Raw genomic sequence first — 461,373 nt, 5'->3', positions numbered from 1 at the left:
TTGGCGGTGCTACCCCAGCTGAAGTAAACCTAATAGCCAACAACAATTTCGGTGTCGAAACGGTATCATCAAAGCCGGTAAAAATTACCCGAAACAGTTTCTTTTGTAACAAAACATTCGGGATTGGAAAAACATTGTCCATTCTTCAACCCTATATCCAGGTACTGAAAAAAAGAAGTGATTATGTTTCGGGCAGGGCCACCCCAAATTCAGAAGTAGAGTTATTTTATACCGTAAACTGTCAGGGCATTTGCGAGGGTAAAACTTATATTGCAACGGTACAGGCAGGCAGCGATGGCCGATGGGAATACAATGGCAGCCTAAGTGGGATGGTTACCGCTACGGCAAGTTTATTAAATGCCACCACCTCTCCGTTTTCTACAGCAGAATTATTACCTAATGAAGCTATAGTGGAGCCGGTTACCTGTAATGCCAACGGATCAATCACCATCCCTGAAGTGCGCGAAGGATTTACATTTACCTGGGTAAAGATAGAAACCGACGGTAGCCGTGTACCTAAAGGCAATACACAAAGCATTTCCAATTTGGAGGTAGGTACTTATGAAGTAACTGTTGATGATGGATGTAAAGCATTTCCAACAGTGTTCATAATTAAAGACCAAAAATTAACAAAACCTACTATTATACCTGTCAATCCAATCTGCGGACAAACATCTTTTACATTTACAGCCGAGGTTTTGAGGGGTAAAGGTGTTATAAAATACGAGTGGATAAATACCGCAACAAGTGCTGTTGTAAGCAGAACAAACCCGGTAAATTTACCCGAAGGCACTTATTACGTAAAAGTATCAGATGAAGCTGCCTGTACACTAAATTCAGATCCGATTACAGTTGCCAGAAAACCACAACCAAAAATTGGCAGTCCATCCAGAACAGTTTCTGCCGCTTGCGGAAAGGAAAACGGTTCTATTACAGGTATTACCATTACCGATGCAACAGGTACATTAGGTTATAAATGGTTTAAGCGCGATCCAATTACCGGAGTTTTAGGTACAGATGTTGTATCAACAACCTTAGACCTTGAAAATGTTGGAGGTGGCAGCTATACACTATCTGTTTCCGATCAGGGCCAGTGTTCGCCTGTTACTGCAACTTTTTTTATCGGCACCTATAGCGATGTGGCCATAAATGGTGGAGCAGTTACACCAGCAAGGTGCGGGGCCAACAATGGAATTATCGACGGGGTATCAATCACAAACGCCGATACGTACGAATGGTTAAGCCCAACTTTACAAAGCATAAAAAAAGGTTCCTATTCTCCAGGCATGTCTATTAAACTGATCGATCTTGCTCCGGGCACCTATACACTTAGAGCAAGCAATTCATTATATACCTGTACTTTAGACAGAACTTACCGGGTAGATGCGCTAACCCCAACAATTTACACCTTTACACCAACGGTAAACAATACCACCTGCGAGTTGATTAATGGCAGCATCAACCTTAATTTTAGCTCTACACTTCCAACATCGTTTAAATGGGTAGATGAGTCTGGCTCTACAGTGGCAGGCGCAACAAGAACAGGAAATATTATCGAGCTTAAAAATTTACCCGGAGGAAATTATAGGATGTTCGCTTATGATGTTAATAATTGCGAAACTATTTTAGGCCCATATCCGATCAATGTTACGCCAAAATTAAACATCGTATCCAATACGGCAACTGTAATAAAAGATGGTTGTACCTTACAAAGAGGTTCTGTAAAAGGCATTCAGGTAATCGGCGGGATTCCTGCTTATGATTTTAAATGGATAAATGAAGCAGGAGAAGCAGTTCAGTATACGCAGGATCTGATTAATGTTGGTGCAGGCACATATCATTTAGAAGTTCGCGATAAAACAACATGCGGCTATGCAGTTAGTGAATCTTACACTGTGGTTGACGAACCTTTCAAAATTCTCACACCAATCATCAACGATCTCCGCGTTTGTTATGTATCTGATATCGTGCTGCCAGTAGTTGCCTCCTGAAGAAGGCACCTACCAGTTATTCGAAAAAATCGACGATAGTAAGCCGTTTTTAGAAAGCAGTACCGGAATATTTAAGTTTAGGGTAGCCAAAACAGCCGATTATTTTGTAAGGAGAAAATTAGGATCCTGTACGAGCGAATTTGCAAAAGTACATGTAGAAGTAACGCACGACAACCTTGAAATAACCAATACCATGACACCAAATGGCGACGGTATGAATGATGTTTGGCAAGTAAGGGGTTTACCAGATTTTAAAGGTACAAACATTAAAATTTATACCCGTGGCGGTCAGTTGGTATTCGAATCAATCGGTAATTATACCAAACCATTTGATGGCCGTTTTAGAGGTAAAGATTTACCTGCCGGGGTTTACTACTATGTGATTGATTTAAGGGCCGAATGTAAACCACTGGGTGGCAGCATAACACTATTGCGCTAAAACTGCCTGCTCGGACAAGCCACCTGGTAACGGTTATTTAATAAAATACCGAGTACAATTTCGTGCGTGCCGTTATTTACCGAGCGTAAGCCTGATGTATTTACATCATAAGAGTAACTCAGGTTTACCAATGATGCAACATTAAATCCCGCCAGCAGCGAAAAAGAATCGTTGTTACGGAAACTCGTGCCAACCCAAAACTTATCTTTATAGGCAAACTTTAAATTGGCATCAAATGTAGCAGGCGAGTTTGCCCAATAGGTAATCAATGCCGATGGGATCATCGCTATATCTTCATCCAGAAATATCTTATAACCTGCTGTTCCATAAAAGGTAGCAGCCTGGTAGGCATCTGTTTTAACCTTATCGTTTACGATGGCACTTTTGCTACCAATTAATTGCTTTGCAGATACACCAGCAAAAAACCTTGGGCTGTATAACCAAACACCGGCACCAATATCCGGTCTTATTTTATTGTTATAATCAGCAGAAAACAATGGATCTCCAGATTCGTCGGCAATAATACCACGAACATCAACACTGATTGATTTAAAGCCACCCGATAAGCCCAATGATAAATTTACTTCGTTGGTAAGGCCAAGATGATAGGCATACGTTACATTTACGTTCGTTTGTCGCACCAAACCGGCCTTATCCGTCATGGCTACCAATCCAATTCCATGATGGGGCTCTGCTGCTGTATAATTATTTACATAACTTCTGCTCATCGGGTTTTCGCCATTTCCGGCAAATGAATTTACATTGCTTCGAACAAAATCTTCACCAATGGCCGTACTTAAAGAAAGGTATTGAGTGCTTGGAGCACCTTCTAAACCACTCCACTGCTTACGCAAACCCAATTTAAGGTCAGTATAATTATCTATCCCAGCCAAGGCAGGATTTAAGAGGATATTATTAAAAATATATTGTGTACTCCGTGGGATTTCCTGTCCGTAGCCAGAAAAATACAGACAAGCGAACAGAGAGAGCGCGTAAAAAAATTTCATTTAAACTATTGTGATGCGTTAATTGATTGATGCTAAAAACTGATCAATACAAGGGCTAAGATAATAAGTTGTAGCCAATTATAAAGTATTTAATATTTATGTGTGCAATTCCTTTTCACACGTAACCAAAACAAGCTGGCAACATCAAATTGATGCGAAAGTTGAGCAACGCAAATCATTAAGGTTGTATAAAGCATTTTCTGATTGGGTATTTTTAAAATTAGACAAAAAAAATGCTGCTTTTTATCTCAAAAACAGCTGTTTCTTTTGATGTGACATCAAAATATTGTAAGTTTAAAGTTTTTTAAGCGCTTAGCTTGCAAAAATTTTAAACCAATCAATGTTACGTGTCGATAGTTCTAAAGCCTGTAAAGTGGTGTACTCTTTGTGCAAGCATGAGTATTTGGGCTACTTAATTGAACCACACGTAGTTCAGCTTAACCCACAAGGAGATTTTTCTTTTACTTACCAGAGAATTTTTACCCATACAGCAGAAGAATTTAATGCCTGTTTAAGTGAAATTGATTATAAGCTGATTAAAATTTTAGACGATATTGAGCAGGATTCGCTGATTAAAAAATATTATAAAAAGCTGATCAGACCGACAGAGTTCTTTACCAAAATTTTCGACGATAAGTTTTATGAGAGCGTCCGCCCAAAAATTGAAAAAAAACTTGCCGAGGCTTTAGAAATATTAAAGGTTAAAAATGAGCTTTATGTAATGGATAAAGATGGCTGGCCGGTAGAACGCAAAATTGAACTTGCGGCCGAACCTGCTTCGATTCTTTTTCATTTCAGAAGAAACGAAACCGAAACAAGGTACTTTCCTACCATTAAATATCAAAACCTGCGCATCGAATTTATGTTTAAAGAAGCGCAGATCATCAGCAACAAACCTGCATGGTTGTTACTAAACGATGTTTTATACTTTTTTGATCAGGATATTGAAGGCAAAAAACTGCAACCGTTTTTAAATAAACGTTTCATTGCCATACCAAAAGCCACCGAAGCCACTTATTTCGAAAAATTTGTTGCCCCATTAATTGAGAAACACCATGTTTACGCAGAGGGATTCGAAATTAGAACAGAACAATTTGAGGCCGTTCCCGTAATTAATGTTTTATATGTTGATGGTGGTCTTTCTCAAATCCAACTGTACTTTAAATATGGCGAATATACTTTCCCTGTAGAAAATGCACACAAAGTAACCGTACGCTTAGAAAAAACAGCCGATAACTATATTTTCCACCGGGTAAAACGCTCAGCAGAATGGGAAAAAAAACAATTTAACTTACTGCTGTCACTTGGTTTAAAAAAAACAAGTGCACTTTTCAGTAACCTTGAGGTGGCTGCCCCGGATGAAAATCCGAGTTATGGAGCCATTAACTGGGTAAACGAGCATATCGAAATTTTACAGGCATCAGGCTTTGAAATTGAACAGGCAACCGGACAGAAAAAATTTGTACTAGGGGCAAGTAAAATCGACCTTGAAGTTAAAGAAGGCAACGATTGGTTTGACATAAATGCCGTAGTTTGGTTTGGGAAATACCAAATTCCTTTTCTATCGTTAAAACAACACATCCTTCATAAAAAACGCGAATTTTTATTGCCTGATGGCGAAGTAGCCATTATTCCGGATAAATGGTTTACCCAATACGGCAGCTTGTTCAGTTTGGCAGAAGCAGGAAAAACATTAAAATTAAAGAAACACCATATTGGCCTGATAAACGATCTGGCCGAAGACAGTTTGGCAAATGTTACGCTCGAACGCAAGCTTCAACGCTTATCTGATTTTGAAGATATTGCCGATACACAGATGCCTGATCACTTTAAAGGCAGTTTACGCGATTACCAAAAGGCCGGCTATAACTGGTTCAGCTTTTTACGCGAATATAATTTTGGCGGCTGTTTAGCTGATGATATGGGTTTGGGTAAAACCATCCAAACACTGGCCATGCTTCAAAAAGTTAAAGAAGACGACCAGTTATTGGGTATTCAAACCACATCACTAATTGTAATGCCAACTTCTTTAATATATAACTGGCTAACAGAAGCGAAAAAGTTTACCCCAAAACTTAAAATACTGGCGCATACAGGCACAAATCGAAATAAGGATGTGGCCAATTTTGCCAATTATGATATCATTATTACCACCTACGGTGTAACCAGGGTTGATGTAGATGAACTAAAAAACTTTTATTTCAACTACATTATTCTCGATGAAAGTCAGAACATTAAAAATCCTGCATCGAAATCATTTAAAGCGGTTAGAAGTTTAAAATCGAGGCATAAATTAATTTTAAGTGGTACGCCTGTAGAAAACTCGGTAAGCGATTTATGGTCGCAGTTAACATTTTTAAATCCTGGTTTGTTGGGTACGCAAGCATTCTTTTACGAAGAATATGTACAGGCGATAGAGAAGAAAAAAGACGAAGAAAAAGCGCGTAAACTGCAATCGATCATTAAACCTTTTGTGCTCCGCAGAACGAAAGAACAAGTGGCCGCAGAGTTGCCTCCTAAAACCGAGCAGGTTATATATTGCGACATGAGTGAAGATCAGGCAGCATATTACGAAAAAACCAAATCAGCCTACCGGAATGATCTGCTGCAAAGCATGGATGATGGAACTTTTGCACAAAAACAAGTTCAGCTTTTACAGGGATTAACCGCCTTACGCCAATTGGCCAATCACCCGGTAATGATCGATGGAGAATATATATCAGATTCAGGAAAGTTTGAAAACGTGATCCATACATTAGATAATGTGCTTAAAGGCGGACATAAGGTGCTGGTATTTTCGCAGTTTGTAAAACATCTTGATATTTTTAAAAAGCATTTTGAAGCAGAAAATATTCCTTTTGCCTATTTAGATGGCTCAACCCGTAACCGTGGGGAAATTGTTTCCGAATTTCAGCAAAATACCAAACTAAAGGTTTTCCTGATCTCCATAAAAGCAGGTGGTGTAGGTTTAAACTTAACGCAGGCTGATTATGTTTTCATTCTCGATCCATGGTGGAACCCTGCGGTAGAACAGCAGGCCATTGACAGAACGCACCGTATCGGTCAGGATAAAAAGGTTTTCATCTATAAATTTATTGCTAAAGATACTGTTGAAGAGAAAATTCTTGCGCTGCAAAACCGCAAAAAATCGTTGGCAAGTTCTTTAATCACCACAGAAGAGAGTTTCTTTAAATCGCTGAGTAAGGATGATATCAGGGATATATTGAATTAATTTTTTTGCCACGGTCCATTTGGAGTTGAGTTGAAAAGCTATTTTAAACCACACATGGCAAACTTCAAACTGTAATATTAGAAATCAAATCCAAAAGTGGCATCAAAGCATATAACAACCCCTTCCGTGGCAACATTATTTTAAATTTCTTTTCAAAACTCATTCCCTATTTACTTGTTATACTGTAGAACATAAATACTACCATTATGACAAATCAAGATTTTAATACAGCAGTAAATAACGTTAAAGAAGCCTGGAAGTATCCAGAGTTGTTTCAAAACGTATCAAAATCCGAGCGTTGGCTATCTGGCGCAGCTGGTACATACCTTCTTTTTAAAGGAATCACTGGCATATTTTCACACCCGGTTATTGGTTTAACAGGTGCCGCAATTGGAGCAGGCTTACTATATCGCGGCATAACGGGTTATTGCCCTATGCGCGATTTGGCAGAGCAAAGACAGGAAGATATAGCCCCTGATGAGGTAATTGTAACTGAAACCTACGTTGTTGACGATTTGGGGTAAAATTTTAAATACGAAATTTCCATTTCTTAATAAACTGGTTAACTTTAAAAAGTTAAACCACAATTATGAACAAGTACACACTATTATTTATTCCTGTTTTATTTGCAGGGCAAGTTATGGCACAAGATAAAAAACCAGATCCTGCCAAAGACCCAAAAACAACCGAGGTTTGGGAACCTGTACCTAAAATAGTTACCCCAGGTAAGTTGCCTCAGGATGCACCATCTGATGCTACAATACTTTTTAATGGCAGAAATCTTGACGCATGGCATTCGGTTAAAGATCCATCGAAACCAGCAGCCTGGACAATTGATGACGGGTTTTTCACCGTAAAAAAAGGTACAGGAAATATCGAAACCAATAAAAAGTTTACCGATTATCAATTGCACATGGAATGGAAAATTCCTGAAAATATATCTGGAGAAGGTCAGGCACGTGGAAACAGCGGTGTTTTCTTAGCTTCAACCGGCGGTGGTGATGATGGTTATGAAATCCAGATTATGGATGCTTATAACAACAAAACTTATGTTAACGGCCAAACCGGAAGCGTTTACAAACAAGCTATCCCACTGGCAAATGCAAACAAAAAACCAGGCGAATGGCAATATTATGATATCATCTGGAATGCTCCACGTTTTAATGAAGACGGAACAGTACAAAAACCAGCAAGCGTTACCCTATTTTTAAACGGTGTACTTTTACAAAACGGTTATGTATTAAAAGGCGAAACCAGGTATATCGGCGCTCCTGAATACAAAAAACATGGCCCGGCTTCGATTAAATTACAAGATCATGGAGACCCTAGTCCGGCAATTAGCTTTAGGAACATTTGGGTAAGAGAACTATAATTTCAACAACACAACAATAAGGAACCTGCAAGCCAAAAACTTGCAGGTTTTGTTTTATAAAATAATTTGACTGATAATTGTACCATCAAATTAGCGGCAAATTATGAACAAAGGCAGATTAGAAGCATTTAGTGATGGGGTAATTGCAATTATCATCACCATTATGGTTTTAGAAATTAAGGTTCCTGAACATGGCGATACCTTGGCAAGTTTAAAGCCGCTTATTCCAAAGTTTATCAGTTATATTCTCAGTTTTATTTATGTAGGTATTTATTGGAACAACCACCACCATTTAATGCATGCAGTAAAAAAAACTAACGGATCAATGCTTTGGGCCAATCTTAATTTCTTGTTTTGGTTATCACTATTTCCCGTTGCTGCTGGCTGGATGGGCGAACATCATTTTGCGCTTTGGCCTGTTATTGTTTATGGTGCAGTGCTTTTTCTTGCAGCTGTTTCTTACACCCTACTGGTTATTGTTATCAAAAAAACAGAAGGGCAGCATTCACTTGTTGTACATGCCATCGGTAACGACGCTAAAGGTAAATATTCACTTATTTTTTATATTGCCGGCATAGCCTTCAGCTTTATCAATCCGTGGATTGGTGTCGCACTTTATTTTACAGTGGCCTGCATCTGGTTTATTCCCGATAAAAGAATAGAAAACGCAATGCGTGAGCAAGGCTTAATTGATGTAGGGAACAAAGATTAGCATTAAGGTATCAGATTAAAAACAGGCGGTTTGATAAACATTTATCCGCAATATAAAATCATTTTAAACCCTTATGCATCAAGACTTTTGAAGAACCTCCATATACAATTCCCTGCTGATCATCTCTGCGCCTAAACTCATTAAATGATCGTTTGGCATTTGGCAGTCGATTAAATCGATATTCATTTTACTCAAAAAAACCAGTGCAGCTTTAGAAGCATTGCTTACATGGCTAAACATGCTTTCGCCACAAAAAATGCGGTTTACCTTAATTCCGTATAAGCCGCCTACCAATTTGTCATCAAGCCAAACCTCTACACTGTGAGCGTAACCTTGCTGATGGAGATTAATGTAGGCATCCTGCATTTCATTGGTTATCCAGGTGCCATCCTGCCCTTTCCTTTCAGTATTTGCGCAGTTTATAATTACATCTGCAAAAGCCTTATTAAAGGTGATATTAAAAATTTCATCTTTTAAAACTTTCCGCATACTCTTGCTGATTTTTATCTTATCAGGATATATTACGCAACGCTCATGCGGCGAATACCACAGAATCGGTTCGCCCTCACTAAACCATGGAAATATACCGTTTGAATATGCAACTAAAAGCCTTTCTGTACTTAAATCACCACCAATAGCCAACAAACCATCCTCCTCTGCCAAAGCCGGATCAGGGAAGCCTGGGTTATCGTCTAACAATTGAAAAAACATGGACAAAAATAAAGAAAGAAAACAAAGATTAAACCCTTGCGTTTTAAATAAGTCATACTGTAAAACAAGCCATTATGAGCGCAAAAGATAATTTCTTCAAAGTAAAACATCTTTACAACCGGGCGGGCTTTGGTATTTCTTACACCGATCTGGAAAAGCTAAGCAGAAAGAATCTTGAGAAAGTGGTAGATAACCTCCTCAAAGATTCAGAAAAAAAAGATCCCATCAACTTGGTTAATGATTTTGAATCTAAGCGGCAACTCTTGGTGCAGGCAGGTTTATATGCCAAAAAAGACCTCAACGATGAGGAGAAAAAAATGCGACAGCAGATTATTCGCGAACAAAACGAAGTAAGCCGCGATTTAAACATTGCTTTCGTAAATAAAATGATTAATACCGATGCGCCATTGAGGGAGAAGATGACTCTTTTTTGGCACGGCCATTTTGCCTGCCGCAGCAATAATCCCTTTTTTGCACAACAATTAAACAATATACAACGCGAAAATGCACTTGGCAGTTTTAAAACGTTACTTGTTGAGGTTTCGAAGTCGCCTGCAATGCTGCAATACCTTAATAATCAGCAAAACAAAAAAGGGAAGCCAAATGAAAATTTCGCCCGGGAGCTTATGGAGCTTTTCACCCTAGGCAGGGGAAATTATACCGAGCAGGATATTAAAGAATCTGCCCGTTCTTTTACCGGCTGGATGTATGATAAAGACGGATCGTTTGTTTTTAGACAAAACCAACATGATGCGGGAACAAAAACTTTTTTTGGTAAAATCGGAAATTTTGAAGGGGAAAACATTATTGATATTATCCTCGAAAAGCCTGAAACTTCACAATTTATCGCCCGGAAAGTATATAAATTCTTTGTAAACGATAATCCAGACGAAGCGCACATAAAAGAACTTGCCACACACTTTTACAACTCAAAATACGACATTGCCTCATTGATGAGGAAAATGTTCACATCAGATTGGTTTTATAGTGATGAGAACGTTGGCACCAAAATTAAATCGCCGGCAGAATTTCTGGTAGGTTTAAGCAGAGAATTCTATGTTACCTATAACAAACCTCAGGTTTTAATACAATTGCAGAGCAGTTTGGGCCAATACCTGTTTAACCCGCCAAATGTAGCGGGCTGGCCAGGCGGACAAAACTGGATTGACAGCTCTTCGTTAATGTTGAGAATGCGCATTCCTTCACTGGTTTTAAATGATGGGGAAATCGACTTTAGTGGTAAAGCCGACCCTGAAGATGAAGCTGTAATTGCCTTAAGCCGTACAGCAACAACCAATGCAAATGCCAATACGAAACCAAAATCATATGTAAATGCCAATGCAAACTGGACCAAATTTTTAGATACTTTACCTAAAGGATTAACGCCATTAGAATTGACCCAATTTTTATTGCAACCGAAATTAAACACTAAAATAACAACCATGGTAAGTGATAATAAAGGGTTGAGAAGTACAGCAGTAGAAATTACAAGTATGCCCGAATATCAACTGTGCTAGGTGCTTATTTTGGTTAATGGTTTGATGGTTCATAGTTGATAGCCAAGTGACAAAATACCGAAGATTTTAAACTCCGGTTGATAGTTTAATGACTCATGGCTAATAACAGGTTAGCCAACTAGCTAAAATGTTGAATATGAGCCATTAAAAACAAGCAATTAGTTTAAACACTAACAAGATGAACAGAAGAAATTTTTTAAGAAATACAGGGTTTGTTGCAGCAGGCTCGTTATTCGTTCCCGCTTTTATGAAACCGCTTGAGGCCATGGCGTTGGATGAGTTGAGTTTATACAAAAACCTGGTTGTGGTACAGCTTTCTGGCGGAAATGATGGTTTAAACACCGTAATCCCATTTGGAAATGATATTTATTACCAAAAACGAAAAAGCATAGCCATTAAGCCTGAAGAAGTAATTAAACTTAACGATATGCAAGGCTTAAACCCGAATATGGCTGCCCTGCAAGAGATACACGACCAAGGTTGGATGACGATTATTAACGATGTAGGTTACCCAAATCCTGACCGTTCGCACTTCCGTTCAATGGATATCTGGCAAACCGGTAGTGATAGCAACCAGTTTTTATCTACCGGATGGATTGGCCGCTATTTAGACAGCAACTGCCAAACCTGCAAATTCCCTTATACTGCAATTGAGGTAGATGATTCACTTTCTTTAGCGATGAAAGGGCAAACCAAAAAAGGCATCGCTTTGAAAGATCCCGCAGCCTTATTCCGCAATACCAACGATCCCTTTTTTAAATCGATGTTGCAAAACGATAAAGAGCATTTAGATGAAGATAACCTGGGGTTATTTGTATAAAACCATGATCGAAACTTCATCTTCTGCAAATTATATACAGAATACATCGAAAATTTATCAATCGAAATCAACCTACCCAACTTCGGGTTTTGCGAACCAGTTGAAAACGGTTTCCAAGTTTATATCTTCGGGATTAAAAACCAGGGTATATTATGTTTCGTTAAGCGGTTTCGATACGCATGTAAATCAGATCGGGCAACAAGGCAATTTGCTTAAACAGTATAGCGAAGGCATGGCTGCTTTTTTGAAAGACTTAAAATCGAACAACAAACTCGACGATACATTGGTAATCACTTTCTCTGAATTTGGCCGGAGAGTTGAACAAAACGCCAGCAACGGCACCGACCATGGAACTGCAAATAATATGTTTGTTTTCGGTGGAAAATTAAAAAAACAAGGCATTTTTAACGCTGCGCCTAATCTGGGCGATTTAGATACGGGCGATTTAAAATATCAGTTGGATTTTAGACAGGTATATGGTACCATTCTAGATAAATGGCTGGATGTAAATAATGCGGATATTTTAAACAAGAAATTTAATACACTTGATTTTATATAACCTTAGCAATAGAAGTCAAGTTTCACAGCACTTTAGCCATTCAAACTTGACTTTTTAATATCTAAAAAGAAATATTACACTTGATTTTTTATAGCCCGGCAAAAGAAGTCAAGTTTCGTAGCACTTTAGCCCTTCAAACTTGACTTCTTTAATATCTAAAAAGAAATATTACACCTGATTTTACATAGCATGGCAAAAGAAGTCAAGTTTTATAGCACTTTGGCCATTCAAACTTGACTTCTTTAATATCTAAAAAGAAATATTACGCTTGATTTTACATAGAACGGCAAAAGAAGTCAAGTTTCACAGCACTTTGGCCATTCAAACTTGACTTCTTTAATATTTACTTCTTTTTTAGTACATAAACCGGCCGGTTTGAATCTGAAGAAACTTGCTCTGTATAAACACTAAACAACTCATAGCCATAGGCTTTCATCTTATTCACTGCATCAATTGCTGAATTAAATCCTAGTTTTTTATCATTATCATCCCTAATGTACTGTTCGCTAAAATCGCCAACCTTTTGCCCATACTCCAGCGCAATCCATTGTTTATCTGCCAGAAAACTTTTTGTTGCACGGATCTGAACAAAATCCACGTGGATATCCGTCAATTTTACGCCATTTACATTTTGGGCAATACCGCGCGACAGCCCAAAGCAAGCGACGAACGCCGCTGCAAGAATTAATTTTTTCATGTTGTGTTTCTTTTGTGTGTAATTCTAAATTACAAAGAATACATGATGTTGTTGAAATGAATTGTAACAAATACTTCAGAATTAAATCTTAACCTAAAAAAACACAATGAACTTTTTAGGCAATATCATCTGGATTATTTTTGGTGGCATCTTTATTTTCTTCGAATACATTATTGGAGGCTTAATCCTTTGCTTAACGATTGTAGGTATTCCTTTTGGCATACAATGTTTTAAATTTGCCATTGTGGGGCTTGCTCCTTTTGGGGTTAAAATAACCGATACATCATCAAATACAGGCTGCCTTTCTACCATCATGAACCTGATTTGGATTTTATGTGGTGGTTTCTGGATTGCGTTAACCCATTTGTTTTTTGGCATCCTGCTTTGCATTACCATTGTAGGTATTCCATTCGGTCGTCAGCATTTTAAGCTAATGAATCTGGCTTTTACACCTTTCGGGAAATCGATTTCATAATTTGAGGTAATTATTGGATCAATCCTATTGATTTAGAATGTTCAATCGCCTCTTCACTATTATTAAACAAACAAGCCCTAACATTTTTACCTTCAATTTTTCTAAGCAGTTCTAACGCTTCTGCTTCTTTTTCAGGGCGAATATTACGGATGTAAACTGCCTCAATATTTTTTGGATATTTCTCTACTATGGAAGCATAAATTTGAGGGTCATGCTGCGAATTATCACCAAAAAATACAAACTTCTGGTTCGGAAAAGCATCCAGGATCCGCATTACCCTTAATAATTTACCTTCATGCCCTGTTTTGCCTGTTTTAATTAAATCTTTCCACCGCTTTAAAGTATTTAAAAGAAAAGCACCATCAGGTAGTTTATTAAATTTAAATGTTTCTACCAAATAATCGTAAAGATTCCACTCGCTGCTACTTACATAAAAGAACGGGTTGGGCTGATTGGAATCGGTATGCGAAAGTGCAAGTTGCTGGTAATGGCTTGCAGCAGCAGGAAAAGTTTTCCGGGTGTGTGGATTTTTGACAAAAAGCTCTCTCAACCGTCGTCCAATAGTGGCAGAATGCGAAATCATTACCGTATCATCCACATCAGAGATGAAAGCATATTGCGTAATGTGTGGCACATAAATTTTTCCTTCCCCAGTACCCAACACACTTCCGTTCTGATCAATTGCTTCTACTTTTACATCATGCCAGCCCGCGGGGATGTCGTTTTCAGCTTCCCATTCGAATTTAAAAAAGCCATCTGCCTCGGCTGTATTGGAAATGATCTGGTTAAAAAACCGTAAACGGACATCAGCAAAAGCATAAGGTTTTAAAATAAAAAGCTTTAAGAGGTAAATGATGTTAACCAGTATATTATTGCTATAAATCTGCTTTGTTTTCGCTTTGTGCTTAAAAACGTGCCCATAAACAACAAGATTGTGGGTATGGCCATAACCATGATATACTTTTACACTTACAGATTTATTCATTGTTATTAAAACAGAGTTAATTAAAAGTTGTTTGTGATGTAAACATAAGTTAACTACATGAAATTACTATTTATCATCAATCCAGGCTCTGGCAGTCACGATATAAACTTAAAAAAAGTAATTTCTGCACATTTCGAGGCAAAAAATACCGAAGTCGATTTATTTGAATTGCCTAAAGATTGTTCCATTGATAAGATTAAGGAAAAAATTAACAGTTCGAAAGCAGATCGGGTTGTGGCCGTGGGTGGCGATGGCACATTAAAACTGGTTGCAGAGTGTTTATTAAATACCGAAACACCCATTGGGATTATACCCGCAGGTTCGGCTAATGGCATGGCAAAAGAACTGGGCATACCAACAGATATTGAACAGGCTTTGGCCTTTTTGGATGGCGGCCGACTCCAAAAAATTCATGTAGTTAAACTTAATGAGGAAATTTGTATCCATTTATCCGATCTTGGTTTCAATGCCTACCTGGTTAAAAAATTTGATGCACTACCCGAACGCGGAATGTGGGGCTATGCAAAAGCTACCTGGCACGCATTGTGGAGTCACCGCCGGATGGAGGTACAACTAAAACTTAAAGATGAAACCATAACCTCTAAAGCTGCGATGGTGGCCATTGCCAATGCGACCATGTATGGTACTGGCTTAAAAATAAACCCGGATGGAAAACTCGATGATGAACTTTTTGAGGTGGTTTTGGTTAAAGATTACTCTTACATGGAGATATTAAAAATTTGGATTACCAAACTGCCATTTAACCCTAAAAAGATTGAAGTATTTCAAACTGCAGAGGTAAAAATTTCTTCAAAACATAAAGCGCACTTCCAGGTTGATGGTGAATATATTGGCCAGGTAAATACGGTAGAAGCTAAAATTATTCCAGCTGCCATTACTGTTGTATTGTCAAACGAATCAGCCCCTGAAGCTATCGGGTAGTGCACGGTGAATCCTAATTGTAAAGTATAATCTGAAAAACTCGGCAATAAAACAAACCCGGAATAGGATATCGAACCAGCGATCGCCCAGATGTAATACTTCTGGCAGATAAGTAATGAAACCGATAGAAAAAACCCATACCACTAAACGGAATGGAAATTGAATGTAATAGGTTATAAAACCAAATTTTTTAAGTAAAATTAATCCTATTGCCGAAATAAACAACGATACGAACAAGGGCAACAGTAAAACTACTTTAGCTTGAGAGAGTACCTGATCTGGAATCTCGTTCAGGTGAGTTAAAATCTGCCAAAACTGCTTTGCCAGCAATATGATGCTGATAATATCCAATAAAGCAAAAAATCTGGTGGCGTTTTTCATTTACTTACAATATTTTGCCAGATAATCGTCTGCCAGTTTACTCCCCATATACTTAACGAAAGTAAAATCTTCGCAGGCTCCCTGTTTATCGCCTTGTTTTATCTTTTTCAAACCCATTTTTATCCGGTCGCCTAAATATTCATCGTCTATACCGAGTTGATTTTTTATGGCAATAATCTGAGCTTCCTGCCCAGGCTTTGCCTGATCGATGTTTTTATAAAAGTTGATTACTGAATTTGTTAAAGCCTCTTCGGCCTGATAACTGCGGATGGATTCTTGCATGGCTTCGCTTGATTTCCCTTCGCAATTGTAGCCAGACAGCACAAAATTAACAGGAACAACAATCGATACCGTGGTATCGTAACCCGCCGGAACCTGCCATTTCCCGCTGCTCATCCGAATCAGACGTAATGCTTCTTCATCCAGATCGGACAAGATTCCTTTACTTACTTTCGAGAAATAAACCTTTCCCTCACTGTCGAGTTTAAAGCTCACATTTACCGTTCCCTGGATGCAGTTATCTTTAGAAAACTGAGGATAGATGGTATTTTCTCTTAAGAAATTCGTAAAGCCACTTTTCCCTGATTTAAACTGGACTTGTGCCATGGCATATGAGCAGCATAAAAGTAGATAAATGGTGAATAGCTTTTTCATTATACTAATTTACGGTTTTAACCGCAGAGCACGCAAAGTTTTTCGCAAAGGGAAGGGAAGTTTTTTGCCACGGAAATCACAGAAATTATTCCTTGTTAATCTGTATTTCTGTGGCTAAATAAAACCTCTTTATGTTCTCAGTGGTAATGCTTGGAAAACGTAGCCTTCAGAATCAAATTCGGATCAGGGCAATTGGACAAGTACCTTTCCCTTTCGCTAAACTTGCAAACTCCAGGGTAATCGCCTTTTAACCCTTCCATATTTTCGATTAATTGGAAATGAAGGTGTGGCGGCCAATAACCGTTTTCTTCTTTTGCACCCAATGATGCAAATCTCGCTCCTGCGGCAATAAATTTACCTTCTTCTATACCATTTAATGAATCCAAACTTAAATGCCCGTATAAAGCATTAAACTTAAATCCATTTATTTCATACGCAAGAATTATTGTTGCACCGTAATCGCCGAAGTTGTTGTTATTGGCAAAGCTTTGAACAGTAGCATCATAAAAATTATAGATTGGGGTGGCAACCGGTCCCCAGATATCTACGCCCAAATGTAATCTTCTGGGTTCTTCGCCGGTGTCAAAATGAGCACTCCGCGAATAAATGGTGCGGTGTTCATTGTATCCGCCAATTCCATAACGCGCATTATTGCCGGCAAGTTTTTCGTTTACCCAGGCAGAAAACAGATCGGTATTGTCTAAAATTTCATCCGTTAGCTCAGTATTTGCTGCTGTAAAATCTAAACTTAAAAGCTGATCCTGATTTACATCAAAATCTACAACTTTTTGGATCAAAGAAGCATTTGATTGGATAAGTTGCTCGAAAGTTTGCATGCTGATTATTTAAAAATGTAAACGAAATTATAAATATAGTGAGATAAGGCACCACCAATTACAAACAGGTGCCAAAGTTCGTGACTGTGCATCCACCTGGACAGCGGTTTATCTTTTGCATAATAATAAGTTCCGGCGATGTAAAAAATACCCCCGAACAACAACCAGAAAATTGCCCCAACAGGTAAAGCACCCAACATTTTTTGTAGCAAAGGCACAATTAAACAGCCCATTAAAATGTATATCGACAAGGAAATGGCGTTACTTTTTAACCGGTTAAAGATTTTAAGCAGGCAACCAACAATGGCAATAATCCATACTATGGCGAACAGACTCCACTTAAGCCAACCATCAAATACAAGCAATGCGGTTGGGGTATACGACCCTGCAATCATAAGATAAATGCAGCAATGATCGAATTTCTGCCAGAAACGCACACCATAATCAGTAGCCGGATAGCCATGGTACATTGCACTTACACCAAAAAGGATAAAGGTACCAATACTATAAATCCAGGCAGCAGTATACGCAATTGGGGTATGGCACTTTTGGAGCAATAGGTAACCTGCCGGAATTGCAATTAACGCCGGTATAAAATGTGTGAAGAAATTAACGGGTTCCCTTAGCTTCCTCACAAAGATTTATTCGCTGTCTTCGTCTTTTTGCCGTGGCTCTTTTGCAATTTTATCAAAAAGATGATCCATACGCTCTACATATTCATTTGTATCATCTACAAAGAAAGTAAGCTCTGGCACAACCCTAACCTGGTGGCGGATTCTGCTTCCTAGCTTATACCTGATTTCGCCTGCATGTGCGTTAACCGTATTGATAGATAGTGTAGTATTATTGGTATTAAAAAAGCTTAGGTAAACTTTGGCTACTGCCAAATCTGGCGAAACCCGAACCCGGGTAATGGTTACCAGTGTATTTGGCAAAAACGCAGCACCTTCACGTTGAAAAACCTGTGCCAACTCCTCTTGTAATACTCCTGCAAATTTCTGCTGACGTTTACTTTCCATAGTGTATTTATCTATCGGCACTGTGATGAGACCACGCAGTTTTTAATACTGCGGGTTTTATTTCTACATCCAATGACGGAATTTAATCTAATATAACAAATTACTATCATACGGGTATCTTGCCACGTGTGCGGCTTTAACCTTATCATACAATAGTGTTTTAAACTCTTCTAAGTTTTCTTTTTCTGTAGCCGATATAAACAATACAGGCACTTTATCGTGGCTCATCCAACTTTTCTTAAAGTCTTCAAGCGTTAATTTACCATCATCTGCTTCATCATCAAGTTCTGGCGAAACATAAGCATCAATTTTATTAAAAACTAAAATCATGTCTTTATCAATCGCGCCTATATCTTTCAATGTTTCGTTAACCGTATTAATCTGATCTTCAAAGTTTGGGTGCGAAACATCAACCACATGGATCAGTAAATCCGCTTCACGTACTTCATCTAAAGTAGATTTAAAACACTCTACCAAATGGTGAGGCAGTTTGCGGATAAATCCAACGGTATCTGAAAGCAGAAAAGGCAAATTCTCGATCACCACTTTCCGCACTGTTGTATCTAAAGTTGCAAATAGTTTATTCTCTGCAAATACTTCCGATTTCGACAGCATATTCATGATGGTAGATTTACCCACGTTGGTATAACCAACCAAAGCTACGCGAATTAACTGACCACGGTTTTTACGTTGTGTTTCGTTTTGACGATCGATATTTCTTAAACGCTCTTTTAACAAAGAGATTTTGTTTAAAATAATCCGCCTGTCACTTTCAATCTGCGTTTCTCCCGGTCCGCGCATCCCGATACCCCCTTTTTGGCGTTCTAAGTGTGTCCACATACCTGTTAAGCGTGGCAGTACATATTGTAATTGTGCCAGCTCAACCTGTGTTTTTGCCTGTGCCGTTTGCGCCCTGTTGGCAAAAATATCCAGTATTAAATTGCTCCGGTCTAACACTTTAACACCAAGTTCGCGGTCGATGTTGCGCAGTTGTGAAGGTGACAGTTCATCGTCAAATACAACTACATCAATTTCTTCCGATTTTACATAAGCCTTTATTTCTTCCAGTTTTCCTGTACCCACAAATGTGGCACGCTCTGGCTTAAGCATTTTTTGTGTAAAAACCTTTTCTACCTTCCCACCGGCTGTATCAACCAAAAAGGCCAGCTCATCTAAATATTCTTTTGTTTGGGCATCTTTTTCGCCGGGTGTAACCACACCAACCAAAATTGCCCGCTCCTGCACAATGGCAGTATCATAAAATTTTTGTTTTCCCATGTAATTGCAACAAAGATACGAAATTTGCAAACTTGTAAATCCATTAAGAAACCATACGCGTGCAATAAAAGTTTTTAATTCCCTTTAGAGCAAAATGATTGTCAACGCTTATATGGCAATACGACCAAATCAAACCAGTTAAATGTTTTCAGGCGACTTAGGTGGTTAAAGGTAAAGTGAAATATAAACCTCGCAGGTTTTAAAAACCTGCGAGGTTTATACAGTCTATATCTGCCCTACAAATTCCTTAATTGCAGCACCCGGATTATCGGTTTTCATAAAATTCTCACCGATCAGGAATCCATTAAAGCCTGCTGTTTTTAATTCTTTAATTGTTTGTGGATTACTAATCGCACTTTCCGAAATCTTTAAAAAACCGTTCGGAATTTTATTGACTAAATCAAACGAGGTTTGAATATTTACAGTAAAATCTCCCAGGTTTCGGTTGTTTACGCCTATGGCATCTAGATTAGGGCAGATGCTTCGCTCCAATTCTTCCAAATTATGCACTTCTAAAAGCACATTTAAACCTAAATCTTTTGCAAATTTCCCAAAATCGTTCACTTGTTGAGGTGTTAAGATTGAAGCAATCAACAGAATAATATCTGCACCCCAGGCTTTTGCCTCGAGGATCTGGTATTCGTCGATCATAAAATCTTTCCTTAAAATCGGAATATCGTTTGCAGCTCTTGCAGCTAATATATCATCTGTTTTACCGCCAAAGAAATCTACATCGGTTAATACAGAAAGTGCTGATGCCCCTGCGGCATTATACGCCTGGGTTACTTCAGCAACATCGGCAATGCCATTAATTAAACCCTTTGATGGCGAACGGCGCTTAAACTCAGCAATAATGCCAGTGCGCTCTTCTGCCAATAAAAACGATTTAAAGGAATAGGGTGTTCTGTTAAAATGCACCGATTTTTCTAAATCCTGAACAGAGATTAAAGCCTTTGCGGCTGCAACTTCTTCCTTTTTACGTAATACGATTTTATCTAATATGTTCACCCCTAAATCCCCTGAAGGGGACTTTGACTTTCCATCGTTCATATTTCTGTTATAATCAATTTTAAACTTTAAGTTACTTGGGTTTTCATTCCCCCTTCAGGGGGCTAGGGGGTCATTAACCAATTTTGCATCATCTGTTTACCATACTCGGTAAGTACGCTTTCGGGGTGAAACTGTACACCACGCACATCCAAAGTTTCGTGCCTTAAAGCCATAATCTCACTTTTATGATCTCTTGCCGTAATTTTTAAACATGAAGGAAAGTTATCCTTACTTACCACCCAACTGTGGTAACGGCCAACATTTATTGTTTGCGGGCATTCCCAAAACAATGGCTCATCTCCATCCACAACGGTTACCGGAGTGGCAATTCCATGCATTGGTCTGCCTAAATTTAATAAAGTTCCGCCAAAAACCTCGGCAATGGCCTGCTGACCTAAACATACGCCAAAAATACTTTTTGTAGGTGCATATGTCTTGATCACATCCAGCAATAAACCGGCCTCTTCGGGTATTCCCGGACCTGGTGAAAGCAAAATTTTATCATATTTATCTACATCTGCCAAGTCGAATTTATCGTTTCTCCAAACTTCAGCTTCATAACCTACCTCATTAATTAAATGTACGAGGTTGTAGGTAAAACTATCATAGTTATCGATTACTAAGACGGTTTTTTTATCTATATTTTCCATTTTATTTCCTGTTAACGGATTTTACTCCAAACTAAAAACGCCCAACTATATTCCCTCTGCCATTTGCAGTGCTTTACGCAGGGCTGCAATTTTATTATTTACTTCCTGCATTTCGGTTTCCGGAACTGAATCGGCCACAATGCCCGCACCGGCACGGTAATGCAGTTCATTGTTCTTGCTCATAAATGTTCTAATCATAATGGCATGGTTAAAATCTTCATTAAAACCCATAAAACCAATTGCGCCTGCATAAAAATTTCTGCCGAGTTTTTCGTTTTCATCAATCAGCTGCATGGCTTTGTATTTTGGCGCACCACTTAAAGTACCCGCTGGGTAAGTATCTGCAACTACTTTAAAAGCACTTACATCTTCCTGCAAATGCCCGCTTACTTTGCTAACCAGGTGGATCAGGTGGGAGTAGTATTGTACTTCTTTAAATGATTTTACTTCAACACGGTTACAGTGTCTGCTCAGGTCGTTCCTTGCCAAATCTACAAGCATTACATGTTCTGCACTTTCTTTAGGATCCTGCTCTAGTTTACGGGCCTGTTCGGCATCTTCAATGTCGTTTCCGCTGCGTTTAAAAGTACCTGCGATGGGGAAAATATTTGCAGTATTGTTTTTAATGGTGATTTGTGCTTCTGGTGAAGAACCAAATAATTTGAAGTTCCCGTAATCAAAATAAAACAGATATGGTGATGGATTTATAGAACGCAGGCAACGGTAAACATTAAATTCATCGCCAGAGAAAGCTTGTTTAAATGCCCTCGAAGGTACAATCTGAAAAACATCCCCGCGGTAAATGTGCTTTTGAAGTTTCTCTACCAGATCCATAAAACCCTGATCGGTAAGATTAGAGCTTTCTGCACCGCGCAATTGAAACTTATATTCAGGATAATTTTTATTCTGAATCAGGTATTCCATTTTCTCCAATCCGCCTTCCTCTTCTCCTTCAAAAGTATTTTTGAAAAGCGTAATTTCATTTTTGAAGTGATCGATGGCAATAATGTAGCGGTACAAATGGTATTGCATTTCCGGAATATCTTCACCCTCGGGGGTTTCAGAAGTAAACTTAATATCTTCAAAATGCTGCACAGCATTCCAGGTAAAGTAACCGAATAAACCGCTCGATATAAACTTGATTTCAGGCAATTCAGTTTCTCTGAATTTATCTTTAAAATCGGCTATTTCATCAATAAGGTTTTTGCTTTCTGTAATTTCTACCGTGCCATCAGGGAAATAAGATTCCAATCTTGAGCCCTTTAAAATGATGCCTGCAACAGGATCTGCACAAACAAAGCTCATTGAGTTTTCTCTGCTGTGGTAATCGGAACTTTCTAACAGGATGCTGTTGGGGTACACATCACGTAAGCGTAAATAAATGCTCACTGGCGTTGTGGTATCGGCAAGCATTTTTTTGTAAGTCGTATTTATTTTATACATGATAAAGGTAAATGGTGTAAGCTATAGGGCTTAAGGTTTGCATTTCGTATTTTTTAACAATAAAAAGCCCGGCGTGTGGTTCTACGCCGGGCTTTAATGGTTCTTTAATAAGGTTTAGGTTGATAAACTATATTTTGTTCATACGCAGCCAGCGCAATCCGTTCGAATTACTTTGCCAAAGCCAGGTATGTATATTGTTGATCATGAGCCACAAAAATATAAAGAATTTTGAAAAATGGAAATATTTATGAAAATAAGTTTAGTAAGCGGTTAAAAGGTGGAGATTGTTCATCCGAATTAAAAGTTTCTTTTGCCTAATATCATCATTGAGAGCGAAGTGTAGCGCAGTTAGGAAATCTACTTAACAGATCTCTCCATTCAAGATGAAGATTCCTTACCCATTTCGTTATTGCGAGATGGCTTTTTCAGCCAGCGAAGCAATCTTACAACGATCGCTACAAGCAAGAGATAACGATTCGCATAAAGTAATAAAAAAATCCTGCTCTTTTGAAGCAGGACTTTATATATTACGTGTAGAAATACCGGTTAAGAAACCCCAAAGAATGATCTTCCCGGAACATCTTTAACCAATAATAAAATAGCTACGATAATTAAAATCAAGGCCAGGCCGAAGAAAACAGCAATAGTGCGGTGCTTTGCAACTGCTTCAGTTACCTTTTTTGATTTTGCATTTCCAATGGTGATTAAAATAATTGCAATAATCATCATTGAGGTATGTTCTGCCTTAAAGTACCGGCCAATGGCAGTGCTCATTGGTAATTTGGTTAACGGGCTCAGGGCAAACAATACGAGGCCAATCAAAAGCTGAATATGTACACTGATCAATGTAAAAACATTCAGCTTGCGGTTACCTTCTGTGTATGTTTTATTGCCTAACCAGCCCGATAAAGCATTGATTACAGCGATAACCAATAAAATTAATACGATGTAGCGCCATCCGGAGTGCGCAGATTTTACGATGTTGTACATTTTTATCAAATATGTTTAGCCAAAAATAGTCATTAATTGTAAAATATAGGATATTCAGTAGAATGAACACTAATTTATATTAGTTTTAAACAAATTAAACACTAAACTTATTATGAAGAAAATTTTACTTGCCATTGGGCTGGTATTTTCTACTACATTTCTGTTTGCACAGCAAACAACCTTCCCTGTTAACGGCTCTTTTGATACCAGACCTGGAATGTTTGCCTTTACCAACGCAACAATTGTAGTAAATGCCAACCAAACCTTATCAAATGCCACACTGTTAATTAAAGGACAAACCATACAGGGCGTTGGCGCCGGTTTGGCCGTACCAAAAGGTTATGTGGTAATCGATTTGAAAGGGAAATTTGTTTACCCATCGTTAATTGATGCTTTTACAAGCTATGGCCTGGCCGAAGCACCTGCACAACAACGGGGCTTTGGTGGTCAGCGACAATCTATTTTTGTTTCGACCAAAAAAGGTGCGTATGGTTGGAACGAATCCATCAGGCCTGAAACGTATGTTAAAAATATTTTTTCTACCGATACTAAAAAGGCCGACGAATTGCGTAAAGCAGGTTTCGGAAGTGTTAATGTAATCAGTAGAGATGGCATTGCCCGTGGAGTGTCTGCAGCAGTAACTTTAAATGAAGGTGCAGATAACAGCGTTATTTTGAAAGACCAAACCGCAGCGAACTATTCGTTTAACAAAGGCACTTCATCTAATGATTACCCTACCTCACTCATGGGTTCGATTGCCTTACTGCGCCAAACTTATTACGATGCGCAATGGTATGGCAAACAAAAAGATGAGTATAACATCTCTTTGGATGAATTTGGCAAACAACAAACTATGCCGCAGATTTTTGAAGTTGATGGCTGGCAGAACATTCTCCGTGCGGATAAAATTGGCAAAGAGTTTGGCAAGAAATACATCATTAAATCAACCGGTGATGAATACCAGCGTATAAACGAGGTAAAAGCGACCGGAGCAAGCTTAATTATTCCATTAAATTTCCCTAAAGCTTATGATGTGGAAGATCCTGCGGAAGCCAGAAACCTGACTTTATCGCAAATGAAGGGCTGGGAACTTGCACCTACCAACCCGGCAAGCTTAGAAAAAGCAGGAATTAAATTTGCTTTAACTGCTTTTGGGTTAGAGAACAGCCGCGATTTTTGGACGAACATCCGCACGGCGATAGAAAATGGCTTAACCGAAAAGCAAGCCTTACAATCGGTTACCGAAATACCTGCTTCATTGTTGGGTATCAGTGATAAAGTTGGTTCCCTTGAAAAAGGAAAAGTGGCTAACTTTTTAATCTCATCTGATAATTTATTTAAAAACGGAAACATTATTTTCGAAAACTGGGTTCAGGGTAAACGCTTCATCGTAAACAAAATGGATGTAAGCGATGTACGCGGCACTTACAATTTAAATGTTGATGGTGTTGGTGCTTTAACGCTAAAGATAACAGGAACAGGCGGTGGATCTACCGCTGCAATTGAAAGATTGGGTACAGATAGCGTAAAAACAACTGCCACTTTTACCAGAAACGGAGATTGGGTAAGTATCAATTTCAATTTAAAGAAAAGTCCGAAAGGCGATATCCGCTTAAGCGGTTACATTACCTCTGCAAACCCGGTAACTATAAAAGGCGAATCGGCATTGGCTGATGGCACCAGCGGTAAATTTACTGCTACTTACAAAGAGGCCGCAAAAGATACTCCTAAAAAAGATGAGCCTAAAGCAACCTTGGCATTAGGCCCTGTTATTTATCCTTTTTCTGCCTTTGGGAGTACAGAATTACCTAAACAGGAAACCGTATTAATTAAAAATGGTACTGTTTGGACGAATGAGAAAGATGGTGTTCTTTTAAATGCTGATGTACTTTTGGAAAACGGAAAGATTAAAGCCGTTGGTAAAAACCTTTCGGCAAGTGGCGCAAAAGTAATTGATGCTACAGGCAAACACGTTACTGCCGGTATTATTGATGAACACTCGCACATTGCCAGTGCTGGTGGCATTAATGAAGGTGCACAATCGGTATCTGCCGAGGTTCGTGTTGCCGATATCATCAACTCTGAAGATGTAAACATTTACCGCCAGCTGGCCGGTGGTGTTACCACTTCGCATATCCTGCATGGCTCGGCTAACCCAATTGGGGGTCAGTCGCAGTTGATTAAACTCCGTTGGGGTAAATCGCCCGAAGAATTAAAATTTGCTGGTGCTGATGGTTTCATCAAGTTTGCACTGGGCGAAAATGTTAAACAGAGCAACTTTGGTACTGGTGCACGTTTCCCGGTTACGCGGATGGGGGTGAAAGCAAACTTTTGTAGATGAGTTTACCCGCGCAAAAGAGTATGCAAAAGCAATTTCGGTTAAAGGCAACAGTGTACGTAAAGATTTAGAGCTGGATGCTATTGTTGAAATCCTGAACAACAAACGTTTCATTACCTGCCACTCTTATGTACAGAGCGAAATTAACATGTTAATACATGTTGCAGATAGCTTAGGATTTAAAATAAATACTTTTACGCACATTTTAGAAGGTTATAAAGTGGCCGATAAAATGAAAGCACATGGCATTGCAGGCTCTACCTTTTCTGATTGGTGGGCATATAAAAACGAAGTTGCCGAGGCCATTCCCTACAATGGAAAAATTATGCACAACGTGGGTATTACTACAGCCTTTAACTCAGACGATGCCGAAATGGCACGCCACTTAAACCAGGAAGCAGGAAAATCGGTATTGTATGGTAACGTGCCTGAAGAAGATGCGCTTAAATTTGTAACGCTTAATCCGGCCAGAATGCTTCATATTGATGATAAAGTGGGCAGTTTAAAAGCCGGCAAGGATGCCGATGTGGTAATATGGACAGCCAACCCGCTTTCTATTTATGCCCGCGCTGAAAAAACATTTGTTGATGGTATTCCGTATTGGGACATTGATAAAGATGCCTTGGTGATTAAAACACAACAGGCAGAAAAAGCCCGCCTGATTCAAAAAATGTTGGATAGCAAAAGTAAAGGCGGCCGCACACAACGCCCAATGGGTGATGCACCACGATTATACAATTGCGAAACTTTAGAAAACTATTCTGCAGAATTAACCGAGAAAGAACATGCACACTAACATGAAAACATATTTATTCAGTCTGGCTTTTTCGGCTTCGAGCCTGATGTGTTTTGCGCAGGCAAACATTTCGCCAGCTAAAAAACAAAGTAAAACCATAGCCATTACCGGTGCCACAGTACATGTAGGTAATGGAACAATAATTGAAAATGGCACCATCCTTTTTGGTAACGGTAAAATTATTTCGGTTACGGCCAATGGCCAGGTACCACAAGATGATGTGTTGCGTATTGTAGCTACTGGCAAACACATTTACCCGGGCTTTATTGCCGCTACTACAAATTTAGGCTTAACAGAAATTGAAGCGGTAAAAGCAACATTGGATTTTCAGGAAATCGGCGATTTTAATTCGCACATCCGTTCCATTGTAGCGTATAATACCGATTCGAAAGTTCCGGCCACGTTGCGCAGCAATGGGGTGTTAATGGCACAGCCAACTCCACAGGGCGGTACGGTTTCGGGCAGTTCATCAGTTGTGCAGCTCGATGCCTGGAACTGGGAAGATGCAGCACTTAAAACGGATGACGCCATGCACATGACCTGGCCTGTTACGCCTCGTTTTAGAGGTGGTTTTGGAGGCTTCGGCCGGCCGCAGCAATCGCCAGAATCGTTAGCGGAAAGAACACAGGCAGCCATTGCGCAGTTAACCTCCTTTTTTGCTGAGGCTAAAGCTTATTCGGAAATGGGCAAACCAGAAGTGATTAACACGCGTTTCGAAGCGATGAAGAAAGTATTTGCAGGCAACGAAAAACTGTTTATCGCGGCCGATAGTCAGAAAGATATCGTTGCAGCTGTTAATTTCGCCAAAAAGTTTGGCATTACGCCTGTAATTACGGGTGCTGATGAAGCTTACCTGATTATCGATTTCTTAAAAGAGAACAACATTACCCTGGTGGTTAAACAGCCTCATGCTTTACCCAACAACAATGATGATGATGTAAATATGCCTTATAAAAACGCTGCTGTTTTGGCTAATGCCGGCTTAAACGTGGTATTGAGTATTGATGGTTACTGGCAACAACGCAACCTCCCTTTTATGGCGGGTACGGTTACTGCATGGGGTTTGGATAAAGAAAAAGCATTATCTACCATTACTTTAAATGCAGCCAAAGCAATGGGCGTTGATAAAATTACGGGCAGTATTGAAACCGGTAAAGATGCCACTTTCTTTATCTCGGCAGGCGATGCTTTAGATATGCGTACCAATAAAGTGGAACAAGCATTTATACAGGGCAGAGATATAAATCTTGATAACCTGCACAAACAATTGGATAAAAAATTCAGCGATAAATATACCGCCGAAAAGAAATAGCATTTTAATGATTAACTGGTTAATTGTTTAAACCGGTTAATTGACTGTTAAAGCTTAAAATTAGAATGGCCGATATTAATTTACCGGCCGTTTTTTGTTTAATAACGATTTGGCTGGCTTTACGGCTGATCATCAAACGTCCATATCTGGACTAAAACACCAATTATAAAATTGGCTCCCTAGGATTCGTCCCGATGGGACGATCTGTGAATATTACAGTCTTATATCGTCCCATCGGGACGAATCCCAGGTGGAAAAAACATGGTTGTTTTTTCCGTTCCGTAGGAATGTTTCATCCTTATAATCAAATCTCAGTAAGTTCAAGCGCCTCTTTACTAAATTTTAAATAGACAACGGTTAGTTTTGTACCTACCGAATAACGGGAATAATCTTTGGGTTTTACCCTGATTCTTATTTTATCTTTTTTAGCTGGTCCGGCAAAAGTCAGGTATTCTGCATGTTCTGTTTTATCACGGTTGATCACTACACTAATTAATTTGTTTTTACCCCTGGCTTTATCCTTTTTCCAATTGGCACTATCGTAGCTCATTACCAGCCAGGCAAAGCAATAGCAAAAACCATACATAGCAAAGCCCGCACCTACAAATAAAATATAATCGTAGTACTTAAAATCTGCAAAGTGGTCTTTCAACAGTAGCGCAGTAAAAGCCATCAATAAAAATATACTTCCCCCTAAAACCATTGGGAGAACCTTTTTAACTCCTTCTTCCTGACTTGCTATATGCTTTAGATCTTCATCATTTAAAGGAATATTTTCTTCTAACTGTATTTCCATATCCATCGGTTATCATCGGTGCCCCCCCAACACTAAATAGATTTGCTTTACAAGTAAAATTAAGTGATTAATATTAATTTAATCATTATTGGTAAAACCAAGATAATTTATTCAATTGCTGGCACCTGCGCTACACGTGTACCAACGTTAAGTATTATATTTTTTCCTATATTTAAATCATAATCATCTCTATAAAAACCATACCCCACCAACCCTCCCAAGGTTAAAATGGTTTATTCGTATTAATTTATAAAAGTTATACATGCTTTTGCTCATGCACTGGCAATAAAAAATATAGAAATGAGCCGTAAATATAAATTCCATAATAAAGAGGGATTATACTTTGTAAGTTTTGCCACAGTATATTGGTTGGATATTTTTGTTAGACGCATATACTGCGACATTTTTGTTGATTGCTTAACTTATTGTACAAAAAACCTTGGTTTGGAACTCCACTGCTGGTGCATTATGACAAGTCATGTGCATTTAATATTTAGTGCAAAAAACAATAATCCAGATAAGCTGCTCGGTAGGATAAAAGAATATACTTCCAAACAAATTGTGAAGGCCATTAAAGAGAATGGTAAAGAAAGCAGAAAAGAATGGCTGCTGTGGATGTTTAAGCGGGCAGGCTCAAAAAGCAGTAATGTTACAGAATATCAATTTTGGCAACATAACAATCAACCTATAGAATTATGGAGTGCCGAAGTTATTGAGCAAAAGGCAAATTACCTGCACGAAAATCCGGTTGTTGCTGGCTATGTTAACGAGGCCTGGCATTGGAAATACAGTAGCGCGATAGACTATAGCGGAGGTAAAGGATTGATAGAGTTGAATGAACTTTAATTTTTTTTATAGCACACGCGGCACGCGTGCGCTAAATTATTAAAAGCAGCACACGCGTGCCGCGTGCGCTAGCGAAAGTTAAATACAACCGAAGCGCTGGCGCACGTGTCCCACGTGTGCCTAAGCGTAAGGTTAACATTAATTTAACACTCAGGGGCAGTATTAATTTATGAGTAACATTTTATTTTAACATCAGCCTATAAAAAGGGCAATCACTAAACCATTTCATAATATTAAATCTAATTCGGCTTAACACCACATTAACATCTTTGTCATCATAAAAAATCAGAAAAATAATCATGATGAAAAATTTACTTATTGCAGTGTCGCTACTGTTTTGCATTGTCTACAACCGGGCAAGTGCGCAAACCACGCAGGCATCAATCTCTGGTATTATAACCGATCAACAGAAAAAGCCTATTCCCGGGGTTTCTGTACAGATCAAAAACAACTCTACAGGGTTTACCACCAAAACATCTACCAATGCCCAGGGCGAGTACACTTTTAAAGAGCTTCCTTTGGGTGGGCCATATTCAGTAAAAGCAGTTTATGTGGGTTTTGGCGAGCAAACCAGAAATGGCTATATGTTAAACCTTGGCGATGTGGTTAAGGTGGGTATCACCATGCAGGAAGCTTCACAAGATTTAGAAGCCGTGCAGGTAATCGCTTCAGGTTTAAGAAACAAAGTTCAAAACTTTGGTGCTTCTACAGAAATTTCTGCTAAAACAATGAACCAATTACCTGTAAACGGGCGTAACTTTTCCAATTTAATGGATTTATCTCCGTTAAGTCGCGGCGGCAATATATCGGGCCAGTTGGGTTCATCTACAAATTATACCATTGATGGTATGAATGCTAAAAACCCAACATCGGCTGGTAGTACAACCAGTAGAAGTGGTGCGCCATACTCAATTTCTATTGAGGCTGTTCGTGAGTTTAAAGTAGTAACCAACCAATATGATGTAACTTTGGGTAGAGCTCGGTGGAGGTACTGTAACTGCAGTAACCAAATCGGGTACAAATACAGTAAGTGGAAGCGCATTTGGTTACGGAAGGGCTGATTGGTTATCATCACGTTATGATATCAGAGGTGTAAAGCGCGATAACGATTTCTCTACTTATCAATACGGTTTTACGTTGGGTGGACCGATTATTAAAGATAAATTACATTATTTCGTGGGTTTAGATCATCAGAAAGATGCCCGCCCATTAATTATTGCCGATGTAAATGGCCCTGCTGATGAAGCCCGTTTCAGAATTACGAACAGTACTTTAGCACAGTTTTTGGATGTTGCACGTACTAAATATGGCGTAGCAAACACCCCTCAGTATGGTTCTTTCGATAAAAAACGTGGATCTGATGCTGCTTTTGCCCGTTTAGACTGGCAAATTAATGATAGAAATTTGTTAACCATTCGTGATAATTATACGAACGACAGAAACCCACTGGGTTTGGCTGATAATACTGCGATTAACTTCTACGAAAGTTATGGTAACGATAAAAACGTTGATAATAATTTATTGGCAACTTTACGTTCAACCATCAGCAGCAAAATTACCAACGAATTAAAAATACAGCATTTATATACTTACCAGGCAAGTACGCAGAATGATGAATTAACAGGTGCCATTCCAAGAGCAATTGTAGGAAACATAAAATCAGACCTTGCTGATGGTACCAAGGGAATTTCTACTGCGATACAAATTGGTGGCCACCGTTTCGGGCAGGAAGGTTTTACCAATAATGTTTTTCAATTGGTAGATAACTTTTATTACAATACCGATAAGGTTAAATATACATTTGGTGTTGATGTAATGTATACCAATGCAAAATCGCTTTATGGTAGTGAGGTAAACGGCCGTTTCGAATATTCAACTTCTCAAATTCAGGATCCTGCTTTTCCAAACGACCCTACAAAAAAGATCGAAGTACCGGCAATTACAAACTTTAACAACCTTGCGCCAAACAGATTTTACCGCGAAGTACCATTGGTTGCAGATCCAACTGTTAAAGCTGGCATTTGGAATGCTGCTGTTTACGGGCAAATGCAAACCAAACTGGCTAAAGGTTTAGATTTTATAGGTGGCTTACGTATCGATTACAGCACGTATCCTAAATCGCCGCTTAACCAACAACTGTTTGATGCCATTGGCGTAAGAACGGATAATGAGTTAAAACAATTTTTAATTCAGCCAAGAATCCAATTTAACTGGGATATTAACGAAAACAGAACAGATTTTGTACGTTTCGGAGCAGGTATCTTCGGTTCGGATGTGAACAATTATGTAACCATTAACAACTTAACCTTTGATGGTAAACACTTGGCAACAGTTGATGTTTTTGGCAAAGATGTACCCACACCAAACTTTATAGGTTATAGAAATGGTACTGTTGCTACCCCTTCATTAACGGCTTTACAGGTACCAACAATTAATACTTACGCTGAAGATGCAAAAATCCCGGTGGTTTATAAAGCCAACTTATCATACAGTAAATTAATTACCGATAAACTTAAGGTTGGCATTACGGGTTACGCAACATTAGGACGCAACAACTACATGTATGTTGATAAAAACATGGCGGCAAATCCTTACTTTACCCTGGCTAATGAAGGTAACCGTGGTGTATTTGTACCAACTTCGAGTATCACTGCAAGCAATGGTGTTGCCGATTGGAAAGGCGGACGTTTAACCAACCAGTTTGGCCGTGTGTTAGAATTAAACAGTAAAGGGGAAGTAAATCAGTTCGCTGTAGTTTTAGATGCGACCTGGAACTATTTTAAGGATGGAGAAATCTCGGCAAGTTATACTTATAACGATACAAAAGATAATACATCATATAATGGCAACGTGGCAAACTCTGCTACCTTATCTCTTCCTGTTAAAGATGATCCGAGAGATTTAAGCAAAATGTCTTATTCAGATAATCAATTCCGCAATAAGGTTGTTATTTATGGCACTTCGCCAAGTTTTTATGGCTTTAGGTTAGGTGTTCGCTACTCTGGTATTGGCGGAACGCGGTATAGTTTGTTGGCAGGCGGCAATATCAACGGTGATTTTGTGGCTACAAACGATTTGGCTTATGTGTTTGACAGAAACAATCAAACTGTACCTGCAAATGTTCGTACAGGCTTACAAACATTATTGGATAATCCAAACGCAAGCCAAAGTTTAAAAGATTATATTAATAAATACTCTGGTGAGATAGCAGAGCGAAATGGCGGTGTGAATGACTTTTTTGGCATTGTTGATTTAAAGTTAAGCTATCAACTTCACCTTAATAAAAAGCACAGTATCGAATTCTCTGGAGATGTATTTAATTTTGCAAACCTGCTTAACAAAAAATGGGGTGTAAATGAAACTTTGGGCAACCAGGCTTTATATGCGGTTAGCGCATTTGATACCGCAAACAAAGCTTATACTTATCGTGTAAACAACACTGGTATTGTTACCCCATCGGGCAACCCTTGGCAAATACAAATCGGTTTACGTTACGGTTTTTAATTAAATATTAGCTAAGTATCTTAGCTTAAAGTCATAAAAAAGGGGAATGGATTTTTATCCGTTCCCTTTTTTTATGTTTGCATTTATAAACAACAAAACTTAATGGGATTATTACTTAACTACCTGAAACACCACAAGTGGATTGTGGCTTTGGCGCTCTTGCTTGCAGGTATAAATATTGGCTTTTCACTCTTAGATCCATACATCACAGGTCGTATTTTAGACCGTTTTATCAATAAAAAAGATTCGCTCACTTACAGCCAGTACCTTTGGGGCTCGTTGGGCTTAATCGGTTTGGCAATTGGTGCGGCAATGGTTTCGCGTATTGCTAAAAACTTTCAGGATTATTTTACCAGTGTAATTGTACAAAAGGTGGGTGCAAAAATGTATGCCGATGGTTTACAGCACTCTTTAAAATTACCTTATCAGGTTTTTGAAGATCAACGCAGCGGCGAAACCCTGGGTATTTTGCAAAAGGTACGCTTAGATTCGGAGAAGTTTATCACTGCCTTTATCAGCATCCTTTTTGTAAGCTTAATCGGAATGATTTTCGTAATCGTGTATTCGGTTTCGGTAAGTTATAAAGTTACTTTGGTTTATTTCTCTGCCATTCCGATCATCAGTTTTGTGAGCTGGTTTTTAAGTCGCAAAATTAAAACCATACAACGTTCTATCGTTGGCGAAACCACTGCTTTAGCGGGTTCAACCACCGAATCATTAAGAAATATCGAACTGGTTAAAAGTTTAGGATTGGCAGATCAGGAAATAGAAAGGCTAAACAAAACCACTTACAAAATTTTAGGCCTGGAGCTTAAAAAAGTAAAATATGTGCGCAGTATGAGCTTTGTTCAGGGTACTACGGTAAACCTGGTGCGCAGTACAATGGTGCTGGTTCTGCTGTTGCTTATTTTCGATAATTCTATTACCGCCGGACAGTATTTTTCATTTCTTTTTTACTCCTTCTTCCTTTTTGGCCCATTGCAGGAGCTTGGTAATGTAATTTTAACCTGGCGTGAGGCTGAAGTTTCGTTAGGGAACTTTAAAAAGATTTTGAGTACACCAATTGATAAGAAACCGGAGAACCCTACTTCGATTACCAAAATTAAAGACCTTACTTTTAGCGATGTAGGCTTTAAACACCAAACGGCGAACAGAAATGCTTTAGAAAACATTTCCTTTAAAACACATAACGGCCAAACCATTGCTTTTGTTGGTCCGTCGGGTTCAGGCAAAACTACATTGGTTAAATTGCTCGTTGGCTTATATCAACCAAAAGAAGGTGAAATTTTATACAATGGCATTCCGAGTAATGATATAGATCTTGATGCCTTAAGGGAGAAAATTGGTTTTGTAACACAGGATACGCAATTATTTTCGGGTACGATTAGAGAAAACCTATTGTTTGTAAACCCTAATGCAACCGATGAGGAATGTTTTAAAGTATTGAACCAGGCAGCCTGCCAAACATTACTGGCACGTGCAGATAAAGGTTTAGATTCGTTAATCGGCGAAGGTGGTGTTAAGGTTTCAGGAGGCGAAAAACAACGTTTATCAATTGCGAGGGCTTTACTGCGCCAACCTGATATTTTGGTTTTTGATGAAGCCACTTCCTCTTTGGATTCGATTACAGAAGAAGAAATTACCAAAACCATCCGTTCGGTTTCAGATTTAACCGACCACATTACGATATTGATTGCCCACCGCTTATCGACCATTAAACATGCCGATAAAATTTACGTTTTAGAGAAAGGCCATATCATTGAGCAGGGTCGCCATGAAGAGTTAATTGCACAAAATGGTCTATATCAGGCCATGTGGCGCCAACAAATTGGCGAGCGAGTTGTTGAAGCTTAGGAACAAAAAATTATTGTTATGTTACTAGCACAGGTTGAAAGCAATCAGATTGCGATGGTTATTATTATTGCGGCCATACTTTGGCTGGCATTAATATTAGTGGCATTGTACCATATATCGAGAAACAGCAACATTGGTTTTTCGGTTAAAGTACTTTGGTTTATCATTATCCTCTTGGCTCCTTTTTTGGGTTCGATCATTTATCTGATGTGGGGCAAGAATAAGAAGTTTTAATTAATGGTATAGTTTGTATCATTATCTCAATGGTCTGTGTGCTCACAGACCATTTGTTTTTTACCGTTAAGAATTGTAGAGTTATCAACTTTATAGCAACCGCGCTATTAAAGTTGACAACTCATTTTAATTAAATTCCCATAGTCTGTATCCCCACAGATCATTTGTTTTTTACCATTAAGAATTTTAGAGTTGTCAACTTTCTAGCAACCGCGCTATTAAAGTTGACAACTCTTTTTCAATCCCCACAAACCACTTATTATTTACCATTAAGAATTTTAGCGTTGTCAACTTTCTGGCAACCGCGCTATTAAAGTTGACAACTCTTTTTCAATCCCCACAAACCACTTATTATTTACCATTAAGAATTTTAGCGTTGTCAACTTTCTGGCAACCGCGCTATTAATTTGACAACTCTTTTAATGCCATCCCCATAGTCCGTGTCTCCACAGATCATTTATTATTTTACCATTAAGACTTTAGAGTTGTCAAATTTCTGGCAACCGGGCTATTAATTTGACAACTCTTTTTCAATCCCCACAGACCATTTATTATTTTACCATTTAGAATCTCAGAGTTGTCAACTTTCTGGCAACCGCGCTATTAATTTAACAACTCTTTTAATTAAATCCCCATGGTCTGTGTCCCCACAGACCATTAATAAATTACCTCCCAAAACAAAGGCACAATGGTTTTCTTTTTTTTGCATGAGGGATAGCAGTGGAAATCCTTTTTTTGATCCTTCATCAAAAAAAGATTGAAACGTATAGCCCGACCCTTGCGCAGCTTGGGGCATGCCCAAAATCATCTACAAAAATATTCTTATCGTATTTTCTTTCTTCGACTAATCCGCTTTAGTAGTATGCTCATTAATATCCTGCAGACTCAGCTTGGTTAACGATTTCGTTTTTAACCAGGTAATTCCGGCAATGGCGAGCGTCATTGTTCCACCAAAAACCACCGAAGGGATGGTACGCATCAGCTTCGCGGTGAGGCCTGATTCGAATGCGCCAATTTCGTTAGATGAACCAATAAACATACTGTTTACCGCCGAAACCCGTCCTCGCATTTCATCGGGGGTTAACAGTTGCATAATTGTTGATCTGATGATTACGCTGATGCTATCGAAAGACCCCTCCAGGAATAAAAAGAAGAGTGTGAGGTAGAAATTTTTAGATAAGCTCCAGCAGATGATGCTTAAGCCGAAACCTGTTACGGCGATTAGTAAATTGCGCCAGGGCTTGTTCATTGGCGAAAAGCGCGTCATGGCGAGCATGGTAAAAACTGAGCCTGCAGAAACCGCAGCCCGCATAAAACCTAAACCTTCGGGCCCAACTTTTAAAATATCGTTGGCAAATACAGGCAATATTGCAACAGCTCCTCCGAAAAATACTGAAAAGAGATCTAAACTCATTGCCCATACCATCATTTTGGTTTTAAATACAAAGTTTATCCCTTTCAGCAAACTTTCTTTAATGTTTTCTTTGGGTATGAACTGTGGAGGATGCACTTTTAAGAAGAAAATACAAATCAGCGCAATAAATACGAAAGTTATAATAACCATGTAAGTAACGGTGATGCCGAAGAAACCGTAGGTAATGCCACCAATTGCCGGCCCTAAAATGGAAGCCATTTGCCAGCTTGAGCTGCTCCAGGTACTTGCATTGGGATATAGCTCTTTAGGCAAAATTTGCGCCATTAAAGAAAATGTAGCCGGACCAAAAAATCCTCTGGCAATGCCCATCCCAAATACGAGTACATACATGATGAGGGCTACAAGGTTTACCTTAAAATTAAATAAGGTGAAGATGATATTGAATTGCTGAAGGTTAAATTGCGAAAGGGTTACCAGCAACATAATGATGGTGCAAATAAATACCCCTATAAATATTTTAAGCAGTAAGCCTCTTTTTTCACTTTTATCGGCTACATAACCTCCATATAATGCAATTCCTATGGCGGGTATGGCCTCACAAAGACCAATAAAACCGAGTGCCAATGGATCTTTTGTAACGTGATAAATATAAATTCCAAGTACTACCGCCTGCATCTGGTAGGCAAAAGTGAAGAAAAAACGCATGCCCAAATAAGAGCGGAACTCTCTAAAACGCAATGCTGCGTAAGGATCGGGTTTTACGATAACGGAGTTGGGATCTGAATCTGCCACAGGAAAAAAAAGTTATATGCAAAACTACGTTATGAAAATTAAAAACAGGAATGGATATACAATAAGATTATTCTTTTAGCTATTTAAAGGTAAAGTTGCCCTTGCTAAGCTGAAATTTTGAGCATAAAAATGCCCGATGAATAAAATTATTCATCGGGCATTAAAATAGAGGCTTAGTAGCCAGGGTTTTGATCGAGCATATTATTTTTATTTACTTCATCGCGACTAAATGGCCTGAAATAAAGTTTATCGTTCCAACTCCTGCTCTCTTGCGCATTCTCCTCTACCGGACTATATGTATAATCGTAAATGGTATTATCGTAATGATATGGTGCAGACATGGTTTTACCAGGTTTAAATTTACCGGTAACTTTAATGTAGGTGGTTTTCCTGCCCAATGTTTCACCTGCAATTAACCAGCGGCGGGTATCATGGTAACGTTGTTCTTCGTAAGCCATTTCAATACGGCGTTCGTGGCGATAAATTGCTCGTAACCCTTCCTGATCTGTGGCGGTTACTGCTGGCATACCTGCCCGGAAACGAATTTTATTTAACCAATTGGTCGCCTTACTTAATTCGCCAAGCTCAATACTGGCCTCGATATAATTAAATACCGCTTCGGTATACCTAAAGAAAGGCCAGGGCACATTTTGCGACATAGAGGCATCTACAATTGTTGGATCTGGATCGATAAATTTGTGGTAGTAGTAACCCGTCCAGCTGCCGTTCCAGTTTTCGATAGAACTTGCGCGTGTATCCAATCCTTTAAAGTCTATACGGGCACCATTATCAATTAAATCATATACTCCAGTTTGGATCTGACTTGCCGGATCAACATTGCCTGATGCTTTATCGCGGGGTTTCCATCCGGCACCATCGTATAAAATGGTGGCATAAAAACGAGGATCTCTATCCTGATAAGGGTTGGCTTTTTGGGCAGGGTTTGCCCAGCTAAATTTGCTGCCATCTTTCATCTCATAATCATCAACCAATAAGCCGATAGGCGTATTACCTGCCCAGTTGTGGTAACCGTTCGGACCATTTTGCTGCGCATGTTTAATGTTGCTTTGGATAATAAAATAACGTGCAAAAATTAATTCTGAAGCAGCGGTAGCATCTATCCCTGGTGCTTTACTGGCCCCGCCCATGGCGATACTTTTATAATTTACCTGTCCATCAGCTACAGAGGCCGGAGCATTAAGATCTAATTTATATCCTGTACCCAATTTGATAACAGCATCTGCAGCTGTTTGTGCAAGGCGATAACGTTCTGCCTGATCGCCACTTGCATAGCTTAAAAAATCTAACGTTTTAACATCAATATTTTTCACCTTCTCAGTAAGTTTGGCTCTGTTGTGTAAATCGCTTGCAGCATATATCAGCACTCTCGATTTAAGGGCCAAAGCGGCAAGAGCAGTGGTTCGCCCTTTTTCCATGGCCTTACCGGTTAATAATTTATTGGCTTCATCGCAATCTTTTACAATAAAGTTTACACATTCCTCATAGGTGTTGCGCTTAACGTTATAGTTATCATCCAGCACATAAATTTTAGTTACTAAAGGCACTGCACCATAGAAACGCAACAACTGATGGTAAAAATAGGCCCTTAAAAAATAAGCTTCACCCAGTAACTGATCTTTTAACGCCTGACTGGTAAGTGCATTATCACCACTGGTAATTTTTTCAATAGTAATATTACATGCCCTGATGCGGTTATACATTTGTTTGTATGCCCAGGTATCATCTACCCAACCTAGTGTAGAGGGATTGATGGTGGCGTTATTAATAAGATCGATACCGCGCGTAGGGTGTGTAAATAATGCTTCATCGGATACGGATGCCAACATTTGCTCAGAAAAACCTCCGTTGCCCAAGCCGTTATAAATATCGTTAACAAAGGCCTGTGCCGTTGCAGGATCTTTCCATACCGATTCGGAAGGTACCTGGCCAGGTGATTCTACATTTAAGAAGTCTTTCTTACATGCAAATGCAAAAAAGGTAACAAAAATCAATAGATATAGATTTCTATTCTGAATTATTGCTTTCATATTTTTCATTGTAATTGATAAATAGCTATACATTTAAAAAGTGGCTTTAATACCAAAATTAATTACCCTGGCTTGAGGATAATATTGCCCGCTGGTGTTGGTAGATTCTGGATCCCATATCTTGATTTTATCCAGCGTAGCCAGGTTGAGGCCATTCGAATAAACCCTTACACTGTTTAATCCAACTTTTTCTACTAGCGTGGTTGGCAAGGTATACCCTAGCTCTACATTTTTAAGCCTGATGTAGTTATTGCTACGCAACCAATAGGTATTGTTTAATGCATTATTGCTATCGGTATAATAGGTAGCACCCCGGTTGGATAAGCGTGGATTTACCGAACTTGGATTATCAATGCTCCAACGGTTTAGGTACGACCATTCTAAGAAGTTACCGATATCGCCCGATTCTGTTAAACCAACAATCTGCATTCCACCGGTTGCACCTTGAATAAGTACCGATAAATCGAATCCTTTATATTGCAAATTAAAATTTACACCGCCGGTAAAAGTTGGCGTTCCGTTTTTATCCAATCGTATTTTATCATCAGCATTAATTTTACCGTCACCGTTAATATCTTTAAACTTCATATCGCCAGGGCGAAGTGTTCCGGTAAGAGCGCTATAATTAAGGGTATTTGCATTAATATCAGCCTGATCTTTAAATACGCCATCATAATCATATACCAGCCATGAACTGGTTACCCTGCCCGTAGAACGTTGCCATTCTGGTGCACCAGGTGTTTCATCCCAAAATATGATTTTGTTTTTGGCGTATCCACCGTTTACACTTACACCAAAGTTTAAATCACCAACCTGGTCGTTATAACTTAATTTAAATTCGAAACCTTTGTTATTTACCTTACCCAGGTTTACAGGGGGTAAACGATCGGTAATGCCTGAGCTTTCTGGCACAGAACTGCCTCTGCTGATCAGGATATTGGTACGTTTGTTATAGAAATAATCGAACTCCAATGATAGTTTATTATTTAAGAACGATGCATCTAAACCAATGTTGGTATTATTGGCCACTTCCCATCCAAAATTAAAATTGGGCACTTTGCCTTCGGTTAAGGTTTTGGTTACTAAATCATTGAAGATATAGTTTCCGAAATTCATTAAGCTTAGGTACTGATATTCCTGTAAAGCATCTCCAAAATAGGCTTCAGCACCCATCTGTCCGTAAGATGCCCGTATTTTAAGGTTGTTGATGAACTTCACATTATCTTTAAAGAACGGTTCTTCAGATAAACGCCATCCAACTGATACCCCAGGAAAGAAACCGAAACGCCTATCGGTTGGGAAGATATAAGATCCGTCAACCCGCCATAAAAATTCTGCAAGGTATTTCTCTTTATAGTTATAACCTGCCCTACCAAAATAGCTTAAGCGCGCCCTTTTAAACAAGTTATTCGGGTCGCCGGGATTATTTCCTAAAGATTGCTCCCTTTCATCACCAGCAAGTAACTCCTGAACTGAAGAAGATATATAATACCTTCTAAAAGCGGTAAAACCATCATTATTTACGGTTTCGCGTGTTACACCAGCCATTAAGCCGATATTATGATCGCCAATTTTTTTATCATAATTAACCATTCCGGTCAGGTTTACAGCGAGCTGTCCGCCTGCAGTTTCCCTAAGCCTCGGGTCGGTATACTGAGAGCGTACAGTACCTGTTAATACTGGCGTTACTCCATCTGCTGCAAAAGTTTTTTTATCCCAGTCGTAGAGTGTCCATGGCAGTTGCCAGTTTTTTTGCCGGCCTGAATATTTATCTATAGCCGCGGTTCCGGTTACTTTTAATCCATCTACCCCAGGAATTTTAATTTCTACTTTTCCTGTAGTTTGAAAGTAATCGCGAACATCTTTGTTATAACCTGTTAAATCGGTAGTAGATACCACCGGATTATAACCATATTCGATATCCCTGCCCGGTTGCCCGGTAGGCCAAATGGCAATTTCATTCGGGCGGCCCCTCATTAAAAACCTAAATATATCGCCAGCCCCTACGGTAGGGAAATTACGATCTTCCTCTCTGGCGGTTACTCCTAAGGTAGTGGTAATGTATTTACTCAGCTTTGCTTCAAGATTAAAACGCATATCGTACTGCTTATAACCCGTTGCCGAATTTTTATAGTAGGCATCTTGATCAAGGTAGCCCAATGAAACCAGGTATTTTACATTTTCACTTCCGCCATTAATCTGTACGTTATGCTTTTGCTGAGGTGTCCACGTTTGGAAAGTAGTTTTAAACCAATCGGTGTTTGGATACCTTAACGGATCTGACCCATCACCAAATTTTCTGATTTCATCAGGTTTGAAGGCCGCATTAATCGTTTTTCCTCCGGTAGAAAGGTAAGAACCTGTACTTTTGAAGCTATTCCATGCGGCTGTCCATTCGTTTGGATTTAGATCGGAACCGAAAATGTTCAACTCGTTTAAAATTTCGGCATACTGAACAGAATTAGCCATTTTTGGTATTCTTGTAGGCTGCTGTAAACCGTAGCTAAAATCATAAGAGAACTGCGGCTTGCCTGATTTACCCAATTTAGTGGTGATCAGAATTACGCCATTTGCAGCCTGCGAACCATAAATAGCGGCAGATGCATCTTTTAATACGGATACACTTTCGATATCATTTGGATTTAAACGTTCAATACCCCCGGCACGATTAGGAATCCCATCAATTACAATTAAAGCATTATTATTTCCAAGCGAGTTTATTCCGCGGATACGGATGGTAGAGCCATCATAACCAGGCTCTCCACTTCCCTGCAGGGCAGTAACACCAGGTAAGCGGCCGGCTAACGAATTGGTTAAGTTTACAGATGATGATTTTGCAAGTTCGGTACCTTTTACAGAAGCAACGGCACCGGAAACTACCGCTTTTTTTTGGGTTCCATAACCCACTACCACTACCTCTGATAAATTTTGATTGTTTTCTAATAAACGGACATTGATATTCGTTTGGTTTTTCACCTGCACTTCCTGATCCACATAACCCACATAGGTAAATACTAATGTAGCATCCTCGGGCACTTTAATGCTAAATTTACCAGATCCATCTGTTACCGTGCTTGCGGCACCACCCTTTAGTTTAACACTCACACCAGGAATTGGACCTTTAGCATCAGTAACCTGCCCTTTTACAGTAATATCCTGAAGCGGAGGTTTGTAAAAATCAAGAGGGGATTTTTCGTGCAATACAGCATCAGCGGATCTGCTGCTAAACGGAGAAAAAATTAGACCACCACCGCAAACAAGAAACATGCTACTTCTGGCAAAAGTCCTTAATAGATTTTTTTTCATAGTTTTCAATTTATTTTGGTTAGATATTGATTGTAATGCACTTTAATACCCATGCGTAACATAGAGCTGTCATAAGACGCATGATTAAAATCTGGATTTACCGAAACAAATAGCTACAGCATATTCTCGCAAAGAATTTATTCAATTGCTCTGAACGAATCAATAAATCAGTGTTAACCATTATTAACCACCCTTATCTGATAAATAAGCACATTTGGGGTTAAAATCTACTGTGTACGACGTACCCATATTTAGAATTGCCGACTATAACAGTTCATATTTGGTTGTACGCAATATAGGAATATTCAGGATTTAAAAAAGGGGGTAAAATAATATTTATGAGGGGCACACTCGTAAAAAAACAATTACATCACTACACAATGTACAACTTATTATACAGCAGTAAATATTATTGTAAATAAGAAGTAAGTGGAGATTTAAAAAATTTAAATAAGTTATAGTACTAACTTATTTTATCAAAAGAGATGCCTCTTTCTAACTTTTGCAGGTAGGCTTTTAATACAGCGTGATCGGGCTTTTCCAATTGCGGATCATTTTCGAAAAGCTCAATTACCGTATTACGGGCTTCTGCTAAGATAATTTGATCTTTGGCCAAATCAGCAAGTTTCAAATCAAGCACACCACTCTGTTGAGTTCCAGTAATATCGCCAGGGCCGCGTAATTGCAGGTCGATCTCCGAAATCTCGAATCCATTGTTGGTTCTCACCATGGTTTCTAAACGGATTTTACCTTCTTTACTCAGTTTATTACTACTCATTAAAATACAGAATGACTGTTCTGCCCCCCGGCCTACCCTGCCGCGCAATTGGTGGAGCTGCGAAAGCCCAAATCTTTCGGCATTTTCAATTACCATCACAGAAGCATTAGGCACGTTTACACCCACTTCTATAACTGTGGTGGCCACCATAATTTGACTTTTACCTTCAATAAACTGTTGCATTTCGAACTGCTTATCTGCATTGGGCATTTGGCCGTGTACAATACTCATTTGGTAATCAGGCCTTGGAAACTGATAACTCAATTGCTCTATACCTGCTTCAAGATGAAGAAGATCTAACTTTTCGCTTTCCTTTATTAACGGGTAAACAATGTAAACCTGTCGGCCTTTGGCAATTTCCTGTTTCATAAAACCAAACATCCTAAGGCGTTGGCCTTCGAAAAGATGTTTAGTTTCTATAGGTTTCCTGCCAGCGGGCAATTCATCGATTACAGAAACATCGAGATCGCCGTATAAGGTCATTGCCAGGGTACGCGGTATTGGCGTGGCCGTCATTACCAGAATGTGAGGAGGAATAATATTTTTACGCCAAAGCTTGGCGCGTTGTTCTACCCCAAAACGATGCTGTTCATCAATTACCACGAGACCAAGATTCTTAAATTGCACTTTATCTTCAATCAGCGCATGCGTTCCGATCAAAATGTCTATTTCACCATTTTCCAGTTGCTCATGTAAAATGGTCCGCTCTTTCTTTTTCGTACTTCCGGTAAGAATGGCCACCCGAACAAGATCATCAGTTACCAGTTCTGTAATGGATGCATAGTGTTGCCGCGCTAGAATTTCAGTCGGAGCCATCATACAAGCCTGATAGCCGTTGTCATTGGCCAATAACATACTCATTAGCGCAACAGCCGTTTTGCCACTTCCTACATCGCCCTGAACAAGCCGGTTCATTTGAACGCCGCGTTGTGTATCAATCCTGATTTCCTTAACCACACGCTTTTGGGCATTGGTTAATTCGAAAGGTAAAAACTCCTTGTAAAAGCGGTTCACCTTCTCGCCTACTTTATCAAAAGTAACCCCTTTAAATTTTAATTGCCTTAAATGCTTATTGTGTAAAAGCTGTAACTGTATAAAGAACAATTCTTCAAATTTCAAGCGTCTCTCCGCAGCACTTAAATCTTTTTGATTCTTAGGAAAATGGATATTTAAAAATGCCATCTTTTTATCTGGCAATTGGTATTTATCAATAATATATTGAGGTAAAGTTTCAGGAACCTGGGGAATAACCTGATCTAACAATCCCGCAATTAAACGTTGCAGACCTTTTGAATCAAGATTAAATTTTTTCAGCTTTTCTGTAGAGTTATAAACCGGCTGTAAGGTTAGGTTTCCTCTGCCCACCTGTTTTCGCTGATACAGTTCCATTTCAGGATGTGAGATACTGAATGTTCCATTAAAGATGGTAGGCTTTCCAAAGGCAACATACGCAGTACCAACAGTAATGTTTTCATCAACCCACTTTAAGCTTTGGAACCAAACCAGTTCCATAATTCCGGTTTCATCTTTAAAAATAGCAACAATGCGTTTTGCTCTTTTATCGCCGATAACTTTTTTATTAATTACCCGCCCAATGATCTGGATATACTGAGCATCCGGATTGATCTGATTAATCTTAAAATATTTTGTACGGTCTATATATCTAAAAGGATAATGCGAAAGCATATCCCCATAGGTAAAGAGGCCTAAATCTTTTTTTAAAACATCAGCTCTGCTTGGCCCAACGCCTTTTAAAAACTCCACAGGTGTATCTAATACCGAATTAAACAAAATATCTTATCGTTTCTTGTAAACAACACTCTTCAGCAACTGCGCATTAAAAATAGCAATCGATACCAGCAAAAGCAAATAAGCGAAAAGCTGGTTTATACCTATCTCCTCTTTAAAGTAGAAAAATGCCACGGTAAAAGCAACAATTGGATTGAGATAGATTAAAATACCTAAGGCGGATGAAGGCATACCCAACAGGGCATAAGAATTTAAAAAGAGTGGGATAATGGTAAAAACAACCGCAATTAAGAAAATATGCCCCCAGAAGAAAGTTTCAGTAGGTACGGGTGCAGCGTTAATAAAATACCATGGAAGCATCATTAAGCCCGATAGTATAAGCTGAATACCTAAAAAGTTAAATTTATCTACATCCTTAATTACCTTTAAAACAATAATGTAGAGGGCATAAAAGGATGCGATGATGATAGCCCACATTACTTCATGCAATGAACCCGTTGCCAATATTAAGATGCTTAAAAAAGCTATAACTAATGCAATTACTTTAATTTTGGATAACTGTTCTTTTAAGATGATAAATCCGCAAAGCGCGGTTAACAAAGGACAAACCATATAAGCAAAGGCTGCTGCCTTTAAGCTTACATTGTTTACAGCATAAATATAAGTGAACCAGTTTCCGGTAATCAGAACGGATGACAATAGCGTTAGCAACGATAATTTGATCCTCTTTGCGGTGGTTAATGCCTTCAAGATAATCCAATCATGCTTTAGCGCTTCCTGCCTGAATAAAAGTATGGTCGCCCAAACTACAATAATGGAAACAAATATTCGATAGTATAGAATTTCATGCGGAGGGAATCCTTTTATATCGCGTAAAGGAACGGACATTGTTCCCCAGATGATGTAAGGAATAATGCCCGCTATAAAATACTTGCTTTTGCCTGCTGCCAAAATTATCCTACAATGGCAATAACAGAAATTTCTACGTTAACGTTTTTAGGAAGTACCGAAACCTGTACTGTTTCTCTGGCAGGAAAATCGGCTGTAAAGTACTGCCCATAAATTTCATTAACCTGTGCAAAGGTACCCATATCACTCAAGAATATAGTAGATTTTACAACATTATCGAAACTTAAACCTGCTTCGAGTAAAACTGCTTTAAGGTTGCGCATTACCTGATGAGTTTCCTCTTCGATATTGCCAATGTTTAATTCTCCATTTTCAGGATTGATGGCAACCTGGCCTGATACGAATAAAAAATTACCAGCCTGTACAGCCTGGCTATATGGTCCAATTGGGGCTGGAGCATTTGTTGTTTTAATAATTTGTTTCATACAATTAATTTATTTGGCAAGCCATTGAATAAGCTTGTAGATGATGCCTGCAAGAAAAACTAAGATGGCCAGTGCATTAATAAAATGCATAATTTTTAAGTTGATATTATTCGGCCTGTTGGGATCTTTTTTTCTAAAGAAGTACATAGTACAAACTTAGCTAAAAAGCTTAATACAGAAAATTTATGGGCATAAAAAAAAGTCCCGATTTTCATCGGGACTTTTCTAAATCTTATATTGAAATACTAGTTTCTAGCAGTTTCAACACGACGGTTTTGGATACGACCTTCTTCAGTATCGTTAGAAGCGATTGGATTAGCTTCACCATTACCTTTAGTAGCAACTTGACTAGCGTTAACGCCAGAGTTTACTAAGTAAGTTTTAACAGAGTTGAGCTCTGTCTTTAGATAACTTCACGTTATATGCAGCAGTACCTTCGCTTGAAGCGTAACCGTTTACAGTTACTTTACCACCGTTTTCACGTAACACTGAAGATAATTTATCTAAAGTAGGGTAAGACTCAGTTTTTAAAACTGAAGAGTTGAAATCGAAACCGATTTTTTCGAAACCAGTTACATTTGAAGTTGAAGTTGAATCAGCAACCATTTTAGGAAGTGGACAACCTGAACCATCAACAGCAGTACCAGCAGGAGTTCCTGGGCATTTGTCAAATTGATCAGCAACACCGTCACCGTCAGTATCTTTTTTCAAATCTTCAACAGATTTCTCAACAGCAGAAACACGGTTTTTCAATGCTTCAACTTCTTGACGTAAAGTTGGATCTTTTAACTCATCGTACATAGTAGCTAATGGGTTAGTCCACTCTAAACTTGGTTTAGCAGAAGAACCTAAAGAGAATTCTAAACCAGCATAACCGTAAGAGAATTTATCTTTAGTTTGACCTTTTGCATAAACTCCGTCTAAATTATCAGCATCAACAAAGTTCATAGTGTAACCTAAGTTAAAGTTAACACGCTCAGAAACTTTGAATTTAACACCAGCACCTACTGGAATGTAGAAACCTTTTACGTAATCTTTTGCATCATGTTTGTCATCAGCAGGACCAGTAGCTTTACCTTTCCAGTCGATAACAGAACCATTGTTTAAAGTGATTTTTGGAGCATAAGCCATATAACCAGCACCAGCAGTTAAGAAGAAACCTACTGAGTTCTCACGACGTAAGAAATCGATAGAACCTAAGTTAACAACACCACGTAAATCTACAGCATATTGTAATTCAGTTTCGAAATCTTTAACAGCTGGGTTAGAAATACCTTCGTTAGTACCAGAAAGTTTACCACGAGTTCCGTTTAATTCTAAACCGAAAGAGTGACCTAATTGTTTACGGATGTTTAAACCGTAACCTAAGTTAGCATCCCATTTGTTGAAGTCGTTAGAACCACCGATAGCTACAACTGGCATTAAAACACCACCGTGTACACCGATAGACCAAGTTCTGTACTGACCTCTACCGCCAAATACCTTGACAGCAGAAGTTGTTGCAGGAGCATCCTGAGCGACAGCAAGAGAAGCTACTCCTGTTAATGCCACTAAAGAAAGCGCAACACTTTTCTTTAAAGTAGAATAATTCATAATCTTTTTTCTTTTTTAAGGGTTAAACAATTTAATTGATTAATTTTTTAGTAAAAGCAAAATTAAACAAAATTTTAAATTTTCAAACTTTTATACAAACTCCGTTCCAAACTTCACGGTAATTAATCATTTTATTACTTTTGGCCATTGCGCATATTAAAATACTATATTCATGAAATATCCAACCATTGATCAGTCATTATTTATTTTAAATAGGAGAAATTTTTCTAAACATCTAAAAAACAATTCATTAGCTATATTTAATTCAAGTGATGAGTTTCCTAGAAGTGGCGATCAAAGCTTTGTTTTTAAACAAAATCCTGATTTATTTTATTTATCAGGAATTGATCAGGAACAAACAATTTTATTATTATATCCCGATTGTCCTAATCCTTTGTACAGAGAAGTCCTGTTTTTAAGACAGACCAACGATTTCATTAAAGTTTGGGAAGGATATAAATATACAAAAGAGCAGGCAAAAGCCGCATCCGGCATTCAGGCTATATATTGGCTGGAAGATTTTGACAACATTTTACATAGTATAGTTAACTATGCCGAACATATTTATTTAAATACCAATGAAAACGACAGGTATGCGCATGAAGTTCCATATCGAGATGTTCGTTTCATTGAAAAAATGAAATCAAAATATCCTTTACATCGTTATGAACGCTCGGCCCCGATTATGCGCAGTTTACGTGCAGTTAAATCTGATGTAGAAATCGAACTCACAAAAAAAGCTTCTGCGATTACTCGCGATGCCTTTATAAGGGTATTGAAATTTACCAGGCCAGGTGTAAAAGAATATGAAATTGAGGCAGAAATTATTCATGAATTTATCCGTCAAGGTGGAACCGGACATGCCTACACACCCATTATTGCTTCAGGCCATAACGCCAACATTCTACATTATACGGATAATAACCAGGAATGTAAAGATGGTGACGTGATCCTATTTGATTTCGGCGCAGAATATGGCAATTACAATGCAGATATGAGCAGGTGTATCCCTGTTAACGGCAGGTTTACCCCAAGACAAAAAGAGGTGTACAATGCAGTTCTGAAAGTAATGAGAGCGTCGGTTAAATTAATAAAGGAGGGTACCATCTGGAATACTTACCATGAGGAAGTAGGAGAAATTATGTCTGAACAGCTAATTAACCTTGGGTTGATCACTTCCGAAGATGTAAAAAACCAAAACCCTGCTTACCCTGCCTATAAAAAATATTTTATGCATGGCAATTCTCACCATTTGGGTATCGATGTGCATGATTTCGCCGGAAGATACACCCCATTTGCCGCAGGTAATATTTTAACTGTTGAGCCAGGCATTTATGTTCCGGCAGAAGGTTTGGGCATCCGTTTGGAAAACAATATTCTCATTACTTCAGATGGTAATGTAGATTTAATGGCTGATATTCCATTGGAAGCGGAAGAAATTGAAGATATTATGAACAGTTAATTAATGTACAGTATCCAGTTTACAATTTCCAGTGCTTAGTTAACCGCTTTAAACAATTAAGCGCTTAACCATTATGCATAAACTCATCCGCAAAGCGGTAAATATTAAAATTATCTTTTTTTAAGGCTGCTTGGATTTTTTCACGCAGCCTTTTTTTATCTATAACCCGCATCTTATCATGTTGAATGATTTTCCATGCTTTTTCTGCAAATAAAAATACACTTCTGCTATTATCCCTTAAATGAGGTTTGATTAACCAATTGCATAATTCAACTATGCCTATATTTTTGTCAGCAACTGTTTTTAAAATAGGAATTGTTTTTGTGCCTTGATGAATAATTTTTTTGAGGTTATTGGCAAATGTATCTGCTCCTGCCCGATCTGCCTTATTAATTACAAAACAATCTGCAATTTCCATTAAGCCTGATTTAATATTCTGAACCTCATCTCCGGATTCGGGCACCAATACAACAACAGTTTTATCTGCCAAACCAGCAATTTCCACTTCGGATTGACCTACACCCACCGTTTCAATTAAAATAAGGTCAAAATTTGAAGCTTTTAAAACATCAACCATTTCAATTGTTTTTGCAGAAATACCACCTAAAGCACCACGGGTAGCCAATGATCTGATAAAAACATTTGGATTGTTAAACTGATTGGCCATCCGGATTCTATCGCCCAACAAGGAACCAAAATTAAAAGGCGAAGTAGGGTCGATAGCCAATATAGCAATCCGCTTATTCGCTGCCGAAAAATGATTGGTTATGGCATTTACCAAAGTGCTTTTGCCTGCTCCGGGTGGGCCGGTTATACCCAAAACTGGAGTATCAATTTTACTATCCAGATCTCTTAAAATCGAATCCGACGGTTTAATATCATTTTCAACAAGCGTTAATGCTCTTGCTAAAACCTTATAATTGCCAGCTTTTATCTCGTTTAAAATGGATAGATGCGTATTCATCAATAAAACTATCTTTGTACAAATTAACAAAATTATTAGCCACATCAGGCTATCAACAACAAATCTGGATGAAAGTTACTGGTTTTACCTTTTTAAGAAATGCAATTGTTAATGATTACCCTGCCAAAGAAGCAATACTTTCGGTACTGCTATTGTGCGATGATTTTATAGTTGCGCTAGGAAACTCTACCGATGGAACTTCAGAAATGGTAAAAAGCATTGATCCAAAAATAAGAACGATTAATACCATTTGGAATGAAAGTATGCGGGAAGGCGGTCGCGTTTTTGCTGATGAAACCAATAAGGCACTGGCAGAAATTAGTGATGATACGGATTGGATGATCTATATCCAGGGCGACGAAGCCATACATGAAGATTATCTTCCCTTGATTAAAAAAGAAATGGAGGCAGAACTCAACAATAATAAGGTTGAAGCCTTGCTTTTAAAATATAAACACTTTTATGCCTCTTATGATTACCTGGCAGAATCGAGGCGCTGGTATAGAAGAGAAGTTAGAATTATTAAAAACTTACCTGGCGTCCATTCTTATCGGGATGCACAAGGGTTTAGAATCAATGATCGAAAACTTAAGGTCAAATTAATCGATGCCTATATATATCACTATGGCTGGGTAAAACCACCAAAAGGATTACAGGGAAAAGTGCGCAACTTTAATCAATTTTACCAAACAGAAGAATGGATTGAAGAAAATTACCCGGTTCAGGATACCTATGATATGCACAACGCCGATCGTTTGGTTCATTTTAAAGGTAGCCATCCAAAAGTAATGCAGGCAAGAATTGAAGCAGCGAACTGGAAATTTGAAAAAAGATTTAACCCAGGAAACCCCTAAAATGAATTTCCGAAGAAGAGTTTTACAAAAAATTGAAGATTTAACCGGATTGCGGTTGTTCGAATACCGGAATTATAGAATTGTGAAATAGGCCTCAATTTAAATCTACTTATATTTACATAATTTTCAATCTGTAAAAAACCCCTGATGAAAAAACCTGATGTTTTAGTAACTTTTGATTCGATGAAAGATGCCAATTGCGGTTATTTTTCATTTGGAAAAGGATTGGGTGATGCATTAATCCAGGAAAACAAAGGAAGATTTAAATTAAAATTTTACGTTTTTAAACATACGCAATACCTTTTTTAATGGCCTGGTTGATCTCATTTATCTATCCAGATTAGACCGGTTATTTTTTAAGGAAAAAAATGATTTCGATGTTGTTCATCTTTCAGATCAGACCTGCAGATTAAGACCCGGCAAAGTAAATGCAAAAAAAATAATGACCGTTCATGATATGAACAAGGTGCATTTAAAATTTAGCAAGCCACATAGAATTCAGGTGTATTTAAAAAAACTGGGTAAGCTAATTGCACAATGTGATAGAATAGTATGTATTTCTCAATTTGTTGCCAACGATGTTTTACACTATTTTCCAGAAGCTGATGGTAAAGTAAGCGTAATTTACAACGGAGCTGATAAACTGATCTCAGCGGAAAAATATATCCCTAGCTTTGTGCCACCAAAACCTTTCTTATTTACTATCGGCTTGTTATCGGTTCAGAAAGGATTTCATCTGCTACCCGCTTTGTTAAAAGAGAATGATTTTCACCTTGTTATTTCAGGCAGGGAAACCCCACATAAACAGAGGATTTTAGAGGAGGCCGAAAAATATAATTGTTTAGACAGGGTTCATATTACCGGGCCAATCTCTGATGAAGACAAAGCGTGGTACTACAAAAACTGCGATGCATTCTTATTCCCTTCAGTTGCCGAAGGTTTCGGGCTTCCTGTTATCGAAGCCATGCATTTTGGAAAACCGGTGTTCCTTTCAAAATTCACTTCTTTGCCCGAAGTTGGTGGCGAGGTTGCTTATTACTTTGATAATTTCGAACCAGAACACATGCAGGAAGTATTTAAAAAAGGCATGAGTGATTTCTTTCAAAATAATCGCTACAATGAGGCGGTTATGCAAGCAGAAAAATTTTCATGGGAAAGAAGCGGCCAGCCAATATTTAAATCTGTATCAGGATTGCCTGATTAACCAGCCTTCAATCTCTTAAATTTACGAAAAGCTTAAAATTCAACTTATATAAGTAAGATTTATATCATCTTATTGATATATATGAAAAACCGTACATTTGCCAGAATCTTATTATATTTTTTTGTCGGCTAGGCACTTGCCTAAGTTCCGTTATATATACAATACATAATGAAAACTTATTTTCGTTTACTATCATTTGCCAAGCCTATAGAGAAGTTTGCAATACCTTATGTTATTACAACATTGCTTTCTATTCTATTTGGAACCTTCAATCTGGCTTTATTATCTCCATTATTTGAAACACTTTTAAATGCTAATAAGCAAACTTGTCAAACCCCAAGTTTAACAGATAAAGCTGCTTCCTCATTCAGTTTACTAGGCAAGTTAAGGGATTTTGTTAACCATTCTATCAAAGTTAACACCATCGAGACTACGCTACTATATATTTGCATCATTATTGTTATTTCGGTATTGCTTTCGAACCTTTTTAGGTATTTCTCCCAACGTTATATGGAAGATTTAAGAGTCCATACATTGCTAAACTTTAGGAAACAGGTTTTTAATAATGTAATGAATCTTCATGTAGGTTATTTTAATAATGAGAGAAAAGGTGATATTATTTCTAAAGTTGCATCGGATGTGCAAGTAGTTCAATTTACCGTTACCAACACACTTCAGGTTGTTTTTAAAGAACCCGTGACACTAATTGTGTATGTTGTTCTCTTATTTAACATATCTACCAAGCTTACCTTATTTTCTTTATTAGTGATTCCAATTTCTGCATTTATTATCAGTAAAATTGTAAAAAGATTAAAGCAACAAGCAAAAGAATCGCACGAATCTTTTGCTAAAATGATCGGCTTTTTAGATGAGGCATTAAGTGGGATTAAAATCATAAAAGCTTTTAATTCCACAGAGCGAATTAAGAATAAATTTAACCAGGAAAATATATTTTATTCCAACTTAACGCGCAAAATGGTCAGACGGCAACAACTTGGCTCACCAGTTTCTGAATTTCTTGGCGTTCTAATGATTTCGATTATTGTTTGGTATGGTGGATCATTAATATTGCATAATGATAAAAATGCTTTAACAGCTTCAGATTTTATTGCTTACATCGCTATTTTTTCTCAGGTAATGCGGCCTGCGAAAGCATTAACAGACTCGTTTAGCGGAATCCACTCTGGAATTGCAGCAGGTGAACGCGTTTTAGACCTAATAGACACTAAACCATTGTTAGTAAATCAACCAAATGCTGAAATACTTAATGGCTTTAACAGCACAATCAGCTTTCAGGATGTATCATTTAATTATGGAGAAAAACAGATTTTGAACTCAATAACTTTCGACATTGAAAAAGGGCAAACAGTGGCGCTTGTTGGCCCATCGGGAGGTGGAAAAAGTACTTTAATGGATCTAATTCCGCGTTTCCATGATCCAAAATCAGGTGCAATAAAAATTGATGGCCACGATTACAGAACACTTACCGTAGAAAGCATCCGGGCACAAATGGGAACTGTTAATCAAGAATCCTTTTTATTTAACGATACAATTTTCAATAACATTGCATTTGCCAAGCCTGATGCGACCATCGAAGAGGTTGTTGCAGCCGCAAAAATTGCAAATGCGCACGATTTTATTGAAAATACAGAAAACGGTTATCAATCTTTTGTTGGGGATAGAGGAAATAAACTTTCGGGTGGGCAAAAACAGCGCGTATGTATTGCCAGGGCTGTATTGGCTAATCCGCCAATTATGTTACTGGATGAGGCAACTTCTGCTTTAGATACAGAATCGGAAAAATTAGTACAGGATGCGTTAAATAATCTGATGAAAAATCGCACTTCTATTGTGATTGCTCACCGTTTAAGTACCATACAACACGCTGATAAAATTGTTGTGATAGATAAAGGTAGTGTGGTAGAAACCGGTAGTCACAATGAATTAATGAATAAAAATGGTTTATACAGGCGTTTAATTGATATGCAGGCTTTTAACGACTAAATATTTAAATGAGGAGAGTACTATTTTTCATGCCTGATAATCCGCTTAAAAAAAATGCGGGCAACAGAACGAGGGCATTGAGCATGTTAAGCTATTTTAAATCAAGAAATTTCGAAATAGATTTTGTTAGCGAGTATTTTACCGGGCGTTGGAATGAAACAGATATTAAAGCATTTGAAGATTCAGGTTTTGCCAACAATACCTACGTGATTAAAAAGAAGCCTACGAAAAAAAATATACTCTTTTATCTTCTATTCTATAAATTGCCAAACTTTTTCTATCAAAATAAGGCATGGCTTTTTCCACTTCAATTTCCTGAATTGGTGACCATGCGATTTAAAAGGTCATTCAAAAAAATTTTAAAAAGCAACAATTACGATTATATCTTTATTAATTATGCAAGTTGGGCAACACTGGTGGAAAATAACCAATTCACAAAAAATGCTGTTAAGGTAATTGATACTCACGATTTTATAACTGCTCAACATCAAAGAAAAAATGATATAGGACAATCTTTTACAGAAGAAATTAGAAGAATTTCTTTATTCGATATTGTTTTAGCCATTTCCGTAGAAGAACAGTATATTTTTAGTCAATTTAGCAAAAATAAGGTTGTATTAGCCCCAATGATGCTTGATAAGCCAGAAAACGGCAACCTTGTAAAAGAAAAACAATATGATTTGATCTATGTGGCAAGTGATAATATCCACAATCAAAAATCTGCTCATTGGTTTTTTAACGAGGTGTATCCACTTTTACCCGGCAATATCCAGATCTGCATAATCGGGCAAATCAATGAACATTTATCAATAAAGGTAGCCAATATTATTTCAATAAATTTCGCCGAAGATTTATCAATCTATTACCAAAATGCGAGAGTAGCACTTTGTCCTATGTTAACAGGCACAGGAACTAAAATAAAAGTAGTAGAAGCATTATCTTTCGGCATCCCGATAGTTTGCAATACCAGAGGTGTTGATGGGCTGATTAACAAAACCAATAACGGTTGCTTGGTGAGTGATGACCCGGTGGAATTTGGAAACAATATCATGAAACTATTAACAAACGAAGCGGAATATAAAAAACAAGCAGAAAATGCATTGATGGCTTTTAGCATGAATTATGAAAAGGAAGAATGCTATAAAAAATTGGATACTGTTTTTCAAATCGTTTAATTCATAACATTATGAAAAAGGTTGCTGTTATTATACCAATTTATCAAGAAATAAGTTATTTGGAGGATATATCTTTAAAACAGTGTTTTAAAGTACTTTCCAAATCCTACCCTATTTTTTTTGTAAAACCTACATCCTTAAATTTAAATACCAATTATCCTTTCACCAGTATCATCAGTTTTGATGATGCGTATTTTAAAGATATAGCAGGCTACAACAAGCTTATGTTATCAGGAGAATTTTACAAGACATTTTTAGATTATGAGTACATCCTGATTCATCAACTAGATGCTTTTATTTTTAAAGATGACCTCAATATTTGGTGTGAAAAAAATATAGATTATGTGGGAGCACCCTGGCTCAGACATAAATATCCAGATGTTATTAAAGCTGTAAAAAATAGTATATTAGGCTATATACACAGAAAATTTGATCTTAGGAAGAAGGTCTCTCTGAGCCGACTGATATTCAGCGGGAGTATAAAGTTGGAAACGGGGGTTTATCTTTACGCAGGACACAAAAATTTCATCAGCTAACAGAACATTTTCATAATAAAATTATAGAATATACTGATAATCAGGCAACCAATTTTAATGAAGATGTTTTTTGGAGCATAGAAGTAAATAGGAAGAAGAAATATTTAAACATACCTTCTTATAAGGAAGCAGTATTTTTTGCATTTGAAGTACCTGTAGACAGAGCCTTCGAACTCACTAACAATGTACTGCCATTCGGGTGCCATGCCTGGAACAAAAATCTGGAAGTGTGGGGGCCTATTTTTAAGGAATTTGGGTATTCTATTTAGGCTACAATCGCATTAGGATCTACTTTTCCTGCTATCGTTCATTGCTTTTAGGTAAGATGCCATGAATTGAGATATGCCAGCATTTTTAATCAATCTAAAACATTCATTTAAGCTAAGCTTTGATTCTTTAATCAATCCACTTAAAATAACCTTATTATGCCTCGAGTTTGATTTTCCAAGCATCTTTTTTTGCACTGAATTTATAAATGAACAGTTTTTTATTAAGTTTTTAATTCTCTTCCTCACTATTACTTCATACTCCGACATCTTTTTCCTGTTCTGACTCATGCTGGTTTTGTGAATCCTAATTAAAGCAAAAGCCTCCTCTACCGGCAAAAAAGAAAAATAGAAATTTCTAAATGCACACGAAATCCAAAAATCCCAATCTTCCAAACTTTTCAAAAACATATCAAAAAAACCTATTTTTTTCAATGAAGATGCTCTAATTAAGGCAGAATTAACCGGCATTATATTTTGCTTAATCAGCATTTCTAAAACTTCATATCCAGAACCATTCAACTTAGGCATCCAGTCATCTTGGTATAAGTTTATACTTCTATAAAGCTCTTCTTTATTGCCGTCTACAAAATAACATGCTATAGTATAAGAGATATCTATATGAGCATTTTTTTCCATCTCCTCAACTTGAAAGCTTAATTTTAGATTGGACAAAAGGTCATCAGCATCTAAAAACTGGATGTATTCTCCAACTGCGTTTTTTATCCCCAGGTTTCTTGCAGCGGATAAGCCCGCATTTGATTGATATAGGTATTTTATTCTGGGATCTTTAGCTGAAAATTCAGCTACAACATCTTTTGTTTTATCTGTCGAACCGTCATCTACAACAATAAGTTCAAAATTTTGATATTTTTGTGCCAGTACCGAATTTAAAGTTTCAGGTAAAAACGACTGATAATTATATGCGGGTACAACAATAGTAACTAAAGGATTTTCCATTTATAACAAAGTTAATTTAAATATGAGTATGTATTTCAGATCATTCAGATTTAAGTAGAAATTATTGATTCAACTCAAGGTATGATCATCATTAAAATAATAGGCGGATTGGGCAATCAGATGTTTCAATATTCTTTCTACAAATCTTTACAAAATAAGGGCTTCAATGTTTATGCAGATTTATCTGATTTTGAAGATTATCATTTACATAATGGCTATGAACTAGGAAGAATTTTTAATTTAACCGTAAGAACGCCAAGCAAATTTATTTTAAATCTATTTAAGCCCAACCAAACGGAATGGCTATTTAGAAAACTTAAAAGAGTTTTAAATTTAAAAAAAACCTATAGGGTAGAGGAAAAGGAATTTAGGTTCGATCCCTCTTTTTTAAGCGATACTAATAAATATTATTTTGGTTACTGGCAAAACGAGGGATATTTCCATGATATAGCTCACCAAATAAGACATGATTTCATTTTTACTAAAATTGTAGATATAGAAAATGAAACAATCCTTCAAAAAATCACAAATACTCAAAGTGTATCGATCCATGTAAGAAGGGGTGATTATTTAAAAGACCCCCTATTAGGCAATATTTGTAATTTACATTATTATGAGGAAGCTATATTGAACATCAATTCAAAAATTAAAGACGCACAATTCTTCGTCTTCTCTGACGACATGGCCTGGTGCAGACAAAATCTTAAATTGGAGAATGTAACCTACATTGATTTGAATAAAGGAAAAAACAGTTATATAGATATGCAATTGATGAGTAACTGCAAGCATAATATTATTGCAAATAGCAGCTTTAGTTGGTGGTGAGGATGGCTAAATAACAATACTAATAAAGTGGTTATTGCTCCAGGAAAATGGGTAAATAACCTTGATAGTACTGAAACTGATATTTGTCCAAAAAACTGGATCAAACTATGAAAAGCCCTAAAATATCAGCATTTATAGCTGCCTATAATGCTTCTGGCTATATAGAAGAATCTATATCTAGTATTTTAAACCAAACCTTTAAAGATTTTGAACTTATAATTATCGACGATGGGTCAACTGATGATACCGCATTTATAGTTAAAAAATTTAATGATCACAGAATTAGGTTTATGCAAAATGAGGGGAATAAGGGATTGCCTTTTACCAGAAACAGGTTGCTTGATTTAGCTAACGGTGAATACATTGCAATTTTAGATAGTGATGATATCGCTTATCCTGATAGGTTTCAGTTACAGTTAAATTTTTTTTCTTCACATCCAGAAGTTGCATTGTGCGGAGGGCATGGTACAATTATAAATGAAAATGGAATAGAAGCCGATAAAAAAATAATTGTGCCAACTGATGACTCGATAAGCATGCATATGTTATTTGCCAATTCTTTCATAAATTCAAGCACAATGTTTAAAACGGAAATCTTCAAAGCACTTAACGGCTATAGAGATTTTGCATTAGCTGAAGATTTCGACCTTTTTACACGGATTTCAGAAAAATATAAAGTAGCAAATATTGATGCCTTTTTAGTTAAATATAGGATACATGGCGAAAATATAACAATAAAAAAATCAGAGGATCAGGGAAAAAACGAACTTGAAGTTCTTAAAAATATTCAAGATAACTTAGGCATGTCGTTTAGCATGAGTAGCTTAAATCTACATAAAGAATTATTAACAAATAATTTAAATGAAGCTCACTTTGCCGGATATCACGAACTATTAATTGCAATGAAAGTTGCCAATGCAAAATCAAAAAGATTTGATATAACTATATTAAATCGGTTTTTATTTAATAAATGGTACGAAATACTGCGGTTAAAAAAATCGAATGCTAAAGCATTAAATTGGTATTTTAAAAAGGAATTATATAGTACAGCGTATTTTAATTTTAAGCAATTCCGAAAAATGTTTAAAATTACGCTTCGCGGATTAATCAGTTAATTCCCCACAATCCATTTCACTTTGGTTTTTCCTATAGCTCTAGCCAGGAAAAAGCTTAGCATATACGTAACTAAAAATCTAATCAGCAGTATTCCGGTATTCTGCAATATGTTAAGCTCAAGAAAATTTAACTTTAAGGGTTGAAAAATTAGGGGAAGTCCTCTGTCAATTATAATCACATGGATGAGATAGATACCGAAAGTAGTTTCCCTGGGGCGTAAATTTTGCTGGAGCCAATTTAAACTGCCGACTTTTAACAATAGCGCAAACATGACCAAAGAATAAATGATATTACTAAAACGTAAGGTATTATAAGCATCCTTTATACCAATATTATTTAGGTAAGTAGATTCTCCAACGGCTATCCAAAAGGTAACAAGTGCTAAAAGGAGGATCGTAAACCACGAAGTGGCCTTTATGATATCCATTATCTTATCATAATACTCATTAAAATAAACGCCGAGCCATAAATAAAATACGAATCCAAAAATTGCTGTAGTATGAGTAGTAGCAATCCAGCCCTGATAAATATTTACACTATAAAACAGCGAAAAGAGGGCCAAAACCAAACCAAACCACAGGTTGTACAAATGCTTTTTAAATAGCAATAAAATAGTAATACAAATAAGAAAATTAAGGATAAACCAATATGGGCTAATGAGTACGATACGGATAAAGGTTTCAACAAAGTATAGAAAAAAGTTACTTCCTATCAACCCCATCTCACTTCCTCTACTATGGGCGATATAACGGTCTAAAACACTTAGCATTATTAACATAAATATCCAGAACAACCATGGTTTAATGGTTTTCTTAAATCTGTTTTTTAAATACTGAAAAGGTGTGTATTCATCAAACTTATGATTAATTAAAAAACCACCAATTAGAAAAAAAGCTATTGTGCTGAATTTAAAAGACTGTATAATAGAACTTTCGACAATGTTTTCAAACTGCCTGCTATAGTGATTTGGCGAAACAACCCCGCAATGCTCAAGAACAATCCCAATCATTGATATACACCTGATTGAATCGACAAAAGAAAAATTCTTTGTTTTAGGTGTTGTAACTTTTATTGGCTCAGTATCCATTGAATATTAATTTTAAAACAGCCTGCGAATATCTACAAAATATGATCTTATATGAAAAATCGAGCAAATTTTAACACACATGTATAAAGAATATTACCCATATCGGGTAGAATACATATTATATCTCTGCAAGAAATATTTTACGCCGCTATAAGTTTACATCATTTAATATTGAGTAAGGCTGAAAGATTTCATTAAATAATTGCGTTATCTTAGTCGAGAGAATAATTAGGACCTAGTATGATTAAAAAAATAATAAAAGCATTTTCTAAAGACAATTCGCATAATATAAAATTCAAAGCCGAATTTAAACAATTGCTTGACTTGGAGAAAAAGTTCAGAAAAACGTTTTTCTTTGGGTGAAGAAAATCTTTATCCATGCTTATTTGATAATACAACAGATACAAGCTTTGATAGGCATTACGTTTATCATCCTGCCTGGGCAGCCAGAATAATCATAAACAATAAGCCTTCTAAGCATATAGACATCTCATCAACGCTACACTTCTGTTCTATGCTCTCAGCAATTTTACCTGTTGAGTTTTATGATTATCGCCCAGCGAAATTAGAAATACAAAACTTGAAATAGTTATCTGGCGACCTAATGAATTTGCCATTTAAATCAGGCTCCATCGAATCGTTATCATGCATGCACACAGAGTAGAAGCACGTTGGCCTAGGCCGTTATGGAGACCCCTTGGATTACGATGCGGATATAAAAGCAGTAAAAGAATTGACGCGGGTATTAGCAATTGGTGGCAATTTGTTATTCGTTGTTCCTCTAGGGGCAAAAGATGTAATCTGTTTTAATGCACATCGCATTTATTCTAAAAATCAGGTGTTGTCATTATTTTCTGATCTAACACTTAAAGAATTTACTTTAATACCTGAAGATGAAGCAGACGGCGGACTGGTAGTTAATCCACCAGACGAACTACTTAAAAAACAATATTATGGCTGTGGCTGCTTTTGGTTTATAAAAGAATAGCTAGCCAAATACAAAATTAGGCTGTATCATAAGTGACACAGCCTCTTTCTTTTAATAATAATTCCTAGCCCTTACAGAGCATTTTCGAATATAAAAAGGGCATCAATCTAATTGATGCCCTTAGCTATTTTTATAGAATACTATTTACAGTTTTCTCGCTACTTCTACTTGTTCGTAAGCTTCAACGATATCCCCAACTTCGATGTTATTAAAGTTCTGGATGTTTAAACCACACTCATAACCTTTATTAACCTCTTTCACATCATCTTTAAAGCGTTTTAACGATGCAAGCTCACCTGTGTACACTACAACGCCATCTCTAACGATACGGATCTTGCTGTTACGGGTAATCTTACCATCCAATACCATACAACCTGCAATGGTACCCACTTTAGTGATTTTGAAAGTCTCGCGAATTTCAACGTTAGCCACAATTTTCTCTTCAAATTCTGGATCCAACATACCTTCCATTGCCGATTTAATCTCATTGATTGCATCGTAAATGATAGAATATAAACGGATATCGATTTGTTCTGCTTCTGCAAGTTTACGTGCACCTGTTGATGGACGAACCTGGAAACCGATAATAATCGCGTCAGATGCTGAAGCTAACAATACATCAGATTCTGAAATCTGACCAACACCCTTACTGATGATATTGATCTGAATCTGCTCAGTAGACAGTTTTAACAATGAATCGGCTAATGCCTCAATCGAACCATCCACATCACCTTTAACAATGATGTTAAGCTCTTTAAAGTTACCAATTGCCAAACGACGGCCGATCTCATCCAATGTAATGTGTTTCTGAGTACGTAATCCCTGCTCACGTTGCAATTGCATACGTTTATTTGCAATATCACGTGCTTCAGTTTCACTTTCTAAAGCATTAAATCGATCACCTGCTGTAGGTGCACCTTGCATACCCAAAACCTGTACCGGTTGTGATGGACCTGCTGAATCTACTTTAGCACCACGCTCGTTGGTTAATGCTTTTACACGTCCGCTGTAACTACCTGCTAAGATTGGATCTCCAACCCTTAATGTACCAGCCTGAACCAATACTGTAGTTACAATACCACGTCCTTTATCTAATGCCGACTCAATTACAGTTCCTGTAGCTCTCTTATTCGGATTTGCTTTAAGTTCTAATAATTCAGCCTCTAATAATACTTTATCTAATAGTAAATCAACGTTTAAGCCACTTTTGCTTGAAATTTCCTGTGATTGATATTTACCACCCCAATCTTCAACCAAAATATTCATTACCGATAACTGCTCACGTACTTTATCTGCATTTGCACCTGGTTTATCTACTTTAGTAAAAGCAAATACCAATGGTACACCTGCTGCTTGTGCGTGGTTAATTGCCTCTTTTGTTTGAGGCATCACTGCATCATCCGCAGCAATAACTATAATTGCAATATCTGCTGCCTTGGCACCACGTGCACGCATCGCGGTAAAGGCTTCGTGACCTGGAGTATCTAAGAAAGTTACTTTTTTACCGGTTGGCGTAGTTACCATGTAAGCACCAATGTGCTGTGTAATACCACCGGCCTCACCAGCCACTACATTTGCTTTACGGATATAATCCAGCAATGAGGTTTTACCGTGATCGACGTGACCCATAATCGTTACAACCGGAGCTCTTTCGATTAAATCTGCCTCGTTATCTTCTTCCTCAATTACATTTTCTTCATCTTCATCTGGTTTAACGAATTGAATTTCGTAACCAAACTCATCTGCTACAATAGTCAGCGTTTCAGCATCTAAACGCTGGTTGATGGAAACAAACATACCAAGACTCATACAAGTACCAATAATTTTGGTAACCGGTACATCCATCATGCTTGCTAACTCGTTAGCCGTAACAAACTCTGTTACTTTTAATATTTTCGATTGCGATTCAAGCTCATTTGCAGCTTCTTCAGCATTAAACGCTACATCATCACGTTTCTGACGACGCAATTTAGCACGTTGTGCAAATTTTCCAGATTTACCTGCTCCACTTAAACGGGCAAGTGTTGCTTTAATCTGATCTTGAATTTCTTTCTCAGTAGGTTCTTCTTTAGGGCCGCTAGGGGGAGCATTTCTATTTTGGAAACCTGGTCTATTATTGTTGTTATTTCTATTGCCCTGATATGGAGTTCCTCCTTGCCCGGCTGGTCTGTTACCCTGGTATGGTGTGCCACCTCCAGGTCTGTTGCCTTGATAAGGCTGACGAGGTTGCCCTGGCGCGCCAGTTTGACCTTGCCCCTGTCCTGCAGGATTATTTTGACCTTGCTGACCTTGACCTCCATGTTGACCTGGCTGACCTGGTGCTCCCGGAGTTTTTTTACGTTTACGCTTGCGTTTTGCAGCCTCACTATCACTAGATGATGCTACCGGACCATTTCTTCTATCTGGAACGGTTGGTAAAACAATTTTACCAATAATGTTCGGTCCAGTTAATTTAACAGTACGCGCTTTAATTACTTCAGGCTCGTTGCTTGCCGGTTTTACTTCAGCTGGTTTTTCTTCCACTTTTGGTTGTTCAACTGGTTTTGCAGGCTCTGGAGCTTTAACAACTGGTGTTTCTACAACTGGTGCAGGCGTAGCAGGTGTTTCTTCCTTTTTAACCTCAACCAGTTTTTCTTCAGCTTTTGGCTGTTCAACTGGTTTTACAGGTTCTGGTGATTTAGCTGCTGGTGCCACAGGCGCTTCTTCGCGCTTAACCGGGCGTGTTTTAGAGTTAAGATCGTTTAAATCAATCTTTCCTACAATTTTAACACCTGGTAATCCAGTTTCTTCAACCTTATCTTCTGCTTTTGCTTCTTTTACTGGCTCAACTGCTGCCGCAGGTGCTGGTGTTGGCGCTGGCGTTTCTACCTTAGGTGTTTCTACAACCTTTGGTTTTTCTACCGGTGGAGGAGTAAACGACTGAGCATTTTTTATTAAAATCTCTTCGTTTTTCTCAAAATCGGTATTCTTCTTCGGCGCTTCTACTGGCTTTTCAGTCTCAGGCTCGTCACGACGTATTTTACCAATCACTATTTGTTTGGCTTCTTCTCTTACGATCTTATCTCCCTGATACTCTTTCAATAAGGCATTATACATGTCTCCCGTAAGTTTAAACATAGGGCTTTTCTCGGCAGAGAACCCCTTTTTGTTTAAAAAACTCAACGGCCGTACCCATGCCTATATTAAGTTCTTTAATAGCTTTAATTAAAATGATTGGTTTGTCGTCTGACATTTAGCTCCTGTTATTGTTTTTTATTTAATACAAAAGTAGTGTTTATTTGGCAATTACACCACTTATTCAAATTCTGACTTCAAAATTTGAACCACTTCTTTAATGGTTTCCTCTTCAAGGTCGGTGCGTTTCACTAAATCTTCTACTGTAAGTGCTAATACACTCTTAGCAGTATCGCAACCGATAGCCTTTAATTCATCAATGATCCAGCTATCAATCTCATCTGAGAATTCTTCTAAATCAACATCTTCATCACTTTCTTCTCCAGCCTCGCGGTATACATCAATTTCGTAACCGGTTAGTTTACCAGCCAGTTTAATGTTATGTCCACCGCGGCCAATTGCCAATGAAACCTGATCTGGTTTTAAATAAACCGATGCATGTTTGGTTTCATCATCCAATTTAATGGAAGTGATTTTTGCCGGGCTTAAAGCACGGGTAATGTATAATGAAATATTATTTGTGAAATTAATCACGTCAATATTTTCGTTTTTCAATTCGCGAACAATACCATGAATACGCGATCCTTTCATACCCACACAGGCACCTACCGGATCAATACGGTCATCATACGATTCTACAGCAACTTTTGCACGCTCGCCCGGTTCGCGTACGATTTTTTTGATGGTAATTAAACCATCGAAAATTTCCGGAACCTCTTGCTCGAACAAACGTTGTAAAAATTCTGGCGCTGTTCTAGAAATGATAATTTTCGGATTTGCGTTAATCATTTCTACTTTAGAGATCACTGCTCTCACAGAATCACCTTTTTTGAAATAATCTGCAGGAATCTGCTCCGTTTTAGGCATTAAAAGTTCATTACCCTCATCATCCAAAACCAAAGTTTCTTTTTTCCAAACCTGGTAAACTTCTCCAGTAACGATTTCGCCTACCCTATCTTTATATTTTTTGAAAATTTCATCTTTCTCTAACTCCAATACTTTAGAAACCAAAGTTTGGCGTGCTGCTAAAATTGCCCTGCGACCAAAACTTTCTAATGTAATCTGCTCGATATAATCATCGCCAACTTCCAAAGTGTTATCTAATTTAGCTACTTCAGCAAGTTCGATCTCTAAATCATCATCCTCAGAAAAGCCATCTTCCATTACTTTTCTCGTTCTCCAGATCTCCAAATCTCCGTTATCAGGGTTCACAATAACATCACAGTTTTCGTCTGTTCCGTATTTTTTACGCAACATGCTACGAAAAACTTCTTCCAGCACACTGATCACCGTTGGGCGATCTATATTTTTGAAATCTTTAAACTCTTGGAAAGAGTCGATCAAATTAATTGTTGTAGTACTCATTTTTACTTAAATGAAATTAACACACTTGTTTCTAATATATCATTAAACGGAACATTTGTTTCAATGGTTACCGCCTTTTTTCCCTTTTCTTTAACCGATTCTTCAATCAGCAGGTTATTTTCTGTTACTTCCAGCAGTTTTCCTTCCTTTTTTAAGCCTTCTTTCAATTTAATACTTACCGTACGGCCAATATTTTTATTGTACTGACGGATCAGTTTTAAAGGCTCACCAACACCCGGAGAAGAAACTTCTAAATTATAAGCCTGTTCTATTGTGTTTTCTTCTTCGAGATGAAAACCAACATGCCTGCTTATTGCCACACAATCCTGTATGCTAATGCCTTCGTCGCCATCAACATGGATAATCAGCTTATTGTTTGGCAACATTTTTACTTCAACCAAAAACAGTTCTGGCCGATCTGCTATCTTTTCCTCTACGAGGACTGCAACTCTCTTTTCTACCTGCATATTTTAACCTGATTTCATAGAAAAAGGGGACACTGTCCCCTTCTCTTTTCTTCGATTACGATGCAAATGTACTAAAATTTTACAAAAAATCAAACAGTTGCTGTAATTATTATGCTGATTATTACCGCTTAAGTGTTTGTCGTTGTGCTTGTAAATTATGTTTTGCAGTACCCGAAATAAGATTTCCCACGGTTGCAAATTTTACACCCAAATAACTTTCGACTAAATAATCTTTTCCTTGTACAAAGGGCATAGCGGGACTAAAAACCAACGAATCGCCTACAATTTTAATCTTCCCGGGCACAATCAATTCATCTTGTATACTATCCTGATCACCCGGCTTTATTAAAACCGAAATTAAATTAAGTGTATCAATGTTAGCTTTATAGGCATTTTTAGCCTGCAACAGGCTCGCCTCGTCAATATTTTTAATTACTATTGAAGTGCTGTCTACCGAAAACTTAATTATCGGTTTGTTGTTTGTATTCGAACATGAAAGTACAAACATGAAAACAACTATTAAAACCGTGTATTTTAAAAAGCATTTAAACATTAACAAAAATAAACATTTATGAGATTTATTATCGAAATCCTTTTAATGGGATTAGCCTTTTTTATTGGCGCAAGACTTGTGCCTGGTGTAACTATAGATGGTTACGGAAACGCCATTATCGCCGCGGTTTTAATTGCACTTGCTAACGCAACCATCGGGTTTATTTTAAGGTTGTTAACTTTTCCGGTAAATTTCTTAACGCTTGGCCTGGTATCATTCATTATTACCGTACTGATGATTTTATTGGTGGATAAAATGATGACTTCTTTTAACACTTCAGGCTTTATTGCAGCTGCATTTTTAGCCATAGTTGTTGCCCTGATCAAAGCAGTATTTAGTGCGGTAGCCGGAGAGAAAGAATAGTTCGGAGTCGCTGAGTCGGTAGTCATGAGTCGAATTGGACTAAGGACTACAGACTTTTGACTAAAAGACTACCGGATAACTTCTCTCGAAATTACCATCTTTTGTATCTCAGAAGTACCTTCATAAATCTGCGTAATTTTGGCATCTCGCATTAAACGCTCTACATGGTACTCTTTTACGAAACCGTAACCACCATGTACCTGTACGGCTTCTATGGTAACATCCATTGCTACTTTTGAGGCGAAAAGTTTAGCCATTGATCCTGCCTGAGTATAAGGCAATCCCTGATCTTTTAACCAGGCGGCTTTGTACACCAGTAACCTGGCCGCTTCTATCTGTGTAGCCATATCGGCCAGTTTAAATGCTATGGCCTGATGCTCAGCAATTGGTTTACCAAAAGATTTACGTTCTTTGGCATATTGCGTAGCCAACTCAAAAGCTCCTTGAGCAATGCCCAAAGCCTGTGCAGCAATACCTATCCTTCCCCCTTCTAAAGTTTTCATGGCAAACTTAAAGCCGAAACCGTCTTCACCAATCCTGTTTTCTTTCGGAACTTTAACATCGTTGAACATTAAAGAATGCGTATCAGAACCTCTGATACCCAATTTATTTTCTTTTGGCCCAATAGTAAACCCTTCCGTTCCTTTTTCTACAATAAAAGCATTTATGCCTTTGTGCCTTAATTCGGGATGTGTTTGCGCAATAACGAGATAGGTTGAGGCAGTACTGCCATTGGTAATCCAATTCTTAGTACCGTTTAGCAAATAATAATCACCCTTATCTTCTGCTGTTGTACGCTGCGATGTAGCATCAGATCCTGCTTCTGGCTCCGACAAACAAAATGCCCCGATCTTTTCGCCAGCGGCCAATGGTTTTAAATATTTTTCTTTTTGGGCTTCGTTACCGTACGCCTCCAATCCGTAGCAAACCAAAGAATTATTTACCGAAACGACTACTGAGGCAGAGGCATCGATTTTAGACAGCTCTTCCATCACCAGTACGTAAGAAATGGCATCCAGTCCGCTACCGTTATATTTTTCGCTCACCATCATTCCCAGGAAACCTAATTCTCCAAGCTTTTTGACTTGCTCTGCCGGAAATTTTTGATGCTCGTCTCTTTCGATCACTCCAGGTTTTAACTCCTGCTGCGCAAAATCGCGTGCAGCCTGTTGGATCATTAATTGTTCTTCACTTAATTCAAAATGCATAACATTTATGTATAAAAGGTTAGTAAATCAAATGTAGCATTTCTGATTGAAATTACTATGGCTGCATAGTAATTTATTTTTAATTAGAGCTTACTGGAAGGATAATTAAAAAGCCAGGGCATGCAGTGTGTTAAAACGCCTAAACAAAGAGTTATTTTGTTTCTTTTTTGGTTAGGATCAGGAATAAACTCAAACTCCCTAAAATGAGAATGAGCAAAACCTGGGAGGAATGAATGATGGTAGAATAGGCCAATCCATCTTTAAAAGATACGGCGTACAATACTAGGGATTGGGCAACCATCCAGTGGAAAACACCTATACCGCCCTGAACCGGGGCCGCCATTGCGAAACCAGAAAACACAATTGCGGTAAAAGCAGCGTTAAAATGCAAACCGGAAGTTGCTTCAATAGATGAAAATGCAAAATACATGGAAAGTGAATAGAAAATCCATATTCCCAGTGTATAGATTAAAAATAATCCTTTTCGTTTAAGTTTACTGTAAGAACCAAATCCCTGGCGCAAGCTTACAAATGTGCGCAAGAATTTTTTGCTGAATTTTTGACGGAGAAAATAGATTCCGGCTGCGATAAAGACTATAATTAGTATACCGATTATAATAAGCCACAAATAATTAACGGTGTTTACTTTTTTTACCAGGTTGAGGTAGATGGTATTGTACAGAAAGCCCGAAACAATGTTGTATTGAAAAAGCACCACGGCCAGGCTAGTGAGCAAAAGCATTAGAACATCGAAAAGCCGCTCAGTAATTACAGTACCTATAGAGGCAAACATAGGTACTTTTTCTGCTTTGTGAATAACGGAACAGCGGCCAATTTCTCCAAAGCGTGGCAAAGCCAGGTTGGCAAGGTAGCCGATCATTACAGCATGATAAGCACTCCAGAAACTTACTTTATAATGGATGGATTGATAGAGCATCTGCCAGCGCAGGGCCCGTAAAACGTGCGCTATCCAAACGGCCACGGCAGATGTGATGACCCAAAAATAATCAGCAGTTTTAATTTCCTGCCAAATCTTACCTAAATCCTGACCTCGAAAAGCTAAATATAATACCCCTATTCCTATTAAAAACAGGATGATGTATTTTAGCGCTGTTTTAAGGTCGAATGTCACAAGGTTATTTTAGCAAGTGGTTGTTATCATCAGGAAAAACAAGGATCGGGTTGTATTTTTTAGCTTCTTCTATTGGTAGTGACCCGTATGACATGATAATAAGGATATCGCCTAGCTGTGCCAACCGCGCTGTTGCGCCGTTTAAACAGATGGTTCCGGTACCACGCTCGCCTTTAATTACATAAGTTTCGAAACGTGCGCCGTTATTATTATTTACAATCTGCACCTTTTCATTAGCAATAATGTTAGCTGCATCCATCAAATCCTCATCTATCGTAATACTGCCTACATAATTTAATTCGGCCTGTGTTACCTTAACACGGTGTATTTTCGATTTTAATATTGTAATAACCATTTGGCAAAGTTAGTAATCAGTTTGGAGTTTTCCGTCATCAGTTTGGAGTTTCACAAAGGAGCAGAATGTTAAAGGTAAATCGTGATGGTGCATTGCAGACAGCTTAAAAGCTTTGGCCAATAGCCATAAGGCAATGAAACATTAAACAACTACATCATTTATTACTTAATAATCATATTATCGATTAACCTTGTTGAACCAACTTTTGCGGCAACCAGGGCAACGAGATTGTTTTCATCTTTAGATTTTGCGGGTTCCAGCGTATCGCCATTGGCTATGGTAAAATAATCAAGTTCTACACCATCCAAATCATCATAGAACGATTTTGCTTTGGTTTCTAGTTCTTCTAATGTATATTCATTAAATTGATCGATAACAAATTGCAGTGACTTACTCAGCACCAATGAATGTTCGCGATCGCTCTCCGATAAGTGAATATTACGGCTACTCATGGCCAGGCCATCATCTTCTCTGATAATCGGGCAGGTAATAATGGTAATAGGCAGCTTAAAATAAGCCAGCATATTCTTGATCATCAATACTTGTTTAAAATCTTTTTGTCCGAACATGGCCACATCGGGCTCAACGGCATCGAAGAGTTTTTTTACAATCTGTGTTACGCCTTGGTAATGGCCTTTTCTAAATTCGCCTTCGAGTAAAAATTCCGCATTGCCTAAATCGATATGCCAGGCTTCATCTGCTCCGGCGGGATACATTTCCTCTACGTTAGGCATAAATACACCATTACAGCCTGCATCTTCGAGCATAGCTAAATCATGCTCAATGGGGCGGGGATATTTTTCCAAATCTTTCGGATCTGTAAACTGTGTTGGATTTACGAAAATGCTACAGATAATGATATCGGCATTTTGCTGGGCCAGTTTTATCAAAGATATGTGGCCATTGTGCAGGGCACCCATAGTAGGTACTAATGCAATTTTTTTAGCTGATGCTTTTAAAGGTTTTAAAAAAGCTTTAAGCGCTGCTTTGGTTTTAAATATTTCCAATTCGGACAATCTAAATTAAAGCCGTAAAGGTGTAAATTAATCTAAACGAAACCAAACAAATGCTTGCTATATTGATAAATAGTATTATTATGCTTACCTTTGCAGCTCATTATCTTTTATTTAACTTAATATTTTCTTAGAATATGGAGATGGCAAAAACGAAGCTGCTGATTGTTACACACGAGATGTCGCCTTTCCTCGAGCTTACTAAAATTTCTGAAATTACGCGCCAGTTACCGCAGGCAATGCAAGAGAAAGGATTCGAAATCCGCATCTTAATGCCAAAATTCGGTAACATCAACGAAAGAAGAAATCGTTTACACGAAGTAATACGCTTATCGGGAATGAACATCATTATTGATGACAATGATAACCCTTTAATCATTAAAGTAGCCTCCATCCCAGCTGCACGCATGCAGGTGTATTTCTTAGACAACGAAGAATATTTTCAGCGCAAACAGGTATTTAGAGATGCCAGCGGAAAATTCTTTGATGACAATGATGAACGCACAATTTTCTTCTGCAAAGGCGCTTTAGAAACCGTTAAAAAATTAGGTTGGGCACCAGATATCGTTCATTGCCACGGCTGGATGAGCTCGTTGGTTCCTGCTTATATTAAAACTACCTATAAAAACGATCCTACTTTTAAAAATTCGAAAGTAGTGTATTCAATTTATGAGGATGGCTTTACAGAAAAATTAAATGCTGATTTTGCAAAGAAAGCTGTAATGGCAAATATGACGGAAGACGACACAAAAGCTTTTTTACCATCTGATTGCAACAGCATGCACATTGGCGCAATAACACACTCAGATGCAGTGGTTTTAGCAGATGAAAACCTGGATAAAGATGTGTTAAAATTTGTTAAAGATTCCAATAAGCCAACATTAGCTTTTAACTTAACCGAGAATTTTGAAAACTTCTATACTTTTTATGAAGAAATTTCAAATGACGAATTGGTTTCAGTTGCTTAATTAGGTATTATTATTTTAAATATGAAATTTACAAAACAAGACTTATTAACCCTGTTGATAGGTCTTTTTCTTTTTGCATCATGTAAAAATCCCGACGGTGTGGGTTTAGATGTTGATCCGAATACTGCAATTACCGGAACGCTCGTGGTATCTCCGGTAAAATCTCAACTCGTTCCGGAAACTGCCGCAAACACTTTTGGATTAAACCGTTATCCGCTAGGCTATATGACAGATCCTGTTTTCGGTAAAACCGAGGCGAGTTTGGCCATGACTGTTTATCCTGCGAGTTTAAGCTACGATTTTGGAACTTCTCCAACACTTGATTCGGCAGTTTTGGTATTAAAACTTGATGAATCCAGTACGGCAACCAAATTTTATGGAGATACAACCAATTCTAAATACAGCATTGATGTTTATCAATTGGCAAACAAGGTTGAAAACTACAAAAGTTCTGATGTACAGCCTTTTAACAACACCTTGCTAGGAAATTTTACCGGCAAAATTGCACCAAATACAAAAGCAAAAATATTTGATATTGTTACTGGTAAAGCTGATACTTTAAAAACAGTACCGGCACAGATCAGAATTCCTTTGAATAAAGCATTTATACAGAATAACATTTTGAACCTGGGTACAACCGGAACTGCTTCAAATGCTAAATTTATTGATGCTTTTAAAGGTTTATACGCCCAAATTAACAAAACATCTTCAACAGGTGTTGGGGGTATTGCTTTCTTTAACTTTACAGGTACCGATTCTTATTTACAATTGGTTTGGAAGAAAGTAAATTCATCAAGCGGAATAGATACCGCAACGGTAAACTTCCCGATTGGAGTATTGGTTAGCAATGGCAGCAGCGGCACAAGTGTAATTTCAGGTGTGGCCGCAAACATAAAACACGATTACGCAGGCACTCCTGTACAAGAACAGATTTCTGCGCCTGCAGCTTCATATAATGTAACTTATTTACAAGGCCTTGCAGGTGTAAAAACGAAGCTGAGCTTCCCTGATTTAACATCTTTTACCAACCTCTACGGAAAAGCTATTGTTAATAAGGCAGAACTGGTAGTAGAGTTGGGCGGTGGCGCCCCTGCTTATCCTTTTAATGCTGCACAAAGGCTTTCATTATACCGTTGGGATATTGCACAACAACCTGTAAGTATTCCAGACTATACTACTTTTACAAGCAGTACAGGTGGAGATGCATTGTTTGGAGGCTATTTTGATGCTTTAAAAAACCGTTATATATTTATTGTAACCAGTTATGTTCAAGGCTTAATTGACAAAACTACAGAAGATAATGGTACTTTTCTTGCGCCAACATCTTTTAACAATTTTCAGGTTGTACCAACTGCAACCTCTGCAGAAAGATCGATAATAGGAGCAACAAACTTAACAACAAACAAGTTGAAGCTAAATATTTATTATACAAAGATTAATTAATATATATCAACTCATTTTAATCTCCTGTTTCAAAAGAACAGGAGATTTTTTTTGTCCTGTGGTTTCTCCATAAATTTAAATTCACTCAAAATTCACCTAAGTCAAACGTTTGTTTAGTATGTTTACAGAATTAAAATTTATTCAAACTTATGTGTGGAATAGTAGGCTATATTGGTTATAGAGAAGCTTGGCCAATTGTACTTAAAGGACTTAAAAGACTAGAATACCGCGGTTATGACAGTGCTGGAATTGCACTGATGAATAACGATGGACAACATATTTACAAAAAAGCGGGAAAAGTTGCCGTTCTGGAAGAATTTGCCGAAGACCAGGATAAATCCGGCACAGTAGGCATGGGCCATACGCGTTGGGCTACACATGGTGTACCTTCTGACCGTAATTCCCATCCGCACACTTCAAATAACGATAAGCTTTCTATTATCCATAACGGGATTATTGAAAACTATGCTACCTTAAAAGAAGAGTTAACCCGCCGTGGGCACGAATTTAAAAGTGATACGGATACAGAGGTTTTGATCCACCTGATTGAAGAAATCCAAAAAATAGAAAATATTGACCTGTTGGAAGCTGTTCGTTTGGCACTAATGGAAGTAATTGGTGCTTACGCGATTGTGATTATGGATAAAGATCATCCTGATCGGTTAATTGCAGCCCGAAAAGGGAGTCCGATGGTGATTGGCGTTGGCAAGGGCGAATATTTTATTGCTTCTGATGCTACACCGATTATCGAATACACCAAAAATGTAATTTACCTTAATGATAATGAGATTGCGCTGGTAACCAAAGATGATCTTTTGGTTAAACGATTGGATAATGCGGTGCAAACACCATTGATCCAGGAATTGCAGTTACAGCTTGAAATGTTAGAAAAAGGGGGCTTTGAGCACTTTATGCTTAAAGAGATTTATGAACAACCACGCTCTATTAAAGATTGTATGCGCGGCCGGATTTATCCTGCAGAAGGAAAAGTTCAGCTTGGTGGAATTAAAGAATTTGCAGAAAAATTAAAAAATATAGATCGGATAATTATTGTGGCCTGTGGAACATCGTGGCATGCAGGTTTGGTTGGCGAGTACCTTATCGAAGAGTATGCACGCATCCCTGTTGAGGTAGAATATGCTTCTGAGTTTAGGTATAGAAACCCGATTATTACAGAGAAAGATGTGGTAATTGCGATTTCACAATCAGGAGAAACTGCCGATACGATGGCGGCTATCGAAATGGCAAAAGAACGTGGGGCAACCATTTTTGGAATCTGCAACGTTGCAGGAGCTTCTCTATACCAAGATTGACGCATGCCGGGGTTTACACGCATGCTGGTCCTGAAATCGGGGTAGCATCAACCAAAGCTTTTACGGCACAGGTAACGGTTTTAACTTTGATGGCTTTTTACATGGCCCAGCAAAAAGGAACCATCACCACTTCAAAACTGATTGAACTTTTAACGGAATTGGATAATATTCCTGAAAAAATCCAGTTTGCGCTATCCTCAAACGATTTAATTAAAGAAGTTGCAGAAAAAATAAAAGATTCTACCAATTGTTTATTTTTAGGGAGAGGTAGTGGATTCCCTGTGGCATTAGAAGGCGCTTTAAAGCTCAAGGAGATTTCTTATATCCATGCCGAAGGTTATCCCGCCGCAGAGATGAAACACGGCCCAATCGCTTTAATTGATGAAGAGATGCCTGTGGTTTTTATTGCCACACAAAATTCCTCATATGAAAAAGTAATCAGCAATATCCAGGAGGTAAAAGCCAGGAAAGGAAAAGTTATTGCCATTGTAACCCAGGGTGATACTGAAGTTAAAAAAATGGCCGATTACTGCATTGAAATACCTGATGCAAATGAAGCGTTTTTGCCGCTTTTGGCTACTATACCACTTCAGTTACTCTCCTACCATATTGCAGTAATGAGGGGGTGTAATGTAGATCAGCCAAGAAACCTAGCCAAATCGGTAACAGTTGAATAATTTAGGCATAAAAAAAGCTACCTCTCATCAGGTAGCTTTTTTTATTGATTGTATCTTTTTTAGAAAGGAAGATCTCCGCTTTCATCAGCTGAGCCGATCGTAAATTCATCTTCAATCTTCGATTCTGTATTTTGGTGTACAGGTGTTGTCGGACTTTGCTCAAAGTCACTTTTTCTGCCCAACATGGTAAAATTTTCGGCAACAATCTCTGTCACATATTTTTTTACTTTTTCTTTGTCTTCAAAAGATCTCGTTCTCAATTTTCCTTCGATATAAACCAGTTTACCTTTTTGGAGGTATTTTGAAGCAACTTCAGCCAAACCCCTCCATAACACAATATTGTGCCATTCTGTTTGTTCTACTCTTTTGCCGTCTTTGTTGTATGTTTCCGATGTAGCTAGCGGGAAACTGGCTACAGTTACGCCACCGTCTAAATGTCGCACTTCAGGGTCTTTGCCTAAGTGGCCTACTAAAATAACTTTGTTAATCCCAGACATAAATATTTTTGGTTAGTTGTTTCGTTTTGTTAATGTGCACCGCTAAGATGGTTAGTTACTCCATTTTGTGCTTATAAAAGTATTCCTGTATAAAATCGTGGATTACTTTTGGTTGCGGTAACTCATCTAACTTATTTAAAGAAACCCAATTAAGTTCCTTTTGTTTATTAAAGTTAAATATATAATTTTTTAATGCAAAAAATTGGACATGGATTATTTGGTGAGTCAAGAGGTGTTTTTTTGCACTTATAAATTCAAAATTTACATCATTGCCAAAGGCTTCTTTAACCTGATCAATAAATATTCCGGTATTAAATCCGAATTCCGCTGTGGTTTCAAGGCTTGGAAAATCGTATAAATGATGCCATATATCTCCAGCCTGCCTTTCTTTAACGAGCACCTTTTCATGATCATAACAAATGAAATAATTAATATAACGGTGCTTTTGCGCGGCTTTTTTGATTTTAACAGGAAGCGCATTTACCTCATGATGAGTGTAAGCATAACAGGTTTGGTTTAATGGACAAATGCCGCAATTGGGAGATTTTGGTTTGCACTGTATTGCTCCAAATTCCATTATAGCTTGATTATACAGTGCCGGATCTTCTTTAAAAAGCAACTCGTTTGCTAAGGAAAAGAACTGTTTTTTACCTGCCGGAGAATTGATTGCCGTATCAATGCCGTAGTACCTCGAAAGCACGCGGAAAACATTTCCATCTACCACAGCACGTGCCTCACCGGCAGAAAAAGAAGATATTGCCGCAGCCGTATATTCGCCGATTCCTTTCAACTTTATCAGCTCATCATGCAGATTTGGGAAGATTCCATGGTGATCTTTAACTACAATTTGCGCGGTGGCATGCATATTTCTGCCCCTGGAATAGTAGCCTAAACCTTGCCAAAGCTTCAAAACTTTTGCTTCGGTTGCATTGGCAAAATCAGTAACGGTAGGAAAATTTGATAAAAATTTATTAAAGTATGGAAGCCCCTGCTCTACCCTGGTTTGTTGCAGGATAACCTCTGATAACCAGATGGTATAAGCATCAGTGGTATGCCTCCAGGGCAAATCTCTCTTGTTTATCAGATACCAATTGATGAGTTCATTTTGAAATGTCATTACTGCAAATTACGGTGTATTTATCCGATTAAAAAAAAAAGTTGCAATTGACTGATAAGTCTGGAGATAAAAAAATCATCTTTTATTTCCCTATCTCATTAAAAAGCAATACTTTTGCAACCCCAAAACAGTAGTAATATTAAAACACAATAATATAATAAATAATAAAATATGACTAAGGCAGATATTATTTCAGAAATATCAACAAAAACCGGAATTGAGAAGGTTGATGTACAGGAAACGGTTGAGGCATTTTTCAAGGTTATCAAAACCAGCATGATTGGCGGTGAAAATGTATATGTTAGAGGCTTCGGAAGCTTTGTTGTTAAAAAGAGAGCGCAAAAAACTGCGAGAAATATCTCAAAAAATACTGCAATAATTATCCCAGAGCATTTTGTTCCTAGCTTCAAACCAGCAAAAGTATTTGTTGATAAAGTGAAAAGCAATTCAAAAAAAATTAAAGTAGAAGCCTAAGTCTTAACGTTATGAATAGCAACATCAGATCAAAACAAACCATTATTATTGGAGCGATTGTATTGCTTGTTGCATTTTTATTTACAAGAGACATAAAGGGTTTGGTGAAACCGACCGAAGAAAATGGAAAAATGCCTGAAAGCGGCCAAATGGCTAACGCAGGTTCTTCAGCAGCTTTATCGGCCTTAAACCTCGAAACTTCATCTACAGCTGCAAAAAATGTAATCAATAAAAACCTGGCTACAGACATTACAGCTTTAGAAAACACTTACAAAAACGCAAACGGTGCAGAGAAGGTTGAGCTTGCAAAACAATTGGCCTAGAAATGGGACGATGTAGAGCAAATCACCCCATCAGCACTTTATTTAGAAATTGTAGCACAGGCCGAACCATCATCAAAATCATGGCTGGCATCTGGTAATCAATTTGTTAAAGCTTTTGAAAGTACACAGGATAGTATAGCTCAACCTGCTTTATTGCAGAAAGCAAATACATCTTATAAAAACGCATTAGAGAAAGATTCTACAAACATTGAAGCTAAAACAGGCTTAGGTGTAACGATAGTAAATGGCTTAGGCGCACCAATGCAAGGTATTGCAATGTTGCTGGAAGTTGCGGCTAAAGAACCTAAAAATGTAAAAGCGAATATGAATTTAGGATTGTTCTCAATAAAATCAGGTCAGTTCGACAAAGCAATTCCACGTTTTAACACTGTAATTGCCGCCGCTCCGATCCTGAAGCCTATTTTTATTTAGGAACAGCTTTAGAAAATTTAGGCAGAAATAAAGAAGCAGTAAATGCTTATCTATCAAGCAAAAAATTAGCGGCTAACCCAACCTTATCTTCTTTCATTGATAAGAAGGTGGCTGAACTAAAGAATAAAAATTAATTAACAGATTAATAAAAACATTTAAAACTTAAAACTATGCCAAGCGGTAAAAAAAGAAAAAGACATAAAATGGCTACCCACAAACGTAAAAAACGTTTAAGAAAAAACAGACATAAGAAAAAATAGTTTCTTATTTTGATAAAGCTTATTAAACCTCATAGTAAACACTATGAGGTTTAAATAATTTATATGATTTTCGATTATATGGATTTAGGCTATATCAATGTTTTTATTTACTATCCATTTGTTAATAGGCGAAAGCCTTAAATCTGTAGCTGTTGGTAAAAGAATTAATTATCAATTCGACTCCTGCCGGAGTTACCATAGCGTTGATTGAAGACAAACAACTTGTTGAGCTTCACAAAGAACAAATCAATAATAACTACGCCGTAGGCGATATTTATTTAGGCCGCATTAAAAAAATTATGCCCGGCCTGAATGCTGCTTTCGTGGATGTTGGTTATGAAAAAGATGCATTTCTGCATTATTTTGATTTGGGCCCTCAGGTGCAATCTTTAATTAAGCTAACTAAGATCAAGCGTAATGGCTCGGTTACAGGCACATTATTAGATAATTTAAAGCTAGAAGCCGACATTAACAAGGCAGGCAAAATTTCTGATGTGCTGAGTAAAAACATGCTCCTCCCTGTGCAAATTGCAAAAGAGCCAATTTCTACAAAAGGACCGCGTTTAAGTTCCGACATTTCGATTGCCGGCAGGTATGTGGTACTGGTGCCCTTCTCCAATACCATATCTGTATCAAAAAAAATAAAAAGCAATACCGAACGTAATCGTTTAAAAAAGATTATTGAAAGTATTAAACCTCAAAATTTTGGGGTAATTATCAGAACCGTTTCTGAAGGCAGAGGAGTTGCCGAAATGCAAAAAGATCTTTTGGATTTAATTGCTAAATGGGAAAACTTCATTAAAAAAATACCTGCTACCGAACCTTCAAAAAGAGTTTGGGGAGAAATGGACAGATCATCAACGTTAATCCGTGATATTCTGAACCCTGATTTTACAAACGTTTACGTAAGTACACCAGAGTTGTACGATGATATCCGTTCTTATGTGCACGATATTTCTCCGGAAATGGAAAAGATCGTTAAACTGTACAAACAGAAAGAACCCATCTTCGACCACTTCGGGATAGAAAAGCAGATTAAAAATGCTTTCGGAAAAACAGTAAACTTACCAGGTGGTGCTTACTTAGTTGTAGAGCACACCGAAGCACTTCACGTAATAGATGTGAATAGTGGAAACCGCACTGCCAGTAAAGAAAACCAAGAGGAAAATGCTTTACAGGTAAATAAAGAGGCGGCTAAAGAAATTGCCCGTCAATTGCGCTTGCGTGATATGGGCGGTATTGTGGTAATCGATTTTATCGATATGCACAAACCAACAAACCGTAAAATGCTATTCGATTATTTGCGTGAGCTGATGTTATTGGATAGAGCCAAACATACTATTTTGCCTCCGAGCAAATTTGGTTTGGTACAAATTACCAGGCAGCGTGTGCGCCCGGAAATGAATATTGTAACGGTAGAAAAATGCCCGGCCTGCGGTGGTACAGGAGAAATTAAAGCGAGTATCGTTTTAATGGATGATATTGAAAACAACCTTAATTATATTTTAAGAGAGCAAAATGAAAAAGGCGTAACACTTTCCGTGCACCCATACATTGAAGCTTACATAACAAAAGGAATTTTCAACCTTCAACGCCGTTGGTTCTTTAAATATGGCCAATGGATTAAAGTAAAGGCACAATCATCGTATTATTTAAACGAGTTTCACTTCATCTCCGCAAAAGACGAAGAGATTAAACTATAACTCAAAACACTTTCAATTAAAAGCCTGGATTTTTTTTAAATTCAGGCTTTTTTGTTTTAAAAGATAAAAGCAATAAGTTTTAATTTCCACCCGCACGGAATTACGATCGCTTTTATGATATCGTGCCGACGCAATTTGGCAAACGTTTAATTGTTCAAAAAAATAAAAGCAATTCAATTCAGATAGGTTAAATTCGTAATCTAAAATTTTAATCAATTGGCAAAAACAAAAAGTGCATTTTTCTGTCAGAGTTGTGGTTATGAATCAGCAAAGTGGTTGGGTAAATGTCCATCATGTAACCAATGGAATACTTTTGTAGAAGAAATAGTAGAAAAAAGCTCAGCATCTGTTCCAACCTGGAAAAGTGATTCATCAAGTCGTAAATTGAGCAAACCGAGCAAAGTTGATGAAATACAATCTTCTACTGAACGGAGAATATTAACGGGAGATAAAGAACTCGACCGTGTTTTAGGCGGTGGCCTGGTAGAAGGCTCGTTGGTATTGATCGGTGGCGAACCCGGGATTGGAAAATCAACCTTGATGTTGCAACTGGCTTTAAATTTAAAAGGTAAAAAACTGCTTTATATTTCTGGAGAGGAAAGTGAACAGCAAATTAAAATGCGTGCTGAGCGGATTCAGGAAAACCCAACTTCCAACTGTTATATCTTAACCGAAACCTCTACCCAGAATATTTTTAAACAGATTGAAATTTTAATGCCTGAGATTTTGGTTGTAGATTCTATCCAAACGCTTCATTCTGCCCATATCGATTCTACCCCGGGGAGTGTATCCCAGGTTAGGGAATGTACAGCCGAACTGTTGCGCTTTGCAAAAGAAACAGGTGTGCCCGTTTTCCTCATAGGTCATATTACGAAAGATGGTGCCATTGCAGGCCCCAAAATACTGGAACACATGGTTGATACTGTTTTGCAATTTGAAGGCGACAGGCACCATGTTTACCGCATATTACGATCAATTAAAAACCGTTTCGGTGCAGCGGCAGAATTAGGGATTTACGAGATGCAGGGCAGTGGCTTGAGAGAAGTTTCCAATCCTTCAGAAATTTTACTATCGCAACGTGATGAAGAACTAAGCGGCATTGCGATTGCAGCTACTTTAGAGGGCGCCAGACCAATGCTAATCGAAACCCAGGCTTTGGTAAGTTCAGCGGCCTACGGCACGCCACAGCGATCGGCAACAGGCTTTGATACCAAGAGAATGAATATGCTTTTGGCTGTGCTGGAAAAGCGATGCGGTTTTAGATTAAGCACACAAGACGTTTTCTTGAATATTGCGGGCGGAATAAAGGTAGAAGATCCTGCAATTGATTTAGCTGTACTAATTGCCATTATTTCTTCACATCAGGATATAGCTGTTTCTTCAAAAAACTGTTTTGCAGCAGAAGTTGGGCTATCAGGAGAAATAAGGGCGGTAAATAGAATTGAACAGCGTATTGCAGAGGCTGATAAGTTGGGTTTCGAAACCATTTACATTTCTAAATACAACTTGAAGGGGATCGCATTAGAAAAGTATAACCTAGAAATCAAAGCGGTAAGTAAAATAGAAGAAGTTTTTAGTCTTGTTTTTGGCTAATAGTTGGGGAAACAATTCAACAACATTCCCCATATAGAAGAAAAAATTCCACGGTTCCACAATTTTGGCAAAAACGATATAAAAAGGCAAAACAAAATAAACTGCTTATTATTAGCGGTTTACATCTAAAATAAAAAATATAGATGGATTTGGATTAAGCTTTGCCTAGTAACGTATGTTCTATGAGGCCATAGAACTTTACGAAAATGGGATGATTTTTCCCCGTTGGTGGACACCAACGGGGAATTTTTTTGCCTTTAATTTATTTAAAGAAAAATTAAATAACTTTGATTCAAGATAATAACCGGAACCATATAATAAATAAACATGAAAAAGATCATTTTGAGTTTAAGCCTTTGCCTATCTGTAGCATTTGCATTTGCCCAAACCGCTTACAACGGACAAAAATTCGGAGAGGAAGTTAAACCCGGAAATGTAAAACCCGCAGCAAAAATGGAAGCTGCAATGGGAGACAAAAAAACGGCAGACATGAAAATTGAAGGCAAAGTGGTAGATGTATGTAAGAAAAAAGGTTGCTGGATGACCCTTGAAATGCCAAATGGTGAACCGATGCGGGTAACATTTAAAGATTATGCCTTTTTTATGCCAATGGATATTGTAGGCAAAAAAGTTGTTTTAGACGGCTTAGCTAAAAAACAAACAATTTCTGTGGAAACTTTACGTCATTATGCGGAAGATGCAAAAAAAACTCCTGAAGAAGTAGCAAAAATTACAGATCCTAAAAAGGAGCTTGCTTTTTGAAGCTAAAGGCGTGGTAATTTTAGATAAATAGGTTTAAAATCTGAAATCCTAATATAGAGGCTGAAAAAGCTTAATTGTCTCCGTTTGTAACGAGGATCTTGAGGTAAGCATTTGCAATGCGAAAATAGTTTCTTTAACAGCGATAAAATCGCTTTTCTCGTACATCCTTCGTTACAAACAAGGACGATGTAGTATGATTATCTATGAATTTTCTGTGCTTCCATTGCAGAAACTATCTCTAGTTCATTACCGAATTACCAAACACTTACAATTGATAAGTACGAAGCAATCCTGAAACACACGCTAGTGTAGCGATCGTTATAAGATTGCTTCGTCGGTTGAAAAAGCCTTCTGGCTATGAAGATACCCATAGGATATTCATTTCCTTGAAATAATGTCATTCATATTGATTTTATACAATAAATTCTCCCTCACGATGACATATATATTAAGATACAACCTCCTACTATTGGATAAGATTTTATTACAAAACCCAATTCCAGCCAAACTCATCAGGAGCTAAGCCGTAACGGATATCGTTTAATTTTTTAGCAATTCCATTGGAAATGTGCCTTGTAGATGGATCAGTTAATTTATAAATCTGACCATTATAACCCATTTCGCCAACATGCGTAACTGTAGCAGCAGTTCCTGCAGCAAATGCTTCTGTTAAGCTTCCGTTTTCAATTCCCTCGATCACCTCTTTAACAGAAACCCTACGCTCCTCAACCTCAACACCGGCCTCTTTAGCCAGCTTAATAATTGTATCGCGCGTTACGCCATCTAAAACTGTACTGCGTACTGATGGGGTAACCAGTTTACCATTAATTACAAAAAGCAAATTTGCGGTTCCGGCTTCTTCGATAAATTCGTGTGTAACAGAATCCGTCCAGATTAACTGATCAAAACCTTCTTTTTTAGCCTGCTCAAAAGGGTATAGTGAACGGGCATAATTTCCGGCAGTTTTAGCAAAGCCAACTCCACCTTCATCTGCACGGGTAAATTCAGTTTCGATTTTAACTTTTAAAGCACTGCTATAATATGGACCGGTTGGTGTGGTTAATAAGGCAAATTTATAAGAATCAGATGCTTTTACCCCTAAATATGGGTCCATGGCAAACATTACCGGACGGATATACAAAGCGTAATCTTCCTGGTTAGGCACCCATTTCTCATCCACATTGATTAACGCTGCCAAACCTTGCATAAAAATTTCTTCAGGGATACCTGGCATCGACATCCTTGCCGCTGATTTGTTAAAGCGTTCGAAATTTTTATCAGCACGGAAAACACTAATCTTTCCGTCGGGTTGACGGTATGCTTTTAATCCTTCGAAAATTGCTTGTCCGTAATGAAGTGCTGAAATTGCAGGGCTCATAGGAATGGGGCCATAAGGAAGAATCTGTAAATTTTTCCATTCGCCATCTTCAAAGTCGGCTGTAAACATGTGATCGGTAAAAACCTTACCGAATGGTAACTGCGAAAAATCAGTAACAGCCAAACGGGTTTCGGTTGCATTCGTGATTTTTATATCTAATGTCTCGGTCATTGTATTTGAATTTTGAATGAGTGAATGATCGAATGATTGAGTATTTTACCTGCTCATTCTTATATTCAATCATTAATTATTTCGCGCAAATTAAGAAAAAACGTGCTTTTTTAATAGCTTTTTATAATATTAATCTTTGTTTTTGAGTGTTTTAAGTACACTAAGCACCCATCCTTTGCCCCACTCTTCCATTTGTTCATCCGTCCATAAGAAAGGATAGAAGATTCTTTTTTGAAAACGCGGAGGCAGGTATTTTTGCCAGTTGGTTCCTCCTGTTGCGGCAACATCAACAGGATCTTTCTCTAAATAACGTACCGCCGATTTATAATGTGATAAAGGCCATTCTACGTTTACATATAAATCTAATTTGCGCAGCTCTTCTGCAAGTGCTGTAACATCTGCTCCATTTGCCTGTAATTGATGATATAGCGCCGAAAAATTAGTTAGTGTACGATCTTTTGCCAGCTGCAGAAACTGAGCAGCATACTTTTTAATAAACTGTTTAAGGGTTAAGGTTTGTTTGCCCGAAGCCAGCTCAGTTGCCCCAAATTTCCAATAAATATTTTCAAACTGCTCTTCTATTGTTGCAGTGCTTAAAGCTACACGTTTAGATTTATCAACCAGGCGGATAAAATCAGTAGCACAGATTTCAATCATCCTATACTGCCCCGATTGGAACCCACTTGCCGGTAATAGCGACATGCGGAATTTTAAAAACTGTTCTTTCTCCATACCATCAACCATTACTTCAAAAGATGTGGTTAGGGCATTGAAATAAGCGTTAATGCGTTTTACGCGGGCAGTAAAAAACTCAACCGTTAAATTTTCATGCTCAGCAATCTGCCTGCACTCGTGCAAAGCTAGTTTAAAATAGAGCTCGGTAATCTGATGGTACATGATAAAGATTTCTTCATCAGGAATTGGTGTTTTAGGGCTTTGCAAACTGAGTAACGTATCCAGATGGATATAATCCCAGTAGGTTAGGAAATCGGCATATAAAAGGCCATCGAGGTAGGAGGCCATATCCTGCCCCATTGCGGTATACTTTTCTTGTAATTGGTTTAATTTGTCTTTTATTTCTGGTGTGAAATCCATTGTTTGAAGTTAGCTGGTACAAAGGTGATAAAGATTTTGCAACAAATAACTAAATTTTATACATTTGAAACCAAGGCGATGGGGTACCGCCAAAACCGCCCAAACAGGCTGATGACTCCTACGATTTTATTTAAAATTGAATTCAAATGCCTGTTAAAAAATTAACAGAAGGATTTCTTCTGTCTGTTCATCGCTTTATTAAATTCGACTTCGGATTACTCTTGATTAGTACACTTAAGTGGTTGCTGATTTCTGCGCTACTAGGGGGGCTTATCGGGTCTGCTTCAGCCTTGTTTCTGGCTACTTTAAACTGGGTAACCAACTACCGCGAACAACACCTCTGGATCATTGCCTTTTTACCTTTAGCTGGTATTAGTATTGGTTTGGCTTATCATTATTGGGGCACAGCAGTGGTAAAGGGAAACAATCTCTTAATTGAAGAGTTACAATCGCCTAAAAAGATCATACCAATTGTGATGGCTCCGTTAATTTTTGCCGGCACAATTATTACCCATTTATTTGGAGGATCAGCCGGAAGAGAAGGTACTGCTGTTCAAATTGGTGGTGCATTTGCCGATCAGTTTACCAAACTATTAAAACTTAATGCCAGAGACAGGAAAGTTATTCTGATTTGCGGCATTAGTGCTGGCTTTGCCTCCGTTTTTGGAACCCCATTAGCTGGTGCCGTATTTGGGTTGGAGGTTTTTGTGGTTGGAAGTTTAACTTATAGTGCAATTCTACCTTCGTTTATTACCGCAATAATTGCCGATTATGCATGCAAGGCCTGGGGCGTTGGCCATACCCATTATAGTATCTCTGTAATACCTGAACTAAACTCGGTTAACCTGCTGCTATCATTAGGGGCCGGTATATTGTTTGGACTTACAGCAAGATCTTTTTCTGCCTTAAACCATGGTTTATCCAAGATTTTCAGTAAAATTAAGTATCCGCCGCTTCGTCCTTTTATAGGTGGAATAATTTTGATTGGCATTATTTACCTGATTGGAAATACGCGTTACATTGGTTTAGGGATACCTGTTATTTCAGCCTCATTTACACAACAAGAAGCTTACTATACCTTTGCCATTAAATTATTTTTAACAGCTTTAACATTAAGTGCCGGGTTTAAGGGAGGGGAAGTAACCCCACTTTTTTTTATTGGAGCAACATTGGGTAGCTTTTTGAGTTTTTTTATTCCATTGCCATTGGGATTGCTCGCGGGAATGGGTTTTGTAGCTGTTTTTGCAGGCGCAGCAAATACTCCGTTAGCCTGTATTTTTATGGGTGTAGAGTTATTCGGAACCTCCTCGGGAATTTACATCGCCCTTGCCTGTGTTACTGCATACCTGTTCTCGGGCCATACCGGGATTTATCAATCACAAACGATTGGGGCCCCGAAACATTTGTTGCTGAAGAGGCGTTGAGGGAACGGGGTGGATAATGTAAATAAAAAGCCTAGGCCATGGAACCGTAGTCCTAATATTTCTTAAACTAAGGGAACTGGCTTTGACAACCTTCTAAAGAATTGCAAAGAAGGTTGTCAAAGCTCATCAAACCTCATACTATTATTAAGGTCTGTATGAAATTCTATATATTCTTTTTTTCCGCCAAACCAATCCAGTACTTCTTGCTTCTTTAATTTACTATCTGTATTCAATAAAATCCTGTTGTACGAACTCCACTTCCATTCTCTAAAATTTACTATAAGGTTGTGTTTCTGGGGATTTGTATGAATATAATAAATGAGCCTAATTAAATAGAATTCATCATTTATCTGGGCGCGCTTGAAGGGCGTTTGAAACAACGTACCTATTCTTCCATGCTGAATATTGAATGCCAATGCGTAAGATTGAAAAAATATTCTGAATTGTTTGCTTACAATTTCATGGATTGAAAAATTGCTAATTGAATCTAAGACCTTTAAATTTTCTTTAACCTGGATCAGCAGATGAAAGTGATTTCCTAATAAACAATATGCATATACATTTAAAACATTAGAAAGGTACTTGTCGAGCTTTTTCAGGAAAAACTTGTAGTTAGCATCTGATTTAAAAAGCGGTTGCCTATCTATAGATCGGTTATAAACGTGATAAAATTTCCCTTCTTCAAATTGAGTATAGTAATGTTCGGTTTTTGCCATAAGCGTGTTGCATAAACCAAGATACCTAAAAAACATCATTCTTCATTTTAATAGCTTTGACAAATTCTTCCTATATTATTAGTAAAGTTGTTAAATACTATCGCAATGGTATATTATTAATAGTACACTATGCTTAAAACGCTTTGACAACTTCCTTTCTATTTTATTAGTAAAGTTGTCAAAGACTACCCGAAAATACAATCCTGATTAATATAGTACCCTAAACTTTATGGTTTGTTCGATTTTTTTAAGCGATTTAAACAATTGTTTATCGTATTGGGCATTTATATCGGTAATGGCATAGCCTATTTCGGTGTTGGTCATTAAAAACTGGCTTACAATATTGATATCGTGTTTGGCAAAAACAGTATTAATTTTAGCCATTATACCTGGCACATTTTTATGGATATGGATTAAACGGTGCGATTTCTCAATTTTTGGCAATTGTAAATTTGGAAAATTACTGCTTAAATAAGTTGCTCCGGTGTTCATAAAATCGGCAACGCGTTTGGGAATAAAATCTATGTTGCGCGGGTTATTTTTTGGATCGTCGAAAACTACGATTCCCTGTTTGGTACAAAGGTCAAGATCTATTTTATTCTTTGCACTTCCCAAATACCCAATTGTTTTAAGTTTGGCTGCATTTTTCAACTGCTCTTTATCTATTTTTTCGCCATCAGCCAACAATATTATGCCAACATCTTTTACATATTTCTCTTCGAAAGTGGTTTTATGGCGAATAGATAATCCATCATTTTTAAGGATTGAGATGGTTAAAGGATCAACTTCACCAATTACCAGACAAAGAATTCGGTTTTTTGGATAAGAGATTGCCCGTGGAAGATCATTTACATACAAAAACTCATCAAAACTTGGCGTAACATGATCTGCTTTAGATACAATGCTTTCGCGCGCAATGTTCTCGGTAAAAGCAAAAAATTTATTGATAATTCCGCTTTCACGCAACTGGAAATCTGAGTAACCATCTCCGATGCCAAAAAGTTCGCCTTCTAATTTTAAATGTTTAAGCAACTTTACTTTACCACCTTCTTCGCTTAGCGGGTTGGCGTGGTCGTAATCTATAATTTTACCATCACCGGTGGTAACAAAGGTATTGGCATAAATATTTTCTTTTTTAATGTGATATTGGCTTACTACTGGCGTAATAAACTCCTTAAATCCGCCGGAAACAATCAAAACCTCGTCGGCATGTTTTTTAAAAAACTCTGCATTACGCGAAAAAGACGTTGATACTTTCTTTTTTAAATGTTTAATCAGCTGTTTTAAATGCTCCTCATTTGCTTCGAGCAGTTTAACCCGTTGGGCTAAACTTTCGGAGAAGGAAAGTTTCCCTTCCATAGCAAAATTGGTATAATCTTCAATTTTTTGAAAAATCGCTTCTTTATCTGGGTGGTTCTTCAGCGAAATGCGGGCAAGTTCATCAAGTGCTTCTACCTGGGTAAAGGTACTGTCAAAATCGATGATGTAATAGGCTTTTTGTTTGGGCATTATCTTAAATGTTGGGTAATTTCTTTTATGCTTTCGGCAACCGGCTTAAAGTTAATGCCAGTTTCCGTTTTTACTTTATTATTATTGTAATAACTCAAAGTTAAACTGCTTTTTGCTGCATCTTTGGTAATAGAAGGCTGTGTACCGGTAAACAAGGAAGCAAATTTAAGTGCCCGCCAGGCTATTCCGAGCATCCATGGTTTCGCTTCTTTTACAGGTGCTTTAACTCCAAAACCCTAGCAATTTCGCCAAACAGCTCTTTTATAATGATAATCATCAGCAGATATGATAAAACGTTCACCAGAAACTTCGGCATCCATTAAAAGGATCATGGCTTTTGCCACATCTTCAACATCTACAAAGCCTGATGCGCCATCTGTATAAAACGGGAAGCCTCCTTTTACCAATTTAAAAATAGCTCCACTCCCTTCAAAACCTGCATTTTTACCAATAATAACCGATGGATTGACTATAACCGCATCCAAACCTTCGGTTATACCCCGCCATACTTCCATTTCGCCTTCATACTTTGATAATCCATAGGCATGGGCTTTGGCATCATACTCCCAGAAATCTTTTTCCGTAATTTTTTGTCCTTTTTTTGCATTTCCAAGGGCTGCTACCGAACTAACATGCAACAAACGGCAGTTATTTTCGGCACAAAGGTTTACGATGTTAGATGTTCCTTCAATATTTACATGAAAAAGCTGTTTTTTATCTTTTGGGTTAAAAGATACAAATGCAGCGCAATGGTAAACTTTGGTAATTCCCTCAAAGGCATCTTCGAGTATAGAAGGTTCATTAATATCGGCTTCAAACCACTCAATTAATGGAATATCTTTTATCAATGCAGGGATTTTAGATTTCGCCCGCCTCAGTGCCCGCACAGTTAAACCTTTATCAGTTAACTGTTTAATTAATTCAGATCCTAAAAATCCAGTTCCTCCGGTTACCAGTATCATTTTATTTTTTTCGGGCTATATGTGGAAATACGCATTCAAAAATAGATATTTGAGCCGAGAGTTTTAAATATATGTCATTAACGGATTTCTTTTCACCCATAAACCCCGATAGTTTTACACCCAGGCAAGGATTTTTTACAAGTCAGCTGGGTTTAAAAGCGCAGATTTACACCGAAACCTTTCCCGATTTTGAGGAGCATACCTACGATCTGGCTATTTTTGGCGTGCTTGATGGAAGAGGGGCGGTGAACAATGAAGGCAGTGCGCTTGCTCCAGATTATTTTAGAGAGAAATTTTATAAGCTCAATGAAGGTCCTTTTAGTACCAGAATTGTAGATTTAGGCAATATTAAACACGGCGCAACCATTGCTGATACATATATCGCCATTAAAATGGTGGTTTCTGAACTCATCAAAAAAGACATCATCCCAATTATTATTGGTGGCGGGCAGGATTTAACCTATGGCCAGTATCTGGGTTACGAAGATTTAGAGCAAAAAGTAGATCTGGTTGTTATTGATAACCAATTTGATATCGGTGATGATGACCATGAAGGAATTGCCACCCGATCGGACTGTTACCTGAATAAAATTTTCTTACACCAGCCCAATTATCTGTTCAATTTTAGCAATGTAGGGTACCAAACTTATTTTGTAAACCAGGAAAGTTTGAGCGTGATGGATAAACTGTATTTTGACGTTCATCGCTTGGGCGAGTTTGCCCAGGATATTACTTTGACTGAACCCATTATCCGCAATGCAAACATGATCAGCTTTGATATAGGTGCAATCCGATCTGCCGATGCTGCCGCAAATGCCAATACCACACCGAATGGTTTTGATGGTGAAGAAGCCTGCCGCATTGCCCGCTATGCAGGCATGAACGATAAATTAACCTCAATTGGCTTTTACGAATTTAACCCTGCTTACGACAATAACGGACAAACGGCTTTTTTACTCGCCCAAATGGTATGGTATTTTATAGAAGGTTATTACGCCCGTAAAAAAGATTTTCCACTTACACCAAAATCTCAATTTATGATATACCGTACCAGTTTAAAAGATGGTTCGGGCGAAATGATGTTCGTGAAAAGCAAAAAATCAGACCGGTGGTGGATGCAGGTACCTTATCCATCCGGACAAACTAAAAACGAGCGTTACCACCTTGTACCTTGCCGATATGATGACTACCAGACTGCCGTAAATGGCGAAATGCCTGATTTGTGGTGGAGAACCTATCAGAAATTAAATTAACCCGCAGTAAAAATAAGTGTTGCTAAAAGAGTTGTCAACTTTAATAGCACGGTTGCCAGAAAGTTGACAACGCTGAAATAGTATTATAATAATAAAATTCTGTAACCGATTTGGGCATGCCCCAAGCTGCACAAGGGTCGGGCTATACGTTCCAATCTTTTTTGATGAAGGATCAAAAAAAGGATTTCCACTGCTATCCCTCATGCAAAAGAAAACCAATGTGCCTTTATTTTGGTTGAAAAAGTATTAAATGGTCTGTGGAGACACAGACCATGGGGATTTTTCCTAAAAGAGTTGTCATTTTAATAGTAGGGTTGCAAAAAGGTTGACAACGCTGAAATCAATATTTGTTTCTTGCTGGTAAAAAATAAGTAGTGCTAAATGAGTTGTCAACTTTAATAGCACGGTTGCCAAAAAGTTGACAACTCTGAAATTATTTGTTTAATAGTAAAAATAAGTAGTGCTAAAAGAGTTGTCAACTTTAATAGCACGGTTGCCAGAAAGTTGACAACTCTGAAATAGTATTATAATAATAAAATTCTGTAAACGATTTGGGCATACCCCAAGCTGCGCAAGGGTCGGGCTATACTTTCCAATCTTTTTTTGATGGAGGATCAACAAAAGGATTTCCACTGCTATCCCTCATGCAAAAATAAAACCATTGCGGCTTTGTTTTGGGTGGAAAAGTATTAAATGGTCTGTGAAGACACAGACCATGGGATTTTTCCTAAAAAAGTTGTCATTGTAATAGCAGGGTTGCAAGAAGGTCGACAACTCTGAAATTATTTGTTTCATAGTAAAAATAAGTAGTGCTAAACGAGTTGTCAGCTTTAATAACACGGTTGCCAGAAAGTTGACAACTCTGAAATAGCCCCAAGCTGCGCAACGTATAGCCCTTATGGAGAAAGAAAATTAGTGAGCCTTTAAATATTCTATCATAATTTTACACAGCTATTTACGTTTTTGCAGTACAGATTTCTATATTTGAAAAACGATTAACTAACCCCACATGAAAAAGATATTATTATCTGCAATGGCACTTTTGCCACTTGCAGCTTTAGCACAAAAACCGTTTACCGTTAGCGGTGATATTAAAGGATTAAAAAGTGGCGATAAGGTTTATTTAATCTATCAAAGCGAGGGTAAAAGTGTTACCGATTCTGCAACCGTTGCCAATGGTGCTTTTAACTTTAAAGGTACCTTAGTAAACCCTGCGCAAGGAAGCCTTTACTTAAATAAAAACCCATATGTAAATCGCCCGGCACAAGGTGAAAAATTAGATGGGCTTTCACTTTACGTAGAACCAGGAAATATTAAGCTTGCGGCTGCCGATTCATTAAAAAATGCAACGATAACAGGTTCTGTTGTTAATGACGACGCTAAAAAATTAACTGCACTAACCAAACCGGTAACCGATAAGCTTGATGCCATTAATGTAGAATATGCTGCTTACACGCCTGAGCAAAAACAAGATAAGGCTCTTATGGGTGCTTTAGGTGCACGTTATGAAAAAGAAGCTGCTGCAATGGCTCCATTGTTGTTACAATATGCTAGCAACAATCCAAAATCTTACATCAGCTTAAGTGCAATTAGCCAGCTGGCTCCAGATCCTGATCAGGCAGTGGCAGCAGAAAAAGCTTTTAACGGTTTATCGTCTGAACTTAAAGAGACTTCAGGAGGTAAAAAAATCGCAAAATTATTCGACGCTGGCAGAAAAACAGCTGTTGGTGCAATGGCGATGGACTTTACACAAAACGACCCTAATGGAAAACCAGTAAAATTATCTGATTTTAAAGGTAAATATGTACTTGTTGATTTCTGGGCATCATGGTGTAGCCCTTGTCGCCAGGAAAACCCTAACGTTGTGGTAGCTTATAATAAATTTAAAGATAAAGGCTTTACTGTTTTAGGTGTATCATTAGATCGTCCGGGTAAAAAAGATGCCTGGTTAAAAGCAATTGCTGATGATAAGTTAACCTGGACACACGTTTCTGACTTAAAATTCTGGGAAAACGAAGTGGCTCAAATGTATGGTATCCAATCTATCCCTGCCAACTTCTTAATTGATCCAACTGGTAAAATTATTGCTAAAGGATTAAGAGAGCAAGCTTTACAGGATAAACTTCAAGAATTATTGGGAAGTAAATCGAAATAATAATTCGGTTATCCAATCGCTGTGTCGAAAGAGATTGTTGAGGTATCTCCTATGTTTGAGATCAGCATGTTTCTTTCAAAATAAGCCCAGAAATAAATCCAGGGTGGTGCTCACAAGCATAAATAAACTGATAAAAAAGAAGCCCCTCAGATCAATTGATCTGAGGGGCTTCTTTTTTATATACCTGATTAGTTTTAAATTAAATCAAAACCGATATCTTCTCTAAAATATTTACCGTCGAAATAAATTCTACCTGCATCTGCAGTGGCTGATTGTAATGCGGTAAACAAATCTTTTTGTAAACTTGTAATCGCAATAACCCTTCCACCGTTTGTTTTAACCACATCATTTTCTAAAAGCGTACCAGCATGGAAAGCGTTAGAATGGCGAAGATTTTCGATTCCGGTGATGGCTTTACCTTTCAAATAATCGCCAGGGTAGCCTCCAGCCACAATCATTACGGTAGCAGCGGTTTGATCTGAAATAACGAGATTTACTTCGTTCAGTTTCTTATCTGCGGTGGCTAAAAACAGCTCAACCAGATCATTTTCAATCCTCGGGATTACACTTTCGGTTTCAGGATCGCCCATGCGTGCATTGTACTCAATTACAAATGGCTCTTCTCCTACTTTAATCAATCCGAAAAAGATGAATCCAGTATAATCAATATTATCTTTCTTTAATCCTTCAACTGTTGGTTTAATGATGCGTTCTTCTACTTTGGCCAAAAATTCTGGTGTGGCAAAAGGAACCGGAGAAACTGAACCCATACCGCCTGTATTTAATCCGGTATCATTTAATCCGATCCGTTTATAATCTTTAGCAGATGGCAGTGTGATGTAATTTTCTCCATCTGTTAAAATAAATACCGAAAGCTCTATTCCACTTAAAAATTGTTCGATTACAACTGTTGCGCCAGCTGCTCCAAATTTACCACCCAGCATCAGCTTTAATTCTTCCTGTGCTTCGATGGTTTCGGTACAGATTAATACACCTTTACCCGCAGCCAAGCCATCGGCTTTTAAAACTACTGGTAAAGCATGGTTTTGTAGATAAGCCAAACCATCTTCTAAAGTAGCTGGCGTGAAAGATTTTGAAGCCGCTGTAGGAATTCCATGGCGTTCCATAAATTGTTTAGAGAAATCTTTACTTCCTTCTAAAATGGCGCCTTCTTTTTTTGGTCCGATTACAGGAATATGTGCAATGGCTGTATCGGCCAGGAAAAAATCGTGAATACCGTTTACCAAAGGCTCTTCTGGCCCTACTACTACAAGCTGGATATTTTCTGTGAGTACTACTTTTTTGATCGAATCAAAATCGTTTACATTGATATTGATGTTGGTACCGTATGCTCCTGTACCACCGTTTCCTGGAGCAATAATCAATTTATCGCAGTGCGAAGACTGGCTCATTTTCCAAGCGAATGCGCTTTCTCTGCCGCCTGAACCTAAAAGTAAGATATTCATGTTGGCAAAGATAGGATTAGTGTTGGAATGTTGAAATTTTGAACGTTGAAATGTTATCGGCTTTTGGCCTAAACCCCCCATTAACCGCATTAGGCTTTGTTAGCTTCCTTTTGCACTGCGCGTCATTTGCTCCAGCATATCCCACATTTCATTAGGGATTGCCTCTAAGCCGTTCATCTGGCCTGCACCCTGCAACCATTCGCCACCATCAATGGTAATTACCTCACCGTTAATGTATCCGGAGAAATCGCTCACCAGAAATGCAGCTAAATTGGCAAGTTCCTGATGATCCCCAACTCTTTTCAAAGGTACACGGTTTTTGAAATCGAATTTTTTGGCTAAATCGCCGGGCAATAAACGCTCCCATGCGCCTTTGGTTGGGAACGGACCCGGGGCAATTGCATTGGTACGGATACCATATTTACCCCACTCTACCGCTAAAGATCTGGTTAATGCTAAAACGCCACCTTTTGCACAGGCCGAAGGCACCACATAGGCTGAACCTGTAAATGCATAGGTGGTAATGATATTTAATACAGTTGCTGTTTGTTTTTCCTTAATCCAATGTTTGCCAAAGGTAAGTGTACAGTTAACGGTACCTTTTAATACAATATCGATAATAGATGAAAATGCGTTGGCAGATAAACGTTCGGTTGGCGAAATAAAATTACCCGCAGCATTGTTCAATAAAACATCAACCGCACCAAATCTTTCTAAAGTTTTGGCCAGTACGTTTTCTACCTGTGCTACCTCCCTCACATCGCAAGCTACAGCCAATACTTTACCACCTGTTTTTTCTTCCATTTCGTCGGCGGTTTTTTGCAGTACATCTTGTTTGCGACTTGTGATAACTAAGTTTGCGCCTAATTTCAGGAAATAAACACCCATTGCTTTTCCCAGTCCCGTTCCACCGCCAGTAATTACAATGGTTTTTCCTTTTAAAGCGTCTTCTCTAAGCATTGGTGAATTATAACTGAACATCGTGTATTTGGTTATTAGTGGTTGATTATTGAAATTGGTTAACTGTTGAAACCGTTAATTGGTTAACTATGAATTTGCCAGCCGAAAACTAACTATTGCAAACTACTTCCGTTGCAGGTTGGCTAAAATTGTTTTCAGTATGTGGCGTGTTGCCGGCGACCACCATTGTGCCAACATTTTCTCAAGTGTAGCAGACTGATCGGCGGTTACAGCAGTGATCAATTCTTCGCGGATATTTAATTTACTTTGCGACCAGGTATTGCTTTCCAGCTCCATAAATTTTTTAATCTTTCGCTCGGCAGCGGTTAACAAACTTTCATTCCTTACCAGCTCATCTACCAAACCTACTTTTAAAGCTTCCTCAGGGTTATAAAGCTTGCCCGAAAGCAGGCTTTTTGTGGCTTCGGCTTTACCGATCCAAAAGGCGTATAACTGAAAAATACTATTGGGAACGATAATTCCTACCGGAACTTCGTTTAAGCCGATAATGTATTGCCCTTCGGCCATTACACGGTAATCGCAGGCTAAAGCCATTACGCAACCACCCGCAGGGCTATGCCCGCTTATTGCTGCTACCATTGGTTTTTTAAACGAAACCAGGTTGGCTGTAAAACCAAGGAACAACTGCCAGAAAGATTTTGCTTCTTCTTCGTTATAATTGTAAAGCTCTACCAGATCTAAACCTGCAGAAAAGAAAGGTGCTGTTCCGGTTAAAATTACACCGCCAATGTTATCATCGGCGGTGATGTTTTTGAGCATATCGTCTAATTCGGTAATCAGCTCGCGGTTTAAGGCGTTTGATTTTCCTCTATCTAATGTTATAGTGGCTAAACGGTCTTTAACACTTACTTTTATTGTATTCATATGTTAAATAGTATCAAGATTATAGGTATTGATTAGCATGATATTTAAGCTAAATATAATTATGCATGCATATCAATTCAAATTTATCTATTTTTCCTTATTTAACATCATAAGTGTAAACTTTTCTACCTAAATGCCCAAAGGCATCTATTCCTTCTATTACCACGCGATATTGTGCAGGCTCATCGGCATTGTAAAAATCAAATTTTGCTTTACCATCTTTATCGGCCACAACCTGTGGGTTCCAATAAATGGTTGTTCTTAAATCGGCCCTGTTACTGTTACTTTCTGTATCATATTTTGGCGAATAAAATTCTCTTGATATGGTAAAGCCTTTTGGATTAAAGGTTACAATTCCTGGTGCATAACGATCGGTACTTCTGCCCCCATCGCCGCGTTTGGTGGTAATAATAATTACCCCACCGCCACCTTGCGAACCATATATTGCGGTATTACCAATGCTTTTTAAAAGCTCGATGGATTCTACATCTGTTGGCGTTACGTTATCCAGAAAATCAGACTCCATTTGCATCCCATCAACGATAATACGAATTGGTGTATCCTGACTGCGCATTAAATACGGCACATTGCCTCTAAAAATTACACCTGGCAAACGGCCCTGCAAACATTGAGATAAGGTAACGCAGGTAGACAACTGATCGGCCGTCATTATAAAATCTGCCCTGCCGGCTCCGTTTAGGTTTGATGAATTTTTAGCAGGATTTTTCTTTTCGGTAATGGTTACTTCCTCCAGCTTAATTGTTCGCTCGAGTAACCCTAAACGGGTCATCTCATTAAAATAACTGTCGCTCTCTTTAATGTATTTCATCAATGTATTGTTCACATTCACCTCAACATCGGCACCATTTTTATTTTTGGTTACAATCTGATTGGGCACTACATCAAGGTTGATATCAACAAATTTCCTTTCGGTTTTGGTTCTTGCCTGCACCACAAATTTTGTACTGTCGCCAAAACTCAAATTATCAAAAACGAACTTACCTTCGGCATTGGTTACGGTATCTAAAATATACATCGTTCCTTTGGTAGCCATAAGCATTACTTTTCCACCGGGTACTGGCTTATTGCCCTTGGTTATTGTACCACTGATGGTGATGGATTGTTCGGGTTTGTAGGTAATGTTCGGGCCAATGTTATTAATGATATTCTTCCAGATAAATCTTCTCCACCCTTGGGTAAGCATCAGGTTGTCGAGCTCTTTTTGCGTTTGTAGGTCATCCTTTAAAAAGTAATGGTTGGGTTTTTCTACATATCCGATCAAATCAGAAGTAAGCAATAAGGAGGTTAGGATATTTGTTTCATTGTCTTCATCTGGTGTTACCTTATTGGCGTTGGTAACCGAAACAGAAAAGCTGCCCAAAACAGGTTGCCCTTCATTGGCGGCATCAAAGGCAAAACTGGTTTTACCTTTTTTAGCTGTTGAAACGCCTGATGAATTGAGTGAAACGTCTATCAGTCCGGCTTTATTATTTACAAAAATTAAACGCTCGGCAATAGGCTGGTTGCTGCCCGAAAATAAGGTAAACTGAACAATACCTGTTGGTAGATTTTTTTTAGGGATATTGGCCAGCAACACTTGTTTATCCATTTTGGCTTTCGAAACATAATACACATTTCCGCCATGCTGTGCCACCACTTTTAGCTCCTCACCATTAACCAGATCGGCACTGCCCATAATTTTAAGTACAACCTTGCCAGTATCCAAACTGTTTAAAGATATGGTGTAACCACTTTTAGCGGCAGCCGGAAGTTTTACGGTTTTTTGCGATCCATCTTTAAACTTAATTTTCGCAGAATATGTTTTTCCTGCCTGGCTGTTAAATACCAGGTTTCCCATTCCTAAATAACTGGTTGCAAAATTGGTTATTTCTGCACCTGCTTCATCAACAATTACTCCTTCTACATCTTCTCCATGTCCGCTTGCATTAACAGCCTTTATGGCCACCTTTTGTGGCAGTTCTTCAACGAGTGTTCCTCCTTCGGGCATAAACTGCACATCAACATCGTTTGAAGTTGAAGTAATCGGGATGGATTTAACTACTTTTTGTTTGTTATCAAGCGTGATGGTGGCAATTATCTTACCCGATTTATTCTGAAAAGGTTGATTATTGGTGAAATTGATTACTGCATCACCGCCTAAACTGGTTTTCACCTTCCCTTTGGCTACCGAACGGTAATCTAACTGCACATCATAACTAATTTCGTTCTCACTATAGGCTACTCCATTCTTATCCTCGAAATGCACGGTGGCACTCACTTTATCGGTATTGTTTTCTTTACTGAAGTTGTAAGTTGTTTTTGTAAAAACTTTGTTAGCCCAGCTATTTCCGATCTTAATTGTTTTATCGAAGAAGAATTCAGTTCCAAAATTCCGCATATAATTGGTGTACGCCCTAATGCGGTAATTGCCTTCTCCTAACGAATCGGTAAGCTTAAAATCTCCCCAGGATATGCCGCCCATTATTGGTAGTTTAACTACTTTTTTAAGCGAATCTTTTTCGTTTATCAGCTCTACATACAAAATTTTACTGATGCTGGATGGTGTACCGGTTTTAGTATTTACCACATAGGCTTTAAACCAAACATCATCCCCTATGGCATAATAAGGCTTATCTAAATGAAGGTGAACTTTTTCCTGGGGATATTTGCTGGTATAATCATCGAATTTTTGTAGAAGCTGACTAAATGGATCATCATCCATTTTAAATGCGGTAAAGCCGATTAATAAACAAATAAAGCTGAGTGCGAGAATAATTCTGGGTTTCATGAGGTTAGGTACAAATAAATACGCGTCAAGGTACAAAACCTAAAGCATACTTTTATGAAGTTACCGTGAAATTTAGTTTGAATTCTAAGTTTTTAGTTGATGGCCCAGCAGCATGCACATATAGTATTGTTTCCCCGGAGATTCAGGGTGGGCTGCTCCTCAGCAATCACTACCGGTTGTTCATAAACCCGACAGTAGCGGCGGCTCCCGATTTCTTCTATCGGGACTACAGCGAATGGCGGGACTACAGGCCGCCAAAAGGCTGTAATGTTCATTTCCCAAAAGAAAAATCTTGTTTATGCAAATCATTTGGAAATGAAAGGGCCTGAACATTTGGCACCTCCAGTCCCGCTTTTGTTTCTGCCGATGAAAAATCGGCATTCACGACAATCGGGTTTAGAAACCAGGTTTAGTGCTCAAAAAAAGCCCGTTGTTCATAAACCCGACAGCAGCGGCGGCTCCCGATTTCTTCTATCGGGACCACAGCGAATGGCGGGACTACAGGCCGCCAAAAGGCTGTAACGTTCGTTTCCAAAAGAAAATTGTTGTTTATGCTAATCATTTGGAAATGAAAGGGCCTGAGCATTTGGCACCTCCAGTCCTGCTTTTGTTTCTGCGATGAAAAATCTGCATTCACGACAATCGGGTTTAGAAACTAGGTTTAGTGCTCAAAAAACAGATCATGTTCATAAACCCGACAGCAGCGGCGGCTCCCGATTTTTTCTATCGGGACCACAGCGAACGGCGGGGCTACTGGCCGCCAAATGGCTGTAACGTTCGTTTCCCAAAGAAAAATACCTGATTTGAATCAGATATTACGCTTCCCATCAAATTTATAATAAAAAAAGCGCTATCGGTGATGAAACCTTCCTGCCCTAAGCGGTAACCAATTATGAGGGTCATAAAACCTTCCTGCCGTAAGCAGCGACCAATTATGAGGGTCATAAAACCTTCCTGCCGTAAGCAGCGACCAATCATGAGGGTCATGAAACCTTCCTGCCATAAGCAGCGGCAAATCATGAGCAAATGCCAATTTTCAGTTCGGCACCTGTAATTTACAGTTTATCAAGCTGACATTTACAGTTAACTGATTTAAACAATTAACAAACAATCATTAGAATTTATTCTTCCACATCATGCTTTCTACCGGCCTTGTGGTTTTATTGTTGTATTTTGCATTACCTTTTGTATTGTACATGGTTTCAATTTTACCGTCAACAACAAAATAAATCAATTGACCTATCGGCATTCCGGCATAAATTTTTACAGGCTGTGCTACCGATATTTCCAACGTCCAGGTGTTGCAAAAACCAACATCACCTTTACCTGCTGTTGCATGGATATCGATCCCTAACCTACCTGTACTGCTTTTTCCTTCTAAAAACGGAACATGGCCGTGCGTTTCTGTATATTCTACTGTTACGCCCAGATATAAGGTGCCCGGATGAAGGATAAATCCATCTTTCGGAATTTCAAAGTGTTCTATTTCATTATGAGCCTTGGCATCAAGCACGCGGCTTTTATATGTAGCCAGATATTTCCCTAAATGAACATCATACGAGTTGGTGCCTAAACATTCGCGTTTAAAAGGCTCAATGATGATTGTTCCCTTCTCAATTTCTTCTAATATCCTGCTATCAGATAATATCATTTTTATACGTATTTTTGGCCTAAATTATCATTTATTTAAGATAATTTTGCATGTAATCTCCAATTTAATCAATGCCAATAATTTACAATAAAAATATTGATCAGCATTCTGTTTTAGCAATTTGGAAAATTGAGGAAACAGAGGAAGAATTGTTGGCCGGACTACAGCTTAAGCAACATGAACGCGATATAATTTCTTCATTAAATAGTGGAAAACGTTTGCTGCATTGGTTAAGCACCCGACTTTTGTTGAGAACGATGCTTAATACAACTGAATATATAGATTGCCAGTTTGATGAACATGGCAAGCCTTACCTTGTTAATTTCGATTACCATATTTCATTAAGTCACTCTTACGATTACGCTGCCGTAATGATTAGCAAAGATCATCCGGTTGGTGTGGATATAGAATTGATTAAACATAAAATAAAAAGCATTAAACATAAGTTTTTGAGTGATCTAGAACTTGCACAAAAACAGATAGGTGATAATACAGATGGCCTGTATGTAGCCTGGTGTGCCAAAGAAGCAATTTATAAATGGCACGGAAAAAAAGGACTGGAGTTTAAACAGCATATTCACATTAAACCTTTTAAGCTGAAAAGCGAGGGTTCTTTAAATGCAATTGTTGAACTTCCTAACGGCACCCGCGAGCTGGCCGTAAATTATTTTAAAACCAAAGACGGCTATATGCTGGGCTATGTAGCAAGCAATTCTTAACCACACAGAGATGAACGAAATAGATGAAAAAGTAATTGCAGCAGATTTGATTCCAACCTTGTTTACAGATTGGGGCTTAACAGATTATCAGCAGGCCTGGGATAAACAGGAAGATTTATTGAATAAAACGGTGGCCATTAAAACCGATAACCGTGTAAACAATACCCAAAAACCTACCCCAAACCACCTTGTATTTTGCGAACACTCTCACGTTTACACACTGGGCAAAAGCGGGCATCCTGAAAATTTATTGCTGGATGAGCAAGGATTAAAAGCTAAACAGGCTACTTATTATAAAATAAACCGTGGTGGCGATATTACCTATCACGGACCAGGGCAGATTGTAGGTTATCCTATTCTTGATCTTGATAATTTCTTTACCGATATTCATTTATATCTCCGCACACTCGAAGAAGCGGTTATTCTTACTTTGCAGGATTATGGCATACCGGCAGGCCGCTATCCGGGTTATACTGGTGTTTGGTTGGATGCAGACAATGATAAAGCACGAAAAATATGCGCCATGGGCGTTCGTTGCAGTCGTTGGGTTACCATGCACGGTTTTGCATTTAATGTAAATGTAGATTTGGATTACTTTAAAAACATTGTTCCATGCGGTATTGATGATAAAGCCGTAACTTCTTTAGCGAAAGAATTGGGCTATCAACCGGATATGGAAGAGGTGAAAGGGAAGCTTAAAAACCATATTGCCAATCTTTTTAAAATGAAGCTGATTTAATGGTTAGGCTTATTCTAATAGTTGCATTAGCTATAGCTACGAAAGCTGCTTTTGCCCAGAATGTGAATGAAATAATCACATTCATAAAAGAGAATCCTAAAAAGGCAGCTATTGTACTGGTAGAGAACAGGGATTATTACAGATGCTGCTTTTAGACAAAAACTGATCATTGCGCTGAAATAAAACTAAGCTCAAAGCTATTTCGTAGATTGAACTATGAAAATTTTGCTGAACATCATTTTATTTTCTTTACTAACTTCGGGCTGCACAAAAAAAGAGCCCATGTATACCGAACCTACTAGCAGTACGCCTACAACAACCCCGGCAACAACCGGCGATTACACTTACCTGGCCCTGGGCGATTCGTACACCATTGGAGAAGCGGTTAAGCAGGCAGAATCTTTCCCTTATCAACTGCAAAACCTGCTCAAGGCTAAAGGCAAAAATGTAGCAAACCCTAAAATTATTGCCGTTACCGGCTGGACTACCGACGAGCTGCAATCTGCCATAAAAAGAGAAGCCTTAACAGGAACTTATAGTTTTGTAACGCTTTTAATCGGCGTAAACAATCAATACCGTGGCTACCCGATTAACACTTATAAAAAAGAGTTCGCAGAATTGTTACAAACAGCGATAACTTTTTCCGGAGGCGATAAAAGCAAAGTCTTTGTGGTTTCCATACCCGATTGGGGGGTTACTCCCTTTGCTAAAAATTCTGGAAGAAACTCCCAAACCATTGCGAGCGAAATCGATAGTTTTAACGCTGCAAATCAAGAAATAACGCTTGCAACAGGTGTTAGCTACACCAACATTACGCCAGCATCCAGAAATGCAGCTACCGATATTTCTTTAATTGCCAACGATGGGTTGCATCCAAGTGGTAAAATGTATGCCGAATGGGCAAGTGCTTTATTCACAAATGTTGCTAATGTGTTGAAATAATTTAGCCGCTTATTTATTCTGTTTTTAAATTAAAAAATTTACTTTAGTTCAACTATTTAAATTAATCACCTTTAAAAACATTAAAATTATGAATGAGTATGAATCAGGCGGAGTAGCCGCAGGTATTGGCTTAGTTGGGGGTATTTTTTACCTTGCGATAATCGTTTTGTGGATTGTTGGCATGTGGAAAGTATTTGAAAAAGCAGGTAAACCAGGCTGGGCCGCAATTATCCCTATCTACAACTTGATCATTTTGTTAGAAATTGTAGGCAAACCAATGATCTGGATTTTATGGTTAATTATACCTTGTGTTAATATCGTATTTGCAGTTTGGCTTTATAATTTAGTAAGTAAAAGTTTTGGCAAATCAGAAGGCTTTACAGTTGGTTTAGTTATCTTTCCATACATTTTTTGGCCGATCTTGGGTTTTAGCGATGCTAGGTATTTAGGTCCATCAGCTGCAGAAGCACAAAACGGCGGTTTTGGAAATAATCCTTTCAACAATCCAAATAACCCGTTCAACAGCCCAAACAATCCTTTTAACAAACCAACTGATAATCAGAATACACCTAACGATACCCCTCCACCGGTAGTTTAATTCAGGATGTTTATCATATTTATATTTTGCAGCTTAATCAACTTTGTTGATTGGCTGCAAAATCATTTAATAGCCTGCCCATTTAAAGCTTTAACAGGCATTGATTGTCCGGGTTGTGGCTTCCAAAGATCTTTAATTGATCTTGTTCAAGGCAATCTATCAAAAAGCTGGTCACTTTACCCACCAACTATCCCACTCTTATTGCTGTTTATCTCTACGGCAATACTTTATAAATTCAACATTAAGCAACGCACACTCCTATTCAGGATAATGGTTATCACTGTTGGCAATTTTGTAATGATTAGCTACCTGCACAAAATGTTTCTCAGCTAAACGTTCATATTAGCGGTTAAGTGATTATAATCTTTTAACACCGTTTCTAAAAATTGTAATTCATTCATTCCAGATGGGACGGTTGCCAGAATATGTGCTTTGGTTTTAGCGGCCATGGCATAAATTAAATCGGCATTTCCTGTTTGATAGTAACCTGTTAATACCTCATGAATTAACTCAATATCCCTATCATTTAAATGCAAAACCTCTTTAAACTGCGCGTTGTACTCTTCTGGCAAATTAAAGCTAAAGGCTACATTGGTAAATTCTGTTCTGGGCTTTGTTTTAATTAAAGTGGTTTTGGCCAGTATATCGCCCACTCTCTGGTGGTTTTTGGTTACCGCTACTGAAACCAGTGCAACCACGCCCCAACCAAAAGGGAAACCAAAATCAATCATCCTGAATAGCCACCTAAAAACATACTGACCTAAAGTGGGTTGGGATCCATCTAAACTAATTACTTTTATTTTTAATATTTTTTTTCCTAAAGTCTGGCCATCCATTGTAATTTCACATACCAGATCGTAGAAAGCAAAAATGGCTAGAAATATAAAAAAAACAACCATTGCAGCACTACCCGACATTGCCATTTGGGCTGCCCCCATCACCACCATGGTAATAACCGCAATAACTAAAAACCCGGCCAAATCTATGCAACGGGCAGCTATGCGTTCTCCCAATCCGGCAATTTCGTAATCAATATCAATATTTTGAGCGGTGCTAATTTTGATGCTATCCATATTCAAACATAATTTTTTTTAAAGATAATTGCTGTATATCGATCTTAAATTATTTTCAACTAATGATTTCTTATATTTCCGCCAATTATTGCATCTGCATTAAAAAAGTTTCGGGATGAGAAACAATGTAAATTTCATTTCCACAAAAAATTAACTATTTTAACCCAAGATTTGGTAACGCCTTAAATGAGAGAAGCATTATTTGTTAAACAGAATTCGGAGAAGTGGCAAAATTACGATTCCATGCAACAGGCCAATCCTGATGAAGTTGCCAATCAGTTTATAGAAATAACCAACGACCTTGCTTACTCAAAAACATTTTATCCCAATTCTAAAACCACAGCTTATTTAAACGGTTTGGCTTCCAAACTGCATCAATCAGTTTATAAAAACAAAAAAGAGAAATCGAACCGGTTTATTCATTTCTGGAAAACCGAACTCCCTTTAATTTTTTTACAACACCGCAAACAAATATACTACGCGCTGGCATTCTTTCTGATTTCGTGTGCAATTGGTGCTTTATCAGCCAAGTACGACGATACTTTTGTACGCCTGATTATGGGCGATGGTTATGTAAATATGACCAATGAAAATATTGCAAAAGGCGATCCTTTTGGTGTATACAAGCAAGAAAATGAGTTTATGATGTTTTTCCAAATTGGGGTAAACAATATTTATGTTGCCTTATATACTTTTGTTCTGGGTATCATTTTTTCATTTGGCTCGATAGTTTCACTATTTAGAAATGGCATAATGCTCGGGTCTTTTCAATATTTCTTTTTTAGCAGAGGCTTAGGTTTTCAATCGGTACTGGTAATCTGGATCCATGGAACATTAGAAATATCGGCAATCGTTTTGGCAGGAGCCGCAGGATTGATATTGGGCAATAGTTTTTTATTTCCTAAAACCTATACCCGAATGGCATCTGTACTCAAAGGAGCAAAAGATGGTTTAAAAATCGTGATCGGTTTGATCCCTATTTTTATCGTTGCTGCATTTTTCGAAAGCTTTGTTACACGGCATACCGGAATGCCCCTATGGCTAAGCATTTCGATCCTGTTATCATCCGCAGCTTTTATCATTTGGTATGTATTTATCTACCCTATTAAAATTTACAATAAACAACAATCACTAGATTAAAATGGCAGCAATTGAATTTAAGAAAAGAAGAGATTTCGGACAGGTGATTAATGATACTTTTACCTTTATGCGCCAAAATTTTAAGCCATTAATCAAAGTGTATTTTACGTTTTGTGGCTTATTTGTTCTGGCAAGTATGCTAACCATGTTGTTGCAACAATATAAAATGGTAAACATCATCAATACTTTCGGTAATGGAACGGGTACAAGCGGATTAGCTTTTGGGCGTTTATACGGAATAGAATATTTCTTATCTATCTTATTTTCTTTGGCCACTTATGCAAGTATGAGTGTAGCCATACTCTCTTATATTGCTATTTATGTGCAAAAAGGCAATCAAACGCCTACCATAGATGAGGTTTGGGGATATTTTAAATACTATTTCTTCCGAATTTTTGGCAGCTCTCTTCTATTGATCATCATGTTGTGTGTTGCTTTTATGTTCTGCCTGATACCCGGCTTTTGGCTATTTCCTTTCATTGCCATGATGTTTCCTATTATGGTAATTGAAAACGGCTCTTTAAGTTATTCATTTAGCAGAAGCTTCAAAATTATTAAGGATAACTTCTGGATTACTTTTGGAACACTAATCGTGGTATGGATTATTGTTTATGCCTGCATGAGTATGGTTATTTTGCCTACCAGTTTGTTTAATATGATCGGGATGTTTACACATAAAACACCGCACATGTCGCTAACCCTTACCATGATTACCACGGTGCTACAATCGCTGTGTCAGGTATTTACCATTATACCCATCATCACCATTTCGCTGGCTTATTTTAGTTTGGTAGAACAGAAAGAAAGTACCGGATTGATGGAGCGGATTGCAAATTTTGGCAATACAGAAAAACCAATAGATACCCGACCTGAAGAATATTAAAATGCAACGTGCTGTAATCCGATATTTTCTTGTTTTTCTGTTGTTTTTTATTCCGGTAATCAGCAATGCGCAAGCTATTAAGCCGAAAGCAAAATCTTTGATCGTTGAGGTAGACAGCACCAAAATTACGCCATCAAAATTTGATAAAGATGCCATTAGTGATTATAAGGCGCAAAAAGAATTTCAATACGATGAGATAGGCCAGCAACAATTGTCGCTTTGGGATAAATTTTGGATGTGGTTTTGGCGTTTGATAGGTGATTTGTTTCAAGGTGCATCATCAAACCCATTTTCGCGGTATATTTTTATCGGATTGGGCGTTGCATTAATTTTATACATTGTAATTAAGATCATTGGTGCCGAGAATATTTTTAGGAAGAAATCAAAAGCAACCATACTGCCTTACGATGTGATTACAGAAAATATTCATGAAATTGATTACGACCAGGAATTGCAAAGGTTGGTTGCCGAAAGAAAATTCCGTTTGGCCGTTAGGCTTTTGTATCTCCGTGCGTTAAAACAACTCAGCGATGCCGAAATAATTCAGTGGCAGCCCGATAAAACGAATTACAATTACCTGATGGAGATTAGCAAACCGGAACTTAGAAACGATTTCAGCAGACTTACCCTGCAGTTCGATTACATCTGGTATGGCGATTTCCCTATTGATGAAGTAAAATTCGAACCTATAAATCAATCGTTTAACCAGTTTAACAGGCAGATTAAATGAAAGGCTACAAAATATACCTGATTATTGGTGCTTTCCTCATCATTGCTTACCTGGTTGCGCAATATAATAAGCCTACGCCCACTAACTGGGCCCCAACTTATGCTACAAAAGATAAAATTCCTTACGGAACTTTTATTTTGTACAATAGAATTAAAGATATTTTACCCTCAGCAGATGTTCAGCTATCAAAAATTGCCATTTACAATACCTTAAAAGGAAAAAAACTGAATAAAACAGCCTATTTAATTGTTGCTCAAAAGGCAGAGATCAGCAAAACCGATTTCGGCCAGATGGTTAAATACATGCAGGCCGGAAACGATGTATTTATTGCCAGTTACGATTTAGGTAATTTGGAAAAAGACCTTAAGATACAAACTTCTACCTCGATGACGGCTGAAGGTAATAACCTGAATTTCACTAATCCAAATTTAAAAACCGAAGCCAACTATGGCTTTGAACGAGGCATAGGCAGTCAGTATTTTAGCAAGTTAGATAGCAGCAAAACCACTATACTTGGTGTAAACGGTAAAGGCAGACCTAACTTTATCCGTTACAGTTATGGCAAAGGCAATCTTTACCTGATTGCAGAACCTGGATTTTACACCAATTTTAACCTGTTGAATAAATATGGTGCAGAATATGCCGCAAAAACTTTAAGTTATCTACATGGCAGCAAGCAGGTTATTTTCGACGAATATTTTTCTGTCCAAAAAAATACCACAACCGATATGCTTAGGGTATTTTTTAAACATCCCGAACTTGAGTTTGCCTATTACCTGGCCATTTTTAGCCTGATTCTTTTTGTGCTCTACGATATTAAACGCAGGCAAAGAATTATTCCGATAGCAGATCCTTTTATCAATTCTTCGCTGGCATTTGTTAATGTAGTGGGAAGTGTATATTACCACGAACGGAATAACCTGGATATTGGCTTAAAGAAAATAAATTATTTTATGGAGTATTTAAGAACAAGGTACTACTTAAAAACCAATGAGATCGACAGCAACTTTGCTCAATTGTTAATGGAAAAAACAGGCATTAATGAGTCCCTGGCCAAAACATTGACCAAACATTTTATTCAAACGCCAAAAATGAGCGAATTGAGCGATACACAATTGATTAATTTAAACGAAAGCATAGAACAGTTTTATAAAAATACGCAAAGCAATGGAACAAGAACAGTTTAACCCACGTACCGATTTAAGCGCACTCAATGCGGCGGTGAATCAGATAAGAAACGTACTTGGAAATATTATTGTAGGCCAAAAACAGGTTATCGACTTCCTAATTGTTGGTTTGCTTGCCGATGGACATATTTTAATTGAGGGTGTACCCGGTGTGGCAAAAACGTTAAGTGCCAAATTGCTCGCAAAATCGATCGATGCACAGTTTTCGAGGGTTCAGTTTACACCTGATTTAATGCCATCAGATGTTTTGGGCACACCCATTTTTAATACTAAAACAGGAGATTTCGAATTTAGAAAAGGTCCGATTTTTGGCAATATTATTTTGGTTGATGAGATTAACCGTGCACCTGCAAAAACGCAATCGGCCTTATTCGAGGTGATGGAAGAACGTCAGGTTACTATTGATGGCCAAACCTATATCATGGATGAGCCGTTTATGGTATTGGCCACACAAAACCCAATAGAACAGGAAGGGACTTATCGTTTGCCAGAGGCACAATTGGATAGGTTTTTATTTAAAATAGAAGTAAAATATCCTTCATTAGAGGAGGAAACGGCCATTCTGATGGCTCAGCACACTTTGGTAAATAAAACACTTTTAAGTGAAGTAAAACCAGTATTATCTGTTCAGCAAATACAGGAAGCTAGGGCCATTATCCGTAATTTATTTGTGGAGCCTAAACTTTTAGAGTTTATTGCAAAAATTGTAAACGAAACCCGTAATAATTCATCGCTTTATTTAGGTGCATCGCCAAGGGCATCATTAGCCATTGTACATAGTGCTAAAGCTTTTGCAGCCATCCAAGACAGAGATTTTGTTACCCCTGAAGATATTATTGCTGTTGCAGGCCCGGTGCTTGCCCACAGGATATTGTTATCACCAGAGAAAGAAATGGAGGGATTAACCACAACTGATATTGTTAACCAGATTATTAAAAAAATTGAAGTACCAAGATAGTTTTGAATACCAGAGCTTGAAACCTTAAGTGGTATTTAGCCGCAGCAATTATCCAGTTAAAACAATTAGCCGATTAAACAACATTGAAAAAATTCTTTCAGCAATATTATAGCAATCTGTTCCTAACCAACCGGTTATTTATGGCCTTGGGGTTTTGCATTGTGCTTTTTCTGCTGAAATTCTTTTTTGCCTGGCTAAGCGATATTCCTGAAATTGCAACAGGAACAGTAATTATTTTGTTTTTTACCGATATTTTTATTCTTTACCAGAATATCGAAGGTATAGAAGCAAAAAGATTCACCTCAAAACGTTTAAGCAACGGCGATGAAAACCCGGTACAGATTGAGATTAAAAATCATTATGGATTTGGCATAAAAGCAAGAGTAATTGATGAGGTTCCTTTCCAGTTTCAGTTACGTGATAAAGATTTTAAACTTCATTTAAAACCTGCAGAAATCAAGTCAATTCATTATAATTTGCGTCCAACCAAACGTGGGGAGTATGATTTTGGATTTATCAGAACTTATATTGGTTCACCACTGGGTTTAATTAATCGCCGCTATAATTTTGATGGTTCAAAAATTCTACCTGTATTCCCATCCTTTATCAACCTTGGGCAATACGAATTGATGGCTGTATCACGCTATTTAACTGAATTTGGCATAAAAAAAATCAGGAAAATTGGCCAGAGCAGCGAGTTTGATCAGATTAAAAATTACGTAGGAGGTGATGATATACGCACCATAAACTGGAAAGCTACTGCCAGAAAAGGCGGTTTAATGGTAAATACTTATACAGACGAGAAATCGCAGAATATTTATTGCGTTATTGATAAATCGCGTGTAATGCGCATGCCTTTTGAAGGGTTAAGTTTGCTTGATTATGCCATAAATGCTACTGTAGCACTTTCGAAAGTGGCAATGCTTAAAGAAGATAAGGCCGGCTTAATTACAATAGCTGAAAATATCGGATCGGTTGTTCCTGCAGACCGTAAGGCATCACAGCTGGGCACTATTATGAATGTGCTTTTTAAAGAAAAAACACGGTACCTGGAGAGTAACCTAGAAGCCTTATATTCAGCCGTGCGCTCGGTAGTAAAACAACGCGGACTACTGGTTTTCTTTACCAATTTTGAAAGCTTATCGGCACTGCAAAGGCAATTGCCCTACCTGAAAAGGATTGCCAGATACCATTTGTTGGTGGTTGTATTTTTCGAAAATACTGAACTTAAAGAATTAAGCACTGAACCTGCAAAAGATGTTGAAGGTATTTATCACAAAACAATTGCAGAGAAATTTATTTATGAGAAAAAGTTAATGGTTAAAGAGCTTAACAAAAATGGCATTCTAGCTATTCTTACGCCTCCACAAAAATTAACGGTTAATGTAATTAATCAGTATTTGGCATTAAAGGCACAACAGCGGATTTAGTTTGGCGCTTGGAGTGATGAGTTTGGAGGAGATGCTCCACTGAAACATGCTTAAACCTTGCATTTTATTTTGTCTGTAGGCACAAAAACCGACAATATGGGGGCGATGTGCTCTACTGAACCATACCAGGCAACTCAAAACCCCAAACCCCAAACTCCCAAACTCAAAAAACCCTCTATTCCTCTTCCCTAAAATACACCTTATAAAAGTTCATCGATTTATCATCATCGTAACCTTTTTCTATCATATCTTTATTGCCATGTATGTAAATGTGGAAGTTTTTATCCAGCTTTAACACGCTTTTATAGGCACGCGCCTGTTTTTTAACGGCAGATTCTGCAATTTCAAAATTATCAGCAATCGGACTTTCAAATTCCTGCTCGTAATTTTTCTTGTAGTTTTTAAACGATTCGATCCCCTCCGCATTACCAATTACCTCATTACCGAACTCTTCAATATCGAAGGTTTCTTTTTCCTTAAAATACTTCATCGAGCGGTTCAGCAGGTCAATTTTATCTGCTTTACTGATTTCGTAATCATCATCCAGCTTCTGTGTGACGAAGTTTTTATAAACGCCTAAAACATTATTGGTTTGGTTATAGCTATCGTTTCTGATCTTCAGCTTTAAAAATTCATCTTTCCAGTAAACAGCAGAATCGTTGCTGCTTTTCGATTGATCCAGTACCACAACTTTATAACCTTCTTCTCTATCTACATTAAAAATCAAACAGCCTTTATCCAGCTTGTTAATGCTAATCGCTTCCTGTTCGTAGCTAACGTTAAAGCCATCCTGCTCCGGAAAAACTTTTAAATAAGTATCCTTCGTCTCAGATTTAAAAACGCCTACAACATCCAGTTGCTCTCCTTCTATCTGCACTTTTTCGAAATAAGCAACATACAACTCTCCTGATTTAATTTTCGGATGGTTGGCAACATCATAAAGATGTTTAGCCAATTGCTGTGAATCTTCATGAAAAAGTTCGTTGTTCTCAAAAATTTCGTGAACAAAATGGAACACTTCATTAAGTTCTAAATTATCGTTAGGATGGTAAAAACGGTAAACTTCATTTACCTTTTCGAAAGGCTTTAAGAAATACTGCATCAATAGGTTACCTAACACTTCATCATCAATTTTTAGAGGAGCATCAGATAATTTATAATATTCTTCAAGCAGTTTGTTGCCTGTATGGTGGATGGAAAGTTGCTTGAGTGAAGCCTCGAAAAATGAAATCATGGGGACAAAAATAACAAAATCATTGATTAACCCTTCCGTCATTCAATCTATTGCATTCTCCGGCTAATTGGATTGGTTTTTACAAAAAAATTCAAATTATGATTTAAACGACCTATTAATTGCCGTTTTTTAATTTATTAAGGAAATCAACAAACTTTTTATCTGCATAATTAGCCACACCTTCATGTTTAAAAGATAATCTTCCTTGTTTATCAAAAATAACGGTTGTGGGCAAAGATCCGGCGAATAGCTTTTCAGGAATATTACTTTCTACTTTAAAAACAGGCATGGCATATTTTCGCTCGGTCATAAACCCGGTTGATTTTACAAGGTCGCCATCTGCGTCGGCAAAAATAAAAACAACATCCCTATCATCTTTAAACTGATTATACAATTTGCTGATTGATGGCATTTCGGCCCTGCATGGTGGGCACCAGGTTGCCCAGAAATTAATAAAAATTACTTTTCCTTTTAAATCACCGAGATCTACAATTTTTCCTTTTGCATCTTTAAACTGAATGCCGTTAAGATTTGTAAAGTTTTCTTTCGGTACATCAACAGCAGGCTTATAAAATCCTACTTCTATTAATCCTTTAATGAAAAAAGCTTTTGCATCAGGCACAAAAACAATTACCAAAAGGGTAATGATAAACAAAGCATTTAAAATGTTCTTTCTAACAAACCTCATTATTAGTCAATTTTATTTGATGCAAACCATAAAGCGAACATATTACAATTGGTTAAATTCCTTTTAAACTTTTAGTAAAACCGTCAGTCATAACATCATAAATACAATGTTACTTTGTAAATATATATAATTGCTTAGGATTTACTACTTTTGGACTGTTGAAAAAGCACAAGCAAAACATTAAGAAATACCTGTCGGCATTGATGCTGATCGTATTTGCTATTGCCTTAACTCCCTGGAGTGTGCTTCATCATCATCCGGCAGCACCAATTGTTCCGAAAGAAGCGCATTGTAAACATGTTAGTCATGTGCAGTCGCACGGCGATACCTGTTTAATCTGTAATGCCAGCTTTGAGAAAAATTATGTGCAAACCCATCACATTTACAGGATTTTCTTATCGGCAAAAATTTTCAGCCGTACTGAGCCTACATTAAAAAATGCCTTTACCGAAATTAAGCGTACTTGCTTACGCGGCCCCCCTTTAGCTTAATTTTTCTTGTAGCGCATTCGCGCTGAACCAATTATTTATAAGAAAAACTAAAACATGCTTTATTCAAGCTATTGTCTTGGCTTTCCATCATTTTTATTTACACACAAAACATGAAAAAATTACAGCTTATTGGCTTGGTAATTCTATATACATTATTGAGCAGCACCGTTTTTGCTGCAGTACTGAAAGATATAAAAGGTAAGGTTATAGATGCCAGTACCAAACAAACACTGCCTGGTGCAACCATTTTTATACCCGATTTAAAAGTTACAGCCGTTACCAATAATGAGGGCGAGTTTGTCATTAATAACCTTCCAACCAAAGGAAGTTATTTAGTAGAAGTGCATTATGTTGGTTATAAAACCGCAACCAAAGTAGTAAATTTGGCCGATGCGGGTGGATTGGAGTTTGCGCTGCAACCTACCGCAATTGAAACGAAGGAAATTGTAATTACCGGAAGTTTAATCAGCAGTACAAGTAAACGAAATAGCGCTTCTTCGGCAGTTATCGGTAAAGATCAGTTGCTTCAGCCTTCTACCAACTTAATCGATGCCCTGACCAAAATTCCCGGTGTATCACAAATTACCACCGGCCCATCCATTTCCAAACCCGTAATCAGGGGCTTAGGTTACAACAGAATTGTAACTTTGGATGACGGAATTAAACAACAGGGACAGCAGTGGGGTGATGAACATGGTATTGAAATCGATCAGTTTAAATCAGACCGTGTGGAGGTTTTACGTGGCGCAGCTTCATTAATGTATGGTTCTGACGCACTTGGAGGGGTAATTAATTTACTGGAGCCAAGTTCTGCGCCTGAAGGACAGATAAGAGGTGAATTTATAACCAATTACTCAACCAACAATGGCTTAAGCGCCAACTCTTTAATGTTGAATGGCAACGAAAACGGCTTTGTTTGGAGAGCTCGCGGAACCTATAAAAATGCTTATTCTTTTAAAACACCAACAGGGTATTTTCCTAACTCTGGTTTTAATGAAACCGACTTAAGTGGTATGGTAGGCTTAAATAAAAGTTGGGGATACACACATTTAAACGTTTCAAGTTTCCGCAACAACATTGGTTTTTATGAGCCAACGCTTGATGACAATGGAAATTTTGTTAAAGAAGATGGCAGCCCATTTACCAATGACGACAATAAAAGCCGCACTTTAGCATATCCGCGTCAGGATATCCGCCACTACAAAATTGCTTTAAACAACAATTTCATAATTGGAAATGGCAACTTGAAAGCCGATTTTGGGTATCAGCAAAACCAACGCCGTGAGTTGGATGGTCCAGATCCAGCTTTATTTTTTGACCTAAAAACCTACAATGCAGATTTAAAATACTATATCCACGAAACCAATGGATGGCAACCTGTATTTGGCCTAAGTATAGATGATGCCCATAGCCAAAACAAAGGAACAGAATTTTTAATTCCGGCGTATGATACGTTTGGATTGGGTGTTTTCGCCTTTGCAAAGAAAAACTGGGAAAACAATACTTTCAGCATCGGTGCACGTTACGATTTTAGAAAAAACAACGGAAAACAACTACTCGATGATGGAGAAGAACTTTTTGCACCATTTAAAAATAGATTTTCCAATGTGAGTGGCGCTCTGGGTTTTACGCACCAGTTTAACGATGAACTTAACTTTAAGGCCAATGCTGGAAGTGCGTTTCGTGCCCCAAATCCTGCTGAGTTAGGATCTAACGGTGTGCATGAAGGTACTTTTAGATACGAAATTGGTAATTCGGCCTTAAGTCCTGAACGCAGTTACCAAATAGATGCAGCCTTAGAATATGAAGGGAAAATTGTTAGTGCAAGTGCCAGCATTTATAATAATTACATCCACAACTACATTTATGCATCAAATAATGGCGAACAGCGCGAGGTTGACGGTACACTTTTCGATGTTTACCGCTACGGACAGGTAAATGCAAATCTTTACGGTGCTGAAGCAAGTTTAACCATTCACCCGGTTCCATTTATCCATTTCGAAAATACATTTGGATATGTACACGCTCAAAACAATACTTTAAACAGGCCCCTTTCATTTATTCCTGCCGGAACATTGAGAAATGAGTTACGTTTTGAACCTAAACTTAAAGGAACAAATGATGCTTACCTATCGGTTGGTATTAACTCTGCATTTAAGCAAACCCGTGTTGATGATGTTTTTGAAACCCCCACAAGTGGTTATACATTGTTAAATGCTGGCATTGGTGCTACATTTAATTTAGGCAAGCAACCTGTAAAATTATCGGTATCAGCCAACAACTTGTTAAATCAGAAATATTATGATGCTTTAAGCAGGTTTAAACCAGGTCGTTTTGACCAGGAAAACCCAAATTTAGGAGTTTATAACACTGGAAGAAATATCACATTCGGACTTTATGTTCCTTTTACCCTGGTAAAATAATTTAAACCAGCAAAATCTTCAATAACAAAAGCGCGACTGATCGATAAGATTAGTCGCGCTTTTTTTTGTTTCCCTTAAAGCATGTAAAATCACAAAACAAACATATCTAAGCAATTGACTGTTAGTAGAGTAGATAAAACCAATCGTTAACCAATAAAACCTACTATGAAAACATCTTTTAAAACCTTTGCATTAGGCCTACTGATACTATTTTGTTTAATATCCTGTTCTAAAAATAGTGACGAAATGGATCCTGAAAACCCAACTTTCACAGGGCCAAATCCAAGTCCGGCAAATTTAAGTGTGAGGGTAATTTATATCGTTCCATCAGATCGATCACTAAATAAAGCATATACAGATGCTGCCGGAAACTGCATTACTCAATTAACAACATGGTATAAAAATACATTGGGCAGCAACAAAACTTTTCATATAAATGGCAATATACTGGTAGAAACGATGCAGAGTTCGCATCCTGCCGCATGGTTTAATGCACAAAATGGTAATACAGGTGATGCACAATTTTATTTCTATTCTAATGCAAAAAATGATGCTAAAGCTTTACTTGGAAGCAGTTATGATGAAACAAAATACATTTATTTAATCTATGTAGATGCAGCAGGAACAACTGGTGCAGGCGCAGCAGGTTTTACGGCCATGCCAGAAAATGACCTTAAAGGATTAACCGGACAAATGACCGAAGCTGTTCCGAGATGGATTGGTGGTGCCGGCCACGAATTGGGGCATGCTTTCGGGATGCCGCATCCAGCAAATGAAAATCCTCAGGCCTTAATGTGGACGGGTTATACGATTTATCCAAACTGTATTTTACAGGATAACGATAAAGCGATTTTAAATGCCAGTAAATTTTTCTATTAAGGAACCACAGCAATAAGTAGCTTATCTCGAAAAATGTTCACATTGTGAAGTAGAAAGCAATCTTAAAACTCTTGCTATAAGCTCAAGTTTTAAGATTGCTTCTTCAAAAAGGATTGGGGTTAGTAGACATTGAAATCAATTCAGGGTTATTTCTTAGCCGTTTCCCGCCTAGCCCTCACGTATTGATTTGGCCATTCCGTATCATCGCCAAGTACTTGTGCGGCATGAGTAGGGAAATAGGCATCACGCAACGATTCGCGGGCTATAAAAATGAGATCTGCCTTGCCTTGTTCCAAAATTTCTTCAGCCTGGTTGGCTTCTACAATAATGCCAACGGCACCCGTGTAAATGCCAATTTCATTCCTGATTTTATCGGCAAAAGGAACCTGATAATTAGGCCCCGCCGGAATGAAAGCATCAGGTACGTTTCCGCCGGAAGAGGTATCAATTAAATCCACCCCACGATCTTTCAATACTGCAACCAACTGCAATGAATCATTTTCATTCCAGCCGCCTTCTGTCCAATCTGTTGCCGAAATACGCACAAATAACGGCAAATTTTCTGGCCAAACCGATTGTACTGCTTCAACCACATCAATTACCAAACGGATGCGGTTTTCGAAACTACCACCATATATATCAGTACGTTTATTGCTGAGTGGACTAAAAAATTCGTGCAGTAAATAACCATGTGCAGCATGTATTTCTACTACTTTATAACCAGCATCTAAAGCACGTTTTGCCGCAGCCCTGAAAGCAAATACAATATCCTGAATTTCTGAAATCGTTAATTCATGCGGCTCTACCTGGCCTTGTTTGAAAGGGATAGGTGATGGACCAACAGGTTTCCAGCTATTTTCGCCTGAGGCAATCTGCTCTCCGCCATTCCATGGCACTTCGCAACTTGCTTTTCTACCTGCATGTGCCAGTTGAATGCCTGCAATTGCTCCATTGTTGTGAATAAAAGAAACAATCTGTTTCAATTTATCTACATGCTCATCTTTCCAGATGCCTAAATCAGCATAAGTAATTCTTCCATCTTCGGTAACTGCAGAAGCTTCCTGGATAATTAATCCGGCACCACCAACAGCCCGGCTGCCTAAATGCACCAAATGCCAATCGTTTGCAAAGCCATCTATTGAAGAATACTGGCACATTGGAGAAATAACTAATCTGTTTTTTAAGGTTACATCCTTTATAGTAAAAGGAGAAAATAATTTCGACATATCTTTTTAATATTTAAACCACGTAGGGCAGAGAGAAATACACAGAGGATTAAAAACCAGCATGCGCCAGTTCAGTATCAATAAACTGAATTTCTTCAGCATTTAATTTTACGTTTATGGCCTCAGCATTCTGAATGGCTTGTTTTTCATTTCTCGCACCCACTAAAGCAATGGTAATGCCTGGTTGTTCAACCGTCCAACGTAAAACCAGCTGAGATAGGGTTGCATTTTTTTCATCGGCCAATGGCTTAATTTTAGCCAAAAAAGCATTTGTTTTTTCAATGCTTTCTGGTGAGAAGAATTTATTGCCCTGGCGGTGATCGCCTTCTTCAAATTTATAATCTGCCGTCATTTTTCCGGTTAACAAACCCCGTTCCATCGGACTGTAAGCTAAAACTGATTTATTATTTTCGATGCAATAAGGAACAATCTCATCCTCTACACCACGGTTTACCATACTAAATGGAATCTGGTTTGATACAAGTGTTAACGTTTGATCTGCTTCTTTTAATTGTGCTACATCGTAATTGCACACTCCTGCATAACGTACTTTACCCTGCTCAATTAATCTACTTACTGCTTCAAAAGTTTCATTAATAGGTGTTGTAACATCTGGCCAGTGAATTTGATACAGATCGATGTAATCAGTACCTAAACGCTTTAAGGATTGTTCGCATTCATAAATTACACTCTCTTTACCGGCATATTTATAGATATCGATTTCTTTTCCGTCATTGTTTTTACTTTTAAAGCCGAAATCGCCTTTGGCCAAATCCCACCGCATCCCAAATTTAGTTACCAGTTGCAATTTATCGCGTGAGATGCCTTTTATTGCCTCCCCTACAATCTCTTCACTTTCTCCTTGGCCGTAAATTGGTGCAGTATCAATTGAGGTAACGCCTAAATCGTATCCGGCTTTAATTGCGTTTATGGCATCATTTCTATCCGTACTCCCCCACATCCAACCACCAGCAGCCCATGCACCAAAAGTAATTACCGAGAGTTCTAAATCTGAATTTCCTATTTTTCTGTATTCCATCATTATTTTTTTATGATTTTATCAACCGCATAACTGTTATGCGGTAAGTAAGCCAACAACACCGATAAAAATGCAGCATGCAAAAGTTGAGATGGCAATGCTTCCCAGTTTTCAATCAGGGTGGTGCCAAAAATAAGTGCCAAAGTAACTGCCCCAGCTAAAAGCAATCCCTGCCTTGTAAATAAGCCAACAATAATAAGTATCCCGGCCATAAATTCTGCAACAGGCAAAACATAGCTAAAGGGAATTACCAGGGCTTCAGGCAGAATTGATTTAGAAAATTGCCCAACCATCCAGCTGCTGAAACCGGCAAGTTTAGGCAAACGCACCAAGCCATGCCCAAAAAAACTTATGCCTATTGCCAAACGGCCAAGCAAGTATGCCCATTTTGTATCCATTGTTTATCGATCTCTTACAAACATACAATCTACCAGTTAAGGATGTTTTATTGCACCATTATTTAATGGATATTTTACCTTCCAATGGCGGAGGAGATGGCGAAGAGCGCCAAGCGTGTAGCGTTTAGGGTTAACGTATAAATGAAAAACGCCAGCCGCTCTCCACCCAACGTGAAACTTTTTTCGGCAAAAATTTGGAGATAACCGAACAATATCATACATTAGTGTATTATTTAACTAATACAGTAGATATGATCAACATTAACAATCTTAATTTTGGCTACAGCAAGCATAAGCCATTATTTAAAAATATGAGCATGCGGTTAAGCAACGGCCATATTTATGGCTTGCTTGGTAAAAATGGTGCAGGTAAATCTACCTTGCTAAAAAACCTGGCTGGTTTGGTTTATGCGCAAAGTGGCAGTTTAGAGGTAATGGGTTTTAATCCTGCTAAACGGCAACCGGCACTTTTGGAGCAAAATCTGTTTTATTCCTGAAGAATTTTATCTTCCATCCGTGAAAATTGATGCTTACCTAAAAGCTAATGCTCCCTTTTACAAAAACTTCGATCATGCTTATTTCGCTAACCTGATAAAAGAATTCGACATTCTGGTTGAACAGAAACTTATTAATATGAGTTATGGACAAAAGAAAAAGGTAATAATTGCTTTCGGACTGGCTACACAAGCAAAACTGGTTATTATGGATGAACCCACCAACGGTTTGGATATTCCATCTAAAGCGCAGTTTAGGAAAATTATGGCTTCGGCCATGACAGATGAACGTTGCATTATCATTTCAACACACCAGGTTAGAGATCTTGACAACCTTATTGATACAGTTATCATGCTTGATGATAATGACATTGCCCTCAAAGCTACAGTAGAAGAAATTACGGCAAAGCTAACTTTCAAAAAAGTGAAGGAAATTGATGATAGTATTATATACGCCGAACCTTCGCTCTCCGGTTATAATGCCGTAATGCCAAACTACCACCAGGAGGAAAGCAAGCTGGATATGGAACTTTTATTTAATGCCATACTTGCAGAAAAAATCAAATTTAAACCTTTATTCAGTTAAGCGATGAACAACACATTTAATATCAATCGATTTGGCTTATTGCTTAGAAGACAATGGCTTGATTTTGGCAAAATTTATTTGATCAGTTTTGGTGTATTAATCGGGATTTTAGCCTTCATTTATGCCATAAGTTTAACTGATGAAAGACTAAAATATATTTCTTTTAACACATTGAACTTCAGGTATCCACTGTTTTTGATTACAGGCTTGCTTTTCGTAAGCATCATAGCAAACAGTTATTTTATGCAATTAGGTCAAAAATCAAAAGCAATAATTAACATTTTGACACCTGCATCCACCATTGAAAAATTTTTATGTGGTATCTTTTACACTGTAATAGTTGCATTACCAAGCTACCTGTTGTGCTTCTACTTAACCGATCTTATTTTTGTTTCTTCTATTAGGGCAACTCATACACTAGTAACAAGTTATAATGATTACAATGGAAAAAAAGTTGTTATAGATAACCTTGCATATTTCTTTTCTACACCTACTGTTAAGCAGTTTCTTCAATTTTATTATGTGCCCTTTTTAATCAACGCAGTTTTTTTACTTGGATCTATTTTTTTCCAAAGCTTCCATTACATTAAAACGACAATATCGGTAATGGCATTTGGGGTAATTTGGGTTACGCTGACAATTTTTATCATAAAAAAATTAACAGATAACACCGTTTGGGTGGGAAGCCATTATTGGCAGGATGAACAAAATATTTATTTCTTAATAAGTTTAATGAGCATATTAATAACACTGGTATTCTGGTTTATCTCATTTATACGATTAAAAGAAAAGGAGGCCTAAATGGAGTTTAATAATAACAAGGCCATTTACTTACAGATAGCGGAGTACGCTTGCGAACAAATATTGTTGGGTAAATGGAAAGCTGACGAAAAAATTCCATCGGTAAGGGAAATGGCAATAGAAATGGAAGTTAATCCGAATACAGTAATGCGTACCTACGAATTGCTTCAAAGTAAAAATATTCTCAATAACAAAAGGGGAATTGGTTTTTTCCTGGCTGATAATACAATCGATCAGGTAAAACAATATCGTAAAACAACTTTTATAGACGATGAATTGCCCAATCTGTTCAGGAATATTTATCTGCTGGAAATTGATTTCGACGAGCTGAAATCCCGCTACCAAACTTTTGTATCACAAAACTTTAACGCCTAAAAAATGAAAACAAGCAATAAACTTTTAATAGGGTTAGCACTTACCCTACTTATTGTTCCTTTAACAGTAATGATTTTGATTGCCAAAGCGAACCGCATCGACGACAAAACGTATAATAAAATGCTAATGGGAGCCGAAAATATTAATAGTGATTTAGATCGGTTCATTAAAAAATATCCGGTCAAGGCATTTCATAACGTAGTGATTAACGGTTCGGAATCATCATTTCTAAACATAAAAATTATTGCCAGTGATAAGTTCTTGTTTAAGGCAACCAAAGGTATTGCACCAGATATTGATTATAAAATAGATAATGATGGGAAATTGCATATCTCTTTAAAAGAAAGAAGCAAATATCAATATGGAACATTGTTGATTTTCTCGCCAAACCTGAATAGTATCACTTTTAATAATGTATCGATTGATGAGTTATCAGCGAATCAGGAAAGTTTAAATGTGGAAATTGTAAAAGGCATAAACTTCAGATTTGGAGGCAGGTTTGAAAATTAAAGACCTGAACCTTTTAAAGCAAACCCTTGATAAACAACAAAATGTAATAATACCAAACATAATGATTGAAGATGCGGAGATCAATAATTTGAAAGTGAATATTAATACCGGACACCTAACTGTAAATAATACTACAATAGGGAATTTAAATCTAAACTTAAAAAATGCAAATGCAGAATTTCAAAATGAGGAAAACAAAAATGTAGCCCCAATAGATTCGCTTATATTAAATAGTATGGGTAAAAATGAAGTTAATTTCCAGCACATCAAGATTAAAAACGCTAAGGGTATGCTCTCTGACGAAACAACGATCCAAATACCTATGGTTAATTTAAAGCAAATAATTAAATAGTGATTTTGCCTGAATGGATAAATAACATTTAAAAATTAACCTAATTATTGTAAAAAAGGGCATGATTTTTAAGCTAACTAATTGGCAAAAGTTTAACTTGGGTCAATTAGCTTTTTTAGTTTTAATATCATTACCCCCATTATGAAGAGATACTTTTTTTTATTTGCCCTATGCCTGTTCGTTTTTAGCCAAGTACACGCACAAAAAACAGATACTTTATCTATTACTTTGGATAATGTTAAATATCCTTACCCTGTTAAATATTTCCCGATCAATACTGAGGGGCAGGATGTAAAAATGGCTTATATGGATGTTGCGCCAACGGCCAATGCAAATGGAAAAACAGCCATCCTGTTTCATGGAAAAAATTTTGGGGGATATTATTGGACAAACGTAATTAAAGCTTTAACCAATGTAGGCTACCGCGTTATTGTACCCGATCAAATTGGCTTTGGTAAATCATCTAAAGCATATATTCATTACAGTTTCCACCAAATGGCCGCCTGGAACAAAAAATTGCTGGACACCCTTGGCATTCGAAAAACAGTAGTTTTAGGCCATAGCATGGGCGGGATGCTGGCCACGCGTTTTGCTTTAATGTACCCCGAAACAACAGAAAAACTGCTGCTCGAAAACCCTATCGGACTGGAGGATTACAAAACATTTATTCCTTACATTACAACAGCACAACAATACCAAACCGAACTTAAAACCACTGCAGAGAGTGTTCGGAAATATTATCAGGGATCTTACTTTACCTATTGGAAACCTGAATACGAATACCTGGTAAATATTGCAGGCGGCGTAACCAATAGCGCCGACTATCCACGATGGGCAAAAGTTGCGGCACTAACTTACACCATGATTTATGAGCAGCCAGTTGTATATGAATTTCAGAATTTAAAAGTACCTACCGTTTTATTTATCGGTAAAGAAGATAAAACCATCGTTGGAAAAGGGTTGCTTACACCCGATCAACAAGCATTGCATGGGCAATACCGACTTTTAGGAAAGCAAACGGCAGCCAAAATTATTGGAGCTAAAATTATAGAGTTTGATGCCTGCGGACACATCCCGCATATTGAAATCCCGACAGAATTTTTGGTGGCTTTAACGGGAAGCTTGTAACTTCATAAAAAGACCTCGCAGGTTTTTAAACGGCAAACTCCGGATTAACCTGCGAGGCCTCGGTCTAAATAAATTAATTAATCTCTTTCCCTACAATCTTATTAATGCCCTGCATTTCGAAATCGATATCTTTACCCATTGATTTCATTTTGCCATAAAGCTCAACCCTTAGGTGGCTGTTAAGCACAACACCAGTTTTAATATCAAGGAGCGTTTCTCCAGAGTTGGTTCCACTTAAATCAGTTTCCATTTTATTGCCCATCATTTCAAAAATCCCTTTAGATACCAATGTTCCTTTCACGCTCAATGTGGCAATATCATCTTTCACTTCTTTTAAAGTATACTGCGTAATGGTCTCAATTGGCATGCTCATTTGCATTTTGGTATCAACCGTCCAACTGTCGCCAATTTTAACAGCTCTTTCCGGATAAATTTTAAATGATGACTCCATCGTCTGTTTTACAATATCCATACTAAACTGCTTATTTAAAGCCGCCTTAATCTGCTCAACCTTATTGCTATCGGTACTCATTTTTTTCGCCATATTGTTAAGCATACGATCAATTCCGGCTACTGATTTAATACTTCCATTAGGCGTAACAATCATATAAAATGTTGCCCCCTTTAAACCTCCAAATGGATTTTTCATGGTACTGTCCTGGTCATCAGAATTGTAGGTCAACGTATTGCCCATACCAACAGATTTCATAAAAATCCTGTTATACGTTACCTTAACATCCTTTTCACCACTATGGCCTTCAGTTATGTCAAAAGTATAATCTGTACCAATATTTTGAGTTAAATGTATATCCTGGCCATCAATTTTCTGGTTAATGATCTGATCAGAAGTAATAGAAAAATCGTATTTATAACCTGTCGGATAATTTTGCTTCAATACATAAGTCTTTTGTGCAAAGGCACTGATTGAGATCAGTCCACAAATAATTGTTGTTACTATTTTCATTTGATAATTGATCATTTACCCTGCAGGCTGCTGCGCAAAAATGCGGCTTAACTGAAAATAAAGTTCGGGGTGTTTATCTCTTAACTGTTCAGGTTTTTCAAAGAAATATTCTGAAACCACAGCAAAAAATTCTGCCTCATTGGTGATGGCATAAGGATTAATATCCGACTTGTTATCTTCGATTTTTTGCATCTCCTCATGCATCATTTTAACCCAGGGCAAAGTATATTCGTGGGCAATTAAATTTTCAGGTACGCCATCCGTTGCACCATCCGATTTATCTAAAAGATGTACAAATTCATGTATTGCTGTATTTTCTTTTCCAGCACTTTTAGAAAAACCATGGCGAAGTGCAGAACGCGATAAAATCATCTGCCCGTTCATGTAACCTGTTCCCACCATGCCCATAATATTTCTTTCTCCACCTTCTTCAAACTGAAAATCTTTGTTAAAAGTATCCGGATACAATAAAACGCTGGTTAAATTTTTGTATTGCCAGTCGTCGAAGCCAAAAATTGGAATTACCGCGCTGGAGGCAATCAATAATTCATCTAAGGTGGTCATTTCCAACCCTACTGCTTCAATTTTAACGGTACTAAAAAATGAAGCTACTTTTTGTTCAAACCGAAGTTTATCCGTCGAATCGAGATTGTGGTAATAGCCCACATAATCATCCAATATTTTCTTGTCCACATCTGTTAATGGATCAACAACAACCTTTTTCTTCTTAAGGATGAGGTAAAGGGCAATCAGAAAAATAGGGATCAGGTAGGCAAATGGAAGGGAATTCATAAAAGGGATTACACGGGTTTATAGTAATTACACAGATTTAACAGATGGCACAATAGTGCCTAGCTTTCGATAATTTCTAATTGGGTTAAAACATTTTCGCGGGTAACCGGATAGGGTTTATTGTTAATTATCGCCTGATAAATGGCTTCGAAAAGCGGCAGATAACTTCCTACCTCCGATTGGATAATTTCCGCTGTCTTATTTCCATCGGCATCAATGGTGGTTAACAAACCCTCTTTACCATCGGCCTCAATTCCGTAACCCTCGTCGCTAAGTTTCATACCCGCCAACAACTGTTCTTCCTGGCTATCAGCTCTTTGCTTAACAAAACTACCATTAACGCCGTGCAGCACAAAAGCAGCCTGAGGATCTACCACCAACATGCTCGAGGTAACAAAAACCTGTACACTATCCGGATAACTCAGCTGGATGGAAAAATAATCATCAACCAGGGTTCCTACCCTATTTTTACCTAAAACTTTATGGAAACTTAGCGGCTTGCCAAATAAACTGATGACCTGATCCAACAGATGCGGACCTAAATCGTATAAAAGTCCGCTTGCCTCAACCGGATTTTCTTTAAAAGCTTTCGGTCCGATTACATTACGGTAACGATCGTAGCGTAAATGCATTTCATTGAGTTTACCAAGTTTACCGCTTTCCAAAACTTTTTTAACCGAGGTAAAATCGCTGTCCCAGCGGCGGTTTTGATAAAAGAAAATCTGTTTGCCAACACTATCGGCCAATTCAAAAAGTTCTTTAGCCTGTGCCACTGTAGCGGTAAAAGGCTTTTCTACTAAAATGTGTTTATGCTTGGTTAAAGCCGCTTTGGAATGCTCGTAATGTAAATTATTCGGGGTATTAATAACCACCAATTCTATTTCCTCATCATTTAAAAGTTCATCAACACTATTATAACTTGTAATATTTGGGTAATCATTTACCGCATTTTTCTGGCTTCGCTCTACAATTGCTTTTAAATTAAAACCGCTGTGTACCTGTAAAAATGGTGCATGAAAAACCTTACCCGACATGCCGTAAGCTAATAAACCTGCATTAATTGTTTTATTGATATTCGTATCCATAGGTTATAAATGTAACTAAAAATACATTTATCATTCAAGCTTTAATGTTAAAACCGTAAAGCTTTTACTTAAGCCTTACACCATTTTACACTATCTTTGTACACATGAAGCCATCGGAGATTAATGCCAAGTGGAAAGTTTTACAGGAAAGGATTTCTACTGAATTTGATTCGGATTTTCCTGATTTAAAAGTAATGCTTTTCCTTATTGGTGTACAGGAATTGGGCAAAGGGCCGAAGAAATATAGCAAACGTCAAAAAGAAGAGCTGATGCATATTGCTACCTGCCGCTTATTAAGCGAAATGGGTTTTTATGAATTAGAAGGTCTTGATCAGGACAGCTGGCCGCACTGGAAATTGATCAAAGCCATTCCTCCTTACACCATGCTTGAACAGGAAATGTTAATGAAATCGCTTGTGGTGAGCTATTTTGAGGATATTTATTCTGAAGATTAACTCCTATCCTACGCTCAGATCTTCCTGTTTCAAAAAAAATAAAATTATTACGTGGCTTATCTAATAATTTGTCACCCTGTTCTCCTTCGACATGATCCAGGTTTTTGGAAAGCAAAGCCATCTCCATTTTTTAATGGTAGCCAGGCTTTTCGCTATATCTCCCCACCCGATGAAGAATCGGGATCGGGAGGATGCCGCTTCAATCCCGTTTAAGTAATTCTTTTAGTGGTGCTATTTGAGGTTGCAGGGCGGCCGGAGTAATGTGCACTACCCTAGGTTAGCTAAACCTGATAGCAACGCAAAGCCCGTAACGAAGTGAAGGCTTGAAGTGGATAGCAGGGCTACCATAACCGATAAACATAGGAACCTGATTTTCAAAAAAAATAGAATTATTAAGTGATTTCTGTAATAATTTGTTACCCTGATCTCCTTCGACATGATCCAGGTTTTTGGAAAGCAAAACCATCTGCATTTTTTAATGGTAGCCAGGCTTTTTGCTATATCTCCCCACCCGATGAAGAATCGGGATCGGGAGGATGCGCCGCTCCATCCCGTTTAAATAATTCTTTCCCTGCTACTATTTGAGGTTGCAGGGCGGCCGGAGTAGTATGCACTACCCTAGGTTAGCTAAACCTGATAGCAACGGAAAGCCCGTAACGAAGTGAAGGCTTGAAGTGGATAGCAGGACTACCCTTACCGATAAACACAGGAACCTGATTTTCAAAAAAAATAGAATTATTAAGTGGCTTATCTAATAATTTCAACAATACATATTTTAAAGAGTTATCAACTTAAATAGCAGGTTTGCGAGAAAGTTGACAACTCGTAAACAAAAAACCCCAGTGGATGTACACCGGGGCTGCATTTATAATGACCTCATAGGTAGAGGGAAATTGCGATATTATCCTTGTTTTTGTGCACTCGCTTTTAATGCATCGTTAGCAACGATAACAATTTCTACACGACGGTTTGCTGCACGGCCTGCATCAGTTTCGTTATCTGCAATTGGCTCTGCAAAACCTTTACCAATGGTAACTAACCTTGATGATGGAACACCTTGAGAAACTGCATAAGCTTTAACTGCTGCTGCTCTTCTTTCTGATAAGCCCATGTTATATTGCTCTGTACCACGGCTATCGGTATGGCCAATAATTTTGATATCTGTATCAGGGTATTGGTTCAATGAAGAAGCTAAACTCTGGATATTTGTTTTAGCTGCATCTTTCAAAGCCGTTTTATCAAAATCGAATAAAATACCACTATCAAATTTTACGATAATTCCTTCTCCCTCACGAATAACCTCTGCATTAGGAATAGCTTTCTGGATTTCAGCTGCCTGCCTGTCCATTCTACGGCCGATAAAAGCTCCCGCTGTACCGCCAATAGCACCACCAATTAAAGCACCAACTGCTGTATTACCGGCTTTTTTACCGATTAATGCACCAATAACACCGCCAGCTGCAGCACCGATACCAGCTCCTTTTTGTGTTTTAGTTAAACTATCACAACTTTGGAATGCCATCGAACCTACTGCTAATCCTATACTTAATGTCGCTATTCTTACTCTTGAAATACTCATAATAATTTACATTTATAATTTCTACTCGTGCTATTCAAACACAATGCCAAAAACCACCTGAACAACATTTTATATACATTTTGAACGAATATTGCCACAAACCCGTACATTAAGCATAAAAAAAGAGCCCCTGTTTATGGAAACTCTTTGATAATGTATCATTCTTAGTACAAAAAGCTAAGCAGAGAAATAACTCTCCAATTCTTTTAATGTATTCTCGTCTGTTTTAAAATCTTTGATTACCTGTCCTTTTTCTACCAGTACAATCCTACTGCAAACATCTGTAACGTGATTTAGATCATGACTGGAAATAAAAGTGGTCATGTTTCCTGCCTGGTCTTTCAAAAGTTTCTTCAAGCGGATTTGCGTTGTTGGGTCAAGGTTGGCGAAGGGTTCATCTAAGATTAAGATTTCGGGCTTCTGCATCAGTGCAGCAGCTATACCAACTTTAACCTGGTTTCCTTTACTAAAATCGCGGATGTATTTGCCACTGTTCAGAATTTCTGCATTAAAAAATTCATTATACTGCTGTAGGTATGCAGAAACATCGGCAATGCTCATGCTGTGTAAGCTACCGATAAATATAAAATACTCTTCGGGCGTCAAATAATCGATCAGGAAACCTTCATCTAAAAACGATGCGGTGTAATTTTTCCAATTGTCACTTTGCATTACGTTTTCACCTTTTGATAAAACCTCGCCATTTGTGGGGCGGATTAAATCTAAAAGCATCCTGAAGAAAGTGGTTTTACCAGCGCCGTTATTTCCCACCAAACCAACAGTTTCGCCGGCAGCAATCTGCAAATCTTCGATGTTTACAACGGTTTTATCGCCATAAACTTTCTGTAAATTCTTAACTTCTAAAATCATAATTATTCTCTAAAGCCTTCGGCTATTTTATATCGTTGTTTTTCAAGTCGTTTTGCAATGTAGTTTACCCAAAACCCACGCAGAAATAACATGGCAAGGCCAAAAATGCCCACTACCGCCAAACCCCAATAAGGTTTATTTAACATGCCAAATGGTACATACATTAAAATCGGAGTTAGTGCATAAGGAAACATTAAAAGCCATTGCGTAGCTCCTGTGCCCTGGTAGTTAAAACTTGCTGCTTTTGTAATATCCAGTCTTTTATAATTCAAAGTGGCCAGATAAAGCACCACCACCGTTCCGAAACCGATGTTGTATAAATATGCCGCCAGGTGTAATAACAGCAATTTTGGACTTAAAAAGCCATAAAAACTGGCCAATAGGGTTATAATGGTACAGCCGATGGTAAAAAGTAGGAATTTAGCCTTAATGTAATCTTTAAAGTTAATTTTATTGGCCAATATCCCGTCGAAATGGGCACTTTGCCATGCAAACATAAACTGCCCGTAAATAATGATGGATACACCCGTCATAAAGATTGCGCCAAACATCATCTGCCCAAACGAATCAGTATTTATTGCTTTTTCTTTGTAGAAGATAAATCCATAAAAAAGAAAAAAGAAACCAAGAATGACTGCAGAACGTGGCCTTTTGTGGCGGAGAATTAATTTCAATTCAAGCGCGGCCAACTCGCCTACTTTTCCAAAACGGTTAAGAAAAGCATAATCGGTACTTCCTTTTTTCTCTTGCTTTTTGCTTAACTCTTCTACATATAAATTTTTACGTAAAAAATTAGTGTTGACGAAAAATATGGCAACCGCAGCAATGGTGAAACCAAATGCATATACCGGATGGGCAGCAATGGCCCTGAAAACAAAATCAGAAGCGGCCATGATCGAAATTACCTTATAATATTCGAGGGCGGCAAATGCGGCGATAACCACTAGGCCAACAAAAGTATAAAGGGTATTGGTAATCGATTTGCGCTTAATATACAGCACGAGGTAATTGTTAAAAATCATTACCGAAAATATCGCCACAATGTACATTAATGTAACCAGGCCACCATATAGAGGCAGAATTTTAATAAAAAAGAACGGAAGAAAGATAAAGAACGGCCAAAGATTAAACACCGAAAAGAGGGCTTTAACATTCAAAAATCTAATAATCTTACTTCTTTTTATCCGAAGGTGGAGATACGGTATTATACTAAGTGTTGGTAGTTCCTGAAATTGCAAACGCATAATAAAATCGAATGCGAAGTAAAAAAGAATAATGCCGTTGAAGCTTTTTATTACATCCTGATCAGGAAAAAAGTAATTCAGCAGATGAGACATTCCGAAACCCGCCCCAAGTGCCAAAATAAAAAAATAGAGCATAAAAAACCCCAAAACAACCTGTCCGGCTATACTACTGCCACGGTTCCGCGAACGCCAAAATGATTTTCTTTGATGGCTTAAAAAAGTACTCAGCATATTTAGTTTAGATGTTTGATTTAGTCAATATACCTATTAGTATGCATTATGCAGAAAATGTTACACTAATATTTGTATTTGTCTTTCCAGTTTTGCCTAAGCTTTTCTCTCAGCTTCTCTTCTGCGGCATTTTTACCCGGATCGTAAAGTTTAGTACCACTTAATTCATCAGGAAAATATTCCTGTGGAGAAAAATTACCTTCATAGCCATGCGAATACTGATAATCTTTTCCATATCCTATATTTTTCATCAATTTAGTAGGTGCATTACGGATATGCAAGGGTACAGGTAAATTGCCCGTTTGTTTAACTAAAGCCTGCGCTTTATTAATGGCTTCGTATGATGCATTACTTTTAGGCGAACTGGCCAGATAGGTTACACATTGCGAAAGTATTATCCGTGCCTCGGGATAACCGATTACATTTACTGCGGTAAAACAGTTATTGGCCAATAATAAGGCATTTGGGTTGGCATTACCAATATCTTCTGAAGATAAAATCAATAACCTGCGTGCAATAAACAGCGGGTCTTCGCCACCTTCTATCATCCGCGCCAGCCAGTAAACAGCCGCATTGGGATCGCTCCCACGGATAGATTTTATAAATGCCGAAATAATATCGTAATGCTGTTCTCCGGCTTTATCATACAAGGCAAGGTTCTGCTGTGCGTGTGCCAGCACATTTTCGTTGGTGAGCACAATTTTATTTCCGCCAATACCGTTGATGGCAATTTCGAGTACGTTTAATAATTTTCGCGCATCGCCACCAGATAATCGGATTAAAGCTTCGTGCTCTTTTATTGATATTTTTTTCTCTGCAAGTGTTGTATCTTTTTTAATGGCCGTTTGCAATAAACCAACCAGTTCGGTTTCTGTTAAAGACTTTAAAATGTATACCTGGCAGCGGGAAAGTAATGCGGAAATGACTTCGAAAGATGGATTTTCGGTTGTTGCACCAATTAGTGTAACTAAGCCCCGCTCTACCGCACCGAGCAAGCTATCTTGTTGCGATTTACTGAAACGGTGAATCTCATCGATAAATAGAATTGGTAAACCCAAAAAGCTGTCTTTTAACTGCGCCGCACGGTCAATTACTTCTCGAATATCTTTTACACCACTATTTATGGCACTCAAATTAAAAAAAGGGCGATCTAATGCCTGCGAAATGATATAGGCTAAAGTTGTTTTGCCAACGCCTGGCGGGCCCCAAAAAATCATGGACGGCAGTTGACTGCTTTCTATTGCTTTACGTAAAACTGCTCCTTCTCCAACCAGATGCTGTTGACCAACATATTCATCAAGATTTTGAGGGCGCATACGTTCGGCTAATGGAGGCAGGTTTTGCATAATGGTAAATATATAAAAATTGAGTATTTTGTTTGTCGATTATTTACTAACCAAATATCGAAAGCACTTGCTCCTGGCTAAAACAAAAGGACAGCTGCTTTAGTTCTAATTTAATATTATGGACATTAAAAACTTAGATCACCTTGTACTAACAGTTGCCAATTTAGAAAGCACCTGCAAATTTTACAGCCTTGCCCTGGGAATGGAAATTATTGAGTTTGGCGAAAACAGAAAAGCTTTAAAATTTGGCGATCAAAAAATTAACCTTCACCAATACGGAAGCGAAATTGAGCCTAAAGCCTTTAAACCCATGCCCGGAACGGCCGATTTATGTTTTATTACCGATTTTCCACTACGGGAAGTAATGCAGGAACTTAAAGAAAAATGCATCGAAATTGAAGAAGGACCTGTGGAACGGACAGGTGCAAATGGTAAAATTACATCCATTTACCTCCGCGATCCGGATATGAATTTAATTGAGGTGAGCAATTACTTGTAACCAAGCAGTTTTTTTGCCACGGAAACACTGATTGACAGGGAAATTATTCAGCATCATTACCAAGCAAGTGGGAATCTTAATGCGCATTACAATACTGAATAATTTGGTACTAAGTTTTTCATCCCATCCTTTACTTGCATTAAGATACCCAATCAAGTTCGGACGTTACGAGGGAATTATGCTTCAAAATCTAATCCTCTATTTTAGAATGGTGCTTGGTATCTTTCATGGTTGTGTACAAAATCAACGAGATTAAAATACATCCGGTTACATACCAATAGAAATAACTTTCGTGCCCTATATTTTTGAACCACAAGGCAAAATATTCTGCCGTGCCACCGAAAATGGCAACAGTTAAAGCATAAGGCAAACCTACGCCTAAAGCCCTGATTTCGGCAGGAAACAGCTCTGCCTTAACTACAGCATTAATGCTGGTATAGCCACTTACAATAATTAAAGCACCAATCATCAATAAAAAAATGATTGTGGTATTTGTTTCGCCTGCCAATCCGGTTAAAATTGGATAAGTACATAAAGTACCCAGCACACCAAAGCCGATCAATAAGGGTTTGCGGCCTATTTTATCGGATAGTAAACCAAACAAAGGCTGCATAATGGCAAAAACCAGTAACGAAATAAAGGATAATGTGGTAGAAGTTTCCTTGGTGAGGTGCACTGTATTTACCAGGAATTTCTGCATATAAGTACTAAACGTGTAAAATGCGATTGTTCCGCCTAAGGTTAAGCCTACTACGGTAAAAACTTCTTTTGGGTATTTTAACAATACCGCTATACCGCCTTTTTTATCTGCCGAGCTTTTGTTTTTAAATGCAGCAGTTTCGTCTATATGCCTGCGCAGATACAAAGCGATAAAAGAGAGTATGGCCCCAATAAAAAAGGGAATGCGCCAGCCCCAATCGTGAAGTTCGGCAGGCGTAAGTAACCAGTTTTGTAAAATGAGCTGAATGCCCAAAGCCAACAATTGTCCGCCGATTAGCGTAACGTATTGAAAACTGGAGTAAAAGCCACGGTGTTTTTTGGTAGCCATTTCACTCAAGTAAGTTGCTGAGGTTCCGTATTCTCCACCGGTACTCAAACCTTGAATTAACCTGGCAAAAATCAGCAATAATGGAGCGGCAATACCAATCTGTTTGTAGCCTGGCGTTAAGCCAATAATTAGTGAGCCTATCGCCATAATGAGCACAGAAAGCGTCATTGATTTTTTCCTACCCAATTTGTCGGCAATACTCCCAAACAACCAGCCACCAATAGGCCGCATTAAAAAACCTACGGCAAAAATTCCGGCGGTATCCAATAATTGTGCTGTTGGGTTGCTATTCGGGAAAAATGCTGGAGAAAAGTAAAGGGCAAAAGCCGAATAGGTGTACCAATCGTACCACTCTACAAGGTTACCCACCGAACCACCAAAGATTGATTTCAAACGGTATTCTACACCTTTGATTTCGTTCTGTTTTGATGTTTTTTCCATATGGTGAATTATTGGTGAGAAAATTGGACTTACCGAGTTTGTAACGCCAGAAATGAAACTTAAATCAATACCGGTTGTTAATCAAAAATATGATATTTTTATAAAGAAAGAGCGAAGTTATTTTCATTCTGGTGCTTATTTACTCCTTCTTTCATCAACACTCAATCCTAATAAAATGAAAGATAATTTTTCTACACAATCAGCAGAATATGCGATATACAGACCAACTTATCCGCAGGAGCTTTACGAATATTTATTCACTTTAGTAAAAAATAAGGATGCAGCCTGGGATTGTGCCACAGGAAATGGGCAGGTTGCGCGAATATTGGCCAATCATTTTACGGCTGTTTACGCAACAGATATTAGCGAGAATCAGCTAAAAAATGCTTTACAACTTCCAAATATCACTTACAAAGTTGAACCTGCAGAACAAACTTCGGTAGCCGACAATACTTTCGACTTGATTACTGTTGCACAAGCCATCCATTGGTTTAATTTTGAAGCATTTTATGCAGAAGTTAAGAGAACCTTAAAACCTGATGGCCTTTTCGCAGTAATTGGCTACGGCATCATGTTTATTGATAAAAAAGTTGATAAAGCAGTACATAAGCTTTATGAGGACATTTTAGGCAAGTATTGGGACAGCGAACGGCGATATATTGAGGAGGGTTATAAAACAATCCCTTTCCCTTTTAAAGAAATTGCTGCACCTCATTTCCAAATCAAAACCACCTGGAATTTTAACCAATTAATTGGCTATTTAAATACCTGGTCATCCTTGCAGCACTATAAAAAGGCCAATGACCGTAATCCATTGGAGTATATGTTTACTGAACTTAAAGAAGCTTGGGGCAATGATGCCGAGAAAGATGTTCACTTCCCGGTTTTATTGCGGATTGGGAGGTAAGTTTAACCACAAAGCAAAAGAAGAAAAATACAATGATCGCAAAGGTGGATATTATCAGTACTCTGCGCTTCTTGGCGAAATCCTCCGTGTTCTTTGCGGTAAAAATCAAAGAACTATTTCAGCAATTCAATAATACCTAAAACAGTCAGTTTTTACCACAGAGGGAACAAAGGTAAGGCACAGAAAACACTGAGTTAATTTACAGATGGAATAATTATCAACCTCTATATTCTCTGTGAGAACTCGATGATCTCTGTGGTTAATTAATCTTTTAGCCAACTTTAAAGCACCTAAAACAGTCAGTTTTTACCACCGAGGGAACAGAGGTAAGGCACAGAAAACACTGAGTTAATTTCCAGATGGAATAGCTATTAACCTCTATATTCTCTGTGAGAACTCGATGATCTCTGTGGTTAATTGATCATTTAGCCAACTAAAACCACCTAAAACAGTCAGTTTTTACCACCGAGGGAACAGAGGTAAGGCACAGATAACAGTGAGTTAATTTACAGATGGAATAGTTATTAAACTCTATGTTCTCTGTAGTTAATTGATCATTTAGCCAACTTTAAAACCACCTAAAACAGTCAGTTTTAACCACCGAGGGAACAGAGGTAAGGCACAGAAAACACTGAGTTAATTTCCAGGTAGGATAGTTATTAACCTCTATGTTCTCTATGAGAACTCCATGTTCTCTGTGGTTAATTAATCTTTTAGCAACTCCAGAATACCTAAAACAGTCAGTTTTTTCTGCTCACCACTTTGCATGTCTTTTAGGGTAAGTTCGCCACTGGCAATTTCATCTCCTCCGATTAATATCACATAAGGGATTTTTTTCGCATCAGCATAAGCCATCTGTTTTTTCAATTTCGCTGCACTTGGGTACAATTCGGCAGAAATACCTGCATTTCTTAATTGTTGAACAATTGGCAAAGCATATTTTTCAGCTTCTGCATCAAAGTTGCTAATCAATACTTTTGTGCCAACTTCTGTAGTGGCAGGGAAAAGGTTCAGTTCTTCCAATACATCGTAAATGCGGTCGGCCCCGAAAGAAACACCAACTCCGGTTAAATCTTTTAACCCAAACATTCCTGTTAAATCATCGTATCTACCGCCACCGCCAATACTGCCCATGGCTACTTCGTTGGTTTTAACCTCGAAAATACAGCCGGTATAATAGTTTAAGCCCCGAGCCAATGTAATATCGAGTTCCAATTTAGCGGTTAGTGGCAAGCCATAAGAAATCAGACTTTCTACATATTCAAAAACCTGCTCAATTTCTGCTATACCTTTTAAACCTGTTTCAGATTCTGCCAATACATCTTTTAAACTGGCTATTTTTTCTTCGTTACGGCCTTCCAGTAAAATTACCGGACGGAGTTTTTCTAAATCAGTTTCAGTAAAACCACGCTCAATAAGTTCTTTACTTACTCCATCCAAACCGATTTTATCCAGTTTATCAATGGCAACAGTCATATCGATAATTAAATCTGGTTTGCCAATAATTTCAGCAATGCCAGATAAAATTTTCCGGTTGTTAATTTTTATTGTAAAATCTTTTAGTCCCAATTTGTTCAAAGCTTCATTGTAGATTAAAATAAATTCGGCTTCGTTCAGCAAACTTTCAGATCCTACTACATCTACATCGCATTGATAAAACTCGCGATAACGGCCTTTTTGCGGTCGATCGGCCCGCCATACGGGTTGCACCTGGAAACGTTTAAAAGGTAATGTAATTTCGTGCTGGTGCATTACTACATAGCGTGCAAAAGGCACAGTTAAATCGTAACGCAGGGCTTTTTCAGAGATTAAGGAGATTAGCTTATTGCTATTGTCATCTTCAGCGAAATCGAAAGATTTTTTTTTAGGATCTTTAAGATACTCGCCGCTATTTAAAATTTTAAAAATCAGTTTATCGCCTTCGTCACCATACTTACCGGTTAAAGTAGACAGATTTTCGAAGCTTGGGGTCTGGATTTCTGCGTAACCATATTTCCTGAAAACCGTTTTAATGGTATCATAAATAAAATTGCGTTTTACCATTTCAACCGGAGTAAAATCGCGGGTACCTTTAGCTAATGAGGGTTTAATAACTGACATAGCCGCAAAAGTACAAAAATGTAAGGTTTAATCCTTGCAGGTTTTTAAATGTAATATTAAATAAACTTGCAGATGCTAATTGTAAACTGCCAATGTTAACTGATTTGGGCGTTACCCAAGCTACGCAAGGGGCGGGCTTTTTCAGGGCTTCGCTTCGCTTCCGGTACCGATGAAGGATCGGCACTGAACCCTTACAATCCCTAACGCGAACTTTGCTTATGAGACCTCGCAGGTTTTGAAAACCTGCGAGGTTTGAAAAGTCATTTCCCTAACACTTCTTTTACCATTTCCCTGTTTGGTTTAGAAACTGGTATTTTATCGCCATTATTCATTAAAAGCGTTCCGCCATCTTCTTTTAACCAGCTTTTTACAAATTTTGGGTTAACCAAATGGCTTTGGTGTGCCCGCACAAAACCGTGCGGTTTTAGCAGATCGGAGTATTCTTTCAGTGGTTTCGAAATCAGGATTTTATCGCCATTGCTTAAAAAGAAAAAAGTGTAAGTATTATCGGCCACACAACGCACTATATCATCAACAGGAACATAACGGATTTCATGCTGCTGTGGTAAGGCAATTTTCGGAATACCTGGTTCATTTTTTTTGATCTGACTCAGTAAAAAATTGAGCTGCTCGCCATGTATTTTGTTTTTGATCCTGATTTCGGCCTTTGCAACAGCGGCTTTCAACTCCTCAGCATCTACTGGCTTAAGCAGGTAATCTAAAGCTGCGAATTTTACAGCCTGAATACCATAATTATCGTAGGCGGTTACAAAAACAACTTCAAAAGTTTTCTCATTAAGTTGGTTTAATAAATCGAAACCAGTTGTTTTACCCATCTGTATGTCTAAAAAAAGCAGATCGGGATGATGGAGATTAATCTGGTAAAAAGCATCTTGTACATTGCTCGCACTGGCTACTACTTTAATATCCGAACAATGTTTACCCAATAAAATCTTTAAATTTTCTAAATTGGCTGCTTCATCGTCTACTAAAATTGCCCGCATCTTATAACCATTGGCTTAGTGTGATTTTAATTATTGTTCCTTCATTATTTGCTTTCACATCCAGCAAAAATGGGGTTTCCTTATAAATCGAATTTAGTAAAGATATTCTGTTCTTGGTTAATGCCAAGCCCAAACCCGTATAATCTTTTGCAACATCGAAACCGCTGCCATTATCTTTTACACTCAATATAAGATCTGTGAATTTTTTAATAAAATTAATTTCGATCCTACCATCATTTCCCTTTTCGGCAATACCATGTTTTACGGCATTTTCTACAAAGGGCTGTAAGAGGCATAGCCGGAATTTCGATATTCTCCACATCTAAATCAGGTGAAGCACTAATCTGGTATTGAAAACCAAAGCGCAGTTGCTCCATCTGCAAATAATCGTCGAGCAAGGTCTTCTCAGAAGTTAAACTGATGAGCTCTTTATGATCTAACACATTCCGTGTTAGTCGTGCAAATTTAATAAGGTAGCGATTGGCATTATCGATTTCATTTTTGTTCATCAGGTTTTGAATACCTGCAAGTGCATTAAATAAAAAATGAGGGTTTAATTGCGAACGAACAGATTCTAACCGGAGTTTCGCAATTTCTTTTTCCTGAGATTTCTGACCAAGTAACTTGGCTGCTTTTTTTTTTCGGTTATTAAGGATTAGAACCGCAATAGATGCACAAAACCCACCAATTATGGCACTTCTCCATAGGTCTTTGGATGTGAAAAAATTTTCTTTTGGTTCCTCTACTGTAAAAGGAAATTCTTTAGCCAATGTATTGTCTTTAAAAAAATAATAACTATGAGTTTTGGGATAGACGGAAACTTTGTATCTACCGGGCTTCGAAAAATCCTTAACATCAATATCCCCAATTACCAAATCAGTACCTTGAATCAATTTCCATTTAGGTTCAAGCAAAGCAGAAGAATGAGCATCAATGTTTTCTACCATTACAGAATAAAGCATGTTAAAATCTGTACTTTTCATTGCAACCCTTAAACCTTTAACTTTTTCTGCTACAATAAACCTAGAATTTTTTTCGATATCCCGCGTTAATTTTTTTTCCAACAACTTGAATGATAGCAATCTTGGCGGTAAAATTTGCTTGTTGTATATGATTACTGCTGTGATTTTTTTTTCACTATCAGTTCTGAAAATTTGAACTTCTATTTTCTTATTCACTACATTAAACGCGCCTAAATCTATAGCTACATAATTTGGAAGCATACTCCCCTCGCCCCATTTATATTTTATTTTAGTTGGGATTGCATCCTTTTTAAGTATTACAGAATCATTCTCTATAATTGAATACCTGTAAAAACTCAAACTGTCTTTCTGGATCCGGCTTTCAAGCTCAATTGATGTTGCGCCTTTTAATAAAACTACATTCCCTAAAGGAAAGTTAGGCAGATATTCAAATGTTGAAACTTTTTTTGTGCCACTATCAACCAATAGAAATAAATTGCATTTTGAATATTTTTTAGCGATAGAATAATGTTTAGTATTACCATATTCATCAACCAGATATTTATTTTTCTGTGCATTCGCCACTAAAGCAAAAAGCAATAAAGAAAGGGAAAGAATTAATTTTTTCATGCGTTTAATTTTCCATAAACATCTTGTAAAAAATTTGCTTAAGAAACCTTAAAACAGGATGCGGCATGAATAAACTTTTAAAAGTGAGCGTTGAGAAAGGATTTAGATTTGAGAGGAATTATATTTTTCGAAGAGATGTATTTCACTACCATTGACTGGGTTGAAAAGAAAAATCGTCATCTCGACTGAAGCGTAGTCCCGAACGTTCGGGAGAGAGACCTATGTTAGATAGATTTCTCGGCTGCGCTGCACTTCGCTCGAAATGTCGGTTAGCTGGAGATAATATCGCCTTATTACCCTCCAGCTTTTTTTACTTTATAGCCATCTTTCTGAAGGATACCTATTACTTTATCGCGTACATCGCCCTGGATCATGATTTCGCCATCTTTAACGGAGCCGCCTACACCACATTTTGTTTTTAGCATTTTGCCTAAAACATCTAAATCTTCTGATTTACCCCTGAAACCTGTAATTAATGTTACTGCCTTACCTCCCCTGTTTTTTTTATCGAGCATTACCCTTAAATCCTGCTGATTGTTTGGCGAGGTAACGGTATCATCAACTTCTTCTTCGTATTCGAATTCAGGATTGGTAGAATACATAATTCCGCCAAGATCACTTAAACTATTTTTCTTTGGTTTCATGTTTTATAAAATTCATTGGTTTACTGGCAATTGGTTCATCGTATGTTGGTTAATCGGTTAACTCCTTAAATCGGTTAATCGACTCCAAAACTCCAAACCGATTCTTTGTTCATTAGCCGATAGTCCATAGTTGATCGTTTATTCGCCAAATCGGCTCCAAACGCTACACGCCTTACGCTAAACTCAAGGCACAATCACTTTCAACGAAAGCGGCTTTATCATTGCTTCTATCTCTGTACCCATTTGTAAAGGTTCGCCATCTACATGCACCGCGCCTGCTTCTTCCCTAATAATTTTAATATTTTTTCCTTTAATAATTTCAATCATGTCTGATGTTTCGGCCTTGCCCCTTAACATTACATAACCCAAAACTGGCAATTTTATTATCGGAAAAGGTTTAATAATACAAACATCAAGCAAACCATCTTTTACTGATGCATTAGGCGAAATAAAAACATCGTTTCCGTATTGAGAGGAATTAGCAATGCTAATGGCAAAAGCTTTTCTTGAATATTCAACACCATCGATATTTAACAGGTAAGTTTGTGCTTTATAGTTAAAAACTTCTTTAAAACCCAGCTTTACATAACCCGATAACCCGCGTTTTTTATCTCTCGAAAAAACAGCACTTAAATGTGCATCGAATCCCATTCCTGCCAAATTAAAAAAGCATTTCTGGTTAAACTCTGCAGTATCAATTTCATCTATTTTAAAATTATTGATGATGGAAAGGGCATACTTCAAATTTTTCGAAATATTTAAAAACCTGGCCAGGCCATTGCCTGATCCCAGTGGCAGAATGCCTAAAGTTTTATCATGCTTTAAAACTTTTGTGGCCACTTCGTTTATTGTTCCATCCCCACCCGCAGCAATAATTACATCGAAATTTTTGGTTGCTGCTTCATCAGCAAGTTCGCCGGCATGGCCAACGTATTCGCTAAAAACGAAATTCGGGCTAAACTTTTCTTTATCCAGATATTTATCAATAAAATCGGGAATACGTAATTTCCCTCTCCCACCAGAGATAGGGTTTATGATAAAGAGGATATTGATCTTTGTGTGCAAAGTGTAAGAATGAGTGCACAAAATAATCTATAATTTTTGAAATAAAGAAAATATGCTAATTTTGCGACAGTAAAAAGTGGATTGATTTGCTATCCCGATACTTCGGGACCGGATTGCAACCACTTAAAAAAATTGCTAATACCTCCTTTCAATACTTTAAAAACCTGTTTACAAGGGGTTTGGCAATCTTAAATTTGTTTATTTATCATTAAATATTTAATAAATGTCATATTTATTTACATCAGAATCTGTTTCTGAAGGTCACCCAGATAAAATCGCCGATCAAATTTCGGATGCGTTAATTGATAATTTTTTAGCTTTCGATCCGGAATCAAAGGTTGCCTGCGAAACTTTGGTTACTACTGGTCAGGTTATTTTAGCTGGTGAGGTAAAATCTAAAACTTATTTAGATGTACAACAGATTGCGCGTGATGTAATTAAGAAAATCGGTTACACCAAAAGTGAATATATGTTTGAGGCCAACTCTTGCGGAATATTATCTGCAATACACGAGCAATCTCAAGACATTAACCAGGGTGTAGATAGATCGAATAAAGAAGAACAAGGTGCTGGCGATCAGGGTATGATGTTTGGTTATGCCACCAACGAAACTGAAGATTATATGCCTTTGGCATTAAACCTTTCTCATAAATTATTACAGGAACTGGCTGTTTTGCGCCGCGAAAATAATGAAATCACATATTTACGTCCGGATGCAAAAAGCCAGGTAACTTTAGAATATGATGATAACAATAAACCAGTTCGCATTGATGCCATTGTAATTTCTACACAGCACGATGATTTTGATGAAGAAACGGCAATGTTGGCTAAAATCAAAACTGATCTGGTAAACATCCTTATTCCTAGAATTATCAAAAATAACCCTGCTTACGCACACTTATTTAATGATAAAATCGAGTACCACATTAACCCGACCGGTAAATTTGTAATTGGCGGTCCGCATGGTGATACTGGTTTAACCGGAAGAAAAATTATTGTTGATACTTATGGTGGTAAAGGTGCACATGGTGGTGGCGCATTTTCGGGTAAAGATCCAAGTAAAGTAGATAGAAGTGCTGCATATGCTACACGCCATATCGCTAAAAACCTGGTGGCAGCTGGTGTTGCTGATGAAATTCTTGTTCAGGTATCGTATGCTATTGGTGTTGCAAAACCAATGGGTATTTACATCAATACTTATGGAACGGGCAAAGTGGGTAAAACAGATGGAGAAATTGCTAAAATTGTAGAATCGATTTTTGATATGCGCCCTTACTTTATTGAGCAACGTTTAAAATTAAGAAATCCAATTTATAGCGAAACTGCTGCTTACGGGCACATGGGCCGTACGCCTGAAACAGTGAGCAAAACTTTTAGAACCCCAAATGGTGAGGAAAAAACAGTTACTGTTGATCTGTTTACCTGGGAGAAATTAGATTACGTAGATCAGGTTAAAACTGCTTTTGGTATTTAATTCTTATAATTTTATATGAAAAGGCGTTTTGTATTATGCAAAACGCCTTTTTTATTGCGTTAAACTTGCGAAGTTTGCTTGTGCCGTGGGCCTGTTTGAACTTTGTAAGTTGGCTAACCTTTTTTTTGAAAGCCAGATTTGAAGTTGTTCGAAATAAAATTCAACTTATTTTAAAGATTATTTAGCTTCATAAATGCCATTTCTTTTTCAGCAATATGATCATCATCTATCGCATAAGATTTGATATTGGCAATTTTCATTTCATCAATTACATCTACAAAATTCTGGAATCTTGCGGTTTTGCTCGGCTTAATAATAACGATTATATATTTGGCTGGATTGTGTTGATGGGTTTGGGCAACCAACTGTTCATTTGCCATGATTCCTTTTTGAATATCAGCCACTGGTATAACTTTCATATTTGCCTTTTCGATGGTACCCATGTAACAAACGGTCTTGTTATTTTTTCCCAACAAGATCGTCATGGTGCGCGATTCGGGGTAATTAACGACCAAACCAACATTGGTTTTATCCGGCTTGGCGATATCTGCTGCATTTAAAGAGCCCAAAGAAGTGGTGAGCATAAAAAACGTGGTTAATAAAAACATCAGATCTACCATTGCAGTAAGATCTACCCTTGGTGCAGATTTTTTGGTTCTTCCTTTTGCAGCCTTGCCGCTTTGAGATTCGTTTAGCGTTGCCATAATATTTAGGTTTTTTAATGATGATGACAAGCCAGATGAAATTGCATAAAAAAAGCGGTTAAAAATTTAACCGCTAAACAAAAATCCTCATTCCGAAGAGGAACGATGAAGATGATACATTACTTCACCGCCTCAATTACCCCGCAACCTACTCTTGGGCCTGAATTACCTGTAGGCTGTGTAGTATAATCATCGGTGCCACCATGCACAATAATACCGCGGCCAATTATGTTTTTAACATCGCCATCTTTAATATTCCATCTATCGGTAGTTACCGAAAGTGTGGCATGGCCTTTACCGTCTAACTTAATGTTGCCAATATCGCCACTATGGTAAGCACCAGATCCCCATTTTCCATGCGCTTCTTTGGTAGGGTTCCAATGGCCGTGGGTATTTTCGCCCATATTGCCGCAATCGCCATGTTCGTGAAAATGCACAGCAACATTACTGTCGGCCCGTGCAGCAAAATTCATTTCAATATCCATTTTAATTTTTCCATCGCTCAATTCGTAAAACTTTGCCGTTCCAATGGTTTTACTATTGTCGGCTGTTTCGGTTAATGTGGCTTGGGCAATTTCTTTGTCGGTTTTTGTACAGGCACTTACAAACGCAACACCTGCAATGGCTAAGCTTAAAAGATATTTTTTCATTATTTCAAAATTTAGTTCACATAACAAACAGATTGACAATCATTTGGTTTGCTTTAAAAAGAGCAAGTGCCAAAACCATTTCCAATACGACTTGTTTACTCAATATAAAATCGTATAACTATGGAACGCCCAGTTGCAATGAACACTTTGAGTCAAATTTTAGAGAAATTGAGGCTGAAAGGAAAAGATAATGAACTAAAAATTTCTGATCATGGTAAGATGCAAAGTAAATCATTAGGTAAAATTTACCGCCCTGAAGATTTAACTATTGTTAAAACTTACCGCTTTGAAGGAGATTCGGATCCGGCAGATAATTCTGTACTTTATCTTGTGGAAGATCAGGACAAGAATATTGGATATATATTAGATGCCTATGGAATCTATTCGGACAATGACGGTCCATCTTTCGACGATTTCTTAAAAAAGATTCCGACGGAAAATAGAGATGAGCAGGAATTGTTTGCTTAAAAGCTAACATTTAATATTGGGGAGAATCGGCGTAATCTGATTCTCCCTTTTTTATTTAAAAAAAATTGGGAAGGTATATTTCCGTAATTTTGCGCCTCATTTACGAGCCCCCTGATGAAAAGCAAAATTAATATTCCTCCAATACCCGCTGTTTTACTGTCTATCATCAGTGTGCAGTGCGGCGCGGCAATTGCAAAAGGGCTTTTTCCACAAATCGGGGCTGCAGCTACAGCATCACTACGGATCGGATTATCTGCCGTAATTTTATTCATCGCTTTTAGGCCAAACCTATTTAAACTTAATGCCAAACAATGGAAATATGTAATTCTTTACGGCGTTTGTTTGGGCGTAATGAATATGGTATTTTACATGGCCATTGCCCGCATACCAATCGGTTTAGGCGTAACTTTAGAATTTGTTGGCCCACTGGGGCTGGCCATTTTTGGCTCTAAAAAACCTGTCGATTTTTTATGGGTATTACTGGCCGCTGCGGGTATTGCATTAATTGCCCCGTGGACAAGCACTGGCCTAAATGTTGGTGGCGTGTTACTTGCTCTTTTAGCTGGTGTTTTTTGGGCTGCTTATATTATACTTGGCGGTAGAATTTCGAAAATTATGAAGGGTGGCGATGCCGTGGCCATCGGGATGTTATTTGCCACAATAGTGATACTGCCATTTGGTATTTTTGGTGGCGGATTTGGTACATTAAACCCTAAATTAATAGGTTTAGGAGCAGCACTTGCTCTACTATCAAGTGCCATTCCATTTACCTTAGAAATGAGAGCCCTTAAGCAGCTTCCTGCCCGGACTTTCAGTATTTTAATGAGTCTTGAACCTGCCATGGCTTCACTGGCGGCATTGGTTTTTCTGCACGAATACCTATCTTTAACAGAATGTTTTGCTGTTGCATTTGTGGTAATTGCTTCTGCCGGCTCATCTTTAACAGCCAAACGTGCAAAATTGTAACTAAGCCAGTTTTTCGGTTTTGTAAATCACAATATCATCTGTAAGCGTTGCAGCCTGTTCAACAAAGCTTAAAATGTAAGGTTGCTTATTGTGCGCATCCAAACCCAACTGATCTTTCCATTCTTCCTGAAAGATGAAAGTACGATCACTTACAGATTCATGCAAATCGTATTGGATACATGCTTCCTCTTTACGAGAATTAGCCACCATATCCAATAAAACAGCTTTTAAAGCTGCTGTTGTTGTTTCTTTGCTCTTAACTATTGCTGTTAGATAAATGCTCATATATTGCTGTGTTTAAAAAATTTTTAGTTAAATGTTCTTGGTGTAATTTTAATGCGCCTATAATATCCACATTTTTTTCTACGTCATGAAAGTGGATTCCGTTTATCCTTTCCATCCCGGTAAAAGCATTCATTCTATGAAAACCGAATAACACACCATCATCTATACTGGTTTGCATAAAAAATTCTCCAGGTATTGTAAAAGCTTCTTTAGGTGCATTCCATGATGAGGTTACCATATATTTGCGCCCGTGCAACATGCCACCGGTTCCGTAATTTCTGGTTGGGTTATCTGCCTTGCGGCCATCGCTTATGTAAATTCCATTTTTATGCCCTTGGGTGAACACTACATCTATATATTTTTTAAAGCCATGCGGTAACTGGAACCACCAAATTGGCGTATGGTAAATAATCACATCGGCCCAAACATATTTCTCTACTTCTTCTTTTGGGTTATAATCATGGTTAATATTGGTTGTTTTCACCTCAAAACCATCTGCTGATGAAAAGAAAATCGGCCGTTGCATCGGCTATCGTTTCGTTAAATCTTCCTCCCGAGTGCCCAAACTTTTGGCCTCCGTTAATGATGAATATTTTTGTCATTTCGTATTTCTATTTTTGATACCACAAAATTATGCCCTGCCCAAGTATTATTAAAATAAGTTAATTCATATCTTTGTATCAGAAATATAATACTTAAGCATGGTTAATTTAGAATGGTACAGAAGTTTTAAAGCGATTTATAAAACCGGAACTTTAACTGGTGCAGCAGAAAACCTGTTTATTTCGCAACCGGGCGTAAGCTTGCATTTAAGTTCTTTGGAAAGTTACGTTGGCTACAAACTTTTTGAGCGTACAGGAAGAAAAATGATCCCGACAGAAAAAGGTAAAGTATTGTATAATTTTATAGTAGAACCGCTGGCAAAGCTTGAGGATGCTGAAAAACATTTTCAAAAAAGCACCGAAAAACATACGCCAACCATTAGTGTGGGCATGTGTTTTGAAACTTTTCAGATTACACTCGAACAATATATTTCTACCTTGCCTTTTAATGTGATTATCCGTTTTGGAGATTATCCTGAAATGCTCGATCAGTTGGATAAAGGTATTTTAGACTTAATTATTACACCGCAAAAAGGAAATTCGCCCAATATTGCGCACGAGGCATTTTCATCAGAAACCATTGTTTTGGTAGGTGGCACAGAAACAGACAGTGGCACTTTTAACGCCTTGGTTAAAAAGAAAGATTTACCAGGGATGGAAGCCTGGCTAAAACAACAAAAGTGGTATGGTACCGCAGGTGATATGGAACATCTTTTACGTTTTTGGCAACTTAATTTTGGCAAACATGCCGATTTCAGGCCAAATTATATTGTTCCGAACCTTAACTCAATTGTGCGCTGTTTATCTGGTGGAAAAGGCCTGGCCATTATTCCCGATTTCCTTTGTAAAAAAGAAGTGGAAGATGGAAAGGTAAAAGTAATATGGGAAGGCACATCAAAACTGACCAATACATTATACTTTGGTTGTAGGAAAAACACCCAATATGCATCAGAAATCCATATAATTAAAAAACTTTTTAAGGAGGTTATGGTTAGTATATAGTTTGAAATGATGTTGGTTAATCCTTTTATTATTTGAAACTTAGATAAAATATTTATTTTAGGTCATCCCGATAAAATTTTATAATGAATCAATCCAGTCATCTCCTAAGTAACGATCAATTAATAGCAGTCTTTAATTTAACGCATACCGCAACTGCAGTTCATGTTGGTGAAGATGCCGTTATCCAGGCGGCAAATGATGCGATGCTTAGAATTTGGGGGAAAGATAGAAGTGTGATCGGAAAATCGCTTGAAGATGCCCTGCCTGAATTAAAAGGGCAGCCTTTTATTGATATGTTTAAGAAAGTATGGTTGGAAGGCCTTGTTATTGCCGGAAAAGATACTGCTGCCGACATTGTAATTGATGGTGAGCTGAAAACCTTTTATTTTGATTTTGAGTACCGCGCAATAAAAAACGATGAAGGTAAAATCATCTGCATTTTACATACCGCAATTGATGTAACCGAACGTGTACTTAAGAAAGAAGCTATAGAAAGAGAAAACGAAAAAGCGGAAGCCTTAGAACGCGAACAGGCCCTTAATGAAGAACTTGCCGCCACAGTAGAAGAACTTGCTGCCACCAATGAAGAGCTGGTATCTACTAATGAGGAACTGCAGCAAACACAAGAAAGTTTGCATGTTTTAAACAATGAACTTGAACTAAGAGTGGTTGAACGTTTTAACCAACTTTCGGAAAGTGAAAAACGTTTTAAAACAATGGCCGAGGGAACCGATATTTTTATTGCTGTTGGCGATGAAAATGGAAGTGCCGTTTATTTTAACAAGCCCTGGACAACATTAACCGGCCGATCGATGAATGATCTCCTTAATTTTGGCTGGGCAGATCTGATCCATCCGGAAGACCGCGATAACTATTTAAATATTTACCTTACTGCATTATCGGACAAAAAACCATTTTCAGGTGAATTTAGAATTTTGACCAAAAAAGGCGATTACCGATGGCTGTTGGCGAGCGGCCCTCCCCGCTTTCATGCTGATGGATCATTCGCTGGTTACATTAGTTCGTGTGTTGATATTACCGAAAGAAAACTCATCGAAATAGAACGCCTTAATTTAAATAAACTCATCGAAGCCAGTTCCGAATTTATTGCATTGTCTGGCTTAGACATGTACATACAATATTTAAATGCTGTGGCTTTAATAAAATTAGGCTGGACAAATTTTGCCAATAGAACCATTTTGGATTGTGTTTTCCCTGCAGACAGACCTGCCGCAGAAAAACTTTTACCTGGTATTTTGGAAAATATTAATTTCAGACAGGAAATCCGCTTCTGGAATGAAAAAACAGGCAACCCTTTTTGGATTGAATGGAATGGTTTCACCATTAAGAATGATAAAACCGACCAAATAATCGCCATAGCATCGGTTAGTCCGGATATTACCGAGAGAAAACTCTACCAGGAAGAGCTTCAGGACATTAACATGGAAATGGCAGCAGCAAATGAGGAGTTGGCCACAACCAATGAGGAGCTTGCGCAAACACATGAAGACCTGATTCAATACACCAAAAAATTAGCAGATAGTGAAGAAAAATTACTTCAGGCTATAGATACAGGTAGAATGGGCACCTGGAGTATAGACCCTAAAACATTAGAAGTTACCCTATCGGGCTTTGTAAAAAACTTACTTGGCTTACCGATGAACGAGCCTGCTAAAATGGAAACAATCATGAGTGTAATTAACCCGGATTATCATGATATGTTGAATACTGCTTTAAGCAATGCATTAAAAAACCATTCATCAAGTGATACCGAATACCCAATAAAAAATTTAGTTACCGGTGAAGATAAATGGGTTAGGTCTACCGGAAGGGTTTTCGAAGATCAGCATGGCAATGCGATAGAATACTCAGGTCTTTTTATTGATATTACTGAGCAGAAACTGGACGAACTTCGTAAAAATGATTTCATTGGAATGGTGAGTCATGAATTAAAAACACCTTTAACAGCCATTAACGGTTTTGTGCAGGTGTTGCAGCGCAAGGCTAAGAAAGACGAAGATAATTATGAAATCATTGCTTTAGACAAGGCCCATAGCCAGATCCGTAAAATGACGACCATGATTAATGGTTTTTTAAACGTATCCCGCCTGGAATCTGGAAAACTGTTAATCGAAAAAACAGATTTTAGCTTAGATCAGTTATTGAAAGAAACCATTGAAGAAACTTATATCTCGCAGTCATCACACGAAATTATATTGCACCCCACCTGTAATGTAAGTATTAATGCCGATCGGGATAAAATTGGCAACGTAATTTCGAACCTGATCAGTAACGGCTTAAAATATTCGGATAATGGAACGCGCATCGAAGTAAACTGTAAATTGCACGATAAGGAGGTCGAAATCCAGATCAAAGATGAAGGTATAGGGATAAATCAAGCAGACATAGATAAACTTTTCGAACGTTATTATCGGGTTAAGGGCAACCATACCATTTCTGGATTTGGTATAGGGCTATATTTAAGTGCCGAAATTATAGAAAGACATGGTGGCCGGATATGGGCAGAAAGTGAAGAAGGAAAGGGCTCTGTTTTTCATTTCACTTTACCTTTGAGTTAAATTTTGTTGTGGTTTTTACCGCAAAGCACACAACGTTTTTCACAAAGTTCGCTAAGTTTTTTAGAGAAAAACAGTCATTCTTGCGCAGGCGGAATTTTAATGATTATTTCTGTATTTATTCTTTTAGCACATTACCCATTCAAGCTGGCCATGAAGGTAAGTTTTTAGTTTAACTTCGCTGAGCCCTAATCTATCTTTAAACCATCCAACAGGGCATCATCAACCAAATTTGGCAGCGTAATTTTTAAAGTGTCCGTCCGCTCCATTTCTCGTTCAATAGCAAAGCGGGCTTCTTTATTACGTGCCCAACTTCTTCTGGCAATGCCATTATTTACATCATAAAAAAGCATATTCTTCAATTTTTCAGCGGCTTGTTCGCTTCCATCAAGCACCATTCCAAAACCACCGTTTATAACTTCTCCCCAGCCTACGCCGCCTCCATTGTGGATTGATACCCAGGTTGCCCCCCTGAAACTATCGCCAATAACATTATGAATGGCCATATCGGCTGTAAACCTGCTTCCATCATAAATGTTGCTTGTTTCTCTAAAAGGAGAATCCGTTCCGCTTACGTCGTGATGGTCTCTGCCTAAAATAACCTGAGCCGACAATTGCCCTGTATTGATCGCTTCATTAAACTTAAGCGCAATCTTGGCCCTTCCCTCAGCATCTGCATATAAAATCCGGGCTTTTGAGCCTACCACCAATCTGTTTTCTTTTGCCGCAACAATCCAGTCGATATTGTCTTGTAACTGCTGCTGTATTTCTTGCGGCGCATTCAGCTTAATTTCTTCCATTACTTCTTTCGCTAGGCGATCGGTTAAGTCGAGATCTTTTTCATCACCCGAGGCACAAACCCACCTAAAAGGGCCAAAACCATAATCGAAACATAAAGGGCCTAAAATATCTTCTACATAGGATGGATACTTAAAATCAATCCCATTTAGGGCCATTACATCGGCACCTGCCCTACTGCATTCCAACAGAAAAGCATTTCCATAATCAAAAAAATAAGTTCCTTTGGTATGGTGTTTATTAATGCTTGTAGCTTGCCTTTTTAACGAATTCTGAACATACAATTTAAATTCTTCCGGGGCATTTGCCATCATTACATTTGCTTCTTCAAAACTTAAACCTACCGGGTAATATCCGCCAGAATAAGGATTATGTAGTGAGGTTTGGTCTGAACCAATCGTTATCTCAATATTTTCTTCATCAAATTGTTCCCATACCTCTACTACATTACCGATATAAGCCAGCGATATATTTTCTCCTTTTTCCTGAGCAATCCGTACCCTTTGCACCAGTTCAGCTAAATTATCAATAAGCTCATTTACCCAGCCTTGCTGATGCCTTTTTGCTGCCGCTTTTGGATTTACTTCCGCACATACTGTAATACAACCCACAATGTTGCCAGCTTTGGTTTGTGCACCGCTCATGCCACCCAAACCAGCCGTTAAAAAGATTTTGCCTGCTACATTTCCTCCGTAAAAACCTTTCTTTCGAAAAGCATTCATTAAGGTGATTGCCGTACCATGAACAATGCCCTGAGGCCCAATATACATGTAAGATCCTGCGGTCATTTGTCCGTATTGAGTTACCCCTAAGGCATTAAATTTTTCAAGGTCGGCGGGTGTTGAATAATTTGGCACCATCATGCCATTGGTAACCACTACACGGGGCGCAGCAGTGCTTGATGGAAATAATCCTTGTGGATGGCCGCTATAAATGTTCAGCGTTTGCTGATCGGTCATTGTAGCCAGGTATTGCATGGTTAAAAGATACTGCGCCCAATTCTGAAAAACACTCCCATTACCGCCATAGGTTATTAGCTCTTCGGGGTGCTGCGCAATTGCCGGATCGAGGTTATTCTGAATCATAAGCATAATTGCAGCAGCATGTGGCGTGCAACAAGGATATTCTGTTATTGGCCTTGCATAAATATCATAATCGGGCATAAAACGGTACATGTAAATATGTCCGTAGTTTTCCAGTTCATTTAAAAATTCATAAGCAAGTTCTTTGTGCCACATTTCAGGAAAATAGCGCAATGCATTTTTAATGCTGAGTTTTTTTCCGTCTGCATTTAAAACAGCTCTTCTCACTGGTGCATGGCTAAGTGTTTCATTCCTTTTTTTGTGGGGAGGCAATGTTGAAGGAATTCCTGCCAGTATCTGTGCTTTAAAATCCATATTTTCGCAATTTTAAATTGTTATTTCAATGAAGATTCTAATGCATTGGCAACAGCTACAATTTTGCCTTTTTTTACCATTTCGATAGCATTTTCCATTCGATTGTACATAATCTGATCTTCTTCAAAATGGTCAATTTCAGTCCGCACAAAATCATGTACCGCAGCGAGTATTTTACCAGGTTTTAATGGTTGATGGTAGTCTATAGCTTGTGCAGCACAAAACAATTCGATACCCAATATTTTTTCTACATTTTCGATTACCTGTAAGGCTTTACGCCCGCTAATGGAACCCATGCTCACATGGTCTTCCTGGCCGAGTGAAGTTGGAATACTATCGGCACTGGCCGGGAAACAAAGTCCTTTATTTTCACTTGCCAATGCTGCTGAGGTATATTGAACAATCATAAAACCAGAATTCAAACCAGTTTCTTTCATCAATAATTTCGGCACGCCAGGCGTATTTCCTTCTAGAGAGAGGTAAATTCGCCGATCGCTGATGTTTCCGATTTCTGAGGCCGCTAAGCAGGCATAATCTAACGGCAAGGCGAGCGGCTGACCATGAAAGTTTCCTCCGCTGATGGTTAAATCATCATTAAATATAACGGGGTTATCGGTTACAGAATTGAGTTCGATTTCCAACGCTTCTTTTAAATGCATCCATGCCGTCCGGGAAGCACCATGCACCTGTGGAATACACCTTAACGAATAGGGATCCTGTACTTTGGCGCAACCGGCATGCGATTGCATAATTTCTGAACCCTGCAAAAACTTCCGTATCTGCGCTGCTACCGTAACATTTGCCGGATAAGGCCTTAACTGATGAAGTTGAGCATGAAAAGGTTTTTCTGATCCTTGCAGGCCTTCAATCATCATAGCCGAAATAATATCTGCCGAGGCAAGCACATTTTCTAACCGTTGCACCACTTTAACGGCATGGGCTGCAATAAACTGCGTACCATTAATTAAAGCAAGACCCTCTTTAGGGCCCAATTGCAAAGCCTGTAACCCATGTTCTTTTAAAAGATCAACTGTAGCAATAATTTCATCTCTATAATGAACTTGGCCTAAGCCTATCAAAGGTAAAAACAGGTGTGATAATGGAGCAAGATCGCCAGAGGCACCAACCGAACCTTGCTTGGGCACCAATGGTGTGGCGCCAGTTTCTAAAAACCAGATCATCCGATCGAGCGTTTCCACCCTAATGCCTGAGTAACCCTGCGCTAAGGCCTGTAATTTTAAAACCAGCATCAGTTTCGATATTTCAACATCAATCGGTTCGCCAACACCAACTGCATGGCTTTTTAGAATATTTTCTTGTAATTTACGGGTATCCGCAGCCGAAATCATGGAGGTACATAATGGACCAAAACCTGTATTGATGCCATAAACTGCCTTATCTGAAACAGCAATCCGCTCCACAACTTTGCTACTTTTAAGCACTTTAGAACGTGTAGTTTCACTTAAAACGCCCTTAATTTCTCCATTGCATATGGCCAAAGCCAATTTTGCCGTTAAATGATCTGTTCCGTAATTAAATATCTGTTGCTCGCTCATGCAGGAAAGGTTTTAAACAAAAATAAGCCCTATATTTGATACCTATAAATACCAATTACATCATCATGTAATAACCATGGGTTATCAAATCGAACTTAGACATTTAAAATATTTCCAGGTTTTGGCAGAGGAATTGAAGTTTAGAAAAGCTGCCGATCGCCTTTTTATTTCTCAACCTGGCCTAAGCAGGCAGATTAAACAGATGGAGGAAATTTTTAACGCACCACTGTTCGATCGCAATAAGAAAAAAGTGGAACTTACAGAAGCTGGTATATACCTTAAAAACGAGGTTGATTTTTTGTTCAGCCATCTCGAAAACATTAAAAAACAGGTCAGCAATATTAATGAGGGCAAGCAGGGTGAACTCCGAATTGGTTTTTTAGGCTCGGCGGCACAAAAAATTGTGCCCGAAGTTATTTTTAAGCTAAATAAAGACTTCCCCGAAATAAGAACTAATCTAGATGAAATGCCCAATAAATTACAGGTGGAATTATTGGAAAAAGACATGCTCGATGTGGGTTTTGTGCGGATGCAACAGTTTAAACCGGGCATTTCGAAACACATGATCCATCAGGATACTTTTTCGCTGGTATTACCCAAAAGCCACCCCATGAAAAAGGCAAGTTTTGAAGCGGTAAAAAAATTGGGTAACGAACCTTTTATTTTTTTTTCAAGTGATGACAGTCCGTTTTATTATGATTTAATGATGAGCATTTGCGAAGATCATGGACTTAAACCCAAAACCTACCACAAATCTGTTAATGCGCTCACTATTTACAAACTGGTAGAAGAAGGTTTGGGCATCGCCATTGTGCCTACTGCGCTGCAATATGGCTATCAGGAAAATGTGAAGTTTGTAGAACTTAAACATATCCCACAAAGAACAGAACTGTATATGATCTGGAAAGAATCTAACCGGAACCCGGCATTAAAAAATGTGATTAAATTGTTGTTAGAGGATAAGGTTTAAGTTATAGTAGTTATTCTGACATTATCAACTAAACAGATCCAAATCCTCTCCAAATTGCCTTTTAAGTTCGGAAACAATGTCGTCGATTGTCCATTTCTTCTTGGTATTTACAGTCTTTTTAACCAATTGATATTTTACGTCCAGGTCATCTTTATAGCCAGTTGGAATTATATTGCCCTTTATTGTGATCATAAAACAAAACGGTTGATTTTTCTATATTAATAAACCATTCATCTCCCTGTCCACTTCGTCCAATCATCCAAATTTTATTATATAGCTCCGGATAATTTTTCTCAATATATTTATTTTCATTTAAAGCATTTTCATAGCTAAATATTTCTATATCAGGATAATTTCTAGGCCTTTGTATTTTGATAAAAATTTTAAATATAGAGGATCTGATACTGGCACTTTAATCAGATCCTTGATTTTATTTTTTCTACCCTGAAATTCTTCAAAAATTATGGCTGAATTCTTTTTTTCGAACATAATATTGGATTTTTTGAAATGCTGAAGAACAAAACCTATAAATCCTAATATATAGTACTTATTAATTTTTAATTAGAAACTTTTTTAGTTTAGTATAATAAGTTTATTTTAAAATCAATTTAATACACAAGATAATGAATTTAAAAGTACTTACATTTTATTCTTCTTGAAAATCACCGATGTAACTAAGTCCTAATTTATCATTTATATCAATTTTGAGATCTTGATGGCTTATCAATTCCAACATTAAATTCGTTGTTGAATTAATGGCTAACTTATCTGCTTTTAATATCATTTTCTCTGCAATATTATAATCCTCTACGTGAGTTATTATTATCTCATCAACTTTTTCTTTATTTTCAGTATAGTAGAAGTTAATCTCTTTAATGATCTGTGCATCAACACCTAAAATCTTTGCTATACGCTCTTTGTCCACATCTTTATTTTTTAAAGAATCAAGAACATCAGAAGATATTTCATTTTTTCCTATCCACAAATAGTGTTTGTTTAAATCTGTTTTATCATCAGAAGTTGACAAATTATTGATTTGTCCCAGATAAGTTAATTTTTCTGCCTTTGATGCTGATTCTTGAGTCAAATCAGTATTTTCATAAGCAATCAAAACATTTATACGATCAAGACCTAGTTCCTCACCCAATTTTAAAAACTCTGAACCATCTCCAGGAACATCATTTAATATTGCATGGATACTTTGATGCTTCTGATAATATTTCAGCATAATAAAATCTTCATCATAATTATCAATGCCTATCTCCTTACAAAATTGACACCGCAGGGCTGCACTAGGCTCTTTATCTTCTTCTTCGTTTCCCGTTGGCGGTTCATTATCATAAATATACCATGCTTTAAAATATGGTTCCTGATCAAAATATTTCTCAAAAGATGCTTTTGATTCAAAATTTCCTACCCAAATATGTATTTTCTCAATCACCTATTCAATAATCAGTCTTAAATTTCTCTCTAAAAACTCTTTTCTTAAAAAATCAATTATCTTACTCCGATTTATAATTAAATTATAATCTTTATTTTTCCATTTGAAGGAATTTTCATAAATGACATAGCTTGACAATTCAGGTTTTGGCAAGGGCATCATCGCTTCTCCTAAAACTCTCAATATTTCTCCATCAATATCAATTTCAACACTCCCTCTATCTATTTTTAAAATTTTCATATTCCTATAATTTGATTTTGGCCGAAATTCAAAAGTATTTTTATAGAAATTATAGCTAATCTTTTCTAAACTATTAACAAATAATCCCTAAATTACTATTAGCAATTTATCGATACAATATTTCAACTTTTAAACTATTAACTATAGTTTCTGAATTGTCAAAAAAAGCTTTATAAACCATCGGATAAGTATTTCCCAATAGCTATCTGTTTATTATAGAATAACAACATTCGGGTTATAAATTTCTTTATAATATTTGTCAATTAATGAGATTATTCTATTCCGTTCTCTTCAGGGCTCGATCTTCCTTTCGTCTTCCCAGTTTTTAATTGATTTTGAATAAATAACCCCATTAACAGCGTCAATTTCACATATTAGAGCCTTTTCATTTTCCTGAAAAAACAGGTCTTCCCCTCCCCAAAACTCTTATTCCGTATGAATTCCCTTGATTGTCTTTCAATCTATTTATAGTTGGATTTCCTTTTAACTGTTCTATATAATCGCTCATATTATGTACATTTTATGTGACCCGTCTTACTTTTATCGCCAGATTTTTTTCTTCTAAAAATCGTACCTACGTTTTTATTTTTGAGAAGTTCGGGCTTTTCTATACGCCACCATGTTCTTTCTCCAAAAGGGCCAAATCTTTTCGCTCCTGTTGAAAACACATTAATATCTCCAGATGCACTTTCTGCGAATCTCTTAGACGCAATGTTCCAGACTTCAGCAGCCTGATTACCTGTCAGTCCATTTTTCGGATTAAATAAATCTAGATCATCTAAGATCTTTCCTCCTCTAGTTTGCTCTAATGTTGTCTTTCCGTTGGCTAGCGCCCAATCTTGCGCAGTTTTCATGTTACCACCAGACCAAAAAACAGCACCGTCCTTTGCCGTAGTAAAATCCAAAGAATTGTGAGCCATATCTTTGAGAATGTCAAAGCTGGGTAATCCACTCAATCCAGATGGGTCTACCCACCAATTGCAGTCACGTACATATGCATACAGATTATTACCTCCTTGTAACCCTATCGGATCTTTACATACATACGCCCCAATCTCCGGATCATAATATCTAAAACGGTTGTAATATAATCCCGTCTCTAAATCTTCATATTGGCCCTGATACCTAAAAGGTATGAAATCCTTCGCTCCGCTCAATCTACGGATTTTACCATAAATATCTAGCTCGACTTCCTAAATTTTTTGACCATCTTCATCATAAGCCTGTACAGGTGTACCCAAATAATCGCTTATAATAGAATAATATTGGCCATTAACAATTTTGGCACTTGGTGTAAATTTATTCTGATCGTACACCCAGGTAATTAAATCGTTGCCAAACAGTTATGCTTTCGTAACCGAGCCAGCGATTCTTGCAAACACCTCTGATGCAAGCATAAACTTAGCCCTAAAAGGCACAAGCACCCTCTATGTGGATGCTTGTGCTAAATTATATCCGGAAATCGGATTCTTTATTTGATCATATTTAAGTCAACAAAAGTATCCTAGAGTAGAATGTAACAAATGCATATCTTATATGCATAACACATTCTAAATTGAAGTTCATTCTTAATCAATAAATGTATCATATTCTCTGTAATAATTTATGGCCTTAATAAAGTCTTCCGTTTCCGAATCATTTTTTCTTAGTAATTGATTTTCAACAATTGATTTAAATGTTTCCATTTCCAAGAATGTATCTACATCTAAGTCAACTGCGATCATTGGAAGCCCAGTATCCTCATCTTCATCATATTCCAATGCTTCATCTTCGGTAATGTGGTATATAGTCGTACCAGAGGGATTTTCCTCCCACTTAATTAAATTACAATATAGCCAGGCATCCCAATCTAAATTTTCTCGCTCTTGGATTAAAGTTTCAATACTAGTGTAAGTTTTCATATTTCGTTTTTATGTTATCGTTTATTTGCTTATCGGCAACCTGAATCACCTCCCCATTTATTTCTTCCACCGTAACCTTTGGGATGATAATCAGGAAATCTTGAATTATGATCAACTCTATCTACAAGTTGAAGTAACCCTCCAACTTCTGGATGATGGTGCCAAGTAGTACCAGTAAATGCAGTTCCTTTAAATGCTCCCTTTGGTCCTGGTTTAACGTGATCGAAAATACCCGGATACTTTGTTTCTAATGCATTTTTAAGACTTGGATCATTTTTTAATTTATTATATAACTGCCGATTGCCTTCTTGAAAATGTTTTCTGTCAGACATACGCCACATATCTTTAGAAATATATGATTCGTGATGTACATCATAAACACCTGGATTAGTACTAATTAACCCGAATTTATCCACTTCAATTTGAGTATCTCTCACATAGGAATAAAAATTAAATTGCTGTGAATCAAGGCCTATTGGATCTTTACTGATATATATTCCAGCTTTGCTATCATAATACCTAAATCTATTGTAATATAATCCTGTCTCTACATCCTCATATTGCCCCTGGTAACGGAACGGTACAAATTCCCTATCGCCACTAAGTTTACGTATTTTCCCATAAATATCAAGTTTGCAATCCCACACTTTTTTTCCTGCATCATCATAAGCTTGTACTGGAGTGCCCAAATAATCACTAATAATAGAATAATATTGGCCATTAACGATTTTGGCACTTGGGGTAAATTTATTTTGATCATACACCCAGGTAATTAATTCGTCGCCAAACAGTTATGCTTTCGTAACCGAGCCAACGATTCTTGCGAACACCTTCTGATGCAAGCATAACTTAGCGCTAAAATTATGGGATACTTTCAAACAAAATGAAATGGTTAATTAATCGCTTAGGATTCATTTAATGATAGCCTATAATGAAACAAAATCTATGTTATTACTTCAAGGGATTATAAAAACAAATCAACATCCTCCCCAAACTGAATTTTAAGTTCCGAAACAACTTCTTCTATCGCCCATTTCTTTTTGGTATCTACAGTCTTTTTAACCAATTGATATTTTACGTCTAAATCATCTTTATAACCCGTTGGAATCTGAGGTTCTTTCGCCATCGGGGTTTGAAATAATTCGTGCGTAATCACAGGGATATCAAGCCCTAACTTTTTTCTTACTTTAATGATGTTTATGAGTTCCATAGGAACAAGCCCACTGGCCAAAAACTCTTCAGTTTTGTAATCATCTTGTTTTTCTAAACTCAGGCCTTTTAAATGATATTCGCAAAGTTCATCCCAATAAGTTGTTTCGATTTTCGATAAATCATCCCAATTGTCAATTAACCGCTGATAAATACCATAGCCTGAGCCATATTGCAAAACCGGATCCTTTATAGGATTTTTTCCCAACCATTTTTCGAGTAAGAAATGGATTAGCTGGGTACTTGGATATACTTTTTGGTTTTTATAATCCTTGTTGTTTTTGTATTCATCACGGTTTAAGTATTCCTCCGCCTTTCTCAATAAGATTTCAATCAAATCATTGCGCTCCACATATAAGCTATATTCGAATGCGGCTTTAATGTGGTCGATAAAAGGGTCGTTAATATGTGACATCGTCCAGAAAAGAGCGGTTCTTTCAAAATATTTCCAACAGCTTTCATCTTCCTGGAATAATAGGTTTTTAGCAATGATGTGAGTTGAATACGGTATGCCCTCTAAAACACCATAAACAATATGTGTATGTTTTTTTAAAGTGTCTTTATCTGTAAAATTTTTATACCTCCTTAGAAAGCTATCCTGATCTCTATCGATTTCAATCTTTTCATTATAGTTATAGCGCTTTATTGCTTTTTTTATTAGAGTATTTTTAAATAAAGTCATATTAGTTCCTCGCATCAAGCATTGAAGCTATATTTAACTAAAGAAATTTCTTTAGTTCTAAACTGTAATTAAATTTAAGGTCGGAGATTAAACATAGTTCTTTTACCTTCGGCTCATACGTTATACCTAAGACTTTTGGCTTGATAATTTTCATCAAGATTAAACTAGAAATTAACGACTAAAAACTATATCAATTCTATTTCAACCAATTAAAATACTTCTTTTTTATAGTTATTTTATCCAATAGGGATTATTTTTTAAGTCTAAACATATTCTCAATAATCTTATATACCACTTGACTTAGATTAAATTCAAAAAAGACATCTTTTCCCTCTGCATTTATCGAAACTTTGCCATCCTGAACGGATATATCGTCTACTCTTTTTTTACTGTATTCGGGTTTGTTTCTGATTAAATAGCAATTATTATTTTCGGATATAAGCCTCAATGAATCGATCAGTTGATATTCTTTTGTCTTACTTATGTATAAATGCGTAAGTACATCCTGTTCAAAGTATAGATCTACTTTATCTAAATCATTATCTGGAATAATAGATTCATTTAAATTATTGATGACCTCGAAAGCATATTTACATGTATAGAAATTACTACTTACGGTATAAGCAATTGCTTTGTTTTTATAATTAATATCGAATTCAATTTGCGTTAATGCTTCATTTATTTTAAAATTTTCAATATCTGTTAAACGGGATTCTCCATCTGGATTTATGTCTAACTGAAATTGTTTTTTTTTAAAATTGTAACTAAATTTTACACCTGCATATAAGATCAAATCTTCCATATTTGGGTTATAAAAAAATAACGTGTCTTTTGCTTCTATTTTCTTCATTTAATTATATTTATATTTTTTAAGTATGTCCCATGCCGCATCTGATTTAGATCTAGGATTCCCAGAACCCTTATTTATTCTATCAATTTCAGCTTGAACCCTACCAAAATCATCACTCATAATTTTATAACTATCAACTGTTACATTTCCTTTGGTTACAGGAATGGTCACGCTTTTTGCCCCACCTTCCGTCAATATTCCAAAAACATTTGATCTACATTTTGAACATACCCCAACTGGTTTCACCCCATTATTAAAATTACCTGTAACATCTGAAATAACTACATCCTGTCCATTTAACCAACCTTTGTTAGTGAAATCGTTAAGCCCATTTATCTCTGCATGCCCTGCCGTAGAACTGCTGTAAGTTCCTGTATTATTTCCTGCTGTAATTGTTGCGCTTGCTCCATTCATAAACTCTCCCCATGGCATTAATCCAAAGACGTCTAGCCAAAAATTACTATCTCCAACATAAGCATATAGTCTATTTCCACCTTGTAGTCCGATCGGATCTTTGCTCACATACCCTCCCGTCTCTGGATCATAATACCTAAACCTATTATAATACAATCCTGTTTCTGTATCCTCATATTGCCCCTGATATCTGAACGGAACAAATTCCCTATCGCCTCTAAGATTACGTATTTTTCCATAAATATCAAATTCACAATCCCACACTTTTTTACCGGCATCATCATAAGCTTGTACTGGAGTGCCCAAATAATCGCTGATAATAGAATAATACTGGCCATTAACGATTTTGGCACTTGGTGTAAATTTATTTTGATCGTACACCCAGGTAATTAAATCGTTGCCCAGTGGTTCCGTTTTATCGTAGCTAAGCAATCCATCTTCATTAACCACCAGGTTAGGTCGTTCGCTTAAAGGGTAATTCCATTCGTGGATCAGTAAATTACCATCCCACACATAACGATAGATCAACCCCTCCCGGCCTCCCCCTTTTGGGAGGAGGCCATGAACAATTTTGGCTTTTCTTCTGCCTAAGGCATCGTATTCGAAACTGATGATCTCACCATCTGGATTTTTAACGGCCTTCATCATGCCACTGGCCGCCCAGGCATAAGCCCAGTCGCCCTCTTTCCATTCTGGCAAATCAGGTTCAGCATCTGCCAGGATATCCAGCGCTTCCGCTTTGGGGATTTCAGGATTGGCCATTCCCCAGTTTAATTTTTTACCAAACAAACCATTATCTTCTGGTTCGGCAACTTCTCCTTTGGCCAGGCCGATAATATTACGCTTGCTTTTTTGCACCAGGTTGCCTTTGGCATCATAACGGTAATACCACTGGTCGTCTTTGAAGCAGTTTACCTCCTTTATCGTAACGCCTGTCACTGCGGTCTGCGGTTTTATATAAGTTCCCGGTTTCATCAGGATTTTTATAGATGACTTTGCCATCATCACTGTAACTTGCCGAAGCCAAGCTGCCAAAAGTATCGTACCTGTAATTGATGCTACCCCCTGTAATGCTATTTAAGCAGCTGTTGAGTTTATCGTTCGGTCCCCAGGCATATTGTTTAAAAGCAGTGATGGAACGGCTGGCTTCCACCTTTTGGCTGATTGGATGGCCTTCGTGATCATAATCGAATGTAGCCCTAACCCCACCGCTTAAACTGCGGCTGGTTTCCTGTCCGTTTTTATTAAGGCCAATGGTTGCAGTCCATTCTGCTGATCCGCCACTTTTTGCAGCGATGCCATTCAGATAACCTGTTTCGTCATAATCGTATTTAATATCGACGCCCAATGAACTTTTTAAACTGATCAGGTTCCCAAAAACATCGTATTGATAATTAATCTGGTAGCCATCCTGTATTTCCTGGCTAATCATCCCCAATGGATTGCGCTTAAAATTAACTGAAGAAAGTTCATTTTCTGCGGCAATAAGCAACCCAAGTTTATTGTATTGGAAAGCTTCGTAGGTACCATCTTTGTAGCTGCTATATACCAAACGGCCACTCAGGTCGTAGTTATGGTACACAGCTTTTCCATCGGCCTGTATGGTTTTAATAATCTGCCCATCCTGGTTGCGGATGTATTGTTGCTCCTGGCCATCAAAACCAATTTCTTTCACCACATCATCATTGGCATCCCTTAAAAAAAGATATTCTTCGCCTTTTTCATTGGTAATGGCCTTTAAATTTTCCCATTGATCATAGGTAAAATGAAGGGTCTGGATATTCTGGCTGGAGGATTGGCTGCTTCTTTTTTGTGTTTTTAAGCTGCCCATTGGAGTATAGCTCATGTACCATTCTTCACGGCCATCGGTGGCATAAACCGGAAGATCATAGGCGTCGTATTCGAAACGTAAAGGCTCTTCACCAAAATCTTTTACCAGGATTACGCGCCCCATTTCATCCCGTTCCCAAACCGTAGTTTGATCACCGTCAGGACTGAAACGGATCAAGCGTCCGTAATCATCATAAGTCCAACGACGGCTATTGCCTTCGCTCGAAACCGATTCGATCAGCTGGTTTAAGCTGTTATAAGTCCAATGAACTTCATGGCCATCATTATCGCGGCAAAAAACTGGTAATTTTTGTCCTTCGGTATAATGAAAATCGACTACCCTATTGTCTTTTTGTACATGTTTAAGCAATTGATTCTGCTCGTTATATAACCAGGTTTCATTCAATCCAGCCGGATCACTCCGCAGAATCAGGTTATTGTTTTCATCATATGCATATTGGTATTGCTCGCCATCCGCGGTATGATAAGTTTTAATATTGCCCCGATCATCGTATTCATAGCCGATTACCCTGCCTTCAGGGCTCGAAACCATTTTTTCTTCGTTATAACGATCGTGTTCATACCAGGTTTCGCCACCCATGGCATCCACCTTTTTGTAAACCAAATCGTTTTCATCATAATAATAACGTTCTATTTTACTATCGCGATAGTAAACCTCATTATATCCTTGCTCCGGGAAGTAGCTTATCGATCCGCTCATAAAACCATCTCTACCTTCGGTATGAATTACACGGCCTTCTGCATCGTAAGTCCAGAAATAAACCATATTGTTCCGGTTAGTTCTTTTCACTACATGGTTGTTCTCATCATACTCAAAACTGATGGCTTTGCCCGCCTGATCGTAAACTTTGATCATGTTGCCACGCTGATCGTAATCGTAACTCACCAACAGGTCGCTGGTATTTTTATAGTGATAATAAACTGCGTTAATTGCTGTACCAGATTCATTATGCTTCATTTCGAGCACACGGCCAGAGTTTTCTACAATCCGGGTTAAAAGTTGTTTTTGATAATAAAAGGTAAGCTGACTGCCATTGGTATATTCGATATGGTTTATACGGTAGAAATCTCCATCTGCCCCCCCGCTAAAAAGGGTATACGTGTAAATATCCTGATCAATGGTAAGTACCCAGGTATTTTCATCGGGTCTTTCCATCCAGAGTTTCTGCGCACGATCGTATTGTTTACCTGAATATGCTTCGATATAAGGTAAAGGCATCACCATATTTTCGGTGGGGTGGCTAAAACCTACAATGCCGGCTTCCGGATCTGGATAGATATAAAGGTCATAATTGTTGTAAACATGGTTACCCAGCATGCCCGAATAAGGTTTATCACTGCGCCACACATTGTTCCAGGCCAAAGTTTGACCGCCCGGCAATTCAAAATCGGTCCATTCAAAAAACATAGCTCCTGTAACGAAATTTACAGGCTCCAAACCAAAGTGGCATTTTAGTTTTTTGAGCGGGTTGCCGCCAGCAAACATTTTGCCAAGCATTTTTTTCACGCCTTTTAATGCCGCCTTAGATAAGGCTCCCCCCAATTTTGTAAGCCCTCTCATAATACCAATGGCGGCAAAGCGCATCAAATATTCCTTTAATGTATAATTATGCGGCGCAAAGGTACCACCAACCAAAACAGGTTTACCAGTATTAATTTGTACGTACATACTTAATAAATCGCTGTAAAAAGCGAAATAAGCAAGAGGATTTTTCTTTAATTTACCAGGTACAGTTGGTAGCGGTTTTAATCCCATTGGTGGGCACCAACAAGTTAATACCTGCCCAGGATTAGAACCACTCATTTCAGATCCCTGTCCTTTTACAGTGGTAGAGCCCCAATACACTTCACCCTCATGTGGTGAACCCGGAATATTTACAATGAAATAAACCGGTATAGAACTGATGTGCCTAAAAGGGAGTAAAACCCCCATCACACTTGTAGTCGTGGTAGCTTTATGTCTGCCATGTACAAAAATAGAGCCCCCCATCGGGATACTGGCTGCACCAATTAAACCTTGTGCGAATTTTGGAATAGGAATGTTAAACCGCAGATAATCCATCGGATCGAAAACCATACCGATAAAAGGATGGGGCAACGGTAATGGAATAAAGCCAAATGATGGCGGGATGGGAATGGTTGTCCAGTGAAAATCGATCGCCAGCACCACATCAAAATGTTTACTAACATGCTGTACCGCTGTATTGGCCATTGCGGGTTTTTTGGCTGTTAAAAGCTTTAACGTACTTTTTGCCGCAGGCGGATTACTTCCGGGGGCAACAGCACCACCGCCACCACCAACCGATTTTGGTTCAGCTTTAGTTAAGCTTGCAGATAGGCTTATTGACCTATCGGTAGCCATATTCGGTTTACTTGCTTTAATCTTTTTCATCTGCATTATTTTTGGGTAATATCATCACCGAACATCCTTAGGATAATGGATTGGAATGGTTCTTTGGCACTTCTGCCATCGATTTCCAGTCTTCTCCGTAATCCTGCTGCATCTCCAGATCTAATTTTTTACCTTCTGGACTTTCCTCCCCATATTTTTTTAACATGATCGATGCGGTATAAGCCATCGAACTTTGTCGCCGTTTTTCTATCGGCATCTTTTTTGCAATTTCTAAACACTTTAAGTAATAGGCCATTGCTTTGCCAGATCCTGATATTTTGCCATCAGAAAGTTGACCAAGCAAACGGGTACATTCCATAGCTATAAAATCATTCTCGATAATCTCTGCAATTTTAATCGCCTTTTCGAAGTACTTTTTAGCTTCATCTTTACTTGCATGTGCCAGGAGAAAGCTACCAAAGCTCATGTGAATGTGAGCACTTAATAGCGAGTTTTCTCCGGTGCGAGCCAAGGCCATTTCATATTGCTGACGTGCTTCTGTTTTCTTACTTTTTACGGCTAAACTCTGTGCCAACATAATCCTTGCAGCAACAACAGCCTCTTGTAATCCCTGTTTTTGGGCAATTACAATGGCACGTTCCAAAACTGCATTGGCCTGCTCGTGTTTACCTTTACTTAAATAATTACTGGCAATCAATATTTGTTGCTGGTAATCGGCTTCAGGATCATTTTTTTCGCGGTTGGTATGTGCTGCGGCATTCTGCATCAACTGGCTCACATCGATATTAATCCTAAACTCGGTTCCTTGTTTTAATTTTTTTAAAGTACGGTGTGTATGGTGCTCTGTATAAACCAGCTTAATATTTTGATTTTTTATGGCTTTAACACAGTTACACCATTCATTAATCCATTCAGAAAGACCAGTAACATCATTAATGCTTGTTGGTGCCAGCTGAACATATATTTTTTTCAACTTTAAATCAGGATAGAGATTGCAGAGCTGTTCTAAAGCGAGAACAGGCACATAAGCGTCTGTTTTATAAATTTTTGCGTTTACACTCATATCCACATCCCAAACGATCCCTTTCCCAGTATCTTTCTGCCATAAATCAAAAATCTCTTTCCACTCTTTAACCAAATTTTTACCGTAATCATATACATTTTGAAATTCCTGGTAATGGAGCAGGAACATGTCATCGGTCCGGCTTTCTTCCGTTAATTGGTATTTGAAATAAGCTTCAAATAAATTTACCTCGTGCCGTTCACCTAAACAAAGAAACAAGGTTTCTGATGGATGTTGTCTTACTACTTGTTGCCATTGTTTATCTATTTTAAATAGTTCGAGTTGTATCGGATTCATTGGAGCTTAAGTCGGCATTAATTTAGGTTAATCGTTCCACTACTGATATTTGTTTCACTTTCGCCACCTACGTTAATCTTTTTCGAAGCAAGGTTAGCTTCCGTTTCTCCACTCATCGAAAGTGTTTTTGTGCCAATATCAAGTGTTTGCGATTCTATACCAATTCCAGAAGTTGGTGTTCCATCCTCAGGGCCCACACCTATACCAATACTCACCGAAGCGGAATTCCCAATGTTTTCTCCCAATGTTAAAATATCCTTGCCTTTTATGATAATTTTCCCAGTTTTATCCATAAAAATGCTGCTCTCCCCACATTTAATAAGGATGGATTCTTTGGTTTCAAAAACCGCTTTTCCTGCCCCGTCGAGTTCGATAAAATTGCTGTCTTTATCACGCATAACCATACCCGCACCATCATCCATAGTTAAAGTATGTCCGCTTTTAGAAGTCAAGCTTTTGCTGTTATTGCTAGAACTACCACCACTACCACTTTTGCCATGAAATACAGAGCCCAGTACTATTGGCCTTGCAATATTTCCCTCTTCAAAAGTTAAGGCAACCTGGTCGCCAATCTCAGGAATAAATACAAAGCCTCTGTTCTTGCTTACTTTATCACTGCTGCCAGCATCGGGCGTAATAACCCGCAGCCATTCGGTTACATCATTGGTTTTACATTCCCATTTAAATTTTACTTTAATACGCCCTTGTCCTTGTGGGTCGGCATTGTCAATTACATCAGCCAGTTGCATATCCGGATTGGGTTTCTTATAATTTTTAACAGCTAACCGCTCCGTTGTAGCAACCACTCCTTCGAAAGTATTGAAATATTTACCTGTTCCATCAATATCATGATTGATGCTGGTAATCAAAAACTTACCCAGGCTTTCAGTAGAAAAAGATAGTTCTTTTCTGAGGCTCATTGTAATTTCTGCAATACTTCCTATCCCTAAGGCAGCATTATCACCACTTGCATTTACTTTTAAAAGGTTACTGATGTGTGCTTTTTCTTCGTTTTGCACATGACTTTTAATATCATTGCTATTATCTACACGTATAAGTGCTGGCTGATTAAATGTTTTACTGTACATGGCATTAGATACCTGTATGGCGTGTGCTAAATCTGGCGATCCATTGCTTGCACCACTGCTTTCGCTCTGCAACATTTCATCCTGTTTAGGATTATAGGCAAAACGTTTATTTTTAATCGGTGCAATTTCCATGGCATATTGTAGGTTTTGTACATCTCTGCCATAAACCAGGGCAACCTCCTTCTGATCATCGGGTTTGCCAAAATTCAATTGTTTACCATCATAATAAAACCATTCATGGTATTCGCCTGAAAGCCTGTTCAGGAAGTCGAAATCACTTTCACGGTATTGGATCAGGTAATCAATTGGCTCTTTTCTGGCTGCATTCGCCACAATTTTAATATCGTTTGATGGTACGTCTGAAGTAGCAAGGTTTACAATAGCATTCAGATCTTTATCCAGATAGGAACCAAGATCCGGACCACGGTCGATCAGAATTGTCGGACTATATCCACTCACAATCAGCACGCCATGGTAACCATGACTTTGTGCCAGTTCTACTTTAGTTACCAGGCCGGCAAAATCCTGTAAACTGCCTGGGTCATAGCCGAAGGAAGCGGTAAGGGTTTTACCTACAAAATCACGACTTTCATTTAAATTAATCAAACCAGGCGCACCCAACTGGTCGTGGTTAAAACGTAGCTCGAAATAATGATGTTCGTTGAAAGACTGTTGCAGGCTGAAAGAAGAAAAATGTGTAATTTCTTTACCTTCTATATTAATTTCTACTAGGAGTTTCTTTTCCATAATATTCTATCTTTAGCAAATCCACAAATAAATTCCGCTGGTTCTTGGGTCTAAAAAATAATCTTGATATAAACATTTCTGACCATCCCAGAGGGTGAAATGACCTGTTGCATCGCTAAATTGTGTTTTAAAGCAGATGATGCCCGCTACACCACTTATTTTATCTTGGAATGCCCTTAATTGAGTTACTGGGATAAATTTGTCTCTAACTGCTTTTTCTACCTTTAAATCAGGTTTTTTATATTTGTGGTTTAGGTAGTCGAAAAATTCGCTTACCCGGAAACAATAATGCTTGTGATCAGCTCCTGCAATTGTTTCGAACTTTTTTGTATATGGATACCGCTTGGGTATGGCATGAACTTTTGCCTTTTCCTGAACCAGTAAATCCTGCTTTGTGGAATATTTCCAACTCGGTGTATTCAGAGTGAAGGTTTTGTTGTTAATACCCAGATAATTAAATGCCTTGCTCATCCGCACCACACAGGTATTGGTAATGTAGGCCGCATTAACGGCACCGCCAATTGTTGCTTTTACCAGCTCGCTACTTGTTGCAGGATAATTTACTCTTAAATCTGTAAAACTTGGCAAAGAAAGTGGCATGTTACTTTTTAGTTAAGAGTGAATCAAGATATTTGGTACTTCTAAATGATGCATTTTCCAATGCGAAATAAAATACATCCTTATTTTTTGAAGATAAAAGAGATGATTTGTTCTTTTTAAGAAAAACAATCAGCGTATCATTTGGATATTTTACATATTTTAAATCACTCATTGCCATATATTTCAGGCTATCCATAGATTTTAGATTTCCTTTAAATGACTTAATTATATTGGCACTAAAAACCTTTTCAGCATTATAAATGGAATCAACCCGGGTAACATTAATAAGCAATATATATGGAGCTTGCTTTTTAAGGCCGAAGACCATTTCTGTAGGTGGATTTTGATTTATTTCGCTTTCCGACTGCTTACTGGTACTGACCGAAGTCAATGAATCTTTACTAATGGCAAGGGATAACACGTGCTGCTTGTTGTGATTTTGATTGCACGCGGCAAAACCCAAAGCCAAAATGGACCATAATAAAATATGTGCATATCTGTTTGTTGGCTTCAGTTTAATTTTATTGAATTTAAATGCAAATACATCTGCCATGAGGAAGGTATTTAAATGTTTAACTCAATCCTGTTCCATCTGATAAAGAAAAGGGTAAAACCCAGGCATTAGATGACTATCTTTTGCCTGGGCATTTGAAAAAAAAATTAGGCTTTAGGCCAATCGTTTTCGTGTTCTGCATTGCCTAGTTTTAGCTTACGTGCAGAAACCACAAAACTTAAAGTCATCGGGGTATTGTCGTTTACCGCAATACCTTCGTTATATTGAATGATGTAACCATCTTCGAAAGACAGTTCTTTCATTTTTGCATCTTCTTCGCCTTTTTTGAAAACCAATGTTCCAGAAAGTGGCTTATATTGGTTGTTAACCATTGATTCGATTACTGAAGTATCTTCTGTAGATTCGATTTCGATATTAATGGTTCCACCATAAACACCTGATGATGGACGGCCTTTTGCGTCAACATCTCTATTTAATGAAAAGCTGCACTGTAGTACATCAAATTCTTTTGATCCTAAATTTAATCGGGTTTTGAATGCCATTGTAGTAAGTTTTAATGTTTTGAAAATGAATGAATTTGCGGTGAGCGGTTGGCACTTAGCGTATGGCGGTAGGCGTTTTATTTACCTTACACCCTAAACCTTACACCTTCAACCTCCCCCTAGGCTTTTGGCCAATCGTTAAGGTGATCGGCGTTGCCTAATTTAAGCTTTCTTGCTGAAATCTGGAATTTGAGCGTCATCGGGTGATCCCCAATAATGTTGATCCCTTCGGAATACTTAACAATGTAGCCATCTTCGAAGTTAACTTCTTTCATCTTGGCATCTTCTTCCGATTTTTTGATCAAAAGTGTTCCTGTAATAGGTTTGTACTGGTTGTTTACCATCGCCTCGATAATTGAGGTGTCTTCGGTTGATTCGATCTCAATGTCGATGGTACCGCCGTAAACTCCGGAAGAAGGTCTTCCTTTAGCATCTACATCACGGTTTAATGCATAGGCACAATGAAGCACATCGTACTCCTTGCCTGAAAAGTTTAATCTAGCTTTGAAAGCCATAGTTTTAAAATTTAAAGGTTAAAAAATTGATTTTATGTAGCCTCCGCTACATTAAGTATAAACCAAATATTAAGCCAATTATTGTGTATGTTGCTCATATATAACGAGTAGCAAGGTTCACGATATTTAAAAATCTTGGCTCACGCTATAGAAAACGCAGATTATTGTGAATAAAAAAAGTGTATTTTTTTTAAAAATAATTATAGTATGATTTGCACTACAGCATATGAAATAAAATATTGTAGCGTTTCTGGACAATATGTTACTTTTATAAACAGATTTTCAGACAATGCTAATTTTTTTCAAATTGAAAACTGAAGAATCAACAAATATTTCTCTCCCAAATACCCATGACCTGTTTTTCCATAACTTCTACTTTGCTTTTCTTATTATCTGTAACCCGCTAATTTTCTACTCTTCCAATACCCACTTATACTTAACCAAAGAAAAGAAAGGTTAAATGCCAAACAGATGATTATCAAGGCATCAGATTTTACCTGAAGTATAACAGAAATTAAATATAGAAATGCCGAAGTTGGAACCGTTAGCATAAATGCAAATAAAAATCGGAAAAACTGGGTTTTCGCATGATCAAAAGCATTGATAAAGTCGTAGTAAAAGCCAAGCATATTAAGTACCAGAAAAATGACTGACATGAACAATAAGCCTGTATTTTCGAGAATATACTGATTGGCTCCGATAAGGATATCAAAAACACCCGCTAAAGCATTCTTAAATATCATGAACGGAATTCCAAAAACAACGAGCAGCACTCCAAAATATACGGTACAAAAAAAAACCTTTTTTGAAAGTTTTTTAGGTTCATCCACACGGTAACTTTTAATAATTGTTTTATTAAAGCGAGATGGCCGGAAATTGTATAAAACGATAAGGAAAAAATAAAATTCAAGCTGGAAAATGGTCAATTGATAACCATCGTTTGTTTTTCTGATCAGGTTTTCGTTAGATGCCTGAATGATGAATGAATAAAATAGCGAGCATACGGCATAGAGCCTAAAAAGAAGGAAATAGTAAAATAGTGCGAATGAAATTCTTTTGGCAATCATTAAACTGTTTTAAAATTATAACCTTCAACAATTATCAGCTGTAAAATTTAGGATTATTATTTCTCCAAAAGTATTTTATGTTTTAACATTACTCTTTTTAAGCCCAACCCATCTCTACTATATACCAGTTTCATTTGCTTAAATTGTCCACCTTCATCATAAGTCATCCATGTAAAACTATGGGCTAAATCCAGATCTTTTGTTTCAGTGAGTGTAGAAAGGTACGGCCTTAACAAACTGAACATTAGGGCAATGACCTCGTTTTCATAAAGGCGGTAAATCCTAAACTTTTCTGTATTAAACACTAAAAATATTTCAAATAATATTTGATAAAACCAGGATTTTCTGGTCAATTCATATTGTACTGGTTTATTAAAGTAAGTATATAATTTATGTTTATTAAAACCTCGGTTATAAAAAATAATGATGTCATCAATTGAATCAATAGCGATTTTCTCTTTTAAAAAGAATGTTTCAATAATCAGATCGTTATTCTCTAAATAAATTTTATAGAACATATTCTACAATATAAATTTATCTTATTAAAGAAAGTGCTTCCCTTTATTTTTCCTATGGAAAATTGCTTGTTCGTATATTATACTATGCCCAGTGTTCCCTTCAAAAGGTTGTTAGTTTATGGCTTAATGCCAGGTAAGCTATCGGATAATTTCAAAAGAATTCGCATTTTTAGGTACGTAGATATAAAATGGAAAACCAAATTCTTCATTTTCTGCCTTTTTTAAATAGGAGATAATCGGCGAATGGTTCTCTCTTTTTAAATTTATGACACGGTTACCAGCATAAAATTCTACCAGTGGTGTCATTGGAAATTCCTGTAATACATACTCTTCTGCTTCTAACATTTTAAATATGTTTTTTAATGCGGCTAGATTATCTTCAATAAGATACATCGGATGCATCGGTTTCTTCATATCGTCTTCTTAAGAGCAGATCCAGTGAAACTATATCTTCATTTTTAAAAAGATCGTAGATTCTATGGTAATATTTATGAACCTGATTAATAACACTTTGACTATCATTTTTTACAGCTATGGCATCGGTCCAACCTTTCAAATCATAAGGTACTTCCGCATTAAATTCGGCAATAGATTCTATTATTGGTAGTTTTTCATCGTTCGCCTTTTTCATTTTATACTCATAAATAGTTGTTAGCTGCGACTGATCCATCGTAGCCGCGTCAAGATATTGTATCTTGATAGTGGCATCTGCATCTGGATGTAGGATTTGCCCTTTCAATGGTCTAAACCGAAGTTTAAGCTGCTGTGGGCCGCTGTGTAATATAAAATGATTGATAGGATAATTAGAAAATATGCTGCCTCCGCTCTCATATGAAAAGGCAAGCACGTCATTAATTAGTATATCAAAATTTGCAAGAGCGACATTAAAGTCAACTAAATAATAGGGTTCTTTCATCATGTATGCTCTGCTATTTAAAAGGATTGTCGATATTTTTATGATAACCTAAAATTACGGCGTCTTCAAATGCTTTTTTGGTAATAATATCGAGTTTAAAGTTTAAACTATTATTAACCGGATCGAGTGTTAAACGATATAGTACATCATTTTTTACCCATGAAGTTACCTGTGGATAATCGACAACCATACTATTGAAGTCATTTTTATACTCTTTATAATATTCGGGAAAGCTTTCTTTAAGCATTGCCTTGGTTTTGGCACTCAGCGCGTCTGCTATGATGTTATTAACTGAGGCACTATAAGCTTTTCCGAACTTTTTCTTGAGATATTGTATGCTAACATCAGTTTGCTCTGCATTAACGGTAAATGAAACAAACGATAACAGGTTATTATAAGTGGTTATGACTGCCCCGATTGAAGGGTTAATTGTGGAACCGTGGAATTTAAGATTTGCGGTTTCCTTTTCATCAAAAGAATATTTAATAACTTTTTCGCCCTTATCGACTGTTTTAAAACCACCATCTGAAACTTCGATATGCCCATTCTGGTTTTCCACCCGCGAAGCATAATGATTTAAATCAATTTCCAATGGTTTATTAAAAGTTAATTGCGCAATATCTATTTCCTCTTTTTTACAGGCAGTCGATAACATCAACAGCAATAGAGCGGATGACAATAGTTTTATTTTCATATTATTATATATAATGTTTTTCAAATTTTATCTCGGCTGGTTTCACTATAACAGACTCGCCTTCGTAGCTAAATGTCCTTTTTATAAAACCGAATTTTATGGTGGTAGCTGCCACAAATTTAGCTTTAATACCGGCAAATGACGCGATCGGACTAGCATAGATTCCATTTTTATCAGCCCCAACCTCAATTCCACCTGTTACGCTTGTTTTAACATCAGCTGTCAACACACCTTCCACCCCCATGTTTGCTGTACCGGCTTTAGCCAATGCCTTAAACTCTACAGAAACCTTTATTTCACCTGTGCCTTTGACATTGCCAGTAGTTTCCTTGGGGAAGAGAACATTAATTTTGGTTTGACCATTAATATTGATTGCTCCACCAAAAGTCACTAAAAATGTAATCTGAACATTTTTTTCAAGTTTTTCAAGCACCCAGTTTATTACCGTTCCGGCCCAGGACAAATAGCATTTCCACCATACTCCACAAACATTTTGAACAGATCTATAAAAGTATTGGCTTCAACAAGCGGTTTGGTGTCAGCACCGATCTCTACAATTTCGCCAACCCTGCCATTTGTCTTTTGGAGGTACCATTGTGCAGAAAAAGCAATAACCGGTGGTTTTACCTCAAAACTCCATTTACCTTTTGCCACTGGTGATTGAACAACAGTATCGGCCAACTGTTTAATTTTATTAAAAATGCGAAGTGTTTTAGCAATACGTTCTTCCCATTCCTTACCAAACTCTACTTTTTGTTTACTGCCATTTGCCGCGGTCCACTCTCCGGTTAATGAAAGTTCGAACTTTTGGGACATTTCACCGTAATTTTTGGACCATTCTGCATCTATTGCCGCACCAATAGCTTTATTCTGAGCATTTTTTAATTCGTAACCATAAAGTTTATTCCCATAAGAATAAGCAAAAGGCTGCGTGTGGGACCATTTAAACTCTATCGTCCATTTGATATCAGAATAAACGTGTATAGCAAGTGTTGGGTTATTCGGAACAGAATAATACCTGCATGAGTGGATATGAACTAAATAATTATTCATCAACCCATCTCGCCGCGGCCAAATATAATTTAATGGCATAACATTAAACTTACTCATCGTAGATACTGCTGGAATGGTAATTTTACCCTCAGTTTCTGCTTTTAAATCAACATTGATTAACTTGATGAATTTATTATGCTTTTTACGCTCGAAACAGGCCTTAGTATCAAAATTTATGGGTTCTACCAAAATATCCTGAGGTTTATTCCCTACTATTGCTTCGTAAATGATAGTTTCCGCATTATGTCCATAATATTCGAATGCAATATCTACCCTTCTATTACTCGTATATTCATATTCATTTTTGTATTTAATATTATCACGCCCCATTTTGTCATCGGTAGGGTTTACCTCACCATGCCCAACAGCTTTTATTCTGGTAGGATCTAGTTTCCCTTTAATAAAAAACTCTCTTACGGTTTTTGCCCTATTTTCTGACAAAACATTATTGTGATTTTGTTTACCAATTACGCAGGCAAATCCATCAAGCTGGATGGTACTATACCGGTGTTCGAGTAAAAACTGCAAAATATTATTAAGCTGTTTAATGCTTTCGGGTAAAAGTTCGGTACTATCGAATTTAAAAACGATAGATGTTAACGATTTTTCCCGCTTATCCTGGATATTCTTAAGACCCTTTCCATTATCAAAAACAAGAACTGGTTTAGCTCCAGCTTCGGTAACATTAATCTGTTCAAATTTACACAACTCAAATCTTTTGGCGTTTTTATCCGGCTCATAGATAGTAACCGGTGTTCTGTTCTGTGGCTTCTCTATTACATGAGAAACCACCTTATCTTTAATTCTTAAAAACCTCGCATGTGCGGTATCACCACCATCATCCTGAATATAGACCCCAGTTATTGGATGCACAACGCGGACATAAAATTCTTCAACATCTGACCTGTCTTTCATCGATTGATACCAGGCAAATGTATTAGGGATTTTCAGGTTAATTTCGCCATTTATTACATTAACGAAATAGATTTTTCGGGTAACTTCGTCTTCTTTTGGTAATAAACCATATGCTGACCGCAACTTTCTGAATACCCTAACCTCAACATTATTATATCCATTTAATCCTTCAGTATTGAATTTAAGCCAAACCAGTTCCCCATAAGAAAACTGATAGGTTTTGCGTACATCCTCTCCGCCCTCAGTACGGCTCCATTTACTATCTACAATTCTGGCAGGCGACTCCCCTCTAATTTTTATACCTGATTTGCCATCAAAATTACCACTCCATGTTGCTTCTATATAAAACAAATATGGCCCGGATAATTTTCTCGGTATCTTTAGCGCATACTTGGCGTTGCCGGGCAATGTTTTTTGGAACTCTATATAGCCCTTACTGTTAAAAACAGCCCATTTTATATCTTTTTTCTTATCTTGTTCAGTACTCCCTGGTAGCCATTCGCCCGCTTTAAACCATACAAACTGACTGGGTTCGACAACCAAAAGCTGATTTGGTATAGAGCCTTTTTTTGAATTATATACCGTACCCTCACCTGTCCATACGATTTTCTTGATTCCTTTGGCCATATCTTATGATTTAACACTTACTTCCATGCCTTCAAAATCATTTGCAGACTCATTTAAAGATTCTGACAATGGATTAAGTTGTGATTGTACATTTTTATTTGCATTATCGAAGTTTTGCTTTGAGGCTTCTGCTTTTTGTCCATGATGAATAATTTCAATGCAATCTGTACCACCAACCGGGCAGGTTGCCTTACTGTCTTCAAGCAAAATTTTACCTCCATTAGATAGTATGGTTTCTTCATAAAAACCAGACCATTTTGTTACAATTGCACTACAGGGTTTATTGTTCATCTTCGAACATGAGCCGAACATGTTTTTTTCGAAAGTTGCATTAATATCAACTGTAGTTGCTATAGGCTTCTTGCTTCCATCTTTATCGTTTGCATATTCTTTAGCATGGGTAAGAACCTTCAATTTATCAGGTGCTGATCCATACTTGCACATGCATTGAGCACCTTGAACAACAATGTGTTTTTCTGCCATATCTTTATTTATTAAATAACCGCTCCCAAAATCCCTTTCTTGATGAACCATCAAGAATAACCATATCTGAAACAGGCAAACGATCAACATTTGTATCCAAAACAAAATCGTGATCAAATTCTTGATCCCCATCAGGAATTATTGATATTTTTATTTTTACACTTGTTTTCACAGCTTCATTATAGGTTAATGATGAAAAAAGCGAAACAATGCGTTTACTCTTTGGATGTAAAAGATAATACCCTTCATAAGTTCCCGTAATTTTATCCCCAAAATATTCATCATCAACCGAAAGAATCTTACCTTTATGTAACAATTCGATTCCGCCGAAATCATTAGTCTCCGTGCTTAGCTGCTCAACTGTTTGATATCCTTCAATTTTAAAATCCCGCACAATTGGAAATTTATACGTGTTTTCCATCGTGTGGTTCCTGCCGTATTCCTTATAAATCGGCCGAAAAAAAGTATGAAGAAACCAGTCATGGTTCAAAAATGCGAGCTGTAATTTATCCTGATTGGAAAGCTGTCGTTCCATTTTCAGCAGGTAATCTTCTACCAGATCGCCTTCAAAGTCATTTAAAACTTTATTTTTTACAGATGGCCATCGGTTAAATATTTCATTATAATTATAAATATTTCTGAACCCCCCATTATGATCTACAGCAATAACCAAAGGATAAAAAACTTTTCCAGTGGCATAAGCTAAACGGTCTGCTATTAAATCCGGTAAAGTTTCATTAATAAAAACATCACTTATCCGCTCAATCTGGAACAAGGCCTGACCTTTATCAACATGCTTTAATCGGGTTATACGCAATTGATATTTAACCTCATTACTTTCCTGTTCCTCATCAAAATGAATCACAACACTATAATTAACAGACTGTTCAGTGGGCCATTCTAAATGAAGAGCGCTTTTGCCAGGATAGTAAATTTTTTTATTTGCAATGTCCACCTTAATTTATAATAAAATCTAACATTCTACTTATTACTAACAGGCTATTTCACTTGCCTAACGAGTTTTAATACTTCCGCCTGCGTCATATGTATTGACTTTATTTTACTAAGGCTTTTTCTGGCAATGGTTGTGAAAATCTCCGTTTCTAAGTTTTTTCCCGTTTCTTCTACATTATCTTTCCACTTAAGCGGAATAGATTTTGAAGGACTGAATACTGCTTTACGTGATGTGATCTGACGATCTTCATTGTTGCGATAAGTTGTCATCTCAATAGCAGCCGGATTTAAATAACTAATCTTTTTACTAAAGTGCACTTCATCTGCTGAAGCTGCTTTAACCGACTCAATTTTACCCTTATTATTATATTGATACTTAAAATTCCAGGTATCTTTCAATTCTGACTGGCTTCTTTTAACCGTAACCTTTGATTGCTGGATCTTTTTTTCCCACCTCCCCTGATTTGCGGAAAGTAAAATTGGATAAACATCTGTAATCTCATAATCCTCAATATAATCTTCCAGAAAATCGAACAGACTTAAAATGGAATGTTTAACCTCAACCTGTTGTTTTAGCAAGGAATAAAATTTAGGGTACAGTATATAGCGATCATTTTGATTGATCAGCACGCTATGATCCGAATCTTGAAATATGACTTTTAAACCTTCATTAACATCTGAATTACTTAATACCGATTTAATATGAAGATTAAGTCCATTATTTGTTGAGGTTAGCACATATGCTGTAGCTTCAGACAAAATCCCACCAGCAACTTTGTAAACAAATAAACTGTCGCCCAAGGTATTATGTACATACAAAATTTTGCTTGTATCACGCTCGTTCTCTTGTTCATATTTAGCTGATACATAACGGGTTAATAAAATACCATTATAACTATTTGCAATCTTTTTTCCTGGTTGTGCTACCGTACAGCCCATAAATAGGAAATTCAGAATTACGATATTGATGAGTTTAATCATGGCTACTGGTTACTTTGGGGTAGAGGCTGTTAAACTTGTAGGGGTAATTTTCCAGAAAATACTTTTCCCTGCGGTAATAGTGGCCGAAATTCCATTTGTAGTTTTTACACCTGTTTCATAATAAAAGTTTCCACCTGCCCAGTACTTCTGATCACCAAAATCTGACGATGGAACTGCATATTTAATTCTATCGGGAACATCAACTTCTTCAAATAAGGGTTTGCCATCGGCTCCTTTCATTTGTTTCCCATCTGGTCCCTTTACAGGTTTTTTAATTTTTTTCGTAATATGTTCATGCGTACCTTTATCTGTTTTATCATCATGATTGCCTTTATCTTTATATCTTGCAGATGTACCGTTTGCAGCCACAAACTCATCATAAATGTTTTTTGGAATTTCTACAAATTTATATTCGTCAAATTTGTTCTGCCCTAACTTATTGTATGGATTTGTTTCAGAATTTCCCAGGCAAGAAAGTCAGTTCCGTCCCAGAATTCTGCTCCGTCTGTAATGTCTTTCACTCCAAAACAAACATCAAGTACTGCATATCTTGACAGTTTAGATTTATCATCATTTTTATCTGGAAGCTCCTTTTTGTTAGGTACCGATGAATATCCTGAAGCCAATAATGCACGCCAGGTTTTATTTGTAGAAACAGATCGGTTGTGGCTAGTAAATGCCACACACCTGAGTTCCTTAATATCTGCATTACCAGATTCATGGCTAACGATATAAGCAATATATCTGAAATCTGCATGAATCAACGCTTTACCATCGTATTTTACTAACTGTGATTCATCATTAACAGTTTCCCATTTTTTTGCTGCAACTGCCTGATCGTATTTATCTTTTGTAGTGATGTAAATTTTTGCACTGCCCGCTATTCCACCAAGATATTCGCCTTCTCTTGTATAATAAACATACTGAATATCATCTTTGGGCTCTTCTGACGGGGCATAACTACCAAACTGAACATTTGCCATAACTAACTCGATTTACCACCTTGACCAACCACTTTTTTATTACTAATAAGAAAAAGATTCTTAAGTCTCGCTTCAACATTAATATGATCGGCTATCTTTTCAATATTATTTCCAGCAATGAGTTTATAATCGGTTCTCACTCGGATCGCTCGATATTAGTACATTGTTTTTTAATCGCCATAATTAAAACAATTTTGATTTCTCGGCACTATTTACCTCAACGGTTTTACCACTTTGCAAAGTCATATTTTCTTTCTGACTAAATAAAGTAATTTCACTAGCCAGTTCGTTCGAGGTTTCAGCCTGCCTAATGAAGTCTTTAGATACAGATTCTGTCCTGTTATCAGAGTTTTCCTGAATATCTCCTGTAGCACTTAGCGAATAATTGTTTCCTGCAATCATCGAAATATCTTTGTTAACAGAAATACTTTGATTGTCACCTACGCTTGTACTTTGATCTTTACCCACCTGCACATCCATATTCTCCCCTACATTAATCTGCATATTCTTACAGTTTAGCGTCATGTTCTCCAAAGCAGTAATCGTAATATTATTGCCTTTGGTATCTATATGGATTATATTTTGATGGATATCAGTAATTTTTATTCCCTGGCTACTCTCATTATCATCAAACTCAACCAGGTGCCCGCTCCTGGTAATTATACTTTTCAGGTGGTTTTTAATTAATGGACTGCTATCTACACTTGAGCTGTGATACACACTTCCCATAACAACCGGGCGTGCAATATTTCCTTCTTCAAAAGCAATCATTACCTGATCATCAATCTCTGGTATGGCAAAATATCCACGGTTATTTCCTCTGTCGCCAATACCGGCACTTGGCGTAACTACGCGTAACCACTCGGTTACATCGTTGGTTAAACACTCCCATTTAAACTTTACTTTAATGCGCCCTTGGCCCTGTGGATCGTTATTATCGATTACATCGGCCAATTGCATATCGGGCTGTGGTTTTTCGAAATTTTTAACCAACAAGCGCTCTGTGGTCGATATTTTTCCCTCAAAGGTGTTATGGTATTTGCCATTTTCATCAATATGATGCTTTATACTTGTGATTAGGAATTTACCCAAACTTTCTGATGTAAAAGCCATTTCTTTACGAAGGCTCATGGTAATTTCAGCAATGCTACCAATGCTTAAGCCCGCATTATCACCTTTGGCTGTAACCTTTAAAAGTTCACTGGTATTGGCTTTCTCTTCATTTTCTACCAGGTTCTTTATGTCGTTATTGTTATCTACCCTGATCAGCGAAGGCTGATTAAAGGTTTTACTAAATGTAAGGTTGGAAGCTTTAATGGCATGTGATAAATCAGGTGTGCCATCTACTTTGCCAGAACTTTCGCTCAGCAGCATCTCATTCTGTTTTGGATTGTAAGAGAAACGTTTGTTCTTGATTGGTGCAATTTCCATTGCATATTGCATTTCCTGTACATCCCTGCCATAAAACAAAGATATTTCTTTCTGTGTATCGGGCTTACCGAAATTTAGTTGCTTACCATCATAAAAAAACCATTCGTGGTATTCGGCCGAAAGCCGGTTTAGAAACGCAAAATCGCTTTCTCTATATTGAATAATGTAATCAATTGATGAACTTCTTGCAGCGTTTGCAACAACTTTTAAATCATTAGCCGGGGTATCTTTTGTAGCTAATTTTACAATTTCATTCAGATCTTTATCAAGATAAGAACCTAAATCCGGTCCACGATCGATTAAAATAGTTGGACTATAACCACTTACAATTAAAACACCGTGATAACCATGGCTTTGCGACAGTTCTACTTTTGAAACTAAACCTACAAAATTCTGCATACCATCTGGCGAATGACCAAAAGATGCCGTTAAGGTTTTACCAACAAAATCGCGACTGTCATCTAAACTAATCAATCCGGGAGCGCCCATTTGATCGTGGTTAAAACGCAGTTCGAAATAATGATGTTCGTTAAAAGCTTGCTGTAGACTAAAGGAAGCAAAATGGGTAATTTCCTTATCTTCTATATTAATTTCTGCAATGAGTTTCTTTTCCATATTGATTTATCTTGATCACAACAATACCCAAATCCAATACTAAATATATAAACGTGCGGTTAAATTAACAATGAAACCGTGTTCAATATTACCTATGTTTTGCTGAATATTATGTATGGTTGCCGAACCAAACGTTTTACCTGAATAGTAAATGTTTTTTACTGCAATATGTTTGAGATGGTTAGACATAATTGAGCATTAATTTACGAGCTGGCTTTGTAGTTATAGCTACTTAACCCTGGGATGATAATTTAGGATGATATAATTTAGCGCAATAATGGGTTAACTAAATACGCCCCGATAAATCGGGGCGTATCAATTAAATTGATTTTATATTAAAAATGATTAAGCTTTAGGCCAATCGTTTTCGTGTTCTGCGTTACCTAGTTTTAGTTTACGTGCAGAAACCACAAAACTTAAAGTCATCGGAGTATTGTCGTTAACGGCAATACCTTCGTTATATTGAATGATGTAACCATCTTCGAAAGACAGTTCTTTCATTTTTGCATCTTCTTCGCCTTTTTTGAAAACCAATGTTCCAGAAAGTGGCTTATATTGGTTGTTAACCATCGATTCGATTACCGAAGTATCTTCAGTAGATTCGATTTCAATGTGAATGGTACCACCATAAACACCTGATGACGGACGGCCTTTTGCGTCAACATCTCTATTTAATGAAAAGCTGCACTGTAGTACATCAAATTCTTTTGATCCTAAGTTTAAACGGGTTTTGAATGCCATTGTAGTAAATTTTAATGTTTTGAAAAATGAATTGCATTGGGCGGTTGAAGAATGGCATAGGCAATATTAAACCTCAGCCCCTAAACCTTACACCTTTTACCTCAAACTAGGCTTTTGGCCAATCGTTAAGGTGCATCAGCATTGCCTAATTTAAGCTTTCTTGCCGAAATCTGGAATTTAAGCGTCATCGGGTGATCCCCAACAATGTTGATTCCTTCAGAATACTTAACAATGTAGCCATCTTCGAAGTTAACTTCTTTCATTTTGGCATCTTCTTCTGTTTTTTTGATCAGAAGCGTTCCTGTAATCGGTTTGTACTGGTTGTTTACCATCGCCTCGATAATTGAGGTGTCTTCGGTTGATTCGATCTCAATGTCGATGGTACCGCCGTAAACTCCGGAAGAAGGTCTTCCTTTAGCATCTACATCACGGTTTAATGCATAGGCACAATGAAGTACATCGTACTCCTTGCCTGAAAAATTTAATCTAGCTTTGAAAGCCATAGTTTTAAAATTTAAAGGTTAAAAATTTGATTTTTATGTAGCCTCCGCTACTTCAATCTTTAAACCAAATATCAGGCCAATTATGATCTATATTGTTCATATATAATGGATAGCCTTAATCTAAAAACGGCAGTAAAATGCAAAAAGCACACTAAATGATTAGTTAAATGAATTATTTTTGTGGATAAGATGTGGAAAAGTTAAAAGATATTTTTCGTGTTACAAATACAAGCCAATACAAAATAAGCTACAAAGTGTAGCGATAATCGGCAAAGTGTAGCAATTTAGGGCAAAAACAAGAACAACCTCCAGTATTTTATTCTATTACTCTACACTCCGATAAAAAAACTAAATTTAGATCAGTTGTGCCCCAAATTTTTCCATTTTAGCAACCCATTTCTGGCTATAATGATTTTCTAGCGAATGCAATTCGCCTATTGTATTGGTAAGCACAGGCTCATTCTGCACTTTTCAAATACAGCCTTTTTAATGGATAAATAGGTTGTTTTTTTATTGGCTTTCCACTCTTTAAAAGTGGCTTCGTCCAAAATAGATACAATCCTTGCTGAACGGCCGCTAAAATTGTTGTTTACATTTTGCTGTTGGGTATTAAATATCTGATCGGGCATAAAAAGGCGATCGAAAAAGCCTTTAACTTTGGCAGGGATGTGATCTACATATACCGGGCAAAAGAGCACAATATGGCTACTTTGCCTAATCGCCGTAAGGGCTTTCTGCAAATCGGGTTCTAATTCGGCAATCTGCCTGTTGTTAAACAGTTTGTTCGAATTAAATATCAGATCGATAATGGCCAACTCTTTCACAGTTGCGCCAACACTTTCTGCACCTTGCTTATAGGCGTTAATCAGGAAATTTGTAGATGCGTTTTTTTCAATATCCCCATTTAGGATAAGTACTTGCTTCATTTTTTTTGATTAATCTGATCTGGCCGATGCATTACAAAATTATAAAGAATTTGTTAAGTGTTATGCATATCCATAAAAAAACCCAACGCTAAGGTTGGGTTTTTATTTTCAGTAATCAAAAACTATTGTTGATTATACTCCGAGTTCCATGTGGTACTTTCGTCTTCACCTTTATGCCCATCAAGTTTTACAACAAAACTTTTAGCTGGGAAATATGGGGTAATGTGGATATCTAAATGAATCCTGTCTTTTTGAAGTTCATCTCTTTCGAAACGCATAATTTTAAACCTTTCAATTAAACGATCTGCACCTTGTATACCATCTAAAAATTTAACAATCTGCCCGCGTAAATCCTGCTCGGTTTTTGAAGTCCAGTTTTCGAATGCTCTTCTGTTTAAGAAATCGAACAATACTTTGGTTATATAATCAAATACACGAACAACAGAATATGTTTGCAAGCCAATGTTATCGCCATTAAATAGGGTTTTCGCAGAGAAAGCCATTACTTTGCCATACTCATTTACCATTGGCACTAAGCCAACTCTTTCTAAATGAGAGATCTCGCTTTTCTTTAAATCGAATTTTACACCATCTACTTCGTTTATTGCACCATGTTTTTTACCGGCAGTAACCTGCGACATTAGTGTGTAATACATTTTACCTGCAAGTGCGGCTGATCCAGGTACAGTAAGGTCATCTTCTTCCCCAACCTCGGCAACTTTTCCACGGCCTACCAACCAGTTACAAGTCATGATTACGTTTGATCTGAAGGCATCGCCTCCGGTAAAGTTTGCTGCGGTAAATAAATCAAGTACATCATCAGGCTGATCAAGATCGGCAAAATCTGTTACCAGCATTGCTTTGTTATTATGCGCTATTTTTCCCCATCTTTCTAATACTTTGTTGGATCCCATATAACCCGGAACCACCATTAATGAGTAGTTATTGCGTAAATCCAAACGGTCGTAATTTTGTTTCAGCTCATCATCCACATAATCGATAAAACGAGGATTATCCAAATCTTTAATCTGATCCATTGATGCATTTAAGAGCACCACATTTTTAAGTTTATCCGATTCGGTATTTTTGTAAAACAAATGAACCGATCTGTAAGCTTGCTCTAATTCTTTGGTACTTTCTAAGGCTGTTCCGAGGTTTTTTTTCAGGTTTTCTTCCGCAGCATTTAACTTTTCGGTACTTTTTTCTACCATATCCGCAACAAAGCGGAAGATTCAAGTACGTCTATCCAAAGCTGAATTTTCTTTTTTAGCTCTTCGCGCTCTTTCTTTTTCTCGTCGCCGGTTAAAAAGATCTGCTTACGGGCTTTTCTTTCAGGATTTAAATTCTGAAGTCCATCAACTGTAGCTTCCAACAAATCGAAACCACCAACCCTGGCCAGTTTTTCTAAGTTATCTTTGAGTGATGTTTTTTCTATGGTTTTTACTTCGGCTGGTTTAAAACCTGCTTCGGATGTATTTTGGTCTGCTTTTAATTCTTGAGGGTTTGACATGTTTTCTCAGCGTTTAGATTATTTATTTTCCTCTAATTCATCAACAAAATTCTTTAAAGCACTAATGAATGCAGATTTAGTTTCTTCATCATCAAGGGTAGCTTTTAAAGTTTTATTCGATTTTAATTGTTTGATCACATTAAGCGACATTTCTCTCTCAATATTAACATTGGTGAGGTAATTGCTTTGGTTGATGATGTTTTTTACACCAAAATCTCCCAAATCGTTAAAATTTATAGTTTCGCCAACGGTAGATCCATCCTGCTTTTCGAAAGCTACTTTTACATTTGGTTTATAATGTTCGAACACCTCTTTAACCGTTTTTAATCCTTCTACCTTTTCTGGTTTAATGGGTTCGTTATCGGTAAGTTTTTGAACAAAAAGTGTTTTGTTATGGGCAATTTCTGCGAAAGCTTCTGAGGTATCAATTTTTCGTTCATTACCTCCAATTTCATAGTTAAACATAGTATGTTGATTTAGATTTAAGATTAAATTTTCTAATAATATAATAGTTAACGTTTTAACTCAATTTTTGTTCCAATATTACTGCTTCTGGTTGAATAATATTCCATTCCAACTGATCTTCATCCGGATGTTTGCTTACTTTAATCTTTGATCCTTTTTTTAGTTCACCCGAAATGATGTATTTGGATATTGGTCTGCGCAGCAGATTTCTGATTACCGCAGATAACTGACGTGCACCATATTTTGGAGTAAAGCCATCCAAAGCAATCATTTTCTTGGCATCATCGGCTATTTCAAAGTCGATACCCATTTTATTTAGAGATTGGATTAGGCTGCTTAACTGGATTTCGAAAATACGCACTACATTGCTTTCGTTGATTGGTGCAAAAGGAACAATTTCAGAAATTCTGGCCAAAAACTCAGGTCGGAAATGCCCCGCCATTACTTCCATCAATTGGTTAGATGCAGGAATAATGCCTTTACCTATCTGTTCGGCAATCCACTCGCTACCAATATTTGAGGTGAAAAGTATAAGTGAATTGCTAAAATCACCTTCTTTCCCCAAACGGTCGTGCATATGCCCTTCATCCAGAATCTGTAAAAAAGTATCAAACACTGATGGGTGTGCTTTTTCTATTTCATCGAAAAGCAATACAGAATAAGGTTGTTGTCTGATTTTATTCACCAGCAAACCACCTTCTTCGTAACCTACATACCCCGGAGGAGCACCATACAACAATGCTGCGCTATGCTCTTCTTTAAATTCGGACATATCAAAGCGGATCATTGCCTTTTCATCATTAAACAAAAATTCGGCGATTGATTTAGCGAGTTCCGTTTTACCTGTTCCTGTTGGCCCCAATAAAAAGAATGAGCCGATGGGTTGGCCTTTTTTGTTCAATCCGCTACGAGATTCCAAAATTGCATCAGAAACTGCTTTTAATGCCTGATCTTGCCCCACCACACGTTTTTTAAGGTATTGCTCCATGTTGAGCAATTTCTCTTTTTCTCCTGCCTGCAATTTACCCATCGGAATTCCTGTTTTATAGGCAACGATAGAGGCAATATCCTGTTTTGTTATGCGGTCGCTTTTTTCTGCGGCGTATTTTTTTAATTCCTGAAGACTGCTGTTGATATAACCCTGATATTCATCAGCCGTTTCGAAAGCATCGGTTTGTGTTTCATCAGTTAAACGGCCAAGCAAAACCGGACTTAATTTATTCTGAAGTAATGAAAAAAGCCATTTATAATCTGCAAACTGATCGGCTTCTGACTGATCTGAATTTGCTTTCAATACTTCTAAATCGCTTTCCAAACTCTCAATTACCTGATCAGAAGTATCGTTCATCATTTTCATGGCGGCCATTGTACGGTCTAACAGGTCGAAAGCCGAATCAGGCAGGCGCCTATCTTTCATGTAACGTTTTGCCAAACGTACACATTCACCCAAGGCATCAGGCTCTATTGTTAAAGTATGGTGTTCTTCGTACTTTATGGCCAGTTTCTGTAGCATTTTTATGGTGCTTTCTTCGTTTGGCTCATTTACCTGTAATACTTCAAACCTGCGGCTAAAGGCTTGTTCGGGTTCGATAATTTTACGGTATTCATCAATTGTGGTAGCACCGATTACTGTAATTTCTCCCCTGGCGAGTTCGGGTTTCAATAAATTGCCAATGCCTGCACCAAGTGGCCCTTTACTGTCTAATAAGGTATGAATTTCATCTATAAAAAGAACTGCTTTTTCAAACTGTTTTACTTCTTTGATGATGTTTTTTAAGCGGTCTTCTATTTCTCCTTTATAAGATGCTCCCGCAATTAAAGAACCTAAATCCAATTCAAAAAGCTGAACAGGCTTTAAACTTTCGGGAACATTTTGGTTTACTATATCAATAGCGAATCCATCAACAAGGGCTGTTTTACCTACTCCGGCATCACCGGTTAATATTACATTGGGTTTTTGTGCGGCGGCAAAGAATTTCCATCATCATCCGCGTTTCTTTATCGCGGCCAATTATTGGGTCGGTTTTGCCATCACGTACCATTTGCAGCCTATCTATGCAATATTTATGTAGCGCATTGCCTGTGCTTTTGTTTTCAGTACCTGATGTTGTTTTATCAGGCGAAACTACCCTCGATATTTCTTCGTCTTTTACGTAAAGATCCAAAATTTCGCGTTCCTTAATCGGGAATGATTTCAACTGGTCGGGCTGAAAACCAATGCCAGGTTTTGCTAAGGCAGTTAGCACGCATACTGGTGTAATGAGATCAAGACCAAGTTTAATGCGTACATTATCTGCTTCTTCAAAAATCACAGCAATTTCCGAGGAACCGCTTACGGTATCATTTAGACTGGCTGATTTAGCCTGCTCATCAATCCGAACTTCAGCCCACTCGCTTATGTATTCTTCATCTTTACCTATTGAGGTTATAAATGAACGTAAACCAACATCTTTATGCATTAATCCTTTAAGCAAATGGGCAGCAGAAAATACTTCATTTCTGTATTCCTTTGCCAGAGATTGTGCGATATGCAGTGCTGTTTTTACCGATTCGCTTAAATTTGTAATTGCCATATTTTTCTCTATCCAATGCTTTTTGCTCTTTTAGTATAACCTTCCAGTATAATCGGAAACACTGTGCCACATTGTTTGTAAAATATTCTCTTTGTTATTTTTTCATCACGTTTTTCTATAATTTTTGCAACTTAAAAGCCCGGATCACATGCTCTGCGGAATCTTTTAAACTATCATCTTCTTTATCAAAATCTACTATTACAACAGGCTTGTTTGTAGAAACCTTAACAAGATTCTCGTAGAGATTACTAAAAGATATATCAGAAAATAATCCTGCAAAATCTATCCCTAAACCGATGTAACTAAAAGCTTTAACAGAGGCTGATGCTTCACTAAAAACACCTCCCAATAGAGGGCCTGTTGAACCTAAGGTAAAGGCTCTATCTAAATCTTTCTTACCCATGCCCTTTCTATCATTGTAATAATTTCCTCCATCTTCAAAATGTGCTTTATTATAAGATTTAATATTATAAATCAGATTATTAAAGTTTAGCACACCTCTTGGGAACAAACCTTGTACAAAACTTAAGTTGGCAAAAGATTCATGTTTATTGGCAGATTCTCTAGCTTCCAATTTTCCAAAAACTTTACTTATTCTACGGTCTGAGCGTGTTGTTTCACCTGTTTTTATTCTACCCTGTTCACCTCTTGCTGTTACGGTATCAATAAAACTGCATTTATGTGCTTGTATCTTAAGCGTTTTGCCTTCTTCTACAAACTTTATCCAAATACCGTTAAATTGTAATGAAACGGTATTTTCAGCATTACCCGATAATAAAATATTATGCGATTTAATATGCCAAATCTTCATAATTCTATATTTAAAAAAGATATGGAAACAATAATAAATACATAAAATGCGCTCAAGCCTAAAATTATATAAATGGCTGATTTCCTATCACCTTCATTAATAAGTCTATAAATCATAATACCTAAGGTTAATGTAATGGCAAAAAGAATCGAACCTATAATAATACCTTGTCTTTGCTTTAATATTTTAGCTAAAAATGGCAATAGCCAAAAAACAATCAACATTGGTTTCACATATTTATCAGACCGATATTTTTTGTTAGTCAGCATATTATTATTCAGATAACCTACGCGGTAAACAAGACAGCAATTGTCATAATCATTAATTTGCAGGCAATACTGCCGGGTTAAAATTATTTTCAGTGATGTAGTAATAGGTTTTTCCGTTCGATATAAACTGTTGCTCAATCTGAGTAGCGCGTTTAATCTGCTGTACGGATTGATTTAGCAATTTAATGTAGGTTTCAAACTGATCTAAAGGCATTTTAGAGGTGCTTTTTAAATCACTCACCTTGTATTTGGCTAAAAACTCATTATTTAATGGCAAACCTGTAACCAGTTTAATGTAATCGGCCAAAGTCATGGCTTTAATATCACCTGATGATACTTTCATCCCCAATAACTGTTTAGGCATTTTTACATAATTTTTTACCAGCTTACTTCTAAAAGAAGACTGATCTGGCTGAAGGTTTTGACCAAGCATAATCGAAAAAACATCAACTATCTGCTTGTATTCCATATTGTTTAATACGATGGCGTATTGTAAACTGGAGCGGTTATTTTTTACCACATCTGCTGATACATTTGCTGTACTGTAATATTTAAAAGCATTGTGAGGCATCCTGTCGGCAATTTCTACACCTACAGGCAAAGGCAATAAACCTTCTATATCAGCAGATAAATTTTTGCGGGAGATGCCTGTTAAACGGAATGCACTATCCAAAGAGCTGATCTGGTTATAAATATCTGCATTGGTTTCTTTTACAAAACGGCGCAGTGCAATCGTCATACTCTGGTTGGAATTAACCGTACCTTTTGTTGGAAATACAACTCCTCCCTGTATTAAACTATTTTTTGGATAATCTAAATAGTAAGAAATAGAATCTTGCAAACTTGTGTTGTAAGGTTGGAAGCTTTTTAAACCTTCACCTTTAACCATGGTATTTTTTCTGTATTCTGCAGAGCGGATGGCCGACTCAGAGACCAACTTACGTGATTGAATTACGAAATCATTAAACGACTGGTTAAAATCGCTATATACCTGTAATGCCAAAATGCGTGCATCGGCCAATGCAACCTGCTCACTCAGTTCATTAATAAGATAATTATTGGTACCGCCGATGTTTCCTGTACTTCCTACCAAAATAATTAAGTTGGTTTCATTCTTTTTGGCTTTAAACAAATTAATTCCTGCTTTTAATGCACTAAAAACCGGTTCTTCTGAAATTTCTCCATTACACCTAAGTGTATTTTTGGCCTGGTTTGATAAAAAAAGTCATTAATTGCCTGTAATCATCCTGAATAGGGCTCACAAAAATCCCCTGTAAGGCACATCCGCTTTCTCCGCGATAAACTACTCCACCATAATTTACTTTGGTTCCTTTTCCAAAATCGCCCATTATACTTTCAAACGAAGCAATGGTATTAGTCATACCAGAAAGATATTTGGTCATTGGGCTTCCGCCATCCACTACAAAAACAACATTTACCTTTGTTTTATTTTTGCGGAGTTTCAGGTAGTCCTGATAAGAAAGTGCCGAGCCGTTAATGGTTAATATTTTATTGTCTTTTTTGTTATAAACATCAGTTGCAATACCTACAGCATATGCACCGGCATCATCCGAAACAACTGGTACACTTCTTAAAATCAGATTTTCGCTTGGCAATAAAGGATCTACCACGAAAGCTGTTCCCTTATCAATTCCATTTTTATAGCAGTTGAGGTTGAATCGTCATTATCATAATTGCCAGGCTTAACTGAGGTGATGTACAAACGGTCTCCCCAGCTATGTACAGCTTCAGCAGAAACCCATCCATAAATACTTTTTAAGGCTGTATCGGCAACCAATTGGTCGTCCGATCCGATTAGATACTTTTTGCCATCTTCTGATTTTTTGTAGATATAAGCAATTTCATGCAACCTCACTTTGGTTCTTCTATCTTTTAGCTCTGGCGTATTATAAACCAGGATAGAATCAGTTGTATCAAAATAAAATTTTGGCTCGGTTAAGGCATTTTTTCCGTTTATGATCCCAATAGCTTTTTCTGCATAACCTGTTTTTTGGTTAGAGAAAGCGCGTTGCCATAAAAGCAACTTGGCTTTAGAAATCCAACCGTAACTGATGGCACTTTTTTTATCGTTAATTTTCCGGCCTCTAATCATTCCGGCTTTGTATTTAATCAGTTTAAGGTATCCGTTTTCTTCTTTAGAAACATAAAAAGGTTCCATAAAGCTGATTTTCTTCATAATTAAACTTCCACCGGGTGAAGTTGTAGTGTAATTGTCTTCACGATCGGAAAAAACAATCCATGGCAAACTACTGCTGCTGGTGCTTTCGTTTACATTGATGGTTTCGGCAGGCCTTTCGTAAGATTTCAGGCATGTATTTCACTTTTTTGCCAAACGATGCCGGTGATTGTGCAAAGGCAAACGATATTCCTAAAACAGGATGGTTAAGGCATAATATTTTTTCATATTTTTTGTAGATGAGCTTTAAAATTAGGTTAAGATGTTAATCTATTTAGTTTTCGCCGGAGCCTCTGCAGTTGCTGTTGCTGCGGGCTGTGCAGTTCCGGAGTGTTGTTTAATATTTAATAAACTGGCGCAGGTAGAATTTGGCTTAATGGTTAATTGTGCTTCATCTACCGCTATTTCGCCTCCAAAAGTTAAGCCCATACAGTATGAATAAATATCTGTTTGTTTTTTCTTACCGTTCATTTCTACATTTACAGTTACTTTTTCATTGCTGCACATGTATTTGTTTATGAGGTAGTAATAATTGGAATTAAAATCGGCTCCATTTGCAATAGCCTGTAAACGGGCCCTGATATCATCAATCGTTTTGCGCTCGCCATCGCCAGGCGCAACCAGATCATCTACTATTTCGGCATTCGGATCGGTAATTAATATGTTTAGGAAAGCTGGTTTACGGGCTTTATCAGATCGAAGACGTACCACATATTTACCCGGAGCGCGGTAAGTGTATAAAGCAGTTTTTCCTTTAACATCCACACGGCCGGTTTCGCCGAAAGACCATTCAAACTCTTTTCCCTCACCATCGCCTTCCAGCCTGATTTCTTCGTTAACCAAACCCGCAGTTGGCCCGCTTATGGTAAGTACGCTATCCACAGCAATTGCCCTAACCGTATCGCGTACCGTGATTGGAAATTCCTGGCGGAGTTCGCCATCTACAGTTAAGCGCACAATGTAAGTATCGGCCTTTGTGTAATGATAAGATCCTGTTTTGGTGGTGGCTTTTTCGCCATTTCCAAATTCCCATAACCATTTTGAGGCTTTTGGAGTGTTATCGGTAAAAACCAGGTCTTCGTTTAAATAAATTTCATCTTTAATGATTTTCGCATCAATTGCCCTCTTTTCGAACAATGAACTCTTAAATAAGAAAATTAGACCTGTTAAAAGCAATACAGCTAATAGGATGTAGAGAATAACGTAGCCCTGCGAATTTGAATTAACTTGCTTGGTGTTTGTGTCAGACATAGGTAGCGTTGTTTATAGGTTGTTTTGAGAATGTTTATCTTGCTGAAATGGTTTGTTGAAGTTGTCGCCTGTTGGTAATGCAATCGTCAAGCTGTTTTTGATAAAGTTCGATATCCGAAATGTTTTTATTCTGTTCCTGCCTGTCGTAAAATAATCTGTCGTATAAAAGTTGGTTCTGAACAAAAATTTTATAGCGAGAATCAGATGCTTTCCGGTCAAATGCAGATTTGATTGATCCCAATGAGCGTTGAATGTCATCTCTTAAAAATACAGCCCTAACATTTGGATTGTAACGTGTAATCCATTTAAAGGTGGTATCAACAATGGGCATGGTTTCTTTTACAGTATTTTCGAATACTTCATTTTCATTGATCTTTAATTCCAGGTCGGCCTTAGAGATTTCATACTTGGATTTACCGCTGTAAAAAATGCCAAAACTTAAAAGTCCAACTGTAAAAATAAATAGCGCTAAAAAGAACAAGAATTGTTCGCGCCTATCTTTTATGCTTAGTTTTATCATAATAGTGCTATTTACCGGCCGAACCTGCCGTTTCTAATTTTTTTTGCTGCTGATTGATTTGCTTGAATACATTCGTTAACCCTTTCTTTAGCCCGCTGTATTACAGACCTCGAATCGATAAGTGAATCTTGAAGGTTGGCCATTGCACCTACATTGTTGTTCAGTTTTTCGTACAACGTAAAGCTGGGTGTAACTTCTGTTTTTTTAGAAATAAGCTCTTTTATCCTGTTATTTGCGCTTTGAATATCGCTAAGTAAGATGGCCTGTTTACTCATTTCATCAGCATTATAATCGCTGTATTGGGAGAGTTCTTTGAAGCGGAGCAGAATAAGGTCGAAATTTGTATTGATATCTTTTCTCAGGTAAGAAAGTTTTTCAGTCTCTTTTACTTTTTTGTCGAGTAATGTATACTCATAATCGGAAGCTGCATAAAATAGATAAATGCAAAGAATGGAGAAAAGGGTAAGAAACACAAAGTTTAAGATAAACTTGGTGTAAGCACCCCTAATTTCAATGGCGTTAATGGGTTTCATAGAGCATTAATAGTTTCACATTGCAACAGTATAAGAATTAATCCGACATCAAATTCACTTAAAATCACACATCTTTCTCAAATTAACACTGTACCATAACAATTTTTAATATTTGTTGTTTGGTTATAAAAACGATTTTATTTCTTTTACTTTTAACAAACTTTAAGCCAAATCATCTATGTCTGAAAATTTTTACAACAAACCCTTCAGATTTAAGTCCATATTTTCAGGTGCTGGCCTTCAGCCAACTGACCTGGGTAAATCGATTTCGAACCACATAGAATTGATTATTTTCACCCGTTATGGCGAACATAGGTTTCACAATGATTTTGGGTGTGAAATATGGGACTTAGACTTTGAATTAATCGTGAGTGAAAGCATCTGGGAGGAAAAATTCCGTAAATCCTTATTAAAATCAATTACTGATTCTGAGTTCAGAATATACAATACTTCGGTAGAAGTGCGCATTACGGAGGTAGAAAATGTATATCCGTTGCGTAAGATAACAGAGATCAAAAAAAAGGTAGATATTAGTGTTAGGGCACTGATAAAAACCACAGGAGAAAAATATTTTTTTAACACTGCTTTATTCCTCAGCCCCTTATCAACCTAAATTAAAACGCCCCAAATTTTCTACACATGAAGCCAGTTTTTTATTCATCAAAAGATGAAATCCGAAATAGAATTTTAAAAAATGCCGAAGATTTTTGGAATGTTAAAGACAGTAATGATTTTGACCCGCTGGTAAAACTGATTATTGAGGCATTAAGCAACGAATTATTTAATGTATCTAATGATGTTAAAAACCTGGAAAACAGGATTTTTGATAAAATTAGCCGCATTCTGGCACCTGATCATTTAACCTCTTCATTACCCGCCCACGCAATTATGCATGCAAGGCCTATTGAAGATGAAGATTACCTTTCGCCTTATACCCAGTTTGCATTTAAAAAGAACATTCAGCAAGAAAACGATAAGACAAAAAAAACTGATATTTTCTTTAGTCCGTTACATGCTGTAAAAGTTCATAATGCATCTATAAAATACATAGCCACCGGAAATACCCTTTTTAATGTTGAGCAATTAAGCAAACAACCTGGCTTAAATACGCTACCTGGCTCTGCTATTGAAAAAAACACCCTATATATTGGCTTTAGCGGGCTAAAAAACTGGATGGATTTTAATAAACTGAATTTATTTTTTGACTGGAAAAACTATTCGGTACCCGATAATGCTTACGACCTGCTATCATTGGGGAAATGGTTCTACAAAAACAATGAGCTTACGCCCTATACGGAACGTTTTATGGACGAGCCTTTAACGGGTAAGGTTGAGGCGCCTTTTCACCACAAACAATTACTCAATCTGATTAAAGCCGACGTTTTGCAGTACTATAGCAACAGGTTTATCACGCTGGGCGACCTTAACGATTTTAACATCGACGATAGCAAAGAACTTCCTCCGGTTTTTGAAAATATTTTTCAACCTGGAGGATTAAATCAGATCGATGGAAAAGTTAAATGGTTAAAAGTTGTTTTTCCCGCAGCCATCAATCAGGAAATGCTGAACGAACTGCATATTTATATTAATGCATTCCCTGTGGTAAATAAACGGTTGAGCCAGATTAAACACCGGTTTAAAACCATGAATAATATTATTCCGATTAAAACTGAAGCAGCAGACCAGATGCTGGCGGTAGAAAACCTGAAGGATAATAAAGGCAAAAGTTACAATGAAATTCCATACACCAACGAGAATGAAAAGGGGGATGGCTCATTTTCAATCAGGTATGGTGGTACCGAACGTTTTGATACCCGAAACGCGAAAGAACTGGTTGATTACCTTTTTGAACTTTTAAGAGATGAAAAAGCAGCATTTTCTGCATACGGGCCTGATTTTTTAAGCACTATACTTAAAAACCTGGAACAAAATATTGCCCTTATTGAACAAAAAAGCCGCTCGGCATTGAAAGATATTAAAGAATTGCCAAGTTATATTGTATTGAAACCAATTGACGATGCTGATATTTTATTTCTGGATATTTGGGTTACTCAGGCTGAAGAAGCCAACCACATTAATGCAGGAAGCCGTTTGGTTATTTACGAAAACAACAGGGTTAATGCAGAAAGTGTCGTTTTACTGAGCCAAACAAAAGGAGGCCGATCACGACTTAATGCTGCCAACAGGGTTCAGGCTTATAAATATGGCTTAACCACTGCCGACCGGATTATTACCAAAGCAGATGTAATTAATTTTTGCCGTTACGAATTGGGCAACCAACTGAAAAGCGTTACGTTAGCCAAAGGTTTAATTATGGATAATAAGCCAAACGCAGGTTTTATTAAAACTACGGATATTATTATCGAACCGGCAGATCACCTTAAATTGAACGCACAGGATTGGGAAGAACTTTTAAGCCTTACTTTAGCAAAATTAAATTTACGCAGTACCATGAATATACATTACCGAATGTTATTAAAACCTTCGATTTATAGAATGGCATAATGCTAAATATAAACGGTATAGCCAAGGTAGGCACTTTCACCATCGGCACTTAATACCGTTTCCTGAAAATCGACAGCGGTGAGCATTTCTACATTTACTTCCGCATCAACAGGTATGAGGTAACTGATGGCCATATCTAAAATGGCCCTGTTCTTTTGCCCTGGGATAAAATTAACCAGTTGTTGGGGCGAAGTTGGCCCAATATTGATGTTAAATGATTCATGCTCGTGTATAAAGCTATCTCCAATAATTGTATCAATGCCCAGGGCACTTCCACCCAGCTCCATCTGCATGTTATCGGCTATTTTGATCGGCGTTATATTGGCTGTAGCATCTACAATGGCAATAGGCAAATTAAATAATGCGGTAAGCACTTTTGATGCAAATTCAATATCGTTTCTTTTTTGCTGTATTTCTGGCAGTAAATGCATCCAAATGATACTTTGCTCTTTATTTAACAGGTTAAATTCGTCCCATCCAAGTTCAAAAATCTGGCTTAAATCTGCATAAGTAGTTTTTTTATCGAGCTTATTTTCATAGAGCTCGGTCATGATCCTTACATGGTTGATTTCTGCATCAAATGGGGTAAAAAATAACCTGGTCTGCTTTTCTTCCTCTCTCCTGTCTCTGATATCTTTAATCATCGATTCCTCATCCATGCCCGCGCTGCCTGTAGGCGGACGATGGAAAAGTCCTTCGGGCAGCATATCGTATAAACCTTCCCTATTGATGTTTACACGGATACGATCATGCCTTCTTTTTTCAGAATAATAAGTGTTTGTATCTTCAATATCTTTTGCAAAAGCGCGCTTATCGGGCCCTATCGGAATGATTTCTATCCGATCTGCCTCAATTATATTTCGCTCTATCAAATCAGCAGCATAAGCCACAGCTTTGTAATCTGTAAAGAGTTCGTTATTAATCAAAGTTTCTTTTTTCATTTAAACTTTAAGCTTGCATTTTTGTTATAGATTAAATTTTTATTATCGAAAAAATAAAGGATCAAAATCAAATACTAAAGATACTATATTTGTAGTACATCACATCTAAAAAAATTAATGGACGTTAAATCATTTTTTATTCGCTTTCTCTTATTCCCGCTGATCTTTATTATCTCAACGGCAGTACTTTCTATCATCAACAAAAAGAACCAGTTTCTTAACAACAAAAGACTTATCGTAAGTGTTCTTCTTATCGGCATTATTTTAGCATTACCCGGATTTTTAGGTTTTTTAAACTTCAATTTTATGCCCTGGGGGTATATTATCTGCTGTATTTTTTACATTTTAATGGGTACGGTATTCGTTTATTTATTAACTAAATATTATCCTAAGGATTTGCTGGAGCGTAAGGTATTTATCTTTTTCGCCACTTTAATTTCTGCCCTTTTATCTGTTTATTTATTTCAGCTTGCCTTTAACTGGTTAAGTTCGGTTAATTTTGGATGGTTTGGCGCAGGCAGCATCACCTGCTTCTTTGTGCCACTTATTTTTTGGTGGGCCTATGTTTCACTGCTCGGTATTCCGTCAGAAATTTACAAAATCTGGAAATATCCAGACACTCCTCTTGACATCAACATGGACCATGTGGATTTTAACAGGCTTTTGGTATTGGAGCTGGAACTTTACAAAAAAAGTAGCGATCCGGAGCCTTTGAAAGTGAAGGTAAAAGCGGTAGAAAACATGAATTTCGGAATCTGGTTTCACAAATTTATTGATGATTATAATCTGAAGTTTGCTAAAAGTCCGGTTGAGTTTAAAGGCGATGACTATGAGAATTACAAATGGATCTTTTTTATCAAAACATCCTTTTTTAAACGGAACATTTTTATAGATCCAGATCTTGATATTATCGAAAACGGCATTACAGAAAAAATGACGATTTATGCCAAACGTGTATCGGAAAATGCAAATAAGCCACACGAAGTGGGAGAAAGTGCTATCTTTATCTAATCTATAAAAAACATTTACCATGATAAAGCCGCTAAAATATAAATCCATTAACTGGATTAATGGCATGAAGCTTTCTAGTGATCATTTTACTTTAAGCGATCTCTATTTACAAGATTTTGTACGCGATGCCGTATCGCTGAACTTAAACAGCAGTAACTACGGTTTTTTACCTCCCTTTGCCGGCTATAAGAGTTCGCACGATATAGAAATTTTAGAAAAAGCAACCAATCATATCGAAGTTAGGGTGAGGTACTGTAATGCGATTACGCCTGAAGGCTGCCACATTGATATTGTACAATCTGACAATATGGATACTTTGGTTCATAACCACTATTTTGGACAATCTGAACCCCGAAATTATGTTATTTTACTAGTAGTTAATCCGTTCAACCGTACGCCATCTGGTACACCTAATCCGGAAGAAAGCCCGATCCGATATCCCGAACTGGCAAAAAGTTATTCAATTGCTGTTCTGCCAGAAACAGAGGTAAGCTCGCAAACGGCTGATAGTTATTTTTTAACCATTGGCCAGGTTTATTACGAAAATGGCAGATTATCGATCAATAACAATTATATACCACCAAGTTCGACCATTACAAGCCACCCCGCACTGATTAGATATTATGAATCTTTCAGCGTGTTATTAAATGATTTGCAATTGGCTGCTTTTAAAATTATTGATAAAACAAGCGGGCGCGATAACATTACCCCATTAGGCAAAAATATCAGGCTCATTTCTGAAAAGATTGTAGATTACATTGCAGGTTTGTTTTACGAATATAGAAATATTGCCCATCGGGAATCGCCAGTGGTTTTAGTAGGTTATTTCTCAAGTTTAGCACATATTTTTTTCACAGCAATAAAACTGATCGATCCGCGCGAAAGAGAGGAATTACTTAAATATTTTTATGAGTGGAAAGATGTAACCCCTGGTAATTTTGAAGAACTGCTGGCTAAAACCATTGAGTTGGTATACGATCATAAACAGATTAACAACAGCATGCTTATGGCCAGCGAGTTTATGAATGTATTGGTTGCACTTTGGAATAAATTAAGCGGACTGGAATACATTGGCCAGCGCAAAGAAAATATTGTGGTTGCAGAACAACAGGTTGTGCAACAGGTGCAGGCCAGAAAAACCTGGACATTACTAGATTAAAACATTTCTCGGAACAATAAAAATGAAGCTGTACCCATAAATCCGGGTACAGCTTTTTTATTTACCATAATGGTTGGCTCTTAGAAATTAACAAGGGCCGAACCATCATAATTAGCAGGCTTTGCAATGCCTAAAAATTTAAGTATTGTTGGTGGCACGTTATACAAATAAGGGGCGCCATGATAATCGGTAGTTTTACGTTTAAATATTGGTGTAGTAAGCGCAGTCCAGCTAACCGTAGCACTATTTTTTGTTAACATAGCAATTTGAGGCGTTACCAGGCTTCCATTATAAGTGGTTCCGGTACCTTCATTGCCTTTAGTGTATAAAACAAGATCGGAATTTTGCGGATGTGCAGATGTTAAAGCCGTAAAACTATAAGTACCAATACTTGTTGCAGGCAAAGCCGATTTAAATAACCTGATTTCGGAAATATTACCAGTAAAATATGGATTATAGTTGCCAGTACCATCTTGACCGATTTTAAATGCGGTGCCACTTTGCAGGTCGCCCACGGCAGAAATATTACCCTCTGCAACTTGTATTCCACCATCGTAAAGCGTAGCTTTTTGGGTAGTACGGTTTACCACTACTGAAACATGATGCCATAACTGATCGGTTAAATCAACGCCATCAATATCCAATCTATGGGTTCCATCGCCAAAGTTGGCCCTGATTACGCCATTTCTGTTGGAAATGATAATTCCTTTGTTAGAGCCACTTGCCCAATTTTTATTTCCGATAATTACCGGATCGCTTGAGGCTGAAGTTGCCCTTGCCCTGAACTCGATGGTAAAACTCCCTGTTGCACTTAGGTTAAGACTACTTAGTGTTGGCAGCTGACCATAAACATTGGTTTTAAAATCGACAGTGGTAATGCTGTTCGGAGTAGATTCTGTTGCAGTGGTAGGTAAAGCATTAACCAATTGTGGTGCAATAGCGCTGTTATTTAAAATGATAAATGCATTTTGTTCCAGGTAACTTGCACCGCCATGGCTGGCATCGCCTCCATGATCGGTTGCCACAACAATTAACCAATCTTCGTTATTGTAACTTGGCCTGGCTTTTAAGGCAGTTAATATTCTACCAACACGCGCATCAACGGCCTTTACAGAATCCATATACATTTGAGTTGTTGTTCTGTAATTACTGGCATGCCCGGCATGATCTACATCATCAAAATGGCAAAAAGCAACATCGGTATTGCTCGTGGTAATTTCCTGGATAATTCTGGTTTCGGTAGCGTTATCACTTGCACTGTTTTGTTTAACCGTTACATCTTGCGTAGCTACAATAAAATCGTTAATTGATGACCAGCTCACAATTGATGCTGTACGTAAGGCTGGCAAGTTGGTTTTAATCTGCCTGAAAAATGAGGGATAGTTTACAAAATCTGATCCTGAAAAGCTATTATCAGATGCTTTGTGTTTGGCTACACCTACTCCTGTAAATAAAGCAGACCATCCGTTTGATGACCAGGTGGGTACCTGTGCCAATGCATTTGTACTGGTGTAGGATTGATCCATCAACGTTTTGAGGTTAGGCGCATTTGTTGCCGTAATGGCTTTCCATACACAGCCATCAATACCAATAAATAACACCTTTTTAGGTTTGGCTGCCAAAGCACTTTTTGCCAGGGATTGCTCATCAGAAATTAGATTTTCTTCTGAAGTAACTGTACCCGCCTTTTTACACGAACTAATAAATAAGATGGACAGAAAAAATAGGAATGATAAAAATTTTAATGTTTTCATAGTTGAATAGAGTTTTGGATATTGTTTACATAAAAATTATTTTGTTTAGCTAAACTAAACAAAAAATTTTTAGAAAATACCTCATTCTAATTCAATACATTAATGATAACAATTAGTTAACCTTCCATTAAAACGGTATTAGGATCGGATTATGTGATGGATATTCAGTTTTTTAATTTATGGGCACGATTGAGTTTGCGCTAAATAATTTTCAATCTTTCTTCTTCGAGGTCGATTTGATACAATTGATGTCGGATGATTTCTTCGTCAACCGCTGGATCTTTGTTGAGTTCGGTTAGGTAGTTGCGTTGACTTTCCAATAGTTCGATAAAAATGGTTTTTGTACTTTCATTCATCCAGCCATCGTCGGTAGCGTTGGCTTTTTCTTCCCAGTGTTTGAGTAATGTTTCCATGGTTGCATTTCCATTCATTTCGTTTTCGTACTTGTTTTTAAGAAATTGATAGGAATGTTGCTTTAAGCCCTGCTTCATGTTTCTTTTAACCATTTCATCGGTTTCCTGCCTGATGATAAAGCCAAAGGCACCTGTGCGCCTGATAATGAAAGGAAGTGTAAGTCCTTGTATCAGGAGTGTTAATAAAATCACAATAAAGGTGATGAACAAAATGAGGTTCCTTTGTGGAAAAGCTGTTCCATTATCGAATGATAAGGGTATGGCCAATGCGGCAGCCAATGAAACTACGCCACGCATACCTGTCCAACCGAGCTAATAAGGGCATAAACAATAATGCCCTTTTGGAACGTGCGGCAGGCATTACGCCTGGGCGGAAAATAAGGGTGGCCATCATTGCTGCGTAAGAGCTAATGATACGGGCAACGATTAATACACCTGTAACCAATAAGCCATAACCTATAGCGGTGCTTAGGGGTATTCCCTGTGCACGTAAACCATCTCTAATTTCAGGGAGCTCTAATCCGATAATCAGAAATACTACGCCATTTAAAATGAATATAAAACTTTCCCACACGCTAAATCCTCTGATGCGACTGGTACTGTTTAGGAAAACTAATCGCCTTGCCGACATAAACAACCCTCCACTTACCACTGCGAGCACCCCCGAACTGTGTAGCTGTTCGGCTATCCAGTACATGAAATAAGGTTCAATGAGTGTTAGTGCCGTATCTGATGGTGCATCAGTGGGTAAATATTTATGTACCTGAACAAATATCCAACCCAACAACAAACCAATTCCTGCGCCACCTAAAACCATCCACAAAAAACTGGTAGCTGCTTCCTGCCAAATAAACTGACCTGTACCTACCGCAACCAATGCAAAACGGAAGATTATTAACGAAGAAGCATCGTTTAAAAGGCTCTCACCTTCCAAAATTGCAGCAGTAGATTTTGGAATTTTTACAAATTTTGTAATTGCGGCGGTGCTTACGGCATCAGGAGGGGAAACAATTCCTCCCAATAAAAACCCTAAAGCAATGGTGAATCCGGGTATGAAGTGATTGGTAACCAACGCAACTGATAAAGCGGTAAAAAAAACCACAAGAAAAGCAAAACTTCCAATAATCCGCCACCATTTTTTCATCTCTTTAAAAGAGATAGACCACGCCGCCTCATACAGCAAGGGTGGAAGAAAAATAAAAAAGATCAGGTTTGGATCAATTTTCACTTTTGGTAGTCCGGGTATAAAACTAATTACCAATCCTCCAATTACCAATAAAATCGGGTAAGCAATTTTAAGCTTGGTGGCCCACATGTTCAATAATACAATTATTGCGATGATGGCAAGCAGAAAAGGTAAAATGGTATGCATGATAGATGTTTCTTAGATGATGAGTAAGTAATAGTGAATCAGTACGTCAATTTATAAAAAATACGATACAATTTCATTGCGAGAAGCTGGTTTGAAATTTATTCCTAAATAATACCGTTTCATTTCCATTTACGGAATGTCCGATAATGAACACTTCGATTTTTGAAAAAATAGCTTAATTATCTGTATATCAACATTTTAATTCGTATCATTTCTTTTGGCATTTCCTTCGTTAACATGGATCTAAACGACATGACCTATCCTAAGAATAGCAGTCCGTATCGTAAACAAATTATTTAAACAGAAATATATCATGAAACTCATCAAAAACCTAATTGCAATGACAACAGTCATTATTTTATTATTAACTTATATTTTTCCGATCGCCACCCAAGCCGCAGAAAATAAACCCATTAAAACTGACAGGGTTTTCTCCCTTCAGAAAAATCATAATCAAAGGAAATATTGATGTAGTTCTGATCCAGCGGTCGGAGATTGGTATTTCTTATGCTAATGACAATGAAGGAAAAGCAAAAATAACACAACAGGGCGATGTACTTAACATCACCGGAACCGGGCCAATAACAGGCAGGTTGATTGTTTATGTAGCTGAAATTTATAGAATTGAAGCTGAAGATAATGCTACAGTAAGCACTGATGGAATATTGGCGACGAAATTTCTCCAGATTATTTTAAAGGGAAATGCAAACGCTAACATTTATACCAAAAGCCAGGGACTTTATACCGCAATTTATGATCAATCAACACTTTATTTAAAGGGAAACACAGATACACATTTTCTTTTGATGGATAAGCACCCAAAACTAACCTTTGATCAATTTGCTGTATTACAAACACAATTGACTAAATAGTTGAATACTGAAGTATTTGTATTGAAACTGATTAAACAAAAAAGCCTTAACTTTTGCAAGTTAAGGCTTTTGTTGCGGAATGGACGGGACTCGAACCCGCGACCTCCTGCGTGACAGGCAGGCATTCTAACCAGCTGAACTACCACTCCTTTTGTTCTTCTTTAAAGCTAGAACCTCTTCCCCTTTCGGGATTGCAAATATAGATACAATATTGAGTTTATCACTATAATAACCGTCTTTTTAATCATTTATTACGTAACACACTGAACCTCATTCTAAATATTTTAATCAAAATGATTTTTAAACAAAAAAGCCTCAACTTTTTCAAGTTAAGGCTTTTGTTGCGGAATGGACGGGACGAACCCGCGACCTCCTGCGCGACAGGCAGGCATTCTAACCAGCTGAACTACCACTCCTTTTGTTCCTCTTTAAAGTTAGAACCTCTTGTCTCTTTCGAGGTTGCAAATATAGAGACTATATCTTAATTCGCAAACTTTTTTTTCAAAAATATTTAACTATTTATCCTACAGTGCCTTCCTGCATCTTTTCTGCATTTTCAGCAAACTGAAGTGCATCAATAATCTCCTGAATGTCTCCATCCATGATCGATGGAAGGTTATACATCGTTAATCCGATACGGTGTTCGGTTACACGACCCTGTAGGATAATTGTATGTTCTGATTTTAGCCGAACGATCTCCTGTTGACACCATTGTTTTACGCTTGGCAGCAATATCTCCATTCTTTTTTCTGCAATTCGATATCGTAGAGCTTGCTACGCAACATCTCCATCGCAATTACACGGTTACCCAATTGAGAACGCTTCCTGCTGGCAAACCACCACAATACCCGATGGCTTGTGTGTTAACTGCACTTTTGTTTCAACTTTGTTTACGTTCTGTCCACCGGCACCACCTTAGCGCGAAGTTTGCAACTCAATATCCGCAGGATTAATGTATAAATCGATTTCTTCTGCTTCTGGCAAAACCGCTACCGATGCCGCTGAAGTATGCACACGCCCCTAAGTTTCTGTATCTGGCACACGCTGTACACGGTGTACACCACTTTCGTACTTTAACTGACCATAAACATCATCTCCATTTACTTTCAGAATCACCTCTTTGTAACCCCCGGCTGTTCCTTCCGTTACATCAACAGTTTCAACTTTCCAACCCTTGGTTTCGAAATAGCGGGTATACATACGGTATAAATCTCCTGCAAATAACGCGGCTTCATCGCCACCGGTACCGCCACGAATCTCAAATACAGCATTTTTAGCGTCTTCCGGATCTTTAGGAATCAACATCAAACGGATATTGCTTTCCATTTCTTCCTGTTGCTTTAACAAAAGATCGAGCTCCTCTTTTGCCATTTCACGCATTTCGGCATCTTTCTCAGTAGCTAAAATTTCTTTATTGGCATCGATATTACTCATTACATTCTTGTAGATTTTATATTCGTCTACAATTTTGCCTAAGTCTTTATATTCTTTATTTAAAGCCGCAAAACGTTTCATATCCTGAATTACATCCGGGTTACTCAACGATTCTTCCACATCTTCCCAACGCAGCTTTATAGCTTCTAATTTATCTAACATATTTATTCTTGTTGAAATTTCCTGATTAGCAGCAGAAGGCTAAAAATTAGGAAATGCAAAAATAAGGAAAAAAGCTGAATTAGTTTGTTTGGATGAAAGGGTTAATTGTTTGAAGTGCTTAATCGTTAATCTACGGCAAGTAAAACTAAGAAGTTAACTATTAGCCGGAAATGCAAAAATTAGATGTAAAAGTTTTGGAAATGAACAGTTCTGTAACCATGGCAGCCGATAGTCCCGCTATCACTTCAAGTCCTCACTCATGCTTCGCTCCGGGCTTTCCGTTTCTATCGGGTTTAGAAACAAAAGGCAGTTAGCATTATGCAAATCCAAATACCAGCACCCAAACGCGTAAATAAACGGGATCCGATAGCTCTCGGATGGAATGGCAGCTCCCGATTCTTTATTGATAAATCGGCACTAAATTAGTATCGAGACTTTAATGAAAAGCCCGACGAACATTTAAAAAAGCTATAGGGTTATCTTTCCAAAAAAAGAGCTTAAAATTAGGCTTTTGGATTATAATATTCCAGTTTCAAATTTACGCCATCAAATACCGCATAAGATTTGTAGCTAAGCCACTCCCCTATGTTCACATAGCGACTTCCCTTGCCCAAATCAATATCTAGAGGCAGGTGCCTGTGCCCGAAAATAAAATAATCGAAATGTGCTTTTTGTAATTGCTCTTTGGCATAAATGGCCAGCCATTCTTTATCTTCACCTAAAAAAACTTCTTCTTCGGTTTGTGCAGCCCTACTTCCCTGGCTCCATCCGTTAGCAATACCAATACCTAAATTTGGGTGCAAACGGGCAAACAACCACTGACAAAGTTTGCTTCTGAAAATTTTCCTTAAAAATTTGTACTTATTATCTCCCGGGCCTAAACCATCGCCATGATGTAGATAGAACTTCTTTCCACTCCTTTCTATAATCAGTTCATCACTTATTATTTCCATCCCAATTTCCTGCGCAAAAATAACTGCGCACCCACATGTCGTGATTTCCTTTAAAAAAGTAGATTTTTATTCCGGCATCGGCCATGGCAGCCAACTTACCCTGCAAGCGGATAAAACCTTTAGGAATTACCTTAGAATACTCAAACCAGAAATCGAAAATATCACCCATTAAGAACAGCTCGCTGCAATTGGGTTCAATAAAATTTAACCAACTTACAATCCGCTCCTCACGTGCACGGCTTTCAGCATAATTTGGTGTGCCTAAGTGAAAATCGGAAGCGAAATAAATATTTTTTGCCATGGATTTTCAAAGGTAAAGGAAAAAAAGCTGAAAGACTAGAGATGAGCTGAAAGACAGAAAGACTAATGAAGATAGACCAAAGCAGAAAGCTGAAAGACCAAAGACTAAAGCTGAAAGGCCAAAGACTAAAGCAGAAAGCTGAAAGACCAAGACCAAAGACTAAAGCAGAAAGCTGAAAGACCAAAGAAGAAAGACCAAAGAAGAAAGACCAAAGAAGAAAGACTAAAGCTCAAAATACCTTAATCATTGTAATCAACCCGAAGGTAAAAACATATATTAGTAAATAAATCTATCTTAACATGAAAAAACAAATTCTATTAGGCTTATTTGCATTAAGTCTGTTTGCCTGTAACCAAGGCAAAAAACCTGCAGAAAAAATAACATTGATGAAATACCCTGAAACAAGAAAAGACAGCACAAAAGATAATTACTTCGGAACTACAATAGCCGATCCTTACAGGTGGCTGGAAAACGATACCTCAGCAGAAACTAAAGCCTGGGTTGTAGCCGAAAATAAGGTTACCCAAAATTATCTTGAACAAATTCCATACCGTGCCGACATCAAAAAACGCTTAACAGCATTATGGAACTACCCCAAAGAAGGCGCACCATTTAAAGTTGGCGAATATTATTTCTTCACAAAAAATGATGGCCTCCAAAACCAAAGTATCTGGTTTATAAAAAAGGGGTTAGATGACAAAGAAGAAGTTTTTCTCGATCCGAATAAACTTACAAAAGATGGAACTGCAGCGGTTTCGCTGCTGGGTTTTTCGCACGATAAAAAATACCTGGCCTATTCCGTTGCACAAGCTGGATCAGACTGGAGCAATATTTATGTGATGGAAATTGCCAGCAAAACCAAATTAACGGATGAGTTAAAATGGACTAAATTTTCGGGAGCAGCATGGAAAGGCGATGGTTTTTACTACAGCAAATTCGACGAACCGGCTCAAGGAACCGACCTTTCTGCGGCCAACAAATACCAAAAAGTATATTTCCACAAATTAGGGGATCAGCAACAAAACGACCAACTGATTTTTGAAGATAAAACCAATCCAAATTTATATTTAGGGGCGAATGTATCTGAAGATGAACGCTTTTTGGTGATATATGCCAGCGCAGGCACTTCGGGCAATGCATTATTTTATCAGGATTTAAAATTACAGGGAAGCAAAATTGAACCGCTGATTAAAGGATATGAAAACAACCATAATGTTGTGGATAATATAGGTGATAAACTATTGCTAAATACCGACTTAGGCGCAGAAAATAAGCAGGTGGTTCTGGTAGATCCTAAAAATGCAGATCCTAAAAACTGGCAGAAAATTATTCCTGAAGCTAAACTGCCTCTTGAAGGCATCAGTACAGGTGGAGGTTTTCTTTGGGCATCCTACTTAAAAGATGCCAGTACCAACATTGTTCAGTTTGATTTAACAGGCAAAAAAATTGGAGATGTAAAATTACCAGCAATTGGAACTGTTGATGGTTTTGGTGGGTATAAAGAAGATAAAGAATTTTTTTACACTTTTACTAATTTTACTACTCCCGGTGCAATTTATCGATATGACCTAAACAAATCAGAATCAACACTTTATAAAAAATCTGGACTACAGTTTAATACCGACAATTATGAAACCAAACAGGTATTTTATCCATCGAAAGATGGTACAAAAGTACCCATGTTTATTGTACATAAAAAAGGGATTGAGCTTGATGGCAATAACCCGGTTTATCTTTATGCTTATGGTGGCTTCCAGGTTAGTTTAACACCTGGCTTCAGTTTATCCCGAATGTTGTTTTTAGAGCGTGGCGGCATTTACGTGCAACCAAGCTTACGTGGAGGAAGCGAATATGGCGAAGCCTGGCACAAAGGGGGGATGTTATCAAAAAAACAGAACGTTTTCGACGATTTTATTGTCGCAGCAGAATACCTGGTGAAAGAAAAATACACCAATCCATCGAAAATTGCCATTTCTGGTGGTTCAAATGGCGGTTTATTGGTTGGTGCCTGTATGACGCAAAGACCCGATCTGTTTAAAGTGGCCTTACCTGCTGTTGGTGTTTTAGACATGCTCCGTTACCACAAATTTACCGTTGGCTGGGGCTGGGCAGTGGAATATGGAAGCAGCGATAAAAAAGAAGATTTCGATTACCTGATTAAATATTCGCCATTGCATAACCTAAAAAGCGGTGTTAATTATCCTGCAACTTTAATCACCACTGCCGATCATGATGACCGCGTGGTACCTGCACATTCATTTAAATTTGCTGCAACCTTACAAGAAAAATACCGAGGTGAAAATCCTGTTTTAATTAGAATTGAAACCAAAGCAGGCCACGGTGCAGGCAAGCCAACTACCAAAATGATTGAAGAAGCAGCTGATATATGGAGTTTTGTGTTTCAGAATTTAGGAATGAGTTGGTAAAGCTGTCAGCTATGATGAAAATACATAAAGAAATTAAAAATAATGAGCTGTATTTATATCAAAGCGGAGCGCTTATTTATAAAAAATGGTTATTAACGGGCGAATCAAAAATTTTCGATTTAATGGCTTACGACAAATACACATTAGTAAGCTTTAATGAAGTAGAGTATGGAAATTCAAATCCATTAGTTTCAGTACATGCAGAATTGGAATTACACCTAACAAATGACGGGGGAAGGAAAACGGGTATTATATCAGGATACAGGCCTTATCATGTATTCGAATATAAGCAAAGCCAAATATTACAAACCTATATTGGTGATATTAATTTTAGTGAATGGCCTACTATCGAACCTGGAGAGAAAAAGATCGTAAAAATTAGATTTCTTGATTTTCCTTCCCTCCATCAATATTTACATGTTGGGCGGGTATGGCATATTCATGAAGGGGAACGGGTTATTGGCAAAGCTAGAATATTATCTTTTTATGATTCAGGAGGTGGAGGAACTAAATTTCCCACTAAATCCATAGACCAATTATAATTTGCTTTAAACCATCAAAAACCCTTAACTTTTGCTTTTTGTTAAATTATAGAATATAAAATACTGAATATAATCGGATTGCAAAATTATCTAGAATATTTCTAAATAGCAGAATTGATAATACTTTATTTCGTAACTTTGCGTCAAATTTTTTTTAATGATCACTACTGATATAGCCGTAATAGGCGCTGGTCCGGTTGGTTTATTTGCCATTTTTGAAGCCGGTTTATTAAAAATGCGTTGCCATTTAATTGATTACCTACCTCAGGTTGGTGGTCAGCTGTCTGAAATTTACCCTAAAAAACCGATATACGATATCCCAGGCTATCCTTCTGTGTTGGCCCAGGAACTTATCGATAACTTAATGGAGCAGGCAAAACCTTTCCATCCAACGTTTACTTTGGGCGAGCGTATTGAAGGTTTAGAGAAGCGTGGAGAAGCAGATTTCGTTTTAACGACCAATATGGGTACCGTTATCGAAGCTAAAGTTGTGGTAATTGCCGGTGGTTTAGGTTGCTTTGAGCCACGTAAACCTGCTGTAGAAAATTTAGAGAAATTTGAAAACGGTAAAGGTGTAAACTACATGATCCTTGATCCTGAGAAATACCGCGATCAGAAAATGGTGATTGCAGGTGGAGGCGATTCTGCTTTAGACTGGACCATTTACCTGGCAGAAGTTTGTTCTGAACTTACTTTAGTGCACAGAAGCGAAAGTTTCCGTGGTGCCCCAGATTCGGTTTCGAAAGTTATGGCGTTGGCAGAGAGTGGAAAAATTAATTTGATTTTAAATAGCAACCTTCAGGCTGTACAGGGAACCGACAAGTTGGAGCAAGTTGAAATTGTTCAGAACCGCACCATGGAAAAAACGGTTGTTGAAGCTGATCATTTAATTCCGTTGTTCGGCTTGAGTCCTAAATTAGGTCCGATTGAAGATTGGAACCTTAACATTAACAAAAGTGCAATTGAGGTTAATGTTGATGATTATTCGACAAACATCCCCGGTATTTATGCTATTGGTGATATCAATACCTACACCAACAAATTAAAATTGATTCTTTGTGGTTTCCACGAGGCGGCATTAATGAGCCATAGTGCTTATTCTTACATGAACCCAGGCGTGAAATATACCATGAAATATACAACCGTAAACGGGGTTTCAGAATTTTAAGCTTTCTACTATATTTGTGAATCAATATAAGTAAGCTGAAAAATGGAAAACAACATTAATATATACATGCAAGAGCCGGATGGCTCGGTTACTGAACACGTTGCACCAACAGACATGGGCTTAAGCCTAATGGAGTTTTTAAAAGCATCAGAATATGATATTCTGGCTACCTGTGGCGGAATGGCTTTATGTGCTACCTGCTGCGTTGATGTGTTGGAAGGTGAAGAGAAACTGAACGAAATGACAGACAATGAGTATGCCATGTTAGATACTTTGCCAGATTTGTTGCCAAATTCTCGTTTAGCCTGCCAACTGCAGTTAAACAACAATATGGACGGATTGAAAGTGAAATTACACGGCGTAAGCTAAGTTGTGAAACATATTTAAGAGAAAAGGCGATACTACTAAGTGTCGCCTTTCTTTTTTTATTTCACCGCAGCGAATTGTAAATGGTTAATAGAAATTACACAATGATTTGCGCATTACGTAATTCCGATGAGTCCTATTGTGTGGGCACGTCTTGTTTAATCTCGATTTGTTTTAGTTCCTTTGCCTAAGCCGATCATCAGGCTGATCCGATAGCTATCGGATTTATTTCAGCATCTCTCCTGCTATCAGTTGGCCTTGATTCATTAAGAAGGCACACAATGTCATTTTTTTTTCGCTCTTTGCCTCGGGGCATGGTACTTTGGAGTGCCAAAGTACCAAAAGCGCTTTGTCAACCGACAATGTGGCTCCTCTTCACCCACGCTCATCAAAAAACAGTGGCACTTTGTTTAATCAGTTTTTGTTTGTATTTTCTTTGGGCTGATTGAGCCCTTCGGGGTTTGTGTTCAATTCATGTTAAAGTTTTGACTCATCTCATACAATTTTAGACCTCGCGGGTTTTGAAGCAGCGGCCCTTGTTATTAAACCTGATAAAGCGAAAAGCCCGGAGCGAGGAACGAGTGAGGACTTGAAGTGATAGCAGGGCTACAATTGCCATTGACGCAGAACCCATCATTTCCAAAAACGATGATAATAAGCTTACACTTCAGGAGTAAATCGCGACTAACAAAATCTTTATCAGAAACCCCGCAGGTTTTAAAAACCTGCGGGGTCTGGATGGCAATTTATTGAATAGTTACTTTCTGCTTTTCTACATTCCAGCCGTATACTTCTACCGCCAAATTATTTTGCTTTCCTGTATATTCTACAGTTACGGTTTTACTTTCTCCTGGTAAAACACTCACGTAGTTATCATCATAAAATGCAGGCAATATACGCTCGCCAGTGTTAGTGTTAATTAAAGCAACGCGGTTAAAAAACGCCATAGGGTTTCCATTTGCATTGCTCAGCGTAACCGCTACTTTACCATTTTTCTGATCAGTTGCTGTCACCTTTAACGGTGCTTTTTTGATATTTTTTAATCCTGAATACTCACCATCTTTTCCTGGGAGCCAGTAAATGTTTTCGCTTAAAATGTTCTGCTTCTGGGTCTAGAATTCTTAAGGAAACAAATACACCTTCCTTTTTATCCAACTTGTTTAAGAACTCGTTCATAGGAAAAAGTCTTCTCACCGAAGATGGTCCAATTGAATTAAATACCTGTGAATAAAAGTAGTCTTTGCCATCCATATCGTAAGCTTTGGCTTGTACCATCAGGTTATTTTTGGTAACAAAACCATTATTCACAATGGTAACCATACTATCCAAAGGATTCATCATTACATGCAGCGGCTCACTTCCTTTCCTTAAACCATATAAACAGGCGTTAGGATCAAGATAATAATCATACATCTGCCCTCGCATGGCCGTCCACGGGTTTTGCGTTTTCCAAATGATGGAACCGGTATACCAATCCCACATTTTATTCGAGAAACCTTCCATTAAAGCCCTGTACTGATCATAATTGGCCAATTGTGCCTTCATGGCAAAATCTTCAACACTTTTTGGCTTACCATATGGGTTAAGGTATTGCTCATAAGAGATGTATTTATGGTAATCCCATACCGAATCGGGCTTGGCTTTATATTGTGGCGCAACCAGATTTTCTTTAGGGATAAAGCGAAGCAAAGATACATAATCGCCCACCCCTACCGAGCCTACTTCAGAGTTATAAGGAAATGTTCTGGTGCTCCAAAAAGTTTTGGTGTCCTGTATCCCGTACGGGCCATCACCGTTCCCACCGATAGAATTGAAAGACATTTCATCACTGTTTGAAAAATCAAAAAGTTTTCTTGTGCCGTCTAGGCGGGGCAGAATATCATTTTTTAAAGGCTCCAAAATATCTTCAGGCGGGGTAATTTCATTCCCTCCACACCAAAATGCAAGTGAAGCGTGGTTTCTGATCATCTTGATCTGATCTTCAATGGCTGTTAAGGTTAAATTATGGTCATCAGGATAATTTCTACGCGTCCATTGGTCTTCTTTCTTCATTGGATCTACCCAGCGGCCATTGCAATCGCCACTAAACCAAAAATCCTGAAATACAAGCAAACCATATTTATCGCATGCATTATAAAACTCAGGTCTTTCTAAAATAGCTCCTCCCCAAATGCGGATCAGGTTGAGGTTCATATCCTTATGGTAACGTATTTCTGCATCGTAACGGGCATCGCTAAAGCGGAGCATCGCATCAGAAATTATCCAATTGCCACCTTTAATAAAAATTTTTTGTCCGTTTACATAGGCACCCATGCTTTTGGTGTGCTCATTCCAGATATTATCAATCTGGCGCACGCCCACTTTAAGCTGCTCTTGATCTAATACCTGGTTAGCTGCTACAAATTCAATTTTTACATCGTACAGATTTTGTGCTCCATATCCGCTTGGCCACCATAATTTAGGGTTTTCGAGCTGTAAATCAGGCAGCTTAACTGTTGCTGTTTTATTCGCTGCGATGGTGGTAGGTTGTTTAATCAACTTTCCGGCAATTTGATACTGTAAAGTTCCAGAAATCGCCTGATTTGTTGGGTTTTCTACTTCAACTGAAACTTTAACAGTTGCAGGGTTTTGTTTCCCTTCTGGTAAACGCTTGCCCGGAACCAAAGTGATTACCTGAGGATTCTGGATATTGATATTCTTTGTTTTCTCGATGGTCACTTTATCCCAAATGCCCGTATTACGATCTCGGGTGGGTTGGATCCAGTCCCAGCCAGCAGTATATTGTGTAGTAAGGCCTTTGGCAATGGTACCGTCGCCACCTTGGCCTCCATTCGGATTTCCCGGAAAATCTGGTGGATAAACAATCACTGCAAGTCTATTTTTTCCATTCGCAGCTAATAGTTTGGTAATGTTGTACTGCGCCCTAAGGTGCATACCTACCTGGGTTTTAGGATTAACTTTTTTTCCGTTTAAATAAATTTCGGCTTTGTAATTTATTCCTCTAAATTGTAGCCAAACCTGTTCGTTACCCACAGCACGCTCTTCAAAATCTTTTACAAACCAATAGGTGTAATAATCATTTCCGGTTTTATAAACGTCTGGAATTTTCTCATTATTCATCCCATAAAAAGGATCAGGTACTTTTTTGTTGTTCAGTAAAGTAGTTAATACTGTACCGGGAACGGTTGCGGGCATCCAATTGTTAAGAGAAAAACCCGATTTAGAAATTTCAGCACCGTTTGATTGTGCATCTTTAATATTGGTACACACCCAGCCCGAGTTTAGCTCATAACGCTGCTGAGCATTTACAATGAAAGCCGAACAGAGTAAAAGAAGTAGAAATATTTTCCGCATTTATTTATGATATTTTAGTTGATACTTGTTTACGGTTAATTTAATAAGGTTTATTACTACAGAATTGCCATCCTGAACTTGTCGAAAAGCTTTTCACAACTTCATGCATGCAGGGGCATTTCAACAGGCTCAACGTAACAGTTTCCAGATCAATCAAACCTAGAATAACCTTACGCTTTATCTATAATTGTTTATCTGATGTTGGCCTGTCTTCTGGTTTTACGCCCCATGTTCCAGATGGTTTTTTGCCCATATAAATTTGCATATTTCCACCTGCAGTTATGGCTTTGTGCAAAATATACGATTTAGTATATGGTTTTCCATTCAGCACAATTTTCTGAATATACTTATTCCCGGCACTATTACCTACAACCTTTATATTAAATTTCTTATTCCCAGGCAGCGAAATAACCGCATCGTTAACCAAAGGTGTTCCAAAAACGTAAGCTCCATTTGCGGGATTAACAGGATAAAATCCCATTGCAGTAAAAATGTACCATGCACTCATTTGCCCTACATCTTCATTGCCACACAACCCATCTGGTTTTGATGAATAAAAATCATGGTCTATTTTACGGATCAGATCTGCAGTTTTCCATGGCTGGCCTGCATATGTATACAAATAGGTAATGTGGTGATTGGGTTCATTTCCTTGTGCATAATTACCAATCAACCCACTAATATCGGGTGAGCCATTGGTACCTAAATCCAAAGGTAAGGTAAATAGCGAGTCGAGTTTATTAATAAAAGGTTTATCTCCTCCAAAAAGCTTAATCAGTCCTTCTACATCCTGAGGCACCAACCAGGTATATTGCCAGGCATTTCCTTCTACATAATCATCTTCACGGTGTTTTGATGAAAAAGGATCGAAAGGGGTTCTCCAGGTTCCGTTGGCCAATTTGCCACGCATAAACTGAACGCTTGGATCGAAATATAAACTGTACAACTTCGATCTTTTACTAAAATAATTGTAATCGGCTGTTTTGTTCAATGCCTTAGCCATTTGCGCTATACAATAATCATCGATAGCATACTCCAAAGCCTTACCAACTGATTCATTTACCTTATCAGCCGGAATATGTTTTAGCTCCTGAATATATTCAATACCATCTGTTTTTTGCATGGCCGATTGTTTAATTGCTTCATAAGCCAGGTTTACATCAAATCCGCGGTATCCTTTTAAATAGGCATCAACAATAACCGGCACAGCATGGTAACCCACCATGGTATTGGTTTCGCTGCCCATTAAGTGCCAAACCGGCAACTTCCCTTGCTGTTTGTAAATGGCCAACATGGTATTTACCACATCGCTTACTTTATCCTGGTGTAAAATGGTAAACAACGGATTGGCTGCGCGATAAGTATCCCACAATGAAAAGGTGGTGAGGTTATTAAAATTGGCCTTTCTGTAAACTTTTTTATCAGTTCCCAAATAATCTTTATTTACATCATTAAATAATGATGGTGCAATCATAGTATGGTATAATGCCGTGTAAAATACCTTTTTAGTGGTGGTTGAGGCCTCAATTTTAACTTTAGATAGCTCTTTTTCCCATTTTGCATCAGCATTTTTAACTGTAGAAGCGAAATCCCAGCCTGGTAATTCGGTTTTTAGATTTAAAATTGCATTTTCTACACTTACTGGCGACAAGGCAACTTTAATTTGTAATTTCTCAGCATTAAGGGCGTTAAAAGTAACAATTGCCTTTAATTTTTTGCCTGTTAGTGATGATCCGCTTTTTACAACTGTACTATCATATAGCGCAATATTTTTTATTGGTTGCGAAAGTTTGATTACAAAATACAAACGTTGATCGTTAGACCATCCTTTAGAATTTCTGTGCCCAACAATGGTAGTGGCATCTATTTGCTTTAAAGAGGCAGATACCGGGGCATCCCAACCTATGCCCTCAATTAAATCGATAATAACATGTGGATTTTCAGCGTTTTTTTTAAAGGTATATTGGTGGAAACCAACCCTTTCTGTAGCTGTTAACTCGGCTTTGATTTGGTATTTATCAAGTAATACACTGTAATAACCAGCTTTAGCCACTTCATTTTGGTGCGAAAATTTAGAAAGATATCCTTGCTGATCATCGGCTGTTTTTCCTTTTTCTAAAATAATTTTACCAGTGGCAGGCATAATCGAAATATCTCCCAAATCGCCAATTCCTGTTCCACTTAAATGGGTATGGGCAAATCCGGTAATGGTATTGCTGATGTAGTTATACCCGCTGCACCAGTCCCAACCTTCAAAAATATTGTTCGGCCCAAGCTGAACAGCCCCGAACGGAACATTGGCACCAACGAAAACGTGCCCATGTTTTGCTGATCCAATTAATGGATCTACATATTGCGTAAGCTTTGTTTTCTGATGTGCAGTGGCATTAAGTGTAAATAGAGAGGCGGTTAGAAGTAGAATAGACGAGATTTTTCTGAACTGCATGTGTATTATAATTTCCTACGATAGATTTAAAAATCTAAAAGTAAAACGTTTTATGATTAATTCTCATAAAAAGGGAAATAATTATATAAAATGTCCGTCATTTCAACTGAAACGCTGTCTTGATGATAAATCGAAAGAGAGATTTATCATCATTGGATTTAGCTTCTCTGAGCACTTCGCTTGAAAGGACGATTACACAGGTAAACGACCTCTTATCAAATCTCTAAAACAATTACCTGATCGGGTTCATCGGCATTTAAAGTTGTGGCAATCGTTAATTTGGATTGTTTAAGTGTGTAGTTTACCGGGGTTTTATCTTTTAGTAAATACGCTTTTTTGATTTTTTTTACCGGAAAGTTTTCCAAATCTAGCTTTGCCGTTTTACCATCTACTATATGGATATAAATTTTTTTGTCGCTTTGCGTAATGCTTCCCCATGCTTGTGGCTTTATAAAGCCTGCTTTGGTACCGTAAATACTTTCGCCATACATTTTAAGCCAATCGCCTAAACCGGCTAATCTGTCTTGAAACTCAGGCTGAATTTTACCGCTCGGCATCGGGCCGATGTTAAGTAAAAGATTGGAGCCTAAGCTTGCTGCTTTAACCAACATGTGCACCAATTCTTTATTAGATTTATAATAGGTATCGCTTAAATTATAACCCCACGAATTAGATATCGTTTCGCAGGTTTCGAGTGGCAATTGATCTGATGCTTTTTGAAAACTTAACCCTGATTTATTCTCACCCGGAAGATCACGTTCGAACATCTGAAAATCTTCTCCGGCAAAAGGTGTAAGGTGGTGGTTATTCCCAATCATACATTGCGGTTGGAGTTTGTGTATCAAACCATAAATTTCATTGTATTTCCAGTCAATTCTTGATGTTCTGTCTTTTGATCCTTCTGGTTCAGTCTGATCCCAGTGCCCATCAAACCAGATCCCGCCTATTTCGCCGTAATTGGTTAATAATTCGGTTAACTGATTTTTCATAAACTGCAAATAACTTGCGTAATCGCCTTTGCCTGTTCTACCGGAATTCTGCCCCGTGCGGCCGGTTTCATGCGGATAATCTTCCCTGCGCCAATCCAGTAATGAATAGTACAGGTATAATTTTACCCCTTGTTTATGGCATTCATCGGCCATCATTTTTACAATATCCTTTTTATAAGGTGTATTCATGATGTTAAAATCAGAATATTTGGTATCCCACATGCTAAAGCCATCATGGTGCCTTGTAATCAGCGTAATGTACTTCATCCCGGCATTTTTTGCCATGGTTACCCATTTTTCGGCATTAAAATCAATTGGATTAAAAAAATCTTTAAGGTTTGTATAATTATGAACAGTAAGTTTCCGCTCATTCATTACCCATTCGCCACTACCCGGAATGCTAAAAGGCCCCCAATGGATAAACAATCCGAAACGGGCATCACTAAACCATTCCCGCTGTTTCAAATTAGCAGCCGCAGGCATGTAGTTTTGTGCTTTCAACTGTATGCCAAGCAATAGTAACAATCCTATTATTACAAATTTTTTCATATGGTGAAGCTTATATTTTGGTTAGATTTTAGTCTATTGATGCCGTAGCTTTGGTTGGTTTGCCAATTACTTTATAGTTTCCATCTCCTTTTAAAATGGCTAAAATCTGTGTTTGGTTGGTAAACAGGGTTTTTGCCGCAGCCAATTCTTTATCGTACTGAAAACTTTGCTCTATCCGGCCTTTTTCATAAAAATAACGGCTCACAATCTGTGTTTCCAATACTCTTTTAATTTCTGCCTTATGGCTTACCAGGTCAGTTTTTTTAGAGGATGTAAGTTTGTATTTCAGGTTTTCCAGGTCGGTTTTTACTTCAGCGGATTTATTTTCCTTTTCAGCCTCTAAACGCAAGTCAGATAGTAATCTTTCGGTACGGCTCTGATAAGCCAGATCTTTATCTGCAAGGCTGCTGGCAAAAGTGTTATAATCAGCATCGGTTAGCTGGAAGGTTTTTGCAGAAGTCAAAGCTGGTTTCTCTTTTCTATATTGGTTTGCATAGTTAAAGAAAAGGCTTTTATTAATCATCGAAATGGTAATCGGGCTTAATTTAGCTGCATCAACCACCACATCAGGATATACACCATTGCCACTGTAAACATTTCTGCCGGCTTTTGTTTGGTACATTACCATGGTAGAATCTGCAAAACGTTCGGCTACTCCTTCGGCATTTTTATGCGCATAATCCAATTTTTGAATACACCGGCCTGATGGGGTGTAATATTTGGCCACAGTTACTTTAACCAGGCTGTTGTATGGCAAATTGAAAGTTTGTTGTACTAGGCCTTTACCATAACTGCGCTGACCGATTACAATGGCCCGATCTAAATCTTGCAGCGACCCAGCCACAATTTCTGAAGCGGAAGCAGAGTTGCCATTAACCAAAACCACCAACGGAACCGAAGGTGCTATTGGCGCAGACAGGGTTTTGTAGGTGATTGTTTTCTCTACATTTTTACCTTTTTGAGTAACTACAAGCTGATCTTTATTGACGAACAGGTTTACAATTTTAACAGCTTCCTGCAATATCTCCTCCGCCGTTATTCCTTAAATCAAGTACTACACCTTTAGGGTTTTCTTTTTGAATGGCCAACAGTGCATCCTTCACCTCCTGACCGGAATTTTCGAGAAATTTATCGAGCTTAATGTAGCCAATACCCTCGCCAACCATGCCCGAATAAGAAACATTGGGTTGTTTGATCTCTTCGCGAATGAGCTTTTTTGTGATTTCCTTACCATCTCTGATCATCAGCAAATCTACTGCAGTTGCTTTAGGTCCGCGTAGTAGCTGGCTAATTTCTGCACGGTCTTTCCCTTTTACTACTATTCCGTTTATACTCACTATCTGATCGCCGGCTTTAATTTCACTTTTATTAGCCGGATAACCTTCACTCACATCATTGATGAACAGTTTTCCATCAATAAAAACAGTGCTTGCTCCAATACCACCATATTGTGTACTTACATATTTCAGTTTATAATCTTCTATTTCCGATTCGGGAACATACTCTGTATACGGATCCAGGCTATCCAACATGGCATCAATACCAGTTTTCATCAATTGCGGGGCATTGGTATCATCAACATAATTGATGTTGATCTCTTTATAAAGCGAGGCAAAAATATCGAGGTTTTTAGAAACCAGAAATAAATCTTCTTTGAATGAAAAAGATACTACAGCAAGGCCAAAGCCAGCCGCTAAAAGACCATATTTTAGTTTTTTCATTCCCTTATGTATTTTATATTCCGCTTTGGCAGGTAAAATGAAATACCTGTCTGCCTGAAGGATGATTTATTGAATGCACAAACGTAAATGTACAAAAAGCGGCAAATATTAAAAACAGCTTATTTGGGGCAAGCGTAAATTAAGCGTTACGCTAATTAAGGAGGTTAAAGTACTGAGTTTACTACAATCTGTTTCCTTTGGTATCTGCCAGGGCTTTTTGAATGGTAAATTCGACATAGGTACGGTCGCGCTTAACTAAACGCATTAAATCTTCAACCAGTTGATCTTCTTTGCCTGGCGTAAATTCCAAGGGTTCGTTGGCAAGGTCGCGGTATTTCCTTAAGAACTTGGTTTTTACTTTAAATGCAGTTTCTGAAGTGAGTTGAAAATTAGCCATGGCATATTTTATTTGATGCAAAAGTAAAAAATATTTGTTCAGGTTGATGCGTTTTTATGTGAAGTGACAAAAAAAGTGGAGATTCGCGCTTTATTTTTGCACGATAATTGTGTTAAAACCGCGTTATAGAACAAAATCAGGTGTAAAATCCAAAAAACTGTAAATGTTAAACATGAGCCACAAACAGTAATAATAGTACTCAAATATGGTATTATGCCTGATTTGCGGCTCAAAAATCCCTAAAAAAGCAAATTAAACAACATGAAAAAAATCATCTTCTCTATTGTTTTCCTAACCCTGGGTTGGGCAACATCAAAGGCACAAACTTTTAACCTTGGCGTTAAAGCAGGCGTAAATTTAGCTAAGTTAAATGCAGATTTTGCAAGTGAAGAAAACCGTTTGGGTTACCAAATCGGTGCATGGGCGCGTATTGGTGGTGCAAGTTTTTATGTGCAACCTGAAGCCTATATCGGCAGTAAAGGCAACAAATTTATCAGCATTCAGCAAGATAATGGAAATGAAGTTCAGGCAGAAGGAAAAGTGAAATTTACCACATTGGATGTTCCTGTTTTACTTGGAACAAAGTTTGGAGCTAAAAACCTAAATTTCCGCCTAATGGCCGGTCCGGTTATTTCATTTATTCTGGATGAAAACTCATCGTTTAGCTCTGCTTACCAGCAAGCTACAGATTTCGACAATTACAAAAATCAGGCATTGGGTTTACAGGCTGGTGCAGGAGTAGATGTAGGCAATATTTCGGTTGATTTACGCTATGAGGCGGGCTTATCGAACATTAGTAAAAGTGAAAAATACAGCCAAAAACCTAATTTATTTCAACTGAGTTTAGGATTTAAGATTTTGTAATAACAGCAAAAATTTACTATCAAAAAATTTAAATTACATAAGAAAAGCCATTATAAATGGCTTTTCTTATGTAATTTCTTTTAATAAAAAGTAGTATAAAATGTAACCGCTAGCGGGTAAGTAGCATTGCCTGCCACCCCTCGGATATAAATGGTATATGCCCTACCTTTAGTTAATGTAAAGGTTGAGCCCGATGCTATTAACGGGGTACTTGTTCCTGCAATGTTAACAAACAATTTTGGAGCAGGTGCTGTACCAGGACCTAAATTTGGTATTTCCGTCCATGATGTGGCTGTTCCATAAGCAACATTTGAAATTATCTTGGTTCCTGTAACAGCATCTTTAATCAAATCCAGATTAGGGCTGCCATTATACAAGTTAACCATGCGTACAAAAATCTTAGACGTATCTAGTGTAGGCCTGCTGTCTTCAACCATTAAAGATGATGGAATTTTTTTACTGGTAGCAGTGTATTGGCCTGTTGTATAGATGGTATAATACTTTCCAGCTTCAGGTGTGATGGTTGTATTAAAAACTTCCAAATTTGGATCAGGCATCACCGATGGAATAATTTTAGCGGTTAAATTGTGTGCGCCAGGGCTTGTAACCGCATAACCTAAATCAGGAAACAGGCCATTATACGCATATCCCGCATTTTCTACCCCTAAACTGGATAATGATGACGAAAATTTAGTGCCATCCATATAAAAAGTAAGCGCAGGACTTCCTGGTGTAAGATTCAAAATTTTTAGGTATGAATATTTGGGATCTGCTGGACTTATTTTTTCGTAAGCCGTATTTTCTACAAGATCGCCTTTTTTACAAGCGGAGAATAATCCAATACTAACCGCAATAAAATATAATATTTTTTTCATTTTTCTTTTTAATAAAGGTGAAATTACGGTTGAGAGAACCACATTTTATAGGTGTGATAATCATTTTTGTCTGCTCCTATTTTCTTCAATGCTTCAACATTCCATAAATATTCAGAGTTGTAGCGTGGACGATAGCGTTGTGCTGGTTTGCCTCCGTTATCGGTAAAGAAACTGGATGGAAACCTATATACATTTAAATAAGGATTGTTGCCCGCGGCATCTCCAACGTTATAATTGTATTTTCTTAAATCGCACCATGTTTCTACAAACCCATAACCATAGAGTGCTAAATATTTCTGTAGCATAATATCTTTTAAAGTTAAGGCTGCAGCCGTTTGCTTAACTGATGTACTTGCCAGATAAGCGGTTTTTTCTACAGGTGTTATTGCGGTTCCCAACGCACTTACAAAATCAATACTTGAGCTTATTCCATTTAAATAAGCTGTATAAGCTAAACCTAAATCGCCTTTTCTAAATGCCGCTTCTGCTTTAATAAATTGCATTTCGGTGTATGTCATAATCGGAAAGCCAGCATTATCTTTAAATAAATATTTACCTTGATTTGGCCCAGGGTTAGCACCTCCAAGAACTCCCCACACGTTTGGAATCTGGTTTTTATTTACTGCGGTTCCTGCATCAGAACTGTATGGCGCAGTACCCCGAAAAACAAGATCTGGCGAAGCTGTTAACATATTATTGCGCCGCGGATCGATAACAAGAGGTGTATTTGCAATGGCAAAAGTAGTACCATCAAGCAAGGCAACCATTATTGCAGTTTGACGATAAGCACCCATGTTTGCCCTTAATGGCCCAAAGAAATTGCCATTTGCAGCAGTTGTGCCTGTATTTGGAACAATAAAATTATCAGCATTACTGGCTAAAGATTTATCAACATACTCAATTACTTTTGCCGGATCGTATGTTGATTTGTTAACCAGATTATTTGCATTTCTAGCTAGAATACCATAGTTAAATTTTATCCATTTAGCATTGTCACCAGCATAGATCAAGTCGGCAGGTCCAAATTTAACTACGGTACCTGCACCATCTGTTCTGGTAAAGTTGGATATTGATTGATTTGCCAGTCTTACTACTTCGGCATAAACTTCTGGTTGTGTATCGTAATCATAAACGTACCGATTTACATCAAAGGCTTGTTTCAAAATAATATCACCGTGATAATCGGTTGTAGTTTGCCAGCTCCAGGCTTTTAATGCCTGTGCCATTCCTACATAATTCCATTCCTGTTTTGCTTCAGAATCTTCAATAATTAGGTTCAAGTTTGCACCTAAACCAAAATAATTGGTTCTCCATATTTCGCCCATGGCATCACTACCGGCAATCCAGCCGTGCTCACCAACATTTACAGCTCCTCCAAAATATTGGATAAGTCCACCCAGATATCTCGAATCGAATTGAACACCACGCTCCATCTGAGCAAATAAAGGCGGCGTTAATGTTTTGCTCGAAACTTCTTGCGGGGTAGCTGGATCTGTATTTACATCCAGATACTTTTTACATCCCGAAGTAGTTATTATTGCGGCAAAAACTGATAATAATAAATATATCTTTTTCATCTCTTTAATCTTTAAAAACCAATTTTCACACCTAAATTATAACCTCTTGGCAAGCCTACTGAACCAAAATCAATACCTGTTCCCCCTAAACCACCAGATGCTGCACTTAATCCGTTAACCGATGGATCTACACCTTTGTAATTGGTAATCAGCAACAGATCAGTACCTGTTGCAAAAACACTTGCACTCTTAATTACCCTACTTTTTTCGAAAATTGATTTTGGCAGGTTATAACTTAAAGTAATATCTTTCAGCCTGATCCAATTGATATCTTTTTCTAGGAAATCGGCTGTATTGTAGAAAGTTGAATAATACGTAGTGGTGATGTAAGGAATAACCACAACATTGTTTTTGGTTGGGTTAGCCGAATTCTCAAGCCCATCGCGCATTACGCCAGCAATTATACGAGGCACTTCACGATCGGTACTTAATTTAGATAAACCTCTGGCGTATAAGTATAACTCTGTTGCGTTATAAATATCTCCACCCTTACGCAGATCAAGCAAGAAAGAAAGGTTAAAGTTTTTATAGGTAAAGCTATTGGTTAAGCCAACCATAATATCTGGCGCACGGTCGCCCATTTGAGTAAAATTAGCATCCTTTATCGGCATTCCGTTTGCAGGATTGATTAAAAGTTGCCCGTCTTTATTCCTTAGGTAATCTATACCGGCAAAAGCAGATATTGATGTACCAACAGCATATTGTGCCCTAACGTTATCAAAAAGCCAACTGTCTGACACATAAAATACATCCTGATTTGCAGGCAATGATAATATTTTACCTCTCGATCTTGATGCATTAGCCGAGATATCCCAGCTAAAGTTCTGTGTTTTTACCGGAGTACCTTTTACCAATAACTCAAACCCATGAACCCTTATTTTTCCGCTATTGATGTACTGTAATACTGCACCTGATGCATAACTTAAACGAGGTGCCGTAATTTGTTTATCAGAAAGGTTATGATAATAAGAGAAATCGAATGACAATCTGTTATTAAAGAAACCGAGTTCCATACCAATTTCTTTAGCGGTTGTAAACTCTGCTTCAAGATTTGGATTGCCCATATTTACATCTAATGCATAACCACCACCAGTTGTTTGCTGAGCGATAAGTTTGTTATCTGTAACATATGCTACCCTGGCATCTTTACCTGATTGCCCCCACGAACCTCTTAATTTACCATAAGATAACCATCCTAAATCCTTAACAGCTTGCAAATTGGAAAACACAAAACTTAATGATGTTGCAGGATAAAAGAATGTGTTATTCTTTTGTGGTAAGGTTGACGATAAATCCTGACGGCCAGACAAGGTTAGGTAAAGATAGTTATCATATCCTAACTCGGCATTAGCAAAGAAACCAACTTTACGTTTTAGCTCGTTTGTATAAGCAACCCTTTGCGTAGTAGGATCGATGTTATTCATGCTAAAAAAATTCGGCTGATAAAAGCGTGTACCAAACTGGGCATTAACCTGATACGAATCGTCTTTGATCTCTGTACCAACTCTGATTACAGGTTTAAATTTTCCAAAATCTTTTTTTGCGGTGGCTACAAAGTTGGCTGTTACCAATCTCTCATTCGCATTATAGGTATTTAAGCCCCCGCCAGCATTGGTGGTTTGGGCTTTATTGGCCTCATACGATTGAACATCATAGGCAGATAATCCGGTTTGAGAAAATATATCTGCACCAGCAGTTCCCTGCATACTTAACCAATTGGTCGGCGTATAAGTAAAACCGATATTACCTAATACACGGTTCATTTTATCGTAGTTAGGATTTCTTTCTACACCCCAGTAAGGGTTGTCAAGCTCAGCACTTAAGCTTCCGGTAATGGTTCTCCTTTCACCAAGCGGCGTTAAATAATTCCGCATATCATCTGTTAATGGCCACGATAGCGCACTTAACATTGGGCTGCTTACACCTTTATAAGTTTTATCAGTTCTTGATGAAATCAGGTTTAGTGAAGCATTCATGATTATTTTATCACTAATTTTAGAAGTCGCGTTAATTTTACCATTAATTGTATTGTACGCTGTACCCGGAATAATCCCTTTTTGATCAGTATAACTTAATGTTGTTCTAACCGAAAGTTTTTCACTTCCGCCTTCAATGGTTGCATTGTGTTTTTGAGTAAATCCAGTTTTGTAAAAATTGCCAATGTTATCGTACATTGTTTTATTTGCCGGATATTTTGCACCAAAGAAAGTACGTGTTCTCTGCTCCTCATCAAAAACCCCTCCTGCGCCACCACCATAAGTGGTTTGCACTTCAGGATAACGGTAAGTGTTTTCTAAACGGAAAGAATTGCTGTACGATACGCGTGCCGTACCTGCTTTTGCTCTCTTTGTAGTGATTACCACTGCACCCGATGCTCCGTCAGTTCCATATAAAGCTGAAGCTTCAGGCCCTTTTAATATGGTTAATGATTCTATTTCTTCCGGATTAATATCCATGGCTCTATTACCGTAATCGTTCTGGCGGTTAAATGTTCCCTGGCCTACCAAATTATACTCACTAAATGTACGGTTGGAAATAGGTAAACCATCTACCACAAAAAGTGGCTGGTTATCACCATCAAGAGAGATACCTCCCCTTATAATCATCGTTGCAGATGCACCCGGTGTACCCATTGTAGGGGTAATTGTGGCTCCGGCAACTCTTCCTTGCAAGGCATTTAAAAAGTTGTCGCGCTGTGTATCGGCAATATCCGAACCTTTTAGTGTTTGTGCGGAATAGCCCAAAGCATCTTTTGATCTTTTGATACCGAAAGCTGTTACCACAACCTCGTTCAGGTTGCCAGCATCGGCAGAAAGATTAACATTAATAGAAGAGTTTGAACCCACCAATCTTTCCTGCGTTCTAAAACCGATGTAAGAAAAGGTAAGCACATCTGTTTTTAAGGCCTTAATAGCATAGTTTCCTTCAGCGTTGGTTTGTGCAACTGTAGTGCTTCCTTTTACTCGGATGGAAACACCTGGTATAGGCCCATCAGTTGATGTAACCTTACCGGTAATGGTTATTTGTTGCGCTATGGCATGAGCCAGCAACAAAAACGTACCAATAAAAATTAGTAGTAGTTTTTTTTTCATAAACTGCCTGTTTAGTTAGGGATAAAGATTGTTTAGTTGTTGTTAGTTAGTTACTAAAACACGCACAATAACGCATTTTATGCTAATATCACAATTGTTTTAGAATAAAAAAACTATTTAACAAACTATTTAGCAAGGCGTAACAAAAATATTATCGCAATAACACGCAAAAACACGCACATTAAAAAAATCTAAAAATCTTTTATACATTCGTTCTAAAACCAGACACTACTTATGCTGAAAAAAGAACGACATGATTTCATCATGCGCCAGATTAACCTGCACAACCGGGTTTTAACCTCCGATCTGGTGCAGTTGCTAAATGTTTCGGAAGATACCATTAGAAGAGACTTACAGGAGCTTGTTGACGAAAACCTACTTTACAAGGTACATGGAGGTGCTTTATCTAAATCCTACCACAGTTCTTTTGATGACAGTACTGTTTATGCCCGAGAAAGTAAGATTGCGATTGGCAAAAAAGCCATTCAGTTAATAAAAGATGGAATGGTAGTTTTAACCGGAGGAGGCACCACGATTTTAGAGTTGGTAAAATTACTTCCACAAGGATTATCTGCCACATTTTTTACCATTAGTCCGCTGGTTGCAGTAGAATTGGCCAAATACAATAATATTGAGGTAATTCTGATTGGAGGCTTATTTTCTAAAAATTCGCAGGTTACTTATGGCGGTCAGGTAATTACACAGTTATCAGAAATAAAGGCCGATTTATGCTTGATGGGCACCAGTGCCATCCACCCTGATGAAGGCTTAACAGATACATATTGGGAAATTAATCAACTTAAAAAGGCCATGTTGGCCTGCGCAAAAAGAACAGCCGTACTCTGTATTTCAGAAAAACTGGATATTGCTTTAAGGTTAAGGGTTTGCCCGATAGAAAGCATTAGTTATTTGATAACTGAATTGGATAATGCCCACGAATCGCTTTTCCGTTATAAAGAAAAAGAATTGAATATTTTATAAAAAGGGTCCCGATTTAAAATCGGGACCCTTTCTTTTAGAATGTTGGATCGGCAGGGGTATTGGTATTGTTATCCCTTTCCTGAAAAGGATATGGAAAGAAATTTCGCTTACGATCGGTCAAAGGCTGATTAAATCTCCTCATATCTTCCAGTTTTAAGCCCGAAGCATATAATTCTATCGAACGGTGCTTATAAATAAGATCCAACAATTGCTGCTGTGTATAAGGCCCTACCAAGGGTGGCAGTGCTGCAGCAACACCAAACAGATCGGTTGTTTTTGTTACTACTTTATTTAATTCAATTAATGCATTTGGTAAATCTGATTGCCGCGCAAGTGCCTCCGCTTTAATCAAGGTTATTTCTCCTGGTAAATAAATAGGAAACGGTGTTGCCGTTGCCGCAGCAAAGCCGTTCATCCGCAATGTTTGAGGGCTACCCGCAAGTACAGTATAAAAAGCAATTCTTTTATCTGCCGCATCAGGAACATTTGCTCCGGTAAGACCTAAATTTGCATTTAAAGGCTGAAAAACATTGTTTGAAGAAATAATACTGAACAAAATATTTGGTGAGGTAGCATCAAACTTAAAAAAGGATGGCTTTGTTAAATCTACCAGGTTTGCCTCTGTTAAAGCGAGCGCATAATTTCCTGAAAAAAGTGCATACCTTGCTTTCAAAGCGTGAATTGTATTTATAATATTCACATCAGCAGGAACATTGGTTAAAAAGCTTGTCGAAATTGAATTCGCAGCAATGACGGTTAAAGCATTATCAAGCACCGCAATTGCTTTTGTAAAACCTGCAGAACGCGTAATAAAAGCTACATTTTTACCTGTTCCATCAGGAATTTTCTCCCAGTATTGCGCCATATTTCCAATGGCCAGGGCCTTAAATATGCTCGAATAAGCAATCAACCCCGAAGCATAACCCTTATCACCCAGGTTATTGGCATTGGCAATAACCAAATCTGCATCGTAAATAATTTTGTTGGCGCTTGTCCAAAGATTGAATAGAATTGTATTGGTTCCATCTACAGTACTTCCTCCGGTACTTAACTGCAATTCAGGAATATTTCCTGAATTAAGTAACCTTAACTCATTGGTTACAAAACCATTTGCAGCAACAGAATTGAACATTACACCCGTACGGGTTAAAGTGTACACGCGCTGCAAACCAATTGCCACGGCGGTTAATCCTTGCTGTGTGCCCAAAGCCACATCTGTTTTGGCCCTTGAAGGATCCTGATATTCTTTTGTACAAGAGGCGAGGCACAATGTTAACAAAAGCGTAAAACAGGCTATATTCGTCGAAATATTGTTTCTTAAAATTTTCATAAATTTTCTTTTAACAGTTATAATTTAACTTGTAAACCCAAAGTAAAAGTGCGTGGAATGGGCACCGAACCAAAATCGATATTTCTTAAGATGGTTGATTGGCCACCAGAGTTTAACTCAGGATCGTAACCTTTGTAATTATCCCACGAAATTAGGTTTCTTCCGCTTACTGTTACTGTTAAATCTCTTAAAAACTTAAGCTTACCAACGTTATAGCTTAATGAAATTTCTCTCAATTTAACAAAAGATCCATCATCAATACGCCATTCTTCAATCGCATAAACGCCGGCTACGTAGCCTCTAGGCAATTGTCCAAGTTGCTCCTGCTCCGCTACTTTGCCATTACCCACACCTTGCCGGGTTCTCCAGTCGGCATTCCATACATCACCTCCCTGTACAGCATCAAATTGCACATGTAAATTCAAACGTTTATAGGTAAAATCGTTCACAAAAGACATATTATAATCTGGATTTGGATTACCAATCACTTTACGTAAGGTTGTACCGGTAGGCAAACCGTTCGCATCGCGCTGAGGGGTAAATGTTGTGGCAGAATTTTGAATTCCCTTTTCTATTTGAGGAATACCTGCGGCATTGGTTAACAAACTTCCATCAGGATTTCGTGCAAAAAAAGTTCCGTAAAACACACCAATAGCCTCACCGTTTATAATCGCTACCGGGGCACCAGGGTTTGTACTAAACAATCTTAAACCACCAACATCAAGTGCGGTATTTCTGTTTCTGTTAAAAACAACTGAAGTATTCCATTTAAAACCCTTTCCATCTACAGGGGTTCCGTTTAAAACAAGTTCAATTCCTTTGTTTCTTAACGAGCCGATATTGTCCAGCAAGCTTGAAAATCCACTTGAAGGTGCCTGCACGCTGGCAATTAAAAGATCACTTACTTTTTTATTGTACCAGTTAAACTGTAGGCCCAACCTGTTTTTGAAAAAAGATAAATCTGTTCCCAGTTCCAGTTCGCGCTGGCGTTCAGGCTTAACATTTTCATTCGCTAATGTAGCACTCGAAAACAATGAAGCCCTTCCTAAAAATGATTGAGTAGAATAAGCATTTATCCGATCATATGCACCAATACCTGTCAAATTTCCCGACTCCCCGTATGCTGCTCTGATTTTAAATGCATCCCACCAGTCAGAAACACCAAAACTTTTCCAGTAATCAGCTGAAGAAAGCACATAACTTAAGCTTCCTTTTAAGTATTCCTGTGTACGGTTTTCAGCTCCGAATACTGAAGATTGATCAACCCTGAGGGCTCCGGTAACAAATAAATGATCTTTATATTTAAAGTTTTGTTGAATGTATCCTCCACTAACCGATAATTCCGTTCTGCCATCTACACTCGGAAGTTGCGTTGCAGCAGCATTTACCGTTTCGATTAATGGGGCCAAACCTCTACCGTTTACCAACTGGTACCTGGTTTTTTCATATTGAAAAGAGTAACCAACCTGTGTGGTTGAGGAAATTAAATCAGAAAGTTTTGCCTGGTAAGTGGCATTAAACTCATTGTTAAATTGAAAAGCATTGTTTGTTGCGGCACTTGCATAGCCATTTAAGGTTCCATCCAAGGATGCACCTCCACCATAAAAATCAGGATTTACATTATACGCAAAGGGCGGTATGTAGGTAGAGCCACTCTGCCCAGAGTTATCAACCCCCAAAGTAAAATCTAACGTTAAATTTTTTACCGGGTACAATTTTAAATTGGCATTGGCAATGATGCGGTTAGTTTCCTGGCGTTGCTTAATATCTTCGATTACCGAAACGGGATTTACCCTGCCCCTTTCTCCAACAGCCATTAAATTACCGTTGGCATCTCTGGCAAAAATATCATGTATATTACCAATAATGGTAACCGAGTTCATTGGCGAAAAAAACGAATTTCCATCTGGCTTTTCATTGGCAGAACTGCGGATATAATTTAAGCCGGCACTTAATTTTGCCCATTCAGTGATTTTTTGATCTACGTTTGCCCTAAAATTATAGCGCGTAAAGTCAGTGTTTTTAATAATCCCCTGATTGCTGAAATAAGCCGCAGAGGTATAATATTTTGTATTTTCAGTACCTCCTGAAACTGAAACAGTATTATCTGTACCTGTTGCCGATTGAAAGATATAATCCTGATAGTTATATCGTGCAGCAGGAATGGTTTTCTTTTCCAACACTGCCGGATCGCCAACCGTTTGAATCACATCTTGCGTAGGAAAAAGAGTTGGTGTACCAAACCTTACCGGAGATTCGTTTACCTCAACCTGCTTACGGAGGTGACTCAAGGTTAAACTTGTGCTAAAATTAACCTGGGCAGCACCACTTACACCTTTTTTGGTAAAAATCTGAATCACGCCGGAATTTGCCCTCGAACCATAAATTGCAGCTGCGGCGGCCCCGTTTAACACTTCAATCCGCTCAATATCGGCCGGGTTAATATCAACCATTCTGTTTTGGCCGATACTGCCCACAAAGTTACCCCCATCGTAGTTAGATGAAGTATTGGTAACCCTTGTAGTAGAGTTATTAACAATTACCCCATCAATAATGTAAAGAGGCTCTGATGATGAATTTACCGAACTGATACCCCTTAAGCGTACAGATAATCCGCCAGCAGGATCACCCGAGTTTTGGCTGATCTGAGCCCCTGCTGTTTTTCCCTGTAAAGATGAAAGTACGTTCCCGCTTGGGGCCTTGTTTAAATCATCGCCCTTAACCGTACTTACATAACTTCCCAGTTCTTTTCTTGTCGTTCCCTGCGAAGTTCCGGTAACAATTACCTCATCAAGGCCAACGGCATCGCCACTTAGTGCTGTACTTAATTGAACCTGATCATTTGCACCGAGATCTATCCCCTCACTTCTGCTTTTATAACCTACGTAAGAAAACTGAACCTGGTATTTGCCCGGGGCTAAATCTACCGCAAAAGTATATTCACCGTTAGCATTGGTACTGGTTACTAAATTGGTATTGATAATTTTAACAACAACGCCCGGAATCGGTTCTTTATTTGAAGCATCGGTAACCTTACCACTTATGGTATACCGTTTGTTTTGTGCTTGTGCCATTCCTGCAGATAAGATCAGCAGAAATGGGATCAACAAAATTGCGAAAAATCCTGGTGACCATTTTAGGTAACTTTTTTCCATAAAAATTGGTTTTATATTTGAAGATTAGTGTTAAAACAAATTTAACAAAATACCGCACAAACCAAATTTTTAACGGGTACAAACTCATTTACAATTCTTAAATTGAAATGATTTTGCTATTGCGGCAAACTGATTTTACCCATACAAACCGAAGGTACACCTTGCCTGTTGCCAAAATTAATCGGTTCGCCACAAAGCGTTTCATTTGCCAAAACAGCAAATAAGACCGCCTCTTTAGCATCGGGGTTAATGTTTAAATCAGCTGTTGTTAAAAAAATACAGGCAGGCAGTTTTTCATTAAGGAGCCTCACCAGCAAAGGGTTATGCATGCCTCCACCACTCATAAAAACACGTGCTTCAGCCTTTTCGCCAAAACAACGTTTTATAGCATTTGCGATAGTTTCTGCCGAAAAATGGCATAACGTAGCCATTACATCTGCTTTACCTAAATTTGTGGTTAACGATTGCTCCTGTGCTTTTATTAAATATTCAAGGTTAAATAATTCGGGCCCGGTAGTTTTAGGAAATCCCAGCTCAAAAAAATCACAGTTAAGCAAAGCAGACAACAATTTTTGATCCGATTTACCAGATAAAGCAATTGCAGCATTTTTATCATAAAACTGGCCAAAATGTTTTTGCATGTATTGATCCATCAAAGTATTGCCCGGACCAACATCTGTAGAAAAAATCGCACTTGCATCCGTGCTTGCTGGCAAGTAAGTAAAATTTGCAATTCCGCCAATATTGAGCATCACTCGGTCTTCACCTTCCTTTGTAAACATTAAATAATCTCCATAAACAGCCAAAGGAGCACCTTCACCACCAGCTGCCAGGTGTTTCTGCCTAAAATCAGACAAGGTAATAATCCCAGTTTTTAAGGCAATATGATCTCCATCCCCAATCTGTAATGTGCCGTTAGGATAATCTGCCAGTTGATGTAATGATTTTGGAGCATGAAAAATGGTTTGCCCGTGGCTGGCAATAAAATCAATATCATCATTTTTGTAACCCCATTCTGCAAGCGCATCATTTATAAGCTGTGCATGGGTGTTGGCAATATGCGCGTTCATAAGGCATACCAATTGTAAATCGACTTGTTTTTTTGAAAAAACAGCTTTTATTTTTGCCCTAAAATCATCTGTATAATCGGCGGTTTTAAAATTTAACACCTCAATATTGGTATGTGCACCACTTCCCTTCACCAAACAAAGGGCAATATCCAGTCCATCCATAGAAGTGCCGCTCATCAAGCCTATAATTAAACGTTCTGATTTTCCTGCTTTTAAGTATAACTTTTGGATCTGTGTGTTCATATTGGTTTTTTTACGAAAAAAATCAAACGTTTGTCTGGGCCTTTAATCGAATATTGTGTAAATTCTTGCAATAAATGTAAATAACCTTTGGTACAAATTGGGCATAACTCTCTATATTTACTGCTCCGTACATTAAAATCCATATAAAAAAAATGGCTAGATTAAATCTACTGGAGGAGACACGTTTCGAGAAATTACCCGTAAGCGTGTTCGAAAATCCAAAAATTGCTTCAATTAATGTAGCACACCGCATTGCCGGGCTCATTAAATCAAAACAAGCAAACAACACACCTGCAGTACTGGGCTTAGCAACAGGTGTTACCCCAATTGCAGTTTATGCCGAATTGGTTAGGCTGCACAAAGAAGAAGGGTTAAGTTTTAAAAACGTAATTACTTTTAACCTGGATGAATACTATCCAATGGCCCCTACTGCCGCACAAAGTTACGTTACGTTTATGAACGAAAACCTTTTCGATCACATTGATATCGATAAGAAAAACGTTCACATTCCTGATGGAACGCTTGCTTTGGAAGACATTCCGGCATTCTGTTTGGAATACGAAAAGAAAATCGGCGATCTTGGTGGTCTCGATATCCAGATTTTGGGTATTGGCCGTACCGGTCACATCGGATTTAACGAGCCGGGATCTGCACCAAATTCGGGTACCCGTTTGGTTACGCTGGATGATTTAACCCGCCGTGATGCTGCACGCGATTTCGGTGGTAAAACCTTTGTACCAACCAAGGCCATTACCATGGGTATCGGTACAATTTTTAAGGCAAGGGAAATCATTTTAATGGCTTGGAGCCGTAAAAAAGCTTCGATTATTAAAAAGGCCGTTGAGGGCGAAATTTCAGGAGAAGTACCTGCAACATACCTGCAACTTTCTGAGCATGTGGAGTTTATTCTTGATGCACCCGCAGCTTCAGAATTAACCCGCTTTGATACCCCGTGGTTGGTTAAAGATTGTATCTGGACAGATGCCTTGATCCGCAAAGCGGTAATCTGGCTCGCCAACACCTTAAAAAAACCGATCTTAAAATTAACTGAAGACGATTACAACAATAATGGTATGGCACAACTGGCAACCGAAAAAGGCCCGGTTTACAATATCAATATCCATATCTTCAATAAATTACAACACACCATTACCGGCTGGCCAGGTGGCAAGCCAAATGCAGATGATTCACAACGTCCGGAAAGGGCCGAGCCCGCTAAAAAGAGAATCATTATATTTTCTCCACACCCTGATGATGATGTAATTTCGATGGGTGGTACTTTTCTGCGCCTGGTTGATCAGAAACATGATGTACACGTAGCTTATCAAACCTCGGGCAACACCGCTGTTTGGGATGATGATGCACTCCGCTTTGTAGAGTTTAATGTAGATTTTACTGAGAAAATGGGTATGGACAATGCACATTTAAAGGATCTTTACAACAAAATGAGAACCTTTATTGAGCAGAAAAAACCAAATCAGGTAGATACGCCAGAAATTCAGACTGTTAAAGGATTGATTAGAAAAGGTGAAGCCATTGCCGGAGCAAGATATTGCGGCCTTGAAGATGACCACATCCATTTTCAGGCACTACCATTTTACGAAAGTGGAAAAGTACAGAAAAACCCGGTAACAGATGCCGATATTGAACTTACAATCGAACTTTTACAGAAAGTTAAACCTCAGCAGGTTTACGCAGCCGGCGATTTCGAAGATCCGCACGGAACACATATTGTTTGTTTCAAAATCATTCTGGAAGCATTAAAACGCTTGCGTAAAACCGAAGCCTGGGCACAGGATTGCTGGTTATGGATGTACCGTGGCGCATGGCATGAGTTTGAAACCTATGAAATTGAAATGGCAGTGCCAATTTCTCCGCAAGAGCTTGAACGCAAAAAATATGCAATTTTCAAACACCAGAGTCAGAAAGACAGAGCCGTTTTCCCTGGTGACGACTCGAGGGAGTTTTGGCAACGTGCGGAAGACCGTAACCGAGATACCGCAAAAGCCTACGATGAGCTTGGCCTTGCTGAATATGAAGCAATGGAAGCGTTTGTACGTTGGAAATTTGAAGATTAATTGAAATTTAAAATAAATCCAGTCCTGCTTTGATTATTCAAAGCAGGATTTTTTTTGCCCAAGCATCATATGTTCAAAAAACCGCTAATGAAAAATATTTATAAGGTTGAATAAAAAAACTCAAGAAGTTCCTTCACCTCCAATACTTTAAGCATTAATAAAAATAAAGTCAACGAAAAGTGAGTTTTCGCTTTGGCCAAACTTCCGAAGTCTTGATACCTGTAAGCAGCAAAATCAGAAAGTCTTTATAAAGATTTCCATGGCTTTCAGAAGTAATCTTCACTACTGTTTACCTAAACTTCGTAAGTAATTTCTCAATCTAAAAACAATAGGCTAAATTAGTTCGCCAAACCTAACCAGTTAACCATGACCGAACCTAAACAACGATTGTTATCTCTTGATTTTTTTCGGGGGTTAACTGTAGCTGCAATGATTTTAGTAAATAACCCCGGCAGTTGGGGCCACATTTACGCTCCGTTAGAACACGCAGAATGGAACGGCTGTACACCTACTGATTTAATCTTTCCGTTCTTTTTATGGATAGTTGGTGTATCAATTGCCTTTGCCATGAGCAGCAGTAAAGCAGATCCATCAACCCATAATAAAACCATTATAAAAGCCATTAAACGTGGCATCATCCTCTATTTACTTGGTTTTTTCCTCGCTATTTTTGGAAAAATCATTAGCGCAATAACTGACCATAGATCCATCTGGGAGGCTTTTCAAACCGTAAGGCTTTTGGGCGTACTGCAACGCATAGGCATTGTTTTCATCATCAGCAGTATTATTTTTATCAAAGTATCCAATAAGGCAATTTTCAGATCACTCATTGTAATACTTGCTGTTTATTGGGCATTAATGACCTTTATTCCTGTACCTGGCGTAGGTTACCCTAACCTGGAAAAAGAAACCAATCTAGCAGCCTGGATTGACAGGGGTATACTTACTGAAGCACATACCTGGGCATCATCCAAAACCTGGGATCCGGAAGGAATTTTAAGCACATTACCTGCAATCGGAACCTGCTTATTTGGAATACTGGTGGGCGTGTGGATGCGTAGAAAAGATGTAGATAACCCAACCAAAGTTGCCTGGCTGTTTACTACCGGTATAACAGCAGTTATTTTAGGTTTACTTTGGGATTTACAATTTCCGATAAATAAAGCATTGTGGACAAGCTCTTACGTACTTTATGCCGGAGGACTAGCCTCAATCGGCCTGGCCCTTTGTTACTGGATTATCGATGTACAGGGTTATAAAAAATTTACCACACCTTTTGTTGTTTACGGCGTAAATGCCATAACTGTTTTCTTCCTGGCGGGCTTAATGCCACGTGTATTAAACCTCATTCAGCTCACCAATCCCGACGGCACAAAAACCGGCTTATTGGTGAGGTTTTACGAAACTTTTTACACTCCATTTTTCAGTCCGATAAATGCCTCGCTCGTGTGGGCCATAACTTATGTGCTTGGCTTTTATATCCTGTTATATTTCATGTATAAAAAGAACATTATTATTAAGGTTTAGTAAATTTAAACTATAATTGACTGAACCCTGCTCAATTGAAAAAGAAAACCACCATATACGATATCGCTAAGGAGTTGAATGTTACTGTTTCTACGGTTTCCAGAGCACTTAGTGGCTTTCCGGCAATAAGCGATACCACAAGGAAAGCGGTTGTAGAAATGGCTAAAAAGTTAGATTATAGTCCAAATAAGCTTGCTTCTGCCCTAAAATCGGGCAAAACCTACATTATTGGCGTAATCGTACCAAGTGTACAGGCTCATTTTTTTGCATCCATTATTCATTGCATCGAGGATGGTTTAAAAGACAGCGGTTACCGCGTTATTATTTATCAATCAAATGAATCTGTAGATAACGAAATAAATGGCGTAAGAACCTTATTAGAAGCACAGGTAGATGGAATTATGGCTTCCCTCTCTTTAGAAACACAAGATGTTTCGCATTTTGCCGAAATTATTAAACAAAACAAACCCTTGATATTATTCGACCGTGTAAACGTCGATTTAAATGTGCCTACCATTACACTCGATGATTTTAATGCTGGTTATATCGCTACCAAACACTTAATTGATAAGGGATATAAGAAAATTGCCTTTATTACCACTATTCACCAGATTAAGATATTTAACGATCGTTTAGAGGGATATAAATCTGCGCTCGCAGATCATCAGCTCCCGCTTTCAAATGAACACATTATTTTTGGAGGCCTATCAATAAAAGATGGCCGTTTTGGCGCAGGCAAATTAATGCGCACCAAAAACAAACCCGACGCTATCATTGCCGGTGATGATTTTACAGCTTTGGGGGTAATTAAAAAACTTAAAGAAATTGATGAAACGCCGCCAGAAGTTGGCGTAATCGGATTTGCAAATGAGGCTTTCTCTGCCTATATCACTCCAAATCTATCAACTATCGATCAGCATGCGCCTCAAATGGGCAAAGAATGCGCTAAAATGTTCCTCAAAATGGTCAGTCAGGAAAACCCATATGCCAACATGGAACACATCGTAATCGATCCTGCCGTTGTAGATCGGGAATCAACTAATAAAACAGATTAATATTCGTATTATTCTTTAGCTAAAGGAACCTCTATCCCCACCGGACCACTCGGCTCACTTTCATTCTTTAATCGATCCAAAGCAGTTACAAGATAGCTGTAACGTTTTCCGCTCTCTACACTTGTATCAATAAATGAAAGATAATCTTCAAAACTGATTTTAATAATATATTTAGGATCGAGCACAGAGATCTTTTCTCCTTCGCTAAAACGGTAAATTACAAAACCCGAAGCCGTTTCGCCATCTTTCGCTTTTAACGGAAGTTGCCATTTTAAATGAACACCATCCTTTAGCGCATCTGCCGTTAAGGCCAATGGTTCATTAGGTGGTACTTCATCCAACCAGGGCATTTGAGGAGGCAGGGCAGGGTATTTGTAAAAATCATTCTTTAACGAATCGCCAACAGCCTTTGCCACCGTGCTTAAAGATTTTGAACTAAAATAAACACTTCCCTGAATTCGGTTATTATTTCTAATGTACCTGATCTGATTCGGAATTTCGCTTAAATTTTTCCAGGCGGCTTCTGCACGCGAATTAACCAGGTAAGCACCCTGGCCAATGTAAACATGCCGGCCATAAGTATTATTGCTCCACCAATCAACCAATGTACCATAAGGCGCTACCCTTCTGGTAAACGTAAAATAAATTTGAGGATTGATGTAATCTACCCAGCCTTCCCTTACCCATTTACGGCTATCGGCAAAAAGCTCAGCATAATTGGATAAACCACTTGTTGCAGAACCTTCCGGATCTTCGTATTTGTTTTTCCAGATACCAAACGGACTGATTCCGAATTTAACCCATTTTTTATAATGGTGTATACTGTCATCCAGCTGTTTAATCAGTAAATCAACATTGTTCCGCCTCCAATCTTTAATATCCGAAATGTTATTTGGGTATTTGTAAAAAGTATTGCTGTCGCTAATTGTTTGTCCTTCAACCTTATACGGATAAAAATAATCGTCGAAATGGATTCCATCTACATCATACCCTTTCACCACATCTAAAATTACCTGAACAATATATTCCCTAACATCAGGGATACCTGGATCGAACTGTTTTTTGCCGCCGTAAGTAAAAAACCAATCTGGATGTTTACGGTAAGCATGATCTTCGCTCAATACAGCAGAACTGCTCATACTCGCCCTGTAAGGGTTAAACCAAGCATGAAGTTCCATCCCTCTAAAATGAGCCTCTTTAATGGCAAAAGCCAACGGATCGTAACCAGGAGCAGGAGCCAATCCCTGTTTACCCATTAACCACTGGCTCCATGGCTCTCTTGATTTTGCGTAAAAAGCATCAGCGGCTGGCCTTACCTGCAAAATTATAGCATTCATGCCCTGACTTTTATGCCGCTCCAAAATCCCAATCAGTTCTTGCTTTTGTTGATCGATGCTTAAACCCGGCCGCGATGGCCAGTCGATATTGGTAACTGTAGCCACCCAAACACCCCTAAACTCCCTTTTTGGTGCAATTTTTGATAAAGGTTGTGCATTTAATATATATGGTACTACGATTAAAGATAAAAGTGCGTATAGGAAGTTTTTAAGCATTATTTCTGTCTTATTTTTTACTCAGGTTGTGTGTTTGTGTTAATTTGAATACAAATCAACATTAGCAAGTAAACGATTTTTTTTAAAAACTCTTATAAGTTTTTAAAAAATTTTAATTTGCGCCCTGCTAAAATTAATTGTGTATACCCATTTACCTATGGAGAACAAAAGTATATTAATTTAAAGAAGATACAGCGTTATTAAAAATGGAACCACAAAAGATTAATAAGGGTGATAGAAACAAAATTTACTTCCTGGTCATCGTTATTGCGGCTTTAATTGGCACAAATGCCTACTTATTTTTTAAAGATCGAAAGCAGAGCGAAAGATTTGTTACCGTTAGCACAGAAAAAGATAAGCTAAGGCTTGAGGTAGAAAAGATTGAGGTTGAGCTGGATAAAGTGAATGCCTTAAATTTAGACCTAAACGATAAACTTGTTGAAGAGCAAAAATTAGCCCGCGAAAAAATTGATGAACTTAAGGTTGCCTTAGAAAAAAATCAGATCACACAGGGCGAGCTTGATAAAGCCAATGCGCAGATAAACGAGCTTAAAACTTTTGTAAAAAATTACAACGATCAGATTATCCAGCTTCAAAAAGATAACATTTTTCTAAAAAACAGTCGCGATAGCTTAGAAAATACACTGAAAAATATCAGTAATAAGGCTTCAAATCTCGAAAATGAGAATTCGAATTTAAACGCGAAAGTTAGAACCGCAGCAGCATTAAAATTGCAAACTGCCGAAATTATTGCCTTCAGAACCAAATCGAGCGGCAAAAAAGTTGAAGTAACAAAATCATCCACTGCCGAAAAATTAAGCGTAAGGTTTAATATTATCCCCAACCAATTGGCAGAAAAAGGCCATCACAACATTTATTTAAGGGTATTTGATCCTGCCGGAAATTTATTGGCCGACGAAGGCAACCGTTTCGAGGCTGATGGACAGGAAATGCAGTTCAGCCATTCTATTTTTATCAATTACAATAACGACGATAGCACCTATGTTATCGACTGGGCAAATCCAAAACCTTTTATTAAGGGGATTTATACCGTAATTTTATATGCTGATGGCAACACCATGGGCAAAGCTCAAGTAGAATTGAGGTAAAATCAGCACCACATTAACCAATCTTTATTTTTTATTTAGCTAAAGGGAAATTCAAATAAAACGTAGTTCCCAAGCCGCCTATTGACGTAAATTTAACCGACCCACCGGCATTTTCAACCGCTTGCTTTACAAAAGCCAACCCTAAGCCAGTGCCCGAAGTTTTGGTGGTAAAGTTTGGTACAAAAATCTTATCGTGTAAGGTTAAAGGGATACCTTTACCATTATCTTTAATCTCGATATATGCATTTTGCGCATCAATGTATACCACAATTGAAATGCAGCATAAAGTTTCCTCATCAATGGCTTCAATGGCATTTTTAAGCAGGTTATTAAAGGTTCTTAAAAGCTGATCATGATCGGCCATAATTTCGATATCACGGTCACTTTTATTCAGCACATCAATCGTTACATTTTCTGTACTTTTAAATACCTCTCTTGCCTGTTCAATTATTGGAACCAAAGAAAGGCGTTCCAGGTTGGTATCAGGCATTTTTGCAAAGTTCGAAAATTCGGAAGCAATCTTCGAAAGACTGTCAATTTGTTCTATAAACGATTTGCTAAACTTATTAAACTTTAACTCAAAGTTTGGATCTTTCTCTTTCCATGATTTCTCCAGCAATTGAACACCCAGTTTTAAAGGTGTTAGCGGGTTTTTAATTTCATGGGCAACCTGCTTGGCCATTTCGCGCCAGGCACTTTCACGCTCAGATCTTGCCAGCTTAAGCGCACTAGCCTCCAGTGCCGAAATCATATTGTTATATTCCTTAATTAAAGAGCCAATTTCATCATGCCTGCGCCACACAATTGGTTCGTTACGCTGACCAATTTTTGTTTTACTAATGCTTTCCTGTATAAGTGTTAAAGGACTGGTGATTTGGTTGGCCAGAAATACGGCAAGTACACCAATGGCTACAAAAACGAGTGCATAAATATTGATCAGATTGCTTACAAAAAGTGCAATTTTATCGGTATATTCTTCTTCGTTAGAATAATTTGGCAAACCGATATATGCAATGGTTTTATTCTGTGCGTTTCTGATTGGTGCATAAGCAGCCGCATAAATTAAATTCCCAATATTTTCTTTCGGATTTATATATTCCGAACGGTGCAAACCACTCAATGAAAAGAAGGCTTTCGGTCCCATCTTTTTACCAATAATTTTATAATTATACAGCTTGGGATAGGTAGTCATCAATAAATTGCCGTTCAAATCATATAAATTCAAATCGGCATTGTTAATATCGGCAAAGTTGTTAAAATCGGCTATTGCGTTCTCATCATTTGTGATTATTCCATTGCTAAAAACCTGTTTTTCGAAGTTTTGCTGCACCTTTCTTATCTTATCCTTTAATATTGCATCTTGCTGACCGCGGTATTCAAGGTTCATATAATAGTAAGTTACCCAGCCAACAATTACCAATGTTGCCACAACAGAAAGTACAATCGACACCTGGATTCTGGTTTTGTAAAGAATCTTATTGGCATTGATCATTAACGACCTGTTTATACTGAACCAACCTACTTTATCGTCATCCAGGTTTTTTATAAGCCAGATTAAGCCATAAAGCAGTATCGAGAAAATGATAAATACCAGAAAAAAGAAAGAAAGGGCTGCCAATCGCTCCAGGTAATCAACTTTCTCCTTGCTGATAATTACCATTTTGCTATCAGATGGCTTATAAATTAAATGGCTATAGTGGAGTTGGTCATCGCTTATGGTAATAAAATCATCTTTTCTGCCTTTAAATATGCTCCCATCTAAAGGATAAGTGTAGTTGCCAGATTGATTGAGGAGTTTATTATTACTGTACAACGCAATGGAATAGCCTTTAAAATCCTCATCTTTCATCAATCTCTGATCACCTAAAAGATCCGGAAGACGGTTATTATAATTATAAGGCTTAGATCGAAGCTCGATAACCAATGTACCCAATAAATTGCCCTGATCTACAACAGAAATTATCCCGAAATAATCCTGGTAACCGAAAGTATTATTTACCTGATAGAAAAAGTTAGAACCATCTATTTTAACAGAGCCAGCTTCTACCAGGTTTTTGTATTTATTAATCGGAGGACTATCAGAACTGCCGATTATAACCCCTGATTTATCGTAAGGATAAATCTGATAATCATACCTGTTTAAATAACCATCCAAATAATCTTTAATGTGATTTTTAAGCACAGAATAATTTCCGGTCCGGTCCTGATCAAAATACCGCACCAAAAAATCATCTTTAACAATTTCATTTCCTAAAGCACCAAGCGCAACAATGGCATTCGGATCTTCTGATGACTGTACTTTACGTGCAAGCGGTTCGCGTAAGCTTCTTTCTTTAAAATCTTTATACCGCGTATATTTAATTGAGGTATTAAAGGCCAGGCAGAAAAAAACAATGGCAAACATCCCTATCGAAAAGTTTTGCTCTTTTACATAAACCGCCCGCGCAACAATAAATAAAGCAAGTGCAAAAACAATAAAAAATGCATTAAAATCTACAACGAGCTTGTACACAAAAACACCAGCAAAGCCAATTAGAAAAATTATTAGCCGCTCCCTGTTTGTAACATTCAGCTGTTTGCTTACTGTTGCCGAAATAACTGTTATGAGGTAAATCTGAAACCAGGCCAAACATAAAATAACGATGCCTACCCAGCTGGTTCCACTCAGTTTTAAAATATTTACGATATCGAAATTGATTTTGGAATTAAAGATCAATCCGAAAAAAATATCATCTGTATCCCAAACTATCCGGCCAATTAATACCAGTAAAACTGCCTGGATAATTAAGCCTATTATTTTATTCCGTTTAATTGATTCGGGAAACTGGTATTGCTCCTTATGGTTATACATAAATAAGAGCAGCCAGGTGAGTACAATTACATTCAGCAGGAAATCGCCCAGTGAAGGCATTAAAAAACTATCGGCATAAATCCGCGGATCGAATAACTCTAAAATAAACCGATGGTTAAACCACCCGTAATATAAATCTGATAACCGAAAAGCCAGGAAGAAAAAAAGCAGCAAAAAGGTGCCCCATGCAATGTGGCCGCGCCTTGCAATAAGTGAGCTTAAAGAGTTAAAAAACATACAGATGCACAGCATCCCGGCAACAAAAAGCCACAACTGTGTACCAGAATAATAAGTTTCTGCATAACCGGATTTAACCTTCAGCCCGAAAAGAAATTTATTGTCAACACTTTTAATCACATATACATCCTTATCAGTAAAAGATGCAAAGGTTAACAACTTGGTTTTGGATAAAATAGGGTCGATATCGTTTTTAAAGTATTGCGTTTCTTTAAAAGGATATTGAGACTGGATAGAGATTAGAAAAATAAGGCTGAAATTACTTTGCGTGCTTTTTATTACCTCATACCAGCCATTGGAGAAAAACAATACAGAACTACCTTCTTTTATCGTATTCGGATCAATATCAGACACTTTATAGGTGCTCCAAAATTTAAGCTGGCTATTTTGGTAGGTTAATAAGTTTATGCCACTCTTTTCGCGAAAAGATTCAATAAAATCTAGCGCATTTTTTGGATTAGTATGAAATTGTTTGGCTTTGGCTACTTCTTTCTTATTTGCCAGGAAATTTTGCACCGCTTTTTCCTTTATCGAAAGGTTTTGCTGAATTTCTTCGGCATCACGGTCAAGCAATTCGCTTTTAGTTGTAAAATGGCTTAACGAAATAGAAGTCACAATTAAGCAACAGCCCAAAACGAGCAAAAGAAACCTTATTTTTACACCAAAGCTCATTTTCATCTAATGATAAAGATATTAATATTGATAAAAAATAACGCCATAAACAATTGAGTTTATGGCGTGTAACTATTATTCTATTTTTGAATACTTAAGCTATAGTAGCGCTGCTTGTTTGTACTTCGCGGCTTACTTTTTTAACCAATCCCTGTAATACATTGCCCGGGCCTACCTCTACAAATTCAGTTGCGCCATCGGCAAGCATATTGCCTACTGTTTGTGTCCAACGTACAGCTCCTGTTAATTGTTTAATTAAATTTGCTTTAATTTCGCTTGGATCAGTATAAGGCTTAGCATCAACATTTTGGTAAACCGGGCAAATTGGCTCGGAAATATCTGTGGCTTCAATTGCTGCTTGCAGTTCAATTTTTGCCGGCTCCATTAATGGCGAGTGAAATGCACCACCAACATTTAATTTTAATGCCCTTTTTGCTCCGGCTTCAGTTAATTTGGCACAAGCCAGATCAATACCTTCTAAACTGCCAGAGATAACCAGTTGCCCCGGGCAGTTGTAATTTGCAGGAACAACAACAGCATCAATTTCTGCACATATTTTTTCAACCACATCATCTGCCAGGCCTAAAATAGCCGCCATTGTTGAGGGTTGTGCTTCGCAAGCTTTTTGCATCGCATTTGCACGTGCAATAACCAACTTTAATCCATCTTCAAAAGATAATGCTTTTGCAGCCACCAAGGCAGAAAATTCGCCTAATGAATGACCGGCAACCATATCTGGAGTAAAACTTTCACCTAAAACTTTTGCCAAAATAACCGAATGCAAAAAGATAGCGGGTTGGGTTACATTGGTTTGTTTAAGTTCTTCATCTGTTCCTGAGAACATAATATCACTGATACGGAAACCGATAATCTGGTTGGCCTGTTCAAATAATTCTGCAGCTTTTGGGTTTTCGTAAAGATCTTTACCCATGCCTACAAACTGTGCTCCCTGTCCGGGAAAAATATATGCTTTCATATCCCTTAATCCCCAAGGGGGAAATTAAATATTTACTTAAATTATTATTATTGAAACCCTCCCCTTTAGGAGGATGCGGCTAATCTAAACTCGCCGTTATTAACCTCAAAAACTCCGCTCTCGTTTTATCGTTGCTTAAAAAAGTACCGGTAAAAGCTGAGGTTGTAGTAACCGAATTCTGTTTCTGCACTCCACGCATCGACATGCATAAATGCCTGCATTCCATCACTACGGCTACACCCATTGGGTTTAGCGTATTTTGAATACAATCTCTGATTTCGTTTGTTAAACGCTCCTGTACCTGTAAACGACGGGCAAAGGCATCAACCACTCTTGGTATTTTGCTCAAACCAACAATGTGCCCGTTAGGAATATAAGCTATATGTGCTTTACCAAAAAATGGCAGCATGTGGTGTTCGCACATCGAATACACTTCAATATCTTTTACCACCACCATTTGGCTATAATCTTCCTGGAACATTGCCCCTTTAAGAATTTCATCTGGTTTTAAATCATAACCGTGGGTTAAGTATTGTAAAGCCTTTGCCACGCGCTCCGGCGTTTTCAATAATCCCTCACGCTCAGGATCTTCGCCCAACTGGCCAAGAATATCTTTATAATGCGCAGCTACAGCTTCAATTTTATCTTCGTTGTAACGGTCTATTTTTACATAACCATCCCTCGATTCATCTTTTAATACGTCTTTATTGCTCATTAATTTAGATTTTAGCCAAAATATTCAACAAAATTATTTTCGGTTTCGTAAATTTTTACGCAATGCAAAATGGCTCCACTTTCTGCAATTGGTGCCAAAAGCTGATTCCAGATTTCGATGGCCAGGTTTTCTGTCGAAGCCAGTTTGCCTTTCATAAAATCAACATCAAGATTTAAGTTCTTATGATCAACTTTATCTACCACATAGTTATTCATTACGTCTTTCAGCCATTTTAAATCCACCAGGAAGCCTGTTTCAGGGTTAACTTCGCCTTTAACGGTAACATATAACCAATAGTTATGGCCATGCCAGTTGGGGTTGGCACATTTACCATAAACTTCATTATTTTTTTCATCATCCCAATCGGTACGGGCTAATTTATGCGCGGCGTTAAATGATGCTTTTCTTGTTATGTAAATCATTACTATAAAATAAAATGCAAATATACGGATAAAGGTTTAAGCTTTAAGATTAAAGGCCAGCTTAAAGAAAACGTAAAATTTTAACAAAATTATCTGCTAACTTTACTAAATGAAAACCTTAGTTGTTGCTGCTACAAAAGCAGAACTTGCCTTCTTTTATCAACATTTCAATTTACCGGAGGGTGATTTTATAGTGCATAAAAATTTCGATCTGCTAATTACAGGAGTTGGTATGGCGGCAACAGCTTTCGCCTTGGGCAAGCATCTTTCTTCTAAATACGAACTTGTTGTAAACTTCGGCATTGCAGGCTGTTTTGACAGAAATATAGCCTTAGGAACAGTTTTAAACATTACTGAGGATACTTTTGCAGAGTTGGGCGCAGAAAATGGAGATGATTTTTTAACGATAACCGATTTGGGTTTTGGCGAAAACCATTATGCAACTAACACACAGCGAAAAGTTGGCTTGCCACTGGCAAAAGGAATTACCGTGAATTGCGTAACCGGAAGTGAAAAAAGCATTAAAAACCTGGTAAAAAGGTTAAACCCTACCACCGAAAGCATGGAGGGTGCTGCCGTTTTTTATGCCTGTAAACAGCTAAATATTGATTGCCTGCAAATTAGGAGTGTATCCAATTATGTGGAACCTAGAAATAAAGACAATTGGAAAATAGGACTTGCAGTAAAAAATTTAAACGAATGGGCCATTGCTTTTATTGGAGAAATGAACTCATTATGACCGATTAATTTTATGCAGTAGTTATTTTTGATGAATGAAACTTACACTTGGATTTTCACCCTGCCCTAACGATACATTTATTTTCGACGCATTAATTCACCATAAAATTGATACAGAAGGTTTAGAATTTGAGGTATCTTATGATGATGTGGAAACATTAAATCAAAAGGCACTTAGAGGTGAATTGGACATTACCAAGTTAAGTTTCCATGCTTTTGCATACGTAGCCGATCAATATGCCTTGTTAGATGCCGGAAGTGCTTTAGGTTTTGGTGTAGGCCCATTATTAATCAGCAAAAATCAATTTAATGAGTCAGAACTTCAGGCTTTAAACGCCCAATTAAAGGTAGGTATACCTGGAAAGTATACAACGGCTAATTTTTTGCTGGGTATTGCTTACCCCCACTTACTCAATAAACAGGAAATTTGTTTTTTCTGAAATCGAATCAGCATTACTTCATGAAGAGATCGATTTAGGTTTAATCATTCACGAAAACAGGTTTACTTACCAGGATAAAGGCTTAACAAAAATTGTGGATTTAGGCGATTATTGGGAAAAATTAACCGGTTGCGCCATTCCATTGGGCGGAATTGTGATTAACAGGAATTTAGATCGTGAAGTACAGCTAAAAGTGAACCGCTTAATCCGCCAATCGGTAGAATTTGCATTTGCACACCCAAAATCTGGTATCCATTTCATCCGCGAGCATGCCCAGGCAATGGAAGAAAGTGTAATGTACAAACATATCGAACTCTACGTAAATAAGTACAGTGTAAACCTTGGCGAAGAAGGCCGGAAAGCGGTAGATACTTTATTTAAACTGGCTCAGGAAAGAAATATTATCCCGACTATCCAGGAGAACCTGTACATTTAATTTGTTCCATAATCCCGACTGTAGCGGAGCGATTTAATCTTGTATAAAAGCCCTGAAAAAAGTTCAGGATACGCATGAGATGAAAGCGGACACATGAAGGCTACCATTGACGGATTCTATTAAAAAGCATCGTCATCTCGACTGGAACGCAGTGGAATGGAGAGATCTATCTTGTTAGATTTCCCGACTACGTTTCATCCTACTAAAAGTAGAAATGCGTATGAGAAAACATAATAGAATTTCCGTGAATTCTGTGTTTCCGTGGCAAATGCAATAAAAAACACAATTAAGTAGCTGTGGTTATTTAAAATCCAGATCCTGAAACAAGTTCAGGAAGACGCTTGAGATAAAGGTGGACGCATGAAGGCTACCATTGACAGATTCCAATAAAAAGTGTCGTCATCTCGACTGAAACGCAGTGGAATGGAGAGATCTATCTCGTCAGATTTCCCGACTTCGTTTCATCCTACTAAAAGTAGAAATACGTATTGAAAACATGATCGAATTTCCGTGAATTTTGTGTATCTGTGGCAAATGCAATAAAAAACACATTAAGTAGCTGTGGTTATTTAAAATCCAGATCCTGAAACAAGTTCAGGAAGACGCATGAGATGAAAGTGGACGCATGAAGGCTACCATTAACAGATTCCAATAAAAAATGTCGTCATCTCGACTGGAACGCAGTGGAATGGAGAGATCTATCTCGTTAGATTTCCCGACTTCGTTTCATCCTACTAAAAGGAGAAATACGTGTAGAAAACATCATAGAATTTCCGTGAATTATGTGTTTCTGTGGCAAATGCAATAAAAAACACAATTAAGTTGCTTTGGTTACCTAAAATTGAGATCCTGAAACAAGTTCAGGAAGACGCATGAGATGAAAGTGGAACATTACAACATCCATTTAAATACCATACTAACCCACCAGCAATTTGTAACCTTTTCCATGCACATTGATGATTTCTACCGTAGGATCGGCTCTTAGGTATTTACAGAGTCTACTTAAAAATACATCCATACTCCTGCCGTTAAAGTAATTATCATCATGCCAGATACTAGCAAGGCTTCTTCACGCGTTAAAACCGTATTCTTTTTTAAGCATAATAATCGCAGCAACTCAGCTTCTTTGGTTGATAACTTTTGTTGTACATCATTATTGGTAATAATCTGGGTGGTATAATCGAAATGATACTGACCGATAGAAAACTGAGTTTCTGCAGCTTCATCATTTTGATCACTTTTATTGGCTACACGCTTAAACATGGCATTTATGCGCAATAAAAGTTCTTCTATACGGAATGGTTTGGTAATATAATCATCGCCACCTAAATCATAAGCAGCAGATTTATCTTCCAACATGGTTTTAGCTGTTGCAAAAATAATTGGAACCTGCGTGTTTACCTTTCTAATGTCTTTACCTAATGTAAATCCATCTTTTTTGGGCATCATCACATCCAAAATACAAAGATCGAAGTTTTGTTTGTTAAACGACCTCAACCCTTCTTCGCCATCAGTGCATAACACCACATCAAATTTACCCTTAAGCTGCAAATAGTCTTGTAACAATAAACCTAAATTTGGGTCGTCTTCTACCAGAAGTATTTTTTTCATTTTCTTAATTTTATTCATGTAGCATTACCTACATTGAAGGTTTGATTCTGAATATGCATAACGGTTTAATTTAGGATGAAGATTAAATTAATACTCCACTATATAAGGCAAATTAAACCTGGTATATTTTAATGTATCAATAAAGCAAGCTTTGTATTGATGGTTAGCTGGTTTATAAAGGTAAAGATATTTCGAACGTGGTTCCCTTATCTTTTTCGCTACTTACTTTAACCGTTCCGTTTAGTTTTTTGATAATATCCTGCACATAATTTAAGCCCAGGCCGAAACCTTTCACATCATGGAGGTTCCCAGTTGGCACCCGGTAAAACTGGTCAAAAATCCGTTTCGATTGCTCTTTGGTCATGCCAATACCCTTATCTGTAATTTCGATAATTAAATTCCTGTTGGTGTTACGGGTTGTAATGGTAATTTCAGGCGTATTACTACTGTATTTGTTTGCATTATCAATCAGGTTATAAATTACATTAGATAGGTGCAGTTCATCACCATAAACAACAGCATTTTCTGCATTGGTATTTACATGGATAATGGCATTCTTTTTCTGCAATTGCAATTCCATACTATCCAGCACAATTACAATCAGATCGTTCATATCCACTTCGGTATTCTCCATGGTTAGCTCACCTTTTTCTAAACGGGCAATGCTTAAAACACGCTCTATATGACTACCCAAACGAACATTTTCATCATAAATAATCCCGGCTAAACGTTTTAAACGGGCTTTATCTTCAGTTACTTCCGGATCTTTTAAAGCCTCGCTGGCAATCATAATGGTAGCCACAGGGTTTTAAACTCATGCGTCATATTATTGATGAAATCTGTTTTCATTTCCGACAGTTTCTTTTGCTTTAAAATGGCATAAAGGGTATAAGAAAAGATGAAAACAAGTACCAGCAACAAACCTATAGATGAGGCCAGTGTAGCGCTCAGGTTAGAAATAATAGCTGAGTTTTTATTCGGAAAACTCACAAAAAGCATTCCCGGATCGCGGAACAAATCGTTTCCAAACAAAGGTGTTTTATAGGTATTTTCGGGCAAGAATTCTCCCTTTACATTGGAAGCCATCATGAAAATAGTAGAATCTTTTTTGGCTAAAGAAACGCGATAAGAAGGTTCCAGCTTAATATTATTCGCAATAAGCTCTTCTTTTAATAAATTGCCCAAAGCACTAAAATTAATGCGTTTGTAAATTGGCACGTTACTTTCCTGCAGTTCTTTAGAAACATCTTCAACTACACTCGATCGGGTATAAAAGAAAGTATCCTTACCCAGCGACGCTATTTTTAACTCTAGTTTCTTTCTCGAAATTTCATCTTCCCGCTTAAATTTTTTCTCTAAATCATTAGGGATTTTAGCTACACTTACAAAGCCGGGGTTACCGTTTCTGGGATCAAATACCAGGTACCTTAAAGAATCCGGCAAACTTTGCAGGCTTTTAAATTCGAATGCTTTTGGTGGAGCGGCAAAGAGTTTTGTACGCATACTATAACCTTTTATAACCAAACTCTTCATATCAATAAAAGCATCCATCTGCAGATCCAGCTTATCTCCATTTTTTGATGACAATGAAGCATATTCTTTTTCGGAGATCACGTTCGGTGCGCGGTATTCTTCCCGAATAATACTATCCTGTTGATTAAGATAGTTCTCGATCTGATTTTCTCTTTCAACCTGGCGAAGCTCTACCTCTTGAGTATATTGTTGCCTTAAATCTTTTATATCCAGTGCACGCTGCCTAGAATCCTGAAGTTGTTTAAACTTATTTTCTGCGTCTTTTCTATTAAGATGATCTGCCACATTTCTACGCTGTATTTTATTCACAACTGTAGTTAGGGTCTGGTTTACCTGTTCATCAAAAAGCTGAGATTTTAGTTTGTAAGACTCCCTGATGTAATACAACTGCATTACAAATACACCAAGCAAAGCCACCGTCATTAAAACGGTAATTAACCAAAAACTCTTTTTTTCATAGAAACAGAGTGGTTCTAAAGGTAAAAAACCAAATCACAAACTTTTTAATCTAAACAGATATCAAAAATACTGAATAGCTAAGCTAAGTGTTTGTTTTTAACATATTTTAACAGCGGATGGCAAGTATGAATTATGTGGTTTGGCTATTTCACAAACCCAGTAAACTCCGGAAGTATAGCGGGCAGGCAAAAAAAATGCCGAGACTAAAGCCTCGGCATGGTTCAAAATTGTTTGCTTAAAAAAGATTCTTTATTTAGAAAGGCAAATCATCATCTTCACCTGGTGTATTGCTCACATCAACCGGTGCTGCATATGCTGGGGTTGCTGCCGGGGCACCTGCTGCAACAGCATTGATACGCCAAATAACCAAACTGTTAAAATATGATGTTTTACCTGTTTTATCTGTCCAAGGGCGACCACGTAAATTAAAGAATACTTCAACCTCATCGCCTGCTTTAAATGTATCTAATAATGCTGTTTTATCCTGTAAAGCCTCAAAACGGATATATTCTGGGTATGTTGGATTTTCTGCGTATTCTATTATTAAATCACGTTTTTTAAACGTTTCACTTACTTGTTGTGTGGCACCTACTTCGTGTACTTTTCCTTTAATTTCCATATCTAATACTACTTAATGTACTATAAACATCAAATCTCTATAAATTTATTGATAACTTCGCATATATTATGATGCAAGTTTTCCACAATAAAAGCAAGGTAATTATTACCTGCAACAAGCGCCTTTCGCCCTATTTACAAGATGAAGTTACGGCCTTAGGTTACACCATAGAAAGATCTTTTGCTACCGGGGTTGAGCTCAATATTACCCTTACAGAGTGTATTAAGCTTAATTTGAACCTGCGTTGTGCCAGTCAGATTTTATATGCCATTAAAAGTTTTAAGGCCATTACGCCTGATGATTTATATAACGAAATTAAAGCCATTGAGTGGGAAGAACTGATCGATTTTTCGGGTTATTTCTCAGTAACCTCAAATGTTGATAACCCGAATATTACCACGCCTCTATTTGCCAACTTAAAAGTAAAAGACGCGATTGTTGATCGCATGAAGGAGAAAAAAGGTATTCGCCCCAACTCCGGATCGGATGCAAACAAAGCTGTAGTACATTTATACTGGAAAGATGCAGATGCTGATGTATTTATGGATACCTCTGGAGAAACACTTGCCAAACATGGTTACCGCAAAATTCCAGGGAAAGCGCCAATGTTAGAAGCTTTGGCAGCCGGAGTTATTTTAGCCACCAACTGGGATAAAAAATCGCCTTTTATTAACCCAATGTGCGGTTCAGGAACGCTTGCTATTGAGGCTGCTTTAATTGCCACCAACCGTGCGCCTGGCTTATACCGCATGAATTATGGTTTTATGCATATTTTGGGTTATAATGAAGAAGATTTTTTCACTGAACGCAGAATTTTAAAAGATCAGGTGATTAAAAACATCGACCTTAAAATTGTGGCTTCCGATCTTTCTGAAGATGCCGTTGAGGTTACCCGAAGAAATGCGAAAACTGCTGGTGTAGATACTTTAATTGAATTTGAAGTATGCGACTTTGAATTAACGCCGGTACCTGAAGATGGTAAAGGAGTGGTTGTTTTTAACCCTGAATATGGTGAACGCTTGGGTGTTCATAGTAAATTGGAATTAACCTATAAGCGTATGGGCGATTTTATGAAAACCAAATGCAAAGGTTACTCTGGCTATATTTTCACCGGAAATCCGGATCTGGCAAAGAAAATTGGATTAAAAGCAGCTAAAAAAGTCGAATTTTATAATGGTAAATTAGATTGCAGATTATTGGAATACGAGTTATACGATGGCTCTCACAGGGCACCATTAATTGAAGGCTAGATTTTTTGATTGAAAATTAATATATTAGACTCTCTTACGTACCATAACGTAAACAATTTTGAAAAATATGGAATTTGATGACATGGATCATATGCCCGAATGGGAGCATTTTAGCCGATTTGGCCGGGATGATGAGGATGAAGAAAATTTATCGAGTGATGATGCGGAAAAGGTTAGGCTAAAAGTTACCCGGGCTAAAAGCCTTTACAACCAGGCCAGGGCCGTTTATAAATATGCTGCCTTGTTTTGCGAAACGCTGGAAGGTGAAATGGCCGAAATGACCGCTAACTTAATTATGCAGAATGCACTTATGCTTTGCCCTAAAATTATTGGCGCAGAAGGAGCAGATATGTACATTTTAAGAATGGAAAATGCTTCCATCATCCGCACCAACTGCCGCGAATTGGAAACCCAGGTTAGGGCAGCAGATATGTTTGAGATTTGTACACCAGAATATAAAGACATTGTTTTAGGTGAAATTGAAAAATTTCGCCTGCTGTTTATCGAATGGGTAAGATATTTCGAAAAAGACGAGTTTGAAGATGATTGGGGATTATATTAGTCCTTAGCTTTTAAACCTGCAACTTTCTTATATTCTTCATTAATTATCGTAACTTATTAACTTCTAAATTCTCTCCTTTCTTATTGGTTTTCCTTCTTTAATCTGTGTCAATAAAATCATTCTGAAACACCATATATCAACCCCTAAAAAGAATACATTAAACATTTGGGTTGTTGCTTTGTTGTAATAATCAGTTCATTTTCCCGATACTCAAAATCTACTTATAGGGCCAAAAAATCCGGAAGCTAAAAATCTGCCACGGATAAAGTTTCGTACATAGTGAAAAACATTTAAAATTTATCCCTTTTTTATGGAAGATGTATTGGCTTTAAAGACGAAGAATGTTGCTGGGAATATTAGGAAAATTAGAGAATACAGAGACTATACTCAAGATTATCTGGCAGCAAAATTAAAAATCTCTCAAAATGCATATAGCAAAATTGAACTTGGTTACAGTAAATTAACAATTGACCGTTTATTTCAAATTGCAGCAATTTTGGAGGTGGAAGTACCTCATTTATTAACCCTTAACCACAATGATTTAATTAAAATTATTGCGGATGATGAAAGCAGAACAGCAGCGGCGAGTTAATTAACTCGAACGCTGTTGAAATCATTTCTTTTTACCTGCATATAATTCCAATACCTTTGGAAGAAATTTAGAAAGATGCAGGCTTCCATTCAGAAAACCATTGATTTTGTACAAAAAACTTTAGCAAATGCCGAAGCTGGTCATGACTGGTTTCATATTGAGCGTGTTTTTAAAACTGCGCTAACCATTAATTGACAAGAAAAAGGTGATGAACAGGTTGTGGCTTTTGCAGCCTTATTGCACGATATTGCCGATCCTAAATTTAATAATGGCGATGAAGATCTAGGGCCAAATATTGCTGAGTCTTTTTTAGTTTCCATTGCTATTGATCCCCAAACTATCGCACATGTTAAACTTATCATTCAAAACATGTCGTTCAAAAATAGCTTCGATGGTGATAGATTTAAGTCAAAAGAAATGGAGATTGTTCAGGATGCTGATCGTTTAGATGCAATTGGTGCCATCGGAATTGCCAGGGCTTTTACTTATGGAGGGTTTAAAAACAGGGTACTTTACGATCCGGAGATTAAACCTGAAACGCACTTAACAAAAGAAACTTATAAAAATACCACCGCACCAACCATTAATCACTTTTACGAGAAATTACTTTTATTGAAAGATTTGATGAATACAGAAGCCGGAAAGGCCATAGCAGCAGAAAGACATCAATTTATGCTGCTTTATCTTGATCATTTTTATAAAGAGTGGGATGGCAAATAACCAGTAAAAAGACTACTATAAAATACCTATTAGTAGGTATTTCAGAACAATGCATCAGCACTTAACTTTATAAAAATTAATTCTCATGCATGCTTACAAACTAAAATACCACAAAAACAGTGTGTTGTTAATCGCGATGGTTGGCATTCCTGTATTCTTCATCTCATTGATGTTATATTGTCTTTTTAGTTTACCTACCTCATTACCCGAACTTTCCATTTTAATTTTAGTTTCCTTATCTATTGTTTCGATGGCACTGATCTTGTTGTGGATCACAAAAACACAGATTTTTGTACGCAGTAAGGTAATGATCAATGAAAAAGGAATCAGTTTTAAATTAAAAAGCACTTCATTTTTTTACAGAAGAACTGATTTTTTCTGTGGCTGGGAACATATAACCAGTGTAAGCGAAATGTTCGATAACCACAATGGGGGTTATTTTTATCAAATTGCCTTTAACAATCCTGACTTTGTAGCCAATTTCAGTCCGCTTAAAAATCATGAAAAAGAAGCAGATCGTTTCTTTTCTGAACTTCAGTATTATCAAGACAGTTTTGATATTGCGCATCAATTTCCATTGAGCAGAAAATTGAATCCATCGGGTAACTTTAGTTAATCTACGATTATTCCCATTTGGAATAGAATAAATAAATCTGTTTACTAATTTTTTTAGTTATTAAACTATATTTGTTAGTAAATACATATTCCTATGTCTGATCGAATTCGTGAAAAATTAAATATTCTTGCTGACGCCGCTAAATATGATGTTTCTTGTTCATCAAGCGGCGGCACGAGAAAAAATACAAATAAAGGCCTTGGCGACAGTCACTCTTCGGGCATATGCCATACGTACACTGAAGATGGCCGTTGCGTTTCTCTTTTAAAAATCCTTTTAACCAATCATTGTATTTACGATTGCCTGTTTTGCGTTTCGCGGAAAAGTAACGACGTAAAACGCGCTGCTTTTACGGTGGATGAAGTGGTAGAGCTGACCATGAATTTTTATCGCCGCAATTATATTGAAGGCTTATTTCTAAGTTCGGGGATTTTTAAAAATGCCGATTTTACCATGGAACGCCTGCTTTTGGTAGTAAAAAAACTGCGATTGGAACAAAATTACAATGGTTATATCCATCTAAAAACTATACCTGGGGCCAGCGATGAATTAATTAAAGAAGCTGGTTTATATGCTGATCGGATGAGTATTAATTTAGAAATGCCAACCGAAGCGGGCTTGAAACTTTTGGCACCAGAAAAAAATCACAACGATGTAATTAAACCCTTAGCCTTCGTTCAACAGCAAATAACCCAGTTTTCTGTAGATAAAAAGCTAATTAAACATGTACCCAAATTTGTACCTGCAGGCCAAAGTACGCAAATGGTAATTGGTGCCACACCCGAAAGTGATAAAGACATCATGTATACGGCAAATGCTTTTTATAAGAATTTCTCATTAAAAAGGGTGTACTATTCAGGTTATGTTCCCATTAGCAATGATACCCGAATGCCTATCCTTGGCACACAACCACCGCTGTTAAGAGAAAACCGCTTGTATCAAACGGATTGGTTAATGCGTTTTTACGGTTTTAAGGTACAGGAAATCTTAAATGATGCCAATCCTAATCTAGACGTAGATATTGACCCGAAATTAAGCTGGGCCATCCGGAATATGCAGCATTTCCCTTTAGACATTAATACCGCTGACTATAAGATGATCCTTCGCATACCTGGTATCGGGGTTATGTCTGCTCAAAAAATTGTTCAGGCCAGAAAATTTGGAAAACTTAGAATTGATCAGCTAAAAAAAATTGGTGTTGCTTACAATAGGGCTAAACACTTTATTATTTGCCTGGATAGTCCATATCAGTTAAAAGATTACCAGGGTACACAGATTAAAGCATTTATTTTAGCAGAAAGTCAAAGCAAGTATTTAAAAACGGACAGCAACCAGATGATTTTATTTTAAGGGGTTCTTATGTCCGAAGTAATTAAGGCATTGCCTCATTCCTAACCTGATTGAGAATCTAAAAGCTTACTGTATAAAGATTTTCACCTATGCGGTACTGACGAAAGATACAAACCTTTCAATATAATAAATCTATGACCTACATTTTTGATGGATCGCTTCAAGGGCTTTTAACAGCAGTTTTCGAATGGTTTGAACGCAAGCCAGGAAAAGCCACGTTAAAATCTTCAGCAATTTTTCAACCAGAAGCATTTGTAGAAAGTTTTACGGTAACCACACACCATGAAAAAGCAGATCGGGTTTGGGCAGGATTGCAAAAAAAACTTAAAAAAAATTGGTTACGCCAATTTTATTGCAGCTTCTTATCAGAAATTCCAGAAGCTTATAATCACCTTTTTCAATTTGCTATTTATATCTTTCAAAATCAGCCCGGAGCTGAAAGCAATTTTGGCAATGCGCATGTAATGGCACTATCAAAATATGCACGGAGTGTAGAAAGAGAAAAACACAGGATGGAAGCGTTTATTCGTTTTCAGAAAACAGGAGATGGTATATTTTATGCCAGTATTGACCCCGACTTTAATGTGTTGCCTTTAATCTCGAACCATTTTAAAAACCGGTATGCCGATCAGCAATGGGTAATTTATGACTTAAAACGCAAATACGGACTGCATTATAACTTAACCTCGGTAGAAGAAATTACAATAAGCTTTAGTGATGGAGTGAATAAACAAAATCCGGCTCCGGTTTTAATGGATGAAGGAGAAGCCTTATACTCCACCTTGTGGAAAGATTATTTTAAAAGTGCAAATATCGTTGCCCGAAAAAACACCAAGCTGCATTTGCAGCACGTACCAAAAAGGTATTGGAAGTATTTAACGGAAAAAGCAATTTCTTAAATGTTTTAGTCGCCATTTTAGCCATGTTAAAGTTAAAACGACATTCCATTACATCCTATCCGTGACGAAAACCATCCTTTCCTTTATCTTGATTTATAACCTAAGTTAACATTCAGCATCATGATTGTGTAGGGTTAAAACTTAAAATTGATATGGTGCATTAGCTATAAAACAGAAAACTTACTGCCATGCTGACACGCACATTCTTAATTAGGCTGAAAAGATTGACAGTTTGGTGAAAATTTGTCCCTCAAAACCTCTTGGCATAAAAAGTGTTAATTGTATGCTTAGTTAAAAAACTCAAATCAAAATAAAAAAATAATAAAAGTTATGGCGTTAAACCTTAAACCAATTGCTGGCAGTTCGAACAGAGTAATAGTTGAACCGGCTGCGGCAGAAGAAAAAACTGCATCGGGTTTGTATATCCCTGATACTGCTAAAGAAAAACCATCTAAAGGAACTGTAGTTTCTGTTTCTGAAGAAGATTCTGAAGGTAAAAAAGCGAGTGTAAAAGTTGGCGATGTTGTAATTTATGGTAAATACGGTGGTACCGAATTCCCTTACGAAGGTAAAGATTACCTAATTATGCGCGAAACTGATATTTACGCTGTAGTAGGGTAATAATTTAGGGTTGATGACTGGATTTCGAATGAGTGAACTCAGCATTAATCAACAAATAAAATAATAATGTTAAAATGAGAAGAATATAAATCCAATCATTTTCTCATAAAATCATCCAAAATTTAAAAAGAAATGTCAAAACAAGTAAAATATAACGTAGAAGCACGCGACGCCCTGAAAAGAGGTGTTGATATTCTTGCAAATGCAGTAAAAGTAACTTTAGGTCCAAAAGGCCGTAATGTAATTATCGATAAGAAATTCGGTTCACCAGCAATCACTAAAGATGGTGTTACTGTGGCTAAAGAAATCGAATTGAAAGATGCTGTTGAGAACATGGGTGCTCAAATGGTTAAAGAAGTAGCTTCAAAAACAGCTGATATTGCTGGTGATGGTACTACAACTGCAACTGTTTTGGCTCAGGCAATTATCACTACGGGTATTAAAAATGTTGCTGCAGGTGCAAACCCAATGGATTTGAAACGCGGTATCGACAAAGCAGTTACTGCTGTTGTAGAAAACTTAAAATCTCAATCGCAGGCGGTTGGTGATGACAACAATAAAATTAAACAAGTTGCATCTATCTCAGCTAACAATGATGAGGTAATCGGTTCGTTAATTGCAGAGGCAATGAGCAAAGTTGGTAAAGATGGTGTAATTACTGTTGAAGAAGCAAAAGGTACTGAAACTGAAGTTAAAACAGTAGAAGGTATGCAGTTTGACAGGGGTTATTTATCTCCATATTTTGTAACCAATGCAGATAAAATGGAAGCTGAATTAGAAAATCCTTACATTTTAATCTACGATAAAAAAATCAGCAACATGAAAGAATTGTTGCCTGTTTTAGAAAAAACTGTTCAAACTGGTAAACCTTTGGTAATCATTTCTGAAGATTTAGATGGTGAAGCATTAGCTACTTTGGTAGTGAACAAAATCCGTGGTTCATTAAAAGTTGTAGCTGTTAAAGCTCCAGGTTTTGGCGACAGAAGAAAAGCAATGTTAGAAGATATCGCAATCTTAACCGGCGGTATTGTTGTTTCTGAAGAAAGAGGTTACAAATTAGAAAATGCTGATTTAACTTATTTAGGATCTGCTGAAAAAGTTGTTGTTGATAAAGACAATACAACTGTGATCAACGGTGCAGGAAATTCAGAAGATATTAAATCTCGCGTTAGCCAGATCAAATCTCAGATTGAAACCACTACTTCTGATTACGATAAAGAAAAATTACAAGAGCGTTTGGCTAAATTAGCTGGCGGTGTTGCTGTTCTTTACGTTGGTGCAGCTAGTGAAGTTGAAATGAAAGAGAAAAAAGACCGTGTTGATGATGCTTTACATGCAACCCGTGCGGCTGTAGAAGAAGGTATTGTTGCTGGTGGTGGTGTTGCTTTTATCCGTGCGGTTGAAGCTTTAGCTAACCTAAAAGGTGCTAACGAGGATGAAAACACTGGTATTCAGATCATCCGTCGTGCAATTGAGGAGCCATTACGTCAAATTTGCGAAAACGCAGGTATCGAAGGTTCTATCGTAGTACAAAAAGTTAAAGAAGGTACAGCTGATTTTGGTTACAATGCACGTACTGATGTTTACGAAAACTTAATTGGTGCCGGTGTTATCGATCCAACTAAAGTAAGCCGTGTAGCATTAGAAAACGCAGCATCTATTGCAGCCATGTTATTAACTACAGAAGTTGTTTTAGCAGACGAACCTGAAGAAGGTGGTGCTCCAATGCCTCCAATGGGCGGCGGCGGTATGGGCGGTATGATGTAATATTTCCCCTACAGCGAAAACATTTCGTGTAAAAATATTCCCCCAAGGCACAAAGCCTTGGGGGTTTTTTTATGCCTTAAAACCATCAAAAACGAAGCTTTAATGCCCATATAACCTACTCATTTAGTTATTGTTGGTGTAAAATTTTGAATCTGTATTTCCAAAATAACGTTCTTTGATATGAATATTTATTGACGCGTCTTAGGTTCGATTCTCATTTCTGAGGTTGGATATAGTAAGTTTCACTAAGCTTCCAGAACGCAATAAAATCATTCCCTAGTGTTAGAGATATATGAAGATTCGTTGTAAAAGGAAATGGCTTTTTTTTGTCCTATTTTTTGGGGCAATTCTATATGCGTCAACAAGTTATTCCCAGGTTGTTATTGGCACAGTAGATCCAGGGCCATTTACACCAGGCAGCACCATTGCTGTACCTTTCACTGTACCTGCAACCTGTATATCGCAGGGTAATATCTTTCAGTTATACTTATCCGATCAAAATGGAAATTTCGGTGCAGAAACACTCATTGGAAGTTATAACGGATTTTACAGTACTTATATCAATGGGAAGCTTCCGGCAGGGCTTACCACAGGAACTGGATACAGGGTAAGGGTAAAATCTACCAATCCAGCATCAGTAAGTGCGGCTTCTACCGCATTTGAAGTAAAGGCAGGAACGGTAGTTGAAGCGAAATTAACCTCAACATTATTAAATGCCACAAGCGACGAAACTTTTGGTACCTGTATCGGCAGGGCCAACAACTCATTTTCACTCACAAACGAATCTACGGCAAATAGCACCGTTACTGCTTCCATCAGTGATGAAGTAAACGGTGGCGCTCCATCACAATTGAGCTTTACTACCGCAATACAGAGTTTTACCGCGCAACAGGTACATTATACCATTTATACCAAAGCAGTAATGCCGAATGGTACTGTGGCTACAAAGGCTTATTTGCTGATCAATAATAAAGCGATAACCGCATTTGCCAATACCGGAAATACCGTATTGTGTTTACCATCGGCCAACTTTAACTTTAACGTAGATGTAACGTCGGTTTCGGGTATTCAAAATAACTTTCCCGGAGATATTTATACCATTACATGGGGTGATCAGTCTACAACCACCCATACGCTTTGCGAAATTATTGCAAACGGAGGTAAAGTAACGCATGCTTACACCAAATCATCGTGCGGAAGTGTTTCTACATCAAGTGCAGGCACAATTTATAATGCTTTTGATGTATCTATCAGGGTATCGAATGCTTTTTGCAGCACAATGGGTACGCCTGTTTCTTCATCTGCTAAAGTGGTGGTAAAGCCGATAAATTCATTTACCTATAACAACCCGGGCTGTACCGGTGCAAATATTACCTTTGTTAATACTTCTGTTTTAGGCGAAAATCCAAACACCAACACCCCAGCCTGTACCCCAAACAATGTAACTTATGATTGGTATGTTGATGGGGTAATTATAGCGGCTGATAGACCAAAATCGTACAATTTTGTTTATAGTTTTCCAACTCACGGTGAGCATAAAATAAAGCTGGTTTCTAAAAATATTACCGGAGAGTGTGATGCTGATCCGGTAGAAATGACAATCTGTATCCAGGATCCGCCGAAACCCGCCTTTAGCATTACGCCAAGTACAATCTGCTCTGGAACTACATTAAAACCCACTGATCTATCAGTTTTAGATAATACCTGTAACGCAGCCAATAGCTATTTTTGGTCGGTTACCCCAGCAGTAGGTTTTATGGGAGGAAACAAGCGCAACAAGCCGGGAGCCGATATTTAATTTTACTAATCCAGGCACTTATAGGGTTACTTTAAGCATCAGTACACCATCTTGCGGCGTAATTATTAGCGCACCGCAAACTGTTGTGGTTAATCAGAGTCCTGTAGCAACGCTTTCGCCTGATATTACGCTTTGTAATTTAGCCACTTACGATTTTAATAACACCACAACGGGCCCAACTAAAACTTCAATTTCAGGTACAACACTTGATTTAGCCGATACTTACACATGGACAGTTACCCCTACCGGAACCGGCACATATAGTTTTACAGGAGGCACAACAGCAAATTCAAAATATCCATCTATAAAATTTGATAGTTACGATACTTATACAATTAAAGTTATCCATAAAAACAATTGCGGTACCGCAGAGGATACGCAAGTATTAACATTTAGCACAGCTCCTGTGGTTAACGCCGGAGCAGATCAAAGTATCTGTTTCAACGACCCGAGTTTTACACTCAGCGCAACAATAACAGGTACTACTTCAACTCAAACTTGGGTTGGCGGTCAGGGAATTTTTACACCCAACAGAAACGATTTAAACGCAGTTTATACACCTACTGCAGCCGAAAAAACCGCAGGAACCGTTACTTTACAACTTCGCGTAACAACGGCACTGGCGGCACCCTGCAACCAGATTAATGATGATATCATCTTAAAAATTAAACCCGATATCAGTTTAACAAGCGCAGCCAGTAAAACCATTTGTACAGGTAATAATGTAGGTTACACGCCCACATCAGCCGTGGCGGGCGTTACATACACCTGGACGGCCACCGGAACTGCTATTGGCTACACTGCAAATGGTACTGGCAATATTGGCGATGTGCTCACCAATTCAGGTCCTACCACTGATGCGAACGTTACCTATACAATTATACCACATTTAGACGGTTGTGATGGAACACCATTCTCTTTCGTGGTAACCGTAAAACCTAACCCAATAGTATCGGCAACGGCACCTGGTACAATCTGTAATGCAACTTCATCAGCCATCACCCTATCAGCTAACCTGTTGAATGTAAACTACACCTATACCAGTACGGTAACGGGCGCTGTAACGGGCAACAGCAACAGAACTGTAGCTGCTGCAGGCACACAGATAAATGATATTTTAACCAATTCGGGCACCACCGCAGGCTCAGTAAGTTATGTGGTTACACCAACATCAACAACCGGCTGCCCGGGTACGCCGATTACCATCACCATTACAGTTTTACCAAATGTAACCCTGGCAAATGCTGGTGCAGATGATGCAATTTGTAATGCTACCACTTATATTTTAAAAGGAAATGCTCCTGTAGTTGGCACGGGTAAATGGGCTGTTGTTTCTGCACCTACGGCAATAACTTTTGCAGATGATACTCAAAGCAATACTACGGTTTCTGGATTGCAGGCAGGCAATACTTATACATTAAGGTGGACAATCAGCGATGCAAATTGCGCTGCATCCAGCGATGATGTGGTGATTACGGTAAATCCCCTAAGTATTGGAGGAACAACAGCGGGTGATGTAGATGTATGTGCAGGAGCAAATGGTGGGAACATTACCTTAAGCGGGCAGGTTGGAAACGTAATCCGCTGGGAAAAATCGATTGATAATGGTGTAACCTGGTCTACCATTACTTCCACAGCAAATCCATATGTATTTTCTAACCTGGCCATCACCACAAAATACCGTGCGGTGGTACAAAGTGGAAGCTGCGCAGAAGCCATATCAACAGTAACCACCATTACGGTAAACCCAGGCACAGTAGCCGCAAATGCAGGTACAGATCAAAGCTTGTGTAGTGGAAATGGCATTACCTTAAACGGAAACAATCCTGCGCCAAACACGGGTTTATGGACACTGGTTTCCTCACAAACGGGTATCGTTATCACCAATCCTACGCTATATAACACCACTGTAACGGGCTTGGTACCTGGCCAAACCTATACTTTCAGGTGGACAATTTCTGGTTTTAATGGCTGTCCGCCTTCTGTAGATGAAGTTACAATTGTTTACTACCCACCGGTTACCAATAACATCAATCCTTTAGCTGGAGCAACTTGCTCAGGGCAGAGCATTACCATAACAGGCGACACACCAACAGGTGGAACAGGTACATTTGCTTACCAATGGCAAAGCAGCGCTGACGGCAATACATGGATAAATGTTCCATCGGCAACAAATAAGGATTTAACTTTGGTAGTAAGCCTATCTACTTATTTCAGGCGATTGGTGAACAGTACCATTTGTACCTCCATCAGCAATTCGATCCAGGTTACCGTTTTGCCAGGTTTAACCAATAATACGATTTCTGCAGATCAAAATATTTGTACCGGATCGGCAGCTGCACAATTAACAGGCAGCACGCCAAGCGGAGGCAGTGGTACTTATGCTTATCAATGGCAATCGAGCACTAACGGAACCGTATGGACAGATGTATTGGGTGCAACCGGAATAAGTTTTACCCCGCCAACACCTGCTGCAACTATCTATTACAGACGAGCTGTAAGTGGCGGTGCGTGTAGCAACAATATTAGCAACCAGATAAAAATAACGGTAAATCTGCCTGCCAAAGCAGAAATCACTTACAATAATAATGTGGGCTGTGCGCCTTTTATTCTTGATGCAAACAATATTGCTGCAACTTTATATCCAGACAGGAACAACATTTATACCTGGTTTGCCAATAATGTACAGATTGGAACGGGACCAACTTTTCCTGGTTACACCATTTTAAACGGAAACGAAAGTGTAACCATCAAACTTGTTGTAACCAGCAGTTTAGGCTGTAATAGCGATGAAAAAAGTGAAATATTTACCAGCCTTCCTGTAATTAACCCTTCATTTACAGCAAGTACAACTGATGGCTGTGGGCCACTTAATGTAACTTTTACCAATACCACAACCCCACTTAATGGCGCAACCTATAAATGGAATTTCGACAATGGTACAACTTCAAATCTGGCTCAGCCACCAGCAATCACTTTTCAGGCAGATCCGACCGGTAAAGATGCTGTATATAATGTTACCTTAGAAACCACTGTTCCCTGCGGACCTCCAATTATAAAAACAGTAACGGTTACGGTGCATGCAAAACCTGTTTCGGTATTTTCTCCGGATAAAACCATAGGATGTTCGGATCTGCTCGTTAATTTTAACAATACTTCTCCAGAAAGTACAGGTACTACTTATACCTACGATTTTGGTGATGGCAGTACCCCCGAAATCTATCCTGACAGAAGAAAAGTAAGCCATACCTTTAGTACGCTTGTGGTTAAAGATTTTATAGTAACCATGACCGCGAAAAACAGCTGTGGCACCAGTACATCCAGCAATACCATTGTAGTTTCGCCAAATAACGTAATTGCAGAACTGGTTGTTAACGGAAACGAGAAAAAAGGCTGTGCGCCATGGAAAGTAAATTTCGTAAACAATTCAAGCGGTGCCAATCGGTTTATTTACACCTTTACCAACGAAGATACTGGCGAAATTATTCAACTGCCTTCTAACACCACGGGCGTTTTTCCTTACACTTTTACCAAAGCAGGTAAATACACCATTAAACTGGATGCGGAAAATGATTGTTCAAAAAATTTCACTACCGAAACGGTAACTGTACTTGCCCAACCAACAGCAAGTTTTAGTGCCGATAAAACAACAGGTTGTACCAACCTTGCCGTTAAATTTAAAAACACGAGTGTTGGTGCCATCAGTTACAGCTGGGATTTTGGTGATGGTTCACCAATTTCGAATGAGTTTGAGCCTCAGCATACCTATACAGGATCAAATGCAAATTACGCCGTAACCTTAACCACTACTAATAGTTTAACCTGTACCAATAGTACTACAATAGCTGATTTTATTCACATTGTTGCCCCGCCGGTAGCCACATTTACCGTTACACCCGGTAATGAAACTTCTATTCCCAATTATACATTTGGCTTTAAAGATGTAAGCCCGAATGCGGTAAGCTGGCAATGGACATTTGGCGATGGATCGGGATCTACCCTACAAAATCCAACCCATACCTATGCAAACGAGGGCACTTACAATGTAACCCTCAAAGTGCTCAATAAAGAAGGTTGTTCTTCTACTACATTCCAATCCGTAAGAATTATCGGTGTACCCGGGTTTTTGAACATTCCGAATTCATTTATGCCTGCAAGTGCGAAGAACGAGATCAAAATTTTTAAAGCCAAGGGCCGTGGCATAAAAGAATGGCAAATGTCTGTTTTCAATAAATGGGGTCAACTGCTATGGGAAACAAGTAAACTTGATGATGGCTCGCCGATTGAAGGTTGGGATGGTACATATAAAGGCCAGGAACAGCCACAAGGTGTTTATTACTGGAAAATAGATATAAAATTTATTAATGGCAGCGATTGGAAAGGGATGAGTTATGATTCTTCACCTCCACGTAAAACGGGCGTAATATATTTAATAAGATGATGAGGAGAAGGATAATATTGGTTTTGTTTATAATGGTGCTTCCGCTGATGATGTTAGCGCAGGACCATATTTTTTCGCAGTTTTATAATGCGCCGATTTACTTAAATCCGGCGTTAACGGGGCAATTTGAAGGCGACATTAGGTTTAATGCCCTATACCGCAATCAATGGACGGGTTTGGCAAGCGACTTTTCGTATATGAGTGCTTCCGGAGACCTCAACCTCCATCAGATAAACAGCGGTGTTGGGCTTATTTTTAACCGCAGCAGCGAGGGTACCGCTTACCTGGTAAAAAACAATATTGCATTAAGTTATTCGTATATTATTGGGGGTGATGACTTTACACTGTCGTTCGGATTGCAGGGTGGCATCACCAATCAGAAATTAAACTGGGATAAACTTGTTTTCGGCGATCAGATTGATATTAATACAGGCTATATTCCGGGCAGTGTTTCTGGTGCCGAGCGGCCAAGTGTAGATAGCCGGTTTTATCTTGATGCCAACGCTGGTGCAAACCTGGTTTATGGCAAATTTATGATGGGCCTGGCAGCGCATCACCTTAATCGTCCGGATGAATCATTATCGGGTTTCCAGGCCAAATTGCCCATGCGGATATCAGCCAATTTAAGTTATAAACTTACCCTGGCACCCGATGAGTACGACCGCGATGGAAATTACCTCATACCTTCTATTGTAGCCTACAAACAAGGCAATGTAAAATCGTTCAGTGTAGGCATGCAATACAAATATGCCGGTATAAATGCAGGCATTTGGTACCGCAACGATGGCAATTCGAACGGAAGTGATGCAGTTGTTTTTTCTGTAATATTTGATATTTTCAACAGACGTACCAATGGCGAAAAATTCAGGCTGGGCATCAGTCACGATGCTACAACTTCAAAAATCAATTATAGCAATACAAGTGGGACATCCGAAATTGGAGTAGGTTACGAAAAGTATTTTCAAAATAGTTCAAGCGGTGGCCGGGCAAATGGCTTAAGATGTTACGATTTTTACTAATTTGCCATTGATAATTCAAGGCAATGAACGATATCCTAGATCAAAACCATTTCATTACACAGAGTGAAATCAATAAATTTTTATTGGCCACTCTCCTTTGCGGTATAATAGGCGCAGAACGCGAATACAGAAGTAAATCTGCCGGTCTTAAAACCATGATGATGATCGGTTTAGGAGCTACATTATTTACCATTTTATCCGTTAAAATCGGACCAACCAGTCAGGACCGTATTGCATCCAATATTGTAACCGGAATTGGTTTTTTGGGTGCCGGAGTAATTTTTAAAGAAGAAAACCGGGTTAAAGGACTTACAACGGCCTGTATTATCTGGATTGTTGCTGCAATTGGTATGGCAGTAGGTTCTGGTTATTATGAACAGGCCATAGGGGTTACCATTGTGGTTTTACTTGCGCTGATTATTTTTCCTTTTTTAGAAGAAATTGGCGACCGCCGTTTCACTAAAAGAGTATATCGTATTGTTAAAAAACAGCATACCCATGGCAATTTAGAAAGCTATGAGGAAGTTTTTCGCGAGAGCAAACTTAAACCACAGCGCGGAAAACACCAATTGGCGGATAATATTATCACAGGGAACTGGATTGCTACCGGTACGCCACAAAACCATCAAAAATTTGTAGAGCGGATGCTTAAAGATGATGACATTATAGAGTTTGATTTTTAACCGAATCAAACAAATCTACCCTTTGGGTTTGTAATGCTAGTTTTTTCTCGTCAACCACCATTGTGTCCGACCAGCGATCGTGCCATGGGATACTTGGAGTACCTAAAGCACTTAACGCATTAAAAGGTATTGCCCTTGTAATATTCCGAACTAATGCTTTTTGAAAAGACATATCAGTACCATCATAATTTACTGCCCTTGTACCAGTAATTAATTTACCTAACGATTTCCCGTTGCACATTGCCTCTGTCATAAACATTACTATGCCATAAAACAATAGCGTAATTAACCGTAAAGCCAGGTCATCAATATCATTTAAAAGGCTTCGCTTAAAAATGCCAATCACTATACCAAGTCCAAATGCAAGGATGTAAAATACGGCTGTATCTATAATATAATTAGCGAATCTTTTGCCAGAGCTGGCACGGCAGTATTCTAAATCAATTTCTTGATAACTGTTGTCGAAGTTCATTTTGAGGCGTTTATATTAGACCTTTCCAAGTTAAAATATTTTCACCATAGCGCAAAATTAATTTATCCAAAATCATAAAACAATCCTAGCTTTGTGTAACTATAATCATAATGATCAAGGAACAGATTTCAGTTTTCGATATTTTTAAAATAGGCATTGGCCCATCCAGTTCACATACTCTTGGCCCATGGCGTGCAGCACAACAATTTACAGCATCGCTCGCTCAAAACAACTTAATTAACGAAATTGAGGGTATAAAAATATTGTTATATGGCTCACTTGCCAAAACAGGTGTGGGCCACGGAACCGACGTAGCCATTTTACTTGGTTTAACCGGTGCTGATCCTGTAACTTTTGATGTAGATGCGGTTACGCCTACTTTTGAAAGCATAAAAAAAGACAAAAAACTAAATTTCGCTGGTAGTTTAATTATAGATTTCGATTACAGCAACGACCTTCTTTTTCTCTTTGCAGAAAGCCTGCCCTTTCACCCGAATGCGGTTACTTTTCAGGCGTTTTTAAAAAACGGAACCGCAGTTTCAGAAACTTATTACTCCATCGGCGGTGGTTTTGTGGTAAAAGAGGGTGAAGACAGCAGTAAAAAAGCCCAGGTTGATCTTCCTTTTCCTGTTGAAAAAGCCAAAGAACTTTTGCATTGGTGCCTCTCAACCGGTTTAAAAGTGAGCGAAATTGTGATGGAAAACGAATTGGCCTGGCGCAGTGAGGCAGAAACCAAAAGAGGCATTTTACAACATTTTGCCGTAATGCGGGATTGCATTTATCGTGGTTGCCATACTACTGGTTTTTTACCTGGAGGTTTAAATGTTGCCAGAAGGGCCTTCCCATTAAATAAACGCCTTATTGCCAACAGCGAATATTCAAACTATGATACCTGGGTAGAAGCCATTAAAAAAGGCGGTAACGGCTTTAATTACACGTTAGATTGGGTAAGTTGTTTCGCGCTGGCAGTTAATGAAGAAAACGCATCATTTGGGCGTGTGGTAACGGCACCAACAAATGGCGCGGCAGGGGTAATTCCGGCGGTACTCCAATATTTTATAACCTTTTGTGATGGTTATAGTGAAGAAAAAATTATTCAATTTATTGCCTGTGCTTCAGAAATTGGCAGTATTTTTAAAAAAGGGGCAACAATATCGGCAGCAATGGGTGGTTGCCAGGCCGAAATAGGAGTTTCATCAGCTATGGCAGCCGCAGCACTTACAGAATGTTTAGGAGGCTCGCAAAGGCAGGTTTTAATGGCTGCCGAAATTGCCATGGAGCATCATTTAGGCTTAACTTGCGATCCGATAGGCGGACTGGTGCAAATTCCATGCATCGAAAGAAACACAATGGGAGCAATCAAAGCCATTACTGCAAGTCAATTGGCTTTACAAAGTAATCCTGATAAAGCAAAAGTGAGTTTAGATGCCGTGGTAAATACCATGTGGGAAACCGCCTTGGATATGAATGCCAAATACAAAGAAACATCTGATGGTGGTTTGGCAACAAATATTCCGATCAGTTTGCCTGAATGTTAAATGCTGACATTAAGGAATAAAATGATTGATTAAAACCCTTTATTTCAAGGATAGTATTTCGTATTTCCCCGCTCATAACTGAAGAATACTTAAACCAGGCCCGAATAAGTGAGCACCATCCACCATAAACCCGTGGTAATGAAAGAAAGCAAAATCCCGATGCCCACCACTAAATTAGAAAGCTTTGGGTTAAGGTTATACTGATCGGCTACCACGCCAGCCGTTAATAATGTTGGCATAGCCATTTCGAAAATGGTTATTTTGGTAATTGTTCCGTTCATGCCCAAAGCAAGCGCAACAAGCAGAACAACCAAGGGTGCCAAAATTAATTTATACAATAGTGCAAAGCTGATGTGTTTTAGTTCGCTAAACCAACCCCCGAATTTTAGCTGTAAACCTATTGAAAATAATGCCAGCGGACCTACCGTTCCGGCTAATTTATCAAACAATGGATCGAAAGCAGAAATATCAATAAAATGTGGAATGCTTAAAGCTAAAATACAACCTATAAGCGGCGGAAATGTCAATACCTTTTTAAGTACCAATTTCGTGCTTAACTGTTGATTTTGAGATGAACGGATGGCTACAATGATGCCAATGGTAGATAATAGCGTAAATGTAACCTGATCACAGATAATGGCTATAGCCAACTCTTTTTCGCTAAAATATGCTACAATTAACGGAAAGCCAACAAAAGATGTATTGCTTAAGGAACTGGTGAGTTTTAAACCGCCTGAAGTTGCTTTACTAATATTTGTAATGCGGCTGTAAATTGTAATAAATAACCAACCGCACAACCAGATGCATACCGGTGCCAGGGCGGGAAATAACAGATCTTTAGTCCAGGTAATATGTGGAAGATATTTAAAAGAAACTGCAGGGAGTGCGATGTAAATAATCCAGGCATTGATGCCTTTGTGGGCATCTTTAGGTAGCGATTTACTTTTTCTGAAAAGAATACCCGCTAAAATGCATAAACCTATAAGAATGAAGTTTGCCATCTAATTGCGCAAAGATAGTTTATAAAAGAAAAACGCCAATAAGAATTGTACTTATCGGCGTTTTAATAATTTATGCAGATGGTTTTGGCTTCTTCTTTTTATGCCAAACCTTTTTCTTTCCATTATTATTACTATGCTGAGGTCTTTTTTCTTCAACATGTGTAATTTCTATTGCGGCTACACTCTCGGGCAGAGGCATGCGTGGAACTTCTTTTTCAATCAGTTTTTCGATGTTATCGAATTTACGCTTATCTCTTCCATTTACTAAAGTAATGGCGGTTCCTTTTGTGGCGGCCCTTGCAGTACGGCCAATACGATGTACATAATCAGCCGGATCGCCGGGAACATCGTAATTGATTACCAAATCAATACCTTCAACATCAATCCCCCTGGATAAAACATCTGTTCCGATTAAAATTGGCAGCCTGCGGTTTTTGAAAGCCAACAAAATATCTTCACGTTCTTTCTGGCCTAAATCAGAGTGGAAGGCTTCTGCTTTAATGCCCAAACCCTTAAAAGTTTTGTATAAAGCCTTTACTTTTTCTTTGGTCGAAACGAAAATAATACTGCTCTTGTATTGTCCGCTTTTAAAAATATCGGTTAATAATGCCTGTTTCTGCTGATCGTGGATATTGTAGGCTTGCTGATCAATTCCTTCAGCTGGTTTAGCAATTGAAATGGTAATTTGCTTCGGTTCGTGCAAAATCTTGCCTGCCATTGTTCTTATTTTGGGCGCCATTGTAGCCGAAAATAAAAGTGTTTGCCTTTTCTTTGGCAGGTAGCTGATGATGCGGATAATGTCATCATAAAAGCCCATGTCCAACATCCTATCGGCTTCATCTAAAATTAAATGCTGCAAATGCTCCAATTTTAATACGCCGGATGATAAATGCGCCATTAATCTGCCCGGAGTGGCAATGATAATATCCACTCCATCGCGCATAGAGCGTTTTTGTTGCTCATATGCAATCCCATCTCCACCGCCATATACCGCTAATGAACTGATATTTGTAAAATAGGCCAATGCTTCAACCTGTAGGTCGATTTGTTGGGCCAGCTCGCGTGTTGGAGCCAATATCAAAGTATTATTATGTCTGTCTGCAGCTTTGCTGATTTTATCCATTACTGGTAAAAGGTAGCTGGCGGTTTTTCCCGTTCCGGTTTGTGCACAGGCAATCAGATCATGATTGTCTAAAATTACTGGAATGGCTTGTTCTTGTATTGGAGTAGCGCTTTTATACCCCATGGCCATTAAGCCTTCGTATAAATCGGGGTTAAAATTAAAGTCGTTAAAATTCAATCTGTTGTGTTTATGTCTTTTAGCAAAAGTACCTTAAAATACGGCGAATAGCAAACCGCATTTCAATATAGCTACAGTTTAACGATTTTGAGATGCAAAAAAACTACATTTTCTGGCAAAGCATAAAAAATAGCCCCAACTGTAAAAAAACAATTGAGGCTTGGAAATTATAATAGACGAAACTTAGTCTACCAAAATATCTTTTTCCGGTGTATTCGTTTCAGGGTTTTTAGGTAGCGTAACCTTTAAAATTCCATCAGCATAATGTGCTGAAATATCATCTGATAAAACCTTTCCATTTAAGCCGAAGGCCCTTTCAAAGCCAGCGTTGCTGTATTCCCTGCGGTTGTATTTTTTTTCAGCATCTGCCTCCTCTTTAGGCTGGTAACTGATCGTTAATACATCATCTTTAGTAATCACTTTTAAATGCGTTTTAACTAATGCAGGTGCAAAAAGCTCAATAATAAAACTGCTTTCCGTTTCTTCGATGTTTACAGGTACTTTTCTAAATCCCTGGTTAAACATCCCAAATTTATGGTGACCAAAGGGCCCGCCAAATTGTTTTCCAAATCTGCCTGCTCCTTAGCCGAAACGGCTATGCATCTTGCCCGAATGGCATCTATGTTCGTTGTACATTGTGTTTAATTTTTAATTGTTGTTAATGCTGTTAATTTATTGGCAAGCCAATGTTAGTTGTAAACCGGTTGTTCGGTTTTAGGGATACCCAATAATTGCGTGATGATATTTGCATAAGGATATGATGGTGAGAAAACTGCATAATCAAATTTTAAACCCCTTATCTGAACCAAAATATCATCAATAAATTTCATTGGCTCAAGTAGTGCACTAATCAATCCCGATTTCGGTTTCTCATCTTCAGCCACCTCTTTTTTCTCCCGAAAAATGTTCAGTTCCTGATTGTATGCTTTAAAGTCGGCACCAATTTCCTCAACGGAGCCCTTAAATTCATCAGAACTGAAAAAGGTTACCTTTTCTCCTTTCGTAATCAGATCATTCGCCATCCCTAAAATAGGCCGAACATCCGCTTGAGATGGATCACTTAAAAAAAGTACTTGCGACATAATTTCTATCTGTTTACCTTATTTATACTGTCGATAGGTTTAATCACACTATCATTCATTTTTCTATTGTGATGGCTGAAACTATGATTCCTGTAATGCTCTTGCTGGCAATCATCATGGTAATGCCTGTTTTTAAAGTCTAACCGATCGCGGTAACCATTTTGAACAGCCAATACATTTAAGCTGTAAAAAGTGCCTGCTGCTACAGCAATTGCTAATAATATTCTAAATGCTCTCATTGCTGTTAATAATTTACGTTAATGTTGTTCACTGTTCCATTACCTTGCACATTTGGCCTGTACCATTGGTTATCAATCGGTACAATTGGATTGTAATATTGCTCGAAGCCGTTAAAGCGATGGTGGAAATGATGGCGTCTTCTACCAATAATCACCCTGAACATTAGGCCAATTAACATTGCGGCGAATATAAATTTGAATACAAATGGTATGAAGAAAGCGGCTGCTCCGATTACAATTCCGAATCCGATGGTTTTTAATATTTTTTTCATCTCTTATAATTTTAAGTACTGTAATCCATTCACCTTAAATTAGTTGAAGCACCAATACTGTTGTTTTTGTTATTTATATAGGAAGACGCAAGACTTTTATTTTTACTTTAAATTATTTAGGATTTTTTAAAATACTTGTGTTATTTCTAGTTGGTAGCGTAATGGAAGGATTTTAACCACAGAATTACACAGAGATTAGTTTTTGCCACGGAAACACAGAAAGCACGGAGGTGACCTGATTTTAAGGAAATGAATATCCAACGGGTATCGTCATTGCTGAAGGCTTTTTCAGCCGACGCTTTACTGAAGCCTGCTAATGGTAGCGTAGTCCAAGGATTTTAGCCACAGCTTTACATAGAGATCAGTTTTTGCCACGGCAACACAGAAAGCACGGAGGTGACCTGATTTTAAGGAAATGAATATCCAACGGGTATCGTCATTGCGAGAAGGCTTTTTCAGCCGACGAAGCAATCTTTATGGCAAGTAGAAAGTCCTTATTAGTATGATAGTAAAAAAATCAATCTTCATTTCGACTGAAGTGCAGCGAAATGGAGAAATCTGTCTTAATAGATCGCTCCGCGTTACTTTTTAGATAACGATTCGCTAAAAGCTTTCAATTATTCTTTGTTACGATAGTGGCCCCATCCGCCACATCTCCGTTTATATTCCGCTTTAAATTTTGCCCGCTCCTCTTCATTCATCATCTCCCATTTGGCGCGCATACCCATTGCCCGCTCACGGAAACCATTATGCCCGCCATGGCCGCCTTTATTAAAATTGCCGAATAATATTCTGCACAGCACAAGTAAACCAATTGCCTGCCAGTAATTTAGCTTACCTGTATGCGCTATTTCAGGCAAAATCCAGTTCCATAAAAACATAACTACGTAACCCAGCACCGCAGCAATAAGCACTGCTACAGGGAAAAAGAACATGAATTTCTTACCGCGATTAAATTTTCTATTCATCATGTCTGTAAACTTAATAGTTAATAAATTCTTGATATAAATTTTGTAAACGGCTCCGCAGGTGTTTTACTGCATAACCTTTTCTTGATATTAGTGTTTTAATATTTTCGCCGCTTTCATCAGCTAACTCCTGAAAGGTGCGTTCCTCCAGTTCATTCTGAACAAAAACATAGCGTTGGTTTTCTGGAAGTTCCTCAAGGGCCAAAAACAACTGATCCCAGAAGAGTTTTTTTAAACTCTCCTCCTCTGGCGAGAAAGATTCGGCAAGCAAAATTTCTTTAAAATTAATCTCGCCATCCTCGCCCTCAAAAGTGAAATCTTCTAACGATTCTTCTTTCTGCTTCCGGTATTTATCAGTGATTTTATTTCTGGCCACCCGGTAAAGCCAACCACTGATCTGTTCAATGGCACCTGCCTCAGGTTGATTACTGAGCTGAAACCAAACATCCTGCAAAATATCTTCTGCATCCTCATCTGTATTCACCCTGCCGCGGATGAAACTGAATAGGCGTTTACCATAGTTGGCAACGGTTGAAATGATATTTTGAGGCTCGTTTGTTGGCACTAAATTTTGTTTAATAATTCAGTAAACGGATGAAACTCAATATTACTTTAAATTTTCTTTATTTTTTCGGTCAGATTAGATTATAGCATTTTACGCGCAAAAACTTACTTCTCAAGTATTGATATAAACCATGTGTAGAGGAGCAAAATCTTCAATAGTTCCCTTTTTGAAAATGAAATGCAGCTAATGCCAATCCTGGGTGAAGCGATACTCCAATAACATTATGTTAAGCGTTTTTAACAACGGCTGGGCACAGATAAACACGGATATTTTTCTGTGCGCATCCTTTTATCTTTGATATTTTTGCAATTACTTAGCAAACGTATTAAGTTGCTCCTATTTTAGTGCTGCAGTTGGGTAAGTTCCTTTATCAACTACTGTTTTAATGTTACCACTTAAATCTGCCACATATATTTTGCTCTGCTTGTACGGTTTTTCAGCACCACTGTAAAAAATCCTGTCATCAGCTGTTACAAAAAGAAAAGATACATGAATTCCTTTGGGGGAGATTTGCGTTATTTTTTTGCTGGCTATATCAAGAAGATAAACCGCTTCAGCTTTATCATGCGTACCTTCTATTAGAGGACCGTTAGCGGCGTTAAAAATTATTTTTTTGCCATCTTTGGTATAAAAGAAACCGTTGCTACTCGATATATTATAGCCAGTCCCTATTAAAGCTTTTATAGGTTCCGTATCGATTATTTTTCCTGAAAGATCAAAAGTATAGAGGTTTTCCAGATCGTGCGCAATAATTTCATGATCATTTTTCCAGGCGGGAGAAAAAGCATTTTTTTTTGATGCACTATCCAGCATGATATAACCGGAATTATCAGCTTTGATCACACCTATTTTCCACACACTGCTTTTGTTAAAAACATTAAAGGCAATTTTACCTGCATCGGCAGACCATACCGCTCCATAATAATTATTGTTGTTTACATGTAGCTTGCCCTGGCTCTTATTTTCAAGATCGGCAATCCAAACAGACCTATTTCCAATAGAATCACTTAGCGTATAAGCCAGTTTATTGCCATCTGGCGAAATCGCAGGATCAGTAGCACCACCAAACGAAATCTGTTTCATGGTATCAATACTGGTTGCTACAATTTTATCGCCATCCTGGTAAGCAAGAGCAAAATTTTTATTGCTCAAAGAAATGGTATCTAAAACAGCTTTATTTGCATCATTTTCTGATTTATTACTATTACATGCTGTTAAAAAAAGCGAAATTGCAATGCAGGCTGAGGCGAATGGTTTGTTAAACATCATCATGTGCAATTTTACAAATAGTTTTTGTTTTTGTCATTCCACATAGCGTGGTGGAGCTATATTTTACCTAAAACAAACTTTGTCTTGATAGATTCTATCTTCTATCATGCTTCGGGAACCAACGGCGGAGGGAAATAAATTGCCTCGGTCTGTATCCACACAAACCGAAATTAGATCTCATTTATTTGGATTTATGGTTCGTGTCATCACAAACCAGCTAACCGCTTAAATCTTCTTCTTATCCGCGTAACCGAATACTTTTTGCAATAAGGTTGTGCTTCTTGAACTCAGGTTACCTCTGATTTTTAATTCTTCTTTAGCAACTTCAACAAATAAACCATCTATTGCTTTTTGGGTAACATACTCTGTAAGGTTCGTATTTACAGGCCTAACTAAAGGCAGGCGGTTATATTGTGTAGTTAAATCACTGTAATATTTTGTTGCGTTTACTTTATTTAAACTCGTGGTTACAATCGGACTAAATTTTTGCATCAGCTGCGAAGTGGTTACTCTTTTAAAGTATTCGGTAGCTGCATTATTATTACCTAAAAGGATATTCGTAGCATCTGTTAAAGTCATTTGTTTAATGGCAGAAATGAAAATTGGTTTTGCTTCAGTAGCAGCATCTTCAGCAGCCCTGTTTAAACTCACAATCACATTATCGCAAAGTTTATTCAAACCTATGCCGCGTAAGGTTTTTTCAACTTTCTGTGCTTCAGGCGGCATTAATATTTTAACTGCAAGATTGCCTAAAAATCCATCTTTAACCGAAAGCCGGTCTGCACCCGCAGAAACACCTATCTGCAACGCTTCCTTAATCCCCTGTCCTATTTCCAGTGTAGATGGCGTACCTGTAGGAGCAGTGGTTGTACCAGGTTTCTCCGTAATTTTCTTAAATATATCGCTTAATTTAATCTGTGCCCCTGCATTTAAGCTAACAAATACCAGCATGGCCAGTGATATTGATAAATTCCTGATTGTTTTCATTTTGTGTGTTTAATCAAACTTAAGCAAAAGAGCTGCCATTAATTAATTGTTGTTTCAAATATAATCCTTTGCAAACGGCTTACTAAAGTTATCAGTTAAAAATGGTGTTACGATATCAATTTCGACAGGTGAAAGCCTAAAAAATTAGTTTATGTCCAATCACTCAAAAATATTTTTTATACTTGAAAGATAATTCGAAATAGCTACCTTTTTTTGAGATTTATAAAAAATACAGCTGGAAACACCCAGCAGGAAGATGCCAAATTAATTGCTGAGTATAAAAATACCGGCGATTTAGACGCATTGGGTACGCTTTACAATAAATACATGCATTTGGTTTTCGGGGTTTGCTTAAACTACTTTAAAGATGAAGAGCAAAGTAAAGATGCGGTAATGCAGATTTTTGAAGAATTGGTTACGAAACTAAAAATACACGAGGTGCAGAATTTCAAAAGCTGGCTTCATGTTTTAACGCGGAACCATTGTTTAATGGCATTGCGGAAATCGGCCAGGCAGAATAACGTTTCTATAGACGATACTTTTGTGGAAAACAGCGAGTTTGTGCATCTGGATATAGACAACACAAAAGAAACGCAGCTTACCATTATGGAAAAGTGTATGGAAACTTTGCCCGAAGAACAGCGAAAAAGCGTAGATTTATTTTATTTACAAGAAAAGTGCTATAAAGAAGTGGCCGATATTACTGGCTATGACATGCTGAAGGTAAAAAGTTACATCCAAAACGGTAAAACGGAATTTAAAGATTTGTATAGAGAAAAACAGTAGTGAATAACGATTGGTTAGATATTGATGTGCTGGAAGATTACCTAGATGGTAAACTTGATGCTAAAGCTATGCACTTTGTTGAGCGCCAGGCTTTGGATGATCCCTTTGTTGCAGAAGCATTAGAAGGTTTAAAACAATCGCCAAAACGCAAACAAACACTTTCTATTTTACAAAAACAATTGCACGACCGTGTTTCTGAAAAACCTGTAAAACGCAAACTCTGGGGCATTACTACACAAAGATTAAGTATAGCGGCAACAGCTACAGTAGCTTTCATTGCGGTAAGTATTTTATTCTTCATGCGCGAAACCAGTCGCAGAAATGCGGAAATTGCCGCAAGAAAAGAAAAAGGCGTAATGGTGCAATTGGATAGTGCAACATCCATTGCCTCGAGTAAGCCTAAAACAGATACAACAGTGCAAAGTGCAACCAAAACAGCTTTAATAGATAAAGCCATTGCCCAGGCAAAAACGGGCGATCTGGCAAAAAATTCGAAAAAAAGTGAAGTGATCCAACCTGCCGAGCGCGTAGCAACCGAACAAAAAGCGGTTGTTGAGTATAACCGCAGAGGTACCTCCAGTTCAGAGAATATTAATGGATTTGCCACCAAAGCAAAGGCTGCACAGCAATCCTTAAATGAAACCGTGATAGCTTCGGCACCTGCGCCTGCAATTGGTTCGAGCAAAATTGTATTTAGCGGAAATGTGGTAGATCAGCGCAATGGTAAGCCCATACAAGGGGCTGTAGTTAAGTTGGCTGGCTCTAAAAATATAACGGCAACCGATATAAAAGGATATTTTTCGTTACCTGCTGATAGTAGTGCTAAAGATAAAGCACTATTAATCAATGCAATTGGTTTTAAAGAAGTTCCTATAGCAGGTTTACAAGATCCAAACGCGATAAAAAATACCCTTACCGGAAATAAATCTTTAAATGAAATTGCACTGATTACAGGATCAAACGGTCAGAAAAAAGAAAATATTCCTGCGCCAAAAATTACACTCCGTGCAGAACAAAACCTGGATGGAAAATCAGCTGATAGCATTACGAAACCCATTCCGGTTTCTACCATCAACTATGTGCAATATTTAGAAAACAACAATAAACTTTATAACCCTAAAGGCCCTGAACAATTTGTGATTTTAAGCTTTAAAGTTAAAAAGAACGGACGGCCAGCAAACATTGCTGTGATCAAATCGCTCAACAAAAAAGCTGATGCAGAAGCAAAACGGCTTATTCAGGATGGCCCTGATTGGGTTTTACCTAAAAAAGGTACTGATTTAGTCGAAATCAGTGTTAAGTTTTAATTTCATTTATTAACACCAAGCGTTGCATTATTACAGCGGGCAATATAACAAGCCCTGTTGTGCGCAATGAAACCCACTCTTTATTGGGCTAAAAAAATCAAAATTCCATGTACAAATTACCCCACTATACTGCTGATAATCAAAATGAGGTGCTCGAATTTATGCACCAAAATACATTTGTAACCTTAGTTGGTTATGATGGCGAATTCCCGGTTGCCACGCAGGTTCCTGTTAAAACCGTTGTTGATGAAGATTCAATTAAACTTATTGGCCATATCATGACGAAAACCGATCACTGCAAGGCTTTTGAACAAAACCCTCACGTTATGGCACTTTTTACAGGGGCACACGCTTATATTAGTGCTTCAGTGTACGAAAACCCTTCTGCTGCCTCAACATGGAATTACAAGACCGTACAAGCCAAAGGGATCATCAGGTTAATGTCGTCAGAGGAGACTTATCAGGTAATAAAAGAATTGACTGATAAATACGAAAATCCAGAAACGAGCCCTGCGGCAATTAATAAAATGGATGAAGCTTATATTCAGAAACATTTAAAAGCAATAACCGGCTTTGAGGTTACCGTTAGTCACATCGACCACGTTTTTAAAATGAGTCAGAATCATTCTTCTAAAAATAAAGAAAACATTGTGGCAAACTTAGAAAAAAGCAATGATGCGCTAGATCAAGAAGTTGCTAAAGAAATGAAAAAGGATTTTTAAGCATTTCGATTCATGCTATAATTTTATTTCCGATAGCGTCATCCTACACTTCATCATTAAATGATTTAATGCGGATAAACAAAAAAAGACCAAGGCAATGAGCTTTGGTCTTTTGAGTATATTTAAAGGGTTTTGTTTTTATTTTAAGTAGTAAATGGCAGCGTAAATAATGGCAGCCAATGTGGCCGATACCGGGATGGTTAAAATCCATGCCCAAATCAGGTTGATGGTTACCCCCCAACGTACAGCCGAAACACTTTTTACAACCCCAACCCCTACAATAGATCCTGTAATGGTGTGTGTAGTAGACACCGGGATACCGAAATGCTCAGTAATTCCTAATGTAATGGCACCTGCACCTTCTGCCGCTACACCCTCGAGTGCTGTTACTTTAGTGATTTTAGAACCCATCGTTTTTACAATTTTCCAGCCACCACTCATGGTACCCAATGATATTGCAGAATAACAAGCTACAGGAACCCACCAAGGCATGGCTTCGAAATTAGGAATAACCTTTGCTGCAATTAATGCTGTTGCAATAATTCCCATTACTTTTTGAGCATCGTTACCACCATGAAAGAAACTTAAGGCTGCAGAAGAAATTAACTGCAAACGTTTAAACCATTTCTCTGCTGTGGCAGGCTTGGCGTTTCGGCAGATATTGATAATGATCAGGGTTAAAACAACAGAAATAACCAAACCGATTATCGGGGCCAAAACAATAAAGGAAATAATTTTAATTACATAACCCATGTTTACAGCATCAAGCGGACTTGCACCTGTAATTAATGCGTAAGTCATCCCTGCGCCAGCAAAACCGCCAATAAGCGTATGTGATGAACTTGAAGGGATACCGTACCACCAGGTTAAAAGATTCCAGATAATTGCAGCAATTAATCCTGCAAGGATTACTTCTAGGGTGATATAATGCTCTATAACTGTTTTAGCAACCGTATTGGCTACTTTATGATCGGTAAAATAAAAGTAGGCGGCGAAATTAAAAAGCGCAGCCCATAAAACCGCCTGAAAAGGCGTAAGAACTTTTGTAGAAACAACTGTTGCAATCGAGTTAGCGGCATCGTGAAAGCCGTTAATGTAATCGAAAGCAATAGCCAGAATTACAACAACAACCAATAAGGTAGTTACCATGTTTGTGTATTATTAAGCGTTTTTAACCAAGATAGTTTCAAGCACATTTGCCACATCCTCACACTTATCTGTCGCTTTTTCTATCGTTTGTAAAACCTCTTTTTGTTTAATTAATTCAATCGCATTGGTTTCGTATTCAAATAAACGGGCAACCGCTAAAGTGAATACATAATCGGCCTGATTTTCACCACTGTTAATGCGGATACAAGCATCAGCAATTACACGGATATTTTTAAAACTGCGTAATTCTTTTATTGCTTTATCGATATCGGTACACATTTCTACCAAAAGCTCAGCGATTTTAACAATCGGCTCATTAATGGTGTTCATGTTGTACATCTGCATGCGGTTTGCAGTACCATAAATATAATCGGCAACATCATCAACAGCAGTAGCCAATTGGTGAATATCTTCTCTATCAAATGGAGTAATGAAGTTCCTGCTTAACTCAAGAAAAATCGAATGGGTAATATCATCACCTACGTGCTCTAAGCGCTCAATTTCTTTAAAAATTGTTTTTCTTCTTTCTGCATCAGCGGTGCTCACCATTTCTAAAAGGGTTTCTGCAATTTTTAATGCATTGCTGCCTGCTTGCTCGAAAAGTGGGTGAAACTTTCTGTCTTGAGGTGTAAAGAACTTAAAAATATTGTTCATGTTAATTTTTAATATGTTGCAAAGCTACAAGCCCAATGTTAAGTTAATGTTAATTTATTAATTATATTAACGAGATCGGCCAGTTTTCCGTCATACGAGGTTAAATTTAATAGCATTTAGATGTTTGATAATGAATTAAATAAAGACTTACCAAATAGTAACAACCTTTTATTTGAAAGAGATTTGCTCTTCTACCCCTGCCTGAGAAAGACAGGTGCTTTTTTCGATCTGTGATTGACAACCTGCACTGATTCTTCAGAATACTCAATATTTAAACCTTATTAAAAAGAAATCGGTTTTGTGATAAGTCTGTTGGGGTCAGCAAAAACTACTTAGTTTTTTCTGTGATTCTGTGGCAAAAATTAACGAATGATCTATTAGATTAAAGCCCGTTCATTATATACTTGCTGCCTTTTTAATAAAATTGATAGTCGCACACAGTTGAAAAAAATTAACCTCCTTTTTGCAGGGTAAATGCAAAGGTAGTTCCTATACCAGGCGTACTTCTTACCGATATGGTTTGCTGATGGGCTTCCAAAATGTGTTTTACAATGGCTAATCCTAACCCTGTACCGCCAACTTCTCTTGCCCTATGGGTATCTATGCGGTAAAAACGCTCAAACAAACGTAACAGGTGCTTTTCTTCAATACCGATACCATTGTCGGTAACCTCTATCAAAACCTGATCATGCAATTCGAAAATTTTTATTGCCGTTTCGCCACCATCAATTCCGTATTTAATGCTATTAACAATTAAATTGATCAGTACCTGGCGTACTTTCTCTCTATCGGCCAATACATTGGTAATAGCGGTGTACTTATCTTTAAAAAAAAGTTTAATGTGTTTTGCCTGCGCACGGTCTTCAAGGTTTTCCATCACCTCTTTTGCCAGTTGCACAAAATCGAATTTTTGATAATTTATCGGCGATTCGCCTGTTTCGAGCTTCGAAATGGCATCCAAATCATTAATTAAATAACTTAAACGCTCTACATTGTTCTCTGCCTTTTTTAAAAACAGAACCGCCTGATCCGGATCATCTATCAAACAATCCTGCAAAGTTTCAATATAGCCCTGAATGGCAAAAAGTGGCGTTTTAAATTCATGAGATACATTAGAAAGGAATTCGCGCCTGAATTGTTCCTGCTTTTTCAACAAATCAATCTCTTTTTTCTTTGCTCCTGCCCATTCTTTCACTTCTTGTTCTACATCATTAATCGGATCAGAACTTACATATTCGCCAAGTGCATCTTTTAAATCCTTGCCAAGTTTAAGGTTATGGATGAGCTTATAAATCAGTTTAATTTTAGTGTAGATGTATTTTTCGAGCAAATAATAAAACACCAGGAAACTGCAAAGAAAGGACACTCCAAAAGAAATAGCGAGATAATACCAGCTATGCTGAAAGTAAAAATTAACCATCCCGATGGATAAGCCAACGGAAAGAGCAGTAAATAAAACCAGCACACTTAATTTCATGCTGCAATTTAAAGCTTTTTATGTTAAATGTGTGTTAACAGATAATAGCATTTGCCAGATGTTTGCAAGAGCGGGTTTAAGCCAATTTACTTATAAAAACAAAAAAAGCTTTTCCTTTTGAGAAAAGCTTTTTAAAGTACTTTATTTAGACTTATTTTTTAGTCGAATCTGTTGTTGTAGCTGGAGCCGGAGCAGTAGCTGGCTTAGTGTTGTTTAAGCTTCCGCCAAGTGGAGATGGTGATGGCGTTTTATCCAAACGTTCCTGAATAGCTGAATTTCCAACAGCTGTAGTACCACCGCTGGTTTTAGCAATTGTAGTGATTGATAAGGTTAAAACAACGATAGCTGCCAACAAAACCCACGATCCTTTTTCCAAAACATCACCGGTACGTTGCACACCAAACATGTTACTGGTGCCGCCACCTGTAGCCAAACCACCACCTTTAGGGTTTTGTATTAAAACAAACAGGCCTAAGGCTACGCAAACAATAATTAATAAAATGATTAAAAAGGTTACCATGCTAATATTTATATTTTAAAATTTCTTTTCTATAGATTGGATAAGGTCGGCAAAGTAACGGCTTTTTTCCGGATATTTCAAACTTAATTTTTTATAAGTATCTATGGCTTTGTGATAAAGCATCTGCTCGATGTAAATCTTTGCCAATGTTTCCGAAACAAGGTCGTAATTGTCTTCTGCACTCTTTTTTGCCTTATTTTCATTATCAATCTGCTCAGGCTTGGGCGGTTTAATTGTTGGGTCTTCCTTTAAAAACCGTTCTATAATTTCCGCTCCCTTAGCATCTTTAATTTCTCCGGCAGGATATTCGGCCAGGTGATCGGCTACTTCAAAAGGGGTTTGAATATGAAAAATATGCTCAACATACTGTTGTTGAAATTCTGGCTGCTGTTGCGTATGCGGTGTTTGCGGCTTTACCCTGGCAGAACTGGCGTGGGCATAAGGTTGAAAAATCTGTTCGTGTTCTTTACGCGTTTTGGCAAGCCACCATAAAAATGTATACGGAAGTTTATCGTCGTTATACTGTGAAACAAAATTTCTTTCGTGCTCATCAGGCACTACAGTTTCGATTTCCGGAGCCTGCGTTACCACATCTGTGCTTAATTTCTGCTCAAAAGCAAAAAAATCAACAGCGGCCACACTTTCGATAAATGAATCCTCATCAATGGGTAAATCCATTAAATGACGATCTACACCAGGAAGATAATCTGGTGTTTCTATATTAATGTTTTCAGCTGCGGGTAAATGTTCTTCGCTAACTGTTTGAACAGCCTCTTCAAAAATATTGTTATCGTCTACAACAGTTTCTGGAGTTGTAGCAGCAATTTCTACTTCTTCAGTTCTCCCTAACCGAAACCATATTTAGCACATGAAACAAAACATGCCCCTGACTATAAAGTGCAGCCTTAGGGATTGCTGATGCATTGGCCTTTGCTAAAAGTAAATGAATAGGTTGAGCATAAGGAAATTGCTGAACCATATCCTGCAACATGGATACGTGCTCTGGACCAACCTTTCCAGGTTGCGCAAGTAAATCGGCCAGTAGCTTTTTATTATCCATTATCGAGGTTTGCCGCTAAGTTAAAAAAATGTGGGCGGGTTTTTAAAATTTTGTCTAATAGAATGCCGCTTTATCTACCACTGCGCAAAGGCCCGGTTAAAAATATCCTCTGATAACTGCTTGTTAATATTCTCAATAGCTCCCGGCAACAGGGTTTGAATAGGCGCACCACTGATCGGAAAATCGAAAAATTTGGTGAAACTCTCCTCAAAACTTTCTTTTTCGTGCTCCTTCAGGTTGTTTTTATATTTTACAGAAACGGTAATTGTTAACCTGTTTGCGCCAGAAGTAGGTGTAGCACTGTTTTGGAGTGCCACTGGTTTAATATCATAACCTGTTATTCTTCCCTCAAAAGATGCATCACCTTCGCCAGTGGTAGAAATAATTAATTTGGTTTGGTTACGGATACGTGTTTTTAATGACTCTGTAATCTGATTACTCAAAGTTGGTACTACAAGTGGGGCATTATTTTCGAATAACCGGATAACAACTGTTTTTAATCCTGTGGTTGATGCTCCGCTGAATTTATAAGAACAGGCATTTAATACCGAAGAAAGGAGGATTAAAGCAAATATTTTAATTTTCATATCTTATTGATGCTTAAAGCAATTGTACTTTAAATTATAAATTTAATTCCTTAATCTTTCTGTACAATGTTCTTTCAGAAATACCCAGTCTGGGCCGCAAATTTGCGTTTACCCTTATGCTTTTTTAAAGCTTTTTTGATCAGATCTGATTCTTTATCAACCAGTGATAATGATTCTTCTACTTCTTCGGCCTCGTGTGCAAAATAATCGGTGTTATTGCTGTTCGGGTTGTTATTACCCTGCGATGGTTGTTGAATGGTAAAAGCATGCTCCTGGCCTGCAGGCAGCTCTACATCACGATATAATTGGTTGATATACTGAGGATTATCCGCCAAAACTGTAGCAGTGTTGCCACCGTGCTGTATAATTTCTGCAACCAGTTTTTTAAGTTCAACCATATCCTTTTTCATATCAAAAAGAACTTTGTACAAAATATCACGTTCAGTAAAATCTTCTTTTGATTGGGCATTAATGGCCATGGGCAGGTTACTACCCGCCTCATTAGGGATATAGGTTAAAATTGCTTGGCCGGTAACATTACGGTCTTTCTCCAGTACACAAATCTGCTCGGCAATATTTTTTAACTGGCGAACATTACCTGGCCAGCTGTAGTTTGTTAAAATCTGAATCGCATCTGGCTCAAGGTGTAAGGCCGGACTACGGTATTTATCACTAAAATCTGCAGAGAATTTTCTGAACAAGAGGTAAATGTCCTCCTTACGTTCGTGTAATGCAGGGATACGCAGTGGAACAGTGTTTAACCTGTAATATAAATCTTCGCGGAATTTTCCGTTTTTAACACGGTTATATACATCAACATTGGTTGCCGCAATAATGCGGACATCCGTTTTTTGAACTTTAGATGAACCAACACGTAAATATTCTCCGCTCTCTAAAATCCTTAATAAACGGGCCTGTGTACCTAAAGGTAGTTCTGCTACTTCATCCAAAAAAATTGTTCCGCCGTTTGCAACTTCAAAATAACCCTTGCGGGCTTCGTGTGCGCCTGTAAAAGATCCCTTTTCGTGACCAAAAAGCTCCGAATCTATTGTTCCTTCTGGAATAGCACCACAGTTTACGGCAATAAAAGCCCCATGTTTACGGGCACTCATTTGATGGATAATCTGCGAGAAAACTTCTTTACCACTACCACTTTCGCCTGTAATCAATACAGACATATCTGTTGGTGCCACCTGGCTGGCAATATCTATCGCACGGTTAAGTAATGGAGAATTTCCAATAATACCGAACCGTTGTTTAATATTTTGTGTATCCATTTATTCTTTATAAAGTTTCGTCACCCTGAACTTGTTTAAGGTCTTTTAAATTAAGATGCTGAAACAAGTTCAGCATGACGCATGCTATGATACTATTTTTCCAATTAGGGTAGCAGATGTACATCTTTCGATATAAACATTTGCATATTCACCGGGTTTAACGCCTTCAATTGCAGGAAAAATGGCCATTGCGCCGCTATCTCCTCTTCCACAATAATCAAGATCTGATTTTTTAGAAGTTCCTTCGATTAAAACGCGGACAGTTTTACCCACCCATTCTTGTAAACGCATTAAAGAATGTGCTTGTTGTTTTGCCAAAATTTCGGCTAAACGGCGTTTTTTTACATCCTCGGGTATATCATCCGCTAATTTACGTGCAGCTAAAGTCCCTGGTCTTTCAGAGTAAGTAAAATTATAAGCAAAATCATATTGCACATAATCCATTATGCTCAAAGTTTCCTGGTGTTCGTCTTCAGTTTCTGTACAAAAACCTGCAATAATATCGGTAGAAATTGCACAACCCGGAATAATGTTACGGATGGCATCTATCCGGTTAATATACCATTCACGGGTATAAGTTCTGTTCATCAGTTCCAGTATACGGGTATTTCCCGATTGAACAGGTAAGTGGATATAATTACAGATGTTATCATATTTAGCGATGGTATGTAAAACCTCATCGGTAATATCTTTTGGGTGCGACGTAGAAAAACGGACCCTAAGCTCAGGGCTAACCAAGGCTGTTTGCTCCAAAAGCTGTGCAAAATTTACAGTTTCGGTTCCATCCTCTGATGTCCAAGTGTACGAATCTACATTTTTGGCCCAAAAGGGTAACTTCACGGTAACCTGCTTCAAACAAACCTTTTGCTTCTTCTATAATTGAATGCGCATCGCGGCTACGTTCGCGGCCACGTGTAAAAGGAACAACGCAAAAAGAACACATGTTGTTACAACCACGGGTAATGGAAATAAATGCGGTAATTCCATTGCTGTTTAAACGAACCGGACTGATATCGGCGTAAGTTTCCTCGCGGGATAGTAAAACGTTTACCGCTTTATGCCCACTTTCAACCTGTTCGATCAAGTTAGGCAAATCTCGGTAAGCATCTGGTCCTACAACTACATCAACCAAACGTTCTTCTTCTAAAAATTTAGATTTTAAACGTTCTGCCATGCAGCCCAAAACGCCAACAATTAATTTAGGGTTACGGCGTTTTTCTTACCCCAAACTGCGAAAGGCGGTTTCTTACCCTGGTTTCTGCATTTTCGCGGATAGAGCAGGTATTGATAAAAATCACATCTGCCTGATGGTAATCCCCTGTAGTTTCAAAACCAGTTTCGGATAAAATTGAGGCAACAATTTCGCTGTCCGCAAAATTCATTGCACAACCATAACTTTCGATATATAATTTACGGGCATCGGCTTTTACTGGTGCATCTAAAATTAAAGCTTCACCTTGCCTGGCCTCATCGTGCGTCTTATCTGTTACTTGTAAATCAATCATTATTTAAAAACAATTTGGGGATTGCAAAAATACATAAATAAAATTAAAAGTGACAAATTGACATATTTAGTTTAAATGTTTACAGTGGGATTATGATCATTACGCAGTTGCGAAAAGGAATACGGAATCGATTTTATTATTTTTTAATGGAAAATATGCCCGTCGGATTTAATCCGTGTTTAATGTTTCCTTGTGCTGTAAAAAGTATAAATCAATGTAATTCTAGTGTTTAAAGTTGGTTTATTCTTCTTTGAAAATGTAAGGTTCTGAACATGTGGAGGATTGCAGCCCCGCCCCCGTTTCTGCCGATTGAAAAAATCGGCATCTCACTATGGTCGGGTTTAGCTTACAGCTGTTCGTGCTGCTATGAGGGGTTTCCATACCACAGGCCTAACAGAATAGCCCTTGGCGAAGCGGTACCCTGCAGGCCCGAAGGTACGACGGCCGAAGCGTACAAGCGTAGCAAAGGAACAAACGATGTTTTTTGTACGGCCCTTGCGCTGCAAAAAAAATTTAACAATATAATACTCAGTTAACCACAGATAAAAAGGATGCACACAGATGAATTCCGTTTCTGCCGATTGAAAAAATCGGCATCTCACTATGGTCGGGTTTAGCTTACAGCTGTTTGTGCTGCTATGAGGGGTTTACATACCAAAGGCCTAACCAAATAGCCCTTGGCGAAGCGGTACCCTGCAGGCCCTGAGGTACGATGGCCGAAGCGTACAAGCGTAGCAAAGGAACAAACGATGTTTCTTATACTGCCCTTGCGCTCCAAAAAAAAATTAACAATATAATACTTAGTTAACCACAGATAAAAGGGATGCACACAGATGAATCCGTGTTTATCTGTGTACATCTGTGGTTAATATGCTAACTCAGTGAAATTATATAGGAATAAATGATCTTCCCTTGTGCTGCAAAAAGTATTTGTCAATGATACTAGTGTTTTATAGTTGGTTTATTCTTTTTTGGAAATGTAAGGTTCTGAACATGTGGAGGATTGCAGCCCCGCCCCCGTTTCTGCCGATTGAAAAAATCGGCATCTCACTATGGTCGGGTTTAGCTTAAAGCTGTTTGTGCTGCTATGATGGGTTTCCGTGCCACAGGCCTAACCGGATAGCCCTTGGCGAAGCGGTACCCTGCAGGCCCAAAGGTACGACGGCCGAAGCGTACAAGCGTAGCAAAGGAACAAACGATGTTTCCTGTACTGCCCTTGCGCTGCAAAAAAAAATTAACAATATAATACTCAGTTAACCACAGATAAAAGGGATGCACACAGATGAATAATCCGTGTTTATATGTGTACATCTGTGGTTAATATGCTAACTAAGTGAAATTATATAGGAACAAATGATTTTCCCTTGCACTACAAAAAAATTTATAAATGTAATACTCAGTTAACCACAGATAAAAGGGATGCACACAGATGAATAATCCGTGTTTATCTGTGTCCATCTGTGGTTAATATGTTAACTCAATAAGACAGACATGCAAGATGGTTTCTTGCAATTAAAAATGAATTTTAAATATAGGCTTAGTTTTTTCGCTTGCTGTTAAAAAACCTTTAGTCTTCCAATCTGTTACCTATCGATAAGCCATAATGATGACAGCACAGCGTAGAAATAAAATCTGGACCTGGATAGGAAGTATATATTGGTATCCTCATATTAATTATAGCCTTTGGTGCCATGTTTTTAAGTGCCAGATGGAAGCCTATACTTACCGAAAAAATTAAAGATGGAGTGTATAACGGTTCTCATCACCTTTACAAAATAGATTTTAAAAGTATAAACTTAAATGTAATTACAGGAAGCCTGGCCCTGCGTGATGTTACCCTAACGCCCGATACCGCTGTTTTTGACAGCCTAAAGAAAATGCAACTTGCACCTGCCCATACTTTCGAACTTAAGACTGAAGAAACTGCAAATTACCCGTGTAGGCATATTAACCGCTTATTTTAAAAAACGGATAGATGTAAACGAAATCCTTTTGCAAAAACCCTCTATCAATATGGTTTTTAACAAAGTGAGTAAAAAGCCAGATTCGGCTAAAGATGAGAAATCCCTTTATGAGCAGATTTCAAAATCCTTTAAATCGGTACACGTTAAAAGCATAAAAATTGTAGATGCTGATTTTGATTACATTAACAAAACCGGTGCTAAAAAGACTAAAAATGCTATTAAACACCTTGATATAAACATTAAAGATTTTTTACTGGATTCTCTTTCTGGAAGTGACACTACAAGATTTTATTATACAAAGGATGCTTCCTTTCAAATTGCCGGCTATAAATCTGTAACGAAAGATAAAAATGTATTCAATGAAAGTTGATACAATCACCGGATCTACTGCATCGAAAAAAATCACAGTAAAAGGTTTAAAACTTATTCCTTTATATGATGAACTTACTTTTGCCAGAAAGTATAAAGTTCAGAAAGACCGCTACAATTTGGCCTTCATAAAAATAGAATTTAATGGTGTTGATTTTATTGGTTTAAATACCGACCAGAAATTGCACGCAAAATCTTTGAAAATTGGTCCGGCAAATGTTGAAGTTTTTATGAGCCGCGAATCGCCACCACCTCCTGGCTTGGATAAGGGGAAAAATTATCCGCATATCGCTTTAAAGCGACTGAACATGCCTACACTGATTGATACCGTAAAATTAAGAAATATTAACCTTAAGTATTCGGAATTTAATCCTGCCAGTAAAAAAACCGGTTCGGTAAACTTTAAGGCATTAACAGGCAATATTTTAAATGTAACCAACGATAGTTTACAACTGAGCAAAAATAACCATGCCGTTGCCAATTTAAATACACTTTTAATGGGCACAGGAAGATTGAACGTAAAAATTGATTTTAATCTTACCGATAAAAATGGTGCTTTTACATACAGTCGTAATTATCAGGCAGATTTGATATGAAAAACTTAAATCCGTTATCAAAGTCATTGGGCCTGGTTGAGATAGAAAGTGGCAATATACAACAGCTTGATTTTAAAGCAAATGGAAACTTAAGGTCGGCGGCAGGCACTATGAATATGCTTTACACTGATTTAAAGGTTAAATTATTATCAGATAATATTGATGGCGAAGGCACCAAAGAAAAGGGATTTTTATCATTTCTGGCCAATACCATCCTGGTAAAAAATGAAAACCCACAAAAAGGCGAGGCTCCTAGAACAGCAAAAATGACGAATAGCAGGATCAATTCGGCATCTTTTTTTAACCTGATGTGGAAAACAGTTTTTGTAGGCATTAAAGATATTGTAGGTGTGGGAATAGTACCCGAAAAAAATCCTGTAAAACAGCAAAAAGTAATTGCAAAAAAAATTAGAGCACAAAAGCGGGCAGATAGAAAAGCAGCGCGAAAGGCAAGGAGAGAAAAAAACTGATCTTACATTTCTAAAATATATGTTTATAACCGTATATTGCTAGTAAAAACAAGATCCTTCCTTTTTTAATGCCTGATACAAAAAGATACCGTTATAAAGTTTTGAAATGGACTGCCGGCGTGCTGCTTGGCATTTTTATCGTACTTGCAGGTATTGCCTGGTTTTTAAATGTAAAATCGCGGCCGATGTTAACCGACAGGATAAAAACGCTGCTTTATAAATCCACAGATAGTTTATATACCATTAGCTTTACAAAGGTTTCTACAAATATTATTACAGGCAACGCTACCTTACAAAACGTTAAAATTACCCCCGATACCAATCGATTTAAACGCCTTATTGCCTTAAAAAGGGCACCAAATAACCTTTATACGGTTTCATTAAAAAAACTGGTTGTAAAGCGCTTCCATCCGCTTACGCTATACAGGGAACAAAAGCTTCAATTGGAGGAAATCATTTTTGATAAACCCGAGGTTACGATGGTTAATCGACAGTTTGCGTTTAACGAAGGCCGCGCGCCAAGGCCAATTAAATCTCCATATGATATCATTTCCAAAAACCTTAAGGAATTTAGCATTAAATCCATCAGGTTTAAGGATGTGAGTTTTAAATATATTAATAAAAATATAACCAACTCCACTCCTTTTTCAATTGATGATCTCAACATCACCCTAACCGATTTATTGGTTGATTCGACCTCCGCAGAAGATCCATCCCGCTTTTACCTCCTTAAAGATATTGTAATTAACCTGAATAACTATGTTTACCGCACCCCGGATAAAATGTATGACATTAAGCTTGATAAACTTGATTTTAGGGCAACCACCGGTAAATTGAGGATAAACAGCTTTGCAATGGTTCCGCTGTATGACGAAATGACTTTTGGAAAAGTAGCGGGTTATGCCCGTGAACGGTTTAACATCAGTATGAGCGATATTATGCTCAACGACATAGATTTGCCACTTTACATTAGCAAGCAAGAACTTTGGGCAAAAGAAATGGCCATTTCGAATGGTTTTATTTCCGTTTTTAATCAAAATGGACTTCCAGGGAAACCACAGAAAATAAAATAGGTAAATTTCCTCATCAACTTCTGCAACTGGTTAATGCCCCTATCCTTGTACAAAAAATTCAGCTGAAAGATGTTAATGTTAATTACGCAGTGTACAATAGCGAAAGTAACCAGAAAGGACAGATCAGTTTTGAGCATACCTCGGGAATTATAAAAAATGCCACCAACCTCGATAAAATTAAAGCCATAAACCCAACAATGGAGGTAAATCTTAATACTTATCTTTTTGGACAGGGAAAGCTTGATGTGAACTTTAAATTTAACTTAACCGCTAAAGACGGGGCTTTTTCTTACAATGGCGTTTTGCACAATTTTAATGCAAGGGTGCTCAACCAGATTACCAAACCCCTTGGCTTGGTACACGTTAACCGTGGCAATATTGATAAATTAAAGTTTGATTTTAAAGCAAATGATTTAGGGGCAAAAGGAACTGTGGCTTTTTCTTATTACGATCTTTCTGTAGCTCTGATGAAAAATGACCCTGAAAAAGATCATTTGGTAACCCGTGGCTTCCTTTCTTTTTTAGCGAATGCTTTAATCATAAAATCCGAAAACCCCGGTCTGGGTGGTAAACTAATTCCAGAAAAAGTAACTTATAGCAGGCCTGCAAACACTTCTTTTTTCAACATGATCTGGAAGAGCCTTTTTACAGGCATAAAATACAGTATTGGCATTACAGAAGAGAAACAGAATAGAGGTGCGCCAGCATATTGCCAAATTTAAAGCCATGAGGGCGAGCCATAATTTAAGGAAACATAAAAGATTAATGCGCCGGATGAAGCGGCAGCGCGAGACAAAAATGAAAAGCGGTAACATTTTGTAACCTTTTCTTATCTTTATTATCTAAACTTAAACTCAAAATTATGATTATTGCCCTCATCATTATCGGATTTATATTCCTGATTGGAATTTTCTTCTACAATTCACTTATCGGTAGAAAAAACCAGGTAACCAATGCTTTCTCTGCCATTGATCGTGATGCTTAAAAAACGGTTCGACACTCATACCTAACCTCGTTAGAATTGGTAAAACAATACACCAACTATGAGCAGGGAACCTCTAACCAGAAATTGTCGAGCTTAGATCAAAAGCAACATCAGGCAACCTCAGGTAAATGCAGAAAAGGCTGATTTGGATGCACAATTAAGCAGCAGTGTTAAAGGTTAAATGGTAAATGTAGAAAATTATCCTGATTCAAAGGCCAGATGCCAATTTCTATTAACCTGCAAACCACCTGGACAGAAGAGTGAAGAGCAGATTGCTGCAGCAAGAAGAACCTATAATGCTTCTGTAACCGACTATAACAACTCCATTATGATGTTTCCTGGAAGTTTATTTACCGGAATGTTGAACTTTCAGCCAATTGCTGTTTCGAGAAACCGCAGCTGAAGAACGCAGAAAACATCAGTGCCAAAGAACTTTTTAATAATTCCATGGCATTCAATATTGAAAGTAATGTAGCCTTACAGCAAGTTTTGGCTACAATGGAAGTGGAGCGCAAAAGAATTGCAGCTACGCAAACCAAAGGTTATATTCTTATTGCAGCAGGCATTTTACTCTTAATTCTAGGTTTTTATCTGGGCTTTCCCATTCCTGCGGTAATTGCTGGCTTAATACTGATAATTTATGGCGGTGTTTTATTATTTAAAATCAGCGATGCTTTAGCGGCTTACCAAAATGCTTACAAAAGGGATGTAATCGGTGCGGGCTTAAAATTTCTTGATGAGAGTTTATCGCTAAACCCTGAACAGGGAATTGAGAGCTTCGGAGTTTATGTATACCCAGCTTTTTAACACTGAGCCAGATCGCTATAAAACGGAAGATCTGGTTACAGGTTGCGCTGGCAAAACCAGATTTTATTTTGCAGAAGTGCATGCCGAATATAAAACTGTTACCCAAACCAAAAACGGAACCAGAACAGAATGGCACGACATTTTTAAAGGAATTATTTTCGCAGCTGATTTTAACAAGAAATTTAATGGGGTTACGATTGTTAAACCAAAGGATTTTGGAGCTGCCTTTGGAGCATGGTTCTCAAAAAACCTTTTTTCTTTCGGCAACAATGACGTTATTCAGCTTGAAAACATAGATTTTGAAAAAACTTTTGTAACGCATGGTTCTAATCAGGTAGAATCGAGGTATATCCTTACTCCTGCCATGATGGAACGGATATTAAACCTCAATCAGCAAAGCAAATACAACATTAGCCTATCTTTTATTGAATCAAGGATGTACATTGGCTTTCCTCTAAATAGAAATTATTTCGAGGCCCCTGTATTTAAATCTTTATTAAAGCCCGAAACGATAAATGATGATATTGCCACCATAAAATTTATGTATGATATTGTTAAGGAACTGGATCTGAATACCAGGATTTGGGGTAAGGATTAACCAAAAGTTTTAACCTGGGCAAAACGGAAGGCAAAAATGCGGCAGTTTTAGCTTGAGACCGGAACAAGGCTTAGGAAGTTTCTCCGGCGAATGGGCAATCGAAACTTCGTAAGGCCATCGCCACTAACTCAAATGTTTTTTTACAATTTCTTCGAGCGCAGCAATATCAAAAGGTTTTGGATAAATAACTATCGGCACCTGCTTCATCAGCCAACGAAGAAATATCGTTATTTGCCGAAAAATAAATTACCGGGATGTGCTTTAAATCCGGGTGGCTTTTTAAGGCTCTGGTGGCTTGTATACCTCCTAAATCGGGCAGCCAGTTATCCATAAAAATTAAATCAGGCATATATTCTGATACCTGTTCTTCTATATTATTGGCATTCTCAGATGTTTTGATTTCATACCCCGCATCTTCCAAAATAAAAGTACATAGATCAAGAATATCTCTATTATCATCAAAAACGAATACTTTTTTTGCAACTGTCATACTAACCTCCGAAAGCAAATTAATTATTTAAATTATTTATATAATCAGCCATATTATGGCCATCCAATACCACATGTGGCTTAACGTTAATTACAGCCTGTTGGGGCATATATGGCATTATGGCCGTATTTGGATTCTGTATAACCACGCTGCCCCCCAAATTGTTTACCGTTTTTAAACCCTTATCCCAGTCTGCATTGGATCCTGATAGCAAAATGCAGACTAACGTTTCTTTAAACACCTCAGCCGCAGAATGAAAGGTTACATCGATAGACGGCCGCGAGTAATTTACTTTTTCTGAGTAATCTAACGAGATGCTAAAATCTTCTTCTATCAACATATGGTAATCTGCAGGGGCAATAAACACCTTACCGGGTGTTAAAAATTCTTTTTTCTTCAGCTTCGTTTACTTCCAGTTTGGTGCGGCTGCGCAACAGATCGGTTAAGAGCGATTCGTTACTGGCTTTACGGTGTACCACCAACACGATTGGAAAACTCATATCATTCCTTAAAGCAGGAAAAATTTCCAGCAATACATCTAAACTGCCGGCCGAACCGCCAATAATTAATGCATTACAGCGGGCAGAATTTATCAGTTTGCGCCATATTTTTCCATTTTTACCCTTTTATATTCTTTTGATTTTGGCCAAAATTCTAAACTTTCTTTACTGCCTAAAGCAAGGTATCCTAATTTCTCGATACTTCCATCAAACAGGTTAAATACTTTATGCTGCAACTCTTTATCGAAGTAAATTAATACATTTCGACATAAAATCAGCTGAAATTCATTAAAAGAATGGTCTGAAACTAAATTATGTGTCGAAAAAATCATTTTACTGTTTAAACTCTCATCAAACTTTGCCAAAGAGTAATTTGCTGTATAATAACTGGAAAACTCTTTTACCCCTCCCGATTGCAGGTAATTTTCTGAATACTGTTTTAGATAATTTAATGGAAACATGCCTTTTTTTGCCTTTTCCAAAACAGATGGATTAATATCGGTGGCATAAATAAGCGATTTATTGAGCAAGTTAAGTTCTTTTAAAACTATTGCCAGCGAATAGGCTTCCTCTCCGGTAGAGCAGCCGGCTACCCAAATCCGGATAAAGGGATAAGTGCCTAAAACCGGTAAAACATCATTCCGTAATGCTTTATAAAAAGACGGATCGCGGAACATTTCGGTAACATTAACCGTGATTTCTTCCAGGAAACGCTTAAAATATTGTTTATCAGTTTTAATTGTACTAGCGGAATTCGGCAAAGCTCACAAAATTATCCAGTGCATAAAGGCGGGTTATTCTCCTTTTTATTGATGCGTGAGAATATTCCAGAAAATCGTATCCATGGCTTTCCAAAACATCATTCAGCAGGATTTCCACCTGATCATTATCTATTGCATCACTTATCACCGGCTATTTTGTAAATTTTTCTATTTGTGCTAATAATTCGTCAACATTTATAGGTTTTGAAACATAACCCGATGCGCCAGCACTTAGGCAACGTTCTTTATCGCCCACCATTGCTTGCGCAGTTACGGCCAATACAGGAATGTTTTGCATTTTAGCCGATTTTTTCATTACGGCAATGGCCTGGTAACCATCCATATCGGGCATCATCATATCCATTAAAACAATGGCAACATTCTCGTGCTTTTCGATAATGGAAAAACCCTCCTGGGCACTTACAGCAGATAAACAATCGAAACCTTTGGCCTTTAAAAACAGCTTTTAAAGCAAAAATGTTTCGGTTGTCATCATCAATAATGAGAATTAATTTTTGAGGCATAGTTTAAAAAAAATGGGTTATGATTTATGATGATTTTCGTAAAGCCAAACGCGTAAAAGGGATACCAATTGATCCATATCTACTGGTTTGCTAATGTAATCTGAAGCACCTGCTGCAATACATTTTTCGCGGTCGCCCATCATGGCTTTAGCTGTTACGGCTAAAACTGGTAAATTACGGTATTTAATGTCCTGTCTGATGGCTGTTGTAGTTTCATTAACCATCCAGTTCAGGCATCATCATATCCATTAAAACCACATCTACTTCCGGATGCTCGTTTAATAATTTAAGCGCCTCTTTACCATCGGTAGCTGCCACAACTTTCATTTGGTGTTGCTCCAACATTTTGGTTAAAGAAAAAATATTGCGCACATCATCATCTGCAACCAAAACTGTTTTACCAACCAAAACATCTTGTAATTCGGAGAATTTTTTAGGTGATTTTGTTTTTTCCTTACTCTTTTCTTCTACCAGGTGCAAGAAAAGGCCTGCTTCATCTAAAATACGCTGATAAGAATGGGCGGTTTTTACCACTATAGAATCGGCATATTGTTTAATGCGGTTTTCTTCGCCTTTTGAGAGGTTTTTACCTGTAAAAATAATGATCGGCAGATTTTCCAACCCCGGTGTTTTTTTAACCACTTCGAGGGTTTCATAAGCATGTTTATCAGGAATGCCCATGTCTAAAATTACACAGTTAACCTCGGGTTTATGTAATGCTGAAACACTTTCATTTACCTGGTTAACAATTTCTGTCTGGATGTTAAAATTGCTCAGGAAATAGCTCAGTGCTTTGGCATGTTGCTCATTCTCTTCTACAATAAGTACTTTTTTAGGGTGACGGCTTAACGCATGTTCGAGTTTAGAAAAAATCTCCTGCATGTGCTCAAAAGCAAAGGGTTTGTTGATAAAATCTACAGCTCCTTTTAATAAACTTTCTTTTTTAACCTGCAATGACGACATGATGTGGACCGGGATGGGCCTTGTTGATGGATCGGCCTTTAATTCTTCCATTACCTGCCAGCCATCTTTAACCGGTAGCTGGATATCAAGTAAAATAGCCAGCGGTTTAAAAGTTTTTAGCCATTTCGATACCTACATCGCCACGCACAGCTACCAGGCCCTTGTAATTTCTTTTTCTGGTAAAATCCAAAAGAGTTTTTGCAAAAGGGGTATCATCTTCCACAATCAAAATTACTTTATCATCAGGCTGGATGTTATCACGGTCATCCTCTATTTCCTGTGGGATGTTATTTACGGTTAAATGACTCACCTTTTTAAGCGCAGGTTCTGCAGGTGTAACCACTACAGGTTTTTCAAAATCGGTTACAACACCATCAAAACCTTTATTTTTATCAATAGGAAGGGTTAAAGTAAATATACTACCTTCTCCTTCGGTACTTTTTAATTCTTATGTAACCACCAAGTAACTTAGCCAGTTCTCTACTGATGGAAAGGCCCAAACCAGTACCACCAAATTTGCGGCGGGTAGAACCATCGGCCTGCTGAAAGGCTTCAAATACCATTCCCTGTTTTTCAGGGGCAATACCCACACCAGTATCGGTAACTTTAAATATCAATGCACCCAGCTTGTCGTTTTTGCTAATGTTTAGCGTTACTGAACCAACTGTGGTAAATTTAATTGCGTTTGATAGCAGATTTTTAATAATCTGCTCTAAACGCATTTTATCGGTATGGAAAAATTCAGGAACATCTGCCGCTTTATCAATTACAAAGTCGAGTTTGCGCTCTTTTGCCAAAGGATTAAATAATGAACGCATGTTGAAGATCACATCATCAACTTTAATGTTCATTCTATCGAGCTCCATTTTACCGGCCTCAATTTTAGAAAGATCCAGAATTTCATCAATCAAGCTTAGTAAGCCCTGGCCCGAACTTTGAATTACCTCAGCATATTCCTGATGCTCACGGTCCATTGCCTCATTTTCGGCCATTAACCTCGACAGTAGTAAAATTGAGTTTAAAGGTGTTCGTAACTCGTGAGACATATTGGCTAAAAACTCTGATTTATACCTTGTACTCAGTTCTAAAGCCTCGGCTTTTTGCTGGATTTCGATATTTCTTTCTTCAATCAGTTCATTTTTCTCTTCTAACAAACTGCTTCTTTCTTCAAGCTCCTGGTTGCTTTGCAACAGTTCTTCCTGTTGCACACGAAGTTCTTCTTCACTTGCCTGTAGTTTTTGCGCCTGGGCTTCGAGTTCTGCATTTAAGCCCTCAAGTTCATTGTGCTGTACCTGCAACTCTTCTGATTGTGCCTGCGTTTCTTCTAACAATTGCTGAAGTTTCTGCCTGTTTTGTGCGCCTAATAATGCGGTGCCTATATCAGATAAAACTAGGTTTAAAAAATGCAGTTGCAAATCGCTGTATTTACCTATTGTACCCAATTCTAAACCACCTATAGAAATTTCATTCCTGATAATTGGCAATACAATAAGTTGCGCAGGTTTAATATTTCCTGTTGCATGGGTTACCGTTAATTCATTTTGCGGTACCTCATCAAGTAAAATAGGTTTACCACTTTTTACGGCCTGGCCAATTAATCCTTGCCCAAGCTCAAGGGTTTTTACGAGGTTTTGCCCTTCTAGTGCATACTGGCCTTTTAAATGCAGGTAACCGTCATCTTTAAATAAGTATAATGCACCGATCTGGCTTTTGGTATAACTGGCTAAAAACTCTATAATATCTTCGGCTAAATGGAAAACATCTTTTTCGCCTACCATATTTACATTTAAATTGGCCACTCCCGTTTGTATCCATTCATTTTCTTCGAGCGTATCAAAAGATTTTTTCAACGAAAATGACATGTTATTTAGCGATTCGGAAAGTTCGCCGATATCATCCTGCGACTGGCTATCGAGTTTTACGCCGTAGTTGCCGTTAGAAATCTGATAAGCAATTTCTTTAATGGCCGCTATGCGTTTTTCCATCTCATATTTCTTATCCTCAATTTCTTTTTGAAGCTTAACGCGCTCATCAAAATCGACTGATACTTTTCTATAAAAAAACAGTGTAATCAATATGGCCAAAATGGCTGCAATTAAGATTAGAACCGGGGTATAGGCGGTAAGTTTATTAAGTTCGATTGTACGGTTTTCGAGCAATCTCCTTTCTTCCTTTACCATTCTGTTTACCACTGAACGTGCCTGATCCATGTAGATTTTGCCCTCTAACAATACCGTAGGATCTACCTGTCCGCCCAATGATTTAATTTCTATAGTGGAGGTAATAATATTGAGTCTGCGGGCAAGTATATTTCTTAATTCGGCAACATTTTTTTGCTGGGCTACATTATCTTTCGTTTGTGCTTCTATCCTTTTTAAAACGGCCATTGCGGTGTCTGTAGAACCGTAGTATGGCTGTAAAAATATCTTATTCCCTGTTAAAAGGTAGCCCCGCTGCCCGGTTTCGGCATCTTTTAAGGTAGAAATTACACCTTGGGTATTTAAAATAACTTCATCGCTGTGTTTTACCAGTTCGGTACTTTTAATCAGGTTACTGATACTGATGTAAGATGCCAATGAACTGATAAATAGAATAATTAGCGACAGGCCCAGGCCCAAACGTAAATTATTTTTAAGAGTTGTTTTCATTATATGTATTAAGGATAATTAGATCTGGTTTTTAAGGATTTCTTCTTCGGTGATGGGAATGATGAAATAAAATTCAGAACCTTCATCCGGAACGCTATTTACACCAATAGTGCCACCATGGCGGTTGATGATTTCTGAACAGATGTACAAGCCAATGCCCAACCCGTTAAAACGGTTGCTGTTTTCTTCTACGCGATAAAACTTATCAAATATTTTATGCTGCTGTTCTTTAGAAATACCGATACCGAAATCTTTAACGGCCAGATACAGTTTTTCATCTTTGATGTTGATGGTAACATTAACCTGGTTGGTGCCAGGGGCATATTTTATCGCATTGGTAATAAAATTGATTACAACCTGTTCCAGGCGCATTTCATCACCAAAAATCATCTCATCTGTTTTGCCCAGCTTAGTGATTTTGAAGTCAGGGTTGGAATGTTGCAGCATCTCTATGGCGTTGTTTACCATGTTATCGGCACAGAAGCTTTTCATGTTAAACTTCATCTTCCCGCTTTCAATTTTAGAGATATCGAGCAGATCGACAATTAACTCATTTAGTTTTTCGAGCTGGATGCTTGCTTTTTCAAGATGATTCTCCGCCATGGTTTTATCATCTCTTTTCAAGCTTCTCTGCAACAATTGAATGTAACCTTTTACACTGGTTAACGGCGTTTTTAGCTCATGACTGGCAATACTGATAAACTCGTCTTTTTTATGTTCGGCCTGCTTCCTGAATTCGATTTCTTCGATCAGTTTCTCCTGTACTTCGTTAAGTTTTCTGTTCTGTTCGTAAATTCGGTAAAACGTTTTTATTTTTAGCAACAGTACATTGATATCAACAGGTTTGGTAATGTAATCCAACCCTCCGCTCAGATAGCCTTTGGTAATAAATTTAAGTTCGGTATTAACTGCGGAAAGAAATATTATGGCGGTATCTTTTGCTTTACTGAAACCCGAAATGGCTTCTGCCACTTCAAAGCCATCCATATCTGGCATTTGTACATCAAGAATAATCAGCACGTAGTTATTCTTTAAAACTTTTTTTAGTGCTTCTTCGCCGGATGATGCGGTATCAACCTCAAAATTGTGTGCTTGGAGTACTTTCTGTAACGAGATCAGGTTTTCGGGCCTGTCATCAACTATAAGGATCATCTTTATTAAAACAAATAAGAAGCCGGGATAATTATGTTTGGTTTGGAGATAAAAATCTCATTAACTGTAAACAAACAATGGTGTTTCAAAAAAGTTTTAATTTTTTATAAATTATTTGAATTAAAGGTATCACCCTGTTTTATATCTCCGGTTTCGAAACCTTTTTTAAACCAATACATGCGTTGTGCCGAAGTGCCATGCGTAAAAGAATCAGGCTGTACATCGCCTGTGGCCTGCTTTTGAAGTTTATCATCGCCAATGGCATTGGCAGCAGTTAAAGCTTCTTCGATATCGCCTTCATCTAATTTAAAATCTTTTAGATTTTGTGCGTTATGTGCCCAAAGACCGGCAAAAAAATCAGCCTGCAATTCTAATTTAACGGATAAACGGTTGTACTCTTTTTCGCTTACCTGACCTCGTGCCTGATCTAATTTTTCTGAAATGCCCAATAAATTCTGAACATGATGCCCAACCTCGTGAGCAATTACATACGCCTGGGCAAAATCGCCGGCTGCTCCGAAACGGTTTTTTAAATCATCGTAAAATGACAGATCGATATATACTTTACGATCACCCGGGCAATAAAAGGGCCCTACATTGGCATTTGCATTTCCACATGCGGTTTGCACAGCCTCCCTGAACAACCTTAATTTCGGGTACTCGTACTGTTTGCCCATTGCCTGAAATTCTTTATCCCAAACTTGCTCTGTTGATTCTAAAACCCCGGAAACAAACTGTGCCTGAGCATCATTAGCCGGTACACCCTGTTTTACTTCTTCTGTTCCGGTTGTGGCGGGAATCTGGCTTACCACCCCGGTTAAATCTTTACCGAAAATTAATCCCAGTACTACAATAACAATACCGATGCCGCCGCCGAGGATGGTTTTTCCGCCACCGCCACTTCTTCCATCTTCTACATTATTACTGCCTTTACCAAACCATTGCATAGTTTATATTTTTTAGTTTTAATGAATAACCTTAATCACGGCACAATTGTTATACTAAAGTAGAAATTATTTTGATTGAATTACCCTTTTTAGGTTGTATCCAATCGCAATTCTGGCTACAATTACAACATAAATCTGTTTTGCGACCTTTTTTATTCCGTCTTAGAATTTGGACGCAGAGTTGTGACACATTTCTATGTGACAAAAAATGTGTCACTGTCACACAATTTACTGGTTTAAATATAATCGCTCTCAAAATGAGAAAGAAGTATAATTGTACCTCAGATCAGGTTTATTTGGATGAATGATAATAAAAGGGGTGTCAGTAAAAATTAAAGGCACCCATTTATATATACAATAAATATCTTAGCCATTAAAAACAGCTATTGCTTTAGCTATCCTGGCTTTGGTTTCTGCAACGCCCAGCAGCAAGGCAATATCAAAAACACCTGGGCCAAATTTGCCACCTACCAACATTATGCGGAAAGGCAACATCAATTCGCCTGGTTTAAATCCTTTTTCATCAGCCAAAGCCTTAAAAGCTGCTTCTGCAGTAACGGCATCTGTAAGACTTAAATTATCGGCAAAAGCATTAAAAAACTCAGCTTTTTCGGGTGTCCACTTTGGTTTAACAGCATTTATATCATATTCGGCAGGCGCAGCAAAAAAGTAACTGCTTTGCGCCACAAAATCGGGCAATAGTGTGCAACGGTCTTTAATTAGATCGATTATGGTGTTTAAAAACGCATCATCATTAATTTCGAATCCTGCTTTTTCGAGCTCAGCTTTAACGCCCGGTGCCAAACGCTCTGCGCGTTCCGCTTTGATCCACTCGTGGTTATACCATTTTGCTTTTTCGAAATCGAATTTGGCACCAGCTTTACTGATTCTTTCTATAGAGAATTTTTCTTCTAATTCTTTTAACGAGAACAATTCCTGATCGGTACCATCATTCCAACCCAAAAGCGCAAGCATATTTACAAAAGCTTCGGGCATAAAACCCATTTCTTTAAAGCCTTTGGTTATATCACCAGTTTTAGGATCGGTCCAATTCATGGCATAAACGGGGAAACCCAATCTGTCGCCATCACGTTTGCTTAATTTTCCGTGTCCGTCTGGTTTTAAAATCAAAGGCAAATGCGCCCAGGCCGGCATATCTGTTTCCCAACCTAAATATTTCCAAAGTAAAATATGAACAGGTGCTGATGGCAACCATTCTTCGCCTCTAAAAGCGTGTGTAATTTCCATTGCCCTATCATCAACCACAACGGCTAAATGGTAAGTTGGCATTCCATCGGCTTTTAACAACACTTTATCATCAACAAGTGAGGTTTCGAAGCTTACATCACCACGGATTAAATCATTAAAATGTACAATTTCATCTGCTGGTACTTTAATACGGATTACGTGCGGAGTTTTAGCGGCCAATAACTCTTCCACTTCACTTATAGTAAGGGTTAACGAGTTGCGCATTTGCATGCGTGTGGCCTGACCGTACTGAAAATTCGGAATCTCTTTACGTTTAGTATCTAAATCTTCGGGGGTATCAAACGCATAATAGGCATAACCATCGCTAATTAACTGCTCGGCAAATTTCCTATAACTCGGTTTGCGTTCACTTTGACGGTAAGGGCCATAAACGCCGGGGTTGGCAGGGCTTTCATCCGGAGTAATTCCACACCAATTTAAACAGTTTACGATATACGCTTCGGCACCTTCTACAAAACGGTTTTGATCGGTATCTTCTACACGAAGCACAAAAGTTCCGTTATTTTTTTTGGCAAACAAATAATTGAACAAAGCGGTGCGTACACCACCTAAATGTAAGCCTCCGGTTGGGCTTGGGGCAAATCTTACTCTAACTTTTTTATCCATGATTAAGCAATGAGCAGGGAGTTAAGGGCAAAGGGTACGGTGCAATCCATGCTCTAAGCGCTAAGCACTATGCTCGGCACAAAGATATGTTTTTCATCCATTTTATATCGTTTTCATCTGTGATGAAGCAACTGTAATTTCTAAAAGATTGCCTTAAGGTTTTGGAAAAAGCATAATGGTTTTACGATTTTTCCGTTTTGTTATTGTAATTTGGCTAGCTAAAGCATGAATCCTTACCAAAAGAAACGCCGTTGGAAGTTTTTCCTTCTCATTTTTGCCATCTTAATTGGCATTGCTTCAGTATTTTACACCGATTCTTTTGTAAAAAAAATGGAACGTGAGGAAGCAGATCAATTTCACCTTTGGGTTAAAATACAGGAAAGGGCCATGTTTTTATATGATAATGACGATTACCGTGTTATTGTAGAAACGGTACGTGCAAATACCAAAACTCCTGTAATCATGATTGATTCGGCAGGAATGATCAGCTCCTTTTTTGGGTTGGACAGTACTAAAACCAATTATGCCACTGCCGATACCCAGCTTAGTTACGATAGCTTATACTTTGTAAGGCAGCTAAGGCAAATGAAAACTCAGCATCCGCCGGATGAAATGAATATTTTCGGTAAAAAATTTAAGGCTTACTATCGCGATTCGTTTATTTTAACACAGTTGAGGTATTTCCCTTACATACAAATGGGAGTTATCTTTCTCTTTCTGCTAACGGCTTACGCTGCATTCAGTTCTGCCCGAAAAGATGAGCAAGACCATGTTTGGGTAGGTTTGGCCAAAGAAACGGCCCACCAGCTGGGTACTCCCATATCATCCCTCATGGCCTGGACGGAGTTAATGAAATCCAAATTTGATGCGGAAGACGACCCTCTGATTGCAGAAATGGAAAACGATATTAAAAGGCTCGAAATTATTACGGACCGGTTTTCTAAGATCGGCTCAAAACCAATACTTGAAGACCATACGGTTTATATTGTAATCAGCGATTTTATCCGTTATTTTAAGGTTCGTACATCAGATAAAGTTAAATTTAGCATTACGGGCGATGAGCAGGTAAGAGCGATGCTAAATGTACCTTTATTTGATTGGGTAATTGAAAACCTTTTAAAAAATGCAGCCAATGCAATCGAAAATGAGGGTTCAATCTCCATTAATATTATTGAAAACCTCGCAAAAGAGCAGGTATTTATTGATGTAAGCGATACGGGAAAAGGGATTCCACGTTCTAAATTTGATGCCGTTTTTCAACCAGGTTATACCACACGTAAAAGAGGCTGGGGCTTAGGTTTGTCGCTTACCAAACGTATTGTTGAGAATTACCACAGTGGCGAAATTTTTGTAAAGGAATCTGAGCTGGGTAAGGGCACAACCTTTAGAATAATATTAAAAAGCAGCTTAAGATATGAACCGACCACAGCCTAATGAATATCCAATTTGGGGCGAAACTTACATCAGTAAAGTTGATGGAGATATTTTTGAGATTTTAAACAATCAGGCACAAAGTTTACCGGCTTTATTTAGGGCCAATACCGATAAAGCAAACTATGCCTATGCGGAAGGCAAATGGACATTGAAAGAAATGTTAGGCCATATTATCGATACAGAGCGTGTTTTTGCCTACCGCATTACCTGTTTTGCTCGAAATGAAAAGCAAGCTTTACCAGGTTTTGAAGAAGACGATTATGTAGCAAATGCACGCTTTGCGGAGCGTGATCTGGAAGATTTAATTGAAGAATTTACTGCGCTGCGCAAAGCCAATCTTCATCTTTTTAGATCGTTAAATGAAGAAGAATTAAACCGTAAAGGAATCGCTTCAGGCAGGGAGATTAATGTAAAATCAATTCTATTCATTGTTGCTGGTCATATTTTACACCATGTTTCTATATTAAAAGAACGTTATGAAGTGGTTTAAAAATTTTACCGTAGATGATTTAAACAACCGCCCTAAAAATCATTTAGGTGCGTTGCTCGATATTCGTTTTACAGAAATTGGCGAAGATTTTATTGTTGGTACAATGCCCGTTGATGAACGTACACACCAACCAGCCGGAATTCTTCATGGCGGTGCTTCGGTGGTTTTGGCCGAAACGTTGGGCAGTATCGCCTCTTATATGTGTATCGATCCTGAAAAGTATGTTGCCGTTGGTTTAGAAGTTAACGCAAACCACCTGCGTCCGGTAAAATCAGGCTTGGTTAAAGGCATTTGCAAACCCTTACATGTTGGTGCGAAAACACAGGTTTGGGAAATTAAAATTTATGATGAACGTGGCAAAATGAATTGCATTAGCCGCTTAACGGTTGCAATTATTAATAAGCCGCAGTAAAAAAGAGAAGTCAAGTTTAATTGCTTCCGCACGATAAAAACTTGACTTCTCTGCTGATTAAAACTTGCTGCTGTTATCCAGCCATTTCTTTTCTACGAGATAAGAAACGATAAGGCCCAGGCCACCGAAGATACCGATGCAACCGAAGTAAATCGCTACCGATTGGCCTTGTTCGGCGTTTGTCATGTTGCTGCCAAATATGCCCCTAACAGTAAATAGCGCCACCAGCAAACCTATTCCTAAACCAACCAATAACAAACCGAATTTTAAGCTTAAAAAAGGTTTTGGCGTTGCTTTGTGCACACCAGGATCGATTCCCCGTTCGATCATTGCCATTTTTTCTTTATTTGATAAATAGCGTATTCCAAATACCATTGCGAATGCGCCTAAAAAAAGTGAGATTGGTACTAATATAGCTTCCATGATTATAATTTTTTAATTTGTAAATATTCTATTTGTCTGTTAAACCGTGTTCTGTGTATTATGACTACATGCTTTTTAATCAGGTTACACCCTTGCTCAAAAAAAAACAATAGCTTTATGCAACAATTAAATAATTCCCTTGCACAATCAGTTAAAAAATATACCACTTTTTAAATCTTTAAGCGATGAGGCTTTAGATCGGTTAGCTGCGATTAGTTTAGAAGTACAGCATCAAAAAGGAAAAGTCCTGATTTATGCAGATAAAACAGAACCCTATTTTTATATTCTTTTAAGCGGCATAGCCAGGGCATATTCTGATGGCGAAAACCAGGAGATTACTTTTTGGTTTGGGCAAAGTGGCGATGTTCTTTTTTCTTTTAACAGCTACATTAACAATAAGCCAGGTTACGAAAACATTGAGCTTTTAGACGATTGTTGCTTACTACAGATGAAACTGAGCGATCTTTTTTCGCTTTATAGCCAACATTTAGAAGTTGCCAATTGGGGTAGAAAAATTGCTGAACAGGAATTAATTGCTACAGAAAGAAGATTAATTGACAGGGCTTTTAAAGGAGCAGCAGAGCGTTACCAGGATTTTGTAACGCAATCGCCTGAATTGATAAAACGTGTGGCCTTAAAACACATTGCTTCTTATCTTGGCGTAACGCAGGTTACTTTAAGCCGCATCAGGGCAGCTAATAAATAAGTTTATTTTTTTAACATTTGTAAAATGCTGCCCCATAAATGTGCTGTAAATTTGTACAAACACATTTATTATGAACTGGATTATATTAATTATTGCCGGCCTTTTTGAGGTTGGTTTTACTACTTGCCTTAAATTGTCGAACAATTTTTCGAATATAAAATGGAGCGCAGCATTTTTCGTTTGCATCGCCTTAAGCTTTTTATTATTAAATAAAGCTACACAAACCTTACCTATGGGAACAGCTTACGCCGTTTGGACAGGCATAGGTGCTGTTGGAACGGTAATTATTGGAATTGTATATTTTAACGAGCCGGCAACTTTTTGGCGGATATTTTTTATCTGTACACTAATTGGCTCTATTGCAGGGTTAAAGTTTTTTGCATCGCATTAGCAAGTATCAACCATAGATAAAGGATGTATATGCATATAAAGATTGGTGTTTATCTATGTCCATCTGTGGTTAAAAACGCTAATAATTCACTCGGGCTGGTTGGCTAAAGCAACATTCATGTTAAAAATTTGCACGGTGTACTAACGTTGTTAATAAACCTGATGGCAGCGGCAGCTCCCGGTTTTTCATCGGGACTATAGCGAACAGCGGGACTGTAAACCACCAAGAATTACTGCCCTTTCGTTTTCCAAAAACACATAGGATTTTACTCCCCATTAACTACAAATACGCTGTTAAATCAGCCTGATCATAAAAATGATGTTTCACGTGTAACCTACCTATCTTTATTGTAGTCTTACCGCTAAACATGGAGCAAAAACTTACAGATTTGGCACTTATACAAAATGTATTGAACGGTGAAACCGCTCAGTATGCTTTGTTGGTAAAACGCCATCAACGGTTTGTATTTACGCTTGCTTTGAGGTTTTCGAAAAATAGAGAAGATGCAGAAGAAATTGCTCAAGATTGTTTTGTAAAAGCATATAAAGCGTTGGGTACATTTAAACAAACGGCCAAATTTAGCACCTGGCTTTATACAATCACCTACACAACTGCAATGACTTTTTTGAGGAAAAACCGTTTAGATACCGCTTCAATTCATGATGAAAGCACCAGTATACAACTTGAAAATCACACCTCTGGCTTTAATGCCAATGGTTATGAAAAGCAAGATAGTCATGCTTTTTTAAATTTGGCCATTACCCAATTAATGCCGGATGATGCTGCCATTATTACGATGTTTTATAAAGGCGAGCAAAGTTTGGAAGAAATTGGTGAAGCTTTGCATATGGAAGCGAATACCATAAAAGTAAAATTGCATAGGGCAAGGCAAAGGCTTAAAGAAAAATTACAATATTTGTTAAAAGATGAAGTAAAGGAGTTACTATGAATACAATAGAACAACAGCTTTGGGATTATATTGATGGAAATTTAGATGAATCTGCTAAAAAAGCCATCGAAGAAAAAATTGAATCTGATGCTGAGATAAAATCTCAATATGAGGATTTAGTTAAACTTAATTTATCTTTCGAAAGCATGGATCTTGATGAACCTTCCCTATCGTTCACCAGGAATGTGATGGAAAGTGTTGCCTTGGTTCCTGCACCTGTGGCCATGAAAACACAGGTTGATAAAAAGATTATTTATAGCATTGGTGGCTTTTTTGTGATCTCATTGCTAGCCCTATTTGGCTATGTGCTTTACATTTCGAACTTAAGCATGCCTAAATTCGGTTTTAATGTTAATTTGAATTTTAATGTAGATCAGTACATCACGCCTACTGTATTGTATAGCTTTTTATTTTTCGACCTGGTGATTGGATTGATATTTCTTGATCAGTTTTTAAGGAAAAAGATGCATAAATAATACGCTATTATTTAAATGCCCCACAGATTAAGATGATTTACGCAGATTATTGTCATCTGCGTTTTCCGCGCATCTGCGGGAAATTTAACCCAATTTTTTCAAAATTTCCAATCCTTCCGGCCAGTTTCCAAATCCTGTTTTTGCACTAATATGGCCTGCTTCGCCAATATTAATAAATTCGCTTCCCCAATTTTCTGCAAAAAATTTAGCCCTTTCCAATGTTACCCACTCATCGTTTGAGCTGGTTACCACTATGGTTTTAAAATTTATTTTATCATCGGGCATGTAATCAAAACCTACGGTATTAAATGTGTAACGTGGTGCTTCCAAATCGCTCGGTGCAACCAATAATGCTCCTTTAATAATCCTCTGATATTTTTTTGCCCAGTTGGCAATTGCTACGCAACCCAAACTATGGCCAATTAAAACCACCTCTTCAAGGTTATAACTGCTGAGGGCATTGTCTATATTTTCAATCCAATCATTGCTTGCCGGTTCATCCCACTCCTTTTGATTGATGCGGATAAAGTTTTCACCTGATTTTTCAAAATAGCTCTGCCAATGATCCGGGTCGGAATTGCCCAAGCCAGGAATAATGAAGTAATAAGTCATACTGAGGTTTAACGGGTACTGAAATCAATTCGGAAAAAAGAAAATAAAAAAAGGCCGCCATCGCAAGAAAGCAGCCTTCTCTGTAAATATGATAAATAAATTAAATTACTTTCACATTAACGGCGTTTAAGCCTTTTTTACCGTTAGCAACTTCGTACTGTACTTTGTCGTTTTCACGGATTTCGTCGATAAGACCTGTTGAATGAACAAAAATTTCGCTGTCGCCATTCGCAGGAACGATAAAGCCAAAACCTTTAGTTACATTGAAGAATTTTACTGTGCCTTCTTGCATTGTATTAAATATTAAAATTAAGTCTGCAAGGTAAGTTTTAATTTTTAAAATCAAAATAAATTTTAACATTTTTTTAACGTTAAAATTTTGTAAACATCAGATTATTAAGGCGTTTTAATTGCCTTCCCAATTATTGTTAAAGTAATTTCACTATTATGGGGGATTCCGAGTGTGGTTCCGGGAGCTACGTTAAAAAGGTTTCTAACATAAATATCGGCTATTCCCTGAGCCACCTTTTTCTTCGCTTCGGCATTCTCCGGAAGTACATTATAAATGGTTTTTACATGTATCCCTCCCTGAAAATCCACAACGGCTGCAACCTGATAAGCAAAATCTTTATAAGCGCGGTTAATCCTGATGATGTATTGCGGAAACATGTAATCGTAAGCCTCTGTTCTGTTATTTGCCCGATCTACAGTACTGATTTTTTCTACCCGTGCAATTTTGCTTTTGGGTATAAACTGAACAGGGTCTGTTGCAGCAAAAGCACTGTCGCTATTCAGGTTAACCTTTGCTGCGCGTTTCTCAATAAAAGCAGTATCCGCTTTCGTTGGCTTTTGAAGATCGGCAGCCTTGACCTTTAATTTATTTTTAATGTAATTCTGTGCGTAAAAGGTCATATTCACGTCCGATCGAACATCAGAAGCGATCACTTTTCCATCAACCTGTACCCGTTGAAAAACCAAACTATCTTTACTGATGTGTTTTACTTTAAAAAATTCTGCGGCAAAATTGTATACATTTCCATGGTCGTATTGCATGTAAAATTTCTGCATCTTTTGCTTCTGCGGACTCCAGGCCATCATCGTATCTTCTTTTGCAACTTCGATAATCCACGATGGTTTTTGCATAAATCCGGCTTCGTTAAAAGAAAGTCCATCTTTAAACCTGCGTTTAACCTCCTGATAACGAATACCTTTAACGGGCTCGAAAGTGAAATCCCTTAAAGTTGGATCACTGGTTTTAGAGCCAAACTTGCAGGCAGAAAGCATCAGCACAAAAAAGAAAAAGTATATCGTATTTTTAATCATTTCTACAAAAATCTTTGGCTAAAATAAGTTTTTTTAATCAGAGCTAAACATTCTTATGGTCGATAGCGGCTATCGCCTGGCTGGCTTCTTTACTAAAATTACATTTGCTACTTTCCGCTGCCCTTCATGGTCCCATTTTTTATTATCTGTTGGATAATTTACCACGCCATTATCTGGCATTCCATTTACCCAGAGCGTGGTAGAGCCGCCGCCATCGAAATTTATCGCGCTTGTACAACCCAACCAGCGCATCAGTTTGGTAAGCTCAAACAAACTCATGCCTGCTGAATTTTCGTTTCTTCCATCAACCGTCAATAAAATTACCCTTCCATTAGGTTTTATGCCCAGGCAGGTACGTGGATGGCGCAAGCGGTTAAAGCCTGCCGTATCCAATGTTTCATCAACACTGTTTAATGTTAATAACGGTCCGTTCAATAAAACATTTTCTGCCGTTAATTTAGTTTCCCAATCAGCAGAACCATCCCATTTTTGGATTAAAATTTTTCCGTTTTCGATTACAATGGCCGCTTCCTGGTGCCTTGCGCGGCTATTATTTTTATCTAAACGGTTGGTATTGATGGTTTTTCCGTTTACGCGCACAAAATCTACTGATCCTCCATTTTTTACATCAAAAAAATTGCCATTTACCGCAGCTATAGCTGTATCCCTTAAACCAAAATTACTGGTGGTAATCAATTCTTTTTCTTCTGCACCGATGGCAAATACAGCTTTACGTCCGGTATTTTTTATTTCCAAGAACGAAATATTTTCATTTGCAGTGAAAAGATTTTTTTGATCAAAATGATGCCTGTATAAAACCACCTGCTTGGCAATTTTATTTTTCTGCCACTTGGCTTTTACGACGGTTAAAGAATCGTTGCTCTGACTAAAAGCAGATAAACCGATTGTTATTAAGGTGAGTGAAAATATTAGCTTTTTAAACATAATTCTGGTTTTGCAATAAAATTAAAAAACGATTTAGCGTTTCCCTTAAAGCATCAAGAATTATACAAAAGGTACCAATAAAGAGAAAACCTCGCAGGTTTATAACCTGCGAGGTTTAAGCAACGCAAAAAATGTTTGAATGAAGATTTTTAAATGATTGCTTTTCCTCCAATCATTCAACCATTTATTTTTTCGGATCTAAAATATCTTTAATTCTGATGCTCAAATCTTCGTAATGTGCTTTTGTAATGGCATCGCCTGCTGTTGCCCTGGCTTTTGTTGTAGCTAAGAGTGTTTTCAATTCAGCTCTAACCAATGGTCTGATATCTGATAAACCTACATTGATTGGCGTTAAACCATAACTCGCTGCATAATCTACCGGGAAACCAACAGGAAGATCAGCATCTTTTGTCATTAAATCTTGTAAACGGTCTACATAAGCGCGTTGTAAGTTACGTTTAAAGGCATCTGCTCTACCAGCCACAAAAACCGATGACCTTAAATCAGTAAATAATTCGGGTAATGTATAAGCTTTTGCTGCACCGTTTTTGGTTTCATTATCCAACAAGCGTGCAATACGTGATGCTGATAATAAATTGCCTAAGGTATTGGTTTGAACACCTTTAATACGGTTTAATAACACGCCGTTATCAAATTTGCTCAATTGATCGTTGCTAATTAACCACAATGGTGTGGTAAACAATTGTTGATTAAAGAAAGTAATCGCTTCTTTTTGCTTGGCTTTAGGCAAATAAGCATAAACAGGTCCTTTTTGCTCGTAAGTTTTAAAGTTTTCACTCAAACCACCAACATTTGTTGCCACATGACCCATATAACGGTTAAACTGGCCAACAATTTCAGTATAAATTTCTTTTAAATCGCTGTAATCTTTACCTTTTTGATATGTCCATTTTTCTACATTAGGAAGAATACGTTTTAAGTTTGCAATACCATAAGTACTTGCTTTCATGGCATTATCACCTAAATCTTCACTTTGTAAGCGTGGATCTAAAGAAGTTCCCTGGCGGCCATAGAAATATAAAGGGTTACCTGCATTTTTTAAAGTCCATTGGTCTAAAACTTCTTTTTCCTGCTCGGCAGTTTTATTTCCAGGAATCCATGAGTAGCCCCATTTTACAACCCATTTATCATATTCGCCAATTTGAGGATGAAGCTTGGTTACGCCATCGCCTGGTTGTGCGATATAGTTAAAACGGGCATAATCCATGATTGATGGTGCGGTACCATGTTTATCTGTAAAGGTTTTAGATCTTAAAGAATCAACCGGATAAGCATAGCTAGAACCAAAGTTGTGTGGCAAACCTAAGGTATGGCCAATTTCATGTGAAGAAACAAAACGGATCAATTCGCCCATTTGTGCATCTGTAAACTGCGCTTTACGTACTTCGGGGTTAATGGCTGCTGTTTGTACAAAATACCAATTACGCAATAAGTTCATTACGTTATGGTACCAACCGATGTGTGTTTCTAAAATCTGGCCGGTACGAGGGTCGCTGATGTGCGGTCCGTATGCATTAGCAATATCAGATGCAAAATAGCGCACAACCGAATATCTCGAATCTTCTACGCTGAACTGAGGATCTTGCTGCGCTGTTGGTGCTTCTTTACCTATTATGGCATTTTTGAAACCTGCGGCCTCAAACGCTACCTGCCAGTCGTTAATTCCCTGGATTAAAAACGGCACCCATTTTTTTGGTGTTGCCGGATCAATGTAAATCACAATCGGTTTTACAGGTTCTACCAGTTCGCCACGTTTATAGGCGTTGGTATCTTTCGGTACCAAATTCCAGCGGTGAATGTATGCGGTACGCTCTGCTTTTTGTGCATTGGTTCCATAATCTATTTGCGATTGACCAAAGAAACCTACTCTGTTATCCATTATTCTGGCTTTAACAGGTATTTTCGGCAACAATAACATTGAGGTATTAAACTCAAAAGTAACAGCGGCATTGCTGTTATCAGTTGGCGATTCGGCCGCACGATAAGTTTTCGCAGTTTTTACTTCAAGGTTTATCGGGAAAGTTTTAACGGTATCGATGTATGAACGCGTGGCATCGTACACGGTAACTTTATAGGCTTTACGCATCTGATCGGTTGCACCGATTGCCATTATATCACCATTATAAAAATCGGTAACATCAATCACTACACCTGTAGTATCTTTATTATAAGCTTTAATTTCAAAACTGGCTAAAATTTGCGCCAGATTGGAGTTTTGAACCGATTCGTACATATCGCTGTTCGGATCTGCTTTGGTTGAGTAACTTGGTACGCGGATATAAACCTGCTTGCCTCTACGCTCCCATTTCCAAACCTGTTCGTTCAGTTCTTCACCACCATATTGCTGGTTGCCCACTTTAACGCCTGCCGGTACTTTTGCCAAACGTGTAACCACAAGCATTTCACGGTTAATCATCGAATCTGGTATTTCAAAATACCATTTATCATCTACTTTGTGTGTTTTGAACAAACCGTTTGTTGTTCTGGCTTTTGCAGTAATTACCTCTGAAAATGGTTTAATTCCTTCTTTTTTAGGTGCTGCTGCTGTGGTGGCCGGAGTAGCTGGTGTGGCTCCTTTTGTGGTTTTAGACTTTTTCTGGGCATAGGCGGAGTTTGATCCGGCTACACCAAGTGCTACGATACCCGCTAACGCAAGTACCTTAAAGTTTTTCTTCATGTGTTTATAAAGTTAGTTTGCTTGGCAATAAGAGGTTAAAGTTAAAATCTTGTTACACCACAATTCTTTTGTAACAGGAAGATTACCTCTGTTAAATCCTCTTTTCGAGCCTTACTACTTTAAAAAAAACTTGTTTATCTCTATAAATTTCGAAAATTAAGCTCCGATCTGCTTTTGATTTAAATAATTCGGTAAGATCGTTTAACGAATATGCATCTATTCCCTTAAAGTTTACACCAATAATTTCATCATCGGGGCATAATCCGGCTTTTTCAGCAGGGCTATCTTCATCTATTTCTCCAATAATCAATCGTTTATAATCTTTTTGATCAAGGTAAATAACCATCCCTACCATATCGTGCTCAAAAGGAGTTTTACTCGCGCCATTGGGTTTAACGTAAATAAAACCATCCTGGTAATTGAACTGGATATTGAATTTCCGAAGCAGATCAGCCCCTAAATTTCCATTCCTTTTTGATAAATCAATTTTATTGGCAATCGTTTTAAAATCCGGAAAACCTGCAACTACATCTTTAAACACAAAACCGCCTACATTAAGTTTACTCAAACGGCCAACATAGCCTTTAATCTGTCCACTCAGGCTCATTCCGAGATTGGCTTTAATTTTTTTTTCGGGCAGAGGAAATTCTGTTCCGTTCAGCATTTCCATCGATAAGGCATGACTGGCACCTGTATCCATTAAAAACCTGGCTGTAACGGTTCCGCTATCTGGTATTTCTATACTTGCCAAAATATAGGGTTTCTGGTTTTCTATCTGGATGGGGATTTTTTTCCCTCGATATTTTATTTTCGCCTCATGATTGTAAATAATCAGCCTGTTTTCGCTGTACCGTACATCAACAATAAAACTGTTAAAAAAGCTGTAACCCAATAAACCATAAATTTTTAATCCCAAATGTCCTGATAAATTAAAGAGATCTTCTTTTAAAATTGCTGTTGGTATACGCTCTATAGCCGTATTGCCCACTTTAACATCCAAACTCTGCGATACATAGGCCTCTACGCTTTCTATGCCCAGGCCCGAAACCTTAATTTTACGGAGCATGCTAAAGTTTAACGAATCAATAATTGAAGGATCGGTTATAATCATTGGTCCAACACCGGTATCCAAAACAAAATCAAACGGGCCTTTGCCGTTTACATAAACCGGAATTACCATTAGGTTTTTAATGCACTTAAAAGCAATGGATTGTTTCTGCCGGTTTCTTTTGAATAAAAACTCCTGAAGAGAAACCCGAAAATGCAAGAAATAAAAAACCCAGGCAAATGGTTAGTTTACGTAAACAGATTATTACACCGGGGCTATATTTGGTTAACATTAAACTAAATTTAATAAATTAGTTGCTTATTATTCCCACTAAATTTAGAACATGTTCAAGTTTAAAAATCAAAATTTCATTTTTCTGTCGTTTACGCTATTTATTTGTGTGTTAACCGGTTGCTCAACCAATAAAATTATTTCGAATAAGGTGGCGAAAGAATTTAAAAACTCACAGGTAATTAAACAATATCAGGTTGGTTTTGCACTTTTTAATCCTACTGATAAAAAAATGATTTTTGAGAAAGATGCCGACAAGTATTTTACTCCTGCCTCTAATACAAAACTCTATACTTTTTTTGCAAGCATGAAAATGATTCCTGATTTAATGCCTGCACTAAAATATGTTGAGCGGAACGATTCTTTAATTTTTTGGGGAACAGGCGATCCGGCATTTTTACAGTTTGCTGTAAAAGATAAATCGGCCTATAATTTTCTTTTGGCTTCTAACAAAAAACTGTTTTTTGCGCCGGGCCGCTATGCAGGTAATTTTTTTGGCGATGGCTGGGCCTGGGATGATTATGATTATTACTACCAGCCGGAAATTACAGAAATGCCGATTATGGATAATATGGTTACTTCTACCTATGCCTCTCCAAACAAAATTAATATAGAGCCAAAGGTTTTTGCACCTTGTTTCGAAATAGATTCTACAAAAACTACAGGCAATTTTCAAGTAACCAGAGATTTTTTAACCAACCGGTTCCATTATCCTGCCGTTGCTGTAAAACCAGGTTATAACCAACAAAATCCGTATAAAACCAGTACACAGGTTACCGTAGAAATACTTGCAGATACTTTGCATAAACCTGTAGGCATTATAAAGTATAAAATGCCAGCTGATGCTAAAACTTTACCTGGCGCAAAACGCGATTCGGTTTTAAAACATATGATGTTACCCAGCGATAATTTTATTGCCGAACACTTATTATTGGTTTGCTCAAACCAGATTGGAGATACCTTAAGCACAGCAAAAGCAATTGAGCACATTACAAAAAATTACCTCTCCTTTTTACCGGATCAAGTAAAATGGGTAGATGGCTCTCGGTTTATCCCGTCAGGATTTGTTTACGCCCCGCGACAATGTTTATTTACTGGATTCTATTTATAAGATGGTAAATAATCCCGAAAAATTATTCGATATGCTTCCTGCGGGAGGAAAAAGCGGAACCTTAAAAAATGCCTACCCTAAAACCGACAAACCTTTTGTATATGGCAAAACAGGTTCGCTGGGCGGGGTACATAATCAAAGCGGGTATGTACTTACCAAAAAAGGCAAAACCTATATCTACTCTTTTATGAACAATAATTTTATAAAACCAACAGCAGAGGTACGGGCAGAAATGGTGAGGATAGTAACTTATATACATGATAATTTTTAATGCCAGATTTTAAATCCATTACCCAGCCTTTTTCTAACAGCATAAATATTGATGGTAAATCGTATTTATATTTTGGCGGAACTGCTTATCTGGGTATTCCTCAAAACAAGCCTTTTATCGATCTTTATATTGAAGGAATTAAGAAATATGGTTTAAATAACGGTACAAGTCGCACAAACAATATTCAACTGGGCATTTATAATGAAGCAGAAAATATAGCCGCGGTGAGGTATGGTACAGAAGCAGCATTAATTACTTCAAGCGGATATTTAGCAGCTCAGCTCACGGTTAAAGCACTATCCGAATCTTCAGAAGTGGTATATGCCCCAGGTAGTCATCCTGCGCTTTGGTTAAGCGAAAATCAGGTCAAAAATTTAGGTTTATTTAGTGATTGGGCGGTAGAAACGACTGAAAAAATAAATTTATCCGAAGAGAAAAATTGGGTTTTGATCAGCAATTCGATGAACAACCTCATCCCTGAAATTTATGATTTCAATTTTCTAAAAGAGATCCGAAAAGATAAAAATATTACCCTCATTGTAGATGATTCGCACGGGATTGGCGTAAATAACAATGGGATGGGTACGATCAAAAACCTCCCCAAACAAGAAAACATCCAAAATGTAGTGGTTGCCTCAATGGCAAAGGCATTGGGTGTTGATGCTGGTATTGTTTTAACTTCAAATTCAGTAATTAATAAACTTAAAAGTTCTAATACTTTTATTGGGGCCTCCCCATCCAGTGCGGCGGGGCTTTATGCATTTATCCATGCTGAAGAAATATACAACAAAGCATTAAACAAACTGAAAAACAACATGGCAATGTTCGAAACGGTTTCAAATCTTACTTGGAAATGTGAGCCGGGTTTCCCTGTGTATCTACTGGGTGATGTAAATTTTTCACAACATCTTTTGCAAAGGCAGATCCTGATTTCGTCTTTTCCCTATCCGAACCCTACAGACAAAATTTTAAACCGTATAGTGCTTTCCTCCTGGCATGAAAAAGAGGATATCGAAAGGTTGATAACAGCTATAAATTTTTAACCTTTCCTTATCCGATTAATTTTTCAATATTTATAACATGAAAAAACTGTTCCTATTCTTATCGTTAACGCTTCTACTTGCCAACATTGTTTCTGCACAAACCACTACCGTGTGGATTGTTAGACATGCTGAAAAAGATAAATCTAACCCACAAGATACCAACCCGAACCTTTCGGATGAAGGAAGAGTAAGAGCAGGAGATTTAGCCACTTATTTAAAAAAGGTAAAATTCGATGTTGCTTTTGCTACGCCAACAAAAAGAACGCATGAAACATTAGATTCATTGGTGATTCCGAAAGTAATTGATTATAAAGACATAAAATCGCTGGTAGATAGCATTAAAACAAATTACGTGGGCAAAACGGTGATGGTAGCAGGGCATTCCAATACCGTACTTGAAATTATTGAGGCCCTAGGTGGCAAAAAACCAAAAGAAGAATTAACCGATGATGATTACGACTATATTTTTGAATTATCAGTTAAGGAAGACAAAGCAAGGGTTAAAATGGAGCAATACGGCAGGCCACATCATTTGTAGTTTTGTGTTTTTGATAGGCGCTATTTCCAGCCCAAAGCACCAATAACTATTGAAAATAAATGGCTATAATTTTCCGAAAGGAATATCCATTAAATTGTAATTCCTCCAACCAGAAAAATCATAGTGCCACCACTCATTTTCCAGCACATTCATTTGGTATTTGGCCATAATCGCAATCAGGAAATCTCGGTTTTTCTTTGCCTCGGGTGATATATTTTGATAATTTGCAGCTGCAGCAGCCGAAAAACTATCATATGGTGTTGGCATCACCAATTCTTTCCCTGTTTTTAAATTAATTAATGTTAAATCTACTGCACAACCCCTATTGTGTTTAGAACCTTTTGCCGGGTTGGCTACAAAATTTTTGTCGCTTGCCTTTTTGTAAAACTCTACAGTAATGGCATACGGACGGTAACCATCGAATATTTTTAATCCGTAACCTTTTTTATTTAATTCTTTTTGGATTTTCTTTAACGATTCTACCACAGGCTTTCTGGCAAAGGCCCTTGCCTGTTTGTACATCACCTGTTGCATAAAGTTATTTTTGGTAGCGTAACGAATATCCAACTTAATATTTGGAATTGCTTTCTTAATTTCTATCAGTTCATTATCCGGATTTGTTTTTATTGATGCCAGGTATTGAGTATAAGAATTTACAACAACCAGTTTTTGCTCAGGTTTTGAGGTAGTTTGAGCAACCGCAAATAAAGAAAACGACAGAAAAAATATAAGGCAACTAACTTTCATAACAGAATTGGCTTGAGTTGGTCGTAATTACTGATTCGAAACCACCAATAATTCAAGATCTTTAAATGGCAGGTTAAACATATCAGCCAGGTCTTTATTGGTGCAGTTTCCCTGATAAATATAAAGCGCTTCACGTATACCCGGATTATTCCAAACCATATTCACTAAGCCCCCAAATTCGCCAATATCCAATAAAATAGGCGCAAAAATATTTGTCAGCGCATAAGATGCCGTTCTTGGCACGCGCGAAGCAATATTAGGCACACAATAGTGAATTACATCATATTTCCTGAAAACCGGATTGGTATGGTTGGTTACTTCTGAGGTTTCAAAACAACCACCCTGATCAATACTGATATCGATAACCACCGAATGTGGTTTCATCCTGGCAACAGTTTCTTCCATCACCACGCAAGGGCTGCGGCCATGTGTGGCGCGTATGGCACCAATCACTACATCGCAAGTTATAATGGCTTTATTTAATACAATTGGCTGCATTACCGAAGTAAATACCCTGCTGCTGCCCAAATTATTCTGTAAACGGCGTAAACGGTAAATAGAGCTGTCGAAAACTTTAACCTCGGCTCCTAATGCCAAAGCCGTTCTGGCCGCATACTCTCCTACAGTGCCGGCACCTAAAATAACAATTTCAGTCGGCGGAACGCCGGTAAAACCACCAAGCATTAAACCCTTGCCACCCGTAACATTGCTTAAATATTCTGCAGCAATTAAAATGGAGGTAGAGCCAACAATTTCACTCATGGCCCGCACTACACTCAATACATTACCCTCATCACGCAGGTTTTCAAAACACAGTGCATTAATTTTTTTATGCATCAACGCTTTTAAATAATCCTGTTTTAACGTTCCGGTTTGTAATGAAGAAATAAGCGTTTGGCCTTTGTGCATCATTTCGATTTCTTCCAGCATTGGTGGTGCAATTTTCACCAGAATATCGGCCTCGAAAACTTCTTTTTTATCGTATGCAATTTTTGCGCCCTGCTCGGCATATTCCGTATCAGAAAAATTTGCAGCTATTCCTGCCCCAGTTTCCAAAACAACCCTATGCCCATTGTTTACCAATAAGGCCACAGATAATGGTGTTAAGGCAATTCTATTTTCTTGAAAGGAAATTTCTTTTGGTATACCTATGTATAGATTATTTTTTTTATTTCGGGTTTCCAGCTTTGCCTCTTGTGTTTGTAATAAACCCTGACGAGCTATATCGGCCATTCCTTCGCGTAATCCTGTAGCCATGTTGAATTAAAATTTTGATAGTTTTAGGTTGTTCAAGGTAAGGAAAATCTGTTAATTTATTGATAACTAATTGTTATACCTTTGAAAGCCTGAATAATCTGCGGTTTTCATCCAGTACATTTATCTGTACTTTAATATAGTTTTCCGGTAAGATTTCCGCTACCCTTTCCGGCCATTCTATTAAACAGGTTCCATCACCATAAAAATATTCCTCGTAACCTAAATCATACGCTTCGTGAATATCTTTTATCCTGTAAAAATCGAAATGAAACACTGAACCGTTAGCACTTTCATACTCGTTAACAATAGAATATGTAGGACTCGAAACCACATCATCAACCCCCAGGTGTTTACAGAAAATTTTGATGAAAGTTGTTTTTCCTGCACCCATTTCGCCCTCAAAAATAAAAACCTTTTGGTTGCCGGCAAAATCTGAAAGCTGTTGGGCAACAGCAGGTAAATCGGCTAAATTATTTACATCAATATCCATTTTAAAAAAATAAAGGCAAAAGTAATACATAATTGCATTGCTTTTGCCTTACTATTTGTGATTTGTCAGCCTGAGCCTGTAGAAGCCCCTACCATCGCAACAGATCCTTAAACATGTTCAGGAAGACGATCCTATTGAAAATGAACGGCCTCATGTCTCAAATCTAACATCCAATCTCTAACACTATCTCGGCGAATACGTTACCACCGGAATAATCATTTCTTCTAACGAAATTCCGCCATGCTGAAAGGTTTCGTTATAATAATTTACAAACTGGTTGTAGTTATTCGGGTAAACAAAATAACTGTCTTCACGGGCAAAAATATAACTGCTGCTGATATTGATTTTCGGCAATAAAGCATCGTGCGGGTTTTTAATCAAAAACACCTCTTTGGCATTAAAATTAAGGTTTCTACCTTGTTTATACCTTAAATTCGTATTTGTACTCCTATCGCCAATTACTTTAACCGGTTTTTTAACACGGATGGTTCCATGATCGGTTGTAATGATCACTTTTACCTTTTTCTGTGAGATTTTTTTAAGCAAATCCCAAAGCGGAGAATGTTCAAACCACGATAGTGTTAACGAACGGTAAGCAGCATCATCATTAGCCAATTCCCTAATCATCTGCATATCGGTGCGGGCATGGCTTAACATATCAACAAAGTTGAATACAATAGCGTTAAAATCGTTCTGCAACAAATTATTGGTTTGGTCAACCAGATCTTTTCCCTGTTCGAAAGTTAGAATTTTATTGTAGCTGAATTTACAGTCTTTTCTTAAGCTGCGCTTAATGTTATCGGCCAGAAAAGCTTCTTCGTGCATATTTTTTCCACCTTCATCATCATCATTTTGCCAAAGTTGAGGAAAACGTTTTTCCATATCCAAAGGCATCATACCCGAAAAAATTGCATTACGGGCGTACTGTGTGGCTGTTGGCAAAATGCTGGTATACATATCTTCCTCATCAATTCTGAAATATTCTGAAATTAACGGGTTGATAATTTTCCATTGATCGTAACGTAAATTATCAATCAGGATAAAAAATACCGGTGTATTATCATTAATATGAGGAAATGCCTTTTTCTTCAACAACTCATTCGAAAGCAAAGGTGCTGTATCCTTATTCTTAATCCAGTCTAGGTAGTTTTCTTCAATAAATTTAGTAAACTGTGTATTCGCCTCTTGTTTTTGCATGGTTAAAATTTCATGCATCTGCGGATCATCCAGTTTTTCCAACTCAAGTTCCCAGAAAACAATTTTTTTATAAACATCAACCCACTCTTCGTAATTTAACCTGTCGCCCAAAGTCATCCCCAAACGGCGAAAATCCTGCTGGTAAGCCATAGAGGTTTTTTCGCTAACCAAGCGTTTATTATCAATCAGCTTTTTAATGGTTAATAAAACCTGTTTCGGGTTTACGGGTTTAATCAGGTAATCATCAATTTTGCTGCCGATGGCATCTTCCATCAGGTTTTCTTCCTCACTTTTTGTAATCAAAACAACAGGCACATCAGGATTTAAATTCTTAATGGCAGATAATGTTTCGATACCGCTCATTCCCGGCATGTTTTCATCAAGAAAAACCAGGTCAAAATGCGCTTTTCCAAATGCTTCGAGTGCGTCGTTACCGTTGGTAAATGTAGTTACATGATAACCTTTATCATTTAACAATAATATATGTGGTTTTAGTAAGTCGATTTCATCATCGGCCCATAATATCTTAGTTTCTTGCATGTTTTTGTAAAAATAGGTAAGTATTGCCTTTTAATTTTGGCAGGTAAATCAAACTATAAATAAAAATAGCAATTTTTGTACCGTATCTACCTATTTAACTATTTTTAACGATTGAATAAGAAGAAAATAATAAATGATCCGGTTTACGGTTTCATCAGCATTCCGTCTGAATTGGTGTACGATGTAATCTCACATCCGTATTTCCAGCGTTTGCGTTACATTAAACAGCTCGGAATGACCCATTTGGTTTATCCCGGAGCTTTACATACCCGCTTTCATCATGCTTTAGGTGCGATGCACTTAATGAGTTTGGCCATTAATCTTTTAAAAAGCAAAGGACATAGCATTACACCTGGTGAAGAAGAAGCCGCCATTTTGGCCATTTTGCTGCATGACATAGGCCACGGACCTTTTTCTCATGCATTGGAACATTCGTTAGTTACTGGCATCAGACACGAAGATATTTCGGCAAAACTGATGCAGGATTTGAATGCACATTTTGATGGACGTTTAACACACGCCATTGAGATTTTTAACGGCACCTACCCTAAAAAGTTTCTACATCAGTTAATTTCCGGTCAGTTGGATTTAGACCGGATGGATTATTTAAACCGCGACAGCTTTTTTACCGGCGTAAGTGAGGGTGTAATCAGTTTCGACCGGATTATTAAAATGTTTAATATCTATGATGATAACCTTGTAATTGAAGAAAAAGGTATTTATTCAATAGAGAAATTTTTAATTGCCCGAAGGCTGATGTACTGGCAGGTTTATTTGCATAAAACCGTAATATCAGGCGAAATGATTTTAGTGAAATTACTGGAACGCGCGAAAGAATTATCGGTTAACGGAGAAAGTTTGTTTGCTTCACCATCGTTAAATTATTTCTTAAAAAACGACATCAACGAGGCCAATTTTTTTGCTCAACACGAAAATTTGGAGCACTTTACCAATCTTGATGATCAGGATATTTACGCCGCAGTTAAAGTTTGGGCCAAACACCCCGATAAAATTTTGTCTACGCTGTGTAAAATGCTTACTTCCAGAAACTTGTATAAAGTAGAAATGGGTAACGAAAAAGCAAATAACGACCGCGTAAACTTTTTGCAGGATGCAGCTGTTAACTTATTGGAGATTAACCCGGCAGAAGCCAGGTATTTTGTTTTTACGGATTCGATCCAAAACCGTGCATATAATGCCGGGGTTGGAAATATTAAAATTTTAATGAAAAATAACGATATTGTTGATATCGCAAAAGCGTCGGATTTATCAAACCTGGAGTCGTTGCAAAAAACAGTAGAAAAATATATCCTCTGTTACCCCAGAGGGATTTAAGCTTATTTAACAAAATATTTAACTTTTACTGCCGTTTTAAGTCTTATTATTGTGTAAAATATACACATCTTAACCGTAGCAGGTTTTTTTGTTCATATCAATTTAACATATACCTTTGTACGATGCAATTTACTGCCACGCAGATAAGTCAGTTTTTGAACGGTTCCATTGATGGCAACCCAGATGTAGCCGTTACCGAACTTTCCAAAATAGAAGACGGGAAAGAAGGCTCTTTGTCTTTTCTTTCTAATCCTAAGTACGAAAACTTTCTGTATTCTACCCAGGCGTCAGTTGTGATCGTATCTAAAGATTTCGCTCCCACCCAACCTTACACCAGCACATTAATCAGGGTAGAAAACCCATATAGTGCTTTTACCATTTTACTGGATAAATACAACGAGGCGATGAACGCTCATGCCGCACAATCTGGCGTTGATAAGCTCGCTTTTGTGCATCCAACAGCAAAAATCGGTAAAAATGTATTCATAGATGCTTTTGCATATGTTGCTGAAAACGTAGAAATTGGCGATGGTTGTAAGTTAAATGCACAAACATTTGTTGGTGCAAACTCTAAAATTGGCGAAAACAGCACTTTTTTTCCTGGCGTAAAAATTTACCATAATTCAGTAATCGGTAAAAGGGTGGTTATTCATTCAAACACTGTTATTGGAAGCGATGGTTTTGGTTTTGCACCTCAAAAAGATGGCACTTACAATAAAATACCTCAAATCGGCAATGTAATTATCGAAGATGATGTAGAAATTGGTGCAAATACTACTGTAGATCGTGCAACAATGGGATCAACAATTGTAAAAAAAGGTGCAAAAATTGATAATTTGATTCAGATTGCGCACAATGTTGAAATTGGTGAAAATACCGTTTTGGCCGCACAATCGGGAATATCAGGAAGCACCAAAATTGGCCCCAATAGTGTTGTAGGCGGCCAGGTAGGTATTGCCGGCCACCTCACTTTAGCCAAAGGCACGCAAATTGGTGCACAGGCAGGCATTAACTTTAATATTACAGAAGAAAATAAACAATGGCATGGCAGTCCGGCGCAACCTTTACGCAACTGGATGCGTGCCTCAGTAATTTTCAAACATCTTCCAGATGTAGAGAAAAGAATAAACGCGCTCGAAGACGAATTGAAAAAGCTTATAGCTGAACTGGAAAAGAATACAATACACAATGAACGTTAGACAAAAAACGATTAAACAAGAAATATCGGCATCTGGTGTTGGTTTACACACAGGCGCTAATGTTACTTTAACATTTTGCCCCGCTCCCGAAAATCATGGCTTTAAATTTCAGCGTATTGATTTAGACGGACATCCGATTATCGAAGCCGATGCAGATAACGTAACCGATACTTCACGCGGAACAACACTTACCCAAAATGGTGCAAGCGTAAGCACTGTTGAGCATGTAATGGCATCTTTAGTAGGCATGGATTTAGATAACGTGCTGATTAAGTTAGACGGACCAGAAACACCGATTATGGACGGTAGCTCAATCCAGTTTGTAGATTTACTAGAGGAAGTTGGAACAGTGGAGCAAAATGCAGATCGCGAATATTTTACCATTCCACATAACATTACCTATACAGAAGAAGACAGGAAAGTAGAAATTGTGGCAATGCCGCTTGATGATTATCGCTTTACCTGTATGATCGATTATAACTCTCCAGTTTTGGGCAGTCAGCATGCTGGCATTAACACCATTGCAGAGTTTAAAAAAGAAATTGCTTCTTGTCGTACATTCTGTTTCTTACACGAATTAGAGTACCAGTTATCGCACAATTTAATTAAAGGCGGCGATTTAAATAACGCCATAGTAATTGTAGATAAAGAAGTTACCAAAGATGAATTGAGCCATTTGGCGAAGTTATTTAACCGCAAGGATATCGATGTTGCCCCACAGGGAATTTTGAACAACATGGAACTTCGTTACCAAAATGAGCCTGCGCGACATAAATTACTGGATATGATCGGCGATTTGGCATTGGTAGGCATGCACTTAAAAGGCCACATTATGGCTGCACGCCCCGGCCATGCGGCAAACGTTGCTTTTGCTAAAAAGATTAAAGCAGCCATTAAAAAAGAAAAAAACAAAAAAATACAAAAGGTTTACGACCCGAGTGCAAAACCATTATATGACGTGGTTCAGATTATGGATATTTTGCCTCACCGCCAGCCATTTCTATTTGTAGATAAAATATTGGAACTCTCTAAAAATCATGTTGTTGGTGTTAAAAACGTAACCATGAATGAAGAGTTTTTCAAAGGACATTTTCCAGGCGCACCTGTTTTTCCTGGCGTAATCCAGATTGAAGCAATGGCCCAGGTTGGCGGTATCTTAGTATTAAGTACTGTTCCAGATCCTAGAAATTATTTAACTTACTTTTTAAAAATAGATAACGTTCGCTTTAGAGCACAGGTGCTCCCTGGCGATACTATTGTTTTCCGTTGCGATTTACTTGAACCGATCAGAAGGGGTATTGCCCAAATGAAAGGTGTAGGTATGGTTGGCGAAAAAATCGTTGTAGAAGCCGAAATGATGGCGCAAATTTCAAAAATTAAACAAGCAGAACCCACGCAATAATGATACAACCGCTAGCATACATACACCCCCAGGCTAAAATCGCCGAAAATGTGGTGATTGAACCCTTCGTAGTGATACACAAAGATGTGGTAATTGGCGAAGGAACCTGGATAGGATCGAATGTAACCATTATGGATGGTGCACGCATTGGTAAAAATTGCCGCATCTTTCCCGGTGCTGTAATTTCGGGTGAGCCGCAGGATTTAAAGTTTGCCGGAGAGGTAACCACTGCAGAAATTGGCGATAATACCACCATCCGCGAGTGCGTAACCATTAACCGTGGTACAAAAGATAAATGGAAAACCACCATTGGCAGCAATTGCTTAATTCAGGCTTATTCACACATTGCACACGATTGTGAAGTAGGCAATAACTGTATTTTTTCCAATAGTACCACACTAGCTGGCCATATAACCATTGGAAACAATGTGGTTTTGGCAGGTTTGGTTGCCATACATCAATTTGTTAAAGTAGGTTCTTATGCTTTTGTAACCGGTGGTTCATTGGTGCGTAAAGATGTTCCTCCTTATGTTAAAGCGGCCCGCGAACCACTTTCTTATGCAGGAATTAACTCTGTTGGCTTGCGGAGAAGAGGTTTTACCAACGAACAGATTGATGAGATCCAGGAAATTTACCGTGTGCTTTTTGTAAAACATAATAACGTAACCAAAGCTTTGGACATGATCGAAGCCGAATTTAAACCAACTGAAATCCGTGACGAAATTGTAGATTTTATCCGTAATTCTAACCGTGGTGTAATGAAGGGCTTCGGAATGGGCAGCTAATCATAGAGCAGCAATACCAAGCTTAAAGCAAAATAAATATTCATGAGTGAGTTAACACTAGTCAGAACCGATTCAGATAATACCGATTTTAAATCATTGGTAGCATTGTTAGATCAGGATTTGGCGGTTAGAGATGGTGAAGACCATACTTTTTATGCTCAGTTTAATAAGATTGACACCATTAAAGCGGTAATTGTAGCTTATCATCATGAAAATCCGGTTGGCTGTGGTGCAATAAAACCTTTCTCAGCAACAGAAGCCGAGGTTAAAAGAATGTTTGTGCACCCCGATTACCGAAAAAAGGGCATCGCGGCTAAAGTATTAAACGGTTTGGAAAGCTGGGCTGCCGAGCTGGGTTTTGCTTCATGTGTTTTAGAAACCGGCAAAAAACAGCCAGAAGCCATATCTCTTTACCAAAAATCCGGTTATCAGGTTACGCCAAATTATGGCCAATATGTTGGTATTGATAACAGCGTTTGCATGATTAAACCGCTTAACGCAAAATCTTAAACGGCCAGTCAAAAATGAAAATCTCATTAAACAACGTAGGCAGAAGATTTAATAAAGAATGGATTTTCAGAAATTTAAGCACTGAATTTTCTTCTGGCAGCAGTTATGCCATACTAGGGCCCAACGGCTCGGGCAAATCTACTTTATTGAGTGTTTTAACGGGTAGTTTATCACCCTCCGAAGGTGAGATTTCATTCTCTGGCAGCAAAGAAATTCCGGTAGAAAATATTTACAAATACATCGGTTTAGCTGCGCCGTATCTCGAACTGGTAGAAACTTTTACTTTAAAAGAAATTATAGATTTTCATTTTAAGTTTAAAAATTTTGCCTCTGGGCTTGATGCCAAAAAGCTGATCGGCATATTGGGTTTAGAAAAAGCAGCAAACAAACAAATCAAGTACTTTTCGTCGGGAATGAAGCAAAGAACCAAACTAGGTTTGGCTTGCTGTGCCGATACGCCAATATTATTTTTAGATGAGCCAACAAGTAATTTAGACGTTCAGGGAATTAGTTGGTACCGCGAACTGATCGAAAATTTTGCAAAAGACAGGCTAACAATTATTGGCTCCAATCAAATACAAGAATACGACTTCTGCACAAATCAGATACAAATATCAGATTATAAGTAAGTTAAACATACTTTAATCCTATAAAGCTAAGTCTGTTTTGTCATACATTTGTATTATAAATAATTTTTTAAAAAAATATTTTGTAGTTCAATAAATATACTTACCTTTGCACCACCAAAAAGAGAAACAATTATTAATTTATCTCTTCATTAAAAGATCATATTTTCGGTTAGTCCGAAACAAAATATATAGCCCGTTAAAGGCAAAGAGTTTTTCATAGTTTAGTTTGAGGTTTAGGTTGATTATGCCTTTGGAGTGGTTCCCAAAGGCATTTCTTTTATACGGCCTTTTTCACCTCTCCTGGCCGTATTGTAAACAAAAAACAAATCAATATAAATGACCTTTGGCACAATGAACTACAGTTTTTCCTTTCCAAATCATGATTGATTTTTTTAACTTTGGTATTTAAAATTAATAAAACATTATTTCAACATAAATGGCAAAGGCATCAGAAGTAAAAAGCGGAAATGTGCTTCGTTTTAACGGGGAGTTGGTAAGTGTAGAAGAATATATACACCGCACCCCCGGAAATTTAAGGGCATTTTATCAAGCCCGAATGCGCAATGTAAAAACAGGAAAAATTGTTGAGTACCGTTTCCGTACAGACGAGGAGGTAACCATTTGCCGTGTAGAAACCAACGACTACCAATATCTTTATGAAGATGGCGATTATTTGGTGGTTATGGATAACAATACTTTTGAGCAGTACAACATCCCAAAATTGCTTTTCGGAAATTCTATCAAATTTTTAAAAGAAGGCATGAATGTAACCATCGCTTTTGAAAGTGATGAACCAATTGTTGCGCAACTGCCCAATAGTGTAGAATTAGAAATTACCTATTCTGAACCTGCTGTAAAAGGCGATACCTCTACAAGTGCGCAAAAATATGCTACAGTAGAAACAGGTGCCGAAATAAGGGTTCCTCTATTTATTAATCAGGGTGATAAAGTGAAGGTTGATACCAAAACCGGCGAATACATGGAAAGGGTAAAATAAAACCATCCCGAATTCTAAAAATCCCCTCAATTCCCTAGGCCTTATCCCTTAAACCTTTATAGGTTTTTATCAAAATAATTTTACCTTTGCCGTCACGAAAAAATGAAATATAAATCCAATTTAGGATAACACAATATGGCTAAAGCATCAGAAATTAAAACAGGTAACATCCTTCGTATAAACAACGAACTGGTTACTGTTGACGAATGGAATCACCGTACACCTGGAAAAGGTGGAGCATTTTACACTGGTAAATTCCGTAACATTAAATCGGGCAGAATTGTTGAAGCACGTATGAATACCGACGAAGCTGTTGAAATTTGCCGCGTTGAAACCAACGATTATCAATATTTATACGAAGAAGGCGATTACCTTGTTGTAATGGATAACAACAGCTACGAGCAGTTTAACGTAGAGAAATCATTATTTGGTTCGGCCATCAAATTTTTAAAAGAAGGCATGAACATTATTGTTTCTATGGAAAGTGAAGAAGCAATTATGGCTCAATTACCAAACTTTGCTGAGTTTGAAATTACCTATTCGGAGCCAGCGGTTAAGGGTGATACCTCTACAAACGCTTTAAAAGCAGCTACTTTAGAAAATGGTGTTGAAGTTAAAGTTCCGATGTTTGTAAACCAGGGCGATAAAATTAAAATCGATACGCGCACAGGCGAATATGTTGAGCGTGTAAAATAGTTTAAACAAATTACTTAAAAGCCTCTAAATTAATTCTTAGAGGCTTTTTTGTTTCTTTATTCTCGGCGTGATGTAAACCTCGCAGATTTTTGAAACCGACGGGCTTTTAAAATATTTATCTTTGCTATTATGCTAAAAGCCGAAATCAGAAAGCAGGCGTTAAAAGACAGATTATTACTGAATGCCGAAATATATGGAAAACTTAATAAAGCTCTTTTAAACCAATTCAAATCGCTTGATTTCAGCAAGATTAAGACCCTTCATATTTTTTTGCCGATTGTAGAAAAAAAAGAACCTGATACATTTCTGCTGATAGAATGGCTGAATAAAAATCATCCGGAAATTAAAATTATCGTCCCTAAAGCTGATTTTGAAACGGCGTTGATGACAAACCATGAATACCTGGGCATTGATGACCTTCAGAAAAACCTTTATAATATTCTGGAGCCACAAAAAGGAAACTTGCATAAAGGTGAAGTAGACCTGGTGATTGTTCCACTTTTAGCATTCGATAAAGAAGGTTATCGCGTAGGTTATGGTAAAGGCTTTTACGATCGCTTTCTTGAAGGCTTAAATGCTCAGAAAATAGGCTTATCTTTGTATCCTGCTATTGAAAAAATCGACAATGTAAATGAACATGACATTAAGTTGGATTTTTGCATTACACCTACAGAAATTATAAAATTTTAAGTTTACCGGCATGCCACAAGAAATCGTTATCAAAACTGAAAAACAATACGAAGACAATATGATTGCGGTGTTCGAATTACAGGAAAAGGAAGAATTAACAGCAGAAGACCTAAAGCAGATTGAGCTGATGTTGAAAGCCGGAGAAAAATACGAAGCCGAGCATTTGTAGAATTTTCTACTTATGAATCGTCATCCTGAATTTGTTTCAGAACCTACATTTCAAGACATAATCATTCAACTATTAAGAGAACAAGAAAGATGATGAAACAAGTTCAGAACCACGCAAAACAAGAAATATTCGGTGTTTCTGTGACTCCTTGGCTAAACCTAAGAAGTATATGCCTTTACAAAATCGCTCACCAAATAAGCAATTAATTTAGCCGTCAACCTACTTACCCTTCCATCAAGCATCCGCGTTGCACCTTCGCATATGTGCAAATAGGAAAATTTTTTAGCGGTAGTCAAAATTAGTTTTCTAATCTCATTAACGGTAAAACCTGAAGGTGTTTCAGCACTCGAAAGCACATTTTCAATACAATCCAAATCAATTTCCAGGCCAGCTGTTTGTCCAAGATTATTAATTAATCCGCTATAATCTGCTCCTGTTAAAATATCATCAAAAAACACCGCTTTCAATTTAGGATTCGTTGTTATCTGGTTTAAAATTTCTTCATTATTATAGCTTTGATGCAATCCATACATGAAATAGTTATCCAGGTAACTTTCATTTAAGGCATAAGAAAACGCATTGCCACTGTGCCTACCTTCAAGCTTTCTTAAATCAGCATGGGCATCTACATTCCAAACATCTATTGGTTGTTTATTTGCTAATGAAGTGCCTTTGATTATCGGATAAGCATTATTATGCCCCCCGCCTATTACAATCGGAATTTTACCCGCAGCAACAATTTTTTCAATCACCGGATAAACCAGGTTGTCAATTTCAGCTACTTTGTTCCTTAAACCATTTATAGAAGAATCTTCAGGCTCATTGATTTCAAAATGGCCCAAAACCAAAATTTCTTCACCACTTAAAAAACGATTGCTTTGGATATTAAGAAAAGCAACCAAACTTGTTCTCCAGGCCGATGCTGCACCAGCAATACCGGCATTTCCCCGCACGCCAATATCTTCAGGAATACCTAAAAACACAAATTTCGCATTGGTGTGCTCCAAATTGTTCCACGATGAAAAAACAGCAACACGCTCGCCAATTTTGCACTCTCCATCCCTCCGGATAATCAAATGATCAATGTCGCTTTGCGAATATATTTTAAGATTATCCATTATAAATTTTACCGTTTATAATCACCGTTTCTATTTGCGTTTCGCCAAAACTATAAGGTAAATAGGCAATAGAGGGCATCGGTTTTGTGATGAATAAATTGGCCCTTTTTCCAATTGCAATGCTTCCAAAATCTCTGCTTATTTCCATCGCCGCAGCACCATTTAATGTAGCTGCATTGATGGCCTGTTCAGGAAGCATTTTCATTTTAATGCAAGCTAACGATACCACAAAATTCATGTTTCCTGATGGTGTTGAACCTGGATTATAATCTGTAGCTAAGGCAACAGGCAAACCTGCACTAATAAAGCTTTTGGCATCCGCAAATGGAATACCCAGGTAAAACGAACAAGAAGGCAATAAAGTTACAATGGTTTGGGAATTTTGTAACGTTCGAATGGTTTCTTCATTACTTTCTTCCAGATGATCTACAGAAACTGCTTTATTTTGTACTGAAACCTCTATGGCTCCGGAAACTGAAAGCTGATTGGCGTGCACTTTTGGTTTAAGGCCGTATTTTGCTCCCGCCTTTAATACCTGATCGGTTTCTTCGGCAGAAAAAAATCCTTTCTCGCAAAAAACATCAATGTAATCGGCCAGTTTTTCTTCGGCAATTTGCGGCAACATTTCGTTGATAATTAAATCAATATAACCCTGGTGGTTATTTTTAAATTCAGCAGGATATGCATGAGCAGCTAAAAAAGTTGCCTTGATTGGAATTGGGAAATGATTTTTCAGCCTTTTTATTACCCTGAGCATTTTAATTTCACTTTCAGTTGTTAAACCGTAACCGCTTTTAATTTCTACAGCACCAGTTCCCTGAAAAATCATTTGCCTTAAACGATTTGCTGCACTTTGGAACAAATCATCCTCGGATACATTTTGAAGCTTATTGGCAGAATTTAAAATTCCACCGCCCGCAGCTGCAATTTCCTCATAACTTTTGCCCTGTATTTTCATGGCAAATTCTTCCTCACGTGGGGCTGCAAAAACAATATGGGTGTGGCTATCGCACCACGAAGGGAAGACAAACCTGCCCTTGGCCGATACTTGAGCAGGAAGACTTGAAATATGAGGCGGGATAGCATCCATCATACCAAAATCTGTAATCACATTATCTTCAATTAAAAGCCAGGCATTTTGCAAAACAGGCAATTGATCCAATTCACTTCCGCGGAGCACCAATTTATCTTTAGGATGCACGCCTACCAGGCCTTTTATATCTGTGATTAACATTTGGTTAGGTTGAAGGTTAAAAATTTAATCTGTGTAAATTGCTAATTGAATTACAGTTAACCGATAAAAAATTAACCAGCTAACTCAATCCTTAATCGATTTCTAGAAGAACCGGGCAATGATCGGAATGGATGGCGTCAGGCAAAATTTTTACGTTTTTCAGGCGATGCTCCATTGGTTTGGTGGCCAAATGATAATCGATGCGCCAACCCAGGTTTTTTCCTCTCGAACCCGCACGGTAGCTCCACCAGGTATAATGATGCGGGTCTTTATTAAAATGACGAAAAGTATCAATGAAACCATTATCCAAAAATAACTGCATCCATTCCCTTTCCTGAGGCAAAAACCCGGATGAATTGGCATTTGATTTAGGATTATGAATATCTATCGGGGTATGGCAAATATTATAATCGCCACTCACAATTAGGTTTGGGATTTCTTTTCGCAATTCATCAATATACACATCAAAGAAACGCATAAATTCATACTTTTTAACCTGGCGTTCATCCCCGCTTGAGCCTGATGGCATGTAAAGGCTCATTAATGAGAAGTTATCAAAATCAGCCCTTAAAATGCGTCCTTCTTTATCAATCCATTCTTCTCCGCAGCCAAATTCTACATGATTGGGTTTAATTTTGGATAAAATGGCAACTCCGCTATACCCTTTTTTCTCTGCCGGAAACCAATAATGGTGATACCCTAATTGCTCAATTAATGCTATAATTTCAGGTATTTGAGAAGGCAGCGCTTTTACTTCCTGCAAACATACCATATCAGCAGCTGTAGCCTGAAGCCAACCGAAAAAATTTTTAGTACTTGCTGCCCTGATCCCATTAACATTATAGGAGATAATCTTCATTCCGTAAATTTCAATTGTTGTGGGCGGTAAATTTAGAAATTAATTAAATAAATGCTTAGTAATTGAGGTTTGCTTTCGTTAAATTTGTTTATGAGCATTGAGGAATTAAAAATCGAGATTGCAAAAAAAGTTTTTGAAACGGATGATGAAAATCTTTTATCAGAGTTGGAGATGCTTTTAAACTACAATGAAAAAGTGGTGCTGGATGAATTACCAAAACATGTACAGGAAGGGATTAAAAGGGGATTAAAGCAGGCCGAGGAGGGCAAGTTAATTCCTTATGAAGAAGTTAAAAGGAGACTTTTCTGAGAAATGGCATTGAACATTTCTTTTTCAGAAGAAGCCTATGAAACACTACTTTTAATTGGGATTTTTATTGAAGAAACATGGGGATATCATCAAGCCGAAAAATTTATCCAAACCGCTTATAGAAAAATTGATTTAGTTGCCATTCAGCCTTTCATTTACGAACCTATTTCGCTAAATAAACAGGTGAGAAAAGGTGTTATTTCAAAATATACTTCTTTCTACTATCAGGTTTATCAGGAAGAAATTAGAATCCTATTCTTTTTTGACAACAGACAGGATCCTTTGATTACATAACCATTTTATCTTTCAACGATCCCTGCAGCAATTGTTTTTCCAACTTTTTTGCCTCTCTCCTCTTTAAAATAGTGATTTCCATTTTAACATCCTGTTTTGGTCGGTTATTTTTATCCGTCGCTAAAACAGCTATTTTATCAACCATATCCAAACCCACAACAATTTCGCCGTAAACGGTATAATTTCGGTCTAAATGTGGCGTACCGCCTAAGGTTTTATATACCACACGTTGCCACTCAGGAATTTTAAATTTGAGCCGCTTTTCTTCTACATTATTCAATTGCTGTTCGGTAAAAACCTTTCCCTGCACCAGGTAAAACTGGCTACCACTTGATGCTTTAGCTGGGTTAACATCATCACCTTCTCTGGCCGCGGCTAAAACACCTTTTTTATGAAATAAACTATCATTAAACTCCGCAGGAATGGTATATTTTGGTCCGCCGTTGCCCAACAATGAATCTGGCTTGGCATTTTTAGAGTCTGGATCTCCACCCTGAATCATAAAATCTTTAATTACCCGATGAAACAGAACGCCATTGTAATACCCTTGTTTGGTTAATTTTAAAAAATTATCGCGGTGTAATGGTGTTTCATTATACAGCTTAACAATACATTCTCCGAATTCAGTTTTAATGCGTACGTATTGATTTTTAGGCTTAGTCGCAAAAGCAGAAAGCACAGAAAAAGCACATAGAAATAGTAATAGTTTCTTCATTTAAATTGTGTTTGAGGCTAAATTAAGCTAAAAAATGAAATTCAATAAATAAATACTGGCATTATTCGGTTTTTTTTGCTTTACCTTTGTATTAATGAAGTTAAAACAAAAAATAGCACTTTCTTTAGCTGTATTCTATGCAGTTAGTGTTATGGGTTTGGCTTTAAGTCTCCATTTCTGTGGAGGCAAATTGGAAAATGTTAAGCTTTTCAGCAATGAGGTATCATGCAAATTCTGTAAAGATATTCCTGCAGAAAAGAAAGACGACGGTTGTTGCAAAAACACCCAGGTAACGGTTAAGGTTAAAGATAGCCATCAAACAGAGGCACAAGTACAAATGCCGAAGTTGTTTTCGATTCAGCTTTTCCTTCACCCCCCTGTTTTTGAGTTTCTAAGCAACATTTTTCCAAAGTTTTTTAGTAAAATTTCAAACAAAGCACCGCCTTTATCTTCGCGGATTGCACTTCACGTTTTCAATTGCATTTTTAGGAATTAGGATTTTAAACATCAGCTCGTCAATGCACGTTTTAGCGTTTTGACTGGCTCAATGTGACATTATTTTAAAATTCAAATTCAAAAAATCATGAAAACAATAAAAATTTTCAGCATTCTTATGCTACTCTTCGCCGTTAGTGTTTCGGCGCAACAAATATCTTCAGCAGATTTACAGGTAACTGGTTTAACTTGTTCCATGTGTTCAAAAGCAACACAAAAATCTTTAGAAACATTAAATTTCATCAGCAGTGTGAAGCCAGACTTAAACAAAAATATTTTTGTTTTAACATTTAAAAAAGATGCCAATATCAATCTTGATCTCGTTCGTAAAAAAGTTCAGGATGCTGGATTTTCGGTAGGCAATTTAACAGCTAGTTTTAACTTTAACGATGTAAAAGTTGATGATAAAGGCCAGGCTGTTGTTGATGGTAATGTGTACCGTTTTGTAAACGTAAAAGGCAAAACGCTTAGCGGCACAGTAAAGGCAAGTGTGGTTGATAAAGATTTCATTTCGGGTGCTGCATTTAAAAAACAGGCCAAAACAGCTAATTCAGATGCTTATGCTAGTGGCGCTGGTGTTGTAAATGGCAAAAAAACACGCATTTATCACCTCGTTCTTTCTTAAAATGAAACGGATATTAATGTTAGCGCTGGTATTTATCGGCGTTTATAATCTCGCTCATGCGCAAGAATTATATGTATTTACGGAGCCGGCGAGCAATATGCCCACCAAATCAATCGGTGTTAGAATTACCAACGAAGGGATGTTTAATTACCCCGGCTATGTGAGCAGAACGATTCCAGAGGTAATGATCGGCTTTAACAAAAACTTAATGATGCATGCACAAGCTTTCCTGTCTGATATGGATGGAAAATACCGTTTAGAAGGCGGAAGTTTGTATGCAAAGTATCGGTTTCTATCATTAGATGATACACACAGTCATTTCAGGGCATCAGCATTTGGTCGGGTAAGTACCAGTAGAAGACCTACCTATACACACGACATAAACCTTGAAGGCGATAACAGTGGTGTACAAGGTGGATTAATTTTTACTCAGCTTTTGCACAAATTAGCACTTTCGTCAACTTTGGGTTATGCACATGCATTTGAAAATAATGAGCGGCAGATTGCCGGAATGCCTCAGCCGAAAAACATGTTATCCTACAGCTTGTCATCAGGTTACCTGGTTTTGCCTGTGGTTTACAAGGATTACAATCAGCCAAATTTTAATGTATATCTCGAATTGCTAGGCAAAACAGATCCTAGCAGTGGCCAATCTTATCTGGATATAGCCCCTGCCATACAAATGGTTTTGAACAGTAAAACAAGGATCGATTTAGGCTATCGTTTTCAGGCTACCGGAAATATGGAGAACCGATATACCAAAAACATGTACCTGCTACGTACAGAATTTAATTTCTTTAACGTTTTAAAATAAATAAAAAGATGAAAAAAATATTAGGATTAGTTGCCATCATAACAATCGCAACAACAGCTTTTACCTATGCACAAAGCAAAACAGATGCAGCATTAAATCAAGTACTAACGGCTTATTACGATGTAAAAAATGCATTGGCGACAGATAAGAAAGACCTCGCGGTAGAAAAAGCAAAAGTTTTGTCAGAGAAAGTGAATGCAGTCAATCATAAAGATCTTCCTGCCGATCAACATAAACTATTTATGGAACAAGCAGCCATTATCAAAAGTAAAGCAGCACAGCTTGCGGGATCGAATGATCTAAAAACACAAAGAAAAGCTTTCGAAGGGATTTCTTATGCCATGATTAAGACCCTTAAAGGCTTAAAATTTAATAGCCAAACGGTTTACATTCAACACTGCCCGATGGCTAAAGCAAGCTGGTTAAATGAAAAAGAAAATATCGAAAATCCATATTATGGAAGTATGATGTTTGATTGTGGTGATGTTTCTGAAACCATAAAATCTAAGTAATGAAACTGCATATCAAAAATATGGTATGCAACCGTTGCAAAATGGTGGTTAAGGCTGAGCTGGAGCAGCTCGGCTTTAAACCATTATTGGTTGAACTTGGTGAAGTTACGCTTGCCGATTGCATTTCAGCGGAAGATAAAAGCAAAATAGGCCAGAACTTGAGCCGTTTTGGTTTCGAATTGCTTGAGGATAAGAAAACGCAGGTTGCAGAACAAATTAAAACGGCGATTATTAATTTGGTGCATTATACCAAAGAGCCACTAAAAATTAATCTTTCTGCATACTTAAGCGAGCAGTTGAAAATGGAGTACAATACGCTCAGCACTGCGTTTTCGGAAGTGGAAAACCAGACAATTGAAAAGTATTTCATCGCACAAAAAATAGAGAAAGCTAAAGAAATGCTTACTTATGGCGAACTTACATTAAGCGAAATTGCTTATCAGTTAAATTACAGCAGCGTAGCACATTTATCGGCACAATTTAAAAAAGTAACCGGCATTACCCCTTCTGTTTACAAAGGTAACTCAACAGATAGCAGGAAAACACTTGATGAGGTATAATGCATAAAAAAATACATTGGTTATTGATAAGATAGATCATGGTTGATGGCCTATTAGCTACCGTCAGTCAACTATAAGACTATTAACCAGTTAAAAGTTTTCAGTTAACAATTAATCCTCCGATTAACCCAACTCTAAATTTCTTACCATAAGTCAATACTGATCGGCCGATCCTTAACTACATTTGTACTTAATAATTCACTAAATTATATCCTGATGAAAAAATTATTCTTATTTCTGATCGCTACATCTATCAGTGTGGCCTCATTTGCACAAACAAGTTGGAAAATAGATCCAATGCACTCATTTGTTAACTTTTCGATTAAACACATGGGCATTTCTTTTGTTGATGGTTCATTTAAAAAATTCGACGGAACAGTCACTGCTTCGAAACCAGATTTAACAGATGCTAAAATCAACTTTACGGTTGATGTAAACAGCATTACTACAGGTGTTGAAATGAGAGATAATCATTTAAAAACTGACGATTTCTTTAACGCTGAGAAATTTTCAACAATGAAATTCGAAGGCACTTCTTTCAAAAAATTAAGTGGTAATAATTACGAATTAAGTGGAAAATTAACCATCCGTGATGTTACAAAAGATGTAAAATTTGCGGTTGTTTATGGCGGTACAGCTAAAGATCAACAAGGCAATACCAAAGCGGGTTTTGGCGCAACAACTTCCATTAACCGTTTAGATTATAACATTAAATATGATCCAACAGGTGCTGGCGTTGCAAAAGATGTTGCCATTAAATTAAACCTTGAATTTGTTCAGGCAAAATAACACAAGATCGTCATTTAAAAAAAAGCTGTCACATTGAGCCTTTCGAAATGCACATAGGCACCTTGAAAGGCTCAGCATGACAAACACCACATTATGTCAACCTTATCTCAATTTAAAAACTTTACTCAGCGTTTGCCTCAAACTGATTTGATGCCAACCATATTTATTGGCCATGGTTCGCCCATGAACGGTATAGAAAACAATGAGTTTAGCCAGAGTTGGGCAGAATTGGCAAAAAATATTCCTGTGCCGAAAGCGGTATTAGTGGTATCGGCACATTGGTATACGCATGGTACTTACATTACTGCAATGGATTTTCCGGGTACCATTCACGATTTTGGCGGATTCCCGCAAGCACTTTTTGATGTGCAGTACCCCGCGCCTGGAGATCCAGAATTAGCAAAAGAAATACCTGGTTTAATTCATTCAACTCCAGTAGGCTTAGATCACGATTGGGGTTTAGACCACGGCACGTGGACAGTAGTAAAACACATGTATCCTGAGGCCAATATTCCTGTTCTTCAATTGAGCATTGATTATACAAAATCGCCGGAGCAACATTACGAAATTGCCGGGGAAATTTATGCCCTGCGTAAAAAAGGCGTTTTGGTGTTGGGTAGTGGAAATATGGTGCATAATCTTCGCATGTTAAGTTGGGAAATGATTAATGGCGGAGGTTACGATTGGGCCAACGAAATGAACAATAAGTTTAAAAATTTAATTGCCAACGGCGATCATAAACCGCTGATTAATTACCGTAGCCTCGGTACAGATGCGATGTTGGCCATCCCTACGCCAGAACATTATTTACCACTCATTTATACCCTCGGAATGAAAAATGATAAGGAAGAGGTTTCTTTTTTTAATGATAAAGCGGTTGGAGGTTCGTTAACCATGACTTCGGTTTTGGTAGGATAAGTGGGGTTTAGGCAGAATAAATCGTTTAAAGCCTGATTTTATTCTTTTTACCGCCAAGAAACCTTAATTTACTTAAATCCTTAAGGGTCAAAAGCCTATTTTAATAATTACCGTAAGGAAATTCAGGCTATTAAGGAAAATGCTATACTACGGATTTCTCCATTAAAGTCAATATAACGACTGATTGCAAAATCACATTGGCTCAAAATTCTATAAAACTTTATGATTATTCTGTAACGCTTATCGCCTACCGAAGCGGTAAATTTGTATAAAGAATTTATAATCATGACACATACCTATCAACTTACCGGCATGACCTGTGGCGGTTGCGAAAATAAAGTAAAAAACAACCTGCTCCTTTTACCTGATGTTACTGCTGTAGAGGTTTCAAAAGATAGCAATTCTGCTACCATCAGCATGGATAAACACATCGGCTTGAACACCCTTCAACATGTCTTAGGAGGCACAGAGAGTAAATATCAAATTTCTGCGGCACAACATAGCGAAACACTTGAAGAAGCAAAATCGTGGGCCGAAACGTATAAACCTATTTTAATAATTTTTGGATATGTTACCGCAATTGCCCTTATAGTTTCGTGGCAAGGCAAAACCCTTAATTACATGGCTTTTATGCGCATTTTTATGGCAGGCTTCTTTCTTACATTCTCCTTTTTTAAAATGCTTAATTTAAAAGCCTTTGCTGAAAGTTATGCCATGTACGATATTGTTGCGAAAAAATTTAGTGCCTGGGGATTTATTTATGCTTTTATCGAACTCGGTTTAGGCCTCTCTTTTGCCTTAAACTTATCTCCAACCATTGTAAACTGGGTTACACTTATTGTAATGACCATTAGTATTTTTGGTGTTTTGGAAAGTGTTTTAAACAAGAAAAAGATTCAGTGTGCCTGTTTAGGTGCCGTATTTAACTTACCCATGAGCACCGTAACCATTGTTGAAGATGCCTTAATGATTGCGATGAGTGCTGCAATGCTGATTTTGATGTAATGTTTATTGGCGTTTGTACCTAAACTCCGATTTTCGGCTTTTACCATTAAGCTCGCCTTCAATCCAGGCGAGCATTTCAATTTTCCCCTGGTTTTGATAAACTATTCTTTGCGGAAAATCGTGTGTTTTATTTTCAAAAACATAGACTTTATCCTTGGATGAGATCAATTTAAAACAAGTCTCTTTTCCTTCATTTTGACTGGTTACAATTGAGCAATAGAAAGTTTCTTTCCCAATTTTTTTAATCTGAAGGGTTTCAGTAAGCAAGCTATCTCCTTTTGCATTAACGCTGTAGCTTTTACCGCTTAAGGTTTTATCTGGATTTAGCTCCCAATGTTCAACAATTTTTCCTTTTGATGTTTGCATTTCCCATGAGCCAAGTACAAAAGCGAAAGTTTGCGAAAGATTTTTTTGTGCTTGTACATTGGTGTAAAAACAAATAAAAATTAAGATCACAAAACTGAAGTATATTCTTTTCATTTTATAACAGTATTCGTAATGTGCGCCAAATGATGTTTTCCGTGCCAGGCATACATCCCTAACATATTTGCCAATGTGAGTTCTTTATTTTGCGCCGGATGAATATATTTTCTTTGGTAATCTTCTACTTTCAATGTTTTTAAAAAAGCTACCCAGCGCTGATGCAAACCAGTTAATAATTCAATTGATAATTTAATGTCACCATTTTTAGCTTCTTCAGTTTCGGCCCAACGTTCTTCGTAATAGGGTCTTATTACCGGAATATCTTCGGTAAAGGCTTGTTTAAAACGGATATATGCATTAAGGTGACTATCTGGAATATGATGAACCACCTGCCGCAACGTCCAACCTTCGGGGCGATAAGTCTGGTTTAATTCGTCAGCAGTTAGATTATTTGTCGCATCTTGAATTTGCCTTGGTAAAGCTTCGATTTCTCCAATCCAGGTATCAATTTGCTTTTGATCAAAAACTTCAGGCATTGAAAACTGACCGATCGGGTATTTAAGTTGTTCTAAATCCATGACAGCAAAATAGTTATTTTACCGAAATAATGAGTGATGTTTTTCTCGCATATAAATAGACGAAAATTTAATGCAATTCCCTGCAAACTACACACCTTCGGCATTTATATGTTACCGCAGAATTACCTCTATAAAGTTGGTATTATGACACATAATCGCTACTTTATGTTATAAATTGAGTTAAATTGTAGTCATTTCATTAAAAATTCATTCATTTAAAGCATATTGCAGCAAAATTCAATAATAAAGGATGAAAAGATTGTTTTTTGTTGCCGCATTCATAATTCCCGTGGTTATTCATGCACAAACCATAAAAACAGATGTACTGGTTATCGGCAGTGGTGATGCTGCTTATTCCGCATCTTTTCAATCCTTTAAATCGGGCGTAAAAACACTTCTGCTCAATCAAAAAGATCAATTGGATTTGAATAAAATTGCTGGAACAAAAAAAAACTTGCTGCCATTTTATCAAAGCTTTTTAAAGCGTGAAACTGAAAATGCGAAAAGCCTTGATATCCCCAAGCCCAAGCCAGATAAAAAAAAGCCTGTAAAAGTTATTGTTGACAGCACACAGCTTTTAAACGTAATTAACAACACCCAATATACAGCGGTTCAGCGCTCGGGAAATGGATGGGAAGTAAAGCTTACAAAAGAAAAAAGCATAAAAGCGAAGATTCTGATTATGGCTGATGATCCGGGGAAATTAATCTCTGCGCTAAAAACAACCAGCTTAAAACCTGCAACTTTAAGTGTATTAAATTACAGCGAAAATTTATATCGAACCACAATCGCAAGTAATTTCCAGAAAGGTGCTCACTATTTATCCTTATATAATTTGTTGATTCCTGATCAGGAAAACCTTTTATACATTCCCGCAGATCAATATGAAATTGGACCACCAGCTGGTGCAACCGCAGCATATGCATCATTTTACAATACCAAAACGAGTTTGTCAAATTTAAAAGGTATTCAAGGCGAATTATTGGCCTACAAACATCCGTTAATGCCTTTTGATGATGTAAAACCGACAGACTCTAATTGGCTGGCCATTCAAAAAATAGGCATAACAGGCATTATCAAAGCTGAGCTTGAACAAAACAAAGCCTATTTTAAACCTGAAAAAGAAGTTACATACAACGAAATTAAACAACCTATTAAAGATTATTATTATAAGGCACAAATCTGGTTTGATGATCATCAGAATATTCCCATCGATTTGGAAAATACCATAAACATGGTTTGTTACGTAGGAAATAAAGCTGTTGATGCAACTAAAGCCGATCTTCAAAAAAAATGGACCAAAAATTATAGGTTCACTTCTAAATACGACCTTAAAAAAGTGTTAACCAGGCGAGAATTTGCTGTAATCATTAACGAATACCTCGAACCATTTGATAGAATAAATGTAGATAAAACCGGAAGGATAATCCGCTAATATTTAAGCATTGATTTGCACAGAGGTGATAGGTAATTTCAAAATTTCATCTCTGATAAATTAAAAACGACACTTGTAACATTTCCATTTCCTGCTAAAATTGGCCTGTCCATTCGTTAAATTGCAGGCAAACCAAAAATTCATGAAGAAATATTTACTTTTTCTTTTGCTCTGTACGGGCGAATATACTTTTGCGCAACAACTGGCGCCCTTAACTGTAGAAAAAATTATGCGCGATCCAAAATGGATGGGTATTGCACCCTCCAACTTCCGTTGGACCGCAGATAGCAAAACGCTGTATTTTAACTGGAACCCGGAAAATAAAATTAAAGAAGATTTATTTAAGGTTTCGGCAACGTCGTCCAAGCCAGTTAAAGCAGCGGAGAAAGAAGACGAAAAACTTTTGAGTTTAAACTATGCCTACAATAAAGATCAATCACTTGGCTTAATCGAAAAAAGTGGCGATATCTACCTGCAAAATTTTAAAAACAAAAAAGAAACCCGCTTAACCAGTACGCAAGAAAGAGAGAGTAACCCTATTTTTTTAACCAACGGAAATATCGTTTACCAATTAGGCGACAATTTATTTGAAGTTGATTTAAAATCAGCTGAAACTAAGCAGTTAACCAATTTTGTGAAGGGTAAAAAAGCCGGAAGACCGGAAACCAAATCTGTTACAGAGCAGGATAAATGGCTTAAAGCCCAACAAACGGAACTGTTCGATATTATTAAAAAAAGAAATGCAGAAACAAGGAACGGCACACGCGGAGGAAGAGGCCGCTCAGGAGCCGCTACTGGCGATACAAAACCGCTAAAAGAACTGTATACAGAAGATAAATTTTTAAATAGCGTAACCACTAGTCCGGATGGGCATTACATCACCTATAAATTAACAACACCTGCGCAAAACAACCACAGCACCATTGTGCCAAACTACATTACTTCTTCTGGTTATACAGAAGATATTCCTGGCAGAACAAAAGTTGGGGAAAGCGAAAATACCGCTCAGGGTTTTATCTACGATACCCAAAAAGATTCTGTTTATGCCATCCAAACCGCTACCATACCCGGTATAAAAGATCTTCCGGATTACCTGAAAGATTACCCAAAAGAGCTGGATACTTTAAAAAAGAAAAACGCTGATCGGCCTGTAAATTTCTTTGGCCCACTTTGGAATGATAACGGAAGTACAGGAATTGTTGTAGCCACATCAACCGACAATAAAGACCGTTGGATTTTAAAGTTAGATGCTTCAACAGGTAAATTCACTTTAATTGATCGCCAACGAGATGAAGCCTGGATTGGTGGCCCCGGCATTAGTGGCTTTTATCAGGGAAGCACCGGATGGATTGATAACAACCGCTTTTACTATCAAAGCGAAGCTACCGGATACTCGCACCTTTATGTAGTTAATGTAGCCACAGGAGATAAAAAACAGCTTACTACAGGCAAATGGGAAGTACAATCTGTTCAGCTTTCGAAGGATAGAAATACATTCTATCTCAAAACAAATAAAGAACACCCAGGAATTACCAATTTATTTAAAATAAGCGTAAATGGTGGCGAGCTGGTTCAAATTACAACCATGAAAGGCTTGAATGAACTTACCCTCTCTCCTGACGAAAAATACATTGCCATTAATTATTCTTACATGGATAAACCCGGCGAACTGTATCTTCAGCCTAATAAGGTGGGCGCAAAAGCCGAAAAAATAACACAATCTACCTCTGCAGAGTTTAATGCTTACAAATGGCGTCAGCCGGATATGGTAAGTTTTAAAAACCGTTATGGCGCCGATGTGTATGCAAGGGTGTATAAATCAAGCAATCCACACCCAAACCACCCTGCTGTGGTTTTTGTTCATGGTGCTGGCTATCTGCAAAACGTACATTTCGGCTGGAGCACTTACTTCCGCGAATTCATGTTCAATAACTTACTTGCAGATAATGGCTATACTGTAATTGATATCGATTATACCGGAAGTTCGGGTTATGGCCGCGATCACCGTACGGGCATTTACCGCCATATGGGTGGAAAAGATTTAACCGATCAGGTTGATGGCGTAAAGTTTTTGGTTGATAAATATGGCGTAAACCCTCAACATGTTGGGTTATATGGCGGTTCGTATGGCGGTTTTATTACCTTAATGGCCATGTTTAACGAATCGGATGTTTTTGCAAGTGGTGCAGCTTTACGTTCGGTTACCGATTGGGCACATTACAATCATGGCTATACTTCTAACATTTTAAACGAACCTTTTAACGATCCGATTGCTTACAAAAGGAGTTCGCCAATTTACTTTGCCGATAAGTTAAAAGGTAACCTATTAATGGCCCATGGAATGGTTGATGTAAATGTTCATTTTCAGGATATTGTACGCATTACACAACGCTTTATAGAACTTGGTAAAAACAACTGGGAACTTGCCGTTTATCCGGTAGAAGATCATGGTTTTATTGAGCCAAGCAGCTGGACAGATGAATACAAGAGAATATTTAAGCTTTATGAAACTACGTTGAAGAAGTAACCTTATCATTTATCTGGCCGTCATTTATAATAACTAAACAAAGATGTTTAGTGCCTTAGCATGACAGCAGAAAACTGAAATAGAAGCCAATTATAGTTGCCTAAAACAATATAGTTTTCATCTATATCGTTATCAATAAATACAATAAATAATGAGTAAAACAGGGTTGATTGACTCCTCATTAAGCCTTACCTTTGTGCCTTAAAATTAAAGACAAAAAATTATGGCAATAGTAGGTAAAAAATTCCCGAGTGTTAGTATTGATGCAATGTCAGACATGGGTGACGACTTGAAAATCAATGTATTTGAAGAAGCTGTAAATAAAAATAGTAAAGTGTTATTATTCTGGTATCCAAAAGATTTTACTTTTGTTTGCCCTACAGAATTACACGCTTTCCAAGCTGCTTTACCTGAGTTTGAAAAAAGAAATACAATTGTAATTGGTGCATCTTGCGATACCAACGAAGTTCACTTCGCATGGTTAAATACACCAAAAGATAATGGTGGTATTGAAGGTGTTACTTATCCAATTTTAGCAGATACACACAGACAATTGTCTGGCATCTTAGATATTTTAGATCAAGAAGTTAACTACGACGAAGAAGGAAATGAATCATTCTCTGGTTCAAATGTTTCTTTCAGAGCTACTTATTTAATTGATGAAACTGGTAAAGTTTTCCACGAAAGTGTTAACGATATGCCACTAGGTAGAAATGTTAAAGAATATTTACGTTTAATTGATGCTTATGCCCACGTTCAAAAACATGGCGAAGTTTGCCCTGCAAACTGGGAAGAAGGAAAAGAAGCAATGAACGCAAACAGAACTGGTGTAGCTGAATATTTAGCTGCTAACTAATTAAACAAAACTTTATGTTTTTAGAATTAACAGAAGATAACCTTCAACAATATTTAGCCGATAACTCAAAAGTTATGGTTCAGTATGCTGCATCCTGGTGCGGTAACTGCAGAATCATGAAACCAAAGTTTAAAAAATTGGCTTCAGAAAATGAAGATGTGGCTTTCTTGATCGTTGATGCCGAAAAACTTCCAAACTCACGCAAATTTGCGAACGTTGATAATTTACCAACTTTCGCGGCATTTGAAGGTGGCAGTTTGGTAGATCAGGTGCAAACCAACAAAGCAGAAGGCTTAATAGAACTATTTAACAAGATAAAGTAATGAAGATTCCGGTTATAAGACAATTATTTCAAAACACCACTCCAGCACAACTGGAGACCACTTTAGAGGTTTTAGAGGCTTTTTGCGAATTTAGAGGCGTTAGTGAGCACGAAGTGGATGTTGCAGGTGAAATGATTACCAATATTTGTGGTGCGCTTGAAGTTCACCAAATGGTAAGTGAAGGTGCAGCCGAAAAAGATGCATTAAATGCTTTTGGCCAAAAAGTAATGGGTTCGATTGATCGATAATCGTTTTTAAGCTTTAATCTGGCTTTTTCAAATAAAAAATCCCTCGTTGATGTAAATCAGCGAGGGATTTTTTTCGTTATTGCGAGAAGGAACTACGAAGCAATCTTTTATGCATTATCAATTCTTGTTTTTTTGGAAAGCAAGGGCTGGTTTCCCTCCCGCCGATAGAAAACCTGTGAAGCAAGCAAGCATACCACAGGTAAATAAAAACAGATAATTAAATCGGCATCCGTCTAATCAGGTTTAGATGGCTGGGTTTTGTAATTCTGAACGAAATAAAACCCACTGCAATGAGCATAAATGTGATTATTAAAAATATTTGATTGCGAAAGCTTAGAAATTTACTAGAGTTTAACTTCAACACGTGCTACTAGATTCAGACTCTTTTGTGGGGACACAGGCCTGGGTACTTAACCTTACATTAAAGAAAATAACTGCCAGAAAGCCAGCGTAAAACTTAAGCAAAAGCCAACTGTGGACACTATTTTAAGTCGATTTCCTTTTCTGGTTTGAACAAAAAATATTCCTGAAATAACCAAAAATACAATTGCGATCCCGGTTAGTAATAAAGGATTTTGTAAAAAGCCAGGAAATACTGAAAGGTAATTCTGTTTGATAACTTCAAATGAATTATCACTATCCGTTGCCCGGAACCACCAAATCATTTCTGCCATAATAACGGTGAGTAAAATTGATGCTAGTATAAATTTTGTTTTTAATTTCATATTTACAGATTGTTATCTATTTTAAATATAGTGAATAATAAAATAAAAAAGGCCTGTGCGGATACAGGCCTTTGAACAATATTATTATACCTCGCAGGTTTTAAAAACCTGCGAGGTATATAATGAAACTTTAAGCCAAATTTCGTCCCGCATTTACAATACCGAAAACCGTTCTTACCGCAAGTTTTTCTAAAGCATGCTGGTCTTTCTCGTTTTGATCATGCTGTAGTTTTTCTAAAGCAAAATGCTGAATCAATACCAATGGCAAAATAATTTTTTCGCGTGTAGCAATCGATTTTTTATCTACAGGATAATTCGCCATTAAAGTTGGCTGTCCGGATAGTTTTAAAAGCATCTCCTTCGCTAATTTGAATTCGTTGTGTAATTGAGTCCAAAAAGCACCAAACTCTTCATCTGCCGCCAAATGTGCTGTTATTGTGAAGTCTGATTTACTCATACTCATCATACAGTTATCTACAATGGTTTTTAGGTAATCAGAATCTTGGTAAACTTTAACTACTTTATCCCAATTGCCTGCATTTTCCTGGCTTTTCAGAGCCGTTCCCATTCCATAAAAACCAGGTACATTCTGTTTTAGCATACTCCAGGCGGTAACAAAACTAATGGCCCTTAAATCTTCAAGTTTCATTTCGCCTCCCCCATTTCTTTTTACCGGACGGCTGCTGATATTAGCTTGCGATAATAGCTTTAAAGGAGACAATTTCTCTAAATAACTTACAAATAATGGGTGCTCACGGAGGTCGACAAAAGCCTTATAACTTTCTTCGGCCATTTCATCAAGCAGGGTTTTATTTTCAGGATCTAAAAGAATATTATGTTTTTCTTTCAGGCCTGATGTTAATCCGGCGTTTATCAATTGCTCAATATTAAATTCAGCACTTTCTACAGATCCGTATTGAGAACTAATGGTTTGCCCCTGAACAGTTAACTGCATGTTCTTATTTGCAATTTCCTTACCCATGGAAGCATAAAAACGGTGAGTTTTACCTCCTCCACGCGCAGGCGGGCCTCCGCGGCCATCAAAAAATGCCAATTGAATATTGTGTTTAGCAGAAACCGCTGACAATGATGTTTTACCATTAAAAATAGACCAGTTGGCCATTAAATAACCGCCATCTTTGGTACTGTCAGAATAACCAAGCATAATGTCCTGCTTGTTTCCACGGCTGGCCAAATGTGCTTTGTAAAATGGGTTGCTATAAAGCTTATCCATAATTGCTGCAGCACCTTTTAAATCATTAACGGTTTCAAAAAGTGGTACAAAATCAATTGTTAAGGATTCTTTACTCCAGCCATTCCAAAGGAAAAGCTCAATTAACTGCAAAATATCACTCGCCTGCTGGCAATTGCTGATAATGAAACGGTGACAGGCTTTTTCGCCATTACGCCTTTGAATACCTTTAATTTCTTTAATTACCTCGATGGTATCTTTTGTTAACGCATCAGGTTCTGTAGCATAAACTACGGTTGCTTCTTTAAAAGAAATAAGGTTTAATTTTTCTTCTTCAGAAAGATTATCGTAATCTGCAGGATATAATGAAGAAATCGGTTTATTTTGGCGACAGTAAGCATGAACACTTCGTAACACGCGGCTATCCTGGCGGATATCCAAAGAAGCGAAGTAATTGCCATATAAATCTATTTTGCGGATCAAATCATTAACCAGATCAACAAACAGGCCTTCATGCTCTGCCAAAAGCGTTTCTTTAATTTTATTCAGGTTATCTCTTAACTCATCAGAAATATCCTGTAATTCGCAGGTTTGATCAAAAGCATTCTGATAAAGTACATCGTGTAATTTTGCAATATTTTCTTCCACACCCCTAAAAGTGATGCGGCGTTTAATCACCCTGAAATCTCGATAGTAACAACGAAACAGGATTTGACGCAGCATTTTAGATACTTCCAGAGTAGTATCGGCATGAATATTAGGATTCCCATCCCGATCACCTCCTGGCCAGAAACCCAGCTCAAGAATTTTTTTGGTTTCAAGGTTATATTCATCCAGATTCTGATCAATTTCTTCCTGAATATTTGCCGCAGCGAAATAAAAAGTATTTTCTAAAAACCAGGCAAGGTTTAATGCTTCATCAACCGGGGTTGGCGATTTTTTATTAAAAAATGGTGTTTTACCCAATTGCTGTAAAAGCGAATTCATCGAGGTAAGGTCGTTATCTCTAATGGCTTTGGTTAAATCGGTTATAATAGCCAATACGCTCCCGGGATAAAACTGCGTTGGGTGAGCGGTTAAAACCAGGCGAAGCGAAAGTTCATCAATCAGTTTTTCAATTTTAGCTAAAACAGGTTTGTTATCTGCATTTTTCTTTAAAATAAAGGCTAAGGTACTTTGCTCATCTGTTGTATTGAGTTTGGTAAAAGAAGCATCTTCTACGGCATCAAAAAGCACCACCTGGCGCTCTATATATTGGATAAAGCGAAAAAGCAGGTCAACAATATCTTTACGATCGGTATAACTTGTATACTTAGCAAAAAACTCTTCAATAACCTGTGCAGGTTTTTCCCCATTTGCAATACCTTCTTCACAGCTTTTAAAGAATAGCGGAAGCAATGTTCCGGTATCTTTTATTTTATAAAAAGGTAAGGTGAGAAATAAACTGTTAAATAGTTCGAATTTTGAGATGACCTCATTATTAAAAATAGATTCTCGTTGCGTAGTTAAACGAAGTTTGGGCATAGCTTATGCGATAGTTTTGTATACCGTAATACTACAAAAAATGCATAAGGTATTAAAATTCTAAGGCTTACAATTTGGATAATTGTAGAATAAATTTTAATTTTAGAATCTTATTTGGTCACTATGTGGTTAAGTAAGAACATTTGCAATGTTTAAGGGCATTGCATTGATTGTTAATTTTTTGGGTTAAAACAGCCGATGTAATAAAATACACCGGCTGTTTTTGTTTTTTGCCAATATTTAGGCAATTTCTTTGCAAATTTTAGTGTGCATCGGTCACAATGTTTGCATTCTTCTTAAATTTTTGAAGATATAGCAAAGGTATTGAGAACAACATGATCAATCCGGCTACCCAATATGCATCGTTATAAGTGAGCAACATGGTTTGTTTAATTACCGAACCTTCAATCGCTTTCATTGCCATTAATTTCGCATCCATTAATGATGAACCTTTGGCCATAAAATTATGCATTAAGCCATTTAATTTAGCGGTAAAAGTTGGATTGTAGTCGTTTATGTTGGTAAGCAGATTATTTCTGTGGAAACCCGAACGAATGTGAATCAGTGTTGTTAATGCTGCAATACCGAAAGAACCGCCCAACTGCCTGCTCATATTATTTAATCCGGAGCCTTGTCCAATTTCCGGACCTGATAAATCTTGCATGGCCAGGGTTGTTAACGGCACAAATAATAATGCCATACCGAAACCTCTAATTACTAAAGGCCAGAAGAAATCGCCCGTTCCTGATGCAAGTGTTGATTTACTCAGCATCCAACAGAAAACGAAGAATAAAAACATTCCTCCTGTAGCCATAAACTGCGCCGGAACACCTTTTTTAAGCATGATACCGATAAAAGGCATCATTGAAATGGTACAAATACCACCTGCAATAAAAAGCTTTCCGGTTTGTAAAGGCGTAAAGCCTAAAAGGTTTTGCGCAAAAACGGGGAAAACGAATACTGAGCCGTACAATCCGAAACCTAATATAAAAGAGGTAAACATCCCGATTGAGAAACTTCGCTTTTTCATAATCCGAAGATTAACAATTGGGTACGCTGTGCTGGTTTCGCGCCAGATAAACAGTAACAAACCAAATATAGAGGCTACCGCTAATGCGATAATGTAAGGTGTAGAAAACCAATCTTCGCTTTCGCCTTTTTCCAATAAGGTTTGTAAACTTCCAACCGCCACAGCCAGTAAACCAATGCCCCACCAATCAACAGGTTTTCCTTGCCCATCCTTGGGCGTCTCTCGAATAAAGGTTATGGTACAGTATGCGGCGAGTATCCCGACGGGAATATTTACATAGAAAATCCATGGCCAATCTGCTATTTCTAAAATATAACCTCCAATTGTTGGTCCTACGGTTGGTCCTACAACCGCACCTAAACCAAATAAGGCTGTTGCAATCCCCACATCTTCACGTGGCCATGTTTCAATTAAAATAGCTTGTGCTGTTGATATTAATCCGCCCCCGGCCAAGCCTTGAATAATCCTAAATAAAATAAGTTCATTCAACGAAGTGGCGTTTCCGCATAAAAAAGAAACTAAGGTGAAAACGATAATAGAGGTTAAGAAATAATTTTTCCGCCCAAAACGACTGCCCAACCACCCCGACATAGGCAGGATAATTACATTTGCAACGGCGTATCCAGTGGATAACCAGGCCACATCCTCCAGGGTTGCACCCAGGTTTCCCTGTATTTGAGGGATTGCTACGTTTACGATTGTTGTATCAATCAGCTCCAATAATGAAGCTGTGATTACCGTAAATGTAATGATCCACTTTTTTAAACCTACTTCGGCCATTTTGAAATTATTTAGTAGATACTGATGCTTTAACGCTCATTCCTGGACGTAATTTGGCCAACAGCTCTTTTGATGGATGAATTTTGATTTTCACTGGTATACGTTGTACAACCTTAACAAAGTTACCAGTGGCATTATCAGGAGGTAGTAAAGATCCTTTTGCACCAGTAATTGGAGAGAAATTATATACTTCGCCCTGAATTTTATCGTCTGGATAGGCATCAACTTCAATTTCAACCTTAGAACCTTCTCTGATTTTTTCTAATTGCGTTTCTTTGAAGTTTGCAGTTACATAAATGCTTCCGTCGTTAACGATAGAGAATAAAGATTGACCTGCCTGAACCAATTGTCCTTTTTGAACATTCTTTTTAGAAACAATACCTGTTGCTGGCGCTTTAATATCAGTATATGATAATTGAAGTTTAGCAAAATCAATATCACTCTGGCGTTGGCTAATAACATTGTTGCTTACAGCCAATTGCGATTGTGTAGTACCCACCTGTTTAACCGCAGCATTGTATTGATCGGTTGCTGCCTGGTAAGCTGCCTGTGCAGATTCTTTTGAGGCTTTAGCCTGATCGAAAGCTTGTTGGGTAATTGATCCGTCTTTTACAAGGTTTGCATAACGGTCGTAATCTTTATTGGCCAGGTTTAATTTAACCCTTGCCGCAGCTACATTTGCTTTTGCAGTGCTGGTATTTGCCTGGGTTGCGATAATTTGCGATTGCGCTACTCCAACACCTGCACTGGCTCCTTTTTGGCCAGATTGTGCCTGCTCTAATTTAACTTTATAATCATTATCATCAAGCTTAACTAAAACCTGACCTTCAGTTACATGCGTATTTTCTTCAAAATTAATATCCTTTACATAACCACCAACACGCGCAACAACAGGACTGATATCACCATCAATCTGAGCATCATCCGTATCTACGTGTTTGCTATAATAATTCCATTCTGTAATTCCGAAAATTACACCTATTACTAGTAAAACACCTAAAATGATGGGTACTACTATGTTCTTTTTTTTCTTTTCAGTTGTCATTGCTGTATTTATTGCGTTATTTTTCCTGTTGATTTTAATAGTGTATAGTAAGCCAAACCTGCATCTGCCTTAGCTATTTCTAAGTTTATTTTTGCCTGGTATAGTAAGGTTTCTGTGTCGATACGGTCGGTTACAGAAGCTACATTGTTTTTGTATTTCGATGCTAATAATTTATCGTTTTCTGTTGCCTTAGCAATAGAGGTTTCCAATACCTGGATTTTATTCATTGCTACCTGGTAACCTTGAAAGTTTTTATTGATATCTGTTTTTACCTGATCTGATAAAATATCTTTCTGAATGGTAATTTCGCTTTGCTGAATTTTAGCTTCGCTTACTTTATTTTTATTGGTCCACAGGCTACCGATATTCCAGGATACCGTTGCACCTAAGGTAATCGGCATTAAATATTGGTTTGCTGGTGGTATAAAATTACCACTTGGATTTATGTAATATAAGTTTGCGCCAATACCAACGGTTGGTAAGGTGTTTGCTTTAATGGTTTTAATGTTAGAATCGGCAACTTTGTTTTGCACGTCAAGTTGTTTCAGCTCCTGGCGGTTAGCCATTGCCATACCGATATATTCATTTAAAGAATTAGCGCCTTTTAAGCCTAAAGTAGGATCGGTAATTTTAACTTCTGTATCTTCAGGCAAACCTGAAAGAATATCGAGGTTGTAATTGATTACTTTGCGGTTGCTTTCGATATCCATTTGCGTTAATGTAACATTAGCTTGCTGCAGCTGGAAACGCAATACATCATTTTTGGTAACTATACCTTGTTCGAAAAAACGTTGTGCCTGTTTAATCTGTGCTGCGATAGACTCTAAATTCTGATCAACCACTTTTCTGCTTTGCGATACCTTGTATAAAGCGTAATAGGTACTGATAACCGCATAAGTGATTTCTTCTTTACTTTTTTCGGCATCTAAACGTGCAACATCAGCCAAAAGTTTGGTTGATTCTTTTGCATATTTTAATTTACCACCTCCATACACCAACTCTTGTACTGCTGCAGTACCAACAAAAGCATCGGCTCTTTTAGGCAACTGTAAAGATGAGCCTCCGCCGGGTAAAGTAAAGGTTGTGGTAGGAATTTCAGCGTGGTTGTATAAAAAGCTTGCGTTTGCTGTTGGCAACACATTGTCTTTAACAACTTCTAACTGGGCAACAGCCTGATCGATTTTGTTTTGAGAAAGTTTTAAGTTTTTACTATTGGCTATGCCAAGTTCTATTGCCTGGTTGATATTTAATTCCTTCGTACTCTGTGCAAATAAAGCAGCAGGAATTAATGATGCCGCAAGCATTAATCTAATTGATTTGGGTATCATTTTTTTGTTGTTAAATAAACTGTTGTTAGATCTTGTAAGTGAGCTATTGCCCTGTCTTTAATAATTTTTTTATCTTTCGGATTGTTGAGGTCGAAGTTTGAGCACGATATTACTTTATGTGGAGCAATAACAATATTGGTGATCGTACCCATAATGGTCGCAATTACCATCCTTACATCAACCTTGTTAAAACTACCATCTTCAATTCCATCCGTAATAATGCGGTCTATAAGCTGCATGTTATGACTCATTGCATCTTTAATTTTATCATACATTTCGGGCCTTTGGGTTAAAGAAAGTTCGCGATGCATCATTTTATGAAAAGCAGTGTTATTCAGTATCCTGTTTACATAACCCTCTATAACTCTGTGCAGTTTTTCTAATGCTGAAATCTTATCTTCATTGATGATTTTTAATCTGAGATGCGAAACCTGCAATACGCTCGTTCATAATCTCAACAAAAACCCCTTCTTTTGAACCGAAATAATAATTTATCATCGCCATGTTCGCTCCAGATTCTTTGGCAATCTGGCGGGTAGAAGTTCCCTCGTACCCAGTTTCGCAAAACAGCTTTTCAGCTGCGTCGAGTATGGCTTGTCTTTTATCTACTTTTTCTGTTTTCATTTCTTTTTTGACGCCACAAAATTAATCAATCGTTTGATTAATTTCCAAATGTAAACACACTTCTTTTACATTATCTTGATAAAACCCTAATTTTAAATGAAATAATTAATCGAAGTATGAAAATAAGATCAACTTTGGTTGAAGATTTTGAAAATAATATTTAGGTTTATTTATATTATAATAGAATGTGTATCTGACTACAATTAACAAATGCACATTTATATTGGCCGGAATTGATAATTAATTGGAATATTGAGGAGAATGACAAATTAAAATTTAAAATAAATATTAACTTTGCCTCCAAATAACAAAAACATGAGTGTATAAGAGAACAGCAGCAATAATTTCAACTGGTTATATTATGCTTTAGGCTTATTCTTCGGAGTTTTTACCGGAGCAGTAATTACGCAAAATTATATTTTCGCTTTATTAGGTGGTGTTTTAGGTTTGTTAACTGCAGGCTTATTTTTAAATGCTATCGTAAAAGGCAGAAAATACTAGTATATTTTTACCGTTTACATCCCATTTTAGGATAAAAAATAATTTCATAGCAAATGAGAATTTGTGATTTTACCCCTTGGTGTTGAATCAAAATTACTCCATTGCTACAGAAAACAAAAATTTACAAATGAAAAATATCTTCATTGTTGTTTTCGCTCTTTTTTGTTTCAGCGCAAAGGCTCAGCAAGCCACTACTGCTGATGTAAAATTTCCTGCTGCAGATCCAAGTCCGGCAGATATTGTTTATTTCCCGCTTAATGCACCTAAAGCAAAAGCTGGAGATTTAGCAAAGCCGGTTATAAAAATTGTTTATTCGCGGCCACAGAAAAAAGGACGTGATATTTTCGGTGTTTTAGAACAGTATGGCAATGTATGGCGTTTCGGCGCCAACGAAAGTACCGAAGTGCGTTTCTACAAAAAAGTAACCATTGGTGGAAAAAAAATTAAAGCAGGTAATTATAGCTTATTCGCCATTCCGAATAAAGAATCCTGGACTATAATTGTAAATAGCGAAACGGATAAGTGGGGCGCGTTTACTTACGATCAATCAAAAGATATTGTTCGCGTAAATGTTCCTGTTAAAACCTTAACCAAGCCAATTGAGTATTTTTCTTTAACCTTTACGCCAAGTACTGATGGTGCTAATTTGATTATTGGTTGGGATAAAACACAGGTTGAATTGCCAATCATTTTTTAGGATAAAAAAAAATTAAAATCTAGAGTCCCGGCCTAAAAGCCAGGACTTTTTATTTTTTCATGCATTTGAGGCCAGTTTCTTGGCTTCGCCATCATAATCGATCGCTGAAAAACCTACTGCAGCCATAACTCGGTTAAAGTGAGATGTGATTAAATAAGAAGAAAGAAATATTAACGCAAAAAAGCAAACTCCAATCCTGGCAGTTTGCTTTTTTAATCATTATTAACCTAAACAGGAAAAAACTTCTACAAATTGTCCTGCAAGAGCTTCAAAATTAGTTTCATCCTGATATAGAAAACATGCAGAAATCACTATTTATATTTTAATTTAACCTACTTTTCCTATAATGGTGCAGTGTTAAATGTATGCTTAAATAACCTGGGCACTCGAAACGTACCAGGCCCACCATTTCATGTAATGGATAACCAGTGCTTTGCAAAAGTTATTTCGCCCGGTGCATCTGCTTCATTTAATTGCTTAACGTGCACATAATAGAATTTTGCAAACTGGCCCATTACTTCGATTAGTTGTATGCTGTAAAATTAACCTGAAATTGAACTCAGAGAATCCCCCAAAAAGGGTGATTTTAGCATTATTTTTTAGCAAAGCATTGCTATAGGCTAAATAAACCGCTTTTCTTTTGCTGTTTTTATAGCTTCTGATTTAGAATTTACATCCAGTTTGATATAAATATTTTTTACATGGCTTCTCACTGTTTCCTGATCAATAAAAAGATCGGTAGCAATTTGAGATTTCGTTTGCCCGTTTGCAATCCTTTCCAATATCTCCGTTTCTCTTTTGGTTAGGGGCGAATTAAGGTTTTTTTGAAAAGATCGCATTACAATTCTGGCCACATTGGTACTCATTGCCCCGCCACCTGTACTTACTTCTTTAATTGCATCTATAATTTTTGCTGCACTCGAGTTTTTGGTGAGATAGCCCCCCGCTCCCATGGTTAAAGCTTCGAAAACCAACTCCGGCGAATCGAAAACAGTTAAAATGATAATATTTGCCTGCGGCAGAGCTTTTTTAATAAAAGGCAAGGCTTGCAGTCCATTGGTTCCAGGCATTTGGATATCCAATAAAATCACATCCGGACGATCTGCATCAAGGTGTTTTTTAGACAAATCGTACGATGCGTAAGCATTTACAACAACAAAACCTGCTACATCATTTAACAGCGATTCGTAACCCATTCTTAAAATATCATCATCTTCAATTAAAACGATTCGTATATTTTGGCTCATTGTGATATTGGTTTTAGGTTAAGACGGATTTTAGGCTATTTTGTAACAGGAATTTTTGTCGAAATTGTAATGGTGGTTCCCTTCCCTGTAACAGAAGAAATCTGGAAGGTAGATTTTATGCGCTTACATCGGGTTTGAATGTTGTTTAGTCCCCTTCCCCGTTCTACCGATTCAAGGTCGAAACCCGCCCCGTCATCGGTAGTTAAAATGTTAATGGTATTATAATCCGTTTCAATAACCATTATCAGAACCTGTGTTGCTTTGGCATGTTTAAGTACATTGTTCAGCATTTCCTTGAAAATCAGCGTTAGGTTTCTGTTAAACTCCATTGATAGCTGTAGCTTTTGATGTTTAACAAGTACACCTTCCATCTTAAAATCAATGCCTGTATTATGGAATAGATCTATCCCAAAATTTTTGATGTGCATTAAAATTTCAAAAAGATTATCGCTCTGCGGATCAAGGGCCCATAGAATATCTTTCGTTCCGGTATACAGCAAACCTGCATTTTCTCTAATAAGCCTAATCAGTTCTTTCTGCTCTTTTTCCTTTTCATCAACTTTTTTGTCTAAAATCTCCGATAACACATTAATCCGCGTTAATTTGTTACCTATATCATCATGAAAATCCTCCGCCGTTTGCTTTCTGATCTTTTCCTGTTCTTTTAGCTTAACTTTTTCAAATTGATATTTCTTTCTTTCCCTGGTTTTAAAAATGAGGTAAAAAATCAACCAGATTAAAAAGATCAATACCAGAAAAGCCGCAATTTTAAATAATATGGTATCGTAATATGGTGGTACAATAATAAAAGCTAAACTGCCCGATGTTAGATTGCTGTCCATTTGCGATGGCATAAACCTGAAATGTATAGCTTCCCGGCCGTACAGCCGAATATTCGATCTCGGTATTGGGTACTGGTTTACTAAAATCATTATCTATCCCCACCAGTTTGTACCGATAAAGTACACTTTCAGGATTGGTAAGATAAACACCTTTAAAACTTATTGCAATGTGGTTTTGGCTATAATCTAATTTATAAAAACTGTTTTTTTTATTATTGATGTCTATAGAAAAATCTTTAGAGCGGTCGCTTTTATGGTAAACAATAACCTGTTGAATATGAATAAACGGACTATTTTTATTCTCATTAGGTGCTACTATTTTACACTGTATCAACCCACTTATGGTACCCACCAAAATGCTGTTTTTATAGTTAATAATCGCATTTTGATTACATTCTACAATTAAAGGATGATCTCTGAAAACTTCATAACGCTGCTGTGTTTTATCAAACGTTAATTTGTTTATTCCACGTCCGGTTCCTGCCCATAAATTATTTTTACGATCAGTTGCAAGGCTATAAATGTCGTTAGAATTTAAGCCATCGGCCACCACATAACGTTTAAAAGCGTTTGTTTTGAGGTTCCACGTTATAATGCCATCACCAAGGGTTGCAAAAACCAGATTATCACCATGTTTGATGATACTTAGAATATGTATTTTGTTGAGCGGTTTAAGATGGAATATTGTATCTACTTTTTTATTTCTGATCAGGGTAATGCCATTCGAAGTGCCCAGCAACACACTATCTTTGTTTAGCGGGAATGGAAAAATACAGGATGAATACCCATCAAAGCCTGATATTCTCTCAACTTTTCCATCTTTTAAATAGGTTGATGATTTTAACCCATTGATCCATATTCCCCCTTCGTTATCCTCCGCAATAGCACTGTTATCATATCTTTCAGCTTTTAATATTTGAGAAAATTTTTGTCCGTCATACTTCCAAACACCATTCCCATAGGTAGAAATCCAAATGTTTTTTGCCTTATCTGCAAATACGAAAAATATTTTTTTATCCTTAAAAAGAGGATTGTCGATAACGGTCAAGTCTTTTCCATCGTACTTAAAAATACCTTTATTGTAGGTACCGAACCAAAGGTTTCCTTTTTTATCGGCTGCAATTCCACTTATCGGATAGCCAACATTTTTGCCTTTAAATTTATTGTAATGAATAAAGGAATCTCCTTCATACTTATAAATTCCATCGCTGAAACAGGAAATCCAGATGTTATTTTCTGCATCTTTAAAAATTTCATTAACCTGGTTGTCACTAAGTCCGTTTTCACCATTAAAATTTGTAACCAATCCATTATTCCGGATCAGGTAAGCCCCTTTTTCTGAGCCAACCCAAATATTGCCCTTATCATCCTGCTCTAAAGAATAATAAGTATCAATATGAGGATTTTTAAAAAATAATTTCGTAACCCCTCTTTCCAATACATGTACTCCACTCCGGTACGTTAGCAGATAAATTTTATTTTTAACTTTTCTATCGAATAAAATCTTCGAAACTGATAATGCACTCAGTTGTTGCGGCAATTCCTGATAAATGATCCATTTGCCGTTTTGAAGTTGATAAATGCCTTTGTCTGTAACCGAAGCATAAAGGTTTCCAGATTGGTCTGTGTTAATGGTGTTAATGCTTTTATCCCCTATGGAATAATAAATAAGCCTTCCCTTTTCTACTTTAAAAAGTTTCCGCTCGGTTATTCCCCAAATTATACCCTGTTTATCTTTAAGTAAATGGCTAACTGGTTTACCAGAAAATAAGGTGCTTATTTTTCCTTTTTTTAAGATGTTGATTCCAGCTTCCGTACCAAAATAAACCTGGTTAAGGTTATCTTCCAGGATAGCGTTAATGGAGTTGGATGATAATCCATCGGCCTTGCTGTATGAAGTAAATACCTTGCCATCAAAATTACTTACACCCCCGTAAGTACCAAGCCAAAGCGTTCTATCTTTTGCCTGATAAATTACCATCACCTGCGATTGTGGCAGGCCATCTTTCAGGTTGTAATTGGTAAAATTATAGCTTTGAGCAAATAGCTTTAGGCTTATTAATAACAGTAAAGAAATTAGGAGATTTATCTTGATTATAGACAGTTTACTGTACATGTAATACAAAATAAGGATAATTACGTTCAAAAGCTATCCCCCGTTTTGGGGGATATTTTATGCATTGCCCATATATGGGTCGGTTTGGGTAATTTCTCCTGTTTCTATTTTACCTGCATAACGTTGTTTAAAAATGCTATTACCTGGTTGCACGATGCTGAAATCGTACCAATTAGCATTTTTAGCCAGGTTAAAAGCAACATTATTGGTGCTTTTAGGTTTAATGCTCACTGTTTTTATCAATGATTTATACTTATTATCTGCAATTTGCAACGTAATTACTGCTGTACCTTTGTTTTCTATTGAAAAAACTAAGCTTCCGCTAAGTTTTTTTGTAACCATGTCCAGTCTAGCTTCTGGATACGCCTTAACCACAATCAAAGCGTTCTTTTTATTGCCTGAAAAAGATCTGTAAAAGCCATTTGGCCCATTGATAAACAGCTCATAAGCTTCGCTGTCAAAATCTGCGATATTGATGTTGTCTTTTAACACATCGCCTGCTTTAACTGCATAGGCCCAGGTTTTACCTACAACGCCTTTAAATTTACCGATGGTATTCATATTGAAAGGTGCACCAACTGTTTCTGTTTCATTACCAAACAATGTTTTTGCTGATTGAAAAGTCAGTTCGATTTCGTTGTTTACCACATTGGCATCAACCATTAAATGGTAAGGCAGTGCGCAGGCATTTTTGGTTCCACTTTCTTGTTTAGGTGCATGCGCTGATGTTTCAGAAGAAAAGGCTTCAAACTTATTAATTTTTGCTACTTCTGTTTTATTCAAAGCAGTTGGACCAACCTGTGCCGGTTTATTTTTTGCATTACCGATATTGGTTACTACGGCATCCCTTTTTAATGGCTCAGGAGATTTAATTTCTTCTCCATTATAGGGCCTGAAAACAGAAGTTAAATCACCGCAGATGTTTCTTCTCCAATCGCTTATATTATTGCTTTTAATTGCCTTTCCTGTTTTTTTAGCGAGCCATTTCTCTACAAACATTAATGATGAGGTATGATCAAAAACCTGCGAGTTTACAAAACCTCCTTTGCTCCAGGGCGAAGCTATTACCAGTGGAACCCGGTAACCCAGGCCTATAGGACTTCCTTTTTTTGCTTCAAAATCGGTAGCATAGTTTATTCCATTAGATACTTTTCCGCTGGCGGGATCATCCGGATTTGGAACTACAAACGGGGGTTGATGATCAAAATAACCATCATTTTCATCATAGGTTAAAACGAAAATTGTTTTTTTCCAAACTTCAGGGTTCTTGGTTAAAATATCCAAAGCCTCGCTTACATACCAGGTTCCGTATAATGGCGAGCTGGTATGATCAGAAAAACGTTGAGGCGCAACCAACCAGGAAACTGCAGGTAGCTTTCCACTGTCCACATCTTTTCTGAATTGATGAAAAATATCGCCTTTCGGAATGTTTATTGTTTCAGACTGGCCCTGATCATTTTTAAAAGTAAATGGTTCAAGATCAAGGTAATCCTTTTCAGATATATTGGTTGTAAAGGCTTTATCTATTAAGTTTTTCTCTTTTTGAGATAGTTTATCGTATTTCTCCTGAACTTCTTTGGCAGTTAAGGCCGGTTTAACCGTATTATCTCCATTCTTTCTAAAATAAGCCGATAATTTAACATTATGCCGGCTAATGTATTCTACAGGATTATCACCATAATTACCCAACCAATCATCTATTTCGCCCTCAGGGAGTTTTGACGTCCAGAGTTCATTTTGGTAGATGCGCCAATCAATGCCATTATCTTCCAGTGTTTCTTGAAAGGTTGGCCAATCTACAAATACATTATTTTGCGATTCTGCCTGGTCGTTATTTACTACAGCAATGCGGTTAGCACTCTTTTCTCCACGGATCGTTCCTGTAAAAAAGAACAGTCTGTTCGGCGTTGTTCCGGTAAGCGACGAACAAAAATGCTGATCGCAAATTGTAAAGGCATCAGCCATGGCGTAATAAAAAGGAATGTCATTCCGATCATAATAGGCCAAAGTCATCGGTGATTTTACAGGCAACCATTTATCATAACGACCGCCATTACGTGCAGCCACCTGATCGTTCCACGAATGTGGCAAACCACCCTGCCAGGTAATTTTTGTTTTGTTAATGTCTACATGAAAAGGTGCATAGGTATAACCCTGACCATCTTTTTGTAGCCAAACTTTGTTGCCATCAGGCTGAATGTGTGGGTGTGGATCATTAAAGCCGCGTACGCCTTTCATTTTACCAAACATGTGATCGAACGACCTGTTTTCCTGCATCAAAAAAACAATGTGTTCCGCATCGTAAAAGGTACTGGCCGGTTCAGGGTTAATAGACATGGCTTTTAGTACCGAATTGGGCAATGTATTGGCCATGCCCGTGGCTCCGGCAAATAAGGCCGCCTTTTTTAGAAATTATCTACGTGAATCCATAAATTATACAATAGAGCTTAGATAACGCAAGTTAAATTTTTCAGTTGGCAATAAGCAATTTTCAGTTGGTGTTAATTATTTTCAAATTAGTTGCAAATTGCTTAGTATAAAACCAGCAGGCAATATGCCCAGCAATAAATCGCTACAAAAAACATTTAATTCGTTCTATTTCAGTTAATTACTGAAAAAATTAACCTTTATAACATCCAATTGCGGTGAACTATAAAACAAAATTATTTTTGAAAAACCCTCACGTAATCAACCTTCATTGTTGCAGGAAAAATAGCATCATCTACCCCTTTTTTTCCGCCCCAACCGCCGCCTACAGCTACATTTAAAATTACATGGAAATTTTGATCGAACGGCCAGTCGCCAGAACCTTTTTTGGTATTTTTAAAGCTGAGGTATTTTTGATCGTCAATAAAAAAATCAATGCGATCTGCAAACCATTCTATGGCATATATATGGTATTGGGCATATGGATTTTCTACGTTTAATGCCTTACCAACCTGGGTTTTAATTACATGGTTAAATTTTTCGGTATGTACCGTTCCGTGCACACTATCCGGTTCGTAACCCACATGCTCCATAATATCTATTTCGCCGCTCTTTGGCCAGTCGCCATATTTCCAATCAGTCGGCAATGCCCATATTGCAGGCCACAAGCCCCTGCCCTTTGGTAGCATTGCCCGAACTTCTACCCTGCCATATTTAAAATCAAATTTATTTTTGGTTACGAGCCTGGCCGAGGTATAATGGTTATTTTCTTTGTCGGCTTTTATTGCGGTGATGTTCAGATTGCCTTTTTTAACCACTGCATTCGCCGTATCGGCATCAGTGTAATATTGGAGTTCGTTATTTCCCCAGCCTTTTCCGCCAACATCGTAACTCCAGTTTTTAGCTAAAGGTAATCCTGCATTATCGAACTCATCAGCCCATTTCAGCTTCCAGCCTGCTGCTAAAGGAGTCTTTTTGAGCTCTTCGAAAGTTAATTCAGGCTCATTGGTGGTAATGTAATCAACCTGGTGTGCTAAAAGCCACTGAATTTCAGGAACAGTATTCACCGTCCAGGCGTTCACCGTTAAACCCAATTTGTGGGCGTTTTCAATCCATCCATCTTTTTGGTATATGCTGTAATGGTAATCAACACCCGTTAATTTATCGGCCTTCATTTGTTCAGCACTGATTTCACCCCTTAAATATGCAACTTTTGCATTTGGCAGCAGCTCCAAAACGCGTTTACAATAATCGTAGTCAAAACTAATGTACTCTGTCCATTCTACTACTTTCAGTTTCTGAACCATTTCGATACACTTATTCGTAACTTCAATACCACGTTCTTTGCTAATTAAAGAGGGTTTGATTTCTAAAATGAGCTTCGTTTTTTTCTGTTTTTTTCCTTCCAGTAAATAGGCTTCTAACGTTGGTATTTTTTCACCATTCGTCATGGTTTTAGTCAACAAATCAGCATATTTTACTTTCTCAATCGTTAAACCCTGAAATTCAGGATCATGATTAATCACCAAAACCCCATCAGCCGTCATCCATACATCGAATTCTGAACCCATAGCAACCAAGTTTTACGGCTTCTTTTAAAGAAGCAATGGAGTTTTGTGGGAAATTATTTTTCTTCCACGCACCGCGGTGGGCAATTACCTGGTTTTTGTTCCAATTAAACTTTTGGGCGAAAGAAGCAGTAAAAATGAACAACATCAGTGTAGAAATAAGTACTCGTTTCATATTTAACATGATTATACAAAAAATCAAAAGTAGATTTTTATCAGAATACTCGTTTAAAATCTATGTAACCTTTGTATTAATAAAAACAAGATAATGGTTTTTAAATTAACTTAGTTATACGCAGAAAGACTATACTGAAAATGTAAATTATCACAAGTCAATATCCAATTATTTGTAAATTGATAGTGAATGATAAACATTATGAAATAAACGCGTTACCTTACTATGGTTTCTTTCAATTGATTAGAACTATTTTTACATTTACAGTGATATGGTGAGCAATAACTATAGTGAATTACTTAGAAAGATAGATGAGTTTATCCGCAAATTTTACCTGAATAAAATTTTGCGTGGTAGTATTTACGCTGCAGCCATTCTTTTAGCCTTGTATCTCATTGTTTTTTTAGCACTTTATTATCTCAATCCAACTGCTGGTTTTAAAACCTTTATCTTTTTTGCTTATCTCATCACCGGTATTTTGCTTGTAGGTTTTTTAATTGTTAAACCTTTGCTTGCGATGTTAAAGCTGGGCAAACACCTCACTTTTGACGAAGCATCGGTTATCATCGGAAATCACTTTTCCGATATTAAGGATAAATTACTCAACACCTTACAGCTTCATCGTTTATCCGAAAACCAGCCCAATAACAATCACCTGATCATTGCTAGTATTGATCAAAAAATACTCGAACTCAAACCTGTTCCATTTTATACCGCAGTAAGCATTAATGATAACAGGAAATACTTAAAATATCTTTTTGTTCCGCTTTCAATCATTTTGCTCATCGCTATTATTGCACCAGCCATTTTACGCGAAGGCACAAACAGTTTTTTTAAATACGACGAATACATTGCACCAAAAGCGCCATTCACTTTTGCAATTCTGAATAAAAGTTTAACCGTTACCCAAGGCGATGATTTAAGTTTAAACCTTAAATTATCAGGAGATGAGCTTCCATCCGAAGTATATGTTGAAGATGGAAAAAACACTTATAAACTCCTAAAACAGAGCATTAGTAAATTCAATTACAGCATAAAGAACATACAAGCCGATAAAAAACTGATTTTTAAAGGAGGAGGCTTCAGTTCTTCTGTATTTACTATAACGGTAAAACCCCGACCTGAACTGTTAAACGCAACAGCAACATTAACTTATCCTGCTTATTTGAGCAAAAAACAAGAATTGATTGCCAATGTTGGTGATATGCTCCTGCCTGAAGGCACCAAGGTTACCTGGAACTTTAAAACAGGGCAAAGTACAGCACTTTTATTTGTTTTAAATGGGAGAGAAAATACCTTAAAAGTAACAGATAATGAATCTGCTTTTAATGCAACCATTAGGAGCAATTCTAAATATAGCATTACCCCTAAAAACCAATATGTTACGCTCAGAGATTCCTTATCACACCAAATTACTGTGGTAAAAGATCAATCTCCGGCAATTGCTGTAGAAGAAAAACCAGATTCAGTAAGCAATAAAGCCCTTTATTTTAACGGACAGGTTACCGATGATTACGGATTTAGCCGCTTAAGTTTCAAATACAATATTAAGAGAACAGGCACATTGTAGCCACAGTTACCAAAAATATAGCCATTAAAAGCAATGCAACAGAAAATTCTTTTTTCTATTTCTGGGACTTAAAAACTACTATGGCCAAGCCGGGTCAGGAAATTGAATATTATTTCGAAGTGGCCGACAATGATGCAGTTAACGGTGCTAAAGTTACCCGATCTGAAATTAAAACGTTTAAACAGCCAACAAAAAAGGAAACTGCCGAACAGGTAAGTGTCAGCAACCAGGCTTTGAAGCAAAAAATGCAATCGGCTATCCGTTTGGCAAATACAATCGAAAAAGAAAGTAAAAAAGTAGCCGAAAGCCTGATTGATAAAAAACAAATCTCTTTCGAAGATAAAAAGCAAATTGAAGCCTTATTAGACAAGCAAAAGCAGCTTGATGAAGCTGTAAAAGAAATTAAAGAACAAAATGAAAGAAATATTCAGCAACAGGACGATCAGCAACAAAACGAGGAACTTTTAGAAAAGCAAAAGCAGATAAAAGATCTATTCGACAATGTTTTGGACGAAAAAACCAAAGATCTTTTACAGAAACTGCAAAACCTGATGAATGAAAAAAATAAGGACCAAACGCAAAATGAACTTTCAAAGATGCAGTTGGATAACAAAACCCTTAAAAATGAACTCGACAGGATTTTAGAACTCTACAAGCAGTTAGAATTTGAACAAAACCTTCAAACGGATATCGATCGCTTAAATGAACTCGCTAAAGAGCAAAAGGAACTCGCTGAGCAAACTAAAGATAAAAAGCAGGATAATGAATCGTTAAAGCAGAAACAGGATGCATTGAACAAGGAGATGAAAGACCTTAAGGAAGACCTTAAAAAGCTTGAAGAAAAAAATAAAACACTGGAAAGACCAAATCCATTCGAAAATCCAGAAAAAGATGTTCAGGATATTCAAAAAGAGCAGCAAGACAGCAAAGATGCTTTAGACAAAAAAGACTCAAAAGGTGCCAGCCAGAAACAGCAAAAAGCGGGTGAGCAAATGGAAAAGTTATCTAAAAAAATGAGCGATATGCAACAGCAAGGTGAGGAAATGGAAAACAACCTGAATGCCAAAGAGTTGCGCCGCTTGTTGGAGAACTTATTAACCACTTCTTTCGATCAGGAAAAGGTAATGCTTGCCTTAAAGAAAATGACTGCAGCCGACCCCTCTTATATCAGCAATGTTCAAAAACAGCGCAGCATTAAAGATAACCTTAAAACAATTGCCGATAGTTTATACAGCCTCAGTAAACGTGTACCACAAATAGAATCGACTGTAAATGAGGAAATGAACAAAATCAATTTTAACCTTGATAAAAGTTTAGAGCGCTTAGGGGATAGAAGAACTGCCGAGGCAAACCGTTTTCAGCAGTTAACTATGACATCGGTTAACAACCTCACCTTAATGTTGAGCGAAGCATTGAGCCAACTGCAGAATATGCAAAAAAATGGCAAAGGTGGTAGTGGAAAGAAACAAAAGCAAGGCATGAAACAGCTTTCGCAGATGCAAGACCAGCTGAATAAAAGTATGCAAAAGGCCCGTGAGCAGATGCAAAAACAAGGAGGCAACCAAGGTACTGTTGGCAAAGGGCAAATGAGCCAGGAATTCGGTAAAATGGCACAGCAACAGCAAATGATCCGCCAGGCTTTAGAAAAGATCAACCGCGAAGAAAATAAGGATGGTTCTGGAAAGATGGGCAACCTCAATGAAGCCATTAAAGAAATGAAACAAACGGAAAGTGATCTGGTTAACAAGCGTTTACAACAAGAAACTTTAAACCGGCAAAAAGAACTGTTAACCAAATTGTTAGAAGCAGAAAAAGCAGAACGCGACCAGGAAGAAGATGCTAAACGCGAAAGTAAAGCTGCCAGGGAATTTCCGCCATCCTATCAAAAAATGGTCGATCAGTTTAAAAAACAGCAACAAAATGGTAATGATATGTTGCAAAAACTTCCACCAAGTTTAAACTATTACTATAAAAACAAAATTGCCGAATATTTGAAATCACTGAATATGGGACGGTAATAAAAGAACCGTCTCCCTGAATTTATTTCAGGGCCTTAGAAATGTAGTTAAAAATTCAATCAATAGAGATGACTAGTTTGAACGCAAATCATATCATAGGTAGGCATTTACTCATCCATTTTTGTTATATTTGATATCATGACAAGCACAGCCATAAGACAAAGATTAATCACTTATTTATCTGATGCGGAAGATAATAAAATAAGAGCCATTTATACGCTTTTAGAAAGAGAAATTGAGGATGATCAAGCATTTAACCTGTCTGAGGAACATTTAGATATACTTGATAGAGAACGGGAACTGCATTTAAAAGGCGAAAATAAATCTTACAGTAAACAAGATTCTTTGGATATTATCAAAGGACTTAAGACGCTTTAATGCACGCTATTCAGATAAAGCCCATTGCTGTTCAAATGGCAAAAGATGCATATGATTGGTATGAAGATCAAAAAGAAGGATTAGGTAATTTATTTCTATCAGAATTAAGTAGGTGCTATACTAAGCTTGAAAAAAATCCGCTCTTCTATCAGAAAGTTAATAAAGATTATCGTCATATGGTCCTTAATAAATTTCCATACGTTTTAATCTTTGAGATTATAGAAGAAGAAATCATAATTTTTGCGGTTTTTCACACTTCACGAAGTCCAAAATCCAAATTTAGAAAAAAGTAAAAGCCTTATTATTTTACTGAGGCAAGATCTTCAAACCATCTTAGGAATATTTCTTAAATTTGCAGCAAATACCTCCTTTTATGCCAGCAATATCCTTCTTCACTGAATCAGTAAGCTATAATCTTCCTCAAAAACTTAAAGTAAAAAAATGGATAAAAGCTTCAATTGAAAAAGAAGGATACCAGCTACAAGAACTTAACTTTATTTTCTGTAGCGACGAGTATCTTTTAAGCATCAACCAACAGTATTTAAATCATGATACTTACACCGATATCATCACTTTCGATAATTCTGATGTCGAAAAACTAATTGTAAGCGATATTTTCATCAGCATTGAACGGGTCAAAGAGAATGCTAAAACTTTTAAAACATTAGAGTTTGATGAGGTTTGCCGTATAATGATTCATGGAACATTACACTTATTAGGCTATAAAGACAAAGGAAAAGCCGCCAAAACCCTAATGACGGAGAGAGAAAGATGAATATCTTGCCTATCGGGCACAAGTTGGCTTAGTTTAATCTCTAAAAAACTTTTCAAGGATTAATAATTCTATTTTCAGTATTATCTACAATGCTGAATTTGTTTAGCAAAGCTCCTGCTATCTTTCATCTCAATTATTTAATGGCGTTCGTCTAAAAGTTAACGCTGTTCGTCGACTATTACCCCCTACTGGTATAATTAAGCAATATTTTGTGCAACATTTATTGGCTACAGCAGTCTTATAACAAACAACAACACCATGATTTAAAATTGATGATTGCAATCCAATCATCCTCGAAGATAAAGTTTAGTTTTAGTTAATGATTGAAGCAGCGGCGGAGCGATTCCAGCCGCTGTTTTCTTTTATAGATTGGCTTACTAATGATATATGAACTTCAGCATAAACTAAAACATCAATATTCTGCCATTTTTAACTGATACAGAAGCCCTTTACAATTTGATTATGCCGTTCCAAATATTTTATACTTACTTTTGCACTAATTTTCCTTTATAAAACCGAAATACAAAAAAATTGAGCACACTAATTGCGGCAGAAGGCTTAGGTCATGGTTATCATGACGAATGGCTATTTAAAAATTTAACCTTAGGTATTAACTCCGGTCAGCGTGTTGCGTTGGTTGGAATTAATGGTGCAGGTAAGAGTACACTTTTGAAACTATTAGCAGAAAGGTTCCCTCCGCTTGAAGGTAAAATTGTAAAAAATAAAGCTGTTAAAATTGGCTTTCTCGACCAAGAACCACAGTTTACTGAAGGTTTTTCAATAAGTGACCATATATTTTCTTTAGAAAATAAACAACAGCAGCTCATTAAAGAGTATGAGGAATTAATTGAGAATCCCAACCCGGATGAGAAAACACTTAATCGCTTATACGAAGAATTAAGTGAGCATAACGCCTGGGAATATGAGCATGAGATCAAAACCATTCTAAACAGAATGGGTATTACCCATCTTCAACAAAAAATATCTACCCTATCTGGCGGACAAAAGAAACGTTTGGCCCTGGCTAAACTTTTAATTGAAGATCCGGAAATTTTGGTGCTTGATGAGCCAACCAACCATTTGGATATTGATACCATTGAATGGTTGGAAAAATTATTAACCACGGGGCAAAAAACAATACTATTGGTTACCCACGACCGTTATTTTTTAGATAATGTTTGCAACACCATCGTTGAGTTAGATAGAGGAAAAATATTTAACTATAACGGAAACTATGCCTATTTCCTGGAAAAGAAAAGTGAAAGAGAAGCTTTAGACGCAACGGTTTTACATAAAAACCAACAGCTATTAAAGAAAGAATTGGAGTGGATGAGACGCATGCCACAGGCACGTGGAACAAAATCTAACGCCAGAATCAATGCTTTTTACGATTTAGAAGAAAAATCAAAGAAAAAGACTGATAATCAGAGTATTAACCTCCAAATGAAGATGTCGAGGCAAGGTGGGAAGATAATTGAAGTAGAACACATATCAAAAGCATTTGATGGCCGTGCTATTATAAACGATTTTAGTTACACCTTCAAAAAAGGAGACAGAATTGGTTTAGCCGGAAAGAATGGAACTGGAAAATCAACCTTGTTAAACATTATAACCAGCCAGCTTACGCCAGATTCAGGGAAAGTTGATACTGGTGAAACTACTGTATTTGGTTATTACAAACAAGGCGGTTTAACTTTCGATCCAAAAGAAAGGGTAATCGATATTGTGAAATCGGATGCGGAATATATAAAAATGGCAGATGGTTCTGTAATCACTGCTTCTGCCCTACTCACGCTTTTTCTCTTTCCTCCAAAGAAACAACATGGTATGGTTGAGAAATTAAGTGGTGGAGAAAAGAAGCGTCTGAACCTGATGAAGGTGTTGATGCAGAATCCAAATTTTTTGATTTTGGATGAGCCAACCAATGATTTAGATATTGATACTTTAAATGTTTTGGAAGAATTCTTAGAAAATTTTCCAGGTATTTTAATGTTGGTTTCACATGATAGGTACCTGCTCGATAAAATGAGCGATCAGCTATTTATTATGGAGGGCGAAGGAGTAGTTAAAATATACAATGGCAATTATTCGGAGTACCGTTTGAGTTTGGAACAACCAAAAGTTAAAACCGAAACTAAGAAAACCACTGCTCCTATTGTTGAAGTTACACCGACCAAAGCAGTAAAAAAGTTGAGTTTTAAAGAACAAAAAGAATTAGAAAATAGCGAAAAAGGTATTGCAGATTTAGAAAATGAAATCGCTTTGCTTAACGAAAATCTAACTAAAATCGATGCGGCTGACTATGTAAAAATTCAAGAGGTTTCGAATGAGATAGAAATACTTCAGTCAAAACTCGATGAGTTAACGCTGCGTTGGCTTGAGCTGTCAGAATAAAAATATAATTGAAAGGTAAATTCAGGATTGATGTTTCACGTGGAACATGTTTGTGTCGTTAAATAAATAACTTCATTAGAACATGCGTATTCAGTTATCACTATTGAATGAATTCGTAAATAATAGCCTTATATTATATAATTAAATAGATATTTAAAACAATTGTTTCACGTGGAACAATTAAATATACAAAAAGAAAATGTTTGCAAAATACGATTTGATTGTTGTTGGTGCTGGTCACGCAGGCTGTTGAAGCTGCCGCCGCTGCCGCCAATCTAGGATCTTCTGTTTTACTAATTACAATGAATATGGGTACTATTGCCCAGATGAGTTGTAACCCTGCCATGGGTGGTGTAGCAAAGGGACAAATTGTTCGTGAGGTTGATGCTATGGGTGGTTATTCAGGTATTATATCCGATAAATCAACCATACAGTTTAGAATGCTAAATAAATCTAAAGGGCCTGCGATGTGGAGTCCGCGTGCACAGATTGATAGGATGCGTTTTGCTGAAGAATGGAGGTTGGCATTGGAGCATACTCCGAATGTTGATATGTGGCAGGATAGTGTTGTTGGTTTGTTAGTGAAAGACAATACCGTTTATGGTGTAAAAACATCGTTAGGAATAGAAATAGAAAGTACTGCAGTCTGTACTCACCAATGGAACATTTTTAAACGGTGTAATGCACATTGGAGAAAAGAAATTTGGAGGAGGCAGAACTGCTGAAAGAGCATCAACAGGAATTACCGAACAACTGGTAGAGTTAGGTATGGAGGCTGGCAGAATGAAAACAGGTACTCCCCCACGTGTTGATGGTAGAAGTTTAGATTATTCTAAAATGGAAGAGCAATGGGGAGATGAAAATCCTGGCAAATTCTCTTATACTGACACGACGGTTTCAACTGATCAACGGTGTTGCTGGATTACGTATACCAATGGAGATGTACATGAAACATTGAAAGAAGGTTTTGAAAAGTCGCCAATGTTTACGGGTAGAATTAAAGGTTTAGGCCCGCGATACTGCCCATCTATTGAAGATAAAATTAACCGTTTTGCTGAACGCGACAGACACCAGATTTTTGTTGAACCTGAAGGATGGAATACTTGTGAAATTTATGTAAATGGTTTTTCAACTTCACTTCCTGAAGATGTACAATTTAAAGCGTTAAGATTAATACCGGGTTTTGAGCAAGCAAAAATGTTCAGACCAGGCTACGCTATTGAATATGATTTCTTCCCACCTACTCAGCTATCGTTAACACTGGAAACTAAACTGATCAGCAATTTATTTTTAGCAGGGCAAATTAACGGAACAACAGGTTATGAAGAAGCGGCTTGTCAAGGATTTATGGCAGGGATAAATGCGCATCAAAAAATTACGGATAAACACGAGCTGATTATGAAACGATCAGATAGTTATATTGGTGTTTTAATTGACGATCTTGTTACTAAAGGAACGGAAGAACCTTACCGCATGTTTACTTCCCGGGCCGAACACCGCTTATTACTAAGACAAGATAATGCTGATATCCGCCTCTCTCCTATTGGCCATGAATTAGGCTTAATTTCTGATGAGCGATTAGACAAAGTGAAGCAGAAAATTGCTAACGCTGATGCATTAGTTAAATTCACTAAAAACCAAGGTATAGAAATGGCTGATGCTAATCCGATGCTTGAAAGTTTAGGATCAAGCCCGTTGAATCAAAATGTAAAAATCCATAGCCTGGTAGGCAGACCGCATGTTGGTTTACCTGATTTAATTAAAGTGAGTAAAGCGCTTGCTGCAGCAACCCAGGATTTAGACAACGAAACAATTGAGCAGGCTGAAATAAAAATCAAATACGAAAGCTATTTCGAAAAAGAAAATGAGATTGTAGCTAAAATGCTTAAAATGGAAGATAAGGAAATTAAGCCGGATTTTGATTATAATAAATTGGTTTCTATTTCAAAAGAAGCGCGTGAAAAATTATTTAAAATAAAACCACGTACTTTAGGTCAGGCTTCACGAATTTCTGGCGTATCACCATCAGATATATCAGTTTTAATGGTATATATTAATAAGTAGTTGATTATCAATATTTTAACAAAAATAAACAAGGCTTGAAATAAAGCGATATAAGACAAAAAAAACATTTTTTAATATTACGATTCCAAAAAGTATAAAAATTCGTCAGAACGTTTAAAATATGCCAAATTTAAAAGCTCAGTATTTTAACCTTGTAAATTTAGTAGTTGTAGTTACGCTTCTCCTATTTTTCGGTTGCGCAAGTATCCAAACTCCTCAGGGTGGACCAAAAATAACAAGCCGCCGAAAGTTTTGAGTATGACTCCGAAAAATCAAACCAGAAATTTTAAAGCTAAAAAAATCATTATTGAGTTTGACGAATATTTTAATATAAAAGATGAGTTTAAAGAATTCTCCATTTCTCCAGATCAGGAAAAACTTCCGGTTTTAAAGAAGCGCCAAAAAAGGCTTGAAATTGCGCTTCAGGATTCCCTGGAGAAAAACATAACTTATACTTTAAACTTTGGAAAATCGATAGCCGATGTAAATGAAGGAAACGTTGTTAAAAACCTCTCTTATGTTTTTTCAACAGGTCCGGAAATTGATTCATTGTCCATTAGCGGAAAAGTAATCAACTCGCTTAGCGACGAACCTGAAAAAGAAGTTACCGTATTTATATTGCCTTTAGAAAGGGATATATTTTTGGAAAGAAGCGTCCATCTATTTACACCACAACCGATAGTGCCGGAACTTATAAACTCAATAATTTAAGAAAAGGCACTTACAAAGTATATGCTGTAAAGGAAAGCATCGGTGGAGGTGATAGAGAATATACCAGCAGATTTCTGACGAAATTGGATTTGTAAAAGAACCTGTTGTTATTGATAAGAATTTAGAAAACATCAATCTTCAGATATTTAAGGAATTAGCACCAGAATTTCGTGTGTTAGACCGAAAACTGAACAATGATGGAAGTATATCAATTATCTTAAATCAACAGCTTAAAAGCCCTAAAATTACTGTTACCATCTTGCTGTTGATGTTGGAAAGTTTGTACACTTTACAAAAAATAATGATACTGCTAAAATATGGTTAAAAGACCTTGGCTTCGACTCGGTTAAGCTAGCCATCCAAGACCAAGGCAAAGTTTTACAGACTTTGAACTTTACAAAGGGCAGAAAAGATACTTATACGAGGGATGTTACCATTGCCGATAATTTATCAGGAGGTAAGCTAAATCCATACCAGCAATTAACATTAATATTTCCATTTCCCATCACAGGCGGAGATCCGTCAAAAATAATCCTGCTGGAGGATTCTGTTAAACGAACAAATTTCGAATTGGTAAAAGACAGTGTCGATTTTCTTAAATATTACATAAAATATCCCTGGAAGAATAAAAAAAGCTACGATATAAAATTAGGTGCAGGTGCATTTACAGCTATTTTTAATGCTAAAAATAAAGACGTTAATAAAAAATTCACTCTAGAAAGCCCTGATGCTTATACCACCCTTATATACAATGTAACGGTGCCTGATACATCTAAAGTTATGTAGTTCAGTTCCTGAATGAAAAAAAGGATATTGTTAAAGCGTTTTCTATTAATAAAAATTCTAAGATTACTTTTTCCAAATATCCTGCTGGCAAATACATGTTAAGAGTGGTTTACGACGATAACAAAAATGGAGTTTGGGATACCGGAAGTGTAAAAGGTGGCTACCAACCTGAAAAAGTTTGGTACCTGAAAGCTTTAATGGACCTTAAACCAAACTGGGAACGGGAAGATGCATTGGTAATACCACCACCACCAAATAAATAAAGTCGTCACCGTAAATTATTTCAGGGTCTTTAATAGCAAATAAGATGCTGAAACAAGTTCAACATGACGGATACTATGTGGTAAACCAGCCCGAATACATGATATAATTATCTGGCAACTTATTTAATAAAGCCCTTTGCTCTTCAGTAATGGGCTTTATTTTTTTAGCGGGCGTACCAGCATATAAATAGCCAGTTTCGCAAATTGTATTTTCCAAAACCACCGAACCTGCAGCTATAATGGAATATTGTTCTACTATGGCGTGGTCCATTACAATGGCTCCCATCCCGATTAAAACATTATCCTGCACAGTACAACCATGCACAATAGCATTATGACCAACAGTATACCCGGTTACCAATGTGTGTAGCTGCTTTTAGGTAGGTAGCATGAATTACTGCACCATCTTGTATGTTAGATTCATTTCCAATCGTAATGGCGTTTACATCACCTCTAATTACGGCATTAAACCATACCGAACATTTATCACCAATTACCACATCGCCAACGATTGTGGCATTTTCAGCAATAAAATTGTCAGCTCCAATTTGAGGGTATTTATCTTTTACGGGGAGTATTAATGGCATAACATGATTTTACGTCACCCTTAATTTATTCGGGTTCTTTTTAATTATTGTATATCTAATATTGCTGAAATAAATACAGCATGGTGAGATCTTATTAAAAAACAGTATCTACCAATTCTTTGGCATGTTCCGGATAATCAGTAGTATAATGTAAGCCCCTACTCTCTTTTCTTTGCATGGCAGATTTAATTACAAGATAGGCTGTTTGAATTACATTACGCAACTCGCAAAGTTTAACTGATACCTTATTCTTTTTATAAAATTCTTCAGTTTCCTGGTATATTAAAAATAAACGGCGATGTGCCCTTTCTAAACGAAAATCAGAACGCACAATACCTACATAATCGCCCATTACCTTTTGTAACTCTCTTAAATTATGGGTTACCAATACGTCTTCATTGCTTTGTGTAACTCCTTTAGAGTCCCATTCAGGAATATGGTCAGGGATAACATTATTTTTGAATTTTTCTATAGCATCCTGATAAATGCGGTGTGCAAAAACAGTAGCTTCAAGTAATGAATTGGAGGCCAATCGGTTAGCTCCATGTAAACCCGTTGAAGAGCACTCACCGCAAGCATATAGATTTTTTATTGAAGAACGTCCGTATTCATCAACCAAAATACCACCACACATATAATGAGATGCAGGTGTAACCGGAATATAATCTTTCGTCATATCTATCCCAATAGATAGGCATTTAGCATATATATTAGGAAAATGCTTTAAAATATCGGCTTTCTTACGCATGGTAATATCAAGATACACAAACTCATCACCCGATTTTTTCATTTCATTATCAACAGCGCGTGCTACAATATCACGTGGTGCAAGCGATTTTCGTTCATCGTACTCATGCATAAATTCTTCTCCATTTTTACGTCTTAAAACCCCACCGAAACCTCTTACCGCTTCTGATATTAAGAACGATGGATACTCACCAGGATGATACAAAGCTGTTGGATGGAACTGAATAAACTCCATATTCCTAACTTTTCCTTTAGCACGATAAACCATCGCCATACCATCTCCTGTTGCAATAACAGGATTTGTTGTGGCCGAATACACGTGGCCGGCACCACCCGAAGCCATAACAGTCACATTTGCCACAATCTTTTCCACATCGTTAAGCTCTGTGTTAAAGGCATATATGCCATAACAGTTAATATCTTCTGTACGTTTATCCACAAACTCACCAAGGTGATGCTGGGTTATTAACTCCAGCGCAAAGTAATGTGTTAATATCTCTATGTTGTTATTCTCATGAATTTCTTTTAGCAATACCCTTTCTATCTCATATCCGGTGATATCTTTATAGTGTAAAACACGGTGTTCTGAGTGCCCTCCTTCCTTGGCCAAATCATAAAAACCGGCATTATCCTTATCGAAATTTATACCATAGTCAATAATCTCCTGGATGCGCTGAGGCCCCTCTTTTACAACGATTTCCACAATTTTTTCGTCGCATAATCCATCCCCGGCAATCAAAGTATCATCAATATGTTTCTCAAAAGAATCACCTTTATCCACAACAACTGCAACGCCGCCCTGGGCATATTTCGTGTTCGATTCGTCTTCATTAGACTTGGTTACAATTAATACCTTACCAAACTTGGCAGCCTTAAGTGCAAAACTTAAACCCGCTATCCCTGAACCAATTACCAGAAAATCTACTTTTCTCATTAATAAAAACATTTACTTTATCCACGATGTTAACAACTAGTTAATAAATGTTAACTCCATGTCTAAATTATCCTAACAAATAAATTTGAATGTTTAAAGCTACTCTAAAAACACAATTTGCCACAATCTTTTGCGCAATTTTTAACCAGCTTTACCTAAGTAATTAACTTTTTACCCACTTATAAACAATTAACATTCCGGTATTGATAAAATTTGAACGGATTTTCGATAGTGCTGTAAATCAAACTTATGATATTAGATAAATGTAATCTAAATGTTAGTAAACGATTAATAACTTATCTAAACGAAAGAAATTTCTAAACTTGCCAACAATATTAACACACTAATAAACAAACAAGATTTATTTATTTAAAATAACTTATTAATTATTGAGACGTGGAAAGCTTTATCTTTGGCCAACGTCAAAATTCAAAAAAGGAAAATTTAAAAATGAACATAGATGTCTTAGAAGAAATCAACAAAAAAGGTTTCGCAGAAGAGGAAATTGATCCTACACTCGATCTTTTTGTGGAGATCGAGAAATTGAAAAAGGAAAAGAATGCCATAATTCTTGCTCATTATTATCAAGAGCCTGACATACAGGATATTGCAGATTATATTGGCGATAGTTTAGGGCTATCGCAAGAAGCTGCAAAAACAGATGCTGATGTGATTGTGTTTGCCGGCGTGCATTTTTATGGCAGAAACAGCCAAGATTTTGTCGCCCAATAAAACAGTTTTATTGCCTGATGTAAAAGCAGGTTGCTTATTGGCAGATAGTTGCCCACCACACCTGTTTAAAAAGTTTAAAGAAAAATATCCAGATCACCTGGTAATTACTTACGTAAACTGTACGGCCGAATTAAAAGCTTTAAGTGATATTGTTTGCACGAGTACCAATGCTGTTCAAATTGTGGAGAGTTTACCTAAAGATCAAAAAATTATTTTTGGTCCTGATCGTAATTTAGGTGCTTATGTGGCTAAAAAAACCGGGCGCGATTTAGTGCTGTGGAATGGTGCCTGTATGGTACATGAAATTTTTTCTCAGGAAAAAATTACAAAGCTTAAAGAACGCCATCCGAATGCTAAATTTATTGCGCATCCTGAATGTGAAGAAGTGGTTTTAAAGATGGCCGATTATGTAGGTTCTACTACAGGTTTGTTAAAATATACCATTACCAATCCGGCAACTGAATTTATTGTAGCTACCGAAAGTGGGATTATCCACCAGATGGAGAAAGCAAATCCTACTAAAACTTTTATTCCTGCACCGCCTAATAACAGCTGTGCCTGTAATGATTGCCCTTATATGAAAAGAAATACTTTAGAAAAACTATATTTATGTATTAAAAATGGTTTACCAGGAAGTAACTGTACCTGAGCATATTATTGAAAAAGCACGTAAGCCGATTCAACGTATGCTTGATATTTCTGCAGAATTGGGCTTGTAGAAAATAAATAATCATTGCCGGGAGGAACGAGAGCCTGCCCCGACTTTTTTGGGAAGCAATCTTAATGCGTTTGCTGGTAGCGATAGGTAAGATAGCTCTCGTAACCCGCAATGAAGAAAAAACAAGTATATGGAAAAAAACAACATTCTTAAAAACTACTCCGGCTTATTATGGCTTTTGGCAGGTATATCTGTTGGAAGTATAGTAGGATTAATTTTTGGGAAAAGTGTTGAAAGTATAAAACCTTTGGGTGATATATTTTTAAACCTGTTGTTTACTGCTGTTATACCATTGGTATTTTTCGCCGTTTCATCTGCAATTGCGAATATCGATAGAACAAAAAAACTGGGTAGATTATTAACCATAATGGTATTGGTTTTTCTGTCGACTGTTTTAATTGCCGCAATTTTGACCTTGGCAGCAACCTGGATTTTTCCGATCCACCAACAATTGGGAAATGCTGCTTTACCAGCTGAACCCGAAAAATACAGTCATTTGGTGAGCAAATGACCCAACTTTTAACCGTAGGGGAATTTTTTGAATTAGGAAGCAGAAAAAATATGCTTCCACTGATTATTTTTTCAGTTTTGGTAGGTTTTTCTACGCTATATGCTGAAAAAGAAGGTGATGGTTTTAAAAATTTCCTCGTTTCTGGCAATGAAGTGATGAAAAAACTCATCATTTTAATTATGAAACTAGGCCCGATTGGTTTAGGTGCATATTTCGCTTATCAGGTTGGAGTTTTGGGACCACAACTCTTTGGTACTTATGCCAAAGCTTTAGGTTTATATTATGGCGTTGGAGCATTTTATTTTATCGTTTTTTTTACGCTTTATGCTTTTGTAGCGGGTGGATTTAAAGCCATAAAAGTTTTTTGGAAAAATAATATTGTACCCTCTTTAACTTCAATCGGAACCTGTAGCAGCATTGCCACTATTCCGGCAAACTTAGAAGGGACAACAAAAATGGGCGTGCCTGCGTACATCACCAATGTAACCATCCCTTTAGGATCAACATTACATAAAGATGGTTCGAGGCATTAGCTCAATTATAAAAATTGCTGTAGTTTTTGCAATTTTCGGAAAAGATCTGGTTCACGTTGATACCATTATTTTGGCTTTAGGCATTACTGTTTTGGTTAGTATTGTTGAAGGTGGAATTCCGAATGGAGGTTATATTGGCGAATTATTGATGATTTCGGCATACCAGTTACCACCAGAAGCCTTGCCACCGGCCATGATTATTGGTACCTTAGTAGATCCAATGGCTACCTTGTTAAATGCTACTGGTGATAACGTTGCAGCAATGTTAATTGCCAGGTTTACAGAGGGTAAAAATTGGATGGAAAATATTAAATAATAGATTCGTCGCCCTGTCCCGATTTTACATCGGGATCAAGGTCTTATTCGTTAAAGTTGCTGAAACAAGTTCAGCATGACGATAAATGAAATATAACTTATGTTTGAAAATAAAGAACGCACAGATATTAATGAATTAGGAGAGTTTGGTTTAATTAAACACCTCACCACTAATTTCAAAATTAAGAATGATTATTCGGTTAAAGGTGTTGGCGATGATGCGGCTGTTTTGGATGCTAAAGGAAAGCAAACTTTAATTTCTACCGATTTATTGTTGGAAGGAATTCACTTCGATTTGGCTTATGTGCCTTTAATGCACCTTGGTTATAAAGCGGTGCAGGTAAACCTGAGTGATATTTATGCGATGAACGGAAAAGCCAGTCAAATTACTGTTTCGCTGGGTTTATCGAGTAAATTTCCATTAGAAGCTGTTGAAGAAATTTATAAAGGCATTGAACTGGCCTGTAATAAATACAACATAGATTTAATAGGTGGCGATACCTCATCAAGTAAGCAAGGTTTGGTGATCAGTATTACCAGTATTGGTTATGCCGATGCGGATAAAGTAGTATATAGAAATGGCGCTCAGGAACATGATTTATTGTGTGTATCGGGTGATTTAGGAGGTGCTTATTTAGGTTTGCAAATTTTGGAGAGGGAAAAACTAATTTATCTCGAAAATCCACAGGTTCAGCCAGATTTGGAAGGTAAAGATTACATCATAGAAAGGCAGCTCAAACCAGAAGCACGGATGGATATTGTGGCACTTTTTAGATGATTTAGGTATTAAACCAACCTCAATGATTGATGTTTCTGATGGTTTGGCTTCTGAAATTTTACACCTGGCAGAACAATCAGATAAAGGAATAACCATTTACGAAGAGAAAATTCCTTTGGATCCTATGACTTATGAAACTGCACGTGAATTGGGGTTAGACCCAACAGTTTGTGCTTTAAGTGGTGGTGAAGATTACGAGCTATTATTTACGATCAGTCAGGAAGATTATAAAAAACTGAAACACGATGTAGATATTACGGTGATTGGCCATGTTACCGATAAAAATTCGGGTTGTAAAATGGTTTCTAAATCAGAAAAAGTACACGAGTTGAAAGCCCAGGGCTGGAATGCTTTTAATAAATAATTTTTATCAATAAAGAGTAAGTCGTCATTTCGAGCGAAGTGCAAAGTAGTCGAGAAATCTATATTAGCAGATCTCTCCATTCTACTGCGTTTCAGTCGAGATGACGATATTCTAGTCTTCGTTAACATCCAGATACTTCGTATCAATCTGTTTGGTAGCTTTTGCACCAAGTTTTTTAATCTTTTCAGACGTATTGGTTAAATTTCCTGATCCTACTGAGAGTTTATTAAGCGCTTTATCATAAGCATCCTTTCCGTTTTTAATGTGTTTGCCGATATTTTCCATATCTGTAACAAAACCCACAAACTTATCGTACATACTACCGCTTAAACGGGCAATTTCCATTACATTACGGTTTTGTCGCTCCTGTTTCCACATGCTGGCAATTGTGCGTAAAGTAGCCAATAATGTAGATGGACTCACAATAACCACTCTTCTATCCCAGGCAAAATTGAACAATTCTGCATCTTTTTGTACTGCAATACTAAAAGATGATTCGATAGGTACGAATAACAAAACAAAATCCGGAGAATTAATTTTATATAAATCCTGGTAATTTTTAGAAGATAGTTCCTGTATGTGATTCTTAATTGAGGCCAAATGCTGTTTTACATAGCCTTCTCGCTCTTCATCGGTATCGGCTGATACGGAACGCTCATAAGCAACCAGCGATACCTTAGCATCAACGATAAGATGTTTATCATCCGGAAGGTCGATCACCACATCGGGTTGGTATCTGCCGCCTTCGGCAGAGGTATGCGAGGCCTGAATGCGATATTCCTGATCGCGCACCAATCCGGAGCGTTCTAAAACCTTTTCTAAAATTACTTCCCCCCAGTTTCCTTGCTTCTTACTATCGCCTTTCAACGCTTTTGTTAAATTATTGGCATCTTCCTGAATAAGTTTGCTTTGAATCTGCAACTCTGAAATAACCCCTTTTAAAATATTCCTTTCGTCAGATTCGGCTTTGTAAACTTTTTCAACTTTATCTTCAAAAGCTTTAATGTTTTCTTTCAGCGGATTTAAAATGATGTCCAGATTGGTGCGGTTCTGCTCAATGAATTTCGTTGATTTTTCTTCGAGTATTTTATTTGCTATCAATTCAAAATCTTTATTCAGTTTTTGTTGTGATTGCTCGTAACTGGCCTTTTGCTCTGCAAGTTTTTCTTTCTCTGCCAGGTAAAAAGATCTTGTGCTTTCGAGTTCGCGGTTGGCATCAGCCAGGCGGTCGCGTTCTGCCTGTAACTCTTCAATTAAACGTTGTTGCTCCTGCTTAAGCAATATGGTAATGTGCTCTTTTTCAGTCAATAAATTAGAAACACGCTCGTCTGCTTTGGCTAAACTAATTTTTAATGATTCATTTTCGCTTTTTGTTCTTTCAAAATCTTCTATCGAAACAATTGAAATGGCTGCCTGAGGTTTCTTTAGAAATAAAAGAACCAAAACAATTAATATAACGATTAGTAAAGCAATACCGGCAATCTCCATAATGATAAAAATTTTAGCAAAAATGAAGATTTAAAATAGATATACCAAAAAATTTTAGTTATTATGAAAAAGGGATAACCGAAAAAAATTTCTATAATTGAACATTAGTATTTTATAAATGAACGCATTAACAGTCCTCATATCCTGCCCAGATCAGGTAGGTTTGGTTACCAATATCACCCGGGTGCTTGCAGCACACCAGTTTAATATTATTGCCATGCGCGAGTTTGTGGATGAGGTAAATAAATCGTTTTTTACCCGCATTGCCTGTACCGGAATGCTCGAAGATGCAGAAAAATTAAAGGAAAAACTTTTAGAAAATCTTCCAAATGCCGCTAAAGTAAATTTAATAGCAGAGCAAGAGAAAAAGATTGCTGTTTTAGTAACAAAAGAATACCATTGTTTAGCAGAAATATTGATCAAAAACCAATTTAAAACCTTGGGTGCTAATGTACAATGCGTTATAGGCAATTATGAAAGCTTAAGAGATTTTACCGAAAAATTAGGTATTCCATATTTTTATGTAGATCACAGCGGTAAGGATAAAAGTGTATTTGAGGCTGAAATAAAAGAAATTATTAAAAAGTTTGAAGTAGATTATTTAGTACTCGCTAAGTTTATGCGGATTTTATCTGCTGATTTTGTAAAAGATTATGCAGGTAAAATTATCAATATCCACCACTCGTTTTTACCTGCTTTTATCGGTGCAAATCCTTATCGGCAAGCCTTTGAACGTGGTGTAAAAATTATAGGTGCAACAGCTCATTTTGTTACTGATAATTTAGATGAAGGACCAATTATTACACAACATACCAATCATGTTGATCATAATTTCGGAGTAAAAGAAATGATTAGGGCGGGAAAAGAAATTGAGAAAAAGGTTTTGTTAGAGGCTCTGGAACTTATTTTCGAAAATCGTGTGTTTGTAAGTGGAAATAAAACGGTTGTGTTCAAATAAAAGCATTTTAATAGATTCCAAAAGACGTTATTTCGAGCAGACCTGATAGCTATCTGGTGCAACGCAGTCGAGATGACGATGTTTTTTATATAGATCTTTAACAAAACCGAACGCTATGTTATATGTAGTAAAAAACAGCTATAAATTATTTAACAATAAATTTGCCACATCCTCGCCTGTTTGCGAACCGATTGCTATTCCCATACCATTACAGCCGGTGGCACAAAATATATTAGTACGGACCTGGCTGATCATTGGCTCCAGGGTTTTACCAAAAGCCATGATACCGCTCCAGCGATAATCGATTTCATAATTAACCTGAGGTAGAATTACATTTTTAAGTAAACTTTCCAGCGCCGCCTGAATTTGATCAGTTTGGCCAAATGAGGTTGTTTCTTCTGCTTTAAAATCAATATTTCTGCCCCCACCCAATAAAATCCTGTTATTGATGTTTCTAAAATAATAAAAGCCTTTATCGTAATGAAACGTACCTTCTATTTTAAGGTGTTTAATCGGTTTGGTAATTAAAACCTGCCCCCGGCCTGGAACAATATCAATATCAGGCAATAAGTTTTTTATAAAGGCATTGGTGGTCACAATCAAATTTTTGCATGAAAAGGTTCCGTGGATTGTTAACAGGCGCGTAAAATTTGTTTCCTCCTCAATTTTATCTACAGGGCAATTATTTAGTATAGTAACACCCAGCTGTTGTGCATATTGTAGTAGTGCGAACATCATTTTACCGCTATCAATCTGTGCTTCATATTGGTTTTCGATGAGTGTTGATACGCCCTTTAAACCAAATAAACTGATTTTATCATCACTGCGCTTAAAAGCATCCACCCCAACAATACTTTTGATAATATGGTTGTAATGTTCAATTTTAGATACACATGTAGTGGCCAACAAATCATCTTCGCTTTTAAATAATTCATAACCGCCTAAACATTGGTAATCAATGGTTTTATCACCCAGTAACTTGCGCAGCTTAAGCAGCCCTTTCCATCGTCTTTCAATCAGTGTAGCAAGGCGGTCAGTATCAGCCATTTCTTCCTGCTCAATTAGTTCAGAAATGCTTCCAAAGCATGCAAAACCTGCATTTTTGGTGCTTGCCCCTGTTGGTAAAAAACCGCGTTCGAGTACTGCTATTTTTAATGTAGGCACTGAATTTTTTAGGTGTATTGCTGCATTTAAACCAACAATTCCACTACCGATTATAATGACATCAAAATTGAAAAACGATTCTTTTTCCCAATATGAAAACGTGTTTGGCATAGCATAAATGTAAGTTTTTTAACGCTCAAATAATATAGGAACGCTTTTTGATATAGGCTAAATGAAAAACATACATAAGAAAATGGGAGTTTATTTAATATTAATCATCCCGGTATTATTGTTGAGACATGTTTGTACAATGGCGATTTAGAAATAAGTTTTCTAAGTATGCCGAAATGCAATTAAGCTCAGGTTTATCGGGCAAAGAGGTGGCAGAGCGAATGCTGCATGATAATGGGATATACGACGTGAAGGTGATGAGTACCGAAGGGCAATTAACAGATCATTACAATCCATCAGATAAAACCGTTAATTTAAGTACAGATGTATATTACAGCCGAAGCGTAGCAGCAGCAGCTGTGGCGGCACACGAATGTGGGCATGCTGTACAACAGGCAAAATCATATCATTGGCTACAGTTGAGAAGCAGCATGGTGCCGGTGGTGAGTATTTCATCCAATCTGTTACAGTGGGTTTTATTAATTGGTGTTTTGCTGATTGGCTTTACCGGAAACCCGATTGTTTTAGCAATAGGTGTGGTAGGACTGGCACTCGTAACTATATTTAGCGTAATTACCTTACCGGTAGAATTTGATGCCAGTAACCGCGCATTGGCATGGTTAAAAAATAATAACGGTGTAATGCAAACGCAGGAAGAAAATGCGCAGGCTAAAGATGCACTTTGGTGGGCAGCTATGACGTATGTAGTGGCAGCGGTTGGTGCATTAGCCAATTTATTGTATTACGCATCGATGCTTTTTGGTAGAAGCAGAGATTAGCGATATTTAATTAGAAAAACACATGGCGGCCAGGATTATTTCTGGCCGTTTTTTGTTTATTAGAGTTTACTAACTTGGTTTCTAAAGAAGGTGTGATTTAACGCCAACGTCCTGCTGAATTTATTTGAGCATCTTTTTAGCTTGATAGACCCTGAAATAAATTCAGGGAGACGACGCTATTGAAAATTTTTATTAGGAAAACCAGTTTGTGGTAAATAAATAAAGTCCGCTCCGCTATTATTGGTAAAGATTTTTTACTTTTTCACACGCAAACGTCCTGCTGAATTTATTTTATCATCTTTTTAGCCAGATAGACCCTGAAATAAATTCAGGGAGACGACGCTATTGGAAATTTTTATTAGGAAGCACTTTGTGGGAAATGTATAAAGTCCTGTCCCGCGCCTGCTACTATTGGTGAAGTTTTGAACTTTTTCACACAAAAACGTCCTGCTGAATTAATTTTTAGCATCTTTTTAGTCAGATAGACCCTGAAATAAATTCAGGGAGACGACGCTATTGAAAATTTTATTAGGAAAACCAGTTTGTTGTAAATGGGTAAGGTTTTGTCCCGCTACTATTGGTGATGTTTTGAACTTTTTCAAACGCAAATGTCCTGCTGAATTAATTTTCAGCATCTTTTTATCCAGATAGACTCTGAAATAAATTCAGGGAGACGACGCTATTGAAAATTTTTATTAGGAAAACCCAGTTTGTGGTAAATGGGTAAGGTTCTGTTCCAATCCTGCTACTATTGGTAAAGATTTTTTACTTTTTTAAACGCAACGTCCTGCTGAATTAATTTCAGCATCTTTTTATCCAGATAGACCCTGAAATAAATTCAGGGAGAAGACGCTAGAGATTAATATTTGTAGAATTAATTCAGTTTATAAGGTGCTACCAATTGAAACTCTGGTATATCAACATCAAATTCTGAATCATCAATATCACGTTTCATAAGATAGGTACCCTTCATGCTGCCCATATCTGTTTTTAAATTACAGCCAGAAACATATACGTGGGTTTCGCCAGGTTGAATAACAGGTTGCAAACCTACAACACCTTCTCCTTCTACTTCTCTGCGGCTGCTGTTAGAATCGAAAATTAACCATTGACGGCGCATTAACTGTACAGCATAATCAGAAAGGTTTGAGATTTCTACGCGATAGGCAAACATAAAATGTTCATTGGCCGGATTTGAATATTCTGGCTGGTAAAGTGTTTCTACCGAAACTTTAACCCCGTCTGTAATAGCTGTAACCATGATGATTTACGAATGTATAAAAAAACCTTTCAAAAATCAAGCCAGTACTTTAGTGGCATCATAGTCGGCAAATTTCTCCGCCACTTCTTCTAAAATACTGTAAATGTTGTTAATATCCGGCTCTGCAACCAAACGCATTCTGTAAGGTTTAAAATCAGGCAGGCCTTTAAAATAGTTTGCATAATGGCGGCGCATCTCGAAAATTCCGGTTTTAGGTCCCTTCCATTCCAGCGATTTATCCAAATGTGTACGGCAAACTTCAATTCTTTCTTCGATAGTTGGTCCGGCAAGATGTTCGCCGGTTTTAAAAAAGTGTTTTACTTCGCGGAAAATCCATGGATAGCCAATGGCAGCACGACCAATCATAATGCCATCTATTTCATATTCCATACGCCAGTTTGCAGCTTTTTCCGGACTGTCTACATCACCATTTCCAAAAATTGGAATTTTTATCCGGGGATTGCGTTTAATTTCGCGGATGAGCGACCAATCAGCTTCGCCTTTATATAATTGTGCCCTGGTTCTGCCATGGATGGTAAGTGCCTGAATACCCACATCCTGCAATCTTTCAGCAACTTCATAAACATTTTTAGTATTGTCATCCCAACCAAGGCGGGTTTTAACGGTAACAGGTAAATGTGAGGCCTTAACTACAGCATCAGTCATTTTTACCATTTTATCAATATCCTGAAGCAAGCTTGATCCCGCGCCTTTGCATACAACATTTTTTACCGGACAGCCGTAGTTAATGTCAACAAGATCTGGCCCTGCAGCAGAAGCGATTTCTGAAGCTTCGCGCATATGTTCAATATCGCCACCAAAAATCTGAATCCCGATTGGTCTTTCGTATTCGAAAATATCAAGTTTTTGAATGCTTTTAGCTGCATCACGGATTAAACCTTCCGAAGAAATAAATTCGGTATACATCATATCTGCCCCGTTTTTTTTGCATACATAACGGAAAGGCGGATCACTTACATCCTCCATTGGAGCCAACAGTAACGGGAACTCACCTAAATCTATATTTCCTATCTTAACAGACATTTTCTATCTTCAACGATTAATAAAACATACAAAGGTACAAATAATGAATTTTGTAACACCCATCCGAAAGGAAAGCCACCCACTTTTACAGATATTTTTACTTTGCCTTTACTGGGCTGCAGGAGCGGTAATCTGCACAGTATTAGGCTTTATTGTAATTGCAATGGTATACGGCACCTCCGTATTTGGTGAACTTGGGATGATTTTATATGGTGACCCTAAGTTTATTACGGCATTAAAAATCATTCAGATTTTTAGTTCTATCGGGATGTTTATATTACCTCCTATCGTTTTAGCCTATACAGAAGGGCGGAAGCCAAGTACTTTTTATGGTTTTAATAAACCATCTTTTCTCCTATTGATATTGGTTTTTATTATCATGATTGTGAGTATGCCTGTTATGGAATGGACAGCTGTGCTGAATCAGAAATTGGTGTTGCCAGAGTTTTTGAAAGGACTCGAAAGTTGGATGAAAATGAAGGAGCAGCAAGCGATGAAAATGACGATTCAGCTGATAACGGTAAGGAGTAATTGGGATTTTGTAGTCAATTTAATCATGATTGCCGCATTGCCGGCAATTGGCGAAGAACTTTTTTTTAGGGCCGGACTTCAGGGTTCGCTAAAAAAAATGCTTGGCAACCATCATGTTGCAATCTGGAGTACTGCGATTATTTTTAGTGCCATTCATGTTCAGTTTTATGGTTTTTTACCGCGTATGCTTTTAGGTGCAGGCTTTGGTTATTTATATTATTATAGTGGAAGTATCTGGTATGCCATTTTAGCCCACTTTATAAATAATGCTTACGCAGTTTGTGCAGCTTTTTACATGCAGAAACACCATATGCCTTTAGATAAAGCTGACGAACCAATCGGTTTTCCGTGGTATGGCTATTTAATTAGTGCAATAATTACCATAGCTTTGTTCAAATTTTTTAAAGATAGCGCAACACGTGAGCGAAAATTGGGTTAAAGTATATACCACCAGCGATGCCTTTGCGGCAGAGGTATTAAAACAGGGGTTAACAGAGGCTGGCATCCCCGCGGTAACAATGAATAAACAGCTCTCGGCATATAATATTGGCGAAATAAATGTTTTGGTAAGTAAGGTCGATTTTGATAAAGCCATAGAATATATCGTTGAAAACGAAATTGATTAGTAAAAACATGACCTTATCCCCTACACCTTTTACCTCCTATCTTAAATGAAAACCAGGGCAATAACCGCTTTCTTTTTTACCATTGTAATGCTTGGCTCTATTTTTTTAGGGAGTTATACATTTTCTATTTTCTATCTTGTTTTAAGTGTTTTATCCTTATTCGAGTTTTATAAACTGATCAAAAATTCGGGGATCAGGCCACACCGTAACATTGGTTTAGTAGCCGGTTTCCTGATATTTTTAATGGCTGCAGGCTTACATTACCTTAAATATGATGTTAAATATCTGCTGCTGTGTATACCTTTGATTTTCTCTGTATTTATTACAGAACTTTATAAAAAGAATAAAATTCCTTTTGCCAATATCTCTTACACTTTTGTGGGCTTTGTTTATGTAACCATTCCATTTTGCTTTTTCCATGCTTTAGGGTTTTTAAAAGATTGGAATGAATATAATTTTCATTTTCCGCTTGCATTTTTATTAATGCTTTGGGCAAATGATACAGGAGCTTATCTTTTTGGTGTAAAATATGGTAAAAGCAAACTGTTTGAGCGCCATTCGCCAAAGAAAAGCTGGGAAGGCTTTTTTGGAGGAATGTTTACCAGCGTTTTGGTTGCTTTTGCTTTGTCGTTTTGGTTTACAGAAAATCCTGCCTGGGTTTGGGCTGGCATGGCCGTGTTAATTGCCAGTTTCGGTACTTTAGGTGATCTAGTGGAATCGATGCTTAAACGCAGCTTGGATACAAAAGATAGCGGAGGGTTATTACCGGGGCATGGTGGTTTGTTGGATCGTTTTGATGGCTTGTTACTGGCTGCTCCAGTTGTTTACGCCTATCTGTACTTGATTTTGTATTAAAGGTTTATCTATCGCCCTGATTTTAACGAGTATGGATGAGATTCACATTTAAAATGTAGGTTTTTTTTTATTAGCGATACAATCGCTATTCTCGCTAATCCTCGTTACAAACGAGGACTATTATTTGTTTCATAATCTTTAGCCGTTACTACGTAATACTCCCTTTCTACTTATCGTCCTCGTTTTTAACGAGGATGAACGAGATTCACATTTAAAATGTGGTTGTGCGATTAGCGATAGAATCGCTATTCTCGCTAATCCTCGTTACAAACGAGGACTATTATTTGTTTCGTAATCTTTAGCCGTTACTAATTAATATTCCCTTTCTTATTATCGCCCTCGTTTGTAACGAGGATGAATGAGATTCACATTTAAAATGTGATTGTGCTATTAGCGATACAATCACTATTCTTTGTTATAAACGAGGACTATTATTTGTTTCTTATGCTTTAGCCGTTACTACGTAATATTCCCTTTCTACCTGGTCGCCTGTTTTACTTTGAACCTGTTCTAATTTTCTAATAGCATCTTTAACTGTAAAACCTGCATTCTCTAATAAGTCTATTACGGTTTTTACCTCATATAGTGTAAATCCATAAGGGGTAAAAGGAAGGTTTTGCATAAAGGTTTTATCCGCAAAACATATAGCTAAAGTCCCTTTAGGCTTTAATACACGCTTAATTTCGTTCAGGTATTTGCTCGGATCAGGCCAAAAATAGATCGTATTAACAGTAAAAACTTTATCGAACATATAATTTTCAAATGGCAGCGTAACGCCATTGCTTAACTGAAAATGAACTTTTCCATTTGTAATATAATGCTGGTTGATCTTTTCGGCCTCAGCAATCATCGTTTCCGAAATATCGGCTCCGTAATACGTTAGATTTTCTGCTTTTAATAATAATTGAGCGATATGACCGCCATTGCCATGACCAATTTCTAAAACTTTTTCATTGCTTTTTAGCTGTAATGCATTAATTGCAGCATTAGTCATTCCGATGTTATTGGCATGCATCATCTCCCCTGATTTAATGCCATGCTCACCTTCAGGGCAGCTTAATTGTTTTGCAATATTTTTTAGCTCTTCTACTGAATGCTGATGTTCCATAATCAAAGCTAAAAATTAAGAATGGATGATTTTTACATCTTTTTAGATTATTTAATTACCTGAACAGGCTTTTTATTTTCATCGATGGCTACAAAAGTAAAATCGCCATGTACCGCCAATTCTCTTCCCTCGGCATACATTTGCTCAATATAAATTTCTACATTAACTTTTAAACTGGTGTTTCCTACATGATTTACCTTGCCAATAAGCTCTACAATGGTGCCCGCAGGAATTGGTTTTTTAAAATCTATTCTGTCGCTGCTTACCGTAACCATAATTTGGCGGCTGAAACGCGTTGCAGTGATAAAAGCTACCTCATCCATCAGGTGCATGGCAGTACCTCCAAAAAGGGTATCGTAATGGTTTGTTGTATTAGGAAAAACGGCTTTAAAAATACTGGTTTTGGAGTTTTCTATTCTTTCTTCTAGAGTCATGGGATAAATATAGGGGCTGTAAAAAGCTTTGACAACTTTCTTTATTAGAAAGTTGTCAAAGTATAGCTTGGCCATGGAAAACAGGAATATAAAAACGCGTGTTTTCTGTGTTTCCGTGGCCAAATTAGATTAATTCGCCTGAAGATCTGCAGCCAAAACTTCTTCGGCTTTACGCATTTCTTTAGCAGCCTCAACCATTTCGATTAAGGCTTTTTTAGTTTCGTCCCAACCCCGGGTTTTTAAGCCACAATCAGGGTTTACCCATAATTGTTCTGATGGAATAACAGCCTTTGCTTTTCTGAGTAACTGAACCATTTCTTCCTTTTTCGGAACCCTTGGAGAGTGAATATCGTAAACACCCGGACCAATTTCGTTTGGATATTTAAAATCGGCAAAAGCATCCAATAATTCCATTTGTGAACGTGAGGTTTCGATGGTAATAACATCGGCATCCATATCGGCTATGTTTTGGATAATATCGTTAAATTCCGAGTAACACATATGTGTATGGATCTGAGTATCATCTTTAACGCCACTAGCCGAAATTTTAAAGGCTTTAACTGCCCAGTTCAGGTAGGTTTGCCAATCTGCTTTGCGTAAGGGTAAACCTTCCCTAATGGCTGGCTCATCAATCTGAATAATTTTTATACCAGCATTTTCAAGGTCGCAAACTTCATCGCGGATAGCCAGGGCAATCTGTGTACAAGTTTCTGATCGTGGCTGATCGTTACGCACAAACGACCATTGTAAAATCGTTACCGGGCCTGTTAACATACCTTTCATGTACTTTGAGGTAAGTGACTGGGCATAAGCTGTCCACTTTACCGTCATCGGTTCAGGTCGCGAAACATCACCAAAAATAATTGGCGGTTTTACACAGCGTGAACCATAACTTTGTACCCAGCCGTTTTTAGAAAAAGCAAAGCCATCCAGTTGCTCGCCGAAGTATTCAACCATATCATTGCGCTCAAATTCGCCATGTACCAGTACATCAAGGTCTATTTCCTCCTGCCATTTTACCGCTTTTTCGGTTTCCAGAGCGATCAAATTATCATATTCCTCAACAGTAAAAGTTCCGTTTTTAAGTTTGGCTCTCCAGCTCCGTACTTCGGCTGTTTGCGGAAATGAGCCGATGGTTGTAGTGGCATAACTTGGTAAATTAAGTTCCTGCTGTTTAATTTTTCTAGCAGAAAATGGACTTAAGCGTTCAGCATCCTGCTCTTTTAATCCTAAAACACGTTGTTTAACTTCAGGATTGTGGATGATTTTAGAAACTTTACGGTTACTGATGGCAATTTTGTTTTCCTCCAATTTTTGTTGGGTAGATGCAGGGTTCTCGTTGGTAATCAGTTTTTTTAAGGTAGCAACCTCTGTAATTTTTTGTTTCGCATAGGCTAACCATTGTTTAATTTTTGCCGATAAATTTTTTTCGTTGGTTTCATTGTCTAAATCAACCGGTGAGTGGATTAAAGAGCAAGATGGGGCAATCCAGATTTTATCCAAACCTCTTTTTTCTATGGCTTGATTAATGATGGAAATAGATTTTTCGAAATAATTTTTCCAGATATTTCTTCCATCTACCAAACCTAAAGAAAGAACGGTTTCTTCTTTTAATGAAGTTAAAACATCCATTAACTGATCTTCAGCACGTACCAGATCGATGTGTAAGATATTTATAGGTAATGAAGTTGTTAAAGCTAAATTATTGCCCAAGCCTTCAAAATAGGTAGCTAAAACAATTTTTAACCGCGGAAAAGCTTTTCTGATCTCTTTATAGGCATATTCATAAGCTTTCTTGTCTTTTTCGGTAAGGTCTAAAGTCAAAAAAGGCTCATCAAACTGAACATATTCAACATCCAAAGCATCTAATCGGGATAATATCTCGATATAAACCGGAAGGAGGTTTTTAATAAGATCAATCTTTTCAAAACCAGCTTCTTTTTCCTTACCTAATAAAAGGTAGGAAACAGGGCCGATCAAAACCGGCTTTGTAGTAATCCCCAGCTGTTTTGCCTCATAAAATTCATCGATAATTTTGGTCGAGAAGAGTTTAAATGGCTGGTTTTTATAAAATTCAGGTACAATGTAATGGTAATTGGTATCAAACCATTTGGTCATTTCCATTGCCACTACATCCAGGCCGTCTTTTTGATAGCCCCTTGCCATGGCGAAATAAAGATCGAGTTCTTCGTTTCCTTTTTTCAGAATCACCTCGTTATACCTTTTCGGAATCGCCCCAAAAGTTAAGGAATGATCGAGCACATGATCATAAAAAGAGAAGTCGTTCGATGGAATAACATCAATTCCGGCTTCTTTTTGAAGTTTCCAGTTTTCGTGGCGAATGTTTTTGCCCACCTGAAGTACGTTTTTGTACCCAGTTTTATCTGCCCAATAATTTTCGCAGATTTTCTTTAATTCCCTTTGACTACCTATTCGCGGATAGCCTAGATTTTGCGTTAGCATCTCTTTTAAAGATTAAGTAAATAAATCGTTTAAAAGCTCAAATCAGTATTTTAATGTGTTTCTGCTTATAAATAAAAAGGAAAGGTTACGGCACAGCCTGCCCGCTATCAGCAAAAAGCTTAAAGCAAGCATATAAAATTTAATTTTATTGTGTACAATCAGACCTGACCAATTACTTTATAACGCGAAAGCACCGTCAATTCAATATAGGCAGGTCTCCTGACTTATTCCCGATTTTACCGCCTTCCCATACCGGTTAAACGGCACAGTGGCATGAATGGTAAAACCGTTGTCTTTTTTATAGACAGAATTTACAGTTGCGCGACAGCTCGTGATTTGCACACGATTCCCTATTAATCCCGGGTGTATTTCCGGGAACCTGTATCGGTTGATGAAAAATAAAGTTAAGAACTTACATCAAGGCAAATGTATGGATTAGGATTTAAAACTTGTAACAAATTTACAGCAAGCTGTTTTTAGCACTTTTTCTCTATTATATTTGATTACCAACTAAACTTCTTATTATGATAAAAAACTACTTTAAAGGGCTCTGTTTTGCTTTTTTAATGGTAAATGGCCTCACTGTGTTTTCGCAGGAGGTACCCACGCCAAAATCTCATTTTGGTTTTGATATAGGCGATGATTATCAGCTCGCTAATTATACTCAAACAGAAACTTATTTTAAAAAACTTGCCGCAAGCTCCAACCGCATCAAATTAGTCGATATAGGTAAAACTGAAGAAGGCAGAAGCCAGTATATGCTCATTGTTTCCTCGCCGGAAAACCTAAAAAAATTAGATCGGTATAAAGAAATTTCGCAACAGCTGGCACATGCCGAAATTACGCCGGAGCAAGCAAAATCATTGGCACAAGAAGGTAAAGCCGTGGTATGGATAGATGGTGGTTTGCATGCAAATGAAGTGGTGGGTGCGCATCAATTAATCCAGACTATTTACGAATTTGCTTCAAGAAATGATGCTGAAACAACACGCATTCTGGATAATGTGATTATTTTGTTTACGCATGCCAACCCGGATGGACAAGAGTTGGTGAGCGAATTGGTACATGAGGGATAAAGATCCTAAAAAAAGAACTACTTCTGGATTGCCCGTTCTGTATGAAAAATATGCAGGGCATGATAATAACCGCGATTTCTTTATGTTAAACCTCAAAGAAACTCAGAATATTGGCCGTCAGCTCTTTGTAGAATGGATTCCGCAGATTATGTATAACCACCACCAGGCTGGTCCGGCAGGTACAGTTGTGGCAGGCCCACCCTACCGCGACCCATTTAATTATGTTTTCGATCCAACCATACTAACCAGTTTAGATGCTGTGGGTGCTGCCATGCACAATAGAATGAATGTAGAAAATAAACCTGGCTACACCCAGCGTGGAGGATCGGTTTATTCTACCTGGTACAATGGAGGGTTAAGAACCACAACTTATTTTCACAATATGGTTGGGCTTTTAACCGAAATTATAGGTAATCCTACCCCATCTGAAATTCCCCTGGTTCCATCGCGTTTATTACCTAGTGGCGATTCACCAAACCCAATTACGCCAAGAAAATGGTATTTTAAAAATTCGATCGATTATTCAGTTTCTTTAAATTATGCTGTTTTAGGTTACGCACAGCGTTATCGGGATGAATTATTATACAACATTTACCAAATGGGCCGAAACTCAATTGAGCGTGGTAAAAAGGATACCTGGTCTTTCTCTCCTAAGAAAATTGAAGCCATTAACAATGCTGCAAAAGGTGAAAAAGGCACCTCCATTGCAGGTGGAGATGCAGATTTTGGAGCAAGAAGGCAAATCAGTATGAAAGCTTTTGATACGGTAATGAAAGCCCCTTTAAACAGAGATCCGCATGGTTATATTTTATCTGCAGATCAACCTGATTTCAATACGGCCATCAAGTTTTTAAATGCATTGATCAGAACGGGTATTGTGGTACAAAAAGCAACCTCCTCTTTTAGTGTTGCCGGAAAAAATTATCCTGCCGGAAGTTATGTGGTTAAAACCGATCAGGCTTTCCGTCCGCATGTTTTGGACATGTTCGAACCGCAAGATCATCCAAACGATTTTAAATACGAAGGCGGTGCGCCAATTCCACCATATGATGCTGCTGGATGGACATTAGCGTATTTAATGGATGTGAAATTTAATCGGATTCTTGATGATTTCTCAGGTCCGTTTGAGAAAAATCCTTATGGACAATTATTAAAGCCTGAAAATAAATTAGCCAACGGATCAAGCTATGTCTTAAGCGCAGCGCAGAATGATTCTTACACCGCAGTAAATGATTTATTGAGAAACAAAGTTGAGGTTTACCGCTCCACAGAAAATGGCGATTTTTATGTTTCATCAGCAGGAAAATCGGTATTGGAAAAAGCAAATGTCAAACTAAAAATTGCTGCGGCTCCAAAAAGCAAAGTTAAAATATCAACTGCCAGAATTGCCTTATGGGATACTTATGGAGGTTCTATGGCTTCGGGCTGGGTTCGCTTTTTAATGGAACAGTACCATTACAATGCAACTGTAATTTATCCTCAGGATATCGATGCTGGCAATTTAAAATCAAAATATGATGTGATTATTTTTGTTGGTGGTGCAATCCCAGGAGTACAGGGAGGTGCCGGAAACAGATCTTTTGGCCCAAAGGCAGACGAAGTTCCACAAGAATTCAGAAACCGTTTAGGAAGAATCACTTCCGATAAATCGATTCCTGAATTAAAGAAATTTCTGGAAGCAGGAGGAAATATTGTAACCATTGGCAGCAGTACAAATTTAGCTTATCACTTAAATCTACCGGTGCGGAATGCAATGGTCGAAATTGTGAACGGGGAGGAAAAGAGATTGCCTGCTGAAAAGTATTATGTTCCCGGAAGTGTTTTAAATGTTGGTGTAGATACAACCTTACCAACCAATTGGGGAATGGAAAAGGAAGCTGATGTTTATTTTGATAACAGCCCTGTTTTTAAGCTCACTGGCGACGCCATTGCTTCTGGTAAGATAAAACCATTATTGTGGTTTGAAAACGCCTCACCATTGCGCAGCGGATGGGCATGGGGGCAAGCCTATCTTCAAGATGGTGTAACGGCTTTTGAAGCAAAGGTTGGCAAAGGGAAGCTGCTTGCTTTCGGGCCTGAAATTGTTTTCAGGGCTCAAACACATGGTACGTTTAAACTGATATTTAACCAGTTGTATAAATAGTTATAATTGATTGACAAATCAAATATGAAGGTCGTCATTTCGACTAAAGCTTAGTGAAATGGAGTAATCTTTGAATTGTTAAAAGATTTCTACACTGCGGTCGAAATGACGATATCTTGAGATGAAAACTTTATTAAGACACTAGGGCCACTATCCTAAACGATAGTGGCTTTTTACTTTGGCTTTACTATAAGCAATTATAATCACCTTAATTTTGTGTTATGAAAGTAGAAATCTGGTCGGACGTAATGTGTCCGTTTTGCTATATCGGGAAAAGACATTTTGAACAGGCAATTGAAAAATTACCGTTCAAAAATGAAATTGAAGTAGATTGGAAAAGTTTTCAGCTCAACCCTGAGTACCACAATACCAACAATGAAACAATTTACGATTACCTTTCGAGAAGCAAAGGTATGCCCGTTGAGCAAGCCAAACAGATGACACAACAAGTTGTTGATATGGCTGAAAATGCTGGTTTAACGATTGATTTTGATACAAATATACCTGCCAATACTTTTAATGCACATCGATTGATTCATTTGGCAGCAAAACATAAACTTCAGGATTTAGCAGAAGAAAAATTGTTTGAAGCTCATTTTGTAAAAAGCAAAAATATTGGTGAAACCGACGTTTTGATTGATCTTGCCGTAGAAATTGGCTTGGATAAAGCAGAAGCCATGTCGGTTTTAAATGGAAATGAATTTGCAGAAGCTGTTCGTTATGATATTTATGAAAGCCAAAATTTAGGAATTAGAGGGGTTCCTTATTTTGTTATGGACCGCAAATATGGCGTTTCGGGTGCGCAACCTGTACCGGCTTTTACTGATGCACTTACCCAAAGTTTTACCGAATGGAAAGAAGCACAACCTAAAACTACAATAACCTCATTAAACAAAAATAATGATGCGGTTTGTGATGAGAATGGTTGTGAGATATAAATTTCTTTCCTAAAGATTAGGTAGATCAAAGCAGATCTTTTGCTGTATTTATTTGATCTCCACAAAATTTCCCTCATTCATCATGCTGAATTTATTTCAGCACCTATAAAAACATGTTTGCAGGCTAGATCCTGAAACAAGTTCAGGAGGACGATCGTTTTAGGACCTTCGACTCCGTTCAGGATTGGCATCGTAGTTATTAAATGATAGATGACCCTAACTACCGCTGATTTTTTAAAGGCGTTAACAGGTATTCTAAACCATTTACCCGTATTTCAAACATAGTAGCCATTAAATCGCCCAGTTTTCCTTTCGGAAAGCCCTTATCCTTATACCAAAGCAAGTAACTTTCAGGAATATTGCAGATCAGATAACCTTTATATTTTCCATAGGGCATTTGCATTTTCACTAAATCGAGCAATAAAGTAGGGTCTAACATTTTGTTTTAAAATAAGTGCTCATAATTGAAAAAACATTAATTCAGTCAACAGACTGACTCAATTAACATTAATTCAGTCAATGAACTGACTGAATTAATGTTTTTTAATCAATCAGCTCTAAAGTTTCAATCGCTTCCTCAACGGTTTTTACATTATCGAAAGCAATCCTTAAGGTGTTTTTTACCTCTTTTAAATTACACATCCGTGGATGATTTTGTGCAAAAGTTAAAATTCTGGTAAAAGTATTTGAATCAAAATAAGCTGATTGTTTATCGCTCAAGAAATATCCGCGCAAGCTGTTTTTCTTGAAACTGATTTTTTCAAAACCTAATTTCTTACCTAACCACTGTAACCGTACCACGCTGAGCATTGTTTTTACCTGAGGTGGAACAGGCCCGAAACGATCGGCTAAATGTTTTTCAAAAATAGCAAGCTCTGTTTCGTTATCAAGTTTAGAAAGTTCGGTATATAAATTATAACGTTCAGTTATGTTGGTAATGTAAGCATCGGGGATATACAATTCCAGATCCGTATCTACTTGCGTAAAGCCCACAAACGGACGGGCAGGTTCATTTTCAAAAAGGCCTTTAAACTCTGCTTCTTTAAGTTCCTGAATGGCTTCATCCAGTATTTTATGGTACATCTCGAATCCGATTTCGGCAATAAAACCACTTTGCTCAGCACCAAGCAGGTTCCCGCTTCCTCGGATATCTAAATCGCGCATGGCCACATTGAAGCCGCTTCCAAGATCAGAAAATTCTTCAATTGCACTCAAACGCTTCCGGGCTTCAGATGTTAGCGTAGATAATGGTGGCGAAAGTAAATAACAAAAGGCTTTTTTATTGCTCCGGCCCACCCTGCCGCGCATTTGATGCAGATCGCTCAAACCAAACATATGTGCATGGTTAATGATGATGGTATTTGCATTCGGGATATCCAAACCAGCTTCGATAATGGTAGTGGCTACTAAAACATCTTTTTCTCCATTAATGAAATCGAGCATTACATCCTCGAGTTGATCGCCATCCAATTGCCCGTGCGCAATACCAATCCTTGCTTTCGGTACCAATTTCTGGATCATTCCACCCAATTGCATCAAGTCATTCACACGGTTATGTATAAAGAAAACCTGTCCGCCACGGTCTAACTCGAACTGAACAGCTTCCTGGATCAGTTTATCGTTAAAAACATGCAATTCGGTACTAACGGGTTGCCTGTTTGGTGGTGGTGTACTAATAATGGATAAATCTCTTGCACCCATTAATGAAAAATGCAGCGTTCTTGGAATCGGAGTTGCTGTAAGTGTTAAAGTATCAACATTTACACGCACGGCTTTCAACCTTTCTTTTGCTGTAACGCCAAATTTCTGCTCTTCATCAATAATCATGATGCCGAGGTCTTTAAACTTTACATCCTTGCTCAGTAAGCGGTGTGTGCCGATCAAAATATCAACTTTACCTGCTGCGGCCTCGGCTAGCGTATCCTTAATTTGTTTATTGGTTTTAAACCTGTTAATGTAATCTACCGTAACCGGAAAATCTTTTAAACGCGACGAAAAAGTTTTAAAATGTTGTAAAGCTAAAATTGTGGTAGGTACTAAAATAGCGGCCTGTTTGCCTTCAGCAACGGCTTTAAATGCTGCACGGACTGCAATCTCAGTTTTTCCGAAACCCACATCGCCACAAACCAAACGATCCATCGGGTGAGGCGATTCCATGTCTTTTTTTACATCCTGGGTAGCCTTTAACTGATCGGGAGTATCTTCATAAATAAAAGAAGCCTCCAGTTCGGTTTGTAAATAGCTATCTGGCGAAAATGCCGTTCCGGCCTGGGTTTTACGCAATGCATAAAGCTTAATCAGGTCTCGGGCAATATCTTTAACTTTTTTTTTAGTGGTTTTTTTTAGCTTGTCCCAGGCATCGGTACCCAGCTTATTCATCTTGGGCACACCACTATCTTTGCCGCTGTATTTGGCTATCCTGTTTAATGAGTTGATGTTTACATAAAGAAGATCGTTATCGGCATAAATCAAACGGATCATCTCCTGTGTTTTACCATTTACCTCAACCTTTTCCAGTCCGGCGTATTTGCCGATCCCGTGATCGATGTGGGTAACATAATCGCCGGATTTTAATTCCCTTAAATCTTTTAGGGTAATGGCCTGACTTTTTTGATAGCCTTTTTTAAGCTTATATTTATAGTAACGGTCAAAAATCTGGTGATCAGTATAAAATGCTGTCTGAATCTGGGGATCTATAAAACCCTCGCGCAGCATGCTGTTAATCGGTGTAAATTTGGCCGTTTTGTCAATGTCTTCTAAAATGGCATATAAACGTTCAACCTGTTTCGGAGAATCAGTAAAAATAAAGTTAACAATGCCTTCTTTTTCGTTTTCCTTGAGGTTATGAATTAACAGATTGAAATCTTTATTGAATGATGGCTGTGGCTTTGTTTCAAATTCAAAACGGTGATCTGTTTTATAAAAAAACTGCTTTCCGAATTCAATGATGGGAAAATCCTGAAGATGATCTCCTAGTAATTTCTCATCGGTAAAAGCAAATTTAGGATCAATCCATTCGGGATTTTGATTTTTATCTGCAGCAGGAAGCGCTTTCCATAGTTCGACAGCTTTTTTAAACCCGGCTTTTACAATATCCAAGGTAAACTCAACATCCTTAAACCAGAGTTGTGTATCCTGATCGATGTAATCGAGGATACTGATATTACTTTCGGTTAAAAATTTCGCCTGAACGTTCGGCACAATGGTAAGCGATTTTACATCGGTTACTGAAAGCTGACTTTCAATTTCAAAACTTCTGATACTTTCTACCTCATCACCGAAAAATTCGATCCGGAAAGGCAGATCAGAAGAAAAAGAAAAAATATCTACAATACCGCCGCGGATAGAAAACTGACCTGGTTCGTAAACAAAATCTCTTCTGTCAAAGTCGTAATCAATTAAAAATTCATTTATAAAATCGATACCAAGCTTAGCACCCAGGCTTATTTCCAGTGTATTTTTTTCTAAAGCCGATCGGTCGATTACTTTTTCTGCTATGGCTTCCGGATAGGAAACCACAATTTTACCGTATTCAGAATCGTGGTTTAGTTCATTCAATACCTCGGCACGGGCCAGTACATTAGCGGTATCTACCTGGGTAAAATCGAAAGATTTTCGGTATGAAGATGGAAACAGTAAAACCTGTTTATCCAAAACACTTTCCAGGTCGGATTGAAAATAGGCCGCTTCTTCCCTATCAGGTAAAACGAACAAAATAGGTTTGTGGAGTAAAAAATAAGAAGAAAGTGCAACAATAGCATCGGCAGAACCCACCAATCCCTTTAATTGTATCTTTGGGTTTTTGGTACTGTTTAACGCTTTGGTAAACTGGCTTACCCTATCGTCTGTTTTGTATCTGTTTATTAAATCGCGAATGTTCAAGGCACAAAAATAAGCTTATCTTTTAATATTAACCCGCAATTTGTGTAAAGGTTTTTTTAACTAATTTTGGCCGGGTTGCAGGTAAAAATCAAAAGACGAAAAAGAAATAAATTCTTTTTGTTAGATTCCATTACTCATTTGGTCGAAATATATGCCCTATTCGTCGATTAAGGGCAAAATGATGTAACAAAGGTAGTCGTATAGCCTCTAAATTGTATAAAAAGTGAAACAATGAAGCCATTATGATTTCCATTTAAATAAAAATAAATCGTAGGAACTTCATCACCAATGAAAATAAATGATCACCAATGAAATACATTAAAAGCTTTCCTCTGGAACTATTTTTCTGGGTAGCAGCTTTGGTATTACTGGCAGCAGCAAATGGCCAAGAGCATCATTTTACACTTTGTCCATTAGCCAATTTAGGGTTTAAGGATTGGTGTCCGGGATGTGGCATAGGCAGGTCGATCAGTCATATTTTACATGGCGAATTTACCGAAAGCTTTTCGGAGCATTGGTTTGGGTTTCCGGCACTTTTAATTATAGTTTACAGAATATACACATTGATAAAAAATAAAAAAAGATTTAAAATTTCAACCACTAATATATAGAAACCATGGATATATTTCAGTCACCTCTAATGTCGTTACCAGGTATAACGCCAGAAGAATTTTCATACTTACAACAAGCTACTACCGGGTTAACGGAGCAGCAGTTGCGTAATTTCTTAATGGTTTACAGCAGCAAAAGGAAAAATCCCTCAGATATGTTAATTTTCTGTTTAATCGGTTTATTTGCAGTTCCCGGCCTGCAACGATTTATCATCGGCCAGATTGGAATGGGTATTTTATACCTGGTAACCGCAGGTTTATGTTTCATCGGATCAATTATCGATGTTGTAAACCATAAAACACTTGCTTTTGAGCATAACCAGAAAATGGTTTTCGAAAGCTTGCAGATGGTTAGAATGGGCGGGTTTCAGTAAACCCCTAATTTTAGTGAGTCTTAATTTTTTTGGGAATTACATACAGAACAGCTTTAATGTTCATCCTGCCATACACTATAAGTCCGCACCCATGAAAAACCGGGTTTGCGGACTTTTTTTATCAGTTTAGATGAAAAAACACAATAAACTGCTAAAACCTCACACCACCACGAATAGATAGAAAGCTTGTATTTTGTGTAATTTGAATACCTACTTTCGCATATGTGCTAAGTTGTGGAACAAGGTGATAATTTAACCCAAAGTCAAATTCTCCAAAAGTTGAGCTCTTTTTTCTCCCCATATCATTTTTCAGAAAACTTTGACCTAATTTTAAATTGAAGAGTGGACTCAATTTTTTTTGATTCGCTAAAAGTTCAACATCTAAGCTAGGTGCCACTCCATTGGCATTGTTTAATTTAAGATAGCTTAAACCTATACCCATAAATAAAAAACGATTAAGAATGATACCGTTAATCAGGTTAATTTCATTTCCTCCACTTTTGCCAGTCAAGAAATCAGAGGTACTAGGTTCTACTCTCTCGTATCTTATGAGTTGCGAGCCATAATAAAGATGACCAAATTCTGCTTTGGCACTATATCTAACCTGACAATAACCATTGCAGGCTATCGAAGTAAATAATAATACTAGGAATGAAATTTTAAACAATTTTATTTTCATCGATGTGAGGGCGTTATCTAATTTAGATCACTAATTTAATTATTGAAAACATATTGCCAAGTTTAAATTTTCATTTTTAACACAAACGCCATTTTTTCTATCTTTAGAAAATGAAATTAGCTGAAATTACAAATTATCTCGAAAGCATTGCACCATTGAATTACCAGGAAGATTATGATAATTCTGGCTTAATTGTAGGCGATCCCAATATGGAAATTCGTGGCGCTTTGGTGGCTTTAGATTGTGTGGAAAAGATTGTTGATGAGGCGATTTCGACAGGTTGCAATTTGATTATTACCCACCACCCAATTGTTTTTAAGGGTTTAAAAAAGCTAAATGGTAAAAATTATGTAGAACGTGTGGTGTTAAAGGCAATCAGGAATAACATTGCACTTTACGCCATTCATACCAACCTGGATAGTATCCACACAGGTGTAAATGCAAAAATATGTGAAAGATTAGGCCTAACAGGAACCAAAGTACTTTCGCCAAAAGCCGGGTTATTAAAGAAACTGGTTACGTATTGTCCGCAGGCCCAGGCAGAACAGTTGCGGTCTGCACTTTTTTATGCAGGTGCGGGCAACATCGGCAATTATAGCGAATGCAGTTTTAACGCTGAAGGCTTTGGTACATTTAAAGGAAATGAAAATTCAGATCCTTTTGTAGGTGAAAAAGGTGTTCGCCATCGTGAAGCAGAAGTTCGCATTGAAATGGTTTACCCTACACAGGCCGAGCGTAAAATTTTGGTAGCCTTGTTTGAAAACCATCCCTACGAGGAAGTGGCCTACGATATTTATAAGCTTGAAAACAAGCATGATTTAGTTGGTTCGGGCATGGTGGGCTGGCTTGAATATGATATGGATGCTTACGATTTTTTACATTTGGTAAAAGACCGCATGCAAGCTAAAGTGGTTAGGCATACCGAAATTATAGGTAAAAGGATAAAAAAAGTTGCCGTTTGCGGGGGGTCAGGAAGTTTCCTTTTAAAAGAGGCGATTGCTGCGGGGGCTGATGCTTTTATTACGGCAGATTTTAAATATCATGAGTTTTTTGATGCGGAGGAAAAACTGATCATTGCCGACATCGGACACTTTGAAACTGAACAATTTACCTCAAATTTATTGCTTGAAATTATTCAGAAAAAATTTACTAACTTTGCAATCCGTTTAACGGAGCAAAATACAAACCCCATAAATTACTTGTTTTAATGGAACAAACCGTAGAACAAAAGCTAAAGGCTTTATACGAATTACAAAATATCCACACAAAAATTGATAAGATCCGCCAGGTACGTGGTGAATTACCAATGGAAGTTGCCGATCTTGAGGATGACGTTTTAGGATTAGAAACTAGAATTGCAAAAATCAAAGGCGAACTTGATGATCTTGAGGATTCAATCGTAACCCGTAAAAATACAATTAAAGATGCGCAAGCTGCCATCAAAAGATACGATACTCAATTAAAAGAAGTTAAAAACAACCGTGAATACGATGCTTTAACTAAAGAAATTGAGATTCAAGGTTTAGATATTCAGGTATCTGAAAAGAAAATTAAAGAACATGGTTTCGAAATCACTTCTAAAACAGAAATCTATGAAGCTGCCAAAGCTGAATTAGATGGCAGAAAGAAAGATTTAGAAGTTAAAAAAGGTGAATTGGATGTAATTACTGCCGAAACTGAAAAAGAAGAGCAAGATTTACAAAAGAAAGCTGACAAAGCAGAGCCTCAAATTGATGAGCGTTTATTGGTTGCTTACAAACGTTTGCGCAAAAACGCAATTAACGGTTTGGCTGTGGTAACCATCGACCGCGATTCTTGCTCAGGTTGTTTTAACCAGATTCCGCCTCAACGCCAGTTAGATATCCGTCAACGTAAAAAAATTATCGTTTGCGAACACTGTGGTCGTATTTTGGTAGATGAAGCTTTAACTCACGAAGTAACCGAAGCTTAATCCGAATCATAAAATTATTAGAACGTCCCGATTTAATCGGGACGTTTTTTATATACGCCCATTTTTTGTGTACACAAAACAAGAGTACATTTTTAGCGTTTTAGTAAATAATTGATGTTAATGTGAAAGCCCTGTTGCTTTGTGCGCATAATTAAACCGAAATAGAATCCCGAATGAATAAAAGCTTCCGTTTTTTTGTAACCTCTGCCCTGCTCATTTCTCCTCTGTTTTCATTTGCAAACTTCGATTTTAACAGCAATTGCCTAAATGCCTATAAAAGCATCTTCGAACTAAAATTGGGTAATGCCAGGGCATATATCTCTACCGAAAAAAAGCAACATCCAAATAACTCCATCATTCCGCTTTTAGAAAATTATGTAGATTATTTTACCGTTTTAACATCGGAAAGCAAAGCTGATTTCGACCGCTTGAAAGTGAATAAATCTGCCCGTTTGGATCAAATTAGCGATGATGATAAAAATTCGCCATATTATTTATATGCACAGGCAGAAATCAATCTGCAATGGGCTTTAATAAGGGGCCGTTTTGGAGAATATTTTAATGCGGCAATGGAAGTAAAAAAAGCGAACAGCCTTTTACAGGAAAATAATAAGAAATTCCCCAACTTTCACCTTAACCTTAAAGGATTGGGTTTAATTAATGCCGTTTTAGGTAATTTACCAGATGGTGCCCTTAAAACAGCACTTTCTACTTTTGGCATAAAAGGCAATCTCCAAAATGGACTGAATATGTTCGAAAAACTTGCCGATAACCTGCCTAAATCTTCCTATGAGCCATTTTATGAAGAAGTGGTGTTTTATTATGCCTATGTATTAACTGATGTAGCGCATAGCCCCCAAGCCTATGCCAAAACCATAAAATATACCGAAAGGATTGCTGATACCAGTTTGTTAAAAAGCTATTTACAAAGTTATGTATGCATTAAGAACGGCCATAGCGAAGAGGCCATCTCCATTTTGGCCAAGCGGCCTGAAGGTGGTGTTTATCAACCTTTTCCATATTTAGATTACCTTGAAGGTATTGCGCATTTGAATAAATTGGATCTTAATGCCGCTACGTATTTTAACCGCTTTTTACAAGCAACCAGGGGCGTTAATTTTGTTAAAGACGCTTACCTGCATCTCGGCTGGATAGCGCTTCTGAAGGGAGATAAGGCCGGTTATACGGCCTTTGCGGCAAAGGCTGTTAAAAATGGATATACCTATATGGAAAAAGACAAGCAGGCCAAAAGTGAAGCTGCTGCCGGAACGCCTACGTTAGATCTTTTAAAAGCCCGGCTTTTATTTGATGGAGGCTATTTAAGCAGGGCACTGCAAACGCTCAATGATAAGAAAGCAAGTGATTATACGAATGATAGAGATAAAACAGAGTTTAATTACCGCTTGGGAAGAATTTACGATGATTTAGGTAAGGATGACCAAGCTTTAGCTGCTTATCAGGAGACCATCAATGGGGGCAGAAACCTGAAATATTATTTTGCTGCAAATGCTGCATTGCAGATGGGTAAGGTTTACGAACGGAAGAAAAATACCGCCAAAGCAAAAGAGGCTTTCAATACGGCCATAAGCATGAAAAATCATGAATTTGAAAGCAGTATTGAAAGCCAGGCAAAAGCCGGATTAAGAAGATTGACGAATTAAAAACGGTGTACAAAAGCATTGATGTGCATCCCTGCTCCAACTGAAGCAAAAACCGCTACATCACCAGCTTTAACTTTATAACCTTCTACCTGTTCTTTTAAAACCAGATCCAACAAAGTTGGTACAGTTGCTACTGAACTGTTTCCCAACCACGAAATCGTCATCGGCACTAAATTTTCTGGTACGGTATCTTTACCATAAAGCTTAAATAACCGCTTCATAATGGCGGTATCCATTTTTCCGTTGGCCTGGTGCACAAACACAATATTTACATCATCTACAGTTAAGCCAGCTTTATCAATAGCCTTTTTAATCACTTGCGGCACCTGAATTACTGCAAACTCATAAAGTTTACGGCCATTCATTTTTAAGTAAAGGTTTCCATTGGTTTCCTCCGGATGAGCACTTTTGCCCATGATTAAAAGGTTGCCGTGATTCACCGCATGGGTTTCGGTTTTATGCGCCAGAATACCTTTCTTTTCGTCTGATTCTTCTGCTTCAAAAATTACAGCTCCGGCACCATCCGAAAAAATCATGCTATCACGGTCGTGCGGATCGATAATGCGGCTTAAGGTTTCTGCTCCAATTACCATTACCCGTTTTGCATCGCCACTCTTAATGTAATAATCAGCCTGTATCGCGCCCTGAACCCAGCCCGGGCATCCAAAAATGATATCGTAGGCAACACAATCAGGGTTTTGGATACCTAATTGTTGTTTTACCTTCGCTGCTAAAGCGGGTAAAACATCTGTACGGTTACTTTCCAATGGGATATCGCCAAAATTATGGCAGAAGATAATATAATCTAAGGTTTCTTTATCGATACCGGCGTTTTCTATAGCTTTTTCTGCAGCCTTGGCACCGATATGGTTGCTTAACTGCTCGGGGCAGACGTAGCGTCTTTCAACGATCTCGGTAATTTCAGAAAACTTATTAATGATTTCTGAATTCTCCTTCTCCAATCGGTTTCCATTCTCAAAAAATGTAGAATTTAAAAATTCACTACCTGAAATAATATTCTGTGGAATATAACTTCCGGTGCCGGTAATTACCGTATTTATTGCTCTGCTCATAATTATAATACCGCATACTAAAACGGTATGTAGTATAAAACTATCAATTATATTCGATAATCGAAAATAAATTTATTTTTTTAACAGCCCACCCTGTCATTTAACCAGAAAATGAAGATACTATTTTTTAAAGAATCATTAAAGCATATTTTGAGTTTTGCCAACGATACCTATAAATTTTTAAAATATCTGAATTGCACTTTGAATCGAAGAATAAGCCACCACTAATGGCACTTTATTTTGATGTAGATTTTGTAATAACCTGATAAGAAGCGAGGGCATATCAATTTTCAAACAAGACTGGATAAAATTTTTAGTGATTAATATATTTCTTAACTAAAATCATCAATCAAAAACACAAAAAGCTCTTTTGGGCCATGTGCTCCTAAAACCAATGTTTTTTCGATATCGGCAGTTCTGCTGGGGCCAGTAATGTTGCTGATCATTGATGGGATTTGGTTGCCATACTTATTCTTCAACAGCTGAAAAGCATCTTTTAGGTCTAACACCAATTGACTTGTTCTAGCGATTACAATGTGGTGGTGTGGGAAAATACTGAGCCTTCTTCCGGCGGCGCCCTGGTTGGTTACCATTACACTTCCGTTGCGGGCAACAAGTGCTTCGCAAAGGGTGATACCCACCTCTGCCTGTTCGAAATCCTTATCTGTTTGGTAAAAAGGAAATTCGTATTTGCTTAAAAACTGTTGGAGTTCTGGTTCCCAGCAATATATTTTGCGCCATTTAAATTTATCGGCCAGCTGGAGCATATTCTCAAAAAAATCGATCCCATCCTCGCAGAAAATGAAATTACCAGAAATGGCAGTAAGCTGTTCGGCAAATAATACCTCCAGCTCATCTGTATTTTTTTTATACAGTTGACTTTCTTCTAAATTTGGATAAGGGTTTTCGCGTTTCTCTAATAGTGCTTTCCTTATCTTTTTTAGTATTTGTTCCTTCGCTGTCGTATTATCCTTCATTATAAAAAAAAGCTACCCTAATGATTAACTAGGGTAGCAAATGTAATAATAGAAATTATTTATTTATGCCTCTACCGGAGTAATATGTCCGGGAGTTCCATTTTCGCCTTGATTTTCGAATAAACGTTTACCAAAAATCACTTCTAAATCATCTTTAAATAAAACTTCTTTTTCGATCAGGATATCAGCAAGTTGAATCAATTTATCTTTATTTTCTTCCAATAAATTGATTGCTCTTTGATATTGACCTTCAATCAGTGCCGAAATTTCTTTATCAATGGTTAAAGCGGTATCTTCTGAATATGGTTTAGAGAAATTATATTCATTCTGACCCGACGAATCGTAGTAAGTAATGTTTCCTAATTTATCGTTTAAGCCATAAATGGTAACCATCGCTCTTGCTTGTTTGTTCACTTTCTCCAAATCGCTAAGTGCGCCGGTAGAAATGGTATCGAACATTACTTTTTCGGCTGCTCTACCACCCATTGTTGCACACATTTCATCAAGCATTTGGTGCGGACGAACAATCAAACGTTCTTCTGGTAAATACCAGGCTGCACCCAGGCTTTGGCCGCGTGGAACAATAGTAACCTTAACAAGCGGTGCCGCATGTTCCAACAACCAGCTTACGGTAGCATGACCAGCTTCGTGAATTGCGATGGCACGTTTTTCACTTGGGGTAATAATTTTATTTTTCTTTTCTAAACCACCTACAATTCTGTCTACAGCATCTAAGAAATCCTGTTTATCAACTGCCGATTTGTTTTTACGTGCAGCAATTAAAGCAGCCTCATTACAAACGTTGGCAATATCAGCACCCGAAAATCCTGGAGTTTGTTTTGCTAAAAATTCGGTATCTAATTCTTCTGATTTTTTAAGTGGAGTAATGTGTACTTCGAAAATCTGTTTACGTTCAATAACATCTGGTAAATCAACATAAATCTGTCTGTCAAACCTACCGGCCCTTAGCAAAGCTTTATCTAAAACATCAGCACGGTTGGTTGCTGCCAAGATAATAACATGTGTATTGGTGCCGAAACCGTCCATCTCAACCAAAAGTTGATTTAAAGTGTTTTCGCGTTCATCATTACCACCCATCACGCCGTTTTTACCACGGGCACGACCAATTGCATCAATCTCATCAATGAAAATGATACAAGGCGATTTATCTTTTGCTTGTTTAAATAGATCACGCACACGTGAAGCACCTACTCCAACAAACATTTCAACAAAATCAGAACCTGATAAAGAGAAGAATGGAACCTGAGCTTCGCCTGCAACAGCTTTAGCCAATAAGGTTTTACCAGTACCCGGCGAACCGACCAATAAAGCTCCTTTAGGAATTTTTCCACCTAAATCGGTATATTTTTTAGGGTTTTTAAGGAAATCTACAATTTCCATTACCTCGGTTTTAGCTTCTTCTAAACCGGCAACATCATTAAATGTAATGTTCACCTGGCTTTCTTTATCGAATAATGTAGCTTTCGATTTTCCGATGCTAAAAATCTGACCACCGCCGCCGGCTCCACCGCCCATTCTGCGCATCATAAAGATCCAGAAACCGATTAGAAGTAGTACCGGAAGAATAATGCTCAGGAACCAACTTGCCAATGGATTGCTGCGGCTGGTTTTTTCTGCCAAAATACGTGGCTGGTTTGGAGGTAAGCTTACTTGCGATTCTGCCAATTGTTTATCAAGCCCGTCCATTGTACCTGCATTGAAATACACCACCGGGCTTGCATTACTGTTGTTTACATTAAAAGTGCTATTGCTTTTATAAGCATCATACAGCTTCTTTTTCTCTAAACTATCTTTCTTGATATAAACCTCTACCCGTACTAAATCATCTGATTTATAGGCAACAATTTTTTGAACGTCGCCTTTAAGCAACATTTGTTGTTCGAATTTTTGATAGGTAACTTCTTTACCACCATCGGTAGTAAATAAAAATTGTGCGGCAATAATGGCTATAATAATTGCTGCATAAACCCAAAAAATATTAAATTTCGATCCCTTTTGTGGTTTCTTGGGGATATTGGGTATTCTTTTCCCCTGTTTTTCGTTGGTATTTTGATTGTCGTTCATTTGTCTTTTTCAAAATGGTTCTAAAGGTTATGCGCTCTGATAATTTGTGCTTTCCGCATCCCCCCAAAGTTCTTCTATGCCATAAAAGTGGCGCTTTTCGGTTTTAAAAATGTGCACAACCACATCAAAATAATCTAGAATAATCCAATCTGCAGATTCGAAACCTTCTTTATGTCTTGGGTCGGCCTGGGTGGCCTTATATATTTCTTTTTCTACACTATCGGCAATAGCTTTAACCTGGGTGCCTGAGGTGGCACTTGCAATGATAAAGTAATCTGCTACTGAAGTATGAATATTTCTAAGATCTAACCGCACTATATCTTCTCCTTTTTTTTCTTGAATGCCGTGTACGGCTAACTCAGAAAGGTATGTAGAAAGGGCTACTATTTTCTTTTTTACCATTAAAATGCTTTAATTTTGGAATTACAATATTATAAATTCAACACTTGCAAAATAACACTTTTTCGACACTATTTGTTGGTCAAAATTTAATCAAATTAAAAGAGGTTGATTCTACCAATGACTTTTTAAAAGATTTGGTGTCAAAATCCGAGCCATTAGCCGAAGGGACTGTAATTATGGCAGATAATCAGTTTGCCGGTAGAGGACAGCAGGAAAGCGTTTGGCAAACCCAGGCCGGCAAAAACATTAGTACCAGTATTTATCTAAAGCCATCCTTCTTGCCGCTCAATAAACAGTTTTATCTTAATATTGCCGTTAGTTTAGCGGTTAGCGATGCTTTATCATGTTTCGTGCCGGAGGGAATAAAGGTCAAATGGCCAAACGATATGTATTACCTGGATAAAAAACTGGGTGGAATTCTTATTGAAAATACACTGACAGGTTCTTCTATTAAATCATCAGTTATTGGCATTGGGTTAAACGTCAATCAAAAGGAATTTCCTGATAACATCAGCCTAAGGGCTACCTCCGTCATTCAAATTTTACAAAAAGATGTGCTTTTAATTGGTATTATGGCGAAAATCTTCATGTTTCTGGAGAAATACTACTTAATTTTGAGAGCAGGGAAATATACTATTTTACAAAATGATTACCTTGCCAAGCTTTATAACTTAAATGTTTGGGCATTATATAAACAACACGGCGAGGTTTTTGAAGGGAGAATAACAGGAGTTGAAGAAAATGGCAGGTTAACTGTTGAAACTAAAGACGGGTTAAAGGCTTTCAACTTTAAAGAAATTGAATTTACACACACAAAATAAACACATAATGAAAAAAATCACCCTAGTGCTTTCGATGGTTCTTTTTACCATTGCAGGTGCCTTCGCTCAGATCGAAAAACCAGTAACCTGGGCTTATTCTGCAAAGAAAATAAGTAAAACAGAAGCTGTAATTTATTTAAAAGCAACAATCGAAGATAGGTGGCACATCTATTCTCAAAATGTTAAAGATGGCGGACCGGTTAAAACTACTTTTACTTTTACCCCATCAAAAGATTTTAGCCTGGTTGGAAAAACAATTGAACCAAAAGCGATTGTTAAGTACGAAAGCACTTTCAAAATGAATGTAAGTTATTTCGAAAAATCAGTAATTTTTCAACAAAAAATTAAATTAAATAAGGCAACAACAGTTGTAAAAGGAGTGGTAGAGTTTATGGTTTGTAACGATAAACAGTGTCTTCCGCCAGAAGAAGTTGAGTTTAGCATTCCGGTTAAATAGTTGAACCTCAAAATATTTACAAGCAGTCCTGAATTTTCAGGACTGTTTCTTTTTAAAGTAAAATCTGCGTGCTGAGGTGGTTTAAAAAAAACCGTTTATAAAATTATTCTTAATTTCACGGTTTCAAACACACACACACTTAAACACACAAATGAAAAAGGTTTTATTATTGTTATTAATGGCCACAATGTTTATTGCATTGCCCGCCGTTAAGAGTTACGCTATTGTAACCCAAGATACCACATCAACCGCTCCTCCCGATGATATTGTTTTTACCGAAGTTGGTTCTGCACAGGATAGTGCGGCGAATCATCTTGTAAAAGACACTGTAAAAAAAGATACAACGAAGGCAACTGCCTTAAAAACAACAAAAACCAGTGATTCTGAAAAACTAACCCTTTGGCAAACTTTTCTTAAAGGTTTATTTGGTGGGTTTTTGGCTTTTTTAATGCCATGTATATTTCCAATGGTGCCATTAACCATTAGCTATTTTACAAAAAGAGCAGGGAGTAGAAAAAAAGGGATAGGACAAGCGATAATCTATGGTATTTCGATAATCGTTATTTACGTTGTTTTTGGATTACTGATTACTTTAATTTTCGGTTCTGGGAAATTAAATGAATTAAGTAGCAGTGGATGGTTTAATTTTGCTTTCTTTATCCTGCTCATCATATTTGCCATTTCTTTTTTCGGCGCATTTGAAATCACATTGCCAAGTTCTTTTGTAAATAAAATTGATCAAAAAGCAGATTCGAGTAAAGGCTTAGGCGGTATCTTTTTTATGGCCGCTTCTTTAGCACTGGTATCATTTTCTTGTACAGGGCCAATCATCGGAACTTTACTTGTTGAGGCTAGCTCAAAGGGAGCTGTGCTCGGCCCTGCAGTAGGAATGTTTGGCTTTGCTTTGGCTTTGGCATTACCCTTTACCTTATCTGCAATCTTCCCAGGCTTTTTAAATACGCTCCCTAAATCTGGTGGTTGGTTAAATAGTGTAAAAGTTTGCTTGGGCTTCCTAGAACTTGCGTTAGCTTTAAAATTTTTATCTGCCGCAGATTTGGTATGGCATTGGGAGTGGTTTGATAGAGAGATCTTCCTTTGTTTATGGATCGTTATTTTTACTTTAATGGGCATTTATCTGCTGGGTAAAATTAAGTTTTCTCATGATAGCGATTTACCTTTCGTATCAGTGCCCCGATTATTTTTCGCCATTTTATCATTCTCATTTGCGGTTTACATTTTACCCGGATTATGGGGGGCACCAGTAAATGTATTAAGTGGATTAGCTCCTCCTCTTAATACACAAGATTTTATTTTAGGCGGCAACACTCAGGCATCAAACAGTTCTTCAAATTTTCCTGCTTCTGTAAAATATCAGGATGTTTTACATCCTCCACATGGCTTTAATGCATTTTTTGATTTGGAAGAAGGATTAGCATTTGCAAAAAAGGTAAACAAACCAGTGATGATCGATTTTACCGGACATGCGTGTGTGAATTGCAGAAAAATGGAAGATAAAGTCTGGATAAATTCAGAAGTAGGACGTTTAATTAAGGAAGAATTTGTTTTAATACAGCTTTACGTTGATGAAACATCAGTGAAAGTGCCGTCTAATCAAATTCATTATTCTTCTATTTTGCGCAAAAACACAGAAACTTTAGGCGCCTGGAATGCAGATTTTCAGGCAACGAAGTATAATTCTAATTCTCAGCCTTTTTATGTACTGGCTGGTCATGACCTTAATGCTTTAGTTAAACCAGAAGGAGCAATCTTTGATGCAAAAGATTATGCACTATATTTGCAAAGCGCCTTAGATATTTTCAAAGGAAAGAAACAAACAAATGAATAAGATTAAGAATATTGGTGTTTTAACCTCTGGTGGCGATTCGCCAGGCATGAACGCCGCAATTAGGGCCGTAGTTAGGGGCTCTATTTATTATGATATTGAAGTAACCGGTTTTATCCGTGGCTACGAAGGGCTGATCAATAATGATTATATCCCGATGGACCGCAAATCCGTAGCAAACATCATTCAGCGAGGTGGTACCATACTAAAAACCGCCAGAAGCGAAGCTTTTAGAACCGCAGAAGGTAGAAAAACCGCTTATGATAACCTGAAAGCTTTAGGAATTGATGCCCTGATTGTAATAGGTGGGGATGGAACATTTACGGGTGCCAATATCTTTTCAAAGGAATTCGATTTTCCTATTGTGGGTTTGCCTGGTACGATTGATAACGATTTGGCAGGTACTGATTTTACAATTGGCTACGACTCTGCCATTAATACGGTTATTGATGCTGTAGACAGGATTAGAGATACTGCAGAATCGCACGACAGGCTTTTTATTGTTGAGGTAATGGGGCGCGATTCTGGTTTAATTGCTTTAAGAAGCGGTATTGGTGTAGGTGCCGAAGCCATTATGATTCCTGAAGCAAACATGAATGCAGACGATATTTTGCACAAACTCGAACATAGCCGTAAAGATAAAGCCTCGAAAATTATTATTGTGGCCGAAGGAGATGATACCGGTGGTGCTTTTAAAGTTGGCGAAATTCTTCAGGAGAAATACCCGCATTATGATACGAAAGTTTCGGTTTTGGGGCATATCCAACGTGGAGGAAAACCAACCTGTATGGATCGCGTATTGGCCAGCAGGTTGGGCGTTGCTGCTGTAGAAGGCTTAATTAATGGCGAAAGTGGTGTAATGGCTGGTCAAATAAACCGCGAAATTGTTTTTACACCTTTCGATCATGCCATTAAACACATTAATGCTGAAAAAGTGAGCGCAAAATGGTTGAAGCTAATTGATATTCTTTCGTTTTAAGCGAAAAAAAAATGAATATAAAAGAAAAGTCTTTCCCGCACCGGAAAGACTTTCTTGTTTTTGCTTAGTTTTTCGCGATAAGCAATTTCTTAATCTTCTAAAATTACAGCTGTGCCATTGGCACTTACCATTAACATGCTGCCACCACTCCCAACGGTTTCATAATCCAAATCAACTCCAACAATTGCATTTGCGCCTAACGCTGCTGCATACTGTTGCATTTCGTTAACAGCTGTATCTTTTCCCTCTCGTAAAACGCGTTCATAAGAACTCGATCTCCCTCCTACTATATCTGTTATCCCAGCAAATAAATCCTTAAAAATATTTGCCCCAATAATCGTTTCTCCGGTAACTAAACCGATATATTTTATAATTTTTCTGCCCTCAACTGTAGGCGTTGTGGTTACTAACATAATTTCGGGTTTTTAATTAGAACATCTTCTTTAAGAAATGTTACATTTTTTCGAATGTATTGAGAAAGATCTTTGAAAAATAAATTTATGTAATCGGGAAAGTTTTTGCATCAATATTAAAAATCAAGTTATGAGCGCATCTAAAACCTTCCTCACCCTCCTTTTACTTTTGGTTTCATTTTTTCTTCGGGCGCAAATGCCTGTATTAAAGGTACAACAGGCCGAAACCAGCGATCAAAAAGATGTGGTTAAACTTAAAAAGTTAGCCATTGATGTGCAGATTACCGGAAACATAGCCACAACGGTAATGACAATGACTTTCTACAATAACAGCAGCCGCATTTTAGAAGGCGAACTTACTTTCCCTATGCCAGAGGGCGTAAGCATAAGCCGTTATGCTTTAGATATAAATGGAAAAATGCGTGAGGCGGTGCCGGTAGAAAAAGCCAAGGCAACAGAAGTTTTCGAAAGTATTGAGCGGCGCAGGGTTGATCCAGGCTTACTGGAAAAGGTGGAAGGAAATAATTTCCGCACCAGAATTTACCCTTTGCCTGCTAATGGAAGTAGAACAATTATTGTGGGTTATGAGGAAGAACTGGGTTTTAGCAAAGGAAATGCTTTAAAGTATCATTTACCTTTGGATTATAACCAAGCTATAGAAAACTTTACTTTAAAAACCACTGTGTATGAGAGTATTGTAAAGCCGGAGCTTGGTGAACAGCCCGATGGAAGTTTCGATTTAAAAGTTAACGGAAATACATATGTAGGCGAAATTAATAAAAGCAACTATCAACCAAAAAAGGGGCTCACAATTAACCTTCCAAAAAGGAATAATCTGCCAGAGGTACAAATGCAAAAAGCTTCATCTGGATATTATTTTCTTGTTAATGTTTTTCCTAAAATAGAAAGCCGCAAAAAGCAATGGGCAAACAATATTGGTTTAATCTGGGATGTATCGTTAAGTGGCCTTCAGCGAGACACCGAGAAAGAAATACAATTGCTTGATTTAATGATCAGGCAAAAACAAAACTTAACAATACAATTGGGCCTGGTTAACAATGGCTTTAAATATGCAGGAACTTTCATTATCAACAACGGAAATTGGACTGAACTGAGAAACAAATTAAAAAGTTTAGTGTACGATGGCGGTACAAATTTCAGTGCGATAAATACGAGAGCTCTCCAGGCTGATGAGTATATTTTATTCAGCGACGGGCTATCCACCTTCGGAAAAAACACGGTAGCACTAAATAAACCCATTCATTGCATCAATACCGCGCTAAAGGCTGATTACAGCACTTTGAAATTCATCAGCATGAAAACTGGCGGACAATTTGTTAATCTGAATTCCATTTCTGTTGAAGATGGATTTAAACAACTGAACCAGCAAAACCTACAGTTTTTAGGAATTAAAAACGGCAGCAACGTTAGGCAAACTTATCCATCATTGAGGGTAAACGTAAACGGTCATTTTTCGCTTGCAGGTATTATGAACGAATTTAATACTGAGTTTATTCTGCAATTCGGCTTTGGAAATACAGTGGTTTCAGAACAGGCAGTCCGTTTAAACCCTACAGAACACACTTTAAGCAGTATTGATGTAAGCCGGGTTTGGGCACAAAAGAAAATTGCAGAAATGGATATCCGTTACGACGAAAATAAAGATGATATCAGTGTTTTAAGTAAACAGTTTGGGATCGTTACACGGAACACCAGCCTGATTGTATTGGAAAATTTAGACGATTATATACGTTATGACATTACGCCTCCAGTTGAACTTCAACAGGCTTACAATGCTGTTTTAAAGCAGCGCAGAACAGCTATTTTGGAGCGAAAGGAAGATTTGATAAATGCTGCCGCCGCCATGACAAAGGAGCTAAAAGCCTGGTGGAACACCGATTTTAGTTATAAAGAACCTGAAGAGAAAAAGGAAAGATACCCTGATCCGGGGCAAAGGGATATGATCGGAGATCCTACAGTATATGGGTCTTCTGATACGAGGCCCAAAAGTAGCCGGGGAGAAGTTGCTAAAGTAGCTGAAATGGTTGTGCCACCACCACAGGCTATCGCTGTTTCACCACCTCCTACCGGGGCAGCGAGACGGGCGGCAAAAAGTAACCAATTAAATGAGATTGTGGTTGTTGGCTACGGAACGCAACGAAAAGCTGTGGTAACAGGGGCAGTAACATCGGTTTCGGATAATAAAGTTTTCGAAGGTTCGGGCAATGCGCTTACAGGAAAAGTTGCCGGAGTTAATGTAACACTAAAAGATAAGGCTAAGGTATCGCAACCTCAACCAACAATTTTAATCCCCGAGTTCAAAAGCGATAAAGATTATATGAAAAGTTTGGTAGGCAAGCCAGATAGTGCTTACATGGCCTATTTAAAAGTGAGGCCTAAATATATCAGTACGCCTATGTTTTATTTTGATGTGGCCAACTGGTTTTATCAGCAAAAAGATAGCGTTAGGGCGCTAACCATTTTGAGTAATATTGCTGATCTTGACCTCGAAAATGCCGATTTATACAAAACCCTGGCTTATAAACTGAAACAAACGGGTAATTATAATAACGAGATTTTTATTACTCAAAAAATACTGCAGTGGCGGCCTATGGATGAGCAAAGTTATCGTGATTATGCGTTGGCCTTGGCTGATCAGGGGCAATATCAGGCTGCTTTAGATAACCTCTACAAAGTACTTACTCAAAGTTATAATAGCCAGATTGCCGATAGAGATCAGGGGATTGAAGAAATTATAATATCCGAAATAAACAACCTGATTGTAAAACATGGCAATAAACTGGATACAAAAGGAATAGATAAGCGTTTGATTCAGCCTTTGCCTGTTGATGTGCGCGTTGTACTTAACTGGAATAAAAATGATACCGATATCGATTTGTGGTTAACTGACCCAACGGGCGAAAAAGGGTTTTACGGCAATTCAAAAACAAAAATTGGTGGCAGAATCAGTAACGATTTTACTTCAGGTTATGGTCCGGAGCAGTTTATGATCAAAAAAGCAATAAAGGGAAAATATAAAATTGAGGTTAATTATTATGGTGACCGGCAGATAAATATCAGCGGACCAACAACTGTAACTGCAGAAATTTATACCCGGTATGCTACAGGCAAACAGCAAAGAAAAGTTATTGTATTGCCTTTGGCATCAGGAAATAGCGGAGGTAATTTTGTTGGTGAGTTTAATTTTTAAAAGGTGATAACATCAATTAAATAATTTAATGGATTAGAGTTGTCAATTTATAGCCAGTTTGCTGGAAGGTTGACAACTCTGTTAAAAATTAGATTTCTCCATTATGCTATACATCAATCGAAACGACGGATCTTTTTCAAATTTAAAGCAGTAAACCTGCTACTTCCTCCCAGTTGTTTACACGTTCGAATTCGGTAACCAGTAAATTATGAGGCGAGGTAAACAATAATGGTCTGCCCGCAAAATTTACAAAGTTTTTTGTACGGTCGTCTATTATAATGTCGACGTTTACAATTTTATTTCCGCAGAACATAATGTGCTGCCAATCAATAAACGGAAAATGCTCTGCCATCCAATCATACTTATCAATCAATGAATTGCGAAATTCCATGGCTGCAGAAACAATGTAAACATCATATTTTTCTTGTAGGGCTTTAATTACCCGCTGACTGTCTTCTATCACTTCAAGATCGCGAAAAAAGCCCGGCTCATTGATATATTCAAACCATTTCTGGTTAACATCTTGTGGTACGTGGTGATAAATTTCGTTTCCGGCATCGATTTTTAAATCAAGCGGAACATTATAATCCCGGTTATATAATTTGATAAATTTTCCAACGGCATCGGCAATCACCTCGTCCATATCAATCGCAATTCTTTTCATTTTGTAGCTGCAAATATTTTGGCGCAAATATCCTGAAAACAAAGAAATTAAACTATGTTTTTAATTTACAGTATTTTAGTTATCTTTGCAGCCCCGCAGCATGTAGCTCCGGGAACTATGTTGAATACATAAATACAAAAGAAAATGGCAACTAAAATCAGATTGCAAAGATTCGGTAAAAAAGGAAAACCTTTTTTCCACGTTGTGGTAGCAGATTCTCGCTCTCCACGTGATGGTAAATTTATTGAGCGTTTAGGTTCTTACAACCCAAACACCAATCCGGCTACCATCGAAATTAACTTCGAAAAAACTTTAGCTTGGGTTAACAGTGGTGCACAACCAACTGATACTGCTCGTGCTATCCTTTCTTACAAAGGTGTTTTATACAAAAAACACTTAGAAGGTGGTGTTAAAAAAGGAGCTTTAACTCAAGAACAGGCAGATGAAAAATTTGCAACTTGGTTAGATGCTAAAGCAGGTAAAATTTCTGGTAAATCAGAAGGTTTAGCTACTTCTAAAGCAGATGCCCGCAAAGCAGCTTTAGCAGCAGAAGCAAAGAAAAAAGAAGATAAAGCAGCAGCTATCGCAGCTAAAAATGCACCAGTTGCAGAAGAAGTTGTTGAAGAAGAAGCACCAGCTGTTGAGGCTGAGGCAACTGAAGAAGCTCCTGCAGCAGAAGCTACTAAAGAAGAAGGAGCAGAATAATTTTAATTATTTTGTTTTAAAAAATAGCGTTCCGAATTTCCGGAACGCTATTTTTATTTAAAGATGATATTTACAGTTCGTCATGCTGCCCGATGTCAAATCGCAATCAGCATCTTTCATTTTATAGATCCCGAAATTATTCAGGGTGGCGATTGAATTTGAATATGAAACACGAAGAAGCATTTTACATAGGTTACGTTACAAAAACGCGGGGTTTAAAAGGAGAAGTTCAGGTCTTTTTTGAACTCGACGATTATGAGCAACTGGAGTTTGATGTCGTTTTTGCAGATATGAACGGCAAACTGGTTCCTTATTTTGTAGCATCGGCAAAATTGCAAGCCAATAAAACGGGTTATTTTAATTTTGATGATGCAGACCATATTGATAAAGTACAACCACTTTTAAAGAAAAAATTATACCTGCCGCTTTCGCAAATGCCCGAACGGGAAGAAGGAGAATTTTTCTATACCGATTTTAAAGGTTATGTGGCTATTGATGAAACCCTTGGTGAACTTGGCGAAATTATTGAAGTAAACGAATATCCGCAGCAATTTGTGGCAACGGTGATGTATAAGGATACCGAAGTTTTATTCCCTTTGAATGAAGATTTTATAGTGGAATATGATGAGGATGAAAAAACACTAACCCTCGATTTGCCAGAGGGTTTACTCGATATTTATTTAGCACAATAATAACTGTAGCAAAAAACTTTTTCTGTGGTTTTTCGTTCTAGCTGTAATGAGGTATCTGTTTGCTATAGTGATCGTTTTGTTATTTGCTTGTAACCGGGCTAAACGAAATGATCAAGCCGCAAACAAACGCGTTTCAAACACACGGAGTTTAACCCAAAAGGATTCCATACAAAAGGTAGCCCTGGTTGCATTAAAGGCCTTAAAAGCACAAGATTATAGTGGTTTCGCATCTTGCTTCCATCCTACCGAAGGTGTCCGTTTTTCTCCTTATGGTTTTGTAGATTTTACCCATAAACAAACCCTGGCTAAAGATTTTTTAGAAGCCATAAATAAGAACTGGATATTAACCTGGGGGCATTACGATGGCTCTGGTGCAGCAATTAAACTCAGGGTTAAACCTTACATCCAACGCTACATTTACAATGCCGATTATTTAACGGCCGAGAAAAAAGCTTACGACTCATTTATCGGAGGTGGCAACTCTATCAATAACCTTAAAGAGGTTTATCCCCAACTGCATTTTACTGAATATTATTTTAAAGGCTTTGATAAAAAGTATACAGGTTTAGACTGGAGCAGTTTAAAGTTTGTATTTAAAAAATATCAAAGTAATTATTATCTCGTTGCCGTTATACACGATCAATGGACGGCCTAGCAGCGCAAAATTCGAGTTCAGACTAAAGACTTCAGACTAAAGCCTTACCTTTGCCCCATGCGTTTCGATATTATAACAGTTCTGCCCGCTTTATTAGAAAGTCCGTTTGCTCATTCTATTCTACAGCGCGCACAAAAAAAGGGCATTGCCGAAATTGTAGTACATAATCTGCGTGATTATGCAACCAACAAACAAAAAAGTGTAGATGATTACCAGTACGGTGGTGGTAGCGGCATGGTAATGAGTATTGAGCCTTTTGCAGCCTGTATTGAAAAACTTCAGGCAGAGCGCGAATATGATGAAATTATCTTCATGAGTCCTGACGGTGTTACTTTAAATCAAACTACAGCAAACGAACTCTCTATTAAGCAGAACATCATTATTTTATGTGGGCATTATAAGGGCATAGATCAACGTATACGCGATATCTTTGTAACAAGGGAGATCTCGGTAGGTGATTATGTTTTAAGCGGTGGTGAGCTTCCTGCTGCGATTGTGGTTGATGCTGTTGTGCGTTTAATCCCTGGTGTTTTAAATGATGAAACTTCTGCCTTATCGGATAGTTTTCAGGGCGAACTGCTCGATGCACCTGTTTACACACGTCCGGCCGATTGGCGGGGACATAAGGTGCCTGATGTTTTGTTAAGCGGCCATGAGGCAAAAGTGAATGAGTGGCGGCACGATCAAGCCTTGGCGCGTACAAAAAGCCGTCGGCCTGACCTTTTGGAATAGAAGCATTTAACACATTCGAATGTGGAATTCGTAAAGATTGTGGAAAAAATTAAAATAGGTTTTTTTATATCAAAAAAAATCCCTAATATTGCAATCCGATTTTCAAGGTAAAGAAAGTTGGTTTAATAGCTTAAAATCATGGATTTAGTAAAATTTGTTGAAGAGCAGGCCATCGCGAAAAAAGATTTTCCTGCGTTCAAGTCTGGCGATACAGTGAGCGTACACTATAAAATTCGCGAAGGTAATAAAGAACGTGTTCAGATTTACCAAGGTGTTGTAATACAACGTAACAGTGCAGGTGCTAATGAAACCTTCACCGTACGTAAAATGAGCAACGGCGTTGGTGTTGAGCGTATTTTTCCTTTTAATTCTCCAAACATTGAGAAAGTAGAAGTGAATAGCTATGGTAAAGTTCGTAGAGCGAAATTGTTCTATTTACGTGCTTTAACTGGTAAAGCTGCTCGTATCAAATCTTTGAGAAAATAATATTCTTTATTATACGATATAGCCTTCACGATTAATTTCGTGGAGGTTTTTTTGTTTATACCTTTGTTACATGTTAAACTCTGCTTTTTTCGACCAAATTATTTGGGGCAACACTATAAAAGCCTATTTCCTTTTTGGAGGCATACTTTTTTTAGGTCTGGTTTTTAAAAACATTGTTTCGAAGCTTTTAAGCAGGTTACTTTTTAAGCTTTTCAAAAACTTTTCCAATCAATCTCATAATGATGCCTTTGTAGCCCTGCTGGTAAAACCGATCGAGGTTTTTATTCTGCTAGCTACGCTGTATCTTTCCATTAATCAGCTTAAACATCCGCTGGAAGTTGCTGTTTTTCATTACAGTAAATTAATTGGTAAAGTAAAAGAATTAATTCCGGTAACGATTGGCGATTGTATTGACCGGATATTTCTTTTTGGAATTATACTCTCAGTCTTTTGGATCATTTTAAGGATAATCGATTTTATCAGTCACGTATTACTCTATAAAGCTTCACTTACCGAAAATAAAGCCGACGATCAGCTGGTGCCGTTTTTAAAAGAATTATTTAAAACGGTTGTAATTTTTATTGGCTTTTTTACGCTTCTGGGTTTTGTATTTGAGGTTAATGTTTTAACGCTGATTACCGGTTTAGGGATCGGTGGTATTGCCATTGCCCTTGCTGCTAAAGAAAGCTTGGAGAACCTGATAGGCTCTTTTACCATCTTTTTAGACAAACCTTTTACTGTTGGAGATCTTGTAAAGGTGGATGGTGTGGAAGGAACCGTTGAAAAGGTTGGTTTTAGAAGTACAAGAATCAGAACTTCGGAAAAAACGATGGCTACTATCCCTAACAGAGGTATGATCGACGGAGTTTTAGAAAATCTGTCGCTCCGGAATTCACGTAAAGTATCCTTTATAATCGGACTTACCTACGAAACCAACTCGGAATCACTTAGAAGAATTATTACCGAAATAGAAAGCTATATAAACAACCACGTAGGTACAAGTGACGATGGTAACGCTTCTTTTAAAAGTTTTGGCGATTCGGGATTAAACGTAGAGGTTAATTACTTTGTAACGGTGCTTAATTACGCAGAATTCCTCAAAATAAGGCAGGAAATCAATTTAGAAATTATGGATATTGTAATCCGTAACAAATCAGATTTTGCTTACCCTACACAACGTTTAATTAGCGATAGGCCAACTGCTGCGGTAAATAAAGAAGAAGTAGGTAATGATGCTACGGATTAAAATCTATCAGTTATGCTTGCTTAGTCTGTGTCCTTGCAGACTACAGCTTATATTATTATCTAAAATTGATGGTATTAGACGTTTTAGATAATGGATAGAAAATATTTCTTGTTTGGAAAGCAAGTGTAGCGGTGCTATTGAAGTTTGTTCCTGCCTCCAGCTTCTGCCGGTTGAAATATCGGCATCTCGCTTCGATCAGGTTTATATGGGAACTTTTGTTTTTCAAATCCTTTTTGAAGGTCGATATCATATAAAAGCCGTTCCAATATGAATCGGAACGGCTTTTTAATGTGTTTATATTGTTCTACTAACTTAATGTGGCCAAGGTGGTTATCCCACCTTTAACAACCTGGTTAAGTTCTACGTTTACTTTAGTTCCAACTGGAAGAAAAACATCAACCCTCGATCCGAATTTAATAAAACCGAACTGTTCTGTTTGTATTACCTGATCTCCCTCTTTTACGTACCAAACAATCCTGCGGGCTAAAGCACCAGCAATTTGGCGGAATAATACAGGCGTACCACTTTTATGTTCTACTACTGTTGTGGTGCGTTCATTCTCTGTTGAAGATTTTGGGTTCCAGGCGGCAAGATATTTACCAGGATGATATTTAAAGAATTTTACCACTCCCGAAATTGGGTTACGGTTGATGTGCACATTTACTGGTGACATAAAAATTGAAACCTGTAAACGTTTATCTTTAAAGTATTCTCCTTCTTCTGTTTCTTCAATTACCACTACTTTACCATCAGCAGGGCATACAACCAAATTTTCGCCTGAAGAAAAACTGCGGGTCGGATTTCTGAAAAACTGAAGTACAATTATAAATAATGCGGCAGAAAAGATATAAATGAACCAGCGCAACCAGGTAATGTCATGGTATTTATAATCAACAATTGCGTTGATTACGAAAATAAACAATATGCTTAATGCAATGGTGGTGTAACCTTCTTTATGTATGGTCATTGTGTTAAAAATTATTGGGCAAAGGTGCGAAAAATAAATTAATCCAATCTAAAAATTATGCACCCGTTGCTCTATAAATGTCGGTTAGGTTCCGGCCAAGGCCATTATAATCTAAACCATATCCAACCACAAATTCGTTAGGTATTTCAAAACCAACATACTCCAGCTCTTCAATTTCGTACTTTAGTGCACTTGGTTTAAGTAAAAGTGAGCTTACTTTAACTGATGCAGGATTTTTTGCTTTAATTGTTTTTAAAATATGGGTTAGGGTTAAACCGGTATCTACAATATCTTCAACAATGATGATGTCTCTTCCTTCAATATTTTCTGGTAAACCAATCAGTTCTTTTACGTTTCCAGAGCTTGATGTTCCTTCGTAAGATGCTACACGCATAAAAGCAATTTCGCAAGGCACATTAATTTCTTTAATTAAATCGGCCATAAATAAGAAACTTCCGTTTAACACACCTATAAATAACGGGCATTTACCCTCATAATCTACATTGAGTTGAATGCCCAGTAAACGGATCCGTTTATTTAAAGTATCGTTTTCTAAAAATATCTCGAACTCTTTATCTTCTACTTTTATTTTGTGCATGCTGCCGTTAAATGGTTTAAATTATTGTTTGTAGAACTGTAAACTAAAAATTACCAACTAATTACTGTTGCGTTTTTTCCAGTTCTTTCTGTCTTCTTCGTTCTTCCCTGCGCTCCTGTCTCAATTGTTTTTTTGTTTTGGTGGTATCTGCCGGAGTAGTTACCGGTTTGCTTGCAGTATCCTTTTTAGCTCCTCCACCAAAAAGGCGTTCGAAGAAACTTTTATTTTTATCATGTACAATTACAACAGGCAATCCATCTCCGTCATCATCAAAAGCATTGGTATCGATAACAGCAGTATCTGGAGCCAAATACCTACGTAAGCCTTCTCTTAAACGAACATTATAAAAACCATAACCAGAAGTATCGCTGGCTACTAGGCCCCTTCTTGCCATAATATTTCCCATAAACCTGAAATAGTTAAACATGTAAGGTTTTAAGCTTCCATCGGCCATAAATTTATACATAGATGCCTTTGGTTTTGGCACAATGCTGGCGAGAAACAATCCATCGCCAATGGTTAAATCAGCAGGTTGTTTTCCAAAATAATACCTTGATGCCTCTCCTATTCCATAAATGTTTTGGCCTAATTCCATAATATTGAAATAAACCTCCAACATCCGCTGTTTGCTTACCAGGTGGTTGTACTCAATAAGCCAAACAATTAAGATCTCTTCTGCCTTGCGGGCCAGGGTTTTCTGCCGGCTTAAATAAACATTTTTAACCAGTTGCATACTGATGGTACTGCCACCGCGTTTAAATTTCTTTTCTTTAAAATTAACCGCAATAGATTTACGGATAGATTCTTCAACAAAACCATTGTGCGTAAAAAATGAAGGATCTTCTGCAGTTAAGACGGCATTGATGAAGTTTTTCGAAATAGCAGATAATGGGGTAAAGTTTGGGTTAGCTGGGCCAATGGTAATGTCGCGCATGGGCTTGCCGTACTCATAAGGCGTGTAAACGAATGGACTGTTTATTTTTTGTAAATTGGTTTTACCCCATTGTACAATTTTAAAGTTTACCGGAGTTAACGTAGAGCTGAACCGAACGCTATCAGGAATTTTCGTATCCAAATAAAAATTAAGGTTGTATTTAACTTTTCCTTGTACTTTTAGTCCTTCCAACGATTCGAATAAGCCTTGTGGAAACGCATCTAAAACGCCTTGTGCATCTTGTTCTTCGGCATTGAGCTTTAACTCATAAATTTTGTTTTTACCCAGTGTGTATTTAACGTAGGGATGAATCTGAGCATTTTTAAGGAATGCTGTTGAAGTGCTGTCGAGCGTAATGTAATTTGGTCCGACCAGAATATCTGCATCCAATTTTGCGTGTTGTACAATAATATCATTTGAAGCAATCCGGGGTTGATTGATCAACATGTTTTTTACCGACCATGAACCAGAAATTTTATAATCATCTCCACTGTATTTTGCGTTTTTAAGTTCTGTTTGAAGGGTGTCGAAGCTTAATTTTGCGTGTAATTTATTGTCCAGGTAGGGCAATTCGAGTTTTTTTCCATCCGCATAAGCCGTAAACCGCAACTCTTTACTGCCTGGATTTACATAACCATCAACATGCCAGGTAGATTCGCCATTATTTACATTTATTGCCGATTTTAAGTCGCCACCATCTATTGTTGCCATGGTTGCAAAACTTAATTTGGCGGTATCATGATCGTTTAATTTAAAAATCATGTTCTGTACATCCATATCATCAGGTATTTTATACAAAACCTGATTTAAAATATTGCTCGCTATTTCTGACAGGTTAACCTTGCCCTTGTTTTCTGTGCTGTCCTTCTTTTTTCTTTTTAAAATGAAATCGATATTCGTGGTAGAGTCTTTAAGCACCACACTCACAAAACCATCGTTCAGTTTTACTTCTGAGAGCTTTACATTGCCAAAAATAAGAGGAAGAAGCTTTACGCCTACACTTAACTCACCAATGTTGGAGAGGGTATCGCGCTCTTTGGGAACAACAGAAATGTTCGTCATTTTAACGGTACTAAGGCCTGTAAAGCCAGCGGAGCCAATTTTAACTTCTAAGCCATAATCTTTATCGGCTTTTGCTATTGCCTTCGCCACCATTTTTTTAAGAAGTGCTTCCCTTTTGCTATACGCTACCGCACCTAAAGCGATACAAACAACTAAAAAAACACCTAAAACCCAGGCTCCGATTTTTAAATATTTTTTGGGGATCTTAATTTTTGGTATTCGCATATAGTCGTTAAAATGGTTAATTGCTTAAACGTAACAATTAAATGTTTATTTCGTGTTAAAATTACAGTTAAAAAGCCTAAATAAAAGTATTTATGGCTATGTTTTGTTAATTTTGAATTTAAATTAATACCATGCAGATTAGCCCGCAACAAGTTTTAGATGCGCTTAAAAATGTTGAAGATCCCGATCTTAAAAAAGATCTGGTTACTTTAAACATGATTAAAGATTTACAGATAACGGATAACCAGGTCAATTTTACACTAGAGCTTACTACACCAGCATGTCCGATGAAGGAGATGTTGAAAAATGCCTGTACAAATGCAATCAAACATTTTGTTTCGCAAACGGCAGAAGTAATCATCAATGTAACGTCGAGGGTTACCCAGCCAACCAATTCATCATCGTTAGATAACATCAAAAACATCATTTTGGTTTCATCTGGCAAAGGTGGCGTTGGTAAATCAACAGTGGCAAGCAATTTGGCGGTTGTATTGGCTAAAGACGGTGCTAAAGTGGGCCTAATCGATGCCGATATTTACGGGCCGTCGGTACCCACGATGTTCGATCTTGTTGATGCCAAGCCTGGAGCTGAAGAAACTGCAGACGGGAAAACAAAAATTTTACCGATCGAAAAATACGGAATCAAGTTATTGTCGCTGGGTTTTTTTGCAGATCCGGGTCAACCTGTGCCATGGCGCGGACCAATGGCATCTAACGCAGTAAAGCAGTTGTTCAACGATACAAATTGGGGCGAATTGGATTATCTGATCGTAGATCTTCCACCGGGAACGGGCGATATCCACATTACCATAACTCAAAGTTTCCCTATTTCTGGCGCGGTGGTGGTTACCACACCTCAACAGGTAGCACTTGCCGATACCCACAAGGGTTTGGCTATGTTCAGGATGCCAGGAATTAATATTCCAATTTTAGGTGTTATAGAAAACATGTCGTATTTTACTCCTGCAGAATTGCCTGAGAATAAATATTATATCTTCGGAAAAGGTGGCGGTACTAAACTTGCTGAACGCTTTAATGTGCCATTTTTAGGTGAAATTCCGATTATACAGAGTATTTCGGAAGCTGGGGATAACGGAAAACCGGTTGCTTTGAACCAAAACCCTCTGTTGGATGTTATATTTGGTGATATTGCAAGTAAAATTGCACAGCAGATATCCATCAACAATGCGCAAATGGTGAATTGCTAAAAAATTACTATTTTTATAAATTAAAATATATATAATGAATTTAACAGAACAAGTAGAACAGGCATTGGAAACTATCAGGCCATATTTAAAGGCTGATGGAGGTGATGTGTCTGTTGAAGAAATTACATCAGAAGGAACGGTAAAGCTTAAGCTTTTAGGCAACTGTGGTTCTTGCCCGATGAGTTTCATGACTATGAAATCTGGTATTGAACAGGCAATTATGAAAGCCGTTCCACAGATCACTTCAGTTGTAGCCGTAAACATGGCCGAGCAGGATTAAGCTTTAACACTATTTAACAAGGAAGTTTTATTAATAAAATTACTTTTGTCTTAATGAGATATTGTATTGCCCTGATTTGCTTAATTTTTTCTGTAACCGCTTTTGCGCAACAAAAGCCGGCACAGGATAAACTCATCCAATTTTCTGGGATTATTACCGATATTGATAGTTCAAATGTGATTCCTTATGTTACCATCACCAATCTTTCTGCCAAGAGTAAAAGGGTTGGTGCTGATTATAGAGGGTATTTTACCTTTATTGTAAATCCTGGCGATACCATTTTATTTACCGCTATTGGTTACAAAAAATTTTCTACAGTAATTCCGGAAAGTACCCCTGATAGTAAGTACACCATTATGGTTAAATTAAAAGCCAATGTGATTGATTTACCATCTGTACGTGTTTTCCCTTGGGCCACAACAGAAGAATTTACCCGCGAGTTTTTATCAATGAAACTGGCGGATGATGATATGGCCATTGCCAAAAAGAACCTTTCTCGTTCCTCAATTGATGGTTTAATACAAACCTTACCGCGTGATGGGCAAGAAATCGGAAGTCAGAATTACAGGTATAATTTTGATAGGATGATCAATAAGAACATGGTGCAAACCAACCCCCTACTGAACCCTTTTGCCTGGGGCAAGCTGATGCAGCAGATCTTTGATGGAGATAAGAGCCGGACGAATTAGTCTGGGTACAGAGGTCCATTGCAAAAGATAATTATTACCTTAATTTTATTTTAGCTAGCCGTCCTCCTGAACTTGTTTCAGGATCTATACTGCTATAAAGATCCTGAAACAAGTTCAGGAGGACGCAAGAAGGCAATTAATGAGGATGGACCTTAAATAAAAAAGGGAAAACGTTTCAATTTTCCCTCGTGTATCTTCCATTTTAAGCCTATCTTTTCTTACTTTTATTCGGAAACTTCATTTTGTAATCTGTTTTGATATTTCCTTTCGAAATCGCATCCAGTTTGCTTTTAAGCATGGTTTTACGGAGCACACTTACTTTATCGGTAAATAATTTACCTTCAATATGGTCGTATTCATGTTGGATTACGCGTGCTGGCATTCCATCTACATCTTCAGTATGCTCTACCCAGTTTTCATCAAAATAAGTAATTTTGATATTAGGCTTGCGCATAATGTTTTCACGGATATCAGGAATACTCAAACAGCCTTCGTTAAAACTCCAGGCTTCTCCGGTTTCTTCTAAAATTTCGGCGTTGATAAATACTTTTTTATAACCAGGTTTGCCATCTTCATCTTCACCGGTATCTACAATAAACAAACGGATAGGCAAGCCAATCTGAGGAGCGGCCAAACCTACACCATTTGCGTAATACATGGTGTCGAACATATCGCTGATCAATTGTTTTAGTTCTGGATAATCTTTATCGATATCGGTTCCTACCTTTTTTAAAACAGGATCGCCGTATGCTACTATTGGTAATTTCATTGTATAATATTTATGTCGTCCTTCATTACGGGTACGAAGCAGTTTTAATGCGCTGGTTGAACCAGCGATTGTTGTATTGTTGCTTTGTACCTTGCAGTAACGAAAAAGTAAAGCAATGCACGAGCATTTTTTTACAAAAATAAGAATTATTCCTCTATTGGGCAGAAAGTAAAGATATTCAGTTGCTCAATATCTAATATTTCATGCACCACATCGGCCATTTCTTTGGTGGTAACTGCATTTATTTTCTCAAAAACAGTTTCTAAAGAATCTATTTTATTGTGATCGATCAGGCTTTTTGCCATCGAAATAATTAGTCCGATTCTATTTTCTTCTCCCAAGGCAATTTGCCCTATAAACTTATTTTTTGCTTTTTGCAATTGAAGTTCATTTAAGGGATGTTCTCTAAGCCTTTTAATTTCTTTAAAAATTAGAGAAAGTGCTTTTGTCTGTTTTTCTTTATCTGTTCCAAAATAGACTGAAAAAATACCCGTATCGCTTAATGGAGAAAAATTAGATTCTATTGTGTATGCTATTCCATATTTCTCTCTAATCTGCAGGTTTAAAACCGAGCTCATTCCGTTACCACCAAAATAATTGTTCAACAGCATTAAGGGTACCTTTTTCTCCTGATGGGTAGAATAAGCCTGGGTGCCCAAAATGCAGTGTGCCTGCATAATCGGTTTGTAAATGGTGGTATTGCTTTGTGGTAATACGGTTGGTTTTAACCTGGCTTTATCGGGATTATTTTCTTCAACAGCGGCAAAATGTTTGCTGCCTTTGCTAACTACGCTGTTTAGGGTATAATTTCCTAAAATAGCCACTACAATTTCATTTGTTCGGTAATTGGCTTTTCTAAAATTAATTACATCTTCGCGGGTAAAATGCTGCACCGTTTCAGTTGTGCCCAAAATGTTGTTGCCAAGTGGATGCCCTGCAAAAAGCATGTCTTCAAAATCATCGTTAATGGCTTCTTCAGGTTGATCGAGGTAAGAAGAAATCTCATCCAGGATTACACTTTTCTCTTTATCCATTTCCTCTTCGGGAAAAGTAGAGTGGAACAGAATATCGTTGAAAAGATCTAAAGTTCTATCCAGATAAGGGTTTAAAAAAGAAGCATGTATGCAGGTATATTCTTTTGTGGTATAAGCATTTAAATCAGCACCAACACTTTCTAAGCGGTTTAAAATCTGATTGGTACTGCGTTTTTCAGTTCTTTTAAAAATCAGATGTTCGATAAAATGCGCTAAACCTGCTTTATTTTCCGGCTCATCGCGAGAGCCGGTATTTACGATAACACAGGCGTGTGATATGGCAGAGGCCGAAGGCACATGCAATAAGCGTATACCGTTTGGCAAAGTGTGAACATTGTATTCCATTGAAGGGCAAAGATAAGGCTATTTGCTCACAATGACTCTGTATCTGGATATTGCAATTGTAAAGTGGAGATCAATTTATCTTTGGTTGGCCTTTTAAGTACCAAAAAAGCAAAATTTGCCGCAGCAAAAATTAAAAAGAACGAATTATGTGTGATAAAAAAACCAACAATGTTAAAAAGGGCACCTCCTTCCAGCATCGCTGAGCTAATGATAAATGCACTTTGATACATATTGATTTTTGTATCGACAGGGGCATTTTTATTAATTTTTGCCATTAAATTTCTATGAAAAAAGATACTTGCAGAAATCGTGATCAAACCCATGATCGGAAATATGGGGTTAAAGGGTGATGTGGTTTTAGGGTTGGCATCGAAAAACATCATTTCGCGATTAAGAAAAATGGTTACCAATGCAAAAAGGAAAACTCCTGAGCATAAGGCAAGATGGATAATTTGGAGTGTTTTTAGTTTGGTGTTCATTGTGGGGTTTTAGCTTGATTTAAATTTAAAAAAAAGTGGTCGTCATTCCCGCGCAGGCGTGAATGACGAACCGAGTAAAAAATTATTTCGTTATCCCCTCCAGCGAGAACAAAAATGCCCACCGTAAGGAAACATCTTTCAAATAATCGAAACGGCCCGATGCGCCACCATGACCAAATTCCATATTGGTTTTAAGCAATAGTACGTTCTTATCAGTTTTTGCAGCCCGTAGTTTAGCCACCCATTTGGCAGGTTCGAAATACTGCACCTGGCTATCGTGCAGGCCTGTGGTAACCAGCATATTCGGGTAGGCCTTTTTCTCTACATTTTCGTAAGGGGAATAGCTTTTCATATAATCGTAAGCTGCTTTTTGTTTAGGATTTCCCCACTCATCAAATTCATTCGTGGTTAACGGAATGCTTTCATCCAGCATGGTATTAATTACATCTACAAAAGGAACATCAGCGATAATTCCGTTCCATAAATCAGGAGCCATATTGGCAACTGCACCCATTAATAAGCCTCCTGCGCTGCCTCCATGGGCATATAAATGACCTTTTGAAGTGTACTTTTGATCAACAAGATATTCACCTGCAGCAATAAAATCGGTAAATGTGTTTTTCTTTTTCATCAGCTTGCCATCTTCATACCACTGTCTGCCCATTTCCTGTCCGCCACGGATATTTGCAATAGCGAAAACGAAACCACGGTTTAAAAGGCTTAATCTGGGTGAAGAGAAAGTGGCATCGGTGCTTGATCCATAAGATCCATATGCGTACAACAGCAATGGCGCATGTCCATTCTTTTCGAAACCCTTTTTATAAACCAGAGCGATGGGAATCTTTGTTCCATCCTTTGCCGTTGCGAAAATACGTTCTGTTGCGTAATCATTAGGATCGTAGCCACCAACAACTTGCTGTTGCTTCATTAGTTTTTTATCCTTCTTATCAAGGTCATAATCGTAAACAGAACTTGGTGTGGTTAAAGAAGTGTAAGAATAACGGAGCGTTTTACTGTTATACTCTGGGTTTGCACCTACTCCGGCAGCATAAACAGGCTCATCAAATTTGATATAGTAATCGCCCCCATCATTTTTAAGTACGCGGAGCGCTGTCAAACCGTTTTTACGTTCTGATAATACCAAATGATCTTTAAATTCTTCCCCATATTCGAGTAAAACATCTTTGCGGTTTGGAATAACCTCTTTCCAGTTCTCCTTTTCTGTTTTATCCAAAGGACATTCCATCAGGCGGAAATTTTTGGCGTTCCAATTGGTTATAATATAAAATTTATCGTCTACAGGCAAAATATCGTATAAAACATCTTTCGATCGGCTAGAAAACACTTTAAAAGCATTTTCAGGATGATCAGCATCAATCATTCTATATTCAGCGCTTAGTGTTCCCTGCGAGCCGATGAAAATGTACCTCCCGTTTTTTGATTTCATTACGCCAATATAGTTGCTGTTGTCTTTCTCCTCATAAACTACCGCATCTGTTTTGGCATCTGTACCAAGTGTGTGTTTTTTAATTTTCTCACTTAAAAGCGTAACAGGGTTTTTTGAGGTGTAAAAAAATGTTTTATTATCATTTGCCCATGCTACTGCACTTTCGGTATTGGTAATGGCATCTTTAAGTATTTCTCCTGTTTCTAAATTTTTAATATTAATGGTGTATTGGCGGCGAGATACCTGATCTACACCAAAAGCTAAAAGTTTATTGTTTGGACTAACACTAAAACCTGTTGCACTATAATAAGTGTGCCCTTTTGCAAGGTCGTCAACATCTAGCAAAACTTCTTCAGCAGCTGATAAACTTCCCTTTTTCCGGCAATATTTAAAGTATTGTTGTCCATCTTCGGTTCTTGTATAATAAAAATAGCCGTTCTTTAAAACAGGTACAGATTCATCTTTCTCCTTTATCCTTCCCTTCATTTCTTTAAACAGATCAGCCTGAAATTGATCTGTACTTTTCATCATTGTGTTGAGGTAAGTATTTTCGGCTTTTAAATAATTGACAACTTTTGTACTATCCGGACCTTTTTTAAAGTAATCGATCATCCAATAGTAATTATCTACTACAGTATCGCCATGTACTACTCTTTGGTGAGGAATAATTTCTGCTACAGGAGCTTTGGCATCGGGCCACTTAATCGCTTTCATTTCTTTCTTTTGGGGGTTATTGCAAGCCATAACTGTACTAAGTACAATTAGGCTGGGTAAGATACGTTTCATAGCGGTTTGATTTAGGTTCAAATGCAATTTAGTCAAATAGTTCAATAGTTTATTAGCCATTAGCTCAGGAGTTCATTTGTTCCATGTTCAGTAGTAGTGGCAGGCAGGATAACTTGTTAATTGTTAAATCGATTAAGCATCACCAAACACCAAGTGCTCAACCCCAAACCAACAATTACCATTTTAGCAAAAATCCACAAAGCCTATAGATAATCATCCGAAATAGAAAAATTGATGTTAAATTGCCAAATCAAAATGCTTGAAAAGAAGGATGAAATTAGGCTACAAAAAAATAGTTGTTAAAGTTGGTTCAAATGTAATTACACAAGCGAATGGTTTGCCCGATGAAGCAAGGATTAAACACCTTGTAAACCAATTGGCAGATATTAAAAAACAAGGTATTGAAGTTATTCTTGTTTCTTCGGGGGCAGTAGCATCTGGTAGAAGCCTGATTAAGGTTTCTGAAAAGCAAGATGCGGTAACTACCCGACAGTTATTGGCTGCAATTGGCCAGGTGAAACTAATTAATACCTATGCTAATTTTTTTGCCACCCATAATATTCAGTGTGCGCAGGTTTTGGTTACCAAAGAAGATTTCCGCGACCGGGCGCATTATTTAAACATGAAAAACTGTTTGCAGATTTTGCTTCAAAATGAGGTAATTCCTGTAGTAAATGAAAACGATGTAGTATCTGTTACTGAGCTGATGTTTACTGATAATGATGAGCTTGCCGGATTAATTGCTTCGATGTTAAATGCTGATGCGCTGATTATCTTATCTAATGTGAATGGAATTTATAATGGCGACCCAAAAATTGAAGGATCGGCTGTTATTGAAGAAATTAATGGCTCGGTTGCTAATTTGGCATCTTTTATACAAACAGGTAAATCACAATTTGGGCGTGGGGGGATGATTACTAAATCTACCATGGCACAAAAAGTGGCGAAACTTGGCATAACGGTTCATATTGCAAATGGAACTAAAAACGATGTGCTTACGGAATTATTAAATAATGAATTGGTGCACACGCGTTTTGTACCCGAAAAAAGTAAATCAGGCAAGAAAAAATGGATTGCTCATTCGGAAAACAGCTGCAACTGGTGTTGTGATGTTAAACGACGGTGCAAAAACCGTACTCACCTCAGGAAAAGCCACCAGTTTATTGCCCGTGGGGATTATCGAAATACAAACAGATTTTTTAAAGGGCGATATTATTAAAATTGTGGATGAAAAAAATAACCTGATCGGATTGGGCATCGCAGAATATGGTTCGGATAAAGCCAGGGAACGCATTGGACAAAAGAAACAGAAAGCGCTGGTGCATTACGATTATTTTTATTCGGCTATTTAGCAGGCTCATTCGTCATTCTGAACTCGTTTCAGGATCTTATTAATAGATGCTGAAATAAATTCAGCATGACGAATCTCTAATTAAAACAAAACAATGGATTACAAACAATACTTCGAAAAAGCAAAACAAGCAAGTCGTACCTTGGTTAGCGTTGATAAAGAAACGACAAATGTTGTTCTAACAGATCTGGCTGAGGCTTTGGTAGCCAATACAGCATCAATTCTTTCTGAAAATGTAAAAGATTTAGCAAAAATGCCCATCGAAGATCCCAAATACGACAGGCTAAAATTAAATGAAGCGCGCATTGCTGATATTGCGAATGATCTTATAAATGTCGCAGGTTTAAACAGTCCTTTAGGTAAAATTCTTTCAGATAAAACGCTTGAAAATCACCTTCATATTCAGAAAGTTAGTGTGCCATTAGGTGTTGTAGGTGTAATTTACGAAGCCCGCCCAAATGTTACTGCCGATGTATTTTCACTTTGTTTTAAAACAGGAAACGTGGCTGTACTTAAAGGTGGAAGCGATGCAGAATTTTCAAATCTGGCGATTGCAAAAGTGATCCATGAAGTATTGGATAAACATAAAATTAATCGTGATGTATTAATACTATTGCCTGCAGAAAGGGCAGCTACTGAAGCTTTATTGAATGCAAGAGGTTTTGTTGATGTGCTGATCCCGAGAGGAAGTCAATCTTTAATTACTTATGTTCGCGAAAACAGCAAAATTCCTGTCATAGAAACCGGGGCCGGAATTGTTCATACTTATTTTGATGAATCTGGAGATTTGGAAAAAGGAAAAGCAATTTTTTTTAACGCAAAAACCAGGAGGGTAAGTGTTTGTAATTCTCTTGATTGTGTGCTGATCAACCAGAACAGGTTGAACGATTTATCTGTCCTTTTATCGCCTTTGGCTGATGGAAATGTTGAGCTTTATGCAGATGAAAGAAGTTATGATGCATTAAAAGCTACTTATCCTGCAGAATTGTTAAATCATGCTGCGCCAGAACATTTCGGCACTGAGTTTTTATCGTTAAAGCTTGCCGTAAAAATTGTTGAAGATTTAAATGATGCACTAAACCACATTGCAAAATACAGCTCGAAACACAGCGAAGCAATTATATCGGAAGATGCTGCTAATATTGCTCAATTTTTAAATGAAGTAGATGCCGCTGCGGTGTATGCCAATGCTTCTACCGGGTTTACAGATGGAGCACAGTTTGGCCTGGGGGCCGAAATTGGGATCAGTACGCAAAAACTTCATGCCCGTGGCCCAATGGGACTTGAAGAATTAACCAGCTACAAATGGGTGGTGAGGGGAAACGGCCAAGTAAGGGGGTAATCATTTTCATTACAAAAAAAGCACGATGGTTAATAGATTATGGTCGATAGCCGGGGAGCGATCAGCCAAAACGCTTTACAAACCAATCAGAAGATAATGGTTAATAGATCATGGTTAATGGCCATGCAGACCATCAGCTATGAGCCAAAAAACCATGAACTATCGTCCAGCCTAATCACAATGGTCAATGGCCGCGAAGCGATCAGCTACGGGCCGAAAACCATGGTAAACCAATGAAAAGCACAATGGTTAAATGGATTATTGTCAATTGCGAGTAAGTGATCAGCTATGGGCGGAAAACCATGGTAAACCAATTAAAAGACAAATGGTTACTAGATTATTGTCAATGGCCGCCAAACCATCAGCTATGAGCCAAAAAACCATGAACTATCGTCAGCCTGATCACAGTGGTTAATGGCCGCGCAGACCATCAACTATGAGCCAAAAAACCATGAACTATCGTCAGCCTGATCACATTGGTTAATGGCCCTGCAGATCATCAGCTATGAGCCAAAAAACCATGAACTCGTCCAGCCTAATCACAATGGTTAATGGCCGTGCAGACCATCAGCTATGAGCCAAAAACCATGGACTATTAACCAAAAACCATGAACGAGCACAAGCGTAATTCGCTACAATTCAAACACTTCTCCTCTTTCGGGAACTGCAACATTAAAACCATCTTCCTGTAATGCCAATGATAAGCTTTGCAGGCTCTTATCTTCACCATGAACCAAAAATACTTTTTTTGGTTGCCCCGTTTGTTTTATTGTTCTAATTAAATCGTTATGGTCGCCATGCCCGCTAAGCAAATCCGTTTGGCGTATTGTGGCATAAACCATCATTTCGCGGTCTTTAATCCGAACAATTGGTGCGCCGCTTAATAATTTATAGCCAAGTGTTCCTTTTGCGCAATAACCAATAAACAGAATGGTGCAGTAATAATTTTGAATGTTATAATACAGGTGATCCTGAATCCGGCCACCTTCTAACATACCCGCTGATGAAATGATGATGCATGGATCAAAATAATTGGAAACATCTTTACTCTCTTTCATGGTGTGAACATAAGCCAAATGCTCAAATTCAAATTCATCACCCATGGTTTGGTAAAAATCTTTAGCCTCCTGGTTTACCAGGTTATGGTGTTTACGGTAAACCTCTGTAGCTTGAATAGCCATAGGACTATCTACAAAGATTTGAACTGGCGGCAACAGTTTTTTGGTGAAAATTTGATTTAGTGCAAATACCAAAGATTGCGTTCTACCAATACTGAATGCAGGAATAATCAATCTGCCGGGGCTTTTTATACAAGCTTCGGTAATTTCCTGTACCAATCTTTCTTCCAAAGTTTGATCTTTAGTATGCATTCTTCCTCCGTAGGTTGCTTCACTTACCAGGTAATCAACTTCGGGCAATGGTTCGGGATTAACTAAAACCGGATAATTATCTCTTCCAATATCACCGGTAAAAGCAATTTTCTTTTCCTCACCATGGTCATTTATAGTTAAAACAGCGGCAGCTGCGCCTAGTAAATGCCCAACAGGAACAAAAGTTAAGCTAATATCGCCGTTTACTTTAAAAGGCTTATTAAAAGCAATAGTTACAAAACGATCAATCGTATCCATCACATGTTTGTGCAGATACAAAGGTTTTGGGCCGCTAAAATTACCTCGTTTGGTTCTGGGTTTTCGACCTGCCTTTCTTAAAAAAAGTTCCACAGAATCGAATAATAATATTGAAGTTAAATCGGCTGTTGGTGGTGTACAAAGTACTTGCCCATCAAAACCGAGCCGCACCAACGTAGGCAAATTGCCAGAGTGATCAATATGGGCGTGGGTTAAAATAACCAGGTTTATACTTGCCGGATCGAATGGAAACTGTTGGTTTTCTTCCTGGTAGGTTTCTTTTTCGTAATCTAACCCGCAATCTATCAGTATTTTATAATGGCCAACCTCCAGCAAGTGCATACTGCCTGTTACTTGTTGTGCTGCGCCCCAAAACGTTAACTTCATCTTCTTATCTGTACAGTAAATTCTTTAGCCGTAAAGTAGTATAAATGATGGGATTTTTAAACAATAGGACGTAATTTTTTAATTATCTGTGTCATTTTCTCTGAATTTTAGAATCCTTAAGATTTCAGTTTTGGCTTCTTCTGAAAAATCTTCTAAATCAGCTTGTGTGATTGTTTTGTCTAAAAGCATAGCAATGACCGTATCAAAAAACCAGGAATTTTTGAGACCGTCATATCTTCTGGCGATATGTTTGTCAAAATCCTTTACTGCAGTAAATACCTTATAGTAGTCATCCCTATTGTCTACAGGCTGTTGCGTTTTCCATTGATCCAAAACTTCAGCGAATTCGTGCATGCCTTTTATTAATTCTCTTTGTAAAGCTACCTCAAATAATTTTCGGGCAACCTTGTTATCTGCTTTTGAAAAATCCATCTTTATCAATTGATCCTATAAAGATAAGAATGTATGATATATCCGGTCAAGCTCAAAGTCAACGAAAAGATTTTTTATCTTTGTAAAAAAACATTCAGCATGCAAGAGCCTTTTGATATCGAAATCGGACCAATAAACTATTCAGTTTTCCCTGAAGGAAATGATTCTTACACCATTTTTAAAGATGGCAGAGAATATATTCAGATTCAAAAAGATACCTCTTCAATTTGGCTAAAAATGGATTATAAAACCGAATTGCCTATTTTTGAAGAAGATGAAGAAGTTAATGCCATCGGCCAGGCCATTGAAAAGTACGTGCCTGAAGAAGATGACGAGGATATAGAAGAGTTATAGTCACAAAAAAAAGGCCCGATTTTATTTAAAATCGGGCCTTTTGCTTTACAATGCTTTTACCTGTTGCAATTGGCTGTCCATGTTTGCCCATCTTTAGATACTAAAATATTAAGATTACTTGCATCAATACTAATACCAGTTAAACCTGAGCCTATGCTCACATAATTGTTATCGCTTTTCTTTTCAAACTTTACACCTGTAATATCAGGAATGTTGTTGCCAAAGTAAAAGTTATAAGTTTCGCCAACTTTACTCACAGTTACTTTGCCATCGCTGCTGTTAATTGTTGTTTGACCGTTTCTATAAGAAACTGTTCCTTTATAGGTACCCACAAAGAAATCTTTGTCGGCCGGATCGGTATCTTTTTTACATGATACCATTACTGTTAATGCTATTAATAGCATGCTGAAAATTTGGATTGTCTTTTTCATCTCTTTCACTTTTTTTATTTTTATATAGGTAATAAATGTAACTGCCTAAAGACAATCACTATGCCAAACCGTTTTGATAGAAGGGTAATTAAGGAGAGAAGAAATGATAGTAGAAAATTATTTTACTTGTAAGCATATGTAATACAAGGTGTTGAATAGTTGCTTAAAAAGCAAAAGACGAAAATCTTTTAAAGGTCTACCTGAAATGTATGGTTATAGCTTTTGGATAATAAAACTGTTCAGTTTAATTGAATAAAGTAGACAAAAATTATTTTTTGTTTAAAATCGCAGTTATTTTTTTATCGAGGTCTAGATTTTCTTTGTCATCAAAAGAATCGCCGATTTTGTATGGTTTATAATTTTTATCAAGGCGGTACAACTGATAATAATTGGTTCCTGTAAAACCGTAACTTATAATTACGCCATGCTTTTTATCATAGCTTGGGTTAACAATTTTATCAAAATTTTTAACTTTAGTTAAAGTATATTTTTTACAATTAATTAAATAAAGGTTATAAAAAGAGTTTCCTCCCCTTGCTCCGGTATCTTCAAAAATTAATAAATCCTTAACCCCATCATTGTTAAAATCCTCATATTTAAGGTTATCGGCTATGTGGCGCATTTCAATATTATCTTTCCAAAATATTTTGTCGGTTTTTACTCCGGTTCTACCAAAGTATAGTATTGTGTTGCACAATTCTGAAAGCGGTTCTTTTTCAGTAGTAAGGCATTGTAAAGCCAGCACATAATTTGTATTTTTAAAAGGATAAATGTATTGCCAGCTCCCTTTTGCATTTGGCTGATTGAATATTTTTTGGGCGAATGAATGGCTGGTGAGGAATATAAAGCATAAACAAAAGATCTTTCTCATGGTAGGTATGGGGAGCGTTAATAATAGAAATATTTGCCGTTGGCGGGGATTTTTAGTTCAATTTGGCCAGGGATAAAACCATCCATTTTGGGAAGTGCTTTAAATGGGTATTTGAAATTATAAAAACTATCTTTTGGGATCTTTATTCCGTCATCGCAATCGCCATAGGTATAGGCAACACTCACTTGTTTTGTAGAGAAATTAATGTCGTATTGGTAATCAAAATCACAGGTATCGTAATCATCATATGTAGAGCCGATCAGAAACCAATCGGCATTTTGATAGCGATAAAAATTTTTCCAAGTACTATAATGCCTGCTGTTGTGGTTAAAGCTTTGTTCGGTCATTAGTGTATTATTTTTGATTTTTACCGAGAGATTTACCCCCGCATCAATACAGAAGCCACAATCTTTACTGCTTTTTAAAATGCTGCTATTGCTTTTCCAAAGTTTGTTTTTACCATTTATTTGCTTGCAGATGTATAACATTCTTTTTAATCCATTCTTTCCGTCCGCTTTGTCAGTATCAAAAACAAATACCAATTCTTCAATGCCATCTTTATCTAAATCGCCTTTGGTTTGGGTAACCATTTTGTAGTTTTTGGGTGGAAAAAAATCCGGCAATGTTTGACTGTTGCTTTTTAGGGAAATGATGATTAAGCTTAAAAATATAAAAGGCAATTTTTTCATAGGGGATATTTGCACGCCAATAAACTTAATGTTTATCAAGATAACAAATAAATTAAACGCTTTCTTAACAACATATTATCCCGCCCAGCCATCTCTATCTAAACTCCGGTAATTAATTGATTCTGCAAGGTGTTCGAGTTCTACGTGCTCACTTCCAGCCAAGTCGGCAATGGTTCGCGCAACTTTTAAAATTCTGTCCTAGGCACGGGCCGATAAGCCCAGTCGTTCCATAGCGGTTTTTAATAAAGTAGTGCCCTCGTTACTAATTTGGCATACTTTGCGTACCATTTTAGGGCTCATTTGTGCGTTATAATGCAAATCCTCATGGTTAGCAAAGCGTAGGTCCTGAATTTCTCTCGCTTTAATTACGCGGTCGCGGATACAATCACTTTTTTCTGCACTTTGGGCGGAAGCCAGTTCGTTAAAATTAACTGGCGTAACCTCAACATGAAGATCGATCCGATCTAAAAGTGGCCCAGATATTTTACTCAGGTATTTTTGCACCACGCCGGGGGCACAAACACAATCCTTTTCCGGATGATTATAAAACCCGCACGGACAGGGGTTCATCGAGGCTACCAACATAAAGCTTGCCGGGTATTCTACTGAAAACCGTGCTCTGGCGATGGCAACTTTGCGGTCTTCCAACGGCTGCCTCATCACTTCTAAAACGCTTCGTTTAAATTCCGGAAGTTCATCTAAGAATAATACACCGTTATGTGCCAGTGATATTTCTCCAGGCTGTGGATTTATTCCTCCACCAACTAAAGCTACATCGCTAATGGTGTGATGAGGCGAGCGGTATGGGCGGATAGTCATTAAAGCATCAGCTGCCGAAAGTTTTCCGGCAACGGAGTGAATTTTTGTTGTTTCCAACGCTTCTGTTAAATTTAACGGGGGTAAAATTGTAGGTAAGCGTTTGGCTAACATGGTTTTACCGGCACCCGGCGGACCAATCAAAATCACATTATGGCCACCTGCAGCGGCAATTTCCAATGCTCGTTTTATATTTTCCTGCCCTTTAACATCAGCAAAATCGTGTTCGTAATTATTGATGTTTTTTAAAAACTCCTCTTTGGTATTAACCTTTACTTGTTCCAGCTGTTCTGTTTTATTAAAAAAACCTACTACCTGCGCAAGGTTTTCTACACCGTAAGCAATTAAATCGTTCACAATACCAGCTTCACGAACATTTTGTTTGGGCAGGATAAAACCATCGAATCCATCCTGTTGGGCTTGTATAGCAATTGGTAAGGCACCTTTTATGGGCTGAATGCTTCCATCTAATGATAGCTCTCCCATAATAAAATAATTCTCCAATTCATCAGCAGGAATTTGCCCTGACGCTGCTAAAATGCCAATAGCGATTGGCAGATCGTATGATGAACCTTCTTTTTTGATATCGGCCGGAGCTAAGTTGACTACAATTTTCTGTTTGGGCATGCGAAAGCCAGAAACGTTTATTGCGCTGGCCACCCTTTGCAAACTTTCTTTAACTGCATTATCGGGCAGGCCCACCATGTAGTATTTGGTACCCGCACTAATATTCACTTCGATTGTTATGGTTAGTGCATTTACACCATAAACAGCACTCCCGTATGTTTTTACAAGCATTAGATTCTAAATAAATAAATGGAGATGTAAACTATTCGGGATGAATATTGATCACAATATAGAGATTGTTTAGCTAGGGATCAAATTTTTTTAGGTTAAGTTCCAAATACAACGTTTTCTGCTCAAATTACCAAACTAAATCAGCTTTTTCATATAAAATACCGATGTTATACCAAACAAAAAAATCCCGACCATTACTGATCGGGATTATATCTTCACGAAGAATAAGACCTTAGGCCCTAAACCTCTCTTTCCTAATTTTAAACTATCTGCCAAATGGCATTTTAGGCATACCTTTCATCATTGCTGCTGCGGCTGCCGGGTTCGAAAACTGCTTCATCATTTTACGCATATCTTCAAACTGTTTAATCAGTTTGGTTACTTCTTCTACCTTGCTTCCAGATCCTTTTGCAATACGCAAGCGACGGCTTTGTTGAATGCTGTCTGGATTTTCTTTTTCAAACGGCGTCATTGAATTGATAATGGCTTCGATTGATTTAAAAGCATCGTCCTGTATATCTACATTCTTCATCATTTTACCCACACCAGGAATCATGCCCATCAAATCTTTCATGTTACCCATTTTCTTGATCTGTTGAATCTGGTTGTAGAAATCGTTGAAATCGAATTTATTCTTGCGGATTTTTTTCTGAAGTTCTGCAGCCTCTTTCTCATCGAACTGCATTTGTGCACGCTCAACAAGTGAAACCACATCACCCATACCCAAAATACGCGATGCCATACGATCTGGATAGAAAACATCAAGAGCTTCCATTTTCTCGCCGGTACCAATAAATTTAATCGGTTTATTTACTACCGATTTAATTGAAAGTGCTGCACCACCGCGGGTATCACCATCTAATTTGGTTAAAACAACACCTGTAAAATCTAATCTATCGTTAAATATCTTAGCTGTATTTACGGCATCCTGTCCTGTCATCGAATCCACTACAAACAAAATTTCGTGTGGATGGGTTTGGGCTTTAACTTCCGATATTTCGTTCATCAACGACTCGTCAATAGCCAAACGGCCGGCGGTATCGATAATGATTACATTATTTCCATTTTGTTTACCATGCTCAATACCTTCTAAGGCAATGGCAACAGGATCTTTTGATTCGCGGTTGGCATATACAGAAACCCCTACAGACGTTCCTAAAACCTCCAACTGATCTACAGCCGCAGGGCGGTACATATCGCCAGCAACCAATAAAGGTTTTTTACCTTTACCTTTTAAATGCAGCGCCAGTTTACCCGCGAAGGTGGTTTTACCCGCACCGTTTAAACCTGCAATTAATATAATGGTAGGGTTTGCTTTGGTTTCTAACTCTGTAACCTCGCCACCCATTAAGGCTGCAAGCTCATCGTTCATTATTTTGGTAAGCAATTGCCCCGGCGAAACTGATGTTAACACATTTTGCCCTAAAGCTTTTTGCCTCACATCGTCTGTAAATGCTTTTGCTGTTTTATAGTTTACGTCGGCATCCAATAACGCTTTGCGGATTTCCTTCATGGTTTCTGCCACGTTGATTTCCGTAATGCTGCCTTGCCCTTTTAATACTTTAAATGCTCTGTCTAGCTTGTCCTGTAAATTATCAAACATCTTTTTTTAAGCTAAAAGCTTAATGCCAATGGGCAAAAAGCTACTTGTTTTTAATAAAAGGCAAATGTATTAAATTTTGCTTGTAAATCTTAGCAACTCAAAGTCAAAACTTTAGCTTGTTTACTATATTATTTAATCAGGCCGTGCAACATTTTGTTCTTTATGCAGTCTTATACCCAACTAACCTAAACCCATGAAACGCTTTATTCTCCCAATTTTAATATTTGCTTGTACTTACTGTAAGGCACAGGATATTGCTAAACAAAAGCAGTTGGATGCCAAAAGAACAATCCAAATTCCTAAAATTGATGGTGTTTTAGATGATGAATGCTGGAATAATGTACCTATTGCTACAGATTTTATCGAAAATAAGCCCAACCCCGGAAAAATTGAAACTCAGGATAAACGTACCGAAATGAAGGTAATTTATGATGACGTTGCGATTTATGTTTATGCACGCATGTACGATAATCCTGATAGTGTTTCGCACGAACTAGTTTCGAGGGATAATATTGGTAACGCCGATTTTATTTCCATTATTGTTGATCCATTTTATGATAAAATGAACGGTAACGGTCTTTTTGTTACCGCTGCGGGCGTGCAGTTTGATGCTAAATACTCGCAGGTGGGTGATGAAGATGCAAACTGGAATGCTGTTTGGGAAAGTGCAGTTAAAATAGATGATAAAGGGTGGACCTGTGAAATGAAAATTCCTTATTCGGCCCTGCGTTTTTCTGGTAAAGATGTGCAAAACTGGGGATTAAATTTTAGCAGGCGGATTCAGCGGCAAAACCTTCAAACTTTTTGGAATTTTGTTGATCCGAAAGTTAACGGATTTATAAATCAGGAAGGGCTTTGGATGGGAATAAAAGATGTAAAACCGCCATTGAGGTTGTCATTTTCTCCATACGTTTCGGCCTATGTTAATCATTATCCTGTTAATTTACCGGGTGTAAAAAATACAACTTCGCGCTTTAACGGTGGTATGGATGTAAAGTATGGCATTAATAACAGTTTTACGCTGGATATGACTTTAGTGCCCGATTTTGGTCAGGTACAATCAGATAACAGGATTTTAAACCTTACCCCTTTTGAGGTAAAATTTAATGAAAACCGACAGTTTTTTACCGAAGGAACCGAACTTTTTAACAAAGGAGATCTTTTTTATTCCAAGCGGATCGGCTCCATCCCATCTTATTATAATTATAGCGAAGTAGGAGGAGATAAGGTAGTAAAAGATCAAACAGAAGCCAAAGTATTAAATGCCACAAAAATTTCAGGGCGTACGGCAAAAGGCCTGGGTATCGGGATTTTTAATGCCATTACCAATAGCATGCAAACGGAAGTTGAAGATGCGCAGGGAAATCTTCGTGAGGTAGAAACGCAACCCCTTACCAATTATAATATTTTGGTTTTTGATCAGTCGCTAAAAAATAATAGTTCGGCAACGTTTATCAATACCAACGTGTTAAGGCAGGGTTCGGCTTACGATGCCAATGTAACTGCTTTACTGTTTAACCTCAACAATAAAGGCAACAAATACTTTATAAATGGCGCAGGTAAAGTGAGTTATTTAAAAGGTAAAGAAGCGGTTACCGGATACAGTTATGGCCTAAAGTTTGGTAAACAAAGCGGAAACTTTACCTGGAGTTACTCTCAGCAATATGCCGATGATAAATTCGATCCATCTGACTTAGGCTTTTTTACCAATAACAATTTTTTAGATCAGGTGCTTGATTTCCATTACAATGTTTATAAGCCCAGTAGTTGGTACAATCAGTTATTGAGCTATTTTAATGTTTTATATTCGCGGAGGGCAATGCCAGGCAGCTATCAAACTTTTTCTGTAGAAGGCGGCCCATACGTTCAATTCAAAAACCTATGGTCGGCAGAAGTAAATGGTGTTTATACGGCAGCAAGGAATGATTTCTACGAATCGAGAAACGGACAGGTATATAAGGCACCCGAAAGCTATGGCTTTGCTTTATACATTAACCCCAACCGTGCCAAAGCCTATAATTTGGGCGGAAACATCCGTTATAAAGAACAAGAACTTTTTAAGGGTAAGGAATATAATTTTTATTTTTTCCAGAACCTGAGGCTAAATGATAAAATTGCCTTTGGTTTAGATCTTAGTTTTAATCCAAACTACAATTATGTAAACTGGGTAACAGCACAGGGCGATAAAGCCATTTTTTCTAAATACGACCGCAGAACGGTAGAAAACTCTTTTGATGCGAAATATACCTTTACCAATTTAATGGGTTTTACAGTTGTGTTGAGGCATTATTGGAGCGATAGGCGCAACAAAGAATTTTATTTACTTAAGCCAGATGGCAATTTAACAGATTATAAAGGACCAGCATTAACAGGTACCGATAGAAATTACAATGTATTTAACATTGATTTAATTTATACCTGGCAGTTTGCACCAGGGAGCACACTTTCAGTTTCTTATAAGGATGCCGCCGAAACTTATGATACTTACTATACCCAGCGGTACAATAAAAACCTGAGCGGGATTTTAAATGCTCCGCAGAATAATAGCCTTTCGGTTAAGGTTTTATATTATGTAGATTATCTTGATTTAAAGAAAAAAAGGAAAAAGGTTTAAGCCACAGCTTATGATAAACGGTCGGCTTACTAAATTTATTTCAACATCTTTCTTGCCCGTAAGGCACTGAAATAAATGCAAGTGACGGTTACGTTAAAGGATTTTCGATTTAATTAACGTGCTTTCCCTGGGCTTATACCAAATTTTTTACTAAAAGCATTACTAAAGTGTTGTACGGAAGAATAACCCAGTTCTTCAGCTATATGCTTAATGTTTTTACTGTTATCGGCCAAAAGTTCTTTTGCGCGCATTAATTTATAATCGCTTAAATAGCCAAAAACTGTATTATTGAAAATTTCTTTAAAACCATGTTTAAGTTTAAACTCATTTATTCCTGCGGTTTTAGCAAGCTCGGTTAACGATGGCGGATGGCTTGCGTTAGCCAATAAAAATTCTCTTGCATAATAAATGCGTTCCTTATCATAGGCCGATTTGATGGTTGGACTTTCTGTTTTTTTTGCCGCCAGTTCAAAAGCCTGCGCTTGCAGGGCCAAAAGCTCTAAACATTTAGATTGAAGGAACAAGAGCTTTAAGCCACCCGTAAAATGGCAGTTTATAATGTCGCTAATACAACTGTGCATCGCTAAACTGATCGGAAGGTTTTCTGCCGAAATCTCTACCGGACGGTTATTTGTAATATTTTCTGCAAAATTCTTTAATAAAGTACTGCTTTCACTGGTTAAATCGATAAAACGTGATCTTTCGAAATTTACCTCAAAAAATTTATGCGGTCCGCCTAATGAAAATTCCGCCGTTCCATCAAAGTCAGGACTGTAGATAATATTATGCTGATTGGATTTAATATCCATGCGTTTATTGGTAAGGAAGTTTTCCATAATACCGCCGCCCATTAATGAAAAATGGAGCTCTACCATATCTGGTTCATCAAAAGATTTAATCCGCAAACGGCTTTTTTTTACCACTACATCGCCATAAACAATGTAAATACCCGAAAAAGCGATTTCCACAATCTCAGCGTCACCAAACGGAAAACTGTATTTATCCCTCCTTTCAGTTACCAATGCCTGGTTTAGGGCTAAATTATCGAACTTGTTCCCAACAACATAACATCCTTCTTCGCCATCATAAATGTTTAGGCCCATAAAATCCTTTTGATATAAATTTTAATCCTTTTGGTATAAAAAGATCCTGTTATTAGACAACTACTTTTGGGCAAAGTTACTAAACAAAAGAACATGATGCCTAAAATACCATCCTGGCTGGCTAATACAATGGAAAAAGTGATCAGCAATAAAATATACCAGGTAGAAGTTGTCGGAATTAATATGTTAAACAGCAACTTAAAGTGCGTTACGTTTAAAGGCGATTTTTTTGATGCTAACTTTATGCCCGGCAATGAAGTATTATTCAGGGTAAATGCTAACGAATACAGGCATTATACGCTTTCGGGCTTTGATGAAGCAAATGAAACCTGCGAGGTGATTTTTTACCTGAACAAACAGGGGCCAGGGCATAGTTTAGCGGTTAACATTAAAAAAGGAGATCAGTTGAAACTTATTGCTGATGGAGCAAAGGTAAAATACAATGAAGAGGCGAACCAACATTTCTTTTTTGGTGATGAAACCAGCCTTGGTTTGTATGAATCGTTTGGTAAAAAAGTAATGGATGAGGATGTAGAATACTTTGGCGTTTTGGAGCTTATGGAAGAAAACCTCAGTGCTGTAAATCAGCTTAAGTTATTGATCGATACTGTGCCCGCTGATGTGAACTCCCCGGCAAAAAATGCCATCAACTGGATGGATAACATGCATCCCATCTGCTGGGAAATGTGGCGGAATGCTACATTTTATTTAACTGGCCGGGCTAAATCGGTACAAGCATTTAAAAAGTACCTCAAACAAAAAGGCGTAAGCTTTAGGCAGATTATTACCGCACCTTATTGGGAAATGGGTAAAGTTGGCGGGGGATAATATTTCTACCTCGGGAAAGTGAAACCAAAACCCAGGGCCAATGTTTGGTTGGCTTGAATTTTATTTGTACCAGTGTCATCATCAAATAATAATACGCCAGTTAGGCTCGTATTCATAAAACGGTTAATTTTTGCTGTTAAAGCAATATCCAGTCTATGATCTATTTTACTCGCTTTAAAATCTTTATAAGGAATAAACATGGCATACCTCGCTTTTAGATTGGTGTTGATGAAAATATCTTTATCAAAAGCACTTACAACCTGGAAAGCCAATTCATTTTTAAAGGTTTTTCCTTTTTCTACCGCATAAACTTCGTTTTTATTGTCGTAAACCGCTGTATCGAGTACGAAAGTTTGTCTGGCTGTACCTGTACCAATCCTGGTAGAGAAATATTTAACCGGTTTATACTCAAAACCTATCGATTCGGTTAAATAACCTGGTGCCATAAATTTAGAGATCAGCACCTGTTGCTCGTCTCCATTGCCATCTCTGTAATACCTGAAACCTTTATCAAACTGAGATTCAAAACTTACCGAGCCGAAAAAGAACCAGCTTTTAGACAATTGAAAAGAGGCTTTATTATCCCAAAAAATACGGTCGTTGGTTTTCTTTTGCAGTTGATCTTTGTTTTTTATTTTACCGTACTGTAAAACAAGTTCACTTACATAGCTATAGCTGTTTTTATTATATTCAGCTTTCCAGTTCACTAAACCACCAACGGCAACCGAGTTGGTACCCCCGCCCTTCCAGTTATTGCTAAACTGCGCCTGGTTAACATTAATGCCTATATTGGTTCTGGTTTTCCAGTAATTAATTTTGGCGTTTACAACCAAAGGCTTAATTTTTACAGGCTCAAAATTTAACGGCCCTTGCCTGCTTGGCAGCGGACTGCGTTTTAATTTAATGTTCAGGTCTTTTGTATTGATCGGGATGGTATCAATTTCCTGTGCATATAATTTTGTAGAGCAGAAACTTAGAGTCAGGATGATGGCAGCTAAACAGTTCTTCATTACCTACAAAGAAAAAGAAAAATTTTAGAGATAAAAAGCATTTAACAAAATGATTGTTGGATTGGCAATTGAATTGAGTGCGAAAACCGTTGTTTTAAAACTTTTTGATCCAGCCGTACCAGTTACCATTTTTAAGGTAACTTAGGTCTGCTTCATAATCGTATGCCTCCTTTTCAAAAACGATGTTCCGGTAGGCTAATTCGTGCTTTTTATACTGAAGGAGGTTAATTAAATAGTTAAGCAGGTAAGCAATGTAAAAAGGAAAAACAAGCAGTTCCAGTTGTTGGCGTAAATGGATTTTTTCGTGATTGATAATTTCAGGGTCACTTTTAAAACTTGCCGATTTTAATAAGATAAATGGAAATATGGCCATGCCTGCTGCAGGAAGCTTTTTAACAATGAGTATTGGTGCTCTCACAATTTCTCGATGGTTATTTTAGGCAGTGCAGGCAATTGCAATGCTTTCGGATTTAACCTGTAGCTTTTATAGGCATTTTTAATAAACTGATTAAATGAATAATCGGTTGCATCGAGTACAAATTGATAAGTTGGGCGGTACTGCTGCATAAAATCCGTTAGTTCATCATCTTTTATGCCTAAAACCTGCCGCACCAAATTGGCATTAAAACGGTAATCGATCAAATCTTCACGGTAATCTTTTTCGAGTACTTTTTGAAGGTGACGCGCATTTCTTCCCTGTTTGCTTAATAAGTTATAAATCGCATCTATACCCAGGCCTACCCCACCGTTGCCCAGGTTTAATAAATCTTTACTGCTGCCCTTCATGGTTTGATAGCGGTATTCCTGTACGTTTTTTTCGTAAAGCTGTTGGGGTGTTAACCTTTTCCGCTGAATCACTACATCCCGAAGTCGTATGCCAAGTGTTTTAAGTTGAAAATATATTGCCGGCTGGCCCTTAAAAACCATTGTATCAACCCCATAGCCAGATAAAGCTGCAACCAAAGTATCGCCTGGTATGGCAAAAGTGCTAAATTCACCTTTGGTGGTATTGTATAAACCATCACCCGTACGGATGTTGTAAATGTAAACCTTTGCCAGCCGTTGTTTGGTTTCTTTATCAATAACGATTCCCTGCACGGGTTTTGTTTGTGCATAAAGCAGCACAGAGCAGCTTAAGAGGGAAATAAGGGTGAAAAGAAATTTCATCAGATTACAAAACTACAAATATCCGGCAGGCAATGTTTGTACTTAACATTATTTAACCTTAAGTATCTGCCCCAGTTTAATAGCATCCGTACTCATTTCGTTCAACATTTTAAGTTGATCAACCGTTAGGTTAAACCGTTTTGCAATATTATATAAGGTATCGCCTTTTACAACGGTATAAGTACCATCAGCAAGAATTGGTTTTGCACCGGGAGGAGGTGTTTCAACAGGTGTAAATTTGGCTTTTTCCTGCGGAATATTTTGATTAATTTCTGTAAATACCCTATCCTCACGCGCAATTTTCTGCTTTTCGCTTTCTGATTGATCGTATTGATGAAGTTGATATTTCTCTATTGTATTGATCAAAAGATCAGGATATTTCGGATTGGTGGCATAACCTGCTGTTTTTAATCCCTGCGCCCAGCTTTTATAGTCGTTTTTATCCAACTGGAAAAGAAAGCTGTAGCGTTTGCGTTTTAAAAATTCAGAATGATCCCTAAAAGATTCGCGGGCATCTTTATAAACCCTAAAACAATCATTTTTCTGGTCGTCATCGCGGAAATAGTTTTTTCCTTTCCAATCCGATGTGCATTTAATACCAAAATGATTATTGGCATATTTGGCCAGATCGCTGTTTCCACTGCCCGATTCTAAAATTCCCTGTGCTAAGGTAATACTGGCGGGGATACCATTGGCATTCATTTCTTCTACCGCTACACCCTTAAATTCATCTATATAGCTTAAAGTATTATAGCTTTTGTACGAATTGTTATTGGCCTTATTGGCTGCTTTTTCGATCTGTTTGTTGTTTTTGGAAAATTTCCGCGAACCGCACGAGCTCAAAAAGATAAGGATTGCCGCTAAGAAAATGAAATGATTGGATGAACGCATTCTTGGTGTATATTTAATTGTTTAAATCGGTTAACTGGTTAATTGTGAGCTGTGGTACCGTAAATTGTTGGAATGATTAAATTTCTATTGACCTAGCGCACATTACTTAAAACTTCAACTTCTGCCCTGGCTTTAAGTTCGCTTTTTTTATGCCGTTTTTCTGCATTAATTTTTTAACTGTTGTACCTTTCTTTTTTGCTATGATACTTAAGTTATCGCCCGGTTTTACTGTATAAGTTGTAGTAGTTCTTCGGCTTCTTGTGCGGTGGCGAACCGGAGCTGCGTAAACCGGTTCTTCGTATCCTTCCGGTCTTTCGTCATATTTGTAAAGCTCGTATTTTTTAATCAGTCCGATAACCTGACCGGACCAGCTTCTGCTGCTTGCATAACCACAGCGGCGGATTCCATATGCCCAGCCTTTATAATCATACTGGTCATATTTTGCGAAAAGATTGTTAAAAGGCTCGCGTGTTTCCATAATTTCCACAAAATGACTGTAAGATTCATCCGCATTTAAGTAATCGCGATAAGAAGATCGGATTCCGGCATTGTTGTTCGGGCCTTTAACACCAAAATGATTATTCATTTGTTGGGCTATTTTGCTGTTACCTGCGCCAGATTCATGTATCGCAACAGCCAAAATAATACTTGCAGGTATTTTATGGTCGCGCATTAAACCCTGCGCATATTCTACATGTTCTGCAATATATTCTTCCGTGTCTTGCGCCTTTGCAACAATTCCTGAT

General features: G+C 37.6%; 435 protein-coding genes, 2 tRNA genes, 20 pseudogenes and 2 riboswitches (2 of these 459 cut by a window edge). Of the genes and pseudogenes, 205 read left to right on the top strand and 252 right to left on the bottom strand.

Annotated features, from left to right (window positions below; translation table 11 throughout):
• Together AC0IWE_RS22285 and AC0IWE_RS22280 are read left to right on the top strand one after the other, a co-directional pair.
• A protein-coding gene (locus tag AC0IWE_RS22285) for a right-handed parallel beta-helix repeat-containing protein (RefSeq protein ID WP_471794771.1) crosses the window boundary here: on the top strand, positions 1 to 1,991 show its 3' portion. It extends 1,102 nt beyond the left edge of the window; only the last 1,991 of its 3,093 coding nucleotides appear in the window; its start codon lies beyond the left edge, outside the window; the stop codon is at positions 1,989 to 1,991.
• The gene (locus AC0IWE_RS22280) at positions 1,981 to 2,430 is read left to right on the top strand and encodes a gliding motility-associated C-terminal domain-containing protein (protein ID WP_471794770.1); all 450 of its coding nucleotides are present in this window, start codon (positions 1,981 to 1,983) and stop codon (positions 2,428 to 2,430) included. Before AC0IWE_RS22285 ends, AC0IWE_RS22280 begins: the two co-directional genes overlap by 11 nt.
• On the opposite strand, the gene AC0IWE_RS22275 is transcribed toward AC0IWE_RS22280, so the two are convergent.
• The gene (locus AC0IWE_RS22275) at positions 2,427 to 3,437 is read right to left on the bottom strand and encodes a PorP/SprF family type IX secretion system membrane protein (RefSeq protein ID WP_471794769.1); all 1,011 of its coding nucleotides are present in this window, start codon (positions 3,435 to 3,437) and stop codon (positions 2,427 to 2,429) included. The two genes, AC0IWE_RS22280 and AC0IWE_RS22275, sit on opposite strands and share 4 nt — an antisense overlap.
• Before the next feature lie 340 nt (positions 3,438 to 3,777).
• On the opposite strand from AC0IWE_RS22275, the gene AC0IWE_RS22270 reads away from it, so the two are divergent.
• From AC0IWE_RS22270 to AC0IWE_RS22255, 4 genes are all read left to right on the top strand, one after another.
• Entirely contained in the window at positions 3,778 to 6,669 is a 2,892-nt protein-coding gene (locus AC0IWE_RS22270) for a DEAD/DEAH box helicase (protein WP_471794768.1), read from the top strand.
• A 206-nt stretch (positions 6,670 to 6,875) separates the two neighbouring features.
• Entirely contained in the window at positions 6,876 to 7,193 is a 318-nt protein-coding gene (locus AC0IWE_RS22265; protein WP_471794767.1) for a YgaP family membrane protein, read from the top strand.
• Between the two features lie 65 nt (positions 7,194 to 7,258).
• Positions 7,259 to 8,041, top strand: coding sequence for a 3-keto-disaccharide hydrolase (locus AC0IWE_RS22260; protein ID WP_463492289.1), 783 nt, complete (start codon positions 7,259 to 7,261; stop codon positions 8,039 to 8,041).
• 103 nt (positions 8,042 to 8,144) lie between these two features.
• Positions 8,145 to 8,753 carry a TMEM175 family protein gene (locus tag AC0IWE_RS22255; RefSeq protein ID WP_055909068.1) on the top strand — a complete coding sequence of 203 codons (609 nt, stop codon included), beginning with the start codon at positions 8,145 to 8,147 and terminating at the stop codon, positions 8,751 to 8,753.
• A 78-nt stretch (positions 8,754 to 8,831) separates the two neighbouring features.
• On the opposite strand, the gene aat is transcribed toward AC0IWE_RS22255, so the two are convergent.
• Positions 8,832 to 9,464, bottom strand: coding sequence for a leucyl/phenylalanyl-tRNA--protein transferase (aat, locus tag AC0IWE_RS22250; RefSeq protein WP_471794766.1), 633 nt, complete (start codon positions 9,462 to 9,464; stop codon positions 8,832 to 8,834).
• 74 nt (positions 9,465 to 9,538) lie between these two features.
• Between aat and AC0IWE_RS22245 the strand changes: the two genes are divergently transcribed.
• The 3 genes from AC0IWE_RS22245 (at position 9,539) to AC0IWE_RS22235 (ending at position 12,360) form a co-directional block, all read left to right on the top strand.
• Positions 9,539 to 10,981, top strand: coding sequence for a DUF1800 domain-containing protein (locus tag AC0IWE_RS22245; RefSeq protein ID WP_471794765.1), 1,443 nt, complete (start codon positions 9,539 to 9,541; stop codon positions 10,979 to 10,981).
• A gap of 178 nt (positions 10,982 to 11,159) precedes the next feature.
• Positions 11,160 to 11,801: a DUF1501 domain-containing protein gene (locus tag AC0IWE_RS22240; protein ID WP_471794764.1), complete on the top strand. Its 642-nt coding sequence runs from the start codon at positions 11,160 to 11,162 to the stop codon at positions 11,799 to 11,801.
• A complete protein-coding gene (locus AC0IWE_RS22235) occupies positions 11,773 to 12,360 on the top strand; it encodes a DUF1501 domain-containing protein (RefSeq protein ID WP_471794763.1) in 588 nt (195 codons plus the stop codon). The genes AC0IWE_RS22240 and AC0IWE_RS22235 overlap by 29 nt, the downstream gene beginning before the upstream one ends.
• Positions 12,361 to 12,703: 343 nt before the next feature.
• Here the strand turns inward: AC0IWE_RS22235 and AC0IWE_RS22230 are convergent, their stop codons facing one another.
• A complete protein-coding gene (locus AC0IWE_RS22230) occupies positions 12,704 to 13,057 on the bottom strand; it encodes a hypothetical protein (RefSeq protein ID WP_471794762.1) in 354 nt (117 codons plus the stop codon).
• Between the two features lie 106 nt (positions 13,058 to 13,163).
• Between AC0IWE_RS22230 and AC0IWE_RS22225 the strand changes: the two genes are divergently transcribed.
• Positions 13,164 to 13,532, top strand: coding sequence for a YccF domain-containing protein (locus AC0IWE_RS22225; RefSeq protein ID WP_029274540.1), 369 nt, complete (start codon positions 13,164 to 13,166; stop codon positions 13,530 to 13,532).
• Between the two features lie 10 nt (positions 13,533 to 13,542).
• Here AC0IWE_RS22225 and AC0IWE_RS22220 read toward each other — a convergent pair whose 3' ends face one another.
• Positions 13,543 to 14,517, bottom strand: coding sequence for an App1 family protein (locus tag AC0IWE_RS22220; RefSeq protein WP_471794761.1), 975 nt, complete (start codon positions 14,515 to 14,517; stop codon positions 13,543 to 13,545).
• A 57-nt stretch (positions 14,518 to 14,574) separates the two neighbouring features.
• Between AC0IWE_RS22220 and AC0IWE_RS22215 the strand changes: the two genes are divergently transcribed.
• Complete coding sequence (locus AC0IWE_RS22215) at positions 14,575 to 15,459, top strand: diacylglycerol/lipid kinase family protein (RefSeq protein ID WP_471794760.1); 885 nt, start codon at positions 14,575 to 14,577, stop codon at positions 15,457 to 15,459.
• Here the strand turns inward: AC0IWE_RS22215 and AC0IWE_RS22210 are convergent.
• The 10 genes from AC0IWE_RS22210 to AC0IWE_RS22165 form a co-directional block, all read right to left on the bottom strand.
• A complete protein-coding gene (locus AC0IWE_RS22210) occupies positions 15,436 to 15,840 on the bottom strand; it encodes a hypothetical protein (protein ID WP_471794759.1) in 405 nt (134 codons plus the stop codon). The genes AC0IWE_RS22215 and AC0IWE_RS22210 overlap by 24 nt on opposite strands.
• On the bottom strand, positions 15,841 to 16,494 hold the full coding sequence (locus tag AC0IWE_RS22205) for an energy transducer TonB (protein WP_471794758.1): 654 nt from the start codon (positions 16,492 to 16,494) through the stop codon (positions 15,841 to 15,843).
• 137 nt (positions 16,495 to 16,631) lie between these two features.
• Positions 16,632 to 17,330, bottom strand: coding sequence for a peptidoglycan DD-metalloendopeptidase family protein (locus tag AC0IWE_RS22200; RefSeq protein WP_471794757.1), 699 nt, complete (start codon positions 17,328 to 17,330; stop codon positions 16,632 to 16,634).
• A gap of 5 nt (positions 17,331 to 17,335) precedes the next feature.
• Positions 17,336 to 17,965, bottom strand: coding sequence for a PAQR family membrane homeostasis protein TrhA (gene trhA, locus AC0IWE_RS22195; RefSeq protein WP_471794756.1), 630 nt, complete (start codon positions 17,963 to 17,965; stop codon positions 17,336 to 17,338).
• A 6-nt stretch (positions 17,966 to 17,971) separates the two neighbouring features.
• Positions 17,972 to 18,349: a 30S ribosome-binding factor RbfA gene (rbfA, locus tag AC0IWE_RS22190; protein WP_025143353.1), complete on the bottom strand. Its 378-nt coding sequence runs from the start codon at positions 18,347 to 18,349 to the stop codon at positions 17,972 to 17,974.
• An 87-nt stretch (positions 18,350 to 18,436) separates the two neighbouring features.
• Positions 18,437 to 19,627 (bottom strand): GTPase HflX, encoded by a 1,191-nt coding sequence (gene hflX, locus AC0IWE_RS22185; protein ID WP_055909106.1) that lies wholly within the window; start codon positions 19,625 to 19,627, stop codon positions 18,437 to 18,439.
• A gap of 225 nt (positions 19,628 to 19,852) precedes the next feature.
• Positions 19,853 to 20,635, bottom strand: coding sequence for an indole-3-glycerol phosphate synthase TrpC (gene trpC, locus AC0IWE_RS22180; protein ID WP_055909523.1), 783 nt, complete (start codon positions 20,633 to 20,635; stop codon positions 19,853 to 19,855).
• 104 nt (positions 20,636 to 20,739) lie between these two features.
• On the bottom strand, positions 20,740 to 21,327 hold the full coding sequence (locus tag AC0IWE_RS22175; protein WP_055909108.1) for an anthranilate synthase component II: 588 nt from the start codon (positions 21,325 to 21,327) through the stop codon (positions 20,740 to 20,742).
• Between the two features lie 45 nt (positions 21,328 to 21,372).
• Positions 21,373 to 22,770 (bottom strand): anthranilate synthase component I family protein, encoded by a 1,398-nt coding sequence (locus AC0IWE_RS22170; protein ID WP_200912301.1) that lies wholly within the window; start codon positions 22,768 to 22,770, stop codon positions 21,373 to 21,375.
• A 546-nt stretch (positions 22,771 to 23,316) separates the two neighbouring features.
• Entirely contained in the window at positions 23,317 to 23,760 is a 444-nt protein-coding gene (locus tag AC0IWE_RS22165; RefSeq protein WP_471794755.1) for a cytochrome B, read from the bottom strand.
• A gap of 112 nt (positions 23,761 to 23,872) precedes the next feature.
• Between AC0IWE_RS22165 and AC0IWE_RS22160 the strand changes: the two genes are divergently transcribed.
• The 3 genes from AC0IWE_RS22160 to AC0IWE_RS22150 all read left to right on the top strand — a co-directional run bounded on the left by AC0IWE_RS22160 (position 23,873) and on the right by AC0IWE_RS22150 (position 28,206).
• On the top strand, positions 23,873 to 26,101 hold the full coding sequence (locus AC0IWE_RS22160; protein ID WP_471794754.1) for an amidohydrolase family protein: 2,229 nt from the start codon (positions 23,873 to 23,875) through the stop codon (positions 26,099 to 26,101).
• Positions 26,102 to 26,246: 145 nt separating this feature from the next.
• Positions 26,247 to 26,894 carry an amidohydrolase family protein gene (locus AC0IWE_RS22155; protein WP_471794753.1) on the top strand — a complete coding sequence of 216 codons (648 nt, stop codon included), beginning with the start codon at positions 26,247 to 26,249 and terminating at the stop codon, positions 26,892 to 26,894.
• Position 26,895: 1 nt separating this feature from the next.
• Positions 26,896 to 28,206 (top strand): amidohydrolase family protein, encoded by a 1,311-nt coding sequence (locus tag AC0IWE_RS22150; RefSeq protein WP_055909119.1) that lies wholly within the window; start codon positions 26,896 to 26,898, stop codon positions 28,204 to 28,206.
• Between the two features lie 304 nt (positions 28,207 to 28,510).
• Here AC0IWE_RS22150 and AC0IWE_RS22145 read toward each other — a convergent pair whose 3' ends face one another.
• Positions 28,511 to 29,002, bottom strand: a complete 492-nt coding sequence (locus tag AC0IWE_RS22145; protein ID WP_471794752.1) for a hypothetical protein — start codon at positions 29,000 to 29,002, stop codon at positions 28,511 to 28,513.
• Between the two features lie 300 nt (positions 29,003 to 29,302).
• On the opposite strand from AC0IWE_RS22145, the gene AC0IWE_RS22140 reads away from it, so the two are divergent.
• From AC0IWE_RS22140 to AC0IWE_RS22115, 6 genes and pseudogenes are all read left to right on the top strand, one after another.
• Entirely contained in the window at positions 29,303 to 29,848 is a 546-nt protein-coding gene (locus AC0IWE_RS22140) for a transposase (RefSeq protein WP_055909126.1), read from the top strand.
• 299 nt (positions 29,849 to 30,147) lie between these two features.
• Entirely contained in the window at positions 30,148 to 30,909 is a 762-nt protein-coding gene (locus AC0IWE_RS22135) for a carboxypeptidase-like regulatory domain-containing protein (protein ID WP_471794751.1), read from the top strand.
• Position 30,910: 1 nt separating this feature from the next.
• Positions 30,911 to 30,991 (top strand): annotated as a pseudogene (locus tag AC0IWE_RS22130) (hypothetical protein); the annotation flags it as partial.
• A 33-nt stretch (positions 30,992 to 31,024) separates the two neighbouring features.
• Positions 31,025 to 33,352: a TonB-dependent receptor gene (locus tag AC0IWE_RS22125; protein ID WP_471794812.1), complete on the top strand. Its 2,328-nt coding sequence runs from the start codon at positions 31,025 to 31,027 to the stop codon at positions 33,350 to 33,352.
• A gap of 102 nt (positions 33,353 to 33,454) precedes the next feature.
• Positions 33,455 to 35,206 carry an ABC transporter ATP-binding protein gene (locus tag AC0IWE_RS22120; RefSeq protein ID WP_055909133.1) on the top strand — a complete coding sequence of 584 codons (1,752 nt, stop codon included), beginning with the start codon at positions 33,455 to 33,457 and terminating at the stop codon, positions 35,204 to 35,206.
• Between the two features lie 18 nt (positions 35,207 to 35,224).
• Positions 35,225 to 35,440 (top strand): PLDc N-terminal domain-containing protein, encoded by a 216-nt coding sequence (locus AC0IWE_RS22115; protein WP_055909134.1) that lies wholly within the window; start codon positions 35,225 to 35,227, stop codon positions 35,438 to 35,440.
• 844 nt (positions 35,441 to 36,284) lie between these two features.
• Here the strand turns inward: AC0IWE_RS22115 and AC0IWE_RS22110 are convergent.
• The 9 genes and pseudogenes from AC0IWE_RS22110 to AC0IWE_RS22070 form a co-directional block, all read right to left on the bottom strand.
• Positions 36,285 to 37,607, bottom strand: a complete 1,323-nt coding sequence (locus AC0IWE_RS22110; protein WP_471794750.1) for an MFS transporter — start codon at positions 37,605 to 37,607, stop codon at positions 36,285 to 36,287.
• Between the two features lie 173 nt (positions 37,608 to 37,780).
• Entirely contained in the window at positions 37,781 to 39,655 is a 1,875-nt protein-coding gene (locus AC0IWE_RS22105) for a RagB/SusD family nutrient uptake outer membrane protein (protein ID WP_055909526.1), read from the bottom strand.
• A 33-nt stretch (positions 39,656 to 39,688) separates the two neighbouring features.
• Positions 39,689 to 42,961 (bottom strand): SusC/RagA family TonB-linked outer membrane protein, encoded by a 3,273-nt coding sequence (locus AC0IWE_RS22100; protein ID WP_471794749.1) that lies wholly within the window; start codon positions 42,959 to 42,961, stop codon positions 39,689 to 39,691.
• Between the two features lie 463 nt (positions 42,962 to 43,424).
• Positions 43,425 to 45,530 (bottom strand): ATP-dependent DNA helicase RecG, encoded by a 2,106-nt coding sequence (gene recG, locus AC0IWE_RS22095; protein WP_471794748.1) that lies wholly within the window; start codon positions 45,528 to 45,530, stop codon positions 43,425 to 43,427.
• A 6-nt stretch (positions 45,531 to 45,536) separates the two neighbouring features.
• Positions 45,537 to 46,439 (bottom strand): EamA family transporter, encoded by a 903-nt coding sequence (locus AC0IWE_RS22090; protein WP_471794747.1) that lies wholly within the window; start codon positions 46,437 to 46,439, stop codon positions 45,537 to 45,539.
• Positions 46,440 to 46,441: 2 nt separating this feature from the next.
• Positions 46,442 to 46,822, bottom strand: a complete 381-nt coding sequence (locus tag AC0IWE_RS22085) for a RidA family protein (RefSeq protein WP_055909148.1) — start codon at positions 46,820 to 46,822, stop codon at positions 46,442 to 46,444.
• Between the two features lie 9 nt (positions 46,823 to 46,831).
• Entirely contained in the window at positions 46,832 to 46,969 is a 138-nt protein-coding gene (locus AC0IWE_RS22080) for a DUF6728 family protein (protein ID WP_369800161.1), read from the bottom strand.
• A gap of 98 nt (positions 46,970 to 47,067) precedes the next feature.
• Positions 47,068 to 47,157: pseudogene (locus AC0IWE_RS22075) on the bottom strand (hypothetical protein); the annotation flags it as partial.
• Between the two features lie 46 nt (positions 47,158 to 47,203).
• Positions 47,204 to 48,415, bottom strand: coding sequence for an OmpA family protein (locus AC0IWE_RS22070; RefSeq protein ID WP_471794746.1), 1,212 nt, complete (start codon positions 48,413 to 48,415; stop codon positions 47,204 to 47,206).
• Positions 48,416 to 48,587: 172 nt separating this feature from the next.
• Here AC0IWE_RS22070 and AC0IWE_RS22065 point away from each other — a divergent pair, with 172 nt between their 5' ends.
• The gene (locus AC0IWE_RS22065) at positions 48,588 to 49,877 is read left to right on the top strand and encodes an aminopeptidase P family protein (RefSeq protein ID WP_471794745.1); all 1,290 of its coding nucleotides are present in this window, start codon (positions 48,588 to 48,590) and stop codon (positions 49,875 to 49,877) included.
• Positions 49,878 to 49,941: 64 nt separating this feature from the next.
• Here AC0IWE_RS22065 and meaB read toward each other — a convergent pair whose 3' ends face one another.
• The gene (gene meaB / locus AC0IWE_RS22060) at positions 49,942 to 50,841 is read right to left on the bottom strand and encodes a methylmalonyl Co-A mutase-associated GTPase MeaB (protein ID WP_471794744.1); all 900 of its coding nucleotides are present in this window, start codon (positions 50,839 to 50,841) and stop codon (positions 49,942 to 49,944) included.
• A 14-nt stretch (positions 50,842 to 50,855) separates the two neighbouring features.
• Here meaB and AC0IWE_RS22055 point away from each other — a divergent pair, with 14 nt between their 5' ends.
• The 7 genes from AC0IWE_RS22055 (at position 50,856) to AC0IWE_RS22025 (ending at position 56,883) form a co-directional block, all read left to right on the top strand.
• Complete coding sequence (locus AC0IWE_RS22055; protein ID WP_471794743.1) at positions 50,856 to 51,695, top strand: glycosyltransferase family protein; 840 nt, start codon at positions 50,856 to 50,858, stop codon at positions 51,693 to 51,695.
• Positions 51,696 to 51,842: 147 nt separating this feature from the next.
• Positions 51,843 to 52,004 (top strand): hypothetical protein, encoded by a 162-nt coding sequence (locus AC0IWE_RS22050; protein ID WP_471794742.1) that lies wholly within the window; start codon positions 51,843 to 51,845, stop codon positions 52,002 to 52,004.
• The gene (locus tag AC0IWE_RS22045; protein WP_471794811.1) at positions 51,985 to 52,899 is read left to right on the top strand and encodes a glycosyltransferase family 4 protein; all 915 of its coding nucleotides are present in this window, start codon (positions 51,985 to 51,987) and stop codon (positions 52,897 to 52,899) included. The genes AC0IWE_RS22050 and AC0IWE_RS22045 overlap by 20 nt, the downstream gene beginning before the upstream one ends.
• A 168-nt stretch (positions 52,900 to 53,067) precedes the next feature.
• Complete coding sequence (locus AC0IWE_RS22040) at positions 53,068 to 54,903, top strand: ABC transporter ATP-binding protein (protein WP_463492270.1); 1,836 nt, start codon at positions 53,068 to 53,070, stop codon at positions 54,901 to 54,903.
• An 8-nt stretch (positions 54,904 to 54,911) separates the two neighbouring features.
• Positions 54,912 to 56,078 (top strand): glycosyltransferase, encoded by a 1,167-nt coding sequence (locus tag AC0IWE_RS22035; RefSeq protein WP_471794741.1) that lies wholly within the window; start codon positions 54,912 to 54,914, stop codon positions 56,076 to 56,078.
• An 11-nt stretch (positions 56,079 to 56,089) separates the two neighbouring features.
• Positions 56,090 to 56,614, top strand: coding sequence for a DUF5672 family protein (locus AC0IWE_RS22030; RefSeq protein ID WP_471794740.1), 525 nt, complete (start codon positions 56,090 to 56,092; stop codon positions 56,612 to 56,614).
• On the top strand, positions 56,545 to 56,883 hold the full coding sequence (locus tag AC0IWE_RS22025) for a DUF5672 family protein (RefSeq protein WP_471794810.1): 339 nt from the start codon (positions 56,545 to 56,547) through the stop codon (positions 56,881 to 56,883). The genes AC0IWE_RS22030 and AC0IWE_RS22025 overlap by 70 nt, the downstream gene beginning before the upstream one ends.
• Positions 56,884 to 56,895: 12 nt before the next feature.
• On the opposite strand, the gene AC0IWE_RS22020 is transcribed toward AC0IWE_RS22025, so the two are convergent.
• Positions 56,896 to 57,840, bottom strand: coding sequence for a glycosyltransferase family 2 protein (locus tag AC0IWE_RS22020; protein WP_471794739.1), 945 nt, complete (start codon positions 57,838 to 57,840; stop codon positions 56,896 to 56,898).
• Between the two features lie 81 nt (positions 57,841 to 57,921).
• Between AC0IWE_RS22020 and AC0IWE_RS22015 the strand changes: the two genes are divergently transcribed.
• Together AC0IWE_RS22015 and AC0IWE_RS22010 are read left to right on the top strand one after the other, a co-directional pair.
• On the top strand, positions 57,922 to 58,665 hold the full coding sequence (locus AC0IWE_RS22015; protein ID WP_471794738.1) for an alpha-1,2-fucosyltransferase: 744 nt from the start codon (positions 57,922 to 57,924) through the stop codon (positions 58,663 to 58,665).
• A gap of 107 nt (positions 58,666 to 58,772) precedes the next feature.
• Positions 58,773 to 59,780, top strand: a complete 1,008-nt coding sequence (locus AC0IWE_RS22010) for a glycosyltransferase family 2 protein (protein ID WP_471794737.1) — start codon at positions 58,773 to 58,775, stop codon at positions 59,778 to 59,780.
• Here AC0IWE_RS22010 and AC0IWE_RS22005 read toward each other — a convergent pair.
• Positions 59,777 to 60,868, bottom strand: a complete 1,092-nt coding sequence (locus AC0IWE_RS22005; protein ID WP_471794736.1) for an acyltransferase family protein — start codon at positions 60,866 to 60,868, stop codon at positions 59,777 to 59,779. The two genes, AC0IWE_RS22010 and AC0IWE_RS22005, sit on opposite strands and share 4 nt — an antisense overlap.
• Positions 60,869 to 61,187: 319 nt before the next feature.
• On the opposite strand from AC0IWE_RS22005, the gene AC0IWE_RS22000 reads away from it, so the two are divergent.
• Positions 61,188 to 61,457, top strand: coding sequence for a hypothetical protein (locus tag AC0IWE_RS22000; protein ID WP_471794735.1), 270 nt, complete (start codon positions 61,188 to 61,190; stop codon positions 61,455 to 61,457).
• A gap of 87 nt (positions 61,458 to 61,544) precedes the next feature.
• A pseudogene (locus AC0IWE_RS21995) lies at positions 61,545 to 61,856 on the top strand (DUF268 domain-containing protein); the annotation flags it as partial.
• A 144-nt stretch (positions 61,857 to 62,000) separates the two neighbouring features.
• Here the strand turns inward: AC0IWE_RS21995 and infB are convergent.
• From infB to AC0IWE_RS21975, 4 genes and pseudogenes are all read right to left on the bottom strand, one after another.
• Positions 62,001 to 65,088, bottom strand: a pseudogene (gene infB, locus AC0IWE_RS21990) (translation initiation factor IF-2).
• Between the two features lie 62 nt (positions 65,089 to 65,150).
• Complete coding sequence (gene nusA / locus AC0IWE_RS21985) at positions 65,151 to 66,395, bottom strand: transcription termination factor NusA (protein WP_055909189.1); 1,245 nt, start codon at positions 66,393 to 66,395, stop codon at positions 65,151 to 65,153.
• Between the two features lie 2 nt (positions 66,396 to 66,397).
• A complete protein-coding gene (gene rimP, locus AC0IWE_RS21980; protein ID WP_055909192.1) occupies positions 66,398 to 66,862 on the bottom strand; it encodes a ribosome assembly cofactor RimP in 465 nt (154 codons plus the stop codon).
• A gap of 121 nt (positions 66,863 to 66,983) precedes the next feature.
• Positions 66,984 to 67,370: a hypothetical protein gene (locus AC0IWE_RS21975; protein WP_157255409.1), complete on the bottom strand. Its 387-nt coding sequence runs from the start codon at positions 67,368 to 67,370 to the stop codon at positions 66,984 to 66,986.
• 63 nt (positions 67,371 to 67,433) lie between these two features.
• Here AC0IWE_RS21975 and AC0IWE_RS21970 point away from each other — a divergent pair, with 63 nt between their 5' ends.
• Entirely contained in the window at positions 67,434 to 67,778 is a 345-nt protein-coding gene (locus tag AC0IWE_RS21970; RefSeq protein WP_055909197.1) for a phage holin family protein, read from the top strand.
• Between the two features lie 68 nt (positions 67,779 to 67,846).
• Here the strand turns inward: AC0IWE_RS21970 and AC0IWE_RS21965 are convergent, their stop codons facing one another.
• The 4 genes from AC0IWE_RS21965 to panC form a co-directional block, all read right to left on the bottom strand.
• Positions 67,847 to 68,986, bottom strand: a complete 1,140-nt coding sequence (locus tag AC0IWE_RS21965) for an acyl-CoA dehydrogenase (protein WP_463492262.1) — start codon at positions 68,984 to 68,986, stop codon at positions 67,847 to 67,849.
• A 151-nt stretch (positions 68,987 to 69,137) separates the two neighbouring features.
• Positions 69,138 to 70,118: a lysylphosphatidylglycerol synthase transmembrane domain-containing protein gene (locus AC0IWE_RS21960; protein ID WP_471794734.1), complete on the bottom strand. Its 981-nt coding sequence runs from the start codon at positions 70,116 to 70,118 to the stop codon at positions 69,138 to 69,140.
• Between the two features lie 4 nt (positions 70,119 to 70,122).
• Entirely contained in the window at positions 70,123 to 70,473 is a 351-nt protein-coding gene (gene panD, locus AC0IWE_RS21955; RefSeq protein WP_055909206.1) for an aspartate 1-decarboxylase, read from the bottom strand.
• A 161-nt stretch (positions 70,474 to 70,634) separates the two neighbouring features.
• Positions 70,635 to 71,480 (bottom strand): pantoate--beta-alanine ligase, encoded by an 846-nt coding sequence (gene panC / locus AC0IWE_RS21950; RefSeq protein WP_471794733.1) that lies wholly within the window; start codon positions 71,478 to 71,480, stop codon positions 70,635 to 70,637.
• A gap of 149 nt (positions 71,481 to 71,629) precedes the next feature.
• Here panC and AC0IWE_RS21945 point away from each other — a divergent pair, with 149 nt between their 5' ends.
• From AC0IWE_RS21945 to glmS, 3 genes and pseudogenes are all read left to right on the top strand, one after another.
• Positions 71,630 to 72,454, top strand: a complete 825-nt coding sequence (locus AC0IWE_RS21945) for a glycogen/starch synthase (protein WP_055909538.1) — start codon at positions 71,630 to 71,632, stop codon at positions 72,452 to 72,454.
• A gap of 21 nt (positions 72,455 to 72,475) precedes the next feature.
• On the top strand, positions 72,476 to 73,897 hold the full coding sequence (locus AC0IWE_RS21940; protein WP_471794732.1) for a DUF4270 domain-containing protein: 1,422 nt from the start codon (positions 72,476 to 72,478) through the stop codon (positions 73,895 to 73,897).
• A gap of 149 nt (positions 73,898 to 74,046) precedes the next feature.
• A pseudogene (glmS, locus tag AC0IWE_RS21935) lies at positions 74,047 to 75,887 on the top strand (glutamine--fructose-6-phosphate transaminase (isomerizing)).
• A 59-nt stretch (positions 75,888 to 75,946) separates the two neighbouring features.
• Here the strand turns inward: glmS and AC0IWE_RS21930 are convergent.
• Positions 75,947 to 76,384 (bottom strand): single-stranded DNA-binding protein, encoded by a 438-nt coding sequence (locus AC0IWE_RS21930; RefSeq protein ID WP_055909216.1) that lies wholly within the window; start codon positions 76,382 to 76,384, stop codon positions 75,947 to 75,949.
• Between the two features lie 55 nt (positions 76,385 to 76,439).
• Positions 76,440 to 77,501, bottom strand: a complete 1,062-nt coding sequence (gene mutY / locus AC0IWE_RS21925) for an A/G-specific adenine glycosylase (protein ID WP_471794731.1) — start codon at positions 77,499 to 77,501, stop codon at positions 76,440 to 76,442.
• Between the two features lie 171 nt (positions 77,502 to 77,672).
• On the opposite strand from mutY, the gene AC0IWE_RS21920 reads away from it, so the two are divergent.
• The 6 genes from AC0IWE_RS21920 (at position 77,673) to AC0IWE_RS21895 (ending at position 83,048) form a co-directional block, all read left to right on the top strand.
• A complete protein-coding gene (locus AC0IWE_RS21920) occupies positions 77,673 to 77,975 on the top strand; it encodes an HU family DNA-binding protein (RefSeq protein ID WP_055909222.1) in 303 nt (100 codons plus the stop codon).
• 11 nt (positions 77,976 to 77,986) lie between these two features.
• Positions 77,987 to 78,298, top strand: a complete 312-nt coding sequence (locus AC0IWE_RS21915) for a hypothetical protein (RefSeq protein WP_471794730.1) — start codon at positions 77,987 to 77,989, stop codon at positions 78,296 to 78,298.
• Positions 78,299 to 78,451: 153 nt separating this feature from the next.
• Entirely contained in the window at positions 78,452 to 78,730 is a 279-nt protein-coding gene (locus AC0IWE_RS21910; RefSeq protein WP_471794729.1) for a tetratricopeptide repeat protein, read from the top strand.
• 412 nt (positions 78,731 to 79,142) lie between these two features.
• Positions 79,143 to 80,693 carry an Rne/Rng family ribonuclease gene (locus AC0IWE_RS21905; protein WP_055909227.1) on the top strand — a complete coding sequence of 517 codons (1,551 nt, stop codon included), beginning with the start codon at positions 79,143 to 79,145 and terminating at the stop codon, positions 80,691 to 80,693.
• A gap of 216 nt (positions 80,694 to 80,909) precedes the next feature.
• Positions 80,910 to 82,286, top strand: a complete 1,377-nt coding sequence (gene radA, locus AC0IWE_RS21900; RefSeq protein ID WP_471794728.1) for a DNA repair protein RadA — start codon at positions 80,910 to 80,912, stop codon at positions 82,284 to 82,286.
• A gap of 327 nt (positions 82,287 to 82,613) precedes the next feature.
• Positions 82,614 to 83,048 carry a DUF4920 domain-containing protein gene (locus tag AC0IWE_RS21895; RefSeq protein ID WP_471794727.1) on the top strand — a complete coding sequence of 145 codons (435 nt, stop codon included), beginning with the start codon at positions 82,614 to 82,616 and terminating at the stop codon, positions 83,046 to 83,048.
• A gap of 484 nt (positions 83,049 to 83,532) precedes the next feature.
• Here AC0IWE_RS21895 and AC0IWE_RS21890 read toward each other — a convergent pair whose 3' ends face one another.
• Both AC0IWE_RS21890 and AC0IWE_RS21885 read right to left on the bottom strand, forming a co-directional pair.
• A complete protein-coding gene (locus AC0IWE_RS21890; protein ID WP_471794726.1) occupies positions 83,533 to 84,597 on the bottom strand; it encodes a branched-chain amino acid aminotransferase in 1,065 nt (354 codons plus the stop codon).
• Positions 84,598 to 84,726: 129 nt separating this feature from the next.
• Positions 84,727 to 85,692: a tryptophan 2,3-dioxygenase family protein gene (locus tag AC0IWE_RS21885; protein WP_471794725.1), complete on the bottom strand. Its 966-nt coding sequence runs from the start codon at positions 85,690 to 85,692 to the stop codon at positions 84,727 to 84,729.
• Between the two features lie 65 nt (positions 85,693 to 85,757).
• Positions 85,758 to 85,820, top strand: a riboswitch (Fluoride riboswitch).
• Between the two features lie 18 nt (positions 85,821 to 85,838).
• On the opposite strand from AC0IWE_RS21885, the gene AC0IWE_RS21880 reads away from it, so the two are divergent.
• The gene (locus AC0IWE_RS21880; protein ID WP_471794724.1) at positions 85,839 to 87,116 is read left to right on the top strand and encodes a voltage-gated chloride channel family protein; all 1,278 of its coding nucleotides are present in this window, start codon (positions 85,839 to 85,841) and stop codon (positions 87,114 to 87,116) included.
• A 116-nt stretch (positions 87,117 to 87,232) separates the two neighbouring features.
• Here the strand turns inward: AC0IWE_RS21880 and AC0IWE_RS21875 are convergent, their stop codons facing one another.
• From AC0IWE_RS21875 to AC0IWE_RS21860, 4 genes are all read right to left on the bottom strand, one after another.
• Positions 87,233 to 87,832, bottom strand: coding sequence for a transposase (locus AC0IWE_RS21875; RefSeq protein WP_471794723.1), 600 nt, complete (start codon positions 87,830 to 87,832; stop codon positions 87,233 to 87,235).
• Between the two features lie 207 nt (positions 87,833 to 88,039).
• Positions 88,040 to 89,341 (bottom strand): HAD-IB family phosphatase, encoded by a 1,302-nt coding sequence (locus AC0IWE_RS21870; RefSeq protein WP_471794722.1) that lies wholly within the window; start codon positions 89,339 to 89,341, stop codon positions 88,040 to 88,042.
• Positions 89,341 to 89,535, bottom strand: a complete 195-nt coding sequence (locus tag AC0IWE_RS21865; RefSeq protein WP_471794721.1) for a hypothetical protein — start codon at positions 89,533 to 89,535, stop codon at positions 89,341 to 89,343. The genes AC0IWE_RS21870 and AC0IWE_RS21865 overlap by 1 nt, the downstream gene beginning before the upstream one ends.
• A gap of 42 nt (positions 89,536 to 89,577) precedes the next feature.
• On the bottom strand, positions 89,578 to 90,303 hold the full coding sequence (locus tag AC0IWE_RS21860) for an NAD-dependent epimerase/dehydratase family protein (protein ID WP_471794720.1): 726 nt from the start codon (positions 90,301 to 90,303) through the stop codon (positions 89,578 to 89,580).
• A 71-nt stretch (positions 90,304 to 90,374) separates the two neighbouring features.
• Here AC0IWE_RS21860 and AC0IWE_RS21855 point away from each other — a divergent pair, with 71 nt between their 5' ends.
• Positions 90,375 to 91,556 carry a formimidoylglutamase gene (locus tag AC0IWE_RS21855; protein ID WP_055909247.1) on the top strand — a complete coding sequence of 394 codons (1,182 nt, stop codon included), beginning with the start codon at positions 90,375 to 90,377 and terminating at the stop codon, positions 91,554 to 91,556.
• A 1,009-nt stretch (positions 91,557 to 92,565) separates the two neighbouring features.
• The gene (locus AC0IWE_RS21850) at positions 92,566 to 93,711 is read left to right on the top strand and encodes a redoxin domain-containing protein (protein WP_471794719.1); all 1,146 of its coding nucleotides are present in this window, start codon (positions 92,566 to 92,568) and stop codon (positions 93,709 to 93,711) included.
• Between the two features lie 194 nt (positions 93,712 to 93,905).
• Here AC0IWE_RS21850 and purD read toward each other — a convergent pair whose 3' ends face one another.
• The 5 genes from purD to dcd form a co-directional block, all read right to left on the bottom strand.
• On the bottom strand, positions 93,906 to 95,177 hold the full coding sequence (purD, locus tag AC0IWE_RS21845) for a phosphoribosylamine--glycine ligase (protein WP_471794718.1): 1,272 nt from the start codon (positions 95,175 to 95,177) through the stop codon (positions 93,906 to 93,908).
• Positions 95,178 to 95,276: 99 nt separating this feature from the next.
• A complete protein-coding gene (locus tag AC0IWE_RS21840) occupies positions 95,277 to 96,158 on the bottom strand; it encodes an SDR family oxidoreductase (protein ID WP_471794717.1) in 882 nt (293 codons plus the stop codon).
• A gap of 102 nt (positions 96,159 to 96,260) precedes the next feature.
• Positions 96,261 to 97,022 carry an enoyl-CoA hydratase/isomerase family protein gene (locus tag AC0IWE_RS21835; protein WP_055909261.1) on the bottom strand — a complete coding sequence of 254 codons (762 nt, stop codon included), beginning with the start codon at positions 97,020 to 97,022 and terminating at the stop codon, positions 96,261 to 96,263.
• Positions 97,023 to 97,119: 97 nt separating this feature from the next.
• Positions 97,120 to 99,810, bottom strand: a complete 2,691-nt coding sequence (locus tag AC0IWE_RS21830) for a carboxypeptidase-like regulatory domain-containing protein (protein WP_471794716.1) — start codon at positions 99,808 to 99,810, stop codon at positions 97,120 to 97,122.
• A 1,114-nt stretch (positions 99,811 to 100,924) separates the two neighbouring features.
• Complete coding sequence (gene dcd, locus AC0IWE_RS21825; protein WP_055909269.1) at positions 100,925 to 101,461, bottom strand: dCTP deaminase; 537 nt, start codon at positions 101,459 to 101,461, stop codon at positions 100,925 to 100,927.
• A 71-nt stretch (positions 101,462 to 101,532) separates the two neighbouring features.
• Here dcd and AC0IWE_RS21820 point away from each other — a divergent pair, with 71 nt between their 5' ends.
• The 5 genes from AC0IWE_RS21820 to AC0IWE_RS21800 all read left to right on the top strand — a co-directional run bounded on the left by AC0IWE_RS21820 (position 101,533) and on the right by AC0IWE_RS21800 (position 104,792).
• Positions 101,533 to 102,180, top strand: coding sequence for a 4'-phosphopantetheinyl transferase family protein (locus AC0IWE_RS21820; protein WP_471794715.1), 648 nt, complete (start codon positions 101,533 to 101,535; stop codon positions 102,178 to 102,180).
• 10 nt (positions 102,181 to 102,190) lie between these two features.
• A complete protein-coding gene (lipB, locus tag AC0IWE_RS21815; protein ID WP_471794714.1) occupies positions 102,191 to 102,919 on the top strand; it encodes a lipoyl(octanoyl) transferase LipB in 729 nt (242 codons plus the stop codon).
• A 216-nt stretch (positions 102,920 to 103,135) separates the two neighbouring features.
• Complete coding sequence (locus AC0IWE_RS21810) at positions 103,136 to 103,861, top strand: SGNH/GDSL hydrolase family protein (RefSeq protein ID WP_471794713.1); 726 nt, start codon at positions 103,136 to 103,138, stop codon at positions 103,859 to 103,861.
• An 88-nt stretch (positions 103,862 to 103,949) separates the two neighbouring features.
• A complete protein-coding gene (locus AC0IWE_RS21805; protein ID WP_471794712.1) occupies positions 103,950 to 104,459 on the top strand; it encodes a DUF5684 domain-containing protein in 510 nt (169 codons plus the stop codon).
• Between the two features lie 6 nt (positions 104,460 to 104,465).
• The gene (locus AC0IWE_RS21800) at positions 104,466 to 104,792 is read left to right on the top strand and encodes a DUF2752 domain-containing protein (protein WP_471794711.1); all 327 of its coding nucleotides are present in this window, start codon (positions 104,466 to 104,468) and stop codon (positions 104,790 to 104,792) included.
• Here AC0IWE_RS21800 and AC0IWE_RS21795 read toward each other — a convergent pair.
• Complete coding sequence (locus AC0IWE_RS21795; RefSeq protein ID WP_471794710.1) at positions 104,789 to 105,532, bottom strand: RDD family protein; 744 nt, start codon at positions 105,530 to 105,532, stop codon at positions 104,789 to 104,791. The genes AC0IWE_RS21800 and AC0IWE_RS21795 overlap by 4 nt on opposite strands.
• 186 nt (positions 105,533 to 105,718) lie before the next feature.
• Between AC0IWE_RS21795 and AC0IWE_RS21790 the strand changes: the two genes are divergently transcribed.
• The 6 genes from AC0IWE_RS21790 (at position 105,719) to AC0IWE_RS21765 (ending at position 111,860) form a co-directional block, all read left to right on the top strand.
• On the top strand, positions 105,719 to 106,672 hold the full coding sequence (locus AC0IWE_RS21790) for a stage II sporulation protein M (protein ID WP_471794709.1): 954 nt from the start codon (positions 105,719 to 105,721) through the stop codon (positions 106,670 to 106,672).
• Position 106,673: 1 nt separating this feature from the next.
• Positions 106,674 to 107,555, top strand: coding sequence for a hypothetical protein (locus AC0IWE_RS21785; protein ID WP_471794708.1), 882 nt, complete (start codon positions 106,674 to 106,676; stop codon positions 107,553 to 107,555).
• Position 107,556: 1 nt separating this feature from the next.
• A complete protein-coding gene (locus AC0IWE_RS21780; RefSeq protein WP_471794707.1) occupies positions 107,557 to 108,285 on the top strand; it encodes a DUF4129 domain-containing protein in 729 nt (242 codons plus the stop codon).
• On the top strand, positions 108,282 to 109,472 hold the full coding sequence (locus AC0IWE_RS21775) for a DUF4350 domain-containing protein (RefSeq protein WP_471794706.1): 1,191 nt from the start codon (positions 108,282 to 108,284) through the stop codon (positions 109,470 to 109,472). Before AC0IWE_RS21780 ends, AC0IWE_RS21775 begins: the two co-directional genes overlap by 4 nt.
• Positions 109,453 to 110,430: an AAA family ATPase gene (locus AC0IWE_RS21770; protein WP_055909306.1), complete on the top strand. Its 978-nt coding sequence runs from the start codon at positions 109,453 to 109,455 to the stop codon at positions 110,428 to 110,430. Before AC0IWE_RS21775 ends, AC0IWE_RS21770 begins: the two co-directional genes overlap by 20 nt.
• An 83-nt stretch (positions 110,431 to 110,513) precedes the next feature.
• Entirely contained in the window at positions 110,514 to 111,860 is a 1,347-nt protein-coding gene (locus AC0IWE_RS21765) for a DUF58 domain-containing protein (protein ID WP_471794705.1), read from the top strand.
• A 175-nt stretch (positions 111,861 to 112,035) separates the two neighbouring features.
• Here AC0IWE_RS21765 and AC0IWE_RS21760 read toward each other — a convergent pair whose 3' ends face one another.
• Entirely contained in the window at positions 112,036 to 113,094 is a 1,059-nt protein-coding gene (locus AC0IWE_RS21760; protein ID WP_055909543.1) for a nucleoid-associated protein, read from the bottom strand.
• Positions 113,095 to 113,209: 115 nt separating this feature from the next.
• Positions 113,210 to 113,782, bottom strand: coding sequence for a TlpA family protein disulfide reductase (locus tag AC0IWE_RS21755; protein ID WP_471794704.1), 573 nt, complete (start codon positions 113,780 to 113,782; stop codon positions 113,210 to 113,212).
• 158 nt (positions 113,783 to 113,940) lie between these two features.
• Here AC0IWE_RS21755 and AC0IWE_RS21750 point away from each other — a divergent pair, with 158 nt between their 5' ends.
• The 3 genes from AC0IWE_RS21750 to AC0IWE_RS21740 all read left to right on the top strand — a co-directional run bounded on the left by AC0IWE_RS21750 (position 113,941) and on the right by AC0IWE_RS21740 (position 117,575).
• Complete coding sequence (locus AC0IWE_RS21750) at positions 113,941 to 114,273, top strand: hypothetical protein (protein WP_471794703.1); 333 nt, start codon at positions 113,941 to 113,943, stop codon at positions 114,271 to 114,273.
• A gap of 110 nt (positions 114,274 to 114,383) precedes the next feature.
• Entirely contained in the window at positions 114,384 to 116,696 is a 2,313-nt protein-coding gene (locus AC0IWE_RS21745) for a TonB-dependent receptor (protein ID WP_471794702.1), read from the top strand.
• A 165-nt stretch (positions 116,697 to 116,861) separates the two neighbouring features.
• Entirely contained in the window at positions 116,862 to 117,575 is a 714-nt protein-coding gene (locus AC0IWE_RS21740; protein WP_471794701.1) for a hypothetical protein, read from the top strand.
• Positions 117,576 to 117,721: 146 nt separating this feature from the next.
• Here the strand turns inward: AC0IWE_RS21740 and AC0IWE_RS21735 are convergent, their stop codons facing one another.
• Genes AC0IWE_RS21735 through AC0IWE_RS21725 form a run of 3 tightly spaced genes read right to left on the bottom strand, consistent with a single transcriptional unit; the run spans position 117,722 to position 120,238 of the window.
• Positions 117,722 to 118,801, bottom strand: coding sequence for an NADH:flavin oxidoreductase/NADH oxidase (locus AC0IWE_RS21735; RefSeq protein WP_055909323.1), 1,080 nt, complete (start codon positions 118,799 to 118,801; stop codon positions 117,722 to 117,724).
• 49 nt (positions 118,802 to 118,850) lie between these two features.
• A complete protein-coding gene (locus AC0IWE_RS21730; RefSeq protein ID WP_471794700.1) occupies positions 118,851 to 119,843 on the bottom strand; it encodes an aldo/keto reductase in 993 nt (330 codons plus the stop codon).
• Positions 119,843 to 120,238, bottom strand: coding sequence for a DoxX family protein (locus AC0IWE_RS21725; RefSeq protein WP_471794699.1), 396 nt, complete (start codon positions 120,236 to 120,238; stop codon positions 119,843 to 119,845). Before AC0IWE_RS21725 ends, AC0IWE_RS21730 begins: the two co-directional genes overlap by 1 nt.
• A 251-nt stretch (positions 120,239 to 120,489) precedes the next feature.
• Between AC0IWE_RS21725 and AC0IWE_RS21720 the strand changes: the two genes are divergently transcribed.
• From AC0IWE_RS21720 to AC0IWE_RS21690, 7 genes are all read left to right on the top strand, one after another.
• Positions 120,490 to 120,735 carry an ATP-binding cassette domain-containing protein gene (locus tag AC0IWE_RS21720; RefSeq protein ID WP_471794698.1) on the top strand — a complete coding sequence of 82 codons (246 nt, stop codon included), beginning with the start codon at positions 120,490 to 120,492 and terminating at the stop codon, positions 120,733 to 120,735.
• 19 nt (positions 120,736 to 120,754) lie between these two features.
• Entirely contained in the window at positions 120,755 to 121,318 is a 564-nt protein-coding gene (locus tag AC0IWE_RS21715; RefSeq protein WP_471794697.1) for an ATP-binding cassette domain-containing protein, read from the top strand.
• Between the two features lie 243 nt (positions 121,319 to 121,561).
• Positions 121,562 to 122,119 carry a hypothetical protein gene (locus AC0IWE_RS21710; RefSeq protein WP_471794696.1) on the top strand — a complete coding sequence of 186 codons (558 nt, stop codon included), beginning with the start codon at positions 121,562 to 121,564 and terminating at the stop codon, positions 122,117 to 122,119.
• Positions 122,120 to 122,494 (top strand): GntR family transcriptional regulator, encoded by a 375-nt coding sequence (locus AC0IWE_RS21705; protein ID WP_471794695.1) that lies wholly within the window; start codon positions 122,120 to 122,122, stop codon positions 122,492 to 122,494.
• Positions 122,495 to 122,497: 3 nt separating this feature from the next.
• A complete protein-coding gene (locus tag AC0IWE_RS21700) occupies positions 122,498 to 123,004 on the top strand; it encodes a hypothetical protein (protein WP_471794694.1) in 507 nt (168 codons plus the stop codon).
• Positions 122,994 to 123,356: a hypothetical protein gene (locus AC0IWE_RS21695; protein ID WP_471794693.1), complete on the top strand. Its 363-nt coding sequence runs from the start codon at positions 122,994 to 122,996 to the stop codon at positions 123,354 to 123,356. Before AC0IWE_RS21700 ends, AC0IWE_RS21695 begins: the two co-directional genes overlap by 11 nt.
• Before the next feature lie 141 nt (positions 123,357 to 123,497).
• Positions 123,498 to 124,484, top strand: a complete 987-nt coding sequence (locus AC0IWE_RS21690) for an alpha/beta fold hydrolase (RefSeq protein WP_055909339.1) — start codon at positions 123,498 to 123,500, stop codon at positions 124,482 to 124,484.
• Between the two features lie 73 nt (positions 124,485 to 124,557).
• On the opposite strand, the gene AC0IWE_RS21685 is transcribed toward AC0IWE_RS21690, so the two are convergent.
• Genes AC0IWE_RS21685 through AC0IWE_RS21675 form a run of 3 tightly spaced genes read right to left on the bottom strand, consistent with a single transcriptional unit; the run spans position 124,558 to position 127,325 of the window.
• A complete protein-coding gene (locus tag AC0IWE_RS21685; protein ID WP_471794692.1) occupies positions 124,558 to 125,448 on the bottom strand; it encodes a DUF6263 family protein in 891 nt (296 codons plus the stop codon).
• Positions 125,449 to 125,463: 15 nt separating this feature from the next.
• A complete protein-coding gene (locus AC0IWE_RS21680; protein ID WP_055909345.1) occupies positions 125,464 to 126,240 on the bottom strand; it encodes a M90 family metallopeptidase in 777 nt (258 codons plus the stop codon).
• Between the two features lie 59 nt (positions 126,241 to 126,299).
• On the bottom strand, positions 126,300 to 127,325 hold the full coding sequence (locus AC0IWE_RS21675) for a Gfo/Idh/MocA family oxidoreductase (RefSeq protein WP_471794691.1): 1,026 nt from the start codon (positions 127,323 to 127,325) through the stop codon (positions 126,300 to 126,302).
• A 104-nt stretch (positions 127,326 to 127,429) separates the two neighbouring features.
• On the opposite strand from AC0IWE_RS21675, the gene AC0IWE_RS21670 reads away from it, so the two are divergent.
• Complete coding sequence (locus AC0IWE_RS21670) at positions 127,430 to 127,780, top strand: hypothetical protein (protein WP_471794690.1); 351 nt, start codon at positions 127,430 to 127,432, stop codon at positions 127,778 to 127,780.
• Positions 127,781 to 128,681: 901 nt separating this feature from the next.
• On the opposite strand, the gene AC0IWE_RS21665 is transcribed toward AC0IWE_RS21670, so the two are convergent.
• From AC0IWE_RS21665 to AC0IWE_RS21650, 4 genes are all read right to left on the bottom strand, one after another.
• On the bottom strand, positions 128,682 to 129,359 hold the full coding sequence (locus AC0IWE_RS21665; protein WP_200912303.1) for a YiaD family glycine zipper/OmpA-like lipoprotein: 678 nt from the start codon (positions 129,357 to 129,359) through the stop codon (positions 128,682 to 128,684).
• A 177-nt stretch (positions 129,360 to 129,536) separates the two neighbouring features.
• Complete coding sequence (locus AC0IWE_RS21660; RefSeq protein ID WP_055909365.1) at positions 129,537 to 130,229, bottom strand: ABC transporter ATP-binding protein; 693 nt, start codon at positions 130,227 to 130,229, stop codon at positions 129,537 to 129,539.
• 2 nt (positions 130,230 to 130,231) lie between these two features.
• Entirely contained in the window at positions 130,232 to 131,704 is a 1,473-nt protein-coding gene (locus tag AC0IWE_RS21655; protein ID WP_055909369.1) for a DUF5687 family protein, read from the bottom strand.
• Between the two features lie 65 nt (positions 131,705 to 131,769).
• A complete protein-coding gene (locus tag AC0IWE_RS21650) occupies positions 131,770 to 133,050 on the bottom strand; it encodes a replication-associated recombination protein A (protein ID WP_471794689.1) in 1,281 nt (426 codons plus the stop codon).
• Between the two features lie 118 nt (positions 133,051 to 133,168).
• On the opposite strand from AC0IWE_RS21650, the gene AC0IWE_RS21645 reads away from it, so the two are divergent.
• Positions 133,169 to 133,549, top strand: coding sequence for a VOC family protein (locus tag AC0IWE_RS21645; protein WP_055909375.1), 381 nt, complete (start codon positions 133,169 to 133,171; stop codon positions 133,547 to 133,549).
• A 190-nt stretch (positions 133,550 to 133,739) separates the two neighbouring features.
• Here AC0IWE_RS21645 and AC0IWE_RS21640 read toward each other — a convergent pair whose 3' ends face one another.
• Entirely contained in the window at positions 133,740 to 135,038 is a 1,299-nt protein-coding gene (locus tag AC0IWE_RS21640) for an MFS transporter (RefSeq protein ID WP_471794688.1), read from the bottom strand.
• Between the two features lie 175 nt (positions 135,039 to 135,213).
• On the opposite strand from AC0IWE_RS21640, the gene AC0IWE_RS21635 reads away from it, so the two are divergent.
• Positions 135,214 to 135,945, top strand: a complete 732-nt coding sequence (locus AC0IWE_RS21635; RefSeq protein ID WP_471794687.1) for a class I SAM-dependent methyltransferase — start codon at positions 135,214 to 135,216, stop codon at positions 135,943 to 135,945.
• Positions 135,946 to 136,650: 705 nt separating this feature from the next.
• Here the strand turns inward: AC0IWE_RS21635 and hisS are convergent.
• From hisS to AC0IWE_RS21605, 6 genes are all read right to left on the bottom strand, one after another.
• On the bottom strand, positions 136,651 to 138,045 hold the full coding sequence (hisS, locus tag AC0IWE_RS21630; RefSeq protein WP_471794686.1) for a histidine--tRNA ligase: 1,395 nt from the start codon (positions 138,043 to 138,045) through the stop codon (positions 136,651 to 136,653).
• Between the two features lie 260 nt (positions 138,046 to 138,305).
• Positions 138,306 to 139,049 carry a LytR/AlgR family response regulator transcription factor gene (locus tag AC0IWE_RS21625; RefSeq protein ID WP_471794685.1) on the bottom strand — a complete coding sequence of 248 codons (744 nt, stop codon included), beginning with the start codon at positions 139,047 to 139,049 and terminating at the stop codon, positions 138,306 to 138,308.
• Position 139,050: 1 nt separating this feature from the next.
• On the bottom strand, positions 139,051 to 139,371 hold the full coding sequence (locus tag AC0IWE_RS21620; protein ID WP_471794684.1) for an ATP-binding protein: 321 nt from the start codon (positions 139,369 to 139,371) through the stop codon (positions 139,051 to 139,053).
• Complete coding sequence (locus AC0IWE_RS21615; protein ID WP_471794683.1) at positions 139,283 to 140,641, bottom strand: histidine kinase; 1,359 nt, start codon at positions 140,639 to 140,641, stop codon at positions 139,283 to 139,285. The genes AC0IWE_RS21620 and AC0IWE_RS21615 overlap by 89 nt, the downstream gene beginning before the upstream one ends.
• Positions 140,642 to 140,934: 293 nt before the next feature.
• Positions 140,935 to 141,285 carry a translation initiation factor gene (locus tag AC0IWE_RS21610; protein ID WP_471794682.1) on the bottom strand — a complete coding sequence of 117 codons (351 nt, stop codon included), beginning with the start codon at positions 141,283 to 141,285 and terminating at the stop codon, positions 140,935 to 140,937.
• Between the two features lie 183 nt (positions 141,286 to 141,468).
• Positions 141,469 to 142,350, bottom strand: a complete 882-nt coding sequence (locus AC0IWE_RS21605) for a diacylglycerol/lipid kinase family protein (RefSeq protein ID WP_471794681.1) — start codon at positions 142,348 to 142,350, stop codon at positions 141,469 to 141,471.
• A gap of 223 nt (positions 142,351 to 142,573) precedes the next feature.
• On the opposite strand from AC0IWE_RS21605, the gene metK reads away from it, so the two are divergent.
• Positions 142,574 to 143,824, top strand: coding sequence for a methionine adenosyltransferase (gene metK / locus AC0IWE_RS21600; RefSeq protein ID WP_471794680.1), 1,251 nt, complete (start codon positions 142,574 to 142,576; stop codon positions 143,822 to 143,824).
• A 170-nt stretch (positions 143,825 to 143,994) separates the two neighbouring features.
• Here metK and AC0IWE_RS21595 read toward each other — a convergent pair whose 3' ends face one another.
• Positions 143,995 to 144,528 (bottom strand): ExbD/TolR family protein, encoded by a 534-nt coding sequence (locus tag AC0IWE_RS21595; RefSeq protein WP_471794679.1) that lies wholly within the window; start codon positions 144,526 to 144,528, stop codon positions 143,995 to 143,997.
• A gap of 119 nt (positions 144,529 to 144,647) precedes the next feature.
• The gene (locus tag AC0IWE_RS21590; protein WP_235526075.1) at positions 144,648 to 145,178 is read right to left on the bottom strand and encodes a superoxide dismutase family protein; all 531 of its coding nucleotides are present in this window, start codon (positions 145,176 to 145,178) and stop codon (positions 144,648 to 144,650) included.
• Positions 145,179 to 145,298: 120 nt separating this feature from the next.
• On the opposite strand from AC0IWE_RS21590, the gene AC0IWE_RS21585 reads away from it, so the two are divergent.
• Positions 145,299 to 145,646 carry a hypothetical protein gene (locus tag AC0IWE_RS21585; RefSeq protein ID WP_055909404.1) on the top strand — a complete coding sequence of 116 codons (348 nt, stop codon included), beginning with the start codon at positions 145,299 to 145,301 and terminating at the stop codon, positions 145,644 to 145,646.
• Between the two features lie 114 nt (positions 145,647 to 145,760).
• Positions 145,761 to 146,612, top strand: coding sequence for an EamA family transporter (locus AC0IWE_RS21580; protein ID WP_055909407.1), 852 nt, complete (start codon positions 145,761 to 145,763; stop codon positions 146,610 to 146,612).
• Here the strand turns inward: AC0IWE_RS21580 and AC0IWE_RS21575 are convergent, their stop codons facing one another.
• Entirely contained in the window at positions 146,613 to 146,897 is a 285-nt protein-coding gene (locus AC0IWE_RS21575) for a putative quinol monooxygenase (RefSeq protein WP_471794678.1), read from the bottom strand.
• Positions 146,869 to 147,423, bottom strand: a complete 555-nt coding sequence (locus AC0IWE_RS21570; RefSeq protein WP_471794677.1) for an NAD(P)H-dependent oxidoreductase — start codon at positions 147,421 to 147,423, stop codon at positions 146,869 to 146,871. The genes AC0IWE_RS21575 and AC0IWE_RS21570 overlap by 29 nt, the downstream gene beginning before the upstream one ends.
• Before the next feature lie 175 nt (positions 147,424 to 147,598).
• Here AC0IWE_RS21570 and AC0IWE_RS21565 point away from each other — a divergent pair, with 175 nt between their 5' ends.
• Together AC0IWE_RS21565 and AC0IWE_RS21560 are read left to right on the top strand one after the other, a co-directional pair.
• Positions 147,599 to 148,501 (top strand): LysR family transcriptional regulator, encoded by a 903-nt coding sequence (locus AC0IWE_RS21565; RefSeq protein ID WP_471794676.1) that lies wholly within the window; start codon positions 147,599 to 147,601, stop codon positions 148,499 to 148,501.
• 83 nt (positions 148,502 to 148,584) lie between these two features.
• On the top strand, positions 148,585 to 151,080 hold the full coding sequence (locus AC0IWE_RS21560; protein WP_471794675.1) for a PAS domain S-box protein: 2,496 nt from the start codon (positions 148,585 to 148,587) through the stop codon (positions 151,078 to 151,080).
• 185 nt (positions 151,081 to 151,265) lie between these two features.
• On the opposite strand, the gene AC0IWE_RS21555 is transcribed toward AC0IWE_RS21560, so the two are convergent.
• Both AC0IWE_RS21555 and hutH read right to left on the bottom strand, forming a co-directional pair.
• On the bottom strand, positions 151,266 to 153,272 hold the full coding sequence (locus AC0IWE_RS21555) for a urocanate hydratase (RefSeq protein WP_471794674.1): 2,007 nt from the start codon (positions 153,270 to 153,272) through the stop codon (positions 151,266 to 151,268).
• A 20-nt stretch (positions 153,273 to 153,292) separates the two neighbouring features.
• Entirely contained in the window at positions 153,293 to 154,828 is a 1,536-nt protein-coding gene (hutH, locus tag AC0IWE_RS21550; RefSeq protein WP_471794673.1) for a histidine ammonia-lyase, read from the bottom strand.
• A gap of 76 nt (positions 154,829 to 154,904) precedes the next feature.
• Here hutH and AC0IWE_RS21545 point away from each other — a divergent pair, with 76 nt between their 5' ends.
• The gene (locus tag AC0IWE_RS21545; protein WP_471794672.1) at positions 154,905 to 155,798 is read left to right on the top strand and encodes a LysR family transcriptional regulator; all 894 of its coding nucleotides are present in this window, start codon (positions 154,905 to 154,907) and stop codon (positions 155,796 to 155,798) included.
• A 24-nt stretch (positions 155,799 to 155,822) separates the two neighbouring features.
• Here the strand turns inward: AC0IWE_RS21545 and AC0IWE_RS21540 are convergent, their stop codons facing one another.
• The 46 genes from AC0IWE_RS21540 to AC0IWE_RS21315 all read right to left on the bottom strand — a co-directional run bounded on the left by AC0IWE_RS21540 (position 155,823) and on the right by AC0IWE_RS21315 (position 195,641).
• The gene (locus tag AC0IWE_RS21540; protein ID WP_471794671.1) at positions 155,823 to 155,990 is read right to left on the bottom strand and encodes a hypothetical protein; all 168 of its coding nucleotides are present in this window, start codon (positions 155,988 to 155,990) and stop codon (positions 155,823 to 155,825) included.
• A 454-nt stretch (positions 155,991 to 156,444) separates the two neighbouring features.
• Positions 156,445 to 157,239 carry an immunity 22 family protein gene (locus tag AC0IWE_RS21535; RefSeq protein ID WP_471794670.1) on the bottom strand — a complete coding sequence of 265 codons (795 nt, stop codon included), beginning with the start codon at positions 157,237 to 157,239 and terminating at the stop codon, positions 156,445 to 156,447.
• On the bottom strand, positions 157,240 to 157,479 hold the full coding sequence (locus AC0IWE_RS21530; RefSeq protein ID WP_463492229.1) for a hypothetical protein: 240 nt from the start codon (positions 157,477 to 157,479) through the stop codon (positions 157,240 to 157,242).
• A 509-nt stretch (positions 157,480 to 157,988) separates the two neighbouring features.
• A complete protein-coding gene (locus AC0IWE_RS21525) occupies positions 157,989 to 158,645 on the bottom strand; it encodes an RHS repeat-associated core domain-containing protein (protein ID WP_471794809.1) in 657 nt (218 codons plus the stop codon).
• 27 nt (positions 158,646 to 158,672) lie between these two features.
• The gene (locus AC0IWE_RS21520) at positions 158,673 to 158,795 is read right to left on the bottom strand and encodes a hypothetical protein (protein WP_471794669.1); all 123 of its coding nucleotides are present in this window, start codon (positions 158,793 to 158,795) and stop codon (positions 158,673 to 158,675) included.
• 252 nt (positions 158,796 to 159,047) lie between these two features.
• Complete coding sequence (locus AC0IWE_RS21515; RefSeq protein WP_055912091.1) at positions 159,048 to 159,380, bottom strand: DUF7716 domain-containing protein; 333 nt, start codon at positions 159,378 to 159,380, stop codon at positions 159,048 to 159,050.
• A 29-nt stretch (positions 159,381 to 159,409) separates the two neighbouring features.
• Positions 159,410 to 160,153 (bottom strand): RHS repeat-associated core domain-containing protein, encoded by a 744-nt coding sequence (locus AC0IWE_RS21510; protein ID WP_471794808.1) that lies wholly within the window; start codon positions 160,151 to 160,153, stop codon positions 159,410 to 159,412.
• Between the two features lie 191 nt (positions 160,154 to 160,344).
• Entirely contained in the window at positions 160,345 to 161,271 is a 927-nt protein-coding gene (locus AC0IWE_RS21505) for a hypothetical protein (RefSeq protein WP_471794668.1), read from the bottom strand.
• A gap of 250 nt (positions 161,272 to 161,521) precedes the next feature.
• Positions 161,522 to 162,121 (bottom strand): DUF8184 family protein, encoded by a 600-nt coding sequence (locus tag AC0IWE_RS21500; RefSeq protein ID WP_471794667.1) that lies wholly within the window; start codon positions 162,119 to 162,121, stop codon positions 161,522 to 161,524.
• Positions 162,122 to 163,474 (bottom strand): RHS repeat domain-containing protein, encoded by a 1,353-nt coding sequence (locus AC0IWE_RS21495; RefSeq protein WP_471794666.1) that lies wholly within the window; start codon positions 163,472 to 163,474, stop codon positions 162,122 to 162,124.
• Positions 163,410 to 166,778, bottom strand: a complete 3,369-nt coding sequence (locus AC0IWE_RS21490) for a DUF6531 domain-containing protein (RefSeq protein WP_471794665.1) — start codon at positions 166,776 to 166,778, stop codon at positions 163,410 to 163,412. Before AC0IWE_RS21490 ends, AC0IWE_RS21495 begins: the two co-directional genes overlap by 65 nt.
• Positions 166,779 to 166,815: 37 nt before the next feature.
• Positions 166,816 to 168,099, bottom strand: a complete 1,284-nt coding sequence (locus tag AC0IWE_RS21485; protein ID WP_471794664.1) for a hypothetical protein — start codon at positions 168,097 to 168,099, stop codon at positions 166,816 to 166,818.
• A gap of 17 nt (positions 168,100 to 168,116) precedes the next feature.
• The gene (locus AC0IWE_RS21480; protein WP_471794663.1) at positions 168,117 to 169,934 is read right to left on the bottom strand and encodes a type VI secretion system Vgr family protein; all 1,818 of its coding nucleotides are present in this window, start codon (positions 169,932 to 169,934) and stop codon (positions 168,117 to 168,119) included.
• A 12-nt stretch (positions 169,935 to 169,946) separates the two neighbouring features.
• Positions 169,947 to 170,534, bottom strand: coding sequence for a T6SS effector amidase Tae4 family protein (locus tag AC0IWE_RS21475; RefSeq protein ID WP_471794662.1), 588 nt, complete (start codon positions 170,532 to 170,534; stop codon positions 169,947 to 169,949).
• A 1-nt stretch (position 170,535) separates the two neighbouring features.
• A complete protein-coding gene (locus tag AC0IWE_RS21470) occupies positions 170,536 to 171,087 on the bottom strand; it encodes a hypothetical protein (RefSeq protein ID WP_471794661.1) in 552 nt (183 codons plus the stop codon).
• A 107-nt stretch (positions 171,088 to 171,194) separates the two neighbouring features.
• Positions 171,195 to 171,590, bottom strand: coding sequence for a type VI secretion system tube protein TssD (gene tssD / locus AC0IWE_RS21465; RefSeq protein ID WP_090496864.1), 396 nt, complete (start codon positions 171,588 to 171,590; stop codon positions 171,195 to 171,197).
• 119 nt (positions 171,591 to 171,709) lie between these two features.
• Positions 171,710 to 172,105 carry a type VI secretion system tube protein TssD gene (gene tssD, locus AC0IWE_RS21460; RefSeq protein WP_471794660.1) on the bottom strand — a complete coding sequence of 132 codons (396 nt, stop codon included), beginning with the start codon at positions 172,103 to 172,105 and terminating at the stop codon, positions 171,710 to 171,712.
• Between the two features lie 389 nt (positions 172,106 to 172,494).
• Entirely contained in the window at positions 172,495 to 173,172 is a 678-nt protein-coding gene (locus tag AC0IWE_RS21455; RefSeq protein WP_471794659.1) for a hypothetical protein, read from the bottom strand.
• Positions 173,173 to 173,228: 56 nt separating this feature from the next.
• The gene (locus AC0IWE_RS21450; protein WP_055912108.1) at positions 173,229 to 173,690 is read right to left on the bottom strand and encodes a hypothetical protein; all 462 of its coding nucleotides are present in this window, start codon (positions 173,688 to 173,690) and stop codon (positions 173,229 to 173,231) included.
• A 138-nt stretch (positions 173,691 to 173,828) separates the two neighbouring features.
• Positions 173,829 to 174,035: a hypothetical protein gene (locus AC0IWE_RS21445; protein WP_471794658.1), complete on the bottom strand. Its 207-nt coding sequence runs from the start codon at positions 174,033 to 174,035 to the stop codon at positions 173,829 to 173,831.
• Positions 174,036 to 174,069: 34 nt separating this feature from the next.
• Complete coding sequence (locus tag AC0IWE_RS21440; RefSeq protein ID WP_471794657.1) at positions 174,070 to 174,609, bottom strand: hypothetical protein; 540 nt, start codon at positions 174,607 to 174,609, stop codon at positions 174,070 to 174,072.
• Positions 174,610 to 174,619: 10 nt separating this feature from the next.
• Positions 174,620 to 175,300, bottom strand: coding sequence for a hypothetical protein (locus AC0IWE_RS21435; RefSeq protein WP_157255473.1), 681 nt, complete (start codon positions 175,298 to 175,300; stop codon positions 174,620 to 174,622).
• 4 nt (positions 175,301 to 175,304) lie between these two features.
• Entirely contained in the window at positions 175,305 to 175,733 is a 429-nt protein-coding gene (locus AC0IWE_RS21430; RefSeq protein ID WP_471794656.1) for a hypothetical protein, read from the bottom strand.
• Between the two features lie 8 nt (positions 175,734 to 175,741).
• Entirely contained in the window at positions 175,742 to 177,895 is a 2,154-nt protein-coding gene (locus AC0IWE_RS21425; RefSeq protein ID WP_471794655.1) for an OmpA family protein, read from the bottom strand.
• Between the two features lie 3 nt (positions 177,896 to 177,898).
• The gene (locus AC0IWE_RS21420; protein WP_055912127.1) at positions 177,899 to 178,378 is read right to left on the bottom strand and encodes a DUF4280 domain-containing protein; all 480 of its coding nucleotides are present in this window, start codon (positions 178,376 to 178,378) and stop codon (positions 177,899 to 177,901) included.
• A 4-nt stretch (positions 178,379 to 178,382) separates the two neighbouring features.
• Positions 178,383 to 179,333, bottom strand: coding sequence for a hypothetical protein (locus AC0IWE_RS21415; RefSeq protein ID WP_471794654.1), 951 nt, complete (start codon positions 179,331 to 179,333; stop codon positions 178,383 to 178,385).
• 44 nt (positions 179,334 to 179,377) lie between these two features.
• Positions 179,378 to 180,313 carry a hypothetical protein gene (locus tag AC0IWE_RS21410; protein ID WP_471794653.1) on the bottom strand — a complete coding sequence of 312 codons (936 nt, stop codon included), beginning with the start codon at positions 180,311 to 180,313 and terminating at the stop codon, positions 179,378 to 179,380.
• Positions 180,314 to 180,322: 9 nt separating this feature from the next.
• Complete coding sequence (locus AC0IWE_RS21405) at positions 180,323 to 180,682, bottom strand: hypothetical protein (RefSeq protein WP_471794652.1); 360 nt, start codon at positions 180,680 to 180,682, stop codon at positions 180,323 to 180,325.
• A 62-nt stretch (positions 180,683 to 180,744) separates the two neighbouring features.
• A complete protein-coding gene (locus tag AC0IWE_RS21400) occupies positions 180,745 to 181,296 on the bottom strand; it encodes a hypothetical protein (RefSeq protein WP_471794651.1) in 552 nt (183 codons plus the stop codon).
• 183 nt (positions 181,297 to 181,479) lie between these two features.
• Positions 181,480 to 183,342, bottom strand: a complete 1,863-nt coding sequence (locus AC0IWE_RS21395) for a type VI secretion system Vgr family protein (RefSeq protein ID WP_471794650.1) — start codon at positions 183,340 to 183,342, stop codon at positions 181,480 to 181,482.
• 345 nt (positions 183,343 to 183,687) lie between these two features.
• The gene (gene tssD, locus AC0IWE_RS21390; RefSeq protein WP_025141860.1) at positions 183,688 to 184,083 is read right to left on the bottom strand and encodes a type VI secretion system tube protein TssD; all 396 of its coding nucleotides are present in this window, start codon (positions 184,081 to 184,083) and stop codon (positions 183,688 to 183,690) included.
• A gap of 125 nt (positions 184,084 to 184,208) precedes the next feature.
• Positions 184,209 to 184,586 (bottom strand): type VI secretion system tube protein TssD, encoded by a 378-nt coding sequence (tssD, locus tag AC0IWE_RS21385; RefSeq protein ID WP_471794649.1) that lies wholly within the window; start codon positions 184,584 to 184,586, stop codon positions 184,209 to 184,211.
• 434 nt (positions 184,587 to 185,020) lie between these two features.
• Positions 185,021 to 185,512, bottom strand: a complete 492-nt coding sequence (locus tag AC0IWE_RS21380; protein ID WP_471794648.1) for an NAD(P)H-dependent oxidoreductase — start codon at positions 185,510 to 185,512, stop codon at positions 185,021 to 185,023.
• 122 nt (positions 185,513 to 185,634) lie between these two features.
• Entirely contained in the window at positions 185,635 to 186,723 is a 1,089-nt protein-coding gene (locus tag AC0IWE_RS21375) for a type VI secretion system contractile sheath protein TssC (protein ID WP_471794647.1), read from the bottom strand.
• The gene (locus AC0IWE_RS21370) at positions 186,717 to 187,022 is read right to left on the bottom strand and encodes a hypothetical protein (protein ID WP_471794646.1); all 306 of its coding nucleotides are present in this window, start codon (positions 187,020 to 187,022) and stop codon (positions 186,717 to 186,719) included. The genes AC0IWE_RS21375 and AC0IWE_RS21370 overlap by 7 nt, the downstream gene beginning before the upstream one ends.
• An 18-nt stretch (positions 187,023 to 187,040) precedes the next feature.
• Positions 187,041 to 187,487 carry a hypothetical protein gene (locus tag AC0IWE_RS21365; protein WP_055912059.1) on the bottom strand — a complete coding sequence of 149 codons (447 nt, stop codon included), beginning with the start codon at positions 187,485 to 187,487 and terminating at the stop codon, positions 187,041 to 187,043.
• Between the two features lie 55 nt (positions 187,488 to 187,542).
• Positions 187,543 to 189,432: an ATP-dependent Clp protease ATP-binding subunit gene (locus AC0IWE_RS21360; RefSeq protein WP_471794807.1), complete on the bottom strand. Its 1,890-nt coding sequence runs from the start codon at positions 189,430 to 189,432 to the stop codon at positions 187,543 to 187,545.
• Entirely contained in the window at positions 189,419 to 190,060 is a 642-nt protein-coding gene (locus AC0IWE_RS21355; protein ID WP_471794645.1) for a Clp protease N-terminal domain-containing protein, read from the bottom strand. Before AC0IWE_RS21355 ends, AC0IWE_RS21360 begins: the two co-directional genes overlap by 14 nt.
• Before the next feature lie 115 nt (positions 190,061 to 190,175).
• Positions 190,176 to 190,871, bottom strand: a complete 696-nt coding sequence (locus AC0IWE_RS21350) for a hypothetical protein (RefSeq protein ID WP_471794644.1) — start codon at positions 190,869 to 190,871, stop codon at positions 190,176 to 190,178.
• On the bottom strand, positions 190,868 to 191,140 hold the full coding sequence (locus AC0IWE_RS21345; RefSeq protein WP_055912053.1) for a hypothetical protein: 273 nt from the start codon (positions 191,138 to 191,140) through the stop codon (positions 190,868 to 190,870). Before AC0IWE_RS21345 ends, AC0IWE_RS21350 begins: the two co-directional genes overlap by 4 nt.
• A 52-nt stretch (positions 191,141 to 191,192) precedes the next feature.
• Complete coding sequence (locus tag AC0IWE_RS21340) at positions 191,193 to 192,317, bottom strand: hypothetical protein (protein ID WP_471794806.1); 1,125 nt, start codon at positions 192,315 to 192,317, stop codon at positions 191,193 to 191,195.
• Positions 192,318 to 192,330: 13 nt separating this feature from the next.
• The gene (locus AC0IWE_RS21335; RefSeq protein WP_471794643.1) at positions 192,331 to 192,771 is read right to left on the bottom strand and encodes a hypothetical protein; all 441 of its coding nucleotides are present in this window, start codon (positions 192,769 to 192,771) and stop codon (positions 192,331 to 192,333) included.
• On the bottom strand, positions 192,765 to 193,406 hold the full coding sequence (gene tssR / locus AC0IWE_RS21330) for a type VI secretion system protein TssR domain-containing protein (RefSeq protein WP_471794642.1): 642 nt from the start codon (positions 193,404 to 193,406) through the stop codon (positions 192,765 to 192,767). Before tssR ends, AC0IWE_RS21335 begins: the two co-directional genes overlap by 7 nt.
• Before the next feature lie 201 nt (positions 193,407 to 193,607).
• Positions 193,608 to 194,588, bottom strand: coding sequence for a PKD domain-containing protein (locus AC0IWE_RS21325; protein ID WP_471794641.1), 981 nt, complete (start codon positions 194,586 to 194,588; stop codon positions 193,608 to 193,610).
• A 34-nt stretch (positions 194,589 to 194,622) separates the two neighbouring features.
• Complete coding sequence (gene tssO, locus AC0IWE_RS21320) at positions 194,623 to 195,108, bottom strand: type VI secretion system TssO (protein ID WP_055912047.1); 486 nt, start codon at positions 195,106 to 195,108, stop codon at positions 194,623 to 194,625.
• Between the two features lie 11 nt (positions 195,109 to 195,119).
• A complete protein-coding gene (locus tag AC0IWE_RS21315; protein ID WP_471794640.1) occupies positions 195,120 to 195,641 on the bottom strand; it encodes a hypothetical protein in 522 nt (173 codons plus the stop codon).
• A gap of 178 nt (positions 195,642 to 195,819) precedes the next feature.
• Between AC0IWE_RS21315 and AC0IWE_RS21310 the strand changes: the two genes are divergently transcribed.
• Together AC0IWE_RS21310 and AC0IWE_RS21305 are read left to right on the top strand one after the other, a co-directional pair.
• On the top strand, positions 195,820 to 196,254 hold the full coding sequence (locus AC0IWE_RS21310; RefSeq protein WP_471794639.1) for a GPW/gp25 family protein: 435 nt from the start codon (positions 195,820 to 195,822) through the stop codon (positions 196,252 to 196,254).
• 26 nt (positions 196,255 to 196,280) lie between these two features.
• Positions 196,281 to 198,146: a type VI secretion system baseplate subunit TssF gene (locus AC0IWE_RS21305; protein ID WP_471794638.1), complete on the top strand. Its 1,866-nt coding sequence runs from the start codon at positions 196,281 to 196,283 to the stop codon at positions 198,144 to 198,146.
• Positions 198,147 to 198,148: 2 nt separating this feature from the next.
• On the opposite strand, the gene AC0IWE_RS21300 is transcribed toward AC0IWE_RS21305, so the two are convergent.
• Positions 198,149 to 199,087 carry a type VI secretion system baseplate subunit TssG gene (locus AC0IWE_RS21300; protein ID WP_471794637.1) on the bottom strand — a complete coding sequence of 313 codons (939 nt, stop codon included), beginning with the start codon at positions 199,085 to 199,087 and terminating at the stop codon, positions 198,149 to 198,151.
• Positions 199,088 to 199,204: 117 nt separating this feature from the next.
• Between AC0IWE_RS21300 and AC0IWE_RS21295 the strand changes: the two genes are divergently transcribed.
• A complete protein-coding gene (locus tag AC0IWE_RS21295; protein ID WP_055912038.1) occupies positions 199,205 to 200,098 on the top strand; it encodes a TssN family type VI secretion system protein in 894 nt (297 codons plus the stop codon).
• Positions 200,099 to 200,117: 19 nt separating this feature from the next.
• On the top strand, positions 200,118 to 201,257 hold the full coding sequence (locus tag AC0IWE_RS21290) for a hypothetical protein (protein WP_055912036.1): 1,140 nt from the start codon (positions 200,118 to 200,120) through the stop codon (positions 201,255 to 201,257).
• An 80-nt stretch (positions 201,258 to 201,337) separates the two neighbouring features.
• Here AC0IWE_RS21290 and AC0IWE_RS21285 read toward each other — a convergent pair whose 3' ends face one another.
• The 3 genes from AC0IWE_RS21285 to AC0IWE_RS21275 form a co-directional block, all read right to left on the bottom strand.
• Complete coding sequence (locus AC0IWE_RS21285) at positions 201,338 to 203,011, bottom strand: alkaline phosphatase family protein (protein WP_471794636.1); 1,674 nt, start codon at positions 203,009 to 203,011, stop codon at positions 201,338 to 201,340.
• A 200-nt stretch (positions 203,012 to 203,211) separates the two neighbouring features.
• Complete coding sequence (locus tag AC0IWE_RS21280; RefSeq protein WP_471794635.1) at positions 203,212 to 203,721, bottom strand: hypothetical protein; 510 nt, start codon at positions 203,719 to 203,721, stop codon at positions 203,212 to 203,214.
• Positions 203,666 to 204,796, bottom strand: coding sequence for a cation:proton antiporter (locus tag AC0IWE_RS21275; RefSeq protein ID WP_471794634.1), 1,131 nt, complete (start codon positions 204,794 to 204,796; stop codon positions 203,666 to 203,668). Before AC0IWE_RS21275 ends, AC0IWE_RS21280 begins: the two co-directional genes overlap by 56 nt.
• Positions 204,797 to 205,167: 371 nt before the next feature.
• Here AC0IWE_RS21275 and AC0IWE_RS21270 point away from each other — a divergent pair, with 371 nt between their 5' ends.
• Positions 205,168 to 205,668, top strand: a complete 501-nt coding sequence (locus tag AC0IWE_RS21270) for a GIN domain-containing protein (protein ID WP_471794805.1) — start codon at positions 205,168 to 205,170, stop codon at positions 205,666 to 205,668.
• Between the two features lie 75 nt (positions 205,669 to 205,743).
• Here AC0IWE_RS21270 and AC0IWE_RS21265 read toward each other — a convergent pair.
• From AC0IWE_RS21265 to prfA, 3 genes and pseudogenes are all read right to left on the bottom strand, one after another.
• Positions 205,744 to 205,817 (bottom strand) — tRNA-Asp (locus AC0IWE_RS21265).
• Positions 205,818 to 206,012: 195 nt separating this feature from the next.
• Positions 206,013 to 206,084: transfer RNA gene (locus AC0IWE_RS21260), tRNA-Asp, on the bottom strand.
• 103 nt (positions 206,085 to 206,187) lie between these two features.
• Positions 206,188 to 207,264 (bottom strand): annotated as a pseudogene (gene prfA / locus AC0IWE_RS21255) (peptide chain release factor 1).
• Positions 207,265 to 207,434: 170 nt separating this feature from the next.
• Between prfA and AC0IWE_RS21250 the strand changes: the two are divergent.
• On the top strand, positions 207,435 to 207,578 hold the full coding sequence (locus AC0IWE_RS21250) for a hypothetical protein (protein ID WP_471794633.1): 144 nt from the start codon (positions 207,435 to 207,437) through the stop codon (positions 207,576 to 207,578).
• Between the two features lie 189 nt (positions 207,579 to 207,767).
• Here AC0IWE_RS21250 and AC0IWE_RS21245 read toward each other — a convergent pair.
• Positions 207,768 to 208,518, bottom strand: a pseudogene (locus AC0IWE_RS21245) (UDP-2,3-diacylglucosamine diphosphatase).
• Between the two features lie 299 nt (positions 208,519 to 208,817).
• On the opposite strand from AC0IWE_RS21245, the gene AC0IWE_RS21240 reads away from it, so the two are divergent.
• The 4 genes from AC0IWE_RS21240 to AC0IWE_RS21225 all read left to right on the top strand — a co-directional run bounded on the left by AC0IWE_RS21240 (position 208,818) and on the right by AC0IWE_RS21225 (position 213,023).
• On the top strand, positions 208,818 to 210,944 hold the full coding sequence (locus AC0IWE_RS21240) for a prolyl oligopeptidase family serine peptidase (protein WP_471794632.1): 2,127 nt from the start codon (positions 208,818 to 208,820) through the stop codon (positions 210,942 to 210,944).
• 11 nt (positions 210,945 to 210,955) lie between these two features.
• The gene (locus AC0IWE_RS21235; RefSeq protein ID WP_471794631.1) at positions 210,956 to 211,486 is read left to right on the top strand and encodes a hypothetical protein; all 531 of its coding nucleotides are present in this window, start codon (positions 210,956 to 210,958) and stop codon (positions 211,484 to 211,486) included.
• Positions 211,487 to 211,643: 157 nt separating this feature from the next.
• Positions 211,644 to 212,654, top strand: a complete 1,011-nt coding sequence (locus tag AC0IWE_RS21230; protein WP_055904368.1) for an NAD(P)/FAD-dependent oxidoreductase — start codon at positions 211,644 to 211,646, stop codon at positions 212,652 to 212,654.
• Between the two features lie 42 nt (positions 212,655 to 212,696).
• Positions 212,697 to 213,023, top strand: a complete 327-nt coding sequence (locus AC0IWE_RS21225) for a 2Fe-2S iron-sulfur cluster-binding protein (RefSeq protein WP_471794630.1) — start codon at positions 212,697 to 212,699, stop codon at positions 213,021 to 213,023.
• Between the two features lie 743 nt (positions 213,024 to 213,766).
• On the opposite strand, the gene AC0IWE_RS21220 is transcribed toward AC0IWE_RS21225, so the two are convergent.
• The 7 genes from AC0IWE_RS21220 to AC0IWE_RS21190 form a co-directional block, all read right to left on the bottom strand.
• The gene (locus AC0IWE_RS21220) at positions 213,767 to 214,054 is read right to left on the bottom strand and encodes a hypothetical protein (protein ID WP_471794804.1); all 288 of its coding nucleotides are present in this window, start codon (positions 214,052 to 214,054) and stop codon (positions 213,767 to 213,769) included.
• A 19-nt stretch (positions 214,055 to 214,073) separates the two neighbouring features.
• The gene (locus AC0IWE_RS21215; RefSeq protein WP_471794629.1) at positions 214,074 to 216,374 is read right to left on the bottom strand and encodes a glycoside hydrolase family 2 protein; all 2,301 of its coding nucleotides are present in this window, start codon (positions 216,372 to 216,374) and stop codon (positions 214,074 to 214,076) included.
• A 181-nt stretch (positions 216,375 to 216,555) separates the two neighbouring features.
• On the bottom strand, positions 216,556 to 218,820 hold the full coding sequence (locus AC0IWE_RS21210) for a GH92 family glycosyl hydrolase (RefSeq protein WP_471794628.1): 2,265 nt from the start codon (positions 218,818 to 218,820) through the stop codon (positions 216,556 to 216,558).
• Positions 218,821 to 219,035: 215 nt separating this feature from the next.
• Entirely contained in the window at positions 219,036 to 220,358 is a 1,323-nt protein-coding gene (locus AC0IWE_RS21205; protein WP_471794627.1) for an alpha-L-fucosidase, read from the bottom strand.
• Between the two features lie 28 nt (positions 220,359 to 220,386).
• Positions 220,387 to 221,379 carry a S41 family peptidase gene (locus tag AC0IWE_RS21200; RefSeq protein ID WP_471794626.1) on the bottom strand — a complete coding sequence of 331 codons (993 nt, stop codon included), beginning with the start codon at positions 221,377 to 221,379 and terminating at the stop codon, positions 220,387 to 220,389.
• Positions 221,363 to 222,079 (bottom strand): S41 family peptidase, encoded by a 717-nt coding sequence (locus AC0IWE_RS21195; protein WP_471794625.1) that lies wholly within the window; start codon positions 222,077 to 222,079, stop codon positions 221,363 to 221,365. The genes AC0IWE_RS21200 and AC0IWE_RS21195 overlap by 17 nt, the downstream gene beginning before the upstream one ends.
• Before the next feature lie 181 nt (positions 222,080 to 222,260).
• Positions 222,261 to 222,476, bottom strand: a complete 216-nt coding sequence (locus tag AC0IWE_RS21190) for a hypothetical protein (RefSeq protein WP_055904352.1) — start codon at positions 222,474 to 222,476, stop codon at positions 222,261 to 222,263.
• Positions 222,477 to 222,737: 261 nt separating this feature from the next.
• Here AC0IWE_RS21190 and AC0IWE_RS21185 point away from each other — a divergent pair, with 261 nt between their 5' ends.
• The gene (locus tag AC0IWE_RS21185) at positions 222,738 to 223,340 is read left to right on the top strand and encodes a porin family protein (protein WP_055904349.1); all 603 of its coding nucleotides are present in this window, start codon (positions 222,738 to 222,740) and stop codon (positions 223,338 to 223,340) included.
• A gap of 80 nt (positions 223,341 to 223,420) precedes the next feature.
• On the opposite strand, the gene AC0IWE_RS21180 is transcribed toward AC0IWE_RS21185, so the two are convergent.
• From AC0IWE_RS21180 to AC0IWE_RS21170, 3 genes are read right to left on the bottom strand one after another with little or no spacing between them, the layout of a single operon-like run.
• On the bottom strand, positions 223,421 to 224,215 hold the full coding sequence (locus tag AC0IWE_RS21180) for a DUF4397 domain-containing protein (RefSeq protein ID WP_471794624.1): 795 nt from the start codon (positions 224,213 to 224,215) through the stop codon (positions 223,421 to 223,423).
• Positions 224,216 to 224,238: 23 nt separating this feature from the next.
• The gene (locus AC0IWE_RS21175) at positions 224,239 to 225,792 is read right to left on the bottom strand and encodes a SusD/RagB family nutrient-binding outer membrane lipoprotein (RefSeq protein ID WP_471794623.1); all 1,554 of its coding nucleotides are present in this window, start codon (positions 225,790 to 225,792) and stop codon (positions 224,239 to 224,241) included.
• Positions 225,793 to 225,803: 11 nt separating this feature from the next.
• On the bottom strand, positions 225,804 to 228,884 hold the full coding sequence (locus AC0IWE_RS21170; RefSeq protein ID WP_471794622.1) for a SusC/RagA family TonB-linked outer membrane protein: 3,081 nt from the start codon (positions 228,882 to 228,884) through the stop codon (positions 225,804 to 225,806).
• A gap of 234 nt (positions 228,885 to 229,118) precedes the next feature.
• On the opposite strand from AC0IWE_RS21170, the gene AC0IWE_RS21165 reads away from it, so the two are divergent.
• A complete protein-coding gene (locus AC0IWE_RS21165; protein WP_055904336.1) occupies positions 229,119 to 229,865 on the top strand; it encodes a DeoR/GlpR family DNA-binding transcription regulator in 747 nt (248 codons plus the stop codon).
• A gap of 34 nt (positions 229,866 to 229,899) precedes the next feature.
• On the opposite strand, the gene AC0IWE_RS21160 is transcribed toward AC0IWE_RS21165, so the two are convergent.
• The 3 genes from AC0IWE_RS21160 to AC0IWE_RS21150 all read right to left on the bottom strand — a co-directional run bounded on the left by AC0IWE_RS21160 (position 229,900) and on the right by AC0IWE_RS21150 (position 235,663).
• On the bottom strand, positions 229,900 to 231,195 hold the full coding sequence (locus AC0IWE_RS21160) for a RagB/SusD family nutrient uptake outer membrane protein (RefSeq protein ID WP_471794621.1): 1,296 nt from the start codon (positions 231,193 to 231,195) through the stop codon (positions 229,900 to 229,902).
• A gap of 17 nt (positions 231,196 to 231,212) precedes the next feature.
• Positions 231,213 to 234,350: a SusC/RagA family TonB-linked outer membrane protein gene (locus AC0IWE_RS21155; protein ID WP_471794620.1), complete on the bottom strand. Its 3,138-nt coding sequence runs from the start codon at positions 234,348 to 234,350 to the stop codon at positions 231,213 to 231,215.
• Positions 234,351 to 234,466: 116 nt separating this feature from the next.
• Positions 234,467 to 235,663 (bottom strand): anhydro-N-acetylmuramic acid kinase, encoded by a 1,197-nt coding sequence (locus tag AC0IWE_RS21150; RefSeq protein WP_471794619.1) that lies wholly within the window; start codon positions 235,661 to 235,663, stop codon positions 234,467 to 234,469.
• 152 nt (positions 235,664 to 235,815) lie between these two features.
• Between AC0IWE_RS21150 and nagB the strand changes: the two genes are divergently transcribed.
• The 3 genes from nagB (at position 235,816) to AC0IWE_RS21135 (ending at position 240,323) form a co-directional block, all read left to right on the top strand.
• On the top strand, positions 235,816 to 237,741 hold the full coding sequence (nagB, locus tag AC0IWE_RS21145; protein ID WP_055904319.1) for a glucosamine-6-phosphate deaminase: 1,926 nt from the start codon (positions 235,816 to 235,818) through the stop codon (positions 237,739 to 237,741).
• A gap of 366 nt (positions 237,742 to 238,107) precedes the next feature.
• A complete protein-coding gene (locus tag AC0IWE_RS21140) occupies positions 238,108 to 239,268 on the top strand; it encodes an acyltransferase family protein (RefSeq protein WP_471794618.1) in 1,161 nt (386 codons plus the stop codon).
• Between the two features lie 35 nt (positions 239,269 to 239,303).
• Positions 239,304 to 240,323: a LacI family DNA-binding transcriptional regulator gene (locus tag AC0IWE_RS21135; protein WP_471794617.1), complete on the top strand. Its 1,020-nt coding sequence runs from the start codon at positions 239,304 to 239,306 to the stop codon at positions 240,321 to 240,323.
• An 8-nt stretch (positions 240,324 to 240,331) separates the two neighbouring features.
• Here AC0IWE_RS21135 and AC0IWE_RS21130 read toward each other — a convergent pair whose 3' ends face one another.
• Positions 240,332 to 241,876 (bottom strand): glycoside hydrolase family 10-like protein, encoded by a 1,545-nt coding sequence (locus AC0IWE_RS21130; RefSeq protein ID WP_471794616.1) that lies wholly within the window; start codon positions 241,874 to 241,876, stop codon positions 240,332 to 240,334.
• Positions 241,877 to 242,082: 206 nt separating this feature from the next.
• Here AC0IWE_RS21130 and AC0IWE_RS21125 point away from each other — a divergent pair, with 206 nt between their 5' ends.
• Positions 242,083 to 242,985: a hypothetical protein gene (locus AC0IWE_RS21125; protein WP_471794615.1), complete on the top strand. Its 903-nt coding sequence runs from the start codon at positions 242,083 to 242,085 to the stop codon at positions 242,983 to 242,985.
• Positions 242,986 to 243,016: 31 nt separating this feature from the next.
• On the opposite strand, the gene AC0IWE_RS21120 is transcribed toward AC0IWE_RS21125, so the two are convergent.
• The 4 genes from AC0IWE_RS21120 to AC0IWE_RS21105 all read right to left on the bottom strand — a co-directional run bounded on the left by AC0IWE_RS21120 (position 243,017) and on the right by AC0IWE_RS21105 (position 248,858).
• Positions 243,017 to 246,745: a sensor histidine kinase gene (locus tag AC0IWE_RS21120; RefSeq protein WP_471794614.1), complete on the bottom strand. Its 3,729-nt coding sequence runs from the start codon at positions 246,743 to 246,745 to the stop codon at positions 243,017 to 243,019.
• Positions 246,746 to 246,839: 94 nt separating this feature from the next.
• A complete protein-coding gene (fabD, locus tag AC0IWE_RS21115; RefSeq protein WP_471794613.1) occupies positions 246,840 to 247,721 on the bottom strand; it encodes an ACP S-malonyltransferase in 882 nt (293 codons plus the stop codon).
• Between the two features lie 79 nt (positions 247,722 to 247,800).
• Positions 247,801 to 248,436, bottom strand: coding sequence for a GTP cyclohydrolase I FolE (gene folE / locus AC0IWE_RS21110; RefSeq protein WP_471794612.1), 636 nt, complete (start codon positions 248,434 to 248,436; stop codon positions 247,801 to 247,803).
• 11 nt (positions 248,437 to 248,447) lie between these two features.
• Complete coding sequence (locus AC0IWE_RS21105; protein ID WP_055904297.1) at positions 248,448 to 248,858, bottom strand: 6-pyruvoyl trahydropterin synthase family protein; 411 nt, start codon at positions 248,856 to 248,858, stop codon at positions 248,448 to 248,450.
• Positions 248,859 to 248,967: 109 nt separating this feature from the next.
• On the opposite strand from AC0IWE_RS21105, the gene mqnB reads away from it, so the two are divergent.
• Complete coding sequence (gene mqnB / locus AC0IWE_RS21100) at positions 248,968 to 249,597, top strand: futalosine hydrolase (protein WP_471794611.1); 630 nt, start codon at positions 248,968 to 248,970, stop codon at positions 249,595 to 249,597.
• A 34-nt stretch (positions 249,598 to 249,631) separates the two neighbouring features.
• A pseudogene (locus AC0IWE_RS21095) lies at positions 249,632 to 250,472 on the top strand (menaquinone biosynthesis family protein).
• Positions 250,473 to 251,388: 916 nt separating this feature from the next.
• Here the strand turns inward: AC0IWE_RS21095 and AC0IWE_RS21090 are convergent.
• The 4 genes and pseudogenes from AC0IWE_RS21090 to AC0IWE_RS21075 all read right to left on the bottom strand — a co-directional run bounded on the left by AC0IWE_RS21090 (position 251,389) and on the right by AC0IWE_RS21075 (position 254,694).
• A pseudogene (locus tag AC0IWE_RS21090) lies at positions 251,389 to 252,083 on the bottom strand (response regulator transcription factor).
• A 172-nt stretch (positions 252,084 to 252,255) separates the two neighbouring features.
• A complete protein-coding gene (locus tag AC0IWE_RS21085; protein WP_471794610.1) occupies positions 252,256 to 252,885 on the bottom strand; it encodes a sensor histidine kinase in 630 nt (209 codons plus the stop codon).
• Entirely contained in the window at positions 252,870 to 254,039 is a 1,170-nt protein-coding gene (locus tag AC0IWE_RS21080) for a hypothetical protein (RefSeq protein WP_471794609.1), read from the bottom strand. The genes AC0IWE_RS21085 and AC0IWE_RS21080 overlap by 16 nt, the downstream gene beginning before the upstream one ends.
• Positions 254,040 to 254,328: 289 nt before the next feature.
• Positions 254,329 to 254,694: a DUF3127 domain-containing protein gene (locus AC0IWE_RS21075; protein WP_055904285.1), complete on the bottom strand. Its 366-nt coding sequence runs from the start codon at positions 254,692 to 254,694 to the stop codon at positions 254,329 to 254,331.
• Positions 254,695 to 254,765: 71 nt separating this feature from the next.
• On the opposite strand from AC0IWE_RS21075, the gene AC0IWE_RS21070 reads away from it, so the two are divergent.
• From AC0IWE_RS21070 to AC0IWE_RS21010, 13 genes and pseudogenes are all read left to right on the top strand, one after another.
• The gene (locus tag AC0IWE_RS21070) at positions 254,766 to 255,944 is read left to right on the top strand and encodes a THUMP domain-containing class I SAM-dependent RNA methyltransferase (protein ID WP_471794803.1); all 1,179 of its coding nucleotides are present in this window, start codon (positions 254,766 to 254,768) and stop codon (positions 255,942 to 255,944) included.
• Between the two features lie 67 nt (positions 255,945 to 256,011).
• The gene (locus AC0IWE_RS21065; protein WP_055904280.1) at positions 256,012 to 256,506 is read left to right on the top strand and encodes a hypothetical protein; all 495 of its coding nucleotides are present in this window, start codon (positions 256,012 to 256,014) and stop codon (positions 256,504 to 256,506) included.
• Between the two features lie 310 nt (positions 256,507 to 256,816).
• Entirely contained in the window at positions 256,817 to 257,098 is a 282-nt protein-coding gene (locus AC0IWE_RS21060; protein WP_055904277.1) for a helix-turn-helix domain-containing protein, read from the top strand.
• 75 nt (positions 257,099 to 257,173) lie between these two features.
• Positions 257,174 to 257,818, top strand: a pseudogene (locus AC0IWE_RS21055) (HD domain-containing protein).
• Between the two features lie 85 nt (positions 257,819 to 257,903).
• Complete coding sequence (locus AC0IWE_RS21050) at positions 257,904 to 258,434, top strand: hypothetical protein (RefSeq protein WP_471794608.1); 531 nt, start codon at positions 257,904 to 257,906, stop codon at positions 258,432 to 258,434.
• Between the two features lie 93 nt (positions 258,435 to 258,527).
• Positions 258,528 to 259,784, top strand: coding sequence for a putative DNA modification/repair radical SAM protein (locus AC0IWE_RS21045; RefSeq protein WP_471794607.1), 1,257 nt, complete (start codon positions 258,528 to 258,530; stop codon positions 259,782 to 259,784).
• Between the two features lie 134 nt (positions 259,785 to 259,918).
• Complete coding sequence (locus AC0IWE_RS21040; RefSeq protein ID WP_471794606.1) at positions 259,919 to 260,683, top strand: TIGR03915 family putative DNA repair protein; 765 nt, start codon at positions 259,919 to 259,921, stop codon at positions 260,681 to 260,683.
• 330 nt (positions 260,684 to 261,013) lie between these two features.
• The gene (locus AC0IWE_RS21035) at positions 261,014 to 261,304 is read left to right on the top strand and encodes a co-chaperone GroES (protein ID WP_025141798.1); all 291 of its coding nucleotides are present in this window, start codon (positions 261,014 to 261,016) and stop codon (positions 261,302 to 261,304) included.
• A gap of 132 nt (positions 261,305 to 261,436) precedes the next feature.
• Positions 261,437 to 263,071 carry a chaperonin GroEL gene (groL, locus tag AC0IWE_RS21030; protein ID WP_055904264.1) on the top strand — a complete coding sequence of 545 codons (1,635 nt, stop codon included), beginning with the start codon at positions 261,437 to 261,439 and terminating at the stop codon, positions 263,069 to 263,071.
• A 292-nt stretch (positions 263,072 to 263,363) separates the two neighbouring features.
• Complete coding sequence (locus AC0IWE_RS21025; RefSeq protein WP_471794605.1) at positions 263,364 to 264,869, top strand: hypothetical protein; 1,506 nt, start codon at positions 263,364 to 263,366, stop codon at positions 264,867 to 264,869.
• 85 nt (positions 264,870 to 264,954) lie between these two features.
• A complete protein-coding gene (locus tag AC0IWE_RS21020; RefSeq protein ID WP_471794604.1) occupies positions 264,955 to 269,310 on the top strand; it encodes a PKD domain-containing protein in 4,356 nt (1,451 codons plus the stop codon).
• Positions 269,307 to 270,329 carry a PorP/SprF family type IX secretion system membrane protein gene (locus tag AC0IWE_RS21015; protein ID WP_055904259.1) on the top strand — a complete coding sequence of 341 codons (1,023 nt, stop codon included), beginning with the start codon at positions 269,307 to 269,309 and terminating at the stop codon, positions 270,327 to 270,329. Before AC0IWE_RS21020 ends, AC0IWE_RS21015 begins: the two co-directional genes overlap by 4 nt.
• Positions 270,330 to 270,352: 23 nt before the next feature.
• Positions 270,353 to 271,012, top strand: a complete 660-nt coding sequence (locus AC0IWE_RS21010) for an MgtC/SapB family protein (protein WP_463492188.1) — start codon at positions 270,353 to 270,355, stop codon at positions 271,010 to 271,012.
• Here AC0IWE_RS21010 and AC0IWE_RS21005 read toward each other — a convergent pair.
• Complete coding sequence (locus tag AC0IWE_RS21005; protein WP_471794603.1) at positions 270,993 to 271,484, bottom strand: RDD family protein; 492 nt, start codon at positions 271,482 to 271,484, stop codon at positions 270,993 to 270,995. The genes AC0IWE_RS21010 and AC0IWE_RS21005 overlap by 20 nt on opposite strands.
• Positions 271,485 to 271,594: 110 nt before the next feature.
• Between AC0IWE_RS21005 and AC0IWE_RS21000 the strand changes: the two genes are divergently transcribed.
• A complete protein-coding gene (locus tag AC0IWE_RS21000; RefSeq protein WP_471794602.1) occupies positions 271,595 to 273,022 on the top strand; it encodes an L-serine ammonia-lyase in 1,428 nt (475 codons plus the stop codon).
• Between the two features lie 89 nt (positions 273,023 to 273,111).
• On the opposite strand, the gene AC0IWE_RS20995 is transcribed toward AC0IWE_RS21000, so the two are convergent.
• The 10 genes from AC0IWE_RS20995 to AC0IWE_RS20950 all read right to left on the bottom strand — a co-directional run bounded on the left by AC0IWE_RS20995 (position 273,112) and on the right by AC0IWE_RS20950 (position 280,705).
• Complete coding sequence (locus AC0IWE_RS20995; protein WP_471794601.1) at positions 273,112 to 274,023, bottom strand: AEC family transporter; 912 nt, start codon at positions 274,021 to 274,023, stop codon at positions 273,112 to 273,114.
• A gap of 70 nt (positions 274,024 to 274,093) precedes the next feature.
• Positions 274,094 to 275,323, bottom strand: coding sequence for a DEAD/DEAH box helicase (locus tag AC0IWE_RS20990; RefSeq protein ID WP_471794600.1), 1,230 nt, complete (start codon positions 275,321 to 275,323; stop codon positions 274,094 to 274,096).
• A 183-nt stretch (positions 275,324 to 275,506) separates the two neighbouring features.
• Positions 275,507 to 275,848, bottom strand: coding sequence for an Hsp20/alpha crystallin family protein (locus AC0IWE_RS20985; protein WP_471794599.1), 342 nt, complete (start codon positions 275,846 to 275,848; stop codon positions 275,507 to 275,509).
• A gap of 164 nt (positions 275,849 to 276,012) precedes the next feature.
• On the bottom strand, positions 276,013 to 276,405 hold the full coding sequence (locus AC0IWE_RS20980; protein WP_055904238.1) for a glycosyltransferase: 393 nt from the start codon (positions 276,403 to 276,405) through the stop codon (positions 276,013 to 276,015).
• A 5-nt stretch (positions 276,406 to 276,410) separates the two neighbouring features.
• Positions 276,411 to 276,644: a hypothetical protein gene (locus tag AC0IWE_RS20975; RefSeq protein WP_055904235.1), complete on the bottom strand. Its 234-nt coding sequence runs from the start codon at positions 276,642 to 276,644 to the stop codon at positions 276,411 to 276,413.
• 5 nt (positions 276,645 to 276,649) lie between these two features.
• Positions 276,650 to 276,916: a hypothetical protein gene (locus AC0IWE_RS20970; RefSeq protein WP_471794598.1), complete on the bottom strand. Its 267-nt coding sequence runs from the start codon at positions 276,914 to 276,916 to the stop codon at positions 276,650 to 276,652.
• 617 nt (positions 276,917 to 277,533) lie between these two features.
• On the bottom strand, positions 277,534 to 277,887 hold the full coding sequence (locus tag AC0IWE_RS20965; protein ID WP_200912256.1) for a hypothetical protein: 354 nt from the start codon (positions 277,885 to 277,887) through the stop codon (positions 277,534 to 277,536).
• Positions 277,888 to 277,897: 10 nt separating this feature from the next.
• Positions 277,898 to 278,449: an RNA polymerase sigma factor gene (locus tag AC0IWE_RS20960; RefSeq protein WP_055904226.1), complete on the bottom strand. Its 552-nt coding sequence runs from the start codon at positions 278,447 to 278,449 to the stop codon at positions 277,898 to 277,900.
• Positions 278,450 to 278,785: 336 nt separating this feature from the next.
• Complete coding sequence (locus AC0IWE_RS20955; protein ID WP_471794597.1) at positions 278,786 to 279,721, bottom strand: hypothetical protein; 936 nt, start codon at positions 279,719 to 279,721, stop codon at positions 278,786 to 278,788.
• Between the two features lie 222 nt (positions 279,722 to 279,943).
• On the bottom strand, positions 279,944 to 280,705 hold the full coding sequence (locus AC0IWE_RS20950; RefSeq protein ID WP_471794596.1) for a DUF4197 domain-containing protein: 762 nt from the start codon (positions 280,703 to 280,705) through the stop codon (positions 279,944 to 279,946).
• Between the two features lie 213 nt (positions 280,706 to 280,918).
• Here AC0IWE_RS20950 and AC0IWE_RS20945 point away from each other — a divergent pair.
• The 3 genes and pseudogenes from AC0IWE_RS20945 to AC0IWE_RS20935 all read left to right on the top strand — a co-directional run bounded on the left by AC0IWE_RS20945 (position 280,919) and on the right by AC0IWE_RS20935 (position 283,520).
• Positions 280,919 to 281,498, top strand: a pseudogene (locus tag AC0IWE_RS20945) (RNA polymerase sigma factor).
• Complete coding sequence (locus AC0IWE_RS20940) at positions 281,491 to 282,798, top strand: carboxypeptidase-like regulatory domain-containing protein (protein WP_471794595.1); 1,308 nt, start codon at positions 281,491 to 281,493, stop codon at positions 282,796 to 282,798. Before AC0IWE_RS20945 ends, AC0IWE_RS20940 begins: the two are co-directional and overlap by 8 nt.
• Positions 282,799 to 282,905: 107 nt before the next feature.
• Entirely contained in the window at positions 282,906 to 283,520 is a 615-nt protein-coding gene (locus tag AC0IWE_RS20935; protein WP_471794594.1) for an FMN-binding negative transcriptional regulator, read from the top strand.
• A 138-nt stretch (positions 283,521 to 283,658) separates the two neighbouring features.
• Here the strand turns inward: AC0IWE_RS20935 and AC0IWE_RS20930 are convergent, their stop codons facing one another.
• The 11 genes and pseudogenes from AC0IWE_RS20930 to AC0IWE_RS20880 all read right to left on the bottom strand — a co-directional run bounded on the left by AC0IWE_RS20930 (position 283,659) and on the right by AC0IWE_RS20880 (position 293,060).
• Positions 283,659 to 284,669 (bottom strand): inorganic phosphate transporter, encoded by a 1,011-nt coding sequence (locus AC0IWE_RS20930; protein WP_055904207.1) that lies wholly within the window; start codon positions 284,667 to 284,669, stop codon positions 283,659 to 283,661.
• A gap of 12 nt (positions 284,670 to 284,681) precedes the next feature.
• On the bottom strand, positions 284,682 to 285,323 hold the full coding sequence (locus AC0IWE_RS20925; protein WP_200912255.1) for a DUF47 domain-containing protein: 642 nt from the start codon (positions 285,321 to 285,323) through the stop codon (positions 284,682 to 284,684).
• Between the two features lie 451 nt (positions 285,324 to 285,774).
• Positions 285,775 to 286,800 (bottom strand): sensor histidine kinase, encoded by a 1,026-nt coding sequence (locus tag AC0IWE_RS20920; protein ID WP_471794593.1) that lies wholly within the window; start codon positions 286,798 to 286,800, stop codon positions 285,775 to 285,777.
• A gap of 151 nt (positions 286,801 to 286,951) precedes the next feature.
• The gene (gene secG / locus AC0IWE_RS20915) at positions 286,952 to 287,320 is read right to left on the bottom strand and encodes a preprotein translocase subunit SecG (RefSeq protein WP_055904197.1); all 369 of its coding nucleotides are present in this window, start codon (positions 287,318 to 287,320) and stop codon (positions 286,952 to 286,954) included.
• Positions 287,321 to 287,335: 15 nt separating this feature from the next.
• The gene (locus AC0IWE_RS20910) at positions 287,336 to 287,998 is read right to left on the bottom strand and encodes a hypothetical protein (RefSeq protein ID WP_471794592.1); all 663 of its coding nucleotides are present in this window, start codon (positions 287,996 to 287,998) and stop codon (positions 287,336 to 287,338) included.
• A 157-nt stretch (positions 287,999 to 288,155) separates the two neighbouring features.
• Positions 288,156 to 288,380: a hypothetical protein gene (locus AC0IWE_RS20905; protein WP_471794591.1), complete on the bottom strand. Its 225-nt coding sequence runs from the start codon at positions 288,378 to 288,380 to the stop codon at positions 288,156 to 288,158.
• Between the two features lie 74 nt (positions 288,381 to 288,454).
• Complete coding sequence (locus AC0IWE_RS20900; RefSeq protein WP_471794590.1) at positions 288,455 to 288,967, bottom strand: LptE family protein; 513 nt, start codon at positions 288,965 to 288,967, stop codon at positions 288,455 to 288,457.
• Between the two features lie 34 nt (positions 288,968 to 289,001).
• Positions 289,002 to 289,067, bottom strand: a complete 66-nt coding sequence (locus AC0IWE_RS20895; RefSeq protein ID WP_471794802.1) for a helix-turn-helix domain-containing protein — start codon at positions 289,065 to 289,067, stop codon at positions 289,002 to 289,004.
• Complete coding sequence (locus tag AC0IWE_RS20890; RefSeq protein WP_471794589.1) at positions 289,042 to 290,244, bottom strand: sigma-54 interaction domain-containing protein; 1,203 nt, start codon at positions 290,242 to 290,244, stop codon at positions 289,042 to 289,044. The genes AC0IWE_RS20895 and AC0IWE_RS20890 overlap by 26 nt, the downstream gene beginning before the upstream one ends.
• Before the next feature lie 84 nt (positions 290,245 to 290,328).
• Positions 290,329 to 291,749 (bottom strand): annotated as a pseudogene (gene miaB, locus AC0IWE_RS20885) (tRNA (N6-isopentenyl adenosine(37)-C2)-methylthiotransferase MiaB).
• A gap of 1,062 nt (positions 291,750 to 292,811) precedes the next feature.
• Positions 292,812 to 293,060 (bottom strand): hypothetical protein, encoded by a 249-nt coding sequence (locus tag AC0IWE_RS20880; protein WP_471794588.1) that lies wholly within the window; start codon positions 293,058 to 293,060, stop codon positions 292,812 to 292,814.
• Between the two features lie 380 nt (positions 293,061 to 293,440).
• Here AC0IWE_RS20880 and AC0IWE_RS20875 point away from each other — a divergent pair, with 380 nt between their 5' ends.
• The 10 genes from AC0IWE_RS20875 (at position 293,441) to AC0IWE_RS20830 (ending at position 298,611) form a co-directional block, all read left to right on the top strand.
• Positions 293,441 to 293,713, top strand: coding sequence for a hypothetical protein (locus AC0IWE_RS20875; RefSeq protein ID WP_471794587.1), 273 nt, complete (start codon positions 293,441 to 293,443; stop codon positions 293,711 to 293,713).
• A 49-nt stretch (positions 293,714 to 293,762) separates the two neighbouring features.
• Positions 293,763 to 294,083: a hypothetical protein gene (locus tag AC0IWE_RS20870; protein WP_471794586.1), complete on the top strand. Its 321-nt coding sequence runs from the start codon at positions 293,763 to 293,765 to the stop codon at positions 294,081 to 294,083.
• Complete coding sequence (locus tag AC0IWE_RS20865) at positions 294,073 to 294,678, top strand: hypothetical protein (RefSeq protein WP_471794585.1); 606 nt, start codon at positions 294,073 to 294,075, stop codon at positions 294,676 to 294,678. The genes AC0IWE_RS20870 and AC0IWE_RS20865 overlap by 11 nt, the downstream gene beginning before the upstream one ends.
• The gene (locus tag AC0IWE_RS20860; protein WP_471794584.1) at positions 294,675 to 295,148 is read left to right on the top strand and encodes a hypothetical protein; all 474 of its coding nucleotides are present in this window, start codon (positions 294,675 to 294,677) and stop codon (positions 295,146 to 295,148) included. Before AC0IWE_RS20865 ends, AC0IWE_RS20860 begins: the two co-directional genes overlap by 4 nt.
• A gap of 68 nt (positions 295,149 to 295,216) precedes the next feature.
• Positions 295,217 to 296,221 (top strand): hypothetical protein, encoded by a 1,005-nt coding sequence (locus AC0IWE_RS20855; protein ID WP_471794583.1) that lies wholly within the window; start codon positions 295,217 to 295,219, stop codon positions 296,219 to 296,221.
• Positions 296,222 to 296,310: 89 nt separating this feature from the next.
• A complete protein-coding gene (locus AC0IWE_RS20850) occupies positions 296,311 to 296,943 on the top strand; it encodes a hypothetical protein (RefSeq protein WP_471794582.1) in 633 nt (210 codons plus the stop codon).
• Positions 296,944 to 297,083: 140 nt separating this feature from the next.
• Complete coding sequence (locus tag AC0IWE_RS20845) at positions 297,084 to 297,206, top strand: hypothetical protein (RefSeq protein WP_471794581.1); 123 nt, start codon at positions 297,084 to 297,086, stop codon at positions 297,204 to 297,206.
• A 181-nt stretch (positions 297,207 to 297,387) separates the two neighbouring features.
• Positions 297,388 to 297,609 (top strand): LemA family protein, encoded by a 222-nt coding sequence (locus tag AC0IWE_RS20840; RefSeq protein WP_471794580.1) that lies wholly within the window; start codon positions 297,388 to 297,390, stop codon positions 297,607 to 297,609.
• 44 nt (positions 297,610 to 297,653) lie between these two features.
• On the top strand, positions 297,654 to 298,013 hold the full coding sequence (locus AC0IWE_RS20835) for a hypothetical protein (RefSeq protein ID WP_471794579.1): 360 nt from the start codon (positions 297,654 to 297,656) through the stop codon (positions 298,011 to 298,013).
• The gene (locus tag AC0IWE_RS20830; RefSeq protein ID WP_471794578.1) at positions 297,994 to 298,611 is read left to right on the top strand and encodes a DUF3137 domain-containing protein; all 618 of its coding nucleotides are present in this window, start codon (positions 297,994 to 297,996) and stop codon (positions 298,609 to 298,611) included. The genes AC0IWE_RS20835 and AC0IWE_RS20830 overlap by 20 nt, the downstream gene beginning before the upstream one ends.
• A gap of 166 nt (positions 298,612 to 298,777) precedes the next feature.
• Here AC0IWE_RS20830 and AC0IWE_RS20825 read toward each other — a convergent pair whose 3' ends face one another.
• The 12 genes and pseudogenes from AC0IWE_RS20825 to gltX form a co-directional block, all read right to left on the bottom strand.
• On the bottom strand, positions 298,778 to 299,101 hold the full coding sequence (locus AC0IWE_RS20825) for a response regulator (RefSeq protein ID WP_471794577.1): 324 nt from the start codon (positions 299,099 to 299,101) through the stop codon (positions 298,778 to 298,780).
• Between the two features lie 19 nt (positions 299,102 to 299,120).
• Positions 299,121 to 299,468 carry a chemotaxis protein CheB gene (locus AC0IWE_RS20820; protein WP_471794576.1) on the bottom strand — a complete coding sequence of 116 codons (348 nt, stop codon included), beginning with the start codon at positions 299,466 to 299,468 and terminating at the stop codon, positions 299,121 to 299,123.
• 1 nt (position 299,469) lies between these two features.
• Positions 299,470 to 299,634 carry a chemotaxis protein CheB gene (locus AC0IWE_RS20815; RefSeq protein ID WP_471794801.1) on the bottom strand — a complete coding sequence of 55 codons (165 nt, stop codon included), beginning with the start codon at positions 299,632 to 299,634 and terminating at the stop codon, positions 299,470 to 299,472.
• A 60-nt stretch (positions 299,635 to 299,694) separates the two neighbouring features.
• Positions 299,695 to 300,510, bottom strand: a pseudogene (locus AC0IWE_RS20810) (CheR family methyltransferase); the annotation flags it as partial.
• 3 nt (positions 300,511 to 300,513) lie between these two features.
• Positions 300,514 to 300,762, bottom strand: a complete 249-nt coding sequence (locus AC0IWE_RS20805) for a response regulator (protein WP_471794800.1) — start codon at positions 300,760 to 300,762, stop codon at positions 300,514 to 300,516.
• 141 nt (positions 300,763 to 300,903) lie between these two features.
• The gene (locus AC0IWE_RS20800; protein WP_471794575.1) at positions 300,904 to 301,110 is read right to left on the bottom strand and encodes a response regulator; all 207 of its coding nucleotides are present in this window, start codon (positions 301,108 to 301,110) and stop codon (positions 300,904 to 300,906) included.
• Positions 301,103 to 301,933 (bottom strand): response regulator, encoded by an 831-nt coding sequence (locus tag AC0IWE_RS20795; RefSeq protein ID WP_471794799.1) that lies wholly within the window; start codon positions 301,931 to 301,933, stop codon positions 301,103 to 301,105. Before AC0IWE_RS20795 ends, AC0IWE_RS20800 begins: the two co-directional genes overlap by 8 nt.
• Positions 301,934 to 301,955: 22 nt before the next feature.
• Entirely contained in the window at positions 301,956 to 302,192 is a 237-nt protein-coding gene (locus AC0IWE_RS20790; protein ID WP_471794574.1) for a hypothetical protein, read from the bottom strand.
• A 76-nt stretch (positions 302,193 to 302,268) separates the two neighbouring features.
• Positions 302,269 to 304,497, bottom strand: a complete 2,229-nt coding sequence (locus AC0IWE_RS20785) for a CHASE3 domain-containing protein (RefSeq protein ID WP_471794573.1) — start codon at positions 304,495 to 304,497, stop codon at positions 302,269 to 302,271.
• A gap of 18 nt (positions 304,498 to 304,515) precedes the next feature.
• Positions 304,516 to 305,649, bottom strand: a complete 1,134-nt coding sequence (locus AC0IWE_RS20780; RefSeq protein ID WP_055904153.1) for a sensor histidine kinase — start codon at positions 305,647 to 305,649, stop codon at positions 304,516 to 304,518.
• 104 nt (positions 305,650 to 305,753) lie between these two features.
• Positions 305,754 to 306,596, bottom strand: coding sequence for a KPN_02809 family neutral zinc metallopeptidase (gene ypfJ / locus AC0IWE_RS20775; RefSeq protein WP_055904150.1), 843 nt, complete (start codon positions 306,594 to 306,596; stop codon positions 305,754 to 305,756).
• A 366-nt stretch (positions 306,597 to 306,962) separates the two neighbouring features.
• Positions 306,963 to 308,471, bottom strand: a complete 1,509-nt coding sequence (gene gltX, locus AC0IWE_RS20770; protein ID WP_471794572.1) for a glutamate--tRNA ligase — start codon at positions 308,469 to 308,471, stop codon at positions 306,963 to 306,965.
• Positions 308,472 to 308,696: 225 nt separating this feature from the next.
• Between gltX and AC0IWE_RS20765 the strand changes: the two genes are divergently transcribed.
• From AC0IWE_RS20765 to AC0IWE_RS20755, 3 genes are read left to right on the top strand one after another with little or no spacing between them, the layout of a single operon-like run.
• Positions 308,697 to 309,905 carry a sensor histidine kinase gene (locus AC0IWE_RS20765; RefSeq protein ID WP_055904145.1) on the top strand — a complete coding sequence of 403 codons (1,209 nt, stop codon included), beginning with the start codon at positions 308,697 to 308,699 and terminating at the stop codon, positions 309,903 to 309,905.
• Positions 309,886 to 310,395: a DinB family protein gene (locus AC0IWE_RS20760; RefSeq protein WP_471794571.1), complete on the top strand. Its 510-nt coding sequence runs from the start codon at positions 309,886 to 309,888 to the stop codon at positions 310,393 to 310,395. Before AC0IWE_RS20765 ends, AC0IWE_RS20760 begins: the two co-directional genes overlap by 20 nt.
• Positions 310,382 to 310,807, top strand: a complete 426-nt coding sequence (locus tag AC0IWE_RS20755) for a hotdog fold thioesterase (RefSeq protein WP_055904139.1) — start codon at positions 310,382 to 310,384, stop codon at positions 310,805 to 310,807. The genes AC0IWE_RS20760 and AC0IWE_RS20755 overlap by 14 nt, the downstream gene beginning before the upstream one ends.
• A gap of 57 nt (positions 310,808 to 310,864) precedes the next feature.
• Here the strand turns inward: AC0IWE_RS20755 and AC0IWE_RS20750 are convergent, their stop codons facing one another.
• Positions 310,865 to 311,230 (bottom strand): DUF6249 domain-containing protein, encoded by a 366-nt coding sequence (locus AC0IWE_RS20750; protein ID WP_471794570.1) that lies wholly within the window; start codon positions 311,228 to 311,230, stop codon positions 310,865 to 310,867.
• A gap of 139 nt (positions 311,231 to 311,369) precedes the next feature.
• On the opposite strand from AC0IWE_RS20750, the gene AC0IWE_RS20745 reads away from it, so the two are divergent.
• The 4 genes from AC0IWE_RS20745 (at position 311,370) to AC0IWE_RS20730 (ending at position 313,752) form a co-directional block, all read left to right on the top strand.
• Positions 311,370 to 311,936 carry a Crp/Fnr family transcriptional regulator gene (locus AC0IWE_RS20745; RefSeq protein ID WP_471794569.1) on the top strand — a complete coding sequence of 189 codons (567 nt, stop codon included), beginning with the start codon at positions 311,370 to 311,372 and terminating at the stop codon, positions 311,934 to 311,936.
• A gap of 70 nt (positions 311,937 to 312,006) precedes the next feature.
• Complete coding sequence (locus AC0IWE_RS20740) at positions 312,007 to 312,327, top strand: DMT family transporter (RefSeq protein WP_025141751.1); 321 nt, start codon at positions 312,007 to 312,009, stop codon at positions 312,325 to 312,327.
• Positions 312,328 to 312,694: 367 nt separating this feature from the next.
• Positions 312,695 to 313,276: an RNA polymerase sigma factor gene (locus AC0IWE_RS20735; protein ID WP_055904131.1), complete on the top strand. Its 582-nt coding sequence runs from the start codon at positions 312,695 to 312,697 to the stop codon at positions 313,274 to 313,276.
• Positions 313,273 to 313,752: an anti-sigma factor family protein gene (locus tag AC0IWE_RS20730; RefSeq protein WP_471794568.1), complete on the top strand. Its 480-nt coding sequence runs from the start codon at positions 313,273 to 313,275 to the stop codon at positions 313,750 to 313,752. The genes AC0IWE_RS20735 and AC0IWE_RS20730 overlap by 4 nt, the downstream gene beginning before the upstream one ends.
• Positions 313,753 to 313,836: 84 nt before the next feature.
• On the opposite strand, the gene AC0IWE_RS20725 is transcribed toward AC0IWE_RS20730, so the two are convergent.
• The 6 genes from AC0IWE_RS20725 to AC0IWE_RS20700 form a co-directional block, all read right to left on the bottom strand.
• A complete protein-coding gene (locus AC0IWE_RS20725; RefSeq protein WP_471794567.1) occupies positions 313,837 to 314,364 on the bottom strand; it encodes an RBBP9/YdeN family alpha/beta hydrolase in 528 nt (175 codons plus the stop codon).
• Positions 314,365 to 314,464: 100 nt separating this feature from the next.
• Positions 314,465 to 314,656: a cold-shock protein gene (locus tag AC0IWE_RS20720; protein WP_025141747.1), complete on the bottom strand. Its 192-nt coding sequence runs from the start codon at positions 314,654 to 314,656 to the stop codon at positions 314,465 to 314,467.
• Positions 314,657 to 314,760: 104 nt separating this feature from the next.
• Positions 314,761 to 315,687, bottom strand: coding sequence for a hypothetical protein (locus tag AC0IWE_RS20715; RefSeq protein ID WP_471794566.1), 927 nt, complete (start codon positions 315,685 to 315,687; stop codon positions 314,761 to 314,763).
• Positions 315,688 to 315,756: 69 nt separating this feature from the next.
• Positions 315,757 to 316,632 (bottom strand): phosphodiester glycosidase family protein, encoded by an 876-nt coding sequence (locus tag AC0IWE_RS20710; protein WP_471794565.1) that lies wholly within the window; start codon positions 316,630 to 316,632, stop codon positions 315,757 to 315,759.
• 184 nt (positions 316,633 to 316,816) lie between these two features.
• On the bottom strand, positions 316,817 to 319,330 hold the full coding sequence (locus tag AC0IWE_RS20705) for a zinc-dependent metalloprotease (RefSeq protein WP_463492165.1): 2,514 nt from the start codon (positions 319,328 to 319,330) through the stop codon (positions 316,817 to 316,819).
• Positions 319,331 to 319,421: 91 nt separating this feature from the next.
• Positions 319,422 to 320,510 carry an aspartyl protease family protein gene (locus AC0IWE_RS20700; protein ID WP_471794564.1) on the bottom strand — a complete coding sequence of 363 codons (1,089 nt, stop codon included), beginning with the start codon at positions 320,508 to 320,510 and terminating at the stop codon, positions 319,422 to 319,424.
• 211 nt (positions 320,511 to 320,721) lie between these two features.
• Between AC0IWE_RS20700 and AC0IWE_RS20695 the strand changes: the two genes are divergently transcribed.
• From AC0IWE_RS20695 to AC0IWE_RS20680, 4 genes are read left to right on the top strand one after another with little or no spacing between them, the layout of a single operon-like run.
• Complete coding sequence (locus AC0IWE_RS20695) at positions 320,722 to 321,780, top strand: D-alanyl-D-alanine carboxypeptidase (protein ID WP_471794563.1); 1,059 nt, start codon at positions 320,722 to 320,724, stop codon at positions 321,778 to 321,780.
• Complete coding sequence (locus AC0IWE_RS20690; RefSeq protein ID WP_471794562.1) at positions 321,707 to 322,051, top strand: D-alanyl-D-alanine carboxypeptidase; 345 nt, start codon at positions 321,707 to 321,709, stop codon at positions 322,049 to 322,051. Before AC0IWE_RS20695 ends, AC0IWE_RS20690 begins: the two co-directional genes overlap by 74 nt.
• Positions 322,051 to 323,094, top strand: a complete 1,044-nt coding sequence (locus AC0IWE_RS20685; protein ID WP_055904107.1) for an aminotransferase class I/II-fold pyridoxal phosphate-dependent enzyme — start codon at positions 322,051 to 322,053, stop codon at positions 323,092 to 323,094. Before AC0IWE_RS20690 ends, AC0IWE_RS20685 begins: the two co-directional genes overlap by 1 nt.
• 37 nt (positions 323,095 to 323,131) lie before the next feature.
• Positions 323,132 to 323,632 (top strand): phosphoglycerate mutase family protein, encoded by a 501-nt coding sequence (locus AC0IWE_RS20680; RefSeq protein ID WP_471794561.1) that lies wholly within the window; start codon positions 323,132 to 323,134, stop codon positions 323,630 to 323,632.
• Positions 323,633 to 323,695: 63 nt separating this feature from the next.
• On the opposite strand, the gene AC0IWE_RS20675 is transcribed toward AC0IWE_RS20680, so the two are convergent.
• From AC0IWE_RS20675 to porX, 4 genes are all read right to left on the bottom strand, one after another.
• The gene (locus AC0IWE_RS20675; protein ID WP_471794560.1) at positions 323,696 to 324,379 is read right to left on the bottom strand and encodes a M15 family metallopeptidase; all 684 of its coding nucleotides are present in this window, start codon (positions 324,377 to 324,379) and stop codon (positions 323,696 to 323,698) included.
• Positions 324,380 to 324,406: 27 nt separating this feature from the next.
• The gene (locus tag AC0IWE_RS20670; protein ID WP_055904098.1) at positions 324,407 to 325,636 is read right to left on the bottom strand and encodes an alanine dehydrogenase; all 1,230 of its coding nucleotides are present in this window, start codon (positions 325,634 to 325,636) and stop codon (positions 324,407 to 324,409) included.
• 73 nt (positions 325,637 to 325,709) lie between these two features.
• Entirely contained in the window at positions 325,710 to 326,126 is a 417-nt protein-coding gene (gene tsaE / locus AC0IWE_RS20665; RefSeq protein ID WP_055904095.1) for a tRNA (adenosine(37)-N6)-threonylcarbamoyltransferase complex ATPase subunit type 1 TsaE, read from the bottom strand.
• Positions 326,127 to 326,309: 183 nt separating this feature from the next.
• Positions 326,310 to 327,863, bottom strand: coding sequence for a T9SS response regulator signal transducer PorX (gene porX / locus AC0IWE_RS20660; protein WP_055904092.1), 1,554 nt, complete (start codon positions 327,861 to 327,863; stop codon positions 326,310 to 326,312).
• A gap of 111 nt (positions 327,864 to 327,974) precedes the next feature.
• Between porX and AC0IWE_RS20655 the strand changes: the two genes are divergently transcribed.
• From AC0IWE_RS20655 to AC0IWE_RS20610, 10 genes are all read left to right on the top strand, one after another.
• Positions 327,975 to 329,198 (top strand): HD domain-containing protein, encoded by a 1,224-nt coding sequence (locus AC0IWE_RS20655; RefSeq protein ID WP_055904089.1) that lies wholly within the window; start codon positions 327,975 to 327,977, stop codon positions 329,196 to 329,198.
• 122 nt (positions 329,199 to 329,320) lie between these two features.
• On the top strand, positions 329,321 to 330,397 hold the full coding sequence (lpxD, locus tag AC0IWE_RS20650) for a UDP-3-O-(3-hydroxymyristoyl)glucosamine N-acyltransferase (protein WP_471794559.1): 1,077 nt from the start codon (positions 329,321 to 329,323) through the stop codon (positions 330,395 to 330,397).
• Positions 330,387 to 331,799, top strand: coding sequence for a bifunctional UDP-3-O-[3-hydroxymyristoyl] N-acetylglucosamine deacetylase/3-hydroxyacyl-ACP dehydratase (locus AC0IWE_RS20645; protein ID WP_055904084.1), 1,413 nt, complete (start codon positions 330,387 to 330,389; stop codon positions 331,797 to 331,799). The genes lpxD and AC0IWE_RS20645 overlap by 11 nt, the downstream gene beginning before the upstream one ends.
• Entirely contained in the window at positions 331,799 to 332,584 is a 786-nt protein-coding gene (gene lpxA / locus AC0IWE_RS20640) for an acyl-ACP--UDP-N-acetylglucosamine O-acyltransferase (protein WP_029274294.1), read from the top strand. The genes AC0IWE_RS20645 and lpxA overlap by 1 nt, the downstream gene beginning before the upstream one ends.
• A gap of 42 nt (positions 332,585 to 332,626) precedes the next feature.
• Entirely contained in the window at positions 332,627 to 333,094 is a 468-nt protein-coding gene (locus tag AC0IWE_RS20635) for a GNAT family N-acetyltransferase (RefSeq protein WP_471794558.1), read from the top strand.
• A 14-nt stretch (positions 333,095 to 333,108) separates the two neighbouring features.
• Entirely contained in the window at positions 333,109 to 333,723 is a 615-nt protein-coding gene (locus tag AC0IWE_RS20630) for an ABC transporter ATP-binding protein (RefSeq protein ID WP_471794557.1), read from the top strand.
• A 436-nt stretch (positions 333,724 to 334,159) separates the two neighbouring features.
• Entirely contained in the window at positions 334,160 to 334,720 is a 561-nt protein-coding gene (efp, locus tag AC0IWE_RS20625) for an elongation factor P (RefSeq protein WP_055904075.1), read from the top strand.
• A 135-nt stretch (positions 334,721 to 334,855) separates the two neighbouring features.
• A complete protein-coding gene (efp, locus tag AC0IWE_RS20620) occupies positions 334,856 to 335,416 on the top strand; it encodes an elongation factor P (protein ID WP_055904072.1) in 561 nt (186 codons plus the stop codon).
• A 129-nt stretch (positions 335,417 to 335,545) separates the two neighbouring features.
• The gene (locus AC0IWE_RS20615; RefSeq protein WP_471794556.1) at positions 335,546 to 336,106 is read left to right on the top strand and encodes a 5-formyltetrahydrofolate cyclo-ligase; all 561 of its coding nucleotides are present in this window, start codon (positions 335,546 to 335,548) and stop codon (positions 336,104 to 336,106) included.
• Between the two features lie 10 nt (positions 336,107 to 336,116).
• The gene (locus tag AC0IWE_RS20610; RefSeq protein WP_157255332.1) at positions 336,117 to 336,275 is read left to right on the top strand and encodes a hypothetical protein; all 159 of its coding nucleotides are present in this window, start codon (positions 336,117 to 336,119) and stop codon (positions 336,273 to 336,275) included.
• Positions 336,276 to 336,433: 158 nt separating this feature from the next.
• Here AC0IWE_RS20610 and AC0IWE_RS20605 read toward each other — a convergent pair whose 3' ends face one another.
• From AC0IWE_RS20605 to AC0IWE_RS20595, 3 genes are all read right to left on the bottom strand, one after another.
• Positions 336,434 to 337,393: a formimidoylglutamase gene (locus AC0IWE_RS20605; RefSeq protein ID WP_471794555.1), complete on the bottom strand. Its 960-nt coding sequence runs from the start codon at positions 337,391 to 337,393 to the stop codon at positions 336,434 to 336,436.
• Positions 337,386 to 338,627: an imidazolonepropionase gene (gene hutI, locus AC0IWE_RS20600; RefSeq protein WP_471794554.1), complete on the bottom strand. Its 1,242-nt coding sequence runs from the start codon at positions 338,625 to 338,627 to the stop codon at positions 337,386 to 337,388. The genes AC0IWE_RS20605 and hutI overlap by 8 nt, the downstream gene beginning before the upstream one ends.
• Before the next feature lie 91 nt (positions 338,628 to 338,718).
• Positions 338,719 to 339,486, bottom strand: a complete 768-nt coding sequence (locus tag AC0IWE_RS20595) for an exodeoxyribonuclease III (RefSeq protein ID WP_471794553.1) — start codon at positions 339,484 to 339,486, stop codon at positions 338,719 to 338,721.
• A gap of 90 nt (positions 339,487 to 339,576) precedes the next feature.
• On the opposite strand from AC0IWE_RS20595, the gene AC0IWE_RS20590 reads away from it, so the two are divergent.
• On the top strand, positions 339,577 to 339,795 hold the full coding sequence (locus tag AC0IWE_RS20590; protein ID WP_471794552.1) for a hypothetical protein: 219 nt from the start codon (positions 339,577 to 339,579) through the stop codon (positions 339,793 to 339,795).
• Positions 339,796 to 339,798: 3 nt separating this feature from the next.
• Positions 339,799 to 340,089 carry a type II toxin-antitoxin system RelE/ParE family toxin gene (locus AC0IWE_RS20585; protein ID WP_471794551.1) on the top strand — a complete coding sequence of 97 codons (291 nt, stop codon included), beginning with the start codon at positions 339,799 to 339,801 and terminating at the stop codon, positions 340,087 to 340,089.
• Here the strand turns inward: AC0IWE_RS20585 and AC0IWE_RS20580 are convergent.
• Positions 340,082 to 340,804, bottom strand: a complete 723-nt coding sequence (locus AC0IWE_RS20580) for a peptidylprolyl isomerase (protein WP_471794550.1) — start codon at positions 340,802 to 340,804, stop codon at positions 340,082 to 340,084. The genes AC0IWE_RS20585 and AC0IWE_RS20580 overlap by 8 nt on opposite strands.
• 94 nt (positions 340,805 to 340,898) lie before the next feature.
• Between AC0IWE_RS20580 and AC0IWE_RS20575 the strand changes: the two genes are divergently transcribed.
• The 8 genes from AC0IWE_RS20575 to AC0IWE_RS20540 all read left to right on the top strand — a co-directional run bounded on the left by AC0IWE_RS20575 (position 340,899) and on the right by AC0IWE_RS20540 (position 346,522).
• On the top strand, positions 340,899 to 341,300 hold the full coding sequence (locus AC0IWE_RS20575) for an HYC_CC_PP family protein (protein ID WP_471794549.1): 402 nt from the start codon (positions 340,899 to 340,901) through the stop codon (positions 341,298 to 341,300).
• An 87-nt stretch (positions 341,301 to 341,387) separates the two neighbouring features.
• Positions 341,388 to 341,924, top strand: a complete 537-nt coding sequence (locus AC0IWE_RS20570; protein WP_471794548.1) for a heavy-metal-associated domain-containing protein — start codon at positions 341,388 to 341,390, stop codon at positions 341,922 to 341,924.
• Position 341,925: 1 nt separating this feature from the next.
• Positions 341,926 to 342,738 carry a hypothetical protein gene (locus AC0IWE_RS20565; RefSeq protein ID WP_471794547.1) on the top strand — a complete coding sequence of 271 codons (813 nt, stop codon included), beginning with the start codon at positions 341,926 to 341,928 and terminating at the stop codon, positions 342,736 to 342,738.
• Positions 342,739 to 342,746: 8 nt separating this feature from the next.
• Positions 342,747 to 343,250, top strand: a complete 504-nt coding sequence (locus AC0IWE_RS20560; protein ID WP_471794546.1) for a DUF3347 domain-containing protein — start codon at positions 342,747 to 342,749, stop codon at positions 343,248 to 343,250.
• Complete coding sequence (locus AC0IWE_RS20555) at positions 343,250 to 343,810, top strand: helix-turn-helix domain-containing protein (protein ID WP_471794545.1); 561 nt, start codon at positions 343,250 to 343,252, stop codon at positions 343,808 to 343,810. The genes AC0IWE_RS20560 and AC0IWE_RS20555 overlap by 1 nt, the downstream gene beginning before the upstream one ends.
• 216 nt (positions 343,811 to 344,026) lie before the next feature.
• Positions 344,027 to 344,599: a YceI family protein gene (locus AC0IWE_RS20550; RefSeq protein ID WP_471794544.1), complete on the top strand. Its 573-nt coding sequence runs from the start codon at positions 344,027 to 344,029 to the stop codon at positions 344,597 to 344,599.
• A gap of 93 nt (positions 344,600 to 344,692) precedes the next feature.
• Positions 344,693 to 345,517, top strand: coding sequence for a 4,5-DOPA-extradiol-dioxygenase (ygiD, locus tag AC0IWE_RS20545; protein WP_471794543.1), 825 nt, complete (start codon positions 344,693 to 344,695; stop codon positions 345,515 to 345,517).
• A gap of 285 nt (positions 345,518 to 345,802) precedes the next feature.
• Entirely contained in the window at positions 345,803 to 346,522 is a 720-nt protein-coding gene (locus AC0IWE_RS20540; RefSeq protein ID WP_471794542.1) for a heavy-metal-associated domain-containing protein, read from the top strand.
• A 3-nt stretch (positions 346,523 to 346,525) separates the two neighbouring features.
• Here AC0IWE_RS20540 and AC0IWE_RS20535 read toward each other — a convergent pair whose 3' ends face one another.
• Both AC0IWE_RS20535 and AC0IWE_RS20530 read right to left on the bottom strand, forming a co-directional pair.
• A complete protein-coding gene (locus AC0IWE_RS20535) occupies positions 346,526 to 347,002 on the bottom strand; it encodes a DUF6265 family protein (protein WP_471794541.1) in 477 nt (158 codons plus the stop codon).
• Positions 346,999 to 347,523, bottom strand: coding sequence for a YfiT family bacillithiol transferase (locus AC0IWE_RS20530; protein ID WP_471794540.1), 525 nt, complete (start codon positions 347,521 to 347,523; stop codon positions 346,999 to 347,001). Before AC0IWE_RS20530 ends, AC0IWE_RS20535 begins: the two co-directional genes overlap by 4 nt.
• 250 nt (positions 347,524 to 347,773) lie before the next feature.
• On the opposite strand from AC0IWE_RS20530, the gene AC0IWE_RS20525 reads away from it, so the two are divergent.
• From AC0IWE_RS20525 to AC0IWE_RS20505, 5 genes are all read left to right on the top strand, one after another.
• Positions 347,774 to 348,958: a hypothetical protein gene (locus tag AC0IWE_RS20525; RefSeq protein ID WP_471794539.1), complete on the top strand. Its 1,185-nt coding sequence runs from the start codon at positions 347,774 to 347,776 to the stop codon at positions 348,956 to 348,958.
• Between the two features lie 142 nt (positions 348,959 to 349,100).
• Positions 349,101 to 351,485, top strand: coding sequence for a S9 family peptidase (locus AC0IWE_RS20520; RefSeq protein WP_471794538.1), 2,385 nt, complete (start codon positions 349,101 to 349,103; stop codon positions 351,483 to 351,485).
• 223 nt (positions 351,486 to 351,708) lie between these two features.
• The gene (locus AC0IWE_RS20515; protein WP_025141704.1) at positions 351,709 to 352,341 is read left to right on the top strand and encodes a peroxiredoxin; all 633 of its coding nucleotides are present in this window, start codon (positions 351,709 to 351,711) and stop codon (positions 352,339 to 352,341) included.
• A gap of 14 nt (positions 352,342 to 352,355) precedes the next feature.
• Positions 352,356 to 352,664 carry a thioredoxin family protein gene (locus AC0IWE_RS20510; RefSeq protein ID WP_025141703.1) on the top strand — a complete coding sequence of 103 codons (309 nt, stop codon included), beginning with the start codon at positions 352,356 to 352,358 and terminating at the stop codon, positions 352,662 to 352,664.
• Entirely contained in the window at positions 352,664 to 352,912 is a 249-nt protein-coding gene (locus AC0IWE_RS20505) for a DUF6952 family protein (protein WP_010599336.1), read from the top strand. Before AC0IWE_RS20510 ends, AC0IWE_RS20505 begins: the two co-directional genes overlap by 1 nt.
• A 416-nt stretch (positions 352,913 to 353,328) precedes the next feature.
• Here AC0IWE_RS20505 and AC0IWE_RS20500 read toward each other — a convergent pair whose 3' ends face one another.
• The 7 genes from AC0IWE_RS20500 to AC0IWE_RS20470 form a co-directional block, all read right to left on the bottom strand.
• Positions 353,329 to 353,637, bottom strand: coding sequence for a hypothetical protein (locus AC0IWE_RS20500; RefSeq protein WP_471794537.1), 309 nt, complete (start codon positions 353,635 to 353,637; stop codon positions 353,329 to 353,331).
• 130 nt (positions 353,638 to 353,767) lie between these two features.
• Positions 353,768 to 356,353 (bottom strand): phosphoenolpyruvate carboxylase, encoded by a 2,586-nt coding sequence (locus tag AC0IWE_RS20495; protein ID WP_471794536.1) that lies wholly within the window; start codon positions 356,351 to 356,353, stop codon positions 353,768 to 353,770.
• Between the two features lie 262 nt (positions 356,354 to 356,615).
• Complete coding sequence (locus AC0IWE_RS20490) at positions 356,616 to 358,163, bottom strand: DHA2 family efflux MFS transporter permease subunit (RefSeq protein WP_055914423.1); 1,548 nt, start codon at positions 358,161 to 358,163, stop codon at positions 356,616 to 356,618.
• A gap of 7 nt (positions 358,164 to 358,170) precedes the next feature.
• Positions 358,171 to 359,208 (bottom strand): HlyD family secretion protein, encoded by a 1,038-nt coding sequence (locus AC0IWE_RS20485; RefSeq protein WP_471794535.1) that lies wholly within the window; start codon positions 359,206 to 359,208, stop codon positions 358,171 to 358,173.
• Between the two features lie 8 nt (positions 359,209 to 359,216).
• Complete coding sequence (locus tag AC0IWE_RS20480; RefSeq protein WP_471794534.1) at positions 359,217 to 360,536, bottom strand: TolC family protein; 1,320 nt, start codon at positions 360,534 to 360,536, stop codon at positions 359,217 to 359,219.
• On the bottom strand, positions 360,533 to 360,973 hold the full coding sequence (locus AC0IWE_RS20475; RefSeq protein WP_471794533.1) for a TetR/AcrR family transcriptional regulator C-terminal domain-containing protein: 441 nt from the start codon (positions 360,971 to 360,973) through the stop codon (positions 360,533 to 360,535). Before AC0IWE_RS20475 ends, AC0IWE_RS20480 begins: the two co-directional genes overlap by 4 nt.
• Complete coding sequence (locus tag AC0IWE_RS20470; protein WP_471794532.1) at positions 360,936 to 361,160, bottom strand: TetR/AcrR family transcriptional regulator; 225 nt, start codon at positions 361,158 to 361,160, stop codon at positions 360,936 to 360,938. The genes AC0IWE_RS20475 and AC0IWE_RS20470 overlap by 38 nt, the downstream gene beginning before the upstream one ends.
• 628 nt (positions 361,161 to 361,788) lie before the next feature.
• Here AC0IWE_RS20470 and AC0IWE_RS20465 point away from each other — a divergent pair.
• A complete protein-coding gene (locus AC0IWE_RS20465; RefSeq protein WP_471794531.1) occupies positions 361,789 to 362,358 on the top strand; it encodes a DUF2911 domain-containing protein in 570 nt (189 codons plus the stop codon).
• 620 nt (positions 362,359 to 362,978) lie between these two features.
• Here the strand turns inward: AC0IWE_RS20465 and AC0IWE_RS20460 are convergent.
• From AC0IWE_RS20460 to AC0IWE_RS20435, 6 genes and pseudogenes are all read right to left on the bottom strand, one after another.
• Positions 362,979 to 363,605, bottom strand: a complete 627-nt coding sequence (locus tag AC0IWE_RS20460) for a response regulator (RefSeq protein WP_471794530.1) — start codon at positions 363,603 to 363,605, stop codon at positions 362,979 to 362,981.
• A 35-nt stretch (positions 363,606 to 363,640) separates the two neighbouring features.
• Positions 363,641 to 364,447, bottom strand: coding sequence for a sensor histidine kinase (locus AC0IWE_RS20455; protein ID WP_471794529.1), 807 nt, complete (start codon positions 364,445 to 364,447; stop codon positions 363,641 to 363,643).
• Positions 364,374 to 366,563 carry a ligand-binding sensor domain-containing protein gene (locus tag AC0IWE_RS20450; RefSeq protein ID WP_471794528.1) on the bottom strand — a complete coding sequence of 730 codons (2,190 nt, stop codon included), beginning with the start codon at positions 366,561 to 366,563 and terminating at the stop codon, positions 364,374 to 364,376. Before AC0IWE_RS20450 ends, AC0IWE_RS20455 begins: the two co-directional genes overlap by 74 nt.
• Positions 366,564 to 366,620: 57 nt before the next feature.
• A pseudogene (locus tag AC0IWE_RS20445) lies at positions 366,621 to 368,963 on the bottom strand (phosphocholine-specific phospholipase C); the annotation flags it as partial.
• Between the two features lie 263 nt (positions 368,964 to 369,226).
• Positions 369,227 to 370,561 carry a family 16 glycosylhydrolase gene (locus tag AC0IWE_RS20440; RefSeq protein ID WP_471794527.1) on the bottom strand — a complete coding sequence of 445 codons (1,335 nt, stop codon included), beginning with the start codon at positions 370,559 to 370,561 and terminating at the stop codon, positions 369,227 to 369,229.
• A complete protein-coding gene (locus tag AC0IWE_RS20435) occupies positions 370,527 to 370,733 on the bottom strand; it encodes a hypothetical protein (protein WP_471794526.1) in 207 nt (68 codons plus the stop codon). The genes AC0IWE_RS20440 and AC0IWE_RS20435 overlap by 35 nt, the downstream gene beginning before the upstream one ends.
• A gap of 271 nt (positions 370,734 to 371,004) precedes the next feature.
• On the opposite strand from AC0IWE_RS20435, the gene AC0IWE_RS20430 reads away from it, so the two are divergent.
• From AC0IWE_RS20430 to AC0IWE_RS20385, 10 genes and pseudogenes are all read left to right on the top strand, one after another.
• Entirely contained in the window at positions 371,005 to 372,303 is a 1,299-nt protein-coding gene (locus AC0IWE_RS20430) for a DUF4175 family protein (RefSeq protein ID WP_471794525.1), read from the top strand.
• Positions 372,304 to 372,383: 80 nt separating this feature from the next.
• Positions 372,384 to 374,321 (top strand): hypothetical protein, encoded by a 1,938-nt coding sequence (locus AC0IWE_RS20425; RefSeq protein ID WP_471794524.1) that lies wholly within the window; start codon positions 372,384 to 372,386, stop codon positions 374,319 to 374,321.
• A 138-nt stretch (positions 374,322 to 374,459) separates the two neighbouring features.
• Positions 374,460 to 374,699, top strand: coding sequence for a hypothetical protein (locus tag AC0IWE_RS20420; RefSeq protein WP_471794523.1), 240 nt, complete (start codon positions 374,460 to 374,462; stop codon positions 374,697 to 374,699).
• On the top strand, positions 374,699 to 374,992 hold the full coding sequence (locus AC0IWE_RS20415; protein WP_471794522.1) for a type II toxin-antitoxin system RelE/ParE family toxin: 294 nt from the start codon (positions 374,699 to 374,701) through the stop codon (positions 374,990 to 374,992). Before AC0IWE_RS20420 ends, AC0IWE_RS20415 begins: the two co-directional genes overlap by 1 nt.
• Positions 374,993 to 375,072: 80 nt before the next feature.
• Positions 375,073 to 375,474 carry an rRNA maturation RNase YbeY gene (gene ybeY / locus AC0IWE_RS20410; RefSeq protein WP_471794521.1) on the top strand — a complete coding sequence of 134 codons (402 nt, stop codon included), beginning with the start codon at positions 375,073 to 375,075 and terminating at the stop codon, positions 375,472 to 375,474.
• Positions 375,475 to 376,005: 531 nt separating this feature from the next.
• Positions 376,006 to 377,868, top strand: a complete 1,863-nt coding sequence (locus AC0IWE_RS20405) for an ABC-F family ATP-binding cassette domain-containing protein (RefSeq protein ID WP_471794520.1) — start codon at positions 376,006 to 376,008, stop codon at positions 377,866 to 377,868.
• A gap of 199 nt (positions 377,869 to 378,067) precedes the next feature.
• Positions 378,068 to 379,932 (top strand): annotated as a pseudogene (gene mnmG / locus AC0IWE_RS20400) (tRNA uridine-5-carboxymethylaminomethyl(34) synthesis enzyme MnmG).
• A 258-nt stretch (positions 379,933 to 380,190) separates the two neighbouring features.
• Complete coding sequence (locus tag AC0IWE_RS20395; RefSeq protein WP_471794519.1) at positions 380,191 to 380,643, top strand: Ig-like domain-containing domain; 453 nt, start codon at positions 380,191 to 380,193, stop codon at positions 380,641 to 380,643.
• A gap of 387 nt (positions 380,644 to 381,030) precedes the next feature.
• Positions 381,031 to 381,429 carry a hypothetical protein gene (locus AC0IWE_RS20390; protein WP_471794518.1) on the top strand — a complete coding sequence of 133 codons (399 nt, stop codon included), beginning with the start codon at positions 381,031 to 381,033 and terminating at the stop codon, positions 381,427 to 381,429.
• 95 nt (positions 381,430 to 381,524) lie between these two features.
• A complete protein-coding gene (locus AC0IWE_RS20385; RefSeq protein WP_471794517.1) occupies positions 381,525 to 381,692 on the top strand; it encodes a hypothetical protein in 168 nt (55 codons plus the stop codon).
• A gap of 73 nt (positions 381,693 to 381,765) precedes the next feature.
• Here the strand turns inward: AC0IWE_RS20385 and AC0IWE_RS20380 are convergent.
• Together AC0IWE_RS20380 and nadB are read right to left on the bottom strand one after the other, a co-directional pair.
• A pseudogene (locus AC0IWE_RS20380) lies at positions 381,766 to 382,279 on the bottom strand (gamma carbonic anhydrase family protein).
• Positions 382,280 to 382,373: 94 nt separating this feature from the next.
• Positions 382,374 to 383,960, bottom strand: a complete 1,587-nt coding sequence (gene nadB / locus AC0IWE_RS20375) for an L-aspartate oxidase (RefSeq protein ID WP_463492141.1) — start codon at positions 383,958 to 383,960, stop codon at positions 382,374 to 382,376.
• Positions 383,961 to 384,410: 450 nt separating this feature from the next.
• Between nadB and nadA the strand changes: the two are divergent.
• From nadA to thiL, 5 genes and pseudogenes are all read left to right on the top strand, one after another.
• Positions 384,411 to 385,411: pseudogene (gene nadA, locus AC0IWE_RS20370) on the top strand (quinolinate synthase NadA).
• A 129-nt stretch (positions 385,412 to 385,540) separates the two neighbouring features.
• Positions 385,541 to 385,921, top strand: a complete 381-nt coding sequence (locus tag AC0IWE_RS20365; RefSeq protein WP_471794516.1) for a cation:dicarboxylate symporter family transporter — start codon at positions 385,541 to 385,543, stop codon at positions 385,919 to 385,921.
• Entirely contained in the window at positions 385,918 to 386,454 is a 537-nt protein-coding gene (locus AC0IWE_RS20360) for a dicarboxylate/amino acid:cation symporter (RefSeq protein WP_471794515.1), read from the top strand. The genes AC0IWE_RS20365 and AC0IWE_RS20360 overlap by 4 nt, the downstream gene beginning before the upstream one ends.
• The gene (locus AC0IWE_RS20355; RefSeq protein WP_471794514.1) at positions 386,438 to 386,770 is read left to right on the top strand and encodes a cation:dicarboxylate symporter family transporter; all 333 of its coding nucleotides are present in this window, start codon (positions 386,438 to 386,440) and stop codon (positions 386,768 to 386,770) included. The genes AC0IWE_RS20360 and AC0IWE_RS20355 overlap by 17 nt, the downstream gene beginning before the upstream one ends.
• Before the next feature lie 99 nt (positions 386,771 to 386,869).
• Positions 386,870 to 387,911: pseudogene (thiL, locus tag AC0IWE_RS20350) on the top strand (thiamine-phosphate kinase).
• Between the two features lie 111 nt (positions 387,912 to 388,022).
• On the opposite strand, the gene AC0IWE_RS20345 reads toward thiL, so the two are convergent.
• Positions 388,023 to 389,399 (bottom strand): DNA recombination protein RmuC, encoded by a 1,377-nt coding sequence (locus AC0IWE_RS20345; RefSeq protein WP_471794513.1) that lies wholly within the window; start codon positions 389,397 to 389,399, stop codon positions 388,023 to 388,025.
• Between the two features lie 118 nt (positions 389,400 to 389,517).
• On the opposite strand from AC0IWE_RS20345, the gene purU reads away from it, so the two are divergent.
• Positions 389,518 to 390,357, top strand: a complete 840-nt coding sequence (gene purU / locus AC0IWE_RS20340; protein WP_471794512.1) for a formyltetrahydrofolate deformylase — start codon at positions 389,518 to 389,520, stop codon at positions 390,355 to 390,357.
• Positions 390,358 to 390,495: 138 nt separating this feature from the next.
• Here purU and AC0IWE_RS20335 read toward each other — a convergent pair whose 3' ends face one another.
• Entirely contained in the window at positions 390,496 to 391,632 is a 1,137-nt protein-coding gene (locus tag AC0IWE_RS20335) for an NAD(P)/FAD-dependent oxidoreductase (RefSeq protein WP_471794511.1), read from the bottom strand.
• 82 nt (positions 391,633 to 391,714) lie between these two features.
• On the opposite strand from AC0IWE_RS20335, the pseudogene AC0IWE_RS20330 reads away from it, so the two are divergent.
• Positions 391,715 to 392,411 (top strand): annotated as a pseudogene (locus AC0IWE_RS20330) (zinc metallopeptidase).
• A gap of 874 nt (positions 392,412 to 393,285) precedes the next feature.
• Here AC0IWE_RS20330 and apaG read toward each other — a convergent pair.
• Together apaG and dusB are read right to left on the bottom strand one after the other, a co-directional pair.
• The gene (gene apaG / locus AC0IWE_RS20325) at positions 393,286 to 393,672 is read right to left on the bottom strand and encodes a Co2+/Mg2+ efflux protein ApaG (protein WP_055914352.1); all 387 of its coding nucleotides are present in this window, start codon (positions 393,670 to 393,672) and stop codon (positions 393,286 to 393,288) included.
• A 36-nt stretch (positions 393,673 to 393,708) separates the two neighbouring features.
• On the bottom strand, positions 393,709 to 394,716 hold the full coding sequence (gene dusB / locus AC0IWE_RS20320) for a tRNA dihydrouridine synthase DusB (protein WP_055914349.1): 1,008 nt from the start codon (positions 394,714 to 394,716) through the stop codon (positions 393,709 to 393,711).
• Between the two features lie 43 nt (positions 394,717 to 394,759).
• Between dusB and AC0IWE_RS20315 the strand changes: the two genes are divergently transcribed.
• The 3 genes from AC0IWE_RS20315 to AC0IWE_RS20305 are packed head-to-tail and all read left to right on the top strand — an operon-like array spanning position 394,760 to position 396,728.
• Complete coding sequence (locus tag AC0IWE_RS20315; protein ID WP_471794510.1) at positions 394,760 to 395,686, top strand: lysostaphin resistance A-like protein; 927 nt, start codon at positions 394,760 to 394,762, stop codon at positions 395,684 to 395,686.
• On the top strand, positions 395,667 to 395,873 hold the full coding sequence (locus AC0IWE_RS20310; protein ID WP_055914343.1) for a putative signal transducing protein: 207 nt from the start codon (positions 395,667 to 395,669) through the stop codon (positions 395,871 to 395,873). The genes AC0IWE_RS20315 and AC0IWE_RS20310 overlap by 20 nt, the downstream gene beginning before the upstream one ends.
• A 45-nt stretch (positions 395,874 to 395,918) precedes the next feature.
• Positions 395,919 to 396,728 (top strand): phosphatidate cytidylyltransferase, encoded by an 810-nt coding sequence (locus tag AC0IWE_RS20305; protein WP_055914341.1) that lies wholly within the window; start codon positions 395,919 to 395,921, stop codon positions 396,726 to 396,728.
• Positions 396,729 to 397,170: 442 nt separating this feature from the next.
• On the opposite strand, the gene AC0IWE_RS20300 is transcribed toward AC0IWE_RS20305, so the two are convergent.
• The 3 genes from AC0IWE_RS20300 to metE all read right to left on the bottom strand — a co-directional run bounded on the left by AC0IWE_RS20300 (position 397,171) and on the right by metE (position 400,733).
• Positions 397,171 to 397,836 carry a class I SAM-dependent methyltransferase gene (locus tag AC0IWE_RS20300; RefSeq protein ID WP_471794509.1) on the bottom strand — a complete coding sequence of 222 codons (666 nt, stop codon included), beginning with the start codon at positions 397,834 to 397,836 and terminating at the stop codon, positions 397,171 to 397,173.
• Between the two features lie 47 nt (positions 397,837 to 397,883).
• A complete protein-coding gene (locus AC0IWE_RS20295) occupies positions 397,884 to 398,270 on the bottom strand; it encodes an acyl-CoA thioesterase (RefSeq protein ID WP_025141655.1) in 387 nt (128 codons plus the stop codon).
• Between the two features lie 129 nt (positions 398,271 to 398,399).
• Complete coding sequence (gene metE, locus AC0IWE_RS20290; RefSeq protein WP_471794508.1) at positions 398,400 to 400,733, bottom strand: 5-methyltetrahydropteroyltriglutamate--homocysteine S-methyltransferase; 2,334 nt, start codon at positions 400,731 to 400,733, stop codon at positions 398,400 to 398,402.
• 192 nt (positions 400,734 to 400,925) lie between these two features.
• Positions 400,926 to 401,131, bottom strand: a riboswitch (cobalamin riboswitch).
• A gap of 126 nt (positions 401,132 to 401,257) precedes the next feature.
• Between metE and AC0IWE_RS20285 the strand changes: the two genes are divergently transcribed.
• The 3 genes from AC0IWE_RS20285 (at position 401,258) to AC0IWE_RS20275 (ending at position 404,890) form a co-directional block, all read left to right on the top strand.
• Positions 401,258 to 401,809, top strand: coding sequence for a M14 family zinc carboxypeptidase (locus AC0IWE_RS20285; RefSeq protein ID WP_471794507.1), 552 nt, complete (start codon positions 401,258 to 401,260; stop codon positions 401,807 to 401,809).
• A complete protein-coding gene (locus AC0IWE_RS20280; RefSeq protein WP_471794506.1) occupies positions 401,799 to 403,952 on the top strand; it encodes a M14 family metallopeptidase in 2,154 nt (717 codons plus the stop codon). Before AC0IWE_RS20285 ends, AC0IWE_RS20280 begins: the two co-directional genes overlap by 11 nt.
• A 221-nt stretch (positions 403,953 to 404,173) precedes the next feature.
• Positions 404,174 to 404,890 carry a DsbA family oxidoreductase gene (locus tag AC0IWE_RS20275; RefSeq protein ID WP_471794505.1) on the top strand — a complete coding sequence of 239 codons (717 nt, stop codon included), beginning with the start codon at positions 404,174 to 404,176 and terminating at the stop codon, positions 404,888 to 404,890.
• Between the two features lie 220 nt (positions 404,891 to 405,110).
• Here the strand turns inward: AC0IWE_RS20275 and AC0IWE_RS20270 are convergent, their stop codons facing one another.
• Positions 405,111 to 405,329, bottom strand: coding sequence for a DUF3820 family protein (locus AC0IWE_RS20270; RefSeq protein WP_025141651.1), 219 nt, complete (start codon positions 405,327 to 405,329; stop codon positions 405,111 to 405,113).
• 104 nt (positions 405,330 to 405,433) lie between these two features.
• Complete coding sequence (gene mfd, locus AC0IWE_RS20265; RefSeq protein WP_471794504.1) at positions 405,434 to 408,772, bottom strand: transcription-repair coupling factor; 3,339 nt, start codon at positions 408,770 to 408,772, stop codon at positions 405,434 to 405,436.
• A gap of 308 nt (positions 408,773 to 409,080) precedes the next feature.
• On the opposite strand from mfd, the gene AC0IWE_RS20260 reads away from it, so the two are divergent.
• Entirely contained in the window at positions 409,081 to 409,383 is a 303-nt protein-coding gene (locus tag AC0IWE_RS20260) for a DUF2752 domain-containing protein (RefSeq protein ID WP_471794503.1), read from the top strand.
• 5 nt (positions 409,384 to 409,388) lie between these two features.
• On the top strand, positions 409,389 to 409,757 hold the full coding sequence (locus tag AC0IWE_RS20255; protein WP_055914323.1) for a TM2 domain-containing protein: 369 nt from the start codon (positions 409,389 to 409,391) through the stop codon (positions 409,755 to 409,757).
• Positions 409,758 to 409,908: 151 nt separating this feature from the next.
• On the opposite strand, the gene AC0IWE_RS20250 is transcribed toward AC0IWE_RS20255, so the two are convergent.
• A complete protein-coding gene (locus AC0IWE_RS20250) occupies positions 409,909 to 410,436 on the bottom strand; it encodes a hypothetical protein (RefSeq protein WP_471794502.1) in 528 nt (175 codons plus the stop codon).
• Between the two features lie 110 nt (positions 410,437 to 410,546).
• On the opposite strand from AC0IWE_RS20250, the gene AC0IWE_RS20245 reads away from it, so the two are divergent.
• The 3 genes from AC0IWE_RS20245 (at position 410,547) to AC0IWE_RS20235 (ending at position 414,048) form a co-directional block, all read left to right on the top strand.
• Positions 410,547 to 411,644, top strand: a complete 1,098-nt coding sequence (locus AC0IWE_RS20245; RefSeq protein ID WP_471794501.1) for a Nif3-like dinuclear metal center hexameric protein — start codon at positions 410,547 to 410,549, stop codon at positions 411,642 to 411,644.
• Entirely contained in the window at positions 411,644 to 412,387 is a 744-nt protein-coding gene (locus AC0IWE_RS20240; protein ID WP_055914314.1) for a zinc ribbon domain-containing protein, read from the top strand. The genes AC0IWE_RS20245 and AC0IWE_RS20240 overlap by 1 nt, the downstream gene beginning before the upstream one ends.
• Before the next feature lie 173 nt (positions 412,388 to 412,560).
• Positions 412,561 to 414,048: a tetratricopeptide repeat protein gene (locus AC0IWE_RS20235; protein WP_471794500.1), complete on the top strand. Its 1,488-nt coding sequence runs from the start codon at positions 412,561 to 412,563 to the stop codon at positions 414,046 to 414,048.
• Here AC0IWE_RS20235 and AC0IWE_RS20230 read toward each other — a convergent pair.
• The 4 genes from AC0IWE_RS20230 to rsfS form a co-directional block, all read right to left on the bottom strand.
• The gene (locus AC0IWE_RS20230) at positions 414,045 to 415,121 is read right to left on the bottom strand and encodes a 3-oxoacyl-ACP synthase III family protein (RefSeq protein ID WP_471794499.1); all 1,077 of its coding nucleotides are present in this window, start codon (positions 415,119 to 415,121) and stop codon (positions 414,045 to 414,047) included. The genes AC0IWE_RS20235 and AC0IWE_RS20230 overlap by 4 nt on opposite strands.
• Before the next feature lie 332 nt (positions 415,122 to 415,453).
• Positions 415,454 to 416,098, bottom strand: coding sequence for a LutC/YkgG family protein (locus AC0IWE_RS20225; RefSeq protein ID WP_471794498.1), 645 nt, complete (start codon positions 416,096 to 416,098; stop codon positions 415,454 to 415,456).
• 63 nt (positions 416,099 to 416,161) lie between these two features.
• Positions 416,162 to 418,183, bottom strand: a complete 2,022-nt coding sequence (gene ftsH, locus AC0IWE_RS20220) for an ATP-dependent zinc metalloprotease FtsH (protein ID WP_471794497.1) — start codon at positions 418,181 to 418,183, stop codon at positions 416,162 to 416,164.
• Positions 418,184 to 418,210: 27 nt separating this feature from the next.
• Complete coding sequence (gene rsfS / locus AC0IWE_RS20215; protein WP_055914301.1) at positions 418,211 to 418,585, bottom strand: ribosome silencing factor; 375 nt, start codon at positions 418,583 to 418,585, stop codon at positions 418,211 to 418,213.
• Between the two features lie 44 nt (positions 418,586 to 418,629).
• On the opposite strand from rsfS, the gene AC0IWE_RS20210 reads away from it, so the two are divergent.
• The 4 genes from AC0IWE_RS20210 (at position 418,630) to pfkA (ending at position 422,685) form a co-directional block, all read left to right on the top strand.
• Positions 418,630 to 419,406 carry a biotin--[acetyl-CoA-carboxylase] ligase gene (locus AC0IWE_RS20210; RefSeq protein ID WP_471794496.1) on the top strand — a complete coding sequence of 259 codons (777 nt, stop codon included), beginning with the start codon at positions 418,630 to 418,632 and terminating at the stop codon, positions 419,404 to 419,406.
• Between the two features lie 7 nt (positions 419,407 to 419,413).
• A complete protein-coding gene (locus AC0IWE_RS20205) occupies positions 419,414 to 419,863 on the top strand; it encodes a protein-disulfide reductase DsbD domain-containing protein (RefSeq protein ID WP_471794495.1) in 450 nt (149 codons plus the stop codon).
• A gap of 151 nt (positions 419,864 to 420,014) precedes the next feature.
• Positions 420,015 to 421,709 carry a protein-disulfide reductase DsbD family protein gene (locus tag AC0IWE_RS20200; RefSeq protein ID WP_471794494.1) on the top strand — a complete coding sequence of 565 codons (1,695 nt, stop codon included), beginning with the start codon at positions 420,015 to 420,017 and terminating at the stop codon, positions 421,707 to 421,709.
• Positions 421,702 to 422,685, top strand: a complete 984-nt coding sequence (gene pfkA / locus AC0IWE_RS20195) for a 6-phosphofructokinase (protein ID WP_471794493.1) — start codon at positions 421,702 to 421,704, stop codon at positions 422,683 to 422,685. Before AC0IWE_RS20200 ends, pfkA begins: the two co-directional genes overlap by 8 nt.
• Before the next feature lie 89 nt (positions 422,686 to 422,774).
• Here the strand turns inward: pfkA and AC0IWE_RS20190 are convergent, their stop codons facing one another.
• Entirely contained in the window at positions 422,775 to 423,098 is a 324-nt protein-coding gene (locus tag AC0IWE_RS20190; RefSeq protein WP_029281519.1) for a heavy metal-binding domain-containing protein, read from the bottom strand.
• A 130-nt stretch (positions 423,099 to 423,228) separates the two neighbouring features.
• On the opposite strand from AC0IWE_RS20190, the gene AC0IWE_RS20185 reads away from it, so the two are divergent.
• Complete coding sequence (locus AC0IWE_RS20185) at positions 423,229 to 426,309, top strand: VIT domain-containing protein (RefSeq protein WP_471794492.1); 3,081 nt, start codon at positions 423,229 to 423,231, stop codon at positions 426,307 to 426,309.
• Positions 426,310 to 426,451: 142 nt separating this feature from the next.
• On the opposite strand, the gene AC0IWE_RS20180 is transcribed toward AC0IWE_RS20185, so the two are convergent.
• The gene (locus AC0IWE_RS20180; RefSeq protein WP_055914282.1) at positions 426,452 to 426,973 is read right to left on the bottom strand and encodes a 5' nucleotidase, NT5C type; all 522 of its coding nucleotides are present in this window, start codon (positions 426,971 to 426,973) and stop codon (positions 426,452 to 426,454) included.
• 144 nt (positions 426,974 to 427,117) lie between these two features.
• Here AC0IWE_RS20180 and AC0IWE_RS20175 point away from each other — a divergent pair, with 144 nt between their 5' ends.
• The 6 genes from AC0IWE_RS20175 to AC0IWE_RS20150 all read left to right on the top strand — a co-directional run bounded on the left by AC0IWE_RS20175 (position 427,118) and on the right by AC0IWE_RS20150 (position 431,489).
• Positions 427,118 to 427,678, top strand: coding sequence for a 30S ribosomal protein S16 (locus AC0IWE_RS20175; RefSeq protein WP_055914278.1), 561 nt, complete (start codon positions 427,118 to 427,120; stop codon positions 427,676 to 427,678).
• 164 nt (positions 427,679 to 427,842) lie between these two features.
• The gene (gene rimM, locus AC0IWE_RS20170; RefSeq protein ID WP_471794491.1) at positions 427,843 to 428,370 is read left to right on the top strand and encodes a ribosome maturation factor RimM; all 528 of its coding nucleotides are present in this window, start codon (positions 427,843 to 427,845) and stop codon (positions 428,368 to 428,370) included.
• A gap of 46 nt (positions 428,371 to 428,416) precedes the next feature.
• Positions 428,417 to 429,025: a hypothetical protein gene (locus AC0IWE_RS20165; protein ID WP_055914272.1), complete on the top strand. Its 609-nt coding sequence runs from the start codon at positions 428,417 to 428,419 to the stop codon at positions 429,023 to 429,025.
• A gap of 57 nt (positions 429,026 to 429,082) precedes the next feature.
• Entirely contained in the window at positions 429,083 to 429,757 is a 675-nt protein-coding gene (trmD, locus tag AC0IWE_RS20160) for a tRNA (guanosine(37)-N1)-methyltransferase TrmD (protein ID WP_055914269.1), read from the top strand.
• A gap of 138 nt (positions 429,758 to 429,895) precedes the next feature.
• Complete coding sequence (rplS, locus tag AC0IWE_RS20155) at positions 429,896 to 430,243, top strand: 50S ribosomal protein L19 (protein ID WP_039474107.1); 348 nt, start codon at positions 429,896 to 429,898, stop codon at positions 430,241 to 430,243.
• 70 nt (positions 430,244 to 430,313) lie between these two features.
• Positions 430,314 to 431,489, top strand: coding sequence for a mechanosensitive ion channel family protein (locus tag AC0IWE_RS20150; RefSeq protein WP_471794490.1), 1,176 nt, complete (start codon positions 430,314 to 430,316; stop codon positions 431,487 to 431,489).
• 307 nt (positions 431,490 to 431,796) lie between these two features.
• On the opposite strand, the gene AC0IWE_RS20145 is transcribed toward AC0IWE_RS20150, so the two are convergent.
• From AC0IWE_RS20145 to AC0IWE_RS20135, 3 genes are all read right to left on the bottom strand, one after another.
• Positions 431,797 to 432,456, bottom strand: a complete 660-nt coding sequence (locus AC0IWE_RS20145) for a phosphatidylserine decarboxylase family protein (protein ID WP_463492126.1) — start codon at positions 432,454 to 432,456, stop codon at positions 431,797 to 431,799.
• A 55-nt stretch (positions 432,457 to 432,511) separates the two neighbouring features.
• A complete protein-coding gene (gene hpt, locus AC0IWE_RS20140) occupies positions 432,512 to 433,054 on the bottom strand; it encodes a hypoxanthine phosphoribosyltransferase (RefSeq protein WP_055914260.1) in 543 nt (180 codons plus the stop codon).
• 61 nt (positions 433,055 to 433,115) lie between these two features.
• Positions 433,116 to 435,275 (bottom strand): transglycosylase domain-containing protein, encoded by a 2,160-nt coding sequence (locus AC0IWE_RS20135; RefSeq protein ID WP_471794489.1) that lies wholly within the window; start codon positions 435,273 to 435,275, stop codon positions 433,116 to 433,118.
• A 131-nt stretch (positions 435,276 to 435,406) separates the two neighbouring features.
• Here AC0IWE_RS20135 and AC0IWE_RS20130 point away from each other — a divergent pair, with 131 nt between their 5' ends.
• From AC0IWE_RS20130 to AC0IWE_RS20120, 3 genes are read left to right on the top strand one after another with little or no spacing between them, the layout of a single operon-like run.
• Positions 435,407 to 436,483 carry an Mrp/NBP35 family ATP-binding protein gene (locus AC0IWE_RS20130; protein ID WP_471794488.1) on the top strand — a complete coding sequence of 359 codons (1,077 nt, stop codon included), beginning with the start codon at positions 435,407 to 435,409 and terminating at the stop codon, positions 436,481 to 436,483.
• Positions 436,484 to 436,517: 34 nt separating this feature from the next.
• Positions 436,518 to 436,763, top strand: coding sequence for a NifU family protein (locus tag AC0IWE_RS20125; RefSeq protein ID WP_029274884.1), 246 nt, complete (start codon positions 436,518 to 436,520; stop codon positions 436,761 to 436,763).
• A 53-nt stretch (positions 436,764 to 436,816) separates the two neighbouring features.
• The gene (locus tag AC0IWE_RS20120) at positions 436,817 to 437,452 is read left to right on the top strand and encodes a peptidase associated/transthyretin-like domain-containing protein (RefSeq protein WP_055914252.1); all 636 of its coding nucleotides are present in this window, start codon (positions 436,817 to 436,819) and stop codon (positions 437,450 to 437,452) included.
• Between the two features lie 208 nt (positions 437,453 to 437,660).
• Here AC0IWE_RS20120 and def read toward each other — a convergent pair whose 3' ends face one another.
• From def to AC0IWE_RS20100, 4 genes are all read right to left on the bottom strand, one after another.
• Complete coding sequence (gene def, locus AC0IWE_RS20115) at positions 437,661 to 438,221, bottom strand: peptide deformylase (protein WP_055914249.1); 561 nt, start codon at positions 438,219 to 438,221, stop codon at positions 437,661 to 437,663.
• Positions 438,222 to 438,367: 146 nt separating this feature from the next.
• The gene (locus tag AC0IWE_RS20110; RefSeq protein WP_471794487.1) at positions 438,368 to 439,600 is read right to left on the bottom strand and encodes a M16 family metallopeptidase; all 1,233 of its coding nucleotides are present in this window, start codon (positions 439,598 to 439,600) and stop codon (positions 438,368 to 438,370) included.
• 26 nt (positions 439,601 to 439,626) lie between these two features.
• Positions 439,627 to 440,079 carry a hypothetical protein gene (locus AC0IWE_RS20105; RefSeq protein WP_055914244.1) on the bottom strand — a complete coding sequence of 151 codons (453 nt, stop codon included), beginning with the start codon at positions 440,077 to 440,079 and terminating at the stop codon, positions 439,627 to 439,629.
• Between the two features lie 82 nt (positions 440,080 to 440,161).
• On the bottom strand, positions 440,162 to 442,312 hold the full coding sequence (locus AC0IWE_RS20100) for a S9 family peptidase (RefSeq protein WP_471794486.1): 2,151 nt from the start codon (positions 442,310 to 442,312) through the stop codon (positions 440,162 to 440,164).
• A 271-nt stretch (positions 442,313 to 442,583) separates the two neighbouring features.
• Between AC0IWE_RS20100 and proB the strand changes: the two genes are divergently transcribed.
• From proB to AC0IWE_RS20085, 3 genes are all read left to right on the top strand, one after another.
• On the top strand, positions 442,584 to 443,531 hold the full coding sequence (gene proB, locus AC0IWE_RS20095) for a glutamate 5-kinase (protein ID WP_471794485.1): 948 nt from the start codon (positions 442,584 to 442,586) through the stop codon (positions 443,529 to 443,531).
• Positions 443,422 to 443,664: a PUA domain-containing protein gene (locus tag AC0IWE_RS20090; protein WP_471794484.1), complete on the top strand. Its 243-nt coding sequence runs from the start codon at positions 443,422 to 443,424 to the stop codon at positions 443,662 to 443,664. Before proB ends, AC0IWE_RS20090 begins: the two co-directional genes overlap by 110 nt.
• Positions 443,665 to 443,757: 93 nt before the next feature.
• Entirely contained in the window at positions 443,758 to 445,005 is a 1,248-nt protein-coding gene (locus tag AC0IWE_RS20085) for a glutamate-5-semialdehyde dehydrogenase (protein ID WP_471794483.1), read from the top strand.
• A gap of 632 nt (positions 445,006 to 445,637) precedes the next feature.
• Here the strand turns inward: AC0IWE_RS20085 and AC0IWE_RS20080 are convergent.
• Together AC0IWE_RS20080 and AC0IWE_RS20075 are read right to left on the bottom strand one after the other, a co-directional pair.
• Positions 445,638 to 447,020 carry an MBL fold metallo-hydrolase RNA specificity domain-containing protein gene (locus AC0IWE_RS20080; protein WP_471794482.1) on the bottom strand — a complete coding sequence of 461 codons (1,383 nt, stop codon included), beginning with the start codon at positions 447,018 to 447,020 and terminating at the stop codon, positions 445,638 to 445,640.
• A gap of 78 nt (positions 447,021 to 447,098) precedes the next feature.
• Entirely contained in the window at positions 447,099 to 447,452 is a 354-nt protein-coding gene (locus AC0IWE_RS20075) for a hypothetical protein (protein WP_471794481.1), read from the bottom strand.
• Between the two features lie 99 nt (positions 447,453 to 447,551).
• Here AC0IWE_RS20075 and AC0IWE_RS20070 point away from each other — a divergent pair, with 99 nt between their 5' ends.
• The gene (locus AC0IWE_RS20070; RefSeq protein WP_471794480.1) at positions 447,552 to 447,806 is read left to right on the top strand and encodes a hypothetical protein; all 255 of its coding nucleotides are present in this window, start codon (positions 447,552 to 447,554) and stop codon (positions 447,804 to 447,806) included.
• A gap of 56 nt (positions 447,807 to 447,862) precedes the next feature.
• Here the strand turns inward: AC0IWE_RS20070 and AC0IWE_RS20065 are convergent, their stop codons facing one another.
• The 5 genes and pseudogenes from AC0IWE_RS20065 to ffh form a co-directional block, all read right to left on the bottom strand.
• Positions 447,863 to 448,237 carry a hypothetical protein gene (locus AC0IWE_RS20065; RefSeq protein WP_055914447.1) on the bottom strand — a complete coding sequence of 125 codons (375 nt, stop codon included), beginning with the start codon at positions 448,235 to 448,237 and terminating at the stop codon, positions 447,863 to 447,865.
• A gap of 268 nt (positions 448,238 to 448,505) precedes the next feature.
• Positions 448,506 to 449,108: an XAC2610-related protein gene (locus tag AC0IWE_RS20060; RefSeq protein WP_471794479.1), complete on the bottom strand. Its 603-nt coding sequence runs from the start codon at positions 449,106 to 449,108 to the stop codon at positions 448,506 to 448,508.
• Between the two features lie 17 nt (positions 449,109 to 449,125).
• Complete coding sequence (locus AC0IWE_RS20055) at positions 449,126 to 449,797, bottom strand: hypothetical protein (protein ID WP_471794478.1); 672 nt, start codon at positions 449,795 to 449,797, stop codon at positions 449,126 to 449,128.
• A gap of 75 nt (positions 449,798 to 449,872) precedes the next feature.
• Positions 449,873 to 451,411: pseudogene (locus tag AC0IWE_RS20050) on the bottom strand (YifB family Mg chelatase-like AAA ATPase).
• A gap of 265 nt (positions 451,412 to 451,676) precedes the next feature.
• Positions 451,677 to 453,014, bottom strand: a complete 1,338-nt coding sequence (gene ffh / locus AC0IWE_RS20045) for a signal recognition particle protein (RefSeq protein WP_055914213.1) — start codon at positions 453,012 to 453,014, stop codon at positions 451,677 to 451,679.
• A 193-nt stretch (positions 453,015 to 453,207) separates the two neighbouring features.
• Between ffh and AC0IWE_RS20040 the strand changes: the two genes are divergently transcribed.
• Complete coding sequence (locus tag AC0IWE_RS20040; protein ID WP_471794477.1) at positions 453,208 to 455,628, top strand: DUF5916 domain-containing protein; 2,421 nt, start codon at positions 453,208 to 453,210, stop codon at positions 455,626 to 455,628.
• Between the two features lie 113 nt (positions 455,629 to 455,741).
• Here the strand turns inward: AC0IWE_RS20040 and AC0IWE_RS20035 are convergent, their stop codons facing one another.
• Positions 455,742 to 456,731 carry a helix-turn-helix domain-containing protein gene (locus tag AC0IWE_RS20035; protein WP_471794476.1) on the bottom strand — a complete coding sequence of 330 codons (990 nt, stop codon included), beginning with the start codon at positions 456,729 to 456,731 and terminating at the stop codon, positions 455,742 to 455,744.
• A 93-nt stretch (positions 456,732 to 456,824) separates the two neighbouring features.
• Between AC0IWE_RS20035 and AC0IWE_RS20030 the strand changes: the two genes are divergently transcribed.
• Positions 456,825 to 457,559, top strand: a complete 735-nt coding sequence (locus AC0IWE_RS20030) for a ferredoxin reductase domain-containing protein (RefSeq protein WP_471794475.1) — start codon at positions 456,825 to 456,827, stop codon at positions 457,557 to 457,559.
• A 5-nt stretch (positions 457,560 to 457,564) separates the two neighbouring features.
• Here the strand turns inward: AC0IWE_RS20030 and AC0IWE_RS20025 are convergent, their stop codons facing one another.
• The 5 genes from AC0IWE_RS20025 to AC0IWE_RS20005 form a co-directional block, all read right to left on the bottom strand.
• Positions 457,565 to 458,569, bottom strand: coding sequence for a DUF3078 domain-containing protein (locus AC0IWE_RS20025; protein WP_471794474.1), 1,005 nt, complete (start codon positions 458,567 to 458,569; stop codon positions 457,565 to 457,567).
• Positions 458,570 to 458,663: 94 nt separating this feature from the next.
• Positions 458,664 to 458,987: a hypothetical protein gene (locus AC0IWE_RS20020; protein WP_471794473.1), complete on the bottom strand. Its 324-nt coding sequence runs from the start codon at positions 458,985 to 458,987 to the stop codon at positions 458,664 to 458,666.
• The gene (locus AC0IWE_RS20015; RefSeq protein WP_471794472.1) at positions 458,984 to 459,736 is read right to left on the bottom strand and encodes a hypothetical protein; all 753 of its coding nucleotides are present in this window, start codon (positions 459,734 to 459,736) and stop codon (positions 458,984 to 458,986) included. The genes AC0IWE_RS20020 and AC0IWE_RS20015 overlap by 4 nt, the downstream gene beginning before the upstream one ends.
• A gap of 48 nt (positions 459,737 to 459,784) precedes the next feature.
• Positions 459,785 to 460,627, bottom strand: a complete 843-nt coding sequence (locus tag AC0IWE_RS20010) for a glucosaminidase domain-containing protein (protein ID WP_463492114.1) — start codon at positions 460,625 to 460,627, stop codon at positions 459,785 to 459,787.
• A 106-nt stretch (positions 460,628 to 460,733) separates the two neighbouring features.
• A protein-coding gene (locus AC0IWE_RS20005) for a glucosaminidase domain and LysM peptidoglycan-binding domain-containing protein (RefSeq protein WP_471794471.1) crosses the window boundary here: on the bottom strand, positions 460,734 to 461,373 show its 3' portion. The gene runs 35 nt beyond the window's last position; the window shows 640 of its 675 coding nt (coding positions 36-675); its start codon lies off the right edge, out of view — the gene reads right to left on this strand; the stop codon is at positions 460,734 to 460,736.

The sequence above is a fragment of the Pedobacter sp. AC402 genome (genome assembly GCF_979252805.1).
The sequence above is the reverse complement of the archived record's forward strand: the minus strand, read 5'-3'. Positions and strand labels throughout refer to the sequence as shown.

Coding starts and splice junctions, on each gene's coding strand:
- AC0IWE_RS21710 (WP_471794696.1), top strand. CDS start 121,562: ATGCAATTAGGTCAAAAATCAAAAGCAATAATTAACATTTTGACACCT.
- AC0IWE_RS20105 (WP_055914244.1), bottom strand. CDS start 440,079: ATGAACACCAAACTAAAAACACTCCAAATTATCCATCTTGCCTTATGC.
- AC0IWE_RS20335 (WP_471794511.1), bottom strand. CDS start 391,632: ATGCCAAACACGTTTTCATATTGGGAAAAAGAATCGTTTTTCAATTTT.
- AC0IWE_RS20035 (WP_471794476.1), bottom strand. CDS start 456,731: ATGGGCCTAAACATTTATGATGGCGAAGAAGGATGTTATGTTGTTGGG.
- AC0IWE_RS20225 (WP_471794498.1), bottom strand. CDS start 416,098: ATGAAGGATAATACGACAGCGAAGGAACAAATACTAAAAAAGATAAGG.
- AC0IWE_RS20395 (WP_471794519.1), top strand. CDS start 380,191: ATGACTCCGAAAAATCAAACCAGAAATTTTAAAGCTAAAAAAATCATT.
- AC0IWE_RS20515 (WP_025141704.1), top strand. CDS start 351,709: ATGGCAATAGTAGGTAAAAAATTCCCGAGTGTTAGTATTGATGCAATG.
- AC0IWE_RS20065 (WP_055914447.1), bottom strand. CDS start 448,237: ATGAAAAAGACAATCCAAATTTTCAGCATGCTATTAATAGCATTAACA.
- AC0IWE_RS20710 (WP_471794565.1), bottom strand. CDS start 316,632: ATGTTTAAAAAGCTAATATTTTCACTCACCTTAATAACAATCGGTTTA.
- AC0IWE_RS22020 (WP_471794739.1), bottom strand. CDS start 57,840: ATGGAAAATCCTTTAGTTACTATTGTTGTACCCGCATATAATTATCAG.
- AC0IWE_RS21075 (WP_055904285.1), bottom strand. CDS start 254,694: ATGGAAATTAAAGGAAAAGTACACGAAGTAGGTGCCACACAACAAGTA.
- AC0IWE_RS20680 (WP_471794561.1), top strand. CDS start 323,132: ATGAAAAAACTGTTCCTATTCTTATCGTTAACGCTTCTACTTGCCAAC.
- AC0IWE_RS20890 (WP_471794589.1), bottom strand. CDS start 290,244: ATGGATACACAAAATATTAAACAACGGTTCGGTATTATTGGAAATTCT.
- AC0IWE_RS21635 (WP_471794687.1), top strand. CDS start 135,214: ATGAAAGATAATTTTTCTACACAATCAGCAGAATATGCGATATACAGA.
- dcd (WP_055909269.1), bottom strand. CDS start 101,461: ATGATATTATCTGATAGCAGGATATTAGAAGAAATTGAGAAGGGAACA.
- hisS (WP_471794686.1), bottom strand. CDS start 138,045: ATGTCAGTTATTAAACCCTCATTAGCTAAAGGTACCCGCGATTTTACT.
- AC0IWE_RS20825 (WP_471794577.1), bottom strand. CDS start 299,101: ATGACAGTTGCAAAAAAAGTATTCGTTTTTGATGATAATAGAGATATT.
- AC0IWE_RS21840 (WP_471794717.1), bottom strand. CDS start 96,158: ATGTTCAGTTATAATTCACCAATGCTTAGAGAAGACGCTTTAAAAGGA.
- AC0IWE_RS20630 (WP_471794557.1), top strand. CDS start 333,109: ATGAAAATCTCATTAAACAACGTAGGCAGAAGATTTAATAAAGAATGG.
- AC0IWE_RS21590 (WP_235526075.1), bottom strand. CDS start 145,178: ATGAAAAAATATCTTTTAAGCTTAGCCATTGCAGGTGTTGCGTTTGTA.
- ftsH (WP_471794497.1), bottom strand. CDS start 418,183: ATGAACGACAATCAAAATACCAACGAAAAACAGGGGAAAAGAATACCC.
- AC0IWE_RS21180 (WP_471794624.1), bottom strand. CDS start 224,215: ATGAAAAAAATATTATATTTTATTGCGGTTAGTATTGGATTATTCTCC.
- AC0IWE_RS20030 (WP_471794475.1), top strand. CDS start 456,825: ATGATGCCTAAAATACCATCCTGGCTGGCTAATACAATGGAAAAAGTG.
- AC0IWE_RS21490 (WP_471794665.1), bottom strand. CDS start 166,778: ATGAAAAAGATTAAAGCAAGTAAACCGAATATGGCTACCGATAGGTCA.
- AC0IWE_RS21930 (WP_055909216.1), bottom strand. CDS start 76,384: ATGTCTGGGATTAACAAAGTTATTTTAGTAGGCCACTTAGGCAAAGAC.
- AC0IWE_RS21425 (WP_471794655.1), bottom strand. CDS start 177,895: ATGGCCAAAGGAATCAAGAAAATCGTATGGACAGGTGAGGGTACGGTA.
- AC0IWE_RS20260 (WP_471794503.1), top strand. CDS start 409,081: ATGAAATACATTAAAAGCTTTCCTCTGGAACTATTTTTCTGGGTAGCA.
- AC0IWE_RS22050 (WP_471794742.1), top strand. CDS start 51,843: ATGAAAAAACCTGATGTTTTAGTAACTTTTGATTCGATGAAAGATGCC.
- AC0IWE_RS20950 (WP_471794596.1), bottom strand. CDS start 280,705: ATGAAAACAATCAGGAATTTATCAATATCACTGGCCATGCTGGTATTT.
- AC0IWE_RS20690 (WP_471794562.1), top strand. CDS start 321,707: ATGGCTCTCGGTTTATCCCGTCAGGATTTGTTTACGCCCCGCGACAAT.
- AC0IWE_RS20670 (WP_055904098.1), bottom strand. CDS start 325,636: ATGGCTACAGGATTACGCGAAGGAATGGCCGATATAGCTCGTCAGGGT.
- AC0IWE_RS20590 (WP_471794552.1), top strand. CDS start 339,577: ATGAGCATTGAGGAATTAAAAATCGAGATTGCAAAAAAAGTTTTTGAA.
- tsaE (WP_055904095.1), bottom strand. CDS start 326,126: ATGGATATTGATGTAAATAATTTAGCCGATTTACCTGCTGTTGCCCAA.
- AC0IWE_RS21785 (WP_471794708.1), top strand. CDS start 106,674: ATGGCAGCAATTGAATTTAAGAAAAGAAGAGATTTCGGACAGGTGATT.
- AC0IWE_RS21125 (WP_471794615.1), top strand. CDS start 242,083: ATGGAACCACAAAAGATTAATAAGGGTGATAGAAACAAAATTTACTTC.
- AC0IWE_RS20070 (WP_471794480.1), top strand. CDS start 447,552: ATGCAAGAGCCTTTTGATATCGAAATCGGACCAATAAACTATTCAGTT.
- AC0IWE_RS20615 (WP_471794556.1), top strand. CDS start 335,546: ATGCTAAAAGCCGAAATCAGAAAGCAGGCGTTAAAAGACAGATTATTA.
- AC0IWE_RS21185 (WP_055904349.1), top strand. CDS start 222,738: ATGAAAAAAATCATCTTCTCTATTGTTTTCCTAACCCTGGGTTGGGCA.
- AC0IWE_RS20490 (WP_055914423.1), bottom strand. CDS start 358,163: ATGGCCGAAGTAGGTTTAAAAAAGTGGATCATTACATTTACGGTAATC.
- AC0IWE_RS21305 (WP_471794638.1), top strand. CDS start 196,281: ATGAAGCCAGTTTTTTATTCATCAAAAGATGAAATCCGAAATAGAATT.
- AC0IWE_RS22170 (WP_200912301.1), bottom strand. CDS start 22,770: ATGTATAAAATAAATACGACTTACAAAAAAATGCTTGCCGATACCACA.
- rimM (WP_471794491.1), top strand. CDS start 427,843: ATGAAACACGAAGAAGCATTTTACATAGGTTACGTTACAAAAACGCGG.
- AC0IWE_RS20450 (WP_471794528.1), bottom strand. CDS start 366,563: ATGTACAGTAAACTGTCTATAATCAAGATAAATCTCCTAATTTCTTTA.
- AC0IWE_RS21530 (WP_463492229.1), bottom strand. CDS start 157,479: ATGAAAATTTTAAAAATAGATAGAGGGAGTGTTGAAATTGATATTGAT.
- AC0IWE_RS21420 (WP_055912127.1), bottom strand. CDS start 178,378: ATGGCAGAAAAACACATTGTTGTTCAAGGTGCTCAATGCATGTGCAAG.
- AC0IWE_RS20285 (WP_471794507.1), top strand. CDS start 401,258: ATGATAAAAAACTACTTTAAAGGGCTCTGTTTTGCTTTTTTAATGGTA.
- AC0IWE_RS20205 (WP_471794495.1), top strand. CDS start 419,414: ATGAAAAAAATCACCCTAGTGCTTTCGATGGTTCTTTTTACCATTGCA.
- AC0IWE_RS20460 (WP_471794530.1), bottom strand. CDS start 363,605: ATGAGCCAAAATATACGAATCGTTTTAATTGAAGATGATGATATTTTA.
- purD (WP_471794718.1), bottom strand. CDS start 95,177: ATGAATATCTTACTTTTAGGTTCAGGCGGCAGAGAAAGCGCATTCGCT.
- AC0IWE_RS21400 (WP_471794651.1), bottom strand. CDS start 181,296: ATGGCAAATGTTCAGTTTGGTAGTTATGCCCCGTCAGAAGAGCCCAAA.
- mqnB (WP_471794611.1), top strand. CDS start 248,968: ATGAAAACCTTAGTTGTTGCTGCTACAAAAGCAGAACTTGCCTTCTTT.
- AC0IWE_RS20250 (WP_471794502.1), bottom strand. CDS start 410,436: ATGAAAATAAAATTGTTTAAAATTTCATTCCTAGTATTATTATTTACT.
- AC0IWE_RS21865 (WP_471794721.1), bottom strand. CDS start 89,535: ATGCTCGGAATAGCCTGGCGGGCACTTAAATTTGCTTCCTTGTTTACC.
- AC0IWE_RS21010 (WP_463492188.1), top strand. CDS start 270,353: ATGAACGATATCCTAGATCAAAACCATTTCATTACACAGAGTGAAATC.
- AC0IWE_RS20900 (WP_471794590.1), bottom strand. CDS start 288,967: ATGAAAATTAAAATATTTGCTTTAATCCTCCTTTCTTCGGTATTAAAT.
- AC0IWE_RS21275 (WP_471794634.1), bottom strand. CDS start 204,796: ATGCATACCATTTTACCTTTTCTGCTTGCCATCATCGCAATAATTGTA.
- metK (WP_471794680.1), top strand. CDS start 142,574: ATGTCATATTTATTTACATCAGAATCTGTTTCTGAAGGTCACCCAGAT.
- AC0IWE_RS21680 (WP_055909345.1), bottom strand. CDS start 126,240: ATGAATTCCCTTCCATTTGCCTACCTGATCCCTATTTTTCTGATTGCC.
- AC0IWE_RS22120 (WP_055909133.1), top strand. CDS start 33,455: ATGGGATTATTACTTAACTACCTGAAACACCACAAGTGGATTGTGGCT.
- AC0IWE_RS21235 (WP_471794631.1), top strand. CDS start 210,956: ATGATGAAAATACATAAAGAAATTAAAAATAATGAGCTGTATTTATAT.
- AC0IWE_RS20835 (WP_471794579.1), top strand. CDS start 297,654: ATGGCATTCAATATTGAAAGTAATGTAGCCTTACAGCAAGTTTTGGCT.
- AC0IWE_RS20150 (WP_471794490.1), top strand. CDS start 430,314: ATGTTAAACTCTGCTTTTTTCGACCAAATTATTTGGGGCAACACTATA.
- AC0IWE_RS20165 (WP_055914272.1), top strand. CDS start 428,417: ATGAGGTATCTGTTTGCTATAGTGATCGTTTTGTTATTTGCTTGTAAC.
- AC0IWE_RS22105 (WP_055909526.1), bottom strand. CDS start 39,655: ATGAAAGCAATAATTCAGAATAGAAATCTATATCTATTGATTTTTGTT.
- tssD (WP_471794660.1), bottom strand. CDS start 172,105: ATGGCTTTCAAAGCTAGATTAAACTTTTCAGGCAAGGAGTACGATGTG.
- AC0IWE_RS20535 (WP_471794541.1), bottom strand. CDS start 347,002: ATGAAAAGAATATACTTCAGTTTTGTGATCTTAATTTTTATTTGTTTT.
- AC0IWE_RS20740 (WP_025141751.1), top strand. CDS start 312,007: ATGAACTGGATTATATTAATTATTGCCGGCCTTTTTGAGGTTGGTTTT.
- AC0IWE_RS21575 (WP_471794678.1), bottom strand. CDS start 146,897: ATGAGCATTTATCTAACAGCAATAGTTAAGAGCAAAGAAACAACAACA.
- AC0IWE_RS20430 (WP_471794525.1), top strand. CDS start 371,005: ATGGTGAGCAATAACTATAGTGAATTACTTAGAAAGATAGATGAGTTT.
- AC0IWE_RS21355 (WP_471794645.1), bottom strand. CDS start 190,060: ATGGCAATTACAAATTTAAGCGAATCGGTAAAAACAGCACTGCATATC.
- AC0IWE_RS21570 (WP_471794677.1), bottom strand. CDS start 147,423: ATGCAACGGCCGATTTTCTTTTCATCAGCAGATGGTTTTGAGGTGAAA.
- AC0IWE_RS21065 (WP_055904280.1), top strand. CDS start 256,012: ATGGAATTTGATGACATGGATCATATGCCCGAATGGGAGCATTTTAGC.
- AC0IWE_RS20730 (WP_471794568.1), top strand. CDS start 313,273: ATGAATACAATAGAACAACAGCTTTGGGATTATATTGATGGAAATTTA.
- ffh (WP_055914213.1), bottom strand. CDS start 453,014: ATGTTTGATAATTTACAGGACAAGCTAGACAGAGCATTTAAAGTATTA.
- AC0IWE_RS20175 (WP_055914278.1), top strand. CDS start 427,118: ATGGCAACTAAAATCAGATTGCAAAGATTCGGTAAAAAAGGAAAACCT.
- AC0IWE_RS20525 (WP_471794539.1), top strand. CDS start 347,774: ATGAAAAGATTGTTTTTTGTTGCCGCATTCATAATTCCCGTGGTTATT.
- AC0IWE_RS21705 (WP_471794695.1), top strand. CDS start 122,120: ATGGAGTTTAATAATAACAAGGCCATTTACTTACAGATAGCGGAGTAC.
- AC0IWE_RS21350 (WP_471794644.1), bottom strand. CDS start 190,871: ATGAAGATTTGGCATATTAAATCGCATAATATTTTATTATCGGGTAAT.
- AC0IWE_RS21770 (WP_055909306.1), top strand. CDS start 109,453: ATGGAACAAGAACAGTTTAACCCACGTACCGATTTAAGCGCACTCAAT.
- nusA (WP_055909189.1), bottom strand. CDS start 66,395: ATGAGTACTACAACAATTAATTTGATCGACTCTTTCCAAGAGTTTAAA.
- AC0IWE_RS21870 (WP_471794722.1), bottom strand. CDS start 89,341: ATGCCCAAACAAAAAGCCTATTACATCATCGATTTTGACAGTACCTTT.
- panD (WP_055909206.1), bottom strand. CDS start 70,473: ATGGTTATTACAATATTAAAATCGAAAATACACCGTGTTAAGGTAACA.
- AC0IWE_RS20440 (WP_471794527.1), bottom strand. CDS start 370,561: ATGGGTTCAGAATTCGATGTATGGATGACGGCTGATGGGGTTTTGGTG.
- AC0IWE_RS20570 (WP_471794548.1), top strand. CDS start 341,388: ATGAAAACAATAAAAATTTTCAGCATTCTTATGCTACTCTTCGCCGTT.
- AC0IWE_RS21210 (WP_471794628.1), bottom strand. CDS start 218,820: ATGCAGTTCAGAAAAATCTCGTCTATTCTACTTCTAACCGCCTCTCTA.
- AC0IWE_RS21295 (WP_055912038.1), top strand. CDS start 199,205: ATGGACGTTAAATCATTTTTTATTCGCTTTCTCTTATTCCCGCTGATC.
- AC0IWE_RS20575 (WP_471794549.1), top strand. CDS start 340,899: ATGAAGTTAAAACAAAAAATAGCACTTTCTTTAGCTGTATTCTATGCA.
- AC0IWE_RS20270 (WP_025141651.1), bottom strand. CDS start 405,329: ATGTTAGACCCTACTTTATTGCTCGATTTAGTGAAAATGCAAATGCCC.
- AC0IWE_RS22245 (WP_471794765.1), top strand. CDS start 9,539: ATGAGCGCAAAAGATAATTTCTTCAAAGTAAAACATCTTTACAACCGG.
- AC0IWE_RS20760 (WP_471794571.1), top strand. CDS start 309,886: ATGAACCGACCACAGCCTAATGAATATCCAATTTGGGGCGAAACTTAC.
- nadB (WP_463492141.1), bottom strand. CDS start 383,960: ATGAGAAAAGTAGATTTTCTGGTAATTGGTTCAGGGATAGCGGGTTTA.
- AC0IWE_RS21805 (WP_471794712.1), top strand. CDS start 103,950: ATGAATGAGTATGAATCAGGCGGAGTAGCCGCAGGTATTGGCTTAGTT.
- tssD (WP_090496864.1), bottom strand. CDS start 171,590: ATGGCATTCAAAACCCGATTAAATTTAGGATCAAAAGAATTTGATGTA.
- folE (WP_471794612.1), bottom strand. CDS start 248,436: ATGAGCAATAAAGACGTATTAAAAGATGAATCGAGGGATGGTTATGTA.
- AC0IWE_RS20905 (WP_471794591.1), bottom strand. CDS start 288,380: ATGGATAATAAAAAGCTACTGGCCGATTTACTTGCGCAACCTGGAAAG.
- AC0IWE_RS22210 (WP_471794759.1), bottom strand. CDS start 15,840: ATGAAAAACGCCACCAGATTTTTTGCTTTATTGGATATTATCAGCATC.
- AC0IWE_RS22065 (WP_471794745.1), top strand. CDS start 48,588: ATGAAATATCCAACCATTGATCAGTCATTATTTATTTTAAATAGGAGA.
- ybeY (WP_471794521.1), top strand. CDS start 375,073: ATGCCAGCAATATCCTTCTTCACTGAATCAGTAAGCTATAATCTTCCT.
- AC0IWE_RS21230 (WP_055904368.1), top strand. CDS start 211,644: ATGATCACTACTGATATAGCCGTAATAGGCGCTGGTCCGGTTGGTTTA.
- AC0IWE_RS20010 (WP_463492114.1), bottom strand. CDS start 460,627: ATGCGTTCATCCAATCATTTCATTTTCTTAGCGGCAATCCTTATCTTT.
- AC0IWE_RS22235 (WP_471794763.1), top strand. CDS start 11,773: ATGAAGATAACCTGGGGTTATTTGTATAAAACCATGATCGAAACTTCA.
- AC0IWE_RS20315 (WP_471794510.1), top strand. CDS start 394,760: ATGAATTTTGTAACACCCATCCGAAAGGAAAGCCACCCACTTTTACAG.
- purU (WP_471794512.1), top strand. CDS start 389,518: ATGAACGCATTAACAGTCCTCATATCCTGCCCAGATCAGGTAGGTTTG.
- AC0IWE_RS20100 (WP_471794486.1), bottom strand. CDS start 442,312: ATGAAACGTATCTTACCCAGCCTAATTGTACTTAGTACAGTTATGGCT.
- lipB (WP_471794714.1), top strand. CDS start 102,191: ATGAACGAAATAGATGAAAAAGTAATTGCAGCAGATTTGATTCCAACC.
- AC0IWE_RS21005 (WP_471794603.1), bottom strand. CDS start 271,484: ATGAACTTCGACAACAGTTATCAAGAAATTGATTTAGAATACTGCCGT.
- AC0IWE_RS21725 (WP_471794699.1), bottom strand. CDS start 120,238: ATGGATACAAAATGGGCATACTTGCTTGGCCGTTTGGCAATAGGCATA.
- AC0IWE_RS22005 (WP_471794736.1), bottom strand. CDS start 60,868: ATGGATACTGAGCCAATAAAAGTTACAACACCTAAAACAAAGAATTTT.
- AC0IWE_RS21285 (WP_471794636.1), bottom strand. CDS start 203,011: ATGAAAACATTAAAATTTTTATCATTCCTATTTTTTCTGTCCATCTTA.
- AC0IWE_RS20280 (WP_471794506.1), top strand. CDS start 401,799: ATGAGGGATAAAGATCCTAAAAAAAGAACTACTTCTGGATTGCCCGTT.
- AC0IWE_RS21790 (WP_471794709.1), top strand. CDS start 105,719: ATGAGAGAAGCATTATTTGTTAAACAGAATTCGGAGAAGTGGCAAAAT.
- AC0IWE_RS20830 (WP_471794578.1), top strand. CDS start 297,994: ATGTATACCCAGCTTTTTAACACTGAGCCAGATCGCTATAAAACGGAA.
- AC0IWE_RS21565 (WP_471794676.1), top strand. CDS start 147,599: ATGGTTAATTTAGAATGGTACAGAAGTTTTAAAGCGATTTATAAAACC.
- AC0IWE_RS21040 (WP_471794606.1), top strand. CDS start 259,919: ATGACCTACATTTTTGATGGATCGCTTCAAGGGCTTTTAACAGCAGTT.
- AC0IWE_RS20300 (WP_471794509.1), bottom strand. CDS start 397,836: ATGGAACATCAGCATTCAGTAGAAGAGCTAAAAAATATTGCAAAACAA.
- AC0IWE_RS21915 (WP_471794730.1), top strand. CDS start 77,987: ATGAATAGCAACATCAGATCAAAACAAACCATTATTATTGGAGCGATT.
- AC0IWE_RS20685 (WP_055904107.1), top strand. CDS start 322,051: ATGCCAGATTTTAAATCCATTACCCAGCCTTTTTCTAACAGCATAAAT.
- AC0IWE_RS21045 (WP_471794607.1), top strand. CDS start 258,528: ATGTCTGATCGAATTCGTGAAAAATTAAATATTCTTGCTGACGCCGCT.
- AC0IWE_RS22150 (WP_055909119.1), top strand. CDS start 26,896: ATGAAAACATATTTATTCAGTCTGGCTTTTTCGGCTTCGAGCCTGATG.
- AC0IWE_RS20720 (WP_025141747.1), bottom strand. CDS start 314,656: ATGCAAGAAGGCACAGTAAAATTCTTCAATGTAACTAAAGGTTTTGGC.
- AC0IWE_RS20090 (WP_471794484.1), top strand. CDS start 443,422: ATGTTAAACGACGGTGCAAAAACCGTACTCACCTCAGGAAAAGCCACC.
- AC0IWE_RS22070 (WP_471794746.1), bottom strand. CDS start 48,415: ATGAATTATTCTACTTTAAAGAAAAGTGTTGCGCTTTCTTTAGTGGCA.
- AC0IWE_RS21860 (WP_471794720.1), bottom strand. CDS start 90,303: ATGATACTGGTAACCGGAGGAACTGGATTTTTAGGATCTGAATTAATT.
- AC0IWE_RS20465 (WP_471794531.1), top strand. CDS start 361,789: ATGAAAAATATCTTCATTGTTGTTTTCGCTCTTTTTTGTTTCAGCGCA.
- AC0IWE_RS20200 (WP_471794494.1), top strand. CDS start 420,015: ATGAAAAAGGTTTTATTATTGTTATTAATGGCCACAATGTTTATTGCA.
- fabD (WP_471794613.1), bottom strand. CDS start 247,721: ATGAAAGCATATATTTTTCCCGGACAGGGAGCACAGTTTGTAGGCATG.
- AC0IWE_RS20085 (WP_471794483.1), top strand. CDS start 443,758: ATGGATTACAAACAATACTTCGAAAAAGCAAAACAAGCAAGTCGTACC.
- AC0IWE_RS20880 (WP_471794588.1), bottom strand. CDS start 293,060: ATGTACACATATAAACACGGATTATTCATCTGTGTGCATCCCTTTTAT.
- AC0IWE_RS22165 (WP_471794755.1), bottom strand. CDS start 23,760: ATGTACAACATCGTAAAATCTGCGCACTCCGGATGGCGCTACATCGTA.
- AC0IWE_RS20785 (WP_471794573.1), bottom strand. CDS start 304,497: ATGAAAACAACTCTTAAAAATAATTTACGTTTGGGCCTGGGCCTGTCG.
- AC0IWE_RS20715 (WP_471794566.1), bottom strand. CDS start 315,687: ATGATTAAAAATACGATATACTTTTTCTTTTTTGTGCTGATGCTTTCT.
- AC0IWE_RS22275 (WP_471794769.1), bottom strand. CDS start 3,437: ATGAAATTTTTTTACGCGCTCTCTCTGTTCGCTTGTCTGTATTTTTCT.
- AC0IWE_RS21155 (WP_471794620.1), bottom strand. CDS start 234,350: ATGGAAAAAAGTTACCTAAAATGGTCACCAGGATTTTTCGCAATTTTG.
- AC0IWE_RS22200 (WP_471794757.1), bottom strand. CDS start 17,330: ATGCAAACTTTCGAGCAACTTATCCAATCAAATGCTTCTTTGATCCAA.
- AC0IWE_RS21310 (WP_471794639.1), top strand. CDS start 195,820: ATGTCTGAAAATTTTTACAACAAACCCTTCAGATTTAAGTCCATATTT.
- meaB (WP_471794744.1), bottom strand. CDS start 50,841: ATGAATACGCATCTATCCATTTTAAACGAGATAAAAGCTGGCAATTAT.
- AC0IWE_RS21150 (WP_471794619.1), bottom strand. CDS start 235,663: ATGAACACACAGATCCAAAAGTTATACTTAAAAGCAGGAAAATCAGAA.
- aat (WP_471794766.1), bottom strand. CDS start 9,464: ATGTTTTTTCAATTGTTAGACGATAACCCAGGCTTCCCTGATCCGGCT.
- AC0IWE_RS21885 (WP_471794725.1), bottom strand. CDS start 85,692: ATGGATTTCACACCAGAAATAAAAGACAAATTAAACCAATTACAAGAA.
- nagB (WP_055904319.1), top strand. CDS start 235,816: ATGGCTAGATTAAATCTACTGGAGGAGACACGTTTCGAGAAATTACCC.
- AC0IWE_RS20550 (WP_471794544.1), top strand. CDS start 344,027: ATGAAAAAATTATTCTTATTTCTGATCGCTACATCTATCAGTGTGGCC.
- AC0IWE_RS20755 (WP_055904139.1), top strand. CDS start 310,382: ATGAAGTGGTTTAAAAATTTTACCGTAGATGATTTAAACAACCGCCCT.
- mutY (WP_471794731.1), bottom strand. CDS start 77,501: ATGACATTTCAAAATGAACTCATCAATTGGTATCTGATAAACAAGAGA.
- AC0IWE_RS21195 (WP_471794625.1), bottom strand. CDS start 222,079: ATGAAAAAACTAAAATATGGTCTTTTAGCGGCTGGCTTTGGCCTTGCT.
- AC0IWE_RS20965 (WP_200912256.1), bottom strand. CDS start 277,887: ATGATGAATAGAAAATTTAATCGCGGTAAGAAATTCATGTTCTTTTTC.
- AC0IWE_RS21670 (WP_471794690.1), top strand. CDS start 127,430: ATGAAGCCATCGGAGATTAATGCCAAGTGGAAAGTTTTACAGGAAAGG.
- proB (WP_471794485.1), top strand. CDS start 442,584: ATGAAATTAGGCTACAAAAAAATAGTTGTTAAAGTTGGTTCAAATGTA.
- AC0IWE_RS22270 (WP_471794768.1), top strand. CDS start 3,778: ATGTTACGTGTCGATAGTTCTAAAGCCTGTAAAGTGGTGTACTCTTTG.
- AC0IWE_RS21515 (WP_055912091.1), bottom strand. CDS start 159,380: ATGAAAACTTACACTAGTATTGAAACTTTAATCCAAGAGCGAGAAAAT.
- rsfS (WP_055914301.1), bottom strand. CDS start 418,585: ATGGTAAAAAAGAAAATAGTAGCCCTTTCTACATACCTTTCTGAGTTA.
- AC0IWE_RS20845 (WP_471794581.1), top strand. CDS start 297,084: ATGATTATTGCCCTCATCATTATCGGATTTATATTCCTGATTGGAATT.
- AC0IWE_RS22220 (WP_471794761.1), bottom strand. CDS start 14,517: ATGAATAAATCTGTAAGTGTAAAAGTATATCATGGTTATGGCCATACC.
- AC0IWE_RS21470 (WP_471794661.1), bottom strand. CDS start 171,087: ATGGCAGATGTATTTGCATTTAAATTCAATAAAATTAAACTGAAGCCA.
- AC0IWE_RS20675 (WP_471794560.1), bottom strand. CDS start 324,379: ATGAAAGTTAGTTGCCTTATATTTTTTCTGTCGTTTTCTTTATTTGCG.
- AC0IWE_RS20500 (WP_471794537.1), bottom strand. CDS start 353,637: ATGAAATTAAAAACAAAATTTATACTAGCATCAATTTTACTCACCGTT.
- AC0IWE_RS20935 (WP_471794594.1), top strand. CDS start 282,906: ATGTACAAATTACCCCACTATACTGCTGATAATCAAAATGAGGTGCTC.
- tssD (WP_471794649.1), bottom strand. CDS start 184,586: ATGGCTTTCAAAGCTAGATTAAATTTTTCAGGCAAGGAGTACGATGTA.
- AC0IWE_RS20985 (WP_471794599.1), bottom strand. CDS start 275,848: ATGTTTAACCAGGGATTTAGAAAAGTACCTGTAAACATCGAAGAAACG.
- AC0IWE_RS21140 (WP_471794618.1), top strand. CDS start 238,108: ATGACCGAACCTAAACAACGATTGTTATCTCTTGATTTTTTTCGGGGG.
- efp (WP_055904075.1), top strand. CDS start 334,160: ATGGCAAAGGCATCAGAAGTAAAAAGCGGAAATGTGCTTCGTTTTAAC.
- AC0IWE_RS21830 (WP_471794716.1), bottom strand. CDS start 99,810: ATGAAACCCAGAATTATTCTCGCACTCAGCTTTATTTGTTTATTAATC.
- AC0IWE_RS20585 (WP_471794551.1), top strand. CDS start 339,799: ATGGCATTGAACATTTCTTTTTCAGAAGAAGCCTATGAAACACTACTT.
- AC0IWE_RS20595 (WP_471794553.1), bottom strand. CDS start 339,486: ATGAAGATTATCTCCTATAATGTTAATGGGATCAGGGCAGCAAGTACT.
- AC0IWE_RS20975 (WP_055904235.1), bottom strand. CDS start 276,644: ATGAGAGCATTTAGAATATTATTAGCAATTGCTGTAGCAGCAGGCACT.
- AC0IWE_RS21290 (WP_055912036.1), top strand. CDS start 200,118: ATGATAAAGCCGCTAAAATATAAATCCATTAACTGGATTAATGGCATG.
- AC0IWE_RS22085 (WP_055909148.1), bottom strand. CDS start 46,822: ATGAAACAAATTATTAAAACAACAAATGCTCCAGCCCCAATTGGACCA.
- AC0IWE_RS21730 (WP_471794700.1), bottom strand. CDS start 119,843: ATGATGGAATACAGAAAAATAGGAAATTCAGATTTAGAACTCTCGGTA.
- AC0IWE_RS21890 (WP_471794726.1), bottom strand. CDS start 84,597: ATGACCGAGACATTAGATATAAAAATCACGAATGCAACCGAAACCCGT.
- AC0IWE_RS21315 (WP_471794640.1), bottom strand. CDS start 195,641: ATGAAACCCATTAACGCCATTGAAATTAGGGGTGCTTACACCAAGTTT.
- AC0IWE_RS21685 (WP_471794692.1), bottom strand. CDS start 125,448: ATGAAAATAGTAACAACAATTATTTGTGGACTGATCTCAATCAGTGCC.
- AC0IWE_RS21205 (WP_471794627.1), bottom strand. CDS start 220,358: ATGAAAAAATTTGTAATAATAGGATTGTTACTATTGCTTGGCATACAG.
- AC0IWE_RS20610 (WP_157255332.1), top strand. CDS start 336,117: ATGCCACAAGAAATCGTTATCAAAACTGAAAAACAATACGAAGACAAT.
- AC0IWE_RS20875 (WP_471794587.1), top strand. CDS start 293,441: ATGTTTTTAAGTGCCAGATGGAAGCCTATACTTACCGAAAAAATTAAA.
- AC0IWE_RS20725 (WP_471794567.1), bottom strand. CDS start 314,364: ATGACTTATTACTTCATTATTCCTGGCTTGGGCAATTCCGACCCGGAT.
- AC0IWE_RS21760 (WP_055909543.1), bottom strand. CDS start 113,094: ATGATTTCATTTTTCGAGGCTTCACTCAAGCAACTTTCCATCCACCAT.
- apaG (WP_055914352.1), bottom strand. CDS start 393,672: ATGGTTACAGCTATTACAGACGGGGTTAAAGTTTCGGTAGAAACACTT.
- AC0IWE_RS20750 (WP_471794570.1), bottom strand. CDS start 311,230: ATGGAAGCTATATTAGTACCAATCTCACTTTTTTTAGGCGCATTCGCA.
- AC0IWE_RS21225 (WP_471794630.1), top strand. CDS start 212,697: ATGGAAAACAACATTAATATATACATGCAAGAGCCGGATGGCTCGGTT.
- gltX (WP_471794572.1), bottom strand. CDS start 308,471: ATGGATAAAAAAGTTAGAGTAAGATTTGCCCCAAGCCCAACCGGAGGC.
- AC0IWE_RS20135 (WP_471794489.1), bottom strand. CDS start 435,275: ATGCGAATACCAAAAATTAAGATCCCCAAAAAATATTTAAAAATCGGA.
- AC0IWE_RS20125 (WP_029274884.1), top strand. CDS start 436,518: ATGAATTTAACAGAACAAGTAGAACAGGCATTGGAAACTATCAGGCCA.
- AC0IWE_RS21170 (WP_471794622.1), bottom strand. CDS start 228,884: ATGAAAAAAAAACTACTACTAATTTTTATTGGTACGTTTTTGTTGCTG.
- AC0IWE_RS20185 (WP_471794492.1), top strand. CDS start 423,229: ATGAGCGCATCTAAAACCTTCCTCACCCTCCTTTTACTTTTGGTTTCA.
- AC0IWE_RS21780 (WP_471794707.1), top strand. CDS start 107,557: ATGCAACGTGCTGTAATCCGATATTTTCTTGTTTTTCTGTTGTTTTTT.
- AC0IWE_RS21050 (WP_471794608.1), top strand. CDS start 257,904: ATGCATGCTTACAAACTAAAATACCACAAAAACAGTGTGTTGTTAATC.
- ypfJ (WP_055904150.1), bottom strand. CDS start 306,596: ATGCAATGGTTTGGTAAAGGCAGTAATAATGTAGAAGATGGAAGAAGT.
- AC0IWE_RS21435 (WP_157255473.1), bottom strand. CDS start 175,300: ATGAAAATAAAACTATTGTCATCCGCTCTATTGCTGTTGATGTTATCG.
- AC0IWE_RS22240 (WP_471794764.1), top strand. CDS start 11,160: ATGAACAGAAGAAATTTTTTAAGAAATACAGGGTTTGTTGCAGCAGGC.
- AC0IWE_RS21410 (WP_471794653.1), bottom strand. CDS start 180,313: ATGATTAAACTCATCAATATCGTAATTCTGAATTTCCTATTTATGGGC.
- AC0IWE_RS21560 (WP_471794675.1), top strand. CDS start 148,585: ATGAATCAATCCAGTCATCTCCTAAGTAACGATCAATTAATAGCAGTC.
- AC0IWE_RS20355 (WP_471794514.1), top strand. CDS start 386,438: ATGGTTCGAGGCATTAGCTCAATTATAAAAATTGCTGTAGTTTTTGCA.
- AC0IWE_RS21370 (WP_471794646.1), bottom strand. CDS start 187,022: ATGTCAAACCCTCAAGAATTAAAAGCAGACCAAAATACATCCGAAGCA.
- AC0IWE_RS20235 (WP_471794500.1), top strand. CDS start 412,561: ATGAATAAAAGCTTCCGTTTTTTTGTAACCTCTGCCCTGCTCATTTCT.
- AC0IWE_RS21485 (WP_471794664.1), bottom strand. CDS start 168,099: ATGAATCCGATACAACTCGAACTATTTAAAATAGATAAACAATGGCAA.
- AC0IWE_RS20865 (WP_471794585.1), top strand. CDS start 294,073: ATGAAAGTTGATACAATCACCGGATCTACTGCATCGAAAAAAATCACA.
- AC0IWE_RS20190 (WP_029281519.1), bottom strand. CDS start 423,098: ATGTTAGTAACCACAACGCCTACAGTTGAGGGCAGAAAAATTATAAAA.
- AC0IWE_RS21455 (WP_471794659.1), bottom strand. CDS start 173,172: ATGATTGCCAAAAGAATTTCATTCGCACTATTTTACTATTTCCTTCTT.
- AC0IWE_RS21540 (WP_471794671.1), bottom strand. CDS start 155,990: ATGATCACAATAAAGGGCAATATAATTCCAACTGGCTATAAAGATGAC.
- AC0IWE_RS21835 (WP_055909261.1), bottom strand. CDS start 97,022: ATGAATACAATAAAAGTAAGTGTTAAAGACCGTTTAGCCACTATAACA.
- AC0IWE_RS21440 (WP_471794657.1), bottom strand. CDS start 174,609: ATGATGAAAGAACCCTATTATTTAGTTGACTTTAATGTCGCTCTTGCA.
- AC0IWE_RS22040 (WP_463492270.1), top strand. CDS start 53,068: ATGAAAACTTATTTTCGTTTACTATCATTTGCCAAGCCTATAGAGAAG.
- AC0IWE_RS21175 (WP_471794623.1), bottom strand. CDS start 225,792: ATGAAAAAGATATATTTATTATTATCAGTTTTTGCCGCAATAATAACT.
- AC0IWE_RS21395 (WP_471794650.1), bottom strand. CDS start 183,342: ATGGAAAAGAAACTCATTGCAGAAATTAATATAGAAGATAAGGAAATT.
- AC0IWE_RS22115 (WP_055909134.1), top strand. CDS start 35,225: ATGTTACTAGCACAGGTTGAAAGCAATCAGATTGCGATGGTTATTATT.
- AC0IWE_RS20555 (WP_471794545.1), top strand. CDS start 343,250: ATGAAACTGCATATCAAAAATATGGTATGCAACCGTTGCAAAATGGTG.
- AC0IWE_RS20345 (WP_471794513.1), bottom strand. CDS start 389,399: ATGGAGATTGCCGGTATTGCTTTACTAATCGTTATATTAATTGTTTTG.
- trmD (WP_055914269.1), top strand. CDS start 429,083: ATGCGTTTCGATATTATAACAGTTCTGCCCGCTTTATTAGAAAGTCCG.
- AC0IWE_RS20560 (WP_471794546.1), top strand. CDS start 342,747: ATGAAAAAAATATTAGGATTAGTTGCCATCATAACAATCGCAACAACA.
- AC0IWE_RS21745 (WP_471794702.1), top strand. CDS start 114,384: ATGAAAAAATTACAGCTTATTGGCTTGGTAATTCTATATACATTATTG.
- AC0IWE_RS20015 (WP_471794472.1), bottom strand. CDS start 459,736: ATGAAATTTCTTTTCACCCTTATTTCCCTCTTAAGCTGCTCTGTGCTG.
- AC0IWE_RS20485 (WP_471794535.1), bottom strand. CDS start 359,208: ATGACAACTGAAAAGAAAAAAAAGAACATAGTAGTACCCATCATTTTA.
- AC0IWE_RS21855 (WP_055909247.1), top strand. CDS start 90,375: ATGTCATTAACGGATTTCTTTTCACCCATAAACCCCGATAGTTTTACA.
- AC0IWE_RS20480 (WP_471794534.1), bottom strand. CDS start 360,536: ATGATACCCAAATCAATTAGATTAATGCTTGCGGCATCATTAATTCCT.
- AC0IWE_RS21365 (WP_055912059.1), bottom strand. CDS start 187,487: ATGTTTAACTATGAAATTGGAGGTAATGAACGAAAAATTGATACCTCA.
- AC0IWE_RS20305 (WP_055914341.1), top strand. CDS start 395,919: ATGAAAACCAGGGCAATAACCGCTTTCTTTTTTACCATTGTAATGCTT.
- AC0IWE_RS20530 (WP_471794540.1), bottom strand. CDS start 347,523: ATGGATTTAGAACAACTTAAATACCCGATCGGTCAGTTTTCAATGCCT.
- AC0IWE_RS20385 (WP_471794517.1), top strand. CDS start 381,525: ATGTTAAGAGTGGTTTACGACGATAACAAAAATGGAGTTTGGGATACC.
- AC0IWE_RS20870 (WP_471794586.1), top strand. CDS start 293,763: ATGGTTTTTAACAAAGTGAGTAAAAAGCCAGATTCGGCTAAAGATGAG.
- AC0IWE_RS21555 (WP_471794674.1), bottom strand. CDS start 153,272: ATGGATTTTAAAGCACAGATACTGGCAGGAATTCCTTCAACATTGCCT.
- AC0IWE_RS20180 (WP_055914282.1), bottom strand. CDS start 426,973: ATGAAAAGAATTGCGATTGATATGGACGAGGTGATTGCCGATGCCGTT.
- AC0IWE_RS20360 (WP_471794515.1), top strand. CDS start 385,918: ATGACCCAACTTTTAACCGTAGGGGAATTTTTTGAATTAGGAAGCAGA.
- AC0IWE_RS22160 (WP_471794754.1), top strand. CDS start 23,873: ATGAAGAAAATTTTACTTGCCATTGGGCTGGTATTTTCTACTACATTT.
- AC0IWE_RS21690 (WP_055909339.1), top strand. CDS start 123,498: ATGAAGAGATACTTTTTTTTATTTGCCCTATGCCTGTTCGTTTTTAGC.
- AC0IWE_RS21610 (WP_471794682.1), bottom strand. CDS start 141,285: ATGAAACCAAAGAAAAATAGTTTAAGTGATCTTGGCGGAATTATGTAT.
- AC0IWE_RS20765 (WP_055904145.1), top strand. CDS start 308,697: ATGAATCCTTACCAAAAGAAACGCCGTTGGAAGTTTTTCCTTCTCATT.
- AC0IWE_RS21650 (WP_471794689.1), bottom strand. CDS start 133,050: ATGCAAAACCTGCCTCCATTAGCCGAACGTATGCGCCCTCAAAATCTT.
- def (WP_055914249.1), bottom strand. CDS start 438,221: ATGAAATTACCAATAGTAGCATACGGCGATCCTGTTTTAAAAAAGGTA.
- AC0IWE_RS21975 (WP_157255409.1), bottom strand. CDS start 67,370: ATGTTTGTACTTTCATGTTCGAATACAAACAACAAACCGATAATTAAG.
- AC0IWE_RS21850 (WP_471794719.1), top strand. CDS start 92,566: ATGAAAAAGATATTATTATCTGCAATGGCACTTTTGCCACTTGCAGCT.
- AC0IWE_RS20255 (WP_055914323.1), top strand. CDS start 409,389: ATGGATATATTTCAGTCACCTCTAATGTCGTTACCAGGTATAACGCCA.
- porX (WP_055904092.1), bottom strand. CDS start 327,863: ATGCAAGAAACTAAGATATTATGGGCCGATGATGAAATCGACTTACTA.
- AC0IWE_RS21645 (WP_055909375.1), top strand. CDS start 133,169: ATGGACATTAAAAACTTAGATCACCTTGTACTAACAGTTGCCAATTTA.
- AC0IWE_RS20635 (WP_471794558.1), top strand. CDS start 332,627: ATGAGTGAGTTAACACTAGTCAGAACCGATTCAGATAATACCGATTTT.
- hutH (WP_471794673.1), bottom strand. CDS start 154,828: ATGAGCGAGCAACAGATATTTAATTACGGAACAGATCATTTAACGGCA.
- AC0IWE_RS20230 (WP_471794499.1), bottom strand. CDS start 415,121: ATGAGCAGAGCAATAAATACGGTAATTACCGGCACCGGAAGTTATATT.
- AC0IWE_RS20120 (WP_055914252.1), top strand. CDS start 436,817: ATGAGATATTGTATTGCCCTGATTTGCTTAATTTTTTCTGTAACCGCT.
- AC0IWE_RS21215 (WP_471794629.1), bottom strand. CDS start 216,374: ATGCGGAAAATATTTCTACTTCTTTTACTCTGTTCGGCTTTCATTGTA.
- lpxA (WP_029274294.1), top strand. CDS start 331,799: ATGATACAACCGCTAGCATACATACACCCCCAGGCTAAAATCGCCGAA.
- AC0IWE_RS20505 (WP_010599336.1), top strand. CDS start 352,664: ATGAAGATTCCGGTTATAAGACAATTATTTCAAAACACCACTCCAGCA.
- AC0IWE_RS22260 (WP_463492289.1), top strand. CDS start 7,259: ATGAACAAGTACACACTATTATTTATTCCTGTTTTATTTGCAGGGCAA.
- AC0IWE_RS21345 (WP_055912053.1), bottom strand. CDS start 191,140: ATGCTGACTAACAAAAAATATCGGTCTGATAAATATGTGAAACCAATG.
- AC0IWE_RS20455 (WP_471794529.1), bottom strand. CDS start 364,447: ATGGACAGCAATCTAACATCGGGCAGTTTAGCTTTTATTATTGTACCA.
- AC0IWE_RS22080 (WP_369800161.1), bottom strand. CDS start 46,969: ATGTACTTCTTTAGAAAAAAAGATCCCAACAGGCCGAATAATATCAAC.
- hutI (WP_471794554.1), bottom strand. CDS start 338,627: ATGTTAATCACAGATATAAAAGGCCTGGTAGGCGTGCATCCTAAAGAT.
- AC0IWE_RS20700 (WP_471794564.1), bottom strand. CDS start 320,510: ATGGTAATTCCGGTTTATGTAAACGGCAAAGGCCCGTTTGATTTTGTT.
- AC0IWE_RS22015 (WP_471794738.1), top strand. CDS start 57,922: ATGATCATCATTAAAATAATAGGCGGATTGGGCAATCAGATGTTTCAA.
- AC0IWE_RS20780 (WP_055904153.1), bottom strand. CDS start 305,649: ATGATCCTTATAGTTGATGACAGGCCCGAAAACCTGATCTCGTTACAG.
- AC0IWE_RS20365 (WP_471794516.1), top strand. CDS start 385,541: ATGGAAAAAAACAACATTCTTAAAAACTACTCCGGCTTATTATGGCTT.
- AC0IWE_RS21655 (WP_055909369.1), bottom strand. CDS start 131,704: ATGCTGAGTACTTTTTTAAGCCATCAAAGAAAATCATTTTGGCGTTCG.
- AC0IWE_RS22225 (WP_029274540.1), top strand. CDS start 13,164: ATGAACTTTTTAGGCAATATCATCTGGATTATTTTTGGTGGCATCTTT.
- AC0IWE_RS20080 (WP_471794482.1), bottom strand. CDS start 447,020: ATGAAGTTAACGTTTTGGGGCGCAGCACAACAAGTAACAGGCAGTATG.
- AC0IWE_RS21970 (WP_055909197.1), top strand. CDS start 67,434: ATGAGATTTATTATCGAAATCCTTTTAATGGGATTAGCCTTTTTTATT.
- AC0IWE_RS22100 (WP_471794749.1), bottom strand. CDS start 42,961: ATGAAAAAAAATCTATTAAGGACTTTTGCCAGAAGTAGCATGTTTCTT.
- AC0IWE_RS20275 (WP_471794505.1), top strand. CDS start 404,174: ATGAAAGTAGAAATCTGGTCGGACGTAATGTGTCCGTTTTGCTATATC.
- AC0IWE_RS21620 (WP_471794684.1), bottom strand. CDS start 139,371: ATGTGGAGAATATCGAAATTCCGGCTATGCCTCTTACAGCCCTTTGTA.
- AC0IWE_RS21810 (WP_471794713.1), top strand. CDS start 103,136: ATGAAAATTTTGCTGAACATCATTTTATTTTCTTTACTAACTTCGGGC.
- AC0IWE_RS20425 (WP_471794524.1), top strand. CDS start 372,384: ATGGCCAAGCCGGGTCAGGAAATTGAATATTATTTCGAAGTGGCCGAC.
- hflX (WP_055909106.1), bottom strand. CDS start 19,627: ATGGGAAAACAAAAATTTTATGATACTGCCATTGTGCAGGAGCGGGCA.
- AC0IWE_RS21445 (WP_471794658.1), bottom strand. CDS start 174,035: ATGTTAGAAGCAGAAGAGTATGTATTACAGGAATTTCCAATGACACCA.
- AC0IWE_RS21120 (WP_471794614.1), bottom strand. CDS start 246,745: ATGAGCTTTGGTGTAAAAATAAGGTTTCTTTTGCTCGTTTTGGGCTGT.
- AC0IWE_RS21965 (WP_463492262.1), bottom strand. CDS start 68,986: ATGCATTTTGAATTAAGTGAAGAACAATTAATGATCCAACAGGCTGCA.
- AC0IWE_RS20025 (WP_471794474.1), bottom strand. CDS start 458,569: ATGAAGAACTGTTTAGCTGCCATCATCCTGACTCTAAGTTTCTGCTCT.
- AC0IWE_RS20520 (WP_471794538.1), top strand. CDS start 349,101: ATGAAGAAATATTTACTTTTTCTTTTGCTCTGTACGGGCGAATATACT.
- AC0IWE_RS21720 (WP_471794698.1), top strand. CDS start 120,490: ATGATCAACATTAACAATCTTAATTTTGGCTACAGCAAGCATAAGCCA.
- AC0IWE_RS21375 (WP_471794647.1), bottom strand. CDS start 186,723: ATGGTAGAAAAAAGTACCGAAAAGTTAAATGCTGCGGAAGAAAACCTG.
- groL (WP_055904264.1), top strand. CDS start 261,437: ATGTCAAAACAAGTAAAATATAACGTAGAAGCACGCGACGCCCTGAAA.
- AC0IWE_RS20130 (WP_471794488.1), top strand. CDS start 435,407: ATGCAGATTAGCCCGCAACAAGTTTTAGATGCGCTTAAAAATGTTGAA.
- AC0IWE_RS20980 (WP_055904238.1), bottom strand. CDS start 276,405: ATGTCGCAAGTACTTTTTTTAAGTGATCCATCTCAAGCGGATGTTCGG.
- tssO (WP_055912047.1), bottom strand. CDS start 195,108: ATGATAAAACTAAGCATAAAAGATAGGCGCGAACAATTCTTGTTCTTT.
- AC0IWE_RS21700 (WP_471794694.1), top strand. CDS start 122,498: ATGAAAACAAGCAATAAACTTTTAATAGGGTTAGCACTTACCCTACTT.
- AC0IWE_RS20420 (WP_471794523.1), top strand. CDS start 374,460: ATGACAAGCACAGCCATAAGACAAAGATTAATCACTTATTTATCTGAT.
- AC0IWE_RS22265 (WP_471794767.1), top strand. CDS start 6,876: ATGACAAATCAAGATTTTAATACAGCAGTAAATAACGTTAAAGAAGCC.
- AC0IWE_RS21070 (WP_471794803.1), top strand. CDS start 254,766: ATGCAAGTTTTCCACAATAAAAGCAAGGTAATTATTACCTGCAACAAG.
- AC0IWE_RS20910 (WP_471794592.1), bottom strand. CDS start 287,998: ATGGATTTACCCATTGATGAGGATTCATTTATCGAAAGTGTGGCCGCT.
- AC0IWE_RS21595 (WP_471794679.1), bottom strand. CDS start 144,528: ATGGCAACGCTAAACGAATCTCAAAGCGGCAAGGCTGCAAAAGGAAGA.
- AC0IWE_RS21755 (WP_471794704.1), bottom strand. CDS start 113,782: ATGAGGTTTGTTAGAAAGAACATTTTAAATGCTTTGTTTATCATTACC.
- AC0IWE_RS20540 (WP_471794542.1), top strand. CDS start 345,803: ATGACACATACCTATCAACTTACCGGCATGACCTGTGGCGGTTGCGAA.
- AC0IWE_RS20645 (WP_055904084.1), top strand. CDS start 330,387: ATGAACGTTAGACAAAAAACGATTAAACAAGAAATATCGGCATCTGGT.
- AC0IWE_RS22140 (WP_055909126.1), top strand. CDS start 29,303: ATGAGCCGTAAATATAAATTCCATAATAAAGAGGGATTATACTTTGTA.
- rplS (WP_039474107.1), top strand. CDS start 429,896: ATGGATTTAGTAAAATTTGTTGAAGAGCAGGCCATCGCGAAAAAAGAT.
- AC0IWE_RS22135 (WP_471794751.1), top strand. CDS start 30,148: ATGATGAAAAATTTACTTATTGCAGTGTCGCTACTGTTTTGCATTGTC.
- AC0IWE_RS21000 (WP_471794602.1), top strand. CDS start 271,595: ATGATCAAGGAACAGATTTCAGTTTTCGATATTTTTAAAATAGGCATT.
- AC0IWE_RS22205 (WP_471794758.1), bottom strand. CDS start 16,494: ATGAAAAAGCTATTCACCATTTATCTACTTTTATGCTGCTCATATGCC.
- AC0IWE_RS20110 (WP_471794487.1), bottom strand. CDS start 439,600: ATGGAATACAATGTTCACACTTTGCCAAACGGTATACGCTTATTGCAT.
- AC0IWE_RS20860 (WP_471794584.1), top strand. CDS start 294,675: ATGAAAAACTTAAATCCGTTATCAAAGTCATTGGGCCTGGTTGAGATA.
- AC0IWE_RS21505 (WP_471794668.1), bottom strand. CDS start 161,271: ATGACTTTATTTAAAAATACTCTAATAAAAAAAGCAATAAAGCGCTAT.
- AC0IWE_RS20800 (WP_471794575.1), bottom strand. CDS start 301,110: ATGGTTAATGAAACTACAACAGCCATCAGACAGGACATTAAATACCGT.
- AC0IWE_RS21545 (WP_471794672.1), top strand. CDS start 154,905: ATGGGTTATCAAATCGAACTTAGACATTTAAAATATTTCCAGGTTTTG.
- AC0IWE_RS20920 (WP_471794593.1), bottom strand. CDS start 286,800: ATGAAATTAAGTGTGCTGGTTTTATTTACTGCTCTTTCCGTTGGCTTA.
- AC0IWE_RS22230 (WP_471794762.1), bottom strand. CDS start 13,057: ATGAAAAAATTAATTCTTGCAGCGGCGTTCGTCGCTTGCTTTGGGCTG.
- AC0IWE_RS21675 (WP_471794691.1), bottom strand. CDS start 127,325: ATGGATACGAATATCAATAAAACAATTAATGCAGGTTTATTAGCTTAC.
- AC0IWE_RS20735 (WP_055904131.1), top strand. CDS start 312,695: ATGGAGCAAAAACTTACAGATTTGGCACTTATACAAAATGTATTGAAC.
- AC0IWE_RS20295 (WP_025141655.1), bottom strand. CDS start 398,270: ATGACTCTAGAAGAAAGAATAGAAAACTCCAAAACCAGTATTTTTAAA.
- AC0IWE_RS20435 (WP_471794526.1), bottom strand. CDS start 370,733: ATGAAACGAGTACTTATTTCTACACTGATGTTGTTCATTTTTACTGCT.
- AC0IWE_RS21820 (WP_471794715.1), top strand. CDS start 101,533: ATGCCAATAATTTACAATAAAAATATTGATCAGCATTCTGTTTTAGCA.
- metE (WP_471794508.1), bottom strand. CDS start 400,733: ATGCTAACGCAAAATCTAGGCTATCCGCGAATAGGTAGTCAAAGGGAA.
- AC0IWE_RS21105 (WP_055904297.1), bottom strand. CDS start 248,858: ATGATTTACATAACAAGAAAAGCATCATTTAACGCCGCGCATAAATTA.
- AC0IWE_RS22035 (WP_471794741.1), top strand. CDS start 54,912: ATGAGGAGAGTACTATTTTTCATGCCTGATAATCCGCTTAAAAAAAAT.
- efp (WP_055904072.1), top strand. CDS start 334,856: ATGGCTAAAGCATCAGAAATTAAAACAGGTAACATCCTTCGTATAAAC.
- AC0IWE_RS21450 (WP_055912108.1), bottom strand. CDS start 173,690: ATGTTCTATAAAATTTATTTAGAGAATAACGATCTGATTATTGAAACA.
- AC0IWE_RS21880 (WP_471794724.1), top strand. CDS start 85,839: ATGCCTGTTAAAAAATTAACAGAAGGATTTCTTCTGTCTGTTCATCGC.
- AC0IWE_RS21875 (WP_471794723.1), bottom strand. CDS start 87,832: ATGGCAAAAACCGAACATTACTATACTCAATTTGAAGAAGGGAAATTT.
- AC0IWE_RS21480 (WP_471794663.1), bottom strand. CDS start 169,934: ATGGAAAAGAAACTCCTAGTAGAAATTAATATAGAAGGTAAAGAAATT.
- rbfA (WP_025143353.1), bottom strand. CDS start 18,349: ATGGAAAGTAAACGTCAGCAGAAATTTGCAGGAGTATTACAAGAGGAG.
- AC0IWE_RS21735 (WP_055909323.1), bottom strand. CDS start 118,801: ATGTCGAAATTATTTTCTCCTTTTACTATAAAGGATGTAACCTTAAAA.
- AC0IWE_RS20855 (WP_471794583.1), top strand. CDS start 295,217: ATGCCTGATACAAAAAGATACCGTTATAAAGTTTTGAAATGGACTGCC.
- AC0IWE_RS21240 (WP_471794632.1), top strand. CDS start 208,818: ATGAAAAAACAAATTCTATTAGGCTTATTTGCATTAAGTCTGTTTGCC.
- AC0IWE_RS20040 (WP_471794477.1), top strand. CDS start 453,208: ATGAAACGCTTTATTCTCCCAATTTTAATATTTGCTTGTACTTACTGT.
- AC0IWE_RS20955 (WP_471794597.1), bottom strand. CDS start 279,721: ATGATGATGTTTAACAAACCATTCGCCTCAGCCTGCATTGCAATTTCG.
- AC0IWE_RS21280 (WP_471794635.1), bottom strand. CDS start 203,721: ATGCGTGGCGTAGTTTCATTGGCTGCCGCATTGGCCATACCCTTATCA.
- AC0IWE_RS21740 (WP_471794701.1), top strand. CDS start 116,862: ATGAAAACATCTTTTAAAACCTTTGCATTAGGCCTACTGATACTATTT.
- tssD (WP_025141860.1), bottom strand. CDS start 184,083: ATGGCATTCAAAACCCGTTTAAACTTAGGATCAAAAGAATTTGATGTA.
- AC0IWE_RS21775 (WP_471794706.1), top strand. CDS start 108,282: ATGAAAGGCTACAAAATATACCTGATTATTGGTGCTTTCCTCATCATT.
- AC0IWE_RS21015 (WP_055904259.1), top strand. CDS start 269,307: ATGATGAGGAGAAGGATAATATTGGTTTTGTTTATAATGGTGCTTCCG.
- AC0IWE_RS22155 (WP_471794753.1), top strand. CDS start 26,247: ATGTTAATACATGTTGCAGATAGCTTAGGATTTAAAATAAATACTTTT.
- AC0IWE_RS21325 (WP_471794641.1), bottom strand. CDS start 194,588: ATGTCTGACACAAACACCAAGCAAGTTAATTCAAATTCGCAGGGCTAC.
- AC0IWE_RS20925 (WP_200912255.1), bottom strand. CDS start 285,323: ATGAACAATATTTTTAAGTTCTTTACACCTCAAGACAGAAAGTTTCAC.
- AC0IWE_RS21800 (WP_471794711.1), top strand. CDS start 104,466: ATGTTTATCATATTTATATTTTGCAGCTTAATCAACTTTGTTGATTGG.
- AC0IWE_RS21025 (WP_471794605.1), top strand. CDS start 263,364: ATGAAGATTCGTTGTAAAAGGAAATGGCTTTTTTTTGTCCTATTTTTT.
- AC0IWE_RS21585 (WP_055909404.1), top strand. CDS start 145,299: ATGGAACGCCCAGTTGCAATGAACACTTTGAGTCAAATTTTAGAGAAA.
- AC0IWE_RS21250 (WP_471794633.1), top strand. CDS start 207,435: ATGCAAAAATTAGATGTAAAAGTTTTGGAAATGAACAGTTCTGTAACC.
- AC0IWE_RS20495 (WP_471794536.1), bottom strand. CDS start 356,353: ATGCCCAAACTTCGTTTAACTACGCAACGAGAATCTATTTTTAATAAT.
- AC0IWE_RS22255 (WP_055909068.1), top strand. CDS start 8,145: ATGAACAAAGGCAGATTAGAAGCATTTAGTGATGGGGTAATTGCAATT.
- AC0IWE_RS20695 (WP_471794563.1), top strand. CDS start 320,722: ATGTTCAAGTTTAAAAATCAAAATTTCATTTTTCTGTCGTTTACGCTA.
- AC0IWE_RS22215 (WP_471794760.1), top strand. CDS start 14,575: ATGAAATTACTATTTATCATCAATCCAGGCTCTGGCAGTCACGATATA.
- AC0IWE_RS21500 (WP_471794667.1), bottom strand. CDS start 162,121: ATGAAGAAAATAGAAGCAAAAGACACGTTATTTTTTTATAACCCAAAT.
- AC0IWE_RS20060 (WP_471794479.1), bottom strand. CDS start 449,108: ATGAGAAAGATCTTTTGTTTATGCTTTATATTCCTCACCAGCCATTCA.
- AC0IWE_RS21035 (WP_025141798.1), top strand. CDS start 261,014: ATGGCGTTAAACCTTAAACCAATTGCTGGCAGTTCGAACAGAGTAATA.
- AC0IWE_RS20470 (WP_471794532.1), bottom strand. CDS start 361,160: ATGAAAACAGAAAAAGTAGATAAAAGACAAGCCATACTCGACGCAGCT.
- AC0IWE_RS21060 (WP_055904277.1), top strand. CDS start 256,817: ATGGAAGATGTATTGGCTTTAAAGACGAAGAATGTTGCTGGGAATATT.
- AC0IWE_RS22145 (WP_471794752.1), bottom strand. CDS start 29,002: ATGGAAATACAGTTAGAAGAAAATATTCCTTTAAATGATGAAGATCTA.
- AC0IWE_RS20580 (WP_471794550.1), bottom strand. CDS start 340,804: ATGAAGAAACTATTACTATTTCTATGTGCTTTTTCTGTGCTTTCTGCT.
- AC0IWE_RS20970 (WP_471794598.1), bottom strand. CDS start 276,916: ATGAAAAAAATATTAAAAACCATCGGATTCGGAATTGTAATCGGAGCA.
- AC0IWE_RS20510 (WP_025141703.1), top strand. CDS start 352,356: ATGTTTTTAGAATTAACAGAAGATAACCTTCAACAATATTTAGCCGAT.
- AC0IWE_RS22030 (WP_471794740.1), top strand. CDS start 56,090: ATGAAAAAGGTTGCTGTTATTATACCAATTTATCAAGAAATAAGTTAT.
- AC0IWE_RS20415 (WP_471794522.1), top strand. CDS start 374,699: ATGCACGCTATTCAGATAAAGCCCATTGCTGTTCAAATGGCAAAAGAT.
- AC0IWE_RS21920 (WP_055909222.1), top strand. CDS start 77,673: ATGACTAAGGCAGATATTATTTCAGAAATATCAACAAAAACCGGAATT.
- secG (WP_055904197.1), bottom strand. CDS start 287,320: ATGGTAACCTTTTTAATCATTTTATTAATTATTGTTTGCGTAGCCTTA.
- rimP (WP_055909192.1), bottom strand. CDS start 66,862: ATGCAGGTAGAAAAGAGAGTTGCAGTCCTCGTAGAGGAAAAGATAGCA.
- AC0IWE_RS21660 (WP_055909365.1), bottom strand. CDS start 130,229: ATGATTTTAGAAGTTAAGAATTTACAGAAAGTTTATGGCGATAAAACC.
- AC0IWE_RS21895 (WP_471794727.1), top strand. CDS start 82,614: ATGAAAAAGATCATTTTGAGTTTAAGCCTTTGCCTATCTGTAGCATTT.
- dusB (WP_055914349.1), bottom strand. CDS start 394,716: ATGTCTGTTAAGATAGGAAATATAGATTTAGGTGAGTTCCCGTTACTG.
- AC0IWE_RS21300 (WP_471794637.1), bottom strand. CDS start 199,087: ATGAAAAAAGAAACTTTGATTAATAACGAACTCTTTACAGATTACAAA.
- AC0IWE_RS21380 (WP_471794648.1), bottom strand. CDS start 185,512: ATGAAGCAAGTACTTATCCTAAATGGGGATATTGAAAAAAACGCATCT.
- AC0IWE_RS21940 (WP_471794732.1), top strand. CDS start 72,476: ATGAAATTTACAAAACAAGACTTATTAACCCTGTTGATAGGTCTTTTT.
- AC0IWE_RS21580 (WP_055909407.1), top strand. CDS start 145,761: ATGAAAAGCAAAATTAATATTCCTCCAATACCCGCTGTTTTACTGTCT.
- AC0IWE_RS20565 (WP_471794547.1), top strand. CDS start 341,926: ATGAAACGGATATTAATGTTAGCGCTGGTATTTATCGGCGTTTATAAT.
- AC0IWE_RS21475 (WP_471794662.1), bottom strand. CDS start 170,534: ATGCCACTTTCTTTGCCAAGTTTTACAGATTTAAGAGTAAATTATCCT.
- pfkA (WP_471794493.1), top strand. CDS start 421,702: ATGAATAAGATTAAGAATATTGGTGTTTTAACCTCTGGTGGCGATTCG.
- hpt (WP_055914260.1), bottom strand. CDS start 433,054: ATGCACAAAATAAAAGTAGAAGATAAAGAGTTCGAGATATTTTTAGAA.
- AC0IWE_RS21190 (WP_055904352.1), bottom strand. CDS start 222,476: ATGGCTAATTTTCAACTCACTTCAGAAACTGCATTTAAAGTAAAAACC.
- AC0IWE_RS21160 (WP_471794621.1), bottom strand. CDS start 231,195: ATGAAAATTTTAAGAAACAATATTTCGACGAATATAGCCTGTTTTACG.
- AC0IWE_RS20605 (WP_471794555.1), bottom strand. CDS start 337,393: ATGGATAATCTTAAAATATATTCGCAAAGCGACATTGATCATTTGATT.
- ygiD (WP_471794543.1), top strand. CDS start 344,693: ATGTCAACCTTATCTCAATTTAAAAACTTTACTCAGCGTTTGCCTCAA.
- AC0IWE_RS22010 (WP_471794737.1), top strand. CDS start 58,773: ATGAAAAGCCCTAAAATATCAGCATTTATAGCTGCCTATAATGCTTCT.
- AC0IWE_RS22175 (WP_055909108.1), bottom strand. CDS start 21,327: ATGGAAAATATAGATAAAAAAACCGTCTTAGTAATCGATAACTATGAT.
- AC0IWE_RS21945 (WP_055909538.1), top strand. CDS start 71,630: ATGGCAAAAACGAAGCTGCTGATTGTTACACACGAGATGTCGCCTTTC.
- AC0IWE_RS20840 (WP_471794580.1), top strand. CDS start 297,388: ATGGTAAATGTAGAAAATTATCCTGATTCAAAGGCCAGATGCCAATTT.
- AC0IWE_RS20995 (WP_471794601.1), bottom strand. CDS start 274,023: ATGGCAAACTTCATTCTTATAGGTTTATGCATTTTAGCGGGTATTCTT.
- AC0IWE_RS21795 (WP_471794710.1), bottom strand. CDS start 105,532: ATGGATAGCATCAAAATTAGCACCGCTCAAAATATTGATATTGATTAC.
- AC0IWE_RS20055 (WP_471794478.1), bottom strand. CDS start 449,797: ATGAAAAAATTGCCTTTTATATTTTTAAGCTTAATCATCATTTCCCTA.
- AC0IWE_RS20930 (WP_055904207.1), bottom strand. CDS start 284,669: ATGGTAACTACCTTATTGGTTGTTGTTGTAATTCTGGCTATTGCTTTC.
- AC0IWE_RS21130 (WP_471794616.1), bottom strand. CDS start 241,876: ATGCTTAAAAACTTCCTATACGCACTTTTATCTTTAATCGTAGTACCA.
- AC0IWE_RS21615 (WP_471794683.1), bottom strand. CDS start 140,641: ATGAAAAAATTAATTCTTTCCCTTTCTTTATTGCTTTTTGCTTTAGTG.
- AC0IWE_RS21080 (WP_471794609.1), bottom strand. CDS start 254,039: ATGACGGTGGCTTTGCTTGGTGTATTTGTAATGCAGTTGTATTACATC.
- AC0IWE_RS21640 (WP_471794688.1), bottom strand. CDS start 135,038: ATGGAAAAAACATCAAAACAGAACGAAATCAAAGGTGTAGAATACCGT.
- AC0IWE_RS21165 (WP_055904336.1), top strand. CDS start 229,119: ATGCTGAAAAAAGAACGACATGATTTCATCATGCGCCAGATTAACCTG.
- AC0IWE_RS20145 (WP_463492126.1), bottom strand. CDS start 432,456: ATGACCATACATAAAGAAGGTTACACCACCATTGCATTAAGCATATTG.
- AC0IWE_RS21625 (WP_471794685.1), bottom strand. CDS start 139,049: ATGCGGGCAATTTTAGTAGACGATGAAGCAGCCAATTTAGAAAATTTA.
- AC0IWE_RS20240 (WP_055914314.1), top strand. CDS start 411,644: ATGGAACAAACCGTAGAACAAAAGCTAAAGGCTTTATACGAATTACAA.
- AC0IWE_RS21665 (WP_200912303.1), bottom strand. CDS start 129,359: ATGAGTATTTCAAGAGTAAGAATAGCGACATTAAGTATAGGATTAGCA.
- lpxD (WP_471794559.1), top strand. CDS start 329,321: ATGCAATTTACTGCCACGCAGATAAGTCAGTTTTTGAACGGTTCCATT.
- AC0IWE_RS20245 (WP_471794501.1), top strand. CDS start 410,547: ATGAAATTAGCTGAAATTACAAATTATCTCGAAAGCATTGCACCATTG.
- AC0IWE_RS20075 (WP_471794481.1), bottom strand. CDS start 447,452: ATGGATTTTTCAAAAGCAGATAACAAGGTTGCCCGAAAATTATTTGAG.
- AC0IWE_RS20705 (WP_463492165.1), bottom strand. CDS start 319,330: ATGAAGAAAAACTTTAAGGTACTTGCGTTAGCGGGTATCGTAGCACTT.